The sequence below is a fragment of the Amycolatopsis kentuckyensis genome (genome assembly GCF_041679295.1).
Classification (GTDB): domain Bacteria; phylum Actinomycetota; class Actinomycetes; order Mycobacteriales; family Pseudonocardiaceae; genus Amycolatopsis; species Amycolatopsis kentuckyensis_A.
Genome location: NZ_JBGDMD010000003.1, coordinates 284,472 through 738,960, shown reverse-complemented (window position 1 = coordinate 738,960; position 454,489 = coordinate 284,472). Strand labels below are relative to the sequence as shown.

The 454,489-nt window shown below is 72.1% G+C and carries 413 protein-coding genes (1 of these 413 running past the window's edge); 199 read left to right on the top strand and 214 right to left on the bottom strand.

Annotated elements, in window-relative coordinates:
* The 6 genes in view from ACERZO_RS15055 to ACERZO_RS15030 are tightly spaced (at most 16 nt apart) and all read right to left on the bottom strand, a layout consistent with a single transcriptional unit that may run on beyond the window.
* Positions 1-344, bottom strand: the 5' portion of a protein-coding gene (locus ACERZO_RS15055; RefSeq protein WP_372665247.1) for a tRNA (cytidine(34)-2'-O)-methyltransferase. The gene continues 118 nt to the left of window position 1, outside the view; only the first 344 of its 462 coding nucleotides appear in the window; the start codon lies at positions 342-344; the stop codon falls past the left edge of the window.
* 4 nt (positions 345-348) lie between these two features.
* Complete coding sequence (locus tag ACERZO_RS15050) at positions 349-771, bottom strand: acyl-CoA thioesterase (RefSeq protein WP_372665246.1); 423 nt, start codon at positions 769-771, stop codon at positions 349-351.
* A gap of 16 nt (positions 772-787) precedes the next feature.
* Positions 788-1,732 carry a TAXI family TRAP transporter solute-binding subunit gene (locus tag ACERZO_RS15045; protein ID WP_372665245.1) on the bottom strand — a complete coding sequence of 315 codons (945 nt, stop codon included), beginning with the start codon at positions 1,730-1,732 and terminating at the stop codon, positions 788-790.
* Positions 1,729-3,117, bottom strand: coding sequence for a sensor histidine kinase (locus ACERZO_RS15040; protein WP_372665244.1), 1,389 nt, complete (start codon positions 3,115-3,117; stop codon positions 1,729-1,731). Before ACERZO_RS15040 ends, ACERZO_RS15045 begins: the two co-directional genes overlap by 4 nt.
* 4 nt (positions 3,118-3,121) lie before the next feature.
* Positions 3,122-3,790, bottom strand: coding sequence for a response regulator transcription factor (locus ACERZO_RS15035; protein ID WP_372665243.1), 669 nt, complete (start codon positions 3,788-3,790; stop codon positions 3,122-3,124).
* 6 nt (positions 3,791-3,796) lie between these two features.
* A complete protein-coding gene (locus tag ACERZO_RS15030; RefSeq protein WP_372665242.1) occupies positions 3,797-5,113 on the bottom strand; it encodes an MFS transporter in 1,317 nt (438 codons plus the stop codon).
* Positions 5,114-5,297: 184 nt separating this feature from the next.
* Here ACERZO_RS15030 and fabG point away from each other — a divergent pair, with 184 nt between their 5' ends.
* Together fabG and fabI are read left to right on the top strand one after the other, a co-directional pair.
* Entirely contained in the window at positions 5,298-6,002 is a 705-nt protein-coding gene (gene fabG / locus ACERZO_RS15025; protein WP_372665241.1) for a 3-oxoacyl-ACP reductase FabG, read from the top strand.
* Between the two features lie 34 nt (positions 6,003-6,036).
* Positions 6,037-6,804, top strand: coding sequence for an enoyl-ACP reductase FabI (gene fabI / locus ACERZO_RS15020; protein WP_285996419.1), 768 nt, complete (start codon positions 6,037-6,039; stop codon positions 6,802-6,804).
* 3 nt (positions 6,805-6,807) lie between these two features.
* Here fabI and ACERZO_RS15015 read toward each other — a convergent pair whose 3' ends face one another.
* Together ACERZO_RS15015 and ACERZO_RS15010 are read right to left on the bottom strand one after the other, a co-directional pair.
* Positions 6,808-7,968, bottom strand: coding sequence for a Cmx/CmrA family chloramphenicol efflux MFS transporter (locus ACERZO_RS15015; RefSeq protein WP_372665240.1), 1,161 nt, complete (start codon positions 7,966-7,968; stop codon positions 6,808-6,810).
* Between the two features lie 72 nt (positions 7,969-8,040).
* A complete protein-coding gene (locus tag ACERZO_RS15010) occupies positions 8,041-8,622 on the bottom strand; it encodes a TetR/AcrR family transcriptional regulator (RefSeq protein ID WP_372665239.1) in 582 nt (193 codons plus the stop codon).
* A gap of 86 nt (positions 8,623-8,708) precedes the next feature.
* Here ACERZO_RS15010 and ACERZO_RS15005 point away from each other — a divergent pair, with 86 nt between their 5' ends.
* Positions 8,709-9,752: a ferrochelatase gene (locus ACERZO_RS15005; protein ID WP_372665238.1), complete on the top strand. Its 1,044-nt coding sequence runs from the start codon at positions 8,709-8,711 to the stop codon at positions 9,750-9,752.
* A 42-nt stretch (positions 9,753-9,794) separates the two neighbouring features.
* Here the strand turns inward: ACERZO_RS15005 and ACERZO_RS15000 are convergent, their stop codons facing one another.
* Positions 9,795-10,592, bottom strand: a complete 798-nt coding sequence (locus ACERZO_RS15000) for a hypothetical protein (protein WP_372665237.1) — start codon at positions 10,590-10,592, stop codon at positions 9,795-9,797.
* Between the two features lie 100 nt (positions 10,593-10,692).
* Here ACERZO_RS15000 and ACERZO_RS14995 point away from each other — a divergent pair, with 100 nt between their 5' ends.
* Together ACERZO_RS14995 and ACERZO_RS14990 are read left to right on the top strand one after the other, a co-directional pair.
* Positions 10,693-12,090, top strand: a complete 1,398-nt coding sequence (locus ACERZO_RS14995) for an ATP-binding protein (RefSeq protein WP_372665236.1) — start codon at positions 10,693-10,695, stop codon at positions 12,088-12,090.
* Entirely contained in the window at positions 12,087-14,051 is a 1,965-nt protein-coding gene (locus ACERZO_RS14990) for a hypothetical protein (protein ID WP_372665235.1), read from the top strand. The genes ACERZO_RS14995 and ACERZO_RS14990 overlap by 4 nt, the downstream gene beginning before the upstream one ends.
* Positions 14,052-14,079: 28 nt before the next feature.
* On the opposite strand, the gene ACERZO_RS14985 is transcribed toward ACERZO_RS14990, so the two are convergent.
* The gene (locus tag ACERZO_RS14985; RefSeq protein ID WP_372665234.1) at positions 14,080-15,414 is read right to left on the bottom strand and encodes a hypothetical protein; all 1,335 of its coding nucleotides are present in this window, start codon (positions 15,412-15,414) and stop codon (positions 14,080-14,082) included.
* A 129-nt stretch (positions 15,415-15,543) separates the two neighbouring features.
* Here ACERZO_RS14985 and ACERZO_RS14980 point away from each other — a divergent pair, with 129 nt between their 5' ends.
* Both ACERZO_RS14980 and mshC read left to right on the top strand, forming a co-directional pair.
* Positions 15,544-16,302, top strand: a complete 759-nt coding sequence (locus ACERZO_RS14980) for a MerR family transcriptional regulator (RefSeq protein WP_372665233.1) — start codon at positions 15,544-15,546, stop codon at positions 16,300-16,302.
* Between the two features lie 71 nt (positions 16,303-16,373).
* Entirely contained in the window at positions 16,374-17,612 is a 1,239-nt protein-coding gene (mshC, locus tag ACERZO_RS14975) for a cysteine--1-D-myo-inosityl 2-amino-2-deoxy-alpha-D-glucopyranoside ligase (RefSeq protein WP_372665232.1), read from the top strand.
* Positions 17,613-17,664: 52 nt separating this feature from the next.
* On the opposite strand, the gene ACERZO_RS14970 is transcribed toward mshC, so the two are convergent.
* Together ACERZO_RS14970 and ACERZO_RS14965 are read right to left on the bottom strand one after the other, a co-directional pair.
* On the bottom strand, positions 17,665-19,296 hold the full coding sequence (locus ACERZO_RS14970) for an ABC-F family ATP-binding cassette domain-containing protein (protein WP_372665231.1): 1,632 nt from the start codon (positions 19,294-19,296) through the stop codon (positions 17,665-17,667).
* 158 nt (positions 19,297-19,454) lie between these two features.
* On the bottom strand, positions 19,455-19,931 hold the full coding sequence (locus ACERZO_RS14965) for a MarR family transcriptional regulator (RefSeq protein WP_372665230.1): 477 nt from the start codon (positions 19,929-19,931) through the stop codon (positions 19,455-19,457).
* Positions 19,932-20,078: 147 nt separating this feature from the next.
* Here ACERZO_RS14965 and ACERZO_RS14960 point away from each other — a divergent pair, with 147 nt between their 5' ends.
* From ACERZO_RS14960 to ACERZO_RS14950, 3 genes are read left to right on the top strand one after another with little or no spacing between them, the layout of a single operon-like run.
* Positions 20,079-20,666 carry an ArsR/SmtB family transcription factor gene (locus tag ACERZO_RS14960; RefSeq protein WP_372665229.1) on the top strand — a complete coding sequence of 196 codons (588 nt, stop codon included), beginning with the start codon at positions 20,079-20,081 and terminating at the stop codon, positions 20,664-20,666.
* On the top strand, positions 20,663-21,937 hold the full coding sequence (locus ACERZO_RS14955) for an MFS transporter (protein WP_372665228.1): 1,275 nt from the start codon (positions 20,663-20,665) through the stop codon (positions 21,935-21,937). Before ACERZO_RS14960 ends, ACERZO_RS14955 begins: the two co-directional genes overlap by 4 nt.
* A complete protein-coding gene (locus ACERZO_RS14950) occupies positions 21,901-22,734 on the top strand; it encodes a metallophosphoesterase family protein (protein WP_372665227.1) in 834 nt (277 codons plus the stop codon). Before ACERZO_RS14955 ends, ACERZO_RS14950 begins: the two co-directional genes overlap by 37 nt.
* Positions 22,735-22,786: 52 nt before the next feature.
* Here ACERZO_RS14950 and ACERZO_RS14945 read toward each other — a convergent pair whose 3' ends face one another.
* Positions 22,787-23,332, bottom strand: coding sequence for a CGNR zinc finger domain-containing protein (locus tag ACERZO_RS14945; protein WP_372665226.1), 546 nt, complete (start codon positions 23,330-23,332; stop codon positions 22,787-22,789).
* 38 nt (positions 23,333-23,370) lie between these two features.
* On the opposite strand from ACERZO_RS14945, the gene ACERZO_RS14940 reads away from it, so the two are divergent.
* A complete protein-coding gene (locus ACERZO_RS14940) occupies positions 23,371-24,273 on the top strand; it encodes a phosphotriesterase family protein (protein ID WP_372665225.1) in 903 nt (300 codons plus the stop codon).
* A 1-nt stretch (position 24,274) separates the two neighbouring features.
* Here ACERZO_RS14940 and ACERZO_RS14935 read toward each other — a convergent pair whose 3' ends face one another.
* Positions 24,275-25,180, bottom strand: a complete 906-nt coding sequence (locus ACERZO_RS14935) for a PAC2 family protein (protein WP_086681120.1) — start codon at positions 25,178-25,180, stop codon at positions 24,275-24,277.
* A 38-nt stretch (positions 25,181-25,218) separates the two neighbouring features.
* Here ACERZO_RS14935 and metH point away from each other — a divergent pair, with 38 nt between their 5' ends.
* The 6 genes from metH (at position 25,219) to hisG (ending at position 32,694) form a co-directional block, all read left to right on the top strand.
* A complete protein-coding gene (gene metH, locus ACERZO_RS14930) occupies positions 25,219-28,773 on the top strand; it encodes a methionine synthase (protein WP_372665224.1) in 3,555 nt (1,184 codons plus the stop codon).
* Between the two features lie 42 nt (positions 28,774-28,815).
* On the top strand, positions 28,816-29,448 hold the full coding sequence (locus ACERZO_RS14925; protein WP_372665573.1) for an HAD family hydrolase: 633 nt from the start codon (positions 28,816-28,818) through the stop codon (positions 29,446-29,448).
* Between the two features lie 59 nt (positions 29,449-29,507).
* Positions 29,508-30,971, top strand: coding sequence for a DNA-3-methyladenine glycosylase 2 family protein (locus tag ACERZO_RS14920; RefSeq protein ID WP_372665223.1), 1,464 nt, complete (start codon positions 29,508-29,510; stop codon positions 30,969-30,971).
* Between the two features lie 8 nt (positions 30,972-30,979).
* The gene (locus tag ACERZO_RS14915; protein WP_372665222.1) at positions 30,980-31,486 is read left to right on the top strand and encodes a methylated-DNA--[protein]-cysteine S-methyltransferase; all 507 of its coding nucleotides are present in this window, start codon (positions 30,980-30,982) and stop codon (positions 31,484-31,486) included.
* Between the two features lie 66 nt (positions 31,487-31,552).
* Positions 31,553-31,816, top strand: a complete 264-nt coding sequence (locus ACERZO_RS14910) for a phosphoribosyl-ATP diphosphatase (protein WP_086681128.1) — start codon at positions 31,553-31,555, stop codon at positions 31,814-31,816.
* 32 nt (positions 31,817-31,848) lie between these two features.
* Positions 31,849-32,694: an ATP phosphoribosyltransferase gene (gene hisG / locus ACERZO_RS14905; RefSeq protein WP_372665221.1), complete on the top strand. Its 846-nt coding sequence runs from the start codon at positions 31,849-31,851 to the stop codon at positions 32,692-32,694.
* 28 nt (positions 32,695-32,722) lie between these two features.
* Here the strand turns inward: hisG and ACERZO_RS14900 are convergent, their stop codons facing one another.
* From ACERZO_RS14900 to ACERZO_RS14890, 3 genes are all read right to left on the bottom strand, one after another.
* Positions 32,723-33,658, bottom strand: a complete 936-nt coding sequence (locus tag ACERZO_RS14900) for a ParA family protein (protein ID WP_372665220.1) — start codon at positions 33,656-33,658, stop codon at positions 32,723-32,725.
* 64 nt (positions 33,659-33,722) lie between these two features.
* On the bottom strand, positions 33,723-34,514 hold the full coding sequence (locus ACERZO_RS14895; RefSeq protein ID WP_372665219.1) for a thioesterase family protein: 792 nt from the start codon (positions 34,512-34,514) through the stop codon (positions 33,723-33,725).
* Positions 34,514-35,416 carry a RecB family exonuclease gene (locus ACERZO_RS14890; protein WP_372665218.1) on the bottom strand — a complete coding sequence of 301 codons (903 nt, stop codon included), beginning with the start codon at positions 35,414-35,416 and terminating at the stop codon, positions 34,514-34,516. The genes ACERZO_RS14895 and ACERZO_RS14890 overlap by 1 nt, the downstream gene beginning before the upstream one ends.
* Before the next feature lie 206 nt (positions 35,417-35,622).
* Here ACERZO_RS14890 and ACERZO_RS14885 point away from each other — a divergent pair, with 206 nt between their 5' ends.
* Positions 35,623-36,774 (top strand): site-2 protease family protein, encoded by a 1,152-nt coding sequence (locus tag ACERZO_RS14885; RefSeq protein ID WP_372665217.1) that lies wholly within the window; start codon positions 35,623-35,625, stop codon positions 36,772-36,774.
* Between the two features lie 62 nt (positions 36,775-36,836).
* Positions 36,837-37,667 (top strand): tRNA (adenine-N1)-methyltransferase, encoded by an 831-nt coding sequence (locus ACERZO_RS14880; protein WP_372665216.1) that lies wholly within the window; start codon positions 36,837-36,839, stop codon positions 37,665-37,667.
* On the opposite strand, the gene ACERZO_RS14875 is transcribed toward ACERZO_RS14880, so the two are convergent.
* Positions 37,664-38,110: a hypothetical protein gene (locus tag ACERZO_RS14875; protein WP_372665215.1), complete on the bottom strand. Its 447-nt coding sequence runs from the start codon at positions 38,108-38,110 to the stop codon at positions 37,664-37,666. The genes ACERZO_RS14880 and ACERZO_RS14875 overlap by 4 nt on opposite strands.
* 13 nt (positions 38,111-38,123) lie before the next feature.
* Entirely contained in the window at positions 38,124-39,011 is an 888-nt protein-coding gene (locus ACERZO_RS14870) for a hypothetical protein (protein ID WP_372665214.1), read from the bottom strand.
* A gap of 364 nt (positions 39,012-39,375) precedes the next feature.
* Between ACERZO_RS14870 and arc the strand changes: the two genes are divergently transcribed.
* Positions 39,376-41,178, top strand: a complete 1,803-nt coding sequence (arc, locus tag ACERZO_RS14865; RefSeq protein WP_372665213.1) for a proteasome ATPase — start codon at positions 39,376-39,378, stop codon at positions 41,176-41,178.
* A gap of 51 nt (positions 41,179-41,229) precedes the next feature.
* Here arc and ACERZO_RS14860 read toward each other — a convergent pair whose 3' ends face one another.
* Complete coding sequence (locus ACERZO_RS14860; RefSeq protein ID WP_372665212.1) at positions 41,230-42,153, bottom strand: DMT family transporter; 924 nt, start codon at positions 42,151-42,153, stop codon at positions 41,230-41,232.
* Between the two features lie 98 nt (positions 42,154-42,251).
* Between ACERZO_RS14860 and ACERZO_RS14855 the strand changes: the two genes are divergently transcribed.
* Positions 42,252-43,091, top strand: a complete 840-nt coding sequence (locus ACERZO_RS14855; RefSeq protein WP_372665211.1) for a DUF3626 domain-containing protein — start codon at positions 42,252-42,254, stop codon at positions 43,089-43,091.
* Here the strand turns inward: ACERZO_RS14855 and ACERZO_RS14850 are convergent.
* The gene (locus ACERZO_RS14850; RefSeq protein WP_372665210.1) at positions 43,074-43,952 is read right to left on the bottom strand and encodes a TIGR03620 family F420-dependent LLM class oxidoreductase; all 879 of its coding nucleotides are present in this window, start codon (positions 43,950-43,952) and stop codon (positions 43,074-43,076) included. The genes ACERZO_RS14855 and ACERZO_RS14850 overlap by 18 nt on opposite strands.
* A 64-nt stretch (positions 43,953-44,016) precedes the next feature.
* Positions 44,017-44,355 (bottom strand): ArsR/SmtB family transcription factor, encoded by a 339-nt coding sequence (locus ACERZO_RS14845; RefSeq protein ID WP_372665209.1) that lies wholly within the window; start codon positions 44,353-44,355, stop codon positions 44,017-44,019.
* 47 nt (positions 44,356-44,402) lie between these two features.
* Between ACERZO_RS14845 and ACERZO_RS14840 the strand changes: the two genes are divergently transcribed.
* The 3 genes from ACERZO_RS14840 to ACERZO_RS14830 are packed head-to-tail and all read left to right on the top strand — an operon-like array spanning position 44,403 to position 46,339.
* Positions 44,403-44,741, top strand: a complete 339-nt coding sequence (locus ACERZO_RS14840) for a hypothetical protein (RefSeq protein WP_372665208.1) — start codon at positions 44,403-44,405, stop codon at positions 44,739-44,741.
* Positions 44,738-45,679 carry an aldo/keto reductase gene (locus tag ACERZO_RS14835; RefSeq protein ID WP_372665207.1) on the top strand — a complete coding sequence of 314 codons (942 nt, stop codon included), beginning with the start codon at positions 44,738-44,740 and terminating at the stop codon, positions 45,677-45,679. Before ACERZO_RS14840 ends, ACERZO_RS14835 begins: the two co-directional genes overlap by 4 nt.
* 48 nt (positions 45,680-45,727) lie before the next feature.
* Positions 45,728-46,339 carry a hypothetical protein gene (locus ACERZO_RS14830; RefSeq protein WP_372665206.1) on the top strand — a complete coding sequence of 204 codons (612 nt, stop codon included), beginning with the start codon at positions 45,728-45,730 and terminating at the stop codon, positions 46,337-46,339.
* Here ACERZO_RS14830 and ACERZO_RS14825 read toward each other — a convergent pair.
* Positions 46,330-46,848, bottom strand: a complete 519-nt coding sequence (locus tag ACERZO_RS14825) for an NUDIX domain-containing protein (RefSeq protein WP_372665205.1) — start codon at positions 46,846-46,848, stop codon at positions 46,330-46,332. The two genes, ACERZO_RS14830 and ACERZO_RS14825, sit on opposite strands and share 10 nt — an antisense overlap.
* Before the next feature lie 42 nt (positions 46,849-46,890).
* Between ACERZO_RS14825 and dop the strand changes: the two genes are divergently transcribed.
* From dop to prcA, 4 genes are all read left to right on the top strand, one after another.
* On the top strand, positions 46,891-48,393 hold the full coding sequence (gene dop, locus ACERZO_RS14820) for a depupylase/deamidase Dop (RefSeq protein ID WP_372665204.1): 1,503 nt from the start codon (positions 46,891-46,893) through the stop codon (positions 48,391-48,393).
* A gap of 86 nt (positions 48,394-48,479) precedes the next feature.
* Entirely contained in the window at positions 48,480-48,674 is a 195-nt protein-coding gene (locus tag ACERZO_RS14815) for a ubiquitin-like protein Pup (protein WP_013226725.1), read from the top strand.
* 129 nt (positions 48,675-48,803) lie between these two features.
* A complete protein-coding gene (gene prcB / locus ACERZO_RS14810; RefSeq protein WP_372665203.1) occupies positions 48,804-49,661 on the top strand; it encodes a proteasome subunit beta in 858 nt (285 codons plus the stop codon).
* A gap of 54 nt (positions 49,662-49,715) precedes the next feature.
* Entirely contained in the window at positions 49,716-50,510 is a 795-nt protein-coding gene (prcA, locus tag ACERZO_RS14805) for a proteasome subunit alpha (protein ID WP_372665202.1), read from the top strand.
* A gap of 43 nt (positions 50,511-50,553) precedes the next feature.
* Here the strand turns inward: prcA and ACERZO_RS14800 are convergent, their stop codons facing one another.
* The 3 genes from ACERZO_RS14800 to ACERZO_RS14790 all read right to left on the bottom strand — a co-directional run bounded on the left by ACERZO_RS14800 (position 50,554) and on the right by ACERZO_RS14790 (position 54,095).
* The gene (locus ACERZO_RS14800) at positions 50,554-51,330 is read right to left on the bottom strand and encodes a class I SAM-dependent methyltransferase (RefSeq protein ID WP_372665201.1); all 777 of its coding nucleotides are present in this window, start codon (positions 51,328-51,330) and stop codon (positions 50,554-50,556) included.
* A 31-nt stretch (positions 51,331-51,361) separates the two neighbouring features.
* Positions 51,362-52,564 (bottom strand): alpha/beta hydrolase, encoded by a 1,203-nt coding sequence (locus ACERZO_RS14795; RefSeq protein WP_372665200.1) that lies wholly within the window; start codon positions 52,562-52,564, stop codon positions 51,362-51,364.
* Positions 52,565-52,667: 103 nt separating this feature from the next.
* Complete coding sequence (locus ACERZO_RS14790; RefSeq protein ID WP_372665572.1) at positions 52,668-54,095, bottom strand: bifunctional phosphatase PAP2/diacylglycerol kinase family protein; 1,428 nt, start codon at positions 54,093-54,095, stop codon at positions 52,668-52,670.
* A gap of 199 nt (positions 54,096-54,294) precedes the next feature.
* Here ACERZO_RS14790 and pafA point away from each other — a divergent pair, with 199 nt between their 5' ends.
* Entirely contained in the window at positions 54,295-55,653 is a 1,359-nt protein-coding gene (gene pafA, locus ACERZO_RS14785) for a Pup--protein ligase (protein ID WP_290059133.1), read from the top strand.
* A gap of 63 nt (positions 55,654-55,716) precedes the next feature.
* A complete protein-coding gene (locus ACERZO_RS14780; RefSeq protein ID WP_372665199.1) occupies positions 55,717-56,739 on the top strand; it encodes a WD40/YVTN/BNR-like repeat-containing protein in 1,023 nt (340 codons plus the stop codon).
* On the opposite strand, the gene ACERZO_RS14775 is transcribed toward ACERZO_RS14780, so the two are convergent.
* Both ACERZO_RS14775 and ACERZO_RS14770 read right to left on the bottom strand, forming a co-directional pair.
* On the bottom strand, positions 56,736-57,434 hold the full coding sequence (locus tag ACERZO_RS14775; RefSeq protein WP_372665198.1) for an SDR family oxidoreductase: 699 nt from the start codon (positions 57,432-57,434) through the stop codon (positions 56,736-56,738). The two genes, ACERZO_RS14780 and ACERZO_RS14775, sit on opposite strands and share 4 nt — an antisense overlap.
* A gap of 10 nt (positions 57,435-57,444) precedes the next feature.
* The gene (locus ACERZO_RS14770) at positions 57,445-58,347 is read right to left on the bottom strand and encodes an NADP-dependent oxidoreductase (RefSeq protein WP_372665197.1); all 903 of its coding nucleotides are present in this window, start codon (positions 58,345-58,347) and stop codon (positions 57,445-57,447) included.
* A 109-nt stretch (positions 58,348-58,456) separates the two neighbouring features.
* Here ACERZO_RS14770 and ACERZO_RS14765 point away from each other — a divergent pair, with 109 nt between their 5' ends.
* The 7 genes from ACERZO_RS14765 to ACERZO_RS14735 all read left to right on the top strand — a co-directional run bounded on the left by ACERZO_RS14765 (position 58,457) and on the right by ACERZO_RS14735 (position 63,380).
* Positions 58,457-58,888: a winged helix-turn-helix transcriptional regulator gene (locus ACERZO_RS14765; protein ID WP_372665196.1), complete on the top strand. Its 432-nt coding sequence runs from the start codon at positions 58,457-58,459 to the stop codon at positions 58,886-58,888.
* Positions 58,889-58,898: 10 nt separating this feature from the next.
* Positions 58,899-59,882 (top strand): helix-turn-helix transcriptional regulator, encoded by a 984-nt coding sequence (locus ACERZO_RS14760; RefSeq protein ID WP_372665195.1) that lies wholly within the window; start codon positions 58,899-58,901, stop codon positions 59,880-59,882.
* Positions 59,879-60,859 carry a helix-turn-helix transcriptional regulator gene (locus ACERZO_RS14755; protein WP_372665194.1) on the top strand — a complete coding sequence of 327 codons (981 nt, stop codon included), beginning with the start codon at positions 59,879-59,881 and terminating at the stop codon, positions 60,857-60,859. The genes ACERZO_RS14760 and ACERZO_RS14755 overlap by 4 nt, the downstream gene beginning before the upstream one ends.
* A gap of 10 nt (positions 60,860-60,869) precedes the next feature.
* A complete protein-coding gene (locus ACERZO_RS14750; RefSeq protein WP_372665193.1) occupies positions 60,870-61,082 on the top strand; it encodes a bacteriophage holin in 213 nt (70 codons plus the stop codon).
* 61 nt (positions 61,083-61,143) lie between these two features.
* Entirely contained in the window at positions 61,144-61,440 is a 297-nt protein-coding gene (gene tatA / locus ACERZO_RS14745) for a Sec-independent protein translocase subunit TatA (RefSeq protein ID WP_372665192.1), read from the top strand.
* 84 nt (positions 61,441-61,524) lie between these two features.
* Entirely contained in the window at positions 61,525-62,499 is a 975-nt protein-coding gene (tatC, locus tag ACERZO_RS14740) for a twin-arginine translocase subunit TatC (RefSeq protein ID WP_372665191.1), read from the top strand.
* The gene (locus tag ACERZO_RS14735; RefSeq protein ID WP_372665190.1) at positions 62,499-63,380 is read left to right on the top strand and encodes a diacylglycerol/lipid kinase family protein; all 882 of its coding nucleotides are present in this window, start codon (positions 62,499-62,501) and stop codon (positions 63,378-63,380) included. The genes tatC and ACERZO_RS14735 overlap by 1 nt, the downstream gene beginning before the upstream one ends.
* On the opposite strand, the gene ACERZO_RS14730 is transcribed toward ACERZO_RS14735, so the two are convergent.
* Positions 63,377-63,952, bottom strand: coding sequence for a hypothetical protein (locus ACERZO_RS14730; RefSeq protein WP_372665189.1), 576 nt, complete (start codon positions 63,950-63,952; stop codon positions 63,377-63,379). The genes ACERZO_RS14735 and ACERZO_RS14730 overlap by 4 nt on opposite strands.
* 134 nt (positions 63,953-64,086) lie before the next feature.
* Between ACERZO_RS14730 and ACERZO_RS14725 the strand changes: the two genes are divergently transcribed.
* From ACERZO_RS14725 to ACERZO_RS14710, 4 genes are all read left to right on the top strand, one after another.
* Positions 64,087-66,864, top strand: coding sequence for a DEAD/DEAH box helicase (locus tag ACERZO_RS14725; protein ID WP_372665188.1), 2,778 nt, complete (start codon positions 64,087-64,089; stop codon positions 66,862-66,864).
* Between the two features lie 149 nt (positions 66,865-67,013).
* Positions 67,014-67,787 (top strand): DUF4333 domain-containing protein, encoded by a 774-nt coding sequence (locus tag ACERZO_RS14720; RefSeq protein ID WP_372665187.1) that lies wholly within the window; start codon positions 67,014-67,016, stop codon positions 67,785-67,787.
* Positions 67,788-67,860: 73 nt separating this feature from the next.
* On the top strand, positions 67,861-69,063 hold the full coding sequence (locus ACERZO_RS14715; RefSeq protein WP_372665186.1) for a GNAT family N-acetyltransferase: 1,203 nt from the start codon (positions 67,861-67,863) through the stop codon (positions 69,061-69,063).
* 55 nt (positions 69,064-69,118) lie between these two features.
* Positions 69,119-70,336, top strand: a complete 1,218-nt coding sequence (locus ACERZO_RS14710) for a GNAT family N-acetyltransferase (RefSeq protein ID WP_372665185.1) — start codon at positions 69,119-69,121, stop codon at positions 70,334-70,336.
* Here the strand turns inward: ACERZO_RS14710 and ACERZO_RS14705 are convergent.
* The gene (locus tag ACERZO_RS14705) at positions 70,333-71,280 is read right to left on the bottom strand and encodes a 5'-3' exonuclease (protein WP_372665184.1); all 948 of its coding nucleotides are present in this window, start codon (positions 71,278-71,280) and stop codon (positions 70,333-70,335) included. The genes ACERZO_RS14710 and ACERZO_RS14705 overlap by 4 nt on opposite strands.
* 219 nt (positions 71,281-71,499) lie before the next feature.
* On the opposite strand from ACERZO_RS14705, the gene ACERZO_RS14700 reads away from it, so the two are divergent.
* The 4 genes from ACERZO_RS14700 to ACERZO_RS14685 are packed head-to-tail and all read left to right on the top strand — an operon-like array spanning position 71,500 to position 73,651.
* Positions 71,500-72,642 (top strand): M24 family metallopeptidase, encoded by a 1,143-nt coding sequence (locus tag ACERZO_RS14700; RefSeq protein WP_372665183.1) that lies wholly within the window; start codon positions 71,500-71,502, stop codon positions 72,640-72,642.
* Positions 72,639-73,094, top strand: coding sequence for an Lrp/AsnC family transcriptional regulator (locus tag ACERZO_RS14695; protein WP_003092399.1), 456 nt, complete (start codon positions 72,639-72,641; stop codon positions 73,092-73,094). The genes ACERZO_RS14700 and ACERZO_RS14695 overlap by 4 nt, the downstream gene beginning before the upstream one ends.
* Before the next feature lie 46 nt (positions 73,095-73,140).
* Positions 73,141-73,365, top strand: coding sequence for a hypothetical protein (locus ACERZO_RS14690; RefSeq protein WP_372665182.1), 225 nt, complete (start codon positions 73,141-73,143; stop codon positions 73,363-73,365).
* Entirely contained in the window at positions 73,352-73,651 is a 300-nt protein-coding gene (locus ACERZO_RS14685; protein ID WP_086682453.1) for a hypothetical protein, read from the top strand. The genes ACERZO_RS14690 and ACERZO_RS14685 overlap by 14 nt, the downstream gene beginning before the upstream one ends.
* A gap of 93 nt (positions 73,652-73,744) precedes the next feature.
* On the opposite strand, the gene ACERZO_RS14680 is transcribed toward ACERZO_RS14685, so the two are convergent.
* The 3 genes from ACERZO_RS14680 to ACERZO_RS14670 all read right to left on the bottom strand — a co-directional run bounded on the left by ACERZO_RS14680 (position 73,745) and on the right by ACERZO_RS14670 (position 77,123).
* Positions 73,745-74,824, bottom strand: coding sequence for a GDSL-type esterase/lipase family protein (locus ACERZO_RS14680; protein ID WP_372665181.1), 1,080 nt, complete (start codon positions 74,822-74,824; stop codon positions 73,745-73,747).
* 49 nt (positions 74,825-74,873) lie between these two features.
* On the bottom strand, positions 74,874-76,058 hold the full coding sequence (locus tag ACERZO_RS14675; RefSeq protein ID WP_372665180.1) for a cytochrome P450: 1,185 nt from the start codon (positions 76,056-76,058) through the stop codon (positions 74,874-74,876).
* A gap of 162 nt (positions 76,059-76,220) precedes the next feature.
* A complete protein-coding gene (locus tag ACERZO_RS14670; RefSeq protein ID WP_372665179.1) occupies positions 76,221-77,123 on the bottom strand; it encodes a LysR family transcriptional regulator in 903 nt (300 codons plus the stop codon).
* Between the two features lie 97 nt (positions 77,124-77,220).
* Here ACERZO_RS14670 and ACERZO_RS14665 point away from each other — a divergent pair, with 97 nt between their 5' ends.
* Entirely contained in the window at positions 77,221-78,060 is an 840-nt protein-coding gene (locus tag ACERZO_RS14665) for an oxidoreductase (RefSeq protein WP_372665178.1), read from the top strand.
* Here ACERZO_RS14665 and ACERZO_RS14660 read toward each other — a convergent pair.
* The 4 genes from ACERZO_RS14660 to ACERZO_RS14645 form a co-directional block, all read right to left on the bottom strand.
* On the bottom strand, positions 78,057-78,404 hold the full coding sequence (locus ACERZO_RS14660; RefSeq protein WP_372665177.1) for a VOC family protein: 348 nt from the start codon (positions 78,402-78,404) through the stop codon (positions 78,057-78,059). The genes ACERZO_RS14665 and ACERZO_RS14660 overlap by 4 nt on opposite strands.
* Before the next feature lie 94 nt (positions 78,405-78,498).
* Positions 78,499-79,167: an ABC transporter ATP-binding protein gene (locus ACERZO_RS14655; protein WP_372665176.1), complete on the bottom strand. Its 669-nt coding sequence runs from the start codon at positions 79,165-79,167 to the stop codon at positions 78,499-78,501.
* Complete coding sequence (locus tag ACERZO_RS14650) at positions 79,164-79,856, bottom strand: ABC transporter ATP-binding protein (protein ID WP_372665175.1); 693 nt, start codon at positions 79,854-79,856, stop codon at positions 79,164-79,166. Before ACERZO_RS14650 ends, ACERZO_RS14655 begins: the two co-directional genes overlap by 4 nt.
* Complete coding sequence (locus ACERZO_RS14645) at positions 79,849-82,431, bottom strand: FtsX-like permease family protein (RefSeq protein ID WP_372665174.1); 2,583 nt, start codon at positions 82,429-82,431, stop codon at positions 79,849-79,851. Before ACERZO_RS14645 ends, ACERZO_RS14650 begins: the two co-directional genes overlap by 8 nt.
* A 285-nt stretch (positions 82,432-82,716) precedes the next feature.
* On the opposite strand from ACERZO_RS14645, the gene ACERZO_RS14640 reads away from it, so the two are divergent.
* Positions 82,717-84,432: a glycosyl hydrolase family 18 protein gene (locus ACERZO_RS14640; protein ID WP_372665173.1), complete on the top strand. Its 1,716-nt coding sequence runs from the start codon at positions 82,717-82,719 to the stop codon at positions 84,430-84,432.
* A 103-nt stretch (positions 84,433-84,535) separates the two neighbouring features.
* Positions 84,536-85,069 (top strand): carboxymuconolactone decarboxylase family protein, encoded by a 534-nt coding sequence (locus ACERZO_RS14635; RefSeq protein WP_372665172.1) that lies wholly within the window; start codon positions 84,536-84,538, stop codon positions 85,067-85,069.
* On the opposite strand, the gene ACERZO_RS14630 is transcribed toward ACERZO_RS14635, so the two are convergent.
* The 5 genes from ACERZO_RS14630 to ACERZO_RS14610 form a co-directional block, all read right to left on the bottom strand.
* Positions 85,066-86,019, bottom strand: coding sequence for a quinone oxidoreductase family protein (locus ACERZO_RS14630; RefSeq protein ID WP_372665171.1), 954 nt, complete (start codon positions 86,017-86,019; stop codon positions 85,066-85,068). The genes ACERZO_RS14635 and ACERZO_RS14630 overlap by 4 nt on opposite strands.
* Positions 86,020-86,023: 4 nt before the next feature.
* Complete coding sequence (locus tag ACERZO_RS14625) at positions 86,024-86,884, bottom strand: dioxygenase family protein (protein WP_372665170.1); 861 nt, start codon at positions 86,882-86,884, stop codon at positions 86,024-86,026.
* Positions 86,885-86,895: 11 nt separating this feature from the next.
* The gene (locus tag ACERZO_RS14620) at positions 86,896-87,687 is read right to left on the bottom strand and encodes a citryl-CoA lyase (protein ID WP_372665169.1); all 792 of its coding nucleotides are present in this window, start codon (positions 87,685-87,687) and stop codon (positions 86,896-86,898) included.
* Positions 87,680-88,840 (bottom strand): CaiB/BaiF CoA transferase family protein, encoded by a 1,161-nt coding sequence (locus ACERZO_RS14615; RefSeq protein WP_372665168.1) that lies wholly within the window; start codon positions 88,838-88,840, stop codon positions 87,680-87,682. Before ACERZO_RS14615 ends, ACERZO_RS14620 begins: the two co-directional genes overlap by 8 nt.
* Before the next feature lie 67 nt (positions 88,841-88,907).
* Positions 88,908-89,717, bottom strand: a complete 810-nt coding sequence (locus ACERZO_RS14610) for an IclR family transcriptional regulator domain-containing protein (protein ID WP_372665167.1) — start codon at positions 89,715-89,717, stop codon at positions 88,908-88,910.
* A 131-nt stretch (positions 89,718-89,848) separates the two neighbouring features.
* Between ACERZO_RS14610 and ACERZO_RS14605 the strand changes: the two genes are divergently transcribed.
* The 6 genes from ACERZO_RS14605 (at position 89,849) to ACERZO_RS14580 (ending at position 96,118) form a co-directional block, all read left to right on the top strand.
* Positions 89,849-91,264 carry an amidohydrolase family protein gene (locus tag ACERZO_RS14605; protein WP_372665166.1) on the top strand — a complete coding sequence of 472 codons (1,416 nt, stop codon included), beginning with the start codon at positions 89,849-89,851 and terminating at the stop codon, positions 91,262-91,264.
* A gap of 14 nt (positions 91,265-91,278) precedes the next feature.
* Complete coding sequence (locus ACERZO_RS14600) at positions 91,279-91,770, top strand: hypothetical protein (RefSeq protein ID WP_372665165.1); 492 nt, start codon at positions 91,279-91,281, stop codon at positions 91,768-91,770.
* A gap of 63 nt (positions 91,771-91,833) precedes the next feature.
* Positions 91,834-92,529, top strand: coding sequence for a hypothetical protein (locus ACERZO_RS14595; protein ID WP_372665164.1), 696 nt, complete (start codon positions 91,834-91,836; stop codon positions 92,527-92,529).
* Positions 92,530-92,641: 112 nt separating this feature from the next.
* A complete protein-coding gene (locus tag ACERZO_RS14590; RefSeq protein WP_372665163.1) occupies positions 92,642-93,298 on the top strand; it encodes a DUF4255 domain-containing protein in 657 nt (218 codons plus the stop codon).
* Complete coding sequence (locus ACERZO_RS14585) at positions 93,295-95,271, top strand: ATP-binding protein (RefSeq protein WP_372665162.1); 1,977 nt, start codon at positions 93,295-93,297, stop codon at positions 95,269-95,271. The genes ACERZO_RS14590 and ACERZO_RS14585 overlap by 4 nt, the downstream gene beginning before the upstream one ends.
* A gap of 103 nt (positions 95,272-95,374) precedes the next feature.
* Positions 95,375-96,118 (top strand): eCIS core domain-containing protein, encoded by a 744-nt coding sequence (locus ACERZO_RS14580; protein ID WP_372665161.1) that lies wholly within the window; start codon positions 95,375-95,377, stop codon positions 96,116-96,118.
* 40 nt (positions 96,119-96,158) lie between these two features.
* Here ACERZO_RS14580 and ACERZO_RS14575 read toward each other — a convergent pair whose 3' ends face one another.
* A complete protein-coding gene (locus ACERZO_RS14575; RefSeq protein ID WP_372665160.1) occupies positions 96,159-96,740 on the bottom strand; it encodes a hypothetical protein in 582 nt (193 codons plus the stop codon).
* Positions 96,737-100,228: a phage tail protein gene (locus tag ACERZO_RS14570; protein ID WP_372665159.1), complete on the bottom strand. Its 3,492-nt coding sequence runs from the start codon at positions 100,226-100,228 to the stop codon at positions 96,737-96,739. Before ACERZO_RS14570 ends, ACERZO_RS14575 begins: the two co-directional genes overlap by 4 nt.
* Before the next feature lie 190 nt (positions 100,229-100,418).
* On the opposite strand from ACERZO_RS14570, the gene ACERZO_RS14565 reads away from it, so the two are divergent.
* The 4 genes from ACERZO_RS14565 to ACERZO_RS14550 are packed head-to-tail and all read left to right on the top strand — an operon-like array spanning position 100,419 to position 103,025.
* On the top strand, positions 100,419-101,966 hold the full coding sequence (locus tag ACERZO_RS14565; protein WP_372665158.1) for a phage tail sheath family protein: 1,548 nt from the start codon (positions 100,419-100,421) through the stop codon (positions 101,964-101,966).
* Positions 101,967-101,981: 15 nt separating this feature from the next.
* A complete protein-coding gene (locus ACERZO_RS14560; protein WP_091311556.1) occupies positions 101,982-102,425 on the top strand; it encodes a phage tail protein in 444 nt (147 codons plus the stop codon).
* Positions 102,426-102,429: 4 nt separating this feature from the next.
* Positions 102,430-102,870, top strand: coding sequence for a hypothetical protein (locus ACERZO_RS14555; RefSeq protein ID WP_086682604.1), 441 nt, complete (start codon positions 102,430-102,432; stop codon positions 102,868-102,870).
* On the top strand, positions 102,867-103,025 hold the full coding sequence (locus ACERZO_RS14550; RefSeq protein ID WP_086682608.1) for a DUF6760 family protein: 159 nt from the start codon (positions 102,867-102,869) through the stop codon (positions 103,023-103,025). Before ACERZO_RS14555 ends, ACERZO_RS14550 begins: the two co-directional genes overlap by 4 nt.
* Positions 103,026-103,190: 165 nt before the next feature.
* On the opposite strand, the gene ACERZO_RS14545 is transcribed toward ACERZO_RS14550, so the two are convergent.
* Positions 103,191-103,529, bottom strand: coding sequence for a hypothetical protein (locus tag ACERZO_RS14545; RefSeq protein WP_372665157.1), 339 nt, complete (start codon positions 103,527-103,529; stop codon positions 103,191-103,193).
* Between the two features lie 1,819 nt (positions 103,530-105,348).
* Here ACERZO_RS14545 and ACERZO_RS14540 point away from each other — a divergent pair.
* The 11 genes from ACERZO_RS14540 to ACERZO_RS14490 all read left to right on the top strand — a co-directional run bounded on the left by ACERZO_RS14540 (position 105,349) and on the right by ACERZO_RS14490 (position 118,434).
* Positions 105,349-105,705, top strand: a complete 357-nt coding sequence (locus tag ACERZO_RS14540; RefSeq protein WP_372665156.1) for a hypothetical protein — start codon at positions 105,349-105,351, stop codon at positions 105,703-105,705.
* A gap of 11 nt (positions 105,706-105,716) precedes the next feature.
* Positions 105,717-106,163, top strand: a complete 447-nt coding sequence (locus ACERZO_RS14535; RefSeq protein WP_086680386.1) for a phage tail protein — start codon at positions 105,717-105,719, stop codon at positions 106,161-106,163.
* Between the two features lie 5 nt (positions 106,164-106,168).
* Positions 106,169-106,930 carry a CIS tube protein gene (locus ACERZO_RS14530; protein WP_372665155.1) on the top strand — a complete coding sequence of 254 codons (762 nt, stop codon included), beginning with the start codon at positions 106,169-106,171 and terminating at the stop codon, positions 106,928-106,930.
* Positions 106,923-108,743 (top strand): VgrG-related protein, encoded by a 1,821-nt coding sequence (locus ACERZO_RS14525; protein ID WP_372665154.1) that lies wholly within the window; start codon positions 106,923-106,925, stop codon positions 108,741-108,743. The genes ACERZO_RS14530 and ACERZO_RS14525 overlap by 8 nt, the downstream gene beginning before the upstream one ends.
* Positions 108,744-108,755: 12 nt before the next feature.
* Complete coding sequence (locus tag ACERZO_RS14520) at positions 108,756-109,037, top strand: PAAR domain-containing protein (RefSeq protein WP_360181615.1); 282 nt, start codon at positions 108,756-108,758, stop codon at positions 109,035-109,037.
* Position 109,038: 1 nt separating this feature from the next.
* On the top strand, positions 109,039-109,464 hold the full coding sequence (locus ACERZO_RS14515; protein WP_372665153.1) for a GPW/gp25 family protein: 426 nt from the start codon (positions 109,039-109,041) through the stop codon (positions 109,462-109,464).
* On the top strand, positions 109,464-111,425 hold the full coding sequence (locus ACERZO_RS14510) for a putative baseplate assembly protein (RefSeq protein WP_372665152.1): 1,962 nt from the start codon (positions 109,464-109,466) through the stop codon (positions 111,423-111,425). Before ACERZO_RS14515 ends, ACERZO_RS14510 begins: the two co-directional genes overlap by 1 nt.
* A complete protein-coding gene (locus tag ACERZO_RS14505) occupies positions 111,422-111,961 on the top strand; it encodes a phage tail protein (RefSeq protein WP_372665151.1) in 540 nt (179 codons plus the stop codon). Before ACERZO_RS14510 ends, ACERZO_RS14505 begins: the two co-directional genes overlap by 4 nt.
* 3 nt (positions 111,962-111,964) lie before the next feature.
* Positions 111,965-112,942, top strand: coding sequence for a zinc ribbon domain-containing protein (locus tag ACERZO_RS14500; RefSeq protein WP_372665150.1), 978 nt, complete (start codon positions 111,965-111,967; stop codon positions 112,940-112,942).
* Between the two features lie 30 nt (positions 112,943-112,972).
* Positions 112,973-117,016 carry a VWA domain-containing protein gene (locus ACERZO_RS14495; RefSeq protein WP_372665149.1) on the top strand — a complete coding sequence of 1,348 codons (4,044 nt, stop codon included), beginning with the start codon at positions 112,973-112,975 and terminating at the stop codon, positions 117,014-117,016.
* Positions 117,017-117,114: 98 nt separating this feature from the next.
* Positions 117,115-118,434 carry a COG1470 family protein gene (locus tag ACERZO_RS14490; RefSeq protein ID WP_372665148.1) on the top strand — a complete coding sequence of 440 codons (1,320 nt, stop codon included), beginning with the start codon at positions 117,115-117,117 and terminating at the stop codon, positions 118,432-118,434.
* A gap of 7 nt (positions 118,435-118,441) precedes the next feature.
* Here the strand turns inward: ACERZO_RS14490 and ACERZO_RS14485 are convergent, their stop codons facing one another.
* The 18 genes from ACERZO_RS14485 to ACERZO_RS14400 form a co-directional block, all read right to left on the bottom strand.
* The gene (locus ACERZO_RS14485) at positions 118,442-119,068 is read right to left on the bottom strand and encodes a response regulator transcription factor (protein ID WP_372665147.1); all 627 of its coding nucleotides are present in this window, start codon (positions 119,066-119,068) and stop codon (positions 118,442-118,444) included.
* Between the two features lie 95 nt (positions 119,069-119,163).
* On the bottom strand, positions 119,164-119,814 hold the full coding sequence (locus ACERZO_RS14480) for a response regulator (RefSeq protein WP_372665146.1): 651 nt from the start codon (positions 119,812-119,814) through the stop codon (positions 119,164-119,166).
* Between the two features lie 4 nt (positions 119,815-119,818).
* Positions 119,819-120,493, bottom strand: coding sequence for a sensor histidine kinase (locus ACERZO_RS14475; protein ID WP_372665145.1), 675 nt, complete (start codon positions 120,491-120,493; stop codon positions 119,819-119,821).
* A gap of 310 nt (positions 120,494-120,803) precedes the next feature.
* Entirely contained in the window at positions 120,804-122,483 is a 1,680-nt protein-coding gene (locus ACERZO_RS14470) for a phospholipid carrier-dependent glycosyltransferase (RefSeq protein WP_372665144.1), read from the bottom strand.
* Positions 122,484-122,574: 91 nt separating this feature from the next.
* The gene (locus ACERZO_RS14465; protein WP_372665143.1) at positions 122,575-123,630 is read right to left on the bottom strand and encodes an alpha/beta fold hydrolase; all 1,056 of its coding nucleotides are present in this window, start codon (positions 123,628-123,630) and stop codon (positions 122,575-122,577) included.
* An 11-nt stretch (positions 123,631-123,641) separates the two neighbouring features.
* Positions 123,642-124,901: an esterase/lipase family protein gene (locus ACERZO_RS14460; RefSeq protein ID WP_372665142.1), complete on the bottom strand. Its 1,260-nt coding sequence runs from the start codon at positions 124,899-124,901 to the stop codon at positions 123,642-123,644.
* 159 nt (positions 124,902-125,060) lie between these two features.
* Entirely contained in the window at positions 125,061-126,101 is a 1,041-nt protein-coding gene (locus tag ACERZO_RS14455) for a serine hydrolase domain-containing protein (protein ID WP_372665141.1), read from the bottom strand.
* Positions 126,098-127,642, bottom strand: a complete 1,545-nt coding sequence (locus tag ACERZO_RS14450) for an ABC transporter ATP-binding protein (RefSeq protein ID WP_372665140.1) — start codon at positions 127,640-127,642, stop codon at positions 126,098-126,100. The genes ACERZO_RS14455 and ACERZO_RS14450 overlap by 4 nt, the downstream gene beginning before the upstream one ends.
* Positions 127,639-128,532, bottom strand: a complete 894-nt coding sequence (locus ACERZO_RS14445; protein WP_372665139.1) for an ABC transporter permease — start codon at positions 128,530-128,532, stop codon at positions 127,639-127,641. Before ACERZO_RS14445 ends, ACERZO_RS14450 begins: the two co-directional genes overlap by 4 nt.
* A complete protein-coding gene (locus ACERZO_RS14440; RefSeq protein WP_372665138.1) occupies positions 128,529-129,485 on the bottom strand; it encodes an ABC transporter permease in 957 nt (318 codons plus the stop codon). The genes ACERZO_RS14445 and ACERZO_RS14440 overlap by 4 nt, the downstream gene beginning before the upstream one ends.
* 1 nt (position 129,486) lies before the next feature.
* The gene (locus ACERZO_RS14435; protein ID WP_372665137.1) at positions 129,487-131,046 is read right to left on the bottom strand and encodes an ABC transporter substrate-binding protein; all 1,560 of its coding nucleotides are present in this window, start codon (positions 131,044-131,046) and stop codon (positions 129,487-129,489) included.
* Between the two features lie 33 nt (positions 131,047-131,079).
* Positions 131,080-131,541 carry a thioesterase family protein gene (locus ACERZO_RS14430; protein ID WP_372665136.1) on the bottom strand — a complete coding sequence of 154 codons (462 nt, stop codon included), beginning with the start codon at positions 131,539-131,541 and terminating at the stop codon, positions 131,080-131,082.
* Complete coding sequence (locus tag ACERZO_RS14425) at positions 131,534-132,463, bottom strand: 3-hydroxyacyl-CoA dehydrogenase NAD-binding domain-containing protein (RefSeq protein ID WP_372665135.1); 930 nt, start codon at positions 132,461-132,463, stop codon at positions 131,534-131,536. Before ACERZO_RS14425 ends, ACERZO_RS14430 begins: the two co-directional genes overlap by 8 nt.
* The gene (locus tag ACERZO_RS14420) at positions 132,456-133,349 is read right to left on the bottom strand and encodes a 3-keto-5-aminohexanoate cleavage protein (RefSeq protein WP_372665134.1); all 894 of its coding nucleotides are present in this window, start codon (positions 133,347-133,349) and stop codon (positions 132,456-132,458) included. The genes ACERZO_RS14425 and ACERZO_RS14420 overlap by 8 nt, the downstream gene beginning before the upstream one ends.
* The gene (locus ACERZO_RS14415) at positions 133,349-134,212 is read right to left on the bottom strand and encodes a TetR family transcriptional regulator C-terminal domain-containing protein (protein WP_372665133.1); all 864 of its coding nucleotides are present in this window, start codon (positions 134,210-134,212) and stop codon (positions 133,349-133,351) included. The genes ACERZO_RS14420 and ACERZO_RS14415 overlap by 1 nt, the downstream gene beginning before the upstream one ends.
* A gap of 200 nt (positions 134,213-134,412) precedes the next feature.
* Positions 134,413-136,632, bottom strand: coding sequence for a xanthine dehydrogenase family protein molybdopterin-binding subunit (locus ACERZO_RS14410; protein WP_372665132.1), 2,220 nt, complete (start codon positions 136,630-136,632; stop codon positions 134,413-134,415).
* Complete coding sequence (locus tag ACERZO_RS14405) at positions 136,629-137,624, bottom strand: FAD binding domain-containing protein (protein WP_372665131.1); 996 nt, start codon at positions 137,622-137,624, stop codon at positions 136,629-136,631. The genes ACERZO_RS14410 and ACERZO_RS14405 overlap by 4 nt, the downstream gene beginning before the upstream one ends.
* On the bottom strand, positions 137,621-138,109 hold the full coding sequence (locus tag ACERZO_RS14400; RefSeq protein WP_372665130.1) for a 2Fe-2S iron-sulfur cluster-binding protein: 489 nt from the start codon (positions 138,107-138,109) through the stop codon (positions 137,621-137,623). The genes ACERZO_RS14405 and ACERZO_RS14400 overlap by 4 nt, the downstream gene beginning before the upstream one ends.
* A 104-nt stretch (positions 138,110-138,213) precedes the next feature.
* On the opposite strand from ACERZO_RS14400, the gene ACERZO_RS14395 reads away from it, so the two are divergent.
* Positions 138,214-138,858 carry a TetR family transcriptional regulator gene (locus ACERZO_RS14395; protein ID WP_372665129.1) on the top strand — a complete coding sequence of 215 codons (645 nt, stop codon included), beginning with the start codon at positions 138,214-138,216 and terminating at the stop codon, positions 138,856-138,858.
* Between the two features lie 101 nt (positions 138,859-138,959).
* Here the strand turns inward: ACERZO_RS14395 and ACERZO_RS14390 are convergent, their stop codons facing one another.
* The gene (locus ACERZO_RS14390) at positions 138,960-140,351 is read right to left on the bottom strand and encodes a KamA family radical SAM protein (RefSeq protein WP_372665128.1); all 1,392 of its coding nucleotides are present in this window, start codon (positions 140,349-140,351) and stop codon (positions 138,960-138,962) included.
* A gap of 131 nt (positions 140,352-140,482) precedes the next feature.
* On the opposite strand from ACERZO_RS14390, the gene ACERZO_RS14385 reads away from it, so the two are divergent.
* The 4 genes from ACERZO_RS14385 (at position 140,483) to ACERZO_RS14370 (ending at position 145,403) form a co-directional block, all read left to right on the top strand.
* Positions 140,483-142,078: an amidohydrolase gene (locus ACERZO_RS14385; protein ID WP_372665127.1), complete on the top strand. Its 1,596-nt coding sequence runs from the start codon at positions 140,483-140,485 to the stop codon at positions 142,076-142,078.
* 11 nt (positions 142,079-142,089) lie between these two features.
* Positions 142,090-143,700, top strand: coding sequence for an apolipoprotein N-acyltransferase (lnt, locus tag ACERZO_RS14380; protein WP_372665126.1), 1,611 nt, complete (start codon positions 142,090-142,092; stop codon positions 143,698-143,700).
* Between the two features lie 26 nt (positions 143,701-143,726).
* A complete protein-coding gene (locus ACERZO_RS14375; protein ID WP_372665125.1) occupies positions 143,727-144,494 on the top strand; it encodes a polyprenol monophosphomannose synthase in 768 nt (255 codons plus the stop codon).
* A gap of 123 nt (positions 144,495-144,617) precedes the next feature.
* A complete protein-coding gene (locus tag ACERZO_RS14370; protein WP_372665124.1) occupies positions 144,618-145,403 on the top strand; it encodes a PIG-L deacetylase family protein in 786 nt (261 codons plus the stop codon).
* On the opposite strand, the gene ACERZO_RS14365 is transcribed toward ACERZO_RS14370, so the two are convergent.
* Positions 145,345-146,085: a DeoR/GlpR family DNA-binding transcription regulator gene (locus ACERZO_RS14365; RefSeq protein WP_372665123.1), complete on the bottom strand. Its 741-nt coding sequence runs from the start codon at positions 146,083-146,085 to the stop codon at positions 145,345-145,347. The two genes, ACERZO_RS14370 and ACERZO_RS14365, sit on opposite strands and share 59 nt — an antisense overlap.
* A 48-nt stretch (positions 146,086-146,133) precedes the next feature.
* Here ACERZO_RS14365 and ACERZO_RS14360 point away from each other — a divergent pair, with 48 nt between their 5' ends.
* Together ACERZO_RS14360 and ACERZO_RS14355 are read left to right on the top strand one after the other, a co-directional pair.
* Complete coding sequence (locus tag ACERZO_RS14360; RefSeq protein ID WP_372665122.1) at positions 146,134-146,742, top strand: NUDIX domain-containing protein; 609 nt, start codon at positions 146,134-146,136, stop codon at positions 146,740-146,742.
* Between the two features lie 56 nt (positions 146,743-146,798).
* The gene (locus tag ACERZO_RS14355; protein WP_372665121.1) at positions 146,799-147,362 is read left to right on the top strand and encodes a dihydrofolate reductase family protein; all 564 of its coding nucleotides are present in this window, start codon (positions 146,799-146,801) and stop codon (positions 147,360-147,362) included.
* Here the strand turns inward: ACERZO_RS14355 and ACERZO_RS14350 are convergent, their stop codons facing one another.
* The 4 genes from ACERZO_RS14350 to ACERZO_RS14335 all read right to left on the bottom strand — a co-directional run bounded on the left by ACERZO_RS14350 (position 147,363) and on the right by ACERZO_RS14335 (position 151,216).
* Positions 147,363-148,286, bottom strand: a complete 924-nt coding sequence (locus tag ACERZO_RS14350) for an RNA polymerase subunit sigma-70 (protein WP_372665120.1) — start codon at positions 148,284-148,286, stop codon at positions 147,363-147,365.
* Between the two features lie 171 nt (positions 148,287-148,457).
* On the bottom strand, positions 148,458-148,805 hold the full coding sequence (locus ACERZO_RS14345; RefSeq protein ID WP_003081521.1) for an RNA polymerase-binding protein RbpA: 348 nt from the start codon (positions 148,803-148,805) through the stop codon (positions 148,458-148,460).
* A gap of 224 nt (positions 148,806-149,029) precedes the next feature.
* Entirely contained in the window at positions 149,030-149,794 is a 765-nt protein-coding gene (locus ACERZO_RS14340) for a thymidine kinase (protein WP_372665119.1), read from the bottom strand.
* 21 nt (positions 149,795-149,815) lie between these two features.
* Positions 149,816-151,216 carry an MFS transporter gene (locus tag ACERZO_RS14335; RefSeq protein WP_372665118.1) on the bottom strand — a complete coding sequence of 467 codons (1,401 nt, stop codon included), beginning with the start codon at positions 151,214-151,216 and terminating at the stop codon, positions 149,816-149,818.
* Between the two features lie 245 nt (positions 151,217-151,461).
* Between ACERZO_RS14335 and ACERZO_RS14330 the strand changes: the two genes are divergently transcribed.
* On the top strand, positions 151,462-152,130 hold the full coding sequence (locus ACERZO_RS14330) for a transglycosylase family protein (RefSeq protein WP_372665117.1): 669 nt from the start codon (positions 151,462-151,464) through the stop codon (positions 152,128-152,130).
* 4 nt (positions 152,131-152,134) lie between these two features.
* On the opposite strand, the gene ACERZO_RS14325 is transcribed toward ACERZO_RS14330, so the two are convergent.
* A complete protein-coding gene (locus ACERZO_RS14325) occupies positions 152,135-152,926 on the bottom strand; it encodes a glycerophosphodiester phosphodiesterase (protein ID WP_372665116.1) in 792 nt (263 codons plus the stop codon).
* A gap of 66 nt (positions 152,927-152,992) precedes the next feature.
* On the opposite strand from ACERZO_RS14325, the gene ACERZO_RS14320 reads away from it, so the two are divergent.
* Positions 152,993-153,364, top strand: coding sequence for a hypothetical protein (locus ACERZO_RS14320; protein WP_372665115.1), 372 nt, complete (start codon positions 152,993-152,995; stop codon positions 153,362-153,364).
* A 9-nt stretch (positions 153,365-153,373) separates the two neighbouring features.
* On the opposite strand, the gene ACERZO_RS14315 is transcribed toward ACERZO_RS14320, so the two are convergent.
* The 5 genes from ACERZO_RS14315 to ACERZO_RS14295 form a co-directional block, all read right to left on the bottom strand.
* Positions 153,374-154,354, bottom strand: coding sequence for a tyrosine-type recombinase/integrase (locus tag ACERZO_RS14315; RefSeq protein ID WP_372665114.1), 981 nt, complete (start codon positions 154,352-154,354; stop codon positions 153,374-153,376).
* A gap of 539 nt (positions 154,355-154,893) precedes the next feature.
* On the bottom strand, positions 154,894-155,334 hold the full coding sequence (locus tag ACERZO_RS14310) for an SRPBCC family protein (RefSeq protein ID WP_372665113.1): 441 nt from the start codon (positions 155,332-155,334) through the stop codon (positions 154,894-154,896).
* Positions 155,335-155,336: 2 nt separating this feature from the next.
* Entirely contained in the window at positions 155,337-155,672 is a 336-nt protein-coding gene (locus ACERZO_RS14305; RefSeq protein ID WP_372665112.1) for an ArsR/SmtB family transcription factor, read from the bottom strand.
* Complete coding sequence (locus ACERZO_RS14300) at positions 155,669-156,115, bottom strand: SRPBCC domain-containing protein (protein ID WP_372665111.1); 447 nt, start codon at positions 156,113-156,115, stop codon at positions 155,669-155,671. Before ACERZO_RS14300 ends, ACERZO_RS14305 begins: the two co-directional genes overlap by 4 nt.
* A 31-nt stretch (positions 156,116-156,146) precedes the next feature.
* Positions 156,147-156,662 (bottom strand): GNAT family N-acetyltransferase, encoded by a 516-nt coding sequence (locus ACERZO_RS14295; RefSeq protein WP_372665110.1) that lies wholly within the window; start codon positions 156,660-156,662, stop codon positions 156,147-156,149.
* A 43-nt stretch (positions 156,663-156,705) separates the two neighbouring features.
* Here ACERZO_RS14295 and ACERZO_RS14290 point away from each other — a divergent pair, with 43 nt between their 5' ends.
* Together ACERZO_RS14290 and ACERZO_RS14285 are read left to right on the top strand one after the other, a co-directional pair.
* The gene (locus ACERZO_RS14290) at positions 156,706-157,269 is read left to right on the top strand and encodes a helix-turn-helix domain-containing protein (protein WP_372665109.1); all 564 of its coding nucleotides are present in this window, start codon (positions 156,706-156,708) and stop codon (positions 157,267-157,269) included.
* Between the two features lie 49 nt (positions 157,270-157,318).
* Positions 157,319-157,954, top strand: a complete 636-nt coding sequence (locus ACERZO_RS14285; RefSeq protein WP_372665108.1) for a DUF1345 domain-containing protein — start codon at positions 157,319-157,321, stop codon at positions 157,952-157,954.
* On the opposite strand, the gene ACERZO_RS14280 is transcribed toward ACERZO_RS14285, so the two are convergent.
* Positions 157,941-158,555 (bottom strand): TetR/AcrR family transcriptional regulator, encoded by a 615-nt coding sequence (locus tag ACERZO_RS14280; RefSeq protein ID WP_372665107.1) that lies wholly within the window; start codon positions 158,553-158,555, stop codon positions 157,941-157,943. The genes ACERZO_RS14285 and ACERZO_RS14280 overlap by 14 nt on opposite strands.
* Positions 158,556-158,577: 22 nt before the next feature.
* On the opposite strand from ACERZO_RS14280, the gene ACERZO_RS14275 reads away from it, so the two are divergent.
* The 3 genes from ACERZO_RS14275 to ACERZO_RS14265 are packed head-to-tail and all read left to right on the top strand — an operon-like array spanning position 158,578 to position 161,278.
* A complete protein-coding gene (locus tag ACERZO_RS14275; RefSeq protein WP_372665106.1) occupies positions 158,578-159,033 on the top strand; it encodes an SRPBCC family protein in 456 nt (151 codons plus the stop codon).
* A 33-nt stretch (positions 159,034-159,066) separates the two neighbouring features.
* Positions 159,067-159,672: a TetR/AcrR family transcriptional regulator gene (locus ACERZO_RS14270; protein ID WP_372665105.1), complete on the top strand. Its 606-nt coding sequence runs from the start codon at positions 159,067-159,069 to the stop codon at positions 159,670-159,672.
* Positions 159,656-161,278: an acyl-CoA dehydrogenase family protein gene (locus tag ACERZO_RS14265; RefSeq protein WP_372665104.1), complete on the top strand. Its 1,623-nt coding sequence runs from the start codon at positions 159,656-159,658 to the stop codon at positions 161,276-161,278. Before ACERZO_RS14270 ends, ACERZO_RS14265 begins: the two co-directional genes overlap by 17 nt.
* On the opposite strand, the gene ACERZO_RS14260 is transcribed toward ACERZO_RS14265, so the two are convergent.
* Complete coding sequence (locus ACERZO_RS14260) at positions 161,275-161,808, bottom strand: TetR/AcrR family transcriptional regulator (RefSeq protein WP_372665103.1); 534 nt, start codon at positions 161,806-161,808, stop codon at positions 161,275-161,277. The two genes, ACERZO_RS14265 and ACERZO_RS14260, sit on opposite strands and share 4 nt — an antisense overlap.
* 77 nt (positions 161,809-161,885) lie before the next feature.
* On the opposite strand from ACERZO_RS14260, the gene ACERZO_RS14255 reads away from it, so the two are divergent.
* Positions 161,886-163,100 carry an FAD-dependent monooxygenase gene (locus ACERZO_RS14255; RefSeq protein WP_372665102.1) on the top strand — a complete coding sequence of 405 codons (1,215 nt, stop codon included), beginning with the start codon at positions 161,886-161,888 and terminating at the stop codon, positions 163,098-163,100.
* On the opposite strand, the gene ACERZO_RS14250 is transcribed toward ACERZO_RS14255, so the two are convergent.
* Positions 163,084-163,656: a TetR/AcrR family transcriptional regulator gene (locus ACERZO_RS14250; RefSeq protein WP_372665101.1), complete on the bottom strand. Its 573-nt coding sequence runs from the start codon at positions 163,654-163,656 to the stop codon at positions 163,084-163,086. The genes ACERZO_RS14255 and ACERZO_RS14250 overlap by 17 nt on opposite strands.
* A 92-nt stretch (positions 163,657-163,748) precedes the next feature.
* Here ACERZO_RS14250 and ACERZO_RS14245 point away from each other — a divergent pair, with 92 nt between their 5' ends.
* Entirely contained in the window at positions 163,749-164,759 is a 1,011-nt protein-coding gene (locus ACERZO_RS14245) for an aldo/keto reductase (protein WP_372665100.1), read from the top strand.
* A gap of 179 nt (positions 164,760-164,938) precedes the next feature.
* On the opposite strand, the gene ACERZO_RS14240 is transcribed toward ACERZO_RS14245, so the two are convergent.
* From ACERZO_RS14240 to ACERZO_RS14225, 4 genes are read right to left on the bottom strand one after another with little or no spacing between them, the layout of a single operon-like run.
* Positions 164,939-166,024, bottom strand: coding sequence for an SWIM zinc finger family protein (locus tag ACERZO_RS14240; protein WP_372665099.1), 1,086 nt, complete (start codon positions 166,022-166,024; stop codon positions 164,939-164,941).
* On the bottom strand, positions 166,021-168,522 hold the full coding sequence (locus ACERZO_RS14235) for a DEAD/DEAH box helicase (protein WP_372665098.1): 2,502 nt from the start codon (positions 168,520-168,522) through the stop codon (positions 166,021-166,023). The genes ACERZO_RS14240 and ACERZO_RS14235 overlap by 4 nt, the downstream gene beginning before the upstream one ends.
* Positions 168,523-168,566: 44 nt before the next feature.
* A complete protein-coding gene (locus ACERZO_RS14230) occupies positions 168,567-169,349 on the bottom strand; it encodes an ABC transporter permease (protein WP_372665097.1) in 783 nt (260 codons plus the stop codon).
* Positions 169,346-170,275, bottom strand: coding sequence for an ATP-binding cassette domain-containing protein (locus ACERZO_RS14225; RefSeq protein ID WP_372665096.1), 930 nt, complete (start codon positions 170,273-170,275; stop codon positions 169,346-169,348). The genes ACERZO_RS14230 and ACERZO_RS14225 overlap by 4 nt, the downstream gene beginning before the upstream one ends.
* A 79-nt stretch (positions 170,276-170,354) precedes the next feature.
* Between ACERZO_RS14225 and ACERZO_RS14220 the strand changes: the two genes are divergently transcribed.
* Positions 170,355-171,131 carry a TetR/AcrR family transcriptional regulator C-terminal domain-containing protein gene (locus ACERZO_RS14220; protein WP_372665095.1) on the top strand — a complete coding sequence of 259 codons (777 nt, stop codon included), beginning with the start codon at positions 170,355-170,357 and terminating at the stop codon, positions 171,129-171,131.
* Here the strand turns inward: ACERZO_RS14220 and ACERZO_RS14215 are convergent.
* Positions 171,114-172,283 (bottom strand): cytochrome P450 family protein, encoded by a 1,170-nt coding sequence (locus ACERZO_RS14215; protein ID WP_372665094.1) that lies wholly within the window; start codon positions 172,281-172,283, stop codon positions 171,114-171,116. The two genes, ACERZO_RS14220 and ACERZO_RS14215, sit on opposite strands and share 18 nt — an antisense overlap.
* Positions 172,284-172,369: 86 nt before the next feature.
* Between ACERZO_RS14215 and ACERZO_RS14210 the strand changes: the two genes are divergently transcribed.
* From ACERZO_RS14210 to ACERZO_RS14190, 5 genes are all read left to right on the top strand, one after another.
* On the top strand, positions 172,370-173,413 hold the full coding sequence (locus ACERZO_RS14210) for a TetR/AcrR family transcriptional regulator (protein WP_372665093.1): 1,044 nt from the start codon (positions 172,370-172,372) through the stop codon (positions 173,411-173,413).
* Positions 173,414-173,582: 169 nt separating this feature from the next.
* Positions 173,583-174,857: an RNA polymerase sigma factor gene (locus tag ACERZO_RS14205; RefSeq protein ID WP_372665092.1), complete on the top strand. Its 1,275-nt coding sequence runs from the start codon at positions 173,583-173,585 to the stop codon at positions 174,855-174,857.
* Positions 174,854-175,612, top strand: coding sequence for an alpha/beta fold hydrolase (locus ACERZO_RS14200; protein WP_372665091.1), 759 nt, complete (start codon positions 174,854-174,856; stop codon positions 175,610-175,612). The genes ACERZO_RS14205 and ACERZO_RS14200 overlap by 4 nt, the downstream gene beginning before the upstream one ends.
* Before the next feature lies 1 nt (position 175,613).
* Complete coding sequence (locus ACERZO_RS14195; RefSeq protein ID WP_372665090.1) at positions 175,614-175,946, top strand: YciI family protein; 333 nt, start codon at positions 175,614-175,616, stop codon at positions 175,944-175,946.
* Complete coding sequence (locus ACERZO_RS14190; RefSeq protein ID WP_372665089.1) at positions 175,946-176,431, top strand: AraC family transcriptional regulator; 486 nt, start codon at positions 175,946-175,948, stop codon at positions 176,429-176,431. The genes ACERZO_RS14195 and ACERZO_RS14190 overlap by 1 nt, the downstream gene beginning before the upstream one ends.
* On the opposite strand, the gene ACERZO_RS14185 is transcribed toward ACERZO_RS14190, so the two are convergent.
* Together ACERZO_RS14185 and ACERZO_RS14180 are read right to left on the bottom strand one after the other, a co-directional pair.
* Positions 176,432-176,881 (bottom strand): anthrone oxygenase family protein, encoded by a 450-nt coding sequence (locus ACERZO_RS14185; protein ID WP_372665088.1) that lies wholly within the window; start codon positions 176,879-176,881, stop codon positions 176,432-176,434.
* Between the two features lie 17 nt (positions 176,882-176,898).
* Positions 176,899-177,720, bottom strand: coding sequence for an NmrA family transcriptional regulator (locus tag ACERZO_RS14180; protein ID WP_372665087.1), 822 nt, complete (start codon positions 177,718-177,720; stop codon positions 176,899-176,901).
* Positions 177,721-177,801: 81 nt separating this feature from the next.
* Here ACERZO_RS14180 and ACERZO_RS14175 point away from each other — a divergent pair, with 81 nt between their 5' ends.
* Positions 177,802-178,728, top strand: coding sequence for an AraC family transcriptional regulator (locus ACERZO_RS14175; RefSeq protein WP_372665086.1), 927 nt, complete (start codon positions 177,802-177,804; stop codon positions 178,726-178,728).
* Here the strand turns inward: ACERZO_RS14175 and ACERZO_RS14170 are convergent.
* The 4 genes from ACERZO_RS14170 to ACERZO_RS14155 are packed head-to-tail and all read right to left on the bottom strand — an operon-like array spanning position 178,700 to position 180,983.
* Positions 178,700-179,104 (bottom strand): YybH family protein, encoded by a 405-nt coding sequence (locus tag ACERZO_RS14170; RefSeq protein WP_372665085.1) that lies wholly within the window; start codon positions 179,102-179,104, stop codon positions 178,700-178,702. The genes ACERZO_RS14175 and ACERZO_RS14170 overlap by 29 nt on opposite strands.
* Complete coding sequence (locus tag ACERZO_RS14165) at positions 179,101-179,532, bottom strand: SRPBCC family protein (RefSeq protein WP_372665084.1); 432 nt, start codon at positions 179,530-179,532, stop codon at positions 179,101-179,103. Before ACERZO_RS14165 ends, ACERZO_RS14170 begins: the two co-directional genes overlap by 4 nt.
* Complete coding sequence (locus ACERZO_RS14160) at positions 179,529-179,873, bottom strand: ArsR/SmtB family transcription factor (protein WP_372665083.1); 345 nt, start codon at positions 179,871-179,873, stop codon at positions 179,529-179,531. The genes ACERZO_RS14165 and ACERZO_RS14160 overlap by 4 nt, the downstream gene beginning before the upstream one ends.
* A 39-nt stretch (positions 179,874-179,912) precedes the next feature.
* Complete coding sequence (locus ACERZO_RS14155) at positions 179,913-180,983, bottom strand: hypothetical protein (protein ID WP_372665082.1); 1,071 nt, start codon at positions 180,981-180,983, stop codon at positions 179,913-179,915.
* A gap of 184 nt (positions 180,984-181,167) precedes the next feature.
* Here ACERZO_RS14155 and ACERZO_RS14150 point away from each other — a divergent pair, with 184 nt between their 5' ends.
* Positions 181,168-183,942: a P-loop NTPase fold protein gene (locus tag ACERZO_RS14150; protein ID WP_372665081.1), complete on the top strand. Its 2,775-nt coding sequence runs from the start codon at positions 181,168-181,170 to the stop codon at positions 183,940-183,942.
* Here ACERZO_RS14150 and ACERZO_RS14145 read toward each other — a convergent pair.
* Positions 183,925-185,133 (bottom strand): RNA polymerase sigma factor, encoded by a 1,209-nt coding sequence (locus ACERZO_RS14145; RefSeq protein ID WP_372665080.1) that lies wholly within the window; start codon positions 185,131-185,133, stop codon positions 183,925-183,927. The genes ACERZO_RS14150 and ACERZO_RS14145 overlap by 18 nt on opposite strands.
* A complete protein-coding gene (locus ACERZO_RS14140; RefSeq protein ID WP_372665079.1) occupies positions 185,130-185,474 on the bottom strand; it encodes a YciI family protein in 345 nt (114 codons plus the stop codon). Before ACERZO_RS14140 ends, ACERZO_RS14145 begins: the two co-directional genes overlap by 4 nt.
* Positions 185,475-185,565: 91 nt before the next feature.
* On the opposite strand from ACERZO_RS14140, the gene ACERZO_RS14135 reads away from it, so the two are divergent.
* On the top strand, positions 185,566-186,600 hold the full coding sequence (locus ACERZO_RS14135) for a site-specific integrase (RefSeq protein WP_372665078.1): 1,035 nt from the start codon (positions 185,566-185,568) through the stop codon (positions 186,598-186,600).
* A 1-nt stretch (position 186,601) separates the two neighbouring features.
* Here the strand turns inward: ACERZO_RS14135 and ACERZO_RS14130 are convergent, their stop codons facing one another.
* Positions 186,602-186,763 carry a hypothetical protein gene (locus ACERZO_RS14130; protein ID WP_167379534.1) on the bottom strand — a complete coding sequence of 54 codons (162 nt, stop codon included), beginning with the start codon at positions 186,761-186,763 and terminating at the stop codon, positions 186,602-186,604.
* A gap of 26 nt (positions 186,764-186,789) precedes the next feature.
* Between ACERZO_RS14130 and ACERZO_RS14125 the strand changes: the two genes are divergently transcribed.
* Positions 186,790-187,299 carry a CGNR zinc finger domain-containing protein gene (locus ACERZO_RS14125; RefSeq protein ID WP_372665077.1) on the top strand — a complete coding sequence of 170 codons (510 nt, stop codon included), beginning with the start codon at positions 186,790-186,792 and terminating at the stop codon, positions 187,297-187,299.
* On the opposite strand, the gene ACERZO_RS14120 is transcribed toward ACERZO_RS14125, so the two are convergent.
* Positions 187,289-187,942, bottom strand: a complete 654-nt coding sequence (locus tag ACERZO_RS14120; protein WP_372665076.1) for a class I SAM-dependent methyltransferase — start codon at positions 187,940-187,942, stop codon at positions 187,289-187,291. The genes ACERZO_RS14125 and ACERZO_RS14120 overlap by 11 nt on opposite strands.
* Before the next feature lie 90 nt (positions 187,943-188,032).
* Here ACERZO_RS14120 and ACERZO_RS14115 point away from each other — a divergent pair, with 90 nt between their 5' ends.
* A complete protein-coding gene (locus tag ACERZO_RS14115; protein WP_372665075.1) occupies positions 188,033-188,809 on the top strand; it encodes an SGNH/GDSL hydrolase family protein in 777 nt (258 codons plus the stop codon).
* On the opposite strand, the gene ACERZO_RS14110 is transcribed toward ACERZO_RS14115, so the two are convergent.
* From ACERZO_RS14110 to ACERZO_RS14085, 6 genes are all read right to left on the bottom strand, one after another.
* Positions 188,789-189,397, bottom strand: a complete 609-nt coding sequence (locus ACERZO_RS14110; protein WP_372665074.1) for a TetR/AcrR family transcriptional regulator — start codon at positions 189,395-189,397, stop codon at positions 188,789-188,791. The genes ACERZO_RS14115 and ACERZO_RS14110 overlap by 21 nt on opposite strands.
* A gap of 36 nt (positions 189,398-189,433) precedes the next feature.
* Entirely contained in the window at positions 189,434-189,955 is a 522-nt protein-coding gene (locus tag ACERZO_RS14105) for an SRPBCC family protein (protein WP_372665073.1), read from the bottom strand.
* Positions 189,952-190,269 (bottom strand): metalloregulator ArsR/SmtB family transcription factor, encoded by a 318-nt coding sequence (locus ACERZO_RS14100; protein WP_372665072.1) that lies wholly within the window; start codon positions 190,267-190,269, stop codon positions 189,952-189,954. The genes ACERZO_RS14105 and ACERZO_RS14100 overlap by 4 nt, the downstream gene beginning before the upstream one ends.
* Entirely contained in the window at positions 190,269-190,655 is a 387-nt protein-coding gene (locus ACERZO_RS14095; RefSeq protein ID WP_372665071.1) for a VOC family protein, read from the bottom strand. Before ACERZO_RS14095 ends, ACERZO_RS14100 begins: the two co-directional genes overlap by 1 nt.
* 26 nt (positions 190,656-190,681) lie before the next feature.
* On the bottom strand, positions 190,682-192,205 hold the full coding sequence (locus ACERZO_RS14090) for an FAD-dependent monooxygenase (protein WP_372665070.1): 1,524 nt from the start codon (positions 192,203-192,205) through the stop codon (positions 190,682-190,684).
* 72 nt (positions 192,206-192,277) lie between these two features.
* The gene (locus ACERZO_RS14085; RefSeq protein WP_372665069.1) at positions 192,278-192,895 is read right to left on the bottom strand and encodes an acyl-CoA-like ligand-binding transcription factor; all 618 of its coding nucleotides are present in this window, start codon (positions 192,893-192,895) and stop codon (positions 192,278-192,280) included.
* Between the two features lie 163 nt (positions 192,896-193,058).
* Between ACERZO_RS14085 and ACERZO_RS14080 the strand changes: the two genes are divergently transcribed.
* Entirely contained in the window at positions 193,059-194,402 is a 1,344-nt protein-coding gene (locus tag ACERZO_RS14080) for an MFS transporter (RefSeq protein ID WP_372665068.1), read from the top strand.
* Positions 194,403-194,462: 60 nt separating this feature from the next.
* Here the strand turns inward: ACERZO_RS14080 and ACERZO_RS14075 are convergent, their stop codons facing one another.
* The 7 genes from ACERZO_RS14075 to ACERZO_RS14045 form a co-directional block, all read right to left on the bottom strand.
* Positions 194,463-195,812, bottom strand: coding sequence for an SPFH domain-containing protein (locus tag ACERZO_RS14075; RefSeq protein ID WP_372665571.1), 1,350 nt, complete (start codon positions 195,810-195,812; stop codon positions 194,463-194,465).
* 91 nt (positions 195,813-195,903) lie between these two features.
* Entirely contained in the window at positions 195,904-196,392 is a 489-nt protein-coding gene (locus tag ACERZO_RS14070; protein WP_372665067.1) for an SPFH domain-containing protein, read from the bottom strand.
* Entirely contained in the window at positions 196,389-196,823 is a 435-nt protein-coding gene (locus ACERZO_RS14065) for an NfeD family protein (protein ID WP_372665066.1), read from the bottom strand. Before ACERZO_RS14065 ends, ACERZO_RS14070 begins: the two co-directional genes overlap by 4 nt.
* Before the next feature lie 84 nt (positions 196,824-196,907).
* Positions 196,908-197,723 carry a DUF3097 domain-containing protein gene (locus ACERZO_RS14060; RefSeq protein ID WP_372665065.1) on the bottom strand — a complete coding sequence of 272 codons (816 nt, stop codon included), beginning with the start codon at positions 197,721-197,723 and terminating at the stop codon, positions 196,908-196,910.
* Positions 197,724-197,773: 50 nt separating this feature from the next.
* The gene (locus ACERZO_RS14055) at positions 197,774-198,658 is read right to left on the bottom strand and encodes an aminoglycoside phosphotransferase family protein (RefSeq protein WP_372665064.1); all 885 of its coding nucleotides are present in this window, start codon (positions 198,656-198,658) and stop codon (positions 197,774-197,776) included.
* Positions 198,643-199,446: an SCO1664 family protein gene (locus ACERZO_RS14050; RefSeq protein ID WP_372665063.1), complete on the bottom strand. Its 804-nt coding sequence runs from the start codon at positions 199,444-199,446 to the stop codon at positions 198,643-198,645. The genes ACERZO_RS14055 and ACERZO_RS14050 overlap by 16 nt, the downstream gene beginning before the upstream one ends.
* Before the next feature lie 2 nt (positions 199,447-199,448).
* The gene (locus ACERZO_RS14045; protein ID WP_372665062.1) at positions 199,449-200,024 is read right to left on the bottom strand and encodes a DUF3090 domain-containing protein; all 576 of its coding nucleotides are present in this window, start codon (positions 200,022-200,024) and stop codon (positions 199,449-199,451) included.
* A gap of 76 nt (positions 200,025-200,100) precedes the next feature.
* On the opposite strand from ACERZO_RS14045, the gene ACERZO_RS14040 reads away from it, so the two are divergent.
* Genes ACERZO_RS14040 through ACERZO_RS14030 form a run of 3 tightly spaced genes read left to right on the top strand, consistent with a single transcriptional unit; the run spans position 200,101 to position 203,314 of the window.
* Positions 200,101-202,020 carry a prolyl oligopeptidase family serine peptidase gene (locus tag ACERZO_RS14040; RefSeq protein ID WP_372665061.1) on the top strand — a complete coding sequence of 640 codons (1,920 nt, stop codon included), beginning with the start codon at positions 200,101-200,103 and terminating at the stop codon, positions 202,018-202,020.
* On the top strand, positions 202,017-202,916 hold the full coding sequence (locus tag ACERZO_RS14035) for a S66 peptidase family protein (RefSeq protein WP_372665060.1): 900 nt from the start codon (positions 202,017-202,019) through the stop codon (positions 202,914-202,916). The genes ACERZO_RS14040 and ACERZO_RS14035 overlap by 4 nt, the downstream gene beginning before the upstream one ends.
* Positions 202,913-203,314 carry a TIGR03668 family PPOX class F420-dependent oxidoreductase gene (locus ACERZO_RS14030; RefSeq protein ID WP_372665059.1) on the top strand — a complete coding sequence of 134 codons (402 nt, stop codon included), beginning with the start codon at positions 202,913-202,915 and terminating at the stop codon, positions 203,312-203,314. The genes ACERZO_RS14035 and ACERZO_RS14030 overlap by 4 nt, the downstream gene beginning before the upstream one ends.
* On the opposite strand, the gene mptB is transcribed toward ACERZO_RS14030, so the two are convergent.
* From mptB to ACERZO_RS14005, 5 genes are all read right to left on the bottom strand, one after another.
* Positions 203,311-204,846, bottom strand: coding sequence for a polyprenol phosphomannose-dependent alpha 1,6 mannosyltransferase MptB (mptB, locus tag ACERZO_RS14025; protein ID WP_372665058.1), 1,536 nt, complete (start codon positions 204,844-204,846; stop codon positions 203,311-203,313). The genes ACERZO_RS14030 and mptB overlap by 4 nt on opposite strands.
* Before the next feature lie 153 nt (positions 204,847-204,999).
* Positions 205,000-206,649, bottom strand: coding sequence for a dipeptide ABC transporter ATP-binding protein (locus ACERZO_RS14020; protein ID WP_372665057.1), 1,650 nt, complete (start codon positions 206,647-206,649; stop codon positions 205,000-205,002).
* Complete coding sequence (locus ACERZO_RS14015; RefSeq protein ID WP_372665056.1) at positions 206,646-207,542, bottom strand: ABC transporter permease; 897 nt, start codon at positions 207,540-207,542, stop codon at positions 206,646-206,648. Before ACERZO_RS14015 ends, ACERZO_RS14020 begins: the two co-directional genes overlap by 4 nt.
* On the bottom strand, positions 207,539-208,564 hold the full coding sequence (locus ACERZO_RS14010; RefSeq protein WP_372665055.1) for an ABC transporter permease: 1,026 nt from the start codon (positions 208,562-208,564) through the stop codon (positions 207,539-207,541). The genes ACERZO_RS14015 and ACERZO_RS14010 overlap by 4 nt, the downstream gene beginning before the upstream one ends.
* 2 nt (positions 208,565-208,566) lie before the next feature.
* Entirely contained in the window at positions 208,567-210,399 is a 1,833-nt protein-coding gene (locus ACERZO_RS14005; protein ID WP_372665054.1) for an ABC transporter substrate-binding protein, read from the bottom strand.
* 169 nt (positions 210,400-210,568) lie between these two features.
* On the opposite strand from ACERZO_RS14005, the gene ACERZO_RS14000 reads away from it, so the two are divergent.
* Positions 210,569-211,396: a M55 family metallopeptidase gene (locus ACERZO_RS14000; RefSeq protein WP_372665053.1), complete on the top strand. Its 828-nt coding sequence runs from the start codon at positions 210,569-210,571 to the stop codon at positions 211,394-211,396.
* Positions 211,389-212,687: a M20/M25/M40 family metallo-hydrolase gene (locus ACERZO_RS13995; RefSeq protein WP_372665052.1), complete on the top strand. Its 1,299-nt coding sequence runs from the start codon at positions 211,389-211,391 to the stop codon at positions 212,685-212,687. The genes ACERZO_RS14000 and ACERZO_RS13995 overlap by 8 nt, the downstream gene beginning before the upstream one ends.
* Here the strand turns inward: ACERZO_RS13995 and ACERZO_RS13990 are convergent.
* The gene (locus ACERZO_RS13990; protein ID WP_372665051.1) at positions 212,677-213,315 is read right to left on the bottom strand and encodes a class I SAM-dependent methyltransferase; all 639 of its coding nucleotides are present in this window, start codon (positions 213,313-213,315) and stop codon (positions 212,677-212,679) included. The two genes, ACERZO_RS13995 and ACERZO_RS13990, sit on opposite strands and share 11 nt — an antisense overlap.
* A 42-nt stretch (positions 213,316-213,357) precedes the next feature.
* On the bottom strand, positions 213,358-214,989 hold the full coding sequence (locus ACERZO_RS13985; protein WP_372665050.1) for a tannase/feruloyl esterase family alpha/beta hydrolase: 1,632 nt from the start codon (positions 214,987-214,989) through the stop codon (positions 213,358-213,360).
* Between the two features lie 145 nt (positions 214,990-215,134).
* Between ACERZO_RS13985 and ACERZO_RS13980 the strand changes: the two genes are divergently transcribed.
* The 5 genes from ACERZO_RS13980 to ACERZO_RS13960 all read left to right on the top strand — a co-directional run bounded on the left by ACERZO_RS13980 (position 215,135) and on the right by ACERZO_RS13960 (position 225,285).
* Positions 215,135-219,445 carry a GH92 family glycosyl hydrolase gene (locus ACERZO_RS13980; protein WP_372665049.1) on the top strand — a complete coding sequence of 1,437 codons (4,311 nt, stop codon included), beginning with the start codon at positions 215,135-215,137 and terminating at the stop codon, positions 219,443-219,445.
* A gap of 57 nt (positions 219,446-219,502) precedes the next feature.
* The gene (locus ACERZO_RS13975) at positions 219,503-219,835 is read left to right on the top strand and encodes a YciI family protein (RefSeq protein ID WP_372665048.1); all 333 of its coding nucleotides are present in this window, start codon (positions 219,503-219,505) and stop codon (positions 219,833-219,835) included.
* On the top strand, positions 219,771-219,962 hold the full coding sequence (locus tag ACERZO_RS13970) for a hypothetical protein (protein WP_372665047.1): 192 nt from the start codon (positions 219,771-219,773) through the stop codon (positions 219,960-219,962). Before ACERZO_RS13975 ends, ACERZO_RS13970 begins: the two co-directional genes overlap by 65 nt.
* A 119-nt stretch (positions 219,963-220,081) precedes the next feature.
* On the top strand, positions 220,082-223,204 hold the full coding sequence (locus ACERZO_RS13965) for a GH92 family glycosyl hydrolase (RefSeq protein WP_372665046.1): 3,123 nt from the start codon (positions 220,082-220,084) through the stop codon (positions 223,202-223,204).
* Positions 223,201-225,285: an FUSC family protein gene (locus ACERZO_RS13960; RefSeq protein WP_372665045.1), complete on the top strand. Its 2,085-nt coding sequence runs from the start codon at positions 223,201-223,203 to the stop codon at positions 225,283-225,285. The genes ACERZO_RS13965 and ACERZO_RS13960 overlap by 4 nt, the downstream gene beginning before the upstream one ends.
* A gap of 47 nt (positions 225,286-225,332) precedes the next feature.
* Here the strand turns inward: ACERZO_RS13960 and ACERZO_RS13955 are convergent, their stop codons facing one another.
* The 4 genes from ACERZO_RS13955 to ACERZO_RS13940 all read right to left on the bottom strand — a co-directional run bounded on the left by ACERZO_RS13955 (position 225,333) and on the right by ACERZO_RS13940 (position 227,827).
* On the bottom strand, positions 225,333-225,962 hold the full coding sequence (locus tag ACERZO_RS13955) for a DUF4360 domain-containing protein (protein WP_372665570.1): 630 nt from the start codon (positions 225,960-225,962) through the stop codon (positions 225,333-225,335).
* Positions 225,963-226,203: 241 nt separating this feature from the next.
* The gene (locus tag ACERZO_RS13950; protein ID WP_372665044.1) at positions 226,204-227,058 is read right to left on the bottom strand and encodes a TIGR03560 family F420-dependent LLM class oxidoreductase; all 855 of its coding nucleotides are present in this window, start codon (positions 227,056-227,058) and stop codon (positions 226,204-226,206) included.
* A 2-nt stretch (positions 227,059-227,060) separates the two neighbouring features.
* The gene (locus ACERZO_RS13945) at positions 227,061-227,426 is read right to left on the bottom strand and encodes a VOC family protein (protein WP_372665043.1); all 366 of its coding nucleotides are present in this window, start codon (positions 227,424-227,426) and stop codon (positions 227,061-227,063) included.
* Positions 227,423-227,827 (bottom strand): nuclear transport factor 2 family protein, encoded by a 405-nt coding sequence (locus tag ACERZO_RS13940; RefSeq protein ID WP_372665042.1) that lies wholly within the window; start codon positions 227,825-227,827, stop codon positions 227,423-227,425. The genes ACERZO_RS13945 and ACERZO_RS13940 overlap by 4 nt, the downstream gene beginning before the upstream one ends.
* 89 nt (positions 227,828-227,916) lie before the next feature.
* Here ACERZO_RS13940 and ACERZO_RS13935 point away from each other — a divergent pair, with 89 nt between their 5' ends.
* The 4 genes from ACERZO_RS13935 (at position 227,917) to ACERZO_RS13920 (ending at position 230,483) form a co-directional block, all read left to right on the top strand.
* Positions 227,917-228,348 (top strand): MarR family winged helix-turn-helix transcriptional regulator, encoded by a 432-nt coding sequence (locus ACERZO_RS13935; protein WP_372665041.1) that lies wholly within the window; start codon positions 227,917-227,919, stop codon positions 228,346-228,348.
* Between the two features lie 103 nt (positions 228,349-228,451).
* Positions 228,452-229,432, top strand: a complete 981-nt coding sequence (locus ACERZO_RS13930; RefSeq protein WP_372665040.1) for a malate dehydrogenase — start codon at positions 228,452-228,454, stop codon at positions 229,430-229,432.
* A 122-nt stretch (positions 229,433-229,554) separates the two neighbouring features.
* Positions 229,555-230,136 carry a ClpP family protease gene (locus ACERZO_RS13925; protein ID WP_364456468.1) on the top strand — a complete coding sequence of 194 codons (582 nt, stop codon included), beginning with the start codon at positions 229,555-229,557 and terminating at the stop codon, positions 230,134-230,136.
* A gap of 17 nt (positions 230,137-230,153) precedes the next feature.
* Positions 230,154-230,483 (top strand): hypothetical protein, encoded by a 330-nt coding sequence (locus ACERZO_RS13920; protein ID WP_372665039.1) that lies wholly within the window; start codon positions 230,154-230,156, stop codon positions 230,481-230,483.
* Positions 230,484-230,540: 57 nt separating this feature from the next.
* Here the strand turns inward: ACERZO_RS13920 and ACERZO_RS13915 are convergent, their stop codons facing one another.
* The 5 genes from ACERZO_RS13915 to ACERZO_RS13895 form a co-directional block, all read right to left on the bottom strand.
* On the bottom strand, positions 230,541-230,972 hold the full coding sequence (locus ACERZO_RS13915; RefSeq protein ID WP_372665038.1) for a DUF6294 family protein: 432 nt from the start codon (positions 230,970-230,972) through the stop codon (positions 230,541-230,543).
* Between the two features lie 194 nt (positions 230,973-231,166).
* A complete protein-coding gene (locus tag ACERZO_RS13910) occupies positions 231,167-233,221 on the bottom strand; it encodes a M3 family metallopeptidase (RefSeq protein WP_372665037.1) in 2,055 nt (684 codons plus the stop codon).
* Positions 233,222-233,315: 94 nt separating this feature from the next.
* Positions 233,316-234,023, bottom strand: a complete 708-nt coding sequence (locus ACERZO_RS13905; protein WP_372665036.1) for a histidine phosphatase family protein — start codon at positions 234,021-234,023, stop codon at positions 233,316-233,318.
* Between the two features lie 49 nt (positions 234,024-234,072).
* Positions 234,073-234,915: an undecaprenyl-diphosphate phosphatase gene (locus ACERZO_RS13900; protein ID WP_372665035.1), complete on the bottom strand. Its 843-nt coding sequence runs from the start codon at positions 234,913-234,915 to the stop codon at positions 234,073-234,075.
* 1 nt (position 234,916) lies between these two features.
* Positions 234,917-235,954: an LLM class F420-dependent oxidoreductase gene (locus tag ACERZO_RS13895; protein WP_372665034.1), complete on the bottom strand. Its 1,038-nt coding sequence runs from the start codon at positions 235,952-235,954 to the stop codon at positions 234,917-234,919.
* An 87-nt stretch (positions 235,955-236,041) separates the two neighbouring features.
* Here ACERZO_RS13895 and ACERZO_RS13890 point away from each other — a divergent pair, with 87 nt between their 5' ends.
* From ACERZO_RS13890 to ACERZO_RS13880, 3 genes are all read left to right on the top strand, one after another.
* Positions 236,042-237,010: an aldo/keto reductase gene (locus ACERZO_RS13890; protein ID WP_372665033.1), complete on the top strand. Its 969-nt coding sequence runs from the start codon at positions 236,042-236,044 to the stop codon at positions 237,008-237,010.
* Between the two features lie 91 nt (positions 237,011-237,101).
* A complete protein-coding gene (locus ACERZO_RS13885; protein WP_372665032.1) occupies positions 237,102-238,112 on the top strand; it encodes a YncE family protein in 1,011 nt (336 codons plus the stop codon).
* The gene (locus ACERZO_RS13880; RefSeq protein WP_086678081.1) at positions 238,109-238,333 is read left to right on the top strand and encodes a DUF5703 family protein; all 225 of its coding nucleotides are present in this window, start codon (positions 238,109-238,111) and stop codon (positions 238,331-238,333) included. Before ACERZO_RS13885 ends, ACERZO_RS13880 begins: the two co-directional genes overlap by 4 nt.
* Here the strand turns inward: ACERZO_RS13880 and ACERZO_RS13875 are convergent.
* The 5 genes from ACERZO_RS13875 to ACERZO_RS13855 all read right to left on the bottom strand — a co-directional run bounded on the left by ACERZO_RS13875 (position 238,330) and on the right by ACERZO_RS13855 (position 242,690).
* Positions 238,330-239,052, bottom strand: a complete 723-nt coding sequence (locus ACERZO_RS13875; protein WP_372665031.1) for an SRPBCC family protein — start codon at positions 239,050-239,052, stop codon at positions 238,330-238,332. The two genes, ACERZO_RS13880 and ACERZO_RS13875, sit on opposite strands and share 4 nt — an antisense overlap.
* Positions 239,042-239,641, bottom strand: a complete 600-nt coding sequence (locus ACERZO_RS13870; RefSeq protein WP_372665030.1) for an ArsR/SmtB family transcription factor — start codon at positions 239,639-239,641, stop codon at positions 239,042-239,044. The genes ACERZO_RS13875 and ACERZO_RS13870 overlap by 11 nt, the downstream gene beginning before the upstream one ends.
* A 31-nt stretch (positions 239,642-239,672) precedes the next feature.
* Positions 239,673-240,566 (bottom strand): alpha/beta fold hydrolase, encoded by an 894-nt coding sequence (locus tag ACERZO_RS13865; RefSeq protein ID WP_372665029.1) that lies wholly within the window; start codon positions 240,564-240,566, stop codon positions 239,673-239,675.
* Positions 240,566-241,888: a M20/M25/M40 family metallo-hydrolase gene (locus ACERZO_RS13860; protein WP_372665028.1), complete on the bottom strand. Its 1,323-nt coding sequence runs from the start codon at positions 241,886-241,888 to the stop codon at positions 240,566-240,568. Before ACERZO_RS13860 ends, ACERZO_RS13865 begins: the two co-directional genes overlap by 1 nt.
* A 148-nt stretch (positions 241,889-242,036) precedes the next feature.
* Positions 242,037-242,690, bottom strand: coding sequence for a GntR family transcriptional regulator (locus tag ACERZO_RS13855; protein ID WP_372665027.1), 654 nt, complete (start codon positions 242,688-242,690; stop codon positions 242,037-242,039).
* 119 nt (positions 242,691-242,809) lie between these two features.
* On the opposite strand from ACERZO_RS13855, the gene ACERZO_RS13850 reads away from it, so the two are divergent.
* Genes ACERZO_RS13850 through ACERZO_RS13840 form a run of 3 tightly spaced genes read left to right on the top strand, consistent with a single transcriptional unit; the run spans position 242,810 to position 245,666 of the window.
* Positions 242,810-243,565: an HpcH/HpaI aldolase family protein gene (locus ACERZO_RS13850; protein WP_372665026.1), complete on the top strand. Its 756-nt coding sequence runs from the start codon at positions 242,810-242,812 to the stop codon at positions 243,563-243,565.
* Entirely contained in the window at positions 243,562-244,878 is a 1,317-nt protein-coding gene (locus ACERZO_RS13845) for an MFS transporter (protein WP_372665025.1), read from the top strand. Before ACERZO_RS13850 ends, ACERZO_RS13845 begins: the two co-directional genes overlap by 4 nt.
* Positions 244,875-245,666 carry a carbon-nitrogen hydrolase family protein gene (locus ACERZO_RS13840; RefSeq protein ID WP_372665024.1) on the top strand — a complete coding sequence of 264 codons (792 nt, stop codon included), beginning with the start codon at positions 244,875-244,877 and terminating at the stop codon, positions 245,664-245,666. Before ACERZO_RS13845 ends, ACERZO_RS13840 begins: the two co-directional genes overlap by 4 nt.
* Before the next feature lie 8 nt (positions 245,667-245,674).
* Here ACERZO_RS13840 and ACERZO_RS13835 read toward each other — a convergent pair whose 3' ends face one another.
* Entirely contained in the window at positions 245,675-246,682 is a 1,008-nt protein-coding gene (locus ACERZO_RS13835; protein ID WP_372665023.1) for a LacI family DNA-binding transcriptional regulator, read from the bottom strand.
* A 180-nt stretch (positions 246,683-246,862) separates the two neighbouring features.
* On the opposite strand from ACERZO_RS13835, the gene ACERZO_RS13830 reads away from it, so the two are divergent.
* Genes ACERZO_RS13830 through ACERZO_RS13820 form a run of 3 tightly spaced genes read left to right on the top strand, consistent with a single transcriptional unit; the run spans position 246,863 to position 250,309 of the window.
* On the top strand, positions 246,863-247,843 hold the full coding sequence (locus ACERZO_RS13830; RefSeq protein WP_372665022.1) for a hypothetical protein: 981 nt from the start codon (positions 246,863-246,865) through the stop codon (positions 247,841-247,843).
* A 21-nt stretch (positions 247,844-247,864) separates the two neighbouring features.
* Positions 247,865-249,040: a CaiB/BaiF CoA transferase family protein gene (locus tag ACERZO_RS13825; RefSeq protein WP_372665021.1), complete on the top strand. Its 1,176-nt coding sequence runs from the start codon at positions 247,865-247,867 to the stop codon at positions 249,038-249,040.
* A gap of 42 nt (positions 249,041-249,082) precedes the next feature.
* Positions 249,083-250,309, top strand: coding sequence for an epoxide hydrolase family protein (locus tag ACERZO_RS13820; protein ID WP_372665020.1), 1,227 nt, complete (start codon positions 249,083-249,085; stop codon positions 250,307-250,309).
* Here the strand turns inward: ACERZO_RS13820 and ACERZO_RS13815 are convergent.
* Both ACERZO_RS13815 and ACERZO_RS13810 read right to left on the bottom strand, forming a co-directional pair.
* Positions 250,306-251,064 (bottom strand): DinB family protein, encoded by a 759-nt coding sequence (locus ACERZO_RS13815; RefSeq protein ID WP_372665019.1) that lies wholly within the window; start codon positions 251,062-251,064, stop codon positions 250,306-250,308. The two genes, ACERZO_RS13820 and ACERZO_RS13815, sit on opposite strands and share 4 nt — an antisense overlap.
* Positions 251,065-251,117: 53 nt before the next feature.
* Complete coding sequence (locus tag ACERZO_RS13810; protein ID WP_372665018.1) at positions 251,118-251,873, bottom strand: HpcH/HpaI aldolase/citrate lyase family protein; 756 nt, start codon at positions 251,871-251,873, stop codon at positions 251,118-251,120.
* Positions 251,874-251,989: 116 nt separating this feature from the next.
* On the opposite strand from ACERZO_RS13810, the gene ACERZO_RS13805 reads away from it, so the two are divergent.
* On the top strand, positions 251,990-252,166 hold the full coding sequence (locus ACERZO_RS13805; RefSeq protein WP_372665017.1) for a hypothetical protein: 177 nt from the start codon (positions 251,990-251,992) through the stop codon (positions 252,164-252,166).
* On the opposite strand, the gene ACERZO_RS13800 is transcribed toward ACERZO_RS13805, so the two are convergent.
* The 6 genes from ACERZO_RS13800 to ACERZO_RS13775 form a co-directional block, all read right to left on the bottom strand.
* On the bottom strand, positions 252,163-252,918 hold the full coding sequence (locus tag ACERZO_RS13800; protein WP_372665016.1) for an alpha/beta fold hydrolase: 756 nt from the start codon (positions 252,916-252,918) through the stop codon (positions 252,163-252,165). The two genes, ACERZO_RS13805 and ACERZO_RS13800, sit on opposite strands and share 4 nt — an antisense overlap.
* A 16-nt stretch (positions 252,919-252,934) precedes the next feature.
* Positions 252,935-253,303, bottom strand: coding sequence for a DoxX family protein (locus tag ACERZO_RS13795; protein ID WP_372665015.1), 369 nt, complete (start codon positions 253,301-253,303; stop codon positions 252,935-252,937).
* 59 nt (positions 253,304-253,362) lie between these two features.
* Positions 253,363-255,558, bottom strand: a complete 2,196-nt coding sequence (locus ACERZO_RS13790) for a glycosyl hydrolase family 95 catalytic domain-containing protein (RefSeq protein WP_372665014.1) — start codon at positions 255,556-255,558, stop codon at positions 253,363-253,365.
* Positions 255,559-255,761: 203 nt separating this feature from the next.
* On the bottom strand, positions 255,762-256,523 hold the full coding sequence (locus tag ACERZO_RS13785; RefSeq protein ID WP_372665013.1) for an SDR family oxidoreductase: 762 nt from the start codon (positions 256,521-256,523) through the stop codon (positions 255,762-255,764).
* A gap of 57 nt (positions 256,524-256,580) precedes the next feature.
* Positions 256,581-260,174: a CARDB domain-containing protein gene (locus tag ACERZO_RS13780; protein WP_372665012.1), complete on the bottom strand. Its 3,594-nt coding sequence runs from the start codon at positions 260,172-260,174 to the stop codon at positions 256,581-256,583.
* A 293-nt stretch (positions 260,175-260,467) separates the two neighbouring features.
* The gene (locus ACERZO_RS13775) at positions 260,468-260,908 is read right to left on the bottom strand and encodes a winged helix-turn-helix transcriptional regulator (RefSeq protein WP_372665011.1); all 441 of its coding nucleotides are present in this window, start codon (positions 260,906-260,908) and stop codon (positions 260,468-260,470) included.
* 132 nt (positions 260,909-261,040) lie between these two features.
* Here ACERZO_RS13775 and ACERZO_RS13770 point away from each other — a divergent pair, with 132 nt between their 5' ends.
* Positions 261,041-262,237, top strand: a complete 1,197-nt coding sequence (locus ACERZO_RS13770; RefSeq protein ID WP_372665010.1) for a thiolase family protein — start codon at positions 261,041-261,043, stop codon at positions 262,235-262,237.
* Here the strand turns inward: ACERZO_RS13770 and ACERZO_RS13765 are convergent.
* Positions 262,168-262,587 carry a methylmalonyl-CoA mutase gene (locus ACERZO_RS13765; protein WP_372665009.1) on the bottom strand — a complete coding sequence of 140 codons (420 nt, stop codon included), beginning with the start codon at positions 262,585-262,587 and terminating at the stop codon, positions 262,168-262,170. The genes ACERZO_RS13770 and ACERZO_RS13765 overlap by 70 nt on opposite strands.
* Positions 262,588-262,622: 35 nt before the next feature.
* Positions 262,623-263,570: a non-homologous end-joining DNA ligase gene (gene ligD / locus ACERZO_RS13760; protein WP_372665008.1), complete on the bottom strand. Its 948-nt coding sequence runs from the start codon at positions 263,568-263,570 to the stop codon at positions 262,623-262,625.
* A gap of 94 nt (positions 263,571-263,664) precedes the next feature.
* On the opposite strand from ligD, the gene ACERZO_RS13755 reads away from it, so the two are divergent.
* Positions 263,665-264,501, top strand: a complete 837-nt coding sequence (locus ACERZO_RS13755; protein ID WP_372665007.1) for a PHP domain-containing protein — start codon at positions 263,665-263,667, stop codon at positions 264,499-264,501.
* Positions 264,502-264,506: 5 nt separating this feature from the next.
* Here ACERZO_RS13755 and ACERZO_RS13750 read toward each other — a convergent pair whose 3' ends face one another.
* From ACERZO_RS13750 to ACERZO_RS13715, 8 genes are all read right to left on the bottom strand, one after another.
* Positions 264,507-266,540 carry a DHA2 family efflux MFS transporter permease subunit gene (locus ACERZO_RS13750; protein WP_372665006.1) on the bottom strand — a complete coding sequence of 678 codons (2,034 nt, stop codon included), beginning with the start codon at positions 266,538-266,540 and terminating at the stop codon, positions 264,507-264,509.
* An 81-nt stretch (positions 266,541-266,621) separates the two neighbouring features.
* Positions 266,622-267,458 carry an SDR family NAD(P)-dependent oxidoreductase gene (locus tag ACERZO_RS13745; protein ID WP_372665005.1) on the bottom strand — a complete coding sequence of 279 codons (837 nt, stop codon included), beginning with the start codon at positions 267,456-267,458 and terminating at the stop codon, positions 266,622-266,624.
* 28 nt (positions 267,459-267,486) lie between these two features.
* On the bottom strand, positions 267,487-267,951 hold the full coding sequence (locus ACERZO_RS13740) for a GNAT family N-acetyltransferase (protein ID WP_372665004.1): 465 nt from the start codon (positions 267,949-267,951) through the stop codon (positions 267,487-267,489).
* A gap of 45 nt (positions 267,952-267,996) precedes the next feature.
* Positions 267,997-269,166, bottom strand: coding sequence for a glycosyltransferase (locus ACERZO_RS13735; protein WP_372665003.1), 1,170 nt, complete (start codon positions 269,164-269,166; stop codon positions 267,997-267,999).
* Entirely contained in the window at positions 269,166-269,972 is an 807-nt protein-coding gene (locus tag ACERZO_RS13730) for an alpha/beta fold hydrolase (RefSeq protein ID WP_372665002.1), read from the bottom strand. Before ACERZO_RS13730 ends, ACERZO_RS13735 begins: the two co-directional genes overlap by 1 nt.
* On the bottom strand, positions 269,969-270,274 hold the full coding sequence (locus tag ACERZO_RS13725) for an acyl carrier protein (RefSeq protein ID WP_372665001.1): 306 nt from the start codon (positions 270,272-270,274) through the stop codon (positions 269,969-269,971). Before ACERZO_RS13725 ends, ACERZO_RS13730 begins: the two co-directional genes overlap by 4 nt.
* Positions 270,271-274,560 carry a beta-ketoacyl synthase N-terminal-like domain-containing protein gene (locus ACERZO_RS13720; RefSeq protein ID WP_372665000.1) on the bottom strand — a complete coding sequence of 1,430 codons (4,290 nt, stop codon included), beginning with the start codon at positions 274,558-274,560 and terminating at the stop codon, positions 270,271-270,273. The genes ACERZO_RS13725 and ACERZO_RS13720 overlap by 4 nt, the downstream gene beginning before the upstream one ends.
* A complete protein-coding gene (locus ACERZO_RS13715) occupies positions 274,560-281,468 on the bottom strand; it encodes an SDR family NAD(P)-dependent oxidoreductase (protein WP_372664999.1) in 6,909 nt (2,302 codons plus the stop codon). Before ACERZO_RS13715 ends, ACERZO_RS13720 begins: the two co-directional genes overlap by 1 nt.
* Before the next feature lie 776 nt (positions 281,469-282,244).
* Here ACERZO_RS13715 and ACERZO_RS13710 point away from each other — a divergent pair.
* On the top strand, positions 282,245-283,354 hold the full coding sequence (locus ACERZO_RS13710; protein ID WP_372664998.1) for a threonine synthase: 1,110 nt from the start codon (positions 282,245-282,247) through the stop codon (positions 283,352-283,354).
* Complete coding sequence (locus ACERZO_RS13705) at positions 283,351-283,968, top strand: helix-turn-helix transcriptional regulator (RefSeq protein WP_372664997.1); 618 nt, start codon at positions 283,351-283,353, stop codon at positions 283,966-283,968. Before ACERZO_RS13710 ends, ACERZO_RS13705 begins: the two co-directional genes overlap by 4 nt.
* Here the strand turns inward: ACERZO_RS13705 and ACERZO_RS13700 are convergent.
* Positions 283,956-285,350, bottom strand: a complete 1,395-nt coding sequence (locus ACERZO_RS13700) for an amino acid permease (protein ID WP_372664996.1) — start codon at positions 285,348-285,350, stop codon at positions 283,956-283,958. The genes ACERZO_RS13705 and ACERZO_RS13700 overlap by 13 nt on opposite strands.
* A 159-nt stretch (positions 285,351-285,509) precedes the next feature.
* On the opposite strand from ACERZO_RS13700, the gene ACERZO_RS13695 reads away from it, so the two are divergent.
* The 4 genes from ACERZO_RS13695 to ACERZO_RS13680 all read left to right on the top strand — a co-directional run bounded on the left by ACERZO_RS13695 (position 285,510) and on the right by ACERZO_RS13680 (position 291,029).
* Positions 285,510-286,415 carry a glutaminase gene (locus ACERZO_RS13695; protein WP_372664995.1) on the top strand — a complete coding sequence of 302 codons (906 nt, stop codon included), beginning with the start codon at positions 285,510-285,512 and terminating at the stop codon, positions 286,413-286,415.
* 29 nt (positions 286,416-286,444) lie between these two features.
* Positions 286,445-287,446, top strand: coding sequence for a LacI family DNA-binding transcriptional regulator (locus ACERZO_RS13690; RefSeq protein ID WP_372664994.1), 1,002 nt, complete (start codon positions 286,445-286,447; stop codon positions 287,444-287,446).
* A gap of 80 nt (positions 287,447-287,526) precedes the next feature.
* Complete coding sequence (locus tag ACERZO_RS13685) at positions 287,527-290,373, top strand: glycoside hydrolase family 2 TIM barrel-domain containing protein (RefSeq protein WP_372664993.1); 2,847 nt, start codon at positions 287,527-287,529, stop codon at positions 290,371-290,373.
* Positions 290,374-290,435: 62 nt separating this feature from the next.
* Positions 290,436-291,029: a hypothetical protein gene (locus ACERZO_RS13680; protein WP_372664992.1), complete on the top strand. Its 594-nt coding sequence runs from the start codon at positions 290,436-290,438 to the stop codon at positions 291,027-291,029.
* Between the two features lie 19 nt (positions 291,030-291,048).
* On the opposite strand, the gene ACERZO_RS13675 is transcribed toward ACERZO_RS13680, so the two are convergent.
* Positions 291,049-291,744 carry a TetR family transcriptional regulator gene (locus ACERZO_RS13675; RefSeq protein WP_372664991.1) on the bottom strand — a complete coding sequence of 232 codons (696 nt, stop codon included), beginning with the start codon at positions 291,742-291,744 and terminating at the stop codon, positions 291,049-291,051.
* Between the two features lie 88 nt (positions 291,745-291,832).
* Here ACERZO_RS13675 and ACERZO_RS13670 point away from each other — a divergent pair, with 88 nt between their 5' ends.
* Entirely contained in the window at positions 291,833-292,960 is a 1,128-nt protein-coding gene (locus ACERZO_RS13670) for an FAD-dependent monooxygenase (RefSeq protein WP_372664990.1), read from the top strand.
* Positions 292,961-293,198: 238 nt separating this feature from the next.
* Here ACERZO_RS13670 and ACERZO_RS13665 read toward each other — a convergent pair whose 3' ends face one another.
* On the bottom strand, positions 293,199-293,876 hold the full coding sequence (locus ACERZO_RS13665; RefSeq protein WP_372664989.1) for an NUDIX hydrolase: 678 nt from the start codon (positions 293,874-293,876) through the stop codon (positions 293,199-293,201).
* A gap of 83 nt (positions 293,877-293,959) precedes the next feature.
* On the opposite strand from ACERZO_RS13665, the gene ACERZO_RS13660 reads away from it, so the two are divergent.
* Together ACERZO_RS13660 and ACERZO_RS13655 are read left to right on the top strand one after the other, a co-directional pair.
* Positions 293,960-294,961 (top strand): SPFH domain-containing protein, encoded by a 1,002-nt coding sequence (locus ACERZO_RS13660; RefSeq protein WP_372664988.1) that lies wholly within the window; start codon positions 293,960-293,962, stop codon positions 294,959-294,961.
* A complete protein-coding gene (locus ACERZO_RS13655; protein ID WP_372664987.1) occupies positions 294,958-295,827 on the top strand; it encodes a hypothetical protein in 870 nt (289 codons plus the stop codon). The genes ACERZO_RS13660 and ACERZO_RS13655 overlap by 4 nt, the downstream gene beginning before the upstream one ends.
* Before the next feature lie 46 nt (positions 295,828-295,873).
* Here the strand turns inward: ACERZO_RS13655 and ACERZO_RS13650 are convergent, their stop codons facing one another.
* From ACERZO_RS13650 to ACERZO_RS13575, 16 genes are all read right to left on the bottom strand, one after another.
* Complete coding sequence (locus ACERZO_RS13650) at positions 295,874-298,096, bottom strand: glycoside hydrolase family 15 protein (RefSeq protein ID WP_372664986.1); 2,223 nt, start codon at positions 298,094-298,096, stop codon at positions 295,874-295,876.
* A 461-nt stretch (positions 298,097-298,557) separates the two neighbouring features.
* On the bottom strand, positions 298,558-299,253 hold the full coding sequence (locus ACERZO_RS13645; protein WP_372664985.1) for a TetR/AcrR family transcriptional regulator: 696 nt from the start codon (positions 299,251-299,253) through the stop codon (positions 298,558-298,560).
* A gap of 35 nt (positions 299,254-299,288) precedes the next feature.
* On the bottom strand, positions 299,289-300,377 hold the full coding sequence (locus ACERZO_RS13640; protein ID WP_372664984.1) for a glycerate kinase: 1,089 nt from the start codon (positions 300,375-300,377) through the stop codon (positions 299,289-299,291).
* On the bottom strand, positions 300,374-300,751 hold the full coding sequence (locus ACERZO_RS13635; protein ID WP_372664983.1) for an allophanate hydrolase-related protein: 378 nt from the start codon (positions 300,749-300,751) through the stop codon (positions 300,374-300,376). Before ACERZO_RS13635 ends, ACERZO_RS13640 begins: the two co-directional genes overlap by 4 nt.
* Before the next feature lie 11 nt (positions 300,752-300,762).
* Complete coding sequence (locus tag ACERZO_RS13630; RefSeq protein ID WP_372664982.1) at positions 300,763-302,208, bottom strand: NCS2 family permease; 1,446 nt, start codon at positions 302,206-302,208, stop codon at positions 300,763-300,765.
* A gap of 109 nt (positions 302,209-302,317) precedes the next feature.
* Positions 302,318-302,800, bottom strand: coding sequence for a nucleoside deaminase (locus ACERZO_RS13625; protein WP_372664981.1), 483 nt, complete (start codon positions 302,798-302,800; stop codon positions 302,318-302,320).
* A gap of 1 nt (position 302,801) precedes the next feature.
* Positions 302,802-305,093 (bottom strand): xanthine dehydrogenase subunit D, encoded by a 2,292-nt coding sequence (pucD, locus tag ACERZO_RS13620; RefSeq protein WP_372664980.1) that lies wholly within the window; start codon positions 305,091-305,093, stop codon positions 302,802-302,804.
* Positions 305,090-305,560, bottom strand: a complete 471-nt coding sequence (locus ACERZO_RS13615) for a (2Fe-2S)-binding protein (RefSeq protein ID WP_372664979.1) — start codon at positions 305,558-305,560, stop codon at positions 305,090-305,092. Before ACERZO_RS13615 ends, pucD begins: the two co-directional genes overlap by 4 nt.
* A complete protein-coding gene (locus tag ACERZO_RS13610; protein ID WP_372664978.1) occupies positions 305,551-306,420 on the bottom strand; it encodes an FAD binding domain-containing protein in 870 nt (289 codons plus the stop codon). The genes ACERZO_RS13615 and ACERZO_RS13610 overlap by 10 nt, the downstream gene beginning before the upstream one ends.
* Positions 306,421-306,614: 194 nt before the next feature.
* Positions 306,615-308,303: a glyoxylate carboligase gene (gene gcl, locus ACERZO_RS13605; RefSeq protein ID WP_372664977.1), complete on the bottom strand. Its 1,689-nt coding sequence runs from the start codon at positions 308,301-308,303 to the stop codon at positions 306,615-306,617.
* Between the two features lies 1 nt (position 308,304).
* Positions 308,305-309,192: a 2-hydroxy-3-oxopropionate reductase gene (locus ACERZO_RS13600; RefSeq protein WP_372664976.1), complete on the bottom strand. Its 888-nt coding sequence runs from the start codon at positions 309,190-309,192 to the stop codon at positions 308,305-308,307.
* Positions 309,189-310,001: a hydroxypyruvate isomerase family protein gene (locus tag ACERZO_RS13595; protein WP_372664975.1), complete on the bottom strand. Its 813-nt coding sequence runs from the start codon at positions 309,999-310,001 to the stop codon at positions 309,189-309,191. Before ACERZO_RS13595 ends, ACERZO_RS13600 begins: the two co-directional genes overlap by 4 nt.
* 133 nt (positions 310,002-310,134) lie before the next feature.
* Positions 310,135-310,992, bottom strand: a complete 858-nt coding sequence (locus ACERZO_RS13590; RefSeq protein WP_372664974.1) for a 2Fe-2S iron-sulfur cluster-binding protein — start codon at positions 310,990-310,992, stop codon at positions 310,135-310,137.
* Positions 310,989-312,734, bottom strand: a complete 1,746-nt coding sequence (locus tag ACERZO_RS13585; protein ID WP_372664973.1) for an NAD(P)H-dependent oxidoreductase subunit E — start codon at positions 312,732-312,734, stop codon at positions 310,989-310,991. The genes ACERZO_RS13590 and ACERZO_RS13585 overlap by 4 nt, the downstream gene beginning before the upstream one ends.
* Before the next feature lies 1 nt (position 312,735).
* Positions 312,736-314,652, bottom strand: a complete 1,917-nt coding sequence (locus tag ACERZO_RS13580; protein WP_372664972.1) for a molybdopterin oxidoreductase family protein — start codon at positions 314,650-314,652, stop codon at positions 312,736-312,738.
* A gap of 13 nt (positions 314,653-314,665) precedes the next feature.
* Complete coding sequence (locus ACERZO_RS13575) at positions 314,666-315,661, bottom strand: 2-dehydropantoate 2-reductase (RefSeq protein ID WP_372664971.1); 996 nt, start codon at positions 315,659-315,661, stop codon at positions 314,666-314,668.
* A gap of 170 nt (positions 315,662-315,831) precedes the next feature.
* On the opposite strand from ACERZO_RS13575, the gene ACERZO_RS13570 reads away from it, so the two are divergent.
* The gene (locus tag ACERZO_RS13570; protein WP_372664970.1) at positions 315,832-316,569 is read left to right on the top strand and encodes a GntR family transcriptional regulator; all 738 of its coding nucleotides are present in this window, start codon (positions 315,832-315,834) and stop codon (positions 316,567-316,569) included.
* 28 nt (positions 316,570-316,597) lie between these two features.
* On the opposite strand, the gene ACERZO_RS13565 is transcribed toward ACERZO_RS13570, so the two are convergent.
* The 5 genes from ACERZO_RS13565 to ACERZO_RS13545 all read right to left on the bottom strand — a co-directional run bounded on the left by ACERZO_RS13565 (position 316,598) and on the right by ACERZO_RS13545 (position 324,633).
* Complete coding sequence (locus tag ACERZO_RS13565) at positions 316,598-317,977, bottom strand: OFA family MFS transporter (RefSeq protein WP_372664969.1); 1,380 nt, start codon at positions 317,975-317,977, stop codon at positions 316,598-316,600.
* Between the two features lie 62 nt (positions 317,978-318,039).
* Positions 318,040-319,419, bottom strand: a complete 1,380-nt coding sequence (locus ACERZO_RS13560; protein WP_372664968.1) for an OFA family MFS transporter — start codon at positions 319,417-319,419, stop codon at positions 318,040-318,042.
* A gap of 106 nt (positions 319,420-319,525) precedes the next feature.
* On the bottom strand, positions 319,526-321,652 hold the full coding sequence (locus ACERZO_RS13555; RefSeq protein WP_372664967.1) for an acetate--CoA ligase family protein: 2,127 nt from the start codon (positions 321,650-321,652) through the stop codon (positions 319,526-319,528).
* The gene (gene frc, locus ACERZO_RS13550; RefSeq protein WP_372665569.1) at positions 321,653-322,882 is read right to left on the bottom strand and encodes a formyl-CoA transferase; all 1,230 of its coding nucleotides are present in this window, start codon (positions 322,880-322,882) and stop codon (positions 321,653-321,655) included.
* Between the two features lie 14 nt (positions 322,883-322,896).
* On the bottom strand, positions 322,897-324,633 hold the full coding sequence (locus ACERZO_RS13545; protein WP_372664966.1) for a thiamine pyrophosphate-binding protein: 1,737 nt from the start codon (positions 324,631-324,633) through the stop codon (positions 322,897-322,899).
* Positions 324,634-324,902: 269 nt separating this feature from the next.
* Here ACERZO_RS13545 and sucC point away from each other — a divergent pair, with 269 nt between their 5' ends.
* Genes sucC through ACERZO_RS13525 form a run of 4 tightly spaced genes read left to right on the top strand, consistent with a single transcriptional unit; the run spans position 324,903 to position 328,182 of the window.
* Positions 324,903-326,048 carry an ADP-forming succinate--CoA ligase subunit beta gene (sucC, locus tag ACERZO_RS13540; protein ID WP_372664965.1) on the top strand — a complete coding sequence of 382 codons (1,146 nt, stop codon included), beginning with the start codon at positions 324,903-324,905 and terminating at the stop codon, positions 326,046-326,048.
* 3 nt (positions 326,049-326,051) lie between these two features.
* Positions 326,052-326,933 carry a succinate--CoA ligase subunit alpha gene (gene sucD, locus ACERZO_RS13535; protein WP_372664964.1) on the top strand — a complete coding sequence of 294 codons (882 nt, stop codon included), beginning with the start codon at positions 326,052-326,054 and terminating at the stop codon, positions 326,931-326,933.
* On the top strand, positions 326,930-327,358 hold the full coding sequence (locus ACERZO_RS13530; protein ID WP_372664963.1) for a beta-class carbonic anhydrase: 429 nt from the start codon (positions 326,930-326,932) through the stop codon (positions 327,356-327,358). Before sucD ends, ACERZO_RS13530 begins: the two co-directional genes overlap by 4 nt.
* Positions 327,358-328,182: a LysR family transcriptional regulator gene (locus ACERZO_RS13525; protein WP_372664962.1), complete on the top strand. Its 825-nt coding sequence runs from the start codon at positions 327,358-327,360 to the stop codon at positions 328,180-328,182. The genes ACERZO_RS13530 and ACERZO_RS13525 overlap by 1 nt, the downstream gene beginning before the upstream one ends.
* On the opposite strand, the gene fdhD is transcribed toward ACERZO_RS13525, so the two are convergent.
* From fdhD to ACERZO_RS13510, 3 genes are all read right to left on the bottom strand, one after another.
* Positions 328,170-329,003, bottom strand: a complete 834-nt coding sequence (gene fdhD, locus ACERZO_RS13520) for a formate dehydrogenase accessory sulfurtransferase FdhD (RefSeq protein WP_372664961.1) — start codon at positions 329,001-329,003, stop codon at positions 328,170-328,172. The two genes, ACERZO_RS13525 and fdhD, sit on opposite strands and share 13 nt — an antisense overlap.
* 1 nt (position 329,004) lies before the next feature.
* Positions 329,005-330,315, bottom strand: coding sequence for an OFA family MFS transporter (locus ACERZO_RS13515; protein ID WP_372664960.1), 1,311 nt, complete (start codon positions 330,313-330,315; stop codon positions 329,005-329,007).
* Between the two features lie 687 nt (positions 330,316-331,002).
* Complete coding sequence (locus ACERZO_RS13510) at positions 331,003-331,413, bottom strand: histone-like nucleoid-structuring protein Lsr2 (protein ID WP_372664959.1); 411 nt, start codon at positions 331,411-331,413, stop codon at positions 331,003-331,005.
* A 218-nt stretch (positions 331,414-331,631) separates the two neighbouring features.
* Between ACERZO_RS13510 and ACERZO_RS13505 the strand changes: the two genes are divergently transcribed.
* Positions 331,632-332,516, top strand: a complete 885-nt coding sequence (locus ACERZO_RS13505; RefSeq protein WP_372664958.1) for a class I SAM-dependent methyltransferase — start codon at positions 331,632-331,634, stop codon at positions 332,514-332,516.
* 11 nt (positions 332,517-332,527) lie between these two features.
* Here ACERZO_RS13505 and dinB read toward each other — a convergent pair whose 3' ends face one another.
* Positions 332,528-333,721 carry a DNA polymerase IV gene (gene dinB / locus ACERZO_RS13500; protein WP_372664957.1) on the bottom strand — a complete coding sequence of 398 codons (1,194 nt, stop codon included), beginning with the start codon at positions 333,719-333,721 and terminating at the stop codon, positions 332,528-332,530.
* Between the two features lie 155 nt (positions 333,722-333,876).
* Between dinB and ACERZO_RS13495 the strand changes: the two genes are divergently transcribed.
* Both ACERZO_RS13495 and ACERZO_RS13490 read left to right on the top strand, forming a co-directional pair.
* Positions 333,877-334,296 (top strand): hypothetical protein, encoded by a 420-nt coding sequence (locus tag ACERZO_RS13495; RefSeq protein WP_372664956.1) that lies wholly within the window; start codon positions 333,877-333,879, stop codon positions 334,294-334,296.
* Between the two features lie 190 nt (positions 334,297-334,486).
* The gene (locus ACERZO_RS13490) at positions 334,487-334,999 is read left to right on the top strand and encodes a 2'-5' RNA ligase family protein (RefSeq protein ID WP_372664955.1); all 513 of its coding nucleotides are present in this window, start codon (positions 334,487-334,489) and stop codon (positions 334,997-334,999) included.
* 65 nt (positions 335,000-335,064) lie between these two features.
* On the opposite strand, the gene ACERZO_RS13485 is transcribed toward ACERZO_RS13490, so the two are convergent.
* The 5 genes from ACERZO_RS13485 to ACERZO_RS13465 all read right to left on the bottom strand — a co-directional run bounded on the left by ACERZO_RS13485 (position 335,065) and on the right by ACERZO_RS13465 (position 340,792).
* A complete protein-coding gene (locus ACERZO_RS13485) occupies positions 335,065-336,153 on the bottom strand; it encodes a hypothetical protein (protein ID WP_372664954.1) in 1,089 nt (362 codons plus the stop codon).
* Positions 336,154-336,162: 9 nt separating this feature from the next.
* Positions 336,163-336,753: a hypothetical protein gene (locus tag ACERZO_RS13480; protein WP_372664953.1), complete on the bottom strand. Its 591-nt coding sequence runs from the start codon at positions 336,751-336,753 to the stop codon at positions 336,163-336,165.
* A gap of 19 nt (positions 336,754-336,772) precedes the next feature.
* The gene (locus ACERZO_RS13475; protein WP_372664952.1) at positions 336,773-337,207 is read right to left on the bottom strand and encodes an XRE family transcriptional regulator; all 435 of its coding nucleotides are present in this window, start codon (positions 337,205-337,207) and stop codon (positions 336,773-336,775) included.
* 214 nt (positions 337,208-337,421) lie between these two features.
* On the bottom strand, positions 337,422-338,474 hold the full coding sequence (locus ACERZO_RS13470; RefSeq protein ID WP_372664951.1) for a hypothetical protein: 1,053 nt from the start codon (positions 338,472-338,474) through the stop codon (positions 337,422-337,424).
* A gap of 185 nt (positions 338,475-338,659) precedes the next feature.
* Positions 338,660-340,792: a discoidin domain-containing protein gene (locus ACERZO_RS13465; RefSeq protein WP_372664950.1), complete on the bottom strand. Its 2,133-nt coding sequence runs from the start codon at positions 340,790-340,792 to the stop codon at positions 338,660-338,662.
* A 214-nt stretch (positions 340,793-341,006) separates the two neighbouring features.
* On the opposite strand from ACERZO_RS13465, the gene ACERZO_RS13460 reads away from it, so the two are divergent.
* Positions 341,007-341,939: a DUF1996 domain-containing protein gene (locus tag ACERZO_RS13460; protein ID WP_372664949.1), complete on the top strand. Its 933-nt coding sequence runs from the start codon at positions 341,007-341,009 to the stop codon at positions 341,937-341,939.
* Positions 341,936-342,466 carry a DUF305 domain-containing protein gene (locus ACERZO_RS13455; RefSeq protein WP_372664948.1) on the top strand — a complete coding sequence of 177 codons (531 nt, stop codon included), beginning with the start codon at positions 341,936-341,938 and terminating at the stop codon, positions 342,464-342,466. Before ACERZO_RS13460 ends, ACERZO_RS13455 begins: the two co-directional genes overlap by 4 nt.
* Positions 342,467-342,623: 157 nt before the next feature.
* Here ACERZO_RS13455 and ACERZO_RS13450 read toward each other — a convergent pair whose 3' ends face one another.
* Together ACERZO_RS13450 and ACERZO_RS13445 are read right to left on the bottom strand one after the other, a co-directional pair.
* The gene (locus tag ACERZO_RS13450) at positions 342,624-345,800 is read right to left on the bottom strand and encodes a TIM-barrel domain-containing protein (protein WP_372664947.1); all 3,177 of its coding nucleotides are present in this window, start codon (positions 345,798-345,800) and stop codon (positions 342,624-342,626) included.
* Positions 345,801-346,018: 218 nt separating this feature from the next.
* Positions 346,019-347,059, bottom strand: a complete 1,041-nt coding sequence (locus ACERZO_RS13445; RefSeq protein WP_372664946.1) for a LacI family DNA-binding transcriptional regulator — start codon at positions 347,057-347,059, stop codon at positions 346,019-346,021.
* Between the two features lie 120 nt (positions 347,060-347,179).
* On the opposite strand from ACERZO_RS13445, the gene ACERZO_RS13440 reads away from it, so the two are divergent.
* From ACERZO_RS13440 to ACERZO_RS13425, 4 genes are all read left to right on the top strand, one after another.
* Positions 347,180-347,569: a hypothetical protein gene (locus tag ACERZO_RS13440; RefSeq protein WP_372664945.1), complete on the top strand. Its 390-nt coding sequence runs from the start codon at positions 347,180-347,182 to the stop codon at positions 347,567-347,569.
* 10 nt (positions 347,570-347,579) lie between these two features.
* Positions 347,580-348,656 carry a sensor histidine kinase gene (locus tag ACERZO_RS13435; protein ID WP_444843222.1) on the top strand — a complete coding sequence of 359 codons (1,077 nt, stop codon included), beginning with the start codon at positions 347,580-347,582 and terminating at the stop codon, positions 348,654-348,656.
* Complete coding sequence (locus tag ACERZO_RS13430; RefSeq protein ID WP_372664943.1) at positions 348,653-349,261, top strand: response regulator; 609 nt, start codon at positions 348,653-348,655, stop codon at positions 349,259-349,261. The genes ACERZO_RS13435 and ACERZO_RS13430 overlap by 4 nt, the downstream gene beginning before the upstream one ends.
* Positions 349,262-349,397: 136 nt before the next feature.
* Positions 349,398-350,009, top strand: a complete 612-nt coding sequence (locus tag ACERZO_RS13425) for a hypothetical protein (protein WP_372664942.1) — start codon at positions 349,398-349,400, stop codon at positions 350,007-350,009.
* 22 nt (positions 350,010-350,031) lie between these two features.
* Here the strand turns inward: ACERZO_RS13425 and ACERZO_RS13420 are convergent, their stop codons facing one another.
* From ACERZO_RS13420 to ACERZO_RS13380, 9 genes are read right to left on the bottom strand one after another with little or no spacing between them, the layout of a single operon-like run.
* Positions 350,032-351,417: a rhamnulokinase gene (locus ACERZO_RS13420; RefSeq protein ID WP_372665568.1), complete on the bottom strand. Its 1,386-nt coding sequence runs from the start codon at positions 351,415-351,417 to the stop codon at positions 350,032-350,034.
* A gap of 5 nt (positions 351,418-351,422) precedes the next feature.
* Positions 351,423-352,844, bottom strand: a complete 1,422-nt coding sequence (locus tag ACERZO_RS13415) for an arabinose isomerase (protein WP_372664941.1) — start codon at positions 352,842-352,844, stop codon at positions 351,423-351,425.
* A 9-nt stretch (positions 352,845-352,853) separates the two neighbouring features.
* A complete protein-coding gene (locus tag ACERZO_RS13410; RefSeq protein ID WP_372664940.1) occupies positions 352,854-354,872 on the bottom strand; it encodes a bifunctional aldolase/short-chain dehydrogenase in 2,019 nt (672 codons plus the stop codon).
* Between the two features lie 2 nt (positions 354,873-354,874).
* Entirely contained in the window at positions 354,875-356,041 is a 1,167-nt protein-coding gene (gene rhaI, locus ACERZO_RS13405; protein ID WP_372664939.1) for an L-rhamnose isomerase, read from the bottom strand.
* Positions 356,042-356,046: 5 nt separating this feature from the next.
* The gene (locus tag ACERZO_RS13400) at positions 356,047-356,382 is read right to left on the bottom strand and encodes an L-rhamnose mutarotase (protein WP_372664938.1); all 336 of its coding nucleotides are present in this window, start codon (positions 356,380-356,382) and stop codon (positions 356,047-356,049) included.
* Positions 356,382-357,443, bottom strand: coding sequence for a rhamnose ABC transporter substrate-binding protein (gene rhaS / locus ACERZO_RS13395; RefSeq protein ID WP_372664937.1), 1,062 nt, complete (start codon positions 357,441-357,443; stop codon positions 356,382-356,384). Before rhaS ends, ACERZO_RS13400 begins: the two co-directional genes overlap by 1 nt.
* Positions 357,444-357,448: 5 nt before the next feature.
* Positions 357,449-358,456 carry an ABC transporter permease gene (locus tag ACERZO_RS13390; protein ID WP_372664936.1) on the bottom strand — a complete coding sequence of 336 codons (1,008 nt, stop codon included), beginning with the start codon at positions 358,454-358,456 and terminating at the stop codon, positions 357,449-357,451.
* Complete coding sequence (locus tag ACERZO_RS13385) at positions 358,449-359,507, bottom strand: ABC transporter permease (RefSeq protein WP_372664935.1); 1,059 nt, start codon at positions 359,505-359,507, stop codon at positions 358,449-358,451. Before ACERZO_RS13385 ends, ACERZO_RS13390 begins: the two co-directional genes overlap by 8 nt.
* On the bottom strand, positions 359,504-361,021 hold the full coding sequence (locus ACERZO_RS13380; RefSeq protein WP_372664934.1) for a sugar ABC transporter ATP-binding protein: 1,518 nt from the start codon (positions 361,019-361,021) through the stop codon (positions 359,504-359,506). The genes ACERZO_RS13385 and ACERZO_RS13380 overlap by 4 nt, the downstream gene beginning before the upstream one ends.
* Before the next feature lie 150 nt (positions 361,022-361,171).
* Between ACERZO_RS13380 and ACERZO_RS13375 the strand changes: the two genes are divergently transcribed.
* Together ACERZO_RS13375 and ACERZO_RS13370 are read left to right on the top strand one after the other, a co-directional pair.
* A complete protein-coding gene (locus ACERZO_RS13375) occupies positions 361,172-362,206 on the top strand; it encodes a LacI family DNA-binding transcriptional regulator (RefSeq protein ID WP_372664933.1) in 1,035 nt (344 codons plus the stop codon).
* 285 nt (positions 362,207-362,491) lie between these two features.
* Positions 362,492-364,837: a glycoside hydrolase family 2 protein gene (locus tag ACERZO_RS13370; RefSeq protein WP_372664932.1), complete on the top strand. Its 2,346-nt coding sequence runs from the start codon at positions 362,492-362,494 to the stop codon at positions 364,835-364,837.
* 2 nt (positions 364,838-364,839) lie between these two features.
* Here the strand turns inward: ACERZO_RS13370 and ACERZO_RS13365 are convergent, their stop codons facing one another.
* On the bottom strand, positions 364,840-365,205 hold the full coding sequence (locus ACERZO_RS13365; RefSeq protein ID WP_372664931.1) for a DUF488 domain-containing protein: 366 nt from the start codon (positions 365,203-365,205) through the stop codon (positions 364,840-364,842).
* A gap of 56 nt (positions 365,206-365,261) precedes the next feature.
* On the opposite strand from ACERZO_RS13365, the gene ACERZO_RS13360 reads away from it, so the two are divergent.
* Together ACERZO_RS13360 and ACERZO_RS13355 are read left to right on the top strand one after the other, a co-directional pair.
* Positions 365,262-365,852, top strand: coding sequence for a hypothetical protein (locus ACERZO_RS13360; protein ID WP_372664930.1), 591 nt, complete (start codon positions 365,262-365,264; stop codon positions 365,850-365,852).
* Between the two features lie 232 nt (positions 365,853-366,084).
* Positions 366,085-369,030, top strand: a complete 2,946-nt coding sequence (locus tag ACERZO_RS13355; protein WP_372664929.1) for an AfsR/SARP family transcriptional regulator — start codon at positions 366,085-366,087, stop codon at positions 369,028-369,030.
* A gap of 68 nt (positions 369,031-369,098) precedes the next feature.
* Here ACERZO_RS13355 and ACERZO_RS13350 read toward each other — a convergent pair whose 3' ends face one another.
* Positions 369,099-370,316, bottom strand: a complete 1,218-nt coding sequence (locus ACERZO_RS13350; protein WP_372664928.1) for a phospholipase D-like domain-containing protein — start codon at positions 370,314-370,316, stop codon at positions 369,099-369,101.
* A gap of 110 nt (positions 370,317-370,426) precedes the next feature.
* Between ACERZO_RS13350 and ACERZO_RS13345 the strand changes: the two genes are divergently transcribed.
* The 4 genes from ACERZO_RS13345 (at position 370,427) to ACERZO_RS13330 (ending at position 375,492) form a co-directional block, all read left to right on the top strand.
* Positions 370,427-371,992, top strand: coding sequence for an acyl-CoA synthetase (locus tag ACERZO_RS13345; protein ID WP_372664927.1), 1,566 nt, complete (start codon positions 370,427-370,429; stop codon positions 371,990-371,992).
* A gap of 201 nt (positions 371,993-372,193) precedes the next feature.
* Positions 372,194-372,415, top strand: a complete 222-nt coding sequence (locus ACERZO_RS13340) for a hypothetical protein (RefSeq protein ID WP_372664926.1) — start codon at positions 372,194-372,196, stop codon at positions 372,413-372,415.
* A gap of 106 nt (positions 372,416-372,521) precedes the next feature.
* Positions 372,522-374,594: a putative Ig domain-containing protein gene (locus ACERZO_RS13335; protein WP_372665567.1), complete on the top strand. Its 2,073-nt coding sequence runs from the start codon at positions 372,522-372,524 to the stop codon at positions 374,592-374,594.
* Positions 374,595-374,634: 40 nt separating this feature from the next.
* On the top strand, positions 374,635-375,492 hold the full coding sequence (locus ACERZO_RS13330) for a GNAT family N-acetyltransferase (RefSeq protein WP_372664925.1): 858 nt from the start codon (positions 374,635-374,637) through the stop codon (positions 375,490-375,492).
* Here the strand turns inward: ACERZO_RS13330 and ACERZO_RS13325 are convergent.
* On the bottom strand, positions 375,417-375,773 hold the full coding sequence (locus ACERZO_RS13325; protein ID WP_372664924.1) for an MmcQ/YjbR family DNA-binding protein: 357 nt from the start codon (positions 375,771-375,773) through the stop codon (positions 375,417-375,419). The two genes, ACERZO_RS13330 and ACERZO_RS13325, sit on opposite strands and share 76 nt — an antisense overlap.
* A 55-nt stretch (positions 375,774-375,828) precedes the next feature.
* Here ACERZO_RS13325 and ACERZO_RS13320 point away from each other — a divergent pair, with 55 nt between their 5' ends.
* The gene (locus ACERZO_RS13320; protein WP_372664923.1) at positions 375,829-376,572 is read left to right on the top strand and encodes a fructosamine kinase family protein; all 744 of its coding nucleotides are present in this window, start codon (positions 375,829-375,831) and stop codon (positions 376,570-376,572) included.
* On the opposite strand, the gene ACERZO_RS13315 is transcribed toward ACERZO_RS13320, so the two are convergent.
* Together ACERZO_RS13315 and ACERZO_RS13310 are read right to left on the bottom strand one after the other, a co-directional pair.
* Entirely contained in the window at positions 376,569-377,225 is a 657-nt protein-coding gene (locus ACERZO_RS13315; protein WP_372664922.1) for an HNH endonuclease family protein, read from the bottom strand. The genes ACERZO_RS13320 and ACERZO_RS13315 overlap by 4 nt on opposite strands.
* A gap of 82 nt (positions 377,226-377,307) precedes the next feature.
* Positions 377,308-378,255: a hypothetical protein gene (locus tag ACERZO_RS13310; RefSeq protein WP_372664921.1), complete on the bottom strand. Its 948-nt coding sequence runs from the start codon at positions 378,253-378,255 to the stop codon at positions 377,308-377,310.
* A gap of 143 nt (positions 378,256-378,398) precedes the next feature.
* Here ACERZO_RS13310 and ACERZO_RS13305 point away from each other — a divergent pair, with 143 nt between their 5' ends.
* The 4 genes from ACERZO_RS13305 (at position 378,399) to ACERZO_RS13290 (ending at position 382,425) form a co-directional block, all read left to right on the top strand.
* A complete protein-coding gene (locus tag ACERZO_RS13305) occupies positions 378,399-379,223 on the top strand; it encodes an urea carboxylase-associated family protein (protein WP_372664920.1) in 825 nt (274 codons plus the stop codon).
* A gap of 101 nt (positions 379,224-379,324) precedes the next feature.
* Positions 379,325-380,938: a sigma-54-dependent Fis family transcriptional regulator gene (locus ACERZO_RS13300; RefSeq protein ID WP_372664919.1), complete on the top strand. Its 1,614-nt coding sequence runs from the start codon at positions 379,325-379,327 to the stop codon at positions 380,936-380,938.
* A 117-nt stretch (positions 380,939-381,055) separates the two neighbouring features.
* Complete coding sequence (locus ACERZO_RS13295; RefSeq protein ID WP_372664918.1) at positions 381,056-382,165, top strand: NDMA-dependent alcohol dehydrogenase; 1,110 nt, start codon at positions 381,056-381,058, stop codon at positions 382,163-382,165.
* Between the two features lie 2 nt (positions 382,166-382,167).
* A complete protein-coding gene (locus tag ACERZO_RS13290; protein ID WP_372664917.1) occupies positions 382,168-382,425 on the top strand; it encodes a hypothetical protein in 258 nt (85 codons plus the stop codon).
* Here the strand turns inward: ACERZO_RS13290 and ACERZO_RS13285 are convergent.
* Positions 382,422-384,155 carry a pyruvate dehydrogenase gene (locus tag ACERZO_RS13285; protein WP_372664916.1) on the bottom strand — a complete coding sequence of 578 codons (1,734 nt, stop codon included), beginning with the start codon at positions 384,153-384,155 and terminating at the stop codon, positions 382,422-382,424. The genes ACERZO_RS13290 and ACERZO_RS13285 overlap by 4 nt on opposite strands.
* Before the next feature lie 70 nt (positions 384,156-384,225).
* On the opposite strand from ACERZO_RS13285, the gene ACERZO_RS13280 reads away from it, so the two are divergent.
* Positions 384,226-385,119 carry a LysR family transcriptional regulator gene (locus ACERZO_RS13280; RefSeq protein WP_372664915.1) on the top strand — a complete coding sequence of 298 codons (894 nt, stop codon included), beginning with the start codon at positions 384,226-384,228 and terminating at the stop codon, positions 385,117-385,119.
* Between the two features lie 51 nt (positions 385,120-385,170).
* Positions 385,171-386,265 carry a calcium:proton antiporter gene (locus tag ACERZO_RS13275; RefSeq protein ID WP_372664914.1) on the top strand — a complete coding sequence of 365 codons (1,095 nt, stop codon included), beginning with the start codon at positions 385,171-385,173 and terminating at the stop codon, positions 386,263-386,265.
* Between the two features lie 43 nt (positions 386,266-386,308).
* Here ACERZO_RS13275 and ACERZO_RS13270 read toward each other — a convergent pair whose 3' ends face one another.
* Positions 386,309-388,681, bottom strand: a complete 2,373-nt coding sequence (locus tag ACERZO_RS13270) for a SpoIIE family protein phosphatase (protein WP_372664913.1) — start codon at positions 388,679-388,681, stop codon at positions 386,309-386,311.
* A gap of 4 nt (positions 388,682-388,685) precedes the next feature.
* Positions 388,686-393,236, bottom strand: a complete 4,551-nt coding sequence (locus tag ACERZO_RS13265) for a HAMP domain-containing protein (protein ID WP_372664912.1) — start codon at positions 393,234-393,236, stop codon at positions 388,686-388,688.
* A gap of 441 nt (positions 393,237-393,677) precedes the next feature.
* Here ACERZO_RS13265 and ACERZO_RS13260 point away from each other — a divergent pair, with 441 nt between their 5' ends.
* On the top strand, positions 393,678-394,832 hold the full coding sequence (locus tag ACERZO_RS13260) for an NAD(P)/FAD-dependent oxidoreductase (protein WP_372664911.1): 1,155 nt from the start codon (positions 393,678-393,680) through the stop codon (positions 394,830-394,832).
* On the opposite strand, the gene ACERZO_RS13255 is transcribed toward ACERZO_RS13260, so the two are convergent.
* A complete protein-coding gene (locus ACERZO_RS13255; protein WP_372664910.1) occupies positions 394,827-395,798 on the bottom strand; it encodes a magnesium transporter CorA family protein in 972 nt (323 codons plus the stop codon). The genes ACERZO_RS13260 and ACERZO_RS13255 overlap by 6 nt on opposite strands.
* Before the next feature lie 53 nt (positions 395,799-395,851).
* Here ACERZO_RS13255 and ACERZO_RS13250 point away from each other — a divergent pair, with 53 nt between their 5' ends.
* From ACERZO_RS13250 to ACERZO_RS13240, 3 genes are read left to right on the top strand one after another with little or no spacing between them, the layout of a single operon-like run.
* Complete coding sequence (locus ACERZO_RS13250; RefSeq protein ID WP_372664909.1) at positions 395,852-396,808, top strand: acyl-CoA dehydrogenase family protein; 957 nt, start codon at positions 395,852-395,854, stop codon at positions 396,806-396,808.
* On the top strand, positions 396,805-398,046 hold the full coding sequence (locus tag ACERZO_RS13245; protein ID WP_372664908.1) for a PIG-L family deacetylase: 1,242 nt from the start codon (positions 396,805-396,807) through the stop codon (positions 398,044-398,046). The genes ACERZO_RS13250 and ACERZO_RS13245 overlap by 4 nt, the downstream gene beginning before the upstream one ends.
* The gene (locus tag ACERZO_RS13240; RefSeq protein WP_372664907.1) at positions 398,043-398,756 is read left to right on the top strand and encodes a glycosyltransferase; all 714 of its coding nucleotides are present in this window, start codon (positions 398,043-398,045) and stop codon (positions 398,754-398,756) included. The genes ACERZO_RS13245 and ACERZO_RS13240 overlap by 4 nt, the downstream gene beginning before the upstream one ends.
* Before the next feature lie 464 nt (positions 398,757-399,220).
* Here ACERZO_RS13240 and ACERZO_RS13235 read toward each other — a convergent pair whose 3' ends face one another.
* A complete protein-coding gene (locus ACERZO_RS13235; protein ID WP_372664906.1) occupies positions 399,221-401,425 on the bottom strand; it encodes a helix-turn-helix domain-containing protein in 2,205 nt (734 codons plus the stop codon).
* A 130-nt stretch (positions 401,426-401,555) separates the two neighbouring features.
* Here ACERZO_RS13235 and ACERZO_RS13230 point away from each other — a divergent pair, with 130 nt between their 5' ends.
* The 7 genes from ACERZO_RS13230 to ACERZO_RS13200 all read left to right on the top strand — a co-directional run bounded on the left by ACERZO_RS13230 (position 401,556) and on the right by ACERZO_RS13200 (position 408,408).
* Positions 401,556-402,494, top strand: coding sequence for a helix-turn-helix domain-containing protein (locus ACERZO_RS13230; protein WP_372664905.1), 939 nt, complete (start codon positions 401,556-401,558; stop codon positions 402,492-402,494).
* 57 nt (positions 402,495-402,551) lie between these two features.
* Entirely contained in the window at positions 402,552-403,313 is a 762-nt protein-coding gene (locus ACERZO_RS13225) for a MoaF C-terminal domain-containing protein (RefSeq protein WP_372664904.1), read from the top strand.
* A gap of 12 nt (positions 403,314-403,325) precedes the next feature.
* A complete protein-coding gene (locus ACERZO_RS13220; protein WP_372664903.1) occupies positions 403,326-403,721 on the top strand; it encodes a nuclear transport factor 2 family protein in 396 nt (131 codons plus the stop codon).
* Positions 403,718-404,887, top strand: a complete 1,170-nt coding sequence (locus ACERZO_RS13215) for an ABC transporter substrate-binding protein (protein WP_372664902.1) — start codon at positions 403,718-403,720, stop codon at positions 404,885-404,887. The genes ACERZO_RS13220 and ACERZO_RS13215 overlap by 4 nt, the downstream gene beginning before the upstream one ends.
* Before the next feature lie 10 nt (positions 404,888-404,897).
* Positions 404,898-405,758 (top strand): branched-chain amino acid ABC transporter permease, encoded by an 861-nt coding sequence (locus tag ACERZO_RS13210; RefSeq protein ID WP_372664901.1) that lies wholly within the window; start codon positions 404,898-404,900, stop codon positions 405,756-405,758.
* Between the two features lie 251 nt (positions 405,759-406,009).
* Entirely contained in the window at positions 406,010-407,719 is a 1,710-nt protein-coding gene (locus ACERZO_RS13205; RefSeq protein ID WP_372664900.1) for a branched-chain amino acid ABC transporter ATP-binding protein/permease, read from the top strand.
* A complete protein-coding gene (locus ACERZO_RS13200) occupies positions 407,716-408,408 on the top strand; it encodes an ABC transporter ATP-binding protein (RefSeq protein ID WP_372664899.1) in 693 nt (230 codons plus the stop codon). The genes ACERZO_RS13205 and ACERZO_RS13200 overlap by 4 nt, the downstream gene beginning before the upstream one ends.
* 1 nt (position 408,409) lies before the next feature.
* Here the strand turns inward: ACERZO_RS13200 and ACERZO_RS13195 are convergent, their stop codons facing one another.
* On the bottom strand, positions 408,410-409,210 hold the full coding sequence (locus ACERZO_RS13195) for an SDR family NAD(P)-dependent oxidoreductase (RefSeq protein WP_372664898.1): 801 nt from the start codon (positions 409,208-409,210) through the stop codon (positions 408,410-408,412).
* Positions 409,211-409,223: 13 nt separating this feature from the next.
* On the bottom strand, positions 409,224-410,093 hold the full coding sequence (locus ACERZO_RS13190; RefSeq protein WP_372664897.1) for an SDR family NAD(P)-dependent oxidoreductase: 870 nt from the start codon (positions 410,091-410,093) through the stop codon (positions 409,224-409,226).
* A 114-nt stretch (positions 410,094-410,207) separates the two neighbouring features.
* On the opposite strand from ACERZO_RS13190, the gene ACERZO_RS13185 reads away from it, so the two are divergent.
* The 4 genes from ACERZO_RS13185 (at position 410,208) to ACERZO_RS13170 (ending at position 415,075) form a co-directional block, all read left to right on the top strand.
* Positions 410,208-412,067 carry a primary-amine oxidase gene (locus tag ACERZO_RS13185; RefSeq protein ID WP_372664896.1) on the top strand — a complete coding sequence of 620 codons (1,860 nt, stop codon included), beginning with the start codon at positions 410,208-410,210 and terminating at the stop codon, positions 412,065-412,067.
* Positions 412,068-412,073: 6 nt separating this feature from the next.
* The gene (locus ACERZO_RS13180) at positions 412,074-412,814 is read left to right on the top strand and encodes a MoaF C-terminal domain-containing protein (protein WP_372664895.1); all 741 of its coding nucleotides are present in this window, start codon (positions 412,074-412,076) and stop codon (positions 412,812-412,814) included.
* Positions 412,815-412,817: 3 nt separating this feature from the next.
* The gene (locus ACERZO_RS13175) at positions 412,818-414,422 is read left to right on the top strand and encodes an amidohydrolase (protein ID WP_372664894.1); all 1,605 of its coding nucleotides are present in this window, start codon (positions 412,818-412,820) and stop codon (positions 414,420-414,422) included.
* Between the two features lie 65 nt (positions 414,423-414,487).
* Positions 414,488-415,075, top strand: coding sequence for a TetR/AcrR family transcriptional regulator (locus ACERZO_RS13170; protein ID WP_372664893.1), 588 nt, complete (start codon positions 414,488-414,490; stop codon positions 415,073-415,075).
* A 4-nt stretch (positions 415,076-415,079) separates the two neighbouring features.
* Here the strand turns inward: ACERZO_RS13170 and ACERZO_RS13165 are convergent, their stop codons facing one another.
* On the bottom strand, positions 415,080-416,000 hold the full coding sequence (locus ACERZO_RS13165) for an alpha/beta hydrolase (RefSeq protein ID WP_372664892.1): 921 nt from the start codon (positions 415,998-416,000) through the stop codon (positions 415,080-415,082).
* Positions 415,997-416,971, bottom strand: a complete 975-nt coding sequence (locus ACERZO_RS13160; protein ID WP_372664891.1) for a methyltransferase domain-containing protein — start codon at positions 416,969-416,971, stop codon at positions 415,997-415,999. The genes ACERZO_RS13165 and ACERZO_RS13160 overlap by 4 nt, the downstream gene beginning before the upstream one ends.
* Positions 416,972-417,198: 227 nt before the next feature.
* On the opposite strand from ACERZO_RS13160, the gene ACERZO_RS13155 reads away from it, so the two are divergent.
* The 5 genes from ACERZO_RS13155 to ACERZO_RS13135 are packed head-to-tail and all read left to right on the top strand — an operon-like array spanning position 417,199 to position 423,017.
* On the top strand, positions 417,199-418,932 hold the full coding sequence (locus ACERZO_RS13155; RefSeq protein WP_372664890.1) for a dipeptide ABC transporter ATP-binding protein: 1,734 nt from the start codon (positions 417,199-417,201) through the stop codon (positions 418,930-418,932).
* Positions 418,929-420,506, top strand: coding sequence for an ABC transporter substrate-binding protein (locus ACERZO_RS13150; protein ID WP_372664889.1), 1,578 nt, complete (start codon positions 418,929-418,931; stop codon positions 420,504-420,506). The genes ACERZO_RS13155 and ACERZO_RS13150 overlap by 4 nt, the downstream gene beginning before the upstream one ends.
* Positions 420,503-421,447, top strand: coding sequence for an ABC transporter permease (locus tag ACERZO_RS13145; RefSeq protein WP_372664888.1), 945 nt, complete (start codon positions 420,503-420,505; stop codon positions 421,445-421,447). Before ACERZO_RS13150 ends, ACERZO_RS13145 begins: the two co-directional genes overlap by 4 nt.
* Complete coding sequence (locus ACERZO_RS13140; RefSeq protein ID WP_372664887.1) at positions 421,444-422,274, top strand: ABC transporter permease; 831 nt, start codon at positions 421,444-421,446, stop codon at positions 422,272-422,274. Before ACERZO_RS13145 ends, ACERZO_RS13140 begins: the two co-directional genes overlap by 4 nt.
* Positions 422,275-422,294: 20 nt before the next feature.
* Positions 422,295-423,017, top strand: a complete 723-nt coding sequence (locus tag ACERZO_RS13135) for an alpha/beta fold hydrolase (protein WP_372664886.1) — start codon at positions 422,295-422,297, stop codon at positions 423,015-423,017.
* A gap of 61 nt (positions 423,018-423,078) precedes the next feature.
* On the opposite strand, the gene ACERZO_RS13130 is transcribed toward ACERZO_RS13135, so the two are convergent.
* Entirely contained in the window at positions 423,079-424,005 is a 927-nt protein-coding gene (locus tag ACERZO_RS13130; protein ID WP_372664885.1) for an aldo/keto reductase, read from the bottom strand.
* Positions 424,006-424,051: 46 nt separating this feature from the next.
* Here ACERZO_RS13130 and ACERZO_RS13125 point away from each other — a divergent pair, with 46 nt between their 5' ends.
* Positions 424,052-424,780: an SDR family NAD(P)-dependent oxidoreductase gene (locus tag ACERZO_RS13125; RefSeq protein ID WP_372664884.1), complete on the top strand. Its 729-nt coding sequence runs from the start codon at positions 424,052-424,054 to the stop codon at positions 424,778-424,780.
* On the opposite strand, the gene ACERZO_RS13120 is transcribed toward ACERZO_RS13125, so the two are convergent.
* The gene (locus ACERZO_RS13120; protein WP_372664883.1) at positions 424,781-426,070 is read right to left on the bottom strand and encodes an amidohydrolase; all 1,290 of its coding nucleotides are present in this window, start codon (positions 426,068-426,070) and stop codon (positions 424,781-424,783) included.
* 50 nt (positions 426,071-426,120) lie between these two features.
* On the opposite strand from ACERZO_RS13120, the gene ACERZO_RS13115 reads away from it, so the two are divergent.
* From ACERZO_RS13115 to ACERZO_RS13105, 3 genes are read left to right on the top strand one after another with little or no spacing between them, the layout of a single operon-like run.
* Positions 426,121-427,230 carry a zinc-binding dehydrogenase gene (locus ACERZO_RS13115; protein ID WP_372664882.1) on the top strand — a complete coding sequence of 370 codons (1,110 nt, stop codon included), beginning with the start codon at positions 426,121-426,123 and terminating at the stop codon, positions 427,228-427,230.
* 9 nt (positions 427,231-427,239) lie between these two features.
* The gene (locus ACERZO_RS13110; protein ID WP_372664881.1) at positions 427,240-428,187 is read left to right on the top strand and encodes an aldo/keto reductase; all 948 of its coding nucleotides are present in this window, start codon (positions 427,240-427,242) and stop codon (positions 428,185-428,187) included.
* The gene (locus ACERZO_RS13105) at positions 428,184-429,026 is read left to right on the top strand and encodes an alpha/beta hydrolase (RefSeq protein ID WP_372664880.1); all 843 of its coding nucleotides are present in this window, start codon (positions 428,184-428,186) and stop codon (positions 429,024-429,026) included. Before ACERZO_RS13110 ends, ACERZO_RS13105 begins: the two co-directional genes overlap by 4 nt.
* Here ACERZO_RS13105 and ACERZO_RS13100 read toward each other — a convergent pair.
* Positions 429,010-430,443, bottom strand: coding sequence for a GMC family oxidoreductase (locus tag ACERZO_RS13100; protein ID WP_372664879.1), 1,434 nt, complete (start codon positions 430,441-430,443; stop codon positions 429,010-429,012). The two genes, ACERZO_RS13105 and ACERZO_RS13100, sit on opposite strands and share 17 nt — an antisense overlap.
* A gap of 138 nt (positions 430,444-430,581) precedes the next feature.
* Here ACERZO_RS13100 and ACERZO_RS13095 point away from each other — a divergent pair, with 138 nt between their 5' ends.
* The 6 genes from ACERZO_RS13095 (at position 430,582) to hpaD (ending at position 437,672) form a co-directional block, all read left to right on the top strand.
* Positions 430,582-432,018: an aldehyde dehydrogenase family protein gene (locus tag ACERZO_RS13095; RefSeq protein ID WP_372664878.1), complete on the top strand. Its 1,437-nt coding sequence runs from the start codon at positions 430,582-430,584 to the stop codon at positions 432,016-432,018.
* A 73-nt stretch (positions 432,019-432,091) separates the two neighbouring features.
* A complete protein-coding gene (locus ACERZO_RS13090) occupies positions 432,092-433,513 on the top strand; it encodes a fumarylacetoacetate hydrolase family protein (protein ID WP_372664877.1) in 1,422 nt (473 codons plus the stop codon).
* Entirely contained in the window at positions 433,495-434,163 is a 669-nt protein-coding gene (locus tag ACERZO_RS13085) for a GntR family transcriptional regulator (RefSeq protein WP_372664876.1), read from the top strand. The genes ACERZO_RS13090 and ACERZO_RS13085 overlap by 19 nt, the downstream gene beginning before the upstream one ends.
* 16 nt (positions 434,164-434,179) lie before the next feature.
* Positions 434,180-435,127 carry a 4-hydroxy-tetrahydrodipicolinate synthase gene (gene dapA / locus ACERZO_RS13080; RefSeq protein WP_372664875.1) on the top strand — a complete coding sequence of 316 codons (948 nt, stop codon included), beginning with the start codon at positions 434,180-434,182 and terminating at the stop codon, positions 435,125-435,127.
* Entirely contained in the window at positions 435,124-436,632 is a 1,509-nt protein-coding gene (gene hpaE / locus ACERZO_RS13075; RefSeq protein WP_372664874.1) for a 5-carboxymethyl-2-hydroxymuconate semialdehyde dehydrogenase, read from the top strand. The genes dapA and hpaE overlap by 4 nt, the downstream gene beginning before the upstream one ends.
* Positions 436,629-437,672: a 3,4-dihydroxyphenylacetate 2,3-dioxygenase gene (gene hpaD / locus ACERZO_RS13070; protein ID WP_372664873.1), complete on the top strand. Its 1,044-nt coding sequence runs from the start codon at positions 436,629-436,631 to the stop codon at positions 437,670-437,672. Before hpaE ends, hpaD begins: the two co-directional genes overlap by 4 nt.
* On the opposite strand, the gene ACERZO_RS13065 is transcribed toward hpaD, so the two are convergent.
* Both ACERZO_RS13065 and ACERZO_RS13060 read right to left on the bottom strand, forming a co-directional pair.
* On the bottom strand, positions 437,655-439,598 hold the full coding sequence (locus tag ACERZO_RS13065; RefSeq protein WP_372664872.1) for a S9 family peptidase: 1,944 nt from the start codon (positions 439,596-439,598) through the stop codon (positions 437,655-437,657). The genes hpaD and ACERZO_RS13065 overlap by 18 nt on opposite strands.
* Positions 439,599-439,622: 24 nt before the next feature.
* Positions 439,623-440,039 (bottom strand): DUF6292 family protein, encoded by a 417-nt coding sequence (locus ACERZO_RS13060; protein ID WP_372664871.1) that lies wholly within the window; start codon positions 440,037-440,039, stop codon positions 439,623-439,625.
* Positions 440,040-440,223: 184 nt separating this feature from the next.
* Between ACERZO_RS13060 and ACERZO_RS13055 the strand changes: the two genes are divergently transcribed.
* From ACERZO_RS13055 to ACERZO_RS13025, 7 genes are all read left to right on the top strand, one after another.
* Positions 440,224-440,646 carry a DUF6292 family protein gene (locus ACERZO_RS13055; protein ID WP_372664870.1) on the top strand — a complete coding sequence of 141 codons (423 nt, stop codon included), beginning with the start codon at positions 440,224-440,226 and terminating at the stop codon, positions 440,644-440,646.
* Positions 440,643-441,176, top strand: a complete 534-nt coding sequence (locus ACERZO_RS13050) for a hypothetical protein (RefSeq protein ID WP_372664869.1) — start codon at positions 440,643-440,645, stop codon at positions 441,174-441,176. Before ACERZO_RS13055 ends, ACERZO_RS13050 begins: the two co-directional genes overlap by 4 nt.
* An 86-nt stretch (positions 441,177-441,262) precedes the next feature.
* Entirely contained in the window at positions 441,263-442,645 is a 1,383-nt protein-coding gene (locus ACERZO_RS13045) for an FAD-binding oxidoreductase (protein WP_372664868.1), read from the top strand.
* Positions 442,627-443,922 (top strand): class I SAM-dependent methyltransferase, encoded by a 1,296-nt coding sequence (locus ACERZO_RS13040; RefSeq protein ID WP_372664867.1) that lies wholly within the window; start codon positions 442,627-442,629, stop codon positions 443,920-443,922. Before ACERZO_RS13045 ends, ACERZO_RS13040 begins: the two co-directional genes overlap by 19 nt.
* 101 nt (positions 443,923-444,023) lie before the next feature.
* The gene (locus ACERZO_RS13035) at positions 444,024-444,227 is read left to right on the top strand and encodes a cold-shock protein (RefSeq protein WP_004558414.1); all 204 of its coding nucleotides are present in this window, start codon (positions 444,024-444,026) and stop codon (positions 444,225-444,227) included.
* Between the two features lie 290 nt (positions 444,228-444,517).
* On the top strand, positions 444,518-445,450 hold the full coding sequence (locus ACERZO_RS13030) for an acyl-CoA desaturase (protein ID WP_372664866.1): 933 nt from the start codon (positions 444,518-444,520) through the stop codon (positions 445,448-445,450).
* Between the two features lie 56 nt (positions 445,451-445,506).
* Positions 445,507-446,049, top strand: a complete 543-nt coding sequence (locus tag ACERZO_RS13025; RefSeq protein ID WP_372664865.1) for a polysaccharide deacetylase family protein — start codon at positions 445,507-445,509, stop codon at positions 446,047-446,049.
* Here the strand turns inward: ACERZO_RS13025 and ACERZO_RS13020 are convergent.
* The gene (locus ACERZO_RS13020; RefSeq protein WP_372664864.1) at positions 446,036-447,055 is read right to left on the bottom strand and encodes an endo-1,4-beta-xylanase; all 1,020 of its coding nucleotides are present in this window, start codon (positions 447,053-447,055) and stop codon (positions 446,036-446,038) included. The genes ACERZO_RS13025 and ACERZO_RS13020 overlap by 14 nt on opposite strands.
* 69 nt (positions 447,056-447,124) lie before the next feature.
* On the opposite strand from ACERZO_RS13020, the gene ACERZO_RS13015 reads away from it, so the two are divergent.
* Positions 447,125-448,186: a LacI family DNA-binding transcriptional regulator gene (locus tag ACERZO_RS13015; protein ID WP_372664863.1), complete on the top strand. Its 1,062-nt coding sequence runs from the start codon at positions 447,125-447,127 to the stop codon at positions 448,184-448,186.
* Positions 448,187-448,389: 203 nt separating this feature from the next.
* Here ACERZO_RS13015 and ACERZO_RS13010 read toward each other — a convergent pair whose 3' ends face one another.
* From ACERZO_RS13010 to ACERZO_RS12995, 4 genes are read right to left on the bottom strand one after another with little or no spacing between them, the layout of a single operon-like run.
* Positions 448,390-451,386, bottom strand: coding sequence for a glycosyl hydrolase 115 family protein (locus tag ACERZO_RS13010; protein ID WP_372664862.1), 2,997 nt, complete (start codon positions 451,384-451,386; stop codon positions 448,390-448,392).
* Between the two features lie 15 nt (positions 451,387-451,401).
* On the bottom strand, positions 451,402-452,226 hold the full coding sequence (locus tag ACERZO_RS13005) for a carbohydrate ABC transporter permease (RefSeq protein ID WP_372664861.1): 825 nt from the start codon (positions 452,224-452,226) through the stop codon (positions 451,402-451,404).
* Positions 452,226-453,197 (bottom strand): carbohydrate ABC transporter permease, encoded by a 972-nt coding sequence (locus ACERZO_RS13000; protein WP_372664860.1) that lies wholly within the window; start codon positions 453,195-453,197, stop codon positions 452,226-452,228. Before ACERZO_RS13000 ends, ACERZO_RS13005 begins: the two co-directional genes overlap by 1 nt.
* The gene (locus ACERZO_RS12995; RefSeq protein ID WP_372664859.1) at positions 453,194-454,486 is read right to left on the bottom strand and encodes an extracellular solute-binding protein; all 1,293 of its coding nucleotides are present in this window, start codon (positions 454,484-454,486) and stop codon (positions 453,194-453,196) included. Before ACERZO_RS12995 ends, ACERZO_RS13000 begins: the two co-directional genes overlap by 4 nt.
* Positions 454,487-454,489: the final 3 nt, after the last annotated feature.

The window sequence follows — 454,489 nt, the reverse complement described above, 5'->3', positions numbered from 1 at the left end:
TCCGGTGCCTCCTGCACCGATACCGGCAGCCCGACCGACTCCGGCCCGAACATCAGCACGTCTCCCGGCCCGTACGCGACCTCCGTGTACAGCCGGGTCGCCGACGCGCTGAACGCGTACACCTTGGCCGGCAGCAACGCTTCCCAAGCCGCGGCCAGCGACGCGTGGACGTGCACCCGGGCGAGGTCGTGGTAGTCGAGGCCGGCGCGGCGCAGCTGCTTGTCCTCCAACGTGAACCCGAGCGGCTCGACCAGGTGCAGCTCGCACCCGGTGTTCGCGGCGAGCCGGATCGCGTTGCCCGTGTTCGGCGGGATTTCCGGCTGGTAGAAGAGAACTCGGAACACGGGATCAGTCCTCGAGCAGGGCCGCGTAGGCCTTCCGGACCGCGTCGGGCGGTGCGGAAGGGCGCAGCGTCTCCGGGTCGATGAACACGTACCGGAGGGTCGCCGCCGCGATCAGGGTGTCGCCGCGGTGGATCTCGAAGTCGAAGATCAGCGATGTCGTGCCGAGGTGGTTCAGGTACTGCGAAACCACCAGTTCTTCGTCGTACCGGGCCGGGGCGCGGAACTTCAGGTTCGCCTCCGCCACGACGACGTCGGTGCGGTGGGCCAGGAATTCCTCGTGCGAACCGAAGAGCGCCTTCTCCGCCTCGAACGCGCACATGTCCACATAGGCCAGGTAGTGGGCGTTGAAGACGATGCCCTGGCCGTCGCACTCGTGGTAGCGCACGCGCAGCGGCATCCGGACGACGGGGCGGCGGGGTTCGGTCACCGCCCCAATCTAGCGGTCAGCCGTGCAGCGCCCGGTACGCGGCCGCCGCGCCCGGCTGCAGCGGTACCGGCTGCGTGCCGATGAGCGTGCGCACGTCGAGGAACTGCGTGCCGACCGCTTCGGCGGGCACCAGGTCGGTCGCCCGCTCGACGAGCAGCCGGACGACGGCCGCGGCGACGTCGTCGGGCAGGGCGGGGGAGCAGACGAGCAGGTTCGCGACGCCGATCGTGCCCAGCGCGCCGACCCCGCGGTACGCGCCGTCGGGCACCTGGACCTGGTCGTACACCGGTCCGAACGCGGCGCGCAGCGGGGGCACCACCGAATCCAGGGGCAGCAGCGCGATGGGGGTCGTGCGGGTGAGGTCGGCGAGCTTGGGCGTCGGCACTCCGCCGGACCACAGCATGGCGTCGATCCGGCGCGCGGCCAGCGCGCGGACGGCGTCGTCGAAGAGCAGGTGCCGGGCGTCGACCGCGATGCCGGCCTTGGCGAACAGGCGCTCGCCGAGCTGGGCCGCGCCGGAGCCGCCCGCGCCGAGCGACACCGGACGGCCGGTCAGGTCGGCGAGCCGGCGCACCGGCCCGTCCGCGCGGACCACGAGCTGCAGGTAGTTCTCGTAGACGCGGCCGAGCGCGAGCAGCGGCACCCTCCCGGTGAACGGCGCGCCGCCGGTCAGCGCCGTCTGGGCGACGTCGGCCAGCACCAGCCCGAGGTCGGCCTGTCCGCGGCGGACGAGCTCGACGTTGGCGACGCTCGCCTCGGTCGGCACGGCGGTGGCGTGCAGCCTGGGCTCGGCGCGGCTCAGCTGGGTGGCGAGCAGTTCGGCGAAGGCGAGGTAGAAGCCGCCGCGCTCGCCGGCCGCGATGGTGACCGTCCGTTCCTTGCCGCCGTAGCCGGACGTCGAACAGCCGGCCAGGGCGAGCCCGAGGCCGCCGAGGAGAGCGGTGCGCCGCGTGAGGGTCATGGGGCCGCCAGGGGCAGCGTGACGCGGGCTTCGAGCCCGCGGGGGAGCGCCTGGCGCAGTTCCAGGACGCCGCCGCGGGTGCGCACCTGCTGGTGCGCGATGGCCAGGCCCAGTCCGGTTCCGCGGGGCGCGCCTTCGCCGCCCGCGCGCCAGAAGCGTTCGGTCGCCCGTGCCCGGTCCTCAGTGGACAGTCCGGGTCCGTCGTCGCGGACGACGAGGGTCGCGGTGTCCGCGCCGGTTTCCCAGTCCGTCGTGATCTTCGCGCCGTGGCCCGCGTAGTGGACGGCGTTGTCCAGCAACACATCGAGGATCTGCGCGAGTTCCCCTTCCGGACAACGCACGGTCACCGGCTCGTCGTGGCCTGGCGGCGGCACGATCGTCGAGCCCGCGTCTTCGGCGGCCGGCCGCCAGGCGTCGACGCGTTCGGCGAGCACGGAGGCGAGGTCGCAGGACTCGTCCGCACCTCCGGCCGCGACCCGCGTCGCTGTGCTTTCGGCCAGCGCGAGGGCCAGCAGGCCGTCGAGGAGCTTCTCCAGCCGTTCGACCTCGGCGACGGTTGCCCGGTAGGTGGTGTTGTCGCCGGTCACCTGCGCATCCAGGGAGTCGACGCGCAGCCGCAGCGCCGCCATGGGGTTGCGCAGCTGGTGGGAGGCGTCGGCGACCAGCCGGTGCTGCTGCTCGGCGGCTTCGAGCACGGCCTCGGACATCCGGTTGACCTCGCCGGCCAGCACCCGCAACTCCCGCGGCCCGGCGCGTTCCGGGACGTGCGCGCGGTGCCCGGCGGCGACGGCGAGGACGCCGGTCTCCAGCTCGTGCAGCGGCCGCACCATCCAGCGGGCCAGCACCACGGCGAGGAGCACGAACACGACCGCGACCAGCAGCGCTCCGGCGCCGATGGTGCCCCAGCGGGTGGCGACGTCCGCGGCCGCCGCCGTCACCGAGGCCCGCAGCACGACCACGCCGGACACGCGGGTGCCGGTGCCGACCGGCCGCGCGAAGTAGGCCGGTTCGTTCGACCACGGGCCGAGGTTGTCCACCTGCGGCGCGGGTTCGTTGCGCATGGTCGCTTCCACCAGTGCGTGCACCGCCGGGTCGGCCGCGGTCAGCCCGCCGGCCTGGACCAGCGGATCGCGGCGCGCGTCGACGATGACCACACCCTCGCCGTACAGCTCGGCGTAGCGGGCCGCGTCGGCCACCAGCGCGGCCGGGTCGCGCGTGTCGACGGCCTGCTGGGCGAGCACGACGAACCGGTCGACGTCGGCGGTGCGCGAGATGACCAGCTGTTGGGTGCGCTGCTCGGCGGTGGACGCCAGCAGCGGCACGGCGAACGCGGCGACCACGGCCAGCGCGAGGGCGACCAGCACGACCAGCAGCCGGGTGCGCACGGGGTCAGTCCCGGCCGAGCCGGTAGCCGAAGCCGCGGATGGTGGTGAGCAGGCCCGGCCGGTCCAGCTTCGCCCGCAGCCCGGTGAGGTGGACGTCGAGCGAGCGCGAGACGGCGAGGTAGGCGTCGCCCCAGACCTCGTCCATCAGCTGCTGGCGGCTCACCGCGGTGCCCGGGCGGGCGGCGAGCACGGCGAGGATCTCGAATTCCTTGGTGGTGAGCCCGATGTCGTGCCCGGCGACGAGCACGCGGCGGGCGCCGAGGTCGATCTCGACGTCCTCGACGCGCACGACGTCACCGGCCGGGGCGTCGCGGGCCACCGCGCGGCGCACGACGGCGTCCATCCGGGCCAGCAGCTCGGCCAGCCGGACGGGCTTGGTGAGGTAGTCGTCCGCGCCGAGGCGCAGGCCCCGGACCACCGAGCGTTCGTCACCGCGGGCGGTCAGGACGATGACCGGGACCGGCGAGACCGCCCGGATCTTGCGGAGCACGTCCAGGCCGTCGATGTCGGGCAGGCCGAGGTCGAGCAGGACCAGGTCGGCGTCGCGGTGGCGGTGCAGGGCGTCGGCCCCGCGGCCGACGCTGGTGACGGGATGACCGCGCGCGTGCAGCGACTCGGCGAGCGCGCCGGCGACACCCGCGTCGTCTTCGACGAGGAGCACGCGCACGGCCATCCCTTTCTAGCGTTCTTCCAGCTCCGAGGTCTTCGAGGTTTCCCGCATTGTGCCGTAGACGATCAGGGAGACCAGGACACAGCCCGCGACGTACCAGAAGAACACCGACTCGTGCCCGGCGCTCTTGAGCGCCTGCGCGATCAGCTCCGCGGTACCGCCGAAGACGGCGACGGTCAGCGCGTACGGCAGCCCGACGCCGATGGCGCGGATCTTCGTCGGGAACAGCTCGGCCTTCACGATCGCGTTGATCGACGTGTAGCCCGCCACGACGACGAGCCCCGCGAGGACGAGGAAGAACGCGCCGACCGGGTTCCGGGTCGAGCCCATCACCGTCATGATCGGCACGGTGAGCAGCGTGCCCGCGATGCCGAAGAACAGCAGCAGCGGGCGCCGGCCGATCCGGTCGGACAGCTTCCCGGCGAGCGGCTGCAGGATCGCGGCCAGCAGGATCGCCGAGAACAGGATGATGGTGACCGTGCGCCGCGGGATGTGGGCGGTGTTCTCGAGGAACTTCTGGCTGTAGGTGGCGAAGGTGTAGAACGCCACCGTGCCGCCGAGGGTCAGCCCGACGACGAGCGCGATCTCCTTGGGGTACTTGGCCAGCGCACGCAGCGTGCCGCGTTCGCCGGTCGTCTTGCTCGCGTCCGCTTCGCGCGTGTAGCTCTCGGACTCGTCCATGCCGCGGCGCAGCCACATGACGCTGAGCGCGGCGACCGTGCCGACGCCGAACGCAATCCGCCAGCCCCACGACGTCAGCTGCTGCTCCGTGAGCAGGCCCTGCAGGATCAGCTGGAGACCCAGCGCCAGCAGCTGGCCGCCGTAGAGGGTGACGTACTGGAAGCTCGAGTAGAACCCGCGCTTGCCGGGGGTGGCCACTTCGGACAGGTACGTGGCCGAGGTGGAGTACTCACCGCCGACGGAGAGCCCTTGGATGAGCCGGGCGACCAGCAGCAGGATCGGCGCCGCCAGCCCGATCGTGTGGTAGCTCGGCGTCACGGCGATGAGCAGGGAGCCGCCCGCCATCAGCGTGACCGAAAGCACCAGTGCGCTGCGCCGGCCGAAGCGGTCGGCGAACCGGCCGAGCATCCAGCCGCCGAGGGGGCGCATGAGGAACCCGACCGCGAACACGGCGGCGGTGCCGAGGAAGGCCGCCGTCGTGTCGGTCGTCGGGAAGAACGACTTGGCGAAGTACGTGGTGAACGCGGCGTAGGCGTACCAGTCGTACCACTCGACCAGGTTGCCGATGGAGCCGCGCAGCACGTTGCCGATCACGCGTTTTTCACTGACGGCGCCCTCGGCGGGCCCGCTGATCCGGGTTGTCATCGTCGACCTCCTGTGTTGCGACTCACGGTGACCAACCAGCGGGTAACCAGCAAGGTCGGGAGGCAGTTCCTAACACCCGCTTAGGGCGGTCGCGGGCACCGCCGGGCGCGGGTGCGCGGCGCGGCGGAGCTGCCGATAACCTCGTGCCCGGCATCAGCGCACGTCGACGAAGAGGGAGAACACTGTGGGACGGTCGGTTCTGGTCACCGGGGGCAACCGGGGCATCGGTCTGGCGATCGCCCGGGACCTGGCGGAGCAGGGTCACCGGGTCGCCGTCACGCACCGTGGCTCGGGCGCGTCCGAGGGGCTGTTCGGGGTCCAGGCGGACGTCACCGACACCGAGCAGGTCGACGCGGCGTTCAAGCTCGTCGAGGAGCACCAGGGCCCGGTCGAAGTGCTGGTGTCCAACGCCGGGCTGACCGACGACACGCTGCTGATGCGCATGAGCGACGAGCAGTTCGAACGGGTCATCAACGCGAACCTCACCGGTGCCTTCCGCGTCGCGAAGCGGGCCTCCCGCGGCATGCTGCGCGGCAAGTGGGGCCGGTTCGTCTTCATCTCCTCGGTGGTCGGCCTCTCCGGCTCGGCGGGCCAGGCCAACTACGCGGCGTCGAAGGCCGGCCTGGTCGGCTTCTCGCGTTCACTGGCGCGCGAGCTCGGCTCCCGCAACATCACCTCGAACGTCATCGCCCCCGGCTTCGTGCACACCGACATGACCGACGAACTGCCCGAGGCGCGCAAGAAGGAGATCCTCGCGCAGGTGCCCTCCGGCCGGTACGCCGAGCCGTCGGAGATCGCCGCCGCGGTGCGCTACCTGGCCTCCGAGGAAGCCGGCTACGTCAACGGCGCGGTGCTGCCGGTCGACGGCGGCCTCGGCATCGGTCACTGACATTTCCCATCCGCAACCAAGACTTGGAGGACCTGTGCCCGGACTGCTCGAAGGCAAGCGCCTGCTGATCACCGGCATCATCACCGACGCTTCGCTCGCCTTCCACGCGGCCAAGATCGCGCAGCAGGAGGGCGCGAAGGTGGTGCTGACCGGCTTCGGCCGCATGTCGCTCGTCGAGCGCATCGCGAAGCGCCTCCCCGAAGAGGCACCCGTGATCGAGCTGGACGTGACGAACCAGGAGCACCTCGACGGCCTCGCCGACAAGGTCCGCGAGCACGTCGACGGCCTCGACGGCGTGCTGCACTCGATCGGCTTCGCCCCGCAGACCTGCCTCGGCGCGCCGTTCCTCGACGCGCCCGCCGAGGACGTCAAGACCGCGATCGAGATCTCGACGTACTCGTACATGTCGCTGGCGAAGGCCTGCCTGCCGCTGCTCGGCCGGGGCGCGTCGTACGTCGGCATGGACTTCGACGCGCGCGTCGCGTGGCCGGTCTACAACTGGATGGGCGTCGCGAAGGCCGGTCTCGAGTCGGTCAACCGGTACCTGGCCAAGGAGCTGGGGCCGCAGGGCATCCGCGTCAACCTGGTCAGCGCGGGCCCGATGAAGACGATGGCCGCCAAGTCCATCCCGGGCTTCGTCGACCTGGAGGACGGCTGGGGCGAGCGCGCGCCGCTCGGCTGGGACAGCACGGACCCGGACCCGGTGGCGAAGAGCGTCTGCGCGGTGCTGTCGGACTGGCTCCCCGCCACCACCGGCTCGATGATCATGGTCGACGGCGGGGTCCACTTCCTGGGCGTCTGAGCCTCAGACAGCGACCGGCTCACGGTCGCCGCTCCGCTCGGCGGCGGCGGCGACCGTGAGCGCGGCCAGGGTTCCCGCGCCGAGGAGCACGCCGGTCCAGGCCACGCTCGGGAACCCGAGCCCGGCGTCGATCGCGACGCCGCCCAGCCACGGGCCGATCGTGTTGCCGACGTTGAACGCCGAGGTGGTGCTGGCGCCGACGAGCGTCGGCGCGTCACCGGCGGCTTGGAAGGCGCGCAGGTTCAGCGCCGGGTTGGCGCCGAACGCGGCCACGCCGAAGGCGAGCACGGCCACGACGGCGACGAGCGCGTCGGTGGTGAGGGCGAGCACGAGCAACGCGGTCAGTGCGAGGGCGAGGCAGCCGTAGAGCGTGGCGAACGGCCGCCGGTCGGCCTGCCGCCCGCCCACGCTGATCCCGATCAGCGCACCGACACCGAACAGCGCCAGGACACCCGGCACCCACTCCGCGGGCAGGCCGTCGGTCTCGGTCAGCAACGGCGCCAGGTAGCTGAACGCGGCGAAGATCATGGCCTGGCACAAGGCGATCACGCCGAGCGCGAGCCAGACCCGGCCCCGGCGGTACAGCCGCAGCTCACCGCGGAGGCTCACCGGGCCACCGGTGGTCTCCGGCACCAGCAGCGCCACGCCCACCACCGCGAGCAGCGTCACCGCCGCCACCGCCCAGAAGGCCGTCCGCCAGCCCGCGTGCTGGCCGAGGAACGTCCCCGCCGGCACACCGGCGATGTTCGCGACGGTCAGCCCGCCGACCAGCACCGCCATCGCGCGCCCACGCCGTTCGACGGGCACGAGGGCGATCGTGGTCGCCAGGGCGACGGCCCAGAACCCGGCGCACGCGAGGGCGGCGACCACCCGCGTCGCGAAGAGGAGGGCGTACCCCTCGGTTAGGGCGCCGACGACGTGCGCGCCGAAGAAGACGGCGAGCAGCGCGAGGAGCGTCCGGCGGCGGGGGAGCCGCAGGGTGCCGATCGCCAGCAGCGGCGCCCCGACGACCATGCCGATCGCGAACGCGGAGATCAGCAGGCCGGCGTCGGGGATGCTCACGCCGAGGTCGGCGGCCATCCCGGGGAGCAGGCCGGTGATCATGAACTCGGACGTGCCCAGCGCGAACACGCTGAGCCCGAGGACGAAGACGGCCAGGGGCATGAGGGTTCCTCCCGGTTGTGTATTGAACAGTCCAAAATCAGGGCGTGGTTCTTTGTGGTTGTTGTGAGGTGCTCAGCGCGTGAGGGCCGCCAGCGCGAGGTCCGCGACGGCGTGCATGCTCTCGCGGCTGGTGCCCCGGCGGGCCATCACGCGCAGGCCCGAGGTGGTGCTGAGCAGGAACTCAGCCACGTCGGCCGGGTCGAGGCCGTCCCGGAGGCTGCCGTCGAGCACGCCTTCGCGGACGCACTCGGCGAACATGACCAGGTTCCGCTCGGTGTCCTCCCGCAGGGCCGCGCCCACTTCGTCGTCGGGCAGGCCGAGCTCGGCCAGGGTGTTGACCACGAGGCAACCGCGGCGGCGCTGGTCGACGTCGTCTTCGATGGTCTGGTCGAGCACCGCGGCGAGCCGCTCGGCCGCGGTGCCGGGGCCGTCGAGGACCGCTTGCCGCTTGCCGAGCTGGGTGCTCGTGTAGTGCGTGAGCGAGCGGCGGAAGAGGGTTCGCTTGCTGGTGAACGTGTTGTAGACGCTGCTGCGGCCGAGTCCGGTGGCGTCGCACAAGTCCTGCGTGGACGTCGCTTCGTAGCCGTGCTCCCAGAAGGCGTGCATCGCCTTCTCGACGGCGGCGGTCTCGTCGAACTCCCGTGGCCTGGCCATGAGGTGAGCGTAGCAGAGTTTTGGACTGAGCGATTCACAACGGGCCCGCGTCAGCGTGCGGGCCGCCACATCGGCAAGATGACGGGGTGGGATACGACGCGTTGCTGTGGCTTTCGTTCGGCGGTCCGGAAGGGCCCGACGACGTCATGCCGTTCCTCGAGAACGTCACCAGGGGCCGGGGCGTGCCGCGGGAGCGGCTGCTCGAAGTCGCGGAGCACTACCAGCACTTCGGCGGGGTGTCGCCGATCAACCGGCTGAACCGCGACGCGATGGCGGCGGTCGAGAAGCAGCTCGCCGCGGCCGGCATCGACCTGCCGGTGCACTTCGGCAACCGCAACTGGCACCCGATGGTCGAGGACACGCTGGCATCGCTGGCTTCTTCCGGCGCTTCGCGGGTCCTGGTGTTCCCCACGAGCGCGTACGGCGGGTACTCGGCGTGCCGCCAGTACGACGAGGACATCGAGCGTGCCCGCGCGGCGGTCGGTTCCGGGGCGCCCGAAATGGTGAAGATCCGCCAGTTCTTCGACCACCCGCTGTTCGTCTCGGCGGTGGCGGACGGCGTTCGCGCGGCCCACGCGTCGCTGGGCGACGAGCCGGGGATCCGCACGGTGTTCACGGCGCACTCGGTCCCGTCGAGCGCGGACCGCGCCTCGGGCCCCCCGTCGGAGGGCGGCCACCGCTACTCGCGCCAGATCGCCGAGGCGGCCCGCCTGGTGGCGGCATCGGCGGGGATTTCGGAGTACGACGTCGTGTGGCAGTCGAGGTCGGGGCCGCCGCAGGTGCCGTGGCTGGAGCCGGACATCGTCGACCACATCGACGCACTGCACGCTTCGGGCGTCCCCGGCGTGGTGGTGTCACCGATCGGGTTCGTGTCGGACCACCTCGAGGTGATCTGGGACCTGGACAACGAGGCAGCCGAGCGAGCGGCGGAACACGGGATGAAGTTCGCCCGCGCGGCGACGGCGGGCTCGGACCCGAGGTTCGCGGAGCTGGTGGTGGAGCTGGTCAGGGAGCACACGCACGGGGTGGAGCCGCGGAAGCTGTCCCCGTTCCCGGTGGCGGGCTGCACGATCAATGGCGCGCCTTGCGCGGTGGGCTGCTGCGAGCCGGCCAAGCGCCCGACTCGCTGACGTTGACGAGCGCCCCAAGGCAGCCTTGGGGCGCTCGAAACTTCAGCCCTCGCGGGCCGTGGACTCCGCGAACACCCGCACGGCCTCGTTGACCGCCGCGCACCGGGCCGTCCGCACCGCGTCCGACAACGGCCGCAGCGCCTGGGCCCGCAACGTCGACGCCGAAGCCGAGATCGCCCCACCCGGGTCATCCGATGACGCGATCGCCAAGATCGCCGCGATCTCCTCCGCGCGCTGCAACACCCGCAACGCCCGCCCCGGCGTCCCCGCGGGCCAGTCCACGTCCGGCCGCGACCGCAAGTGCGCCGACAGCTCCGCCCGCACCCCCGGCCGGTCCGAGGCCACGTCCAACGCCTGCAGCGCCCCCGCGCTGTTCCGGATCGCGTCCGTCAGGCCATGCTCGGCTTCGCCCAGCCCGACGTACTCGAGCGCCGAAGGCGAAGACAGCGAGTACACCGTCCACCGGACCAGACCCTCGGCGATCGGCTCCGGCACCAGCCCGAAGCCGAGGTCCGCCAGCACCACCGCGTCGCCCGCGCGCAGGGCCGCCTCCGTGAACGGGCCTCCGCCGCCGAGGCCGCGGACGTCGCCCGGGACCGGGAGGACCAGCTGCATGCTTTTCGCTCCCTGCGAACGCAACGCCATCAGGAGCTGGACCGGGGTGGCCGCGCGGTTGAACGCCAGCGGCAGCTCGAACGCCTCCGCCGCGGGGGCGTCGGCGGCCACCACGTCATGGGCCTCACCCCACGCGAGCAGGGCGTCGAGCACATCGTCGGACGCGGCGGCTCCGTTGAGCCACGCGGAGGACCAGACGGCGAAAGTCGCACTGGGACGGCACACGACGCCCTATTTTACCGGGCCGGCCGGCAACACAGCAGTGCGCCCACGCTGGAGTCGCTCCACGTCGACGCACCGGCGATCCCGCAGTAGCGTCGAACGGGTGAACGCTGTTCCAGACGCTCTTCCCCGCACCGCCGGGGCCCTGCGCGCGGCCGGGTACGAGCCGCGCCCGATCGCGCAAGAGATCCACGACAACCTGCTGACCGCCCTCAAGAACGGCGAGGACGCCTGGCCCGGCATCGTCGGCTTCTCCCGCACCGTGCTGCCGCAGCTCGAGCGCGCGCTGCTGGCCGGCCACGACGTCGTCCTGCTCGGCGAACGCGGCCAGGGCAAGACCCGCTTGCTGCGCACCCTCGCCGGCCTGCTCGACGAGTGGACCCCCGTCATCGAGGGCTCCGAGCTGGGCGAACACCCGCTGCAGCCGATCACGCCCGCGTCGCTGCGCCGCGCCGCCGAACTCGGCGACGACCTGCCCGTGGCCTGGCGCCACCGCTCCGAGCGCTACACCGAGAAGCTCGCCACGCCGGACACCTCCGTCGGCGACCTGATCGGCGACGTCGACCCGGTGAAGGTCGCCGAAGGCCGCAGCCTCGGCGACCCCGAGACCATCCACTTCGGTCTGGTCCCGCGTGCCCACCGCGGCATCGTCGCCATCAACGAGCTGCCCGACCTCGCCGAGCGCATCCAGGTCGCGCTGCTCAACGTGATGGAGGAGCGCGACATCCAGGTCCGCGGCTACACGCTGCGACTGCCCCTGGACGTCCTGCTCGTCGCGACCGCGAACCCCGAGGACTACACCAACCGCGGCCGGATCATCACCCCGCTGAAGGACCGCTTCGGCGCCGAGATCCGCACCCACTACCCCCTGGACGTCGAGGCTGAGGTCGCCGTCGTCAAACAGGAAGCCAATCTCGTCGCCGAAGTCGGCGAGCCGCTGCTGGAGGTGCTCGCCCGGTTCGTCCGGAACCTCCGCGAATCCACCGTCATCGACCAGCGTTCGGGCGTGTCGGCCCGGTTCGCCGTCGCGGCGGCGGAGACCGTGGCGGCCGCGGCCCTGCGCCGCGCCGCCCTGACCGGGGAAGAGCCCGCCGTGGCGCGTCCGGTCGACCTCGACGCCGTCCCGTCCGTGCTGCGGGGCAAGATCGAGTTCGAACCCGGCGAAGAGGGCCGCGAGGTCGAGCACCTCGTGCACCTGATGCGCCGGGCGATCGCCGAGACGGCCCGTGGCCGCTTCGCGGGGCTGGACCTGCGTCCGCTGGCCGACGCCGTCGAGGAGGGCCACCTGGTCGCCACCGGCGAGCGCATCCCCGCCAAGGACGTCCTCGCGGCCCTGCCGGAGCTCCCGGTGCTGCACGAGGTCGCCCAGCGCGCCGGCGTGTCCGCCGACGAGCCCGCCGGGCGGATCGCGGCCGCCGTCGAGCTCGCCCTCGAATCGCTGTTCCTGGCGCGCCGGCTGGCCAAGGACTCCGACGACGCGACGACCGTCTACGGCCGATGACCGCGGTCCCGCTTCCCGACGGCTACTCCTACGGCCCGTGGCACGACGGGCCGGACCCGCTCGCGCCCCCGGCCGACCTGCGCGACGCGCTCGACGAGATCGGCCGCGAGGTGATGGCCGGGGCGTCGCCGCGGTCCGCGCTGGAGGAGCTGCTCCGGCGCGGCACCGAGCGCACGTCCGGCCTGGACGAGCTGACCCGGCGCCTGTGGCAGCGCCGGTCGCAGATCCAGCGCCGCAACAACCTGAACGGCACCCTCCAGGAGGTCCAGCGCCTCCTGCAGGAGGCCCTCGACGCCGAACGCCGGGAGCTGTTCCCGGACCCGGACGACGAAGCCCGCTTCCGCGAGGCCCAGCTCGACGCGCTCCCGTCGGGCACCGCCGCCGCGGTCAACGAGCTGGCGAACTACGACTGGCGCTCCGAGCAAGGCCGGGAGAACTACCAGCAGATCCGCGACCTGCTCGGCCAGGAGCTGATGGAGTCGCGCTTCCAGGGCATGAAGCAGGCGCTGCAGAACGCCGGGCCCGAGGACGTCGAGCGGATCAACGAGATGCTCTCCGACCTCAACGACCTGCTCGCCGCGCACGCCCAAGGCGCCGAAGACATCCAGGAGCGCTTCGAGGACTTCATGTCCAAGCACGGCGAGTTCTTCCCGGAGAACCCGCGGAACGTCGAAGAACTGATCGACGCGCTCGCCGAGCGGTCCGCCGCGGCGCAGCGGATGCTCAACTCGATGTCGGCCGAGCAGCGCGCGGAGCTCGCCGAGCTGACCCAGCAGGCGTTCGGCGACCCGCGGCTCGCGCAGCAGCTGTCCCAATTGGACAGTCAGCTGCGGGCCGCGCGGCCCGGCGAGGACTGGACCGGCTCGGAACGCTTCCGCGGCAACAACCCGCTGGGCATGGGCGAAGGCGCCCAGGCGATGGCGGACCTCGCCGAGCTGGACGCGCTGGCCGAGCAGCTGAGCCAGTCCTACCCGGGCGCGAGCCTGGAGGACATCGACCTGGAGGCGCTCGAACGCCAGCTCGGCAAGGACGCCGGCGTCGACGCCCGGCGACTGTCCGAACTGGAGCGTGAGCTGCGCCGCCAGGGCCTGTTCGAACGGGCCGCCGACGGGTCGCTCCGGTTGTCGCCCAAGGCGTTGCGGCGCCTCGGCGAGACGGCGCTGGCCGACATCGTGAACGCGTTGCGCGGCAAGACCGGCGACCGCGAGACCGAGTCGGCGGGCGCGGCCGGCGAGCCCACCGGCGCGTCGCGGCCGTGGCGGTTCGGGGACATGCAGCCCTGGGACGTGCCGCGGACCATCCGCAACGCCGTGCTGCGCTCGGTCTCGGTGGGGGAGCGGCAGGTCCGGCTCGACGTCGAGGACGTCGAAGTGGTCGAGACCGAACACCGCTCCCGGGCGGCGGTCGCGCTGCTCGTCGACACGTCCTGGTCGATGGTGCAGGAAGGCCGCTGGCTGCCGATGAAGCGCACCGCGCTCGCGCTGCACCAGCTGATCAGCACGCGCTTCCGCAACGACGCGCTGCAGCTGATCTCGTTCGGCCGCTACGCCCAGTCGGTGGAGCTGCCGGAGCTGGTCGGCCTGGAGGGTGCGTGGGAGCAGGGCACCAACGCCCACCACGGGCTGCTGCTCGCCGGGCAGCACCTGCGCCGGCACCCGGACGCCCAGCCGGTGGTGCTGATGGTCACCGACGGCGAGCCGACCGCCCACCTGGAACCGGACGGCGAGGCGGTCTTCGACTACCCGCCCCAGCCGCGGACCCTCCACAAGACACTGTCCGAAGTGGACCGGCTGGCCAAGCTGGGCGCGTCGGTGACGGTGTTCCGCCTCGGTGACGACCCGCGCCTGACGGCGTTCGTCGACGTCATCGCGCGGCGGTCGGGCGGCCGGGTGGTGGCCCCGGACCTCGACGGTCTGGGCGCCGCGGTGGTCGGCGACTACCTGCGCACCCGGCGGCGCTGAGGCGGGTCGGGGATCGGGTGGTCGGCGGCTACCCGCGCACCCGGCGATGCCGGCCCGGCGCCGGCGGGTTCGCCGCCCGGTCCAGCGACCGGGCGGCGCGCGCGGTGTCGTCGTGCCCGGCCGGCAGGTACGCCTCGTGGTCGGCGAGCACCTCGCGGCCGAGCGCACCGGCCTGCGTGAACGCCCTTTCCGCCACCAGGAGGTCGACCGACCGGCGCCGCAGCCGCAGGATCGGGCCGAGCCGCGGGCCCGCCGACACCGACGGCAGCGCCCGGAAGTGCCGCCACAGCGCGGCGGCGTGGTCGGCGAGATCGGCCGTGTCTTCGGTGTCCAGCACGGCGAACGCCCGGTCGAGCACCTCGGCCAGGCGTTCTTCCGCGTGCAGCAGCCCCAGCACCGCGCGCCGGGTCAGGCGGTGCATCGTCACGACTTCGCCGCGGACGTCGAACTCCGCGAGCGACGCGGCCTCCAGCCCGGCCAGCGCGGTGTCCACCGCCACCGGGTCCGGGCCGGCCCGGTGCACCAGGGTCCGCCGCACACCCCGCGGCGCCAGCACGGCCAGGAGCTCGGCGACGACCGCGGCCCGGCCGTCCCGCGCGGCGACGGTGCGCAGCGCCGCGAGCGTGGTGTCCTCGACCCAGGGCGAATGGTCCTCACCCGGTTCGCGCTCCAGCACCAGCGCGCCCGGCAGCCGGTCCAGGTATTCCGTGGAGCCCGACGCCCGGATCACCCCACCGGCCTGGGCCAGCGCCAGCGGCAGGTAGCCGAGTTCGCGGGCGACGTCGGCGGCGTCGGCGTCGCGGCCGGACCGCGCGTGCAGGAAACCGGCGGCGGTGGCCGGGTCGAAGCCGGTGACCGGCACCGTGGCGCCGAGGATTTCGAAGTCCGGCACCGTGGTGGTCACCAGGACCCGGGCCCGGGCCGGCAGCCACCGGGTGAGCGCGTCCGGGTCGGTCGGGCCGTCGAACACCACGACGGCGCCGTCGCGCCCGTCGAGCCACGCGAGACCCGCGTCGGGGCCGGACAAGCCGTGCTGCCGGGCGAGTTCCGCATAGGCGCGGGCGGTGTTCGCCGGGTCGGCCGCCGCCACCCAGAGCACCGGCGAGCGGCTTTCGCGGACGAACGCGGCGGCGACGTGCGTCTTGCCCACCCCGCCGCGGCCCAGCAGGACGCAGGAACGGCCGGCGCGGAACGTCTCGTCGATCTTCGCGAGCAGGTCGTCGCGGCGCACCGCGGAACGGGGTTCGCGAGGCACCGGGCCGAGCACCGGCCGGGGACGCGCCCGGCGCAGCCGAAGCAGCACGACCGCCGTGACCAGCGCGATCACGGCGACCGCACCGCCCAAGACGATCATGGTGCCCATCGGGTCAGGCTAACCGCGCTCGTCGCGCGACGGCGGTTGCGGAAGGGTGACGCTTGACCCTCACGTCGCGTGAGGCACCACCGTGGTCTCCGCAAGGGCCGAAGAGGCCGGAGAGGAAGAGGGAAACCGATGGGGCATCCCGTGGGCAAGGTCGCCGCACTGGCCGGGATCACCGTCCGGACGCTGCACCACTACGACGAGATCGGCCTGCTCAGCCCGAGCGGCCGGACGCACGCCGGGTACCGCAGCTACGACGACGACGATCTCGACCGGCTGCAGCGCATCCTGTTCTACCGGGAGCTCGGGTTCCCCCTCGAGACGATCGCGACCCTCGTCGACGACCCGGGCATCGACGCCGACGCGCACCTGGAGAAGCAGCGGGAGCTGCTGGTGGCGCGGATGGGCGAGCTCGGGCGGATGGTCGCGGCCGTCGATCGCGTGATGGAGGCGAGAGCCATGGGCAACGCACTGACGCCCGAGGAGAAGTTCGAAGTGTTCGGCGGGTTCCGCGAACCGGACGGCTACGCGGAGGAAGCCGCTCGCCGGTGGGGCGGCACGCCCGAGTGGCAGGGCGCGACGCCACCGTCCAAGGAGGACCTGGCGGCCGGCGAAGCGGTCCGCCAGGACTGGGTGCGGCGGCTCACCGCCCTGCGCGACGCGGGCGGCGCGCCGGACGGCCCCGAGGCGATGGACCTCGCCGAGGAGCACCGCGCGATGCTCGCCCGCGTGCTGGGCGAGTGCTCGTACGAGACGCAGCGGCGCATCGCCGAGCTGTACGTCACCGAGCCCGTCCAGCTCGGGTTCCTGGTCCGCGAGGAGGAACAGCGCCCCGGCGTCGGGGAGTTCGTCCGCGACGCCATCGTGGCGAACGTCGCACGCCGGCGATAACCGCTGCTCCACGTGGGGGAGGAGTCCCACCGGGCGGGAGGGTGCCGGAGCGAACGCTTACAGTCGAGGGTATGCAGACTTGGTCATCGGTCGACGTGCCCCGCATCCCCGGCACCCCCCGCCCGCTGCGGCTCCACGACACGGCCACCGGGCAGATCCGCCCGACCGCGCCCGGCGCCACCGCCCGGATGTACGTCTGCGGCATCACGCCCTACGACGCGACGCATCTGGGGCACGCCGCGACGTACCTGGCCTTCGACCTGGTGAACCGCGTGTGGCGGGACAACGGGCACGACGTCCACTACGTGCAGAACGTCACGGACATCGACGAGCCGCTGCTCGAGCGGGCCCAGCGCGACCAGGACGACTGGGTCGTGCTGGGCATGCGCGAGACGGCGCTGTTCCGCGAGGACATGACCGCACTGCGCGTCCTCCCGCCGAAGCAGTTCGTCGGCGCGGTGGAGAGCATCCCGGAGATCGTCGAGGTCATCGCGAAGCTCCTGGCCAACGGTGCCGCCTACCGGGCCGACGACCCGGAGTTCCCGGACGTCTACTTCGACCACACGGCGACGGGGAAGTTCGGCTACGAGTCGAACTACGACGAGCCGACCATGACCAAGTTCTTCGCCGAGCGCGGCGGCGACCCCGACCGCGCCGGCAAGCGTCACCCGCTGGACGCGCTGCTGTGGCGCGTGGCCCGCGAGGGTGAGCCGTCGTGGGAGTCCGAGCTCGGCCCGGGCCGGCCGGGCTGGCACATCGAGTGCAGCGCGATCGCGGTCAACCGGCTGGGCCTCGGGTTCGACCTCCAGGGCGGCGGCTCGGACCTGATCTTCCCGCACCACGAGTACAGCGCGGCGCACGCCGAGGCCGTCGCCAAGGACGGGCCGTTCGCCCGCCACTACGTCCACGCCGGGATGATCGGCCTCGACGGCGAGAAGATGTCGAAGTCGCGCGGGAACCTGGTGTTCGTCTCGCGGCTGCGGGCCGACCAGGTCGACCCGGCCGCGATCCGGCTGGCGCTGTTCGCCGGCCACTACCGCGAGGACCGCGCCTGGACGGCCGGCCTGCTGACCGAGGCGGAGGCCCGGCTGGCCCGCTGGCGCGAAGCCGTCTCGCTGCCGGCCGGCCCGTCGGCCGAGGACACGATCGCCCGGCTGCGCGACCACCTCTCCGACGACCTCGACACGCCGAAGGCCCTGGCGGCGATCGACGCGTGGGCGAGCGAGGCGCTGCGCCGCGACGGCACGGACGCGACGGCGCCCGGCCTGATCCGCATCGCGGTCGACGCCCTGCTCGGCATCACCCTCTGACGACCACGAGGAGGGCCCGGCGCGCTGCCGGGCCCTCCTCGTGTATAACGACCTATACCGCCACGGGCCGGCCTGCGGCCAGCTCCAGGTGGTCGCCCGCCCAGTCCCGGCGCAGCCACCGGTCGTGGGACGCGATGACGACCGCGCCGGGTGCCGTCTCGAGCGCCGTGAACAACTCTTCCGCCAGGGTCAGCGAAATGTGGTTCGTCGGCTCGTCCAGCAGCAGCACGTCCGGCGGCTCGGCGAGCAGGATCGCCAGCGCCAGCCGTCGCCGCTGACCGACCGAGAGCGCTCCGACCGGCTGCCGGAGATCCCGGGACGCCAGCAGCCCGAGGTGGCTCAGCGGGGGAGCGTCCTCGCCGAGCGTGTCCCGGTACACCCGCGCTGCCGTCCGCTCCGGTCCGGCGAACACGACGTCCTGCTCCAGCAGCCCGACGCGGACGTCGTGTCCGAAGTGGACCGTTCCGCCGGCCGGGGTCAGGTGTCCCGCGAGGACGGACAGCAGTGTCGACTTCCCGGCTCCGTTCCCGCCGGTGACGAGCAGCCGCGCCGAACTGTCGACGTCGAGGCGCGGCAACCGGAGCCGCCCGGGGACGTCCAGGTCCCGCACCGAGATCGCCGGTCCGTCGCCGCTCGCGTGCCCGGTGAGCTCGGCCCGGAACCGCAGCGGCGCCGGGGGTTTGCGCACCTGGTCGCGTTCCAGGTTCTCCAGCCGCTGCTCGGCGTCGCGCACCCGTCGCGAGATCGTCTTCTGGACGCGGGCGCCCTTGAAGTGGTGGATGAACTTGTCGTTGTCGCGCGGGCCGCGGCCGTAGGCGACGTTCCGCGCGGTGACCGCGACGGTCTCCCGCAGCTCCTTCAGCTCCTCCTGTTCTTCGGCGAACCGCTGCTCCCACCGCGCCCGCTCGGCCTTCTTGTGCCCGAGGTAGTCGGTGTAGCTGCCGCCGTAGCGGACCGCGCCGCCGGCCTGGCGGTCGGCCGCGGCCGGGTCCAGGTCGACGATGTCGGTGCAGGCGGCGTCGAGGAACACCCGGTCGTGCGACGACAGCACGACGATCCCGGTCAGCTCGGTGAGGTGGCGTTCCAGGAAGTCCATCGCGGCGTCGTCGAGGTGGTTGGTCGGTTCGTCCAGCAGCAGCGTTTCCGGCCGCCGGACCAGCAACGCGGCCAAGCCGAGCCGGGACCGCTGCCCGCCGGACAGCGTGCCGAGCCGGCGGTCCGGTTCGACGCCGCCGAGGCCGAGCCCGTCGCAGACGAGCTTCGCGCGGCGGTCGGCGTCCCAGAGGTCGTGGGCTTGGGCCCATTCCAGGACGCGGCCGTACTCGTCCAGCACCGCCGCGTCGTCGGGCCGGTCGGTCATCGCCGTGGTCAGCTCGTCGAGCCGGGCCGCGGCGACGCGGATTTCGGCCAGCGCGTCGTCGAGGACGTCGGCGAAGGTCGCGTCCATGCCGAACGGCAGCTCCTGCAGCAGGAACCCGACGTCCGGGCCGCGCAGCACCTCGCCGGAGCGGGGTTCCTCGAGCCCGGCGAGCAGCCGCAGCAGGGTGGACTTGCCGGTGCCGTTCTCGCCGACCAGGCCGAGCCGCTGCCCGGCCGACGCGGTCAGCGAGACGCCGTCGAGGACGACGCGGGTGCCGTAGCCGAAGACGACGTCCTTGGCCTGCAAGGGAAAGAGGGTAGACATGTGCGATCACCGGGCCCTGGTGGGAAGAAGCGGAAATCCCGCCGGGCGTCGTGGCACGCGGGAGCGTCAGGCTCGACCGGGTGCCGCCTCGGAAGCGGGATGGGCGCGGTTCAGTTCCTCATAGTGGAGCCAGGTTAACGCAACACCAGTAGAGTTAGTCAACGGGTTATGGCCTGGGTCACATCCGGCAGGTCGCCCGCGGCCCGCTCGGCCGCCGCGGTGCCGTCGGTGAGGAAGCCGACGAGCGCCGTCAGCTGGCGGCGGTCCAGGCGCGCGAGCCGTTCGCCGACGAACCGGGCCATCGGCGCGTACAGCTCGGCGAGCTCGGCCATCCGGTCGGGGAGCGGCCGCACGACGAGCCGGCGGCGGTCCGCCGGATCCGGGGCGCGCTCGGCGAGCCGGTGCTGCTCCATCCGGTCGAGCAGCCGGGTGAACGCGCCGGTGGACATCCCGAGCAGCCGCGCGAGCTCGGTCGGGGAGTCGCTGACGCCGCCGTGGAGCAGGTGCAGGCAGTGCAGCTCGGTGGGGGTGACGGCCATCCGCTCGGCGACCGCGGCGTGGAAGAGCGCGGTCGAGCCCACGAACCGGGGGAGGGCGAGAGCGGCGGCGGTGGCGAGTTCGCGCTGGTCGGGCAACGTCCATCCAAGGTCGGGTGACGACGCAGTCACTGCCCTGCGCAGTGGCTGCCCGGCGAACGATAGCGGAGCGGCTTGACAAACCCGCAGGCGGCACCCAATCTGAAAGAGCACTTTCGAAATGACTCTTTCAGATAGGGATGGCCAATGGCCGAGCTGCCGCCGCGCAAGCGGATCGAGGACGTCGAGCTGCTGCGCGCCCTGGCGCACCCGCTGCGGTCGGCGCTGCTGAACCACCTCACCGCCGTCGGCCCGCGCACCGCGAGCGAGTGCGCGGAGGCGGTCGGCTCGACCGCGTCCAACTGCAGCTGGCACCTGCGGCAGCTCGCGCAGTACGGCCTGGTCGAGCGGGCGGACGCCGAAGACGGCCGGGAACGGCCGTGGCGCGCCCGGCAGGTCGGGCTGGAGATGGGGGAGCTGGCCGACGACCCCGCGCACCGCGCGGCCCAGCTCGGCATGGTGGGCGCGACCCTGGGCCACGAGCAGGAGCTGACCCAGCGGTACCTCGACTCGCTCGACGACCTCGACCCCGCGTGGCGCGGGGCGGCCGGCCTGATCACGTACGCGCTGCGCGTCACGCCGGAGGAGCTGACCCGGCTGACCGACGCGATCGACGCGCTGGTCCGGCCCTACGTCGGGGCCATCCGGACCGACGCCCCGGCGGACGCCCGCCCGGTGCACGTCGGCCTGCGGGCGTTCCCGCGCATCGAACACTCGGGGAAGGCGGAGGAATGAAACAGCTGCTGGGGGTGCCCGCGTTCGCGCGGCTGTGGGTCGCCGCGTTCTTCGGCGAGACGGCGGAGTGGATGCTGCAGGTGGCGTTGCCGGTCTACGTCTTCCAGCGCACCGGCTCCGCCGCGACGACGGCGCTGAGCATCGTGCTCGGCCTGCTGCCCGCGGTGCTGCTGAGCCCGGTCGCCGGCGTCGTCGCCGACCGGTGGAACCGGCGGGCGGTGCTGTTCGGCGTCTGCTGCGGGCTGGCCGTGGTGGCGGTGCCGCTGCTCGCGTCGCCGGGCGTGACCGTCGTGTACGCGGTGATGGCCGCGCAGGCGGCGCTGGCGTCGGTGTTCGAACCGGCGCGCAACGCGCTGGTGCCGGAACTGGTCGGCGTCGAGGAGGTCACCGGCGCGAACGGCCTGATGAGCGTCAACGGCAGCGTCGCGCGGCTGGCGGGTGGCTGGGCGGGCGGCGCGTTGCTCGGCTTCGGCGGGCTCGCCGACGTCGTCACCGGCTACTTGGCGGTGCTGGCGGTGGCGGCCGCGCTGCTGGCCAAGCCGTTCCGCCGGGTGACCGCGCCCGCGCCGGCGACCGCGCCCGAACCCGTGGTGCGCGCCTGGCTCGACGGCCTGCGCGAGCTCACCCACAACCGCCGGCTGTGGCGCACCGGGCTGGCGCTGGTGTGCACGTCGCTGGCGCAGGGGATGTTCCTGGTGCTGTTCGTGGTGTACGTCCTCGACGTGCTCGGCCGCGGGGAGGCCGACGCGGGCCTGCTGCGGGGCGTGCAGGCGATCGGGGGCCTGGCCGCCGGGTTCGCGCTCGCCACGGTGGCCCGGCGGGTCGCCCCGGCGGCGCTGCTGGGCTGGGGCGCGATCGCGCTGGGCCTGGTGTCGGCGGTGATCTGGAACCTGGCCGTGCTCACGACGGCACTAGGGGTCTACGTGGGCCTGTTCGTCCTGGTCGGCGCCCCGGGGGTGGTCGTCGGCGCGGGCGTGCTCTCGGAGATCCAGAGCGCGGTCGCGCCGGAGCGGGCCGGCCGGGTGCTGAGCACGACGTTCGCGGTGGTCGCCCTGGGCACGACGGCCGGGGCGCTGCTGGCCGGGACGCTGGTCGCGACGACCGGGCCGGCGGTGCTGCTGAACGTCCAGGCCGGGGTCTACGTCCTGGCGGGAATCCTCGTGCTGGTGCGGAAACCACCCGTAATCCGCAGGTTTCGCGAAGAACCCGCCACCGCGGTGGCTACGGTGGAGGGGTGCCGCACCTCTTCGCGACCAGCGACCTCCACGTGACCCACGAGGGCAACGGCCCGATCCTCGACTCGGTCGTCCCGGAGACGCCCGAAGACTGGCTGCTCGTGGCCGGCGACGTCGCCGAGCGGGCCGAAGCCACCATCGGGACCTTGAAGACCCTGAGCGAGCGGTTCGCGAAGGTCGTCTGGGTGCCCGGCAACCACGAGCTGTGGACGACGAACGGCGACCCGTGCCAGCTGCGCGGGCAGGCCCGGTACGAGCACCTCGTCGAGGAGTGCCGGAAGCTCGGGGTCCTGACGCCGGAAGACGAGTACCCGGTGTGGCCCCACGCCGGCCGGCCGCTGACGATCGCGCCGCTGTTCCTGCTCTACGACTACAGCTGGCGGACGCCGGAGGCCGAGGGCAAGTCGCTGGAGGAGGCCCTGAGCCAGGCGCGGGCCGCCGGCGTGGTCTGCACCGACGAGTACTTCCTGCACCCGGACCCGTACCCGAGCCGCCAGGCGTGGTGCGCGGACCGGCTCAAGATCAGCACCGAGCGCCTGGACGCGATCCCCGAAGACCACGGCACGATCCTGATGTCGCACTGGCCGCTGCACCGCCACCCGACGGCGCCGCTGTACTGGCCGGAGTTCGCGCTGTGGTGCGGAACGACGAAGACCGAGGACTGGCACGTGCGCTACCGCGCGGAGATCGCCGTCTACGGCCACCTGCACATCCCTCGGACGACCGAGGCGGACGGGGTGCGCTTCGAGGAGGTTTCGCTCGGCTATCCGCGCGAGTGGCGGAAGCGGGCGCGCGGCGCGGTGCCGATGCGCCGGATCCTGTGGCCGTCGTGACCGGGGGCGCTCCTGCTCGGTGAGTGGCGGGTCTGCGGCGCGGTCCCGGCCGTCACGAGCCGGCGCGCCGCCGCTCTCTGAGCGCGCGTACCCGGCCGCGGCTGGCGCAGGCAGGGGAGGGGCACCAGCGCCGCCGTCCGCCCGGGTCGGCGAACACACCCCGGCAGTCCTGCTCGGGGCACGCCCGTAGGTCGTGCCGCAACGGTCCGGTGAGCCAGTCCGCGGCCTGGTGCGCCAGCCGGGCGAAGGCGGCCTCGGCGGTCGGCGGGGCACTCCGGTGCAGCCTCTCCAGCGCCGCCAGGTGCACCGGCTCCGGAGCGAGTGCCCGCGCCAAAGCCCGGACTTGCTCGGCGGTCGGCGCGAGGCCGTCGACCACGCCCAGCGCCAAGGGCCGGAGTGTCTCGCGGAGTTCTCGAGCCCGGTCCAGGTCGGCGTCGGTGACCGGGGCGAGCGGGGTCAGCTCGGAAAGAGCGAACCAGTCGCGCAGCCGCTCCACGGTGGGAATGCGCTCGACCGGCCGCGCGCCGAAGTGCCGGCCGCGGGTGGCGAGCAGGTTCAGCCAGGGGGCGCCCAGGTCGAGGCGGAAGTCTTCCGGCACGTCCCCACTGTAACGGGTGAGCCGTTACACTCGGGCAGGTGACTGGGGAACCGAAGGTGCGGACGGTGCTGGGCGACATCGATCCGGCCGAGCTGGGCGTGACGAACTCCCACGACCACCTCTTCTTCGCCTCGAAACTGCTGCCGGGCCAGGAACTCGACGACCCGGCCGCCGCGGCGGACGCACTGATCCGGTTCCGGGCGGCGGGCGGCGCGGCCCTCGTCCAGTGGACGCCGCACGGGCTCGGGCGCCGGATGCGGGACCTCGCCCGGATCTCGCTGGAGACGGGCGTGCACCTCGTCGGCGCCACCGGCCTACACCGGGCCGAGCACTACGCGCCCGCCGGGCTGAGCCGGGTCGTCGACGACCTGGCCGGCGTCTTCGTCGAAGACCTGACCGGGGACACCGCGCCGCGGGCCGGGCTGATCAAGGTGGCCGGCGCGTTCCACACCATCGACTCGCACGCGCGGCTGACGATGACCGCCGCCGCGGTCGCCCACCAGGAGACCGGCGCGCCGATCGCCGTGCACCTCGAGCTCGGCACGGCGGCCCTGGAGACGGTCGAGCTGCTGTGCGGCCAGCTGGACGTTTCACCGGAAAAGGTGATTCTCGGGCACCTCAACCGCAACCCGGACCCGCGGCTGCAGCGGGAGATCGCCGAGACCGGCGTCTTCCTCGGCTTCGACGGGCCGTCGCGGGCCAACCACGCCACCGACTGGCGGCTCTTCGACGGTCTCGAAGCGCTCGTCGAAGCGGGTCACGGTGGGCAGCTCCTGCTCGGCGGCGACACGACCACCGCCGCCGCCCGGTACCAGCCGGGCGCGTCCTACCTGCTCACGACGCTGGCGCCAAGGCTGACGAAGCTGCTGGGCGGTGACGTCGTCACGGCCATGCTGGTGGCGAACCCCGCGCGGGCGTTCGCCACCAGTCCGACCGGGTGATTCAGCGGAGGCCGAAACCTTCCTGCCCGCCGCCTCGGCCGCGGCGGCGCAGGTAGCGCTCGAACTCGGCGGCGATCTTGTCGCCGCTGACGTCCTGCTCGGCGACCTCGATCTGCGCGTCGCCGCGCTCTTCGAGGCTGCGGACGTACTCGCTGATCTCCTCGTCCTCGTCGGCCATCTCGCTGACCGTGCGCTGCCACTCCTCGGACTGCTCCGGCAGCGCCCCGAGCGGGATCTCGACGTCGAGGATGTCTTCCAGTTTGTGCAGCAGGGCGAGGGTCGCCTTCGGGGACGGCGGGTGCGACACGTAGTGCGGCACCGCGGCCCAGATCGACACGGCCGGGATGCCCGCCTGCACGCAGTAGTCCTGCAGGATCCCGACGATGCCGCTCGGGCCCTGGTAGTTGTTCAGGTCGAGCCCGTAGAGCGACGCGGTGTCCTTGTCGTACGCCGTACCGGTGACCGGGACCGGCCGCGTGTGCGCGGTGTCGGCGAGCAGCGCCCCCAGCGTCACCACCGTCGCGACGTCGAGCTGCTTGATGTGCTCCAGCAGCTCGGCGCAGAAGGCGCGCCAGCGCATGTTCGGCTCGGGGCCCTGCACCAGCACGACGTCCCGGTCGAACCCGTCGGGGCGGCACACCGACAGCGTTGTCGTCGGCCAGTCCACCCGTCGAGTGACGCCGTCCACCATCCGGACGGTCGGGCGGCTGACCTGGAAGTCGTAGTAGTCGTCGGGCTCCAGTTCGGCCAGTGGTGTGGCGTCCCAGTTCAGCTGCAGGTGCTCGACCGCCCGGCTGGCCGCGTCACCTGCGTCGTTCCAGCCTTCGAAGGCGACGACCATCAACGGTCGGGTGGGTTCGGGGCGGTCGCCGGGCGGCCGCGGGGTCTCGTCGACGGGCTCACTCACCGGACCAGCCTACGACCACCGGCCTTACCCTGTTCAGCATGTCCGACCGCCTGTCGTCGCCCTTCCTCGATGCCCTCCGCTCGCGCGTTCTGGTGGCCGACGGCGCCATGGGCACCGCCCTGCAGGCCCACGACCTCGGCCTGGCCGACTTCGACGGCCTCGAAGGCTGCAACGAGATCCTCAACGTCACCCGGCCGGACGTGGTCCGCTCGGTGCACCGGGGCTACCTGGAGGCGGGCGCGGACGCCGTCGAGACCAACACTTTCGGGGCCAATTTCGCCAACTTCGCCGAGTACGACATCACCGGGCGGATCTTCGAGCTCGCCGAGGCCGGCGCGCGGCTGGCCCGCGAGACCGCCGACGAGTTCGCGACGCCGGACCGCCCGCGGTTCGTGCTCGGCTCGGTCGGCCCGGGCACCAAGCTGCCGACGCTCGGCCACGCGCCGTTCACCACGTTGCGGGACGCCTACCGCGAGGAGGTCCGCGGCCTGCTGGCCGGCGGCGTCGACGCGGTGATCGTCGAGACCACCCAGGACATCCTCCAGACGAAGGCGTCGATCATCGGCGCGAAGCGCGCGATGGCCGCCGAGGGGCGTCACGTGCCGATCCTCGCGTCGATCACCGTCGAAACGACCGGCACGATGCTGCTCGGCACCGAGGTCGGCGCGGCGCTCGCCGCCCTCGAACCGCTGGGCATCGACGTCATCGGCCTCAACTGCGCCACCGGGCCCGCCGAGATGAGCGAGCACCTGCGGCAGCTGGCCAAGCTCGCCCGGGTGCCGCTGTCGGTGATGCCGAACGCCGGCCTGCCGGAGCTCGGGCCGAACGGCGCGGTCTACCCGCTCGGCCCGGAAGCGCTGGTCGAGGCGCTGACCGGGTTCGTCCGCGAGTTCGGCGTCGGCCTGGTCGGCGGCTGCTGCGGCACGACCGACGAGCACATCCGGCAGCTCGCCGCCGCCGTCGCGGACACCGCGCCGGTCCCGCGGCGGGCGCGTCCGGAGCCCGGTGTGTCCTCGCTCTACCAGGCGGTCCCGTTCAAGCAGGACGCCAGCGTGCTCATGATCGGCGAGCGGACCAACGCCAACGGCTCGAAGGCGTTCCGCACCGCGATGCTCGAGGGTCGCTGGGACGACTGCGTCGAGATCGCCCGCGAACAGACCCGCGACGGCGCCCACCTGCTGGACCTGTGCGTCGACTACGTCGGCCGCGACGGCACCGCCGACATGGCCGAGCTGGCCGGGCGCCTGGCCACCGCGTCGACGCTGCCGATCATGCTCGACTCCACCGAGGTCGCGGTGCTTCGCGCGGGCCTGGAACGCCTCGGCGGCCGCTGCGCGGTCAACTCCGTCAACTACGAGGACGGCGACGGCCCGGAATCCCGCTTCACCCAGGTCATGGAACTGGTCAGCGAGTACGGCGCCGCCGTCGTCGCCCTGACCATCGACGAAGAGGGCCAGGCGCGCACGGCACAGAAGAAGGCCGACATCGCGACCCGGCTCATCGAGGACATCACCGGCAAGTGGGGCCTGCGCACCTCCGACGTCATCATCGACGCCCTGACCTTCACCATCGCCACCGGCCAGGAGGAGTCGCGCCGCGACGGCATCGAGACGATCGAAGCCATCCGCGAGATCAAACGCCGCCACCCCGACGTCCAGACCACCCTCGGCCTGTCGAACATCTCCTTCGGCCTCAACCCGGCCGCGCGGCAGGTGCTCAACTCCGTGTTCCTGCACGAGTGTGTCCAGGCCGGCCTGGACACCGCGATCGTGCACGCGTCGAAGATCCTGCCGATGGCCCGCATCCCCGACGACCAGCGCGCGGTCGCGCTGGACCTCGTCTACGACCGCCGTCGCGAAGGCTACGACCCGCTGCAGGAGCTGATGGCCCTGTTCGAAGGCGTCAGCGCGGCGTCGTCGAAGGCCTCGCGGGCCGAGGAGCTGGCCGCGCTGCCGCTGTTCGAACGCCTCGAACGCCGGATCGTCGACGGCGAACGCAACGGCCTCACCGACGACCTCGACGCCGCGCTGGAACAGCGGCCGGCCCTGCAGATCATCAACGACACGCTGCTGTCCGGCATGAAGACCGTCGGCGAGCTGTTCGGGTCCGGGCAGATGCAGCTGCCGTTCGTCCTCCAGTCCGCCGAGGTGATGAAGGCCGCCGTCGCGCACCTCGAGCCGCACATGGAGAAGGACGACGACTCCGGCAAGGGCCGGATCGTGCTGGCCACCGTCCGCGGCGACGTGCACGACATCGGCAAGAACCTCGTCGACATCATCCTGTCCAACAACGGCTACGAGGTCGTCAACCTCGGGATCAAGCAGCCGATCACGACCATCCTCGACGCGGCCGAGGAGCACGGCGCCGACGCGATCGGGATGTCCGGGCTGCTGGTCAAGTCGACGGTGATCATGAAGGAGAACCTCCAGGAGATGAACTCCCGGGGCGTCTCCGCGCGCTGGCCGGTGCTGCTCGGCGGCGCGGCGCTGACCCGCTCCTACGTCGAAAACGACCTCACCGAGCTGTACTTCGGCGACGTCCGTTACGCCCGCGACGCGTTCGAGGGACTGCGGCTGATGGACGCGATCATGGCGGCCAAGCGCGGGGAGTCGCCGCTGGTCGACGCCGACGCGGAGCAGAAGCGCCTGGAGCGCAAGGAACGCCGCGAACGGTCGCTGCGGATCGCCGAGGCGCGCAAAGCCCGCAAGGCGGAGGAAGAAGCCCTCGAAGGGCCGCCGCCCGCGCGCTCCGACGTCGCCACCGACGTTCCGCTGCCGAGCCCGCCGTTCTGGGGTTCGCGCGTGGTCAAGGGCGTCCCGCTCGCCGACTACGCCGCGATGCTCGACGAGCGCGCGACCTTCATGGGGCAGTGGGGCCTCAAGGGCGCCCGCGGCGGCGCCGGGCCGACGTACGACGAACTCGTCGAATCCGAAGGCCGGCCGCGGCTGCGGTACTGGCTCGACCGGCTGACCGCGGACGGTGTCCTCGTCCACGCGGCCGTCGTCTACGGCTACTTCCCGTGCGTCGCCGAGGGCGACGACCTGGTCGTGCTCACCGAGCCTTCGCCCGACGCGCCGGAGCGGCTGCGCTTCACCTTCCCGCGCCAGCGCCGCGACCGGCGGCTCTGCCTGGCCGACTTCTACCGGCCGCGCGAGGCCGGTGAAGTGGACGTCGTGCCGTTCACCGTCGTCACCATGGGCCAGCCCATCGCCGACTACGCGAACGAGCTCTTCGCCGCCAACGCCTACCGCGACTACCTCGAGGTCCACGGCCTCGGCGTCCAGCTGACCGAGGCGCTGGCGGAGTACTGGCACTGCCGCATCCGCCAGGAGCTGACCTTCCCGGGCGGTGTGGCGGTCGCCTCAGAGGACCCCGACGACGTCGAGGACTTCTTCAAGCTCGGCTACCGTGGGGCGAGGTTCTCCCTGGGCTATGGCGCCTGTCCCGACCTCGAAGACCGGGCGAAGATCGTCGCCCTCCTCGAACCGGGCCGGATCGGCGTCAAGCTGTCCGAGGAGTTCCAGCTGCACCCCGAGCAGTCGACCGACGCGATCGTCTGCCACCACCCGGAAGCGAAGTACTTCAACACCTGAGGAGAGTCCACTGTGGACGGATTGGCCGCCGTGCTCTGGGACATGGACGGCACCCTGGTCGATTCCGAGAAGCTGTGGGACATCGCCCTCTACGAGACGGCGGAATGGCTCGGCGGCAAGCTTTCCGAGGAACAGCGGATGACGCTCGTCGGGTCCAACATGGACGACACGTCGGCGTACCTGCTCGAGGTCGTCGGCCGGCCGGTCACGCGAGCGGCGATCGCGTCGACGGGCGAGGAGATCCGCCGCCGCACGGCCGGCCTGTTCGACGACGAGCTGCCGTGGCGCCCCGGCGCCCGCGAAGCCCTGACGGCGGTGCGTGAAGCCGGTTTGCGCTCGGCCCTGGTCACCTCGACCGAGCGGGACCTCACCGAGCTGGCGCTGAACACGATCGGGCGCGAGTTCTTCGACGTCACGGTGTGCGGCGACGAGGTCGACGGACTCAACAAGCCGCACCCGCGGCCGTACCTCAAGGGCGCGGAGCTGCTCGGCGTGGACCCGGCGCGGTGCGTCGCGGTCGAAGACTCGCCGCCGGGCACGGAGTCGGCGGTCGCGGCCGGCTGCACGGTCCTGGTCATCCCGAACGACGTCCCGGTCGCGGCGGGGGAGCGGCGCGTGTTCCGCGACTCGCTCGTCGGCGTCGACGTGCCGGCGCTGGCGGCCCTGCTGGGCTGAGCACGCCCATGTCGCATTTCCGCTAGCCGTCGCCGGCCTGCTCGGCGATGCTGGGTCCCGTGCACGAAGATTTCGAGCGGTGCGTGCGGGCCGTGCAGGCGAAGGACGCCCGGTTCGACGGGTGGTTCTACACCGCCGTCCTGACGACGAAGATCTACTGCCGGCCCAGCTGCCCGGTGGTGCCACCCAAGCCGCGGAACATGAGCTTCTACCCGAGCGCGGCGGCCGCGCAGCAGGCCGGGTTCCGCGCCTGCAAGCGCTGCCGCCCGGACGCGAGCCCGGGCTCGCCGCTGTGGAACGAACGCGCCGACCTGGTCGCCCGCGCCATGCGGCTGATCGCCGACGGCGTCGTCGACACCGAAGGCGTCCAGGGGCTCGCCGACCGGCTCGGCTACAGCGTCCGGCAGGTGCAGCGCCAGGTGTTCGCCGAGGTCGGCGCCGGACCCCTGGCGCTGGCCAGGGCTCAGCGCGCGCAGACCGCGCGGACGCTGATCGAGACGACCACCCTGCCGATGGCCGAGCTCGCCCTGGCCGCCGGGTTCGGCAGCATCCGGGCGTTCAACGACACCGTCCGCGAGGTGTTCGCCCTCTCGCCGACCGAACTGCGGCAGCGCGCGAAGGGCAAGCCGTCGGCGACGGCGGGCGCCATCCCGCTGCGGCTGCCCTACCGGAAGCCGCTCTGCCCGGACAACCTGTTCGGCCACCTCGTCGCCACCGGCGTACCCGGTGTCGAGGAGTGGCGCGACGGCGCCTACCGCCGGACCCTGCGGCTGCCGCACGGCCACGGCGTCGCCGCGCTGCGGCCGGAGGACGGGTTCATCGCCTGCCGGCTCACCCTGACCGACCTGCGGGACCTGCCCACGGCGACCAGCCGCTGCCGGCGCCTGCTGGACCTCGACGCCGACCCGGTCGCCGTCGACGACCAGCTCGCCACCGACCCGCTGCTCGCGCCGCTGGTGGCGGCCGCGCCGGGCCGCCGGGTGCCGCGCACGGTCGACGGCGCCGAGTTCGCCGTCCGGGCCGTGCTGGGACAGCAGGTCTCGACGGCGGCGGCCCGCACCCACGCGGCCCGGCTCGTCGTGGCCCACGGCGAACCGGTCGACGACCCCGACGGCGGGCTGACGCACCTGTTCCCGTCGCCGGACGCGCTCGCCTCCCTGGACCCGGAGACCCTGGCGATGCCGCGCTCTCGCCGCCGGACCCTGCTCGCGCTGGTCGAGGCCCTGACGGACGGCCTCGACCTCGGCGCGGGCAGCGACTGGGCCGGGACGCGGGCGGCGCTGACCGCGTTGCCCGGGTTCGGGCCGTGGACGGTCGAGAGCATCGCCATGCGCGCCCTCGGCGACCCCGACGCGTTCCTGCCCACCGACCTCGGCATCAAGTACGCCGCCGAAACCCTCGGCCTCGGCGGCCAGGCCGCCGTCGTCGCCCGGTCCGAAACGTGGCGCCCGTGGCGCGCCTACGCCACCCAGCACCTGTGGGCCACCGGTGACCACGCGATCAACCGGATGCCCGCCGCCTAGGAGATCCCATGCGTTCCCACACGGTCGTGGAGAGTCCCTGCGGCCCGCTGACCCTGGTCGCCGAGGGCGACGCGCTCTGCGGGCTGTACATGCACGAACAACGCCACCGCCCCGCTTCGCAGACCTTCGGTTCCCGTGGCGCGGCCGAGGTCTTCGCCCGCACCGAGACCCAGCTGAACGAGTACTTCGTCGGCCTGCGGCGGGAGTTCGACCTGCCCCTGACCTTCCACGGCACGCCGTTCCAGCGGTCGGTGTGGTCGGCGCTGCTCGACATCCCGTACGGCGAAACCGCGTCCTACGGCGAGCTGGCGCAGCTGCTCGGCAAGCCGGCCGCCGCGCGGGCGGTCGGCCTGGCCAACGGCAAGAACCCGGTCTCGATCATCGTGCCGTGCCACCGGGTCATCGGTTCGACGGGTTCGCTGACCGGGTACGGCGGCGGCCTGGAGCGGAAGCGGTACCTCCTCGACTTCGAACGCCGTCCCAGCCCTCGGGAGGCGTCGTCCACTTCGGTGTGAGATCGGCGGCATCCGCGGCGGGGCGGGGCGGCGCCGCCGGGGGCGGGGTGGAAGGATCTGCAGACCGTGAAGACCTTCGATGAGCTGTTCGCGGAGCTTGCCGAGCGCGCGCGTACCCGTCCCGACGGGTCCGGCACCGTCGTCGCCCTCGACGCCGGGGTGCACGCCCAGGGCAAGAAAGTGCTCGAGGAAGCCGGCGAGGTGTGGATCGCCGCCGAGCACGAATCCGACGACCGTCTCGCCGAGGAGATCTCCCAGCTGCTGTACCGGGTGCAGGTGCTGATGCTCGGCCGCGGCCTGTCGACCGAGGACGTCTACCGCTACCTGTGACGGGTCGCTGAACAAACGAGGAGAAGAGCGAAATGCTGCGTGTTGCCGTGCCGAACAAGGGAGCCCTCGCCGCCGCGGCGACGGAGATGCTCGGCGAGGCGGGCTACCGGAAGCGGCATGAGCAGCGCGACCTCACCGTGCTCGACCACGTCAACGAGGTCGAGTTCTTCTTCCTGCGTCCCAAGGACATCGCGATCTACGTCGGCTCCGGTGACCTCGACCTCGGCATCACCGGCCGGGACCTGGCGCTCGACTCCGGCGCGCCGGTGGAGGAGATCCAGGCGCTCGGCTTCGGTGGTTCGACGTTCCGCTACGCCGCCCCGGCGGGCCGCGACTGGAAGCCGGCCGACCTGCACGGCAAGCGGCTCGCGACGTCTTACCCGCGGCTGGTCCGCGACGACCTCGCCCGCCACGGCGTCGAGGCCGAGGTGATCCGCCTCGACGGCGCGGTCGAGATCTCGATCCAGCTGGGCGTGGCGGACGCGATCGCGGACGTCGTCGAGTCCGGCCGCTCGCTGCGGCAGAACAACCTCGTCGCGTTCGGCGACCCGATCTGCGTGTCGGAAGCGGTGCTGCTGCAGCGCCGCGGTACGCCGGAGAGCAAGGCGAAGTCGCAGCTGGCGGCGCGCCTGCGCGGGGTCGTGTTCGCGCAGCAGTACATGATGCTGGACTACGACTGCCCGCGGACGCTCGTCGAGCGCGCGATCGCCATCACGCCGGGTCTCGAGTCGCCGACGGTGGCGCCGCTCGCCGACGACGACTGGGTGGCGGTGCGCGCGATGGTGTCGCGCAAGAAGGTCAACCTCATCATGGACGAGCTGGCCGAGGTGGGCGCGAAGGCGATCCTGGCCTCGGACATCCGCTCCTGCCGCCTCTGACCGGCAGCCCGGCCGGCCGCGCGGAACTTCAGCGCGGCCGGTTGGGCTTCTTCGGCAGCAGGTCGTAAAGCCCCTTGCGGGCGCCGTTGTCGTTGACGTTGCGGGCCACCGCGACCTCGGAGATGAAGTCCTCGAAGACGAACTCCTCGTCCGCCGGGACCACCGCGGGTGCCTGGTTCTGCTCCAGGTAGCTGTCCAGCGTGCCGGCGATCTCGCGGAAAGACAGCGCTTGCAGCGTCTCCGGCGCGTAGGTCGTCACCGGGACGCCGTGCGCCGCCGCCTCGTTCATCACCACGCCCAGCGGCAGGTGCGACAGCATCGGGATGCCGAACTCGTACATCTCCTGCAGCGCCGCCGCCGCGTAGTGCGAGATCGGGCGCCGGTACAGGCTCGGCACCAGGCCGAACCACGACAGCGGCTGCCGCCCGACCGTCTGCTCGACGTACCGGACCTGGTCGGCCAGCAGCCGCAGCGCGCGGATGCTCGTCTTGTCCGGCTGGACCGGGACCAGGATGCCGTGCGACGCCGCCAGCGCGTTGTTCGTCAGCACGTCCAGCGCGGGCGGGCAGTCGATGACGCAGTGGTCGTAGTTGGCGAACTGGATGACCCGGGCCAGCTGCCAGCCGGGCACGCGGAACGAGTCGAGCCGCCGGATCAGGTCGAACATCCCCGGCGACGTCGGCACGACGTCGAACGCGCCGCCCTTGCCGAGGTTGCTGCGCGGGTGCGGGACGACGAGCTCCTCGATCGGGCCCTTCCACGTCTTGGCCAGGGCTTTCGCCAAGGTCGGCGTGTCTCCGCGGACCTCGGACAGGCCGAGCATCTCGGTCGTCGCGTGGCCCTGCGGGTCGAGGTCGACCAGCAGCACCCGCCGGCCCCGCTCGGCCAGTGCGGCCGCGGTGCCGACGCTCAGTGAGGTCTTGCCGACCCCGCCTTTCTGGTTGACCACCGAGGTGATCTGCATGCCGGAGCGCTCCTCAAGTCGGTCGTTCCGCGAAGGTTATTGGATGCGGGGCCGTTGTGGGTGGCTATCCGCCCCCGGCCTGTCGCGGTCGCACCATCAGCGCCTGCGCGCCGGTGGCCACCGGGCCGGCCGCGTCGTGCAGGATGCTCGTCGCGGTGCCGATGCCGTGCTTGCCGACCAGCGTGACCGCGTCGAGGCCGATCCACTCGCCCTCCGGCACCCGCCGCAGGTGGAGGGTCAGCTCGGAGTTGATGAACCACCACTTGCGCGGGTCGAGGAAGTTCGACACGCCGTTGCCGGAGTCGGCGATGGCGAACAGCCGCTGCAGCCCGCTCGGCTCCTCGCCGTCGACCAGCGGGACGCGCTGGCGGGCCCAGACGGCCGCCGGGCCGGGCACGTCCATGCCGCCGCGCACCGCCCGCCACTCGACGGCGTCGAGGTAGCCGGCCTGCCAGCCCTCCGGCCACGGCGACTCCGTCACGGTGTCCGGTGCGGGCAGCAGCGGCCCGGCGTCCGTAGCGGCTTCCGCCGTGTCCGCGGTCGCGATGCGCCACGCCGAAGCCCGCGCCACGACGCGGTCCGCGCTCGCCAGCTCGGCTTGCAGCAGCTCCACCGAACGGCCCGGCCGTTCGACCCGGGCCCGCACGGTGAGCTCGGCGACCGGCGCCGGGCCGAGGATCTCGACGGTCACCCGCGCGAGTTCGGCCGGGTGCGCCGGTTCGACGTTTTCGAGGGCGCGCACCAGCAACGCCGACGGTGGCCCGAAGTGCTGGGACTCCGACGACCACGGCCCGGCCGTGTGCCCGGTCGCGGAGTAGCGGTCGCCGCCGAGCGGGACGTAGAACGCGTCGGCCATCAGTCGGCCCGGTCCAGCGGCGTCTCCTCGCCCGCATCGGGCTCCGGCCAGCCGGGGTAGTCCGGCGGCGTGCCGCCGTACTCGGGGCAGTGCGCCTGGTGGTCGCACCAGTTGCACAGCTTGGTCTTGTTCGCGCGGAAGTCGCCGGTCCTGCCCGCCTTGAGGATGGCCTGCCAGATGGCTTCGAGGGTGCGTTCGAAGCGCACCAGCTCGGCCTCGTCCGGGGTGTAGGCGAGGGACTGGCCGTCGGTGAGGTACATGAGTTTCAGCTGCCGCGGCACCACGCCGCGCAGCCGCCACAGCACGACGGCGTAGAACTTCATCTGGAACATCGCCTTGGCCTCGCCGATTTCGCGCGGCGCGGCGCCGGTCTTGTAGTCGACCACCCGGATTTCCCCGGTCGGCGCGACGTCGACGCGGTCGATGTAGCCGCGCAGCAGGACGCCGGAGCCGAGCTCGATTTCGACGTGCAGCTCGCAGGCCTCGGGTTCCAGCCGCCTTGGGTCCTCCAGCTCGAAGTAGGCGTCCAGCAGCTTCTCCGCCGACCGCAGCCAGTCCGCGTGGTCGTCGGGCTGCTCGCCGTCGAACAGCTCGGTCCACTCCGGACGGTCCGCGGACAGGTCCGTCCACGCCGGGCCGAGCAGCTCCCGCGCCTTCGGCGGAACGCGCTCGGCGGCCGGCAGCGCGAACAGCCGCTCCAGCACCGAGTGGACGAGCGTGCCGCGCAGCTGGGCCTTGGTCGGGACCTCCGGCAGCCGGTCGACCGCGCGGAACCGGTAGAGCAGCGGGCACTGCTTGAAGTCGCTGGCCCGGGACGGCGACAGCGCGGGCCGCCGCCGCACCTCGGTGGCGACGGCGGTGGCTGCTGGGGAATCCGTGGTGACGGTGTCGGCGTCGGGCATGGGCAGAGCGTAACGCCGGGGTCCGACAGTTCCGGCGACCGCAACGCCCGGCACCCCGCCCAGCCGCCCGGGCCCGCGTCTTGAATGACTCATTCAGGACCTCCGGCGACCTGAATGAGTCATTCAAGACCTCCGGCGGCGGGGTGCGCGACACCACCCGGACCGGATCACCCGCTCCCCACACCGGGGGCTCTAGGCTCTCCCGCATGGCCGCGACCAGTGAACAGGGCACCGGGGGCACCCGGCAGGCCGTCCTCCCGGACGGCGGTCTCCTGCTGTTCCGGGTCGCCGGCGTGCCCGTGCTGCTCGCGCCGTCCTGGTGGATCGGGTCGCTGATCGTCGTCGTGCTCTACACGCCGCTGGTCGGCCGGCTGCTCCCGGACGCCTCGACGTGGACGTCCTGGCTGCTGGCCGGCGCCTTCGCGCTGCTGCTGGGCCTGTCCGTGCTGGCGCACGAGCTCGGGCACTGCGTCGCCGCGCTGCGGCTGGGGATCCCGGTCCGGCGGGTGCGCCTGTTCCTGCTCGGCGGCCTGTCCGAAGTGGCCAGGACGCCGAAGCGGCCGGTCCACGAGGGCCTGGTCGCCGCGGCGGGCCCGGCGGTCTCGCTGCTGCTGGGCGGGTTCTGCGGCCTGCTGATGTTCGCCGTCCCGCCGGACGGCGCGGTCTGGATGCTCGTGGCCGAGTGCGCGGTGGCGAACCTCGCCGTCGGCGTGTTCAACCTCCTGCCCGGCCTGCCCCTCGACGGCGGCCGGCTGGTCCGCGCCGGCGTTTGGGCGGTCACGGGGATCCGCGCGAAGGGCACGCGCGCCGCCGTTGTCGGCGGCGCCGTCGTGGCCGCGGGACTGCTCGTGTGGGCCCTGTGGGGCCTGGCGACCGGCAGCCCGGACCGGTGGCTGCGCCTGGGCGTCTGCGTCGTCACGGCGTGGTTCGTGATCCTGGGCGCGCGTTCCGAGCTCAAGGCGGAAGCGCGCCGCACCTGGCCGGAAGGTCTGGACCTCGGCGAGCTGGTGCGGCCGGTGCTGCAGCTGCCCGCCGAAAGCCCGGTGTCGGACGCGCTCGCGGCGTCGGCGGGCCGGGGCGTGGTGCTCGTCCGCGCGGACGGCGTCGCGGCCGGGCTGCTCGACACGGGCGCGGCGGAGCGCCTCGCGGGCACCTCGCCGCACGCGCCCGCCGAGCTCGCGGCGGAGCCGATCCGCGCCGAGACCGTCCTGCTGGCCTCGGAACCGGGGGAGGACGTCGTCGAGCGCGTCCGCGAGACCCCGGCGTGGCAGTTCCTCGTCGTCGACGACGAAGGCCGCCCGGCGGGCGTGCTGCGCCGGGACGACCTGCGCGCCGCGCTGAACCGCCGTACCCGCTGAGGCCGCGCCCCGGACGGCCTGCGAAGATCTGTCGTCGGCCATTCGGGGTACAGGAGGAAGTGTTGTCGGTCAGCGGACCGTTTCGCGCGGGTGATCGGGTGCAGTTGACCGACTCGAAGGGGCGGCACTACACCCTGACGCTGGCCGACGGCGGGGAGTACCACACCCACCGCGGCGCGCTCGCCCACGACGACCTCATCGGCCGGCCCGAGGGTTCGGTGGTGACGTCGGCGGGCGGGTCGACGTACCTGGCCCTGCGCCCGCTGCTGCCGGACTACGTGCTCTCGATGCCGCGCGGCGCGCAGGTGATCTACCCGAAGGACGCCGCGCAGATCGTGATGTGGGGCGACATCTTCCCGGGCGCCCGCGTGCTCGAAGCGGGTGCCGGCTCGGGCGCGCTGACGTGTTCGCTGCTGCGCGCGGTCGGCTCCGAGGGGCACGTGAGCTCGTACGAGATCCGCGACGACCACGCCGAGCACGCCGAGCGCAACGTCGTGAAGTTCTTCGGCGAGAAGCCGGCGAACTGGTCGCTGACGGTCGCGGACCTGGCGACGCACGAGGGCGAGGTCGACCGGGTCGTGCTGGACATGCTGGCCCCGTGGGACCAGCTGCCGAACGTCGCCGCGCACCTGGTGCCGGGGGGCGTGCTGACGGTCTACGTGGCGACGGTGACGCAGCTTTCCCGCGTGACGGAGTCCCTGCGCGAGCAGCAGTGCTGGACCGAGCCCGAATCGTGGGAAACGCTGATGCGGCCGTGGCACGTGGTGGGCCTCGCGGTGCGCCCGGACCACCGGATGGTCGCGCACACGGCGTTCCTGCTCACCGCGCGCCGCCTCGCGGACGGGACGGTGTCGCCGCGGGTGTCCCGGCGGCCGTCGAAGGGCAAGGGCTAGCCGGGGACGCACCAGCGGCCGTTCTCCTTGTGCAGCGGAAACGGCGTGTCCTTCGTCCCACCCGGGGCTTCGACGTGCACCTTCGCCGTCGCGGACTCGCCGCGGACCTCCGGTGGCTCCTTCAGCGTCGCCGTCACCCGGCCGGCCGCGTCCCACATCCGCTGCAGCCTGCCCAGGGCTTCGGCCGTCTGCGGGCGGCACGTCAGCTTGCCGAACGCCGCGGAGTCGTGCGCCGTGATCGCGTCGACGATCGCGCGGGCCAGCACGTTCACCGCCGCGGTGTCGACCGCGCTCGGCGCCGCCGAGGCCGACGTCCGCGGCGGCGGGGGCGGGCTCGGCGGCGCGGGCGGGGAGCCGGACGGCGCCACGAGCAGCAGTCCCAGCACCACGCCCGCGCCGGCCACGCCGAGCAGCACGAGCCCGGCGGCGAGCGCGCGGTTCACCGAACGCGGGGGCTCACGAGCCGTCCGCCTTGACGTTGGACAGGCACCACAGGCCGGATTCCTTCTGGGCCGACATCGTGCCGACCTTGGTCTTGCTGCCGTCCGTGGCCGAGTAGCGCACGGTGGACTTGTCCCCGGTGTCCTGCGGCGAGCCGGTCAGCTTGACCGTGACCTTCGGGATGTCGCCGGTGGTGCCCTCGAAGACGCTCCGGCAGATCGTGTCGCCCAGCGCCTTCTCGTCACCCGCGTTGTAGGCGGCGATCGTCGTGTCGAACAGCTCCTGCGAGCTGCCCTTGCCCGCCGGCGCGGGGCCGGCCGCGGGCTTGGTGCTCTTCGGCGTCGAACTCGGCGAAGTGCTCTTGGGCTTCGGGGTGGTCGCCTTCGGCGCGGTCGTCGGGGCCGCGGAGCTGCTGCTGGCGGGCGGGGCCGCGGTGTTGTCGTCCTTCCCGTTGGCCACGACGAACCACGTCACGCCGCCACCGACGAGGAGCACCGCCGCGGCCGCGATGCCGACGATGAGCCCGGTTTTCTTCTTCTTGGGCGGCGGCGCGTCACCGAAGCCGCCGCCTCCGTACGGGTCGTAACCGCCGAAGCCCGGCTGCTGCTGCGTCGGCTGGCCCCACTGGTCCTGCTGGGGCTGTTGCTGGCCCCACTGGTCCTGCTGCCCGTACTGGGGGTGGCCCTGCTGGGGCTGAGGGCCCGTCTGGGGCGGGTAACCGCCCTGCTGCGGCTGCCCGTACGGATCGGGCTGGCCGAACTGCTGGGTGCCGCCATAGCCCGGCTGGGGCTGCGGTCCGCTCTGGGGGTAGCCGCCCGGCTGCCGGCCGTACGGCCCGGGCTGCTGCCCGTAACCTCCGGGCTGCTGGCCGTAGCCGCCCGGTTGCTGCGGCGGGTAGGTCATGGGTGGTGCCCCCTAGCGTTCCTTCGACGGTGACCCGGCCTTCGAGGCGGCCGACGTCGGCCCGATGCTAGCCACCGGGCCGCTCCGCCGCGCGGTTAGGGCGGAACTGGCCGGAATTGCCCGGCTCGGGCAGGGTTGGCGCCCTGGAGAGCCGGGTACTCCCGACGTGCTTGGTTCGTCCCGGCCCGGACGGGCCCGCGACACACCGGGGCCACGGCACCGAAATGGCCTCTTGCGCTGCGGGAATGTCCGTGCTGGACCAGGCGAGGAAACCGCGACGCGCCGATCTTGTGATCCGGAAAGGCCTTTTCTTGTCGGTGATCGCCGGTACCGTGGAATGAAAAGCACTCCGAGGAGGTGCCCGATGCATCATGACCTTCCCGGAGGTCGGCGCGAGGAGGCCGACCCTTCAGCAACATCCGGAGCTGGGACGACGGCGGACGAGCAGGCTCGGCAGATCCGTTTTCTCGAGGAGGAAGTGGCGCTGCTGCGCCGCAAACTGACCGACTCGCCACGGCAGAACCGAGTTCTCGAACAGCGGCTCGCCGAGGCCTCGGAAAGGGTGAGCCAGCTCACCGAGCGCAACACCAAACTGGTCGAAACCCTGCGTGAGGCCCGAGGACAGCTCCTCGCGCTGCGTGAGGAGGTCGACCGGCTGGCCCAGCCGCCGTCCGGCTACGGCGTCTTCGTCGAGGCGTACGAGGACAACACGGTGGACGTCTACACGGCGGGCCGCAAGATGCGGGTGTCGGTATCGCCCGCGGTCGAGCTCTCTTCGTTGCAACGCGGCCAGGCGCTGCGGCTCAACGAAGCGCTCACCGTGGTCGAGGCCGGCGGCTTCGAACGCACCGGCGAGGTGTGCGCGTTGCGTGAGGTGCTCGCCGCCGACGTCGAGGGCGGCAGCCTTCGCGCGCTGGTGGTCGGGCACGCGGACGAGGAGCGGGTGGTCCTGCTCTCCGACCTGCTGGCCGAGCAGCCGCTCAAGCCGGGCGACTCGCTGCTGGTCGACTCCAAGGCCGGCTACGCGTACGAGCGCGTGCCGAAGGCGGAGGTCGAGGACCTGGTGCTGGAGGAGGTGCCGGACGTCCGCTACGAGGACATCGGCGGCCTCACCCGGCAGATCGAGCAGATCCGCGACGCGGTGGAACTGCCGTTCCTGCACGCCGACCTGTACCAGGAGTACCAGCTGCGCCCGCCCAAGGGCGTCCTGCTCTACGGCCCGCCGGGCTGCGGCAAGACGCTCATCGCCAAGGCGGTCGCGAACTCGCTGGCCAAGAAGGTGGCCGCGGCCCGGGGCGAGAACGAGGACGGGAAGTCCTACTTCCTGAACATCAAGGGTCCCGAGCTGCTCAACAAGTTCGTCGGGGAGACCGAGCGGCACATCCGCCTGATCTTCCAGCGGGCGCGGGAGAAGGCCTCCGAAGGCACCCCGGTGATCGTGTTCTTCGACGAGATGGACTCGATCTTCCGGACCCGTGGGTCGGGCGTTTCGTCCGACGTCGAGACCACGATCGTGCCGCAGCTGCTGTCGGAGATCGACGGTGTCGAAGGCCTGGAGAACGTCATCGTCATCGGCGCCTCCAACCGCGAGGACATGATCGACCCGGCGATCCTGCGGCCGGGCCGGCTCGACGTCAAGATCAAGATCGAGCGTCCGGACGCCGAAGGCGCGAAGGACATCTTCTCCAAGTACCTGGCCGAAGGGCTGCCGATCCACGCGGACGACCTCGCCGAGTTCGGCGGCGACGCCAAGGCGACGTTCGACGCGATGATCCAGCACACCGTCGAGCGCATGTACGAGGAGAGCGACGAGAACCGGTTCCTCGAGGTGACCTACGCCAACGGGGACAAGGAAGTCCTGTACTTCCGCGACTTCAACTCGGGCGCGATGATCCAGAACATCGTGGACCGGGCGAAGAAGTCGGCGATCAAGTCGGTGCTGGAGACCAAGCAGCCGGGTCTGCGCGTGCAGCACCTGCTCGACGCGATCGTCGACGAGTTCGCGGAGAACGAGGACCTCCCGAACACCACCAACCCGGACGACTGGGCCCGGATCTCCGGCAAGAAGGGCGAGCGGATCGTCTACATCCGCACGCTCGTCACCGGCAAGAACCAGGATTCGGGGCGGGCGATCGACACCGCCACGAACACCGGTCAGTACCTGTAGGTTCCACCGCGCGATGGGGCGGCCGCTTCGGCGACCGCCCCATCGGCGTGTCTAGCGGCCGGCCGGAACGGGTTCGGGCTTGCGCCGCCGCAGCCGTCCGTGCGCGGCGAGGATGCCCACCACGATCAGAACCGCGCCCGCCGGCTGGTTCCAGCTCACCGGCTCGCCCAGCACCAGCACGCCGAGCAGCACTCCGACGACCGGTGTGAGGTAGGTCACCGCCGAGGCGTTGGCCGCGCCCCAGGCCGCGATGATCCGGACGTTCCAGACATATGCGATCCCCGTGCCGAAAACGCCGAGCACCACCCTGCTCGCCACCACCGCGAGGTCCAGGTCCACCGGCGTGGTCGCGATCGCGGGTGCCAGCAGGCCGAGCAGCACCGTCGCCGACCCGGTCTGACCGAACGCGACGACGACCGGGTCCACACCACGCGGAGAGACGAACCGGCGCATGTAGACGAAGCACGCGCCGTAACACGTCGTAGCGCCCAGGCAGGCCAGCTGCGCGGTCAGCTGGTGTGAGACGTCGACGCCGTGCCACACGCCGACGATCGTGAGCACGCCGAGGAATCCGAGAGACAGGCCCAGCACTCGCGGCGGCGTGAACCGCTCTTCGGGCAGCGCCGCGGCGGCCAGCAGCATCGTGACGAGCGGCGTCGTCGCGTTGAAGATGCTGGCCAGACCGGACGAAATGTACTGTTCCGCCCACGAGAACAGCAGGAACGGCACCACGCACAGCAGTACCGAAACAACCGCGAGATGACCCCACAGCACGGGATCCCGGGGGAGCGGCCGCCGGCGCACCACCAGCACGGCCGCCAGCGCGAGCGTGCCCAGCGCAACCCGCGCGAGCGCGATCTGCGCGGGGGAGAGTCCGGCCAGGCCCACCTTGATGAACAGGAAACTCGCACCCCACACGACGGCCAGCAGCGCGAACCGCACCGTGACCCCGAAACCCGCCGCTCCGAACCGCATGGGCGCAGTCAAGCCGGGACGCGGGGCGCGAAGCCAGCGGTTTTCGGACCTCTCGATTCCGTATAACGACCTATACGCGGCGGGGTAGGATGCCGCTTATGGCGTCGGGGGAGGAAGCGTGGCGACCAGCGGTCGCGCACGTCGCGAGCCGCGTGACCGGGCCGCCGCTGCCCGACGGCCTGGACGTCACCGTCCACTTCCACCCGGACCGCCTGGTGAGCGGGGTGCCGTTGCTGCGGCACCTCGTCACTGACGCCATCTACCGCTCGCAGTTCGAAACGGGCACGAGCAACGGCGGTCTCACCGCGCACGCCGGCGGAGACCGCTGGCGCTGGGAGCACCGCATGTTCGGCGGCGCCTACGACGATCTGCCGGCGTCGGCCCGGCCGAAGTACGGCTCGCTCAACTACCACCGCCGCCCGGCGGGCGGGTCCGTCCGGTTCGGCTCGTCCCACCTGGTGCTGAAGCGGGAAGTGCTGGCGCGGACGACGTTCTGCTACCCGGACAGCTTCGGCGAGCCCGACGACTTCGGCACCGCGGCTAACATGCCGTTGCTGCGCCTCGCCGAAGCGGACGTCCAGGACGAGCTCGACGACCACATCGAGGCCCACGTCCACGGTCCGCTCCGGCTGGCGACCGACGTCGAGGCGCTCGTCCTGGATCCGGCGTTCCGCGGCACCGACGTCGAGGCGGCGGCCGCGGACCTGCCGTTTCCCACCAGGTGGCACCACGGGTTCCGGCTGCCCGTCGACGTGCTGGCCGAGCACGCGGACTACCGCGGCGAGGACGTCGTGCGGGCCGGCAAGGAGATCGCCGAAGACGGCCGGCTCGACGCCCGCGTCATCGGCGACGCCGTCCGCGCCGGCCGGCACGACCCCCAGGTGCTCAAGCGCGTCTGGCACTGCACCGCCCGGTTCGGCCTACGCGGCGACCGGTAGCAGCGCCTCGGCCAGCCGGCGCCAGTGCGGCATCGCCGACCCGCCCGGCTCGATGCCGATGACCTGGATGCCCACGTGGTCGGCGCCCGCTTCGAGGTGCGCGCCCAGCTTCGCGACGATCGTGTCGAGGTCGCCCCAGAACACCAGGTCGTCGACGATCCGGTCGGCCGCGCCGTCGATCTCCTCCTGGGTGTAGCCGAGCCGCCGGAACTTCGCGATGTTGTACGGCTGCGTGAGGTACGGGTGCAGGTGCTCGCGGGCGATCTCGCGCGCCTTCGCCGCGTCCGTCTCGAACAGCACGGCGTGCTCGACGCCGAGGAACGGGCCGGCGCCGAGGATTTCCCGCGCCTGGGCCGTGTGCTCGGGGGTGACGTGGTAGGTGTGCGCGCCCGCCGCGTGGTCGCGGGCCAGTTCCAGCATCTTGGGGCCGTACGCGGCCAGCAGGCGCCGTATCGGGGCTCGCGGCGCGGGGTTGGCGTTCGTCACGGCGTCCATCGCCTCGAGGTACTCGCGCACCGCCGCCAGGGGCTTCGGGCCGGGCACCCCGCCGAAGCCGAGGCCGAGCAGGTGGCGATCCGGGTAGGCGTCCGCGAGCAGCGCCGCCGCGCCCTGCGTCCAGCGGGGTCCGCGCGACCCGATCTGCGCGATGCCGTTGACGATGGTCAGGTCCGTGGTGCTCGCCAGCAGGAAGCCGGCGTGGGTGAGCGCTTCGCGGCCGTCGGTCTCCGGGATCCAGAGCGCCGGCCAGCCCAGTTCTTCCAGTTCCCGCGCGGCGTCCCGGATCCCGCTCGCCGGCAGGCTTTCGAAGTCGAACGTCCAGATCCCGTAGCGGCCGAGCCGCATGCCCTCGATGGTCGTCATGAATCGAAGTATCGCAGAACTGCGATATGAGTCAACCCAGGGGTGCCGTGGGGGAGGGGAGCGGTCAGAGAGAGCGGCCGAGCGCCGCGACGAACCCGGCGATCCGGGCCTCGTCGCGCTTGTAGTGCGTCCACTTCCCGACGCGGGTCGCCTGTACCAGGCCGGCGCGCTGCAGTGCGGCCATGTACGCCGAGACGGTCGACTGCGCGAGCCCCGTCTTCTCCTGGATGTGGCTCACGCACACGCCGACCTCCGCCGGGTCGGCGATCGCCCGCTCCACGGGGAAGTGCCGCTCCGGCTCCCGCAGCCACCGCAGGATCTGCAGCCGCTCGGGGTTCGCGAGCGCCTTGAAGACGTCGAGCAGCTGCTCGACGTCCGGCTGCGATTCGGCGCGTGTCGTCATGGCTGCCACCGAGTATATCGACGTATAACGACCTATACTCACTGGTCGTGAGCGAAGAAACGCACCGGCCCCGCGCGCCCATCACCGAAGCCGACGTCCTGGCCTGGCTGGAGACGACGGCGGCCGCCGTCCAGGCGGGGGAGGTGGGCGCCCAGGAGCTCATCGACATCCTCGGCGAGCTCCGCCGCGCCTCGGCGGCCTGCGCCGACGCCTCCGACTGGGCACTGCTCGCCGCGCGCGAAGGCGGCGCGAGCCTGCGTCAGATCGCGCCGGTCTTCGGCAAGGGCTACGTCCGGGCCCCGGCCGCGCGCCTGGAGAAGCTGCACCGCCAGGCGCAGAACTCCGACCAGTGGCTGGCCATCCTGCGGCACAAGCAGACGGCGTGACGGCGACCGTGGACCGCATCGCGCTCGGGCTGGCGGCGCTGGGCCGGCCTGCCTACATCAACCTCGGCCGCGACGGCGCCCTGCCGCCGGTGCGGGACGTCGGTTCCATGCGGGCCGCGACCTACGCGGTGCTCGACGACGCCTACGCCGCGGGCGTCCGGCACGTCGACGTCGCCCGCTCGTACGGGCGCTCGGAGGAGTTCCTGGCCGGTTGGCTCGCCGAACGCGGGCACGCGGACGTAGAGGTGTCCAGCAAGTGGGGTTACGCGTACGTCGGGGACTGGCGGCTCGACGCCGACGTCCACGAGGTGAAGGAGCACTCGGCGGCGCGGTTCGCGACGCAGTGGGCGGAAACCCTGGCGCTGCTGGGGAACCGGGTCGGGCTGTACCAGGTGCATTCGCTCACTGTGGACAGTCCGCTGTTCACCGACGAGCCGTTGGCCGAGGCGCTGGCGGAGCTTTCGGTGAACGGCGTCGCGGTCGGGTTCTCGACCTCGGGCCCGGCGCAGGCGGACGCGATCGAGCGGGCGTTCGCGCTGGAAGTGGCCGGGCAGCCGGTGTTTTCCGCGGTGCAGTCGACGTGGAACGTCCTGGAACAGTCCGCCGGCCGGGCGCTGGCCGCGGCGCACGCGGCCGGAAATTGCGTGCTGGTGAAGGAAACCCTGGCCAACGGCCGGCTCGCGGTGGCGGCGCCGAAGGCGGTCCTCGACATCGCGTCCGCGCACGGGACCGGCCCGGACGCGGTCGCGGTGGCCGCGGTGCTGGCGCAGGACTGGGTGGACCGCGCGGTCATCGGCCCGGCGAGCCGCGCGCAGCTGGCGGCGAACCTGCGGGCCACCGCGCTTTCCCTCGGCACGGACGAGGAAGCGGCGCTCGCCGACCTGGCGGAGAACCCGCACGAGTACTGGCGACACCGGTCCTCCCTGAAGTGGGACTGAGCGGTTGCACTACCCTTCGCTGGCACGAAACCGACGACAGGAGGCTGGGTGCGTCATCGTCAGGTGGTCGCCTTGGCCGCGGTCGCGCTGGTGGGCCTGACGGCCTGCGAAGGGCCCGATCCGAACGACCTCGAGACGTACTACGACGATCCGGCGCCGACGTCCGCGCCGCTCACGACCGCCGAAACGCCGGTGAGCCCCGCGAAGGCCGTTCCGGTGACGCCGTCGGCGCCCGATCCCGGCCTGCTCGCGGAACCCGCGCTGCTGTCCGATGCGGACGTCGCGGAAGAAGGGGTGCAGCCGGCCTCGAACGAGGTTGCGGGATGCCTGGCGGACGGGCCGTCGGCGGGCAGCCGGACGGCGACCTGGCGCTACCCCAGCGGGTCGGCGCTGAGCCACCGCGTCGTGGTGTTCCCGGACGCCTCGGCCGCCCGGGCCGTCGCGGAGAACGAGTGTGCGGGCAAGACGGTGAGCATCCCCGTCCAGCCCGGGATCGAGCGGCAGCAGGCCTGGAGCGACGGCAAGACCTGCACGGTGTTGCTGGCCAAGGGGAGGCTCGTGTCCGAGCTGACGGTCTCGGCGAGCACCGGGACACGGGCCGTGGACGCGGCGAAGCGCCTTCTCCCCGCGATGAAGGCGAAGCTGACGGCTCAGCCGTAGCGGCGGAACCACTCCTGGACGCCTTCGCGGCCGTCGGGGATGAACGGCAGCTCGGGTGCCGGGTCGTCGACCCACGCGCGGAGGTCTTCCAGCGGGATCCAGCGGCCTTCGACGATCTCTTCGGCCTGGTGGCGGATCGGGCCGTCCCAGTGGACCTCGAACGCGAAGTTGTGGCAGCGGTTGCGGCCGTCGTCGTAGACCTTGGTGAACAGCGGAACGGGTTCCACCCCGTGGACGCCGAGCTCTTCGGCCAGTTCGCGGCGGGCGCACTCGGCCGGGGTCTCGCCCGCGGCGACCACGCCGCCGGCCCAGCAGTCCCAGGTCGAGGGGAACACGTCCTTCACCGCGGTGCGCAGGTGCACGTAGACGGCGCTGCCATCACCCGAACGGACCAGCACGACGCCGGCGGCGTGCCACAGGCCCTCGTCGCGGACCCGGCGCCGGGTGGTCGTGCCGACGACGGAGCCGGCCTGGTCATAGAGCGCAACGAGTTCGTCACTGCCTGGCATGGGTGCATCGTTCCACTAGGGCGACCCCGTAGGGTGGTGGACATGCGGCGGATCATGGGAACCGAAGTCGAGTACGGCATCTCCGTGCCGGGCGACGCGACGGCGAACCCGGTACTCACCTCGACCCAGGTCGTGCTGGCCTACGCGGCCGCGGCCGACATCCCGCGCGCCCGGCGGGCGCGGTGGGACTACGAGGTGGAGTCGCCGCTGCGCGACGCGCGCGGGTTCGACCTGACCGGGCCCGGCGGGCCGGGCCACGACCCGGACGTCGAGGACCTCGGCGCGGCGAACGTCATCCTCACCAACGGCGCGCGGCTGTACGTCGACCACGCGCACCCGGAGTACTCCGCGCCCGAGGTGACGAACGCGCGTGACGCCGTCATCTGGGACAAGGCGGGGGAGCGGGTGATGGAGGAGGCCGCGCTCAAGGCGGCGTCCGTGCCCGGCCAGCCACAGCTGCAGCTGTACAAGAACAACGTCGACGGCAAGGGCGCGAGCTATGGCACGCACGAGAACTACCTGATGGCGCGGTCGACGCCGTTCACCGCGGTGATCGCCGGGTTGACGCCGTTCTTCGTGTCGCGGCAGGTCGTGACCGGCTCGGGCCGGGTCGGGATCGGCCAGCAGAGCGAGGAAGCCGGGTTCCAGCTTTCCCAGCGCGCGGACTACATCGAGGTCGAGGTCGGCCTGGAGACGACGCTGAAGCGGGGGATCATCAACACCCGCGACGAGCCGCACGCGGACGCGGACAAGTACCGGCGGCTGCACGTCATCATCGGCGACGCCAACATGTCGGAGTACTCGACGTACCTCAAGGTCGGGACGACGGCGCTGGTGCTGGACCTGATCGAGTCGGGCATCCGGTTCGACGACCTGAAGCTCGACGAGCCGGTCAAGGCCGTGCACCAGATCAGCCACGACCCGACGCTGAAGACGCAGGTCGCGCTGGCGAACGGCAAGAAGTACACCGGGCTGGACCTGCAGTTCGCCTACCACGAGATCGCTTCGCAGAACCTGGAGCGCACCGGCGCGGACCAGGCGGCGAAGGAGGTCCTGCGGGTCTGGGGCGAGGTCCTGGACGCGCTGGCCCGCGACCCGCAGGAGTGCGCGGACCGGCTGGACTGGCCGGCCAAGCTGCGGCTGCTGGAGGGCTACCGGCAGCGGGACCAGCTGGCCTGGGGCGCGCCGCGGCTGCGCCTGGTGGACCTGCAGTACTCGGACGTGCGGCTGGCGAAGGGCCTGTACAACCGGCTCGTGACGCGCGGGTCGATGAAGCGGCTGGTCACCGAGGAAGAGGTGCTGGCCGCGGTGACGACGCCGCCGTCGGACACGCGGGCCTACTTCCGGGGCCGGGCGCTGGAGAAGTACGCGACGTCGATCGCGGCGGCGTCGTGGGATTCGGTCATCTTCGACGTGGGCAAGGAGTCGCTGGTGCGGATCCCGACCCTGGAGCCGTTGCGGGGGACGAAGGCGCACGTCGGCAAGCTGCTGGACGAGTCCGCGACGGCGGAGGACCTGGTGGAGGCGCTCACCGGTTCGGACTAGGCGTGACGCACCAGCGATCGCGGCGTTGCCCCGAATGTCGGGGCCGCTGGGTAGGCTAGGAAACATCAGCCAGACCGGGAGGCGAGATGGCCCAGGAAAAGATCGAAAAGCACGGCGGTGGTGACTCCGACGAGGAGTTCGACGACACCGGCGCGGCGGGTCAGGAGCGGCGCGAGAAGCTCGGCGAGGACGTGGACACGATCCTGGACGAGATCGACGACGTGCTCGAAGAGAACGCAGAGGACTTCGTCCGGGCCTACGTGCAGAAGGGCGGCGAGTAAGCCGCTCGGGCGCCGCGCCCTTGCCGACCGTTCAGCCGGCGGCCGGGGTCTCGTGCGGTGGTGACCGCGATGGGTCGCCGCGCGGGCTCCGGTCCTCCTGGCTCGCACAGATGGGATTTTTGAGCACGTATGGACAACACCAGGGGCATCTCGGGTCCCGCGCTGCCGGCCGCGTACTTCTCGTCGGCGACGTCGTCGTTTTCGGACTTCCTGCGCGAGCAGGCGCCTGAGCTGCTGCCCCACCGGAAGGTGGCCCCGGGCGGCGTGGCGGAGCTGGGCGTGCCGCACGGGACGACGATCGTCGCCTGCACCTTCGCGGGCGGCGTGCTGATCGCGGGCGACCGGCGGGCGACGTCGGGGAACCTGATCGCGAGCCGGGACATCGAGAAGGTGCACGTCACCGACGAGTACTCGGCGGTGGGCATCGCGGGCACGGCGGGGCTGGCCGTGGAGATGGTGCGGCTGTACGCCGTGGAGCTCGCGCACTACGAGAAGATCGAGGGCGTTTCGCTGTCGCTGGACGGCAAGACGAACAAGCTGGCCGGGATGGTCAAGGGCAACCTCGAGATGGCGATGGCCGGGCTGGCGGCCATCCCGCTGTTCGTCGGGTACGACCTCGAGGCGGAGGACGCCAAGCACGCCGGGCGGATCGTCTCGTACGACGCCGCGGGCGGCCGCTACGAGGAGAACGGCGGGTACGCGGGCATCGGCTCGGGTTCGCTGTTCGCCAAGTCCGCGCTGAAGAAGCTGCACGACCCGGACGCCGACGTCGAGGGCGCGGTGCGGGTCGCGGTGGAGGCGTTGTACGACGCGGCCGACGACGACACCGCCTCGGGCGGGCCGGACCTGGTGCGGCGGATCTTCCCGAGCGTCGTGACGATCACCGCCGAGCACGGCGCCGTGCAGCTGTCGGAGTCCGAGACCGCCGCGGTCGCGGAAGCCGTGGTGGCGGGGCGGATCGAGCGCCAGCAGCGCCGGCTCTCCTGACGCGGGCGGAGAACCAGTGAACGTGGAAACCCCGGAAGACCTGGAGCGCACACCGTGACGATGCCGTTGTATGCCTCTCCCGAGCAGCTGATGCGGGAGCGTTCCGAGCTGGCGCGCAAGGGCATCGCGCGCGGCCGGAGCGTGGTGGTGCTGAAGTACGCGGGCGGCGTGCTGTTCGTGGCGGAGAACCCCTCGGCCACGCTGCACAAGGTGTCCGAGATCTACGACCGGATCGGCTTCGCCGCGGTCGGGCGCTACAGCGAGTTCGAGAACCTCCGCGTGGCGGGCATCCGGCACGCGGACTTGAAGGGCTACCAGTACGACCGGCGCGACGTGAGCGCGCGGGCGCTGGCGAACGCCTACGCGGCGACGCTGGGCAGCATCTTCACCGAGCAGCTGAAGCCGTTCGAGGTCGAGGTCTGCGTGGCGGAGGTCGGGACCAGCTCGGCGGAGGACCAGCTGTACCGGCTGACCTACGACGGGTCGATCTTCGACGAGCCGCAGTACGTCGTGATGGGCGGCCAGACGGACAAGATCGCCACGAAGCTGAAGGAGACGTTCGAGGACGGCCTGGACCTGCAGGCGGCGCTGGGCGTGGCGGTGGCCGCGCTGCGCACCCCGAGCCAGCCGGCCACGACTTCGTCGTCGGCGGGTTCCTCGTCGTCGTCATCGTCTTCGTCGTCGAACGGCAACAGCGACGCCGACCCGATCAAGCTGGAGGTGGCGGTGCTGGACCGCGACCGCCCGCGCCGGTCGTTCCGCCGCCTGACGGGCACGGCGCTGGACGCGCTGCTGCCGGTGCCGGACCCGGTGGGCGAGGAGCCGGAGAGCAAGCCGGAAGGCGAGTAGGGATTTGCCGAAGGCGGGGACGCGGGTCGCGTCCCCGCCTTCGTCATGCGGGCCGCCGCCCGACGGCGAGCAGGTGCGCGCTGGCGTGGACCAGGTGCGGGTCCTGTTCGACGAGTCTCGCCGCTCGCATCGCGGCTTCGACGCGGTCGGGGAACTCCGCCAGGCCTGCTTCGTCCAGAGCGGGCCACGAAGGCCCTTCGACACCGAAGACGGCGGTGCCGGTGAAGCCCGCCGCGGAGACTTCGTCGTGGAGTTCGGCGGCGGTGTGCCAGTGCGTCGGCACGAAGCCGACGTGGCCGTCGTACGCGCCGGTCTCGACGGCCGCGCGGACCGGCTCGGCGAGGCCGGCGGTCAACGTCCCCGCGGCGCCGGCTTCGAGCAGGGACAGGTACCGGCTGATGCCCGCCGCCGCGAGGAGACCACCCGGCCGCAGGACCCGCCACGCTTCGGACAGCGCGCGAGCCCGCTCCGCCGGTTGGACGAGGTGGTACAGCGGGCCCAGGAGCAACACCACGTCTTGGGACGCGTCCCCGGCGGCGAGATCGCGGGCATCGCCGGTTTCGGCGGTGACGCCGGGCAGCGCCGCGGCTTCGGCGACGTGGGCGGGTACGAGGTCGACCAGGTGCACCCGGTGGCCGTCGATGGCCAGCCAGGCCGCGTGCACGCCCGTGCCGCCACCGACGTCGAGCACCCGGGCTCGTTCGGGCAGGAAGCGCCGCAGCAGTTCCCGCGTCCGCAGGAACTCCAGCCGGCCGTGCGGAGTGCGAGCCAGGCGGGCGTCTTCGCCGGGGCCGGTGCGGTAGTGCGTCACGAGGTCCATGTCCCAGGGTCTCGGACGCCTCAACCGGATTTCACGACGTCGCCGGGGAAGCCCGGAAGTTCTGGTCGGCGAACGCCAGCAAGTACGGCAGCGTCGCCCGGGCCGTGTGCCACGTGTGGTTGAACCCGCGCTCGGCGTGGACCACCGCCTCCTGCCCGCGAGCGTGCAGCGCCTCCGCGATGCGGCGGGCCGTCGTCACGTCCGTCGGCGCGCCCGTCCCGACCGCCAGCATCACCGAGATCGGCGCCGGGAAGCTCATCGTCGGCAGGTAGCGGCGTGGGGTGTTGGCCGCGATCGCCGCCCGGTTGCCGTCCAGGACGCCCACCGAGTCGTTCAGGTCGTCGTACGGGAGGGCGATCAGCAGGGTGCCGAACTCGTCCACGTGGTGCAGGCCGATGTTCAACGCGCCGAAGCCGCCGCCGGACATGCCGCCCAGTGCCCGGTGGCTGCGGTCGGCCACCGTCCGGTAGCGCTGGTCGATCGCCGGGACCACCGTGCGCGCCAGGTACGTCTCCAGCTGCGGGCCGCCCGGGACGTCGAGGCACTCCCAGTCCGTGCTGGGCACCCCGGCCGTCAGGTCGACGCTCACCACGATCATCGGCGCGATCACGTTCGCCTGCTGCAGGGCCAGCAGCGTGCCGGGCGCGTCCCCCGAGGTCAGCCAGTCGCGCGGGCCGCCGAACGGGTAGCCGTGGATGAGGTAGACGACCGGGTAGCGCCGGGCCGGGTCGGCGGCGTAGCCCGGTGGGAGGATGACGTAGTTGCTGCCGGACGGGACGCCGTGCGCGGGGTCGGGGAGGTTCACCACGTCGATCCGCTGGCCGGCGGCCGCGGTGCCGGCGCCCGGGTGCGACACGGCCGAGTCCGACTCCGACGGTGCCTCCTTGCCGTCGTCGAGCAGGCGGCCGGCCAGGTTGACCACGCCCGGCCCCTTCTGCAGCAGGCGCGCGAGGTCGTCGGACGTCCGCACGTACCCGACGTAGCTGTTCAGGGCAGTGACTCCGGTGAGCAGCAGCAGGACGCCGAAGGCGGTGAAGCCCCAGCGGCGAGTCCGGCGCCGGTGCCACAGCGCGATGACGGCGGCGAGGACCGCGACGGCGGCCGAGGCGAAGGCGAGCCAGATGAGCGGCGACTCGAACGGGCCGAGGTCGCGGGCGCGGGCGGTGATGTCGCCGGGCAGCACCGGGTCGACGGCGGCCCGGTGGATACCGCTCGCCAGGCCGTGCCCGTCCATCGAACCCCCGCTCGTCCCCTGGCCGCGGGCACGATCGCCCGCATCTCGATCAAGACGCTAGCCAGGGGACGCTGTGGGTTCGTTGAGAGAAGGTAAAGAGACCTTAAGGGCGGTAGATGGTCAACGCGCTGGGGTTCGACCGGAACCGGAACCGGTTGCCCAGCGGCCCGACCTCGCCGTCGGTGGCGACGCGCCGGTGGCCGTCCAGCAGCTCGACGTCCAGTTCGGCCACGTCCAGCTCCTGGTAGACGTGGCTGGCCGCGAGGCTGCGGGTGACCATCGCCAGGAGGAACCGGGCCCGCGAGTAGGGCAGGTCGGCGCGCAGGTACCGGACGTCGAGCAGGCCGGTGTCGAGCGCGGGCCGCCGGCTGGGCGCGAAGCCCTTCGGCGCGTACGTGCCGTTGCCGACGAACAGCAGCCAGACCTGCGTGAGCTTGCCGTTGAGCCGCACGGTCAGCGGCCGGGCGTGCCGCAGCGTCCGGGTCAGCGCGATCGCGGCCGAGGGCCACTTGGGGTGCTTTTCCTGCAGCTTCTCGCGCAGCCGGACCATCTCCGGGTAGCCGCCGAGGCTCGCGGTGTTGACGAACCAGCGGTGCGCGGTGTCGCCGTCCGCCTCCTTGATCTCGACCTCGCCCAGGTCGATGCCGACGGCGTTGCCGACCTCGGTCGCCGCGTCGGCGTCGGGCATCGAGGTGACCCCGACGTCGCGGGCGAAGTGGTTGAGGGTGCCCGCCGGGATCAGCGCCAGCGGCAGGTCGCGTTCGGCGGCGACCGCGGCGACCGCGGCCACGGTGCCGTCACCACCCGCGACGCCGAGCGCGCGGATCGTCCCGCGGGCGTCGATCTCGGCCTCGAGCTGGGCGATCAGGTCCTGGTCGGGGTCCGGGTAGAGGATCTCGGCCTTGGGCCACGCGTGCCGGGCGTCCTCGGTCGGGTCCTGGCCGTCGATCCCGGACTTCGGGTTGACCAGCACGAGCATGTCGTCACCGTCGACCATCTCCGGCGCGTCGGCGTCGTGGGCGGTGCGGGCCGGGACGTCGTCGTGCAGCGGCCACCAGTGCCGGGTCGCCAGGCCGACGCCGACCCCGATGCCCAGGCCGACCCCCACGTCGGAGGGCCAGTGGACCCCGGTGTGGACGCGGGAGTAGGCGACGGCCAGCGCGAGCGGCGCCACGGCGAGGCCGGCGCGCGGCGACTCCATCGCCACCGCCGTCGCGAAGGCCGCCGCGGAGGCGGAATGGCCGGACGGGAACGACGACGACGTCGGGCGTTTCCGCAGGCGGCGGCGCACCGGGGTCTCCTCCTCGGCCGGGCGGCGGCGGGGGAAGAGCGGCTTGCCGATGAGGTTGGCCGCGGCGCTCGCCCCGGCGATCGCGACCACGCCCCGGAACGCGGCCCGCCTGGTGGGCCCCTTCTGCGTGGCGAGCAGCGCCGCGACGCCCCACCAGAGGCGGGACTTGTTCGCCGATCTGGACAGCGCCATCAGCGCGTCGTCGGCTTTCGTGGCCGGGAGGGCGGCGGTGCGCCGCATCAGGGCGCGGTCGGTGCGCCCGACCCGCCGGAAGGCCTGGATCAGCTGGTGTGTCAAGGAGTCGCCTTCCCCAAGTCGTCAAGAGCAGTGCTCCAATCGTGCCTGAATCGGGGAGATTTCACCGTCTGTGGCATACCGGGGGCGTGTCGACGCCCGAACGGCGCACCGTCGAAGGGGGTGCAGCGCCTACTCTGGTGGGATGCAGCGGCGGATCTTTGGCATCGAGACCGAGTTCGGGGTCACGTGCACCTTCCACGGACAGCGCAGGCTCTCGCCCGACGAGGTGGCGCGCTACCTCTTCCGGCGGGTCGTGTCCTGGGGACGCTCATCGAACGTCTTCCTGTCGAACGGCTCCCGGCTCTACCTGGACGTCGGCTCGCACCCCGAGTACGCGACGGCCGAGTGCGACGACCTGGTCCAGCTGGTCACGCACGACAAGGCCGGGGAGCGGATCCTCGAGGACCTGCTGGTCGACGCCGAACGGCGGCTCGCCGACGAGGGCATCGGCGGCGACATCTTCCTCTTCAAGAACAACACCGACAGCGCGGGCAACTCCTACGGCTGCCACGAGAACTACCTGGTGACCCGCGCGGGTGAGTTCTCCCGCATCGCGGACGTGCTGCTGCCGTTCCTGGTGACCCGGCAGCTCATCTGCGGCGCCGGCAAGGTGCTGCAGACGCCGCGCGGGGCGGTCTACTGCCTCTCCCAGCGTGCGGAACACATCTGGGAGGGCGTCTCGAGCGCGACCACGCGCTCACGGCCCATCATCAACACCCGCGACGAGCCCCACGCCGACGCCGAGCGCTACCGGCGCCTGCACGTCATCGTGGGCGACTCGAACATGGCCGAGCCGACGACCATGCTCAAGGTCGGCTCGGCGAACCTGGTGCTCGAGATGATCGAGGCCGGCGTCCAGTTCCGCGACTTCACCCTGGACAACCCGATCCGGGCGATCCGCGAGATCAGCCACGACCTCACCGGCCGCCGCCAGGTGCGCCTGGCCGGCGGCCGCGAGGCCTCGGCGCTGGACATCCAGCGCGAGTACCACGCCCGCGCCGTCCAGCACCTCAAGGAAAACGGCACGACCCCGGCGAACGAGCGCGTCGTCGAGCTGTGGGGCCGGGCGCTGGACGCGGTCGAGCAGCAGGACTTCGGCAAGATCGACACCGAGATCGACTGGGCGATCAAGCACCGGCTGGTCGAGCGTTACCGGCACAAGCACGACCTGGACCTCTCCAGCCCGCGCATCGCGCAGCTCGATCTGGCCTACCACGACATCCGTCGCGGCCGGGGCATCTTCGACCTGCTCCAGCGCAAGGGCCTGGTCCGCCGGGTCACCGACGACGGCGAGATCGAGGCCGCGAAGGACACCCCGCCCCAGACGACCCGCGCGAAGCTGCGCGGCGACTTCATCGCCGCCGCCCAGGCCGCGGGCCGCGACTTCACGGTCGACTGGGTGCACCTGAAGCTGAACGACCAGGCCCAGCGCACGGTCCTGTGCAAGGACCCGTTCCGCTCGGTCGACGAGCGCGTGGAACGCCTGATCAGCTCGCTCTAGCCCGCCGCGCCCGCCCGGTGTTCCCTACGAAAGTCGCCGGGCGGGTGCGGCAGGATCTCCCGCATGCGTGTCGTGCTGCTCGTCTGCGCTCTGCTGGTCTCGCTCGCGGCTCCGGCGTCGGCAGGTGAGCGCCCGCCGACGTGGGAGCTCAAGCCGACCGGTGTCACCGCCCAGTTCCGCGGCCTCTCCGCCGTCAGCGCGCGGGTGGCGTGGGTCAGCGGCACGCAGGGCACCGTCCTGCGCACCACCGACGGCGGGGCCACCTGGAAGTCCGTCGGGCCGCCCGGGACCGAGGCGCTCCAGTTCCGGGACATCGAGGCCTTCGACGCCGACCACGCCGTGGTCCTGTCGATCGGGCCCGGCACGGACTCCCGCGTCTACCGGACCGACGACGGCGGCGCGCACTGGCGTCAGACGTTCCAGAACACCGACGCGGCGGCGTTCTACGACTGCCTCGCCTTCTTCGACCCGTGGCGCGGGCTCGCGATGAGCGACCCGGTCGACGGGCGGTTCCGCGTCCAGGCCACCTTCGACGGCGGCCGCAGCTGGCGGCCGGTCCCCGACAGCGGCTTCCCGCCCGCACTGCCCGGCGAAGCGGGCTTCGCGGCCAGCGGGCAATGCATCACGACGGCAGGACCCCTCGACGCGTGGCTCGCGACCGGCGGCGGCACGACCGCGCGTGTCCTGCACTCCGGCGACGGCGGGCGCCACTGGAGCGTCTCGGACACGCCGTTGCCGAGCAGCCCGTCCGCCGGCGTGTTCGCCCTGGCGTTCCGGAACCCGCGCCACGGCGTCGCGATCGGCGGCGACTTCGCGAACCCGACGGCGCCCGGCCCGGCCGTCGCGCTGACCGGCGACGCCGGCCGGACCTGGCGCACGCCGGAGCAGTACCCGGCCGGGTACCGCTCCGGCGTGGCCTGGCGCGGCGGGACGCTCCTCGCCGTCGGTCCGGGCGGCAGCGACTACAGCCCGGACGGCGGCCGGCACTGGACGTCGTTCGACGCCGGCAGCTTCGACAGCGTCGACTGCGCCGGGACGAGCTGCTGGGCGAGCGGCGCTCAGGGCCGCGTCGCCCGGCTCCGCTAGAGCACCTGACCGGTGGGCCGGACCATGATCTCGTTGACGTCGACCGACGGCGGCTGCGACAGCGCGTAGAGCGCCGCGCGGGCGATGTCGTCCGCGTGCAGGTTGGGCTTCTTGCGCTGCTCGTCGCTGAGGATGTCGGTGTCGGTCATGCCGGGGTTGATGAGCGTGACGCGCACGCCGGTGCCGACGGCCTCCTCGCGGATCGCGCCGGCCATCCCGGTCACCGCCCACTTGGTCACCGAGTACAGGCTCGCCTTGCGGATGTAGCGGCCGGCGACCGAGCCGGTGATCAGCAGGTGCCCGGCCGACTCCCGCAGCGCGGGCAGGGCGGCCCGGGCGGTGTAGGCCGCGCCGAGGACGTTCGTGCGGACCATCTCCTCCCACGCCCGCGGGTCGGGGTCGTCGTCGCCGAAGAACGAGGTCCCGACGCCGATCCCGGCGTTGGCGAAGGCCGCGTCGAGCCGTCCGAACCGCTCGACGGCCCGTTCGACGGCACCGGAGATGCTCGGCCAGTCGCCGACGTCGGCGCCGAGCGCGAGTGCGTTGTCCTCGCCGAGCTCGGCGGCGAGGGAGGTGACGGACTCGGTCTTGCGAGCCACGAGAGCGACCTTGAACCCGGAGGCGGCGGCGAGGCGCGCGGTCGCGGCGCCGAGGCCGCGCGAGGCACCGGTGATGAGAAGAACGCGATCATCCATGGGGTCCAGGCTAGGGAATCAGCACGAGCCGGCCGCGCAGCCCGCCCGCGGCCAGCCGTTCGTGGGCTTCGGCGGCGCGCGCCAGCGGCAGGACGCCGGCGACGCGGGGGAGCAGGACGCCGGCCAGTTCGGCCAGCCGAGCGCCGTCGGCGCGGATCCAGACGTGCCGCACGCGGATCCCGCGCAGGGGGATCGGCGCGGCTCCGGCGGCGAAGGCGACGAACTCGCCACCGCCGCGGACCGCGTCGAGCGCGTCGAGGCCGAGGAGCGCGGTGTCGAGGGCGGCATCGACGCCACCCGGCACGAGTGCGCGGACCCGGTCGCCCAGCTCGGGGCCGCGGGGAAGGAATTCGTCGGCACCGAAGCCACGGACGAGGGCTTCGTCGGTCTCGGACGCGACGGCGACCACCCGGAGTTTCCGGTGGTGGGCCAGCGCGACGGCGTATCCGCCGACCGCGCCCGCCGCACCGGTGACGAGGACGGTCCCGTCGGTTTCGACCAGGTCGAGCGCCTGGGCGGCGGTGAGGGCGTTGAGGGGGAGGGTGGCGGCTTCGACGGGGGAGAGACCGACGGGCGCGAGGGCGACGGCGGAGGAGTCGAGGATGATCTGCTCGGCGTAAGCGCCCAGCGGAGCGGCGATCCGGTCGCGCAGCCCGATGACCGCGTCGCCGGCCCGGAACCCGTCGCCGGCCTCGACGACGCCGGCCACATCCCACCCCAGCCCGAGCACCGCCCGCCCCGGGATCACCCCCGCCGCCGTCAGCGCCCCCGCCCGGGTCGCCAGATCCACCGGGTTCACCGCGGCCGCCGCCACCCGGATCCGCACCTGGCCCGGGCCGGGCTCCGGCTCCGGCACCTCCACCGCCTCCAGCACCTCGGGACCCCCGAACCGCCGGACCACGATCGCGCGCATCGAACACTCCTCCACCGCCCGGAAACCTTCCCTCGCGAACCTATGGGGAGCTACTCTCCATCGGGAAGTACGCACCCGCAGGTTCCCCACGTACCAGGAGGTTCGCCCGGTGCCCACGCGCACGGCGGAACAGCGGCGCCAAGCCGAAAAGGCCGCCTACGACGCCTATCTGGCCGCCTGCCCCACCCGGAAGCTGCTCGACGAGATCGCCGGCAAGTGGGTCAGCCTGATCCTCGTCGCGCTCGGTGACGGGCCGCAGCGCTACAGCGACCTTTCGCGGCGGATCGCCGGGGTCAGCCAGAAGATGCTCACCCAGACCCTGCGGGTGCTCGAACGCGACGGGCTCGTCCGCCGCGAGGTGACCCCGTGCGTGCCCGTCCGCGTCGACTATTCCCTTACGCCGCTGGGGGAAAGCCTCCGCGCGCTGATGGCCGGGTTCAAGGACTGGGCCGAGGCGAACTTCGACGCCGTGGCCGCCGCCCGGACCGATTACGACGCGCGCACCCCGGACCTCACGATCGGGCCGGGCGGCGCGGGCTAGGCTCTACCGGGTGTCCACCGCACGCGCCGAACGGCTGGTCAATCTGGTACTGGCCCTCCTGTCCACCCGGCAGTACCTCACTGCCGAGCGGATCCGCGGCATCGTGCCCGGGTACGGCGACGCGGCCAGCGACGACGCCTACTTCCGGATGTTCGAGCGGGACAAGACCGAGCTGCGCGAGCTCGGGATTCCCCTGGAGACCGGCCGGAACTCCGCTTTCGACGCCATCGAGGGCTACCGCATCGCCCGCCGCGACTACGAACTCGGCGAGATCGACCTCGCCCCCGACGAAGCCGCCGCCGTCGCGCTCGCGTCCCGGCTGTGGGACTCGCCGGAGCTGACCGGGCAGGCGCAGGGCGCCCTCGTGAAGCTGCGCGCCGCCGGCCTGGAGGTCGACGACCAGGCACCCACCGTCGTCGAGCCGCGGGTGCGCGCCGAACCGGCGTTCGGGCCGCTGCTGGCCGCGGTGCAGAACGGCCAGGCCGTCCGTTTCGAGTACCGCCGCAGCGGCTCGCCCGAACGCATCATGCGCACCCTCGAACCGTGGGGCGTGGTGTCGTGGCGGGCGCGCTGGTACGTCGTCGGGCACGACCGCGACCGCGGCGCCACCCGCTGCTTCCGCCTCTCCCGCGTCACCGGCCAGGTCCGGACCGTCGGCAAGCCCGGCGAGGTGCAGCGCCCCGAGGGCGTCAACCTGCTCAAGCTCGTGTCGGTGACGGGGGAGTCCGAACCGGCGCCGGTGACCACCGCGCGGCTGTGGGTCGCCGACGGCCGCGCCGCCGGGGTCCGGCGCCGCGGCACCGTCATCGGCCGGTCCACGATCGACGGCGAAGAGGGCGACCTCGTCGAGATCGGGCTCTACTTCCCCGAGTCGGCGGCCGACTGGATCACCGCGCAGGGCCCGGACGTCGTCGTGCTCGAACCCGACGTGCTCGCCAAGACCGTCCAGGACCGGCTCGAAGCCGTCGTGGCCCGGCAGGGGAGCGGCCGGTGAGCGGGTCGACCGACCGGATGCCGAGGCTGCTCGCGCTCGTCCCGTACCTGCTGGCGCGTCCCGGCGTCCGCATCGACGACGCGGCCCAGGACTTCGACGTCACGCCCAAGCAGCTGCGCAAGGATCTCGAGCTGCTGTGGATGTGCGGGCTGCCCGGGTACGGGCCCGGCGACCTGATCGACCTGTCCTTCGAGGGCGACACGATCGTCGTCACCCACGACGCCGGCATGAACCGCCCGCTGCGGCTCACCGGCGGCGAGGCGACCGCGCTGCTGGTCGCGCTGCGGGCGCTGGCCGAAACCCCGGGCGTGGTCGACGGCGACGCCGTCCGCCGCTCGATCGCGAAGATCGAGGCCGCCGCCGGGCAGGCCCAGCCGGCCGGGGTGGTCGTCGGCGGCGGGGTGCGTGAAGGCAAGAAGACCGCGCGGACCCGGGAAGAGGTCGCCCGGGCGCTGCAGGACCGGCGGGCGGTGCGGATGCGCTACTACACCGCGTCCAAGGACCAGATCACCGAGCGCACGGTCGACCCGATGCGGCTGCTGATCGTCCAGGCCGTCGGCTACCTCGAGGCCTGGTGCCGCCGCGCCGAGGGCGTCCGGCTGTTCCGCCTCGACCGGATCGACGACCTGACGATCCTCGACGAGCCCTCGCGGCCGCCCGCGCACGCGCACCCGACCGACATTTCCGAAGGCGTCTTCCGCGAGCGTCCCGACCAACGGGAGGCGGTGCTCGTCCTCGACCCGGACGCACGCTGGGTAGCCGAGTACTACCCGTGCGAGGAGCTCGACGAGCTCGACGGCGGCCGGCTGCGGATCCGGATGCGCTACGCCGACCAGTCCTGGATGGTGCGCCTCGTGCTGGGCCTGGGCGGAGAAGCGCTGGTCGAAAGCCCGGCCGACCTCGCGTCGGACGTCGGACGCCGGGCGGCCGACGCGGTGGCCCGAGCCCGTCACCTTCCGTCAACCTGCGACCACTAGGGTGATCGACGTGCCGTACCTGCCCACCGTCGTGCTCGCCGCGCTCGGCCTGCTGTTGCTCGTGGTCCTGCTGGTGCGGACCGTCAAGGTCTTGCGTGGTTTCCGGCGGACCGCAAGCATGGTGGCTGCGAACACCCAGGACCGGGCCGGATTGCTCCGCGCGCGGTCGGCCGCGCTGCGCGTCGCCTTCGCGGAGCGCCGCCGGAAACCGGAAAACCAGTAACATCCCTACCAGACGCAGATAGGAGGCCATCTTGTTCGCCAACGGATTGCAAGGATGGCATTTGATCATCTTGGTGCTGCTCGTCGTGCTGCTGTTCGGGGCCAAGCGGCTTCCCGATGCGGCGCGGTCGATCGGCAAGTCCATGAAGATCTTCAAGGCCGAGACCAAGGACCTCGCGGGCGACAAGAGCTCCTCGCACGAGGACGCCGAGCCGGTCGAGACGAAGCAGATCCCGGCCACGCCCGCCCCGGCGGCCCCCGCCGCCGCGACCGACCAGCAGGTCGCGGACCTGCAGCGGCAGCTCGACGAGCTGAAGAAGCAGCAGGCGGCCGACCAGCCGCAGAAGAACGCCAGCTGACGGCTGGGCCACACCCGGTCCCTGGTCCACGGAGCGCGCCGGCCCGGCGCGCTCCGCCGGACTCCGACGAGAACGGAACACCCCGTGGCGGAACCCGCCTCCGGAAACGGCACCAGCCGCCGGTCGAAGCGGCGCAAGCGCAGCCGTCGCACGAACCCCGACGGCACGATGACGCTCATCGAGCACATCTACGAGTTCCGCCGCCGCCTCGGCTTCGCGCTGCTCGCCGTCGTCGTCGGCGGCATCGTCGGGTTCTTCTGGTTCAGCACGAAGGCCGGGCCGATCCCGTCGCTCGGCGAGATCGTCAAGGACCCGTACTGCGCCATCCCGCCGGAACGCCGGCTCAACGGCTTCCAGGGCTGCCAGCTGCTGCAGACCGTGCCGTTCGAAGCCTTCATGATCCAGCTGAAGGTCGGTCTGGCCGCCGGTGCCGTGCTGTTCTCGCCGCTGTGGCTCTACCAGGTCTGGGCGTTCATCGCGCCCGGCCTGTACTCGAAGGAGCGCAAGTACGCGCTGACCTTCGTCGGGTTCGCGTCGGTGCTCTTCGCCGGCGGCGCGGTGCTCGCGTACCTGCTCTTCCCGCACGCCCTGCAGCTGCTGATGGGCTTCGGTCAGGAAGAGTTCATCACCGCGCTGACCGCGGACAAGTACATCTCGTTCATGCTGTCGCTGCTGATCATCTTCGGGATCAGCTTCGAGCTCCCGCTGCTGGTGGTGATGCTCAACCGGGTCGGCGTGGTCAAGTACCGGCAGCTGAAGAAGTGGCGCCGCGGCATCGTGTTCGCGCTGTTCGTCTTCGCCGCCTTCGTCACCCCCGGCTCGGACCCGTTCTCGATGCTCGGCCTGGCCGGCGCGCTGACGGTGCTGTTCGAGCTGTCCATCCAGATCGCGCGCATCCACGACCGCAAGAAGGACCGGGAACGCGCGGACGAGGGCTGGGACCAGCTCGACGACGACGAAGCGGCGCCGTTCAACTACACGCCGAGCTCGATCGACGACGAACCGTCCGCCCCGACCGCGTCCGGCGGCCGGTCCTCCGGCACCGACGACATCACGTAGTGGGGCTCCACGCCGCCCTCGCCGTGCACCCGGCCTCGGGGCACGGCGCGGCCGCCCGGATCGCCGACACCGTCGCCGACCGGCTGCGCTCCGCCGTCGACCGTCTCGACGTGCTGGTCGCCAACACGGTCGAGGAGTCCCGCGCGCTGATGCGGACCTCCCACGACGCCGGCCTCGACGTCCTGATCGTCCTGGGCGGCGACGGCGCCGCCCACCAGGGCGTCCAGTTCTGCGCGAACCACGACGTCGCGCTCGGCCTGGTCCCGGCGGGCACCGGCAACGACTTCGCCCGCGCCCTCGGCGTCCCCGGCGAGCCGCTGCCCGCGGTCGACGCGCTGGTGGCGGCCCTGAAGTCCGGCGCCCGGCGGCGCATCGACCTCGGCCGCATCGGCGACACCTGGTTCGCGACGGTCCTGTGCGCGGGCTTCGACGCCAGCGTCAACGAACGCGCCAACCGGATGCGCTGGCCGTCCGGGCCCCGCCGCTACGACGTCGCGATCCTCGCCGAGCTGGCGGCGTTCCGCTCCCGCCCGGTGGTGGTCGACACCGGCGCCGAATGCCTGGAGCTCGACGCGACGCTGGTGGCGGTCGGCAACACCCGCTTCTACGGCGGCGGCGTCCCGATCTGCCCGACGGCCGACCCCGAGGACGGCGTCTTCGACGTGACCGTGGTGGGCGACGTGACCCGCCGCGGCCTGATCCGCATGCTGCCGGGCCTGCGCACGGGCAAGCACCTCACGCACCCGGCGGTCCGGACGCTGCGCGCCCGGTCGGTCTCACTGACGGGCAACAGCTGGCCGGCCTACGCCGACGGCGAGCCGCAGGGGACCGTGCCGGTGACCGTCAGCTGCGTCCCGGGCGCGCTGACGGTGCTGGCCTAACGGTCGTAGCCGCCGGCCCGCGCCACCAGCTGCCGGAAGTGCGCCGGGGTCAGCAGCCGCCCGGCGTCGGCGAAGTACACCCCGCCGCAGCGGTGGCAGAACCAGCCCTGCTCCCACACCTGCCGCGCCGCCGGCACCCCGCGCCGCTGCCGCCGGTGCGCCCGGATGCGGCGCACGTACAGCCAGATCACCACGCCCGCGGCGGCGTACACGCACAGCGCGGGCAGCGACAGCGCCGCGTAGCCCAGCGCCGCGGCACCCGCACCACCCGGCGGCGGGTCGTCCACCGCCGACAGCGGCAACGCCAGCAGGCAGCTCCCCACCAGCGCCAGCGCGAGCACCGCCGCCACCAGGCCGCCGCCCCGGCGCGGGGGAGGGAAGGGGTCCAGCGACCGGGCCACCGCCGACACCGAAACCCCGCTGACCTGGCTGCTCGTGTAGACGAACCCGTCCCCGGCGGGCACCGCCACCGCCGGCCCCTGCCCGCGGAAGAACGCATGCCCGCCCTGGTAGACGGCGGGCACGTGCTGCACCTGGTCCAGCTGCCCGCAGCTCGGACACGGTTCGGTCATCGGGCCTCCTTCGCCGCTCCGACGCGGCCGGACGCGAACCGGTTCCGGGGACTCCGACAAATGTATAACGACCTATACGGCGGGTGATCACACGCGACGTGCGGACCCCCGGAGGGATGTGAAACGCTGAGGAGGTGGCCAGTAGCCCTTCTCCGTCCCCGGCCGAGGCCTATGCGGCCTCCTCGCGTCGTGGGAAGTACCCCCAGCTGACGCGTTTCGCCGCGGAAGCGTCCTTCGAGTTCGACCAGTTCCAGATCCGCGGGTGCGAGGCCCTCGAGGGCGGTCACGGCGTGCTCGTGTGCGCGCCGACCGGGGCGGGGAAGACCGTCGTCGGCGAGTTCGCCGTGCACTTGGCGCTCGCCGAAGGGCGCAAGTGCTTCTACACCACGCCCATCAAGGCGCTGTCGAACCAGAAGTACGCCGATCTCGTCGCCCGCTACGGCACCGACGCGGTCGGCCTGCTCACCGGTGACACCTCGATCAACGGCAACGCCCAGGTGGTCGTGATGACCACCGAGGTGCTGCGGAACATGCTCTACGCCGGGTCCTCCACCATCACCGACCTCGGCTACGTCGTCATGGACGAGGTCCACTACCTCGCCGACCGGTTCCGCGGGGCGGTCTGGGAAGAGGTGATCCTGCACCTGCCCGAGCACGTCCGGGTGGTCGGGCTGTCGGCGACGGTCAGCAACGCCGAGGAGTTCGGCGAGTGGCTGGTCGAGGTCCGCGGCGACACCACGGTCGTCGTCGACGAGCACCGGCCGGTGCCGCTCTGGCAGCACATGCTGGTCGGGAACCGGCTGCTCGACCTGTTCGCCGGCGAGGACACCCACCTGCCCGGGGCCGAGCTGCGGATCAACCCGACCCTGCTGCGCCGGACCGAGGAGATCGGCCGCCAGTACGCGCCCGCCGGGTTCCGTGGCCCGCGCGGCCGCCGGGGCGCGCCGCCGCGGATGCCGCGGTTCCGGCCGCCGTCGCGCGTGGACGTCGTCGAGCAGCTGGACCGGGCCGGGCTGCTGCCGGCCATCGTGTTCATCTTCTCCCGGGCCGGGTGCGACGCGGCGGTGGCCCAGTGCGTGCGGTCGGGACTGCGGCTCAACGGGCCGGGCGAGGTCGAGGAGATCCGCCGGGTGATCGACGAGCGCACGGCGGACCTGCCGGAGGGCGACCTCGGCGTGCTGGGCTACTGGGAGTGGCGCGAAGCGCTGGAGCGGGGGATCGCCGGGCACCACGCCGGGTTGCTGCCGGCGTTCAAGGAGACCGTGGAGGAGCTGTTCGTCCGCGGGCTGGTGAAGGTCGTGTTCGCCACCGAGACGCTCGCGCTCGGGATCAACATGCCCGCCCGCACGGTCGTGCTGGAGCGGCTGGTCAAGTACAACGGCGAGGCGCACGTCGACCTGACTCCGGGGGAGTACACCCAGCTGACCGGCCGGGCCGGGCGGCGGGGGATCGACGTCGAGGGGCACGCCGTCGTGGCGTGGCAGCCGGGGGTCGACCCGAAGCAGGTCGCCGGGCTGGCGTCGACACGGACCTACCCGCTGCGGTCGTCGTTCCGGCCCGGCTACAACATGGCCGTGAACCTGGTCGCGCAGGTCGGCGCGGCGGAGGCGCGTGAGCTGCTGGAACAGTCGTTCGCGCAGTTCCAGGCGGACCGGTCGGTGGTCGGCACGGCCCGGCGGATCGAGCGGAACAAGGAGGCCCTGAAGGGGTACGCGGCCGCGATCACCGGGGACTTCGAGGAGATGCTCGAATACGTCGAGCTGCGCGCGAAGATCTCGACGCGGGAAAAGGCGTTGTCGCGGCAGAACACCGCGACCCGGCGGGCCGGGACCGCGGAGTCGCTGGAGAAGCTGCGCAAGGGTGACGTCATCGCGGTGCCCGCGGGCCGGCGGGCGGGGCTGGCCGTGGTCGTCGACCCGGGGCTGGACCCGATCCGCGAGCCGCGGCCGGTGGTGGTGACCGAGGACCGGTGGTCGGGGCCGTTGTCGGTGGCCGACTTCCCGGCGCCGGTGGAGGCGCTGGGGCGGATCAAGCTGCCCAAGCACATCGAGCTGCGGTCGCCGAAGACGCGCCGCGACATCGCCTCGGCGTTGCGCGGCGCCGGGATTTCGTTGCCGGGGAGGCAGAAGCGGCGGTCCGGGGCGAACGAGGACGGCGAGCTGGCGGCGTTGCGGCGGGCGTTGCGGGCGCACCCGTGCCACGGGCTGGCCGAGCGCGAGGCGAACCTGCGGTGGGTCGAGCGGTACCAGCGGCTCGCGGCGGAAACCCAGCAGCTGGAACGGAAGGTCGCCGCGACGACGCACTCGCTGGCGCGGTCGTTCGACCGGATTCTGGCGTTGCTGGGTGAGCGGGGGTATCTGGGACCGGAGTCGGCGGGGGACGGCGAGGACCGCGTCACCGAGCACGGGCGCCGGCTGACCCGGCTCTACAGCGAGTCCGATCTGCTGGCGGCGGAGTGCATCCGGCACGGCGTCTGGCGCAAGCTCGGCCCGGCCGAACTGGCCGCGGTCGTCTCGACGCTGGTCTTCGAAGCCCGGCGCGACACCGCCGGCGAGCCGCGGCTGCCGGGTGGTGCGGTGCCGGAGGCGTGGCAGGAGACGGTGAAGCTGTGGGTGGACCTCACCGAGGACGAGCGGCGCCACCGGCTCGACCGCACCCGCGAACCCGACGCCGGGTTCGCCTGGCCGGTCTACCGCTGGGCGCGGGGCGAGTCGCTGGAGAAGGTGCTCACCGCGGCCGAGGCCAACGGGCAGGAGCTGTCGGCGGGGGACTTCGTGCGCTGGTCGCGTCAGGTGATCGACCTGCTCGACCAGATCCGGGACGTGCTCGGCAAGGGCGACCCGGTGGGCGCGGCGGCCGCCGACGCGGTCAAGGCGCTGCGGCGCGGTGTCGTCGCCGCGGGTGCCGCGTGAACTCCGTGTTAGGCATGCTCCGACCTGGGGCGTGGACACGTGTGCTCGGCTCCGACCTGTGGTTGGATCGCCAGCAACACCGTGCGTACGCGGCTTTACGGCGGTTTCGGGGTGGACAGTGAGATGAGCGAAGCAGGCGGAGGCAGACGATGAGCACGCCGTATGGCGGCAACGACCCACAGCAGCCCCAGTACGGGCAGCAGCCGGGCGGCGCGTACCCGCCGAGCGGCCCGCAGGAGCAGCCGCAGTGGGGGCAGCAGCAGCCGCCTTCGTACGACCCGAACCAGCAGCAGTGGGGCCAGCCGCAGCAGCCCCAGCAACCGCAGCAGTGGGGCCAGCAGCCCGGGGGGTACACGCCGCCGCAGCAACCGCAGTGGGGTCAGCAGCCGCCGCCCTACGGGCAGCAGCCCGGGGGTGGTTACCCGCAGAGCGGCCCGCAGGCCCAGCCGCAGTACGGGCAGCAGCCCGGTGGGGCGTACCCGCAGAGCGGGCCCCAGCAGCAGCCGCAGTACGGCCAGCAGCAGCCCGGCCAGTACGACTACGGCCAGCAGCAGCAGTTCCCCGGCCAGGGCGCGCCGGAGGGCGAGCAGCCGGCGAAGTCGTCGAAGAAGGGCCTGCTGATCGGCGTCATCGTGCTGGTCGTGGTCGTCGCGGTGGTCGGCATCCTCGGCTTCGTGGCGCCCGGCTTCTTCAAGACGCAGGTCTTCAACAACACGCAGATGCAGACCGACGTGCAGAAGCTGCTGACCGAGACGTACAAGATCGACGGGGTCACCGCCGTGACCTGCCCGGCCGAGCAGAAGGTCGAGGACGGCGCGAAGTTCGAGTGCACCGCGACCATCGCGGGCAAGCCGACGCAGATCCCGATCACGGTCAAGGGCGACGGCGGCAACTACGAGGTTTCCCCGCCCGCCACGAAGTAGCTTCGCCACGCCGATCCGGCCACCGCGGAAATTGCGGTGGCCGGATCGCGTCGGTTCCGGAGATGATCCGGGGATGAGCGACTTCGAGATCCGGACGCTGGACCCCGGCGAACACCGCGCGGCGAGCAACCTCTTCCGCGCGAGCCTGCACGTGCCGCCGAGCGACGACGCGGAGTGGGAGCGCGCGTCCCGCGCGTTCCAGCCCGGCGGGACGCTCGGCGCGTTCGACCCGGACCTGATCGGCACGGCCCGCTCGTTCGACGCCGAGCTGACGGTGCCCGGGGGCGCGCGGCGGCCGATGGCGGGGGTCACCGGGGTCGCGGTGCGGCCCGACCGGACCCGCCGGGGCGTGCTCCGGGCGATGATGGCCGCGCAGCTCGAGGACTTCGCCGGGCGCGGGGTCGTGTTCGCGAGCCTGCTCGCGTCCGAGGCGCCCATCTACGGCCGGTTCGGCTACGGCCTGGCCACCCGGTACCGCAGCTACACCGTCGACCGGCACCGGGCACGGCTGCACCCCGGTGCGCCGGCGACCGGCGAAGTCCAGCTGCTGGAGCTGGACGAGGCGCTGGAGGTCCTTCCGGGCGTCTACGAGAGCCTGGCGCGGCGGCCCGGGGCGATGTCCCGGCCGGAGGTGCTGTGGCGGCTGTACGAGGGCCAGGCGCGCCGCAACCCGCAGCCGGTCCGGGCGGTCGTGCACCACGGACCGGACGGGCCCGACGGCTTCACCACCTACTTCGTCGACGGCCTGCAGGCGCACCCGTGGACGAAGAGCCTGCGCCTGGTGGACCTGTTCCCGGGCACGCCGGCCGCGTTCGGCGGGCTGTGGCGGTTCCTGCTGGGCGTCGACCTCGTCGACACGATCGTCGCCGAAGCCCGGCCGCTGGACGAGCCGATCGAGCTGATCCTCGCCGACCACCGCCGGAGCACGGTCGACCGGATCGGCGACGAGCACTGGGTCCGCCTGGTCGACGTCCCGGAGGCCCTCTCCGCACGGACGTACGGGCACGCCGAGCCGGTCGTCGTCGAGGTGACCGACCCGCTGCTGCCCGCCAACAGCGGGACCTACCGGATCACCCCGGACGGCGCCAAGCGCACCGGCGAGCCCGCGGCGCTGCGCCTCGACGTCACCACCCTCGCGATGGTGTACCTCGGGTCGTGGCGGGTGTCGGCGCTGGCGGAGGCGGGCCGGATCGAGGTCCGGGACCCGGCCGCCCCGGCGGCGGCCGACCTGCTGTTCGGGACGCGGGTGGCGGCCTGGAGCGGCACGCACTTCTGACGCCGCCGGGGAAATGGAGATGCCGCGGGCGCGGGCGGGCGGCAGGATCGGCGGCATGACCGACTTCGACGTCCGCCCCGTGGCCGAGGACGAGCGCCGCGCCACGTTCGACCTGCTGGGCCGCTCGCTGCACACCAACCGCGTCAGCGACGAGAACTGGTCCCGGTACGGGGAATCCTGGCCCGCCGCGCACAAGTTCGGCGCGTTCGACGGTGCCACCCCGATCGGGATCGCCAGTTCCTACGACACGGAGATCGCGGTGCCCGGCGGCGGTGTCCTGGCCCTCGGTGCGGTCGACGGCGTCGGCGTCCGCGCCGACCGCACCCGGCGCGGGGTGCTCACCGCGATGATGGCCGCGCAGCTGGAGGACTTCGCCGCGCGCGGGATCCCCTTGGCCGCCCTGCACGCGAGCGAGCCCACCATCTACGGCCGGTTCGGCTACGGCTCGGCGACGCTCGGCAAGACCGTGTGGCTGCCGCGGCCCGCGGCCCGGCTCCACGACCGGGTGCCGGTGAGCGGGGACGTCCGCCTGCTCACGCCCGAGGAAGCCGTGCGGGAGATTCCCGCGCTGTACGAACGGATCGGGCTGCACCGGGCCGGGATGATCGGCCGGCCGGCCGTGTGGTGGCCGATCGCGCACGACCGCCTCGTGGGCCCGCACGGCAGCCACGTCGTGGCCGTCCACAGTGGACCGGACGGCGACGACGGGTACGTCGTCTACGACACCGTGGACGTCCGCACGCCGGAGTCGCCGGACGAAGGGGCCGTGCTGAAGGTCCGTGAGCTCAACGCCGTGGACCCGGCCGCGCACGCCGCGCTCTGGCGGTTCCTGCTGTCGGTCGACCTCGCCTCCGGGATCCGCGGCCGCTACCGCCCGGTCGACGAGCCGCTGGCCCCGATGCTGGCCGACCACCGTCATGCCCGCACCGCCGACGTCGAGGACGACCTGTGGCTGCGGCCGGTCGACGTCGCCGCCGCGCTCGCGGCCCGCTCCTACCGCGCGGCGGACCCGGTGGTGCTCGCGGTGCGCGACCGGATGCTGCCGGCCAACACCGGGCACTACGAGGTCGGCCCGGACGGCGCCCACCGCACGGACGCCGCCGCGGACCTGGCCCTCGACGTCGACACCCTCGGCATGCTCTACCTCGGGCAGTGGACCGCGACGGCGCTGGCGCACGCGGGCCGCGTCGAGGTCGTGCACCCCGGTGCGGCCGCGCGTGCCGACGAGCTGTTCACCACGATCGCCGCGCCGTGGTGCGGCACGTACTTCTAGGCGCCGGGCAAGGCTTTGAGGAGGCGTTCGACCGAGTTGCCGAGGTTCCACCGCTCGGCCAGCTCGGCGACGCGGTCCGGGTCGGCGGGGGAGGCGGGCACGGTGTCCGGGCGGGACTGCTCCACCGGCGCGTCGACGGCGACCCGGACCACCGTGGGTGCGACGGCGAGGTAGCCGGCGGCGTCGGACAGCCGCAGCCGCGTCTTGAGGGGGACGCGGTTGTCGCTGGCGGCGGAGGCTTCGAGGAGCGCCTCGAGCGACCCGAACTGCGTGATGAGCTTCGCCGCGGTCTTCTCGCCGATCCCGGCGACGCCGGGCAGGCCGTCGGAGGGGTCGCCGCGCATCACCGACATGTCCGCGTAGGCGGGCCCGGCGGTTTCGCGGGGGAGGCCGTAGCGCTCGGCGATCTCGGCCGGTCCGAGCACCTCGGCCTTCGCCCAGCCCTTGCCGACGTAGATGACCGACGTCGGCGTCGGCTCGGTGCGGACGAGCTGGAAGAGGTCGCGGTCGCCGGTGATCACCTCGACCGGGTCGGTCTTCTCCTTGGTGGCCAGCGCGCCGATGACGTCGTCGGCTTCGTAGCCGGCGGCCTCCGCGGTGGCGAAGCCGAAGGCCTCGAGGAGGTCGAGGATGATCGGGACCTGCGGGGTGAGCGTGTCGGGGACCTCTTCGACGTCGGGGCTGCCGCCGCCGGTCTCCTCGGCCACCCGGTGCGCCTTGTAGCTGGGCAGCAGGTCGGTGCGGAACTGCGGCCGCCAGTCGGCGTCGAGGCAGCAGACGAGCCGCGCGGGGCGCCGGTCGGTGAGGATCCGCGCGATCGTGTCGGCGAACCCGCGCACGGCGTTGACCTGCGTCCCGTCGGCGGCGCGCATGGAGTCGGGCAGGGCGAAGAACGAACGGAAGTACAGGCTCGCGGAGTCGAGCAGGGCAAGTGGTCCGGTCACCCGCACAGCCTGCCACGCCGAGCGCCGCGGGCGGGGGCGCGCCACGTGTCTTGAATGAGTCATTCAGGACCTCCCACGACCTGAATGACTCATTCAAGACAGGCGGCGGGCGGGGGAGGGAGCGGCCGCGGCGCCGGTGGGGGAGGTGCGTCACCCGGCCCGGCATGTCGTGGGCCCACGGCGACCGGCCGCGCCGCCCGCCCCACTAGGCTCGCCCTCATGTCGCGCCGTTCCCTCCACACGCCCGCCCCCGACGCCGCCGCCCTCCGGGCGCGCCTGGACCGCGCCCGCTCCGCCGCGGCCGCCGCGGACACCGATGCTCTGCTGATCGCGCCCGGGTCCGACCTGCGGTACCTCCTCGGCCAGGCCGGCGGCTCGTTCGAGCGGCTCACCACCCTCGTCGTGCCGGCCGACGGCACGCCCGCGCTCGTCGTGCCGAAGCTGGAGGCGCCCGGCTACGCCGACGTCCCGACCGACGAGCTCGGCGTCGAACTGCTCACCTGGGTGGACGGCGACGACCCGTACAAGCTCGTGGCGGACCGGCTCGGCAAGCCCGGGCGGGTCGCGGTCAGCGACTTCACCCCGGCCCTGCACGTCCTCGCGCTGCGGTCCGCGCTCGGGACCGCCGAGCAGACCCTGGCCGGGCCGGTCGTGCGTGAACTCCGCATGCGCAAGGACGCCGCCGAGATCGCGTCGCTGCGGGACGCCGGCGCGGCCATCGACCGGGTGCACGCCCGCGTCCACGAGTGGCTGCGCCCCGGCCGCACCGAGGCCGAGGTCGGCGCCGACATCGCCGCGGCCATCGTCGAGGAGGGCCACGACCGGGCCGACTTCGTGATCGTCGGGTCCGGGCCGAACGGCGCCAGCCCGCACCACGACGTCTCCGACCGCGTCATCGAGCGGGGTGACGTCGTGGTCGTCGACATCGGCGGCCCGCTGCCGGCCGGCTACAACTCCGACTCCACCCGGACCTACGCCGTCGGCATGCCGCGCGACGCCGACGTGGCCGAGACCTACGCGGTGCTGCAGCGCGCCCAGGCGGCCGCGGTGGCCGCGGTCAAGCCGGGCGTGACCGCGGAGGCCGTCGACGCGGCCGCGCGCGACGTCATCGCCGAGGCCGGGTTCGGCGAGTACTTCATCCACCGCACCGGCCACGGCATCGGCCTGGACGTGCACGAGGAGCCCTACATCATCGCCGGCAACGCGCTGCCGCTGGAGCCGGGCATGGCCTTCAGCGTCGAGCCGGGCATCTACCAGCCGGGCCGGTGGGGCGCCCGGATCGAGGACATCGTCATCGTCACCTCCGACGGCGTCGAGTCCGTCAACAACCAGCCGCACGAGCTCGTCGTGCTGGACGCATGACGCCCGGCGGCCTGGAGCCGCTGGACCAGTCGATCGTCCAGGAGCTCGCGGCGGACGGGCGGCGCAGCTTCACCGACCTCGCCGAGCGGGTCGGGCTGTCGGTGTCGGCGGTGCACCAGCGGGTGCGCCGCCTCGAGCAGCGCGGGGTCATCCTCGGCTACACCGCGCGGCTCGACGGCGAGCAGATCGGCCTGCCGCTGACGGCGCTGATCTCGCTGACGCCGAACGACCCGGCCGCGCCGGACGACTACCCGCAGCGGATCCAGCACATCAAGGAGATCGAGTCCTGCTACTCGGTGGCCGGCGACGAGTCCTACATCCTGCTGGTGCGCGTCCAGTCGCCGCTCGCGCTGGAGGACCTGCTGCGCCGGATCCGCGAGGCCGCGAAGGTGTCGACCCGGACGACGGTGGTGCTCTCTACGCCGTTCGAGGGACGTTCACCGACGTTCTGACGCCGGCGCTCCGCCCGGTGGCCGGGGCGCTGGTACGGTAAAAGGTATGGCAACACGTAAGGTCACTCTTTCGCTGGACAGCGGCGCGCTGGAATTCGCCGAACGCGCCGCGAAAGCCCACGGAATCTCGGTCTCGTCCTGGCTGTCGAAGGCGGCCAGGCGCGAGGCGGTTCGCACGGGTTACACCCCGCAGAAGCCGGAACCGGCCGTCGCGGAATCGGACGAGGCCGAGCTCAGCGCGGCGGAGAAGGATCTGCGTGCGCAGGGGTGAAGTCTGGACGTACCACCCCCCGACCGAACCGGCCCGGCAGCGCACCGTCGTGCTGCTGTCCTCGGACGGGGTGAACGAGTCCGAGCGCCCCTGGCTGCTCGGCACGGAACTCCTCGAACGCGACCCGATGGACATCCTCGGGGTGGCGATCGACGCCCGCTACTGGGTGTCGACGCTCAACCTCACCCGGCTCTACCGGCCGTGGTTCGACGAGCGCCTCGCCGAGATCGACCAGGACGTCCAGGAACGCATCGACATCGCCCTGCGAGCCGCCCTCGATCTTTAGGTGTATAACGCCCTATACCGGTCGGCGGGCCTAGAAAAATGGCGCCGGTAAGCACGCATGGCACCCAACAACAAGCAAAGAGGGGCCGGGGCCTCAGCGGGCTACGACCTCCGGGGCCGGGTGGAGCTTGCCGTCGGCGCCCGCCAGGCAGGAGGCGTTGCCTTCGCGCGCGGCGATGAACTCGGTGATGCAGTTGGCGATCGCCGTGTGGCCGGCCGCGTTGGGGTGGAACGACTCCTGCAGCGCGTGGCCGGCCCGGTCCGCCTGGCCGAGATCCGCCAGCTGGAGCGTCAGGCGCGTGAACCACTCGGTCGCCGGGTTCTGGCCGCCGCTGCACGCTTCGTGCTTGGCGCCGGCCTTGGCGAGGTCGAGGAACCGGGCGCCGGTCTGCTGGGCGGCTGCCTTGAGACCCGCCGACAGGACGCCGATGCCGGTCTGGGAGATCCAGCGCAGGTCTTCGACGCGGAACGGGCAGCCGTTGAGGCTGCGCAGGTCCTCCGGCAGGTCCGGGCCGATCGGGGCGGCGTAGGACTGCAGGATCAGCTGGTAGTCCGCGGGCACGTACCCGGCGGCGGCCAGCACCTTCTTGACGTCGGAGACGGCGGTGGCGACCTTCGGCACCATGGCGTCCACTTTGGACTGCCAGGTCTGCTTGAGCGCGGTGCTGCACGCCGGGCCGCCGGGGTTGAACCAGGCCTTGAAGCATTCGGTGACCTGGTTGGAGAACTTGGGTTCGTCGTTGGCGCCGACGGCGATCACGACGGCGGCGACGCGGTGGTCCTTGACCAGCGCGGCGAGCTGCTGCGCCTGCGAGGGTTCGGTCCACTGCTTGACGTCGCCGAGCGCGACCTGTTCGGCGGGGGCGCCGGAGCAGCCGAGGTTGACGTGGGCGGTGATGCCGGGGACGGCGATCTTGTCGACGAAGGCGTTGGGGGAGCGGTGGCACCAGTTGCCGCCCTGGCCGTTGGTGGCGGGGGTGTACTGGCCGGCGCCTTCGCCGGAGACGGTGCTGTCGCCCATCGCGACGACGGTGAGGGGGCCGGTGCCGGGCGGGCCTTGGCGGGGCTGGGGGCGTCCGGGTTGGCTTTCGGAGCCGAAGAAGACGAAGAAGCCGGCCAGCAGGGCCACGCACGCGAGGACCAGGGCCCCCCAGTACCACTTGAGACGTCGCATCGTCGTCGATTCTACGGATGGGGTGGCCGGGCCGGGGGTGCGTTGCCGATCACGCCGAGCGGGCGACGGTCCGGCGGGGGACGAGTTCGACCGGCAGTTCGCGGACGCCGAAGATCATCGGGGAGGGGTAGCCGACCTGGACGCCGTCGCGGACGCGGATGTCGGTGAAGCGGTCGAGGAGCTGTTCGAAGACGATGCGGCCTTCGAGGCGGGCGAGCGGGGCGCCGAGGCAGAAGTGGACGCCGCCGCCGAAGGCGAGGTGGGTTTCCTTGCGGGGGCGGGGGTCGAACTCGGCCGGGCGGGGGTGGTGGCGGGGGTCGCGGTTGGCGCCGAGGACCCAGGGGGTGACCATCGACCGGGCGGGGATGGTGACGCCGCCGAGGTCGGTGTCGGTGGTGGTGATGCGCAGGAGCCGCATGATCGGCGGGCGGTGGCGGGTGACTTCTTCGAGGAGGCTGGGGACGAGGGTGTGGTCGCGGCGGACCGCGGCGGCGGCGTCGGGGAAGTCGTGCAGGGCGAGGACGGTGTTGCCGAGCATCATGGTGGTGGTGATGTGGCCGGCGGCGAGCAGCAGTGAGGCGAAGTTGAGGACTTCGTGGTCGGCGAGGTGTTCTCCGTCGACTTCGGCGTGGGCGAGGCCGCTGAAGAGGTCGTCTTCGGGGTGGCGGCGGCGTTGGGAGAGCAGGTCGGCGAGGTAGTCCTCCATGACTTCGGTCAGGGAGGTGCCGTCTTCGCGGGGTGCGCCGCCGGTGAGGAGGGCGTCGGCCCAGCCGCGGTAGAGGGTGCGGTCTTCGGGTGGGATGCCGATGAGGTCGCCGATGACGACGACGGGGAGGGCGTAGGCGAGGTCGCGGATGAGGTCGGGGTCGTCGCGGTCGGCCATCGCGGTGATCAAGGTGTCGGTGGCGGTGCCGATCCGGGGTTCGAGGTCGGCGACGACCTTGGGGGTGAAGGCTTTGCTGACCAGTTTGCGGAGGCGGTGGTGCACGGGTGGGTCGACGGCGGCCATGTTGCCGCGGACGGCTTCGGCGGTGTCGGGCAGCAGCAGTCCGGGGTCGGAGGAGAAGGTTTGGTGGTCGGTGAAAACGCGTCGTACGTCGGCGTGGCGGAAAACGTGCCAGGTGTCGTCTTCGTCCGCGATGACCGGGGTGTTCTCGCGCATTTCGTCGACCCAGCGGAAGAGCGCGGTTCCGCCGTCTTCCAGTGATGGGGGGCGGACTGGGGGCGAGGTCATCCCGTGGCTCCTTTGCGGAATCCGATTTCGCCGGCCGGAAATAATGGCTCGTTGCTGGTGAACACGTTAGGGCGGTTATCGGTCGGTCGGCAACGAGAAAAGGTGATCGTTTTCGTCAACGAAAGGGGCTGGGTGATCGACTTCGGTTGTCAACGGGACGATTCAGCCGGCTTCGGTCAGGTCGGTGGTCGCGGCCAGTTCGACGGCGACGTCGGTGATCACCGGGAGCGCGGGGTTGTCGTGGCCGGGTACCCACACGAGTTCGGTCCGGGCGACGTCGTTCTCGAGGGGGACGAAGGCGACGCCGGTGCGGCGCAGGCTGTGCGAGGAGCGGGTGAGTCGGGTGACGCCGACGCCGGCGGCGACGAGGCCGAGCAGGCCTTGCACGGTGGCGGCGCGCTGGACGACCCGCGGGGTGTAGCCGGCGGCGGCGAAGTCGTCGTCGTAGCTGCGGTGCCAGGGTTCCCAGCTGGCGCGCGGGGTGAGCACCCACGGTTCGGCTGCCAGGTCGGCCAGTTTCAGGGACGTGCGGTCGGCGAGCGGGTGGTCGGCGGGGAGGACGGCGCAGACCTCTTCGGTGAGCAGGGTGCGGGAGGCGAGGCCGGGGACCAGGGGCGGGCGGGTGAAGGCGAGGTCGAACCGGCCTTCGCGCAGGCCGTCGACGAGTTCGGCGATCGGGGCTTCGGCGGTCGTCACGGTCAGGTCGGGGTAGCGCTCGCGGACCGCGCGCAGGATCGGGGGCAGCAGGTAGTTGGCGGTGGTGGTGAGGAAGGCGAGCCGGACGCTGCCGATTTCGCCGCGCAGTGCGCGGCCGAGGGTGGTGACGGCTTCGTCGGCGCGGGCCAGGACCGCGCGTGCTTCGGGGAGGAAGAGCTTGCCGGCGGCGGTGAGGCGGGTGCCGCGGGGGTCGCGGTGGAAGAGGCGGGCGCCGAGGCCGCGTTCGAGGACGGTGATCTGCTGGGAGAGGGATTGCTGGGCGATGTGGAGGCCGGCGGCGGCGCGGGTGAAGCTGGTTTCGTCGGCGACGGCGACGAAGTAGCGCAGCTGTCGGAGCTCGGGGGTCACAGGCTCCGACTGTAGCCGTGGCAGGGGATCGGTGTTGGCGGTGCGGTGGTGGGCGTCCCCAGGATGGAGGCGGGAATCCACTGGGAGGAAAGCGAAGATGACGAACACCGACGGCCGCGTGTGGTTGATCACCGGCTGCTCGGCCGGGTTCGGCCGGGAGATCGCGCTGGCCGCGTTGGCGGCGGGGGACCGGGTGCTGGCGACGGCGCGGCGGCCGGAGACCTTGGCGGGGTTGCGGGAGCGCGGTGGTGACCGGGTCCGGACCGCGGCGCTGGACGTGACCGATGCCGGGCAGGTCGACGCGGCGGTGAAGACGGCGCTCGAGGAGTTCGGCGGGATCGACGTCGTGGTGAACAACGCGGGCAATGGTTCGGTCGGCGCCGTGGAGGAGCTGACGATGGACGAGCTGCGGGCGTTGCTGGAGGTGATGTTCTTCGGTGCGGTCGCGGTGACGAAGGCGGTTTTGCCGCACCTGCGGGCGCTGGGCAGCGGGACGGTCGTGCAGATCAGTTCGATGGGTGGGCAGCTGTCGATGCCCGGTTTCGGTGCCTACAGTGCGGCGAAGTACGCGCTGGAGGGGATTTCGGAGGCGCTCGCCGCGGAGGTGGCGCCGTTCGGGGTGCGGGTGCTGATCGTCGAGCCCGGGGCGTTCCGCACGGAGTTCGGGGGCGGGCGCATGCACCGCTCTCGTTCGATCGACGCCTACGCCGTGTCGACGTCGGGTACGCGGGAGGCGGTCGAGACCATGGACGGCACGCAGCCGGGCGACCCGGCGAAGGCGGCCGCGGCGATCGTGCGCGCGGTGGGCAGTCCCGACGCGCCGCTGCACCTGGCGTTGGGCGCGGACGCCGTGGAGGCGATCCGCGCCCAGCACCGGACGCTGGCGGCGGACCTGGCGGCCTGGGAAGAGGTCAGCCGGGCCACCGCGCTGGACTAGGCGTCCTGCAGGAGGCCGAGGACGTTGCCGTCGGCGTCGGTGAAGGTCGCGACCAGGCGGCCGTTGCCGACGTCCTTCGGCTCGTCCTTGACCTTGGCGCCCGCGGCGGTCACTTCGGCGAGCTTCGCGGCGATGTCGTCGACGTGCCAGTAGGTGACCGGGCCGGTCATGCCCTGCTGGGCGCCGTTGGGGACGAGGCCGATGTGCTGGCCTTCGGCGTCGTAGCCGACGTAGTAGGGCGCGTCGGCCTGGGGTTCGGTGCCGAGCAGGGCGGTGTAGACGGCCTTGGCGGCGGCCAGGTCGGTGACGGGGTGCAGGACGGTCTTGATCCCCTGGGTGCTCATCGTGGTGCTCCTGAAGTCGTGGTCTGCGGTACGGCGATGACGCTATTGCCGGGCCGGTGACCAGCGCTTCTCGATTCCTGATCGGTTGGGGCGGTCAGTCGAGCAGGGCGGTGAGGACGCCGTCGAGGAGGCGGACGCGGCGGTCGGCGATGCGGTGGACTTCGTCGTCGTGGGTCGCGACGATGACCGCGGCGCCTTCTTCGGCGCAGCGGCGCAGCAGCCGCAGGACCCGGGGGGTGCTGCCGGCGTCGAGGTGGGCGGTCGGTTCGTCGGTGAGCAGGACGCGCGGGCGGCCGGCGACGGCGCGGGCGAGGGCGACGCGTTGCTGCTGCCCGAAGGAGACTTCGAGGGGGTAGCGGTCGCCGAGGTCGCCGATGCCCAGCTCGTCGAGCAGCCCGGTGACGCGGTCGTGGATCGCGTCGCGGGACGGGCGGGGGACGTCGGAGCGCAGCCGCAGCGGCAGGGCGACGTTTTCGGCGATGGTGAGCTCGTTGGCGAGGCCGAGGGCCTGCGGCAGGACGGCGCAGGTGTGCCACGGCGGGGCGCCGCTGATCGGGACGCCGTCGAGCAGGACGCAGCCGGAGTCGGGGGAGTCGAACCCGCACAGCAGGGCCAGCAGCGCGCTCTTGCCGGAGCCGGAGCGGCCCGAGACGGTGACGAGCTCGCCGGCGCCGACCCGCAGTTCGAGCCCGCGCAGGACGTCGATGTCGCCGCTGGGGTGGGCGAAGCTGCGGCGCAGGCCGACGGCTTCCACGATGGTCATCGGTGCGGCTCCCGTTCTTCGACGCGTTCGAGTGTGCCCTTGTGCAGCCGGGCGACGCGGGCGCCGAGGTCGATCAGGCGGTCGTCGTGGGAGGCGACCAGGACCGCGAAGTCCTGGTCCACCAGGTATTGCAGGGTGTCGAGCACCAGGTCGGCGGAGGCTTCGTCGAGCTGGGAGGTGGGTTCGTCGGCGAGGATGACGGTCGAGCGGGCGGCGAGCACGCAGCCGAACGCCAGCCGTTGCTGCTGGCCGCCCGAGAGCGCGGAGATCTTCCAGTCGCCGGTGCCGTGTAGCCCGAGCTGGCCGAGGATGTCGTCGGGGTTGCATTCGGTGCCGGCGGCTTCGGCGGCGGCGCGCAGGTTGTCGGCCACCGAAAGGTAGCCGAGCAGGTTGTCGGCGGGGTTCTGGAACACCAGTCCGAGGTGGTGGCGGCGCAGGGCGCGCCGTTCGCGGTGCTTGAGCCGGTGGACGTCGGCGCCTTGGAAGGTGAGGGTGCCGCGGGCGGGTTGTTCGAACAGGCCCAGCACGCGCAGCAGCGTGGACTTGCCGGAGCCGGAGGGGCCGGCGAAGACGGTCATGCCGCGGGCGGGGACGTCGAAGCTGACGTCGTCGACGCCGGTGACGGTGCCGGCCGGGGTGGGGTAGTCGACGCCGATGCCGCGCAGGGTGAAGATCGGTTTGTCAGGCACGGATCAGCTCCGCGGTCCGGGCGGTGCGCACCGAGCGCACCGCGATCCAGCCGGCGAGGCCCACGACGAGGACGCCGACGAGCAGCACGGTGAGGACGAAGGGCAGCGGGTCGGGTAGTTCCGAGCGGGGTGCGAGGAACGTCGCCGGGTCGAACCGCGGCACCGACAGCCCGGCGACGGAGACGCCGCAGACCACGCCGACGACGATCGCGAGGCCGCTCAGCGCGCCGAGTTCCATGAGGTGGCTGGCGAGCAGGGTGCGGGGGCGCATGCCCATCCGCAGGACGAGCGCGCCGGCGAGGGCGTTCTGCCGACGCCGGACTTCGACGGCGACCAGCAGGGCGAGGATGGCCACGACCCCGAGGACGGCGCCGAGCAGCGCGACGAAGGAGAACGTCCAGGACACGACGAAGAAGGGCAGGCCGTCGAGCGCGGTTTCGCGGCTGATCCGGTTGGGGATGAACACGCCGGCGGCGCGCAGGGCGGCGGTGGCGTCGGCCAGCGGCGCGGTGGTCAGGACGCTCCACTTGGGGACGCGGTCGAGCTGGCCGTGGTCGAGGGCGGTGCGGGAGACGACGTAGCCGGGGGAGGTGCCGATCATGGGGAACACCGGCAGGTCGGCGACGGTGACGGCGTCGCGCAGGCCGTTCGGCAGCTGCGCGGTCTGCTTGGCGGTGTGGCCGATGCGCAGGACCGGCGTGCCGCGCGGGTCCGGTTGCGCGATCTGGCGCAGGAGGCCGGCGAGGTCGTCGGTGGGGACGTCGGCGGTGGCGGCGCCGCGGGTGAAGGTTTCGGGGTCGACGACGAGCACGACGCTGCCGGTGCCGGTCAGTTCCCCGACCACGGTGCTGGTCCCGGCCAGTGACGGCGGCATGGCGACGGTGCCCATGCCGATCGGGCTGTCGGTGTCGAGGCGGGCGGTGCTGCCGACGAAGATCGCCGACTTCGTGTCGAGCGCGTCTTCCTGGCCGTTCGCGATGCCGATGCCGGTGGCCAGCGTGCCGATGGCGAGGGTGCCGATGACGAGCACGCCGGTGACCGGGGCGCGGGCGCCGGCGAGGCGGCGGATGGCCAGCTGCAGTGCCGGGCGCGACCAGAAGCGGGCACGGTGGGAGGCGTGCAGGGCCAGCCACGCCAGCCGTGCGGTCAGCAGCCCGACGGTCAGCACGACGAACACCGGGTAGGTCAGGGCGAGCGGGTCGACCTGGGGTAATGGATTTCCGAGGTGTGAGCCGGTGCTGTAGTGGGCGAGGCGGGTCCAGCCGAGCCACGCCATGCCCGCTGTGGCGAGCTCCCAGGGGAAGTAGGCCAGCAGCCGCATCCGGTTGCCGCCGCGGCGGACGCGGCCCAGTTCGAACTCCCGGTGCGCGCGCACGGCGACGACCAGGGCCAGTAGCACCAGCGACACGACCAGCACCCCGGCCGCGACGAGGCCCGCCCGCAGCTCGGCCTCGGGGTCGGGCGCGCCGGGTGGGCCGTAGACGCCGAGCAGCAGGCGGGCGGCGACCGCGCCGAGCACCCCGCCGAAGAGGATCGGCAGGCCGAGTTCGGCGACGGCGAGGCCGCCGAGGGCGCCGGGTCCGCTGCCGCGCGCCGAGAGCAGCCGCAGCTGGGCGTGCCGGCGCTGGTACCACTGCAGGGCGACGGTGCCGAGGCCGGCGCAGCCGACCAGGACGCTGATCAGCGCGAGCGGCAGGATCGACACGAACACGTTGGCTTGGGCCTGCCGGGCGATCTGGACCGAGCGTTCGAACGTGGGGACGTCGGCGGCGACGAGGGTGCCGAGGCCCTGGGCGGTGAGGTCGGCGCGGACGTCGGCGACGAGGTCGCGGGAGCGCTGCAGCAGGTCTTCGGCCGCGCTGAGGGTGGCCGGGGGCGGTTCGTAGAAGGAGATGTGGAAGTACTGCACCTTCGGCAGGCCGATCGCGGCGACCGCGGTGTCGAAGGTCTTGCGGTCGGTGGCGAAGACGATCGAGTCGATGGGGTCGTTGGCGAGCCGGTCGACGACGGCGCCGGACTGCTGCGAGCACCACCACCGCGGCGGCGGGTCGAGCAGGTCGCGGTAGATGCCGGTGACCGGGGGCAGCGCGATGCCCTGGATGCTGGGTTTCGCGCCGACGCCGATGTGTTCGGCGTCGGCGACGACGTTGCCGAGCCAGAGGCCGGGCGCGCGGGTGCCTTGCTGCAGCGTGAGGTTGTCGAGGCCGGCCTGGTCGCGGTAGGCGAGGCGGACCTTGTAGTGCGGGTCGCCGTTGAACTGCGTGCCGGGCAGCACGTTCGTGTATTCGCCGACGACCGGGGCGCCGAAGCCGTGCGCGGGGGCGTGGCGCTGGACGGCGCTCGTCAGGGCCGGGATGTCCTCGACGGGGATGTTGCCCTTGCCGAAGACCGGGCCGTAGCTGTCGGGGCAGGTGATCCCGGTCTGGTAGGCGACGGTCGCGCCGCCGGCGGCGGAGGCCTGCAGGACCGCCGCGGTGCCGAGGAAGCAGGCGAGCAGCGCGGTCACCGCCGCCACGATCAGGGTGAGCGGGCTCGAGAGGGCGGCTTTGGGGGCCGCACGCCACGGCTTGGTCACTCTGCGCTGTCCAATCTTCCCCCAAATCACCCGCATGGACGCGCACGCTACCGTCAGATCGCAGGAGTTGGCACCTTTTTGTGTCCGATCGTTGCTCACTGGCGGTCATCTGCCGCGAAAAGCGCAGCGAGCAACCCCTGCGGCCATCCGGCCTGTTTAGTGGTCTAGACCTTGACGCCGATATTGGTCTGATCCAATCCTGAAGACGTTCTCGCCGTGTTACGCCGCGGCACGGCTCCCGCCGGCACTGGAGCGCAGATGCGTCGACGCAGACCTTTCTCCCGAATGTCCGTTTTCCTTGCCGTGACGGCGATATCGGCTGGCTCGCTGGTCGCCGCCGCCGGAACCGCGCAAGCCGCCACGCCGCTGCCCGCGCACGTCTTCGCGCCCTACTTCGAAGCCTGGACCGGCGAAAGCCCCGCGGCGCTCGCGCAGCAGTCCGGCGCCAAGCACCTCACGATGGCGTTCATCCAGGCCGCCACCAAGGGTTCCTGCACCGTGTACTGGAACGGCGACACCGGGATGCCCATCTCGAACGGCGTCTTCGGCTCCGACATCGCCACGATCCGCTCCCGCGGCGGCGACGTCATCCCGTCCTTCGGCGGCTACACCGCCGACAACACCGGCACCGAAATAGCCGACAGCTGCACGAATGTGGACTCGATCGCCGCCGCCTACGAGTCGGTGATCACCACCTACGACGTCCCCCGCCTCGACATGGACATCGAGGACAACTCGCTGACCAACTCCGCCGGGATCGACCGCCGCAACAAGGCCATCAAGAAGGTCCAGGACTGGGCCGCGGCTTCGGGGCGGTCGCTGCAGATCTCCTACACCCTGCCCACCACCACCCGCGGCCTCGCCGACAGCGGCCTGGCGGTGCTGCGCAACGCCGTCGCCAACGGCACCCGCGTCGACGTCGTGAACCTGATGACGTTCGACTACTACGACAACGCCGCCCACCAGATGGCCACCGACACCCAGACCGCGGCCGCCGGGCTCGTCTCCCAGCTCGGCGCGCTGTACCCGGGCAAGACGCAGGCGCAGCTGTGGGGGATGGTTGGGATCACCGAGATGATCGGCGTCGACGACTTCGGCCCGGCCGAGACGTTCACCACCGCCGACGCCGCCACCGTCTACAACTGGGCGGTCTCCAAGGGCATCAACGAGCTGTCGTTCTGGGCGCTGCAGCGCGACAACGGCAGCTGCCCCGGCGGCGCGGCCGCGGACAACTGCTCCGGCATCGCCCAGGAGACGTGGTTCTTCAGCCACGCCTTCGAACCGTTCACCGGCGGCACCACCGTGCCCGGCAACGACTTCTCCCTGACCGCGAACCCGGCGTCCGCCGCGGTCGACCCCGGCGGTTCGGCCACCGCGACGGTCGGCACCGCCGTCACGTCCGGCTCGGCCCAGCAGGTGACGCTGTCGGTCACCGGCGCGCCGGCCGGCGTCACGGCGTCGGTCAGCCCGGGCTCGGTGACCGCGGGCGGCAGCGCGACGCTGTCGGTGAGCACCACCTCGGCGGCGGTCCCGGGGGTCTACCCGCTGACGGTCACCGGCACCTCGCCGTCGGCGAGCCACAGCACCACGTTCACCCTCACGGTGAAGGGCACCCCACCCGCGGGCGGCGTGGTGAACGGCGGGTTCGAGACCGGCGCGCTGAGCCCGTGGAGCGCCACCGGCGACGCGGTCGTCGCGTCCCCGGCCCACTCGGGGACCCACGCGCTGCAGGTGGTCCCGACGGCCTCGGCCACCGGTGAAGCGGCGCAGAACGTCACGCTGGCCCCGAACCACGCCTACACGCTCAAAGCGTGGGTGCAGGGCAGCTACGCCTACGTCGGGGTCCGGGGCGGCGCGACCGCCAGCACGTGGACCTCGAGCAGCGGCTGGACGCAGCTGTCGGTGCCGTTCACGACCGGCGCGTCCGGCGCGGTGACGGTGTACGTCCACGGCTGGTACGGCCAAAGTGCCCTCTACGCCGACGACTTCACCCTCGGCTGAGCCTTTCGGCGGCGGCCCGGTTGCGCAACGCGGAAGTTGGCCGGGCCGCCCCTGGCCGAAAGACTCACGGGGACGATCTTTCGCCTCGCGAGGAGGACCCTCGATGCCGCACATCCCGCTCGACCCGCAGCTGCCCGGGATCCGGTCGCTGATGGCCTACCGCCCGGAGACCGCGGTGCCGCTGAACCACCTGGCCCAGACCCTCCTGCGCGGGCCCAGCCCGCTGACGGTCGGCGAGCGCGAGCTGATCGCGGCGGTGGTCTCCAACGGCAACGAGTGCCGCTTCTGCCACGGCAGCCACGCCGCCGCGGCGGCCGAAACCCTCGACGGCGGCCGCGCGGTGGTCGACGCGGCGTGCGCCGGCATCGACGACGCACCCGTGTCGGACAAGCTCAAGGCGCTGCTGCGGATCGCGCTCGCGGCCCGGGAAACCGGCCGAGCCGTCACCGACGAGCTGATCGCGGCGGCCCGCGCCGAAGGGGCGACCGACGTCGAGCTGCACGACACCGTGCTGATCGCGGCGGCGTTCTGCATGTACAACCGCTACGTCGACGGCCTGGCCACGGTCGCGCCGGAGGACCCCGCGGCCTACGAGGTGATGGGGAAGGTCCTGGCCGCCGAAGGTTACGGCCGCTAGGGCACCAGCACGATCCGGCCCGGGCGCGTCCACGCGGCACCGGCTTCGGCGAGCGGGACGCGCTCGTGGTCGACGGTGAGGTCGCCCGCGATCGCGTGCCCCACCACCGTCAGCAGCGCTTCGCGGCGCCGGTCGGTGTCGAGCTCGTTGTTGGTGTAGCCGTGGATGTGCAGCGACCGGCTGCGCAGCACCGCCGAGGACACCGGGCACTCGTCGTCGGCCGCGCTGCCGAGGTTCACCAGCCGCCCGCCCGGGCGCAGGGTGCGCAGCGCCGCCGCGGCCGGGATCCCGGACACCGGGTCGATGACCAGGTCGACCGGGACGTCCCCGAGCCGCCGCGCCAGCGAATCGACGTCGTCGCCGTCCGTCAGCCGCACCACGCTGTCCGCGCCGAGCCGCCGGGCTCGTTCCAGCGCGGCGTCCGAGCGCGCGCACGCCACGACGTGCCCGGCCCCGGCCACGCGGGCCAGCTGCACGGCCGACTGGCCGACGACCCCGCCGGCGCCGAGCACCAGCACGGTCTCACCGGGAACGAGGTTTCCCTTCCAGGTCAAGCACATCCACGCCGCCACCGCCGACAGTCCGAGGGCCGCGACGAGCGCGTGGTCGGCCCCCGGCGGCAGGACCACCAGGTCGGCGGGCGCGACGACGACGTGCTCGGCCATGCTGCCGTCCCCGGGCCGCATCCCGGCGGTCGTGGCGAACCAGACCGGCGTCCCGGCCGGCTCGGTCGGCGTCGGCCGCGTGAGCACCCCGACCCCCTGCACCCCCGGCACGTACGGCAGCTCCGGCAGCCCGAAGTAGGACGTGCCGGACGCGCACAGCAGATCGAGCGGGCTGACCGGCGCGGCGGTGACGCTCACCGCGACCTCGCCCGGCCCCGGTTCGGGTGCCGTCCGGTCGGTCACCACCGGGGGCGCGCCCGCCGCCCGGATCTCCGCCGCGCGCACGGCGTCAGACGGGCTGCAGGACGAAGTCGTACCGGGCTTCGAGCCACGGCTCGGCCGACTCGCCGCCGTCGGGTGTGGCGCCCGGGTCGCGGGGTTCGAACGCCACGACCAGTTCCTGCTTGGTGCCGAACACGACGTCGCTGTCGAGGTACTCGGCGCCCTCCTGGAACAGGTGGGTGATCAGCGGCTCGTAGCCGGCGGCGTTGATCAGGAAGTGCACGTGGGCGGGCCGGAAGTGGCTGATGTCGGTGCCGCCGATGATCGCCCCGACCGGGCCGTCCATCGGGATCGAGTAGCCCTTCGGCGCGATCGTGCGCAGGCAGTAGGTCCCGTCGGGGCGGGTGGCGTACTTGGCGCGCAGCCGGGCCTCGTCGATGCCGGGGATCTGCGACTCGTAGGCGCCTTCTTCGTCGGCCTGCCAGACGTCGAGGATCGCGCCGCCGACGGGGGAGCCGTCGAGGCCGCGGACGGTGCCGGTGATGTAGAGCGGGGTGCCGGGCAGGCCGTCGGACATGTCGCCGCCGAAGTCCTTTTCCGGCGAGCCGTCGATGTGGAACGGGCCGAGCACGGTGGCCGGGGTCGCCTTGGCGTCGAAGGCGTGGTTCATCTGCACCACCAGCATGCTCAGGCCGAGCACGTCGGAGGCCAGGATGAACTCCTCGCGCTTGTCGTCGCTGATCTGCCCGGTCTCGGTCAGCCACCGCATCGCGGCCATCCACTCGGGTTCGGTCAGCCGGACCTCGCGGGCGAAGGCGTGCAGGTGCCGGACGAGGGCGGCCATGACCTGCGCCGTGCGCGGGTCGTGCGCGCTCGACCACCGCTGCGCGGCGAGCTCGGTGATGTTGTCCTCGGTGACGAGCTGCATCGGCGTTCCTCTCAGCGTTGCGGGTCCGGCGGGACCGGCCGGTTGTTCAGGTCGACCGACAGGAAGACGTCGTTGGCGACCGGGTGGCGCAGCTCCTCGGCCAGCTGCCCGACGAGCCCGGCGGTCCGGGCGAGCAGCGCGAACCCGCGCAGCAGTTCCAGCGGCAGCCCGAGGTCGGCCAGCGCGGCGCCGCAGACGCCGGCGCCGTTGAGCGGCAACGTCTTCCCGAGCACCCGCGGGTGGACGCGGCCGATGGCGGCGAACAGTTCCAGGTGCGGGCCGCGCAGGCCTTCCTCGCCGGCGATCTCGAACAGCCGGCGGGTGCGCGGGTCGCCGTCCTTGTGGACGTGGTGCCCGAGCCCGGGGATGAACTTCTTTTCGGCGCGGCACTTCTCGACGGTCTTCAAAGCCAGCGCGTCCCAGCCGGCGTCGTCCGCCGGGGTTTCGGCGGCGGCGAGGACGTCGTGCAGGAACCGGCCGCAGTCCTCGGTGACGCCGAGGAATCGCGAACCGCCGCCGAGCAACCCGGCGGCCAGCGCGCCCTGCACGGAATCGGGAGCGGACAGGTAAGTCAGCCGCGTGACGATCGCCGTCGGCGTGAAGCCGTGGTCGGCCAACGCGGCCAGCACCGCTTCGAAGACCCGGGTCTCCCCGGTGGACGGACGCCGCTGCGTCGCCAGCCAAAACGCCAGCTCGCCGAACCCGACCTTGCCCATGACGTCCTCGGCGAGGTCCTGGCCGAGCAGCGTGATCTTGTCCTTTGTGGACGATCCGAGTGCGGTCTCGTAGACGCGGTCAGTCATGCGGGGTCTCCGTCAGCCAGGCGCGCAGCTCGGCGCCGTGTTCGTCGAGCTCCGGCGGAGGCAGCCGGTAGGCGGCCGGGGTCGCGGAGAACCGGATCGGATGGCGCGTCGTCGGCACGGCTCGTTCGCCGTCGCCGACCTCGACGATCGGGTCGAGGCCGAAGCGTTCGGCCATCGCGAACCCGCCGTCGATGGTGTTGATCGGTCCACACGGGACACCGACCTTCGTCAGCGCGTCGAACCACTCCACGGCGGTGCGTTCCTTGAGCCGTTCAACCAGGATCGGCCGCAGCTCCTCGCGGTTCTTCGTGCGGTCGGCGTTGCGGGCGAACCGCGGGTCGTCCGGCACGTCGGGCAGGCCGAGGACTTCGCACAGCCGGCGGAACTGGCCGTCGTTGGCCGCGGCGACGATCAGGTCGGCGTCGGCGGTCGGCAGCGGCTCGTAGGGGAAGACGCTCGGGTGGGCGTTGCCCATCCGGTAGGGCACCACGCCGCCGGCGGCGTAGGCCGAGCTGTGGTTGACCAGCCCCGTCAGCGCCGAGGACAGCAGGTTCACCTCGACGTGCTGGCCTTCGCCGGTCGCGTCGCGGTGGCGCAGCGCGGCGAGGACGCCGATCACCGCGTGGTTGCCCGCCATCACGTCGAACACCGAGATCCCGGCCCGGTACGGCGGGCCGTCCGGGTCGCCGGTCAGGCTCATCAGGCCCGAGATCGCCTGCACCATCAGGTCGTAGCCGGGCACGTGCCGGCCGTCGCCCGAGCCGAACCCGCTGATGGAGGCGTAGACGCTGCCGGGGTTGGCCGTCCTGACGGTGTCGTAGTCCAGGCCGTACTTGGCCAGGCCGCCGGGCTTGAAGTTCTCGATCACCACGTCCGCCCGCGCCGCCAGTTCGCGGGCGACGGCGGCGTCGGCTTCCTCGCGCAGGTCGAGGGCGATCGACCGCTTCCCGCGGTTCACGCCGAGGTAGTAGGTCGAGACGTCGCCGCGCACCGGCGGCATCCACGTGCGCGTCTCGTCGCCCTGCGGGCCTTCGACTTTGACGACTTCGGCGCCCATGTCCGCCAGCAGCATCGTGGCGTAGGGGCCGGCGAGCACCCGGGAGAAGTCCGCGACCAGCAGCCCGGTCAGCGGGCCGGCAGCGCTGGTGTCCACCCGGTTCCTCACTTCCTGTCCGTCCAACGGACGCTTGTCCGCAGTTTGCCGCCGTAGGCCTCCGCGGTCAAGACACCGCGGGCACGGTGACGTGCGGGACGTCGTCCAGCCGCGCGAAGTCGGCGCTGATCTCCCCGGCGGTCTGCAGCAGCAGCGGCAGGTGGTGCTCCAGCAGCCGCTCCACCGGCGTCTCCGCGGCGTGGCAGTTGACGTTGACCCCGGCGATCACCCGCCCGGCGCCGTCGCGCAGCGGCGCGGCCACCGACCGGATGCCGAGTGCCAGCTGCTCGTCGGTCAGCGCCCAGCCGCGGGCGCGGACCTCGCGCAGTTCGGCGTCGCGCTCGGCGCGGTCCGGCTGCCAGCGCGGGACGAGCCCGGAGCGGGTCGGCTGGGCCAGCACCGCCTCCAGCTCGTCCGGCGGCAGCGCGGCGAGCTGGACCTTGCCCAGCGACGTCGGCAAGGCGGGGAAGCGGGTGCCGATCTGGACGGCCAGCGCGACGATCTTCGGCACCGCGACCCGGGCGACGTAGACGATGTCGGAGCCGTCGAGCTGGGCGATCGAGCACGACTCGTTCGTGCGCTCGACCAGGCGTTCCAGGTGCGGCCGGGCGACGTCCCACAGGCCCATCGACCGCACGTAGGCGACGCCGAGGTCGAGCACGCGCGGGGTCAGCGCGTAGCCGCGCCCGCCGGCGCGGACGTACCCGAGCTCCTCCAGGGTGAGCAGGATCCGGCGCGCGGTCGGGCGAGCCAGGCCGGCGGCGGTGGCCACCTCGGCCAGCGTCATCTCCGGCCGGTGCGGCCCGAACGCCGTGATCACCTCGAGCCCGCGCGCCAGCGCTTCGATGAAGTCGGGACCCGTTCCCTCGCGTGGCATGCACGACCTCCCTCTCCCAGTCCTGCCCGCAGCGTAGCGGCGGGGATTGACACCGGCCCGGCGCTGGGCAAAGGTGACGTCACCCCTTCAGTGTCCGTAGAGCGGACGAGTGTACGCAACCGGAGGCAGCCATGTCCGGATCGATCGTCCTGCGGGGCGGTACGGTGCTGACCCTCGACGACGCCCGCCGCGTCCTGCCCGGCGCGGACGTCCTGGTCACCGGCGACGAGATCGCCGCGATCGGCCCCGCCCTGGAAGTCCCCGCGGGCACGACCGAGATCGACGCGACCGGCGGGATCGTCCTGCCGGGGATGATCGACACCCACCGGCACCTGTGGCAGACGGCCATGCGCGGCTACGGCGCCGACTGGACGCTGACCCAGTACTTCGTCTGGTACTACCTCGAATGGGGCAAGGTGTTCCGCCCCGAGGACATCTACGCGGGCAACCTGCTCGGCGCGTGGGAAGCACTCGAAGCGGGCGTCACGACGACCGTCGACTGGTCGCACGGCCTGCAGACGACCCAGCACGCCGACGCGGCGGCCGACGCGCTCGAAGCCGTCCCGGGCCGGTTCGTGCTGGCCTACGGCAACATCCAGGACGCCCCGGCGAACTGGACGGCCACGCCCGGGTTCCGCGACTTCGTCTCCCGTCGCACCGGCGGTGACCTGGGCTTCCAGCTCGCGTTCGACGTCACCGGCGACCCGGCGTTCCCGGAGAAGCCGGCGTTCGAGGTGGCGCGCGAGCTGGGCGTGCCGGTGACCACGCACGCCGGGGTCTGGGGCGCGACCGGCGACGACGGCATCCGCCTGATGCACGACCACGGGTTCATGACCCCCGAGACGATCTACGTGCACAGCGCGTCCCTGTCGGCGGACTCGTACCACCGGATCGCGGCGACCGGCGGATCGGCGTCGGTGTCGACCGAAAGCGAGCAGAGCGCGGGCCAGGGCTACCCGTCCACGTGGGCGTTGCGGCAGTACGGGATCCCGGTGTCGCTGTCGATGGACACGTCGGTGTGGTGGAGCGGCGACCTGTTCACGGCGATGCGCACGACGCTGGGCGCGGACCGCTCCCGCGAGCACCTCGAGGCGCACGCGAAGGGCGAAACGGTGACGCACGCGGCGTTGCGGGCGGAGCAGGTGGTCGAGTGGGCGACCCGCGGCGGCGCGGCCGCGCTGGGACGCACGGACATCGGCTCGCTCGAGCTGGGCAAGAAGGCCGACGTGGTGTTGCTGAAGAACGACCACTCACCGGTGTCGTTCCCGCTGCTGAACCCGTACGGCCATGTGGCGTTCCAGGCCCAGCGCGGCGACGTCCACACGGTGCTGGTGAACGGCCGCGTCGTCAAACGCGACGGCCGGCTGGTCGACGTGGACCTCCCCGCGGTCCGGCAGCGGGTGGAGGCGACGGTGGAGTACCTGCGCGGGCAGCTGGGGGAGGAGGCGTGGGCGAAGGGGATGAACCCGGACGTCCCGGAGACGAAGATCTTGGACAACCCGTACACGTATACCGACTACCAGAGCGACGCCACCCACGGCGGCTGAACTACCGTGGGGCCGTGGTCCAGGTCTTCGTCCAGCCCGCCTACGGCACCGCCGACTCGCGCCGCTACGGGTCGGAGACCCTCGAGCAGACCGTCGATTTCCGCACCCACGCCGACCTGCTCGACCCCGCGGACCTCGCCCGCCTGAAGACGCTGCACCCGAACGGCCGGGCCCGGTTCTGGGGCGCCAAGGACAAGTACGACCGCCGGATGGACACCGTCACCACCGGCGACGTCGTGCTGTTCACCGGCCGCAAGCACGTCCAGGCCACCGCTGAAGTCGGGCACGGCTTCCGCAACCCCGCCTTCGCGCGACGCCTGTGGAACCCGGACCCCGGGAAGTGCTTGTTCAGCAACGTCTACAGCCTCCGCCACTACCGGCGCGTCGGCCTGCCCTACGAAGAGATCTGGGCCCTGCCCGGGTTCACCGCCGGCGACAACTTCATGGGCCTGCGATTCCTGGACGCCCCGAAGTCCGCCGCGGTCCTGGAGCTGCTCCGGACGTGACAAACGCCGGTCAGTTCCCGGCCACCGCGCCCCGACCGCGGAGATCGCCTCGATGATGACCCCATGGGGTGGATCACCAAGGACGGCAAGAAGATCTACATCCCCGGCAAGGGGACGGGCGTCGTGGTCGCCGCGGCGGTCGGGCTGGCGGTCGCCGGCGGCGGGGCCGGCGCGTTCGGTGGCGCGGCCGGCGGGGGTGGGGCGGCGGAAGCGTTGCCGGGCAACGCCGCCGGCGACGTCGCCGACTCCCTGCCCGGGCGCTCGCTGAAGACCCGCCGGGCGGAGGCGCGCGAGTCGGCCAAGCGCGGCAAGGCCGACGAGGCCTGGAGCCGGCTGAAGCTCAAGGAGCTCAAGCGCGTCGCCCGGCACGAGGGCGACTGCCTCGCCGCCGCGACCGACCGGGTCCGCGACTTCCTGGTCACGACGCCGTGCACGTCGCTGGACCGGATGCTGCTCGCGGTCGGCGACGGCCACGGCAACGCCGCGGTCATCTCGGTCGTGCGGGTCGGCTTCCCGTCCGCCAAGCAGGCCGCCGCGTTCGAGAAGGTCGAAGCCGTCCAAGGCAGCGGAGACGTGCGGCCGCTGGAGATCGCGGCCGTCCTCGGCGTCGCCGGCGTGCGGATGACCGGGTTGCACTACGCGCCCCGGCCCGACGGTCACGCCATGGTCGTCGCCGAAGCCGACACCGCGACCGGCCACGTCGGCGGCGACACCCTCGACGCGCTCGCCGACGTCGCCGCCCACCTGCCCGTCCGGTGAGCCCTGCCCGTACGGGCAGCCCGGCGTACCCGAAGGTCTGCCGCTGCGCGGCTGTCCGGCCCGCGGCCCAGCGCTCATGGTGGAAGAACCGCCAGCTCGAGGAGGTCCGCCGGTGATCCACGAGGTCGACGAGGCGCTGCGGCGGCTGGTGAAGGACGAGGCGCTGCGCGGCAGCGAGGTCGACATCGCCTTCGAGGCGCCCACGAAGGACTGGGCGGCCCGGCGCAACGCACCCACGGTCAACATCTACCTCTACGACGTGCGCGAGGACATGCGCCGCCGCTCGCGCGGGCTGCTCAGCGAGTACGACCAGCGCGGCCAGATCGCCGCGCGGCACCTGCCGCCCAAGCACGTCAAGCTGTCCTACCTGGTCACCGCGTGGACCCAGCGCCCGGAGGACGAGCACCGCGTGCTGTCGGACCTGCTGCTCGGCCTGCTGCGCCACGAGGCCGTGCCGCCCGAGGTGCTCTCCGGTTCGCTGGCCGAGATGGGACTGCCGGTGCCGATGACCGTCGCGCTGCCGCCGCCGGAGGACCGCGCGTTCGCCGACGTCTGGACCGCGCTCGGCGGTGAGCTCAAGCCGTCGCTGGACGTCGTCGTGTCGGCGCCGATCCACAGTGGACGCGTCTACCCCGCCGGGCCGCCGGCGAAGGAAGGCCTCAAGCTCGACACCGGCGGCGACCGCGTCGGGCACCACGTGTCCGACGCCGGCGCGGTCGACGGGCAGCGCCGGGTCGCCATGGCGCGGGACCACCGGAAGTCCCGGTGAGCCAGGGGTACCTGTTCGAGCGGGTGGCCGGGCTCGAGCAGCGCATTCGCGACGCGGTCGACAGCCGGCGCGCGGCCGACCCGAACCCCGACGACCCCTTCCGCGGCCTGTACCTGTCGCACGAGGCGATCGACGCGCTGCTGGAGAGCCACCGGGAGCCGTTCACGCCGTTCGCCGACTCCGTGCCCGAGGGCAGGCTGCGCCCGCTCGCCGACCGCGCGGGCCTCACCGGCGTCGACGTCGAACTGCTGCTGGTCGCGCTGGCGCCGGACCTGGACAGCCGGTTCGAGCAGTTCTACGGCTACCTCAACGACGACGTCACGCGGCGCCGCGCGACCGCGGGGCTGGCGCTGCGGCTGTGCGGGATCCCCGAGGCGTCGGCCGCCGGCCGCGCCCGGCTCGACGCGGACTCCCCGCTGCTCACCTGCGGCCTGCTCGTCGTGGGCGACGACGACCGGCCGTTCCTCTCGCGCACGCTGCGCGTCCCGGACCGGGTGGTGAACCACCTGCTCGGCGACGACCGGCTCGCGCCCGAGCTCGCCGGTTTCGCGCACCTGGGCACCGAGCTCGTCGAAGTGCCGGGCTCCGACCGGCTCGCCCGCGCGATCCGCGACCGGGTCGAGCTGGTCTACCTCAAGGAGCACCCCGGGGGCGGCGCCGAAGAGCTCGGCGTCGGCGCGCTGGCCGCGGCCGGGTTCCCGGCGCTGGTGGTGGACGCGGCGCGCTGGCAGGCCGAGCTCGAGCTGACCCCGTCGCTGCGGCGGGAAGCGTTGCTGCGCGGCGCCGGGATCGTGCTCGGCCCGGTGGAGGACCCGCGGCTGGAGGACCTGGCCCACCCGGCGGTCCCGCTGGTCGTGCACGGCACCGGGGCGTGGGACCCGCGGTGGAGCGCGACCGCGCCGCTGCAGCTCGACGCCTCACCCCTGCCCGCCGCCCGGCGCGCGGAACTGTGGCGCAGCCGCCTCGAGGGCCGGCTCGCCCCGGACGTCGACCCGGGGGAGGCCACCGCGCACTTCGTGCTGGGGCCGGGGCAGATCGCGCGCGCGGCGAAGGCGGCGTCGGTGACCGCGCTGGCCGACGGCGGCCTGGTCCGGACGGCGCACCTGCGCGCGGGCGCACGCAGCCAGAACGCGGCCGGCCTGCAGCGGCTCGCGCGGCGGATCGAACCGGCGGTCGGCTGGGCCGACCTGGTGCTCCCGGCGGGGGTGCTGTCGCTGCTGGACGAGCTGGCCGCGCGGGCGCGCTACCGCGACCAGGTGCTCGACGAGTGGCGGATGCGGCCGGGTGGCGGGCGCGGCCGGGGCGTGACGGGGCTGTTCGCGGGTGACTCGGGGACCGGCAAGACGATGTCCGCCGAGGTCGTGGCCGCGTCGCTGGGGCTGGACCTGTACACGGTGAACCTGGCGACGGTGGTGGACAAGTACGTCGGCGAGACGGAGAAGAACCTCGAGCGGATCTTCACCGAGGCGTCCGGGGTCAACGCGGTGCTGCTGTTCGACGAGGCGGACGCGATCTTCGGCAAGCGGTCGGAGGTCCGCGACGCCCACGACCGGTACGCCAACATCGAAAGCGCGTACCTGCTGCAGCGGATGGAGACGTTCGACGGCATCGCGGTGCTGGCGACGAACCTGCGGGCCAACCTCGACGAGGCGTTCACCCGGCGGCTCGACGTGATCGTGGACTTCCCGCTGCCCGACGTCGAGCTGCGCCACCGCCTGTGGGACCGCTGCCTGGGCACCCGGCTGCCACGCGCGTCGGACCTGGACCTGGGGTTCCTGGCGGGAGCGTTCGAGCTGGCGGGCGGCCACATCCGTTCGGCGGCGGTGACGGGCGCGTACCTGGCGGCCGAGGCGGGCCGCCCGGTGGCGATGAGCGACCTCGTCGGCGCGGTGGCGCGGGAGTACCGCAAGCTGGGCCGGCTGTGCCTGGACCGCGAGTTCGGGCCGTACCTGGCGCTGGTGACGGAGGGCTGAGCTGCCCGTTCGGGCAGGTTTCGCTGCCCAAGCGGCCGCGCCCGCCAATCTGGTGCGGCGGTCGTCGTCGCGGCAAGCTGAACGGGCGGCGGAGGGAGCGGCCATGCGCGGGCACAGTCACGAGAACGACGTCGAACCGAGTCTCCGGCCACGGGGCGACCGGGTATCGCAGGACTCGCTGAGCACGCTCGGCCGAGCGGCGGCGGCCGGCCGATCGGACGTCCTGGGTCCGGCGGGGATGCTGGACTTGCAGCGCGCGGTGGGCAACGCGGGGACTGCTTCGCTGATGGAGGAGGAGCGGTCGCCGGTCCACGACGTCGTCTCGTCGGGTGGCGGTTCGCCTTTGGACTCCTCGACGCGGGCGGACATGGAGTCCCGGTTCGGCGCGGACTTTTCCGACGTCCGGGTTCACACCGACGGGGCGGCGCACGAGTCGGCCAAGTCGGTGAACGCGCAGGCTTACACGGTGGGGTCGAACATCGTGTTCCAGCGGGACAAGTACGACCCGTCTTCGGCCGGTGGGCAGCACATGCTGGCGCATGAGCTGACGCATGTGGTTCAGCAGCGCAGTGGGCCCGTGGAGGGGACCGATGCCGGGGGCGGGGTCAAGGTTTCGGATCCCTCGGACCGGTTCGAGCGCGAGGCGGTGGCGAACGCGGACCGGCTGATGTCCGCGCCTGCGCCGGCACCGGCGGTCCAGCGTTGCGAGGACGGCGGGCACGCTGCTTCGGACGAGCCGGCGGCTGTGCAGCGCGAGGAAGCTCCTGAAGCCGAAGAAGGCGCCGAGGAGAAGATGGCGCAGACGTACGTGCAGCGTGAGGAAGAGACCGAAGAAGAGGCCTCTTAGTTCCCCGAGCAGTTGGCTCGTCGCCATTGGCGCACGAACATCAGTCGCTCGCCAGCCATGTCAGGTGATTGGCCAGCGTGCTCCTATCCCAGTCCGGCATGCGGACCTCCCACCGGTGGACGGCGACCGTGCCGTCGGCGTCGACCTGCCACGTGCAGAACGCCAACGCTCCGTCGGTTTCGGAGACCGGTGCGACGAGGCCATTGATGCCCGCCGCGACCTCCGTACCCACGACACGGCCGAGGGCGGCAACGTCGTCCAGCAAGTGCGCCAAGCCTCCGTGGTAGCGGATCAACAGTGTCGCGATGTCTCGTCGCGTCAGCGACGGGCCGGTGAGACGCCAGAACTCGGCCAATTCCGCACGGTCGTCCAGCCGCAGCACACGGCCGCCATCTTCGATTGCGAAGCCGTACGGCGTCATCGACGGATCAGTGAACACATCGAGCTCGACATCATAGATCTGCCAGCCCGACGGCGAAATCGTCGCGAGGCTGACCCGCCAACGCCAGCGGTGGCTCTCGACCACCAGATCGTCCACGTCTTCACGAACGTTCACGATTTCGTCATCCGGCAACAGCAGGTGCTCGCCGACGAGGCGGCGCGCGTGTTCCACGGTGCTCATTCCCCGAACTCCCGTTTGACGAGTCGCTTGACCAACTGGACGTTTGCGCGTTGATCCAGCAGACCCTTCACCTCGTAGCCGTATTTGCCCTCTACGAGTTGGCGCATCTTCTCGTCCGTGTCTGCGTCCAGCAGCTTCCCGTAGTTTTTGTCCCTGGCCACCCTTTCCCGGGCAGCCGGGCTCAACCGCAGGAGGAAGTTTCGTTGCACGCTGAAGGCCTGGAACTCCTTTTCGAACCTGGCCAAATTGCCGCCGAACTGTTCCTGCAGCGAGTGCGTGCCTTCGTGGATGATGCTCGACGCCACTTCATTGATCGACCGTCCCATCTTGACGAACATCTGGTTGCGTCGGCCATCGTAGAGCCCATTGCCTTCCAATGGCCTGTCACGGTGGTTGATGAGACGCGTTCCCTCCTCCCGGCCGTAGACGGCGAGCAGCGACTCGCGACTGAGTGTCCAGATGTTAGGTCCGAGTGTGCCGACGAACGTGCGCCACGCCGGACCGAGGTGCCGTTCGATTTGCATCCGGATGAGCGCAAGGTCGACAGAACCCAAGCGCTTCTTGTCGGCTGCGGCGTTCGCCAGGCGGAGGGTCATCTCCACATCGTCGGCCGGGTTGAGTTCATCCAGGTCGTGCGCGTTGAACCGGGTAGCATACTCGACCACCATGGCGCCGAGTTGCGCCAGTTGTGTTTCAAGTCGTTTGGCGGCGTTGTTGTCACCGCGTTCGGCCCGCGCACCGGTCTTCTCGACGAGAATCGCGTATTCGCGCAGTTTCGCCAGCTCGCCGAGTTGTTCGATGGCCTGCGGTGCGCGGCGCCGGAGCTGCGCGGCGGCGAAGTCGATACGGCTGACCATGCGGCCCGGGTTGTTCGACGCCATCGTGAGTTGGAACGGCGGTCCCGGTGCCGCGGTGAGCTCGTGGGAGGCGCCTTTCATCCCGATGATCTTCTTCACCGGCGCGAACAGCGATGCGACCTTGTCCTTGGCCTTTCGCCCAACTCCCTTGAGCTTCGACCAGACCTTCTTCCCCGCCTTGACGACGGTCCCCACCACGGAGTCGATCACCTTGCCCACCGGGGCCTGGACCTTCTCCAAAACCGACTTGATCTTCTCCGAAATCCCACCCAGCCCGAGCAAGCTCGCCAAGAACCCCAAAACCATCGGCAACGCCTTGGCCAGCGTCCGCTCGATCAACCCGGCCACCGCACCCGCGCCACCTCGGGCGATCGACTCCACCGAGTCCAGAACCGAGTCCACGAACTCCTTGATCTGCGCTGCCTTCTCCACGAAGAACATCACGATGTCGTAGATCGCCTTGCAGGCCTTGATGAACGCCGCCGCGGGGTTGAGCAGGGAAATGATCCACGTGATCCCCGCCTTGACGATCTTCTCGATCACGAATTCCTTGATCTGGCCGAGCACCAGCTCCTTCAGATCGCCCAGCTTTTCGACCACCCACCGCCACAGCCCCGGCACGCCTTCGGTGATGAGGATCTTGACCACGTCCAGGGTCTGCTCCAGCTTGGCCAGCACCGGCTCCGGGATGAACCGCAGGATCCGCGCCCGGACGCTCGCCCAGGTCAGGCCCAGGATCGACAGGACCATCTTCAAGATGCCCTTCGCGTCCAGCGCCTCCGGGATCTCGATGCCCGCGCTCGCCAGGTTGCCCAGCAGCCACCCCTTCAGGCCGTCCTTGAGGTGCTGGACGATGTTCGCCCCGAAGTTCATCACCCCGGTCTTCACCGCGTTGACCAGGTTGCCCAGGAACTCGATCGGCTTCCGGATGATCAGCTCGACCGCGTTCGCGGCGCGGGACAGCACCCCGAGCAGCATGTTCTTCAGCGAAAGGATCGTCTCGATCGCGCCGCCGACCGCCTCCTTCGCCTTGCTCCACAGGCCCTTGTTCTCCGCCTGCAGCGCCTTGATCTCCTCGTCGACGGCGTTGCGTGCCTCGGTGTACTTCTGGGCCAGGTCCTCGACCAGCGCCTGCTGCTTCTCGTCGACCGACTTCTCCAGGTCGTCGAACTGCCCGCCGAACTCCTTCGCCGCCTCACCCGCGATCTTGCGCAACGCCGGCGACTGCGACTCCACCTTCTGCTTGACGCGAGAGCGGCCGTCGGCGATCAGTTGCTTCGCCTCGCCCAGCTTCTGGCCGACGAAGTCCGCGATCTCGCCGATGACCCCCTGCATCTTGACCTCGTAGACCTTCTTGGCCTCGAGGAACAGGTTGTTCGCTTCGGCGGGCAGGTCGGCGAACAGGTCGTACGCCCAGCGCGCCGCGCCGGTGATCCCGTCGTAGCGCTCGTTCTTGTAGCGCTTCATGCGGGCCTGGTGGTCGGCGGTGAACGCGGCCTTGGCCTGCGCCTCGCCCGCCTCGAACTTCTTGGCCACCTGGTCGTCGAGCGCACCCAGCACGCCCTCGACCTTCGTCTTCGTTTCGTCGAAGATCGCCTTGATCTCGCCGGTGATCCGCGCCCGGTCCTGCTCGTCCTTCGTCTTCGTGGCCGACTTGGCCGCCTGCCCGCGCTGGGCCGACGACGACCGGGCGCCCGTCATGCCCGCCACGGCGGCCTGTCCGGACGCCTGCGCCGCGCCGGTGACCGCCGCCAGCTGCCCGGCCTCCGACGAGCGGACCGCCGCCGGTGCCGACGCCGTGTGCTGCTCGCCCTCCTGCTTCGCCGCCAGCGCGCCGGTGAACTCCGGCTCGTTGGACTGCGCCAGCTGCTCGTCGGTGACGCCCGCCGCGGCCATCGCCCCGTGCGTCTCGCACTGGTCGGCACGCAGGTCGGTCTGCTCGGGCGGGGCCTTGTCCGGGGTGGCCTTGCGCGGGTCCGGCGGCGCCAGCGCGGGCGGGGCCGGGGCCGGCGGCAGCGGGGTGACCGGCTTTTCGACCGCGCGGCTGGGGTCGGGCGCCTCCTTCGTCCGGTCGGTGACGTCCTTGGCCGAGGCGTCCTTGCCGCTGGTGACCTTGCCCAGCACCTCGGCCTTGACCTGGTCGGCCTTGCCGGAGGAGGCGAACTTTTCGGCTTCGTCGAGGTTCTTCGGCGCCTGCTTGGCGATGGCGGCGTTCACCGCGGCGATGAACGCCGCCTTGTCGAACCCGGCCGGTTTCGCCGCCGCCATCTTGTCCGCCTGGGCGGCCTTGGCCTGCGCGTCCTTGTCGTCGGCGGGTGCGACCGCGGCGTCCTGCGCCTTCTTTACCTCCGCGCCGGCGGGCGGGTGCGCCTTCGCCGACTTCGCCTGCGCGCCGACGTCCTTCGTCAACGACTGGAACTTCGGGTCGGCCGCGGGCGTGACCCCGGCGGGCGCGACCGGGGGAGCGGGACAGCCCTGCCGCTGCAACGCGACCAGCCCCGACACCGCGGCATTGCCCGCGGAAGCCTGCAGCCGCAGCAACGCGGGCGGCGTCGCCCGGCGCGCGGGCCCGGCCGCCCGCACGGGCTGCGCGGACGGTTCCCGTGGCGCCTTGTCCCGCCGCGTCGGCATGAGTCCACTCTCGGCCCGCGGCGGCGGGTTGCCAACGGCCGGACGGGCGGCCTGGCGTGCCCGAACGGGCAGCTGCCTTTAAGGGCAGAGATCGGTTCCCGCGGGCCTATCCGAGCGGTCGTACCGCCGCGGGCGCGCGGGCAGCACGATCGCTGGAGTCAAGACTTGTGCGTCGACAAGGGAGGCCCGCATGCCCACCTATCTCACGCCGGGGGTGTACGTCGAGGAGATCGAGGCGGGCGCACGGCCGATCGAGGGCGTGGGCACCGCCGTTGCCGCCTTCGTCGGCTTCGCGGCGGACGGTCCCTTCAACACCCCGACCCTGGTGTCCAACTGGGGCCAGTTCACCCAGACCTTCGGGGACTTCGTCGAAGGCTGCTACCTGGCCCAGTCCGTCTACGGCTACTTCCTCAACGGCGGCACCAACTGCTACATCGTCCGCGTCGGCGGCTCGCGCGCCCAGGACAACGGCTCCGCGCCGAAGCAGCTCACCGCGCGCCAGGCCGTGCTCGGCGGCTACCGCTTCGTCGCCAAGGAACTGCCCGAGGGCAAGCAGACCGGCGAGATCACCGTCGAGGTGGCCGACCCGACCGGCGACAACCCCGCCGACGACCGGTTCACCGTGCTCGTCAAGCAGGACGGCAAGGTCGTCGAAACCCACAACGTGACGACCAAGCGCACCAAGGAGAACGTCGTCACGGCGGTGCGGGAGAAGTCCAGCTACATCACCGTCGAAGAAGCCGGCGGCGCGGTCGCCAAGCCCGAGAAGGGCACCGCGACGCTCACCGCGCCGCCCAAGGAACCGCAGGAGCCGCCGGTGCCGCGCCGGGTCGCGGCCGGCGACTACGTCGGCGACGTCGCCGACCGCACGGGGTTCGGCGGCCTCGAAGCGATCGACGAGATCACCATGGTCGCGGCGCCCGACCTGATGGCCGCCTACCAGCGCGAGCTGCTGGACCTCGACACCGTCAAGGCCGTGCAGCTGGCGATGATCGCCCACTGCGAGCTGATGGGTGACCGGATGGCGATCATCGACCCGCCGCCGTCGCTCAACCCGCAGGAGATCCGCAGCTGGCGGATGGACGCGGCGGGCTACGACTCGAAGTACGCCGCGCTGTACTACCCCTGGGTCCAGGTGCTCGACCCCGCCACCGGGACCAACACGTACATCCCGCCCAGCGGCCACATGGCCGGCGTCTGGGCCCGCACCGACGCCACCCGCGGTGTCCACAAGGCACCGGCCAACGAGGTCGTCCGCGGCGCGCTCGCCCTCGAGACGCACCTGACCAAGGCCGAGCAGGAGCTGCTCAACCCGATCGGCGTCAACTGCGTGCGGTCGTTCTCGGGCAAGGGGATCCGGGTGTGGGGCGCGCGGACGCTCTCGAGCGACCCGGCGTGGCGCTACCTCAACGTCCGGCGGCTGTTCAACTACCTCGAGGAGTCGATCCTCGGCGGCACGCAGTGGGTCGTGTTCGAGCCGAACGACGACGCGCTGTGGGCGCGGATCCGGCGCACGATCAGCGCGTTCCTGGTCATGGAGTGGCGCAAGGGCGCGTTGTTCGGGCTCACCCCGGACGAGGCCTTCTTCGTCAAGTGCGACCGCGAGACCAACCCGGCCGAGGGGATCGACCTCGGCCAGGTGATCTGCGAGGTCGGCATCGCCCCGGTGAAACCGGCGGAGTTCGTGATCTTCCGGCTGGCCCAGATGTCCGGCGGCACCAGCCTCGTCAACGAGTAGTGAAGGGACTCCACCATGGCACTTCCCGACCTTGACAAGGCGGTCGGCCACTCCTTCGGGCTCGAGATCGACGGCGTCCAGATCAAGCAGATCTCCGAGGTCTCCGGCCTCAAGATGGAGCAGGACGTCATCGAGCTCAAGCAGAACACCGTCGACGGCAAGTACGTCATCAAGAAGCTGCCCGGCCGCCCCAAGGCGGGCGAGGTCACGCTGACCCGCGGCCTCACCGAGGACAACAGCTTCGAGAAGTGGGTCAAGGACGCCCACTTCGGCAAGATGGCGACGGCCCGCAAGGGCGGCGCCATCATCGTCTACGACTACGAGGGCACCGCGCTCAAGCGCTACAAGCTCACCAACGCGTGGCCGAAGAGCCTGGAAATCGGCTCGCTGAAAGCCGGCGACACGAGCGTCCTCACCGAAAAGCTCGTCATCACCTACGAGCAGATGGAAGTCGAGTGAGCCCATGCGCAGGGTGATGGCGTCGGCGCCGGAAGCTCCCGTTGCTTCGGATGAACCGCGCACCGAACGGCCGAAGCTGCGGACGGAGTTCGCGTTCGAGCTCCCGCGCGGGTACGTCGACGACGAGGGCAAGGTCCACCACTCCGGGGTGATGCGCCTGGCCACCGCGCGGGACGAACTCGTCCCGCTGCGCGACGACCGGGTGCGCGAGAACTCGGCGTTCCTGACGGTGGTGCTGCTGGCCCGGGTCGTCACCCGGATCGGCGACATCACCGACGTGCACGCCGGGGTCATCGAGAACCTGTTCGCCTCGGACCTGGCGTTCCTGCAGGACATGTACCGCCGGATCAACAGCGAGGGCCACACCAGGGCGGGCGTCGCGTGCCCCGAGTGCGGCCACAGCTTCGTCGTCGACGTCGCCGGTGGCCGCCTGGGGGAATCGTGACGTACGCGGCCGGCCGGCTGCACGAGGAAGTCGCGTACGTCGCCTACCACCTGCACTGGTCGCTCGACGACATCCTCGACCTCGAACACCCCGACCGGTTGACCTACGTCGCCGAGATCGCCCGGATCAACACCCGGATGAGCCAGGGACGGTGACGCTGCGATGTGGTGGAACAGGAAGGAGACGAGTCCTGCGTCGGTGCCGGTGACCCGCGCGGAATGGCGCGGGGTGCCGCCGATCCAGCGCGTTCTGGACGAGCACCCGCTGGTCAACCCGGTCCAGCGGTTCAGCGGGTCGTTGACGTCCTGGCAGAGCCCGGCCTACCTCGAGCCCCTCGGACACCGGGTCGGCGCCGACGAGCCGGCCGGCGTCATCGGCGACCTCGCCCGGCCGCGGACGCTCGAGACGCCGACGCCCGCGATGCCGGTGGTGCAGCGGGCGACCCGCAAGCGGACCGGGCTGTCCCGGCTGTGGGGAGCGTCGGTGCAGCGCGAGGTTTCCCCGGAGGCGCCTTCGGAGCCGGTGTTCGTCCCGGAGTCCGTGCCGGAGGAGCCGGTGCCGTCGCTGGTGTTGCCGGCGGTGGCGGCACGCGAGGAGGTCCGGCCGCTGACGTCGGCCCAGACGGTCGTCCCGCCGGTGCGGACCGTCCAGGCGATCACGGAACAGTCCCCTGTGGACGCTCCGGAAGTCCCCGCGCCCGAACCGGTGCTGCCGGTCGTGGCGCGGGTCGAGCAGGCCGCGCCCCGACGGCTCGGGCTCGGCGCGCCGATCGTGCCGGACGGCACCGAGCCGACGGTGGCGCGGATTGCGGACCCGTCGCCGGAGGTGACGTCCCCTCGAACGCCGGTCAACACGTTCCGCCCGCTCGAAGCCCCGGAGATCCGATCCGGGACGGCGGAGCCGCCCGGGCCACCGGGCGGCTCGACGAGCGTTTCCCCGCCACCGGAATCACCTCTGCCGGTGGCGCGAGCCGTTGAGCCGCCGGTCCTGCCGACACGGACGGACGCTCCGCCGCCCCTGAGCCGGGCGGTGCAGGAGCCGGCCTCGCCGCTCCCGGTCAGCCGAGCGCTGCGGGAGGCTCCGCTTTCCGGCGAGATCCCCGTGCGAACAGCGCAGGAATCGTCCGTTGCGAGCGAAGTTCCGGCCCTTTCGGTGATGCGAGCGGTGCCGGAGACACCCCATTCGGCCGCGGCGACCGGGAGTGCGGCCCTGCCGGTAGCCCGACAGGTGCAGGGTTCGCCTCTTCCGTCCGCGGCGAGTGAGCCAGTGGATTCTCCCCTGCCGGCCCAGGTGGCCGAGACCGCGGTTGTCCCGACGGTGCGACCGTATGCGCCCCTTCCGGCGACGGCGATCGAGACCCCGGCGCTGCCGGTGGCGCGAGCGGTGCAGGAGCCCTCGCTGCCAGCGGCCGCAGCTCAGCCGGCGAAACCGCCAATGCAGGAATCGCCGCTTCCGGTTGCGCGAACCACCGAAGCACTCCCGGTAAGCCGAGCTGCGAAGGAGCCCCTGCTTCCAGTCACCCGGACGAGCGAAAGCCCGGCCACCCAGTCGGCGCAGGAACCTTCACTTCCGGTGGCACGGTCAGTCGAAACGGTGAAACCACTGGCGCACGAGCCGCCCCTCCCGGTCATCCACACGACCGAAAACGCAGCGCTCCCGGCCGACCCGACCGGCGAACCAGCGGCGCTCCCGGTCAGCCGAGCAGTTGAAGACAACCCACTTCCGGCTGGCCGGCCGAGCGAGACCGCAGCGCTCCCGATTAGCAGGGCGGTCCAAGACTCCCCACTTCCGGCCGGCCGGCCGAGCGAGACCGCGCCCCTCCCGGTCAGCAGGGCGATCCAAGACGCCCCACTTCCGGCTGGCCGGCCGAGCGAGACCGCGCCCCTCCCGATTAGCAGGGCGATCCAAGACGCCCCGCTCCCGGCCGGCCGGCCGAGCGATACCGCTGCGCTCCCGATTAGCAGGACGGTCCAGGACTCCCCACTCCTGGCCGACCCGACCACCGAAGCCGCAGCGCTCCCGGTCACCCGAGCGGTCCAGGACTTCCCACGTCCGGACCGGACGAGCGAGGCCGCGGCCAGCCGGGCGGTCCAAGACCTCCCACTCCTCGCCGCCCCGACCACCGGAGCGGCACAAGGCTTCCCGCTCCCGGCCGGCCGGCCGAGCGAGACGGCGGCCGTCACGGTCAGCCGGGCGGTCCAAAGCCTCCCACTCCCGACAGGAGGGACCAGCGAGGCCAGAGCGCTCCCGGCCAACCCGACGAGTGGAACCGCGGCTCTCTCGATCAGCCGAGCGGTCCAAGACCTCCCGGCCAACCCGACAAGCGGAACCACGCCGCTACCGGTCAGCCGAGCACTGGATCACCTCACCCTCCCGGTGACACCAAGAGCCGAGCAACCCCTCACGGTCGCGCGAACCCTCGACGCTTCACCCCTCATGATCCCCCCGCTGCCCACCCGACCGACCGCAGCAGGCCCGATGCACCGCACCGACAGCGAACCCCTCTCGGTGGCCCGCGCGGTCGAAACACCACCGGCGCCGATCACCCACAACAGCGAACCGCCGATCCTCCTCCCGCTGGCGAGAACCCACGAGGAACCCACCCCGCCGGCACCGAGCAGCCAAGACCCACCAGCCGTCCAGCGCGCCCCGGAGCCGGCACCAGCGCCGGAACCCGCGCCCGCCCCGGCGGCGCCACCAGCGGCTCCGCCCACTCCGCCGCCGGAAACCGAAGAACTCGTCAAGAAGCTCTTCGACCCGCTCCTGCGCCGCCTCAAGACCGAACTCCGCCTCGACCGTGAGCGCCGGGGCGCGCTCACCGATCGCCCGCACTGAAGGAGATGCCGATGCCGGACACCGAAGAGGCCGTCGCCGTTTGCTACGTCGTCAAGCTGGACGACAAGAACCTCGGCAACCTCGGCGCGTTCTCCAGCTGCGACGGCCTGGGCTGCGAGTTCGTGATGGAACAGCGGGAAGAAGGCGGCAACAACGGCATGGTCTGGCAGCTGCCGACCCGGATCAAGTACTCGAACATCAAGCTGTCGCGCCCGGTCACCGAGGCCAGCGCCCAGATCACCAAGTGGTTCGCCAGCCTGGCGAGCGGCATCGAACGCAAGACCGCGACCATCGAGGCCCGCACCCTCGAAGGCAAGGTGATCGCCAGCTGGGCCCTGGAAGGCGTCGTCCCGGTGCGGTGGAGCGGGCCGCAGCTCTCGCCCGACTCGCCCAAAGTCGCCACCGAAACCCTCGAACTGGCCCACCACGGCTTCCTCAGCCCGGCGAAGAAGGGCTGACGCCGATGCCCTCACCCGTCACCTTCACCTCGGCCGGCTCCCAGTCGACGGCGGCCTACAGTTCGGGCGCGCCGAGCAACCTCCAGCGCGCGCTGCTGAAGGTTCACAAGCCGCCGCAGTCCGGCGGGACCGGGCAGCCGCCCGGCGACTGGATGTTCGACATCGAGTTCCAGTTCAACCCCAAGGAATTCTCGGTCAGCAAGAACGCCAAGTGGGGCCGGGACGCCCAGCCCAACGCCAAGAAGAGCGCGCCGCCGCAGTTCAAGGGCTCCGACCCGGCCAAGCTCACGCTGGAGATGTTCCTCGACGCCACCGGCAAGATGGACGACGCCGTCGTCAAGAAGGTCGAGCAGCTGTTCACCTGCTGCGTGGCCACCGAGGACAGCCGCCAGCGCCGGAAGCCTTCGCCGCCGTGGGTGATCTTCAAGTGGGGCGGCATGACCGGCTTCCCCGCCTACGTCTCCTCCGTCACCGCGAAGTACACGCTGTTCACGCCGTCCGGGACGCCGGTGCGCGCGGTCTGCACGGTCAACCTGGAGGAGATTTCGGGCGAGCTGGGCGGCCAGAACCCGACCTCCGGTGCGCTCGCCGCCCGGGACACGCACGTGCTCGTGGCCGGGGACTCGCTGCCGTCGGTGGCGTTCCGCGCCTACGGCGACGCCGGGAAGTGGCGCGAGATCGCCGACGCCAACGACATCGACGACCCGATGCGGCTGCGGCCCGGCACCCCGCTGCTGGTGCCCGCGCTGGAGGAGCTCGATGGCTAACGAGACCTTCACGAACACCCTCATGATCGAGGTCGAGGGGACCGCGCTGCCCGACGACGTCAAGGTGATGCTCAGCTACGCCTACGTCGACGACAGCCGGAACCTGCCGGACACCTTCGTGCTGCGCTTCCGCGACCCCGGTTCCGTCGTGCTGGAGAAGGGGAAGTTCAAGGTCGGGGCGAAGATCAAGCTGAAGGTCCAGACGTCCGACCCGGAAGCCCCGCAGGACCTGCTTTCGGGCGAGGTAACCGCCGTCGCGATCGACCTCGACCCGCACGGGACGTTCACCGAGGTCCGCGGGTACGACCACGCGCACCGGCTGTTCCGCGGCCGCCGTGTCACGGCGTACCCGAACATGACGATCGCGGACGTCGTGCGCAAGGTCGCCCAGCGCGCGAAGCTGCCGGTCGGCAAGATCGACAACGTCACGGGTTTCGGCGGCCGCCCGAACACCCAGCTCGGGCAGGACAACGTCAGCGACTGGGAGTTCCTGTCGCGGCTGGCCGACGCGGTGGGCGCGCAGATCGCCGTCCGCGACGGGAAACTCAACTTCGAGCTCCCCGAGAAGCCCGCCGGCGCGCCCTCGACGACCACCAAGGCGACCGCCGACCCGCTGGTCCTCGAGGCCCACGGGACGCTGGTCAGCCTGCGCGCCAGCGTCACCGCGGCCGAGCAGGTCCCGGAGGTGCGGGTCACCGGCTGGGACTACGAGACCAAGCGGGGGATCTCCGCCACCGCGGTCCCGAAGAACGCGGGCACGGACGTGCCGGGGGTGGATCCGGTGGCGCTGGCGGGGAAGTTCGCGAGCCCGCCCTTCCTGGACGCCGCCTCGCCCCGGCGAGTCCAGGCCGAGGCGGAGGCGACCGCGAAGGCGCTGGCCGAACGGTTCGGCGGTGCCTGCACCGAGCTCGACGGTGTCGCCAAAGGCAACCCGAAGCTGCGCGCGGGCACCGCGGTCACGCTCACCGGTGTCGGACAGCCCTTCTCGGGCAAGTACACGCTGACCAGCACGCGGCACCTGTTCAACGCCGAGGTCGGCTACACCACCGAGTTCACCGTGTCCGGGCGCCAGGAACGTTCGCTCTACGGCCTGGTCGCGGGCGGGTCGTCCGGCTCGTCGTGGCCGGGGCTGGTCCCCGCGCTGGTCAGCGACCTCAAGGACCCGGCGAAGCTCGGCCGGGTCAAGCTCACGTTCCCCTGGCTGGACAGGGACTTCACCAGCACCTGGGCCCGCACGGTCCAGCCCGGGGCCGGCAAGGACCGGGGCGCGGTGGTGCTGCCCGAGGTCGGCGACGAGGTCCTGGTCGGCTTCGAACACGGCGACTTCGAGGCGCCCTACGTGCTGGGCGGCCTGCACAACGGCAAGGACACCGCGCCGAAGTTCACCAAGGAGGTCGTCGACGGCACCAGCGGCGAGGTCGCCGTCCGCGGGTTCGTCTCGCGCAAGGGCCACAAGCTGGAGTTCGCCGAGGCGGACGGGATCACCCTGTCCTCCGGGGACGCGAAGTTCGTGGTCAAGATCGACCAGAAGAACCAGGTCATCGAGGTGACCAGCGGCAAGAGCGTCACGGTCAAGGCGCAGAACGGCGTGAGCATCGACGCCGGCACCGGGCCGCTCGAACTCAAGGGCCAGAAGGTGACGGTGAAGTCCCAGACCGACGCCAGCGTCGAGGCGGGAACGCAGCTGAAGCTGAACGGTACCGCGGGCGCGAAGCTCGAAGGCGCCACCGTTTCGGTCGCGGGCCAGGGCCAGACGGAGCTGACCGCCAGCGGTGTCGTCACCGTGCGCGGCAGCGTGGTCAAGATCAACTGACGGGGGAGCGACATGCCACCAGCCGCGAGGGTCGGCGACCCGACCGGGCACCCGGGCGTCATCGCCGGGCCGGGGGTGCCGACCGTGCTCATCGGCGGGATGCCGGCGGCGAACGTCGGCACGCTGCACACGTGCTCGTTCCCGCCGCCCGCGGTGCATCCGCCGACGCCGATCGCGCCGCCGGGCTGCCCGACGGTGCTCATCGGCGGCATGCCCGCGGCCCGGATGGGCGACCTGGCCACCTGCGGCGCGCCGATCGTCATGGGCTGCCCGACCGTCCTGATCGGAGGCTGACATGACGGTGCCGATGAAGGACTTCCTCGGCCGCGGGCTGGCGTTCCCGCTGCACACCGACGCGACCGGCTCGATCGCGCTGGTCGGCGGCGAACGCGAGGTCGTCGAAAGCATCCGGCTGATCCTGGCGACCTCGCCGGGCGAACGCCCGATGCGCCCGGAGTTCGGCTGCGCGGTGCACGACCTCGTGTTCGCGCCCGCCGACGCGGCGACCGCCGGGCAGATCGCCTACGAGGTGCGGGTCGCGCTGGAGCGCTGGGAGCCGCGGATCACCCTCGACGACGTCGTCGTCAGCTTCGACCAGGCCGACCGGGGGACCCTCCTGATCGACATCCGCTACCGCCTGCGCGGCACGAACGACCCGCGCAACCTCGTGTTCCCCTTCTACGTCATCCCGCCGCACGAGTCCATCGAGGACGGTGCGTGATGTCCCTGCCGCTGCCCAACCTCGACGACCGCCGGTTCCAGGACCTGGTCGACGAAGCCAAGTACCTCGTCCAACGCAACTGTCCGGAGTGGACCGACCACAACGTCTCCGACCCCGGGGTCACGCTGATCGAGACGTTCGCGCAGATGGTCGACCAGCTGCTCTACCGGCTCAACCGGGTGCCCGACCGGCACTACCTGCGGTTCCTCGACCTGATCGGGGTCAAGCTGTTCCCGCCGGCCGCGGCGCGCGCGGACGTGACGTTCTGGCTCTCGGCCGCCCGGGACGTCCCGGTGGTCGTCGCGGCCGGCAAGCAGGTCGCGAGCGTGCGCACCGAGGTCGAGGACCCCGTGGTGTTCACCGTCGAGCGGACGCTGACCATCGTGCCGTGCTCGCTCGCGCACCTGGCGACCAGCACGTCCGACACCGGCCTGCCGCCGGTCGACCGCACCGACGAGCTGCTCGTCGGCGGTGGCCCGGCGGCCTTCGCCGAGACCCCCGCCGCCGGTGACGCGGTCTGCTTCGGGCTGTCGGACGCCGTGCCCGGCTGCGCGGTGCTGCTGCGGATGAACTGCGAGGTCGAGGGCCAGGGCGTCGACCCGCACGACCCGCCGTGGCTGTGGGAGGCCTGGGACGGGACCGGCTGGGTGGCGTGCGAGGTCGACCGGGACAGCACCGGCGCGTTCAACCGCGCCGGCGACATCGTCGTGCACGTCCCGCCCGGGCACACGATGTCGGTGCTCGCCCGCCGCCGCGCGGGCTGGCTGCGGTGCCGGCTGGTCGAGGCCAAGGAGAACCAGCCGTTCTACCAGCGTTCGCCGCGGCTGCACGCGGTCGAGGCCTCGACCATCGGCGGCACGGCCGGCGCGGTGCACGCCGAGGTCATCCGCAACGAGATCGTCGGGACCTCCGACGGCACGCCGGGCCAGCGGTTCCCGCTCGGCCGGCCGCCGGTGGTCGCCGGGGACGGCGAGCTGGTCGTCGAGGTGTCCGGCCCGGACGGCTGGCAGCAGTGGACCGAGGTTCGCTCGTTCGCCGGTTCCGGGCCGGACGACCGGCACGTCGTGCTCGACCGGGTCGGCGGCGAGGTCGTGTTCGGTCCCGCGGTGCGCCAGCCCGAGGGCGGCCTGCGGTACTACGGCGCCTTTCCGGCCAAGTCCGCCGCGATCCGCGTGCCCGAGTACCGCTCCGGCGGCGGGCGGCGCGGCAACGTCGCCCGCGAGGTCCTCGAAGTGCAACGGGACCCGATCCCGTTCGTGAGCAGCGTCGTGAACCGCCGTCCCGCGATCGGCGGCGTGGACGGCGAGTCGGTGCGGGACGCGCAGGTCCGCGGGCCGCTGCTGCTGCGCACCCGCGACCGCGCGGTCACGGCCGAGGACTACGAGCAGCTCGCGCGGGAAGCCGCGCCGGAAGCGGCCCGCGTGCGGTGCATCCCGGCGCACGGCGCCGACGGCCGCGAGACCGGCGCGATCCGCGTCCTCGTCGTGCCGGCGGTGCCCGACACCGGCGAACTCGCCTTCGCCACCCTGATGCTGGACGCCGGCATGCGTGCCCGGATCGAACGCCACCTCGACGAACGGCGCTGCGTGGGCGCGCTGGTGTCCGTGGAGCCGCCGTTCTACCAGGGCGTCACGGTGGTCGCGCGGCTGCGGGCCCGGCGCCGGACGACGGCGGGCACCCTCGGCGCCCGCGCGACCCAGGCCCTCTACGACTACTTCAACCCGCTCAGCGGCGGCCCGGACGGCGACGGCTGGCCGTTCGGGCGCCCGGTGCAGTCGGGCGAGGTCTTCGCGGTGCTGCAACGGCTTCCCGGCGTCGAGCTGGTGGAGGACGTGCGCCTGTTCGCCGCGAACCCGATCACCCGCGAACGCGGCGACCAGGTCGACCGGCTCGACCTGCCGCCCCAGGCGCTCGCGTTCTCGTTCGGGCACCAGGTGCGCGTGCGGGAGGCCGGCGCATGAGGACGGGCATCCCGGGGCTGCCGAGCGCGCACCCGATCGGCGACCAGCTGCCCGCGGTGTACGCGGAGGACCGGTTCGTGCGGGGCTTCACCAGCGCGCTCGACGAGGTCCTCGCCCCGGTCCTGTCCACATTGGACAACTTCGCCGGCTACCTCGACCCCGGCGTCGCGCCCGAGGACTTCGTCGGCTGGCTGGCGCACTGGGTCGCGCTGCGCGTCGACGAGAGCTGGAGCCCGGAGCAGCTGCGGCAGCTGGTGACGCGCTCGGTCGAGCTGCACCGGTGGCGCGGCACCCGGCGCGGCCTGGCCGAGCACGTGGGGCTGCTGACCGGCGGGGTGGTCGAGGTGACCGACAGCGGCGGGGTCGTCGCCTCGCCGCGGCCCGGTGCGCCGCTGCCGGACCCGGGACCGGCCTGGGTGCAGGTGCTGGTGCGGGTGCCCGACGCGGCCCGGGTGGACCGGCGGCGGCTGACGGCGGCGGTCGTGGAGGCGGTGCCCGCCCACGTGCGGGTCGCGGTGGAAGTGGTGGAGGGGTAGCGGATGGTCATCTACGCGGAGTGCGGGCACCAGGGGCCCGCCGACGTCGAATTCTGCGGCGAATGCGGCCGGTACCTGAAGTGGGACGACGACGGCCCGGTCGCCGTGCGGGCGCAACCGGTGGTGCAGCAGCAGGTCGTGCAGCCCGCCGAACCGATCGCCCCGGTCCGGCAGCCGGTCGAGCAGACCGTCGAAGAACAGGTCCTCACCCCCGGCGACCTGATCTGCGGCCGGTGCGGCAAGGGCAACGCGCCCACCCGCAACTTCTGCAGCCGCTGCGGGGCGTCGCTGGCCGAGTCCGAGGTCGTCAAGACGTCGTGGTGGCGACGGCTGTTCGGCCGCAAACCCAAGGAGCACAAAGCGGGCGCCCGGCCGGGCAAGGACGGCGTCCGCCGCCGGACCGGCCGGGCCGGGGCCGCGCGCCGGACCGTCGGCAAGGTGATCCGCCGGGCCGTCGCCGTCGCGCTGGTGCTCTCGGCGCTGGTGTACGCGCTGTACCAGCCGTTCCGCGGCGCGATCAACACCGCGGCGACCGGGTTGTGGAGCCAGGTGACCGGCATCTTCGAGGCCAAGCTGAACCCGGTCCACCCGGTCAAGGTGACCGCGACGGCGCAGGCGAACGGGCACGCGGCGCCGCTGGTCACCGACAACGCCAAGAACACGTTCTGGGCCGCCCCGGTCGACCGGGAACAGGTGCTGGTGTTCACCTTCGACCACCCGGCGGACCTGCGGAAGGCGATCGTCTACTCCGGTGACGCGGCGAACTTCCCGGCCGAGCACCGGCCGCAGAAGCTGCACCTGGTGTTCTCCACCGGCAAGACCTACGACATGGTGCTGGCCGACACGCCGGACGCCCAGGAAGTCCCGATCGAGAACAGCGGCGGCGCCACGAGCGTCGAGCTGCACGTGACCGGGCTGTACCGCTCGCTCAACGGCACGGACGTCGCGATCTCCGAGATCGAGCTGTTCGAGGCCGGCTGAGTCACCGAAGTTCGTTGGGGAGGACCGACCATGCGCGCGAACCGAGCGCTGGCGGGTGTCGCGGTCGTCGCGGTGCTCGGCGGCTGGGCGATCAGCGGAGCGCTCTCGCCGACCGCGGCGCAGGCGCCCGCACCGGCGGCGCCCTACCGCGTCGGCTACGTCAGCGCGGCCACGACCGGCCTGTTCCAGGCGACCGGGGAAGGCGCGCAGGCGGCGTTGCCCCGCGGGATCGGGAGCGTCGACGCCGATGCGTCCGCCGGCACCGGGGGCATCGTGTGGGTGAGCCACCGGGCCGCGTCGCCCGGGGGCGCCGAGCGGGACGGCGAGCTCTACTACCTCGCGGACGGCGCACGGCTGCCGGTGCGGCTGACCGACGACGAGACCGTCGACACCCACCCCGCGCTGTCCCCGGACGGCCGCACGGTCGCGTTCGCCTCGGACCGCACCGGCAGCCGGAACCTGTTCGTGATCGGCGTGGACGGCCGCGGCCTGCGCCAGGTGACGGCGGGCCCGGCCGCCGACGACTCGCCGAGCTGGTCGCCCGACGGCACCCGCCTGGTGTTCAGCAGCACCCGCGACGACCCGGCCGGGGACATCTACACCGTCCCGGCCACCGGCGGCGCCCCGGCGCGCCTGACCGCGGACCCGGGCGCCGACACCCAGCCCGCGTGGGGGCCGGCGCGGATCGCGTTCACCACGACGCGCTTCCACCCGACCGGCGACGTCGTGCTGATGGCCGACACCGGCGGCGCGGTCACCCGCGCGGTGCCCGATCCCGGCGACTCGACCGAGCCGGCGTGGTCACCCGACGGCACGCGCCTGGCGTTCACGACCCACACGCCGGACCCGCTCGGCGACGTCAAGGAGATCTCCGGCGGCCGCGTCTCGGTCATTTCGGCGTTGCCCGGCACCGGTGAGACCGAGCCGGCGTTCCGCGCGAACGGGCAGCCGGTGTTCACCGAGCTGCGCGCGGGCGGCAGCACCGACATCTGGAGCGCGGACGCGACCGGCGGCGACCGCCGCGACCTCACCCAGCGCCCGGACGCCGACGAGTTCGACCCGGCGTTCTCCGCCGACGGCACGCTGCTGGCCTACACCCAGGCCGGCCCCGGCGAGTCCCGGGCGACCGAGGTCATGGTGGCCAACGCCGACGGCAGCGCACCCCGCGCGCTGACCGGCCCCGCGGAGGGGACCAAGCACGAGCAGCACCCGGCGTGGTCCCTGGACGCGACGACGATCGCGTTCACGAACACGGTGTTCGAGGGCGAAGGCAGCCGGGACTTCGTGCGGATCGTGCGTGTCGCGGACGGCCGCGTCCTCGGCGACATCCCGTTGCCGCCGTACTTGCGCGGCGACGATTCGCAGCCGGTGTGGTCGGCCGACGGAACGAAGATCACGCTGACGCGCGCGGCCAGGCGGGTCGCGCCGCCGGGACCGTCCAGAGTGGACCCGGCGGTGGTGGACATCCCCGTGGGCCAGGGCTCTTCGGCGGCGATCGACAAGACCGTCCCGACCGACCGGGTCCCGCCGCGGCCGGACATCGTGCTGCTGATGGACCAGACCGACTCGATGGGCGACATCCTCAGCCAGATGAAGACCAAGCTGCACTCGGTCATCGGCACCATCCGCGACAAGGAGCCGGACGCCCGGTTCGCGGTGGCGGCGTTCGGCGACCGGGACGACGCGATCGCGCCCCCGGACAACCCGGCGCCGCTCGGGCGGCTCTTCCAGGTCCAGCAGGACCTGATCGCGGCCGACGACGCGGGGATGGCGGAGCTGGACAAGGCCTTCGCCAAGGTCAACCGGGGCGGCGGTGGCGACATCGCCGAAGACTGGATCTACGCACTGCACAAGGTCGCCACCGGAGCCGTCCGCTTCCGCGAGGACAGCAGCCGGATCATCGTGCTGGTGGGCGACGCGGCCAGCCACGACCCCAGCGGCAACCCCGAGCGCGATGCGACCGCGACCCGGCTGTCGGCCAGCGCCGAGCTGCGGGCCGCGAAGATCAAGCTGGTCGCGGTGCCCGTCCTCACCGGGGAGACGAACGATCCCGACTACGAACTGGACCGCAGGCACCAGGCGAGCGACACCGTCGCCGAGGTCGGCGGGGTCGTCACCCAGACCAGTGACGAGAAGTCGGTCGCGGACGCCATCATCGCGGGCATCGGCGACCTGCCGGTCGCCGTGCAGCCGGTGCCGTTCTGCGACCCCGGCCTCACCCTGACCTTCACCCCCGAAGCGCAGCGGGTGCCCGGTGGCACGAACGCGAAGTTCGTCGAGACCGCGACCGTCTCGGATTCCGCGCCGCTCGGCGCTTTCCTGCACTGCCGGGTCGAGTTCCGGCTCAACGGCGAACCCACCGTGCGGCCCGGCTACACCGAGGACGTCACCGTGCGGGTGAAAGATCCCCGGCTCCCGCTGATCACCGTGCACGACAAGACCGTGCCCGGGACCGCCCCGACCGTCGTCGAATACCCCGCGACCGCGATCGACGCCGACCGCGAAACCGCGATCACGCCCTTCTGCACCCCGTCCTCCGGCAGCCTGTTCCCCGTCGGGGCCACCACCGTGACCTGCACCGCGACCGGACGGAACGGCACCGCCACCGAAACCGCCGTCATGGCGGTCGATCCGGGCGGGAACCGGCAGGAGCTGTGGCAGGTCTCGCTCACCCCGGGACCGGACAGCGTCGTCACCGGGACCCAGCGGGACCTCTCGCCGTCGTTCGGTGAACCGTGCGGCACCGGACGGCAGGGCTCGGCCGACGTGTCGCCGGACGGCGCCGCGATCGCGTTCCGGAACGACAGCCGGCTGATCTGCGTCGCGGCCGCCGACGGCGGGCCCGCGCGGGTGCTGGTGCAGAACACCGACTTCGTCGACAACCCCGCCTGGTCGCCCGACGGCACGCTCGTCGCTTTCGACAGCGCGCCCAGCGAAAGCCCCTCGAGCATCCGGATCGTGCCGTCGGCCGGGGGCGCGTCCACGCTCCTGATCGACGGTCCCGGTGGGGCCTCGCAGCCGGCGTTCCAGCGGATCGCGGACGTCGGCGTGACCGCCACCGCCGTCCCGGCCGCGGTCGCGTTCGGCGGGCTCACGACGGTCGAGTTCGTGGTCACCAACCACGGGGCCGCGACCGCGCCCGGCGTCGGGCTGTTCGTCCGGCTGACCGCCGGGCTGCGGCCGCAGGCGCCCCTCACGACGGCGGGGACGTGCACACCGGAGCTGGTCTGCGCCTTCGGCACGCTGGCGCCAGGCGCTCAGGTGCGGGTGCGGTTCAGCGCGGCCGGTGTGGTGTCGGGACCGCAGGCCGCGACCGGCACCGTCACCACGACCGGCGGCGACGCCGACGCGCGGGACAACTCCGCCACCGCGGTCGTCACCGTCGCCGAGAAGCCGGCGCCGCCGATCACACCGGGCTCGCTGTCGCTGGGGATGGCGGTGTCGGCGGTGCCGCTGTTCGTCGGCGGCGACGACGTCGTGCTGACCTTCCTGGCGCACAACGGTTCCGGCGCGCCGATGCCGGACGTCCGCCTGGCGGTCCAGCTGCCGCCCCGGCTGCCCGCGACCTCGGTGACGCCGGGGTGCGCGCCGAGCGGCGTCAGCTGCGCGCTCGGGACACTCGCGCCGGGGCAGACCGTCGAGGTCCGCATCGCGCTGGCGGCCAAGGCGGCCGTCGACGCCCCGGTGTCGGCGACGATCGCCACGACCGGACCGGACACGACCGCCGCCGACAACGCGGCGAGCGCGCGCGTGGTGATCCGGCAGCCGGTGGTGACGGTGGACCCGGGGATCGGCCCGCTGGGCTTCGTGCCGCGCGTGACGGGCACGGACTTCCCGCCGGGCGCGACGGTCCGGCTGGCGTGGTCGGCCGGCATCTCGGCGACCCCGGGCCTGGTCACGGTCGGCGCGGACGGGAAGTTCCAGGCGCAGTTCCTGATCTTCCACCACGACCTGATCGGCCCGCGCACGGTGTCGGTGGCGTCGGTGATCGGGCCGAAGTTCCAAGCGGTGCAGTCGAACCCGATCCTGGTCGTGCTGCGCACGGAACAACCGCCGTTCGTCACCCGCGGCTGAGGCGCCGGAAACGCTGCCCGTACGGGCAACCACCGGCGCACGGCCGCACACCCGTCCGCCGGTGCCGCACCGGGTGGCGGACGCGGAGACTTCCCTGCATGGGAGCAACGGCGACGCTGTCGGAAGCCGGCCTGGTCGCGGAACCGGGCGAGGAGACGACCTGCTCGGTGACCATCCGCAACGCCGGGCAGGTCGTCGACCAGTTCGCGGTCGACGTCGTCGGCGACGCGAGTGGCTGGGCCACCGCGGAACCGGCGACGGTCAACCTGATGCCGGGGGAGACGGGCACGGTCACCGTGCGCTTCGCCCCACCGCGCTCCTCCGACGTCCCCGCCGGGACGATCCCGTTCGGGGTCCGGGTGTTCTCCAGCGAGGACCCCGCCGGCTCGGTGGTCGAGGAGGGCACCGTCCAGCTCGGCGCCTTCACCGAGGTGACCGCCGAGATCGTCCCGGCCAAGGTGGAAGCCGCGTCCAAGGCCGATTTCGAGGTCGCCGTCGACAACCGGGGCAACCGGCCGGTGGCGGTGGAGCTGAGCCCGCTCGACCCGGAGGACGAGCTGGAGTTCCGGCTCGAACGCGAGCGGGCCGACCTCGCGCCCGGCACGGCCGCGTTCCTCCGGATGCGCGCGAAGCCCCGGAAACGGTTCCTGCGCGGGCAACCCGTGCGGCACCGCTTCCAGGTGTTCGTCATCGCCGACGGCGGCGAGCCGCTCAAAACCGAAGGCACGATGGTGCAGCGGCAGCTGCTGCCCAAGTGGCTGCTGCCCGCGCTCGCCGCGCTGCTGGTGCTGCTGCTCGCCTTGGTGACGCTGTGGTTCACCGTGCTGCGCCCCGCGGTGAAGTCCGCCGCCCGCGAGGCCGCCCAGGAGCAGAACCAGGAGGTCGTGAAGGCCGCGCAGGACGCCGGCGCCGGGGCCGACCAGGCGAAGAAGAACGCCGACCAGGCCAAGCAGAACTCCGAGCAGGCGATGAAAGCCGTCGGCCTGACCCCGCCGGGTGAGAACACCGGCGGTGGGACCGCCAACGACGGCACCACCCCGAGCCGGGCGAACGCCGCCACCGGGACACCGACGGACTTCCGGGTGGCCGCGGACGCGAACATCGACTCGAACGTCAACCGGTTCGCCGAGTTCCCCTACACCATGCCCGACCCGGCCAAGACGCTGGTGATCACCGACCTGATCCTGCAGAACCCGCGTGGTGACACCGGAACCCTGCGGCTGCTGCGGGATTCCGGCGGCACCAAGAGCGTCCTGCTGGAGGTCGGCCTCGCCAACTTCCGCGACCTCGACCACCACTGGCTGCAGGCCTGGCGGTTCCAGCCGGGCGAGAAGATCGTCCTCGCGGTCAGCTGCCAGAACCCGGGCGACCGCGGCCGCTGCACGCCGTCGGTCTCCTTCTCCGGCCGGGTCGAGTGAACCCGTGTCAGATCAGCCCTTCGCGCATGGCGAACGCCACCGCGTGGGCGCGGTTGCGCAGCTGGAAGCGGTTGGTGATGTCGTGCAGGATCGACTTCACCGTCCGCTCGGAGTAGCTCAGCTGGTCGGCGATCTCCTTGGTCTCGAACCCGTCGGCGACCAGCCGCAGCACCCGGGTCTCCCGCTGGGACATCCCGGCGAGGTCCCACCCGTTCGGGTGCAGCACGTCCCGCTGCAGCCGGGACACCCGGGACAGCAGCCGGCCGAGCAGGTCGGGCGGCAGCGCGCCGTCCCCGGCGGCCGCGGTCTTGACGAGCCGGACGAGGGTGTCGGGGGTGGCGTCGGCGCGGCGGATGATCGCCGACACGCCGTTGCCGACGACGTCGAGCAGCTCCGAGTCCTCCACGTCCCCGGCGACCAGGACGACGCCGGCGTGGTCGGCGCACTGGAGGCTGCGCAGCAGCTGCCGGGCCTCCTCGTTCAGGCGCTCCACGATGACCAGCACCACGGCCCGCTCGCCGGCGCCGTCGTCGGCGAAGCGGATTTCGGGGCGTGACCGCAGCGCGGCCGTGACGCCGGCGCGGGTGATGGTGTCGGTGGCGTGCAGCCGCACCGGGACCTGGTCGGTGATCATCGGTAAGCCCTCCCTCGAACGATGTCGGTTCCCAGGATCGGGGTTGCGAGGGCTCGGCGAACAGGGAGGAGGAGTCCCGATATGTCCCGCTTTCCTTACTCCGATCGGGCAATGCCGGCTTCCCGGGCCTTGGCGATGGCCTGGGCGCGGTCGGTGACCCGGAGTTTGCGGAAGATGTGGGAGACGTGGTTGCGCACGGTTTTCTGGCTCAGCACCAGCTGGTCGGCGATGGAGGCGTTGCCCATGCCGCGGGCGATGAGCACCATGATCTCCTGCTCGCGCGCGGTGAGCCGCGGGAACGATTCGTCGCGCGGGGTCGCGGTGCCCAGCAGGGACAGCACCCGGGTGGCGATCGCCGGGCTGAAAATGGCTTCGCCGTCGCCGATCACGCGGACGGCGCGGATGATCTGCTCGTTGCGCGCGCCCTTGAGTAGGTAGCCGCGGGCGCCCGCGCGCATGGCGGCGAACACGGCGGCTTCGTTTTCGAACATGGTCAGCATGAGCACGCCGGTGTGCGGGGCCGCGGTCACGATCCGCCGCGTCGCCTCGACGCCGTCGAGGTCCGGGAGGTTGAGGTCCATCAGGACGACGTCGGGTTCCAGCTGCCGGGCCAGTGCGACGGCGGTGTGGCCGTCGGGCGCTTCGCCGGCGACCTCCATGCCGTCGGTGCCGTCGAGCAGGGCGTGCAGCGCCGCCCGGAAGACGGGGTGGTCGTCGACGACGAGGACGCGCAGGGCGGGGAACATCGCCTCACGCCTTGGCGAGCGGGAGCCAGGCGGCGATCCGCGTGCCGCCCGAGGGGACCGGCTCGACGCGGCAGCCGCCGCCGAGGTCGCCGGCGCGTTCCCGCATCGACCGCAGGCCGGTCCCGCCGACCGTGGGCAGCGCTTCGCCGTCGGTGCCCACGCCGTCGTCGACGATCTCCACGTGCAGGTCGCCGTCCCGGGGCCAGAGGTGGACGGTGCACTGGCGGGCGCCGGAGTGGCGGGCGACGTTCACGAGGGCCTCGCGGATGATCCGGTACGCGGTGACTTCGACCTCCGCGGACAGCGGCGGCAGGTCGGCGTGCACTTCGACGTCGACGCGCAGCGGGCCGTGTTCGGCGGGCACCCGGTCGGAGAGGGCTTCGGCGTAGCGGCGCACGGCCAGGACGAGACCGGCTTCGTCGAGCGCCGGCGGCCGCGCGTCGGCGACGATGCGGCGCAGGTCGGTGATCGTGCGGTAGAGCTCGTCTTCCAGCCGGGCCAGCAGGTCCCCGGCGGCGGCGCGGTCCCGGGCGATCAGGTCCCGGGCGGCGCGCAGCCCGAGCACGGCGACGGCGAGCGTCGGCCCGAGGCCGTCGTGCAGATCGGTGAGCACCCGTTTCAGCCGGTCTTCGTACCCGGCAGGAGCGACGAAGTCGGCGACGACGAACGTCCGGCGCATCTTCACCCCCCGTCCGGCGGAACGGACCGGGCCCTCCGGGCGCAAGGCGGAGAGCCGGCTCGTGCGGGTGGTCCAACCGGCGTTGCGCTGTTTCGCGTAGCAGGGTGGTTACCCGTTGTACTAGTCGTCGCATCCGGTTCCGGCGTTTCACTCCGAACGCTCGGGTAAGGTCACGGAATGGTTCCGATGCGGGGGCGCGAGTAACGGGAGCGGCCGAGTGGCGCAAAAAACCGGGTACGCCGAAATCCATTCATGAACTGCGCCGGGAATCGGTCGAAGTCCGACAACACGCCGGCGCGGCCCTTCCGGGCTAGGGCCGGCGGTAGATCGTGATGGAGTGCCTGACGTCGTCGATCGGTGTGCTGCCGGCGATGAGCGCCGCGAGGCGGTCGTCGGCCTTGGCGATGGCGGAGTCGGACACGGCGAGCAGGCCGTGCACCTGCTCCGGGGGCACGGCGAGCGGGTCGGCCGCGTCGATGCCGTAGCGGGACGGCACCCCGCTGCCCTTGTAGACGAGCCAGACCCGCGCGCCCGGGTGGCGCTCGCCGAGGCGGTCGGCCAGCCGGCCCAGGTCCTGGCCCCAGTCGACGTTCGAGTCGTGCAGGCGCAGGTGGGTCTGCGCGGGCCCGCCGAACGCCTCGTTGGAATAGGGCAGGTAGTACGGGAACGTCCACAGGGAACTGACGGCGGTGAAGACGGCCAGGATCGCGGCGGCGGGGCGGGCCCACCGACGGCGGACGGAGACCACGCCGGCGGCGGCGACCGCCAGGAACACCGGGACGAAGATCGCGTAGCGAACACCGAGGTCGCGTTCACCGGTCATGGCCGCGGCCAGCAGCACGGCCGGGGGAGCGAGGACGTAGAGCGTCGCCGGGCGCAACCGGGGAACCGCCAGCAGCACGACGGCACCGGCGAGCCAGAGCGCGAGCATGCCCAGCGGCGTCTTCACCACCAGGGCGGCCGGCAGGTAGTACCACAGCGAACCGGAGTAGTGGCTGCCGAACAGGAAACCGCTCCACACCTGGTCTTCGAAGCCGAACTGGACGTGCATCCCGTCGAGGTACGGCTGGGGGAACGGCAGCCAGTCGACGAGCCCGCGCAAGCCTTCGACGCCGGGCAGGTCGGCCGGCGGCGTCCACCGCAGCCCCGGATCGACGGCGAGGTAGGAGGCCCACACGACGGTGACGGCGATCAGCGCGAAGGCGGTGACCGCGACGGGACCGACGAACCGGAATGTCGGTTTCGGGTCGTGACGCCGGGCGTGGCGGACCGACAGCACGACCAGGAGCAGCAGCACGGGTACCGCGGCGAGGGCAGTCATCTTGGTGGCCAGGGCCGCGCCGAGCGCCAGTCCCGCGAGGGGGAGGTAGCGGGCGAGGCGGTCCCGGGCCCGCCACAGCAGCCAGACCGACGTCAGCAGGAAGCCGGCGACCGGCACGTCGAGGGTCGCCAGCGACCCGTGCGCGATGACGTCGGGGGAGAACGCGTACAGGGCGAGCGCCACCAGCCCGCCGGCGGAGCCGGTCAGCTCACGCGCGAACGCGAAGACGACCAGCCCGAACAGGAGCGTGAGCAGGACGATCGGCAGCCGGGCCGCCAGGAGCAGCCGTCCGGGGTCGTTGCCCGACTCGTACAGCACGTGGCGGCCGAGCTGCGTCTGGTCGCCGGTGAAGGCGGGGTCGAGGTGGACGTCGGCGAAGGCCGGCCCGGTGGCGATGAGCAGCTTGCCCAGCGGTGGGTGCTCCGGGTTGTACCGCAGGCTGTGCTGCTGCAGGTAGACGACCGCGGTGCCGACGTAGACCGGCTCGTCGATGGTCGGGGTCTGCTCCACGGCCGTCGTGATCATCGCGACCGCCATCTCGGCGAGCAGCGCGACCACGACGAGCGCGAGCCACCACCGCCGGCGCCGCCGTCCGCCGGGGCTCGCCGGAAGCGGCTCCGGCGGGGTCGGCTCCACCGTGCTCGAAAGCGCGCTCGCGGCGTGTGACAACCCGGACTTCCTTTCGCGGGCAACAGGTCACGCGACCAGGGGACGCCTCGTCCCAGCTTCGGTTGCCCGGGCGGCCGAGCCCGCGGATCGATCAGCCCCTGGTCAGCACCTCGTGCAGCGCCGCCGAGAACTCCTTCGGTTTCTCGATGTGCGGGCTGTGCCCGGTGTCGGCGATGACGACCTCACGGTAGTCGCCGCCCGCCGCGGCGTAGCGGTCGAGGACCGCTCTGGTCTGGGTGACCATCGGCTGCGCGGGATGGGTGGCCTCGCCCGGCCAGCCGGGCACCGCACCGAGCCGGCCGAGGTGGGCGAGGTCGAACAGGGAGGTGTCGGACACGATCTGGTCGTCGGATCCCCGCACCCAGAGGATCGGGGGCTTGGGCTCGATCGCGTCGAGGTCGTCGAGGCGGAAGTTGCCGGGCGCCAGGGTGTTGAGCACGCCACGGGTGCCCGGCGCGACGCCCGGCCACGCGTCGGTCGTGGTGAAGTCGCCGGGGTAGTGGTCCTCGCCGACCCGGGTGGTGAGCATCGCCTCGACGAGGTCGTCGAGGCGGGCGGGGTGGAACGGCGGTTTGACGTAGAAGGCCAGGAGCACCTGTCGCGGGGAGAACGGCGACTCGTCCGAGGTGTCGCCGTCCTTGAGCCGGGCGACGAAGTCGGGGTTGCCGCCACCGCCGCCCGAGCCGGCGCCCGCCGCGTCGACCAGCTCGCCGTCCGCGCCCTTGGTGCCGCCGAAGCCGTAGGGCGAGACCGGGTTCACCAGCGTCACGGTGCGCGCGAGCCCGGGGCGCTCGCGCAGCAGCTGCAGCACCACGCCGCCGCCCATGCTCCAGCCGACCAGGTGCGCGGCGTCGATGCCCAGCGCGGCCAGCGTGGCGGCCACGTCGTCGGCGTAGTCGCGCACGCCCCGCGTCGCGTCCACCGGCACCGGGTCGGTGCCGCCGAATCCGCGCAGGTCCACCGCGATCGGGCGGTACCGCGGCGGCAGGTCGAGCATCGGCTCCTGCCAGAAGGCCGAGGACGAGACGTTGCCGTGGACGAACACGACCGGTTCGCCGTGTTCCCGGCCGGCCACCTCCAGCACGTGCACGGTCAGCCGGTCGGTCGGTACCTTCGCCGAAGTGATTCCGTCGAGGAGTGTGGTCACTGCCGTCCCTTTCACGCCAGCCAGCCGGTCACCTGGGACATCGACGCCGACGCCCAGCCCAGCTGCAAGTGGTTCACCGAACTGACCAGCGCGGTCCCGGCGAGGTGGCCGATGCCCGTGCTGTCCAGGGCACTGGTCACGAACACGATGCCGTCGCTCGGGCCGCGGTTCTCGTTGAACACGCCGACGATGGTGGGCGAGCCGCCGGCCAGCAGATACACCGAGACGCTTGCCGGGGTGCCGGCGGACTGGATGGCAGAGATCATCGACCCGGCGTCGATCGCGGCCTGGATGCCCGTCCCGTCGGTGTAGAAGCCCTGGCCGCCGTAGTAGGTCGTGTACCAGTCCTGCTGCGAGCCGTCCACGCCGAACGCACTGTCGAAGCGGGCCAGCATCTGCCGCTGCCCGGGGTAGGTGTCCCAGCCGGCGGTGGGGGTGATCGACAGTTCCGGGTGGTAGGTGTACCTGCCGTAGCAGGTCATCCTGGTGTGCGGGCTCGGCGCATTGATATTGACGCCGCACTCCGGCCAGATCGACAGGTCGTGCGCGTAGCCGTGCGCGAACGGGTAGTCGTAGCCACCGTTCGGGCCGCCGAGGGTGATCAGCTTGCGCACGTCGCCGGCGTAGGCCCGGCCCCACGGGGGCTTCACCGAGGAGACGTACATCCGGGTGGACAGCTCACCCTTGCTCCAGCCGACCAGGTCGACCTGGCCCACGCTCAGCCGGGCCTTGATCAGCGCGACCGCGTCACCGACCTGCTGTGCCTGCTGGCGGTTCTCGCCCTGCTTGTGCGCGAAACCGATGGCGAACACCCGGTACCCGCGCGAGCTGAGGTACTGCATCAGCCCGGTCGACGGGCACGTCGCCGAGCCGCACCCGAAGCCGCCGGATTCGTTCGGATTGGCCCAGGCCCGGTCGGGGTTGTCGTTGGCACCGTGGACGAGCAGCACCGGCGTGGCCTTCGCGCCGGTCGACCAGCCGGGTGCGGAGTAGAGCAGGAACCGCGACGAGGACGGCTGCGCCACCCCGCCGAAGAAGGTCAGCCGCTGCCCGTCCTGGTTGCCCCGTCCGTCCGGCGGGTACTGCTCGTCGGCGAAGCCCGCTGTGGTGTCGCGGTACCGCTCCACCTTGTCCCACCCGTTGGCGACGGTGCCGAACGTCGCCTCCTTGGTCAGGTAGGCGGGATCGGCGGCGGCAACCGGCAGGGCCGGCGCGGCGACCTCCACACCGGCGACGATGGCCGCGGCGACCACCAGGCTGAGCAGGCGCACGACGGGCTCCTCACGACATCGGGAGAACTCCGCAACTATCGGCCACCGGACGAGCCGGGGCAATGTGCGCCACCCACGCCCCGCGCGCGTGGGATGTGGGTGTGGGCACCACATCGAGAGGCCGCGCTGGCGACGCTCTCGTAGTCGCCGCCACGTGTGTCAGAGGCAGCCGGCCAGCGCCTCCAGCAACAGCGAGCCCCGGTGGTCGGTGTCCTCGGGCTGCAGCTCGCTCGTGGTGAACGAGAACCCGAGCCCCTCCTCCGGCCACGCCCCGTGCCGCCCGCCGCCTGCTCCGGAGTGGCCGAATGCCACTGCCGCCGGGCCGTACGTCCCCAACGGGTCGGCCAGCTCGTACCCCAGGCCGAAGCGGACCGGGCGATCGTTGAGCGCGTCCGTTCCCGATGACCACGTCGATGTCGCCGACGCCAGGACCGAAGCCGGGACCAGCCCGGCGCAGATCCGGTCATAGAGCCGCGCCATCGCCGCCGCGGTGCCGGTCGCGCCGCCCGCCGCCAGCTCGGCGCGGCGGTACGCGACGGAGTTGATCGTGTCGGTGTCCAGGAGCCCGCGGTACATCTTCTCGACGATCCGCCGCCGCGCGGGATCGGTCAGGAAGGTGCTGATCCGGTAGTCCGGCGACCGCGTGAGCCGGGCCACGCGGTGGTCGAGGGACGGCGGCGTCCCGAGGTGGATGTCGACGTCGCCTAGCAGCGACCGCAGCACCTCGCCCGCGGGCCGGCCCGTGACCCGGCGGATCAGTTCCGTGCACAGGTACCCGTAGGTCGCGGCGTGGTAGGCCACGCGCGTCCCGGGTGTCCACAACGGACGCTGCGACGCCAGGGCGAGCGCGTTGGCCGAATTGTCCAGAAAGGACTCGTCCGCCTCGACGTACGGCAGGCCGATCGTGTGGGACAGCACGTGCGACACCCGCGCGTCCCGCGCCGAAAACTCCGGCCAGTACGAAGTCACCGGCTTGGCGGGATCGATCTCCAGCAACGCCATCGCCGTGGCGACGACGCCCTTGGTCCCGGAGAACAGCACGACCAGGGTGTCCCGCGTCCACCCCGGACCGCCCCACAGCTCGGCAAGCACCTCGCCGCGTCGCACGACGCTGAACGCCGCGCCGCCGGAGGTCCGGTCCAGCACGTCCGCGAACGCGTCCCGCACCGGCTCGAACCCCGGCGCCACCGTGCCCTTCACAGGCGCGGGGTCGCGGCCAGCAGCTCCCGCGTGTAGGCATGCGAAGGCGCAGCCAGCACCTCCCGCACCGGGCCCTCCTCGACGATCGAGCCGCCCTGCAGCACGGCGATCCGGTCCGCGACCTCGCTCGCCAGCGCGATGTTGTGCGTGACGAACAGCATCGCCATCCCGAGTTCGCGGCGCAGCTCGCCGAGCAGCTCGACGATCGTGGCCTGCACCGAGACGTCCAACGCGGACGTCACCTCGTCGCACACCAGCACGTCCGGCGTGGTCACCAACGCCCGCGCGATCGCGGCGCGCTGCCGCTCGCCGCCGCTGAGCTGGTCCGGCAGCCGGTCGGCCAGTGTGCGGCCGAGCCGGACGCGGTCGAGCACCTCGTCGACCCGCGCGCGACGCTCCGAGCGCGACATCGACGTCAGCCGCGTCAACGGCACCTCGATCGACTGCGCCACGGTCTTGCGCGGGTTGAGCGAGGAGAACGGGCTCTGGAAGACGTACTGGATCCGGCGCCGCTGGTCGTCCGTCCGGTCCCGGGTGGACACCGCCAGCCCGGTTCCCGTCAGCGAAACCGTCCCGCGATACGGCGAAGCCAGCCCGGCGATGCACTGCGAGAGCGTCGTCTTCCCGGACCCGGACTCGCCCAGCAGCATCAGGCATTCGCCGCGCTCGACGAAGACGTCGACGCCGCGCAGCACCACGTGCTGTCCATAGGCGACGGACAGGTCCCGGGTCGTGAGCACCGGTTCCGCCGGCGGTGGCGGCTCCGACGTGGCGTCCGGATCGGGCACGGCGTCCAGCAGCCGCCGCGTGTAGGCGTGCGACGGCGTTCGCAGCACCGCCGGCGCCGGGCCGCACTCGACGATGTCCCCCTGGTACATCACCGCGACGCGGTCGGCGATCTCGGCGACCACGGCGAGGTCGTGGGTGATGTAGAGCGCGGCGACGCCGTGTTCGGCGGTCAGTGTCCGGACGGTCTTCAGCACCAGTGCCTGGGTGACGACGTCCAGCCCGGTCGTCGGCTCGTCCAAGACGACCACCGCGGGCCGGCACGCGAAGGCCATCGCGATGCCGACGCGTTGTTGCTGGCCGCCGGACAGCTGGTGCGGGTAGCGCCGCCGGTACGCCGGCTCCGACGGCAGCCCGACCTCCTCGAGCACCTCGCCGACGCGGTCGTCGACCGAACCGCCGTAGCCGTGGGTCTCGAGGACCTCGGCGATCTGCACCCCGATCCGCAGCGCCGGGTTGAGCGACAGCGCCGGGTCCTGCGGGATGTAGGCGACCGTGCTCCCGCGCAGCCGCCGCCGTCCCGCGGAGTCGAGGGACAGGACGTCCTCGCCGCCGACGGTGATCCGGCCGCCGGTCACCTTCAGCCCGCGCCGGAAGTGGCCGAGCGCGGCGAGCCCCGCCGTCGTCTTGCCGGAGCCGGATTCCCCGACCAGCGCGAGGACTTCGCCGGGCGCGACGGCGTAGGAGACATCGTCCAAGACGGACGCTCCGGCCGTGGTGCGCACCGCGAGACCGCTGACCTCCAGGGCGTTCACGCGCGGACCTCCCGCTTCCGGCCGGCGGCGGCCGAGGCCAGCGCGTCGGCGACGAGGTTGGTTCCCACGGTCAGCGCGGCGATCGCCAGCACCGGGAGCAGCACGCCCCACGGCTGCACGACCAGCGCGATCCGGTTTTCGTTGATCATCAGGCCCCAGTCGGCCGACGGCGGCTGGATGCCCAGCCCGAGGAACGACAGCGACGCGATGTACCCGATCGAGTAGGTCAGCCGCAGCCCGATCTCGACCATGAGCGGGCCGGTGATGTTCGGCAGGACCTCGCTCAGCAGGATCCGCGACCGGGGAACGGCGTACATCTCGGCCGCGCGGATGTAGTCCTGGCCGCGGACGGCGACCGTCGCCTGCCTCGCCACCCGCGCGGTCCGCGGCGCGTGCGTCAGCCCGATGACCAGCACCAGCAGCCAGCCTTCCGGTCCGATCACCGCGATCGCCAGCAGCGCGATGACCAGCTGCGGGAAGGAGAGCAGGACGTCGTTGCCGCGCATCAGCAGGCTGTCGAGCCGGCCGCCGCCGTACCCGGCGACCATGCCGAGCAGCGCGCCCAGCACGATCCCGAGCGCCGTGGCGAGCACCGCGTAGAGCAGCAACGTCGTGCCGCCGGCCAGGAACCGGGTGAGCACGTCACGGCCGAGTCCGTCGGTGCCCGCGAGCCCGTCGTGCTTGAACGGCTTCCCGGCGAAGTCCGTCGTGGTGTGCCCGGTCAGCACCGGCCCGAGCCACGGCCCGAGCAGAGCGATGAGGACCACCACGAGCGCGAGCGCGGCGCCGATCTTGGCCTGCGGGAACGTCCACGCGCTGCGGAAGAGCCCGCCGGAGCGCGCCGGCGGCGCGTCCGGGGTGACGGTGCGGGGGAGTTCGACGGCGGTCATCGGCCTGCCTCCGTGCGCAGTTTCGGGTTGGCGAGGATGCCGACGACGTCAGCGAGCAGGTTCACCACGATGTACACCGCGGCGATGAGCAGGGTGATCGCCTGGACGACGGCGACGTCCCGCTTGGCGACCGCGTCGATGAGGGCCTGGCCGATGCCGGGGTAGCGGAAGAGGAACTCGACGACCACGACGCCGCCGGCGAGCCACGCCAGCTGCAGTGCGACGACCTGCGCGACCGGGCCGATCGCGTGCGGCAGCGCGTGCCGGACCAGCACGGTCCGCTCGCGCACGCCCTTGAGCCGGGCCATCTCGACGTACCCGCTGTCGAGGACCTCGTTCATCGTCGCCCGCATCATCCGCGTGATGTAGGGCGTCACGACCAGCACGAGCGTGAGCACCGGCAGCACGAGCTGGGCCGGTTGGTGCCACACCGCGTCGCCGGGCGGGGTGATCGTCACCGACGGGAAGATCTTGAACACCGTCGTGGAGAGCAGCACGACGAGCGCGACGCCGATGACGAACTCCGGCAGCGCGGCGATCACCAGGCTGACGCCGGAAATGACCTGGTCGGTGGTGCGGTCGCGGCGGATCGCGCTCCACGTGCCGAGGCCGAGCCCGAGCGGCGTGGCGAGCACCGCGGCGACCACCAGCAGCACCAGTGATGCCGAAATCCGGTCGCCGATCAGGGCCGTCACCGGGCCCTGGGTGGACGTCGACGTGCCGAGGTCGCCGGTGACCAGCCCGCCGAGCCAGTCGAGGTAGCGCTGCCACACCGGCAGGTCGAGGTGCAGCTGGTGCTGCAGGGCGGCGACGCGCTCGGGGGTGGCCTGCTGGCCGAGGATGGCTCGCGCGGGGTCGCCGGGCAGCAGCAGCGTCGCGACGAAGACCAGCAGGGACACCACCCAGAGCACGAGGACGCTGACGAGCAGGCGGCGCAGGATCAGCCGGGGCATCTCACGCCTCCCCGCTCGCGCCGAGCCACGCGGTGCGGAACTGGTAGCCGCTCAGCGAGACCCCGGTGCGGTCCGGGACGAGCCCGGCGACGTACTTCTGGTGGGCGTCGACCTGGTTGACGAAGCCCCAGATGATCAGGCCGCCGCGGTCGTACTCGATCTTCTGCGCCTGTTTCAGCAGGTCCGCCCGGACATTCGGGTCCACTGTGGATCCGGCCCGGGTGACGAGGTCGACGAATTCGGGGTCGTGCCAGTGGGTTTCGTTGTACGGCGACTTGGGCAGCGACCCGTTCGCGACCTGGGGGAGGTAGTTGCGGGTGTACCAGAAGTCCTGGGCGAAGTCCCAGGACAGGTAGTTCTCGCCGTAGAACGTCGTGGTGTCGAGCTTGCGGATCTTGACGTTGATGCCTGCCGCCTTCGCCTGCTGCTGGAACACCTGCGCCGCTTCGACCGCGCCGGCCTGGATGGGCGCGGTGACGAGCTCGATGTCCAAGGTGGAGTGACCCGCTTCGGCGAGGAGCTTCTTCGCGGCATCGATGTCCTGCTTGCGCTGGGGGAGCTCCTTGGCGTACGCGGGGTCGAAGGGCGCGTAGAGGTCGTTGCCGAGCCTGCCCTGTCCACTGAGGACCTGGTTGATCATCTGCTCCCGGTCGACGACCAGGCGCATCGCCTGGCGCACCCGGACGTCGTCGAACGGCGGCCGGTCCACCCGCATGGTGAACGGCAGCCACGTGCCGGTTTCGGCGGCGAGGACCTGGATCCGCGGGTCACTGCGCAGGACGTCGACCAGGGCCACCGGCACCTGGTCGATGGCGTCCACCTGGGACGACAGCAGCGCGTTGATGCGGGCGTCGTCGTCGGCGAAGTTGATCAGCACCAGTTCGTCGAGGTAGGGCTGCCCGGGGCGCCAGTAGTGTTCGTTGCGGGTGAAGGTGCTCTGCTGGCCGGGGGTGAACGAGCTCGCCTTGAACGGGCCCGTGCCGATCGGGCGCTTCGGGTCGAAGTCCGCCGGGACGATGCCGAGCGCGTACTGGCCGAGCAGGTCGTCGAAGCCCGCGTTCGGCGCGGTCAACCGGAACGCGACGGCCCGGTCGCCGCTCGGGGCCACCTCGGCGAGCATGGTCAGCCCGGCCGCGCCGCTCTTGGGGTCCTTCGGGTCCATGATCCGCTTGAAGGTGGCGACGACGTCGGCCGGCGTGACCGGGCGGCCGTCGTGGAACCTGACGCCGTCGCGCAGGACGGCGGTCCACGTCCGGGCGTCCGGCGACGCCGTCAGCGACTGCGCGACCACCGGCTGCAGGCGGTAGTCGTGGTCGCGCAGCAGCAGTGGCTCGTAGAGGTTGATGACCCGCGCGATGTCCGGGTTGGTGGCCGGGATGTGCGGGTCGAGGGTGTCGGACGCGCCTCCGCCGGTGACGCCGACGCGAAGCCGGCCGCCGGAGCGGGGCGGCCCGGTCGGCACCGGGGCGGCGTAGGTCGTGCCGCAGCCGGCGGCCAGCACGACGACACCGGTGGCGGCCAGGAACCGGCGCCGGGTGAGGGGACTACATCGCTCTTCCATGGTGGGGACTTCCGGTGGGAGCGGGTGTTCGGATCAGGCGATGGCGCGCCCCGCGTAGTCCGGGACCGGGTTGAGGTAGCCGCGCAGCCGCTCCGCGATGTCGGCGGGAAGCGGCGACGCTCTGCTGATGCCCTCTCGGCGGGAAAGAGTGCCTCGAGCGGGGCTCTCGGCAACGTGGATCGCCAGGATCTCCTCGGTGGCGACGAGGTCCCCGGCGACGCGCAGTTCGTGGCAGAGCCGGACCTTCTTCCCGCCGGCGTCGAGCACTCTCGTCGTGACCTCCAGTTCGGCGTCCGGGCCGACTTCCCGCAGGTACCGGATGTGCGCCTCGACGGTGTACAGCGAGGAACCACTGAGCGCCGGGCCGAGGCCGACGGTGTGCATCAGGTGCGTCGTCGCGTCGCCGAAGACCAGGACGTAGTACGGCTCGGACAGGTGGCCGTTGTAGTCGATCCACTCAGGACGGACACGGTCGCGGTAGGACAGTTCAGCCATCGCGCGCCTCCTCGACCGCGCGCTGGATGGCGATGATCGCCCGGTCGCGCTCGGCGATGAGGTCCGCCATCGTGCGGTCCCCGGCCTCGTATTCGCAGCCCTCGACGACGGCGTTGCGGAGCTCGGCGGTCAGCTCCGGAGCGTCGAGACGGGTCCACGGCGCCTTGAGGGACGGCCCGAAGTGGTCGAGCATGTGTGCCATGCCGCCCTCGCCACCCGCGAGGTGGAAGGTGAGCATCGGGCCCTGGACCGGCCAGCGCAGGCCGGGGCCGTCGGTGATGGCGGTGTCGATCTGCTCCACCGTGGCCTCGCCGTTCGCGACCATGTGCAGGGCTTCGCGCCACAGCGCCTCCTGCAGCCGGTTGGCGACGAAGCCGGGGACCTCGCGGTCCATGGTGAGCACGGTCTTGCCGACCCGCCGGTAGAAGGCGGCGGCACGCTCGACGGCCCACGCCTCGGTGCGTTCGCCGCCGACGACCTCGACCAGGGGGATGAGGTAGGGCGGGTTGAAGGGGTGTCCGACGACGAGACGCTCCGGCGTCCGCGCGTCCGCCTGCATCTCGGTCATGCCGTAGCCGGACGTCGAGGAGGCGATGACGATCCCGGCCGGCGTGGCGGCGTCGATCTCGGCGAGGAGCTTTTGTTTGAGCGGGAGGTCTTCGGGGGCGCTCTCCTGGACGAAGGTCGCGTCGGCGACTGCTTCGGCGAGCGTGGGAGCGACGACGAGGTTGTCCCGGCTCGCGCCCTCGTCCAGGCCCAGTGAGGTGAGGGCGGGCCAGGCGGCGTCGACCAGCCGGCGCAGCTTCGCCTCGGCGTCCGGCGCGGGATCCCAAGCGTGGACCCGGAAACCCCGGGCGAGGAAGTGCGCGACCCAGCCGCCGCCGATCACCCCGGCACCGACGCACGCGACCGTCTCAGGCATGGACGCGCTCCTTCAGGCCGAGGATTTCGCGGGCACGGGAAGCGCTTACCACGGTGGCGCCGAGGTCCTGGACGATGCCGACGGCGCGTTCCACGAGCTGGCCGTTGGTCGCCTTCACGCCCTTGCTCAGGTACAGGTTGTCCTCGAGGCCGACCCGGACGTGCCCACCCAGCAGGACCGACTGCGCCACCCACGGCATCTGGTCCCGCCCGATGGCGAACGACGCCCACTGCGCTTTCTCCGGAAGCAGGTTGACCATGGCCTGCAGCAGCCCGGGATCCACGGGCGCGCCATACGGGATGCCCATGCAGAGCTGGAACAGCGGTGGAGCGTCGATCAGGCCCTCTTCGACCATTTTGGACGCGAACCAGAGGTGCCCGGTGTCGAAGATCTCCAGCTCGGGCTTGACGCCGAGCTCCTGGATCCGCTTGGCGCCGGCGCGCAGCATGTCCGGAGTGGACACGTAGAGCTGGCTGCCCTCGCCGAAGTTGAGGGAACCGCAGTCGAGCGTGCAGATGTCCGGCACCAGCTCCTCGACGTGCGGGAGCCGGGCAAGAGCGTTGACGAGGTCGGTGCCGTCGACGGGCTTGAGCGGGTCCTCCTGATCGATGACGAGGTCACCGCCCATGCCGGCGGTCAGGTTGACGACTACGTCCACATCGGACTCTTTCACCAGCCGCACGACCTCGCGGTAGAGCGCGACGTCCCGGGACGGCGACCCGGTTTCGGGGTCCCGGACGTGGATGTGTACAACGGCCGCCCCGGCGTTCGCGGCCTCGACGGCACTCGCGGCGATCTGCGCGGGCGTGACCGGCACGTGCGGGCTCCGGCCGACGGTGTCCCCGGCGCCGGTGAGGGCGCAGGTGACGATGACCTCGTGGTTCATCAGTCCCCTTTCACGATGGACCTCTCGATGAAGTCGTGCAGGTGTTCTCGCATGCTCTCGGCGGTGCTGCCCGGACGGCCGGTCAGCACCTGGATGCCGAGGCCGTCGATCAGCGCCGTGAGCCGGGTGGTCGCCGCGTCCGGGTCGGTCACCGCGAACACGCCCTGCTCGCACCCGGTGCGGATGGTCATGGCGATCGTGCGTTCCCAGCGGCTGATCGAGTCGTGGTACAGCGAGCGGAACGACGGGTCGAGGGCAACCTCGTTCCACACCTGCAGCCACACCGACCACTCGGCGCGCAGGACGCCGTCGGTGGGCAGCTGCAGCTCGACCAGGCGGCACAGCCGTTCGTGCGCGTCTTCGATGGCGTGCAGCTCCGCCACCTGGCGGTCGAACGCGAGCTTCACGTTGCGCCGCAACGCTTCGTTGAGGACCTCAGTCTTGCTCGGGAAGTGGTAGTGGATGGCCGCGGTGCTCGTGCCGCACGCCTCGGCGATGTCGGCGATGCGCACCTTGTGGTAGCCGCGTTCGGCGATCAGCGCCCAGGCCGTCTCGAGGATCCGGCGGCGCGGCTCGGACTGGGCGAGGTGGTCGGGGTCATCGCTCGCGAGCCGCGCGGCGGGCGCCGGCACCGCCGTGACGGTGACCGCGTCGTCGCTGCCGTTGAGCAGCCAGTTGACCGTGACGCCGCAGTGCTCGGCGACGCGGACCAGTTCGTGCGGCGAGAACCGGCGGGTGCCGTTCAGCGCCTTGGAAAGCTTGGTCTCGTCGAGCCCGATCGCGGCGGCGAACTCCCGCTGGGCCCCCGGCATGGTCTTGACCAGGCCGCGGACCCGGTCCCGCAGCTCGGCGGTTTCGTCCATGCCAGGAGACGGTAACCCCGCGTTGCGATAATCGCAATATCTGAGCCGAAAACGTTGTGGCTAGGGCTAGTTGCGACGGTGCATTGACTGATGAGTCAGTCGGTCGACCAGCACCGCCGCAACTCGAGAGCGGGTTCTTCGCTCGCGCCTCGGCGATCCGTTCCACTTCGGCCAAGCCTTCAAGGCGACCGCGTGGTTGCTCACAACAGCTTGTCGAGGGTGATGGGAAGGTCGTAGATCCGCTTTCCGGTCGCGTGGTGGACCGCGTTCGCGATCGCGCCCGCGACGCCGGTGATACCCACCTCGCCCACCCCGATCAGGCCGAGCGGCATCGTCGGGTCCGGGTCGTCGAGGTAGCCGACGTCGATCCGCGGGATGTCGGCGTGCACCGGGACGTGGTACTCGGCGAGGCTGGGGTTCATGATCCGTCCCGTGCGCGGGTCGACCAGGGTCTCCTCGGCCAGTGCCATGCCGATGCCCATCACGATCCCGCCGCGCAGCTGGCTCGACGCGGTCTTCGCGTTGATCACCCGGCCGACGTCGAACACCCCGACCCACCGCGACACCCGCACCTCGCCGGTGTCCGGGTCGACGCGCACCTCGCAGAACTGGGCCCCGCAGGCGGCCTTCATCCAGCGCCGCTGGTCGCGCACGAACTTCGCCATGAACTTCAGCTGCCCGGCCACCCGGCCGAACCGGGTGTCGGAACCGACGGCGGCTTCGACCGACGGCACGCCGGCCTTGGCCAGGATCGTCGTCGGGCTCATCCCGATCGAACCCGAGCGTTTCGCCAGCGTGTTCAGCTCTCGCTTCAGCTTCTCGCACGCGGCCAGCAAGCTGTTGGCGATGCTCGCCGTCTGCATTGACCCGCCCGCCCCGGGGCTCACCGGCAGCGTGGAGTCGCCGTATTCGACCCGGACCGCTTCGAACGGCACCCCGAGCGCGTCGGCGGCGATCTGCGCCTGCGCCGTCGCGCCGCCCATGCCCATTTCGTGGAAGCCGCACCGCACCAGGACGGTGCCGTCGACCGAAAGCCGGACCGTGACGCTGGCGGCGAACTGCCAGGCCGGGTGGTAGGCCGACGCGACGCCCATCCCGACCAGCCACCGCCCGTCGCGCATCGACCCCGGTTCCGGCGTCCGGTCGGCCCAGCCGAACCGCTCGGCGCCCTGGGCGTAGGCCTCGCGCAGCATCCGGTGCGCGAACTTCTTGCCGTCGATGGGATTCACCGCCGGTTCGTTCCGCATCCGCAGCTCGATCGGGTCGACGCCGACCCGGTAGGCGAGCTCGTCGATCGACGCCTCCAGCGCGTAGGTCCCGATCGACTCGCCGGGCGCGCGCATCGAGGTGTTCGAGATCAGGTCCAGCTCGACCAGGTTCTGCTGGACCAGGATGTTTTCGGCGGCGTAGAGGTGCTTCGACTGCGACGTCACCTGCTCGGGTCCGCCGCCGACCCGCCCGGTGCGCGTCACGCTGGTGTGGACGAGCGCGGTCAGCCTCCCGTCGGTGCCGGCGCCGAGGGCGACCCGCTGCGTGGACGGCGTGCGCCCGCCGACCGTGCGGTAGACGCCTTCCCGCGTGAGCATCAGCCGGACCGGCCGGCCGGTCGCGCGGGCCGCCAGCGCGGCGAGGATCGTGCCGGGCCAGACCATGCCCTTGCCGCCGAAGCCGCCGCCGACGAAGGGGGCGATCACCCGCACGTTCGCGGCCGGGACCCCGAACCGCAGGGCAAGGTGCGTGCGGACCCAGTCGATGCTCTGCGTGCCGTCGTGGATGGTCAGCCGGTCGCCGTCCCAGGCCGCGGTGGTCGCGTGCGGCTCGATCGCGTTGTGGTGGTGCGTCGGCGTGGTGAACCGCAGATCGAGCGACACCGGCGCCGCGGCGAGCGCGGCCTCGGCGTCCCCCTTCTTCGCTCCGCCGGGCATGATCAGGTTGTTCTTCTGCGGCTTGGCGTTCTTCTCTTCGGCCGCGAAGTCCACAGTGGACGGCCACGTTTCGTAGGTCACGGTGACCAGCCCGGCGGCTTCGCGAGCGGCGTCGAGGGTGTCGGCGACGACGACCGCCACCGGCTGGCCGTCCCAGTACACCTCGTCGGTGTTGAGGTAGTCGACCGAAGTGCCGGAGACCAGGGTGGCGAGGTTGAGCGGGCTCACCTTCGGGGCCGGTTTCAGCGGGGGAGCGTTGAGGTGGGTGAGCACCGCGACGACGCCGGGGACGGCCGCCGCGGCTTCGGTCCCGATCGCGGTGATCCGGCCGCGGCTGACGGTCGAGTGCACCAGCGCCGCGTGCGTCAGGTCGGGGAGCGGGTATTCGGCCGAAAAGAGCGCGGCGCCGGTGGTCTTGGCCGTGCCGTCGACCCGGTCGATCGGCCGGCCGACGATCGGGCCGCCGGTCTGCGTCGCGGGCAGGGTCCTGGTCATGCCGCACTCCCGTCGGTGAGCAGGTGGCGCAAGGTCGCGACGATCGTGCGCTGCGCCAGCTCGATCTTGAAGGTGTTGTCCGGCCGGCCCACCGCGGGCGCGAGCTCGGCCGCGGCCGCCCGGCGGAAGGACTCCTCGGTCGCCGGCGCGCCGAGGAGGATCCGCTCGGCCTCGTGGGCCCGCCACGGTTTCGCGGAGACACCGCCCAGCGCCAGCCGGACGTCGGTCACGACGCCGTCTTCGGTCTCCATCGCGGCCGCGACGGAGACGAGGGCGAAGGCGTAGGACGCGCGGTCGCGCACCTTGCGGTAGCGGGAGTGCGCGGCCACCGGCAGGGCCGGCAGCTCGATGGCGGTGATCAGCTCGTCCGCGGCCAGCGCGGTCTCGACCTGCGGAGTGCTGCCGGGCAGGCGGTGCAGCTCGGTCAGCGGGAAGCGGCGGACGCCGCGCGTGCTCTCCACCTCGACTTCCGCGTCGAGCGCGGCCAGCGCGACGGCCATGTCGGAGGGGTGGGTGGCGATGCAGTGGTCGCTGACCCCGAGGACGCCGGCGTTCCGGGCGAACCCGCCGATCGCGGCGCAGCCGCTGCCCGGTGTGCGCTTGTTGCACGCGGCCGCGCCGTCGTAGAAGTACAGGCACCGGGTGCGCTGCAGCAGGTTGCCGCCGACGGTCGCCATGTTCCGCAGCTGGGCCGAAGCACCGTTGAGGATGGCCTGGGCGAGCACCGGGTAGCGCGTCCGGACCAAGGGGTGGGCCGCGAGCTTGCTGTTGCGGACGAGCGCGCCGATCCGCAGGCCGCCACCGGGCAGCTCCTCGATCCGGGTCAGCGGCAACCGGGTGATGTCGACGACCACGTCGGGCTGCTCGATGTCTTCGCGCATCAGGTCGACGAGGTTGGTCCCGCCGCCGAGGAACTTCGCGTTCGGTTCGGTGGCGATCGCGCGGATCGCCGTCTCGACGTCCGGGGCGCTGAGGTAGGTGAAGGACCTCATCTCGCGACCTCCTGGATGGCGTGGACGATCCCGTTGTAGGCGCCGCAGCGGCACAGGTTGCCGCTCATGCGCTCCCGGATCTCCGCGTCCGTCAGTTCGCCACCGGTGGCGGCGAGGTGTTCGGTGACCGCGCTCGGCGCGCCGTCCTTGTGCTCGGCCAGCATCCCGATCGCCGAGCAGATCTGGCCGGAGGTGCAGTAACCGCACTGGAAGCCGTCGTTGCGGACGAAAGCCCGCTGCAGCGGGTCGTCGACGCCCTCGATGGTGGTGATTTCGCGGCCGGTGTACTGCACGGCCAGCGCGAGGCAGGAGTTGATCCGCTCGCCGTCGGCGAGGACGGTGCACGCGCCGCAGGCGCCCTGGTCGCACCCCTTCTTCGTGCCGGTCAGCCCGAGCCGCTCGCGCAGCGCGTCGAGCAGGCTGACATGTGGTGGCAGATCGAGCAGTTCGTCGACCCCGTTGACCCGCAATCGCACCTCGACCACGTGGATCCCCCTTCACTCGTGACGGTGGCCGCCAAGTTAACAGAACGCCGTACTCTTAACAAGAGATCGTTGTTCTGTTAAGTGGACCGTATGATGGCTGAGATATGTCTCAGTCGATGTTCATGCGGGCCAGGCGGCCGGAGCAGAAGGAGCAGCGGCGCGCGGCCATCCTCGCGGCGGCGCGGGAACTCGCGCTCGAATCCGGCGTGCGGAACGTGAGCCTGGGCAGCGTGGCCACGGCCGTGGGGCTGGCCAAGTCCAACGTCACCCGCTACTTCGGCACCCGCGAGGAGATCTACCTCGAGCTGGCCGCCGCGTGCTGGCGCGACTGGGCGGACGAGGTCGCCCGTCGGCTCACGGCCGGGGACGACGTCGTCGACGTGCTGGCCGAGACGCTCGCCGAACGGACGTTGTTCTGCGACCTGCTGGGCCACACGGCGACGTCGCTGGAGCACAACGTCTCGGTCGAGGCCGCCCGCGACTTCAAGCGGGTGGTGCTGGGCACCGTCGCCGAACTCGGCGCGGCGGTCGTCCGGGCGCGCCCGGACCTGACCGAACGCGAAGGATTCGAGCTGGTCGCGGTGGCCAGCGGCTTGGCCGGGATGCTCTACCCGGCCGCGAACCCGCCGCCGACGCTGCTCGAGGTGTACGCCCAGAACCCGGACCTCGCCGCGGCGTGCGTGCCTCTCGTCCCGACGCTGAAGCGCGCGCTCGCCGCCTTGGCCGCCGGATTGCCGTCGCTGCGCTGACGACCGGGGTTCGCGCCGACGGTGGCCGGCCGGAATCGGTCGACACCGGGTCCGCCCCGGCTCGAACTGCCGGGGCGGACCGCCGTCATTCAGCTACCTCGTCAAGGTCGGGGCTGGGTCTTCCACCAGTTTCGGCCGGCTTCGGGCAGGGTGGAGATCGGGTCGTAGTAGGGGTAGTGCCGCTGCAGGGCTTCGGGGTCGGAGTGCTCGATCCCGGTCCGGTAGTTCTTCGTCCAGTACGAAATCCCCAGCTCCCGGTCGTACTCGGCCAGCTGGTGCACCCACCGCTTCCCGACATACGGCACGTCACAGACGATCCGCGGCGTCGCGTACCCCGGTAGGTACCCCATGATCGCGTGCTGGAGTTCCTGCGCCTCCCACACCGAAACGCGCCAGTGCTCCGCGTTCGGGATCATGTCGCACATGTAGAAGTAGTACGGCAGGATGTTCGCTTCGCCCTGCAGCGCGAAGCACAGGTCCAGCAGCTGCCCCGGGGTCGCGTTCACCCCGCGCATCAGCACGCCCTGGTTGCGGACGTCGCGGACGCCCACGTTGAGCGCCGTCTGAGCGGCTTCGGCCACCAGGGGCGTCACCGACTGCGCGTGGTTGACGTGGGTGTGGATCGCCAGGTTGACACCACGTCGCTGGGCGGTCACCGCGACGCGCTCGAGGCCTTCGACGACCTTCGGCTGGATCCAGTGCTGCGGCAGCGCCGCCAGAGCCTTGGTCGCCAGGCGGATGTCGCGGACGGTGTCGATGTCCATCAGCCGCATCAGGAACGACTCCAGCTGCGGCCACGGGACGTTCGCGACGTCGCCGCCGGAAACCACCACGTCGCGCACGCCCGGGGTCTTCTTCAGGTACGCGATCATCGCGTCCTGGCGGTCGACCGGCTTGAGCGTCAGCTTGTGCTTCTCCACCGTCTCCGTGGAGTTGCCGACCAGGTCCATCCGGGTGCAGTGGCCGCAGTACTGCGGGCACGTCGAGATCATCTCGGCCAGCACCTTGGTCGGGTAGCGGTGGGTCAGGCCCTCCACGACCCACATCTCGGCCTCGTGCAGCGAATCCCGCTCCGAGTGCGGGTGGCTCGGCCACGTCGCGTCGCGGTCGCTCTTCACCGGGAGCATGTAGCGGCGGATCGGGTCGGCGTAGAACGCCTCGGTCACCTTCGCCGGGTCGGTGCCCGCCGTGGGCGCCATCGTGTTGAGCATCTGCGGCGGCAGCAGCATCGACATCGTCGCCAGTTCGCGCTGGTCGGCGAGCAGGTCGTCGTAGAAGCGCTCCTCCAGCAGGTCGCCCATCAGGGCGCGCAGCTGCTTGACGTTGCGGACGCAGTGCACGCGCTGCCACTGCGCGTCGCGCCACTCGGCCTCGGTCACGTCGTGCCAGCCGGGGAAGCGGCGCCAGTCGGGTTCCACCAGCTCGGCGCGGGCGTACTCGTAGGGCTGGTCAAAGGCGGCGGCAGGCGTCACAGGTTCCTGGATCGCAGTCACTTGTACTCCTAGTCGTCGGGAACGCGTTAAAATATCCTGCCACAACGCTCTCACGACGTAAATCTTCCTGCATGCTGGGGTGGCTTCCCCCAGGTGGAGGAAGCCCCGACCGGCGGGGCAGACTCAGGGGTGTGACGGACGAACACACGACGCTCCTGCTCGGCGGGCGCGTCTACACCCCCGCCGGCCCGGACGCCACGGCCATGGCGGTCACCGGCGGCACCGTGGTCTGGGTCGGCCAGGACGCCCCGGCCCGCGCCCTGCACCCCGACGCCGAGATCGTCGACCTCGACGGCGCCTTCGTCGCCCCCGCCTTCGTCGACGCGCACGTCCACGCCACCGCCACCGGCCTGCACCTGACCGGCCTCGACCTCACCGGCGTGCGCAGCGGCGCCGAGCTGCTGGTCCGCGTGCGCGACGCGGTCGTCCCCGGCCAGGTCCTGCTCGCCCACGGCTGGGACGAGAGCGCCTGGACCGACCCGCGGCTGCCCAGCCGTGCCGAGCTCGACGCCGCCGCCGCCGGCACGCCCGTCTACCTCAGCCGCGTCGACGTCCACTCCGCGCTGGTCTCCACGGCGCTGGTCGAGCTGGCCCCGGCCGCCCGCACCGCCGACGGCTGGTCGCCCGGCGGCCCGCTGACCCGCGCCGCCCACCACGCCGTCCGCGCGGCCGTGCGCGCCGCCATCACCCCGGAGCAGCGTGACCGCGCCCAGCGGGCCTTCCTCGCCGAAGCCGCGAAGCAGGGCATCGTCAGCGTCCACGAATGCGCCGGCCCCGACATCTCCGGCCGCGACGACCTCGCCGCCCTGCTCGCGCTCGCCGGCCCGGCCACCCCCGAGGTCGTCGGCTACTGGGGCGAACTCGGCGCGGTGGACACCGCCAAGACGCTCGGCGCCCGCGGTCTGGCCGGCGACCTGTTCGTCGACGGCGCCCTGGGCTCCCACACCGCCGCCCTGACGCAGCCCTACGCCGACCACGCGAGCGAGGGGACGCTCTACCTCGACGCGCACCGCATCGGCGAGCACCTGGCCGCCTGCACCGAAGCCGGGCTGCAGGCCGGCTTCCACGTCATCGGCGACGCCGCCGTCGCGGAGGTCGTCGAAGGCTTCCGGCTCGCCGAGAAGGAGGTCGGGCAGCGCGCCCTCGCGGCCCGGCACCACCGCCTCGAGCACCTGGAGATGGTCACCGGGGAGCAGGCGAAGCAGCTGGCCGGCTGGGGCGTCGTCGCCTCGGTGCAGCCGCTGTTCGACGCGCTCTGGGGCGGCGCGGAAGGGATGTACGCCGACCGGCTCGGCGTGGACCGCGCGGCCGGGCTCAACCCGTTCGCCACGCTGGCCGCCGAAGGGGTCCTGCTGGCCTTCGGCTCGGATGCGCCTGTCACGCCGCTGGACCCCTGGGCGAGCGTCCGCGCGGCCGCCTACCACCGGACCCCGGGCGCGGGCCTGTCCCCGCGCGCGGCGTTCACCGCCCACACCCGCGCCGGGCACCGCGCGGCGGGCGTCAACGACGGCGTCACCGGCAGCCTCGTCCCGGGCGCCCCGGCGCACTACGCGATCTGGGACGCGACCGACCTCGTCGTCGCGACGCCGGACAGCCGCGTGCAGCGCTGGTCCACCGACCCGCGCGCCGGTGTGCCGCCCCTGCCTCGGCTCGAACCGGACGCCTTCCTCCCGCGCTGCCTGCGCACGGTCCGCGCGGGTGCGGTCCTCCACGACGCGATCTCCTAGAGTTGGCACCCGTGGCAGTCACCGTGGCCGACCCCGAACCGGGCGCCCCGCACCAACCCTCGCGAACCCGGCGGTTCCCGCGCGCCTGGCTGCTGCGCCTGGCAGCGGCGCTGGTGTCCGGTTTCGCCTACTACCTGAGCTTCGCCCCGCGCCCGCTGTGGTGGCTCGCCCCGCTGGCGTTCGCCGGGTTCGCGCTCGTGCTGCGCGGCCGGACGTTCCGCGGCGCGTTCGGCTACGGCTTCGCGTTCGGGTTCGTGTTCTTCCTGCCGCTGCTGACGTGGCTGCTGGACTTCCTGGGCCCCGACTTCGGGCCGTGGCCGTGGCTGGGCCTGTCGTTCGCGCTGGCGCTCTACTACGGCCTCGCGGGCGGCCTCATCACGTGGGTCTCGCGCCTGCCGCTCGCGCCGCTGTGGGGCGCGCTGATCTTCATCGCGCTGGAGACCCCGCGTGCGTGGTTCCCGTTCGGCGGGTTCCCGTGGGGCCGGGTTGCGTTCAGCCAGCCCGAGGGCGCGTTCCTGCCCCTGGCCTCGATCGGCGGCGCGCCCCTGGTCGGCCTGGCCGTCGTGCTGAGCGGCTTCTGCCTCGCCGCGCTCGCCGCCCGGCTGTGGGAGACGCGCAAGCTCACCTGCCCGGCCGTCTTCGCCGCCGTCGGCACGCTGCTGCCCCTGGTGGCCGGCCTGGCGCTGTGGCCGGCGATCGGGACCGACGCGCAGGACGGCGAGCGGACCATCGCGACCGTGCAGGGCAACGCCCCGGACATCGGCCTGGCGCTGCAGGGTGAACGCGTGCTGCTGCGCCGCAACACCATCGCCGAGAGCCAACGGCTGCTCGACGCCATCCGCGCCGGGAAGGTCCCGAAGCCGGACCTGCTGCTGTGGCCGGAGAGCGCGACGACCGTCACCGGACCCGACCCGCAGGTCGACCAGCTGGTGGCGAGCTTCGGCGTGCCCGCCCTGATCGGCGCGCTCTACGAGCTCCCGGACGGCCACCTGCAGAACTCCGTCATCGCCTGGGACCCGGCCACCGGGCCCGGGCAGCGCTACGCGAAGCAGCAGCTGGTGCCCTTCGGCGAGTACGTGCCCGCCCGCAAGGTCGCCGAGCTCGTCACGCCGTTCCTCGACTCCGAAACCGTCGACATGGTCCCGGGCGACGGTGCCAACCAGGCGATGGCCGTCGCCGGGACGAAGGTCGGGGTGTTCGTCTGCTACGAGGCCGCGTTCGACTACCCGGGCCGCGATGCGGTCCGCGACGGCGCCGAGGTGCTCGTGGTGCCGACCAACAACGCCTGGTACGGCGAGAGTGAGATGAGCGTCCAGCAGCTGGCCATGTCGCGGCTGCGGGCGGTGGAGCACGGCCGCGCGGTCGTGGTGTCCGCCGTCTCAGGAGTGAGCGCGATCGTCGCCCCCGACGGGACGGTTACCAGCTCAACGGGCCTTTTCACCGCGGATTCCCTGGTCGGGCGCGTCCCGTTGCGGACGCAGACTACGCTGTCGGATCGACTCGGTGCGTGGACGGAGTACGGGCTGCTGGCACTGGCGATCGCCGGGGTGGCCGGCGGGCTCGTGCTCCGTTTTCGCACCCGGCGCGGCAGCGCCGGCACGGCAGGGGAAGCGGCGGACTGACCGCCGCGGATATCGGAGGAGCACGGATGTCGCAGGCGCCGCGGGGGGCCCGGGAAATCGAGCCGGTGCTGGTGGTGATCCCGACGTACAACGAGCGGGAGAACCTCGGCCCGATCCTGGACCGCCTGCACAAGGTACTCCCGGACGTGCACGTGCTCGTGGTGGACGACGGCAGCCCGGACGGCACCGGTGAGCTGGCCGACGAGCGCGCGGCCGCGAACGAGAACGTCCACGTGCTGCACCGCACGGAGAAGGCGGGTCTGGGCGCCGCCTACATCGCCGGGTTCCGGTGGGGTCTGGCGCGGGAGTACAACACGATCGTCGAGATGGACGCCGACGGCTCGCACGCGCCGGAGGACCTGCCGCGGCTGCTGGACGCCGTCGGCGACGCCGACCTGGCGATCGGGTCGCGGTACGTGCCGGGCGGCGCGGTGGTCAACTGGCCGCTCAACCGCCAGATCCTCTCGCGCGGGGCCAACGTCTACTCGCAGATCGCGCTGGGCATGCGCACCCGCGACATCACCGCGGGCTTCCGGGCCTACCGCCGCCCGGTGCTGGAGAAGCTGGCGCTGGACGAGGTCAACTCGCACGGCTACTGCTTCCAGATCGACCTGACCATCCGGACGGCCGACGCCGGGTTCGAGATCGTCGAGGTGCCGATCACCTTCACCGAGCGCGAGATCGGCGAGTCGAAGATGAGCGGCTCGATCATCCGCGAGGCGTTCCTGCGGGTGGCCACGTGGGGCGTGGAGCGCCGCTGGCAGCAGCTGCGCCGCCTGGTCAAGCGCGGCTGAGCCTGGACGTCCTCGCCGGGCTTGACCGCCGCGGCCGTGCGGAACCGTTCGTTGTGCGGGCGCACCTCGGCGTCGAACAGTCACTCATGCCGTCTTCTCCCGTTCTCGGCCATCATGGGGCCGATGACGACCATCGTGGCCTTCCACGCGCACGCCGACGACCCCGTGCTGCTCAGCGGCGGCACCCTGGCCCGCGCGGCGGCCGACGGGCACCGGGTGGTGGTCGTCGTGGCCACCGACGGCATGGCCGCGGACCACCCGACGCCGCGGTGGGCCGAGCTGGAGGCGAGTGCGGCCATCCTCGGCGTCCGGCGCGTCGTGCACCTCGGGTACGCCGACAGCGGGCACGGACCTGAGCTGTACGCGGATCCGCCCGGCCGGCAGCGCTTCGCGCGCGCCGACACCGAGGAGGCGGCGCACCGGCTCGCCGCGATCCTGCACGAAGAACACGCCGACCTCCTGCTCGGTTACGACGCCAACGGTGGCTACGGGCACCGCGACCACGTCAAGGTGCACCAGGTCGCCCGGCGCGCGGCCGGGCTGACCGGGACGCGGCTGCTGGAGGCCACGCTGCCGCGGGACTTCGCGCTGCGGTTCGTCCGGGTTCTGCGGGCGCTGCGGATCCCGTTCGACTACGACACCGAAGCGCTCGAGCGCGCCTACAGCCCGGCCTCGTCCGTCACCCACCGGTTCGACGTGCGGCGGTTCGCCGGGCGCAAGCAGGCCGCGCTGGCGGCGCACGTGTCCGACGTCCGCGGCACCGGGCGGCTGGCGGCGGTGCTGCGGCTGCTGGTGTGGCTGCCGGCGCCACTGTTCGCGGTGGTGGCGGGCCGGGAGTGGTTCGTCGAGGTCACGCCGGCAGGATCGGCACCCGCTCTGCAAGTTCCTGCACGTTCTCGGCATCGGTGATCACGCCGGCGACGTCGGCGAGAGGCAGGACCGTGAACCGCGAAGCGGCGCCGATCTTCTCGGCGCTGGCCAGGACGAACGTGTCGGCCGCGCGCCGGGCCAGGGTGCGTTTCATCGCGGCTTCCTCGGCGTCGCCGGTGGTGAGGCCGGCGTCGGGGTGGACGCCGGTGACGCCGAGGAGGAAGACGTCGGCGCTGATCGCCTGGGCGGCTTCGGCCGCGGCGGCGCCGCAGGTGACCGCGGAGTGGCGGAACAGGCGGCCGCCGAGCAGGAAGACGTCGATGCCCGGGTGGTCGAGCAGGGCGACGGCGACGGTCGGGCTGTGGGTGACGACCGTGGCTTCGAGGTCTCTGGGCAGGGCGTTCGCGACGGCGAGGGTGGTCGTGCCGCCGTCGAGGATGGCGGTCGAGCCGGGCCGGACCAGCGTGGCGGCGACGTGGGCGACCCGGTCCTTGCCGTCGACGGCGATGGCCGTGCGGCTCGCGTAGTCGGCGACGGCGGGGGAGACAGGCAGCGCTCCGCCGTAGACGCGCTGGCAGAGCCCGGCGGCGGCCAGGTCGCGCAGGTCGCGGCGGATGCTGTCCTCCGAGACGCCCAGTTCGGCCGCGACGTCTTTGGCCAGCACCTTCCCGTCCGCCGCGAGCCGGGCGAGCAGCAGGTCACGGCGTTCCCCGACCAACATGCACGATCCTCCTTGTTTATGCCGAGTCATGCACATTATGGTCGCGGCATGACCTCTTCGACAACCCCGTCCCGCAATCCGCGCGTCCGGGTGCGGGACGTGGAACTGCTGTCGTCGGCCTGGTACGTGCTGCGCCGCACGACGTTCGACTTCCGGCACCGCGACGGCCGCTGGACGACCGAGCAGCGCGAGACCTACGACCGCGGCAACGGCGCGACGGTGCTGCTCTACGACGTCGCGGGCGGCACGGTGCTGCTGACGCGCCAGTTCCGCTACCCGGTGTACGTCAACGACCACCCCGACGGCATGTTCCTGGAGACGGCGGCGGGCCTGCTGGACGCCGACGACCCGGAGACGGCGATCCGCCGGGAGGCGCAGGAGGAGACGGGCGTGCGGATCGGCTCCCTGGAGCACGTGTTCGACGTGTACACGAGCCCGGGCTCGGTGACCGAGCGCCTCCACTGCTACGCGGCGCCCTACGACCCGGCCGACCGCGGCGAGGGCGGCGGCATCGCGGACGAGGGGGAGGACATCGAGGTACTGGAGCTGCGCTTCGAGGACGCCCTGAAGATGATCGAGACGGGCGAGATCGCCGACGCGAAGACGATCATGCTGCTCCAGTGGGCCGCCCTGCGCGGTCCGTTCCACACCGATTAGGTTTCCGCACCGCGCCCGTCTGTACGTGGGGATCGACCCACAGGAGGCTGACACAAGTGCGGAAACTGACCTTCGGCATGAACCTCACGCTGGACGGCTACATCGCCGCGACCGGCGACGACATCGGCTGGAGCAACGGGCGCAGCGACGAGCTGTTCGAGTGGTGGCTCGACCGGGAGCGGGCGATCACCCTGTCGCTGTACGGGCGGAAGCTGTGGGAGACGATGAGCGCCTCCTGGCCGACCGGCGACCAGCAGCCGGACGCCACGCCGGCGCAGATCGACTTCGCGCGGAACTGGCGGGACACGCCGAAGGTGGTGTTCTCCTCGACGCTCGACAAGGTCGACTGGAACACCCGCCTGGTCACCGGCGACGCGGTCGCCGAGATCACCCGGCTCAAGGCCGGGGACGGCGGCCCGATGAGCATCGGCGGCGCGACGCTCGCCGCGGCCGCCGTACGGGCCGGGCTGGTCGACGAGTACCTGCTGGTCACCCACCCGGTCCTGGTGGGCGGCGGCACGCCGTTCTTCACGGTGCTGGACGGCTGGGTGAACCTGAACCTGGTGGAGACCCGGACGTTCCCCGGCGGTGCGGTGCTGACGCGGTACGAGACGAGGTGATCACAGCGCCGGCGGCAGGCCGAGCCACGGTTTGCCGCCGGCGTCGAACCCGGTGAGCTCGGCGATCTTCCCGTCGGCGATGTGCAGGAGCGCAACGGCGAACAGCCGGTACTCCGAGGCGTCGGAGGCGCGCAGGTACAGCGCGGCGGCGGGCATGCGGTTGACCGTCGTGGGGACCCCGCGCCAGTCGTCGTGGCCGGGCCGGAAGAGCCCGCCGGAGACCCAGCCGTCCACCGCGTCCGTGGCCGTCGTGGTCACGGTGCCCGGGTCGGGCAGCATCGCGAAGCGCAGGTCGTCGCGCAGCAAGGACGCCAGCCCGTCGAGGTCGTTGCGCTCATGGGCGTCGATGTAGGCCTTCACCACGCCGCGCTCGTCGTCCGACAGCTCGTGGGTGGCGGGGCTGCGCCAGTCGAGGCGGCGATCGGGCAGCTGTTCGCGCATCGTCACGCGCGCCCGCTGCAGTGCGCTGGTCACCGAGGCGACGGTCAGCTCGAGGGCTGCGGCGGCGCTCGACGCCGGCCAGCCGAGGACGTCGCGCAGGATGAACGCCGCCCGCTGCCGCGGCGGCAGGTGCTGGACGGCGACGACGAACGCCAGCTCGATCGTCTCCCGCGCCACCGCCGAGTCCTCGGGGAGCATCGGGTCGGGGTAGGGCTGCAGGTACGGCAGCTCGACGCCGGAGCCCGGCAGCTCGGGTTTGCGCTTGTCCAGGAAGTCGAGGCAGGCGTTCGTCGCGATGCGGTACAGCCACGTCCGCAGGGCCGCGTGGCCCTTGAACGTCTCCCGCTTGTGCCACGCCCGCAGGAACGTCTCCTGCGTCATGTCCCGGGCGTCCTCGAAGTTCGCGAGCATCCGGTAGCAGTGCGCCTGCAGTTCACGCCGGTGCGGCTCGACGAGAAGCGCGAACCGGGCCGCGTCGGTCATGGTCATCGATCCTTCCACCGGTGCCAGGGGCCGGCAGTACTGACGGCGCGGCGGCGGATTTCTCATCGGTGACGTCCGCCGGGCATGCGAAAGGCCCCCGCGGGGGGAGGTCGCGGGGGCCTTTCCGTTGTGGTGGGAGCGGTGGCTACGGGCCGACGCTCGATGAGGGCGTTACGCGGACCGGGAGGTCCGCCGGCCCTTCAGCTCGGCGAGACGTTCGTTCAACAGGTCCTCGAGCTCGGGGATCGTGCGCCGCTCGAGCAGCATGTCCCAGTGCGTGCGCGGCGGCTTGACCTTCTTCTGCTCGGGCTGCCCGCCATCCACGATCTCCGACTCACTGCCGTGCAGGCGGCATTCCCAGACCGTCGGGATCTCGGCGTCGTCGGAGAACGGCACCTCGAACTCGTGGTTCTTCGGGCAGGCGTAGCGCACGGTACGGCGTGGGGCGAGGTCGTGGTTGCGGTCGGTCTCGTAGCTGACCGCTCCCAGCCGGCTTCCACGAAGAACACGGTCGGCCATGATGGGTCCTTTCAGTCAGCTCCGGGTGGAGCCAGGGCGATGCTCACCCTATGCAACGACTTGGGGGCCCCGAGGATTCCCGGGACACCATGTCGTTGCTCACGATGAGCTGCGTCACCCAACGGCATCAGCTTCCTCTAGTAGGAGGCGTTTCGCGCTCCGGCGTGACGTCAATACGGCCTTCTTAGTGCTGATATCCCCCGGATGGGCTACTGGCACCCACGTCAGGTCAACCGTAACTGACCGTGACGACCAGTAACGGGCCCCAAGTCACCCGATCGAAAGTGGCGGCGACACAATACCTGATAACGCACAGTAGCGTTTTCGGCCTCAAAACCGGCCAAAGCTGAAGATTCAACTACGGATTGTTCGGTATCTGCCACCACAACGGTGTCACCTTCACGCACAACCTCGCCGTCGAGCACCCGCGCGTTGAACCGCCCGGGCAGCCCGCACCAGCACAGCACCTCCACCTGAACCGGCTGCAGCTCGTCCGCCAGTTCGAACAGACGAGCGGCACCCGGGAACAACCGGCTCCGGAAGTCCGTCGCGATGCCGAAGCAGTACACGTCGATCTCGACCTCGTCGGCCAGCTCCGCCAGCTGGTCGACCTGCCCGGGGGAGAGGAACTGCGCCTCGTCCACCACCACGTAGTCCACGTGCTGCCCGCGCGCCCACTCCTGCCGCACCAGCTCCCGCACGTCGGTGTCCTCGCCGACCTCCACCGCCTGCCGGCTCAACCCGATCCGGCTCGAGATCTGCGGCGCGCCCGACCGGTCGTGGCGCACCAGCACCAGGCCACGACGGCCCTGACGAGCGTGGTTGTGGTCGATCTGCAGCGCCAGGGTCGACTTCCCGCAGTCCATCGGCCCGTAGCAGAACTTCAGCCTGCCCACCGGCGGCGTCCCGCGCCGCGAGCCGGCCGCGGGAACCGACGACAGCGCGTCGGTGGGATCGGGTCCGGTTGGACGGTCGTTCAACAAGGTCACGACGCCCGACCCTATCGGCTCCTACAGCACCTCCGGCGGGGTGTTGCCCGCCGCCACGATCGCCCGCCGCACCGGCACCAGCCAGACCAGCACCAAACCCGCCGCGAAGAAGACCACCAGCGCCACGATGGCCAGCCGGAACGACCCCGTCGCCTGCCCGACCCCGGCGAACACCAGCGGCCCCAGCCACGACGTCCCGCGCTCGCCCACGACATAGAGCGAGTAGTACTGCGCGTCCTTACCCGCCGGGATCATCTGGCTGAACAACGACCGCGACAACGCGTTCGTCCCGCCCAGCACCAGCCCGATCCCGACCGCCACCGCCAGGAACTGCACCATCTGCTTCGGCTGCACGAAGTACGCCCCGGCCAGCACCGCCACCCACACCACCAGGCTGCCCAGGATCGTCCGCTTCGCCCCGATCCGCCGCGCCACCAGCCCGTGCAGCGTCCCACCCAGGTAGGCCACGAACTGGATCACCAGGATCGTCACGATCAGCACGCTGTTGCCGAAGCCCAGCTCGTCCTTGCCGTACTGCGCCGACACCGTCACCACTGTGTTGATGCCGTCGGTGAAGACCAGGTAGCTGCCCAGGAACGCCAGCGTCAACGGGAACGCCTTCGCCGACACGATCGTCTGCCGCAGCTCCGCGAACCCAGCCCGCAGCACCGACTTGCCCGGAACGACGTCCACCGGCGTGTGCCGCCGGGGGAGCGCCCGCACCGCGGGGATCGTGAACGCCGCCCACCACAAGCCCGAGGTCAGGAAGCAGATCTGCACCGCCGTGCCCTCGCTCACGCCGAACGTGTCGTGCCCGAGGTAGAACCCCAGCTGCAACGCCAGCGCCAGCCCGCCGCCGAGGTACCCGAACGCCCAGCCATTCGCCGAGATGTCGTCCCGCTCGTCCGGCCCGCCGATGTCCACCAGGAACGAGTAGTAGACGACCAGCGACCCGCCGTACCCGATGTTCGCGACGACGAACAACACCACGCCCAGCTGCCAGTCCGACCCCGCGAGGAAGAACATCGCCGCCGCGGCCGCCGCGCCCAGGAACGCGAACCCGCCCAGGATCCGCCGCTTGTTGTGGCTGCGATCGGCCACCGCACCCGCGATCGGCAGCACCAGCACCTGCACCACCGTCGCCACCGACAGCAGGTAGCCCCACACCGACCCGGCGGGGAAGTGCAGCCCGAACAACGACACGTCGCAGTTGTGCAACGTGTCGGTCTTGCCCGCCGCATCGACGCACGGGCGGTCCCCGTTAAGGGTGAAGTTCGTCTTCGCGTCCGCCGCCGCGATCCCGCTCATCGACAGCGCCCCGAACACCGTCGTCGTCGACGAATAGAACGGCGAATTCGCCCAGTCGTAGAAATACCAGCCCCAGCGCTCGCGCTTGGTCGAGCGCGTCCCGGCCAGCGTCATCCACGGCTCCTCGAGGTCAAGAACTTCCAGGTCAGCGCGGAGACTACTGGTGCTTCGCAACGCGAAGGACTCCACCCGCCCAAACCGTGTCCGCTTTGTCGCTTCAAGCTCATCCGCCACTTCCGGGGCAAGCACGGTCCGCCCCGCACCGCGTGTCGCAAACAGAAGTGAACGGTGTTTCATGTGAGACTGAGGCGCGCAGTGTGTCTCTTGTGGTCAGTGGGACACGCTCCTACTGTGCTCGCATGATCCAGAACCGGAGACGTACCACCGCGAGAATCCTGCTCCTCGCCTTCACCGCCCTGGGTCTGCAGCTCACCATCCCCGCCACCGCCTCCGCGGACCCCGCGTCCAGCGCCTGGGCCAAGCTCCGCATGTGCGAATCCAGCAACCGCTACGCCACCAACACCGGCAACGGCTACTACGGCGCCTACCAGTTCGACCTGCCCACCTGGCGCAGCGTCGGCGGCACCGGCCGCCCCGACCAGGCCGCCCCCGCCGAACAGGACTACCGCGCCCTCTACCTCTACCGCATGCGCGGCTGGCAACCCTGGCAGTGCGCCGGCATGCTCAAGCTCACCGGCGACGCCGACGCCCGCAGCAAGCGCGTCCCCACCTACGCCGAAGCCGCCTACATCGGCGGGGGAGGACTGCCCGCCCCGGTCCCGGGACCCGGCGGCCCCAAACCCGCCTGGCCCGGCGTCGTCTACCAATACGGCGACTGCGCCACCCCGCTCAAAGCCTTCCAGCTGCGCATGAACGCCTTCGGCTACGGCTTCACCGGCACCGGCTGTTACTACGAAAAGACCCGCACCGCCGTCCTCGACCTCCAACGCGCCAACGGCATCAAGGACAGCGGCCTGCTCGGCCCCAAGACCTGGGACGCCGCCTGGAACGGCAAAGCACCCCGCTGACGAATCACGGCTCCTGCGACCGCTGCCACGTACCCCGCTCGATCAGCACCTCGCGCAGCAGATCCGGCCGATCCGTCACGATCCCGTGCACCCCCAGGTCCAGCAACATCCGCATCTCCGCCGGATCGTCGATCGTCCACGTGTGCACCTCGATCCCCGACCGCCCGGCGATCGACAGGAACGCCTTGTCCACCACCCGCAACGCACCCTGGCGCACCGGCACCTGCGCCATCGCCCCCAGCACCAGCCGCCCGAGGGGGAGCAGCGGCAGCTTCCCCCGCGCCCACAACGCGAACGCCGACCGCGGCCCCATCGCCGTCACCAGCTCCGGCCCCGCCAGCTTCCGCAACCGCACCAACCGCGCGTCCGAAAACGCCGCCGCCGCCACCCGGTCGTGCGCCCTCGTCCGCTCCAGCACCTCGACGAACGGCTCCACCGCCCGATCGGCCTTCACATCGACGTTGAACCGCGCGTCCGGCAGCTCCTCCAGCACATCCTCCAACCGCGACAGCGGCGCCTTCCCCCCGACCTTGACGTTCTTCAGCTGCGCCCACGTCTGCGCCGCGATCGGCCCCGACCCGTCCGTCGTCCGGTCCAGGTTCGGGTCGTGGTGCACCACGACCACCCCGTCCGCCGTCGCGTGCACGTCCGTCTCCAGGTACCGGTACCCCTCTTCGCACGCCCGCCGGAACGCCGGCAGCGAATTCTCCAGCCCGTCGAGCTCGTCGAGGTGCCACCCCCGGTGGGCGAACGCACGGGGGGTCGGATCGGCCAGGTACGGAAACGACGCCTGCATCCCCCAAGTGTGCCCTTCCGCCATGACCCCGGCATGAGCAACCGGTGGCCAGCTAGGGTCTCCCGGGTGAGGGAAGCCGCCGAACTGACCCAGCTCGAACCCGCCCCCGCCCGCCGCGGCGCCCCGAAGCACTGCGGCTGGTGCGGCCGCCGCCTGCCCGAAGCCGGCAACGTCGGCCGCCGCCGCCGGTACTGCGGCCAGTCCTGCCGCCAACGCGCCTACGAACGCCGCACGGCCTTGCAGCGAAGCGGCCTGCCCGAAGACGCCGTCGTGCTCTCCGACACCGAGATCGCCGCCCTCCAGGACCGCCTGTTCCAGCTCAGGTGCGCCGCCGAAGACATCGTCACCGCCGCCGACGACGGCGCCGACCCCCGGGAACTGAGGGGACTGGCCGAAGAGATCGCCCGCGCCGCCAAGGACCTCGAACAACTCCGCTGACGACCGACTTCAGCCCAAGCCGTCCAGCGCCCGGTACGTCCGGTTGCTCGCCGCCGCCGCACGCTGCTCACGACCCGTCGCCTCGATGTAGTTCTGACTCGTCGCCAAACTCGCGTGCCCCAGCAACGCCATGATCTCCGACGCCGTCGCCCCGTCCTCCGCCAGCCGCGTCGCGAACGTGTGCCGCAACGCGTGCAGGTTCGCCCCCACCGGCACCCGGTCGTGCAACCCGGCACCCCGGTAACACGACTTCACCAGGTACTCCAGCGCACCCCGCCCGATCGGCTCACCCGAGCGATCCAGCAGCAACGGCGAACCGGGGGAGAACCGCGCACTCGGAAACCGCACCCGGCACGACTCCCGGTACCGCTCGATCAGCTCCGCCAGCACCGGCTGCACCGGGATCGACCGATCCCGGCTGCCCTTCCCCTTCACGTGCAACCGCAGCTCACCCGCGCGCCCCACCAGCGACCGCGCCGTCAACGCCCGCATCTCCGCCGCCCGCAACCCCGCCACCAGCCCCAGCGCGATGACCAGAACGTCCCGCTCCGGCCACGGATCCCGCGCACGCCGCGACCCCGCGGCCGCCGCCGACAGCAGCTGCTCCGGGGTTTCCTCACCCCGCAACGGCTTCGGCGTCAACGCCGGCGTCCGCGGCCGCGCCACCGCACCCATCGGATTGCCCTCCAGGAGCCCGTCCGCCACGCAGAACGTCAGGAACTGGTTCCACGTCGACCACGCGCGCAGCACCGAGCTCTTCGCGTGCCCGTCGGCGAACACCCCGAACACCGCCCGCAGCGCCGGCCCGGTCAGGTCGGCGACGTCCAGGTCCTCGGCCGGGCGGCCGAGCTCGGAAACCAGGAGAGTGGTGATCCCGGCGAGGTCGCGGCGGTAGGCGTCGGTGGTGTGCGGAGAGTCCTTGCGGGGCCGGCGGGCCGCGAAGAAGGCTTGCTGGGCCTCGGAAACCTTCATGTGGATCTTGTACCGCACACCACCGACAGTTTCGGCCGCCGGGTCACTCTCCCGGTTTCATGCATAATGGCAATTATGCATGAAATGTCGGTTTAGCCCGGAATGGCCCCCTGGGGGATCCGAGACTCTCTCGGAGGCGATTCCGACCCCGAATCGCCTCTCCGTACACATGGCGGGGACGCGCACATATGTTCGAGAGGCTGAGTCACGGTGAGGCATCCCGAGCCGACGGGCCGGCAGGGAGACTGCTGCGTCTCAGTCGCCAAACTGTGTGCGACAACGCCGGATCGGTCACCGCAGTTTCGTCACCGTGACGTTTTGAGGTCGGGTGGCAGCGTATCGGCTGCACGACTCCAGGGGATGCTCCTGCGGCCTTCTGGAGGCGTCTTCAGAGGTCCTGGTGGCTCGAGACGGCAGGATGCTCGGTCGGAAACCTCAGGAGAAGCCGTCCTGACGAACCGAACGCGTCTCCCGGGATTCCCGCCTTCGGCACCCCTCCCGGCTCGTCGTGCCAGCGTGTCCCCAAGTGCCGATAATGTACATTATGTCAAGTAACGTCAGTGCCAGTCGCTGATCATGACGTCCCGCGGTGCCGGGGCGCCCTCCCCGGTCTCCAGCAGCTGCTTGAGGCTCATCAGGTAGATGGCCCACTTCGTGCTGCAGTGGTGCATGAACTCGCCGGCCTCGCGCCAGCCTTCGTGCTTGAACAGGACGATCGTGTGGTCGACGCGCTGCTCGACGTCCCAGCGGATCGTCGTGCCGATCCACTCCGGCGGGCCGTCGACGACCTCCCAGCGGACGAGCCGGCCCGGGTCGAGTTCGATGACCTTCATGTCGAAGCCGCCTGGGATGAACCGGAAGGCGATGACGCCGCCGAGGTCGGTGTCCCCCACGGTCTTCTCGGTCCACCAGCCGGAGAGGCCGTCGAGCGTGGTGAGCGCTTCGTAGACCTGCTCGGGTGAGGACTTCTCGATGCCGATTCGGTGCAGGATGTCCATTTCTACTTCTTCTTCCGTTCGATGGTTTCGGCGATGCGCTTGATGCGCTGGAGGCGCGCGTCCCAGGTTTTGCCGACGTCGGCGAGCTGGGCGGCGGCGCGGGCGAGCTGGGTTTCGTCGACGCGGAACTGCTTTTCGCGTCCTTCGGGCTGGGCGTGGACGAGGCCGACGCGGTCGAGGACGGCGAGGTGCTTGGCGACGGCTTGGCGGGTGACCGGGAGGTGTTCGCTGAGGCTGGTCGCGGTTCCCCCGCCTTGGCTGAGCAGCAGGTCGAGCATGCGGCGGCGGGTGGGGTCGCCGATGGCGGACCAGAGGTCGTCGTCGACGGCGGTGGTCACCGGCGGGCTCCCGCCTTGGTGGCGCAGGCGGGGATGCGGGGCAGGAAGTGGTCCCAGCCGCTGACGTGGTCGGCGTATTCGGCGGCGATCTTGGCTTCGTCCCAGCCGCGTTCGCGGAAGCCGGTTTCGGTCATCCGGAGGCGGGTGCCGGTCGCGGTGGGTTCGAGTTCGAAGACGACGAGGAACGAGTTGCCGGGGGCGGCGGTCTCCCCTTCGGCGTGGGTCCAGCGGAAGGAGAAGAGTTTCGGGGGTTCGGCGTCGACGACGGTGAACCGGACCCAGGTGCCGCCGAAGCCGATGCGGCCTTCTCCCCCGGGTTCGACGGGGTATTCGGCTTCGTCGGTCCACCAGTCGCGGACGTGTTCGGGGTTGCTGACGACGTCGAAGACGACTTCGGGGGTGGCGTCGATGTGGATTTCGCGTTCGAGTGTTCCGTGGTCCATCGGGGCTCCTCGTGCAACGTTTGGTTGCTCGTTACGGTAGCCGCGCCGGCGGCGATGCGCAACCATCGGTTGCTTGAAGGTCCTTCTGGACCCAGGCGACGTCGTGCCAGGCGCCGAGTTTCCAGCCGACGCGGCGGTAGACGCCGGCGGGCTCGAAGCCGAGCGCGCGGTGCAGTCCGGCGCTGGCGTCGTTCGGGAGGGTCATCCCGGCGAAGGCGCGGCAGAGGCCCTTGTGTCGCAGGCGTTCGAACAGCGTTTCGTAGAGGGCGCGGCCGGCGCCGGTGCGGTGGCGGCCGCGTTCGAGGTAGATGCTGGTTTCGCAGGACCACCGGTAGGCGGCGCGTGGGGCGAAGGGGTGGGCGTAGGCGAAGCCGGCGATGTGGCCGTCGTCTTCGAGGACGAACCAGGCGTGGGCGTGGGCGATGCGGTGGGCCATTTCGGTGGTGGAGGGTGGTTCGGTTTCGAAGGAGATGGCGGTGTCGGTGACGTAGGGCGCGTAGACGGCGGCGCAGGCGGCGGCGTCGGTTGGCAGGGCGTCTCGAATCATGGCTCATATGGTAGCCATTTTGGTTCGTATAGTATCCAGGTTTATGACCGATCCTTTGACCGCTCGCCTGGCGGCCACCGTCCACGCGGCTCGCCTGTCCCGAGGTTTGTCGGCGGCGGTGCTCGCGGAGCAGTCCGGTGTTTCGCGAGCGATGATCGGCAAGATCGAGCGGGGTGACGTGCAGCCGACGGCCGCGTTGCTGGCGAAGCTGTCGGCCGCGCTGGGGATGACGTTGTCGGAGCTGATCGCGCGGGCCGAGGACGACGAGCGGCGGCTGGTGCGGGCGGCGGAGCAGCCGGTGTGGGTGGACCCGGACACGGGGTACCGCCGGCGGGCGGTCTCCCCCGCCGGCGGGCGGCCGCTGGAGCTGGTGGAGGTCGAGCTGCCACCGGGTGCGGAGGTGCCGCTGGCGGCGGGGACGTATGCGTTCCTGCACCAGCAGATCTGGGTGCTGGAGGGGCACCTGCGGTTCCACGAGGGCGTGGAGGTGCACGAGCTGGCCGCCGGGGACTGCCTGCAGCTGGGGCCGGCGGCGGACTGCGTGTTCGTGAACCCGGGGTCGCTCCCCTGCCGGTACCTGGTGGCACTGGTGAAGCGGGCCACCTGAGCGGGTGATCCGGGGTGCCGTCGCGGGCGGGGCCGGTTAGCTTCGCGCGGTGCGTCGTCTGCGGAGGTTGTGGTACCAGTGCGCGGAGTTCTTGCTGGTGCTGCTGGGGTTGGGGTGGTTGCTCGCGCCGGACACCGGGCTGGACGTGGTGTTCCTGCTGGCGTGGGACGTGCTGGCGGTGGCGGTGATCGGGACGCGGTTCCTGCGGATCCGGCGGTACCGGGTGGTGGCTGACGCGGAGCCGACGTGGCTGCACAGCCTGCTGGGCCGCCGGTCGAGTTTCGCGGCGACGTTGCTGGTGAGCGTGGTGGGGATGTCGGCGGGCGGGTTGATCCTGGTCGCGAACGCGATCGCGGAGGAGGACGACGAGTACGCGTTCGCGTTGCAGGTCTGCGCGGTACCGGCGGTGCTGGGGGCGTGGATCCTGCTGCACTTCGGGTACGCGGACCGGTACGCGCACCTGCACCACCGGGCGGAGGCGGGGTTGCGCTTCCCGGGGACGGAGCAGCCGAACCTGCTGGATTTCGCGTACTTCGCGTTCACGGTGGGGACGTCGTTCGCGACGTCCGATGTGGAGGTCCGGGCGCGGCCGATCCGGTACACGGTGCTGACGCACAGCGTGGTGTCGTTCGTCTACAACACGGCGATCCTGGGGATCGCGGTGGGTGTGATCACCGGGAAGTGAGCCGGAGGGCGGCGATCGACGAGTCGAGCCAGGCGTCCAAGAACCGTTCCGGCGCCAGGTCCCCCGGGGTGTGGCCGATGAGGACATCCAGGATCGGGTAGTACGTCAGCGACGCCACCAGCACCGCGGCGGTCGCTTCGGGGTCGGAAACTCCTGCTCGACCCGAGTCGCGCAGGGTCGCGATCCACTCCGTCCCCCGCCGGTACACCGTGGCCAGGACGCCCTGCCACATCCGCTCGAACAGCTCCGGGAACCCGGTGAACTCCCGGATCATCAGGCGGATGAGGTCGCGGTCGGCGGCCATGAACGCCCAGACGACGTCGGCCAGGACGCGGAGGGCTTCGCGGGGGTCGTCGGGCAGCTGGGCGTCGGCGGTTTCGGCGGTGCGGGCGGTCAGGCGCGCGAGGTTGTCGTGCACGGCCGCTTCCAGGACCGCGGCCTTGGACGGGAAGTGCTTGTAGAGCGCGCCGGAGCCGGGGTTGAGGCCGCACGCGGACTGGATGTCCGCGACGGAGGTCGTGTCGTAGCCGCGGGTGGCGAAGAGGTGGACGGCTTCGTCGAGGATGCGGCGGCGGGTGACGCCGGGGGTTGTTCGCGCCATAGTGAGAGACTACTCTCTTTCTATGGTGGAAGTGACCGTGGAAGAGTTCGTGTCGTGCCCGCCGGAGGCCTTTCTAGCGCTGGTCATGGACCCGCGGCGGTACGCGGAGGTCGACCGCAAGCTGGGCCGGATCGACTGGGTGCGCCGCGAGGGCGATGTCACCGAGTTTCGGTTCCGGTCGGTGTTGCCGGGGCTGGGGCCGGGCCCGAAGATCGTGTCGCGCATGACGCTGACACCGGGTGAGCGCGTCGACGTCCGGCTCCCCGACCGGCCGGAGAACCGGCTGGCCCGGCGGTTCTCGACGTTCGAAGCAAGCTTCGCGTGCGTACCGGCGAAGGGTGGGATCCGGGTGACGCGCCGGATCGCGTTCGGGTTCGCCGCTCCCCTGCGTCCGCTGCTCGAACCGCTCCTGCGGCGGAAGCTGCCGGCCGACGTCGAGGCCGAGATCCGGGGTGCGAAGCAGCTGCTGGAGCGTTGACTGAAGCAATGAATCAGTGCTTCACTTCTTGACGTGCCCTACCGCCGCACCCCGAAGGTGCAGGAACGCCTGGACGCCCAGCGCGCGACGATCGTCGCCGCCGCGACCGAACAGCTGGCCGAACACGGCTACGGCGGCTGCTCCGTCGCCGCGGTGGCCGAGCGCGCCGGGGTCGCCGTCGGCAGCGTCTACCGGCACTTCCCCACCAAGGCCGATCTCGTCGTGCACGTGTTCCGGCAGGTCGTGACGCGGGAGGTCGAGGCCGTCCGGGCGGTGTCCGCGCAGCCCGGCGAGCCCGCCGAGCGGGTCGTGGCGGTGTTCGAGACCTTCGCCCAGCGCGCCCTGAAAGCCCCGAGGCAGGCCTACGCCCTGCTCGCCGAGCCGGTCGACGCGCTGATCGACGCCGAGCGGCTGGAGTTCCGGCGCGCGTTCACCGAGGTCGTCGCCGAGCACGTCGCGGCCGGCGTCAAGGACGGCTCGCTGCCGCCGCAGGACGGCCGGCTCACCGCCGCCGCGCTGGTCGGCGCGGCCGCCGAAGTTCTCATCGGCCCGTTGACCAGCGGCAACGCCGGTGACGTCGCCGAGCTCCGCACGTTCGTCGTCCGCGCTCTAGGAGGTTCCGATGCCCGCCACGCATGAGGTCACCAACCAGGTCCCGCCGCTGGCCGGCCACGACGTCGCCGACGATCCCGCGCTGCTGGCCGGGCTGGAGCGCGCCGGGGCCGGCTGGGCGTCGGACGAACTGCACGAGCTGGGTCGGCTGTCCGGGAGTGCGCAGGCGCAGGAGTGGGGCCGGCTGGTCAACGAGAACGAGCCGGTGCTGCGCACCCACGACCGGTACGGCAACCGGATCGACGAGGTCGAGTTCCACCCGCACTGGCACGACCTGATGTCCGTCGCGGTGTCGCACGGGCTGCACGGCACGCCGTGGCAGGACCCGCGCGAAGGCGTGCACGCGGCGCGCGCGGCGAAGTTCTACGTGTGGGGGCAGGTGGAGGCCGGGCACAGCTGCCCGATTTCGATGACGTACGCGGCGGTTCCGGCGCTGCGGGCGAACCCGGAGCTGGCCGCGCGGTACGAGCCGCTGCTGGCGGCGACCGAGTACGACTTCGGGCTGCGCGAGCCGAGCACCAAGCGCGGCCTGATCGCGGGCATGTCGATGACGGAGAAGCAGGGCGGCTCCGACGTGCGGGCCAACACGACCACGGCTACGCCGAGCGCAGACGGCAGCTACACCCTCGTCGGGCACAAGTGGTTCACCTCGGCGCCGATGTCGGACATGTTCCTGACGCTGGCCCAGGCGCCCGGTGGGCTTTCGTGCTTCCTGCTCCCCCGCGTCCTGCCCGACGGCTCGCGCAACCCGATCCGGCTGCAGCGGCTGAAGGACAAGCTGGGCAACCGGTCGAACGCGTCGTCGGAGATCGAGTACGACCACGCGGTGGGCTGGCTGGTCGGCGAGGAGGGCCGCGGGGTCCGCACGATCATCGAGATGGTCAACAACACCCGGCTGGACTGCACGCTCGGCAGCGCGTCCGGGATGCGGCTGGGCGCGGTGCGCGCGGTGCACCACGCGACCCACCGGTACGCGTTCGGCAAGGCGCTGGTCGACCAGCCGCTGATGGCGAACGTGCTCGCGGATCTGGTGGTCGAGTCGGAAGCGGCGACGACGGTGGCGATGCGGCTGGCGGCGGCGGGCGACCCGCGTGACGACGCGCAGGAGCAGGCGTTCCGGCGGCTCGGCCTGGCGGTGTCGAAGTACTGGGTGTGCAAGCGCGCGCCGATGCACGCGGCCGAAGCGCTGGAGTGCTTCGGCGGCAACGGGTACGTCGAGGAGTCGGGGATGCCGCGGCTCTACCGCGAGGCGCCGCTGTCGTCGATCTGGGAGGGCTCGGGCAACGTCGCGGCGCTGGACGCGTTGCGGGCCATGGGCAAGCAGCCGGAGTCGGTCGCGGCGTTCTTCGCCGAGGTCGAGCAGGCGGCCGGTGGCGACGCGCGGCTGGACGACGCCGTGGACCGCGTCCGCAAGGAGCTGGCCGACCTCGACGGCATCGAGTACCGGGCGCGGCGGGTGGTCGAGGCGATGGCGCTGGTGCTGCAGGGGTCGCTGCTGGTGCGCCACGGCCACCCGGCGGTCGCGGACGCCTTCTGCGCGTCCCGGTTCGGCGGGGACTGGGGCATCGCGTTCGGCACGCTGCCGTCCGGGGTGGACACGGGCGCGATCATCGAGCGCGCCGCGGTGCGTTAGCGGCCCAGGGCGTCGAGGGCGCCGGCGACCGCCGCGGCCCTCAGGTCGTCGACGGGGGCGTCGGGGAACTGCATGCAGACGTCCTGCAGGCCGCCCAGCGCGAGAACCGCGCGGGCGGCCTGCTCGAGCGACGGCTGCGGGCCGCAGATCAGCTCGGTGAGCCGGTTGCGCCAGCTCAGCACGCGGTCGATCAGGCCGAGGTCGGCCAGCGTCGGCAGCTCGGCCAGCAGCATGATGACCGGCGCGCGGTGGCGGTAGTTGAAGTCGAAGAACCCCTCGATCAGCTCCCGCGCCGGGATGTCGTCGCGCGTCTCGGCGTCGAGGAGGAACTTCTCGCCGTCGTCGAGCAGCGGCTGGATGATGCTGCGGACGAGGTCGTCGCGGGACGGGAAGTGGTAGTAGAGCGCGGGTTTGGTGATGCCCAGCCGGTCGGCGATGTCCTGGAGGCTGGTGCGCTGCACGCCCTGGGTCGCGAAGAGCTCGCGCGCGGCGTCGAGGATGCGCTGTTTGGTGTCGGAGGGTTTCGGCACCGTCACAGCATAACTGACTTAACGATAGGTAAGGAGCTGTGGTACAACTTACCTACCGTTAAGTCAGGGAGGTACTCATGCGGATCCTCGTCTCGGGCGCCAGCATCGCCGGCCCGGTGCTCGCCTATTGGCTCACCCGGCACGGCTTCGACGTCACCGTCGTCGAGCGCGCCCCGGTGCTGCGCAAGACCGGCGGCCACGCCGTCGACCTGTTCCGGCCGGCCGTGGAGATCACCGAAAAAATGGGCGTGCTGCCGCGCGTCGAAGCCCTCAAGACCGGCACCACCCGCATGACGCTGCACCGGGAAGGCGCCCGCCGGCCGGCCCACGTCGACCTGACGAAGATCTACCGCGCCACCTCCGACCGGCACGTCGAGGTCATGCGCGACGACCTCAGCGAGATCTACTACGACGCCGGCCGCGACGACGTCGAATACCTCTTCGGCGACTCGATCACCGCCCTCTCCCCCGACGGCGAGGTCACCTTCGAACACGCCGCACCGCGGAAGTTCGACCTCGTCGTCGGCGCCGACGGGCTGCACTCGAACGTCCGGCGGCTGACCTTCGGCGAGGAGGCCGGGCTGACGAAGTTCATCGGCGCCTACCTGGCCGTGCTGTCCCTGCCCGACACCCTCGGCCTCGGCGACGGCGAGACCGTCATCCACCTCGGCGCCGGGCGCACCGCCGGGATCTACAGCGCCCGCCACCTCGACGAAGCCCGCGCGGTGTTCCTGTTCCGCCGCGACGAGCAGCTCGGGTACCACCACCGGGACGTCCCGCGGCAGCAGGAACTCCTGCGTCAGGCCTACGCCGGGATGCACCCGCAGGTCGACGGCTGGCTGGCCGAGCTCGACGGCCCGGGCCCGTTCTACTTCGACTCGATCACCCAGCTGCAGCTGCAGACGTGGTCACGCGGGCGCGTCACGCTCGTCGGCGACGCCGGCTACTGCCCGGGCCCGGCGGTCGGCGGCAGCACCAGCCTCGCGGTCCTCGGTGCCTACGTCCTGGCCGGCGAGCTGGCCGCGGCCGGTGGCGACCACACGCGTGCCTTCCCCGCCTACGAACAGGAGATGGGCGAGCTGGTCCGCAAGAGCCGCGCGTTCGCCGTCGGCGCCGCGAAGAGCCTGATCCCCGCCACCCGCGCGGGGGTGTGGGCCCTGGCCCGCGGTGGTCAGCTGATCTCGGCCCTCCCGGCCCCCGTCACGACGGCGCTGGCGAAGCTCAACACCGGCGGCGTGCGGATGCACGACTCGATGCGGGTCAAGGACTACGCCGTCATGCCCGTGGGCTGAGCCCGTCGGCGAGGATCGCGACCATCCGCTGGTTGTACTCCAGGTCCTCGCCGCGCACCGGCTGGCACAGCAGGGCCACGGCGTGCAGGAGGTCTTTCGCGCTGACGTCGGTGCGAACCGCCCCCGCCGCGGCCGCCGCCTCGAGCAGGGCGGCCAGCACCGGCTCCATCCGCTCCATGAAGTAGCCCGGCAGGGCGTCGAACGCCGGATCGCCCGAGTGCAGCGCCGTGGCCAGCCCGCGTTTCGTGCCGACCAGCTCGGTGTAGCGGCGCAGCCACTCCCGCAGCGCCGTCTCGGGCGCGTGCCCGGCGCTGATCACCGGTCCGGCGTCGGCCAGGACGTCGATCTCGCGCTGCAGCACGGCCGCGACCAGGTCGGCGCGCTGCGGGAAGTGCCGGTAGAGCGTGCCGACACCGAGTCCGGCCAGGTCGGTGATCTCCTTCGCGGGCGCGTCCACGCCCGAGGTGGCGAACACGCGTTTCGCCGCCTCCAGCAGCGAATCGACGTTGCGTTGCGCGTCGGCCCGCCGCCGGCGCGGCGCACTGCTCTCGGGCACGGTCCTCCTCGCGGTAGCTAAGCGGAAAGGCTTTCCGTATAGTTGCGGAAAAGCTTTCCGCTTAGCTTCGAGCGTACTCCCGAGGAGTTCCCATGCAGTACCGCACCCTGGGCCGGACCGGCATCCAGGTCAGTCCCTACGCCCTGGGCACCCTGATGTTCGCCACCTCCATCGGCAACGCCGACCCCGCCGGCTCCGCCCGCGTCCTGCACAAGGCGCTCGACGCGGGCATCAACTTCGTCGACACCGCCGACGCCTACGGCGACTCCGAAGAAGTCGTCGGCAAGGCCCTGGAAGGCCGCCGCGACGACGTCGTGCTCGCCACCAAGTTCGGCCGCCCGACCGGGCAGGACCCCAACCACCAGGGCGCGTCCCGGCGCTGGATCGTCACCGCCGTCGAGAACTCCCTGCGCCGCCTGCGCACCGACCACATCGACCTCTACCAGCTGCACCGCCCCGACCCCGGCACCCACATCGAAGAAACGCTCTCCGCGCTGACCGACCTGCTGCGCAGCGGGAAGGTCCGCGCGATCGGCGCGTCCGGGACCCCCGCCGCCGGCGTCGTCGAAGCCCAGTGGGTCGCGGCCCGGCACGGCCTGACCGGCTTCCACACCGAGCAACCGGTCTACTCCCTGCTCAACCGCGGCATCGAGCGCGAGCTCCTGCCCACCACCCAGCAGTTCGGCATGGGCACCCTCGTCTGGGGCCCGCTCGGCCAGGGACTGCTCACCGGCCGCCCGCACGACCAGCTGCGCCGCGCCGGCCTGGTCCGCCACCTCGACGACGAGCAGCGGCACACCGCCGCCGGGAAGTTCGCCGCCCTCGCCGCGGAAGCCGGCCTGCCCCTGACCCACCTCGCGATGGCGTTCACGATCGCCCACCCCGGCGTGACCAGCGCACTCCTGGGTGCCCGCACGATGGCCCACCTCGACGACCTGCTGGCCGGCGTGGACGTCACCCTCTCCGACGACCTGCTCGACCGCATCGACGAGATCGTCCCGCCCGGCACCGACATCGGCGTCCTGGACCAGACCTACCAGCCGCCGGCGCTGCAGCGGCCGGAGCTGCGCCGCCGTCCGCTCGCCGACCGCACCGCAGCGTAGACCGCCAGGCACGGAAACCGGGCGGGCGCGCGGGAGGGCATGGCCCGCGCGCCCGCACCCCCAGTGGGCCCCGGCGGAAACCCCGCCGTCGCGGACAGGAGACAACGAGGATCTCGCTGGATACCGGGAAATCCCACGAAAATCCCTGCCCGGACATGGACTGAACCCGTGAAGAAGCGTCAGCCGATCAGCAGCCCCGGATCGGCCTCCGGCGGGCCCGACGGCCACCACTCGCCACCTTCACGCCGGTACGGGTGCCACCGGCCCGCCCGGTCCAGCCGCAGCTGCACGTCCCCGGCCGTGCACCGGTTGCGCTCGAACACCGGCGCCTCGTCGGCGAGTGCGGCCCGCGCCGCTGCCAGGGCCGCTTTCGGCGGACTCCACGACGAGTCCAGGACCTCCAGACCGGCCCGCCCGCCGTGTGTCCAGGCCGCGACCGCCCGCTCGAACTCCGTTCCCTCACCCAGCCGCGAAGCCACCGAAGGGAAGTCCGCGGCCAGCCGGACGGTGTCCACCCGCCGGCCCGGCCACGGCTCACCCGCCAGCACCGCGCGGGCCTGCGCCGCGGCGTTGGCCGCCAGCAACGCGAACGCCGCCGCGGGCACCCCCGGCGCGGCCGGGATCGACGGCGCCCCCGACGGCGCGAACTCCGCCAGGTCCGGCAGCACACCCGGCGTCCGGTTCTCGACGACCAGTTCGGCCTTCGGTGCCGTGCGGCTTTCCAGCTCCTCCCGGATCTCCCGTTCGCCCTTGCCGCGCATCAGCAGCAGCACGAACGGGTCCGCGTCCAGCAGCCACGACGCCTGGAACGACAACGCCGCCGCGTGCCGGCACGGCAGCTCCCAGCCCGGGCACTCGCACCCGGGATCCAGGTCGCCGATCCCCGGCAGCAGGTGGACGCCGGCGTCGTCGGCCGCCGTCACCAGGTCGTGGGGCATGTCCCGGTCCAGCAGCGCCGCCAGGTGCCCGGCGCGGGAGGCCACTCGGTCCAGGAACCGCGTCCAGTCCGCTTCGGAGAGCACCGCCAGCCGCAGCTCGGTCCGGAACGGGCCGCCGTCGGCGTCGTCGACCACCGCCGCGATCCGGCCCGGGCTGACCGTGATCGACCCGACCAGCCCGGCCGCGGCGTACTTGCGCCCGGCTTTCAGCTGCCGCAGGTCCAGGGCCGTGTCCTCCATCGCGCGCACCCACGCCCGCCCCCACCACGAGCGGGCCAGCCGGCCGCCCGCGCCGAACGCCGGGAAACCGCGTACGTCGTCGCTCATCCGCGGCTCCTCAGCTCGACGAGCTCCGCGAGCTCGGTATCCGACAGTTCCGTCAACGCCGCCTCGCCACCGGCCAGCACCGCCTCGGCCAGCGCCCGCTTCTCCCGCAGCATCGCCGCGATCCGGTCCTCGACCGTGCCCTCGGCCACCAGCCGGTGCACCTGCACCGGCCGCGTCTGCCCGATCCGGTACGCCCGGTCGGTCGCCTGGTCCTCGACCGCCGGGTTCCACCAGCGGTCGAAGTGCACGACGTGGTCGGCGCGCGTCAGGTTCAGGCCCGTCCCGGCCGCCTTGAGCGACAACAGGAACACCGGCACCGCGCCGTCCTGGAACCGCTGGACGAGTTCCTCGCGACGGGCGACCGGGGTACCGCCATGCAGCAGCTGCGTCCCGATGCCGCGGGCGGTGAGGTGCTGCTCCAGCAGCCGGGCCATGGCGACGTACTGGGTGAACACCAGCACCGCGCCGCCCTCGGCGAGGATCGTCTCGAGGAGCTCGTCGAGCAGCTCGAGCTTGCCCGACCGGCCGCCGGGCTCCTTGAGGTACTGCGCCGGGTGGTTGCAGATCTGCTTGAGCGCGGTCAGCAGCTTGACGATCCGGCCGCGCCGGGCCATCCCGTCGCTCGCGGCGATGTCGGCCATCATCTCCCGCACCACGGCCTCGTAGAGCGCCACCTGCTCCGGGCTCAGCGCCACCGGCCGGTCGGTCTCGGTCTTCGCCGGCAGCTCCGGCGCGATCCCGGGGTCGGACTTGCGGCGCCGCAACAGGAACGGCCGCAGCAGCCGCGACAGCCGTTCGGCCGCGACCGGGTCCCCGGCTTCGATCGGTTTCGCCCACCGCGCCCGGAACTCCGGCAGCGACCCCAGCAGACCCGGTGCCGACCAGTCGAGGATCGCCCACAGCTCCGAGAGCGTGTTCTCCACCGGCGTCCCGGTCAGCGCCACCCGCGCGGCCGCGGGCACCAGCCGCAGCGCCTTCGCCGTCTCCGACCGGTGGTTCTTGACGTGCTGGGCCTCATCGGCCACCAGCAGCCCCCAGCGGATCCCGGCCAGCGGCGCGGGATCGGCGCGCACCGTGCCGTAGGTGGTGAGCACGAAACCCTCGACGTCCTCGAGCGAACGGGCGGTGCCGTGGAAGCGCCGCACCGGCACGCCCGGAGCGAACCGGCGGATCTCGCGTTCCCAGTTGCCCAGCAGCGACGCCGGGCACACCACCAGCGTCGCCCCCGACGCCCGGTGCAGGTGCAGCGCGATCAGCGTGACCGTCTTGCCCAGCCCCATGTCGTCGGCCAGGCAGCCGCCGAGGCCCAGGCCGGTAACGGTGGCCAGCCACTGCAGCCCGCGCAGCTGGTAGTCCCGCAGCGTCGCGGCCAGCCCGGCCGGCGGCGCCTGGGGTTCCGGCGGCGCCGACAGCCGTTCCCGCAACCGCGCGAGCCAGCCTTCGGTGACGACTTCGACGTGCTCGCCGTCGACCTCGGTGGTCCCGGTCAGCACCGCGCCGAGCGCGTCGACCGGCGTCAACGGCTTGAGCGTCCGGTCCCGCGCCTTCGCGGCCAATGCCGGGTCGACCAGGACCCAGCGGTCGCGCAGCCGCACGACCGGGCGGCGGGCTTCGGCGAGTGCGTCCAGTTCCGCCTCGGTCAGTACCTGCCCGCCCAGCGCGAGCTGCCAGTCGAAGGCCAGGGCCCGGCCACCGCCGAAGAACGACGGCAGGTCACCCGGCGCGTCCCCGGCGTCGACCACCGCCCGCGCGGTCAGCGACCCCGCGAGTTCGGCCGGCCAGTGCACGTCGATGCCCACCGCCGCCAGCCGCGGAGCCGCGGTCGCGACCAGCTCGGTCACCTCGTCCCCGCCCAGCACCACCTCGTCGGGCACCGCCGAGGTGAGCAGCGGGCTCAACGCCGGCCACACCTGCGCGCCGCGCCGAAGCGCCAGCACGACGTCGATGCGCGCCCGCGGCCCGAACCGGCCGGTCTCCCACAGCTCGACCGCGTCGGCGATCTCGGCGTCGCGGTGGACCTGCACGACGGCGTGGAAGCGGCCGGTGTCGAACCCGTCCGGTGCCTCGACGCGCAGGGACACCCGGATGCCCGAGTCGAGCCCGGCCGCCAGCTCGTCCGCCCAGTCCCGCAGCGACTCCGCTCGCTGCGGCGCAACCGCGGCGAACAAGCGTGTCCCGGCCGCCTTCGCCGCGGCGGGCGTGCGGGGCAGGGTGTCGGCGACGGCGTCGAGGAACGCCCGCAGGAGCGGGCCCGGCGCGCGGTCGTCCACCGGCATCGCGGCCGCCAGGTCCCGCAGCCACGCCGCTTCCGCCGGCTCCAGGGGACCGACGCGCCAGGCGTCGTGCCCGGCGTCGGTGACCCCCGGCAACACCCGCCCGGCGGCGACCAGCCGCAGCGCCGCTTTCGCCGCGGTCGCCCAGAACTGCGCGGACGGACCGGTGGCGGCCAGCAGCTCCGGCAGACCGTCCACAAGAGACATCCGGCGCCCGTCGAGCACCAGGCGTCCCGCGCGCGGTGGTTCGCCCGGTTCGAAATCGGCGTTCAGTTTCCCAGCCTCCCGTATCGGCGGACGGACAGCGGCACGAACACCGCGAGCAGCACCAGCGGCCACACCAGGGCCATCAGCACCGGGTGCGTGCTCACCCAGGACGTCCCGGCCGCGCCCGGGTTGCCGAACAGCACCCGCGCCGCGGTCACCGTGGAGGACAACGGGTTCCACTCGGCCACGGTTCCCAGCCACGCCGGCATGGTCGTGGTCGCGACGAACGCGCTGGAGAGGAACCCGAACGGGAACTCCAGCGTCTGCGCGAGCGTCACCATCGCCGGATCCGTGGTCAGCAGCCCCAGGTAGATCCCGGCCCACACCAGCGCGGTGCGCAGCAGGAGCAGCAGCCCCAACGCCGCCAGGGTCTCGGCGAGGCTGCCGTGCGGCCGCCAGCCGACCGCGAACCCGCACCCCAGCAGCACCACCAGCGCGAGCACCGCGTTCACGAGGTCCGCGGCGACCCGGCCGGTGAGCACCGCCGACGGCGCCATCGGCAACGACCGGAACCGGTCGGTGACGCCCTTCGTGGCGTCGTCGAGGACCGCGATCATCGTCCCCGACAACCCGAAGGCCATGGTCATCGCGAACATCCCCGGCATCAGGAACTCGCGGTAGGAGCCACCGCCGGGCACGGTCATCCCGCCGCCGAGCAGGTAGGCGAAGATCAGCACCATCAGGATCGGGAACGCCACCACCGTGGCCAGCCGCGCCGGGCGCCGGGCCAGCTGCGCGAGGTAGCGCCCGGTCAGCGTCCAGCCGTCTTCCAGGGCCCACCTCATCGCGCCGCCTTTCCGGTCAGCTCCAGGAACACTTCGTCCAGCGTCGGGTGCCGCAGCGCCACGTCGGCGACCGCCAGTTCGGTCGCCGCGAGCTCGCGGACCAGCTCGGTCAGCATCGACGGCTCGGCCGGCGCGCTGACCCGCAGCTCCTCGGTGACCGGCTCGGCGCCGGTGACCCGGGCCAGCAACGCCGTCGCCGCACCCACGACGTCCGGATCGGTCAGCGCCAGCTCGATCCGGGTCGCCCCGAGCGAGCCCTTCAGCTCGGCCGGGGTGCCGTCGGCGATCACGCGGCCGTGTTCGACCAGCGAAATCCGGTCGGCCAGCCGGTCGGCTTCCTCCAGGTACTGCGTGGTGAGCAGGACCGTGGTGCCGTCGGCGACCAGGGACCGCACCGCCCGCCAGACCTCGAGGCGGCTGCGCGGGTCCAGCCCGGTCGTCGGCTCGTCGAGGAACAGCACCCGCGGGGCGGCCAGCAGCGACGCGGCCAGGTCCAGCCGTCGCCGCATCCCGCCCGAGTACGCCGAGACCGGCTTCGCTCCGGTGTCCGCCAGGCCGAAGCGCTCGAGCAGGTCGTCCGCGCGGCGCGTGGCCTCGCGACGACCCAGGTGGTGCAGCCGGCCGAACAGGATCAGGTTCTGCCGGCCGGACAAGATCTCGTCGACGGCGGCCTGCTGGCCGACCAGCCCGATCGCCGACCGCACTTTCGCCGATTCGGTGGCGACGTCGAAGCCGGCCACGCGCGCGGTACCGCCGTCGTGGCGCAGCAGCGTGGACAGCACGCGCACCGCGGTGGTCTTGCCCGCGCCGTTGGGTCCCAGCAGGCCGTGCAGCGACCCGGCCGGGACGGAGAGATCGAACCCATCGAGGGCGTACGCGTCGCCGTAGCGCTTGCGAAGTCCCTCGGCCTGGATCTGCGGAGTCATCTAGCCCCTTAACTCTGTACTGTGTACGAAGAAGAGGATAGCACAACTCTGTACGACGTACGGGAATTCGGTGGGCAGAATGAGCGGCGTGAGCACCGAGGACAACGGCGACGGCGACCCGCGACGGGCGATCGAACTGCTCTGGGGCGTCTCCGCACCCCCGCGGCGCGGCCCGAAACCGAAGCTGGCCACGGCCGACGTCGTCCGCACGGCCGTCGCGCTGGCCGACGCCGACACGATCGACGCCGTCACCATCCGCCGGGTCGCCGAGCAGCTCGGCGTCTCCCCCATGTCCCTCTACACCTACGTGCCGGGCCGCGCCGAGCTGCTGGACCTGATGATCGACCACGCCCACGGCGAGCTGCCCGTCCCCGACCCGGACCTCGGCTGGCGCGCCGCGCTGACCGCGATCGCCGAGGAGCAGTGGGCGCTGTTCCACCGCCACCCGTGGCTGCTGCAGGTCACGACCAGCCGCTCGGCGCTGGGCCCGCACAGCTTCGCCAAGTACGAACACGAGCTGCGCGCGATCGACGGCATCGGCCTGGACGACGTCGAGATGGACGCCGCCGTCGCCCTAGTCACCGGCCTGGTGCGGACCACCGCGCGCAGCTCGCTCGACGCCGCCCACCTGGTCCGCACCAGCGGCCTGACCGACGCGCAGTGGTGGGAACGCGCCGCACCGGTGCTCGCCGGCATCCCGGCCGCCGCGACCGAGCACTACCCCCTGGCCTCGCGCGTCGGTCAGGCCGCGGGCGAAGCCCACAACGCCGCCGAAGACCCGGCCTACACCTTCCGCTTCGGCCTCGCCCGCGTCCTCGACGGCATCGAAGCACTCGTGTCAGAGCGTCAGAAGTAGCTTCGCCGGCCGCCAGGTCCCGCCGTCCGGCGCCCGCGGCACGTCGCCGGCCAGCGCCAGGTCCGGGAAGCGCCGGAACAGCGCCGAAAGCGCCACTTCCGTCTCCACCCGCGCGATCGACGCGCCCAGGCAGAAGTGCGGGCCGTGCGAGAACCCCAGCTGCGCCGGCCCGGTGCGCGTGACGTCGAGGCGGTCCGCGTCGCCGAACGCCCGCGGGTCGCGGTCGGCGGCCACCATCGCCGCCGTCACCCGCTCGCCTTCGCGGATCAGCTGCCCGTCGATCTCGACGTCTTCGCGGGCGAACCGCGGCGTGGTCAGCAGCTGCGGGCTGCAGAAGCGCATCAGCTCCTCGACCGCGCCCGGCCACAACCCGGCGTCCGCCCGCAGCAGGTCCAGCTGGTCGGGGTGCCGCAGCAGCGCCTCGACGGCGTTGGCGATCAGGTTCACCGGCGTCTGCCCGGCCAGCACCAGGTGCCAGACGAGCGTGACCAGCTCGGTGTCGGTGAGCCGGTCACCGTCCTGGGCGTGGACGAGGTCGCCGATGAGGTCGTCGCCCGGTTCGGCGCGGCTACGGACCACGGCCTCTTTGGCGCCCTCGATGATCGCCGGGATCGCGGCGGCGAAGTCCGGGCCGACCCCGCTCGCGACCGCGGCGCCGTACTCGCGCCAGCGCGGCCGGTCGGCCTCGGCGATGCCTGCCATCTCGCAGATGACGTCCATCGGCAACGGCCGGGCGAAGTGGGGTACGAGGTCCACGACACCGTCCACGGCGTGGTCCGGCAGCTCGTCGAGCAGCCGGTCGGTGAGTGCCGCCAGCCGCGGCCGCAGCCGCGCAGCGCGCCTCGGGGTGAACGCCGGCGCGACCAGCCGCCGCAGCCGCAGGTGCTCAGGCCCGTCCTGCTCGGCCATCGTCCGCATGTACTCGAGGCAGTGCTCGGGGATGCCGGACGGGCGCATGAAGCTCTCCGAGCGGACTTCGAACCGCGGGTCGGCCAGCATCGCGCGGGCCTCGCGGTAGCGGGTCAGCGCCCAGAACGGGCCGAAGCCGGGGATGACGAGCTTGGCCAGCGCGCTCACCTCCCGGGCCTGGTCGTAGGCGGTGAACGGGTCAGTCAGGACCTTGAAGTCGGTCAGGTCGATCTCGGGGGTCATCCACCACTCCAGATGTTGATATCAGATGTTCTAATCATCTCAGTGGTCACGGTATCTTGGCTCGCGACGCCACGGCAAGGAGGACGATGGTCAGGCTCAGCAGGGCGGAAACCCAGGAACGCAATCGCGCGAAGGTCCTCGCCGCCGCCCGCGACGAGTTCGCCCGGCGCGGCTTCCGCGAGGCCAAGATCGACGTCATCGCCGAACGCGCCGAGCTCACCCGCGGCGCGGTCTACTCCAACTTCCCCGGCAAACGGGCCCTGTACTTCGCCGTCCTGGCCGACCTCGCCGAACGCGCACCCCGACCCGCGACCCCGCCGGTGGACCCCACCGCCACCGACGCCCTGGCCGTGTTCGCCCGCGCCTGGGTCGCCCGGCTGCCCCTGGCCACCGACGCCGACAGCGGCGAAGCCCGCCTCGGCCGCGACCTGCTCCCGGAGATCCTCGCCGACGAGCACACCCGCCGGCCGTTCGCGCAGCTCATGCGCGTCAACGCGATCCTGCTCGGGCTCGCGTTGGAACGGCTCCGCCCCGGCCGGCGTCTCGTGCGCGTCGCCGAAGCCGCGCTGACGACGCTGCACGGCGCGAGCCAGCTCGCCGCGGCCGCACCCGGCTTCGGCGAACCGTTCCACATCGTCACCGCCTGCACCGCGCTGCTCGACCTGCACCTCGACGACGACTGGCCGGCGACCCCGCCCATCACCACCCAGGCCCGGCCCGCCGGCGACCCCTGGACCCCGCCGGCCGCGACCGACCTGCTGACCGGCGAGCCGATCCGGCCCGGCGACGGCGTCGTCACCGTCCTCGGCCTGCACCGCGCTGCCGCCTTCGAAGAAGCCGTGCGCGCCGGCGCCGACGTCACCGCCGTGCTCGTCACCAGCGACCCCGGCGAACTCGCGCCCCTGGCCCGCCTCGCCGTCGCCGACCTCCGTGGCTGCCTCGACCAGGCCGTCGAACCCCCGGCCCGGCCCCGGCTGCGGCTGGTCTGCGACGCGACCGGCGAACTCGCCGCGGCCGCCGGGGTCACCGCCGTCAGCGACGCCACCGAAGCGGCCGTACGCGTCGAAAACGGCCGGATCGTCGCCCGTGCCGAGGGTTTCGGCGCCTGCCACGCGGCGGCGGCCGGGTAGGAGGAAGCCGAGAACAGCAGGCCCGGCTCGAGAGGTCTTGAATGAGTCATTCAGGTCTTGGGAGGTCCTGAATGACTCATTCAAGACGCCGGCCGAGCCCAGCCGCGGCGGCTGTCGGTCCCGGCCCCGGTCGTTCGTCGGGAGGGTGACCCGGCGCGAAGGAGGCACGGTGGACGTCGAGACCGCGGTCGCGGAGGCGTTCCGCGAGGAGTGGGGCCAGGTCGTGGCCACGCTCATCCGGATCACCGGCGACTGGGACCTCGCCGAGGAGTGCGCGCAGGACGCGTTCGCCCTCGCCCTGCGCACCTGGCCCCGCGACGGCGTCCCGAAGCGGCCCGGCGCCTGGTTGACCACCGCCGCCCGCAACCGCGCCACCGACCGGCTCCGCCGCGACACCGCCGGCGCCGCCAAGCTGCGGGAGGCCGCCCTCATGCACGTCCCCGACGAGCCAGAACCGGATGACTCCGGCGTCACCGACGACCGGCTCCGGCTGATCTTCACCTGCTGCCACCCCGCGCTGGCCACCGAAGCCCAGGTCGCCCTCGCCCTGCGCGCCCTGGCCGGCCTCTCCACCGCCGAGATCGCCCGCGCGTTCCTCGTCCCGGAAGCCACCATGTCCCAGCGGCTCGTGCGGGTGAAGCGCAAGATCAAGGGCGCCGGGATCCCCTACCGCGTCCCGCCCGCGCACCTGCTGCCCGAACGCACCGCCGCCGTCCTCGGCGTGCTGTACCTGACGTTCAACGAGGGCTACTCCGCCAGCGCCGGACCCGACCTGCTGCGCCCCGACCTCGCCGCCGAAGCCGTCCGCCTCGCCCGCGTCCTGGCCCGGCTGATGCCCGACGAACCCGAGGTCCTCGGCCTGCTCGCGCTGATGCTGCTGCAGCACGCCCGCCGCGCCACTCGCGCCGGGGCCGACGGCCAGCTCGTCCCCCTCGAAGAACAGGACCGCACCCGCTGGGACGCCGGCGAAATCGCCGAAGGGACCCAGCTGCTGGAGACGGCGCTGCGTCGGCGGCAGCCCGGGCCGTATCAGATCCAGGCCGCGATCGCCGCCTGCCACGCCACCGCCGCCCGGCCCGCCGACACCGACTGGGCCCAGATCGCCGGCCTCTACGACGAGCTGCGCAAGTTCGTCCCCAGTGCCGTCGTCGAGCTCAACCGGGCCGTCGCGGTCGGCATGGCCGACGGCCCGCTCGCCGGCCTCGCCCTGCTCGACCAGCTCGACATGCCCGGCTACCACCTGCTGCCCGCCACCCGCGCCGACTTCCTCCGCCGCTTGGGACGGACCGCCGAAGCCGCCGAGTGGTACACGAAAGCCAGGGATCTGGCGCCCACCGAAGCCGAGCGCGCCTACCTGTCGCGAAGAATTTCGGAAGTGCTGTCGGTCCCGGGCACGCCCGTTCGTCGGTCGGGCGAGACCCGACCTCCGGAGGAACGCCCATGACCACCCTCGCCGTCCCCGGCGCCACGCTCACCTACGACGTCACCGGCCGCGGCCCCGTGCTGCTGCTGGTCCCCGGCGGCCCCGCCGACGCCGCCGTGTTCACCGCGATCCGGCCGGTGCTGGCCGAAGACCACACCGTCGTCACGTTCGACCCCCGCGGCCTCGGTCGCAGCCCCCTCGACGGCGAACCCGCGGGAAACACGATCCGCCGGCACGCCGACGACGTGCACCGCCTGCTCACCGAGGTCGGCCCCGCCGACGTGTTCGCCAACAGCGGCGGCGCCATCACGATGCTCGACCACGTCGTCCGGTACCCCGGCGACGTCCGCACGGTCGTCCTGCACGAGCCGCCGATCACCCGCCACGCACCCACCGCGGACGGGCCCGACATCCCCGCGCTGTACCGCGACCACGGCCTCGCCCCGGCCTTCGCCGCGTTCATGGCGCTCCTGGGCATCGACCCCGCACCGCCGCTCGACCCGCGCGCCGAAGGCAACTTCGCCTACTTCTTCGGCCACCTGATGCCCGCCACCGGCGCCTACGACCCCGACCTCGACGCGCTGCGGGCGACGTCCGCGCGGCTCGTCGTCGCCGTCGGCGAGCAGTCGGCCGGGCAGCTCGCCCACGACACCGGCGTCGCGCTGGCCGCCGACCTCGACCTGAAGCCGGAACTGTTCCCGGGCGACCACGGCGGCTTCATGGCCGAACCGGGCGCCTTCGCCGCGCGGCTGCGCGAAGTACTGGAAGGACGCTGAAGTGCGGTACCTGCTCCTGATCGCCGGCGACGAAACCGCCGAAGAACACCAGTACGACGGGTGCGACGGCTGGGGCGAAGACCTCGCCCGCCGCGGCAAGATCCACGGTGGCGGCGGCCTGCGCCCACCGTCGGAAGCCACCACGATCCGCGTCCGCGACGGCGAAGTGCTGCTCACCGACGGCCCCTTCACCGAAGCCAAGGAACAGATCGGCGGCTACGTCGTCCTCGAGTGCGACGACCTCGACGAAGCCCTGGAGATCGCGGCCAAGCACCCCGCCGCGACCTACGGCAGCATCGAGGTCCGGCCCGTCTTCGTCCCGGAGGAACCCTGATGCCGTCCATTGTGGACCGACCGGCCCAGCCCTACGTCGCCGAGCGCGCGACCCTCGGCATCGAGGAGTTCCCGCGCATCGCCGACCGGCTGCCCCCGCTGATCGGCACCCTCGCCGGGCACGGCATCGTCCCGGCCGGCGCGCCGTTCTTCCGCTACCGCGTCCTGCACCCCGGCATGCGGTTCACCGTCGAAGCCGGCGTCCCCATCGCAGGCGGCTTCACCCCCGAGGAGCCGGCGTTCCTCGGCGAGGTCCCGGCCGGGAAGTACGTGCTCGACACCTACGTCGGCGCCCCCGACGGCCTGGCCGCCGCGACCGAAGCGGTCCTGGCCTGGGGCGCCGCCGAGGGCGTCACGTGGGACGTCACCGAAGGCGCGGGCGGCGAGGAGTGGGGTGGCCGCCTGGAAGTGCTGCGCACCAACCCCCTCGAAGTCCCCGACCCCGCCCAGTGGGTCACCGACCTGCTCTTCCGCCTCGCGGACTGATCAGCGCTCGGTGAGCACGGCCGCGACCAGGCAGCCGAAGCCGGCCGTGCTCACCACCGCGCGCAGGACGTTCCAGCGCACCCACACCGCCTCGAAGTTCGCCCGCACCGCCGCGTAGTCGTCACCGCCGGACTCCAGCGCGTTGTTCAGCGGGATGTTCACCACCCCGGTGATCACGATCATCGCCACCAGGCACGCGAACCCGGCGATCACCCACGGCCGCGGCCCCGGGTTCAGGAAGATCGCCACCCCCGCCAGCAGCGGGGCGCCCAGGAACGTGAGCAGGAAGACCGGGTTGACGATCGCGACGTTGATCCCGCGCATCGCCTCGACGAACGTCTTGTCGTCGCCCCGGCCGATTCCCGGCATCACCGAACACGCGTAGGAGTAGAACAACCCGGCGATCAACCCGGCCGCGACCAGCGCGGCCACCAGCACCACAGTGGACATCGGTCTCACCTTCCCCTTCACCGCGCCCAGACCCCGGCCGCCGCCGCGTCCCGCGCGAAGTCTTCGAAGTCCGTCGCCGGCCGCCCCAGCACCCGCTCGACGTCGTGGGTCACCGACTCGTTGCGGCCGTCGAGCACCCGCGCGAACAGCTCGCTCAACGCCCCCGCCTCTTCGGCCGGCACGCCGTACTCGACCGCCGCGGCCGCGTACTCCTCGCCGGAAACCGGAACATAGCGGACATCCCGCCCCGACGCGGCCGCAATAACCGCCGCCGCGTCGGCGAAGCTCAGCAGTTGCGGCCCGGTCAGCTCGTACAGCCGGCCGGTGTGGCCCGGCTCGGTCAGCACCTTCACCGCGACGTCGGCGATGTCGCGGACGTCGACGAACGGCTCGGTCACCGCACCCGCCGGCAACGCGATCTCCCCGCCGCGCACCGCGTCGAGCAGGAAGTGCTCGCTGAAGTTCTGCGCGAACCAGCTGCACCGCAGGACCGTCCAGCCCGTCCCGGCCTCGGCGACGATCCGCTCGCACGCCTCGGCCTCCTCTTCGCCGCGGCCCGAGAGCAGCACCAGGTGCCGGACTCCGCGCGCCACCGCCAGTTCGGCGAACGCGCGGATGTCGGCGGCCGCGCCGGGCACGACCAGGTCGGGGTAGTAGGTCAGGTAGACCGCGCCGACGTCCTCGAGCACCGGTGCCCAGGTTCCGCGATCGCTCCAGTCGAACGGCGGCGCCCCGCGCCGCGACGTGATCCGCACGCCCACGCCGCGCTCCCGCAGCCGGTCCGCCACACGGCGGCCGGTCTTGCCGGTGCCGCCCACCACCAGGAAGTTCGTTGTCATGGCAGTGAGTCAACCGGGTCGCGGTGAGACTCTCCATGGTTCACAAGCTCGATCGCATGTTCCAGCGTCTACACTGAGCCCATGGATCCGCTCGCCGCGCTCCTTGACGGCCCCCGCGCCCACGGCGCGTTCCTGCTGCGCTCGGTGCTGACCCCGCCGTGGTCGCTGCGCATCGAAGACCGGGCACCGCTGACCGTGGTGTCGGTCGTGCGCGGCGAGGCGTGGATCGTCCCGGACGCCGGCGAGCCCGTCCTGCTGGGCGAAGGCGACGTCGCGATCGCCCGCGGCCCCGATCCGTACCTGGTCGCCGACCACCCGGCGACACCGCCGCAGGCGCTGATCCTGCCCGGCCAGGAGTGCCGCACCCCCGACGGCGGCCACCTCACCGACTACGCCGACCTGGGCGTCCGCACCTGGGGCACCGGCGGCCCGGTCGTGCTGCTCACCGGCACCTACGGGATGGAAGGGGAGATCAGCAAGAAGCTCCTCGCGGCGTTGCCGGCCCTGATCGTCCTGCGGGCGGCGGACTGGCCGACGCCACTGGTCGCGTTGCTGGCCGGCGAGATCGGCCGGGACGTGCCCGGGCAGGAAGCCGTCCTCGACCGGCTGCTCGACGTGCTGCTGATCGCGGCACTGCGGGCGTGGTTCGACCGGCCCGACACGAGCGCGCCCGCCTGGTACCGCGCCCACGACGACCCGGTCGTCGGGCAGGCGCTGCGGCTGCTGCAGCACCAGCCGGCCGAGCCGTGGACGGTCGCGAAGCTCGCCGCGAACACCGGCGTCTCCCGGGCCGCGCTGGCCCGCCGCTTCGCCGCGACGGTCGGGGAGACCCCGATGGCCTACCTGACCGGCTGGCGGCTGGCGTTGGCGGCGGATCTGCTGCGCCAGCACCCGGAGTCGACGATCGCGGCGGTCGCCCGCCAGGTGGGCTACGGCAGCGCGTTCGCGCTGAGCGCGGCGTTCAAGCGCGAGTTCGGCGTCAGCCCGCAGGGGTACCGGACGGCGTGAGCGGCACGGAACTGTGCTCGTGCACGATCTTCCAGCCGTCGGCATCGCGGCGGAACCCGAGGGTGGCGCGCACCGCCATGTCCACGTCGGTGCCGTCGGTCAGGGTGCCGCGGACCTGGAACACGTAGTGCGCGAACCCGACGTCGCCGTCGGCGACCACCTCGAGATCGCGGATCCGCAGGTCGATCGAGGTCCGGTAGCCGCCGAACCACTCCCGCAGCCGGTTCCGTTCGACGTCCTGGCCGGTGTCGCGCAGCGGACCGAGCGCGTCGAACAGCGTGACGTCCTCGGCGTACTGCGCCACCAGCGTCTCGACGTCCTTCGCCGCCACCGCCGCGACCCGCGATTCGACGAGCGCGGTGAGGGCCACGGTCATCGGAGGGCCTCGCCCAGCCGGTCGAGCCAGTCGCCCGTGCCCTGCTCGCGCCACGCCGGTTCTTCGGCGCCGTCGAGGAACGTCCCCTGCTCGGTCAGGACCAGCCGGGTGCCCTTGCCTTCGGCGGCGAACTCGACCGTGGTGATCGAGACCGTCGCCAGCGTCTTGCCGCCGCTGAGCGTCGTGGAGTAGACGATGCGCTGTTCCGGCACGATGTCGTGGTAGGCCGAGACGACGGACAACGCCGTGCCGTCCGGGCCCGTGGCGTCGACGGTTTCGCGGCCGCCGACGCGGAAGTCCAGCTCGTGCGTTCCGTCGGGGACGAACCAGCGGCCCTTCGCGGCCGGGTCCGCCCACGCGGCGAACACGCGCGACGGCGGGACGGGGTAGCTGCGTTCCAGCGTGAAGGTGGCGTGCGTGACGGTCATGTCGTGCTCCCTTCGGAGGTGCCGGGCGGCTCGGCGAGGAAGTCGCCGAGCCGGTCGAGCCTGCTCTCCCACGCCGTGCGCTGACGCCCCAGCCAGTGCTCGCCGGCGCGCAGCACCTCCGGCTCGATCCGGCAGGTCCGGACGCGGCCGGCCTTCTCCGACCGCACGATCCCGGCGGCTTCGAGCACCTGCAGGTGCTGCACCACGGCGGCGAGCGACATGGTCAGCGGCTCGGCGAGCTCGCTGACCGACGCCGGTCCGCGCACGAGCCGCTCCACCAGCGCCCGCCGCGTCCGGTCACCCAGGGCGCGGAACAGCAGGTCCAGCTCATGGTCAAGCATGTACTTAAGTATGCTCGTCGCGCTCAAATAGTCAAGTAACTACTTAAGCATTGCCGTGACGTCGTCGGGCAGCTCCAGCCCCGGCGTCTCCCGCAAGACCGTCAACACCCTGGTCAGCGCCCGTTCCGCAGTGTCGGCCCGGACGGCGCCGGCGCGCAGTTCGGCACCGAGGTTCGTGGTGGTCTCGTGCATGGACCGGACGGTCTGCTCGTGTGCCGCCTGCAGTTCGGCCAGGCGCTCGTCGAAGCGGGCACGCAGGCGGTCGGCGTCCATCCGCGCCTGCTCCTGGGCGGCTTGGTGGGCAGTAGCTGCCTTGCTCAGCTGTTCGTGCGCCGCGTCGAGCCGCGCGGTGGCGGCGTCGGCTCGCGATTCCGCCGCGTCGAGCCGGACCGCCGTCGAGTCGGCGCGGCTCTCCGCGGCCTGGCTGCGTCCGCGTTCCTCGTCGAGGGCCGCGCGGGTGGTCGCGAGTTCGGCGGTCAGCGTCGCGATCGTGCCGGCGCGCTCACCGGCGAGGGCGACAGAGGCGTCGGCTCGCTCGGCGACCCGGGCCAGCTCGTCCCGCACGGCGGCCAGCTGCCCCTCGGCGCGCTGCTGTTCGTGGAGCGCCTCGCGCTGGGCGCCGCGAGCCGCGTCCCGCTCCCGGATCGCCGCGGCCTTCTCCTTCTTGGCCGCCGCAGCGGTGGCGGAGGCCTCCTGGGCGATCTCGCGGGCTTGCGTGGCGTCGGCTTCGGCAAGTCCGCGCTGACGGCGGTGCTCGTCGGCCTCGGCCAAGGCGGCGTCGCGTTCGGCGAGGGCGGCCGCGGTGGTGGCTTCCAGCTGGTGGCGCAGGGTCGTGAGCGTCTCGACGAGGCCGCGTGCGGGTTCGAGCACGCGGTCGACCTGCCCGGCGAGCGCGGTGACGGCGGTGTCGTCCAGCTCGGTGTCGCTTTCCCGCAGCGACTCGGCGTCGGACAGGACCGCCTCGGCGTCCCGGCAGGAGAGGTTCCGCCGGCCCCAGGTCTTGCCGTCCTGACAGAACCGCGCTCGGCTCCCCCGCCCCACCGCCGGCGGCAGCGGCGCCCCGCAGCGCCGGTACTCGCAAATCCGCGGCTGACCTGCCTCTTCCGTCATGATCGCCACCCTATCAAACCTTCTAATCAGAATGAAAAGCAACTGTTCAAAATCAAAAGAGAGCTGAACGACCATCTGAGTTCGGATAAGGTCACATATCCGAACTCAGACGAGCCGATCGAGCGGAAGGGGGATCTGGTAGTAACGGAGGCCTGTTCTCGACGAGTCAGGAGCCGGTGAGCGCATGGAGATCGGCGACAACGACGACTATGTGGTCTCGCTCCAGACGATCGACGGCGTCTCCTACGCCGCCGCGTGGACCGTGCGACCGTGGGATCTTCCGGTCGACGCGCTGGCGATCTCCGTGGGCGCCACCTACGGCGGCGTCGGCGACGCGATGCAGGAGCAGTTCCCCGGGGCCGGCTGGCGCCGGGTCGACCTCGGCTCGATCACGCCAGCCGAGCCCCGCGTCCTGAACCTGGGCACGCACACCGGCGGCAGGCGGCTGCGGTTCGCCGTCCTCGCCACACCCCACGACAAGGAGAGCGGCAACGACCCGACTCCGGCCGCGATCACGACCGCGACGACCGCGGCCATCACCACCGCCGCCGGCCTCGGCGCGACGGCCATCGCCTTGCCGCTGTTCGCCACCGGACGGCTCGGGGTGCAGGCGTCCGTGGCCGCGCGCGCGGCCATCCGCGGCGCGCTCGCCGTGAAGTCCGGCATCCGCGAGGTCGTCTTCTTCTCCGACTACTCCCCCACCTTCGACGCGATCCGGAAGCAGTGGGCCGCCGATGTCCCCGGCTCCGCTGCCTTTCCCCCTCCGGGAACCACCGCGCCCGAGCCGGCCCCGCGCCCCCGCGTTCCGGTGTTCTCCGACAGCCAGCTCGCCGGCGGGGTCGCCCGGGACCTGGTCGACCCGAACGAGAGCATCGCGCTGACCGAGGACCACCTCGGCGTAACCCCGTACGTCTCCATGCTGGCCACCGTCATCGCCGCCGAGGACACGCCGCTGCCGTTGTCGATCGGCGTCTTCGGCGAGTGGGGCTCGGGCAAGAGCTTCTTCATGGGCATGCTGCGCGGCCAGGTCAAGGCCCTGGAGGGCACGCCGGGCCACTGCGCGAAGATCGCCCAGGTCGGGTTCAACGCCTGGCACTACGCCGACGCGAACCTGTGGGCCAGCCTCGGTGACGAGATCTTCCGCCAGCTCGCCGAGCCCGCCCGGCTCCGCGGTGAGCCGGACGCCGAGCACCAGGCCCGGCTCCGCGAAGGGGCCCGGTTGCGCGAGCAGCTCGCCGCCGAGCTGGAACAGCGCAAGCAGCTGACCGCGGTGACCGAGCGCGCCCAGGCCGAGGCCGCCGCGCTGAAACGCCGGATCGGCGACGCCGAACGCGATCGCAAGGTGCGGGCCGGCGACCTGCTGCGCGCCCTGCGGAAGTCACGCGCCTTCCACGAGCAGTACGACGGGCTGTGGCGCAAGCTCGGCGTCGGCGACCTGGCCGATCAGGGCCGCCTGCTGGCCGACGAGATGCGCGGCGCGCACGGCGAGGCCGAGGCGCTGGGCCGGATCGCGCGCTACCGGCACGGCCGGGCCGCACTCGTCACCGCCGCGGTGGTGCTGCTGGCGGGCGTGGCGGTGACGGCCTTCGTACCGGACGTGAAGGCGTGGCTGGCCGGGGTGGGCGTCGTGTTCGGTGGCTTGGCCGCGGCCGGGCTCACGCTGGTGGGTGCCGCCCGCGCCGGGCTGCGCCGCCTGCGGGTGCTCGCCGAGGACCTGCGCGGCGGGCTGGACGAAGGCGCCCAGCAGGAGCTGCTCGCGCTGCGCAAGGCCGACGCCGACCAGGAGATCGCCGAACAGCAGCTGGCGGAGGTCGTCACCCGGATCGGGGAGCTGGGCCGGCAGCTCACCGAGCTGACTCCGGGACGGCGGCTGTACGCGTTCTTGGCCGAACGGTCCCGAGGCGAGGACTACCGGGGCAACCTCGGTCTGATCTCCACCATCCGCAAGGACTTCGAGAAGCTCGTCGCGCTGATGACGGCACCGGTGGCCGACGGCGAGGACGGCGCCCGTCCGCTGGACCGGATCGTGCTCTACATCGACGACCTCGACCGGTGCAGCCCGCAGCAGGTCGTCGACGTGCTGCAGGCGGTGCACCTGCTGCTCGCGTTCGACCTGTTCGTCGTGGTCGTCGGGGTCGACCCGCGGTGGCTGCTGCGCTCGCTCAGCACGCACTACGACCGGCTGATCGAAGCCGACGCCGTCGTGCGCGCGGACGGCTGGCACGTGACGCCCGAGGACTACCTGGAGAAGATCCTCAACATCCCGCTGGTGCTGCCGCGGATGCCGGCGGGCAGCCTGCAGCGGCTGCTGTGGTCGATGGCCGAAACCCCGGCCGCCGCCGACGCCGGTCAGCGACGGGAGACTGAGCCCGCGCACGACGCCGGGACCGGCGTCGTGGCCCCGACGGGTGCGCCGGTCATGCCGGTCGAGCCCGGCTCGCAGGTGGCCGCGCAGCTGGATCCGGGGCGGCCGGTCGAGATCCCGCGGCCGCTGACCGATCCGGAGATCGCGTTGCTGTCCCGGCTGGACCGGCTGGTCGACACACCCCGGGACGCCAAGCGCCTGATCAACCTCTACCGCATGCTGCGGGCCACGCGCGATCTCTCCGACGCCTCGACGTTCCTCGGCGGCGAATACGAGGCCGTCGTCGTGCTGCTGGGTACGTGCACCGCGCACGGCCGCCTGCTCGGCCGGTTCGCCGATGCGCTGCTGCGGGCCGCGCCGGAGACTCCGTGGAACGCCTTCGTCGAACGGCTGCGGCCGGTGGAGCGGGACGAGCACTGGGTGAGCGAGGCCGTCGGCCGGATCGCCGCGGACGAGGCGGCGCAGTGGGAGCACCTCCACGCCAGCCTGGCCGAGCTCACGGCGGCGGTGACGCTGCCCGACGTCCGCGTCTTCCAGACGTGGGTGCCCCGGGTCCGCCGGTTCTCCTACGTGCTCTCACCCGGGATCCGCTGAGGCGCGCTTCCGTTCCAGCAGGGCCTTCTCGGCGGAGTTGCGGGTGAGATCGATGGCCGCGGTGTAGGCCGCCGTCGCTTCCGCGTTCCGGCCCAGCCGTGCCAGGAGGTCCGCCCGGATCGCGTGGAACAGCGGGAAGCGCGGCAACTCCAGCTCGTCGACCAGGGCCAACGCGTCGGCGGGACCGTCGACCTCGGCGACCGCCACCGCGCGGTTCAACGCCACCACCGGCGTCGGCGTGAACGCGATGAGCTGGTCGTACAACGCCTTGACCTGGGACCAGTCCGTCGGCGCGTCGCTGTGGACGGCCTGGATCGCCGCCTGGACCTGGTACGGGCCCGGCTGGTTGCGGCGCAGGCAGCGGCGGACGATCTCCTGGCCCTCGGCGATCAGGTCCGCGTCCCAGCGGGACCGGTCCTGGTCGGCCAGCAGCACCACTTCGCCGGACGCGGTCGTGCGGGTCGCGCGGCGGGCGTCGATCAGCAGCATCAGCGCGAGCAGGCCCCAGACCTCGGGCTCGTCGGGCATCAGGCCGGCCAGGACGCGGGTGAGGCGGATCGCCTCGCGGCACAGGTCGTCGCGGACCAGGTCCGCTCCCGCGCTCGCGGTGTAGCCCTCGTTGAAGATCAGGTACAGCACGGCCAGCACCGCCGACAGCCGCGCGGGCAGGTCGGCGTCCTGCGGGACGCGGTACGGGATGCCGGCGTCGCGGATCTTGTTCTTCGCGCGGACGATCCGCTGGGCCATCGTGGGTTCGGCGACCAGGAACGCGCCGGCGATCTCGGCGGTGGTCAGGCCGCCGAGCAGCCGCAGGGTCAGCGCGACCTGGGTGGGGCGGGCGAGGGCGGGGTGGCAGCAGGTGAAGATCAGCCGGAGCCGTTCGTCGGGCACGGCGCCCTCCTCCACGGGCTCGGCGGTGTCGTTCGAAAGAGTGGCGTGCAGCAACGCCGCTTGGGCGTGCTTGTCCGCGCCGGCGGCCTCGCGGCGCAGCCGGTCGATGGCGCGGTGGCGGGCGGTGGTGATGATCCAGCCCGCCGGGCTGGGCGGGACCCCGGCTTCCGGCCACCGCCGGACCGCCTCGGTGAAGGCGTCCTGCACGGCTTCTTCGGCGACGTCGATGCTGCCGAAGACGCGGACCAGCACCGAGACGGCGCGGCCGTACTCCGCGGCGAAGACCTCCTCGACGGTCATCCGGCGAACGGCCGCACCTCGACCGGCAGCGGCGCGACGGCGTCGGCGAGCCGGCTGCCCCAGGCCAGCGCCGCGTCGAGGTCGGGCGCGGTGATGATCGTGAAGCCGCCGAGGTGTTCCTTGCCCTCGGTGAACGGGCCGTCGGTGACGAGGGTGCCGCCGTCGTCCGCGCGCAGCACGGTGGCGGTGGACGGCGGGTGCAACCCACCGGCGAACACCCAGGCCCCGGCGGCCTTGAGGTCGGCGTTGAGGGCGTCGAGCTTCTTCACCACGCCGTCGAGCACGTCCGGGGGCGGGGTCGGCCCGTCGGGCTGGTAGATGCTGAGCAGGTACTGCTTCACGTCGGTTCCTTTCGCTGCCGTCACCGCTGACACGAACGGCGCCCGCCCGGATCGACAGCCTCCGCGAAGAATGATCCCGTAACCTCGGCGCGTGCCCGAGCTCGAACCGGTGACCGCTGCCGCCCTGAGTCCACAGGACCGGCTCGCCCTGCTCGACGAGGCCGCCGCGCGGCACGTCGACGAGCAACGGCCGCCCAACACGCTCAAGGCCTACGCCCAGGACTGGCAGGTCTGGCAGGACTACACCGCCGAGGCCGGGATCCCGCCGCTGTCGGCGTCGATCGGCGCGCTCACCGGGTTCGTCGTGTGGCTCGAACGCGGCCGGACCCTGCGGCCCGGCGAACGGGCCGTGCCCGAAGTACCCGAGCGGGCCGCTCCGGCGGCGCCGTCGACGATCGAACGGCGGCTGACCGGGGCGCTCGCCGGGCTGCGCCACCACAAGGTCGTCGTCGACCCCGAAGCGAGCCGCGCCGCGTGGCGGGCGCTGAAGGGCTACCGGCAGCGGCTGGCCCGCGAAGGCATCCAGCGCGGCCGCGGCAAGGCCACCATGGTCACCCTCACCGACCTGCGGGCGATGTCGCGGGCCTGCCCCGACACCCTGGCCGGAGCTCGCGACCGGGCGATGCTGCTGATCGGGTTCCCGATCGCCGCCCGGTGCTCGGACCTGGCGAACCTGCTGGTCACCGACGTCGAACCGGTCGACGACCGGGGCCTGGCGGTGACCGTGCGGCACGGCAAGAGCACCGGCGCCATGGTGGTCCCGCGGCGCGAGAGCCCCGACACCGACCCGGTGCGGGCGTGGCACGCGTGGCGGTCCGGCGCCGGGATCGCCGAGGGACCCGCGTTCCGCCGGGTCGACCGGCACGGCAACGTCGGCGCGCCGGCGCTGAGCACCACCGGCGTCAACCAGATCCTCACGAGGGCGGGCGTCCGCGCGGGCCTGTCGTACCCGGTGACCGGGCACTCGCTGCGGTCCGGGTTCGCCACCGAGGCGCGCCGGGCCGGGGCCGACGACCTCGCGATCGCCGACCAGGGCCGGTGGGTGCGCGGCAGCCGCGCGCTGTACGAGTACATCCGGCGCGTCGACCAGTGGGACGACAACGCCGCGGGCGTGCTCGACCTGTGAGTCACGGCGTCCGCGTGGCGCCGACGACTTCGCCGTCGAGGCGGGCGAGCCAGCTGCCGCAGACGCAGCGCACGTAGTCGAGCCGGTGGGTGGCGGGCCGGGCCGCGGTCGCCGGCAGTTCGGCGAGCGGCCAGCCGCAGCGGGGGCAACGGTTTCCGTCCATGCCCCCGATCGTGCTGTAATGGCTTTGTGCACTTCAACCCTTACGGCGGGCCGGCCGCGCTCGTGGCCGCCGACCTGGTGAACGCCGGGTCGGCGAGTGAGCTGCTGGCCGGGATGGTCCGCAACGGCATGTCCATCCCCGCGCTGACCGACGACGAGGCGACCCGGATCGCGGCGTGGGCGGGCCGGCTGCGGCCCGTGTTCGCCGCCGAGCCGGCCGACCGCCCGGAGCTGGTCAACGGCCTGCTGGCCGAAGCGGCGTGCCGCCCGTACATCACCACCCACGACGGCAAACCGCCCCATTTGCACTATTCGGCCGAAGACGCCGGACCGGTGGGCCGCGTCCGCGCGTACACCTCGGGTGGCCTCGCGCACCTGGTCTGCGAAGCCCCGGACCGGCTGGGCATCTGCGGCCGCGAGGGGTGCGAAACGGCGTACGTCGACACGTCCCGCAACGGCCGCCGGCGGTTCTGCTCGACCCGCTGCGCGACGCGGGTGCACGTCGCCGACCACCGGGCCCGGCAGGTCAGCGCTTGACGGCCCGCCAGCCCAGGACGGTCGGCGTGGGTGCGCCGCCTTCGGCGAACCGTTCGAAGACCAGGCCCGCGTCGAGGACGGCGTGGAGCAGTTCGGGCAGCGGCCGGTGGGTGGCGCCGACCTTGTCCCGCAGGCCGCGGTCGGTCCAGGACGCGGTCGTCCAGCCGGGCTCCCGGTACCCGGGCCGGAGGACGACGGCCCGCTCGTCGGACCGGTCGGCGAACGCACCGCAGAAGCACGGGTGCACTCCGATGTGGACGAACACCCCGCCGGGCGCCAGCACCCGTGCCACCTCGCGCAGCACCGCCGGGTAGGCGGGCATGTCGGTGTGCACCATGACGGACGCGACCGCGGGCAGCGCTCCGGTGGCGACGGGGAGGGCTTCGCCGTCGCCGCGTACGACGGGCAGCCGTCGTGCCGCGTGACGCAGCATGCCGGCGGAGATGTCGAGGCCGAGCGGCGTCCGGCCGAGCTCCCGGAGCCGGCCGGCGTGGGCGCCGGTGCCGCAGCCCAGCTCGAGACAGAGCCCGGAGCCGGGCCCGAGGAGGTCCCGGAGCACGGGGCCGAGCTCCAGGGGATCCTCGCGCTGTCCGGGCAGGAACGTCGTCTCGTACCAGTCGGCGATCGCGTCGTAGGACGTCATCTTTCCCGTGTACCGGCCGCCGGCGGCGGTGCGCCAGGGATTCCGCCCCGGGCGGAAGGCACGCGGTAGGGGGCCGCTTAAACTAGCGACATGAGCAAGCGCTTAGTGGCCATGGGGGACTCGTTCACCGAAGGCGTCGGGGACGACGACCCCGCCGCCCCGAACGGCGTGCGCGGCTGGGCCGACCGCGTCGCCGAACAGCTCGCCGAACGCGAGCCGGGCTTCCGGTACGCCAACCTCGCCATCCGCGGGAAGCTGCTGCCGCAGATCCTCGGCGAGCAGCTCGAACCGGGGCTCGCCATGGGGCCCGACCTCGTCACCCTCTACGCCGGCGGCAACGACCTGATGCGCCCGAAGGTCGACATCGACGCGCTCATGACCGACTACGAGACCGCCGTCGCACGCATCCGCGCGGCGGGGGCCGAGCTGGTGCTGTTCACCGGGGTCGACGGCGTCGAGGACGCGCTGTTCCGCAAGATGCGCGGGCGGGTCGCGATCTACAACGAGTTCGTCCGCGCCATCGCCACGCGCCACGGCGCGCACCTGGTGGACATGTGGGCGATGCGGCAGCTGCGCGACCGGCGGTTCTGGGCGCCGGACCGCCTGCACCTCAACGCCTACGGCCACACCGAGGTCGCCATCGCGGTCCTGGCCGCCCTGGGCGTCGAGCATCCGCTGACGGGCGCCGAGCTGGGGCCGCGCGAGGTGCTCAGCCCGGCCGCGCGCCGCAGCCAGAACCTGCAGTGGGCCCGGGAACACGCGCTGCCGTGGGTGCGTCGCCGGCTGCGCGGCGAATCCTCCGGGGACACGCTCACCGCGAAGCGCCCGACGCTGGCGCCGGTGGGCTCAGCGCCGCTCCCCCGCTAACGGGCGGAGACCGTCGAAGAGGATCGTCACGGCCCGGTCGCGCAGCCGCGCGTCCGGGCCCGCGTATTCGGCCGCCTTCGCCACGCCGATGATGATCGTGATCAGCTCGCCGGGAACCAGGTCCTCGCGGACCGCGCCCGCGGCCTGGGCCCGGGACAGCAGCACCCCGAGCGCGCCGAGCAGCCGGCCGCCGATCTCGGACTTCGCCTTCGGCACGGTGACCCCGGCGGCGGTGAGCGCTTCGAAGTAGGCGTTCTTCGCGCTGGACATCTCGATCCAGCCGGCGAGGAAGGTGAAGAACGCCGCCCCCGGGTCGGCGGAGTCGGCCGCCACGACGGCTTCGGCCTCGTCGGCGAAGCGGTGCAGCCGAGCGACCAGCACGGCCTCGAGAAGGGCTTCCTTCGTCGGGAAGTGCCGGAACACCGTGCCGATGCCGACGCCGGCGGCGCGGGCGACCTCTTCGGTGGGCGCCCCGGTGCCCTTGGCGGCGAACACGCTCTCGGCCGCTTCCAGCACGCGCGCCCGGTTGCGCCGGGCGTCGGCGCGCAGCGGTTTCGAGTCGGTGGGCTCAGCGGCGGCGGGAGTCACCTCCCGATCGTACTGCGCCGTTTGTCACCGATCCGACTACAGCCACGGCCGATGACTTTCGCGGCAACGTTCCGGATTGCTCGATGGGCGGCCTACTTCCGGTCGGATCGGTGACGGGCCCTCGTCGTCGAGGGTGTCCAGCAACCGGGCCAGTGCGCGCGGCACGTGGGAGCGCCAGCCGCCGCCCATGATGCGGCGGGAGATGCGCTGGAACTCGTCGTCCGGGTCGAAGCCCTCGTGAGTGAGGAAGAGCCGGGTGCCGGTGCCCTCCGGTGCCAGCCGCCAGGTGACCGTCCACTGCGGACCCCAGCGGATGCTGAGCTTGCGCTCGGGCTCGACTTCCAGGACCTCGCACGCCACCGGGCCGCCGGCGAACCCGGCCGCGGGCACCGGCTCGGCCAGCAGCTGGAACCGGTGGCCCACCACGGGTTTGATGTCGTTGGGCATCTTGATCCAGCGTTCCAGCAGGTCCGGTTCGGTGAGCGCGCGCCAGACCTTGCGGGCCGGGTGGGCGAGGAACTGGTCGACGTGGATCGCGGTCGGGTCGTCGTCGGTCACAGGTCCTCCTCGTCGAGCAGGTCGCGCAGGTTCGCCAGCTTGCTGCGCCAGAACCGCTCGTAGGGCGTGAGCCAGTCGGCGACCTCTTCGAGCGGGGCCGCGTCCAGACGGTAGACGCGGTGGCGGCCCTGCCGCTGCTCGCTGACCAGGCCGGCCTCCCGAAGCACCCGAAGGTGTTCCGACAGGCTGGGCCGGGCCATGTCGAACCGCTCGGCGATCGACCCCGCGGCCATCGGGCCGTCCAGCAGCAGCCGCAGGACCTCCCGCCGCGCCGGGCTGGCGAGGGCGGCGAAGACGTCGTCGTTGACCGGCATCAGTTCGGCACGTTGCCGAAGTCCGACGGCTGCAGCAGGCCGATCGCGTGGCCGTCGAGGTCGTGGAACGACGTCGCCCGCCCCCACGGCCGCTCGTCCGGGTCGGCGACCTCGACGCCGGCCGACCGCAACGCGGCGACGTCGGCGTCGAGGTCGGTGGTCTGCAGCTGGAAGTGCCGCGGACCCGGCTCGATCCCGGTGACCTGCTGGTCGGTCAGCACCACACCCGTCTTCGCCCCCTTCGGCGCGACCATGACGAACCGGCCGCCTTCCGGCGTGCGGCGGTCGACGAGCGCTTCGAAGCCGAGCTTGCCGACGTAGAAGTCGCGCGCCCGGGCGTGGTCGGCGACGGGCAGGGTCAGGAACTGCACGTGGGTGATCGTCATGGCGCCGACAATACGTAGGAGATCTCCTACATGTCAACGCCGGCGCCGAACCACCGCTCGAGAGCCGTCCGCAGCGCCTTCCGCTCGGTGTCATCGGGCTCGGCCGAGCCGGACGCCCAGGCGACGTAGCCGTCGGGGCGGATCAGCAACGCGGTCGCGTCCGCCTCCGCCTGGCCGGTGACCAGGTCGACGCGGTCGGTCCACCCACGCAGCTCGTCGCCGAGCGAGCCGGTGAAGTCCAGCAGCAACGGCCGGGCGGTCCGGGTCAGCTCGGCCAGCCGGGTGCCGTCCGCCAGCACCAGGTCCGGGGCCCACCGGCCGTCGAGCGGGTGGTCGGTGCCCGGTTCGTAGCGGACGTCGGCGCCGGACATCAGGTCGGCGATGTGCTCGACCGTGCTCGGCAGCCGCAGCAGCTCGCCGAACAGCTCCCGCAGCGCCGTGACGTCGCGGCCGGGCGCGATCAGCGCGGACTGGGCCTGGGTGTGCATGACGACGCGCTCGGCGACCGGGCGGCGTTCGCTCTCGTAGGTGTCGAGCAGCCCGGCGGGCGCCCAGCCGTGCAGTTCGCCGGCGAGCTTCCAGCCGAGGCCGACGGCGTCCTGCAGGCCGAGGTTCAGGCCGGGGCCGCCGATCGCGGAGTGGACGTGCGCGGCGTCGCCGACCAGCAGGACGCGGCCCTCGCGGAACCGGTCGGCCAGCCGGGTGTTGCGCCCGCGCAGCCGCCGCAGCAGGTGCGGCCCCTCGCCCTGCGGCGGCCCGATCGGCAGCGCGAAGCCGAGCACACGCTCGATGCTCGCGCGCTGGTCGTCGAGCGTCATCGACGGCTCGTCGGCCGGCTCTTCGTCGTCGGTCCACTCCATCGTCGTCACGAGCGGCCCGGTGGGGAACGGCGCGTAGACGAAGAGGCCGGTTTCGGTGCGGTAGTGGAAGAACGGCGGGATCACGCCGTGGCCGGGCACGTTCAGCCCGCCGGACGCGGGGTCGACGAGCTCCGCGGGGACGGTAGCGTTCGCGGTGAGGGAAAGCGTGCGGTCCTCGGTGACGCCGGGGAAGCCGATGCCGGCCAGCTTGCGCGTGATGCTGCGCCCGCCGTCGGCGCCGACGAGGTACCGGGTGGTGAGCCGGCCCGGCCCGGCGGGCCCGGTGAAGTCGATCGTGACGGCGTCGGCGTCCTGCACCAGGCCGGTGAGCTCGTGACCCCGGCGGATTTCGACGCCGAGTTCGGCAGCGCGTTCCGCGAGCATCGCCGCGACGCGCCGCTGCGGCACGCCGAGGATGTGCAGCGAGTTGTGCTCGGGCAGCGTCAGGTCCAGGCGCATCGCCCCGAAGACGAACGCGGGGACAGGCGGTCCGATCGGCCCGGCGAGGCGGTCGTGCAGGCCGCGCCGGTCGAGCAGCCGCACGACCTGGCCGACCAGGCCGTTGGCGCGGTTCTCCTCGGTCGGCTCGGGCAGCCGTTCCAGCACGAGCGGGCGGATGCCGGCGAGGGCGAGTTCGCAGGCGAGCATCAGGCCGTTGGGTCCGGCACCCGCGATGACGACGTCTTCCATGGCGGAACTCCTTGCGGTGAAAGGGCATGACGAAGAAACCCGGCGACGTGGGCGGGCGTGGAGCGAGGGGATTCAGCGTGGTTCGGGCAGGCCGGCGGCGAGCCGGCCGAAGACGTCCCGCAGGAGCTCTTCCATCGACGGCGGCCGGTCGGCCAGGAGCCACTGCTGCGTGACGGTGTTGAGCGCGGCGCCGACGACACCCGCGACGAGCCGCGGGTAGACGTCCGTGGCCGCGTCGGTGCCGGTGCGTTCGGCGACGACGAGCGCGATCTCGGTTTCGGCCGCCGCGCCCGCTTTCTGGAACTCGCCCTGCAGTGCGGGTTCCGCGACCATCAGCCGCAGGCCGTCGACCCACGACTGCTCCGGCGGCCGTCCTTCGGTCACCGGCTCGCCGAGGGCGAAGCCGGCGAGCGCGGCTTCGGTGATGGCCGTCCAGATCGGCTCGCCTTCCGGACGCTGGCGCAGCGCTTCGGCGATCGCCCGGGCCCGGTCGTGGTGGCGGGCGACGACGGCTTCGCCCTTGCTGCCGAAGTAGTTGCTGAACGTCCGGGTGGAAACCCCGGCTTCGGCGGCGATGTCTTCGATCCGGACGTTGTCGTAGCCGCGTTCCACCGTGAGCCGGATGGCCGCCCAGCTCAGCGCGATGCGCGTCTCCTGCTTCTTGCGCTCACGCAGTCCTCGGGCGTCCATGGGTCCACCGTAGCGGAAGTTGCCGAATCTGCAAAGTTGCAGATTCGGCAAGGTGCTGGCGGGCCGTTCATCACCGACCGGACGAGATACCGGCCATCGATCGCCGAAACCGTCGACGGGCGTCACACTGTTGTGTGACATCAGTCACCGGAGGTGTTGCGAGATGGTCCTAGGCGACAACGGAGTCACTCACAAGGTGGAACCGGACAGCAAGTCCGGGAAGGTGCAAGTACGGCGTGCGGCGCTGGCGAGCGCGATCGGCACGACCATCGAGTGGTACGACTTCTTCCTCTACAACACCGCGGCGGCGCTGGTCTTCCCGCACCTGTTCTTCCCCGCGTCGAGTGCCTACGCGGGCGCCATGCAGTCCTTCGCGACCTACGCGGTCGGGTTCGCCGCGCGCCCGGTCGGGGCTGCGATCTTCGGGCACTGGGGTGACCGGATCGGCCGCAAGGCCACGCTGATCGTCACGCTGCTGCTGATGGGCATCTCCTCCGGCATCGTCGGGATGCTGCCCGGGACCTCGGCCATCGGCTTCGCCGCGCCGCTGCTGCTGGTGCTGCTGCGGCTCATCCAGGGCATCGCCATCGGCGGCGAGTGGAGCGGGTCGGTGCTGCTCGCGATGGAGTGGGGCGACCAGCGCAAGCGCGGGCTGCTGGGCAGTTTCGCGCAGATCGGCGTCCCGGTCGGGCTGGTGCTCGGCACGGGCGGGATGACGCTGCTGTCGGCGACGCTCTCCCCCGCCGCGTTCGACTCGTGGGGCTGGCGGCTGCCGTTCCTGGCCAGCCTCGTCCTGGTCGGGGTCGGCCTCGTGATCCGGCTGAAGATCCTCGAGACGCCGATGTTCGCGAAGCTGATCGAGAACCGGCAGACCGCGCGGACGCCGGTGCTCGACGCGATCCGCCACCACTGGCGCGAAATCCTGCTCTCGGCCGGCGTGCGGTTCAGCGAGCAGATGCCGTTCTACCTGTTCACCAGCTACGTGCTGATCTACGTCGTGTCGCGGCACGAGTTCAGCAAGACGTTCGTGCTCAACGCGGTCCTCGTCGGCGCCGCGTGCGAGCTGGCGCTGATCCCGTTCTTCTCGAACCTGTCCGACCGCATCGGCCGCAAGCGGGTGTACCTGGCGGGTGCGGTGTTCACCGCCGTGATCGCGTTCCCGTACTTCACGATCCTCGCGCACGGCAACCACGCGCTGGTGTTCGTGGCGGTGGTCGTGTCGTTCATCCCGCACGCGCTGCAGTACGGGCCGCAGGCGGCGCTGATCGGCGAGAGCTTCCCGACGCACCTGCGCTACGGCGGCGCGGGGCTGGGGTACCAGCTGGCGTCGGTGTTCGCGGGCGGGCCGGCGCCGCTGCTGGCGACGTGGCTGCTGCACACCACGGGGACGCCGTACTCGATTTCGGGCTACATCATCCTGTCGGCGGTGGTCACGGTGCTGTGCGTGATCTTCCTGCGGGACCGGTCGAAGGCCGACATCGACGACGTGACCGTCTACCAACGCTGACCCCACGAGAAAGGGCCCGGCCACCGCATTTCGATGGCCGGGCCCTTTCTCACGGACGCGTCAGCGGCGCGGGCCGCCGAACGGGGGCTGCTGCGGGAACGGTCCGCTGCCCGGGTTCTGCGGGCCGCCGAACTGGCCCGGCGGCGGGGACTGCGGCGGCTGGCCCTGGTACTGGCCGCCCGGGGGCGGTCCGGCCGGCTGCTGCGGCTGCGGGAGCGGCTGGCCGCTCTGCGGGGTCGGCGGGTTCTGCAGGGGCTGCGGCTGCTGCGGGGCCGGCGCGACCTCGGTGCCGCGTTCCTCGTCCGCCTCGGGCTCGGGCTGCTGCTGCACCGGGCGCGGGATCGACGGCCGCGCGGGCGGGGCCGACGGCGTCCCGAGGGCCGGGACCTCCTGGCGTGCCACGGCTTCCGCCGCCGCGACGGCTTCGGCGACCTTCGGGTCGCTCTTCGTCTCGAACCAGCTGGCGACCTCTTCGTCCTCGACGTCGACCTTGTCCGGCACGGTGTCGTCCTTCGGCGGCTCGTAGCGGAACACGCCGTCGTCGCCGGGGGCGCCGAGCGCGCGGGCGAAGCCTTCCAGGGCCTTGCCGTAGTCGCTCGGGATCATCCAGACCTTGTTCGCGTCGCCCTGCGCCATCTGCGGCAGCGTCTGCAGGTACTGGTAGGCCAGCACCTCCGGCGTCGGGCGGCCGGCCTTGATCGCGGCGAACACCTTCTCGATCGCCTTCGCCTGGCCCTGCGCCTGCAGGTACCGCGCGGCGCGCTCACCCTGGGCCCGCAGGATCCGGGACTGCCGCTCGGCCTCGGCCGCGAGGATGGTGGCCTGGCGGGCACCTTCGGCCGACAGGATCTGGCTCTGCTTCTGGCCTTCCGCGGTCTTGATCGCGGACTCCCGCTGACCTTCCGCGGTGAGGATCATGGCGCGCTTCTCACGGTCGGCGCGCATCTGCTTCTCCATCGAGTCCTGGATGGAGGGCGGCGGGTCGATCGCCTTGAGCTCGACGCGGCCGACGCGGATGCCCCAGCGGCCGGTCGCCTCGTCGAGCACGCCGCGCAGCTGCGTGTTGATCGAGTCGCGCGAGGTCAGCGTCTGCTCGAGGCTCATGCCACCGACCACGTTGCGCAGGGTGGTGGTGGTCAGCTGCTCGACACCGACGATGTAGTTGGAGATCTCGTACACCGCGGCGCGGGAGTCGGTCACCTGGAAGTACACGACGGTGTCGATCGACACCGTCAGGTTGTCCTCGGTGATCACCGGCTGCGGCGGGAACGAGACGACCTGCTCGCGCAGGTCGATCCGGGCCCGCACCTTGTCCAGGAACGGCACCAGGAAGGTCAGCCCGGGCGAGGCCACCGTGCGGAACCGGCCCAGCCGCTCGATCACCGCCGACTGCGCCTGCGGCACGACCATGATCGCCTTGGCTACCGTGATGATCACGAAGAGAGCCAGTAAGACGACCACGACGATCGCTACTGTGGTGGTCAAGAGATCTTCCCCTTACCTAGTACCATTCTTGCGCGGTTGACGGTGGTCCGGGCGCCGCGGGCGGGCTCACCTCGAGCTTGAGCTCCTTCGCGGCGATGCCCCAGCGGCCGGTGGTGTCGTGCAGGACCGTCCACACTGTACGGTGCAGTTCCCCCGGTGCGGTGACGGCGCGCTCGCCGGTGGTCAGGCTCGCCTCCTGCCGCAGCGCGGTGGTGGTCAGCTGTTCGATCGCGATGGCCGGGTTGCTGATTTCGTAGATGGCCAGCCGCGGGTCGGTGACGGCGAAGACGACCTCAAAGCCGATCAGGACTTCGCGGCCGTCGCCGGTTTCGACCGGGCGCGGCGGGGCGGACAGGATCTGGTCGCCGAGGTCGACGCGGGCACGGACCCGGTCGGCGAACGGCACGACGAAGTGGCGGCCGGGGCCGAGCACGGTGCGGAAGCGCCCACCGCGTTCGATCACCGCGGCCCGGCCTTCGGGAACGGTGACGAGACCGAGGCTCACGGCTCGGCCGACACGACGGCGGTGGCGCCGGAGATCTCGACGACGGTGACGGACGTGCCGGGCTGGATCGGCGGGCTGTGCTCCGACAGGCTGCGGGCGGACCAGACGTCGCCGGCCAGCTTCACCTGCCCGGCCTCATAGTCCACTGTGGACACGACGACGGCGCGGGCGCCGATCAGGGCTTCGATGCCGGTGCGGTGCCCGGTGCCGGCGAGGAAGCGGCGCTTGAGCGCGGGCCGGACCAGCACGAGCATGCCGACGGAGGCGACGGCGAACACGGCGACGTCGATGAAGACGTTCCCGGTGAGCACGTCGGCTCCGGCGCCGAACAGCGCGCCGACGCCCAGCATGATCAGCACGAAGTCGCCGGAGAGGACTTCCGCGATCATCAGGGCGATGCCGACGACCAACCAGACCACTGCCCATGCCATGGCTTCATGCTCTCAGATCGCGCCGGTTCGCACCGGCGTAGTGACGGGACGTGACCTCCGCGTGACCTTGGACAATCCGGACATTCAGCCCTCTTCCGCCGGCTCGGTGACGAAGTCGATGAGCCGTTCCACGGCCCCGATGAGCGGGGTCTCAAGGTCGCGGAAACTGCCCACCCCACTCAGGACACGTTGCCAGCCTTCGAAAGGTTGCCCCCAGCCGAGCGCGTCGCAGATCCCCTGCTTCCACTCGGTGCCGCGCGGGATCTTCGGCCACGCCCTGATCCCGACCGCGGCGGGGCGCACGGCCTCCCAGACGTCGATGTACGGGTGGCCGGTGACCAGCACGTTCTCGTCGTGGACGGCCTCGACGAGAAGGGACTCCTTGCTGCCGGGGACGAGGTGGTCGACGAGGACGCCGAGCCGGCGGCCGGGGCCGGTGCCGAACTCGGCGATCCGGTCGGCCAGGACGTCGACGCCGTCGAGCGGTTCCACGACGACGCCTTCGACGCGCAGGTCGTGGCCCCAGACGCGTTCGACGAGCTCGGCGTCGTGCTTGCCTTCCACCCAGATGCGCGAGTCGCGGGCGACGCGGGCCTTCAGGCCTTGGACGCGGACCGAACCGGAGGCCGAGACCTGCCGGGCCGGGGCTTTCGCCGGGGCGCGGTACGGCACCAGCGTGACCGGCTTGCCTTCGAGCAGGAACCCGGCGGGGGCGAGCGGGAAGACGCGGTGGCGGCCCTTGGCGTCCTCGAGCACGACGTTCCCGTACTCGATCTTCACCACCGCGCCGCAGTAACCGCTGGCCGGGTCCTCGACGACCAGGCCGGGTTCGGCAGGCACTTCGGGCACCTTCTTGCGGCGCGGGCCGGCGAGCACGTCGTCATACGAGTGGGAGCGCACGACCAGGCAACCTAGTGGTGATCGGCACCCGGACGGGTCATGCCACGCCGTCAGCGGGCGAGTTCGAGGACCCGGTCGGTGAACGGCGACGGCTCTCCGCGACGCAACGGCGCGAGCGCGATCAGCGGAGCCATCGCGACGCACCAGGCGCGGACGCGCTCGGCGTCGAAGTCCGTCACGTGCGGGGCGAGCGCGGCGAGGCCGTCGTCGATCGTGCCGCCGGCGGCCATCGGCACGAACACCCAGTCGATGGCGTCGAGCGACGGGTCGCCGAGGCCGGGCCGCGGGTCGATGGCGACGGCGCCGCGGCCGGGCCCGGCGTCGAGGACGTTCGCCGGGTGCAGGTCGCCGTGGATGAGCGTGACCGGCCCGCTGGTGGCGAGCTCGAGCGCGCGCCGACGGCCCTGCTCGAGGATCTCCGCGCTCATGTGCTCCGCGGCCGCCGTTTCACGGCGCCGGCGTTCGGAGAGGGCGAAGATGAACTCGATACCCTCGGCCAGCCGCCGGAACTCGCCGACGGGCTCGACGGAGTGCAGCTGGTCGAGCAGTTCGCCGATCTGCGCCCACGGGACGTCGCCGTCGAGCTGGGTGCCCGGGACCAGGCCTTCCAGGAGGATCGCGTTGACGTCGAGGTCGGCGTCGAGGACCTGGACGACGCGGGAGCAGCCGGCCCAGGCGTTCAGCCCGGTGAGCTCCAGGCGGGCGACTTCGGGGTCCGGGGTCAGCTTGAGGACGCGCAGGTCGCCGCCGGGACCGGTGCACAGCAGCGTGCGGCCGGTGTTGCCGGGGCGGGCCTCGCGGACTTCGAGGTGCCACCGGGCACACAGCCGGGCGACGACGTCCGGGAGCGCGTCGCACCAGGGTTCGGCCAGCTCGGCGCCGAAGCGGTCGACCAGCCGCGCGCGGGCGGCGTCGTCGACTAGAACAGCGGCCACGGGATGGCACGCCAGTCGTCGCCGGGTTCGGGGAAGATGCCCTCGGTGAGCAGCAGGTCGGTGCGCTCGGCCAGGGCCCGGACCTCGAACCTGGTGATGTGCTCCGCCAGGGTCTTGCCGAGGCCGCCGTCGAGCTCCGACCGCAGCTTGCGCAGCTTCTCGACGGCGTCCGGCGGCACGGGCTCGCCGATCCAGCCCCACAGGACGGTCCGCAGCTTCGGGTCGGTGTGCAGGCAGATGCCGTGGTCGACGCCGTAGACGCGGCCGTCGACGCCGGGCAGCAGGTGCCCGCCCTTGCGGTCGGTGTTGTTGACGACGATGTCGAGCACGGCGAGGTCGCGCAGCCCGGCGTGGTCGGCGTGGACCAGCACCGCCGGCTCGCCGAGCCGGTCGTGGGCGTGCAGCACCGGCCGCCAGCCGTCGGGGACCTCGTCGGGCGGGAGGACTTCGACGAGGTCGTCCTCGGTGGTCTCGACCCACAGCTGGACCATGCCGGGGCCGAACGGGCCGTCGCGCAGCACGGTCGGCGGGATCGCGCCGAGGCCGGCGGTGTCGCTGATGATCGCGGTCGCGACCTCGCGCCCGGCCAGGGTGCCGTCGGGGAAGTCCCACAGCGGCCGCTCCCCCGACACCGGCTTGTAGACGACCCGGCCGGTCACGCCGTCGAGCTCGATCGCGCAGAAGAGCGTGACGTTGGAGGCGTCGACCAGGCGGCCTTCGACGTCGATGCGGCCGTGGGTGACCAGCTCGCGCGCCGCCGGGTCGGCCGGATCGGGGGTCGTGGCCATGGTCAGTCTTCGTCCGCGTCGGTCTCGCGCCGGTAGCCGTTCTGCCGGGGGCAGATGTGCCCGTTCGGGTCGAGCGGCTCCCCGCACAGCGGGCAGGGTTTGCGGCCGGCGTTGACGACGCGGTCGGCGCGTTCGGCGAAGGCGCGGGCGGCGGCCGGGCTGAGGAAGACGCGGACGGCGTCCGGGCCCTCCTCGGTGTCGTCCAGCACGACCGTTTCGTCGACCTCGCCCTCGGTGATGGCGAGCAGCTCGATGACGACGGCGCTGCTGTCGGCGTCCCAGCCCAGGCCCATGGTGCCGACGCGGAACTCCTCCTCGACCGGCACGGTGAGGGGGTCGAGGTCGACGAGGTCGTCGGGGGCGTCGTCGGGGACGTCGGCACCGAAGCGGCTGGCGACCTCTTCCAGCAGCGAGCCGAGGCGCTCCGCGAGGACGACGACCTGCTGCTTTTCGATGGTGACGCTGATGGTGCGCACGTCCTCGGAAGCCTGGAGGTAGAACGTGCGATCGCCGGGCTCGCCGACGGTGCCGGCGACGAACCGATCCGGCTGGCGGAAGACGTGGATTACGCGAGACATAGCACTGTCGACCCTAGGCCACCGGCGCATGATCGGCATCCGCCGCCCCACCTTCGCGGGCCGCTAGCCTCTGGGGGTGTCTCGGATCTCCCCGTACGGAACCTGGTCCTCGCCCATCACCGCCGCCGAGGTGGCCGCCGCCGGTGGCGGCCCGCAGTGGCTCGACGTCGTCGGGGACGAGGTGTGGTGGGCCGAGGCGCGGCCCGGTGAGCAGGGCCGGGTCGCCCTGGTGAAGGCCGGTCCCGGCGGGACCGAGGACGTGCTGCCGGCGCCGTGGAACGTCCGCAACCGGCTGCACGAATACGGCGGGCGGCCGTGGGCGGTCGCCGGTGGTGTGGTGGTCTTCACGCACTGGGCCGATCAGCGCGTTTACGCCGTGGGCGAAACCGGTGTCGTGCCGATCACGCCGGAGCCCGCGGAGCCCCAGGGCGTCCGCTACGGCGACCTGGGGGCGGGGCGGCCCGGCGAGGTGTGGGCGGTGCGGGAGCGCGCTGTCGGGCCACGCCCGACCGACGTCTCCCGTGAGCTGGTGGCGATCGCCGTGGACGGCAGCGGTGAGCGGGTGCTGGCCGCGAGCCACCACTTCCTGACCGCGCCGAAGCTCGCGCCGGACGGGCGGCACGCGGCGTGGTTCGGCTGGGACCACCCGGCGATGCCTTGGGACGGGACCGAGCTGTGCGTGGCGCCCGTCGCCGAGGACGGCACCTTCGGGCCGCACCGCGTGCTGGCCGGCGGCGCCGACGTCTCGGTGTGCCAGGTCGAGTGGGAGACGCCGGCGTCGCTGCTGGCGCTGCTGGACCCGGACGGCTGGTGGAACCTGCACCGCGTCGGCCTCGACGGGTCGGTGGTGAATCTCGCGCCGGTGGAGCGCGAGCTGGGCGGGCCGTTGTGGAAGGCGGGGTCGCGGTGGTTCGCGCCGCTCGGCGGCGGGCGGCACGCGGTACTGGTGTCGGGGCGGCTGGCCGTGCTCGACGAGGCGGACGGTTCGGTGACGCCGGTCGCGGACGAGCTGACGGCGTGGTCGTCGACCGGCTTCGCGGTGGCCGGCGGCGACGTCGTGGGCGTCGCGGGCGGGCCGGCGCGGGAGTCCGCTGTCGTGCGGGTTTCGCTCGACGGCGCGGTGACGGACCTGACGCCGCAGCCGGAGCTGCCCGCGGCGTTCCTGCCGGAGCCGCAGGAGCGGGTGTTCAGCACCGCGGACGGCGAGACCGTGCCCGTGGTGCTGTACCTGCCGCGGAACCCGGAGTTCGCGGCTCCCGAGGGTGAGCGGCCGCCGCTGCTGGTGCACGTCCACGGCGGGCCGACCGGGCAGTACCTGCCGCTGCTGGACCTGGAGCTGGCGTACTTCACCAGCCGGGGCCTCGCGGTGGCGGCGGTGAACTACGGCGGGTCGACCGGCTTCGGGCGCGCCTACCGGGAGCGGCTGCGGGAGCAGTGGGGCGTGGTCGACGTCGCCGACTGCGTCGCGGTGGCCGAGGCGCTGGTGGCGGCCGGGCTGGCCGACGGCGACCGGCTGGCGATCCGGGGCGGCAGCGCGGGCGGGTTCACCGCGGCGGCGTCGCTCACGACGACGAAGACCTACCGGGCGGGCACGGTGATGTACCCCGTGCTGGACCTGGCCGGGTGGACCGGCACCGAGGGCGACACGCACGACTTCGAGTCGCGGTACCTGGACGGGCTGATCGGGCCGCTGCCGTCGGCGCGGCAGCGGTACGTCGAGCGGTCGCCGCTGGCGAACTCGGCGGCGCTGGCCGGGCCGGTGCTGTTCCAGCAGGGCCTCGAGGACCGGATCTGCCCGCCGGAGCAGGCCGACCGATTCGTGGCCGGGCTGGAAGGGCGCGGGATCCCGTACGCCTACCAGCGGTTTCCCGGGGAGCAGCACGGGTTCCGGCAGGCGTCGACGATCGTGGCGGCGTTGGAGGCGGAACTGTCGTTCTACGGCCAGGTGCTCGGGTTCGAGACGCCGGGTGTCGCGAAGCTGGAGCTGTCGCGGTGAGGCCCCCTCGGTTGCGGGCGGGTGACACGGTCGCGCTGGTGGCGCCGGCCGGGCCGGTGCCGGCGGACCTGCTGGAGAAGGCGGTGCCGGTGCTGCGCGGCTGGGGTGTCGAGCTGCGGGTCGGGCCGTGCGTGCGTTCTTCGCCCGGATCGCCGCCTTACCTGTCCGGTTCGGACGCCGCGCGGGCGGCGGAGTTCACCGAGGCGTGGCTGGACCCGGGCGTGCGGTGCGTGCTGGCCGCGCGCGGCGGCTACGGCGTGCAGCGGATGCTGGACCTGGTGGACTGGGCGGCGTTGCGGGAAGCGGGCCCGAAGGTGCTGGCCGGGTCGTCGGACGTCACGGCGCTGCACCGGGCGGTGAACGTCCACTTGGGACTGTCCACTTTGTTCTCGCCGATGCCGGCGAGCGTGCTCTTCGACGACTTCGCGGTCGAGCACCTGCGGCGGTCGCTGTTCGAGCCCGAGCTGAACGTGGTGGTGCGCGGCGGTTCGGCGTTGGTGCCGGGCCGGGCGTCGGGCGTGCTGACGGGCGGGAACCTGTCGCTGCTGGCGGCCGGGATCGGGACGCCGGAGCAGGGGTCGGCGCGGGACGCGGTGGTGCTGCTGGAGGACGTCACGGAGAGCGTGTACCGGCTGGACCGGATGCTGACGCAGCTGCTGCGCAGCGGCTGGTTCGCCGGGGTTCGCGGGATCGTGCTGGGTTCGTGGGCGGCGTGCGGGGATCCGGCGGAGGTGCGCGCGCTGCTGCTGGAGCGGCTGGGGCCGTTGGGGGTGCCGCTGGTGGAGGAGTTCGGGTTCGGGCACGTGGCGTCGTCGCCGACGTTGCCGCTGGGCGTGCCGGTGACGCTGGACGCGGACCTGGGGACGTTGACGTTCGACAGCCCGGCGCTGACGTGACCCCGGACGAGGCGCGTTCCCGGTTCGCCCAGGCGCGGGTCGCCCGGCTGGCGACGGTGTCGGCGGCCGGGGCGCCGCACCTGGTGCCGGTGACGTTCGCGGTGCGGGGTGATCAGGTGGTGTTCGCGGTGGACCACAAACCGAAGTCTTCCGTGGCGTTGCGGCGGCTGCGCAACATCGCGGAGAACCCGGCGGTGTGCTTCCTAGCCGACGGCTACGACGAGGACTGGTCCCGGCTGTGGTGGGCCCGCGCGGACGGCACCGCGCGGGTACTGGCGCCGGGCGCCGAGCCGGTTTCGTGGCTGGTCGAGAAGTACGAGCAGTACGCGGGGCGGCCGCCGGAGCACGCGGTGGTGGTCACGCAGGTCCACACCTGGCGAGGCTGGACGGCTTCCTAGTCGCGGAGGAACTTTTCCGGGCGGCGCCAGGCGTCGATGATGCCCAGCGGGTCCGGGCGCAGCAGCGACGCCGCCGAGTACAGGCTCGCCACCACGACCAGCGCGATGAACCACCAGTCGTACAGGGCCTGCTCGCCCGTCGGGTAGTACACCAGCGTCACGAACACCGACACCGCCACCACGAGCGCCAGGTGCCTCGGCTGCCACTTGAACGCCGACAGGAGCACGAAACCCCAGGTCAGGTACCACGGCAGGGTCGGCGGCATGAGGATCGCGACCGCGAGGAGCGAGATGCCCGCCCGGTAGACCGCCTCCGTGCCGCCGCCACGGGCGAGCCACCACTGGCGGATGCCGAAGCCGATCAGGACCAGCATGCCCGCGGCGCGGGCGACCGTGACGAACGGGGACACCTGGACGTCCACGACGATGTGGACCAGGTTGTAGAACACCTCGCCGATGCCGGTGGGGATGTTCAGCCAGTTCGCGATGAGCTGCGGGGCCTTGAGCCCGGACCACCAGCCCATGTTCAGCGAACCCAGCGAGATCCACGTGCCCGCGACGAACACCGGCAGGAACAGGCCCACCGAGGCGGCGCCGGCGCGCAGGAAGTTGCGGACCTTCGCCTCGCCTTCGAGGTGGTTGGCCCACATCCAGACGATGAACGGCAGCGCGATCGCCGCCGTCGGCTTGATCAGCATGCCGATCGTAACCAGGACGACCGCGGCCACGTGCTTGCGTTCCAGGGCGGCCAGGACGCCGATGGTGAGGAACGCGAGCATCATCAGGTCGTTGTGCGGGCCGCCGAAGAGGTGGATCACCATCATCGGGCTGGCCACCGCGAGCCACAGCGCGACCGGGAGCTTGCCGCCGAGGTGCTTGACCAGCCGCGGGAGCGCCCACAGCGTCCCGGCCAGGCCGGCCAGCAGCACGACGCGCATGAGGATGACGCCGAGGATCATGTTGTCGCCGGTGGTGGCGACGACGCCCTTCGAGATCAGCAGGAACAGCGGCCCGTACGGCGCCGGCGTGGTCTGCCAGAGCGGGTGGACGTTCTGCACGACGTTCGGGAGCACGTCGAGCTCGGCGGGGCCGTTGGCGTACGGGTCGAGCCCGTAGAGCAGCTGGGCGCCCTGGCCGAGGTAGGAGAAGACGTCGCGGGTGAACAGCGGCGGCGAGATGAGCAGCGGTGCCATCCAGCAGCCGGCGGCGACCAGGATGGGACGGCTGCCGATGCGCCCGGCCAGCACGTAGCGGCCGAGGCGGACCCAGGCCCACACGACGAGGCCGAAGCCGACGTACAGGACGGCGTTGGCGAGCATGCGCCCGTGGCCGTAGCGGATCCACGAAAGCGGGCCGTGGCCGAGCACGGGGTCCTTGATCAGGATGCCGCCGGCGCCGAACGCGGCCAGCATGAGCAGGGTGCTGCCGACCGTGCCCATGGCGATCGTGCGGTACGGGAATCGCGAGGGCACGCGGAGCCGCTCGGCCAGTCCGGCCGAGGGCGTCTGAGTGGGGTCGGTGGTGGTCGCCATTTCCGTTCGGAGATTACACACCGCGCTCGCGCGGAGTTCCCGCAGTGTCAGGTTTCCGGTCTGCGGAGCCGGCGCCGAGTGTCTTGAATGACTCATTCAGGTCTTCGGAGGTCTTGAATGACTCATTCAAGACGTGCGCGGCGGCCGGAGCGGTCAGGTTTCCACCGTGCGGCGCTGGGCCGTGCCGCCGGGGAGGGCGGCCAGCAGGGACTTCGTGTACTCGTGGCGCGGGTCGAGCAGGACCTGTTCCACCGTCCCGGTTTCGACGAGCTCGCCGCGGTACATCACGGCCACGCGGTCGGCGATGTTCCAGGCCAGGCCCAGGTCGTGGGTGATCACCAGGGCGGCGAGGCCGAGTTCGCGCCGCAGCCGCAGCAGCAGCCCCAGGATCTCGCCGCGCACGGACGCGTCCAGCGACGCGACCGGTTCGTCGGCCACCACCACCGACGGCTCGAGGGCCAGGGCGCCGGCGATGACGACGCGCTGGCGCTGGCCGCCGGAGAGCTGGTGCGGGAGCCGGTCGGCGTACTTCTCCGCCGGCCGCAGCTCCGCGGCCTCCAGGGCCCGGTGGACGACCGCGCGCTCGTCGGCGAGCTTGTGGATCCGCGGGCCCTCGGCGACGGCCTCATACACCGTGTGTGCCGGGTTGAGCGCGCTCGTCGGGTCCTGCAGCACCAGCTGGACCTGGCGGCGGTAGGCCTTGAGGCCCGCGCCGGAGGCCGGGACCGGCTTGCCGTCGTAGCGGACCACGCCGGAGTCGGGTTTCTGCAGGCCGAGCAGCGTCCGGGCGAGCGTCGTCTTGCCCGAGCCGGACTGGCCGACCAGGGCGACGATCTCGTCGCGCGACACCGTGAGGTCGACGCCGGCGACGGCGTTGATGCGCTTGCCGGTGCGGTCGCGGAAGGACACCCGCAGGTTCTCCGCGGCCAGCAGCGGCTCGCCTGCCACCCGTTCCGGCGGTTCGGGCGGCAGCGGGGTGCTGGTGGCCGGGGCGAAGCGGGACACCGGGTCGCCGACCGTGGGGAACGCCGCGGCCAGGGCTCGCGTGTGTTCGTGGCGAGGTGCGCCCATCACCTCCGCGCTGGGCCCTTCCTCGACGATCCGCCCGTCGTACATCACGGCGATGCGCTCGCAGGTCGAGGCGAGGACGGACAGGTCGTGGCTGATCATGATCAGGCCGATGTCCTGCTCGGCGACCAGCCGCGAGAGCAGGGCGAGGACCTGCGCCTGGACGATGACGTCGAGGGCGGTGGTGGGCTCGTCGGCGATGATCAGCCGCGGTGAGCACGCGAGGGCCATGGCGATCATGACGCGCTGCTTCTGCCCGCCCGAAAGCTCGTGCGGGTAGGCGCCGGCCCGGCCCGGGGGCAGGTCGACCTGGGCGAGCAGCTCGGCGACGCGGGCGTCGACCTGGGCGTCGGTGAGCGCCCCGGCCGCGGGCGGGTGCAGCCGCAGCGGCTCGGCGATCTGCTCGCCGATCTTGCGGACCGGGTTGAGCGCGTGCATGGCGCCCTGGAACACCACCGACGCCTCGGCCCAGCGGACCGCGCGCAGGCGGCCCCACTTCATGGCGGTGACGTCTTCGCCGTCGAGGACGATTTCGCCGGTGATCTTCGCGGTGCGCGGCAGCAGGCGCAGCACGCTCATCGCGACCGTGGACTTGCCGGAGCCGGACTCGCCGGCGACGCCGAGGGTGCCGCCGGGGTCGAGGGTGAGGTCGACGCCGCGGACGGCGGGCACGTCCTGCTCGCCGACCGCGTAGGTGACGTTGAGGTCCTTGAGCTGCAGCAGCGGGGTGGTCACTTCTTCAACCTCGGGTTGAACACGGTCTCCAGGCCCCGGCCGACCAGGGTGAAGAAGAGGACGACGAGGACGATCGCGATGCCCGGCGGGAGCACGTTCCACCAGGCGCCGCGGCTGATGGCGCCGTTGTTGAGCGCGCTTTCGAGCACCAGGCCCCAGGTGACGGAGTTGGGGTCGCCGACGCCGAGGAACGACAGGGTCGCGTCGGCGATGACGGCGTTGCCGACCACCAGTGTCGTGTTGGCCAGCACCAGGGGCATCACGCCGGGCAGGACGTGCTTGCCGATGACGTGCAGGTGCCCGCCGCCGAGGGCGTGGGCGCGCTCGATGTAGGGCCGGCTTTCGATGGTCAGCGTCTGCGCGCGGACCAGCCGGGCGGTGCTGGGCCAGGCGGTGAAGCCGATGGCGAGGATGATCGTGCCGACGCCCTTGGGCAGCACCGCCGAGAGCGCGATCGCGAGGATCAGCGAAGGCAGGACCAGGAAGAAGTCGGTGAACCGCAGCAGCGCCGCCGACACCCAGCCGCCGAAGTGCGCGGCGGCGATGCCGATCAGCGTGCCGATGACGACCGACAGCAGCGCCGCGGAGAACCCGACGAGCAGGGAGATCCGGGTGCCCCAGACGGTCATGAGCAGCACCGAGCGGCCGAAGTTGTCGGTGCCGAGCCAGAAGTCGCCGCTGGGCGGGCTGAGCGGCTCGCCGGTGGCCTTGGTGACGTCGAGGCCGCTCTGGTCGCTGATCAGCGGCAGCAGCAGCGCGACGACGACGGTGGCGCCGAGCAGGACCAGCCCGGTGAGCGCGGCGCGCTGGGCGGCGAACTCCCGCCAGGTCCGGGCGAGCGAGGCGCGCCGGCGGTGCCAGGCGATCTGCCGGGGTGTCTCGGCGGTGGTCATGACGTACGCACCCTCGGGTCGAGCACGCGGTAGAGCAGTTCCGCGAGCAGGTTCATCAGCACCACGGCGCTGGCCAGCACGGTGAACACGCCTTGCAGCACCGGCAGGTCGGGTCCGTGCAGGGCGTCGTAGGTCAGCTGCCCGAGCCCGGGCCAGCTGAACACGGCCTCGACGGTGACCGCGCCGGCGACGACCTGGCCGAACTGCATGAACACCAGCGTGGTGGTCGGCAGCAGGGCGTTGGGAACGGCGTGCCGCTTGCGGACGAGGTCGTCGCGCAGGCCCTTGGCGCGGGCGGTGGTGAGGTAGTCGGCGTTCATCTCCCCCAGCAGCGACGACCGCATGATCAGCATGTACTGGGCGTAGAACACCGCCAGCAGCGTCACGCACGGCAGCACGAGGTGGTGCAGGACGTCGAGGGTCTGGGACAGGACGTCGGGCGCGGCGTCCGGGGAGTGCATGCCGCGGCTGGGGAACAGGCCGTTGGTGACCACGAGCAGCATCAGGCCGAGCCAGAACTGCGGGACCGACCAGAGGGTCAGCGCGATCCCGGTCTGGGCGCGGTCGAAGAAGCTGTCGCGGCGCCAGGCGGCGCGGATGCCCAGCCACAGGCCGATGATGACGGCCAGCACCGTGGCGCTGCCGACGAGCAGGATGGTCGGCCAGAGCCGTTCGCCGATCATGTCGGCAACCGGGCGGCCGTTGTTGAGCAGCCGGGACTCGCCGAGGTCGCCGTGCAGCAGGTTCCAGAAGTAGTTCCCGAACTGGACGAAGACGGGCTTGTCGACGCCCATCTTCTCGCGCAGCTCGGCGATCTGCTGGGGGCTGGTGACGCGGTCGCGGGTCATCGCCGCGACCGGGTCGCCCGGCAGCATCCGGAAGAGGAAGAAGAACAGCACGATCACCAGCAGGACGCTGACGACGGCTTCGAGGACCTTCGTGAGCACGAACCGGGCGGTGCCGGTCCCGCCGCGGTGCTCGTCGGGGTCGACGAGCACCGCGGCCTGGTCGGGCGTGGTCATGCTTACTCGCGGTCCTCTGTGGTCTTGTTGCGGCGGCTGATGACGACCCCGCCGACGACGATGATCACCACGACGATCGCGCCGACGACGATCCACACGACCGTGCCGCTGCTGCCGGAGTCGGCGGTCGCCTCGGTGCCGGCCGGCGTGGCGCCGTAGACGCCCCAGTAGCCGGTCTGCTCGAGGATCGCGCCCTTGGGCTGCGGCTGGGTGGTGAAGGCGGAGAACTTGTCGGAGCGGTAGGCCTCGAGCGCGTTCTGGTAGTCGAGCACGATCGTCGGGAACTGGCTGTAGAGCCGGGCCTGGGCCTGCTTGACGTAGTCCGCGCGCTTGGCGTCGTCGGTCTCGGTCAGCTGCTTCTTGTAGAGCTCGTCGTACTGGGGGTCGCAGAAGAACGTGTCGGTGCTGCCGCCCTTGCCGTCCGGAGCGGGGCGCGCGCCGCAGGTGTGCAGCGAGAGCGCGTAGTCCGGGTCGGGGTTGGTGCCGTAGCCGCCGATGGCGAGGTCGTACTTGCCGACGGCGGTGCGGTCGGACAGCTCGTCGTCGGAGACGAGGTCCTGCTTGACGGTGATGCCGATGTCCTTGAGCCAGCCGGTGACGTACTGGGCCACGCCCTGGTCGTAGCTGCGGTTGGCGTGGCCGGTCAGGCGCAGTTCCAGCTTGCCGCCGCCGGGGGCGATGCGGACGCCGTCGGGGCCCTTCTTGTAGCCGGCCTGCTCGAGGGTGGCGTTGGCGGCGGCGAGGTCGAACTTGACCTTTTCGCTGTCGCTGGGGTCCCAGTGGTAGGCGCTGTAGACGGCGGGCACGACGCCGCCGCCGACCTGGCCGAGTCCCTTGAGGACCTTGTCGACGATGGCCTGGGTGTCCACGGCCTGGGTGATGGCCTTGCGGACGTTGATGTCCTTGAGGACCGGGTTGCCGTCACCGATGGGGTTGTTCGCGTTGTCGGTGACGCCGAAGTTGATCGACAGCTCGTCGTAGCGGCGGCCGGGCGCGGCGTTGGTGGTGATGCCGTCCTGGCCCTGCAGCGCGGCGAACTGGTTGGGGTTGAGCCGGTTGATGACGTCGACTTCGCCCTGCTTGAGCGCGTTGACCGCGGCCTCGGTGTCCTTGAACTGCAGCAGCTGCAGCTCGTCGATCTTCGGGGCGCCGCGCCAGTAGTCCTTGTTCGCCTTGAGCTTGACGTACTCGTTGGGCTTGAACTCGGTGACCTGGAACGGGCCGTCGGAGACGCCGGCGATCTTGAGCTCGTCGGTCTCGGGGGCCTTGAGGTCCTTGACCGGCTCCCAGATGTGCTGCGGCACGATCGGGACGTCGAGCAGGTTCATGTTGACCTGCACGGCCTTGGTCTTGATGACCAGGGTCGTGTCGTCGGGCGCGGTGACCGTCTCGAAGTTGGCCACGTAGTTGCCGTTGGCGGTGCGCGCGTTCTCGTCGGTGAGCATCCGGTTGAACGTGTAGGCCGCGTCCTTGGCGGTCACCGGCTGCCCGTCGCTCCACTTGGCGCCGCTGCGGATCTTGAACGTCCAGGTCAGCTTGTCCGGCGACGGCGTCCAGGACTCGGCGAGCGCGGGCGAGGCCTCGGCCTTCGCGGCGTCCGGGACGGTGAGGAACTCGTAGGTGAACCGGCCGATCTGCGTGGACGCGGCGAGCACCGCGGTGAACGGGTTCAGGTGGTCGATGCCGGTGGTCAGCGCGACCCGCAGCACCTTGCCCTGCTGGGCTTGGGCGGGCACGGCGAGCGGGATCCCCGCCAGCGCCGCGGCCGCGACGACCGCGCCCGCGCGGCCGAACCGCCCGATTCCGCGTTGGAAATGCACCAAAAACCACCCCATCGTTCTCGCTGTGAGCCTCCCCAAGGACGAGAAGTAACCACATACGGCCACAACCGCGCAATATGTTGCCGCTGCGGCAGGTGTCCGATCGTTATCGATCGGTTTCGGTGACGCTGCGTGATCGGGGAGCTGTGCCGGGGTCCGCGGCGGGCTGGCTAGAGTGCCGGGCATGCGCATCCTGATCTCGGCGGACATGGAGGGCGCCACCGGCGTCACCTGGACCGACGACGTCGTGCCCGGTTCGCCGCAGTGGGACCGCTTCCGGCGGCTGTTCACCGGCGACGTCAACGCGGTGCTGGCCGGGCTGTACGAGGCCGGGGCCGGGGATGTGCTGGTCAACGAGGCGCATTCGTCGCAGCGGAACCTGCTGCTGGAGGACCTGGACCCGCGGGCGCGGATGCTGACCGGGCGGCACAAGCCGCTGTCGATGATGCAGGGGATCGACTCCGGTGTGGACGGTGTGGTGTTCCTGGGCTACCACGCCGGCGCCGGGTTCGACGGCGTGCTTTCCCACACCTACCTGGAGAACCAGATCACCGGGGTGTGGCTGGACGACGTCCCGGCGAGCGAGGGCCGGCTGAACGCGGCGATGGCCGCGGAGTACGGCGTCCCTGTCCTGCTCGTTTCGGGTGACGACAAAACGTGTGACGACGCCCGTGACTACGCTCCGGAGGCGGAGCTGGTCCAGGTGAAGGAGTGCGTGAGCCGGTACGCGGCGATCTGCCTGCCGCCGGCGCGCACGGCGGACCTGCTGACCGGCGCGGCGGCCGACGCGATGGCGCGCGCCGGGCGTGAAGAACGCCGGGTGGGGGCGCACCGGATCGAGGTGGAGTTCGACGCGAGCCACCTGGCGCAGGCGACGGCGGTGATCCCGACGGTGGAGCAGATCGGGACGCGCCGGGTCGGGTTCGACGCGCCGGACATGACCGAGGCGATGAAGGCGTTCAAGGTCGTCACGGCGATCGCGGCGGGGGCGGTGCAGGGCATCTATGGCTGACGTCGTCGAGCTGTGCGCGGACCTGATCCGGTTCGACACGACCAACCGCGGGAACAACGACGCCAACCCGGAGCGGCCCGCCGCCGAGTACGTGGCCGCGTTCCTGGACGGTCTGGGCATCCCGTCGCGGATCCTCGAAGCCGCTCCCGGCCGGGCCAGCGTGATCGCGCGCGTGCCGGGCACGGACCCGTCGCTGCCGGCGCTGCTGGTGCAGGGGCACCTGGACGTCGTGCCGGCGGACGCCGCGGACTGGTCGGTGCACCCGTTCGCCGGCGAGGTCCGCGACGGCTGCCTGTGGGGCCGCGGCGCGACCGACATGAAGGACTTCGTGGCGATGGTCCTCGCCGCGCTGGCCGGCGGGCTGCGGCCGCGGCGGGAGCTGGTGCTGGCGTTCGTGGCCGACGAGGAGGACCGCGGCGAGTGGGGCGCGCACTGGCTGGTCGCTTCCCAACCGGAGTTGTTCGAAGGCTGTGCGGCGGCGATCAGCGAGTCGGGCGGCTACACCTACCACGTCCCGGCGGCCGACGGCCGTGACGTGCACCTGTACCCGGTGGGGACGGCCGAGCGCGGCACGGCCCACCTGCGGCTGACCGCCCGCGGCCGGGCGGGGCACGGATCGCGGCCGAACGACGAGAACGCCGTCACCCGGCTGGTGGGCGCGCTGCACCGGATTTCGGCGCACCGCTGGCCGGTGTCGCTGACCCCGGCGGTGCGGGCGTTCCTGGAGCGGACGGGCGCGGCGCTGGGCGTACCGGTGGATCTGTCCTCTTCGGACTCGGTGGACGCGGCGGTGGCCGCGCTGGGGCCGGCGGGGTCGCTGGTGCTGCCGACGGTCCGCAACAGCACGACCCCGACGATGCTGGACGCGGGCTACAAGGTGAACGTGATCCCGTCGACGGCGTCGGCGCAGGTGGACGTGCGGGTGCTGCCGGGCACCGAGGAGTCGCTGCTTCTTGCTGTGGACGAGCTGCTCGGCGAAGGCGTGACGCGGGAGTTCGTGGCGCACCAGCCACCGGTGCAGGCGCCGGTGGACTCGCCGTGGTTCTCCGCGATGGCGTCGGCGTTGAAGGCCGAGGATCCCGAAGCGGTGGTGGTGCCGTACTGCCTCGGGGGCGGGACGGACGCGAAGGCGTTCGCGCAGCTGGGGATCGCGAACTACGGGTTCGCGCCGTTGTGGTTGCCGAAGGGCTTCCCGTACCGGGCGATGGCGCACGGGGTGGATGAGCGGGTCCCGGTGGAAGGCCTGCACTTCGGGACCCGGGTGCTGTCCCGGTTCCTGGCTAGCGCGTGAACTCCGCCCAATAGCGCGCGCCTTCGCGGATGGTCTCCAGGCTGAGCAGCTTCACGCCGTCCTGGGCGACCGATTCGATCTCCGCGCGGCTGAACGGCCACGGCGGGCCTACCCACGTCTCCATGTCGAAGTGCTCCTCCGCCACTTCGCAGACCAGCATCGTCCCGTCCGGAGCGAGGAAGCCGGCCAGGGACGTCAGAGCCGCGGGGCGGAAGTCGCGGGGCATCGCCTGGACGTTCATGATCTCCACGACCAGGTCGAACGCCTGGTGCCACTCCCCCGGCGGCTTCAGCAGGTCCGCCACCACGTAGTCCACTCGTGACTCCGGGAAGCGCGCGCGGGCGGCGTCGACCGCGGCCGGGGCGACGTCGAAGCCCGTCACCGCCCAGCCCGCCGCCGACAGCAGCTCCGGGTCGTCGCCCAGGGCGCTGCCCACCACCAGTGCCCGGCGGCCCTCGCCCGGCTCCACCCAGTCGGCGAGGTCGGCGTTCGGCGCGCCGCGGGTCCACGGGACCTCGGCCTCGCCGCGGGCGGCCGCGGTGTACAGCTCGTCGAACCAGCGGGTCGGGCTGCCGTCAGCGAGGGAGGCGCGGGAGAGCACTCGGTCGGCGGGTTCCGGCGTCGTCATGGGCGTGACCTTAGCGGCGGCGCCGGACCCGTGGGATCCGTTTTACCTCGCTACCGGGCCGGGAATCGCGTACAGGTGCTCACCGGCCCAGTGGACGACGTCCCGGACCGGCGAGGCGGGCGGCGCCGGGCGGAAGTTGGCCGCGTCGTCGGTGCTTCCGGTGCCGTCGTAGACCGCGCGCTGCGGGTAGGCGAACACCGGTCGCGTCCGCGTGACGTTCCCGGCGGCGTCGCGCCCGGTCGCGGTCACCACCGTCGGCGTGGCGCCGCGTTCGACCCAGGCGACCAGCTGCTTGAGCGGGTCGAACTCGGTGAGCGTGGTGCCGCCGCCGCAGTGGTAGAGCGACGGGACCATGAACAGCCGGACCCAGTCCTGGGCGTGGCCGCGGGTGAGCCGCTGGTAGTAGTCGAGCGTGCCGGCCGGCGGGATGGCCTCGTCGGCCCAGCCGTGCCACAGCAGCAGCTTGCCGCCGCGCTTCTGGAACGCCGACAGGTCGAGGCTCAGCGCGTTGTAGCGGACGCCGACCGGGGTGAGCCGGTCGAATTCGCGGCGGGTGAAGGCGAAGGTGTCCACCGTCGAGGCCGGGGCGCCGATCGGGTAGCCGAGGTAGCGCAGGTAGTTGTCGGCGAGGCTGCGGGCGAAGGCGACGCCGCCGGTCTCGGGCGTCGCGATGATCCACCCCGCCCAGGACAGCTCGGAGCCGGGCTCCTGGCCGCCGGGGTAGAGCAGCGTCCCGTGGGCGTCGGTGGGCGGTGAGTACAGCTTGCGCACGACCGCGACCTGGGCCGGGGTGAGGCAGGACGGCGTGTCGGCGCCGGCGCAGGTCAGCGTGGCCGGCTCGAAGCGGCAGGCACGCGGGTCGTCGAGCTGGCCGTCGGTGAGCCCGTCGAGGCGGTCGCAGGCGGCGAGCACGGCGTTGTGCAGCGCGGGCAGCTTGGCGGCGGTGAGGACCGGGCTGCCGTCGGCGGCGGCGTTCACCCGCGCGAGCCACGTCTGGTACTCCCCGAGCAGCGGGCCCCAGTAGTTCGCGGGGGCGCCGGCGTCGATGCCGTCGAAGTCCGCCGGGTAGCGCTGGGCGAGGAGCAGGCCTTCGCGGCCGCCGTCGGAGCAGCCGGTGAAGTAGGACTTGCGCGGCGGGGCGCCGTAGAACGCCTGGATGATCGCCTTCGACGCGCGGGAGACGACGTGGGGTGCGCGGAACTCGAAGTCGTCGCGCGCGGCCTGGTCGTGCGCGCCCCAGCTGCCGTCGTCGACGACGGCGGGGGTGGTGCCGACGTGCCCGTCGTCGGTGGCGGCGACCGCGACGTCGCCGCCGTGGGGCAGGCCGCAGTCGGCGAAGGCGGGCGGGTTGACCAGGCCGCAGAAGCCGCCGCAGCCGTACTGCAGGTAGCGGCCGGCATAGGTCTTGGTGGGCAGCCGCAGCTCGAAGCGGACGGCGGGTTCGACGTAGCCCTGGACGCCGCAGTACTCGGGGTCGGTGGCGGTCGCGGGGACGACGGCCGCCGACGTGACGTGCGTGGCGGCGCCCGGGAGGGCGAACCCGCGGACCAGGTCGCCGCAGGCGGTGATCGGCCGGACGGGTGACCCCGTCGCGGCGGTGGCCGTCGCCGGGGCGAACCCGGTGGCGGCGAGCAGGAGTGTCGTGAGTGCGGTGAAGATCCGGACTGGTCTCATGGGTTCCCCATTCCCTCGGTTGTCCAGTTCTGGCCAGGTTTGCCGACCGGTCTTGACATCGATGTCACCCGCGCGTTTCGCTCTCTGGGCGCCGCCGGTCCCCGTCCGTCGGTCCCCAGTTCACCCTCCAGAGCTTGGAGCAACGATGCCCCGAAGCGCCAGACCGCCGGTCGCTTTCCTGGTGACCGCCGCCGTGGTCGCCGCCGGCCTGGTCGCCCTCCCCGCGACGGCGTCCGCCGCCGAAGAAGCCCTCCCCGCGGACTTCTCGTCCTCCTTCGAGCCCGGTGACGTCCAGCCGACCTGGACCGACACCGTCGACACCGACGCGGCGGGCAAGCCCCGCGCGTCCGGCATCAACGGCGCGAACGGCACCGCCATCCCCGGCGACATCCGCGGCAAGGTCACCGAGACCAGCGCGAGCAGCGAGAACACCGGCGGCGGCGAGGTCGTCTCGAATCTCGTCGACGGCACGACCGACACGAAGTGGCTGTCGTGGGACCCCACGGCGTGGGCGCAGATCACGCTCTCGGAGCCGACGTCGATCACGCACTACGCGCTGTCCTCGGCCAACGACTTCGACAACCGCGACCCGAAGGACTGGACGCTGCAGGGCTCGAACGACGCCCTTGTCTGGACCGACGTGGACAAGCAGACCGACCAGGCGTTCACCGCCCGGTTCCAGCAGAAGGACTACCGGCTGGCGGCGCCGACCGCGGCGTACAAGTTCTTCCGGCTGAACATCACCCGCAACAACGGCGGGCCGATCCTGCAGCTGTCGGAGCTGCTGCTGGCCAACGACGAGCCGGCGCCGCCGCCGCTGCCGAACATGCGCAGCTTCGTCGACTCCGGCCCGACCAGCGGGTACACGAACAAGAACCGCGTCGGCTTCACCGGGCTCAAGGCGTTCCGCTACTCGGGCAGCCAGACCGCCGACGGGCACGGCTGGTCCTACAACAAGGTCTTCGACGTCGACGTCCCGGTCGTGGCCTCGACCGAGCTGTCGTACGAAGTGCAGCCGCAGTTCATCACCGGCGACCTGAAGTACCAGAGCACGAACGTCGCGGTCGACCTGGTCTTCACCGACGGCACCCGGCTGCGCGACCTGGGCGCGACCGACCAGTACGGCTTCCCGCTGACGCCGGAGGGCCAGGGCGCGAGCAAGGTCCTCTACACCAACCAGTGGAACCTGGTGCGCTCGGCGATCGGGCAGGTGGCCAAGGGCAAGACGATCGACCGGATCCTGGTCGGCTACGACAACCCCGACGGCCCCGGCTCGCTGCAGGGCTGGCTGGACGACGTGAAGATCTCCGCCACGCCGACGCCGCCGGCGAGCACCCGCCCGAGCGACAACGTGCTCACCACGCGGGGCACGATGGCCAACAGCACGTTCTCCCGGGGCAACAACTTCCCGGCCACGGCGGTGCCGCACGGGTTCAACTTCTGGACCCCGGTGACCGACGCCGGGTCGAGCAGCTGGCTGTACAACTACAGCACCCAGAACAACGCGCAGAACCTCCCGCAGCTGCAGGCGTTCAGCGTCAGCCACGAGCCGAGCCCGTGGATGGGTGACCGGGAGTCGTTCCAGGTGATGCCGTCCGCGGCCGCCGGGGTGCCGGACGCCAACCGCGACGCGCGGGCGCTGGCGTTCAAGCACAGCGACGAGGTCGCGCGGGCGCACTACTACGGCGTGCAGTTCCAGAACGGGATCAAGACCGAGATCGCGCCGACCGACCACGCGGCGATGATGCGGTTCTCCTTCCCGGGCGCGGACTCGAGCCTGATCTTCGACAGCGTCAACAACTCCGCCGGGCTGACCCTCGACCCGGCCACCGGCACGCTCTCGGGCTACACCGAGACCAACGTGTACGCCGGGGCCGGCCGGATGTTCGTCTACGCGACGTTCGACAAGCCGGTCACCGCGGGCGGCAAGCTCACCGGGCAGGGCCGCGACAACGTCACCGGCTACCTGCGGTTCGACGCCGGCGCCGACAAGACCGTCAACATGCGGATCGCGACGTCGCTGATCAGCCTCGAGCAGGCGAAGAAGAACCTCGCCCAGGAGATCGCCCCCGCCGCGACCTTCGACACCGTGCGCGACGCGGCGCAGAAGGCGTGGGACGACCAGCTGAAGGTGATCGAGGTCGAGGGCGCGTCGAAGGACCAGCTCACGACGCTCTACTCGAACCTGTACCGGCTCTTCCTGTACCCGAACTCCGCGTTCGAGAACACCGGCACCACCGACAAGCCGGTCTACAAGTACGCGAGCCCGGTGTCGCCGAAGGCCGGCCCGGACACCGCCACCCAGACCGGGGCGAAGGTGGTCGACGGCCAGATCTACGTCAACAACGGGTTCTGGGACACCTACCGCACGACCTGGCCGGCGTACTCGCTGCTGACCCCGGACATGGCCGGCAAGATGATCGACGGCTTCGTCCAGCAGTACCGCGACGGCGGCTGGATCTCCCGGTGGTCGTCGCCGGGTTACGCCGACCTGATGACGGGCACCAGCGCGGACGTCGCGTTCGCCGACGCCTACCTCAAGGGCGTGAAGAACTTCGACGTCAAGTCGTTCTACGACGCGGCGCTGAAGGACGCGACGGTGACCCCGCCGAACAACGCGGTCGGCCGCAAGGGCATCGACGAGGGCATCTTCCTCGGCTACTCCCCGAACACCGCCGAGCACGGGTTCTCCTGGTCGATCGAGGGCTACGTCAACGACTTCGGCATCGCGAACCTGTCGAAGAAGCTCTACGACGAAGCGCCCGCGACCGACCCGCGCAAGCAGGAGTACCTGGCGAACTACGAGTACTTCACCAACCGGGCCCAGCAGTACGTGAACGTGTTCGACCCGAGCGTCGGGTTCTTCCAGGGCCGGGACGCCGCGGGCAAGTTCAGCCGCTCGCCGCAGGAGTACGACCCGCGGGTGTGGGGCATCGACTACACCGAGACCGACGGCTGGGGCATGGCGTTCTCCGTGCCGCAGGACGGTCAGGGCCTGGCCAACCTCTACGGCGGCAAGGCGGGCCTGGCGAAGAAGCTGGACGCGTTCTTCGCCGACCAGGAGACGGCGAACTTCCCGGGCTCCTACGGTGGCGTGATCCACGAGATGCGGGAGGCGCGGGACGTGCGGATGGGCCAGCTCGGCCACTCCAACCAGGCCTCGCACCACACGCTCTACATGTACGACTACGCGGGTCAGCCGTCGAAGACGCAGGCGAAGGTCCGTGAGGCGCTCTCGCGGCTCTACACCGGCAGTGAGATCGGCCAGGGCTACGCGGGCGACGAGGACAACGGCGAGCAGTCGGCGTGGTGGACCTTCAGCGCGCTGGGCTTCTACCCGCTGCAGATGGGCAGCCCGAACTACGCGATCGGGTCGCCGCTGTTCAAGAAGGCCACCATCCACCTGGCCGGTGGCAAGAACCTGGTGATCAACGCGCCGAAGAACAGCGCGAAGAACGTCTACGTCCAGGGCGTGAAGGTCAACGGCAAGGCGTACTCCTCGACGTCGCTGCCGCAGGACGTCATCGCCCGCGGCGGGGTCATCGACTTCGACATGGGCCCGAACCCCTCCACCTGGGGTACCGGCCCGAACGACGCGCCGAAGTCGATCACCACGGGTGACGCGGTGCCGGCGCCGCTGCACGACGAGACCGGCACGGGCAAGGGCACGCTGTCCACTTCGGACGGTTCCAACGCCGGTGCGCTGCTCGACAACACCTCCCGCACCCAGGCCGCCGTCACCGGGGCCGTTCAGTACCAGCTGAACAACACCGACGAGGCCGTCACGCAGTACACGCTGACGTCCCAGACCGGTGCGGGCGACCCGAAGAGCTGGACGCTGAAGGGCTCCTACGACGGCAAGACCTGGGCCGTGGCCGACCAGCAGGTGAACCAGGCGTTCACCTGGCGGCAGCAGACCCGCGCGTTCAAGGTGGCCAACCCGGCGCACTACGCCTACTACAAGCTCGAAGTGACCGCGACCAGCACCGGCGCCCCGGCGCAGCTGGCCGAGTTCGAGCTGCTGGGCAAGCCGGACGCCGCCTGCACCCGCACCGTCACGGGGGCGTCTTCCGGCCCGCTGACGGTGTCGAACGGCACGGTCTGCCTGCAGGACGCGACGGTGTCGGGTCCGGTGACGGTCTCGCCGGGCGCGTCGCTGGTGGTGCGCGGCGGCTCGATCAACGGCCCGCTGTCGGCCACGGGTGCCGGCCAGGTCGTGCTGAACCGCACGAAGGTGGGCGGGCCGGTGGCGATCACCGGGACGACCGGGACGGTGTCGATCGAGCTGACCCAGGTGGGCGGCCCGGTCGCGCTGACGGCCAACCACGGGCCGGTGCTGACATCGAGCACGATCGGCGGCCCGCTGGCGTGCGCGGCCAACTCCCCGGTGCCGACGGACTACGACCTGCCGAACACCGTCCGCGGCCCGGCCGCCGGGCAGTGCGCGAAGATCTAGTCCGGTAGCCGAGTGGATGCCCTCCCCGCGGTCTCGTGGGGAGGGCATCCACTCGTCATGGAGTTCTTCTGCTACCACCGGGACCGGCCGGGCTCGGCGTCCTTGCGCCGGGAGCTGCTGGCGGAGCACTGGTCCTACCCGGACCGGTTCCCGGGGATGATCGCGCGCGGCCCGACGTTCGAGGGCGAGCGGCCGACGGGCAGCGTGCACGTGCTCGACCTGCCCGACGCGGCGGCCGCGCGGGCGTTCGCGTTCGAAGAGCCCGGGTACCAGGCCGGCGCGTACCGGGACGTGCTGCTGCGCCGCTGGCGCATCGGGAGCGCCGGTGCGGGTCGAGGGGCCGCGGGACGAGCTGATCGCGTGCGGGCCGCTGCTGTCGGACGACGGTGAGGCGTGGCTGGGGACCGCGGTGCTGCTGCGGGCGCCGGACGTCGAGTCGGCGCGGTCGGTGCTGAGTCCGGGGCGGTATGCCGGGGTCGAGGTGCACCGCCGGCGGTTCGGCGGCCGCCCGGACTGAGCACCGGGCGGCCGCCGCGGCCGGGGAGCAGCAGCCTCGGTGCCAACGGTGTGCGTGCTCACCGGGGCCCGCCCTCGCGTCGGGCACACGCTACGCCGTTCGGCCGATACGGTGGGCGTATGTCCGACGCCGTGTTCTCCTCCTCGTTCGAAACCGGTGACCCGCGGCCCGCGGACCCCGCCCTGCGGGTGGACAGCGGGCCGGACCGCTCCCCCACGGCCAAGACCGGCGTCGGCTTCACCGGGGCGAACGCCCTGCGCTACACCGCGCGTCCCCGCAGCGTCCTGTTCGAACTCGACGTCCCGGTCACCGAGCGCACCGAGCTGTCCTATGTGGTCTTCCCGCGCTCCGACGGCGACGTCCCCGCCTACCACGCCACCCGGGTCAGCCTCGACGTCGAGTTCGCCGACGGCGCGAGCGCGGGCTTCGACCCGGTGGACGACAAGACGCTGTGGGTGGACCAGTGGAACCCCGTCCGCCGCCCGCTCGGGGCGTTCGCCGGCCGCCGGATCGCCCGGATCGTGCTGCGCACCGACGCGCCCGGCGAGATCACCGGTTGGCTCGACGACGTCCGCGTCGCCGAACGCCCCGACCCGCCGCGCGACCCCGTCGACCACGTCCGCACCACCCGCGGCACGCACTCCAGCGCGGATTTCTCCCGCGGCAACAACTTCCCCGCCACGGCGGTGCCGCACGGGTTCAACTTCTGGACCCCGGTCACCGACGCCGGGGTCACCAACTGGCTCTACTCCTACCACCGCCACAACGACGAGGAGAACCGCCCGGCGCTGCAGGCGTTCGCGCTCTCGCACCAGCCGAGCCCGTGGATGGGCGACCGGCACACCTTCCACGTCATGCCCGGCACCGGCCCGGTCGAGCCCGACCGCCGCAAGCGCGCGCTGGCCTTCTCCCACGACGACGAGACCGATTCGCCGCACCACTACGGCGTCCGGTTCGCGGGCGGCGTCACCGCCGACCTCGCGCCGACGTCGCACGCGGCGATCCTGCGTTGCACCTTCCCCGACGGCCGGGGCTGGCTGCTGTTCGACAACGCCGCCAACCGCGGCGGCCTGCGCCTGCACCCGGCGACCGGGGTCGTCACCGGGCACACCTGGGTCCGCAGCCGGCTGTCGGCGGGCGCGCGGCGGATGTTCGTCTACGCCGAGACCGACGTCCCGGCCGCCCGCGGCGGGAAGATCCGCCGTCCGTTCTGGCGGACCGTCACCGGCGCCCTGGAGTTCGACGCGCCCGAGGTGACGCTGCGGATCGCGACGTCGCTGATCAGCCTCGAGCAGGCCAAGCGCAACCTCGAGCTGGAGATCCCGGCCGGCACGACGTTCGAGCAGGTCCGCGACAGTGCCCGCGAACTCTGGCAGGAGCGGCTCGGCAAGATCGAGGTCGAAGGCGCCACCGAGGACCAGCGGACCACGCTGTACTCCAACCTGTACCGGCTGTTCCTCTACCCGAACGTCGCCCACGAGAACACGCCGAAGGGGATCCGGCACGCGAGCCCGGTGCGGCGCCGGTGGTGGCCGAGCACCCGCACGCGCACCGGCGCGAAGGTCGTCGACGGCGAGCTGTACGTCAACAACGGCTTCTGGGACACCTACCGCACCACCTGGCCCGCCTACGCGCTGCTCACCCCGGCCGAGTGCGGCCGGATGGTCGACGGGTTCGTCCAGCAGTACCGCGAAGGCGGCTGGATCTCCCGCTGGTCCTCCCCCGGCTACGCGGACCTGATGACGGGCACCAGTTCGGACGTCGCGTTCGCCGACGTCTACCTCAAAGGCGTCCGCAACTTCGACGTCGAAGCCGCCTACGACGCGGCCTTGAAGAACGCCACCGTCACCCCGCCGCGGCGCGCGGTCGGCCGCAAGGGCCTCGAGGAGTCGATCTTCCTCGGTTACACCCCGGTGTCGGTCCACGAAGGACTGTCCTGGGCGCTGGAGGGGTGCATCAACGACTTCGGCCTCGCCAACCTGTCGGAGGCGCTTTCCCGGGAGAGCGCCGGACCCCGCGCCCGGATGTACGCCGACTACGCCGCCTACTTCCGCGAGCGCGCGAAGCACTACGTCCACCACTTCGACCCGGCGATCGGCTTCTTCCAGGGCCGACACCGCGACGGCCGCCGCAAGTTCGCACCCGCCGGCTACGACCCGGCCGCGTGGGGCGGCGACTTCGTCGAGACCAACGCGTGGAACACCGCCTTCACCGCACCCCACGACGGCCCCGGCCTCGCCGCGCTGCACGGGGGCAACGCCGGCCTGGAAGCCAAGCTCGACACTTTCTTCGCCACCCCGGAAACCGGCCGGCGCCCCGGCGCGTACGGCGGGCTCATCCACGAGATGACCGAGGCCCGCGACGTCCGCATGGGCCAGTACGGCCACTCCAACCAGCCCTCGCACCACATCCCGTACGTCTACAACCTCGCCGGCGCGCCCGCGAAGACGCAAGCCGCCGTGCGCGAAGTGCTGCGGCGGCTCTACCTCGGCAGCGAGCTCGGGCAGGGCTACCCCGGCGACGAGGACAACGGCGAGATGTCCGCGTGGTGGGTGTTCAGCGCCCTGGGCTTCTACCCCCTGGCCGTCGGCAGCCCGCGCTACGCGATCGGGTCACCGCTGTTCGAGAAGGCGACCGTGCACCTCGGCGACGGCAGGAAGCTCGTCGTCCACGCCCCCGGCAACACCGACGGGACCGTCTACGTCCGAGGCCTCACGGTCGACGGCGAACCGCACGACGCGACGACGATCGCCCACGCCACCCTGGCCGCCGGCGCCGAGCTGGTCTTCGACCTCACGACCGAACCCACCGGCTGGGGCGCCCCGCCGCCGCCCGCCGCGCCGCCGGTTCCGGTGACCGACCTGACCGGCACCGCGACCGCGTCCGACCACACGAGTGTCGACGCGCTCTTCGACGACACCACGCGCACCCAGGTCACCTTCCGCGCCGCCACCCCGGCCATCACCTTCACCGTGACCGGCGAGCCGCGCGAAGTCACGATGTACACGCTCACCTCGGGCACCCGCCGCGGCGACCCCGGCGCGTGGGTCCTCGAAGGCTCCGACGACGGCACCCACTGGACCACCCTCGACGAACGCACCGGCGAACTGTTCCGCTGGCGCCGCCAGACCCGCCCGTTCACGCTCGCCGCCCCGGCGGCCTGCCCGCACTACCGGCTGCGGATCACCGCCACCCGCGGCGGCCGCGCCACCCTCGCCCAGTGGGAGCTGCTCGCCCGATGAACCACTTCCGCACCGCCGCGCTCGACCGGCTGGCCGCGGCCGACCCCGGCCTGGTCCGGCTGCGGCTGGCCGGGTCCGCCGTGCTCGGCATCGTCCTCGCCGTGGCCGCGCTGCTGCCCACGCACGTCCCGCTCACCGTGATGCTGGTCGGCGCCATCGCCGCCATGATGACGGCGTTCACCGTCAACGACGCCACCCCCGGCGGCCAAGCCGGCACCCTCGTTCTCGCGTTCCTCACCGGGGCCGCGTCGATCACCGTCGCCAGCCTCGGCTCCGCGCTGCCGCCGATGGACAGTGTCGTGTTCGTCCTGCTGATCTTCGTCGCGGTCTACGCCCAGCGCTTCGGCGCCCGCGGCACCGCGCTCGGGTCGATCGGGTTCTTCCTGTTCTTCTTCCCGATGTTCCTGCAGGCCCACCTCGCGCAGGTCCCGCAGCTGCTGATGGCGCTCGGCGTCGGCGTGCTGGCCAACGCCGTGGTCCGGTTCGTCCTGCTGCGCCACAACGCCGAAGCCGAGTTCCTGCGCGTGCGCCGCGCCTTCCGCGCGCGCCTGGCCGCGGTCGTGCGGGCCACCGAGGCCTACCTCGCCGTCAACGGCAGCGAACGCACCCGCAAGCAGCTCCGCCACGCACTGGCCCGGCTCCACGAGTGCGTCCTGCTCATCGAGGACGCCGCCCCCGACGTCGTCGACGCCCGCGCCGCCGACCGGCTGCGCCGCCGCGCCATCGAGGTCGAGCTCGCCGTCCAGTGGCTCACCATCACCGTCCAGCGCACCTGCTCCGCCGAACTCGCCGCCGACGTCCGCGACGACCTCGTCGCCCGGCTCGCCCGCTTCCGCGCCCTGATGGAACGCGACCCCCGCGAGCTCCCGCTGATCAGCCAGACCGGCGAATACAGCCGCATGCTCGTCGAAGGCAGCCGCATCGGCGAACACGCCGCCCCCGGCGACGGCGTCCGCAAGGCACTGGCCGAGCTCGCCCTCGCCGACGACCGCGCCCAGCGCGCCGCCGCCCCCGAGTCCACAGTGGACCCCCTCGACGACGAAGACGACGAGCCGACCCCCGCGTTCGCCTACGACAACCGCACCCGCAGCGCCATCCAGGCCGTCGTCGGCGGCGGGCTCGCCGTCCTCGGCGGCGAACTCGTCTCCCACCAGCGCTGGTACTGGGCCGTCCTCACGGTCTTCGTCGTGTTCATCGGCGCCTCCAGCGCCGGCGCCACCTTCGTCAAGGGGGTCCGCCGCCTCGGCGGCACCCTCATCGGCATCGTCGGCGGCGTCCTGCTCGCACTCCTGGTCGGCGGCAACACCGCCGCCACGCTCTCGCTGATCCTGGTCTGCGTGTTCGGGATGGTCTACACCGCCCGCGTCTCCCAGGTCGTGATGGCCTTCTTCATCACCAGCATGCTCGGCCTGCTCTACAGCCTGCTCGGCACCTTCAGCCTCGAAGTCCTCTGGATCCGCGTCGCCGAAACCGCGGTCGGCGCCGCCGCCGGCATCCTCGCCGCCGTCGTCATCGTCCCGGTCCGCACCCGCTCGGTCATGCTCGACGACATCTGCGCGGTGCTCGACGAACTGGCGGAGTTCCTCGAACACACCCGCGACCTGCTCGCCGGCGAAGAGAACGTCAACATCATCGAACTCTCCCGCGACCTCGACCGCGCCGTCGAACAGGTCCGCACCACCGTCGAACCGCTCACCCACCCGGTCAACCTCCGCAGCGCCCGCCGCGACTACGGCTGGCACGTGCTCACCACCCTCGAAACCATCGCCTTCCGCGCCCGCCACGTCGCCGCCCGCGCCCAGCCCGGGATGCTCGCCGGCCCCGACACCGACCGCCTCCGCCAGTTCACCGGCCGGCTGCTGGCCAACATCGACGTCCTCCGCAAAGCACTCGACGCACCGGGTGGCCCCACACCCGGCACGCTCGTGCGCGACGACGGCACCCCGGTGTCCGACCGCGTCGACCAGGCCGAAACCCGCGCCGTCCTCTCCAGCCTCAGCCACCTCGACGAGGCTCTCGTCTCCCTCGGCCGCGTCTTCGACGTCCAGGCCACCGACCCCCGCGCCCCCGCGGAGAAGTGACCACCGGGGCGGCGCGCGGCGCGCCGCCCCGGTTCACCGCGGTCCGGTCACGGGCACTGCAGCCACGCGAAGTGGTACACCGTGGTGATGCTGCCGTCGGTCGAGTCCATCGTGACGTAGCTCGTCGTCTTCTTCGGATCCGACGTCCCGGCCGCGGCCCGCAATTCCGTGTTGATGTTCAGATTGCGTTCCTCGCCGCACGGCTTGAACACGATCGCACCGACTTCCGTCGAATCGGTGAAATGCCAGTCATCTTCGAACGGTCCCGCCAGCGGGTGCTGGACGTAAGCGGTCGGAGAATTACCCTGGAAATAGTAGTTGGCTCTTTCCAGGCCGGTCGCACCGCGTTCCAGGTGGGCGAATCCGCGGTAGTCGGCCTGCGCGATTCCGTAGGTGAACCCCTGCGGAACGTGCACGCGCAGGCCGATCTGGCAGTTCTTCCGCGCGTCCAACGGGCCGGCGCCGACCCCGACCAGCGCCGTGTAAGCGCTGTAGGTCACGGTGAACGCCGTGTTGTCCTGCGAGACCGCCACCGCCGACGTGTTCGGCGGACAGCCCGTGCCGATGGCGTTCACGACGTCGATGACGATTTTGTCGGGCGGCGGAGGGGTGTTCCACGAATGCGGGGTGACCACAGAGGACAGCGCCAAAACGGCAGCAACGACCGCAGAAAGCATCGGAATCCTTCCCAATACATTTCCATTGGGGACGGGGGCGCCGACCATGGTAGCGAATGGATCATGGTCCGAAACCCCGCTGAACGGAGCAACACGCAGTAGCCGTCCCGCCACGCGGTATACCGATAATTTCGAGCCGTCATTTCACCGGCACGGATGAAAAGGACCGGAAAACGATTTCGCGCCGCCGGACCACCGCCCGCCGTCCGCGATCACCCCGCGACGTCCGGGCTTGATCGTTTCACTCCGCCAGCAACCCCGCGACCCGCCCCAGCGTCGCGACCCCCGCCGCCGACCACGGCCCGGCCGTGATCACCACCGCGTGCTCGATCCCCCACTCCGCGAACTCCGCGCACCGCCGCGCGAACGACTCCGCGGACTCCCCGGGTGACAAGCGCGTGCTGATCGTCTTCTCGACCTCCCCGTACGGCCGCCCGGCCTCCTCGCAGTGTCGCGCGAGGACGGCCAGCTTGTGCCGAACGGTCTTACCCCCGTCCGGGATGTCGAACACGTTGCACGCGTCGGCGTACCGCGCGACGAGCCGCAAGGTCCTGCGCTCCCCCGCCCCGCCGATCAGCACCCGCGGGCGGCGCACCGGCCGCGGATTCCCGATCGGACGGTCGAGGCGGTAGTGCACGCCCTCGAACGCCGAGGAGTCGCCGTCCCACATCCGCCGCGCCAGCCGGAGGGTTTCCTCCAGCCGCTCGAAGCGCTCGCCCACCGGCGGGAACGGCAGGCCCATCGCGCGCGCCTCGCCGTCGTGGTGCCCGGTGCCGATCCCGAAGCGGGCCCGCCCGCCGGAGAGGACGTCGAGCGTGGTGACCGCCTTGATCAGCAGCGCCGGCGGCCGGAACGTCACCGCCGACACCATCGTCCCCAGCCCGATCCGGCTGGTGCGGGCGGCCAGGAACCCGAGTGTCGTGTAGGCCTCCGGCATCGCCGAATCCGGCGTGCTGTTCGGGTCGGCCTGCAGCAGGTGGTCGGGCACCCACAGCGTGTCGAGACCCGCGTCCTCGGCGGCCACCGCGATGCCCGCCAGTTCGCCGGTCAGCTCGTCCGGCCACGAGAAGTCCGTGACCCCGATGCTCAGCCGCACGGCTACCCCCTCGTGAGCAGTTCCAGGTTGTGGCCGTCCGGGTCCTCGAAGTAGACGCCGCGGCCGCCGTTCATGGAGTTGATCTCGTCGGCCCGCTCGTGGAACGGGTCCGCCCAGTACGTGACGCCGGCCCGCTCGATCCGCGCCAGCGCGGCGTCGAAGTCGTCCTCGCCGACCAGGAACGCGTAGTGCTGGCTCGTCACGCGATCCACCCGCAGGTAGTCCAGCGTGACGCCGTTCGCGAGCCGGATCGGCACGAATGGCCCGGCGACCGGCTCCGTGCGCAGGCCCAGGATCCCGGCGAGGAACTCCGCCGACTTCTCCCGGTCGGTGGCGCACACGATCGTGTGGTTCAGTTCGACGCTCATCGCCCGTCGCCTCCCGGCGCGAACGGCGGCGGGCCGCCGATCGGGCTCAGGTGGATGCCGGCCAGGCGCCACCGGTCGCCGGCGCGGACCAGCACGTGCGTGGCGCGGAACCGGCCGTTCACCGGGTTGCCCCGGTGGGTCGCGAGCTGGTCGTGGACGCCGACCGCGATCGCGGTGCCGCCGAAGTCGCGGACCTCGACGTCGGTCCAGTTCAGCTTCTCGGTGACCAGGCCGCCGCCGGTGTAGCGCCCCAGCCACGCGTCGCGATCCAGGACGAAGCCGAGCGGGCCGACCAGGCGGAAGCCGTCGGCGACCAGGCCGGCCAGGACCTCGGTGTCCCCGCGCTCTTCCGCGGCCGCCCACACCCGGCCGAACTCGCGGACCTCTTCTTCGGTGCTCATCGCGTTCCCCTTCCGGTTCGATGAGCACAACGTTAGATCTCTAATGATTAGATGTCAAACGCTTAGACCTCTGCGGTAAGGTACCGGTCGTGCCAGCACCCACCACCGCCCCCATCGGCGTCGTCCTCGCCCGCACCGCCAAAACCGCGGGCCGCGCGTTCGACCAGGCCCTCGCCGCCGCCGGCGGCTCCCAGCCCGTCTGGCAGATCCTCATCTCCCTCAAGACCAGACCCGTCGCCAACCAGCGCGAACTCGCCGACGCCGTCGGCATCCAAGGCGCGACCCTCACCCACCACCTCAACGGCATGGAAACCGCCGGGCTGGTCACCCGCCGCCGCGACCCGGAAAACCGCCGCGTCCACCTCGTCACCCTCACCCCCGAGGGCGAACAGCTCTTCCTCAAGCTCGCCTCAGCGGCCATCGCCCACGACGAACGCATGCGAAAAGGCCTCACCGACGCCGAGATCGCCCAGCTCGCCGACCTCCTCCACCGCCTCGCCGCCAACGTCACCGACGACTGAAAAGCGATCCACGCAACAGTGACTGGACGCACCCGACCAGCAACGCCCAGGAGGGATAGGCTCCACACCACTAGCCAAAGTCGTCTCAAGCTGGAGTACCGCAATGACCCAAGCCCCTGTCAACGTGACCGTCACCGGCGCCGCCGGCCAGATCGGCTACGCGCTGCTCTTCCGCATCGCTTCCGGTCAGCTCCTCGGCCAGGACGTCCCGGTGAAGCTGCGGCTCCTCGAGATCCCGCAGGCGGTCAAGGCGGCCGAGGGCACCGCCATGGAGCTCGACGACGGCGCCTTCCCGCTCCTGGCCGGCACCGACATCTTCGACGACCCCAAGCAGGCCTTCGAAGGCACCAACATCGCCCTCCTCGTCGGCGCCCGCCCCCGCAGCAAGGGCATGGAGCGCGGCGACCTCCTCGAGGCCAACGGCGGCATCTTCAAGCCCCAGGGCGAAGCCATCAACGCCGGCGCCGCCGACGACATCAAGGTCCTCGTCGTCGGCAACCCCGCCAACACCAACGCCCTCATCGCCCGCTCGCACGCCCCCGACGTGCCCGCCGACCGCTTCACCGCGATGACCCGCCTCGACCACAACCGCGCCCTCGCCCAGCTCTCCAAGAAGCTCGGCGTCCCCGTCACCGAGCTCAAGAAGCTCGCCATCTGGGGCAACCACTCCGCCACCCAGTACCCCTCGGTCCAGCACGCCGAGGTCGGCGGCAAGGCCGTCGAGGTCGACCAGGCCTGGCTCGAGAGCGACTTCATCCCCACCGTCGCCAAGCGCGGCGCCGCCATCATCGAAGCCCGCGGCCTCTCCTCCGCCGCCTCGGCCGCCTCCGCCGCCATCGACCACGTCTACACCTGGGTCAACGGCACCCCCGAAGGCGACTGGACCTCCGCCGGCGTCGTCTCCGACGGCTCCTACGGCGTCGCCGAAGGCATCATTTCGTCCTTCCCCGTCACCGCCAAGAACGGCAAGTACGAAATCGTCCAGGGCCTCGAGATCGACGACTTCTCCCGCGCCCGCATCGACGCCTCCGTCGCCGAACTCATCGAGGAGCGCGACACCGTGCAGAAGCTCGGCCTCATCTGAGCCCCTCGCCACGACCAGGGCCGCCGTCCACATCGGACGGCGGCCCTTTCGCGTCCGGCGAACACCGCACGCTCACAGCGAAACCACCACCACCGGCCTGCCCACGGCCCTACCGTCAGCCCATGACCCTTCTCGCCGCACCCGACATGCAGGCCCCGAGCACCGCCCCCGAAGACTCGGTCTACCAGCAGCTCCTGCGCGACCGCATCGTCTTCCTCGGCTCCGAAGTCAACGACGACGTCGCCAACCGCCTCATCGCCCAGCTCCTCCTGCTCGCCGCCGACGACCCGGCGAAGGACATCACCTTCTACATCAACTCCCCCGGCGGCTCGGTCACCGCCGGCATGGCCATCTACGACACCATGCAGCTCGTCAAACCCGACGTCGCCACCTACGGCCTCGGCTTCGTCGCCTCCATGGGCCAGTTCCTGCTCTCCTCCGGCACCCCCGGAAAGCGCTACCTCCTGCCCAACACCCGCATCGTCATGCACCAGCCCTCGGCCGGCATCAGCGGCGCCGCCACCGACATCGCCATCCAGGCCGAGGTCTTCGGCAAGATGAAGCGCCGCATCGCCGAAATCACCGCCCGCCAGACCGGCCAGAGCGTCGAACGCATCACCACCGACGCCGACCGCGACCGCTGGTTCGACGCCGAGGAAGCCCTCTCCTACGGCTTCGTCGACCACATCGTCGCCGGCGCCTGACACACCCCTGGCGGGGGATGCCGGCGCCGTGTGCGTCCCCCGCCAGCCGCCACCGCCACGCTCGACCGCATAGCGAAGTCTCCGCGGACCAGTTCGCGGCGGGCTACGACCGCCTCCTCGCACCCCTCGCCGAAGCCGGCGACATCCGCATCTACGACGACGTGCGCCGCGACTGGCGAACCGGCCTCGACCCGAAGATCCGGGCCGTGCGGCACCTCGCGGCCGAGTACGGCGCCCACCTGGTCGCCGCCGACCGCATGTTCGCCGAGCTCTCCGCGGAAACCGGACCGGAACACTGGTCGGCGGACTGTGCCCTCGCGGAAGCCTGGCTCGACCTCGTCTCCTAGCTGTAGCGATCGCTCGCCCCGGTGCCGCACGGACACCGGGGCGAGCGATCGCGGCGATCAGCAGTGACTCGTCAGCCTCATGCTCTGGATCCGGTCGAACGACCCCGCGTCGAACCACCACGTCCACTGGTTCTTCACCGTGCCCCGCACGAACTTCGGGTCACCCCCGTGCGTGATCGGGCCCAGCACGAACCCGTTGACGTCCGTGGCGACCGGCCACATCAGCCACGCGTCGTCGCTGTCGCTGCTGTTGATGATCGCCTCGAAGGACGCGCTGCCGTTGCGGTTCAGCGTCCACTTGGCCCGCTCCATCGCGCAGTCCCCCGCGGTGATGCGGCCCCAGCTGAACCAGCAGGAACCGGCGCCCGTGCAGGTCGCCTGCGTGGTCGCCGCCGACTGCGTCCCGGCCGATGCCGGCCCGGCGAACAGCACGCCCAGCGCCAGCACGAACAAGGCCACGATGACCGAAACCCGACGTGATCCGTTCATCGAATCTCCCTCCCCTGGAGTTGTCGAAGCACCCAAGTTAGCTCCGAGCTGCTCGCGGCGAGGGTCACGGACGTGCGGTTCCCGGGGAAGCGGGTCCCGTCCGTCTTAGCTGTGTTTTCGGGCGGACGAAACGACTGCGGGGCTGGTTTTTCCAAAACCAGCCCCGCAGTATAGGTCGTTATACAGTTTGAGGATCAGACTCCGGTGAGGCCGCGGCGGGCGAGCAGCGGCTCGATTTCGGGGTCGCGGCCGCGGAACGCCCGGAAGGCGTCCATCGGGTCGATGCTGCCGCCGCGGCCCAGGAGGGTGCGGCGGAAGTGGTCGCCGTTCTCGCGGGTCAGTCCCCCGCTCTCCCGGAACCACTGGACGGTGTCGGCGTCGAGGACTTCGCTCCAGATGTAGGAGTAGTAACCGGCGCTGTAGCCGCCGCTGAAGACGTGGGCGAAGTACGTGGTGCGGTAGCGCGGCGGGATGGCTTCGACGGCGACGCCCGCCTTCACAAGCGCGTCCGTCTCGAACCGCTGCACCTCCGCCACGCGGTCGTCGACGCCGAGGCGGTGCCAGGCCTGGTCGAGCAGGGACGCCGCCAGGTATTCGGTGGTGGCGAAGCCTTCGCCGTACTGCTGGGCGGCGAGGAGCTTGTCGACCTGCTCCTGTGGGAGGGCCTCCCCCGTCTCGTGGTGCTTGGCGTAGTTGGCCAGCACCTCCGGCCACAGCATCCACATCTCGTTGACCTGGGACGGGTATTCGACGAAGTCGCGGGGCACGTTGGTGCCGGAGAACGTCGGGTAGCGGACCGCCGAAACGAGCGCGTGCAGCGCGTGGCCGAACTCGTGGAACGCGGTGACGACCTCGTCGAAGGTGAGCAGGGTCGGCTCCCCCGCCGGCGGCTTGCCGACGTTGAGGACGTTGACCACGACCGTCTTGCGGCCCAGCAGGTCGGACTGGTCGACGAAGGTGTTCATCCACGCACCGCCGCGCTTGGCGTCGCGGGTGTAGAGGTCGAGCAGGTACAGCCCGAGCGGCGTGCCGTCGGCGTCGAACACCTCGAAGGTCCGGACCTCCGGGTGGTACTTCGGCAGGTCGGTGCGCTCGGTGAAGGTGAGGCCGTAGAGCTTGGTGGCGGCGAAGAAGACGCCGTCGAGGTAGACGCGGTCGGCCTCGAAGTACGGGCGAAGCGCCTCAGTGTCGACGTCGAAGCGCTCGCGGCGGACCTGGGCGGCGTAGTACGGCCAGTCCGACGGGCGCAGTTTCGCGCCCGGGACGTCGGATTCCAGCAGCTGCTGCAGTTCCGCGGCTTCGGTGCGGGCGTTCGCGACGGCGGCGGGCGCGAGCCGCTCCAGCAGGCCGGCCGCGGCTTCGGCGGTCTTCGCCGTCTCGTCCGCGATGACGTACGCCGCGTGGTTCGGGTAGCCGAGCAGGACGGCCCGTTCCGCCCGCAGGTGCGCGATCTCGGCGACGAGCGCGTTGTTGTCGAACTCGTTGCCGCGGTTGCCCCGCGCCATCGACGCCGCGTGGATCCGCGCGCGGACGTCGCGGTCGGTCAGGGTCTCCAGCGGCGACGCCTGGCTCGTCGGCAGCGTCAGCGGGATGACGTACTTGCCGTCCTCGCCGCGGGCGGAGGCCGCTTCGGCCGCGGTGGCGATCGCACCGTCGCCGAACCCCGCCAGCTCGGCACGGTCTTCGATGACGACCGCCAGCTCGTTGGTGTCCTTGAGCAGGTTCTGCTGGAACTTCGTCTGCAGCGTCGACAGCTGCGCGTTCAGCTCCCGCAGGCGGCCCTGTTCGGCCTCCCCCAGCCCGGCGCCGGCGCGGCTGAAGTCGAGGTGCTGCCGCTCGAGCAGCCGCCGAGACTCCCCGTCGAGGCCGAGCTCGTCCCGCTTCGCGTGCAGGGCGTCGATGCGGGCGAACAGCTTCGGGTTCAGGTGGATCGCGTCGTGGTGGGCGGCCAGCTTCGGCGCGAACTCCGCCTGGATCGCCTGGATCTCGTCGGTGCTGTTGGAGCCGGAGAGGTTGTAGAACACGCTCGCCACCCGGCCGAGCAGCTCACCGGAGCGCTCGAGGGCGACGATCGTGTTCTCGAACGTCGGCTCGGCGTCCTGCGCCGCGATCTGCTCGATCTCCACCGCGTGCTCGGCCAGCCCGGCCTCGAACGCGGGCCGGTAGTGCTCGTCGGCGATCCGGTCGAACGGCGGCAGGGCGTAGGGCAGCTCGCTGGGTGCGGCGAACGGGTTGTCCGGCGAAATCATCGGGGCAGGCTCCTGGTGGGGGTACAACACTCGGTCCCGCCACCCTACGTGGTCCGCCGCCATCGATGTCAGCGCTTTCCGGAGGTGGCCAAGCTCACCGGCCGGTGGTACCGCCCACGACCGCGTCGCTGCTCGAAGCGGCCTTTTTGCCCCGTTTCGGCTTCGGCTCCGGCGGCACGATCCCGCGCAGGTCGCCGCCGTGGTCGTTGACCCGCATGACGAACGGCCGCGTCTCGGTGTAGCGCACGACGGAGATGGACGCCGGGTCGACGACGATCCGCTGGAAGGCGTCGAGGTGCTGGCCGAGCGCGTCGGCGAGGATGGACTTGATCACGTCGCCGTGGCTGCACAGGAGCCAGACGGCGTGGTCGCCGTGCTCGGCGGTGATCCGCCGGTCGTGGGCGCGGACCGCGGCGACCGACCGCGCCTGCATGGCCGCGAGCCCTTCACCGCCGGGGAACACCGCCGCCGACGCGTGCGCCTGCACGACCCGCCAGAGCGGCTCCTTCGCGAGGTGCTTGAGCTCCTTGCCGGTCCAGTCGCCGTAGTCCACTTCGGACAGCCCGGGCTCGACGACCTTGTCCAGGCCGCGCGCGGCCGCCAGCGGGCCGACGGTCTGCTTGCACCGCAGCATGGGCGAGACGACGAGCCCCGAGAGGGGCACGCCGTCGAGGCGCTCGACCAGTTTGTCCGCCTGGGCGCGGCCGGTGTCATCGAGGTTCACCTTCGGCGACCGCCCGGCCAGGATCCCGGACCCGTTGGCCGTCGATTTGCCGTGCCTGAGCAGAATGACCGTACTCACGGGACCCACCCTACGTGGGGACCGATCAAGCGGTCCCCACGTGGGCGGATCAGTGGCCGACCGGACCCGCGTTCGGGTCCAGCACGCCGGTGAAGATCAGCACGAACAGCAGCACGCCGAGGACCAGCCGGTAGACCACGAACGGCACGAAGCTGCGCTTCTTGATGTAGGCCATCAGCCACGCGATCACCGCGTACCCGACGCCGAACGCGACCAGCGTCGCCAGGATCGTCGGGCCCCACTGGGCCGGCGCGTCACCCGAGCCGATGTCCTTGAGCTTGTACACCCCCGAACCGAACACCGCCGGCAGCGCCAGCAGGAACGAGTACTCCGCCGCCTCCGCGCGGGTGTAGCCCAGCAGCAGGCCCGCGCTGGTCGTGCCGCCCGAGCGGGAGACGCCCGGGATCAGCGCCAGCGCCTGGGCGAAGCCGAAGCCGAGGCCGTGCGGCACGGTCAGGTGGTCGAGCGTCCGCTCCTGCTTCCCGACGCGGTCGGCGTAGAGCAGGATCAGGCCGAACACGATGAGCACGGTGGCGGTGATCCGCAGGTCGCGGAACGCGCTGTCGATCTGGTCCTGCAGCAGCAGGCCGAGCACCACGATCGGCAGCGAGCCGACGATGATCAGCCAGCCCAGCCGGGCGTCCGGGTCCTGGCGCCACTCCGCCTTGTACAGCGAGAAGAACCAGGCCTGCAGGATCTTCCCGATCTTCTTCCCGAAGTAGATGATCACCGCCAGCTCGGTGCCGATCTGGGTGACGGCGGTGAACGCCGCGCCCGGGTCGTCCCAGCCGGCGAGCGCCGCGACGATCCGCAGGTGCGCGCTCGAGGAGATCGGGAGGAACTCGGTCAGGCCCTGGACCAGGCCCAGGACCAGTGCTTCGAACCAGCCCACGTCAGGCCACCCCCGCCAGCTCGAGCGCCTCGACGGCGGTGGTCAGCGCGCCTGCCGGGTCGGGGGTGAGCGGCGACACCGACAGGGTCGTCACGCCGGCCTCGGCGAATTCGGTCATCTTCTCCGCGATCCGTTCCTTCGGGCCCAGCAGCGACGTCGCGTCGAGGAACTCCAGCGGCACCGCCGCCATCGCCCCGGCGCGGTCGCCGGCCAGGTACTTCTCCTGCACTTCGGCGGCTTCGGCCGCGAAGCCCATCCGGGTGGCCAGCTGGTTGTAGAAGTTCTTTTCCTTGCTGCCCATCCCGCCGAGGTAGAGCGCCGCGTACCCGCGCACGGCGTCCGCGCACACCTTCCAGTCGTCCCCCGGGACGAGCGGCACCGTCGGGACGACGTCGAAGCCGTCGAGGGTGCGCCCGGCCCGCTCGGCGCCGGCCCGCAGCTGCGCCAGCTGCTCCCCCGAGTGGGCAGGCGAGAAGAACACCGGCAGCCAGCCGTCGGCGATCTCGCCGGTCAGCTCCAGGTTCTTCGGGCCGATCGCGGCCAGGTAGAGCGGAATGTGCTTGCGCGCCGGCCGGACGGTCAGCCGCAGCGCCTTGCCGGGGCCGTCCGGCAGCGGCAGCGTGAAGTGCTCGCCCTCGTGGGCCAGCCGTTCGCGCCGGAGCGCCTTGCGGACGATCGAGGCGTACTCGCGGGTGCGGCCCAGCGGCGAAGTGAACCGCACGCCGTGCCAGCCCTCGGACACCTGCGGACCGGACACGCCCAGGCCGAGCCGGAACCGGCCGCCGGAGAGCGTGTCGAGCGTCGCGGCGGTCATCGCGGTCATCGCCGGGGTCCGGGCCGGGATCTGCAGCACGGCGGCACCGACGTCGATCCGCGACGTCTGCGCCGCGATCCAGGTCAGCACGGTGACGGCGTCCGAGCCGTACGCTTCCGCCGCCCACACGACCGCGTAGCCCAGTTCGTCCGCTTGTTTCGCCAGGGCCAGGTTCGCGGGGTCGTTCCCCGCTCCCCAGTAGCCGAGATTCAGTCCGAGTCGCACGGGGCCAGACCCTAACGGGGGCCCTTGTGGGCGACACGACTCACCTTGGTCATGTTCGGAAGGCGCTGCCCACTAGGCTCGGCGGTCGTGGAAAAGCGACTGCTCGGCCGCTCGGGACTGCGCGTCTCGCGGATGGCGCTCGGCACCATGACCTGGGGTGGCGACACCGACGCGGAAGAGGCCGCCAGCCAGCTGGTCGCCTTCGTGGACGCCGGCGGCACCCTGGTCGACACGGCCGACATCTACGGGGAGGGCGAGAGCGAGCGGGTGCTCGGCTCGCTGCTCGGCGACCTCGTGCCCCGCGACGACGTCGTCCTCGCGACGAAGGCGGTCGCCCGCCGCACCGACGGCCCGTTCGGCGGCGGCGCCTCCCGCGGTGCCCTGCTCAGCGCGCTCGACGGCTCACTCAAGCGGCTCGGTACCGACCACATCGACCTCTGGCAGCTGCACGCCTGGGACACCTGCGTGCCGATCGCCGAAACCCTCGCCGCCCTCGAGTACGCCGTGACCAGCGGCAAGGCCCGCTACGTCGGCGTCTCGAACTACGCGGGCTGGCAGCTCGCGACGGCCGCCGCCGGCGCCGCCGCGGTCGCCCCGATCGTCTCCACCCAGGTCGAGTACTCCCTGCTCGAACGCGGGGTGGACCGCGAGGTCGTCCCGGCCGCCGAGCACCACGGCGTCGGGCTGCTGCCCTGGGCGCCGCTGGGCCGCGGGGTCCTGACCGGCAAGTACCGCACCGGCACGCCCGCCGACTCCCGCGGCGCGAACAGCGCGTACGCCGGTTACGTCGAGCACCACCGCACCGACCGGGCCGCCCGGATCGTGCAGGCGGTCGCCACCGCGGCCGACGGGCTGGGCACGTCTCCGCTGGCCGTGGCGCTGGCCTGGGTCCGCGACCGGCCCGGGGTGGTCGCCCCGGTCGTCGGGGCGCGGGACACCGGCCAGCTGACCGGCTCGCTGGCGGCGGAGGAGATCACCCTCCCGCCCGCGATCCGCTCGGCGCTCGACGACGTGAGCGACATCGAGGTCGGCTACCCGGAGCGCTGGCCGCATTAGGTGTCTGTTGGGTGACATGCGCGTGACGGCAAGACGATCGTGGAGGATGCTGGTGTTGACCGCCCGTCGAGGGACACCTGGAGGCAGCAACGTGCGTCGGTTCGCCGCCGTGTCGTGGATCGCGATCCCGCTCGCCGGTGTCCTGGTGCTCTCCGGCTGCTCGTCGGCCAAGACCGACAACAGCGACGAGCTGCAGATCGTCTCGAACCCCGTGGCGGCGAAGCCGGCGGTCTCCCCCGCCGTAACCGTGCCGCCCGCCGGCCAGGTGCTCGCCACCGGAGCCGTGTCGGCCCTGGCCGTCGCCGAGGGGACCCTCGTCGTCGCGCTCGCTCAACCGCCGTCTTTGCAGCTGTACGACCTGAACGCGCTCGCGTCACCCCCGGTGAATATGCCGTTATACGGCAAGGCGGAGAAGCTGACCGTGGCGCCGGGGCGGGTGGAGATCGCGGAGCCGGCGCAGGGTGTGGTGCAGCAGCTGTCGTTGCCGGACCGGAAGCTCACGGAGACGAAGACCGGCGGGCAGCCCGCGTCGAGCATCGCCTACGGCGCCGACCGGCTGGTGGCGATGGGGCCGGGCAAGGACATCCGGGTGCTGCCCGCGACGGGTCCGGCGCGCACGATCGGCGGGCAGCTCTACAGCGCCGACGACGTCGTGGACACCGGCAAGGGGGTCGTGGTGCTGGACCGGCTGCGGACCGCGGTGTTCTCGGTCGACGTCGCCGCCGGGAAGGTGAACGAGGGCCTGCGCGCGGGCGATGGCGCGGCGAACGCGGTCGCGGACTCCTACGGGCGGGTGCTGGTGACGGACGCGCGCGCGGGCGCGCTGATCGCGTTCTCGGCAGCGCCGTTGATCATGCGGCAGCGCTACCCGGTACCCGGGGGCGCGTACGGGATCGCCTACGACGCGCAGCGGAGCCTGGCCTGGGTGACGCTCACCGGACGCAACGAGGTGGTCGGGTTCGACGTCCGCGGCGGCGAGCCCGTCGAGAAGTACCGGTTCCCCACCGTGCGCCAGCCGGACTCGGTCGGGGTGGACGAAAGGAGCGGCCGGGTGCTCGTCGGCTCGGCCGCCGGAGAAGGGACCCAGGTGATCCAGCCATGACGACGGTCAGCGAGGCGGTGGTCGAAGGGGATTGGGAGTATCGCCGCCTGCACCTCCCCCCGGGCGTGTCCCGGCGCGCGGCGGCGATCCAGCTCTCCATCCACGCGGAGTTCGCGGGCTGGGAACTGCGCACGGTCCGGCTCTACGCCGACGGCACGCGCAGGGTGTGGTTGCGCCGCAAGAAGACGAAGGAAAGCCTCCCGGGCGCGCTCCCGACCTAGCCGAAGACGCGGTTCAGCCAGTCGCTCCAGGCTTTCTCCTCGGTCTGCGCGTCCGCGCCCGGGGTGAAGACGTGGTGGGACGCGACCATCGGGCCGCGGAAGCCGCGGATGAACCTGAGCATCGCGTCCGCTGTGCGGATGCCCACCGTCTGGTCGTTGGCCGCGTACACCACTCCCCCGAGGGAAACCCGATCGCCGGTGACGGGCCGCGCCGGCAACCCCAGCTCCGCACCCAGCCGGGCCCACGCGGACGGCCAATCTCCCACCGGCGGCCCGAACGCCGTGACCGGGACCGCCGGCCGCCCGGCGAAGTGCGTCACGTACTCGACCAGCGTGCGGAAGAACAGCTTGTTGCCCGTCGTCATCGCTTCGAACTCGTCCTCCCAGTCGTCGCCCGGCAGGAAGCCGCTGGTGACGCACCGGATCACCGAGCTACCGCCTTCACGGCCTTCGATGAGGAACTCGTACGCGATCGTCCGCCCGTCCGGTGCCGGGTCGTTGCCGTAGACCAGCTTCTCCAGCGGGTCCCACTCCCGGATCCGGTACTCCGGCTGATACCCGCCGAAGGCGCCGCGGACCACGCCGCCGGTGCCGCCCTCGACCTCGTTGCGGCCCATGAACCACGAGTCGATGCCCGGGCCGGTGGCGATGGCGTCCCACACCTGCTCCGGCGTCGCGTCGACCTCGGCGGAGTCGGTCAGCTCGAACTCATGCCCCACTGGCGGTCTCCTCCGGGACGCTCGGGTGAACGGCGACGACCACCCGGTGCGGGCGGCCCTTCTCGGCCGTTTCGTCGTGGTACTTGCCGACCAGGGTGGTGACCGCGGTCGCGAGCTCCTCGGCGAACGCGGCGCGGTCGGCCGCGGAGGCGAACCGGACCTCGCCGTCGATCGCGAAGGTCGCGACGCGCTGCTTGGCCTTGGCGGCGCCGGTGATCAGCACGCCGACGTCCCGCACCAGCCGGCCGGCGACGGCGAGCAGCCAGCGTGCCGAGAGCCGGTCCGGCGACTGGGCCGGGTCGGGCTGGACCGCGGCGAGCGCGGCGGGCGAGATGACGTACGACGACGCCGTCGCCCGCATCATCCGCTCGGTGACGTTGCCCTTGCGCCGCTCCTCGACCAGCTCCACCAGGCCGTGCGCTTCCAGCGCCCGCAGGTGGTAGTTGACCTTCTGCCGCGGCAGGTCGACGCGCGCGGCCAGCATCGTCGCCGACGCCGGCTCCGCCAGTTCGGCCAGCAGCCGGGCGCGGATCGGGTCCAGCGACACCTCGGCCGCGGCCGGGTCTTCGATCACCGCCACGGAGAACATGCGCCCAGCATCCTGCCGAACAAAGATGTTGTCAAGAACTCTCGTCTTGTCGGTAACCGGCGTTGACCAGGGCGACCACCCGCGGCAGCACCTGGGCCGCGGCCTCCAGCGGCACGACGTGACCGACGCCGGGCAGCACCACCGCCGTCCCGTCGTCGAGGCCGCCGACCCACTGCTCGACGTCGGACGCGCGGACGATCCGGTCCCGCTCCCCCACGATAGCCGTCACCGGCAGGCCGCTGACCTGCGTCAACGCCGCGTCCCGGGCGTAGGCGTCCAGGGCCGGGCGGAACAGCGACACCGTGTGCGGCCAGTTGCCGCGGATCATCTTCACGGTCAGCTCGACCAGCTCCGGGTCCGGGTCGTCGCCGAAGAGCCACCACCGCAGGCCCGCGCTGACCGCCCGGCTCGTGTGCTCCCGCACCACGCCGAAGAGCTTCGAGCCGAGCACCGCTTCGAGGTCGCGGGCCAGCTTGCCCAGCGCGTTCGGCCAGGCCGCCGAGACCTCGGTGGCGAGCGTCCCCGACGACGTCGCCAGCAGCACCAGACCCGAAACCCGCGCCGCGAACAGCGCGGGGTGCCGCTGGGACAGCGACATGATCGCCAGCCCGCCCATGTCGTGCCCCACCAGGACCACCCGGCCCTCGGGGACCTCGCGCTCCAGCAGCTCGGCGAGGTCGTCGCCGAGCTGCGCCATGGTCGCGGTGCCGCGGCGCGCCCGCCCCGACCCGCCGTGGCCGCGCTGGTCGTAGGTCAGCACGGCCACCGGCCCGTCGGCGGCGTCCGGCACCAGCGGCGCGATCCGGCCCCAGCTGCGCTGGTCGAGCGCGTAGCCGTGGACGAACACCACGGTCACCGGCGCGGCCGGGTCGCCCCTGCGCACCACCTGCAGGGACGTGCCGTCGGCGAGCGCGAACGCGGTCATCAGCTGGTGCGCAGGAACCGGTCCAGCACGCGGGTGCCGAACTTCAGCGCCTCGACCGGGACGCGCTCGTCCACGCCGTGGAACAGCGCCGAGAAGTCGAGGTCCGCGGGCAGCTTGAGCGGCGCGAAGCCGAAGTTGCGGATGCCCAGCTCCTGGAAGGACTTCGCGTCCGTGCCGCCGGAGAGCATGTACGGCAGCGTCTTCGCGCCGGGGTCCTCGGCGAGCACCGCGGCGGTCATGGCGTCGACGAGGGCGCCGTCGAACGTCGTCTCGACCGGCGGGAGCTCCATCCACTCCTTCTCGATGTCCGGGCCGAGCAGCTCGTCGAGCTCGCGGTCGAAGGCTTCGAGGCGGCCGGGCAGGATCCGGCAGTCGACCGCGGCTTCGGCGACCGACGGGATGACGTTCGACTTGTACCCGGCGGTGAGCATCGTCGGGTTGGCGGTGTCCCGCAGGGTCGCGCCGATCATCCGGGAGATGTTGCCCAGCTTGGCGACCGAACCCTCGAGGTCGTCCTCGGGGAAGTCCCAGCCGGTGATCTCGGTGACGCCGGCGAGGAACTCCTTCACCGAGTCGGTGAGCACCAGCGGGAAGCGGTGGTTGCCGAGCTTCGCGACGGCCTCGGAGAGCTTGGTGACCGCGTTGTCGCGGTGGATCATCGAGCCGTGGCCCGCCGTGCCGCGCACGCGCAGCTTCATCCAGCGGATGCCCTTTTCGGCCGTTTCGATCAGGTACGCGCGGACGTCGTCCTTGAGCGTGATCGAGAAGCCGCCGACCTCGCTGATCGCCTCGGTGACGCCCTCGAAGAGCTCGGGACGGTTCTCGACGAGCCACTGGGCACCGTACTTGCCGCCGGCCTCTTCGTCGGCGAGGAAGGCGAAGACGAGGTCGCGCGGCGGGACGACGTTGTTCATCTTGTAGTGCCGGGCCAGCGCGAGCGCCATCCCGCACATGTCCTTCATGTCGACCGCGCCGCGGCCCCAGACGTAGTCGTCCTGGACCGCGCCGGAGAAGGGGTGGACCGACCACTCCGAAGGGTCGGCGGGCACGGCGTCGAGGTGGCCGTGGATGAGCAGCCCGCCCCTTTCGCGGTCGGCACCTTCGAGCCGGACGATCACGTTGTGCCGGTTCTTCCCGCCCGACTCGACGTAGGTGATCTCGTAGCCGGCGTCGGTCAGCTTCTCCGCGACGTACTCGGCCGCCACCCGCTCGCCGACCAGCGTGTCGGGATCGCCGGTGTTGGTCGTGTCGATGCGGATGAGTTCACTGGTCAGCGTGACGGCCTCGGCCGCGGCGGCTTCGATCAGGTTCGGTTCGGTCACCGGCCATTCCTATCATTCGGGTGGCCGGTACCGCCGCACGTGGGACGCCTCCGCGCAGGTCCGGCGGCGCGGTGCCGTGTAGTGAATGACTCATTCATGTCGCCAGGCGACATGAATGAGTCATTCACTACATCCGGGCGAGGTGGGGTCAGCCGCGGTCCAGGGCCGAGACCACTTCGGACACCGGGCGCAGGTGCTGGTTGAGGATCCGCAGCGCCTCCTCGGCGTCGTGCGCGTCCAACGCCGCCACCAACGCGCGGTGCTCGGCGTCGATCACCGGCAGCCGCTCCGGGCGGGCCTCCAGGGCGCGGACCGCGACCCGCTGCTGGCGTGAGCGCAGCGTGTCGTACAGCTCGGTCAGCACGGAATTGCCCGCCGCGTTGACGATCGCGCGGTGGAACGCACGGTCCAGGCCGGACACCGCGAACCAGTCGCGGGCCTTTCCGGCGCGGTCCATCTCCTCGATCAACCCGGCCATCTCCGCGGGCGCCCCAGCGCGGGCCGCGCAGACCTCGCCGATCGCGTGTCCCTCGATCAGCCGGCGGCTCTGGTAGACCTCCGCCAGCTCGCGGGCGGTGACCGTGCGGACCTGCGCGCCCTTGCGGGGCAGCAGGCTGATGAAGCGCTCGGCCTCCAGGCGGTGGAACGCCTCGCGGACCGGCGTCCGGGACACCCCGACCACGCCCGACACCCACTGCTCGTCCAGGAACCGGCCGCCTTCGAGCTCGCCCGCGATGATCCCGTCGCGCAGCCAGGCGTACACGCGGTCCCGCGCCGGCCCGGCCGGTGCGCTGGTCGTCATGCCTCTCCCCTCGGTCTTCGAGCCGTCAGCTTAGCGTCTGGACCCACAGATATCCATCGTGTATACACGGTGCACACAACGACCGGAGCTACCGTCGTCCGTGCGCAGGAGGTTCCCCGATGTCCCCAGTCCCCGCCGACCGGCGCTACGCCGTCTGGCTCTCCGACCCGTCGTTCGCGGCCGCTGAGATCGCCCGCGGGATCGGCTACGGCGCCGCCGTGCTCGACATCGAGCACGGCGCCTTCGACCTGGCCGACCTCGAGCGGTTCGTCCCGTTCCTGCGCGCGCTCGGCCTGGAGGTGCTCGCCAAGGTCCTCGGCCCTGAGCGCGGCCCGATCCAGCAGGCCCTCGACTTCGGCGCCGACGCCGTCGTCATCCCGCACGTCGAGAACGCGGCGCACGCCAAGGCCGTGACGGCGTTCGCGAAGTTCCCGCCGCTCGGTGACCGCAGCTTCGCCGGCGGGCGCACCACCGGCTACCGCGGCTTCACCGACGAGTGGGTCGCCGCCCAGGACCGCGGCACCCGCTGCCTGCCGATGATCGAGGACGCCGGCGCGCTCGAGGACGTCGCCGAGATCCTCGCACTGGACACAGTGGACGGTGTCTTCGTCGGGCCGTCCGATCTGTCGCTACGGCGCGAACGTGGGGCGTACACGCGAGAAGCAGGCGACTTCGCCGATCTAAAGCGCGTCGCCGACGCCGCCCGCGCGGCCGGGAAGCCGTGGGTGCTGCCCGCGTGGAGCCGCGAAGAGAAGGAGTTCGCCCTCGCCCACGGCGCCGGGCAGCTGGCGCTGACCATGCAGCACGGCGCTCTCGTCGCCGGGCTCACCGCCGCCTTCGAGGAGACGACGTCGCTCGCGGAGCAGGCGCGATGACGACCGCGGTCCGCACGGCGACGCGGAGGAAGGCCCGCTGGACGATCGCCGGCGTGCTCGGCGTCGGGTCGTTCGTCAACTACGTCGACCGCGTCAACCTGTCCATCGCCGGGCCCGAGATGATGCGCGAGTTCCACCTCAGCGCGGCGCAGCTCGGCGTCGTCGCCTCGGCGTTCCTGTGGACGTATGCGGTGCTGCAGCTGCCGATCGGCGCGATCCTCGACCGGATCGGCGTCCGCTGGGTCAACCGCGCCGCCGCGATCCTGTGGGCGATCGCGTCGTTCCTGACGGCGTCCGCGGGCGGGCTCGGGCTGCTCCTGGTCTCGCGGCTGGTGCTCGGCTTCGGCGAAGCGCCCACGATCCCGGCGGGCTGGAAGGCGATCGGCCAGTGGTTCCCGCGGTCCGAACGCGGCCGGGCGACCGCGATCTTCGACGGCTGTGCCAAGATCTCCAACGTCCTCGGCATCCCGGTGATGGCGTTCCTGGTGACGGTGTTCAGCTGGCACGCGGCGTTCGTCTTCACCGGCGTCCTCAGCCTCGGTTACCTTCTCGTGTGGTGGCTGCTCTACCTGACGCCGAAGCAGGCCCTCGAACTCGGGCGCCTGTCGCCCGAGGAATTCGCGTACCTGCGCGAGGGCGGCGCGGACGACGAAGACGCACCGGCGCCGAGCTCGCTCACCGGCCTGGGCCACCTGCTGCGCCGCCGCAAGACGTGGGGCCTCGCGCTCGGGTACGCGTCCTACACCTACGCCTACTACGTGCTGCTCACCTGGCTCCCGGGCTACCTGGAGAAGCAGTTCGGCGTGAAGCTGCTGGCCGGCGGCTTCTACACGATGATCCCGTGGCTGGTCGCGGTGCTCGCGCAGTTCCTCGTCGGCGGGATCGTGCTGGACCGGCTGATCGCCCGCAGCGGCGACGAGACCAAGGCGCGGCGGATCGTGCTCGTCGTCAGCATGCTGGTGTCGCTGTCCGTCGCCGGCGCCGCCTACGCCGGATCCGTCGCGGTGGCGCTGGTGTTCCTGTCGATCGGCGCCGCCGGGCTCGCCGTTTCGGTGCCCGCCGGGTCCAGCATCGTCGCGGTCATCGCGCCGGAAGGCTGCTCCGGCACCCTCGGCGGGCTGGTCAACTTCGTCGCCAACATGATCGGCATCGCCGCGCCGATCGTGACCGGCGCCGTCGTCGACGTGACCGGTTCTTTCGCCGGCGCGTTCCTCGTCACCGGCGTGGTGCTGCTCGCCGGGATCTTCTGCTACACGGTCGTGCTCGGCAAGCTCGACCGCATGCCCGCCGCTCCCCGGAAGGAAACCGCATGACGCACGTGGGACTGGCGCAGTTCGCCCCCGGCGACGACAAGGCCGCCAACCTGGCCCTGATCACGAAGCTGGTGGGCGACGCCGCCGACCGCGGCGCGCGGGTGGTGGTGCTGCCCGAGTACGCGATGTTCACGGTCCCGGCGATGGACCACCGGTTCGTCGACTCCGCCGAGGCGCTCGACGGCGAGTTCGTGACGGGCCTGCTTTCGCTCGCCGCCGAGCGGGGCGTCACGATCGTCGGCGGCATGAACGAGCGTCTCGACGGGTCGCGGATCTCGAACACCCTCGTCGCGGCCGGGCCGGGCGGGGTGACGGCGCTGTACCGCAAGATCCACCTGTACGACGCGTTCGGCTTCCGCGAGTCCGACGTGGTCCGCGCCGGGGACATCACCGAGCCGGAGACGTTCGAGGTCGACGGCGTCCGCTTCGGCCTCCAGACGTGCTACGACCTGCGCTTCCCGGAGGTGACGCGGCGACTGGCGGACGCGGGCGCCGACGTCGTGCTGCTGCCGGCGGAGTGGGTGCCCGGGCCGCTGAAGGAGTACCACTGGAGCACGCTGATCCGCGCCCGCGCGATCGAGAACACGCTGTACGTCGCGGCGGCGGGCCAGGCCGCGCCGACGGGATCGGGCACGAGCACGCTGGTCGACCCGATGGGCGTGGTGATCACGTCGCTCGGCGAGCAGACGGGGGTCGCCGTCGGCGAGGTGTCGGCCGAGCGGATCGCCGAGGTCAGGGCGAAGAACCCGGCACTGGAGCTGCGCCGGTTCTCGGTGGTACCCCGCTAGCGGCCGGCTCAGGCGACGGTCGCGATCGTCTCGCCCGCCACCGGTGGGCACGTCAGCAGACGGTGCGGCGACGGCTCCCCCGTCCCCGGCTCGACCAGCGAAGCCAGCAGCCGCACCGCCGCGCGACCCAGCGCCCGCCTCGGCACCTCGAACCCGCTGACCACCGGACCCGCCGGCCCGGCCGGGGGACGTCCCAGCACCGCCAGCGAGACGTCCCCCGGCACCGAAACCCCCGCCGCGCGCAGGGCCCGGCGCGTTCCGTCGAACACCGCGAACGTGTCGGTCTCCTCGACCACCAGCGCCGTCACGCCGTCGGCCAGCCAGCCCGCGATCGTCGCCGGCGCCAGGTCCGTCCCGTCGGTGCGGGTCACCACCAGGGACAGGCCCGCGTCGGCCGCCGCGCCGCGCACCCCGCGTTCCCGGTCGCCCGACGACGGCGCCTCGTCCGGCTCGCGCAAGTACCGGACGCGGCGGTGGCCGGCCCGCGCCAGCCGCGTGAGCACCTCCGCCGACGCCGACACGTAGTCCGCGCCGACGTGCGGGATGCGGCCGCCCAGCTCGGTGCGCCGTCCGATGTAGACGATCGGGAACTCGGCGTCCAGGAGGCCGGCGATCGCGTCCACCGGGACATGCCGGCCGAGGAACAGGCAGCCGTCGGCGAGGCGGGTGCGGCGGATCCGGTCGGGCGCCGCACTCGACGCCGTGAACATGATCAGGTCCTTGCCGAGCGCGGCCGCCTCCGCTTCGACACCGGCCAGGATCGGGTAGTACACGTCGGCGACGTCCGGGAACGCGGGCGTGAACGGGTACACGCCGAGCAGGTTGTTGCGCGCGGCCGTCAACCGCGAAGACACCGGATCGGGCACGTACCCCAGCCGCTCGGCCGCCTCCAGCACCCGCAGCCACGTCCGCTCCGAAAGCCGGACCCCGGCGCGGTTGCCGCCCAGCACCACCGACACCGTCGCCTGCGAAACCCCCGCCACGCGCGCGATGTCGGCCTGCCGGACCCTGCCCATCGCCACCTCGCTCGGAGTCAGCCGATCCGATCCAGCCTGCGACCGCGCCTCGGGGGCGTCAACGGGTTTGCCCGAAACTCCAGCAAACCTGTCCCGACCGTACTAATACGTATTACTCTCTTGCTCCCGCCGGTCAGGCCGTGACACCGTCGCCGCATCCGAGACCTCGAAGGAGCGGTCATGACCCTCACCCGACGCGGCCTGCTGGCCGGCGCCGCCGCGCTCGGCGCCGGCGCGTTCCTCCCCGCCACCGCCCTCGCCGCCCCCGCCGGTTTCCCGGACTACCGCTACCAGCGGCTCGCCCTCGTCAAGAGCAAGCTGCGCTACAACCCGACCGGCGAGCTGATCTTCCCCTGCGTCCGCGGCACGAAGGACCGGATCCCCAACGCCCTCGCCGCGTACTACCTCTACTACGCGCCCCACGACGCCCCGGGCGGGATCTGCCTGGCCTACGCCAACTCCCTCGACGAGGAATTCACCGAGTACGCGGGCAACCCGATCATCAAGAACTCGTGGCCCGGCGAGTACTCCGTCAGCCACGTCTCGTCGCCGCACGCTCTGTGGAACGACGACGTCAACCGGATCTACCTGTACTTCCACGGCGAGAACACCGTCACGCGCCTCGCCAGCTCCGCCGACGGCATCCACTTCACCTACGAGAAGGAAGTCCTCTCGACGCGGCTGCAGCCCGCGGGCACCACCGAGACGTCGTACGCGCGGGTGTTCCGCCAGGACCTGCCGGCGAAGAACGCCCGGTACGTCATGGTGTTCATGCTCAACAACACGACCAACCACCGCGACATCGGCTGGGGCTGGTCGCCCGACGCGCTGAACTGGACGTTCTCGCAGACGCCGCTCGTGCGCCACGGCGACGTCGGCGCCAACGACATCGGCGGCCCGCACCTGCTGTACCGCAACAACAGCACGTACGTCGTCTACAACACCGACATCGCGCACGGCGGCAAGCTGATGATCACCGAGGTGGGCAACGACTTCTCGAAGCGCAACCACCTCGGGACCTTCCACACCCCGCTCGCCGGCGCGCCGGACAACGGCCGGTCCGCGGCGCCGAGCTTCGGCACCTACCAGGGCCGCGAGTACATGATCTACGAGGCGGGCGAGCGGCTCGCCGGGAACATCGCCATCGCCCGCGCGGTCTGACCCGGGTGGCAGGATGCGGCCATGCGCTCCCTGCCCCTCGGCGGCGTCACCGTCGTGTCCTGCGAACAGGCGGTCGCCGCGCCCCTGGCCACCCGGCACCTCGCCGACCTCGGCGCTCGGGTGGTCAAGGTCGAGCGGCCGGGCACCGGCGACTTCGCCCGTGCCTACGACGAAACCGTGCACGGCCAGTCCAGCCACTTCGTCTGGCTGAACCGGTCCAAGGAGAGTGTCACGCTCGACCTCAAGAGCGACGCCGCGGCGCCGGTCATGGCGGCCCTGCTCGACCGCGCCGACGTGTTCGTGCAGAACTTCGCCCCCGGCGTCGCGGACCGGCTCGGGCTCGGGGCGGCGGCGATCCGCGCGTCGCGGCCCCGGCTGATCACGTGCTCGGTGTCGGGCTACGGTTCGAGCGGGCCGTACCGCGACGCGAAGGCGTACGACCTGCTCATCCAGTCCGAAGCCGGCCTGGTCTCGGTGACGGGATCGGAGAAGGAGCCGGCCAAGAGCGGCATCCCGGCCGCGGACATCGGCGCGGGGATGTACGCGTTCTCCGGCATCCTGTCGGCGCTCTACGACCGGGAACGCACCGGGCAGGGCACCGAGCTGGAGGTCAGCCTGTTCGACTCGCTCGTCGAGTGGATGGGCTTCCCGCTGTACTACGCCGGCTACGGCGGCACGCCTCCACCGCGCACCGGTACGAGCCACCCCGCGATCGCGCCGTACGGCACTTTCGCCGCGGGTGACGGGACCGAGATCGTGCTGGCGGTGCAGAACGAACGCGAATGGGCGGCGTTCTGCGAGCACGCGGTCGAACGGCCCGGGTGGATCACCGACGAGCGGTACGCCACCGGCAGTGCCCGCGTCGCCCACCGGCCGGAGCTGGAAGGCGAGATCGACGCGATCTTCGCGCGGCTGACCGGCGCCGAGCTGGAGTCGCGGCTGCGCCGAGGCCGGATCGCGCACGCGCGCCGCCGCGACTTGCCGGACGTCCTGGCGCACCCGCAGCTGACGGCGCGCGACCGGTTCGCGGAGGTCTCGACGCCGGGCGGCCCGATCCGGGCCACGCTGCCGCCGATCACCGTCGCCGGCCGGGCACCGCGGATGGACCCGGTGCCGGCGCTGGGCGAGCACACCGACGCGGTGCTGGCGGAGTTCGGGTTCGACGCGGCGGATCTGCGCCGCCGGGGCGTCCTGTAAAGCAGGCGATCTTGCCGGTGGCCGTCTGCGAGAATGGCCGTCATGACCGCCTTTCCCTTGGCGCCCAAGCCGATCCATGTCCCCGACGCGGTCCTCGACGACCTGCGCGCCCGGCTCGCGCTGACCCGGCCACCGCTGGACGAAGGCAACGAGGACTGGTCCTACGGCGTCCCGGCCGGCTACCTCGGTGACCTGGTCACTTACTGGCGTGACGGCTTCGACTGGCGCAAGGCCGAAGCGGCCATCAACGCTTACGAGCACTACGAAGTGAACGTCGCCGGGGTCCCGGTGCACTTCCTGCGCAAGCCCGGCCGCGGCCCGCGCCCGATCCCGCTGATCCTGACCCACGGCTGGCCGTGGACCTTCTGGCACTGGGCGAAGGTGATCGACCCCCTGTCCGACCCGGCCGCGTCCGGCGGCGACCCCGCCGACGCGTTCGACGTCATCGTGCCGTCGCTGCCCGGGTTCGGGTTCCCCGGCCCGCTCACCGGCTTCCCGGACGTCAACTTCTGGAAGGTCTCCGACCTCTGGCACACGCTGATGACCGAGACCCTGGGCTACGAGCAGTACGCCGCCGGGGGCTGCGACATCGGCGGGATCGTCACCAGCCAGCTCGGCCACAAGTACGCCGGCGAGCTGTACGGCATCCACATCGGCTCCGGGCTGCCGCTCGACTTCTTCACCGGCCCGCGCGCCTGGAGCTTCACCCGCAACCGGCCGCTCACCGACGACCAGCCCGCCGACGTCCGCGCCCGGATCATCGAGCTGGACCACCGCTCGGCGGCCCACCTGACCGTGCACATGCTCGACGGCGCCACCCTCGCGCACGGGCTGAGCGACTCCCCCGCCGGCCTGCTCGCCTGGCTGCTGGAGCGCTGGACCGCGTGGAGCGACCACGGTGGCGACGTCGAATCGGTCTTCACCAAGGACGACCTGCTCACCCACGCGACGATCTACTGGGCCACCAACTCCATCGCCACGTCGATGCGCTACTACGCCAACGCCAACCGCTACCCCTGGACGCCGTCGCACGACCGCAGCCCGGTCGTCGAGGCGCCGACCGGCCTCACCTTCGTCACGTACGAGAACCCGCCCGGCATCCACTCCGCCGACGAGCGGGTCCGGGCGTTCGAGAACGGCCCGCAGGCCGCCTGGTTCAACCACGTCAACGTCGCCGCCCACGACCACGGCGGGCACTTCATCCCGTGGGAGAACCCGGCCGCCTGGGTGGACGACCTGCGCCGCACCTTCCGGGGCCGCCGGCCCTAGGACGCACCCGGCTCGAGCACCGCGAGGTCCCGCACCGCGTACCGGTGGTGCTCGGCTTCTTCCTTCAGCACCACCTTGAGGCAGCGCCGCACGACGTACTCCTGTTCGGGGTACGGGTCAGCCGGCTTGCGGCCGCACACGCGGTCGAGCTCGGCCTCGGTGAGCCCGTCGACGACACGCCGCATGACGGCCATGCGGGCGAGGCGCGGCGCGAGCACCTCGTCGAGCGTCGGGGTGGCGTCGAGGGTGAGGCCCAGCTTGGCCGCCTCTTCGGGCGGTGTCCCCCCGGCGGGGAAGCCCAGCGGGTGGTAGGGCGCTTCCTCTTCGAGCACGGCGTTACCGACCCAGGCGTCGCAGGCGAACAGCAGGTGCCGGTGCGTCTCGACGAACGACCACTCGCCGTCGACCCGCTCGTGCAGCTTGGCCTCGGGCAGCTGCCTCGCCCGGTCGAGCGTCGCGTTCCACAGGCTCTCGACGGCGTCCCAGGCGGCCCGGTAGTCCTCGGGCGAAACCGCGTTCCGGGCCAGCACCCGCGCGGGGTGCCGGCGATCGAGTTCGGCCTCGACGTAAGCGGTCACGTCCACGTCGTTGACGACGAGGCGTTCGAAGTCGCCGCCCAGGGAGATGTCGCTGCCGTAGCAGTCGACGATCTTCAGGCCGGTCACCTCGCAGTCGCGGATCTCCAGGCCCGCGAGGTCGCACAGGTGGATCCGGGCACCGCGGAATTGGTCGCTCTGGACGTATTCGGAAGCCATGCGGCAGTCTTGCACCACGCCCGGCCGCCCCGCAGCGGTTTGCCGGACCTGTCCTAGGCGCCGAGGATCCGCTGGGCCCGGGCGAGCACCGGCTTGTCCACCATGGCCCCGTCCACAGTGGACGCGGACTCGCCCGCGGTGACGACCCGGCGGGCCCACTCCCGTTCGGCCTCGGTCGGCGCGAACCCGGCGCGGGCCGGCTCGATCTGGCGCGGGTGGACGCACAGCTTGCCGCCGAAGCCCAGCCGGCGGGCGTACCGGACGTCGGCGGCGAGCCGGTCGTCGTCGCGCAGGTCGGTGGTGACCCCGTCGACCGGTGGGGCGAGGCCCGCCGCCGCCGAGGCGATCACCAGCCGCGAGCGCGCGTAGGCGAACGGTTCCGGGTCCTCGGGCGCGACGCCGAGCTCGGCGGCCAGGTCGACGCTGCCGAACGCCAGCCGCGTCACCGACGGGACGGCGGCCAGCTCACCGGCGCGTTCGACGCCGCGCGCGGTCTCGACGAGCGCCACGACCTCGCGGAACCCGGCGAGCACCCCGGGGGTTTCGGCCTTCGGCACGACGACCGGGACCCGGCGCCCGGCGACCAGGGCGGCGTCGGCCTCGAACCAGGGCGTGCCGGGGGCGTTGATCCGGACCGCGGCCCGGCCGGTCTCGAGCCAGGCGGCGACCGCCGCGCGGGCGGAGTCCTTGTCCGCCGGGGCGACGGAGTCTTCGAGGTCGAGTATCACCACGTCGGCGCCGCTCGCCACGGCCTTGCCGAAGCGGTCGGGCCGGTCGCCGGGCACGAACAGGTAAGTGGTCGCGGGCACGCACCTCAGCCTAGTAAGGGATCGCACCGCCGGAGAGTGCGCGTTCACCCCATGCGGCGACGGTCCCCTCAGGACGAACGTGGAGTCCGCCGGAAGAGCTACGTGAGGAGAAGGCCATGCGCGGCGACTGGATCTACGACTGGGTGCGGGTGGAGATGGGGTACCGGGCCGGGTCTCCCCAGCCGGCCCGGAAGCGACGGGAAGAACCCCGCCACTGGGCGGCGCTGTGGGCCGGCCTGTTCCCGGCCCGGCGGGTCGAGGTGCGCCACGGCGGTTCCCCGGCGAGCGGCTAAGCGTGCGCGTCGAGGAACCGCTTGAGCGGCGGGTTCACCGCCTCCGCGTGCGTGTAGCTCAGGAAGTGGGCACCGCCGTCGACGACGACCAGGGGCTCGGCCGCGGGCAGCGCGTCCGCGAGCTCGGCCGCCCGCTCGACCGGGTAGGCGAGGTCCGCCGAACCGTGCAGCACCAACGCCGGGCACGTGATCTCCCCGGCCCGCGACAGCACCTCGTCGCGGTCGACGAGCGCGTTCATCGCCAAGGTCAGCTGCGACGGCGGCACCGACGCCCACCGCTTCTTGTCCGCCGAGGCGTCGAAGTCGCCGAAGCAGATGCGGGCCACGCCGTCGAGCACCTCGGGCGGCGCTTCCCCGCCCACCCAGGCGTCCAGCACCGCCCGGTACCCGGCCGCGACGGCGGGGTCCTCCGCCGCCGCCGACGTGCCGAGCACCGCGATCGCGGACACCCGGGACGGCGCCAGCAGCGCCATCCGCAGCGCGACGAACCCGCCCTGGCTGGTCCCGACCACCGCCGCGCGTGAGACACCGAGGTGGTCGAGCACGCCGAGGACGTCCCGGGCGACGTCCCAGTAGTCGAACGGCCCGGTGGCGGGCGTGCCGCCGTGGCCGCGCTCGTCGACCGTGACGCACCGGAAGCCGGTCAAGGCCGCGAGCTGCGGGGCGAACATGCCGCCGTCCATCAGGAAGCTGTGCAGCAGCACGACCACCGGGCCGTCGCCACCGTGGTCGGTGTGAGCGGGAAGCGTCATCGATCCTCCGGGAGTCTCAGCCGGCGAACCGGCCCACCGCCACGAACGCCGCCAGCACCAGCAGCACGACGTTCATCGGCAGCGCCTTCGTTTCCTTGCGCCGTGCGTGCACGATGATCGCACCGATCTGGATCACCGCCAGTCCGGTGGCGGCCAGCGGCGTCAGCACGGGCGCGATGTCGAGCGCCCACGGCAGGATCAGCCCGATCGCGCCGAGGATCTCGACGGCGCCGATGCCCTTGACGCCTGCGTCGGAAAAGTCCGCTGTCCAGCCCATGTTCGGGTTTTCCAGCAGCTTCTTCCGCGGCGTCGCGAGCTTCATGCCACCGGCGGCGAGGTACAGCGCGGCGAGCACACCCGACACGATCCACAGGACGACGTTCACGATGACCTCCGGTCCGAAGAAAGTGGTTGAACACTAGACCACTTTCCGGAGATTACTCCTCAACTTGGCTGGACCGTGACCGACTGCCCCGGCCGCAGGCCGATCACCCGGCGCCACCGCCCGGCGCGCACCTCCGTCCGGGTCCCGCCGACACTCGTGATCACCGCCCGCGTCACGTTCCCGTCGTGCCACGCCAGGTCCACCTCGAAGCCGCCGCGCACGCCGATGCCGGTCACCCGGCCCGAGCGGGCCCACGCCGAGGGCAGCGCCGGCAGCAGTTCCAGCACGCCCGGCCGCGAGTAGACGAGCATCTCGGCCATCGCCGCGGGCGCGCCGAGGTTCGCGTCGATCTGGAAGATCGTGTAGCTGCCCTGGCTGTACATGTCGAAGAAGTTGGGCGCGGTGCCGTTGCCGTTGGCGACCGACGGCCGCAGGACCGTGAGCAGCAGCTGGTACGCGCGGTCGGCGTCCTTGAGCCGCGCCCAGCACGCCGAGCGCCACGCGGTCGCCCAGCCGTAGCTGTCCATGCCGCGCGCGAGCAGCAGCGCCCGCACGCCGTCGAGCAGCTCGGGCGGCGCGGTGTCGGCGGCGATCCGGTCGCCCGGGAAGAAGCCGATCAGCGGGGACAGGTGCCGGTGGGTCGTCTCGCCGAGGTTGTCCGGCGACATCCACTCCTCGAGCCAGCCGGTCGTGGGGCTCACCTTCGGCAGGTAGAGCTTCTGCTGCAGCCCGGCGATCCGGTCGCCGTACGCGCGGTCGCGGCCCAGGACCGCCACGGCTTCGCGGTAGTGCTCGAACAGGTCCCAGACGATCTCCTGCGAGTAGGTGTTGCCGCGGGTGTCCTGCGGACCGTGCTCGGGCGACCAGTCGTGGTCGTCGACGAGCACCTCGCGGCCGTCGACCGTCATCGGGACCAGCCGGGCCTCCCAGAACTCGGCCGCGCCCTTGAGCAGCGGGTAGATCCGGGCGAGGTACGCCTTGTCCTGGGTGAAGGCGTAGTGGTCCCACAATGAGTTGCACAGCCAGGCGTTGCCGCCGGGGTGCCACCACCAGCCGGAGCCGCCGTAGATGTTCGTCGAGAACGCGACCGCCCAGCCCGCGACCTTGCCGCTGGTGTTGCGGAAGCGGTTCCTCGGGTCGTTGAACAGGCGCTTCGTGCTGTCCGTCCACACGGGAAGCTGCGCGAGGCAGTAGTCGGCCAGGGCAGTGAAGCTCCCCGGCAGCGCCGCCCGGTCGGCCAGCCAGTAGTTCATCTGGACGTTGATGTCGGTGTGGTAGTCGCTCATCCAGTCGGGCGTGTTGGTGTTCTGCCACAGTCCTTGCAGGCCCATCGGCAGCCCGTCGCGCGAGCCCGTGATCGTCAGGTACCGCCCGAACTGCAGGTAGCTCGCTTCCAGCTCCGGGTCCGGCGTGGCCGGGTCGTCGTGCCGGGCCAGCAGCCGCGACCACGTGTCGAGCGCGCGCTTCGCCGGCGGCGACTGGCCCAGGTCGACGGTCATCCGGTCGTAGAGCCGCCGGTAGTCGGCGACGTGCGTGGCCAGCAGCGCGCCCCCGCCGGCGCGCAGGGCCTTCGACGCCTTCTGCTTCGCCAGCGCCAAGGGATCGAGGGACGCGTCGAGGAACTTCCGGGCAGCGTCGGGCACGTAGTTCGTACCGCCGCTCAGGACGACGACCACGTCCCGGCTGCCGCTGAACGTGGTCCCGCCGGCCACCGAGCACGCGTACTTCAGGCCGTTGGCGAAGGAGCCGGTGAACGCCGTCGCACCGGACATCGCCTCGCCGCGGGTGGGCTCCAGCGACACCGAGCCGGTGACAGGTCCACCGCTGAGCCGGATCACCACGACGTCGTCGGGGTGGCTCGCGAAGTACTCGCGGCGGTACCGCACGCCCTGGTGCCGGTAGGTGATCACGACGACGCCGTTGCTCAGGTCGAGCGTGCGGCGGTAGTCCGTGACACCGGTGTGCGCCGGCACCGAGATCCGCAGCTTCGCCAGCAGGCCGAGCGTGCCGAACTTCTCGCGTTCGTAGGGGAACTGGCCGTCGTCCTCGAGGACGTCGTTGGCGCCGCCGGTCCACAGCGACGCGTCGGCGACGTAGAGGAAGTCGGCGGCGGCGTCACCGCCGACAAGGGCACCGATCCGACCATTTCCGATCGGCAGGCCTTGCTCGATGATCTTGCCCTCGGTCGCCGGGGCCGAGTACCACAGCGTCGTCGCCCGGACGTCCGGGACGAGATCCGCCTCGGCTGGACGCAAAACCTCAGCGCTTGCGGCAAAAGCAGGAACGCCACTGAAGGCGAGACCGGCGCCGACCGCGCCACCGAGCTTGAAGAAGGTACGGCGAGAGGGAGGGTTCGACATGTCGGATCCGTTCGGCGTTGAAGGCGGGACCGGCGTGCAGCCCGCCAAACATATGACCTATCCGGATCCGAGGTCAAGATTCTTCGTAATTAATCCGATTACATACGAGCGTGTTCGATCAGGTACTCCGGGAAGGTGATCTCGCCTTCTCGGTGGTCCGGAGCCAGGTGACCACCGTCGGCGTAGGCGCGGAACGTCTCCCCGGGCACCTTCAGCGGCACGATCCGCCGGAACCGCCCGCTCGCCTCGCCGACCGCTTGGGCCAGCTCCGTCGCCGTCAGGACCTCCGGGCCGCCGAAGTCGGGCACCCGGCCCGCCGGGTCGCCCTGGGCCAGGGCGGTGAGCCGGCGGGCGACGTCCCGGACGTCCACCGGCTGGAACGACATCCTCGGCACGGGTACCACCGGCAGCCGGGTAGCGCCCGTGAGCAGCTTCCGGACCAGGCCGTGGAACTGCGTCGCTCGCTGGATCGTGTACGGCAGGCCCGAGGAGGCGATGAGCTCCTCGGTTTCGTGCTTGGCCCGGTAGTAGCCAAGCGGGACCCGGTCGACGCCGACGATCGAGACGTAGACCAGGTGCTCGACACCCGCCCAGCGCGCCGCTTCGACCAGCGTGGCGGCCAGCGCCGCCTCGCGCCCGAGGTAGTCGGTGGCGCAGTGCACGACGACGTCGACGCCGGCCACGGCGCTGTCGATGCCGCGTCCGGTCCGGAGGTCGCCCCGGACGACCTCCGGGCCGGGCCGCCTGCTCAGCACGCGGACCTCCTCGCCCGCCGCCCGCAGCCCCGCCACGACCGCCGAACCGAGCTGCCCGGTGCCGCCGGTGACCAGGATCCGCACGTCGACCACCTCCGGCGTCATCCTGGCACGGCGGTGCCCGCCGGGAAACGGTTTCCCGGCGGGCACCACACGCTGTCCTCAGTTGCGGTTGATGGTGAACGTGGTCGTCCGGTTGCGGATGTCCTCGTCGTTGTCGCTCAGCGTCAACCCGGTGAAGGTCGCCGAGCCGACGGCCGGGCCCTGGCCCGGTTCCGGCAGCTCGTTGGCCCAGATCCCGATCCCGGACTTGGCGTCGAAGGCGTCCCCGCTGCGGTGGGCGCCGGTGATCGACACGTTCGTCAGCACCGTGTCCTGGACCGTGTTCTGCGGTTGCCCGCCGACGTAGTTGGTCTGGAACATGATGCCGCTGTAGGTCGGGCTCTGGATGTCCACATCGGACACCCGGATGCCGCGGAACTCCTTGGACGCGGAGAACAGCCAGATCGCCGGGAAGGTCTGCTGGCCCCAGAAGTGGCCGCCGTCCCGGACGAGCGAGGCGTTCTGGACCGTCGTCGGCTGCGGCCCGAACCCGAGGAAGGGGTAGCCGAAGTCGAGCGAGCTGATCGTGATCGCCGAGTACGTCAGCGTGTCCGCGATGTAGAGGTTCCGGAAGGTGTTGTTGTACCCGCCATACACCGCCAGCCCGGCCGCGCGCCACGGGGTGAGCGAGGTCAGGTTCTCGAACACGTTGTCGTACTGGTTGCCCGCGTTGATGTCCGTGGCGGCGAACAGCGCGAAGCTGTCGTCGCCGGTGGACCGGGCCTCGATGTTGGCAACGTGGTTGCCGGTGCTCCCGTTCGTGAGGTTGACGCCGTCGGCGAAGGTGTCGCGGATCCGGGAGTTCCTGATCGTGGTGTTGTCCACGTTCGTGCCCCAGACCATGACGACCTGGTGCTCGACCCAGATGTTGTCGATCGTCAGGTTCGCCACGTTCGTCAGGTTGAACACCTTGCCGGGCCCGTCGATGCGGGACGTGTAGTTCCCGAACACCGCGAACCCGCTGAACGTCGAGCCGTTCGCGCTCGACTGCACGTCGATGCCGATGTCGGTGTTCTCCTGGCCCGAAGGCGCGGAGAACTTCGTGAACCACGGCCCGGCGCCGGTGACCGTCACCGCCTTGCCGTAGACGTTGAGCTTGCTCGACAGCGAGTAGGTCCCGGCCGGCAGGTAGACGCCGGTGAGGGTGGTGTCCTGCCGGACCTTGTCGAGGACGTTCTGCACGTCCTGCTGCGTGAACCCGGTGGGCACGGCGAAGTGCGCCGGGTCCGGGTTCGCGGTCGCGGTGGCCTGCTCGAAGTTCACGAAGTCGATCGCGTAGTTCGTGCTGTTGGCCGCGTCCTTCTGCAGCTTGATCTTGTGCCCGGCGGGCACGGTCGTGCCGAGCATGGTGCTGGCCTCGTCGTAGATGTGGCGAGGCCCGGCGCCCGGCGAGTTGCCCGGACCGGTTTCGGCGCCGTAGAGCCACGCGTAGTGCGAGGTCAGGTCGATGGCCTTGAGGAACGTGCCGTCGACGTAGACGTTCAGGGTGGAGTTGATCCCGCCACCGCCCGCGGAGTCCGGGATGGAGAACCGCGTGACCAGGGTGTTCGTCGCCGCGCGGGTGGTGAACTCCACCGACGAGCCGGTCGAGTTCAGCGTCACGGCCTTGCGGCCCGACGCCTCGCCCGCGAGGTCGCCGATGGTGCGGTTCGGGCCCACCACACCCGCACCGCCGGCGAGCACGCCGTCCTCGGCCTCGTACATGTCGTAAGGCATGTTCGCGCCCCGGCCGACGAACAGCGCCTGCGTACTGGTGTTGTTGCCCTGCTTCACCGGCAGCTCGTTGGCGTCGTTCGCGACGACCGTCTTGACGGTGTACCGGCCGTTGGCGGCCGTCCAGGTGCCGACGGTGATCGGCGCCGCGGTGGCACCGGCGGCGATGGCCCCGGTGTAGCTGCCGGTCAGCGTCTTGACGACGGTGCCGTTCTGGTCGGCGACCGTCACCGTGACGCCGTGGGCGCCGCCCGCGCTCGCCACGGTGCCCTGGTTGCGCAGGGTCGTGGTGAACGTGACGGTGTTGCCGGCGGACGGGTTGGTCGGCGACCACGCCGTGGCCGCGACGAGGTCGGAGCTCTGCACCGGGCTGACGACCAGGGCCGTCGAGCTCGTGTAGGAGTTGTTGGCCTCGTTCTGCTCGATGACGGCGTTGGCCTCGTCGACCTTGGCGGTCAGCTGGTAGCTGCCCGCGTCGCGGGTGCCGATGTTCGCCGACACCGTCGCCGACGCGCCGGCGGCGAGCGCGCCGACGTTCGCCGTGCCGACCTTGGTCGTGCCCAGGTAGAGGTTGACGTTCGTCGCGCCGGAAGCGGCCGTCCCGGCGTTGCGGACGGTCGCCGACGCGGTGATCGCGTCGGTTTCGACGGGGTTCTGCGGCGACCAGGACACACCCGAGACCGTCAGGTCCGGGTTGGGCGCGGGGACGCCGAAGACCTGGAACTCCGCGGCCTGCCCGCCGCCGGCCCCGGAGTTGGCGGTGACGCGCAGGCGGACGTCGGCGGCGCGGCCGCTCAGCGGGATGGTGACGGTGTTCCCGGTGGCGGGGGCGAAGCTGTAGGTCTGCGCCGCGGACAGCGTGGTGAACGCCGTGCCGCTCTGCTCCCGGCCTTCGACGGCGATCGTCTGGGTCCGCGGGCCCCACGCGGAGTCGGGGTTCAGCTTGACGACGACCTGGTTGAGGTCGGCGTTGGAGCCGAGCGCGACGGTCAGCAGGTTCGGGTAGGTCCCGCCGCCGCCTTCCCAGTACGTCGTCACGGAGTTGTCGTTGGCGTTCGCCGCCACGAAGGAGAACTCCGTCGAGGACGCCGTGATCGGCTTGCCCAGCGCCAGGTTCGTCCCGGCCTGGGTGCCGGTGCGGGTCACGGTGTTGCTGTTCGCCGACTGGTTGCCGGCGGCGTCCTTCGCCCGCACGTAGTACGCCACGGTCGTGCCGTCGGGCTGGTTGTCGGTGTAGGTCAGGACGGTCCCGGCGACGCTGCCGCGAAGCTGGTTGTTGGCGTAGACGTCGTAGCCGGTGACGCCGGTGTTGTCGGTCGACGCGGACCAGGTGAGCCGGATCTGGCCGCTCGCCGGCTGGGTGTAGGCGAGGTTGCCGGGCGCGGACGGCGGCTGCGTGTCCCCGCCGGCCGGGCCGTGCACCTCGAACTCCGACAGCTGGGCGGCGGGCCAGCCGGTGTTGGCGCTGATGTTCAGCCGCACGTACCGGGTGTTCCCGGTGACGTCCACGGTCACGGTGTTGCCGGTCGCGGGGTCGAAGCGGTAGCCGGCCGAGGCCTTCAGGTCGCTGAAGCCGGTGCCGGTGGTGCTGCCCTGGACGCTGAACGTCTCGGTGCGGGCCTCCCAGGTGGACGGCAGCTTGAGGACCAGCTGGGCGATGGCCGACGTCGTGCCGAGGTCCGCCTGGATCCACTGCGGGAACTGGTTGTTCGTGCTTTCCCAGTAGGTGGCCTGGTTGCCGTCGCCGACGTTCGCCGCCGGGTATTCGCCGAGCTGACTGCTGGCGGTGTAGGTCGCGGAGGCGGCCTGGGCCGCGGGTTGGACGGCGGCGGCCGCGGGGGTGGCGGCCGGGGCGGCGCTCGCGGCCACGGCGGGGGTGGCCAGGAGGAGGGACAGGGCGGCGTAGGTCGCCGCGCGCGACAGGAGTCGCTTCGTTCTCATGGGTTCCTCGGATCCGGGGAGGAGGGGAGACGCGTGGGGACGGCAAAACCAGGGAACGGGACACGCGCGGACCGGACCCGGGGGTGCGCGCGGGCAGCACGGGACAGCCGTCATGGGCACCTCTTCGTCGAGGGCTGGGCGGAATCTTCCTGACGTCTGCCTCGATTTCTCGCGCTGCTGTCAGGTTCTTGCACTGATTCGTTCAAGAGTTACCGTGACGGGGGTCTCAAGTCAACGCCCGCCCACGAAAAAGGCCTCCTCGCGGCGATGCGAGGAGGCCCGGGCGGCTTCGATCAGGAGTGAACGGCACCCAGCCGGATCGCGTGGGTGCCCGGCGCGTTGACCGGGTCGCCGCAGTGCGCGCAGACGGTCGCCGGTTCCAGCACCTCACCGCAGGCGTGGCGCCAGAGCGTGGGCGGTTCGCCCTGGTGGACGTACTTGTCGCCCCAGGCCATCAGGCCGAGCAGGATCGGCTGCAGCGCGCGCCCGGCTTCGGTCGGGTAGTACTCGAAGCGCGGCGGGTGGTCTTCGTACTGGCGCTTTTCGAGCACGCCCGCGTCGACGAGCTTGCGCAGCCGCGCGGCGAGGATGTCCCGGCTGGCGCCGGTGTTCTCGGCGATCTGGTTGAACCGCCGCTCCCCCAGCATGATCTCGCGCAGCGCGAGCAGGCTCCAGCGTTCGCCGACGACCTCGAGGGCCTCGGCGACCGAGCATTCGCGACCACGCCGGGTCATGCCACCTCCCTGGGGTTGAAAATCCAACCTAGCACTTCAGTCGCGTGTGACCTGACATACAGGTGAGTTGTGTAATCCAACTTACCCGGCGTATACCGAAGGCATCCCCCGATCTGCGAGGAGGCAGACGCCATGACGGACGCGGTGATCGTCGACGCGGTACGGACCCCGATCGGCAAGGGCAAGCCGAACGGAACCCTGGCCGGGGTGCACCCGGTCGACCTGCACGCCCACGCGCTCCGCTCGCTCGTCGAGCGCACCGGCATCGACCCGGCCCGGATCGACGACGTGATCAGCGGCGCCGTCGGCCAGATCGGCGAGCAGAGCATGAACACCGCCCGCTGGGCCGCGCTCGCCGCGGGCCTGCCGGAGTCGGTCCCGGCGGTGACCGTCGACCGGCAGTGCGGCAGCAGCCAGCAGGCCGTCCACTTCGCCGCGCAGGGCGTCATCGCCGGCGCGTACGACGTCGTGATCGCCTCCGGCGTCGAGTCGATGAGCCGGGTGCCGATGGGCAGCCAGGCCGCCGGGCGCGACCCGTTCGGGCCACAGGTCGCCGCCCGCTACCCCGATGGGCTGGTGCCGCAGGGCATCAGCGCGGAGCTGATCGCCGCGAAGTGGGGCTTCAGCCGGGCGCAGCTGGACGAGTTCTCCGCGGAGAGCCACCAGCGGGCCGCTCGCGCTTGGGCCGACGGGAAGTTCGCGGGCGAGGTCGCGCCGCTCAAGGCCCCCGGCCCGGACGGCGTGCTCGTCGACGTCACGACCGACGAAACCGTGCGGCCGTCGACGACCCCGGAGATCCTCGCCGGGTTGAAGCCGGCGTTCCGCGCGGACGTCTGGGAGCAGCGGTTCCCGGCCCTCGGCTGGCACGTGACGGCCGGGAACTCGTCGCCGATCAACGACGGCGCCGCGGGTCTGCTGCTGACCAGTTCCGAGACGGCGAAGGCACTCGGGCTGCGGCCACGCGCGCGGATCCACAGCTTCGCCGTCGCCGGCGACGACCCGCTGTACATGCTGACGGGGGTCATCCCGGCGACGCGGAAGGTGCTCGCCCGGGCCGGGCTTTCGGTGGCCGACATCGACGCGTTCGAGGTCAACGAGGCGTTCGCCAGCGTCGTACTCGCGTGGCAGGCCGAGATCGGCGCGGACCTGGCGAAGGTCAACGTGAACGGCGGCGCGATCGCCCTCGGGCACCCGCTCGGCGGCAGCGGCGCCCGGCTGATGACGACGCTGCTGTCGGTGCTGGAGCAGACCGGCGGCCGCTACGGCCTGCAGACGATGTGCGAAGCAGGCGGCCTCGCCAACGCGACGATCATCGAACGCCTGGACTGACGGGCCAGGTACGCCCGCAGCGCCGCCACGGCTCCCCCGGGATCCGCGGCGGCGACCGGGAAGACCTCGTCGAAGCCCTGCGCCAGGAGTTCGGCGCGCGTCTTCTTGAGCCGGCCGCCGAGGACCACCGGCAGGCCGGCGAGCGCCGGGTCGGCGCGTACCCGGCGAAGCACGTCCACCCCGGAAGCACCGAGCACAGTGGACAGCACCAGGCAGTCCGGGCGTTCCCGGCGGCAGACCGAGACCACTTCGCCCGCCACGCGCACGGTGTGGCCCTCGCGTTCGAGGACCACCTGCAACGCGACGAGGCTCCACGCGTCCGCGTCCAAACCCGACAGCACGACCTTCACCCACCGCAGAGCCGCGAGCCCGGCCGGAAAATACGTCAGTCTTCGGGTGGCTCCTCGAGCCCGTCGCGCTCGGCCCACTCCAGCAGCGGCTCGAGCGAGAACACGGCCTTGTCGATGCCGGCGTGGAGGTCGCCCAGCTCGGCGAACCGACCCGGGACCGTGGCGATGGTGAAGTCGCCCGGCTCGGCGTCGTCGATCTCCTCCCAGCGGATCGGCGTCGAGACCGTGCCTTCCGGATTGCCGCGGACCGAGTAGGCACTGGCGATCGTGTGGTCGCGGGCGTTCTGGTTGTAGTCGACGAACAGCAGCCGCGGGTCGCGGTCCTTGCGCCACCAGGTGGTCGTGACGTCGTCCGGGGCCCGCCGTTCGACCTCGTGCGCGAAGGCCAACGCGGCGCGCCGGACGTCCTTGAAGTCCCAGTTCGGCTCGATCCGGACGTAGATGTGCAGGCCGCGGCCGCCGGAGGTCTTGGGCCAGCCGACTGCGCCGAGCTCGTCGAGGACCTCGTGCGCGACGTGGGCGACCCGCCGGACGCGGTCGTAGCCGCAGTCGGGCATCGGGTCGAGGTCGATGCGCCACTCGTCGGGCTTTTCGGTGTCGGCGCGCCGCGAGTTCCACGGGTGGAACTCCACTGTGGACATCTGCACCGCCCAGGCGACGTGCGCCAGCTCGGTGACGCACAGCTCGTCGGCGTGCCGGTTGTAGCGCGGGAAGGTCACCCGCACGGTTTCCAGCCACGGCGGCGCGCCGTTCGGGACGCGCTTCTGGTGGACCTTCTCCCCCGCCACGCCGGACGGGAAGCGGTGCAGCATGCACGGCCGCTCGCGCAGCGCGTTGACGATGCCGTCGCCCACCGAGAGGTAGTAGTTGACCAGGTCGAGCTTCGTCTCGCCGCGGGCCGGGAAGTAGACCCGGTCCGGGTTCGAGATCCGCACCGTGTGCGGGCCGACTTCCAGCTCGATCGCCGCCGACTTCTGCGCCATGGACAAACGGTACAGCGGCGCGAAGCGCCTCCGTTGAGGGTGGCGGTGGGGAGGAAGGCGGAGGCTAGCCCAAAACCGCCGTTACCGTGGGCTGATGAGCCTGCCGCCGGACGGGCACGTCCACACCGAGTGGTCCTGGGACACGGTCACCGGGTCGATGATCGGGTCCTGCGAGCGGGCGGTGGAGCTGGGGTTGCCGTCGGTGGCGTTCACCGAGCACGCGGACCTCACGCCGTGGCTGATCCCCGAGCCGGTCCGCCCGCTGCTGCCGGACCACTTCCGGGTGCGCTTGCGCCCGGACGGTGTGCTCGAGCCGCCGGACCTCGACGTCCCGGGCTACCTGGCGTGCGTCGAGGCGTGCCGGTCGCGGTTCCCTTCGCTGCGGATCCTCTCGGGCGTGGAGCTGAGCGAGCCCCACTGGCACCGCCCGCGTGCCGACGCGCTGCTCGCCGCCCACCGGTTCGACCGGGTGCTGGGCTCGGTGCACTCCCTGCCGGACGGCGGGCACCACCACGAGCTGACCTTGGTCTCGGGACGGCCGCCCGGCGAGATCCTGCGGGCCTACCTCGACGAGGTGCTCGGGCTGGTCGAGTCGACGGCGGACTTCGCGGTGCTGGCCCACATCGACTACGCGCTGCGGTCGTGGCCGGCCGAGGGACCGCCGTTCGCGGCGGTGGAGTACGAGGAGGAGTTCCGCACGGTGCTGCGTGCCCTGGCGTCGAGCGGGCGCGCGCTGGAGGTCAACACGAAGGTGCCCCTGCCGGGCGAGGTGGTGCGCTGGTGGTTCGAGGAGGGCGGGGAGGCGGTCGCGTTCGGCAGCGACGCACACGAGCCGGGTCTGGTGGGTCACGGCTTCGCGAAGGCGGCGGCCCTGGTGGAGTCGTGCGGCTTCCGCCCGGGCCGCACGCCCCACGACTTCTGGCGCCGCTGATCCGCTCAGGCCAAGGCGTGGCGGCCGTAGGCCCGGGACTCGGCGCTCTGGTCCAGCAGCCTCGCGGCCACCCGGCCGATCGCCGCGTCCAGGTCCGCGCGGTTGCCCGTGCCCCAGTCGCCGAGGCGGTCCGCGAGCCAGGCGTGCCACGCGCCGACCACCTTGGCGAACTCCGAACGTCCCGCCGGGGTCAGTTCCCAGCCGTCGCGGGCGTAGCGCAGGTGGCCCGTCAGCTCGAGGCGGTTGAACGCCGGTTCCAGCACCGATGCCGGCACCCCGAAGTACTCGCCGATCGCCCGGAGCGTCGCCGGCTCGTTGCGGCGTTCGCGCAGGTGGACCTGCAGGAGGCACCAGATGCCACCCTCGTCGAGTTCGGTTCCCGCCCGCGAAACGATCGCCGGGGCGACCTTGCGGCGCTCGCGGAAGAACAGCGTCGCGACCGCCCGTTCCAGCTCGCGGTCGTCCGTGCGGGCCTCCGGCATCGCGAAGCCGTCGCCGAGGTCCGGGGCCGCCGCGCGGGCCGTGTCGCGCAGCGGCACCTCCTTGAGGAAGAACGCCAGGGCGAACGCCACCAGCCCGACCGGTGCCGCCGCCAAGAACACGACGTGCAGGGAGTCGCTGTACGCCTTGATCACCGGCGCCGACACGGCGTCCGGCAACGCGTGCAGGGCGGTGGGTACCTGCAGCGCCCGGGGATCGACGCCCGGAGGCAGTGCCGCGACCGCCGTGGCCAGGTTCGGCGTCAGCTGGTTGGCGTACACCGTGCCGAAGATCGCCGCGCCGAACGAGCTGCCGATCGACCGCAGGAACGTCACCCCGGACGTCGCGACACCCAGGTCGGCGTAGTCGACGGTGTTCTGCACCGCGATGGTCAGCACCTGCATGCCGAGCCCGATCCCCAGCCCGAGCACCGCCATGTACGCCGAGGCCTCCCAGAACCCGGTGTCCGTGTCGAGCCGCGAGAGCAGGTACAGCCCGATGGTCATGCCCGCCGCGCCGACCAGCGGGAAGATCTTGTACCGCCCGGTCCGGCTGACCGCGTTGCCCGCGGCGATGGACGCGACGAGCAGCGCCAGCACCATCGGCAGCAGCCGGACCCCGGACGTCGTCGCCGACGTGCCCTGCACGTACTGCATGTACGTGGGCAGATAGGACAACGCACCCAGCATCGCGAACCCGACGACGAAGCTCATGATCCCGCCGACGGTGAACACCGGGTTGCGGAACAGCCGCATGGGCAGCATCGGTTCCTTCGCGCGCAGCTCCACGAAGACGAACGCCGCCAGCAGCACCACCGACCCGATCGCCATCCCGATGATCACCGGCGAACCCCACGCGTACTGCGTGCCGCCCCAGCTCGTGACCAGCGTGAGCCCGGTGGCGGCGAGACCGATGAGCAGGATGCCGAGGTAGTCGATCACCGGCTTGACCGCGGCGCGCGCGTTCGGCATCGCCGCCGACGCCACGACCAGCACCACGACGACCAGCGGGATGTTGACGTAGAACGCCCAGCGCCACGACAGGTGGTCGACGAAGAACCCGCCGAGCATCGGCCCGGCCACGGTCACCACGCCGAACACCGAGCCGAGGACACCCTGGTACTTGCCGCGCTCGCGCAGCGGGACGACGTCGGCGATCAACGCGGTCGAGGTGACCATCAGCCCGCCGCCGCCCAGGCCCTGCACCGCCCGCCAGACGATCAGCCACACCATGCTGTCGGCGAACCCGGCGCAGAACGAGCCGATCCCGAACACGACGACCGACAGCTGGAACATCAGCTTGCGGCCGAACAGGTCGCCGAGCTTGCCGACGACGACCGTCATGATCGTCTCGGCCAGCAGGTAGGACGTGACGACCCAGGACAGGTGCCCGGCGCCGCCGAGGTCGCCGACGATGGTGGGCAGCGCGGTGCCGACGATGGTCTGGTCCAGCGCGGCCAGCAGCATGCCGAGCAGCACGGCGCCGAACACGGCGTTGACCCGGGCCCTGCTCAGCGGCGCGGGTCCCGGCTCGTGGGCGACCTCCGCGGTGGCCGTCATCTACCGCCTCCTCGCTCGGCCTCCGAGGCTAGTGCGCGCAGTCCACTGTGGATAGCCACCCGTTCCGGTGGTCCCGGCCGGTCAGAGGGTCCAGCGGTCCCGCGGCGGCGACTCGAGGACGAGCTCGCCGTCGACGGCCGCGGCGATCTCCTCCGGCGTCCAGGACTCCCGGTGCAGCACGGGCCGGATGATCGCGGGCTGGCGGACGGCGTGCAGGTGCCCGTCCGCCAGCCGCAGCACCTGCCCGGTGATGCCGGCGGAGAGGTCGCTCAGCAGGTAGGTGACGAGCGGCGCGACCCGCTCGGGCGGGTGCGCGTCCGGGTTGCCGTTCGGGTCGGCGGCCATCAGCCGGGTCCAGGCGATCGGGCTGACGGCGTTGACGCGCACCCCGCGCCCGGCCAGATCGGCCGCCCACGAGTACGTCATCGACGCCACCGCGCCCTTCGACGCCGAATAGGCGGCGGCCCCGCGCTGCCCGATCATGGATCCGGACGTCACGTTGACGAGGACACCGTTGCCCTGGGCAACCATCACCTTCACGGCCGCGGTGCCGCAGTGGAGCGGGCCGAGGACGTTGGTCTCGACCAGTGCCCGGGTCCGCTCGGCGTCGTCGTCCTCCCACGGCCGGGCGTGATAGCCGACGGCGGCGTTGTTCACGAGCCCGTCGATCTTGCCGAACCGGTTGTGGCACAGGCCGATCAGCGCCCGCGCGTAGCCGGCGTCGGCCACCGAGCCGACACTGGCTACGGCCGTGTCGCCGGCCGCCTCGATCGCGGCGACGGTCTCGTGAGCGGGCTCCGCGTCGATGTCGTTGACCACGACGGCGGCCCCCGCCCCGGCGGCGTGCCGCGCGAACGCCCGCCCGAGCCCGCGTCCCGCCCCGGTGATCACGACCGCGCGTCCGTCCAGGAGTCCCATGCACCTCAGTGTGACCCAGGCGCACCGCTCACGCTTCCCGCGTCAGCGTCACCTCGAACGGCCGGAAGCCCTGCGTCCGGTAGAACGCCAGCGCGCCGTCGTTCGCCGCGTAGGCCTTCACGACCAGTTCGTTCGCGCCGCGTTCCCGCGCCCACTCCCCGAATGCGGACACCAGCGCCTCCCCCACTCCTTCGCGCCGGCGCTCCGCCGCGACCCGCATGCTCTCCAGCGCCGCCCGCACTGCTTTCGGGCGCAGCGAACTGTTGGGCAGCAGCCGGCCGATCAGGTGGCCGGCGGCCGCGCCGTCCGCGCGGGCCAGCAGGCACAACGCGTTCTCGTCTTGGACGAGACCCTGGTAGTACGCCGCGCCTTCGCGGGCCGGCCAGCCGAGGTCCATCTGCGGGTCGCGGCTTCCGGCATCCTCGGCGAACAGCGCGGCGGCCGAGGCGACGAGTTCGGGAACGTCTTCGGTGACATCGACGGAAACAGTCATACCCAGCACCGTAACCGCGTGTTTTTTCGGAGTAAATAACAAACTTCAGGGCCGCAAATGAGCCAGGCTTTCCAACGCGATCTGTTCCAAATGACCTGCCGCGGCGGCACTTCCGCCCGCGGCGTGGAAGGACGCCGCCACGGTCTCCGCGGCCCGCCGGTACGCCGGCTCGCTCAGCACCTCCCCGACCGCCGCGGCGACACGGCCGGCGTCCGCGCGGCCGAACCGCAGCCGGATGCCCGCGCCCGCGGCCACCACCTGGGCGGCGACGATCGGCTGGTCGTCGCGGATCGGGGCGACCACCAGCGGCAGACCGTGCCACAGCGCTTCGCACACGGTGTTGTGGCCCGCGTGGCACAGCACCGCGTCCACCCGCGGCAGCAGCGCCAGCTGCGGAACCCGCGGCAGCACCAGGACGTTCGGCGGCACCGGACCGAGCACCTCGCCGGGGTCGACGAGCACCGCCCGTGCGTCGAGTCCGGCGAACGCCTCGGCGGCCGTCGCCAGGAACCGGCCGCCCGCTTCGGTGTTCGCCGTGCCCAGCGAGACCAGCACCGTCTGCCGGAGCGGGTCGAGCCACTCCCACGGGAAGTCCGTTGTGGACGGACGCGGGCCCAGCGCCGGCCCGACCAGCCGCACCCGCGGCGGGAGCGTGGCCGCGCCGAGCAGCTCGCGGGTGGTGAACGCCAGGACGCCGTGCGGCGAGAACCGCGGGTCGGCCGAACCGCGGCCGCCGGCGATCCGCGCCCGCAGCCCGTGCAGCAGCGAGCCGACCCAGTCCGCGACCTTCGGCATGCCCGCGAGGGGGTCGACCAGCTCGGCCGACGTCGTCGCCGACGTGACCCACGGCAGCCCGCGGGCGTCGGCCAGCACCCCGCCGGCCAGTGCCTGCTGGTCGGCGACCACGACGTGCGGGGCGAACGCGTCGAGCGCCGCCGCGACGCCGGGGGCCATCGCGTCGGCCAGCGGGACGAGGAAGTCCTCCCAGAGGAACCGCAGCGCGGCCGGGCCCTTGAGCTCCGCCGGGCGCGCGGGAGCCCCGGCCGGCAGGCCGCAGGAAAAGACGAGCGCGTCCGGGCCCGCCAGCTGCCAGAGCAGTTCCTCGTGCCCGGCCCAGGCGACCTCGTGCCCGCGCGCGGCGAGTTCGGCCGCGACGCCGGCGGCCGGGTTGACGTGCCCGACCAGCGGCGGGACGACGAACAGGAACCGGGCCACTACCGCGTCCGCACCGGGACGCGCGAGGTGTCGCGGACCCAGCCGAAGATCAGCTCGATGACTTCGGCGGTGCGCTCGACCAGCACCGAGTGGCCCTGGTCGGGCAGCACGACGCAGCGGCAGCGGTCCAGGTGGGTCTCGAAGTGCGGCACCTGCTCGGCGAGGCCGGAGTCGCCGCCGAAGATGGCGAACACCGGGCAGCGCACGGCCGAGAGGTCGGCGGCGATCGTCGCGCTGCGCGGGATGTCCTCGGCGATCGTGGTGGTCTGGAGGATCTTGTTCGCCGCCTTCGACAGCCGCGCGGTGTGCGCGCCGTGGTGGTCGGCGATCCAGCCGATCACCTCGTCGATCGCCAGCCGGGTCTTCGCGTCGGCGAGCCCGTCGGCCATGTGCCGCGTCCACTCCTCCGTCGGCGGCTCGCCTTCGATGACGACGACGCTCGCGACGCGGTCCGGCCGGGCCGCGGCCAGCCCGAACGCGACCGACGCGCCGAAGGAGTTGCCGATGACGTGCACCGGCCGCGTCACCTCGCACGCGTCGAGGACGGCGACGAGGTCGCCGACGAACTCCTCCAGGTGGTAGCCGGACTTCGGGCGGGTCGTGCGGCCGTGCCCGCGCAGGTCGTACATCAGCACGTCGAGCCCGCGCTCGGCGAAGGCCGGGCCCAGCGTGAAGTAGTAGCTGGCGAGGCTGTCGGTGAGCAGGCCGTGCACGCACACGACGAGCGGCGCGTCCCCGTCGAGCGGCACTTCGGGGGCGAGCCGCTGGACGTGGACGTCCAGCTCGCCGGCGCGGATCTTGCTCACGCCGTCGCCCGCAGCGAAGCGACGATGTAGCGGACGAGCTCGCCGACGGTCAGCGCGATGATCTCCTCGAGGTCGCGCTCGGCGATGAAGGTCGCGAAGTTCACGCGCTCGCCGTAGTGCTCCCGCAGCTGCCCGGACAGCGCCACCAAGTCGACGCTCTCCAGCTCGAGGTCGTCGTGGAACGTCGTGTCCATCGTGATCTCCGCGTCGTCGAGGCCGTACTCCTCGAGCAGCTCCCGCAGCATTCCGCCGAGCTGAGCCAATACGGTCGCCTCGTCCGTGGCCGTGGTCTCGATGCTCATTCCGCGGTCTCCTTCGTCTCTTCGGTCCAGGCGACGACGTAGCGGCGCGGCGGTGCGCCGGGCAGGCTTTCGACGTCGGTGCAGTGCACGAGGAAGTCGTGGCCGCCGGCGCGGACGGTCAGCACCGCCGGCGTCGCGGCCACGACCTCGAAGTCACGGGGTTCGCCGCGCAGCCCGGTGCCGAGCAGCTTCGCCACGGCTTCCTTGGCCGTCCAGAACCGGGCGAACCAGCGCTCCGGGTCGCCGGTGAGGCCGGCGAACAGGGCCTGCTCGCCGGTGCCGAGCGCGGCGTCCACAGTGGACCCGGTGCGGGCGGCGACCTCTTCGACGTCGATGCCGCACCGCCCGTGCCGGGCGATCGCCACGCCGACTTCGCCGCGGTGGGCCACCGAAATCGTCAGCGGCGGCAACGTCCGGCCGTACGCCCCGGTCGCGTGTGGACGGCCGGCCTCGTCGTTGCCGACGCGCAGCTCGGCCGGGAACATCTCCGGTTCGCCGCGCGCCCACAGGAACTGCCGGACGGCGTCCTTGGCCGCGATCCGGCCGAGCAGCCACTGGCGCCGGCCGCGCGGCGGACGTTGTTCGTAGGCGTCGCGTTCGGTTCCCGCGAGGTAGTTGCGCATGATGAGCTCGCGCGTCGCCAGATCGGGCCACTGCTCGTGCACCAGCGCCCAGCCGCCCGGCTGCTCGATCGACAGCGTCGAGCGCTCCGGCGTCCGGTCGGCCTGGCGGATGTGCGGGGTGCTGTCGAACCGGCGGTCGCGCCAGCCGCCGAACTCGGCCCAGACCTGTCCGTTGTGGACGAGCTGCATGTCGGCGTCGAGGAACTCGCCGGTCAGCCCGGTGATCTTGACCAGGCAGTCGAGGCGCTCCCCCGGCGCCGGGTGCGGGCCGTGGAACCGGATCTCGCGCATGCCGACCGGGAAGACGGTGGTCCGCTCGCGCAGGCGGGATATGATCCAGTAGCCGAGGACCTGACCGACGTTGTCGAGCAGTGCGCCGGGCGCGTCGGGGGTCGTCAGGACGGCCCGGACATGCCGCTCGCCGACCGCGGTCAGCTCGGTGACGCCCTGGAAGCGCGGGCCGTGAAACATCCAGCGTTCGTCGTACAGCTGCGCCGCCGTGGTCTCCGGGACCTGCTCGGCGGACGCCGGGAACGCCCAGGGCGCGGGCGCGTTCGCCGGGTACGCCGGCGCAAGCTCGACGGTGGCCTGGGAGTAGCCGTCGAGGGCCGCGAGCACCCGGTCGGGACCCTGTGGGCGGACGCGCACGCCGACGGTGACCGCCGGTACGGCCGTGATCCACTGGGTCAGCCGGACATCGTGCACCGCGACCGCCCGGCGGCCGGGCGCGGCCTGCTCGGCGAAGCCCATCAGGTGGTCGATCACCGTGGTCGCCGGCACGACCGGCCAGCGGTCCCCGGGCTCGGCCTGGGGCGGTTGCTTGAAGAAGCAGTGGTCGAGCAGGTACGGCATCGCCTCGACCGACACCGTGAGCGTCGTGTCGAGCGGCTTCGGTGCCGGGAGGCGGCGGCCGGGCCGGGCGAGCACGGTGGACGCCAGGTCGGCGGTGTCGGCCAGCAGGGCGGCGAACTCCGCGGCGAGCGGACCTTTCGCGGCCAGCTCGTCCACAGTGGACTTGCGGCCGGCGGGCAACGCGATCCGCGCGCGGACCTCGTCGTCCAGGGAGATCAGCCGGCCGCCGAGATCCAGCTTGACGGCCTTGTGCGGGGCCGGGCGGTCGCCGGGCAGCCGCGCGAAGTCGATGTCGAGGCCGTCGGCCCACAGCGCGGTCGCGACGCGGCGCAGCTGGGCGAGCCCGGGCCGGTGCGCGGAGTGCGCGGCGACGACCAGGTGGTCCTCGCCGTGCAGGGTGTCGCCGACCAGCGAGCCGAGCTGACCCGCGCCGACCTGCACGAACGCCCGGAACCCGGCCGCGTGCAGGGCGCGCACGAGCGGCCGGAACCGGACCGGCTCCAGCAGGTGCCGCACGAACAGCTCGCGGATCCCCGCTTCGGAGGCCGGGTACTCCGACACCGTGGTCGCCGACCAGAGCGGCACCCGCGGCGGGTGCAGGGTGAAGGAGGCGGCCGCGTCGCGGATCGGGCCGAGGTAGGGGCGCAGCATCGGCGTGTGGAACCCGGACCGGAAGGGCAGCACCTGGGCCACGATCCCGGCGTCACGGAAGCGGGTGACGAGGGCCTCGACCGCCGCCGCGGGGCCGCAGACCATGGCCTGGTTGGGCGAGTTGTCGTGGGAGAGCACGACGTCCGCGCGGCCGGCCAGCTCCTCGAGCACGCGGGGCGCGGGCGCGCCGATCGCGGCGAACGCGAGGCCGGGGACGACGAGCGCGTCCGGGTCGAACCCGGCGAGGAACGCGTCGACCTCCGCTTCGGCGTGCACGCCGGCGACGGCCATCGCCGTCCACTCGCCCAGGCTGTGGCCCGCGACGGCGTCCGGCGTGACGCCCAGCCGGCCGAGCGCGGCACTGAGCAGCCTGCCCAACTCGAACACCGCGGTGCCCTGGCGGCCGACGTCGCCGACTTCGACGTCGTCGTGGTCCCACGGCAGGCCGAAGTGGCGGGCGACGTCGCCGCAGTTGAGCGCCAGCTCGGACTCCAGGCCGGGGAAGACGAAGGCCAGCTTGCCGCCGCCCGGGCCGAGCAGCGGGCGGTCGGCGAACCAGACGTCGTTGCGGCCGCGCCACGGCTTCCCCCGGCCGACCGCCTTGCGGGCCAGGGCCAGGCGCTTTTCGGTCGGGTCGACGACGCCGAGCCGGACGGGCCCGTCACCGGTCCCCCGCGTTCCGGGGCGGTCCAGCAGATCACGCAGCTCGTCGACGGTCCGGGCCGCGAGCCGCAGCACGCGCTCGGGTTCCCGGACGACGACCGGCTTCGCGCGTCCGGGCGCTTGTTCGAGGACGACGTGCGCGTTGATCCCGCCGAACCCGAACGCGTTGACACCGGCCCGGCGCACCGCCGCGTCCCAGTCCTTCGCGGTGTCCAAAGTGGAGAACCGGGTCTTCGCCAGCGCGGGGTGCGGGTCGTCGCAGTGCAGGGTGGGCAGCAGGACGCCGTGGTGCACGGCCAGCGCGGCCTTGACCAGCCCGGCGATCCCGGCGGCCGGCATCGTGTGTCCGATCATCGACTTCACCGAGCCGAGGACCGCGGCGCCCGCGGGGCCGAAGACCTCTTCCAGGGTGGCGAGTTCGGCCGCGTCGCCGGCCGGGGTCGCCGTCCCGTGCGCTTCCAGGAGCCCCAGCGAGTCCGGTTCGGCGGGGTCGAGCCCGGCCGCGGCCCACGCCTGGCGGACCGCGCGGACCTGGCCGCCGGAGTCCGGGTTGGCCAGGCTGGCGGTCCGGCCGTCGGAGGCGACGCCGGTGCCGGTGATCACGGCGTACACGCGGTCGCCGTCGCGCTCGGCGTCGGCCAGGCGCTTGAGCACGACGATGCCGGTGCCCTCGCCGATGAGCACGCCGTCGGCGTCGCGGTGGAACGGCCGGATGCGCTCGGACGGCGACAGCGCGCCGAGCTGGGTGAATACGCTCCAGAAGGTGATGTCGTGGCAGTGGTGGACGCCGCCGGCGAGCACGACGTCGCAGCGGCCGGAGGCCAGTTCGCGCACGGCGTGGTCGACGGCGATCAGCGAGGACGCGCAGGCGGCGTCCACTGTGTACGCTGGGCCGCGCAGGTCGAGGCGGTTGGCCAGCCGGGACGCGGCCAGGTTGGGCACGAGCCCGATCGCCGACTCCGGCGCTTCCGGGCCGAGCTGGTCGGTGAAGGCCTGGCGGACGGCGTCGAGCCGGTCTGCGCCGAGTTCCGGCAGGAGTTCGCCGAGCGTCCGGACGAGCTGGCTCGCGGTGCGGACGCGCTGGTCGAGCCGGACCAGCCCGGGCGTCAGGTAGCCGCCGCGGCCGAGGACGACACCGACCTTCGCGCGGTCCGCCGGCAGCCGGTCGGGGCCGCCGGCGTCGGCGACGGCCTGCGCCGCGACCCGCAGCGCGATCAGCTGGTCGGGTTCGGTGGCGGGCACCGAGTTCGGCATGATCCCGAAGCCGGTGACGTCCACTTCGGCCAGTTCGTCGACGAACCCGCCGCGGCGGCAGTAGACGCGGTCGGCGCGCCGCTCGTCCGGGGCGTAGTGGACGCCGTCCCACTTTTCGGGCGGGACTTCGGTGATGGCGTCGACGCCGCCGACGAGGTTGCGCCAGTACGTCGCGAGGTCCGGGGCGCCGGGCAGCAGCACCGACATCCCGACGATGGCCACCCGCATGTCCGTCACCACCATCACCACCCGGAAGCGGTGTGGACGACGGCTGCGACGTCCGCGCGGCCCCAGGCGAGCTCACGCAGCAGGCCGAGGGTGCCTTCGTCGGGGTCGATCAGCTCGATGCCGCGGCGGGCGTAGTCACGCATCAGCGCAGGCGTGACCATGCCGTCGTGGTCACCGGTCGGCGCCCACGGTCCCCAGTGGACGGTCACCGCGCGTCCGGCAGGCCACCGCCGCCCGAGCGCCTCGAGGGCGTCGTTGGCGGCGGCGTAGTCCGACTGGCCCCGGTTGCCGAGCGTCGCGGCGATACTGCCGAAGAGCACGACGAACTTGGGCTCGTCGGGCAGGTCGGCGGTGGCCTCGAGGAGCGTCCGGGCACCGTCCACTTTGGTGCCGTAGACGCGGGCGAACGACTCGGGCGTCTTGTCGGCGACGAGCTTGTCCTCGATGACGCCGGCGGCGTAGACGATGCCGTCGAGCCGGCCGTACTCGGCGTGGATCTCCTTGACGGCCCGGTGCACGGCCTCGGCGTCGAGCATGTCGACGGACTGGTAGCGCACCGCGCTGCCTCGTTCGGCGAGTTGCGTCAGGGTCGCGCGGACTTCGCGCTCGCTTTCGATCCGGCGGACGACCTTCTCGATTTCAGCGGGGCTCTTGAGTCCCGTTTGGATGAGGGCGGACCGGAGTGCCTTGGCGTCGCGGGCGTGCGGGTAATCATCGTCGCCGGCGGGGACGGGGGTCCGGCCGAGCAGTTCGATCCGGCACCGGGTCGCCGCGGCGAGGGTGGTGGCGAAGCGGGCGGTGATGCCCTTGGCGCCCCCGACGAGCAGGACGACGGAGTCCCGGTCGAGTCCGATGGCGGCCGCCTCGGCGGCACCGTCGCCGGCCGGGCCCGCGCCGCTGCTGCCGAGGAGGCCGAGGGTCTGTTCGGTGGGGGTGAGTCCACGGCGGGTGGTTCCGTCCCTGATCACGACGGGTTCCCGGTCCACAGTGGATAGTTCGGCGACCAGTTGTGCGGGGTCGGCGTGTTCGACGACCCGGGCGAGGGTGCCGGGGTACTCGCGGGAGATGCTGCGGTAGAAGCCGCGGAGCCCCTCCGCGGGGCCGGCGGTGAGCAGCCACCGCGGCTTCTCCGCGAGGATGGCTTGGTACAGGGGGAAGGCGGCGGGCAGGACGGGGTCACCGCCGGGCAGGTGGAGGTAACCGTCGAAGCCCGGGTGGACATCGTCGCCGATTTCGGCTTCGACACCGTGGGCGGCGAGTTCGGCCCGGACGGCTTCGGCGCGGGGGCCGGAGCCGAGCACGAGGAACCGGCCCCCGGCGATGTCGGGGGTGGTGGCGGGAGCGAGGTCGACTTCGGTCATGAGGTACCGCTTCGGGGCGACGATCACCGGCCGCGGCTCGGAGTTGCTCGCCGAAGCTTCACTCGCCACGGACTGGCCCGATGCAGGCCGGCCGGCTACGGGCTGCGCCCCGGCCTGGCGCGCCGCAGGCTCCCCAGCTACGAGCCGCCGCTCGGCCGATTCGCTCACCACCGGCTCCGGCCCGGCGAGATTCGCTGCGTTCCCGGCGCCGAACATCTCGGCGATCCCCGCCGCCGTGCGGGCCTTGGCGAGTTCCTCCACGTCACCCGCGCCGAGGCGAACCGTCAGCTCACCCGCGATCTCGGCGCGCTTGATCGAGTCGATGCTCAAATCGGCTTCCAGGTCCAGGTCCGGCTCGATCATCTCCACCGGATAACCCGTCCGCGACCCGATCACCTCGACCACGGTCTCCAAGACCGAGCGCCCCAAGGTGGCCTTGGTTGCGTCAGACGCAACGAAGGCCACCTTGGGTGCGTCTGACGCACCCAAGGCCGCATTGGGGCGCTGGGCGCCGACCAGTTCCGCGATCGCCGCCGCCGTGCGGGCCTTGGCGAACTCCTCGATGTCTCCGCCCGTCAAGCCCAGCCGGGAGGCCAGCTCGCCCGCGATCTCCGCCCTCTTGATCGAGTCCACGCTCAAGTCGGCTTCCAGATCGAGGTCCGGCTCGATCATCTCCACCGGGTACCCGGTCCGCTCCCCGATCACCTCGACGATCGTCTCCAGCACTGGCCGCTCGGCGAGAACCGGAACCGACTCGACGGCCGGCACCGAGATCACCGGCGCCGAGATCACCGGTGCCGAAACAACCGCCGGCGCCTCACTGCCGAGGTACCCGAGCAGCACGTCCCGCTGAGCCGCGATCATCTCCCGGCTCGTCCGCAAGAAGTCGGCGACCATCTCTTCCGAAGTGGAGGAGACAGCAGGCGACCCCAGCGAAACACGCGAAGCCGGCCGCAAAGCCCCCGCCGGGATCGCACCGTCGGCCGTCCGTAGGAGGTGACCGTCGACCGTCCACCCGGGACGCTTCCGCCGCGCCGCCGAAGCCGCGTCCACCGCGTCGCGCCCCCGGAACAGCCAACCCGTCTCGACGCCCACCCCGGCCACCGCCAGCTGCGCGAGCGCGGCCAGGAACCCGGGCAACCCGCGGCGGCCCGGCTGCTCGAACCCGACCGTCCGGTGCGGCCGGTCACCGAGGATCGCGTCGACCTGCCTGGCCAGCACCACCCCCGGCCCCGCCTCGACGAACACCCGCGCGCCCGCCGCGTACATCGCCTCGATCTGCGAAACGAACCGGACCGGCGAACCCACCTGCGCCGCCAGCTCGCCGCGGATCCCGTCCGGCGAATCCGGGTACGGCGCCGCGGTCCGGTTCGAGTACACCGGGACGCCGGGCCGCACGACGCCGATCGCGTCGAGGTCGCGCCCGAACGTCTCCTCCGCCGCCGCGACCAGCGGGCTGTGGAACGCGCACGCGACCGGGAGCCGCTTGGCGCCCAATCCCGCCGCGCGCAGCTGCGAAACCGCGGCTTCGACCTCCGCGGTCGGACCGGAGATCACCGTCTGCGACGGCGAGTTGTGGTTGGCCAGCACCACAGCGGACCCGGAGAGCACCGAATCCACCGAGGCCGCCGACGCCGACACGGCCGCCATCGCGCCCGGGTCGCCCGCCGGGATCGCGCCGAGGATGGCCGCCGCCCGTGCGTGGCTCGCGTGCAGCAGCGCCTCCGGCGTCAACGCGCCCGCCGCGGCCAGCGCCGTCAGCTCGCCGTAGCTGTGGCCGCCCACCATCGCGGGCCGGACGCCGGCGCGGGTCAGCAGCCGGAACGCGGCCAGGCCGGTCAAGCCGAGAGCGGGCTGGGCGACGCGGGTGTCGGTGACGCGGTCCGCGAGCGCCTGCCGCGCGGGTTCGCCGAACACCGCCGGGCCGAACACGACGTCGGCCGTCGGTGGGTCCAGCCGCAGGTACCGCTGCAGCTCCGGGAAGGCGACGAACAGCTCGGCGAACATGCCCGGCCGCTGGCTGCCCTGGCCGGGGAACAGCACCGCGACCTCGCCGGGCTCGCCGTCGCCGGCGCGGTACACGCCCGGGGCGTCCCGGCCCGCGAGCGCCTGCCGCAGCAACCCGGTCAGCTCGTCCACAGTGGACGCCACGACCGCGAGCCGGACCGGCCGGCCCTGAGCACGCACCGACGCCGACAGCGCGAGGTCCCGCAGCCGCCACGGCTGCTGTCCCGCCGGGACGTCCGAAGCCAGCGTCAGCAGGTCGCGGGCCGCCGCGTCCGTGCCGAAGACGAACAGCTCGGCCGGCCACTCGTCCGCGGAAAGCGCGGGCGGGACGCTGTCGTGCGCCCCGAGCACGACGTGGAAGTTGGTGCCACCGAAGCCGAACGCGCTCACCCCGGCGATCCGCTCGGCGGGCGGCGCGGCCCACGGCTGCGCGGCCGACTGGAACACGAACGGGCTCGTCGAGGCGTCCCACGCGGGGTTCGGCGACGACAGGTGCAGCGTCGGCGGCTTGACGCCGGTGTGCAGGGCCAGCGCGGTCTTGATCAGCCCGGCCAGTCCGGCGGCGCACTTGGTGTGCCCGATCTGCGACTTCACCGACCCGATCGTGCAGCCACCCGGTGCGGCGCCGGCCTCGGTGAACACCTTCGTCAGCGTGCCGAGTTCGGTCCGGTCGCCGACGACGGTCCCGGTGCCGTGCGCCTCGACCAGCCCGACGCGCGCGGGCGAGACACCGGCGTTGCGGTACGCCCGGGTCAGCGCGGTGTGCTGGCCTTCCGGCCGCGGCGCGGTCAGGCCCAGCGCCCGGCCGTCCGAAGCCGCCCCGACCCCCTTGATCACGGCGTAGACGCGGTCGCCGTCGCGTTCGGCGTCGGCGAGCCGCTTCAGCGCCACGCAGGCGACGCCTTCGCCGAGCGCGATGCCGTCGGCCGCGCTGTCGAAGGTCGCCGACCGCCCGGTCGGCGAGAGGGCGTGCGCCGAGGCGAACAGCAGGTAGTCGTTGATGCCGTTGTGCAGGTCCGCGCCGCCGCACAGCACGAGGTCGCTCGTGCCGGCCGTCAGCTCCTTGCAGGCGACGTCGACGGCGGTCAGCGAGGACGCGCACGCGGCGTCCACGGTGTAGTTCGCGCCGCCCAGGTCGAGCCGGTTGGCGATCCGGCCGGCGATGACGTTGGCCAGCACGCCCGGGAAGGAGTCCTCGGTGATCCGCGGCAGCTGGTCGTCCAGTTCGGACGGTAGTTCGCCCACGTAGGACGGCAGGACGGTGCGCAGGGACATCGCGTTCGACAGGTCGCTGCCCGCCTCGGCGCCGAACACGACCGACGTCCGGGTCCGGTCGAACGGGCGGTCCTCGTACCCGGCGTCCACGAGCGCGCGGTGCGCGGCTTCGAGGGCCAGCAGCTGCACGGGTTCGATGCTGGCCAGCGACGACGGCGGGATGCCGTACTTCAGCGGGTCGAAGCCGATCTCGGGCAGAAACCCGCCCCAGCGCGACGGCGTCCGCTCGCCTTGGCCGCCCGCGTCGTAGTAGAGCGAGGTGTCCCAGCGCTGCGGCGGGACCTCGGTGACCGCGTCCGCGCCGGCCAGGACGTTCGCCCAGAACGTCGCCAGGTCGGGCGCCTGCGGGAACATGCAGGCCATCCCGACGATCGCGATGTCCAGCGGCGCGGGTGCCGGGGGTTCCGGCGTCTCGACGGCGAACGCGGCCGCCCGCTCGCGCAGGACCGCGTTCGCGCCTTCGCCGACCGCGTGGTGCAGGTCGGCGATCGTCGTGACGGCCGAGCGCAGCACGGCGACCTCACCCGCCATGAACATGCCTTCGGCGAGCTGCCGGTCCTCGCCGACGTCGCGCAGTTCGGCGCCGACGCGCTCGATGCCCTTGCTGGCCAAGCGAAGGCGGCCGACGTTCAGCTGCTCCAGCCGTTCCCAGGCGTCCCGGCTCGGCACGCCCTGCTCGGCGAGCTCGGCCTTGATCGCCGCGTACTCCTCGGTGAACGGGCTGCGGACGCAGCGGGTGGCGTGGCCCGGCGCGGTCTCCAGCAGGTCGGTGTGCTCGGCGCCGAGCAGGCTGCGCTGGAACAGCGGGAGCACGGCGCCGGCGTCGACGGCCTCGCGGGTGAAGAGGTAGGCGGTGCCCATGAGCACGCCGATCGCGGCACCGCGCGCGGCCACCGGTGCGGCGAGGGCGGCGACCATCGCGGCCGACCGCTCGTCGTGGATCCCGCCCGCGAACAGCAGCTGCAGGTCCGCGGCCGCGTCCGGGGTGGCCGCGACGAAGTCGGCGAGGACGCCGAGCTGCGCCTCCCACAGCGGAAAACTGGTGCGCGGCCCGACGTGGCCCCCGCACTCCGAGCCCTCGAAGACGAACTTGCGCGAGCCCGCTTCGAGGAACTGCTTCAGCAGTCCCGGCGACGGCACGTGGAGGAACGTCGAGATCCCGGCCGCTTCCAGAGCCGCGGCCTGCGCGGGGCGGCCGCCGGCGATGATGGCGTGCGTGGGCCGCAGCTCGCGGATCACCTCGAGCTGCGCGGCTTTGACGTCTTCCGCGGCGAAGCCCAGGACGCCGACGCCCCAAGGCGCGTCGCCGACGGCTTCCCGGGTCCGTTCCAGGACATCGCGGGTCTGGTCCGGCCCGGACAGGGCCAGCGCGATGAACGGCAGGGCGCCGCCCGCGGCGACCGCGGCGGCGAAGGCGGGCTGGTCGCTGACGCGGGTCATCGGGCCCTGCGCGATCGGCAGCGCCGTGCCGAACGCGCGGCTGCCCGCGCTGCCGGGGCCGAGCACCGGGGTCTCGACGCGCAGGGCGTCGACGATCGCGTCGGCCAGGCCGCGCACGGCCGCCGTCACGGTGCCCCACCGGTCGCGGAAACGAGTGGCGAGAAAGACGTCCTGGCCGGCTTCGAGGGGTTCGGAGCCGTGCCGCGACAGGCGGCGGACGCCGTCGACGACCGTCGTCTCGGAGCCGTCCAGCCCGGTGAGCGCGCGGGTGAGCGCCGACGGCAGTTCGGCTTCCGGCAGCAGGGCGAGCTGGGTGTCGACGACGACCCCGGCCGCGCCGCCCGCGACCGCGGCGGCCGCGGTGTGCGGACCGATCCCGCCGGCCGCCCACACCGGCACGGCGAAGTTCTCGAGCAACGCCTGGAGCAGCACGAACGTGCTCAGCTCGCCGGTCCGGCCACCGCATTCGTGCCCGCGCGCGATCAGGCCGTGCGCCCCGCTGTCGACGGCTCGCGCGGCCGACGCGCGGCTCGTGACCTCGGCGAGCACCCGGCGGTCCGGGAAGTCCCGCGCGGTGCACGGCGAGTCTTCGGTCAGCAACACGGTGGTCACGGCTTCGGGCAGTTCGGCGACCGGGTCGGTCAGCCGGACGCCGTACTGCGGGACGCCCCACTCGGAAAGCAGGGCGAGTTCGTCGGCGGCCGCACCGCCGGTGATGTCGAGGACGCCGAGCCCGCCTCCACGCACGGCGGCGGCGACCGCGCGCGCCGACGGCCACCGCACGGGAGACACGGCGACGATCAGGCCGGCCGATCCGCGGTCGGCTTTCGGAACACGCATGGGAACTCCCGCTACGCACGAAAGGGTGATGGCAACGGGGAGTACTTAAGCGGGTTCGCACCGCCGCCGTCAACAACCCACCACGATTTCGTCGTGCTGGTTCAGAAAATTCCGGAGCGACCAGCCGGAAGACGCAAGAATTTAACGCCGCCGTCACGTTCCGCCGGTCGGGAAGACGCGATGATAGCCGTCGTCACCCGGTCGCCGCGGCCCGACCTGCGGTCCACTTGGCACACACCACCAGATGGGGCAAGCCTTCTCACCCGGCGGACGCAGTGTGACTGACCACACCGGACCACGACGACCGGTGGTCCCATCCTTTCCGGCGCGCGCCACAAAGCGTCGTGCCGGTAAAAACCGCCACGACGAACGAACCGTCCCGCAATCCGGAATCCGCGGAATTCCGGATTGCGCGTCCGCTATTCTCCCGGCATTTTTACCCACAGCCGAAAGTAGTGCCCGGCCCTGGCGCGATTCACGTCGCCGGAACCGGGAGTCCACTGTGGATCCCCGGATGTCCCGGGTTCGTCGTGCTCACGCGACCTCACCCGCGCCGGCCGCGTGCGGACCGCACCGGCTCCGACCAGCACGACTCCGGGTATTCAGCCGGACACCATCGGTACCTCCACTCCCCGTGCCCCACGCCCGCCGACAAGAATTTTCCACTCTCCGGTGACAGATTTTCCTTAGAAGAAGCTGAAAGCGTTTCGCATACTCACCGGTAACGCTGGACGTATCGTCTACACTTCGACCATCTGTCCAACCCGGAGGTGGTCGTGGAGTACTGGTACGCCGACGAGCGGTCGGGGACGCGCTACCCGGGCGACCCGCTGCGCTGGCGCGGCGACGACGGCACGCCCCTGACCGTCGCTCCGCTCCCCGGCCTCACCCCCGCCGACGTCGACACCGGCGTCCGGTCGCTCTGGCGGTACCGGGCCGCCCTGCCCGGCGACCTGCGCCCGGTCTCGCTCGGCGAGGGCTGCACCCCGCTCGTCCCGCGGCCGTGGGGTGACGGTGACGTCCGGTTCAAGCTCGAGTGGTTCAGCCCGACCGGCAGCTTCAAGGACCGCGGCTCCACCGTGCTGATCTCCGCACTGGCCGGCGCCGGCGTCACGGAGCTCCTGGAGGACAGCTCCGGCAACGGCGGTTCGTCGGTCGCGGCCTACAGCGCCGCGGCCGGGATCGCGGCCACCGTGCTCGCTCCCGAGGGGACGTCACCGGCGAAGGTCCTGCAGACCCGCGCGTACGGCGCCGACGTCGAGCTGGTCCCCGGCACGCGCGACGACACCGCCGCCGAGGCCGTCCGCCGCTCGGCCCGCACCACCTACGCCAGCCACAACTGGCACCCCTTCTTCCTGCAGGGCACCAAGACGCTGGCGTACGAACTGTGGGAGGACCTGGGCTTCCGCGCGCCGGACGCCGTCGTCACGGTGGCCGGCGCCGGCAGCATCGTGCTGGGCTGCGACCTCGGGTTCGGCGAGCTGCTGGCCGCCGGCTCGATCACCCGGCGGCCGCGCCTGCTGGTCGCCCAGCCGCACAACTGCTCGCCGATCGACGCCGCCTTCCACGACCGGCAGCCGCCGCCGTTCGCCCCGACCGTCGCCGAAGGGACCGCCATCCGGCAGCCGGTCCGCCTGCCCGAGGTCGTCGCGGCGATCCGCCGGTCCGGCGGCGACACCGTCGCGGTCGAGGAGGACGCCATCGCCGCCGCGGCCCGCCGGCTGGCGTCGCTGGGCCTCTACGCGGAACCGACCAGCGCGACCGCCGCCGCGGCCGTCGACGTCTTCCGCGCGCGGGGTGCCATCCGGCCCGGCGAGACGACCGTCGTCGTCCTCACCGGGTCCGGGCTGAAGGCGGCCGACAAGCTGCGGGAGCTGATCGGATGACCGAGGACGAGCTCCTGCTGCGCGAGGCCGAGAAGATCGCCCACGCCGTGGGCCGGATGTTCCCGGGCCTGTGCGAGGTCGTGCTGCACGACCTGCGCGACCCGGCCCACGCCGTGCGCGCGATCGAAGGCGGCTTGTCCGGGAGGACGGTCGGCGACCCGGCGACCGAACTCGGCCTGGCCCGGATCGCCGACCCCGCGTTCCCGGACGTGCTGCAGAACTACCCGAACCGCTTCCCCGACGGAAGGCCGGCGAAGAGCACGTCGATCGGCATCCGCAACACGAGCGGCGAGTACGTCGCGGCGCTGTGCCTCAACCTCGACGTCTCGCTGCTCGGCTCCGCTGCCCGCGCCCTGACGCGGCTGGCCCGCACCGACGAGCCGGCCCCGCTGACCGAGTCGCTGCGGGCGCGCACCGGCGACGAGCTGCGCGCGCTGGTCGAGGACTACGCGACCGAGCGCGGCCACACCCCGCGCAGCCTGCCGCCGGCCGCGAAGAAGGACCTCGTCCGGACGCTCAAGGAGCGCGGGTTCCTGGAGCTGAAGAACGCGGTCCCGGCGCTGACCGACCTGCTCGGGATCTCCCGGGCCAGCGTCTACAACTACCTGCGCTGAGCGGCGGGTTCCCGCCGCTTGGCCACGAACCGCCAGCCGACGGCGAGGACCACGGCCAGCACCGGGATCGAGTAGAACGCGATCTTCTCGGCGCCGTCGGAGAAGCCCATCAGGACGACGACCAGGGCCAGGAACGCCAGCGTCGCCCAACCCGAGTACGGCGCCCACGGCATCCGGTACGACGGCCGTTCCAGCTCGCCGCGCAGCGCGGCCTGGCGCAGCCGCAGCTGGCAGAACACCAGCGTCGCCCACGTCGTGATCACGCCGAGGGAGGCGATCGCGATGGCGATGTCGAACGCGTCCTTGGGAACCAGGTAGTTGAGCACCACGCCGAGCAGGTAGGCGACGGAGGTGAACAGGATGCCGCCGTAGGGCACGTGGCGGCTGCTCATCCGGCTGACGAACGACGGCGCCTCGCCCTTTTCGGCCAGCGAGCGCAGGATCCGGCCGGTCGAGTAGAGCCCGGAATTGACGCTGGAGAGCGCCGCGGTCAGCACGACCGCGTTCATGACGTCGCCGATGCCCGGGATGCCGAGGCGGCTGAACACCGTCACGAACGGGCTCTCGTCACCGTTGTAGAACGGCCACGGCAGCAGCATCGCGAGCATCAGCACCGACCCGACGTAGAACACGCCGATCCGCCACACCACACCGTTGATCGCCTTCGGCAGCACCTTGCGGGCGTCCTTGGTCTCGCCGGCCGCGATGCCGACGACCTCGATCGCCGAGTAGGCGAAGATGACCGCCTGCAGCGTCATCAGCGCGATGCCGATGCCCGCCGGGAAGAATCCACTGTGGCCGGTCAGGTTGTGCACGCCGGCCGGGGTCCCGCCGATGTCCGCGCTCGTGAAGACCAAGCCGAGCGCGGTGACCAGGAAGACGACGATGGCCAGCACCTTGACCACCGAGAACCAGAACTCCAGCTCGCCGAACAGCTTGACGCTCAGCAGGTTCACCGCGAGCAGCACCCCGAGAGCGACCAGCGCGGTGATCCACTGCGGCACGTCCGGCAGCCACTTGTGGACGTAGATCGCGACCGCGGTGATCTCCGCGATCCCGGTCATGGCCCAGTTCACCCAGTACATCCAGCCCGAGGCGAACCCGGCCCACGGGCCGATGAACTTCCGCGCATAGGTGACGAAGCTGCCCGAGCTGGGCTCGTGCAGGACGAGCTCGCCGAGCGCGCGCATCACGAAGTAGGCGGCCACCCCGCAGATCGCGTACGACAGGACCAGCGACGGACCGACCTGGTGCAGCTTGCCGCCGGCGCCGAGGAACAGCCCGACGCCGATCGCGCCGCCGATGGCGATCATCTGCACTTGGCGGTTGCCCAGTGCTTTCGAGTAGCTTTCACCTTTTTCGGTGAGGAGCGAGGAATCCATGGTTGCCAGACGCTAGAGGTTGTGCGGCAAGTCACCAAGCAGGCTAAGGAAGACTTAAGGTGTGCCGGAGATCACCACCCGCTTTCGTTGGTACCGAGGGGTTTCGATTTGACAGGGGGTGCCGCGCGGCGCGGCAGGCCCGGCTTCTAAGCTGCGGCCGTGGACCTCGCGGCGTTGCTGGACCGGATCGCCGGCGACGTCGCGCCCGAGGTCGGCCGCGGCGCCGTCGCGGACTACATCCCCGCCCTGGCGCGGATCGAGCCGCGCGCGTTCGGCATGGCGGTGGCCGAAGTGGACGGTGCGCTGCACGGCGTCGGCGACTGGCGGCGGCCGTTTTCGGTGCAGAGCATGTCGAAGGTGTTCACCCTCGCGCTGGTCCTTTCCCGCGGTGACGGCGTGTGGACGCGGGTCGGCCGCGAACCGTCCGGCGACCCGTTCAACTCGCTGGTGCAGCTCGAGCACGAGGACGGCATCCCGCGCAACCCGTTCATCAACGCGGGTGCGCTGGTGGTGACCGACGAGCTGGGCCGCCACGGCGACGCGGCCGACGCGCTGCTCGCTTTCCTGCGCGAGGAGAGCGGGCGGCCCGACATCGACGTCGACCCCGAAGTGGCCGCGTCGGAGGCGGGGCACGCCGACCGCAACCGCGCGCTCGCCTACTTCATGGCGTCCTACGGCAACATGCGCCACCCGGTGCCGTCGGTGCTCGACCAGTACGTCCGCCAGTGCTCGATCGCGATGAGCTGCGCGGACATCGCGCGCTCGGCGCTGTTCCTGGCCCGGCACGGCATCCGCAACGACGGCAGCCGGCTGCTGGACCTGAGCGCGGCGAAGCGGATCAACGCGGTGATGCTGACGTGCGGCACCTACGACGCCGCGGGCGAGTTCGCCTACCGGGTCGGGTTGCCGGGCAAGAGCGGTGTCGGCGGCGGCATCCTGGCGATCGTCCCCGGCCGGTGCGCGGTCTGCGTGTGGAGCCCCGGCCTGGACGCCCGCGGCAACTCGGTGGCGGGTGTGTCGGCGCTGGACCGCTTCACCACCCTGACCGGCTGGTCGATCTTCTAGCGCCCCGCCACGGCGGGCATACTCGACGGATGTCCTCGAGCACCGAACCCCGGCGGGTGACGATCCACGACGTCGCCCGCTCGGCCGGCGTGTCGCGGCAGACCGTCTCGCGGGCGCTGAACGACAAGGCGGAGATCGACGGCTCGACCAAGCAGCGCGTCCTCGACGCCGCCCGGGAGCTCGGGTACCGGCCGAGCCGGTTCGCCCGCGGCCTGGTCCGGCCGGACACGACCACCATCGGCCTGGTCGTGCCGGACCTGCTCAACCCCTTCTTCACCGAAGTCGCCTCGGGGGCGCTGGCGGCCGCCCGCTCGCGCGGCTGGCACGTCGTCGTCTACGACACCGCCGGCGACGCCGAGCAGGAGCTCGCCACGCTGCGGGTGATCGGCACCCAGGTCGACGCCGTCGTCGGCTACTTCAGCCGGTCCGAAGAGGACCTCGACCGGTTCACCCCCGGCATCCCGGTGGTGCTGCTCGGCCGCGAGCCGCGCCTGCCGCGGTTCAGCGGCATCCCGATCGACGGCGAGGACGGCGTCCGCGAGGCCGTCGCCCACCTCGCCGGGCGCGGGCACCGGCGGATCGGGATGCTCGACGACGACGGGCGCGAGCCCAGCGTCCGGCAGCTCTGGTTCCGCCGGGCCGCCGCCGAGCACGGCCTCGCGGTCGCGCCCGGGTGGATCGCGCGCGCCGCCCAGACCGTCGACGGCGGCGGCGCGGCCCTCGCGAGCCTGCTCGCCGCCCACCCCGACGTCACGGCGGTGTTCGCCTTCAACGACGTCATCGCCATCGGCGCCCTGCGCGAAGCCCGCCGGTTCGGCCTGCGCGTCCCGGACGACCTCGCGGTGATCGGCTTCGACGGGCTCACCCTCGGCACCCTCGTCGACCCGGAGCTCTCCAGCGTCGCCATCGACACCCGCGCGCTCGGCGCGCTGGCCGTCGAGCAGACCACTCGGCTCGTGACCGGTGCCGCCCCTCTCGACCCCGCTGAGCTGGTCGTGCGCGCCCGGCTCCACCTGCGGGAATCCGCCTGATCCCTTGACACGCCCGCCGGGCGGTCCGCACACTTCAGCCGCGCCCGTGAACGTTCACGGGAACGCTCACGGGAGGTGTCATGGCGTACGTCGAAGACCCGGGTCCGGGCTACGGCTCAGTGGCTCCGCGCGCGGCCTTCGGCTCCGACGCGCCGGCGCTGTCGCTGACCGGCACTTGGCGGTTCCGCCTGTCGCCGAGCCTCGCCGCCGCTCCCCCGGACGTCGCCGATCCCGCGTTCGACGACTCCGCGTGGGACGAGCTGCCGGTGCCGTCGCTGTGGCAGCTGCACGGGCACGGCAAGCCCGCCTACACGAACGTGCACTACCCGTTCCCGGTCGACCCGCCGCACGTGCCGTCGGAGAACCCGACCGGTGACCACCGGCTGCGGTTCGACCTGCCGAGCGGCTGGCCGGCCGGGTCGTCTTTGCTGCGCTTCGACGGGATCGACTCGTGCGGCCGGATCTGGCTCAACGGCACCGAGCTCGGCGTCACGAAGGGCAGCCGGCTGCCGGCGGAGTTCGAGGCCGGGTCCCTGCTGAAGCCGCGCGGCAACGTCCTCGTCGTGCGCGTGCACCAGTGGTCGGCCGGCAGCTACCTCGAAGACCAGGACATGTGGTGGCTGTCCGGCATCTTCCGGGCCGTGACGCTGCTCGCCCGGCCGGCCGGCGGCATCGGCGACTTCTTCGTCCACGCGGATTACGACCACACCACCGGGCTCGGCACGGTCCGGGTCGAGACCGGCCCGGACGTCGTGCTGGACATCCCGTCGCTGGGCGTCGCCGGGCACCCGGCCGGGCAGCCCCTGGAACTGCCCGTCGAGCCGTGGAGCGCCGAGACACCTCGCCTCTACGACGGCACGCTGTCCACTGTGGCCGAACGCGTGCCCGTCCGGATCGGGTTCCGGACCGTGACGATCGAAGACGGGCAGCTCAAGGTCAACGGGCGGCGGCTGCTGCTGCGCGGGGTGAACCGGCACGAACACGACCCGCGGACCGGCCGGGTCGTCTCGCGGGAGACCGCGCTGGCCGACGTCCTGCTGATGAAGCGCCACCACGTCAACGCCGTCCGGACCAGCCACTACCCGCCGGATCCCGCGTTCCTCGAGCTGTGCGACGAGTACGGCCTGTGGGTCGTCGACGAGTGCGACCTGGAAACGCACGGCTTCGGACCGCTCGGCTGGGACCGCAACCCGAGCTCCGAGCCGATGTGGACGGACGCGTACCTCGACCGGATGCGCCGCACGGTGGAGCGGGACAAGAACCGGCCCAGCGTGATCCTCTGGTCACTGGGCAACGAAAGCCACACCGGCGACAACCTGGCGCGGATGGCGGAGTGGGTGCGCGAACGCGACCCGAGCCGGCCGGTGCACTACGAGGGCGACCACGAGTGCTCCTATGTGGACGTCCACAGCCGCATGTACGCGACACCGTCCGAAGTGGAGCAGATCGGGCTTCGCGAGGACGACAACGAGCGCCGCCGCGCCCTGCCGTTCATCCTGTGCGAGTACGCGCACGCGATGGGCAACGGGCCGGGCGGGCTGCTCGAATACCGCGAGCTGTTCGAGCGGTACCCGAACTGCCAGGGCGGGTTCGTCTGGGAGTGGATCGACCACGGCCTGGCCGCGCCGGGCCACTTCGCCTACGGCGGCGACTTCGGCGAGACCATCCACGACGGCAACTTCGTCATCGACGGCCTGCTCTTCCCGGACCGGACGCATTCGCCGGGGCTGACGGAGTTCGCGAAGATCATCGAGCCGGTCCGGATCGACGCGGATCCGTCCGGCCTCCGGGTGTCGAACCACTACGACTTCGTGGACACCGGGCACGTGAGGTTCACCTGGGTCCTGGAAGACGAGGGAATCGTCGTCGCGGACGGTGTCCACGACGTCCCGGCCATCCACTCCGGACAGAGCGCTCCGGTTGCACTGCCGTCGTTGCCGCCGACCCGCGGCGAGTCCTGGCTGACCGTTACGGCGTCGCTGGCGGCCGGGACGGCGTGGGCGCCCGCCGGACACGTCGTCGGCTGGGGTCAGGTGCCGATTTCACCGGCGCCGTCGCGTGCGTCGCCGTCGCCGCGGGGTCCGGTGTTCCGCACGTCCGGACGGCTCATCCTCGGCGCGGGCGAGTTCGACCCGGCGACCGGCACGTTGACGGCGCTCGGCGGGCACCCGGTCCACGGCCCGCGGCTGGACGTCTGGCGCGCCACGACGGACAACGACCGCGGCTCGTCGCCCGGGCCGTCCGAAGCGTCGCAGTGGCGGGCCGCGGGACTGCACCGGATGCAGCACCGGGTGATCGAGGTGGACGCCGACGGCGACGAACTGCTGGTGCGCACGCGCGTCGCCCCGCCGGCCCAACCGTTCGGCCTGTTCGCGGACTACACGTGGACGGCCTTCGACGGCGGCCTGCGGCTGCGGGTCGAGGTGACTCCTGACGGCGAATTCCCGGGCACGCTCCCCCGGCTCGGCCTGGCGATGGCGGTCCCGGGCACGTTCGGCTCGGCCGAGTGGTTCGGCGGCGGCCCCGGCGAGGCGTACCCGGACAGCCGCCAGGCGGCGCGGATCGGGCGGTTCTCGAGCAGCGTCGACGGCCTGCAGACGCCGTACGTCTTCCCGCAGGAGAACGGCAACCGGACGGACGTGCGCTGGGTCCGCCTGACGAACCCGGACGGAACGGGCCTGCGCGTCGACGGCGATCCGACCTTCGGCTTCACGGCCCGCCGCTGGACGGCGGCCGCGCTGGAAGCGGCGCGGCACACCGACGAGCTGGAGTCGGGATCGCTGGTCCACGTGACGCTGGACGCGGCCCACCACGGCCTCGGGACGGCGGCCTGCGGGCCCGGCGTGCTGCCGGCGTACCGGCTGGTGCCGCAGAAGACGTCGTTCACGCTGTCGTTCCGGCCGGTGGCGGGTGGTGTCGCAAATTGAGACCCCGGGACGCTCCCGGATGCGGTGTCGTTGAGGTTCGACCGCCGACAGGAGCGTCCCGGATGACCCCTTCCACGACGACCCCCACGAGCGCCCGGCAGCTCGCGACGCCCGGCGCGCTCGGCCTGGCCGATCTCGTCGCGCTCTTCGACGACCTGCAGTTCACCCTCGAATGCTGCGAACGGCTGGTGGCCGAGCTGGCCCGGCCGCGGGTCGACGCGGTGCTCGTCGAGGCGCTGTGGGTGTCCGCGCTCAACTCCTACGCCCGCTGCTTCCGCACCGGCGACCGCGGACTGCACCTGACGGTCGACGACGTCAAGGCCACCGGGGTGCCGGGCGAAGTCGCCGAGTGGCACGCGCTGCTGGGCCGGATCCGCGACTTTTCGATCGACGGGCCGGTCAACCCGCGGGAGGCCTACTCGGTCGGCGTCTCACAATCCCCGGCCGGCGAGGCTTCGGGGGTGGTCATCACGTCGGCCGCGCGGCCGCTGGTGGACGAGGTCACCGTGAAGCAGACCGGGCGGCTGGCCTTCGAGCTGAGCCGGCTGGTGGACGAGCGGATCAAGGAGCACCAGCAGACGGTGTTCGCGGCGGCGGCGAAGCTGACTCCCGCTCAGCTCTCGGCGTTGCCGGCGATCGAGGTCACGTCTCAATAAGTCTCATTAATGAGTCTCATTATTCCGCGCCCGGCAGGTGCCGGTAGATCGTGGCGCGGGAGACGCCGAGCGCCGTGGCGATGTCGGACGGCGCGTGGCCCGCGTCGTAGAGCCGGCGGGCCGCTTCGATCGTCTCCGGGCTCATCACCGGTGGCCGGCCGCGGCGGCCGCGTGGCCTGGCCTCCGGTTCCGGCACCGCGTACAGCCGGTCGACGCCGTCGAGGACCGCGGCGCGCAGTTCGTCCGCCGGCGCGTCGGCGAACAGCACCACCGGGTCGCTGAGCATCGCGATCGCCTGGGCCGCGCGGACCCGGCCCGGCAGGTCCGCGTCCGGGCCCGCCACCAGGTGGTTCGCCTTGAGCATGCCGTCGCGGAAGCGGTCGAACACCGCCTTCGACGCGGTGAGGCCGAGGTCGCGCAGGTTCATCCGGAGCAGGTAGCGGTGGCTGAGCCACACGTCGAGGACGCCTTCGATCGCCGCGGCGCGCGGGTCGGCGGCTTCGGCGGCTTTCGTCATGGCCGTTTCGAGGTCGTCCAGCAGCGGCTCGGCCAGCGCCGTCACGATGTCGGCCTTGCCGGGGAAGTGGTACAGCACGGCGGTCTTGGTGACGCCGACGCGTTCGGCCAGCTCCCGGACCGACACCGCGTGGAAGCCGCGCTCGGAGAACTCCTCGAGCGCGGCGCGCAGGATCCGGGCGCGGGTGTCGTCGGTCATCGCCCGAGCCTAGCCGCTTGCCTGACCGTTGGACAGGAGCGTACGGTCGGGACTGACCGATGGTCAGGACTTCGATGGGGGTTTCACCATGACCGAGCGGACCGTACTGATCTCCGGCGCGGGCGTCGCCGGGCCGACGCTGGCGTACTGGCTGGCCCGCGCCGGTTTCCGGCCGACCGTCGTCGAGCGCGCCGCGGGGCTGCGTTCGAGCGGCAGTCCCGTCGACGTGCGCGGACCGGCCTCGCGCGTCGCCGACCGGATGGGCATCACGGCGAAGCTGCGGGAGGCGAGCACCGCCGTGACGTCGCTGAAGTTCGTCGACGACGCCGGGCGCCGGACCGGCCGCGTCGCGATGGGCGGCGACAGCGGCATCGAGCTGCCGCGCACCGACCTCGCGGCGATCCTGCACGAGGCCGCGCGCCAGGACGCGGAGTTCGTTTTCCACGACTCGATCACCGAGCTGAGCCAGGACGACGGCGGCGTCGACGTCACGTTCGAGCGGGGCGCCCCGCGGCGCTTCGACCTGGTGCTCGGCGCCGACGGCCTGCACTCGGGCGTGCGGCGGCTGGCGTTCGGGCCGGAGCACGCGTTCGTCGAGCACATGGGCGTCTACATCGCGACGCTGCCGCTGGCCGAGCCGCCCGCCGACCGCACCGAGCTGGTGATGTACAACTCGCCCGGCCGGGCGGTCGCGGTGCACCCGTCGCGCGGCCGCGGAGTCGTCGCGTTCATGTTCCGCGGCGCCGCCGTGCCGGGGTTCGACCACCGGGACGTGGTGCTGCACAAGCAGATGATCGCCGAGGCGTACGCGGGCGCCGGCTGGCGCGTGCCGGAGCTACTGGAGCGCGTGCGCGAAGCCGAAGACCTGTACCTGGACTCGGTGAGCCGGGTGCGGATGGCCGGCTGGGCGGCCGGCCGGATCGCGCTGGCCGGGGACGCGGCGTCGTGCGTGTCGCTGTTCGGCGACGGCTCGACGCTGGCGATGGCCGGCGCGTACACCCTGGCAGCGGAGCTGGGCCGGACCCCGGGCGACGCGGCCGCGGCGTTCCGCCGCTACGAGGCGGCGCACCGGAAGCTGGTGGAACCCAAGCAGCGCAACGTGTCCACGGCGGCGGCGTTGCTGATCCCGGCCACCCGCGGCGGCCTCGCGGTCCGCAACTTCGGCACGCGCTTGCTGCCGCTGGTGACGGCCGCGCGCCGGCTGGCACCCGCTTGACACGCCCTCTCGAGAAGGCGGGAGGTGGTCCACGAGCGGGAAGAAGCGCCGGTCCGCGGCCCGGCGCAAGGTTTATGCGCTGACGGCGGCCGGGCAGGAGCGCGTGGTCGCGTAGATGGCCGCTCCCCCGGTGCCGGCGCAGTTCGGCGTGTTGCTGGCGGTCGGCGTGCTGACCCCGCTGCCCGCGTGGGCCCACACTCGCCGGCCCGCCGGCCGCGCGCTCGGCGCCGGCTGAGCGTCACGCGCGCAACATCGGCGGGTACAGCAGTTCCGCTTTACCGCGCCGGTACAGCCGGGCCGGGCGGCCGCCGTCCCGGGTGGTCGTGCGGCCGGTCGGCTCCAGCAGGCCCTCGGCGCCGGTGACCTTGCGGTGGAAGTTGCGCGGGTCCAGCCGCGTGTCCCACACCAGCTCGTACACCCGCCGCAGCTCCGCGACCGTGAACTCCGGCGCGCAGAACGCCGTGGCCAGCGGCGAATACTCGAGTTTCGCGCGGGCGCGCTCGACCCCGTCCGCGAGGATCCGGTCGTGGTCGAACGCCAGGTGCTCGCGGGTCAGCGACCGCACCGGCGTCCAGCGCGCCTCCGCGGCGTCCGTGCCCGCGCTCGGTGCCGGCAGGTCCGGTGCCAGCGCCAGGTAGGCGACGGTGACCACACGCATCCGCGGGTCCCGGTCCGGGGCGCCGTAGCCGGCGAGCTGTTCGATGTGGACGGTCCCCGGCGCGAGCCCGGTCTCTTCCGCCAGCTCGCGGCGCGCCGCGTCCGAGAGGTCCTCGTCCTCCCGGACGAACCCGCCGGGCAACGCCCACTCCCCCTGGTACGGCTCGACTCCCCGGCGCACGACCAGTGCGCACAGCTCGTCCCCGGTCAGGGTGAGCACGACGAGGTCGACGGTGACGGCGAACGGCGGGTGACCCATGCCACCACCCTACCTTCTAATCGTCAGCTTGACGATTAGAAGTCCGTCCGCATATCGTCACCTCGACGATAAGAGGAGGGCTCATGGCCGACATCGACCGCCGCTTCGGGTTCCGCCACCTGCGCGGCGCACCCACGGTGCACATCCGCCACTACCGCCGCGGCAAGCTCGCGCACGACGGCGTCGGGCTGTCGTTCTGGTACCGGCCGCTGACAGCGGTCGTCTCGGAGGTCCCGGTCGACGACCGCGAGCTGCCGCTGCTGTTCCACGCCCGCACGGCCGACTTCCAGGACGTCACCGTCCAGCTCGCGCTGACCTTCCGGATCGAGAACCCCGAGCTGGCCGCGCAGCGCATCGACTTCTCCATCGACCCGGATACCGGGCGCTGGAGAAGCGATCCCCTCGCGCAGATCAGCGGGCTGCTCACCGAGAACGTCCAGCAGTACGCGGTGGAGGTGCTGACCCGCATCGACCTCGCGGCCGCGCTCGTCGACGGCGTCAGCGCGGTCCGCGACCGGATCCGCGCCGGACTCGCCGAAGAGGACACCCGGCTCGCGCAGACCGGCTCGGCCGTCGTCGACGTCCGGGTGGTCGCGATCCGGGCGGAGCCGGAGGTCGAGAAGGCGCTGCAGACGACCGCGCGGGAGAAGGTCCAGCAGGAGGCCGACCGGGCGACCTTCGAGCGGCGCGCGCTGGCCGTCGAACGCGAACGCGCGATCGGCGAAAACGAGCTGCAGAACCAGATCGAGCTGGCCCGGCGCGAAGAGCAGCTGGTCGCCCAGCGCGGCGCGAACGCCCGCCGTCAGGCCGAAGAGGCCGCGGCGGCGAGCCGCATCGAGACCGAGGCGCAAGCCTCGCGCAAGGAACGCCTGACGCTCGTGGAAGCCGAAGGCAAGCGCGCGCTCGGCGAGGCGGAAGCGGCCGGGGAAGCCGCACGGCTGGCCGCGTACCGCGACCTGCCCGAGGGTGTCCTGACCGGACTGGCGCTGCGGGAGCTGGCGGGCAACCTGCCGCAGATCGACAGCCTGACGGTGACGCCGGACCTGCTCGCGCCGCTGCTGACGAAGCTGGGCGTGCGGTCGTGAGCCTCGCACCGCGCGTCGTGCTGGTGCACCGGCGCACCGAACTGGCCGAGCTGCTCGCCCGGCACGGCACGCGCGGCCAGGCCGAGTTCTTCCTGCGCACGCGCGGGCGGGACCTGGCCGAGGTGACCGAGGCGGACGCCGCCGTGCGGGCGGCGCTCGCCGCGGCGTCGGCGGCGATCCCGCTCGACTGGCGCCGCGGTGAGGTCGAACGGGCGGACCTCGACCGGTTCCTGTTCACCCCGGAGGACGTCGTCGTCGTGGTCGGCCAGGACGGGCTCGTCGCGAACGTGGCCAAGTACCTCGACGGCCAGCCGGTGGTCGGGATCGCGCCGGGCGCGCCCGGGGTGCTCGTGCGGCACCCGCCGGCGGCGGTAGCGGACCTGGTGCGGGCCACCGGCGACGTCGAGCACCGGACGATGGCCGAGCTCACCGCCGACGACGGCCAGCGGCTGCTCGCGCTCAACGAGATCTACCTGGGCCACGCCGGGCACCAGACGGCCCGCTACCGGCTGGGGGTCGGTGGCGGGCCGGCGGAACGCCAGGCGTCGTCGGGGATCCTCGTCGGGACGGGCACCGGCGCCACCGGCTGGTGCGGGTCGGTGTGGCGCGAACGCGGCAGCGCGCTGCGGCTGCCCGCGCCCGGCGAGGCCCGGCTCGTCTGGTTCGTGCGCGAGGCGTGGCCGTCGCCGACGACCGGGACGACGTGCACCGAAGGGGAACTGACGCGGGCACCGCTGACGGTCGAGGTCGAGTCCGACCGCCTGGTCGCGTTCGGCGACGGCCTCGAAGCCGACACGGTCGCCCTCACCCGCGGCCAGACGGCGACCTTCGTCCCGGCGGCGAAGACCGTCCGCCTGGTGCGGTGACTCCCCGGTCCGGCACACCGAGGGGGCGTGCCGGGCCGGCGGGTCATCAGGTGCCGTAGCGGGTCTTGACGATCGACGGCGTGTCGAGGTTGTGGCCCGCGTCCATGCTCTGCGCGAGCCGCAGGTACTGGCCCTCGGCCCACATCAGCGGACCCGCGCTGCCCGTCGGGCGGCCCAGGCCGAAGCAGCCGACGTCCGCGCGGTCCCAGACCTGCTCGGGCACGAAGTACCCGTCGTTGGCCGAGTCCGCCATGGACTTCAGGTAGACCGCGGCCGAGCGGCCGTTGGCGAGTTCGTACTGCCCGCGCTCCCCCGACAGCACCGGCCACAGCCGGCCGAACCGCTGGCCGCCGTTCGCGGGCCAGCCACTGCAGTTCGCGTTGCTGTCGCCGTAGTTGTCGTGCGGGTAGCGGTGGAAGTAGACGTCGCCGTTGGGCAGCGTCACCTGCACCGGGGAGTTGCCGTCGGACGCGGCCGCGGTGGGGGCGACCGAGTTCGCGATTGTCGCGTCGCTCGCCGGGCGGATGCCGAGGCGGACGAGGTCGAGGAAGCCGAAGTCCGTGACGTCGTGCTCGTAGAAGCAGCCCTCGTCGAAGCAGATCGTCGCGCCGTCGTTGGGGTTTCCGGCGCGGTCGAGGCGTTCGTAGTACGTGTGGGCGCCCCAGTAGCCGGAGGTCGTGACCGTCCAGCCGGCCAGGGAGTTGCGCCAGGAGTCCGCTGTGGACTCCCACGACGTCGCGCTCGTGGTGTCGCCGTTGGCCCGGGCGATCGCGCCCGCCGCGATCAGGCCGGCGATCTCGGCGGCTGTCGACGACGGGGATTTGCCGTACTGCTCTTCCCAGCGCTCGGTGGTGTCCGGGCCGGTCGAGACGATGTGGTTCGCCGTGGTCTTCACCTTGGCGTACGTCGACGCGTCGGTGACGCCGGTCAGCCAGGCCAGCAGGATCGCGTCCGCGTCCTGGTCCAGTTGTTCGCAGCAGCCGAGTTGCTGTGCGCTGGCGCCGCTCACCCCGGACACCGGGCTGTAGCGCGGGAAGGACCCCGCCGGGTACGTCGTGCCGTCGCCCGCGGTCGGGGTGCCGATCCACTGGGAGTTCCACAGGAACTGGGCCATGCGCTTGGCCTGGGCACTGTCGCCGGCGGCCAGGAGACCCGTCGCCTGCTGGTAGAGGTCGCGGCCCCAGACCCGGTGGTAGCCGTCGTTGAGCTGGTCGCCGTTCGTGAAGTTGCCCCAGGGTGTGGCCAGGCCCGCGACGCTCGCTCCGGGGTGTTGCTTGTCCTCGGCCGTCTTGAGCGCCATCGCCGCGACGTAGTACGCCCGTCGCCGTTGCGTGTCGCCGGAGACGCTGGCCGGTGCGGGTTTCAGGCTGTTCACGTACGAGTTCCAGCCGGTGCGGTAGGACGTCGCTATTGCCGGGAAGCCCGTGCCGAGTGATCCGGTCGCGTTCGATGTCGCCGCTGCCGCTGTGCTGCCGTAGCCGAGGGCGACCGTGAACGTCGTGTCCGTGCCCACCGGGATCTGTCCACACTGGACCGCGTTGCCCGTGCCGGAGATGTTGTCGAACTGGTTGTTCAGGTTCTTGTCGGCTCGGAGGTCGGTCAGGCAGTCGCTCGCCGCGCCCGCGTAGCCGTTGTCGTGTGCCGTGAAGCCGGTTGAGACTCGCAGGGCTTGCACCACTGTGGTGGCCGTGCCGCCGAACAGCGTTTCGGTTCCGCTGGCCACCAGGCCGGTGCCGTCCCACCACGCGTTGTCGTTGGCGCCTCCGCCGGCCATCGACGGGTTGGCCAGGAGGTAGAGGCGGTAGTTTCCGCCGTCCAGGGACTGGAAACGGGTGTTCGTGATCAGGGTGGCCCGGGACGGGTCTGTCACGTAGTCCGTGGTGATCCGGTACTTGCCGCTCTTCGCCGTGTTCGTGACCTTGTACTGGAGGGCCTTCTCGTCGGGCATCGACACCACGTGGTTGGTCGCGTCGCGTTCGAGGTCCACGAAGCTGCTGCCGTCCGTGATCACGTACTGCATGTCCTGCGTGTTCGGGACGTCTGCTCGGGGGTAGAAGACCTCCGAGGTGACGCCGTCGGCGACGGTGAACCACACCGGGCTTCCGGTCGTCGTCGACGTGCCCAGCGCCGACTTGTTGCCCGTTGCCCAGGATGCTCCGCCGCCGCAGCAGTCCGTCGCCGTTCCTGTTGCGAGGGCGGTCGCCGGGGTCGTCGTGGTGAGCAGGATTGCTGCTCCTGTGCAGGCCAGGACCGCTTTCCACCTGATCATTCGGGGCCTCCGACGGCGTTGTCGTGGATATGTTGTTGGCCGCAACATATTGGGTGACTTCGGGGTGACAAGCAATGTCCGATGGGACTGGATCGATACAGCCCGGGGTAGGCGGGGTGGGCGGGGTTGTGGTGTTGAGGTGGGTGTGACACCTGGTGGGCGCTGCCTGCGGCCCCTGGTGGGGGGTGTCCGCTACCGCGGCGGGCTCCGCCCGCAAACCCCTGGCGGGGTGTGTCCACAACCCCTGCCGGGTTCTGCCCGCAACCCTGGCGGGCTACGCCCGCGACCCCTGCCGGGCTGTCTCCACAACCCCGATGCCTGATTGTGACTACGGCCGGCCACACCGCGTCAAGGCGGGAAAGATGCCTTGACCCGGCGCGGCCGGCCGTGTTCTGGCTTTGGATCGGGGTTGCGGGAGGGCCTGGGTTCTGTCTGGTGCGGGTTTTGGACTGGCCGTGCTTTTACGCGTTTGCTATGCGGTCCAGCCACTCTCCCAGTAGTACCCGCTCTGCCTCCGTCAGGACCGTTGTTCCCTCCAGGCCTGCTCTCAGCGCTATTGCTCGCTCTGGTAGTTCTGATCCCGCCTGGTCTTCGGTGCCCGTCAGGATTCGGGTCAGGACCGTCTCTCTTGCCGTCTTTGACAGCTCTGGGTCGCGCTCGTTCTCCGGGGTTGCTATCAGGGACAGGACCACTCCCATTCCTGTTGCGTGGACCAGTCTTGCCGCTCGGTCGACGCTTACCCTCAGCCTCCCCGCCTCCGCTACGCGCTCGACGATGCTTCGCAGCATCGCCTCCGCCTCTTGCGCCGCTGGTGACTTGCGGCCCTGACGTGCGTCGCCGTACATCAATACGTAGAACTCCGGGCGGGACAGGCCGAACTCGATGTGCAAGTCCCAGCCTCGGCGGAGGTCCTCCACCGCGTTGCCCGTCGAGCCCAGTTCTCGCTTGCTCGTCAGGTACTCGTCGAACCCGTACGCCGCCACCGCGTCGAGCAGGCCGTCCTTGTCTCCGAACAGGCGGTACAACGCCGGTGGCTGGACGCCCGCCGCCGCGCTCACCGCGCGGGTCGACAGGCCGTCGCGGCCCTCTGCCACCAGCAGTGCCGCTGCCGCCTCGAGGATGCGCGCCCTGGTGTCCACCGCCGTCTTCGTTGCCATGGTTTCGATGGTAACAAATTCCGAGTAGCACTCATTCAGAAGTAGTCGGCCGCGAGCCGGCGGGCCAGGCGGCGCAGCAACGGTGCCGCCTCCGCCATGCAGCGCCCCGGGTCCGGTTCCAGGTCCGTCAGTGCGTACGCCGCCGAGATTCCCGCGCCCCTCAGGTCCGTTGAGGACAGTTGGCAGCGGCCGGACACCGCGACGCACGGGATGCCCTTCGCCGCCGCCGCGCGGGCCACTCCGGCTGGGGCCTTGCCCGCCAACGTCTGCTCGTCGAGGGATCCCTCGCCGGTCACGACCAGCGATGCTCCGGTCAGTGCCTCGCCGAAGCCGAGCAGGTCCAGCAGCAGCTCGATGCCGGGGCGCATCCGGGCGCCCAGCACCGCCATCGCCGCGAAGCCCACTCCCCCGGCGGCCCCGGCGCCCGGTCGCTCGGCGAACTCCGGGCCGGCTATCGACGCCCAGTGGCGCAACGCCGCGTCCAATGTCTTGACGTCGTCGGGGGATGCTCCCTTCTGCGGACCATAGACGGCCGCCGCTCCGCGTGGGCCGTACAGCGGGTTGTCCACATCGCTCGCCAGCTCGATGTCCACTTCGGACATTCGCGTCACGTCCAGTGACGCGAGCTGAGCGAGAGCCGCGCCGCCGAACGGAAGCTCACGGCCCGAGTCGTCCAGCAGCTGGGCGCCCAGTGCGGCCAGCATGCCCGCGCCTCCGTCGGTGCAGGCACTGCCGCCTACTCCGAGGACGATCCGCCGGCACCCTGCCCGGACCGCCGCCGCGATGACGTCGCCGGTGCCCGCGCTGGTCGCCGTGAGCGGGGCCGGGGCACCCGGTAGCCGGTGCAGCCCGGATGCCTCGGCCAGCTCGACGACCGCCGTGTCCCCGCGGACCGCGTAGGACGCCGTCACCGGCTCCCCCGTCGGGCCGCGGGCCGGGACCCGCACCCGGTCGTAGCCGGCGGCGACGGCGGCGTCCACCGTTCCGTCGCCGCCGTCGGCCACCGGGAGTTGCTGCACCGCGAGGCCGGGGTGGACGTCCGCCAGGCCGGACGCCACCGCCGAGGCCACCTCGGCCGCGGTCAGCGATCCCTTGAACTTGTCCGGGGCGACCAGGACCTTCACGCGCTCGCCTTGTACGCCCGCCAGTCGCCGACTTCCGTGATGTCGCGCAGGGCGACGTGGGACGTGTACGGCCGCCGCAGCAGCATCGCGAACGCCGAACTTCCGTCCGTCAGCTCCACCACTCCCAGTTCCAGCTCGTGCGGCTCGGACGGGAGCACCTTGTCGCGCAGGTCGTCCAGCGAGACGTCGTAGACTTCGCCGGTCACTTCGGCGCCGCCGTGGGAGACCGGGTACAGCGCCGGGCACTGGTCGCCCACCGCGTAGAACCGGTACTTCGCCGCCGTCCGGGCGGTGCCCACGAACGGCGAGCCGTCCAGCAGGTGGTGCAGCGGTTCGCCGCGCATGGCGCCGCCGTTGAAGAACATCAGGGCCACGAGGGATCTCCTTAGCGGAAGAGGGCTTCGACGCCGTCGACGGCGAAGTACACCGCGAACACCAGCGCCAGCAGGGAGAGCAGCCAGCCGGCCTCGCGCCACTTGCCGCGGCCGATCTTGATCAGCACGAACGCGATCAGGCCGGCGCCGACGCCGTTGGTGATCGAGTACGTGAACGGGATCAGGGCCGCGGTGAGGAACACCGGGATCGTGTAGTCCGGGTCGTGCCACGGGATGTTGCGGCACTGCGCGACCATCATGCCGCCGATGACCACCAGCGCCGGCGCCGCGGCCTGGGCCGGGACGACGCCGGCGAGTGGGGTGAACAGCAGCGTCCCGGCGAACAGCAGGCCGGTGACGACGCTCGCCAGGCCCGTCCGGGCGCCCTCGCCGACCCCGGCCGCGGACTCCAGGAACACCGTGTTCGGCGACGAGCCGGTGACGCCGCCCGCGATCGCGCCCGCGCCGTCGACCAGCAGGATGCGGCCCATCCGCGGGACCTTGCCGTTCTTCGACAGCCCGGCTTCGTCCGAGACGCTGGTGATCGTGCCCATCGCGTCGAAGAAGCCGGACAGCACCAGCGTGAACAGGAACACCGTCGCCGCGAGCGCGCCCGCCGAGGCGAACCCGCCGAACAGGTCGATGTGGCCGAAGAGCCCGAAGTCCGGCGCCGCGACGACGTGGTCGGGCAGGGCCGGGGTGGTCAGGCCCCAGCCGCCGACCCCGAAGCCCTCGTGCAGCACGACGGCCAGCAGCGTCGCCACGCCGATGCTGATCAGCACCGCACCCGGGACCTTGCGGGCCATCAGCACGATCATCAGCAGCAGCCCGAAGCAGAACACGACGATCGGCCAGCCGTGCAGGTGCCCGCTCGCCCCGAGGCGCACCGGGACCGTGGTCTGCGCCGCGTCCGGCATCCGGGTCACGAACCCGGCGCTGACCAGGCCGACCAGGGCGATGTAGAGCCCGATCCCGACGGTGATCGCCATCTTCAGCGGCCGCGGGATGGCGTTCATGATCCGTTCGCGGACGCCGCTGACAGCCATCAGCACGATGCAGACGCCTTCGAGCACGACCAGCCCGAACGCCTGCGCCCAGGTCATCGACGGGGCCATCTGGAAGGCGACGATGCCGTTGATGCCGAGCCCGGCGGCCAGCGCGAGGGGCGCGTTGCCGACGAGTCCCATGAGGACGGTCATCACCGCGGCGGCCAGCGCGGTCGCGGTGGTCACCTGCGCGGCGGAGAGCCGGGCGCCGGTGATGTCGGCGGAGGCGCCGAGGATGAGCGGGTTGAGCAGCACGATGTAGGCCATCGCGACGAACGTCGTGACGCCGCCGCGGACTTCGCGGCCGATCGTGGTCTGCCTCGCCCGCAGCTCGAAGAACCTGTCGAGCAGCGAACGGCGTTGAGGGGGTACTTCCTCGACTACTGGGGTGGGGACTTCGGTCTGGGTCATGCGTCCTGCCCTTGCCGGTGGGTGTGCTCGGCCAGGCCAAGGCACAGCGCCGTGCCTGGGCGAGCGGGACGTTCGATTGGGTTGTGCTCCGGTCAGCTGGCCTTGTGGGTCAGTAGTCGGTGCGGTCGGCCTTGTCGAGCCAAGCCGCGAAGGGGGCGAAACCGTCCTTTGCGGACAGTCGCGTGACGGGAACCGTCCAGGTGTCGCGGGGACGGTCGAAGAGTTCGTAGAAGGCCCGGTCGTCGAAACCGGCCTTGGCCGCGTCGTCGCGGTCGGCGGCGAAGAGCACCTTGTCCACCCGCGCCCACAGCGCCGAGGACAGGCACATCGGGCACGGCTCGCAGCTGGAGACGAGCACGCAGCCGTCGAGCTTGAACGTGCCGAGCGCCTGGCAGGCCGCGCGGATCGCGACGACTTCGGCGTGCGCGGTCGGGTCGAGGTTCGCGGTGACGCGGTTGACGCCGGTCGCGACGACCTCACCGTCCTTCACGATCAGCGCGCCGAACGGGCCGCCGCCGTTCGCGACGTTCGTCTCCGCGATGCGGACGGCTTCGTCGAGCCATTCGGTCTCGGCGGAAATCGACGTGGTCATCTCAGGCTCCAGTGATGTGCTCGGGGCGGATCGGGACGCGCGGCAGCTCGAGGCCGGTGGCCGCGCGGATGGCGTTGGCGATCGCCGGCGTGGCCGAGATCGTGGGTGGTTCGCCGACGCCGCGGACGCCGTAGGGGGCGTGCGGGTCGGGGCGTTCGAGGACGTCGACGCGCATCGGCGGCATGTCGAGGATGGTCGGGATGAGGTAGTCGGTGAACGACGGGTTCCGCACTTTGCCGTCCTTGACCAGGATCTCCTCCATCACGGCGAGGCCGAGGCCCTGCGCCGAGCCGCCCTGGATCTGGGCGACGACGGCGTCGGGGTTCATCGCCTTGCCGACGTCCTGGGCGCAGTCCAGCTGGACGACCTTGACGAGGCCGAGGTCCAGGTCGACGTCGACCACCGCGCGGTGGGCCGAGAAGCCGTACTGGACGTGCGCGTCGCCCTGGCCGGTCTCCGGGTCGAGGGGGTAGGTCGGGCGGTGGTGGAACTCGCGGGTCTCCTCGATCGCGGTGTCGCCGAGCAGTTCGGCCAGGTCCGCGACGACTTCGCCGTCGGCCGCGACGACCTTCCCGCCGGTCAGGGACATGCCCTCGGCGGGCACCCCGAGCCGCGCGTAGACCGCCTCGGCGACCGCGCGGCAGGCGTTGCGGACCGCGCCACCGGTCACGTAGGTCTGGCGCGACGCCGAGCTGGAGCCCGCGTCGCCGACGCTCGTGTCGGCCGGGTGCACGCTGACGCGGGTCAGGCCCAGTTCGGTGCGGGCGATCTGCTGCTGCAGCGTCACCAGGCCCTGGCCGACCTCGGCGGCCGCGGTGTGGACCATGGCCACCGCTTCGCCGCCGAGCACCTCCAGCCGGACGCGGGCGGTCGAGTAGTCGTCGAGGCCTTCGGCGTAGGAGATGTTCTTGATCGTGACGCCGTAGCCGACGCCGCGGACGACACCTTCGCCGTGGGTGGTGTTGGACGCGCCGCCTGGCAGCTCGCGGATGTCGCGTTCGCCGGTGGGCTCGGGCGGCAGCGGCAGGTCGCGGACCCGCTGGACCAGCTCCGCCACCGGTGCCGGGAAGTCGACCACCTGGCCGGTGACCACAGTGGACCCTTCGCTCAGGGCATTGCGGATCCGCAGTTCCGCGGGGTCCAGGTCCAAAGCGGACGCGAGCTTGTCCATCTGGGACTCGTAGGCGTACGTCGGCTGGACCGCGCCGAGCCCGCGCATCGCGCCGCAGGTCGGGTTGTTCGTGTAGACGCCCCAGCCCTCGATGTGCGCGTTCGGGACGTCGTACGGCCCGACGCTGAGGGTCGTGCCGTTGCCGACCACGACCGGGGTCTTGGACGCGTACGCGCCGCCGTCGAAGTACATCTTCGCCCGGACGTAGACGAGCTTACCGTCGCGGGTGGCGCCGTGCTCGTAGTACATCTTCGCCGGGTGGCGGTGGACGTGCCCGAAGAACGACTCGAGGCGGTTGTAGCTCATCTTCACCGGGCGGCCGGTGCGCAGCGCGAGCATGCACGAGTGGATCTGCATCGACAGGTCCTCGCGGCCGCCGAACGCGCCGCCGACACCGGACAGCGTCAGCCGCACCTTCTCCAGCGGCAGGCCGAGAGCCTTCGCCGTCTGGCGCTGGTCGACGTGCAGCCACTGGGTGGCCAGGTAGAGGTCGACGCCGCCGTCCTCGGCCGGCACCGCGAGCCCGGACTCGGGGCCGAGGAACGCCTGGTCCTGCATGCCGATCTCGTAGACGCCGGAGACGACGACGTCCGCGGTCGCGGCCGGGTCGCCCTTGACGATCCGCTGGTGGCGGACCAGGTTCCCGTCCGGGTGCAGCTTCGGCAGGGTGTCGTCGTGCGCGGCGCGCTCGGGGTCGGTGATCGGCTCGAGGACGTCGTACTCGACGACGATCTCCTTGAGCGCCTGCCGCGCGATCTCCGGGTGGTCGGCCGCGAGGATGGCGATCGGCTCGCCCTGGTAGCGGACCAGGCCCTCGGCCAGCGCCGGAGTGTCCTGGTACTTGAGACCGTAGACGTTCTCGCCGGGGACGTCCTCGTGGGTCAGCACCGCGTGCACGCCCGGCTGAGCGAGCGCGCGGGAGACGTCGACGCGGACGATCCGGGCGTGCGGGTGCGGGCTGCGCAGCGTGGCGCCCCACAGCATGTCCTCGTGCCACAGGTCCGAGGAGTAGGCGAACTCGCCGCGGACCTTCAGCGTGCCGTCCGGGCGCAGCGGGCTTTCGCCGATGCCGCCGGCGATCGTGTCGTGCAGCTCCTGCGGGGAGCGGGCCGGCGCGCTCATCGGACGGCCTTCTTCGCGGCCGCGTCACGAACGGCGTCGAGGATCTTCTCGTAGCCGGTGCACCGGCAGAGGTTGCCGGCGAGGGCCTCGCGGATCTCGACGTCGCTGGGGTCCGGAACGCGCTCGATCAGGTCGTGGGCCGCGACCAGCAGGCCGGGCGTGCAGAACCCGCACTGGACGGCGCCGCGCTCGACGAACGACTCCTGGACCGGGTCGAGGGCCTCCCCCACGGCCAGGCCCTCGACCGTGACGACCTCGCGGCCCTCGGCCTGCCCGGCCGCGACCAGGCACGCGCAGGCCGGGACGCCGTCGAGGTAGACCGTGCAGGAACCGCATTCGCCCTGTTCACAGGCGTTCTTCGAGCCCGGCAGGCCGAGCCGCTCGCGCAGTACGTAGAGCAGGCTCTCGCCTTCCCAGACGTTGTCCGCCCGGCGGGACTCGCCGTTGACGGTGACGTTCACGCGCACTTCGCGCTCCCTCCGCAGTATTCGGTCCAAGCCCAGGTCAGCGTCCTGCGCGCCATGACCCCCAGGGCATGGCGCCGGTAGGCCGCGCTGCCGCGGACGTCGTCGATCGGCGCGGCGGCCGCGGCGACCAGGTCGCCGAAGCGGCGCTTGACCGAGTCGGTCACCGGCCGGCGCGACTCCCAATCCAGCTCGGAGGCCAGGAACTCCTCGGCGTCCGTCGCCCGCCGGGGCGTGGGCGCGGCGGAACCGACACCGGTGCCGACGCGCTTCTCCGCCGGGTGCAGGGCCAAACCGAACGCGGCGACGGCGATCACCATGGCGTTGCGGGTCCCGATCTTGCTGAACTGCTGCGGCCCGGTGGCCGGGGCCAGCAGGACGCCGGTGATCAGTTCGTCCGCTTCGAGGACGTTGCGCTTGACCCCGACGTAGAAGTCCTTCGCGGCCACGATCCGGGTGCCGCGGACCGACGCGATTTCGACCTGCGCGTCCGCGGCGAGGAGCGCCGGGTGTGAGTCACCCGCCGGCGAAGCCGCGCCCAGGTTGCCGCCCACGGAACCGCGGTTGCGGATCTGCGGGGACCCGACGGTCCGCGCGGCCATCGCCAGGCCGGGCAGCCGCGTGCCCAGTTCGGCGATGATCCGGGTGTAGGGCACGGCCGCGCCGAGCCGGATCCGGCCGTCGTCGGTGCCGTGCTCGTGCAGCTCGGCGACGCGGCCGAGGTCGAGCAGGGCGTCGGGGCGGCGGTGGTCGAAGTTGAGCTCGACCATCACGTCCGTGCCGCCGGCGATCGGGACCGCACCGGGGTTCGCGGCACGCGCGGCGAGCGCGTCGGCCAGCGAGGCGGGTCGGAGGAATTCCACTGTGGACGTCCTTTCGGGGCTGCTTCGTCAAGGAGTACACACGCTCGCCTGTGGCCGGGACCACGGCAAAACCCCTGAAAGAAGGGTGAATTTCCGGCCCGCGTTTGTACTTTCCGACAACGCCTTGATCGCGGACGCGGAAAGGCCGCCGCACGAGGTCGGGGTCTCGTGCGGCGGCCGTGGTCACGCGGGTGTTATGCGGGCTCGAACTCCTTCACGGCGTCGAGCGCGGCGCCCATGGCGGCGTTGCCCTCGCGCTCGATCATGATCTCCACCAGGACCGGGCGGCTGGTGCGCTCGGCCTCCTTGCGGGCCCATTCGAGGGACGTCCGGATCTCCCCCGGCTCCAGCACGCGGGTGCCCGAGCAGCCGTAGGCTTCCATGATCTTGACGTTGTCCGTGCCGTTCGAGTCGTAGTGGATGTCGACTTCGAAGTTCATGTCGTAGCCGGTCTCGGCCTGGCGGATCAGGCCGAGGTACTCGTTGTTGAGCATGATCAGCACGAACCCGACGTCGTACTGCGCGGCGACCGCCAGCTCCTCGACGAGGAACTGGAACGAGTAGTCGCCGACCACCCCGACGACCTCGGCTTCGGGACGCGCCTTCTTGACGCCGATGGCGGCGGGGATCTCCCAGCCGAGCGGGCCGGCCTGGCCGCACACCTGGTAGTGGCGCGGCTTGTGCGCCTTCTGGAACTGGCCCGACCAGATCTGGTACAGCCCGATCGCCGTGACGAAGTACGTGTCCTCGCCGAAGGTTTCGTTGATCTCCTTGAAGACCCGCGGCGCCTTGATCGGCAGCGTGTCGAAGTCCTCGCGGCGGGGAAGCGCTTCCTTCAGCTCCGCGATCCGGCCCACCCACTCGCGGCGCGGTTCTGCCGAGCGTTGGTCCAGCGCCGTCAGCAGCGCGTCCAGGAACTCCCGCGTGTCCGAGACGATCCCGAGATCGGGCCCGAACACCTTGCCCAGCTGCGTCGGCTCGATGTCGACGTGGATGAACTTCCGGTCACCCCGGTACACCGACAGCTCACCGGTGTGCCGGTCGCCGAACCGCGCACCCAGCGCCAGCACCAGGTCCGACTCCAGGAAGGCCGCGTTCGCCCAGCGCTGCGACGTCTGAATGCCGGCCATCCCGGCAAACAGCTCGTGGTCCTCGGGGAAGCTCCCCTTGCCCATCAGCGTCACCTGCACCGGGACGTCCAGACGCTCGGCCGCCGCCCGCAGCTGCTCGCTCGCCTCGCCGAGGACGACCCCGCCACCGGCCAGGATCAGCGGACGCTCGGCGGCCAGGAGCAGGTCGAGGGCCCGCTCGACCCGCGCCGCGGCGGGCTTGACGGCCGTCACCGGCAGCGGCGAGTCGATCGAGGAGTCCCACTCGATGTCCTGCTTCTGGACGTCGATCGGGAGGTCGATCAGCACCGGGCCCGGCCGGCCCGAGCGGGCGATCCGGAACGCCTCGCGGAAGATCCACGGCAGCTGCGCGGCCTCCTTGACCTGCACCGCCCACTTGGTGACCGGCTTGGCGATCTCGACGATGTCGACGGCCTGGAAGGCTTCCTGGTGCAGCTTGGTCGTAGCCGCCTGGCCGGTGATGCAGATCATCGGGATCGAGTCCGCGTGCGCGGTGTACAGCCCGGTGATCATGTTCGTCCCGGCCGGGCCGGACGTGCCGATGGCGACGCCGACGTTGCCGTTCGTCCTCGCCCAGCCGTCGGCCATGTGCGTCGCGCCCTCTTCGTGGCGGACGATCAGGTGCTGGATCGCCCGGCCTTGCAGGGCGTTGTACAGCGGGAGGATCGCCGCGCCCGGGCAGCCGAAGACGGTGTCGACGCCTTCGCTTTCCAGGACGTCGACGACCGCCTGCATCGCGGGGATTCTGGGCATGTCACACCTCCGCCGGGACGCGGCCCGACAACTGTTCGGCGACCTTCAGCAAGGCCGAGTGGTCCAGGGAGCCGTACCCCATGGCGCGGCCGGCGGCGACGAGCTGGGCGACCAGCCCGGTGAGCGGGAGCGCGACGTCGGCCTGCCGGGCGGCGGCCAGCGCGATCCCCATGTCCTTGTGGTGCAGGTCGATCCGGAACCCGGGCGCGAACTCCCGGTCCACCATGGACTTGCGCTTGAGCTCGAGGATCCGGCTGCCCGCCAGGCCGCCGGCGAGCACGTCGAGGCCGGTGGCGGCGTCCACACCGGACGCTTCGAGCAGCACGATCGCTTCCGCGACCAGGCCGTAGATCCCGCCCACGACGAGCTGGTTGGCGGCCTTCACGACCTGGCCGGCGCCGTGCGGGCCGACGTGCACGATCGTCTTGCCGAGCGCGTCGAACACCGGCCTCGCGGTCTCGAAGTCCTCTTCGGAACCACCGACCATGATGGACAGCGACGCCTGCTCGGCCCCGGCCTGGCCGCCCGACACCGGCGCGTCGAGCACGCGGATCTTCTTGTCCCGCGCGGCTTCCGCGACGGCGATCGACGTCTCGGGCCGGATGGTGCTCATGTCGATCAGCAGCGTGCCGGGCTCGGCGGCGTCGAGGACTCCGCCCGCGGCCAGCACGACCTCCTCGACCTGCGGGTGGTCGGGCAGCATCGTGATGACGACGTCCGCCCCGGCGACCGCGTCGGCGACGCCGGTCGCGGCCCGTCCGCCCGCGGCCGCGAGCTTCTCCCCCGCGGCCGGCGTGACGTCGTAGCCGCTGACGTCGTGCCCGGCCCCGACCAGGTGCGCGGCCATCGGGGCGCCCATCACGCCCAGTCCGATGAATCCCAGTTTCATGCTCGTCCCCTTCGGGTTTTCGGCAGCCAGGCCAGCGACGTGACGGTGTCGGGTTCCGGGACGTACTCGATCCCGACGAACCCGGCGTAGCCCGCGTTCTGCAGCCTCGCGAGGTGCCCCTCGATGTCCAGCGAGCCGGTGCCGGGCTGGTGGCGCCCGGGTGCGTCGGCGATCTGCACGTGCCCGATCCGGGAGACGTGCGTCGTCGCGAGCGCGTCCAGGTCGTCGCCGTTGACTGCCAGGTGGTACAGGTCGGCCAGCAGCCGCACGTTGTCGCGCCCGAGGTCGTCGAGCACGGCCACGGCGTCCGCGGCGGTCTTGAGCGGGTAGCGGTCCGCGCCGGACAGCGGTTCGAGGACCAGCTGCGCGCCGATCTTCGCGGCGGCCTCGGCGGCCGTCGCGAGGTGGACCAGCGCCAGGTCGTCCTGCTTGGCGGGGTCTTCGCCGTCGAGCCGGTTGCCGTAGAGCGCGTTGAAGCTGCGGCAGCCGGTGCGTTCGGCGATGCCGAGCGCGACGACGAGGCTGTCGGCGAACTCGGCCTCCCGGCCGATCCACGACACCAGGCCGCGCTCCCCCGCCGCCATGTCGCCGGCGTAGAAGTTCAGCCCGCGCAGCCGAACCCCGTCGAGGCTCCGCACGAAGGCGTCGACCTCGTCGCGCGCGGGGACCGCGGTGTCGAACGGCCACCAGTACTCGACGTCGGTGAACCCGGCCTCCCGCGCGGCGGCGGCCCGCTCGAGGAGCGGTACCTCCTTGAACAGGATCGACAGGTTGGCGACGTACGGCAGGGAGTGACCTTCTTCGGGCATTGCATCCTCAAATTTCACTATCCGGAATCTTTCTTTCGCATATCGAGAATAGCTGCTGACCTGCGACGCGGTCAACGCCCGGACGGCAAAGGCGCCGCAGCTCGTCGAGCCACGGCGCCTTCGGACGAGGGTGCTAGCGGTTCTGGACGTGCTGCCAGCCGAAGCGGCCCTTGATGCAGAGGTTCCCGTGCGTCACCGAGCTGTCGTGCGGGGACGTCACCTTGACGATCTCGTTGTCCTGGACGTGCAGCGTCAGGTTGCAGCCCACCCCGCAGAACGTGCACACCGTCGTCGTCTCGGTCTGGCGGGACTCGTCCCACGTACCGTCCTCGCGCTTGTCGTACTCGCGCTTGAAGCTCAGCGCCCCGGTCGGGCAGACCTCGATGCAGTTGCCGCAGTACACGCACGCGCTGTCCGGCAACGGGTTCGAGAACTCCGTCGAGATCCGGGCGTCGAACCCGCGGCCGGCCACGCTGATCGCGAACGAGTTCTGCCACTGGTCGCCGCACGCGTCGACGCACTTGTAGCAGAGGATGCACTTCTCGTAGTCCCGGACGTACAGTTCGTTGTCCACAATGGCCGGTTGGGCGACCGTCGCGGCGTCCGGGCCGAAGCGGCCGGGGTCCGCACCCGATTCGGCCAGCCACTCCGCGACGCCGGGGGTCGTCGACAGGTCCGTCGCCGACGCCAGGAGTTCGAGGACCACCTTGCGGCTCGTGCGCGTCCGCTCCGAATCGGTGTGCACCACCATGCCCGGCTCGGCCTTGCGGGAGCAGGACGGCACGAGGGTGCGCGAGCCTTCGACTTCGACCATGCAGACGCGGCACGCGTTCGCCGGCTCCAGGGTGTCGCCGTAGCACAGCGTCGGGATCTCCTTACCTGCCGCCGTGCAGGCGTCCAGGATCGTCGATCCTTCGGGCACGCGTACGGCCGCACCGTCCACAGTGAACTCGACCAGCCGCTTCGGGATCCCGATGTCCACAATGGTCATTGCAAGGCTCCCAGCCGGTCGATCGCGGATTCGATGGCGTTCCACGCCGTCTGGCCGAGGCCGCAGATCGACGAGTCCCGCATCACCCCGCCCACTTCCCGGAGCAGCGGCCGCTCCTCGGAGCCGGCCGCGAGGACGCGCCGGATCGCCTCCTCCTGCCGGACCGTGCCGATCCGGCACGGGACGCACTGCCCGCACGACTCGTCGCGGAAGAACTCCGCGATCCGCAGCAGGAACCCGCCGAGGTCGGCCAGGTCGTCCAGCGCCAGGACGACACCCGAGCCGAGCGTCGTCTTCGCCGCCCGCGCGTCCTCGAAGGTGAGCGGCAGGTCCAGCTCGTCCGGCCGGACGAACCCGCCGGCCGCGCCGCCCAGCAGGATCGCGCGCAGCGAGCGGCCCTCGGGTACTCCCCCGGCCAAGGAGAGGAGCTCCCGCAGCGTCGTGCCGAACGGCACTTCGTAGACGCCCGGCCGTTCGACGTTGCCGGACAGGCAGAACAGCTTCGGCCCGGCCGAGGCCTCCGTGCCGAGGGAACGGTACGCGGCCGCGCCCTCGGTGAGGATCAGCGGCACGTTGACCAGGGTCTCGACGTTGTTCACGACCGTCGGCTTGCCGAACAGCCCCTTCTCGACCGGGAACGGCGGCTTCGTGCGCGGTTCGCCGCGGAAGCCCTCGATCGAGTTGAAGATCGCGGTCTCCTCGCCGCAGATGTAGGCGCCCGCGCCGCGCCGGATCTCGATGTCGAACGAGAACCCCTCGTGGCCCATGATGTCCACGCCGAGGAACCCGCGTTCGCGGCAGACCTCCAGGGCGTTCCGCAGCAGCCGCAGCGCCCGGGGGTACTCGCCGCGCAGGTAGATGTACCCCTGCCGGGCCCCGATGGCGAACGCGGCGATCGTCATGGACTCCACCAGCGCGAACGGGTCGCCTTCGAGCAGCACGCGGTCCTTGAACGTCCCCGGTTCGCTCTCGTCGGCGTTGCACACCAGGTAGTGCGGACCGGCGGGCTGCGCGGCCGTGGCCGCCCACTTCCGCCCGGTCGGGAACGCCGCGCCCCCGCGGCCGAGCAGGCCGGCGTCGGTGACCTCGCGGAGCACCGCGGCCTCGCCCATGCGCAGGGCGTTGCGCAGCGCGGCGTACCCACCGGCCGCCCGGTAGCCGTCCAAACTGGACGGATCGACCACGCCGACCCGGCGCAGCAGCCGCAGCCCGTCCTTCTGGTGGATCAGCGGCGGCGCACCGTCCGAAGCGGACGGTTCCCGCTGGGCGGCCAGCACGGCCGACGCGCCGGTCGCCGGGGCGAGCAGCTCGGTGGCGGCCGGGTCGCCGGCCTGGAACGTCAGCGCCGCGGGGGCTCGTTCGCACACGCCGAGGCACGGGCTGCGCAGCCACGTGACCCCGCCGCGCGCCTTCCCCGCGGCGCCGACGTGCTCGGTGAGGACGTCGCACACGGTGTCCGCGCCCTTGAGCCGGCAAGCCAGGTCGGTGCACACGTGCACGACCCGTTCCGGGCGCTCCTCCAGCGCGAACAGCGAGTAGAAGCTGGCCACGCCGTAGGCCTCGGCGGGCGGCACGTGCAACGCCTCGCAGATGAGGTTGAGCGCACCCTGGCTGATCCACCCGACCCGGTCGTTGACCGCGTGCAGCGCGGGCAGCAGCTGGTCCCGGCCGCCGCCCTCGAAGCCGGCGACCGCGTCCCGTTCCTCGCGTGACGCGACCGCATCGAGGAGTTTGAGGTCCACTTCAGACCTCCGCGAGCTTGTCGACGCGGATGGCCGCGGCCTTGTACTCCGCCGTGCCGGCGATCGGGCAGGTCGCTTCGATGGTGATGACGTTGACGTCGACCTCGTCCGGGAAGTGGAAGGTCATGAACGCCAGCCCGGGCTTCAGGCCCTTGTCGAGCCGCACCGGCGCGACGATCTCACCGCGCCGCGAAGAGATCCGGACCAGCTCGTCGGGTTCGACGCCGAGCGAGCGAGCGTCTTCCGGGCAGAGGTCGAGGGTCTCGCCCTGGCGCAGCGGCGAGGGGAACCCGCCGGACTGGACGCCGGTGTTGTACGAGTCCAGCCGCCGTCCGGTGGTGAGCCGGATCGGGAACTCCTCGGTGAGCAGGTCGACCGGCGGGCTGTGTTCGAGCACCGTGAAGGGGGCCGGGCGGCCGCGCTCGGCCGGGTCCTCGGCCCACAGGCGGCCGTGCAGGAACGTCGGCTCGAGGGTGTCCTCGGAGTAGCACGGCCACTGGATGCCGCCCAGCTCTTCCAGCCGCCGGTACGACATCCCGGCGTGCATCGGGGACAGCGAACGCAGTTCGTCCCAGACCTCCTCGCCCCCGGTGTAGCGCCAGTCGTGGCCGAGCCGGCGGGCCAGTTCCGAGAGCAGCTCGATGTCGTCGCGCGCGCCCTCCGGCGGGTCGAGGGCCTTGCGGACGCGCTGGACGCGGCGTTCGGAGTTGGTGAAGGTGCCGTCGCTCTCGCACCAGGCCGCCGACGCGGGCAGCACGACGTCGGCCAGCTGCGCGGTCTTGGTGAGGAAGATGTCCTGCACCACCAGGTGGTCCACGTTGGACAGCCGCTTGATCGTGTGCTCGCAGTCCGCTTCGGACTGGACCGGGTTCTCTCCGATGATGTACACGCAGGTCAGGTCGCCGCGTTCCATCGCGTCGAGCATCTGGGTGAGGTTGAGGCCCTTGTGCGGCGGGATCGACGAGCCCCACGCGGTGTCGAACTTCGCCCGGACGTCCGCGTCGAGGACGTCCTGGAAGCCGGGCATCCGGTCCGGGATGGCGCCCATGTCGCCGCCGCCCTGGACGTTGTTCTGCCCGCGCAGCGGGTTCAGCCCGGCGCCGTAGCGGCCGACCTGCCCGGCCAGCAGCGCCAGGTTGATCAGCGCGAGGACGTTGTCGGTGCCGTTGTGGTGCTCGGTGATGCCGAGCGTCCACGACAGCTGCCCGCGATCGGCGCGGGCATAGGCGTGGGCCAGTTCGCGGATCAGCTCGGCCGGCACGCCGGTGGTCTTCTCGGCGACCTCCAGCGTCCACGGCTCGACCGACGCGGCGAACTCGGCGAACCCCTCGGTGGCGCGCTCGATGAACGTCGTGTTGGCCAGTCCGGAGTGGATGATCTCGCGGGCGATCGCGTGGGCCAGCGGGATGTCGGTGCCGACTTCCAGCTGCAGCTGCCGGTGGGCCCAGCTCGCGGTGCTCGTCTGCCGCGGGTCGACGACGAAGAGCTTCGCTCCCTTGTGGACGGCCTTGAGGACGTGCTGGAAGAAGATCGGGTGCGCTTCACGGGGGTTGCCGCCCCAGATCACGATGACGTCGGCGTCCTCGATCTCCTGGTAGGACGACGTCCCGCCGCCGCTGTCGAACACCCGGGCCAGGCCCGCGACGCTCGGCGCGTGGCAGGTGCGGTTGCACGAATCGACGTTGTTCGTGCCGATCACCGCGCGGGTGAACTTCTGCGCGACGAAGTTCATCTCGTTGGTCGCACGGGCGCACGAGAACATCCCGAACGCCTCGGGTCCCTTGCTTTCGAGCGTCCGGCGGATGCCGGCGGCGGCCCGGTCGAGGGCCTCCTCCCAGGTCGCCGGCCGCAGTACGCCGGAGTCGCGGACCAGGGGCCGGGTGAGCCGGACGTACGGCTCAGTGTTCCTGCGCTTCACGGGCACCTCCGGTTCAGTGCGCCCCGACGGGGACGGGCGGGTTGCTGGTGTGGTCGAGCAGCGAGATGGCGGCGTGGACGTGCCGCAGGGCCGGCGCGGGCACGCCGGTGAGGCCGGCCAGCTCCACGACCGCGCCGATGATCGCGTCGATCTCGAGGGGCTTGCCCGCTTCGAGGTCCTGCAGCATCGACGTCTTGTGGTGGCCGACGCGCCAGGCGCCGTCGATGCGCTTCTCGACCGAGACGCCGGGGTCGCTGCCGGCCGCGCGGGCGATCGCGAGGGTCTCGGTCATCATCGTGGCGACGAGCGCGCGCGTGTCGTCGTGCTCGCACATCTGGGCCATGGTCGCCCGGGTCAGCGCCGAGAGCGGGTTGAAAGCGACGTTGCCCATCAGCTTGATCCAGATGTCGTCGCGCAGGCGGGGCTCGACCGGGGCCTTGAGCCCGCCGGCGATCATCGCCGCGCTCAGCACCTTGCAGCGCGCGGAGATCTCGCCGTCCGGCTCGCCGAGGGAGAACCGCGTGCCCTCCAGGTGCCGGATCACGCCCGGCTCCTCGATGACCGTGGAGCAGTAGACGACGCAGCCGATCGCGCGCCGCAGCTCGAGCACGGCGGTCACCGAGCCGCCCGGGTCGACCGTCTCGACCCGCCGGTCTTCGAGCGGATGTCCCTTCAGGCCGTGGAAGTACCACCACGGGATGCCGTTCTGCGCCGCCACGATCGCGGTGTCCGGGCCGAGCAGCGGGGCGAGCAGCGGTCCGCACGAAGCGTAGGAGTTGGCTTTGAGGCCCAGGAACACGAAGTCGGCTTCGCCGACTTCGGCCGGGTCGTCCGTGACGTGCGGGTGCGCGGTGAAGTCGCCGCGCGGGCTGAGCACGCGGACGCCGTGCTCGCGCATCGCGGCGAGGTGGGCGCGCCGGGCGATCAGGTGCACCTCGGTCCCGCCGCGGTGCAGCGCGGCCCCGACGTAGGCGCCGATCGCCCCGGCCCCGAGAACAGCCACCTTCATGATGTGCCTCCCTGGTCGAGCGCTCGATTGCATACAGTATCCTGGATTCAGGAGTGAGGCCAGTGGCTGAGCAAAACACCACAGCAGGGTGAGAGTCTGGGATTTTGCATACCAAAACCTGTATCCTGATGGCAGATCATCGCGTTCCTCTCCCCCTTTCGAGGTGTCCCGTGAGCCAGCCCGCTTCGCCCCTCCCCGACCGCGGCCCGAGTGGCCGCCGCACGGCCAAGGGCTCGCTCAGCTCGACCGCCGCCAAGCGCGTCGAACGGCCCGCGCCGCTGCGGCAGGTCGTCTACGAGGCCCTCGCCGAGCTGATCATCAACCGCACCCTCGAACCCGGGCAGCACCTGGTCGAGGCCGACCTGGCCGAGTACCTGGGCGTCAGCAGGCAGCCCGTCCGCGAAGCCCTGCAGCGGCTGCAGAGCGAGGGCTGGGTCGACCTCCGGCCCGCCCAGGGCGCGTTCGTGCACCTCCCGACCGACGAGGAGGCCGACCAGCTGCTGAGCGTCCGCAGCGTGCTGGAGACGCACTCCGCGAAGCTCGCCGCCGCCCGCGCCACCGCCGACGACGTCGCCCGGCTCTGGGACCTGCAGAAGGTGGGGGTCGACGCGCTCGAGGCCGAAGACACCGAAGGCCTGGTCGCGGCCAACGCCGCCCTGCACGCGTTCATCACCGAGCTGTCGGGGAACGCCGTCCTCGCGGAACTGATCGGCCTGGTCGACCGCCGGGTCCGCTGGTACTACACGCCGATCGCCCGCCCCCGCGGCCAGGACGCCTGGCACGAGCACGAAGAACTGATCACGGCGATCGCGGCGGAGGACGGCGAACTGGCCGAGCAGATCATGGCCAAGCACACCGAACGGACCCGCCAGGCCTACCACGAACGTCCGGAGGCGCCCCGATCCTGATTTCGGCAGGACCGGGGCGCTCGCCGGGCTAACCGCCGGCCGAGGCCGACGGTCGCGCCACCAGCTCGGTTTCGGCGAGCTGGTGGCGCTTCCGGCCGGGCTGGCGCAGGAACAGCGTCAGCACCGCCGAAAGGAGCGCGATGCACCCGGCGAGGATGTACGCGCCCGTGTAGCCCCACACGCTGATGACCCCCGCGGCGAGCCCGCCGCCGCCGACGCCACCGACCAGTTTCGCGCTGTAGACCAGACCGTAGTTCGACGCGTTGTTGTTCTCGCCGAAGTAGTCCGGCACCAGCGCCGCGAACAGCGGGTAGAACGCGCCGCTGCCGAAGCCGGTCAAGAACGCGAACACCATGAACAGGAACAGGTTGTGCGTGTTCCCGGCGTAGAGCACGCCGAACTGCGCCCCGGCCGCGATCACCAGTACCAGGGTGAGCGTCTGCCGCCGCCCGATCTTGTCCGACGCCCAGCCGACGACCGCGCGGCCGGTGCCGTTCACGATCGCCAGCACCCCGGCCGACGAGGCCGCGACGAAGGCGCCGAAGTGGCTCACCTTCGCGAACGGCACCTGGAAGTTGATGCCGAACAGCGAAACCCCGCCGATGATGACCAGGCACACCCACATCAGCGGCAGCATGCCGGTGCGGATGGCCTCCCCCGGCGAGAACTGCTTCACCGCGGGCGGGTTCTTCGCCAGGCCCCCGCTCTTGGACCTCCGGTCGCGGACCCAGTTGAGCGGGTCGACGTCCTTCGGCCACCAGCTCTTCGGCGGGTCCTTGAACAGGAACCCGCAGATCCCGACGGCGACGAGCATGTACACGCCCATGACGTCGAGGATCACCGAATAGTTGGCCGGGGTGAGGAAAGCGGCGAACACGTAGATGAACGGAACCGCGCCGTAGGCGAAGCCGCCGTTGACGAAACCGGTCCGCGCACCCCGCTTTTCGGGGTACCACTTGCCGACCATGTTGATGCAGGTCGCGTACACCAGCCCGGCACCGATCCCGCCCAGCACCGAGTAGCCGGCGAACGCCAGCACGAGGTTGCCGCTGTGGGAGATGGTGAAGTAGCCGATGCCGCTGCACACCGCGCCGACCAGCATGGCCGTGCGCGCCGACACGATGTTCTTCTCCCGCAGGCGCCCCGCCGGGAACGCGACCGCGGCCTGGAACACGGCCCAGATGCTGGCCAGCCAGAACGCGTCCGACAGGGTCCAGCCGTACTTCTCTTCGAGGGTGCCTTCGACGGCACCCCAGCCGTACTCGAAGACGCTGACCGCCATCATGGCGATCCAGGGCAGCCAGACCATCCAGCTGCGCGAGCGCCCCATGATGTCGTGCGGCGACTCGCCTACCCGGTACACCCTTCCGTTCTCGTCAGTGATCTCCTGGTATGAAGCTGCGGTCATGAGAGTTCTCTTTCGTCACCGTTGACTCGTGTCCCTCTGCGGTCGTTCGTTGCTCCCGGACGTCAGCCGGTGGCGGGCCGGGCCACGAGCTCGGTTTCGGCGAGCCCGTGGCGCATCCCGCCGGGTTTCCGGCCGGGCTGGCGCAGGAACAGCGCGAGGCCGGCCGCCAGCAGGCTGGTCCCGGCCGCCAGGTAGAAGGCCGCGCCGTAGCCCCACCCGTCGATCACCATCTTTCCCAGGCCCGCGCCGACGATCCCCGAAACGAGTTTCGAGCTGTAGACGAGGCCGTAGTTGCTGGCGTTGTTGTTCTCCCCGAAGTAGTCGGCGGTCAGGGCGGCGAACAGCGGGAAGATCGCCCCGCCGCCGAACCCGGAAACCATCGACGCCAGCAGGAACAGCGGCATGCTGCCGAGCGAGCCGGACAGGTACACCGCGACCTGGGCCAGCCCCAGCACCACGCAGACCAGCAACAGCGTCTGACGGCGTCCGTAGCGGTCGGAGATCCAGCCGATCACCCCGCGCCCGGCGCCGTTGATGACCGCCTTGAGGCTCATCGCCAGCGCGACGATGCCGCCGGCGAAGCCCATCTCCTTGCCGAACGGAACCTGGGCGGAGATGCCGAAGATGTTGACGCCCGCCGTGCACAGCAGGCAGATCCACATCAACGGCAGCATCCCGGTCTTGAGCGCCTCCCGCGGCGTGAACTGCTTGACCGCCGGCGGGTTCTTCGCCAGCGACCGGCGCACGCGCGGGTCGTCGGGCACCTTGAGCGGGTCGACGTGGGCCGGCCACCAGTTCTTCGGCGGGTCGCGGAAGAAGAACCCGCTCACCGCGACGGCGGCGGCCAGGAAGAGCCCGACCGCGGGCAGGATGCTGCCGTAGTTGCCCAGGTCCAGGTAGGTCGTGAAGATGAAGATGAACGGGACGGAGCCGTAGGCGAACCCGCCGTTGACGAAGCCCGTCTTCCCGCCCTTCCGCTCCGGGTACCACTTGCCGACCATGTTGATGCAGGTCGCGTAGACGAACCCGGCGCCGCCACCGCCGAACAGGCCGAAGCCCAGGTACGCCCAGAAAACGGTCGGCGAATAGGCCAGGGCCAGGTAACCGAGCACCGTGCCGGCCGCGCCGAGGAACATCGCCGACCGGGCGGACAGCCGGCCGCTCTCCCGCATCTTGCCCGCCGGGAAGGCGACCGCCGCCTGGAAGAACACCCAGACGGCCAGCAGCCAGAAGATGTGCGCGCCGTGCCAGCCGTGCGCCGCGGACAGCGTGTCCTCGGCCGAAGTGAACGCGTATTCCGAAGAGCTGATGGCCATCATGGCCACCCAGGGCAGGACGACCATCGTCCACCGGGGTCTGCCCATGATGTCCCGGTCGGATTCGCCGACCCGGTAGACCCGCCCGTTCGGGTCAGTGATCTCCTGGTACGTAGCTGCGGTCATAAGAGTTCTCTTTCGTCACCGTTGACTCATGTCCCTCTGCTGCCGTCGTGCGTGCGGTGGATCATCGTCCTTTCCGTGTGGTCGGGCCAGCCCCTGTGGATGACGTTCAGAGCAGGCCCGCGGCCCGGGCCCAGCGGTACTTCGCGCCGAGCACGGCCACGGGCTTTTCGGTCGTGTACGGGTAGGCGACGACGCCGTGGTCGTAGAGGTAGTCGCTCGCCTCTTCGACTTCGACGTCACCGGACAACGACGCGACGACGGGCTTGTGGATGCCCTTCGCCCGGTACTCCTCGACCACCTGGGAGACGAGCTCGGCGAACACCATCGGCGGGGTGACGATGGTGTGCCAGTAGCCCAGGATCAGGGCGTGGATGCGGTCGTCCTCGAGGCCCAGCGCGATGGTGTTGCGGTAGGTCGAGGGGGGCTCGCCGCCGGTGATGTCGACGGGGTTGCCCGCCGCGCCGAACGGCGGGATGAACTCGCGGAACGCCGTGTCGAGGTCCGGCGGGATCTCCATCAGGCTCAGGTCGTTGTCGACGCAGGCGTCCGACAGCAGCACGCCGGAGCCGCCGGCGCCGGTGATGATGACGACGTTCTCGCCCTTCGGCGTCGGCAGCAGCGGGATGCCCCTGGCGTACTCGAGCATGTCGTTCAGCCCGGGCGCCCGGATCACGCCGCTCTGGCGGAGGATGTCGTCGTAGACCTTGTCGTCGCCGGCCAGCGCGCCGGTGTGCGAACTGGCCGCCTTGGCGCCCTGCGACGTCCGGCCCGCCTTGAGCACGACGACCGGCTTGCGCTTCGAGACCCGCTTGGCCGTCTCGGCGAACGAGCGGCCGTCCTTGAGGTCTTCGAGGTGCATCGCGACGAGCTGGGTGTTGTCGTCCTGCTCGAAGAAGGTGAGCAGGTCGTCCTCGTCGATGTCGGCCTTGTTGCCCACGCCGACGATCGAGGAGACGCCCATCTTCGCCGACCGGCTGAAGCCGAGGATCGCCATCCCGATCCCGCCACTCTGGGACGACAATGCCACGCCGCCCTTGACGTCGTACGGCGTGCAGAACGTCGCCGACAGGTTCTCCGGCGTGTAGTAGTAGCCGTAGATGTTGGGCCCGAGGATGCGGACGCCGTGCTTGCGCGCGATCGCGACGACCTCGTCCTGCAGCTCGATGTTGCCGGTCTCGCCGAAGCCGGAGGGGATGAGGATCGCCCCGGCCGCGCCCTTGCGGCCGACTTCCTCCAGCGCCGCGGGGACGAACTTCGCCGGGATGGCGAAGACGGCCACGTCGACGTCGCCCGGCACGTCGGCGATGCTCGCGTAGGCCTTGCGGTCGAGGATCTCGGTGGCCTTCGGGTTGATCGGGTGGATCTCCCCCGCGTAGCCGCCGTTGACCAGGTTTTTCATCACCGAGTTGCCGATCTTGCCGGCCTCGGCGGACGCGCCGATCACCGCGATCGACGCCGGCTTCATGATCCGGTTCATCGAGGCGAGGATCTCCTCCTGGGTGAACCTCTGCGGAGTTTTCGCCGCCTCCGGGTCGACCAGGATCCGGACGTCGACCGCGGTGGCGCCGGACGCCGTCGCGAGCACCGGGTTGAGGTCCACTTCGGACAGCTGGGGGAAGTCGGCCACCAGCTGCCCGAGCCCGGTGATCACCGCGGCCAGCGCGTCCCGGTCGACCGGATCCGAGCCGCGGACCCCGCGCAGGATCTCGGCGGCCTGGATGCCGTCGAGCATGGAGAGCGCTTCCCCGGTGGTCGTCGGCGCCAGGCGGAAGGTGACGTCCTTGAGCACCTCCACCAGGACACCGCCCAGCCCGAACGCGACGATCTTGCCGAACGTCGGGTCGGTGACCGAGCCGATGATCACCTCCTGCCCTTCGGTGAGCATCCGCTGCACCTGGACGCCGAGGACGCGGGCGTCGGCGTTGTACGCCTTCGCGTTCTCGATGATCTTCGTGAAGCCGGCCCTGACCGCTTCGGCGTCCTGCAGGCCGACGAGCACACCGCCGGCCTCGGTCTTGTGCAGGATGTCCGGCGAGACGATCTTGAGCACGACCGGCAGCCCGATGGCTTCCGCGTGCGTCACGGCTTCCTCGGCCGTGGCCGCCAGCCGTTCGGCGGGTGTCGGGATGCCGTAGGCCTCGCAGACCGCACGCCCCTCGGGCGCGGTCAGCGAGGACCGTCCTTCGGCCGCCGCCTGGTCGAGGATCTTTTCGACCGCCGCGCGATCCCCCACTCAGATCACCCCCGCGGCGCGGAACTTGTCCAGCTCGGCCTCGCTGTAGCCGAGTTCGGCCAGCACCTCGTCGTTGTGCTCGCCGAGCAGCGGCGACCGGTGGATCTCGACCGGTGAGTCGGAAAGCTTCAGCGGACAGCCGACGGTCTTGAAGCTGCCGCGCTCGGGGTGCGCGACCTCGACGACCGACTCGAGCTCTTCCAGGGTCTCGTCCTCGATCAGTTCCTTCGTGGACAGGATCGGCCCGCACGGGATGTTGTGGGCGTTGAGCTTCTCCATCACTTCCCACTTCGTGTGCTTCTCGGTCCACTCCTCGACGAGGGCGAACATCTTGTCCAGTTTGGACAGCCGGACCTCGGGGGTGGCCCACGCCGGGTCTTCGGCCAGTTCCTCCTTGCCGATCAACCGGGCGAGCGGTGCCCAGCCGGGTGGCTGGACGATCACGTAGATGAAGTCGTTCGGCCCGCCGGGCGCGCACTTGACCGCCCAGCCGGGCTGGCCGCCGCCGGAGGCGTTGCCCGAGCGCGGGACCTCGTCGCCGAACTGGTCGTTGGGGTACTCGCCGAGCGGGCCGTGCGCCAGGCGCTGCTGGTCGCGCAGCTTCACGCGGCACAGGTTGAGCACGGCGTCCTGCATGGCGACCTGGACGCGCTGGCCGCGGCCGGTGGAGGTCCGCTGGTACAGCGCGGCGAGGATGGCGGCCACCAGGTGGATGCCGGTGCCGGAGTCGCCGATCTGCGCGCCGGTCGCGGTCGGCGGGCCGTCCTCGAAGCCGGTGGTGCTCATCGCGCCGCCCATGGCCTGCGCGATCACCTCGTAGGCCTTGAAGTCGGCGTAGCGGCCCGGTCCGAAGCCCTTGATGGAGGCGTAGATCAGCCGCGGGTTCAGCGCCGAGAGCTTGTCCCACGGGTAGCCGAACCGGTCGACGACGCCCGGGCCGAAGTTCTCGACCAGGATGTCCACTCCGGACACGAGCTTCTCGAAGACTTCCTTGCCCTCGGCGCTCTTCATGTTGAGCGTGATGCTGCGCTTGTTGGCGTTGAGCATCGTGAAGTAGAGGCTGTCGACGCCGGGCAGGTCGCGCAGCTGCCCGCGCGTGATGTCGCCCCGGCCGGGGGTTTCCAGCTTGATGACGTCCGCGCCGAGCCAGGCGAGCAGCTGCGTCGAGGACGGTCCGGACTGCACGTGCGTCATGTCGAGGACGCGGACGCCCTCCAGTGCCTTGCCCATGCCTTGGCCTCCGCTCACTTGTACATGGTCTGGTTCATGGTTCCGGGGGCGTACACGTCGGGATCGACCCAGACGTTGATCAGCGACGGCAGGCCGGATTCACGCGCCCGCAGCAGCGCCGGCCCGATGTCGGCCGGGTCGCGGACCTCTTCGCCGTGGCCGCCGAGCATCCGCGCGAACTCGTCGTAGCGGACGTCGCCGAGGGTGTTGCCGACGCGCTCGCGCGGCAGGCCGTACTTCGCGGCCTGGCCGTAGCGGATCTGGTTCATCGACGAGTTGTTGCCGACGATCCCGACGAACGGCAGGTTGAACCGCACGAGCGTTTCGAAGTCCCAGCCGGTGAGGCTGAAGGCGCCGTCGCCGAAGAGCGCGACGACTTCCTTGTCGGGGCGCGCGTGCTTGGCGGCCAGGACGAAGGGGACGCCGACGCCGAGCGTCCCGAGTGGACCGGGGTCCATCCAGTGGCCGGGTGACTTCGGCTGGACGACCTGGCCGGAGAAGGTGACGATGTCGCCGCCGTCGCCGATGTAGATCGAGTCCTCGGTGAGGAACTCGTTGATCTCGTGGACCAGCCGGTACGGGTGGATCGGGCTCGCGTCGGAGTGCTGCAGCGGCAGGCGCTTCTGCTTCGCCTTCTCCTCCACGGCCTGCAGTTCTTCGAGCCAGGTCTTGCGGCCGACGGCGCCGTTGTCGGACCGGCCGGACGCGGCCTCGGCGACGGCGGCGAGGACCTGGCCGGCGTCGCCGACGATGCCGAGGTCGATGTCGCGGTTCTTGCCGACCGTGCGGTAGTCGAGGTCGATCTGGACGACGGTGGCGTCCTTCGACAGCCGCTTGCCGTAGCCCATCCGGAAGTCGAACGGGGTGCCGACGATGACGATGACGTCGGCGTTGTCGAAGGCGTAGCGGCGCGAAAGCTGGAAGTGGTGCGGGTCGCCCGGCGGCAGCGTGCCGCGGCCGGCGCCGTTCATGTACGCCGGGATGTTGAGCGTGCGCACCAGGTCGACGGCCGGCTCGGTGGCGCGCGCGGTCCAGACCTGGCTGCCGAGCAGGATGGCCGGCTTCTTCGCGCGCACCAACAGGTCCGCGAGCTTTTCGATGTCGGCGGGGTCGCCGGCGTTCTTCGTCGACGCGCGGTAGCGGCCGGCTTCGGGGATCCTCGCGTGGTCAAGGGGTACGCGCGCGTCGAGGACGTCGCGCGGGATCTCCAGGAACGACGGCCCGGGCGCGCCGGCGTAGGCCTCGCGGAAGGCCATGCTCACGAGGTCGGCGACCCGGGCGGTGTGCGGCACGGTGGCGGCGAACTTGGTGATCGGCGTCATCATGTCCACGTGCGGGAGGTCCTGCAGGGACCCCATCTTGTGCTGGGTCAGCGCGCCCTGGCCGCCGATGAGCAGCATCGGGCTCTCCGCGCGCAGGGCGTTCGCGACCCCGGTGACGGCGTCGGTGGTGCCGGGCCCGGCGGTGACCACCGCGCAGCCGGGCTTGCCGGTGATCCGCGCGTAGCCGTCGGCCGCGTGGGCCGCGACCTGTTCGTGCCGGACGTCGATGACCTGGATGCCTTCGTCGACGCAGCCGTCGTAGATGTCGATGATGTGGCCGCCGCAGAGGGTGAAGATCGTGTCGACCCCTTCGGCCTTCAACGCCTTGGCCACCAGGTGGCCACCCGAGATCTCGGCGGGCGCGGGCTCGGCGCCGTTCGTCGCCGCGGCACTCTCCCCCGCGGTGGTGCCGGTCGTGGTCAGCGCCATTGCTCAACTCCTCTGGTCCGCCGCCGGATCTCTCTTGTCCGGCGGTGCGTACTCCGGTCCGCTCGTTCGCCGCTGTCGGCGTCCATCGAGGTCAGCGGCCTCTTCGCAGCAGACTGTAGATTGCATACCGTATGGGGTAGGCATATAGTCACTCTTCAAGCAGCCCGTGTCCAGGGCCATCCGCAGGGTTTTTCCGGCACTCGAAGCCGGCCCCGCGGACCACCACTCCACGCCCTTCGCCCGGCCCCGTCGCGGAAAGGACGCCCCGCATGGACCTCTTCGAACACGAAGCCCGTGACCTCTTCGAGAAGCACGGCGTACCCGTCCCCCGCGGCCGGGTCGCCGCCGATCCCGCGTCAGCCCGGGCCGCGGCCGCTTCCCTCGACGGCCCAGTGGTCGTCAAGGCCCAGGTGAAGACCGGCGGCCGCGGCAAAGCGGGCGGGGTCCGCGTGGTGCGGACCGCCGACGACGCCGAACAGGCCGCCGACGACATCCTCGGCATGGACATCAAGGGCCACACCGTGCACCGCGTCCTGGTGACCGAAGCGAGCGAGATCGCCGAGGAGTACTACTTGTCCTTCTTGCTCGACCGCGCCGGGCGCACGTTCCTCGCCATGGCGTCGACCGAAGGCGGCATGGAGATCGAGGAGGTCGCGGCGTCCCGGCCGGACGCGCTCGTCCGGGTACCGGTCGACCCCCTGTCCGGCGTCGACTCGGCCGCGGTGGCCGCCGCGTTCCCCGCCGACGTCCGCGGCGAGGTCGCCGGCGTCGTCGAGAAGCTGTGGGACGTGTTCGTCGCCGAGGACTGCACGCTGGTCGAGGTGAACCCCCTGGCCAGCACGTCGACCGGGATCGTCGCGCTGGACGGCAAGATCACCCTGGACGACAACGCGGTCTTCCGCCGGTCCGCGTCGTTCGACGACACCTCGGACAGCGATCCCCTGGAACGGGAAGCGCGGTCGAAGAACCTCAACTACGTCAAGCTCGACGGCGACATCGGCGTCATCGGCAACGGCGCCGGGCTGGTCATGTCCACTTTGGACGTCGTCGCGGCCGCCGCCGCGAAGGCCGGCGCGCGCGGGCCCGCGAACTTCCTCGACATCGGCGGCGGCGCGTCGGCGCAGGTGATGGTCGACGGGCTGACCGTGATCCTCGGCGACCCGCAGGTGCGCAGCGTGTTCGTCAACGTCTTCGGCGGCATCACCGCGTGCGACGCCGTCGCGACCGGGATCGTCCGGTCGCTGGAGATCCTGGGCACCCGCGCCACCAAGCCACTCGTGGTCCGGCTCGACGGCAACAACGTCACCGAAGGCAGGCGGATCCTCGCCGACGCCGCCCATCCCCTGGTCACCGTGGTGGCCACCATGGACGACGCCGCCCGCGAGGCGGCGAAGCTCGCGATCGCGGAGGTCTGAACCGTGGCCATCTTCCTGGACGAGAACAGCCGGATCGTCGTCTCCGGCATCACCGGCTCCGAAGGCGCCAAGCACACCCGGCGGATGCTGGCCGCGGGGACGAACGTCGTCGGCGGCGTCAACCCGCGCAAAGCCGGGCAGCACGTTTCGCTCGGCTCGGCCGACCTTCCCGTGTTCGGCAGCGTCGCGGAGTCGATGGCGGCGACCGGAGCGGACGTCTGCGTGCTGTTCGTGCCGCCGCCGTTCGTCGCCGACGCCGTGGTCGAAGCGGTCGACGCCGGGATCGGGCTCGCGGTGGTGATCACCGAGGGCGTCCCGGTGCACGACAGCGCCCGGCTGTGGTCCCACGCCGTCGCCGCGGGCGGGCGCACCCGGATCATCGGGCCGAACTGCCCCGGCATCATCTCCCCCGGCAAGTCGAACGCGGGCATCATCCCGGCCGACATCACCGGCCCGGGGCGGATCGGGCTGGTGTCGAAGTCCGGCACGCTGACCTACCAGCTCATGCACGAGCTGCGCGACATCGGGTTCTCCACGTGCGTCGGCATCGGCGGCGACCCGATCATCGGCACGACGCACATCGACGCCGTCGAAGCGTTCGAAAAGGACCCGGAGACGGACCTGATCGTGCTGATCGGCGAAATCGGCGGCGACGCGGAGGAGCGGGCCGCGGAGTTCGTCCGGGCCAACGTGTCGAAGCCGGTCGTCGGGTACGTCGCCGGGTTCACCGCGCCGGAGGGCAAGACGATGGGCCACGCGGGCGCGATCGTCTCCGGCTCGGCGGGCACGGCGGCGGCGAAGAAGGAAGCCCTGGAGGCGGCGGGCATCCGGGTCGGCCGCACCCCGAGCGAGACGGCGGCGCTCGCCCGCGAGGTACTGGGATGACGTCGGCGGTCCCGCGGCTGAAGCTGGCGGTGCTCGCGTGCATGGACGCGCGGATCAGCGTCTCCCGGCTGCTCGGCCTCCGGGAGGGCGACGCGCACGTGATCCGGAACGCGGGCGGCGCGGTCACCGACGACGCGATCCGGTCGCTGACGGTGAGCCAGCACCTCCTGGGCACCCGCGAGATCGTGCTGATCCACCACCAGGACTGCGGGATGCGGCGGTTCACGGACACGGACTTCGCCCGCCGCCTGGAGTCGTCGACGGGGATCCGGCCGGGCTGGGCGGCGGAGACGTTCACCGACCCGGTCCAGGACGTCCGCCAGTGCATCGCCCGGCTGCGGGCGTCGCCGTTCCTGCGGCACACGGACGCGGTGCGCGGCTACGTCCTCGACGAGCGGACCGGCGCGCTCGACGAGGTGCCGTGATGGAGCTGCGCCAGCTGGCGGTGGTGGTGGCGGTCGCCGAGGAAGGCGGCTTCACGGCGGCCGCCCACCGGCTGCGGACGGTCCAGTCGACGGTGTCCACAGTGGTCCGCGCCCTGGAGCGCGACCTGGGGACCCCGTTGTTCCACCGCACGACGCACCGGGTGGAGCTGACGCCCGCCGGCGAGGCGTTCCTGCCCGCCGCACGGGCGGCCCTGGAGGCGGCGGCCCGCGCGCGGGCGGCCGTGACCCCGGTGAGCGGGCAGGTGCGGCTGGGGGTGTGCCCGGGGTTGCTGGCGGACTGGCACCGGGTACTGGCCACGTTGCGGCACGTGCACCCGGGGTTGGCGGTGGAGGTCCGCCAGGTCGCGGCTTGCAACGGGCCGGGGGCGGTGGCGGAGTCCACAGTGGACGTGGTGCTGACGATTGCCGAAAACTGCGGGCCGGAGTTGCTCGAATCCGCGGCTTTCACTCCCCTGCCGGGCGAAGAGCTCGTTCTCGCCACCGCGCCCGGCGGCTCTCCCTCGGCGCCCGCCGATCTGTCCGAACTGTCCCTCGTGGACTTCCCGGCCGGCTGGGCCATCCGGGAAGCCGTCGACCGCGCCTTCCCCGGCCGCCGGCTTTCGCTCGAGGTCGATGATCTCGCCGTGGCCGCCGGGTTGCTCCGGGCCGGGCTCGCCGCCTGCGTGCTGCCTTCCTCGGCCGCCGCGCGGTTTCCCGATCTCACCGTCCGGCGGTTCGACCGCCCGCCGGCCTGGCAGCTCGGCGCCGTGCACCGGGCCGACGTCTCCCCCGCCGTCGCCGCCTTCCTCGCTCAGCTCGGCTGAAGCCCCAGCCGGTCCGGTCGCGTGTAGACGTTCATCGACGTGCCCCGCAGGAACCCCACCAGCGTCAGCCCCACCTCGGCCGCCAGGTCCACCGCCAGTGACGACGGCGCCGAAACCGCCGCCAGCAACGGGATCCCGGCCATCACCGCCTTCTGCACCAGCTCGAACGACGCCCGCCCGCTCACCATCAGCGCCGTCCCCGACAGCGGCAGCCGGCCGTCGCGGGTCGCCCAGCCGACCACCTTGTCCACCGCGTTGTGCCGGCCGACGTCCTCGCGCAGGCACAGCAGCTTGCCGTCGGCGTCGAACAGCCCCGCCGCGTGCAGCCCGCCGGTCCGGTCGAAGACCCGTTGCGCCGCACGGAGTTCGTCGGGCAGCCCGGCCAACGTCGCCGGGTCGGTGGCGAACGGGTCCGCGGCCACCGGCCACGTCACCGTCGTCCGGACGGCGTCCAGGCTCGCCTTGCCGCACAGCCCGCACGAGGACGTCGTGTAGAAGTTCCGCTCCACCGACGCGTCCGGCGGCGCGACGCCCGGCGCGAGCACGACGTCCAGGATGTTGTACGTGTTGCTCCCGTCGGCCGTGGCGCCGGCGCAGTAGCGGATCGAGTGGATGTCCGCGGCCGCCCGCACCACGCCCTCGCCGACCAGGAACCCGGCGGCGAGGTCGAAGTCGTCGCCCGGGGTGCGCATCGTGATGGACAGCGCCTTCCCGGCCACCCGGATCTCGAGGGGTTCTTCGACGGTCAGCGTGTCCGGCCGCGCGGTGTGCGCGCCGTCGTGGACGCGCAGCACCCGGCGCCGGCTCGTCATCCGCCCCACGTCAGGCCGCCGGCAGCAGCGACTTGGGCCGGCCCGGCTGGGTCAGCCGTCCGGACAGCACGGCGCCGGCCAGGCTCAGCACGCCCGCCGCGGCGAAGGCGCCGACGAACCCGTGCGACGTCACGACGAGCGCGGCCAGCCCGATCCCGACCACCGCGCCGACGGCCTTGGCGGAATACAGTATCCCGAAGTTCTGGGCCGCCGACTCCTCGCCGAAGTATTCGCGCACCAGGCCGACCAGCAGCGTGTAGCAGCAGCCGTTGCCGAGCCCGGCGAGCGCGACGCCGAGCAGCAGCCCGGCGGCGTGCCGGTGCTCGCCCTCGTAGAAGAGGACGAACTGGGCGACACCGCCCGCGAGCAGCGCGAACCGCAGGATCCGGTGCCGGCCGAGCCGGTCGGCGAACCGGCCGATGAGCACCCGGCCACTGCCCGTGGCCGCGGCGAGCAGGGCCAAGGCGGCCGCGGCGAGCCCGGGCCCGCCGCGCTCGGCGACGAACGTCGCGAGGTAGGCCAGGTCGAACAGCAGCACCGCGGCCGCGAGCACGACGACCAGGTACAGCGCGAGGGTCGTCCCGCACCGGAACAGCTCGGCGGGCCGGTAGTGGCGGACGGCCGGGCGCCGGTTGTGCGCCCGGTCGAGAGCCCACGTGCGCGGCTCGGGCGTCGCGGGCCACCAGTGCCGCGGCGGGTACCGCAGCAGCAGGGCGCACCCGGCGATCACGACGAGGACGACGCCCGCGGTGACGTCGAGGAGCACCGGCCGCGCGGCCGGCAGGGCGGCGGCGAGCACGACGAAGGGCACGCTGCCGTAGGCGAACGCGCCGCTCACGACGCCCGCGCTGGGGGCGGTGCGGTCCGGGAACCAGGCCAGCACCGCGCCGACGCAGGTCGCGTAGACCAAGCCGGTGCCGAGGCCGCCGAGGACGGAGTAGCCGAGGAAGACGGTCAGCAGGCTGGTCGCGTGGCCGAGCGTCACGAGCCCGGCGGCGCAGAGCACGGCGCCGGCGGCCATCGCCGCGGACGCGGGGAGCAGGCCGCGCTCGCGCAGCCACGCCGTCGGAAAAGCGGCCCCGGCCTGGCAGATCGCCCACACCGCGAGCGAAAGCACGATGGCACCGAACGTCCACCCGTGCGCCTGGGTCAGCTGCGGGACGAGCGCGCCGAAGCCGTACTGCTGCACGCCGGCGGCCAGCATCGCCGCCCCGGCCAGCCAGGTGATCCACGTCCGCGGGCGGCCGAGCAGCTCCCGGTCGGACTCGCCGACGCGGTACCGCCGTCCGTAGACGTCCCGGAGCTCACGGACCTCGGCCATCGTGACCGCCTCCTCGGAACTCGCAACTGAAGATTGTATGCAGTATGGAGTAGTCTGAGTGTGCGCTCGTTGCGGCCGATTGTCCACAGGCTGGTTGCCGGGACGCCCAATCGGCGGGGAAAGCGCTTCGCGACGAGGACGCCCTCGGGGGCAGAACCGAAGGCGGCCCGGTGACCATCGAGGGAGGAGGCGGTCACCGGGCCGTGCTCCGGCGCGGTACCGGCCGCGCGGAGCACTGACAGTCTGGCGATCGGAGCCACCCTCCGACAAGCTTTACCGGCCGGGAAATGTCCGCGTCCGGTGGCTTTTTCGCGCCGGGACGACGGCGCGTGACCGCCGGCTACCCACCGGACCGGACGGGCGGGAAGATCCACATGCGACGGAGGGGATGTGGCGCCGCGGGACAGCCCGACCGGGACAGCCGCGGATCACCTCTGACCGGACGCGGCCCAACCCGATGGCAGCGCGCCCATTCGACGGAGCGGCGCGAGCCTCCGCGGCGGCAGCCGTACCCCAGCTCACCTGAGAGGGCCGGGATGACTACCCAGCCGCCCCCCATTTCGCGCGCCGGGAGCTCCCCGGCTCCGGGCGCGCGAAACCGACCTGCCGAACACCACCCGATCCGACCGCGCACTCACGCGCGCCGGGACCGAGGCAGCATTCCTTCTCCGACAACCGGTCCCGGTGTCAGGCCTTCTTGCGCGTCGCGCGCTTGCGTGCCGGCTTGGCCTCCACCGGCTCGGCCGCCGCGGCCTGGTCGGCCTCGAAGCCCGCGATGATCTCGCTCGACAGGCGGCCTCGCTCGGCCACCTCGTAGCCGTTCGCCTGCGCCCACTCGCGGATCTGGCGGTTGCGCTCGCGGTCGGTACCCGAGCCCGCCGAGCCCGACAGCGACTGGCCGGTCGCGAGGCGCACCTTGCGGCCGCCGGTCCGCCGCGCCGCGGCGACGTAGCGGGAGAGTTCGTCCCGGAGCGCGGAAGCGTTGCCCTCGGACAGGTCGATCTCGTACGTCACCCCGTCAAGGCTGAAGGGGACGGTCTGCGAAGCCTCGCTCCCGTCGAGGTCGTCCACCATCTCGACGTGCACCCGTTGCGCCATGGTTCGTCGTTCCTCATCTTCTCCAGAACACGGTCGGACAGACCCTAACCTGTCGAATCCCGTCCGGCACGCGCGACACCCGTGAAGCGTCCACAATGGCCGCCCGGGCGACCGCGTCGCCCCCGTCCAGAGTGACTGCAACCGAGCCGGAATGCGCGCCATCTTGTCGAATATTTGTTGTTGTGATATGTTTGAAATCAAATCGGTACCGTTGCCGCATGACCACCGACGACTTTCCCGGTATTGCACCCCGCGTCAGCCGGACGGCCTTCACCGCGGCCGCCGCGCGAGCGGCACATTTGCTCGTCGACGCCGGGCCCGTCATCTTCTCCGACACCCTCGCCGCGACACTCCTCGGCGACCGCGCCGAGGAACTCTTGGCCTACCACCACGTCCACGGCACGCATCCCGTCCTGGCCGGCGCCCGCGCCCAGGCGGTGTGCCGCGGCCGGTTCACCGAAGACCGGCTGCTTCGCGGCAATTCCGGTATAGACCAGTATCTGATTCTCGGCGCCGGGCTGGATTCGTTCGCCTATCGGAGCGTACCCGGACGATTCCGGGTCTTCGAGGTCGACCACGCGGCGACCCAGGCCGCCAAACGGGAACTGCTCGAGCACGCCGGCGTCGCCGTGCCCGCTTCGGTCACGTTCGTCCCGGTCGACTTCGAAGCCGATCCGCTCCGGGAACGGCTCGTCCAGAGTGGACTGGACCCGTTTCGCCCCGTGTTCGTGAGCTGGCTCGGTGTCACCGTGTACCTGACCCGGAAGGCGATTCTCGCCACATTGACGGATCTCGGCGGTTTCGCACCCGGATCGGAAATCGTGACCGATCACCTGCTTCCCCCGGAACTGCGGGACGCGGCCGGAAACGGCTACGCCGAGGCCGTCGCCCCGGTCGCCGCGGAACAGGGCGAGCCGTGGCGCACCTTCCTCTCCCCCGCGGCCATGGCCGATCTCCTGCGTGCGGCCGGTTTCGAAGTCGTCGAACAGGCCGGGCAGCGCGAGAGCGTGGCCCCGGAGCTGTGGAACCGCACCGACGCGCTGCGCCCCGCCGCGCTTTCCGCACTCGCCCACGCCCGCATTCCCGAAAGACCCGGAAACTGACGGTTTTCCCGTCAATCCGGCAGCAGCGGCACTTCGAGGTCGTCCGGGCGGCCGAGCAGGATCGCCCGGGTGACCGCCGCTTTGCCGAACCGGTCCCGCACCGCGTCCAAGGCGGTGTCGAGCTGGGTCGCCCGCTGACGCTCGAACGGCAGCGCCGGCTGGAACGGGTCTTCGTCGGCCAGGTTCGACAGCGCGGCGCCGAGCAGCGTGATGCCGCGGTCGGCGATCATCGGCAACGCGGCGACGAGCAGCTCCCGCGCCGCGGCGAGCAGCACGCCGGTGCCCGCCGTCGGGTCGTTGAGCGTGTGCGAGCGGGTGACCCTGGTGAAATCGGCGAAGCGCAGGCGGATCGTGACCGTCCGGCAGACGCGGCGGGCGGCGCGCAACCGGCGGGCGATGCGGTCGATGAGCGCCACGAGCACGACGTCGAGCTCCGCCGGAGTCCGTCTGCCGCGCCCGAGGGCCCGCTGGGCGCCGATCGACCGGCGCCGCCGGCCGACCTCGACGCGGCGCGGGTCCCGGTTGTGCGCCAGGTCGTGGAGGTGCCCGCCGGCCGCCCGGCCGAGCATGCTCACCAGGTCGACCGGCTCGGACGCGGCCAGCTGCCCGACCGTCGTGATGCCCCGCGCGCGCAGCTTCTCGGTGGTGACCTTGCCGACGCCCCACAGCGCGCCGACCGGCAGCGGGTGCAGGAACTCGAGCTCGGCGTCGTGCGGCACGACGAGCAGGCCGTCCGGTTTCGCGACGCGGCTGGCGACCTTCGCGAGGAACTTCGTCCGCGCAACCCCTACCGTGATCGGTAGCCCGGCACGCTCGGCGACGGTCGCGCGCAGCCGTTCGGCGATGTCACGGGGCCGTCCGCCGATCCTCGCCAACCCCCCGACGTCGAGGAAGGCTTCGTCGATCGAGAGGCCTTCCACCCACGGCGTGGTGTCGTGGAAGACGTCGAAGACGACCTTGCTCGCGGCCGAATACGCCGACATCCGCGGCGGCACGACGACGGCGTGTGGGCACAGCCGCCGGGCCTGCGCGCCGCCCATCGCGGTGCGCACGCCATAGGCCTTGGCCTCGTAACTCGCGGCCAGGACGACCCCGCCGCCGACGATGACCGGACGCCCCTTCAGCGCCGGGTCGTCGCGCTGCTCGACCGACGCGTAGAACGAGTCGAGGTCGGCGTGCAGGATGGGCCCCTCGGCGTCCGTCATAGAACATATGTTCGCATAAAGCGGGGCCAAAGTCCGCACGTCCGCCCGCCGCGGAACCCCTGCCGCCGACCGAAACTGAGCGTTTTCCCGGTTGTCGCCGCGCTGTTGCCCCGGTCACACTCGACGGATCGATTCACCCGACCACTGGGGGCGACATGTCCGAGAAGTGCCGATGCGGCGACCACCACGCGTGGGCCAGCCCGAATCCCGACGACCGCCCCGCGGCGGCGAGACAGCCCCTGCTGGCATCGACGCTGGCGGGCGAGGACCGCGACGAAGACGCCGGCCGGCTCGACCCGACCGACCGCGTCTCGTGCCGCACGCACCGCCGTTGGCTGCACGACTGCGTGGCATCCCCGGTGCACACGAACCCGGCGATCGGGTACCGCTGGTGCCGCAGTTGCGACCACCAGGCGCTGGTGGCGGTGGACGAGCTGACCGGCGAGGTGGCGATCCACTGCGGACTTTGCGGCCGTAGCCCGCGCAGCCGGGCCAACTTGGAGCTGGTGGAGTTGTGCCGGCGGAGCTTGGCGCTGGCCCGCTCGGGGCGGTTCCCGGAGACCGCGGCGGCGTGACGGTTTCCGGAGACCTCCGCATGGTTTTTGGTTTCCGGGACTGGCCGCGCGGTTGTCACGACGCGACAGTTCAGAAGGGTCGCTGACCCGCGGCAGGCAAAAAACCGCGAGTCCGGAACACCGCGGCGCGTGGCCGGCACAAGGCGATGGCTCCCGGTGGCCGTCGACGTGGCACTGCCATGATGCGGGGGTGCCCGAGATCGGAACCACCGCGCTGGTGATCCTGCTGCCCGCCGCCGAATCCGCGCTCGCCGTGGCCCGGCGGATCGATTCCGGCTTGGTGCGGCCCGGGTTGCCCGCTCACGTGACCGCGCTGTACCCGTTCCTTCCCGACGCCTCGCTGAGCGATGAGGTCCTGTCGGCGGTTCGTTCGCTTGCCGCCGCGACTTCTCCGGTTTCCGTCGAGCTGACCGACGTTCTGCCGGCGCCCGGTTTCCTGGCGCTTCCGGCCCCGTCGCTCCAGGCGGTCACCGATGCGGTTTGCGCCCGGTGGCCGGACGTTCCGCCCTACGGTGGGCGGTTCGGGCCTCGGCCGCCGGCGCACGTGACCGTCGCCATGGGCGGGGACGACGACACCCTCTCCCGCGTCGCCGCCGAAGTCCGGCCGTTGCTGCCGATGACCGGCCGTGCCGAAGCGCTGCAGTTGGTCGCCCTCACCGAGCGCGGGTGGGAACCGCGGCTGGAAGCGCCGTTCGGCGGGTGAGCGGTCCGCCCGCGCGAGTGTGGAGCTGCAGTCGCTGCACTTTCGTAGTTGCTACACCATTGAAGTCACTTCGCCGGGCTGGTCACCTCGTCGACCACGGCGCCGTCCAGCTTCCGGTACGCCCGCGCGATCGCCCGCAACCGCGCGACGTCAGCGGCGAACGGCTCCGCCTGCGCGGCCGACGGCGGCTCCTCCTCCCCCGGCTCGTCCGGCAGGTCGCGCACCAGCCGGGCCGCCGCCGGGGCCGGCAGCTCCGGCGTTACCCCGGCCAAGATCAACCCGTCGTTCGTCTCGCTCATCGCCGTCAACAGCCGCTCGCGACGCGACGGCCCGCCCGGGTCGATGCGGACGATCTCCGGGAACCGCCGCGTCAAGTGCGTCCGAAGCGGCCGAAGCAGGCGAAGCGTCTTCGCGTCGCGACGCCCGGCCACCAATCCCGGGACCGACGGGATCGTCAACCCCACCACGATCAGCAACACCGAGACCGCCGGGAAACCCACGTCGAGCGCGCACGGCAGCGTCGAGAACGGCCCGCGGCACAACGCCTTCACCGGGTGCTCGGCCTGCAGCGCCCCGATCGTCGCGACGACCTTGCCCGCGAGGTACGCGACCGCGAACGCCGAGGCCAGCAGCAGCAACGTCAACCCGGCGCGCAGCGCGCCGCCGCTCGCGCGGATCGTCACCGCCGACACCACGCCGATGTCGATCACCGCGAAGCCGAGGTAGACCGTGTACACGAAGACGTAGACGACCAGCGTCGGGTGCGTGCGGTACAGCTCGTCGAACAGGCCGATGCCGCGCGGCAGATCCGGCGTGCTGAAGAACATCACCGTCAGCAGGACCAGCGCGGTGCCGAGCGCCACCAGCCGGAGCCGGCCGCCGCGGTCGCGGGTGCCGCTGATCTCCGCGACCGTCAGGCCGATGCCGTAGGCCGCGACCATCGTCGCGAGGTTCGACAGCAGCCGCCCGAGGCTCGGGTAGATCTCGCTCTCGAAGAGCTGCGCCCGGTTGGACAGGAAGCAGAACGCCGCCCCCAGCGCGATGAGCGAGACGGCCAGCCCGGCCCCCGCCCCGGTGCGCCGGGCGCGGACCGCGCGCCAGATCCCGACCGCCAACGCGAAGAGCCCGACCCCGACGAACAGAATGTCGATCACGAGACGGCACTATCCCAGGAGTGCCGCCAGCCGCCTAGCCTGATCCGCCGCCCGGCCGGACGCACCCGGCTGAACGGCGGGCGGCTCGCTCGTCGCGGCGCTCATCAGCAGCACGGCGATCAGCTCGGCCTCGTACTCGTCGGTGCCGGTCGTCACGCGGGTGAGCAGGTGGGACAACGCCTGCGGCGCGAGGTCCGGGGCGAGCTGCGCGGCCTCGGATTCCGACATCTGGCAGGAGCCCGTGTGCGCGCACAGCATGTGGGCGAGCTCGTGGGCGATGATGTGGTCCTGGTGCAGCGCCGACGTGTGCTCGACGTACGCGATCAGGTCGTAGTCCGGGCGGGCCTGCCACGCGCCGGACGGGCGGCCGGGCCGGTATTCGACCGGGACGAGGTCGATTTCGCGGCCGCGCCAGGTCTCGAGGCGGTCGACCCAGGCGTTCATCGACCACGGACGCGGCACCGGGACGGCGGCGAGCAGCGCGCGCACCCGCGCGCGGGCACCGGCCCGGAGGTCCGTCAAGCCGCGCTCGTCGATGGGTCCTCCCCGGTCACCGGACGCCAGCCGGGTGCACCGGGGCGCCATCACGGACGAGGTCATCGTAGCCGACCGCGCGCGGTCACTCCGGCTTCCGGCGCCGGCCCTCGCGGTGCCGGGTTTCGTCGTAGCCGGCCAGCTGGTCGAGCAGCGCCGTCACGGTCTCGCGGTCGCGCGGCGAGAGCCGCATGGCGCGCTGGGCGAGGTTGCGCGCCTCGGTGTCGCGCCAGGCCACGACGTCCTCGACTTGGCGGTCGACCTGCCCGGCGACCTCGTCGTCGAAGAAGTAGGTCACCGGCACGCCGAAGAACTGCGCGAGGGCCTGGATGTGCGACCGCTTGGGGTCCTTGCGCGCGCCGACGGCGAGCTGCTGGACGTGGGTCGCCGACATCGTCACGCCGGTCTGCTCGGCGACGCCGTGCGCGATCTCCCGGTAGGAGTACGGCTTGCGGTCCGGCGGGTGCACGGTCGCGATCAACTGCGCCAGCCGTTCCGCGAAACTGCGCTCATCGCTCACCACACACCACCTTCGGCCAGGAAACGTGACAACCGTCAGCCTAGCTGTCCCGAAAACTTGACACAGCCTGTCCCGGAAAGACTACGATACTCCTGTTCGGTGTTTCGAAAACAGGACACCGGAGCCCGGGGTGGCGCTGCGGCCGCAGGGTGATGTCACGTGGTCGCTGGGGGTGGCCACGCGCCGCACCGTGCTCCCGCCGCGCCACCCCACCTCAGCCCACTCCCATCGCCGTCGCCAGCTTCGCGAGGTCGTCGCGCAGGCCCGGCACGGCGTCGTCGGTGACGCAGCCGGTGGAGAACTCCACGTAGAGGTCGTCGACCTCGGGGATGTCGACCTCGAAGTCGATGTCGTCCGGACCGAGCCGCTCGAGGTACTGGTCCGGGTCCATCCCCGCCGCCTGCCGGAGCCGCGCTTCGACGGCGCCGGCCGTGGGTGTCCGGCCTTCCAGCTTGAGGTGCAGGTCGGCGGCGCCGGGGTCCGGGCCGAGCACGAGGTCGTTGGTGCGGTCGCAGGGCCATTCGGTGAAGTCGCGGGAGACGTCCGGCAGCGGCGCGAAGCCGGACAGGCCGGTGGCGAGTTCGTTGATCGCCGCGGACGTCGGTCCCGGCGGGAAGGGGCCGCGGTCCAGGGACCGGTCGAACAGCTGGAACCCGAACCAGGCACCGAAGAACAGCCAGATCCCGAGAGCGAAGGCCAGGAACCCGCCGCCGACGCCGAGGCGCGGCGAGTGGTCCCGCGCGTAGGACGCGGGGTCGACACCGTACCGGACTTCGAGGTCGGGGAGCTTGTCGCGCAGGGCGGCGAGGAAGGTTTCGGCGGCTCGGTGGTCGCGCCAGCGGGTGCGCACGCGGCCTTGGCCGGCGCGGAATTCGACGACCTCGCGGTCGAAGTCGCCGGACGGCCGGAGCGCGACGATCAGCCCGACCACCAGGGACGTCGGGATCCAGAAGGCGAGCCAGAACGGCTTGGCCGACACCGCCCCGCGCCGGACGTCGGTGATCGCGCTGTACGGGACCTGCGTCCGGTCGAAGGCGATGGCGTCCGGGAGGAAGGTCGCCACGGGTGGCCAGGCCCGGCCGAGCAGCCAGGCGACGACGGCGACGAGGACGTCGAGCGCGACGCCGATCCAGAAGAAGGGCCGCTCGGGCGCGACGGTGATGCCGTAACCGTGCCAGGCGGCGAAGGCGAGTGCGACCACGACGAGGACCCACGTCCAGCGGCGGGCGCGGGAGAGGGGGACGACCCGGGTCGTCGTGTCCGGCATGGCGGGAGGGTAGCGGGGTGTCGAGGCGGGGTGGCGCGGCAAAAGTACCGCCGCGGCAAAGGGGGGTTCGGCCGACGGTCGCGTCCGCCCACCGGCCATCTCGCGCGCCCGGCGCCACCAAGCCGAAAGTTCCGGCCCGGTGGCGCCGGCTGGGCGGACCTCGCCGACGCCGAAGGCCCGGTGAATCAGCTGCGGTAGACGCCGAACTCGTACAGCGAGTAGCCGTACGCGGTGCCGCGCTGGGTGGCCGACATCCGGACGTACCGGGCGGTGGCGGCGATCGCGAGGTCGTCGGCGCCGCCGTCGCCCGACGTCGTCGAGTACACCGTCCGCCAGCTCGCCGCGTCGTCGCTGACCTGGATCTCGTACGCCTTCCCGAAGGCGGCCTCCCAGATCAGCTGGACGTGGTCGAACGCCTGCCGGCCGCCCAGATCCACCTGCAGCCACTGCGGATCGGCCCACGCGCTCGCCCAGCGCGTCGCGGTGTCGCCGTCCGTGGCGGCCTGCGGCGGGTAGGGCGCGCCGGGGCCGTCGGCCTGGTAGGTCGACGCCGTGGTCGCCCTGCCGCGGGCCAGGTTCGTGCCTGGCACCGGCGGGGCGACCACGCGCAGCGACCGCGTCTCGATGCCGACGTCGCCGTGGCCGTCCCGGGCGTAGAGGTAGATCTTCCAGACGCCCAGCTGCTGCGGCGCGGTGACGGTGAACGTGCCGTTCCCGGTGAACTGCGCCGGGATCAGGCCCGAAGCGTTGTTGATGTACTTGCTGTTGTAGCCCATGGTGTAGGTGATCGGGTCGCCGTCCGGATCGGACACGTTCGCCGTGAGGGTGAACGTCGAGCCGGCCGGGACGTCGGTGACGCGGCCGAGGTTCATCGACGAGATCACCGGCGGCGTGTTGCCGCTCGTCTGTCCACTGTAGAGCCTGCGGACGGCGTACCAGGAGAGCCGCTTCTCGTTGCCGGTCGTGATGTTGAACCAGACGCCGCCGAAGTCGCCTTCGGTGCCGTAGTGGAACAACGTCGCGCCGAGCGCCACACCCGGATGCGCGAGCACGCAGTTCCAGGCGTTGACGTACCCGTCGCGCTTCTGCTGGTCGGTCGGTTCCGTGGGCACGCCGTTGACGTCGTTGGGCACCTCCCACTCGCCGGCCGGGCCGGTCTCGGTGATGATGTACGGCTTCGTGTAGCCGCCCGCGAGCCAGTCCTGCTTCACCTGGCAGACCTGGGCGTAGGAGTTGACGGAGTAGAGGTCGAGGCTCGGCGCGTACGCCTTGTAGTACGGCCACGCGCCGGTCCAGGCGTCGGTCGAGGTGACCGGGTGGTTGGTATCGATCGCGTGGATCGCTTGCGCGGCTTGGTCGACGAACCGCGTGTAGGCGATCCGGTTCTGCTCCAGTTGCGTGCCGGAGTAGCAGTTCTGCATGCCGAGGATCGACTCGTTGCCGACGTTCCACATCAGCACGCCGGGGTGTGCTTTGTAGGCGGTGACCCACTTCTGGATCTCGGCGAGCATCGTGTTCTTGTAGTTCGTGTCGGTGGTGTAGTCGACGCAGCCGCCGCTGCCCGGGCCGCCGCCGGGTTGCAGCCAGAAGCCGGCCACGACCTTGATGCCGTTGGCCGCGGCGGCGTCGAACAGCGGCTGGCTGCTGCCGTCGGTGCCCCAGGTGCGGACGGTGTTGACGCCGATCGAGTGCAGCTCCGGCATCCGCGTTGCCGCCTCGCTCACCGGCGGACCCCACGTCAGGCCCTTCACCGTCCACGGCGCGCCGTCGACGCTCAGCTGCCAGTTGCCCTGGCTGCCGGTCACCTTCGTGACGCCGGGGCCGCCCGGCGTCGAAGTCCCCGGGGTGCCGCTGACCTGGAACTCCCACAGCGAGTAGCCGTAGCCGCCGGCGCGGTGGGTGCCGTAGAGGCGGACGTACCGGCCGTGGCCGGTGACGGCGAAGTTCTGGATACCGCCGGTTGCGGTGGTCGTGCTGTACACGGTCCGCCAGGTACCGGCATCGTCGGAAACCTGGATTTCGTAAGCGGTCGCGTAAGCGGCTTCCCAGTTGAGCGTGACTTGGCTGATGTCGGCGGGCGCGCCGAGGTCGACCTGCAGCCACTGCGGGTCGCTCCAGGCGCTGGCCCAGCGGGTGCCGGCGTCGCCGTCGACGGCCGCGGACGCCGGGGTGCCCGCGCCTTCGCTGCTCGAGGCGGTGGCCGGTCTGCCTTGGGAAAGCAGGGTGGCGGCGTGCGCCGGGGACGGGCCGGCGAGCAACCCCAGCACCAGCAGGGCCACCAGCGCCGGGACGGCACGGAGGAGCGACGGTCGGTCCACGATGACTCCCGTACGACAAGGGGAACGGAGGGGGAGAGCGCTCTCCGGCGCGATCGATGGTTCGGCACGCGCCCCCGCGTTGTCAAGATTCGCCCGCGAACCCGACAATGACTGTCCGGCGGGCCATCCGGGTGCTCCTTGACACGGCCGGGGCCGGGTGCGCATGCTGTGGGAGAGCGCTCTCCCATCCTTGGCACCTCACCGTGGAGGACCCTTGGCATCGAAAATCGCGCTCCTCGCCTGCACCGCCGCCACCGTGCTGGCAGGCGCCTTCCTGACCGCGGCCACCTGGTCGCCCGCCGGCGCGGACGACCTGGTGACCCACCACGAGTTCCAGGTCAACTGCTCCCCCAGTCACCACCAGCCGGACGACCCGATCGTCTTCCCCGGGCTGCCCGGCGCGTCGCACGACCACACGTTCCTCGGCAACAAGACCACCAACGCCGCGACGACCCTGCAGTCGCTGCAGAACGCCGGCGTCGGCAACACGACGTGCCTGGCGCCGGACGACCTCTCGGCGTACTGGTTCCCGACCGTCCTGAACGGCAACCAGGTGGTACTGCCGAACTTCGCGCAGGTCGTCTACTACAAGTCCGGCATCCTCGACTACACCAAAGTCGTGCCGTTCCCGCGCGGGCTGCGGTACGTCGTCGGCAGCGTCACCGCGACGCAGGACGAGTTCCAGCACGCGACCGGCGCCGTCGAGGGCTGGGAGTGCGGCGACAGCTTCCACAACTGGGACATCCCAGTCCGGTGCGTCGACGGCAGCCAGCTCAACATCCGCTACCAGGCACCGAGCTGCTGGGACGGCGTCCACTTGGACTCGGCCGACCACAAGAGCCACCTGGCGTACCCGGACCGGGCGACGCTGACGTGCCCGGCCGACCACCCGGTGCCGGTGCCGATGCTCGAGTTCAAGATGGCGTTCCCGGTCAGCGGCGACATGTCCGGCGTGCACCTGGCCAGCGGGCGCGGGTACTCGTGGCACTACGACTTCTTCAACGCATGGGACCCGCCGACGCTGGAGGCCCTGGTGAAGCACTGCATCAACGGCGGCCTGCAGTGCGACCCGCGCGGGTTCGACCTCTACAAGCCGGACCGCGGCACGGTGCTCGGGCCGAACTACCGGCTGCCCGGCCGTCCGTGAGACGGCCGCTCCTGGGGGCGGCGGTGGTGGCGCTGATCATGGGCGGTTGCGCCACCACCGGCCCCGCCGCCCCCGCCGCTTCGCCCTTCAACCCGACCGATGTGGCGTGGCTGCAGCTGGTGGTGCCGATGACCGAGAACGCGCTGGCGGCCGCCCGGCTGGCGCCGTCGCACGCGGCGGGCCCGGCGGTGCGGGCGGCCGCGGACTCGGTCGCGGCACCGTCGGAGCGACTGCTGACGCGGCTGAAGGCGGCCCGCGACCGGGCGGGACTGCCGGCCACGGATGTCCACAGTGGACATCGAATGCCGGGGATGGTCACGGCGGCGGATCTCGTGGCGTTGCGGACCGGGACCGGGGCGCAGTTCGACCGGCGCCTGGTCGCGTTGCTGCGGGCCCACGCGGCACAGCTCGTGGTGCTGGCGCGCGGCGAGCAGACCTCGGGCGGGGATGCGGAAACCCGGGAACTCGCCGCCGAGGTCGGCGCCGAAGGGGCGCGCCAGGAGCAGGCACTGACCAGGCTCGACTGACCGGAGCCGAAGCAACGGCCCGAGCCGCGCGTCGCCATGAGCGCGGCTCGGGCCGTGGAGGTCACTCAGCCCACGGGGTGACCGAGCCGGGCGCCGTCGAGGCCACCACCCCACGTGGTGGCCTCGACGGCCATACCGGCTCCGCCCGCCGGCAGTCTCAGTAGGTCACGGTCACCGGCCCGTGCCCGCCGTGGGCCGTGACCGTCAACGTCTGCGTCGCCGCGTCCCACTTCCAGCTCTGCGAAGGCGCCCAGCCCTCGCCGACCCGGACCCGCGCCGGCGCCGACGTCACGCCGAGGAACTTCACCGTCCACTCGCGCGAAGCGACCTGGGACCGGCCCCGCGTCGGCTCGACCGTCACCGTGTGGGCGCCGCGCCGCTCCGAGTACGTGATCCGGGTCGTCGAGCTGTGCTTCGACGAGCTCCCGTCGTCCTCGTACAGCGAGAACGATCCCGACGCACCCGGCGCCACGGTGACCGTCGCGCGGTTCAGCGGGTTCTGGACGTCGTTGGTCACGTCCGCCGTGCGGGTCACCGTGATGCCGCCCGCGCGGACGAACACCGGCATCGTCCCCAGGTCGGACGTCACCTGCTGGGTCGATCCGCCCTGGTAAACCTTGCCGCTGAAGTAGTCCGTCCACTGCCCCGGCGGGAACCAGACCGGCGTCGTCGCCGACGTGCCCGGCGACGTCACCGGCGCCACCAGCATGTCCGGGCCGTAGAAGTACTCGCTCGCCGCCGCCGCGTAGGCCGCCGGGTCGTCCGGGTACTCCACGTACGTCGGCCGCACCACGGGAACGCCCGTCGTCGCCGCCTGCTGCGCGAGCGTGTAGGTGTAGGGCACCAGGTTCTCGCGCAGGTTGAGGAACTTCTTCGCCGACGCGTTCGCCGCGTCGCCGTACTGCCACGGCAGCCGGTCGCTGTGGTTGCTGTGCAGCCGGTCGATCGGCTGGAACGTGCCGAGCTGCACCCACCGCGCGTACAGGTCGTCGGGCAGCTTGAACGTCTGGTGCTGCTGCCCGCCGGAAGTGTACGTCTCACTGCCGCGCAACCCGGTCGTGTCGTTGTGGCCACCGATGTCGTGGCTGATCGGCGACAGGCCCGTCGCGGCCGACTCGGCCGGGGTGATCCCGACCTCCATCCGCAGCGTGCCCCACGTCGACGACGTGTCCCCGGTGAAGTGGACCGTGCTGCGCTTGTCGGCCCACGGTCCGGTCGACAGCCCGACCGGGCCGCCGTAGCCGCCGGCCTGCAGCGAACCGTACGCCCGCGAAGTCGCGAAACCCCGCTCGATCGCCGGCGCGGACAGGTCGGCGTACTTCTGGTTGATGTAGGAGTCCGGCGTGACGCCCGGCAGGCTGGACTTCGCCGCGTCGCAGCACCAGTCGAGCCACCAGAAGTCATTGCCCTGGTTCATCATCTGGCCGTGCAGGTCCAGGTACGCCTTCAGCTGGTCGGGGTCGCCCCAGTCGAAGACGTAGCAGTCCGTTCCGCAGTTCGACTTCGCCAGCTTGCCCTTCGCCGTCGCCTGCGCGCGGGCGAACTGCGGGTCCGAACCCATGATGCTCGGGTGGATGTTCAGCGTGTTGTGCAGGCCCTGCGAGTGCGACCAGGCGAAGAACGCCGCCGGGTCCGGGAACTTGTTCGTGTCGAACTGCCAGCCGTTCCACGTGTCCGGCGCCTTGAAGTCGGTGTCGGTCACCAGGACGTCCAGCGGGACGCCTTCGCTGCGGAAGCGCGGCAGGATCCGGTCGCGGTAGTCGGCCGCGGTGCGGTCGATGTACTCGGAGTACCAGACGCCGTAGGCCCAGCGCGGCAGCAGCTCCGACGGCCCGGTCAGGGTCGCCAGGTCCCGCAGCCCCGCCTTGTAGTCGTGGCCGAACGTGAAGACATAGCCGTCCTGGTACGGGTTCCCGCCGTGCGTCGGCCGCTGCGTCACCTTCTCGGTCGCGGTGTCGTACAGCGCGGACGGGCTGTCGTCGAGCAGGTACCAGCCGTCCTGGTGCAGGAGCCCCTCGGTGAGCGACGGCGTGCCGTTGTCGCCGTTGACGCCGTCGAGGCCGCGGCGGTAGCCGCCGAGGGTGAGGTGCGGTTGCGGGACCGCGGCCCCGGTGCGCGTCACCGCGACGGTGTCGACGTTGACGTGGCAGCTCGTGTCGTCGGGGCAGCCCAGGACGACGTCGTTCGTGCCCGCCCGCAGGTCCACCGGGACCGAGGCGGTACCCCAGGTGTCCCAGTTCGCGGTGGCCGGCATGGACAGCGTGCGCGTCACGCCGGCCGAGCCGACCGTCGCGGTCCGCGTCTGGTGCAGGCCGTCTCCGCCGGTGCCGTTGGCGTACCGGACGTCCAGCTGGTACGTGCCGGCGGCGGGGACGTCGACGACGCGGTGGGTCAGCGACGAGCCGCGGTTGAGCTCGGCGACGAACCCGCGCCCGGCGTACCCGGCGTGGTCGGTCGCGACGACGGCCGAGCCGGTGCGGAGCGCGGATTCGGCTTCGCAGCTGACATCCAGGGCGCAGCCGGTGAACGCGCGGGCCGAGGACGGCGGGAAGGGCGCCCCCGCGGAAAGCACCGCGACGGCGTCGACGTTGACGTTGCCGGAGTCGCTCGCGGTCCGCTCGAGGCGGACGCTGTGCCGGCCGGCACCGAGGGTGACCGGCACCGACGCGGTGGCCCAGCTGTTCCAGTCGGCCGTCGTCGGCAAGGTGAGCTTCTGCGCTGCCCCGCCGTCGACGGACACGCTGAGGGTGCGCGTGACGTGCTGGCCGTCCCCGCCGGTGCCGTTGGCATAGCGGGCGGTGAAGGTGTACGTCCCCGCCGCGGCGGCCGAGACGTCGGCGGTGGCCGAGGTGCCGGCGCTTTCGAAGCCGGCGAGGAAGCCCTCGCCGGTGTAGCCGGTGTGGTCGGTGGCGACGCCCAGCCCGTCGGCCGTCAGGTCTTCGCCCTCGCAGAGCGCGCCGGTCGCGCAGGTCAGGTGCCGCCACGGCGCCGCGGTCACCGGGGTGCCCGCCGTCGTCTTGAGCTGGAGGTTGCCGGCGTCGAACGGGCCGGAGTTCAGCTTGTAGGTCAGGGTCGTCGCGCTCGTGCGGATGGTCAGCACGCCGTTCGCCGTCGTCGAGGTGAACGGCGGGGGCGTGAACGAGCCGCGGCCGACGGCGTTGAACGTGGCGGCGTCGGTGAACCGGCCGTCGCCCGCGTACTCCGTGCGGATCAGGGTCGGGGACAGGACCTGGAAGCGCGCGTTCCCGGCGGTGACGGTCTGGCGCGCGGCCGGACCGGCATCGGCGGGGGTGGCGACGGTGACGACCGCGGCGGTGACCGCCAGGACGCTCACCAAGTGGAGGGCTCTCACTGCTCTCGGCCGCACGGCGGAACTCCGTTCCGGTCTGGGGACCAGTTTTACAACGTTGGAAAAGGCGTCCCGATCTGAGCACAGCGGGGGGACGCCTGTCCAGACCGGTGAGCGGAACTGTCCGGACAGGCCGGAGTCCGTGCCCGGCAGGCCACGCGGGCGGAGCATCGGGGCGAACCGGTGACGGGGGTGGTGTCGGGTCAAGCCGAGTCGCGGAGCACCAGCTCCGGGTCGAAGATCACCGACTCCGCGCGCCGCTCGGGGTCGGCCATGCGCTCCAGCACCATCCGGGCCATCGCCGCGCCCATCTCCTCCACCGGCTGGCGGACCGTCGTCAGCCGCGGACGGCAGCTCAGCGCCACCCGGCTGTCGTCGAAGCCGATCACCGCCACGTCGTCCGGGACCCGGCGGCCCGCTTCGCGCAGCACCGTCAACGCGCCGTACGCCATCAGGTCGTTGGCCACGAACAGCCCGTCCAGCGCCGGTTCCTCGGCCAGCAGCCGCTCCATCGCGCGCTCGCCGCCGTGCTCGGTGAAGTCGCCCTCGGCCACCGCCACGTACGCGTGGCCGTGGCGGGCCATCGCGTCGCGGAAGCCGGCCAGCCGGTCCTGGCCCGCCGGCGTCCCCGCCGGGCCCGCGATCGTCGCGACCCGGTGGCACCCGCGAGCCACCAGCCGGTCCGCGGCCAGCCGGGCGCCGTCCTGGTGGGCGACGTCGACGTAGCTCACCGGCGCCGGGCGGCCGGGCCGCGCGAACAACGCCGTCGGCACCCCCGCGTCGGTCAGCATCCGCGGCAGCGGGTCCTCGGCCGGGTGCAGCGAGATCAGCAGCACCCCGCTCACCTGCTCCTGCCGCAGCTTCGGCACGAGCTTCTCCCGCTCTTCGTCGCTGTCGACGAGCATCAGCAGCGGGTGCAGCCCCTGCGGGCGCAGGTGCGCGACCACGCCTTCGACCACGCGGCCGAAGAACGGGTCGCCGAACACGCCGCCGAAGGCTTCGACGTGCCGGTCCGGCTCGGACACCACCAGCGCGACCCCGCCCGTGCGGCGGGTGACCAGCGAGCGGGCCGCGCGGTTCGGCACGTACCCGGTGGCCGCGATGGCGCGTTCGACGGTCTCCCGCAGCTTCGGGTCGACGTTGCGCACGCTGTTGACCACGCGGGACACTGTGGCCCGCGAGACGCCGGCGACCCGCGCGACGTCCTCCAGGGTCGGCGGCGCCGAGGGCGGGTGCGTCGTCACCCCTTCTTTGTAGCATGCTGTGAGAGCGCTCTCCCAGTACCGCGCCGATGACAAATGTCATGGACGGCCGATGCGGGACGGCACTGCCCCGGAACCGCCCGCGAGACGAGCATTTCCGGCATGACCACCACCACTCGCCCTGGGTCCCGCTTCCGGCCCGTTCTCCTGCTCACCGGCGGCTACGTCGCCCTCAGCGTCCTCACGCTCGTCGCGATCGTGCTCCTGCGGAACGACCACGCGCTGGTGACCGACGCGGTCTGGGTGCGCGCCACCCTCGTCGTCGCCAGTTCGCTGCTGACGTTCGCCTTCGCCCGCAGCGCGGCCCGCGGGTCGCGGAAGGGCCTGCTGAGACTGCGGATCGTGGCCGCGGTGATGCTCGTGGCGATCGTCGTCATCGTCGCCCTGCCCGGGTTGTTCCCGGTGTGGCTGCGGATCGAGCAGGCCGTCTGCGGACTCCTGCTGCTCGGTGTCACGGTGCTCGTCAACGGCCGGTGGGCGCGGGGCCGGTAGCGTGCCGGTGGTGGACAGGACGGAACCGGCCGACGTGCAGCGCTGGGTGCGCGGCTGGCGGGTGATGGTGCTCGACGCGGGCATGCTCGTCTACCCGGCCGTGACCGTGCCCGGCGTGCTGCAGCACTCGACCGGCCACGCGGCGGTCGCGGGCTGCGTGCTCGTCGCCGTCTTCGTCGGCTGCTACGTCCTCGCGGCGCGGGCGGCGGCGCAGCGAGCGCCGCGGCGGTTCTGGCCACTGCTGGGGGTATTGGCCGTCCTGTTCGCCGCCGCGCTGCCTTTCGCCCACGCCGAGGCGTTCTTCCTCGCCACCGTCGTCGTGTCCCTGGCCGTGCCGCGGCTCCCCCGCCACTCCGGCGCGCTCGTGGCCGTCACCGCGACCGCGGCGCTGGTCGTCCCGTGGGTGTTGTGGGACGGCCCGGGGTGGACGCAGGCCGTCGCGCTCGTCTTCACCGTGCTGGTGGTCTACGCCTTCGCCGAAGCGGTCCGGGCCAACGCCGCCCTCGTCGAGGCGCGCGCCGAGGTCGCGCGGCTGGCGTCGGAAGCCGAACGCACCCGCATCGCCCGCGACCTGCACGACCTGCTGGGCCATTCGCTCACCGCGATCACCGTCAAGAGCACCCTCGCCCGGCGGCTCGTGGACGCCGACACCGCCCGCGCGGGCGAAGAGATGACCGCCGTCGAGACGCTGGCCCGCCAGGCGCTGACGGACGTCCGCGCGGCGGTGTCCGGCTACCGCGAGGTCACCTTGGCCGGCGAGCTCGCCCGCGGCCGCGAGCTGCTGCGCGCGTGCGGCGTCGCCGCCGACCTGCCGACCGCGACCGACGTCGTCGGCCCGGCGCACCAGGAGCTGTTCGGGTGGGTCGTGCGGGAGGGCCTGACCAACGTGGCCCGGCACGCCCGCGCGACCCGCTGCACGGTCACCGTCTCGGAGTCCACTGTGGAGGTCGTCGACGACGGCGTGGGCGGCTCCCCCGAGGAAGGCTCCGGGCTCGCCGGGCTCCGCGAACGCGTCCGCGCCGCGGGCGGTCAGTTCCGGGCCGGGCCGGTGCGGCCGCGCGGCTGGCGGCTGCGGGTGACGGTGTGACCATCCGCCTGCTGCTCGCCGATGACCAGGAGCTGGTCCGCCAGGCGCTGTGCGCGCTCCTCGCGCTCGAGGACGACTTCGAGGTGGTCGCGTCCGTCGGCCGCGGCGACGAGGTCGTCGGCGCGGCCCGCGAGCACCGGCCCGACGTCGCGCTGCTGGACATCGAAATGCCGGGCCTGGACGGCCTTTCCGCCGCGGCGGTGCTCGCCGCGCAGGTGCCGGACTGCCGCGTCGTCATGCTCACGACGTTCGGCCGCGCGGGCTACCTGCGCCGCGCGATGGACGCGGGCGCGGCCGGGTTCGTCGTGAAGGACGCCCCGGCCGACGTCCTCGCCGACGCGATCCGCCGCGTCCGGGCCGGTGAGCGCGTGGTCGATCCCGCGCTGGCGGTCGCGACGCTCGCGGCGGGCGAGTCGCCGCTGACCGCCCGGGAACGGGACGTGCTCGTCACCGCCCGGACCGGCGCGACGATCGCCGAGATCGCGTCCCGGCTGTACCTGTCCGAAGGCACGGTGCGCAACTATGTCTCGGCGGCGATCACGAAGACCGGCGCGCGCAACCGCGTCGAGGCGGTGCGGATCGCCGACGAACGCGGCTGGCTCTGATCGGCCCGGTGCGGAGGTGCGGACGCGGACCTGCGCGCGGGGAACCACGCGGCGCTCGACCAGATCCGCGAGGACCTCGGCGTTCCCGCGATCCACTGCGGAGCTCGGGCCGGAACACGGTCCGTATGCTGGGGTGATGGATCCGGACAACGGGCCGCGGGGTGATCGTGGGGATGCCTGGAGGCTGGACCGGGCGGAGCTGGCTCGCGAACGGGAGCGCGTGGGGGCCGTGGCACTGCGGACGACGGCGTGCTGCCTGGTCTGGATCCCGGCTCTCGCGTTCTGGCTCTTTTCCTACGTCGTCAGCGACGGTGACGCTGCCCCGAATACTGCGACGACCATTTTGGCATTCTGTCTGGTTGCGGTGTCTTTGTGTTTCACACCGGGCGCGGTGTTGTGGTGGGTGCGCTACGAGTCGGTCCGGCGCACCGGCTGGCGAGCCGCGACGGTCACGGCGGTGAGCGTGGCCCCGAGGGGGTGCCTCGCTCTTCCTTTCCCACAGCCGAACAACGCCAGGAGTCTCGACTACGTCGTCCACTACCGCGACGGCGGTGGTGCGCGGCTGCGGGGTGGTGCCAGCATCTGGCACAGCCCTCCGCTGGTGGCCTTCGACAGTGCGCAACCCGCGTGGGTCGGGGGCTCGGGCCGCTCGATCGTGGTCCTGTTCGCCGACAGTCGCTGGGGCCCCCGCCGTCCGCGCGCCGTACCCGCGAAGTTCTTCGCCGTCCTTCCCGCACGCTCGCAGTAGCGGAAGACCGCGCGGACGCGAGTCAGCTGCGCAGCCGGGCCTCCGCCGCGGCCCAGTCACCGGTACCCGACGGCTCGTAGCGCCTGACCTCCTGGGTTTCCCGCACCAGCGCCCGCATCGACGCCAAGTCCGGCAGGTCCTCCCCCAGCGCACGGGCCTGGACCAGCACGTTGCCCAGCGCCGCCGCTTCGACCGGGCCCGCCAGGACCGGGACCCCGCACGCGTCCGCCGTCAACTGGCACAGCAGCTCGTTGCGCGCGCCGCCGCCGACGATGTGGACCACGTCGATCGTGCGGCCGGTCAGCGAGGCCGCCTGGCGCAGCGTGCGCCGGTACGCCAGCGCCAGGCTGTCCAAGATGGACCGGACCATCGCACCTCGCGAAGACGGCGGCCGCTGGCCGGTCGCCTCGCAAGCCGCGACCAGCCGGGCCGGCATGTCGCCGGGCGGCAGGAACTCCGGGGCGTCGATGTCCACCACCGCCGCCAACGCGGGCGCCGCGGCCGCCGCCGCGAGCAGGCCGGGAAGGTCCGAAGTGGACCACGTCCGCAGCGTCTCCGACAGCACCCACAGGCCCATCACGTTGCGCAGGAAGCGAATGGTGCCGTCGACACCACCTTCGTTCGTGAAGTTCGCGGCCAGCGCCGCGTCGCCCAGCTCCGGCGCGGGCAGTTCCAGGCCCGCCAGCGACCACGTCCCCGAGGAGATGTAGGCGAAGTTCGTCCCCGGCGACGCGGGCACGGCGACCACCGCCGACGCCGTGTCGTGCGAGCCGACGGCGACCACGGGGACGCCGGCCAGTTCGCGGGCCTTGCCCACGACCGTGCCCGGGTCGCGCAACGGCGGGAGCAGCCGGGGCGGGATCCCGGCTCGCGACGCCAGCGAAAGAGCCCACGTCCGCGCCCGGACGTCGTAGAGCTGCGTGGTCGACGCGTTCGTGCGTTCCGCCCCGATCTCCCCCGTCAGCCAGTAGTTCAGCAGGTCCGGGATGAGCAGCACGGTCGCCGCCGCCTCGAGCCGGTCGCCTTCGGCCACCAGCTGGTACAGCGTGTTGAACGGCAGCTGCTGCAGCCCGGTGACGTCGTAGAGCTCCCGGTCGGGCACCGGCACGGTGATGCCGTCGGTGCGCGGGTCGCGGTAGTGGACGGGGTTGCCGAGCAGCGCGCCCCGCTCGTCGAGCAACCCGTAGTCGACCGCCCACGAGTCGATGCCGACACCGTCGAGAGCACCGGCCTCCCCGATCCCGGCAAGGGTTTCGCGGTACAGGCCGAGGATGTCCCAGTACAACACCGGCCCCGCCCGGACCCCGCCGTTCGGGAACCGCCGCACCTCCGCCACTTCCAGCACCGACGATCCGACGGTCCCGGCCATCACGCGCCCGCTGGACGCGCCCAGGTCGACGGCCGCCAACCGCTTCACGGGTTCACCACGGTCAGCTCCAAGCCGAGCAGGTCCGCGACGGCCGCCAGCTCGCCCACGCGGTGGCCGGTGCCGAGGGCCCAGTGGTGCGCGATGCCGCTGGCCGACCAGGCGTCGGTCCACTCCCCCGGGTCGCAGCCGAAGTCCACGCGGGACGTCGTGTTCCCGATCCGCAGCAGCGGCCCGGGCACGACCGTGCCCTCGGACGCGATGAGCGTGAACGTCCCGTCGCGCCGCTGCCCGAGCCCGCACAGCGTCACCGGCCCGTGCTTGACGTCGAACTCGACCGACACGCCCCAGCCGCGCTTGCCGTGGTAGACGCCGAGGCCGCGCAGCAGCGGCTTGCGCGCGCTGATGCCGAGGTGCGCCGGCCCGTCGTGGCCCATCTCGACGACGTCGTCCCGGAAGTTCAGCGCCTGCAGCTCGGTGAACGACCCGCCCGCGCCGAGCCGGTCCATGACGAGCATGGCCAGGGACGTCCGCAGCTCGTACTCGCCGACGGCCGGGATGCCGCGCGCGGTCAGCAGGGACGCGCCGAGGATGAACCCGGCGCCGACGCGTTCGTGCGTCTCGCCGTCCAGACCGCGGTGGTAGTAGGCCAGGGAGTCGAGCGAGAAGTCCTCGACGAGCCGGTCGAGCGCCACCGAGACCCGGGCGCCCCAGGCGAAGTCTTCGTCCACAACGGACTCGTCCACAGTGAACACTTCACGCGCCAGGGCCACGCGCGCAGCGGTCTCGTCGTCGGTGACCTTCTCCACGCGCACCCGCAGGTCGTCGATCTCCAGGATCTCGACGTGGCCGCCGAGCTGCCCGGACACCAGGGTCGGGTCGGTGGAGACGTCCATCATGCCCGGGTAGAGGTGCCCGAGCAGGCCGTGGCGCCCGTGCCGGAGCGCCGCCCGGACGCCGGCCGCCTTGATCCACCGTTCGATCTTCGTCCACGCACGGGTGTCCTCGAGGTAGCCGGACACCGAGCGGAACTCGACGCCCAGCCGACGGAACGCGTTGGCCATCTCCGGCAGCGGGCAGGCTCCGCAGTACGCCAGCCACGCGCCGGTGTCGAAGGAGTCGTGGTCCATCGCCTCGGTCGGCTGCAGGTTCAGCAGCAACACCGGCGCGCCCGAGCGCTGCGCGACCGGCGCCAGCATGCTCGACGTGAGGTAGGTCGTGAGGAACCCGATGATCAGGTCGCACCCGGCGACCCGGAGCTTCTCGGCCGCGGCGGCGCCTTCGGCCGCGTCCGAGACGAACCCGGCGTCGACGACCTCGCAGTCCATTCCGGACAGCCGGTCCGCGACGCGCCGGGCCGACGCCTCCAGTTGCGGCAGCAGCGCGGGGAACTGCGGCCAGTACGCGCCGAGCCCGCCGGCGACGAGCCCGACGCGGGTCTTGCGCGGCGTGATCCGGTCGAGGGTCATCGAACCTCCTTAACGCAGGAACGCGGCGGCCACCCCGGCGTCCACCGGCACGTGCAGCCCGGTGGTGTGGGTGAGGTCGCCGCCGGTGAGGGCGAACACCGCGGCCGCGACGTGCTCGGGCAGCACCTCGCGCTTGAGGATGGTCCGCTGGGCGTAGAACTCGCCGAGCTTCGACTCCTCGACGCCGTAGACCGCGGCGCGCTGGGCGCCCCAGCCGCCGGCGAAGATGCCGGAGCCCTGGACGACGCCGTCGGGGTTGACGCCGTTGACGCGGATGCCCTGCCCACCCAGTTCGGCGGCCAGGAGCCGGACCTGGTGGGCCTGGTCGGCCTTCGCGGCGCCGTAGGCGACGTTGTTCGGGCCGGCGAACACCGAGTTCTTCGACGAGATGTAGACGATGTCGCCGCCGATGCCCTGGTCGATCATCGCCTTGGCCGCCGCGCGCGCGACCAGGAACGAGCCCTTGGCCATCACGTCGTGCTGCAGGTCCCAGTCGCGTTCGGTTGTCTCCAGCAACGGCTTCGAAATGGACAGCCCGGCATTGTTCACGACCAGGTCGATCCCGCCGTAGGCGAGCACGGTCGTGTCGACCGCCGCCTGCACCGCCGCGGCATCGGCAACGTCGGCGGTGACAGCAGTGCCGCCGATCTCCGCCGCGACCTCTGCCGCCGCGGCACCGTTCAGGTCAGCGATCGTCACACACGCACCCTCGGCGGCGAGCCGCTGAGCGATGGCCTTGCCGATGCCCGAACCGGCGCCGGTGACCAGGGCGATCCGCCCGGCCAGAGGCTTGGGCTTCGGCATCCTCCGCAGCTTCGCTTCTTCAAGCGCCCAGTACTCGATCCGGAATTTTTCACGTTCCGGGATCGGCGCGTAGGTCGAGACGGCCTCGGCGCCCCGCATGACGTTGATCGCGTTCACGTAGAACTCGCCCGCCACCCGCGCGGTCTGCTTGTCCTTGCCGAACGAGAACATCCCGACACCCGGAACCAGCACGATCGCCGGATCCGCCCCGCGCATCGCGGGCGAGTCCGGAGTGGCGTGCCGCTCGTAGTAGGCGCGGTATTCATCGCGGTACTCCGCGTGCAGTTCCTTCAGCCGCGCGACGACGTCCTCGACGGCCGCGGTCGCCGGGAGGTCCACGACCATCGGCCGGACCTTGGTGCGCAGGAAGTGGTCCGGGCACGACGTGCCCAGCGCGGCCAGTGGCGCGAGCTTCTCCCGGGACAGGAACTCCAGCACCACCTCGCAGTCGGTGTAGTGCCCCACGACCCGCTGGTCGGTCGAGGCCAGCCCGCGGATCACCGGCGCCAACGCGGCGGCTCGGGCATGCCGCTCGGCTTCCGGGAGAGCTTCGAACCCGGGGGCGACCGGGCCGAACGGCTCAGGAGCACCTCGGGAAGCGAGGAACTCCTCGGCGGTCCGGATGATCTCGAGGGAGTTCCGCTCGCACTCTTCGGAGGTGGCGCCCCACGCGGTGATGCCGTGTCCGCCGAGGATCACCCCGATGGCCTGCGGGTTGGCCGTCTTGACCGCGGCGATGTCCAGCCCCAGCTGGAAACCGGGCCGCCGCCAGTCGACCCACGCCACCCGGTCGCCGAAGCATTCCTTGGTCAGGGCGGGGCCGTCGGCCGCGGTGGCGAGGGCGATCCCGGAGTCGGGGTGCAGGTGGTCGACGTGGGCGGCCTCGACGAGACCGTGCATCGCCGTGTCGATCGAGGGAGCGGCGCCGCCCCGGCCGTGCAGGCAGTAGTCGAACGCGGCGACCATTTCGTCCTCGCGCTCGACGCCCGGGTAGACGTCGACCAGGGACCGCAGCCGGTCCAGCCGCAGCACGGCGAGCCCGGACTCCTCGAGCGTCCCGAGGTCGCCGCCGGAGCCCTTGACCCACAGCACCTCCGTCGGCGCGCCGGTCACCGGGTCGGTGACGGCACCCTTGGCCGAGGTGTTGCCGCCGGCGTAGTTGGTGTTGCGCGGGTCGGCCCCGAGCGCGTTGCTGCGCGCGATGAGCTGCTCCGGCACGGTCATCCTCATGCTCCCCATCCGGCCTGCGTGCCGCCGGCGCGCTCGGCCACGATCTTCTCCTGGTACCCGCTGCGGTGGTAGGCCGCGACGGGGTCCGGGTCCAGCCCGGAGTCCTCGCGCAGTTCGGCCAGCAGCGGCCGGACGTCGGTGTTGTAGGCGTCCATCAGCACGGCGTTCGCGGCGAGCACGTCCCCTGCCTGCTGGGCGGTGCGCAGCGCGGGCCGGTCGACGAGCAGCGCCTTGGCCGTGGCCTCCTGGACGTTCATCACCGACCGGATGATCGCCGGGATCTTGGCCTCGATGTTGTGGCACTGGTCGAGCATGAACGCGATGCCGTAGGCCGGGTCGAGGGCGTCGCCGCGGACGATCTCGTACATGATCCGGAACAGCTGGAACGGGTCGGCCGCCCCGACCATCAGGTCGTCGTCGGCGTAGAAGCGGGAGTTGAAGTCGAACGCGCCCAGCTTCCCCGCGCGCAGCAGGAAGGCCACGATGAACTCGATGTTCGTGCCCGGGGCGTGGTGGCCGGTGTCGATGCAGACGGTCGCCTTCTCCCCCAGCTCGACGCAGTGCGCGTAGGACGTGCCCCAGTCCGGGACATCGGTGGCGTAGAAGGCGGGCTCGAACAGCTTGTACTCCAGCAGCATCCGCTGGTGGTCGCCGAGCCGGTCGTACGTTTCCTTCAACGCCGCGGCGAGCCGGTCCTGGCGGTCGCGGATGTCGTCCTGGCCCGGGTAGTTGATGCCGTCGGAGAACCACAGCTTGAGGTCGCGCGAGCCCGTGGCGTCCATGATGGAGATGGCTTCGAGGAGGTGGTCGGTGGCCTTGCGGCGGATCCCGGCGTCCGGGTTGGTGACCGAGCCGAGCTTGTAGTCCTCGTCCTGGAAGACGTTCGTGTTGATCGCGCCGATCTCGATGCCCTGGTCCCGCGCGTACGCCGTCAGGGCACCGTAGTCGTCGACCTTGTCCCACGGGATGTGCAGCGCCACGCTCGGCGCGACCCCGGTGAACCGGTGCACGGTCGCCGCGTCGGCGATCTTCTCCTCCGGCGTCCGCGGGACGCCGGGTTGGGGGAACACCTTGAACCGGGTGCCCGAGTTCGCGTACGCCCACGACGGCGTTTCGATGCGCTGGGCCCGCAAAGCCGCTTTGACCGCGGTCAAGTCACCCATGGCGATCACTGTCCTTCCCGGACGTCGAGGTGGAAGACCTCGTCGAGCAGCTGGAACCCTTCATCCGGCGGACCGCCGTCCAGGCCGGTGAAGAACTCCGCCATCTCCGCCTGCCAGCGGGTGTTGACATCGGTCTCCGCCATGGCGGCCTGTGCGGCTTCGAGATCGTCCGCCTCGACGTACCCGATCAGCAGGCCGTCGCCGCGGAGGAACAGCGAATAGTTGCGCCAGCCGGTGTCGTGCAGGGCCCGCCGCATCTCGGGCCACACCGCTCGGTGCCGCTCGGCGTACTCGGCTTTCCGGTCGGGCTTGACCTGGAGGCAGAAGCAGTACCGGGGCATCAGAAGTTGAACTTGTCGATGTTGTTCGCGTCGAACGTCGTCGGCGGGCCGAGGACGATCTCGCCGCTCGCGCCGATCTTGTAGTCGCCGAGCTTGCCCGCCTTGAACGTCTCGCCCTCCTTGCCGGTGATCTGGCCGGACTTGAGCGCGACGCCCGCGTAGGCGGCGAGGTAGCCGATGTCGGCCGGGTTCCACAGCGCGAACTGCTTGACCGTGCCGTCCTTGACGAAGGCGCGCATCTGGTTCGGCGTACCGAGGCCGGTCACCGCGACCTTGCCCTTGTAGCTGGAGGTGCTGACGTACCGCGCGGCGGCCGCGATGCCGACGGTGGTCGGCGAGACGATCACCTTGAGGTTCGGGAACGACTGCAGCAGGCCCTGGGCCTCCTGGAACGACTTCTGGTCGTCGTCGTTGCCGTAGGCGATCTTGTCCAGCTTGATGTTCGCGTACTCCGGCTTGGCCAGCTCCTTCTTCAGGACCTCGATCCAGGCGTTCTGGTTGGTGGCGTTCGGCGTCGCGGACAGCACCGCGATCTCGCCGGAGCCGCCGGAGAGGTCCTTGGCCTGCTTGGCCAGCGCCTCGCCGATGCCCTGGGTGGTGGCCTGGTTGATGAAGACGTCGCGGCAGTCCTTGGCGGCGTCCGAGTCGAACGCGACGACCTTGATGCCGGCGCTGCGGGCCTGGTTGAGCGACGGGCACACGGCGTTCGGGTCGTTCGCGGCGATGCCGATGACGTCCTGCTGCTGCTGGATGAGCGTGTTGATGTAGCTGACCTGCGAGGACGCGCTGGCGTCGTTCGGCCCGACCAGCTTGTACTCGCCCTTCAGCTCCTCGAGCGCCGCCTTGCCGCCGCTGACCTCGATGTCGCTGTAGGGGTTGTTGAGCTGCTTGGGCAGGAAGGCCATCTTGACGCCGGTCGCCGCGGTGGCGTTCGGGTTCGCCGTGGCCGTGGACTCACTCGCGCCGGAGCCCGCGGAGTCGTTCTTGGTGGTACCGCCGCAGGCGGCCAGCACGAGCACCAGCCCGGCCGACACTGCGCCGGTGAGGAACCGTCGGGACATCTTCGTCACCTTTCTGGGGATACCGGAGCAGTCGCCCGGCTCCGGCGGCGCAGTGCCGTCCGGGCCGAGGACACGATGTTGGGCAGCAGGACCGACACGATGAGCAGCACGCCGGTCACGATGTTGAGCGCCTCGTTGGACACGTCCTGCAGGCGCAGGGCGTTCTGCAGCGACGCCAGCAGGACCACTCCGGCGAGCACGCCGGGCAGCGTGCCCTTGCCGCCGAAGATGGACACGCCGCCGAGGAGCACGGCGGCCACCACAGCGAGTTCGAGGCCGTAGCCGTTGTCGGCGCGGGCACTGGAGTAGCGCAGGGTCCACAGGATCCCGGCAAGCCCGGCGACCGCGCCGCTCACGACGTAGAGCCAGAACTTGAGCCGCCCGGTGCGGATCCCGGCGAACCGGGCCGCCTGCTCGCCCGCGCCGGCCGCGAACACGCCACGGCCGATCGGCGTCGCGTGCAGCACGACGCCGAAGATCAGGGCCACCACGGCCAGCGGGACCAGGACGTTCGGGATCGGGCCGTCGCCGATGGTCCCGGTGACCCAGGTCGTGTAGTCGCGCGGGAAGTCGGCGACCGCGCCGTCGCCGAGGACGACGAACGCCAGGCCGCGGTACAGCGCGAGCGTCCCGATCGTGACGGCCAGCGACGGCAGCTTCAGCACGGTGACGAAGAAGCCGTTGAGCCCGCCCAGGACCGCGCCGAGCACGACGCAGAGCGGGATGATCGTCTCGATCGACAGCCCCGCGTCCCACAGCGAGCCCATCACCGCGGACGTCAGCCCGAGCGTGCTCGCCACCGAGAGGTCGATCTCGCCGGTGACGATGATGAACGTCATCGGCAGCGCGACCAGCGCGATCGGGAGCAGGTCGAGCAGCAGGAAGGTGAAGTTGCGGCTGGTGCCGAAGTTCTCGACGGCACCCGAGGCGACGATCAGCACGATCACCGTCACGAGCACGACGGCGGCGTCCCAGCTGAGCAGCCGCCCGAGCGGGTTCGGTCGGTCAGACATGGGCGTCCCTCTTCTGTGACACTGAGCGCCTTGACAGTGTTTTCTGGACCCGGACGGCGACGAGCCGGTCGGCGCCGATGGCCAGCAGGATCAGCGCGCCGACGATCGCCTGCTGCCAGAACTGGTTGATGTCGAGCACGGCCAGGGCGCTGCCGATGACGGTCAGCAGCAGCGCGCCGAGGCCGGCGCCCCAGACCGAGCCGCTGCCGCCGAAGACCGCGACCCCGCCGACGACGGCCGCCGCGACGACGTTCAGCTCGTAGCCGGTGCCGGCGGCCGCGTCCACCGTGCCGAACCGGGCGGCGAACAGCACCCCGGCGAGGCCGGCGAGCGCGCCGCTGACCAGGAACGCGGCGGTGGTGTTGCGGCCGACCCGGATGCCGGCCAGCTTCGCGGCCTGCGGGCTCGACCCCATCGCGTAGAGCTCGCGCCCGGCCGGGTAGCTGCGGAGCACGATCCCGGCGATCACCAGGACGAGCACCGCGATGAGCACGAGCCACGGCACGCCGAGCACCGACGCCGTCCCGAAGTCCAAAAAGGACGCGGGGAGCTTGTCGGCGTTGATCTGCTGGCCGCCGGCCCAGAAGTAGCTGACGCCGCGGTAGGCGTAGAGCGTGCCGAGCGTGACGACCAGCGCGGGCACCTGGCCGAACCGGACGAGCGCGCCGTTGACGAGCCCGCAGACCGCGCCGACACCGAGGCCGGCCAGCACGGCGACGATCACCGGCAGCCCGGGGTTGTCGCGCATCAGCGAGCCGACGGCGAAGGCGGCGAGGCCGAGCACCGAGCCGACCGACAGGTCGATGTTGCGGGTGATCATCACGATCGCCTGCCCGACGGCGAGCACCGCCAGGATCGCCGTCCCGAGCAGGATGTCGCGGATGCTCTGCCCGGACAGGAACCGGGAGTTCTGCGTCGCGGTGAACGCCACCAGGACGATCAGGGCGAGGACGATGCCGGATTCGCGGGCCTTGAACACGTTCGCGGTCCACGAGCGTCCGGAGTGGACGGCCGGGTCGCCGGTCACGGGGGCCTCCTTCGTGACGGTCATGCGGCGGCTCCCTGGCCCATCGCGGCGTACATGACGGCGTCTTCGGTCGCGTCGGCGCGCGGAAGTTCCGCGACGAGCCGGCCTTCGCGCATGACGAGCACGCGGTCGGCCATGCCGAGCACCTCGGGCAGCTCCGAGGACACCATGACGATCGCGACGCCTTCGGCGGCCAGGGCCGACATCAGCCGGTGCACCTCGGCCTTCGTGCCGACGTCGATACCGCGCGTCGGCTCGTCCACGATGAGCACCTTCGGCGCCATCGCGAGCCACTTGGCCAGCACGACCTTCTGCTGGTTGCCGCCGGAGAGCGTGCCGACGGGGTCGGCGAGGCGGCGGTACTTGGTGCGCAGGCGCTCGGTCCAGCGCCGGGCCTCCTGCCGTTCGCTCGCGCCGGTCAGGAAACCGAGCTTGGAGAGCGCGCGCGACCGCGGCAGCGTCACGTTCCGCTCGATCGAAAGGTCCATGATCAGGCCCTGCTGACGGCGGTCTTCCGGCACGAGTGCCATCCCGGCGGCCATCGCGGCCCGCGACGAATGCGCTTTCAGCTTCCTGCCGCCGATCTTCACGACCCCGGCGTCCCGTTCGTCCACTCCGAACACGGCTTGGACCACTTCGGAGCGTCCGGACCCGACGAGGCCGGCGAACGCGACGATCTCCCCGGCGCGCACCGAGAAGGAGATGTCGCGGAAAACGCCTTCACGCGTCAGGCCTTCGACTTCGAGCACGACCGCGCCGGGTGTGACGTCCTGCTTCGGGAACAGGGCGTCGAGGTCGCGGCCGACCATGCGCTTGACCATGTCGTCGACGGTGACGTCTTCGAGGAGGTCGGTGGAGACGTGCTTGCCGTCGCGCATGATCGTCACGCGCTGGCAGAGCTCGGTGATCTCCTCGAAGCGGTGGGAGATGAACATGATCGCCGCGCCTTCCTGGCGCAGCGTCCGGGCGACGGTGAAGAGCCGGTCGACCTCGACGCGGCTGAGCGCGGCGGTCGGCTCGTCCATCACCAGCACGCGGGCGTCGGCGCTGAGCGCCTTGGCGATCTCGACGATCTGCTGGTCGGCGATCGACAGGCCACGCGCCGGGCGGGCCGGGTCGATCCGGACGCCGAGGCGGGTGAAGAGCCGTTCGGCCTCTTCGCGGATCGCCGTCCGGTCGATGCGGCCCAGGCTCTTGCGGGGGTGGCGGCCCATCACGATGTTCTCCGCGACGCTCAGGTCGGGGAAGAGCGTGGGTTCCTGGTAGATCACGGCGATGCCGGCGGCCTTCGCGTCGGCGGGCGAGCCGAACTCGACCGGCTCGCCGTCCAGCAGCAGCGTGCCGTCGTCGGGCTTGTGCACCCCGGCCAGCATCTTCACGATCGTGGACTTGCCGGCACCGTTCTCCCCGACCAGCGCGTGGGCCTCCCCGGCATGCAAGCCGAAGCTCACGCCGGCGACGGCGGCGACCGCGCCGAACGACTTGGTCACGCCGCGCACCTCCAGCAGAGGGGCCTGGCCCGGGCGTGGGCGCATCATCGCGACCTCCGGATTGAAAGGTTTCACAAACCTGGCGCGGTGACGCTACTATGCGGTCGGAGAGCAAGTCAATGAATCCGCCGAACCGTGGCCAAACGGCTTCTGGACCGGGCAGTTCGTGATGATGTTACGTTTCAAAGGGGAGGGCACATGACGGTCCAGGAGTCCGGTGCCGAGCCAAGAGCGGCGGGCATGAAGGACGTCGCGGCGGCCGCCGGCGTCTCCCTCGGCACGGTGTCCAACGTGCTCAACCGGCCCGACCGGGTCAGCCCCGCCACCCGCGCGAAGGTCGAGACGGCGATGGCCGAGCTCCGGTTCGTGCGCAACGAGTCCGCGCGGCAGCTGCGGGCCGGGCGCAGCCGCGTGCTGGCGTACGTGATGCTCGACGGCAGCAACCCGTTCTTCACCGACGTCGCCGCCGGGATGGAGGACGCCGCCGACGCCGGCGACCTCTCGCTGTTCCTCTGCAACAGCGCGCACCAGCCGTCGCGCGAGGCGGCCTACCTCGGCCGGCTCGAACAGCAGCGCGTGCAGGGCATCCTCATCACGCCGGTCGACCCGGACGCGCCGCTGCTGGGCGAGATCGCGCACCGCGGCACCCCGGTGGTGGTCGTCGACCGCACCCCCGGCGGCACGACGCACTGCTCGGTCGCCGTCGACGACGTCTACGGCGGCGAAATCGCCGTGCGGCACCTCCTCGAGCAGGGCCACGACCGGATCGCGTTCATCGGCAACCACACCACGGTCGGGCAGGTCCGCGACCGGCGGCTGGGCGCGCTGCGCGCGTTGCAGGCGGCCGGCCTCGGCCCCGGCCACCTGGTCGACCTGACGACGACGGCGTTGACGGTGGCCGACGGCCGCGGCGCGGGCGAGCGCCTGGCGGGGCTCCCGGCGGCCGTCCGCCCGACGGCGGCGTTCTGCGCCAACGACCTGGTCGCCCTCGGCCTGCTCCAGACGTGCGCGAACCTGCGCATGCGCGTCCCGCAGGACCTGGCGATCGTGGGGTACGACGACATCGAGTTCGCCGCGGCGGCCGCCGTCCCGCTGACCTCGGTCCGCCAGCCCCGCCGCCGCCTCGGCCGCACGGCCGCCGAGCTGCTGCTGGCGGAGGCCGAGCCTGGCCACGAACACCGCCAGGTGGTGTTCACCCCCGAACTCGTGGTGCGCGCCTCCACCCTGCGCTGAGCAACGGGCTCCGACAAGAAACTGGCAGCCGGGTACGTTCGCTGGGCGGCGGCCGCGCAAAGGGCAGGAACGCTGCGCGCCGCGAAGCCCTGGGCCACACTCTCGCCACCGGCGTGGGCGCTTGCGAGAGTGCACTGGACCGCGCGGAGCACCGGATCGGCGAACCCGAACCCGATGCGACCGGGGTGCGCGCCTCCACCCTGCGCTGAGCAACCCGCTGATCGTTTGTGACGTCTTACCCGGCACAAGCGATAACCCCAGGGAGCCCGAGCACGGAGGTCGTGGATGGCCGACTCGCAACCGCGGCTGTCCCGGCGCGGGTTCCTCGCGGCGAGCGGGGCCGCGCTGCTCGGCGCCGTCGTCGCCGGGTCGGCCGGGCATGCCGCACCCGGGCCGGACAGCGCGCGGCTGGGCGATTTCTGGCTGTTCGGCCGGTACGACGACGGCTGCACGGAACTCGGCTTCGACGAGATCGACCTCTCCCCCGTGCAGCTGCCCCACTGCGTGACGCCGCTTTCGTGGACCGGCTGGGACCCGGCGTCCTGGCAGGACCGGTGGATCTACCGCAAGCACTTCACGGTGTCCACGGCCGAGCGCTTCACCGCCCGCTTCGACGGCGTCATGACGAACGCTTCGGTCTTCCTCAACGGCGCGCCCGTCGCGACGCACCAAGGCGGCTACCTCCCCTTCGAGGTGGAACTCCCCGGGGTCGTCGAAGGCGACAACGTGCTCGCCGTGGTCGTCGACGGCCGGTGGGCCCTGGACGTGCCGCCCAACCTGCCGCACAGCGCGGGTCCGTCGGTGATCGACTTCTACCAGCCGGCCGGGATCTACCGCCCGGCGGCGATCGGCCCCGTGCCGCGGACCCGGCTCGCCGACGTCTTCGCCCGCCCCGTCGACGTCCTCTCCCCCGGCCGGTCGCTGCACCTCACTTGCACGCTCGACGCACCCGTCGTGGCCCAGGTGACCGCGTCGGTCCGGCAGGCGGGCCGCGAGCTGGCCCACGGCACCGCCCCGCTGGAAGGCACCACCGCCGAGTTCGACGTGCACGGGCTCGACGCGGTCCGGCTGTGGGACGTCGACGATCCGGCGTTGTGCGACGTCGTGGTCACCGTGCGGTCCGGGCCCGCCGTGCTCGACCAGCGGACCGTGCGGATCGGGTTCCGCGAAGCGGAGTTCACCCCCGACGGCTTCTTCCTCAACGGCCGCCGGCTCAAGCTCGCCGGCCTCAACCGGCACCAGTGGTACCCGTTCGCGGGCGGCGCGATGCCCGACCGCGTCCAGCGGCGCGACGCCGAGATCCTGCGGCGCGAGCTCAACTGCACCATGGTCCGGTGCTCGCACTACCCGCAGTCGAGCGCGTTCCTCGACGCCTGCGACGAGCTGGGCCTGCTGGTCTGGGAGGAGATCCCCGGCTGGGGCCGGATCGGCGACGCGGCCTGGCAGCAGCAGAACCTCCGGGACGTGTCGGACATGATCACCCGCGACCGCAACCACCCCAGCATCGTCGTCTGGGGCACCCGCGTGAACGAGGCCAACGGCACGACGGCGATGTACGGCCGGACCGGCCGGCTCGCCCGGCAGCTCGACCCGTCCCGGCCGACGAGCGGCGCGCTCGCCAGCTCGACGGGCGCGCGGTTCGCCGGCGGCGACGTCGAAATCCTCGCCTACAACGACTACACCGCCCGCCGCGGCGCGCCCTTTCAGCTGCGCCCGCCGCGCGCGGGGGTCCCGTACCTGGTCACCGAGACGATCGGCACCCTCTCCGGCGCCCGCGCCTACCGCCGGACGGATCCGGCCGCGACCCAGCAGCTGCAGGCCGAGCTGCACGCGAAGGCCCACGACCTGGCGGCCGCGGACGACCGGTACTGCGGGCTGCTCGCCTGGTGCGCGTTCGACTACCCGTCGGGCTGGCAACGGTCGGTCGGCGGGTCGAAGTACGCCGGGGTGTCCGACTTCTTCCGGATTCCCAAACCGGCGGCCGCGTTCTACGCCTCGCAGGGCGACCCGCTGGTGCGGGCGGTCGTCGAGCCGGGGTTCGCCTGGGACTTCACGGCTTCGCCCGCCGGCCCCGGGCGGGACGTGACGATCTGGTCCAACTGCGACCGGCTCCTGCTGTTCCTCGACGACCGGCCGATCGGTGCGGCGCGCAGCCGCCGGGCGGACTTCCCCCACCTGCCGTACCCGCCGTTCGCCGCGGACCTCGTCGTGCCGCGCGGGCCGCGGCCCCAGCTGCGGATCGACGGTTACGCCGGCGGCCGGCTGGTGGTGTCCCGGCGCTTCAGCGGCGACCGGAGCCGGGACGTCCTGGGCTGCGTCCCGGACGACACGCAGCTGCGCGCGGACGGCGCGGACGCGACCCGGGTGGTGGTGTCGGCGATGGACCGCTTCGGGACGCTGCGCGCGGGGGCGACCGGCAAGGTGACCCTGGCGCTGACCGGACCGGCCGAGCTGGTCGGCGAGCCGGCCCTGGACCTCGGGGCGACCGGCGGCGCGGCGGCGGTGTGGCTGCGGCCGTTCGCGGGACCGCCCGGGGTGCTGACGCTGACGGCCCGGCACGGCTCCCTGGGCACGGCCACCGCGACCGTGACGACGAGCGCCAGTGGCTCAGCAGGCGGGTCGCGGTCGTGAGGTCAGCCTTCACCCGCCAGGACCCGCGCCAGCACCGCGGCCTGGCTGATCGTCGGCGACCCGCTCGCCGTCAGCAGCGTCACCGGGCCGCCCGCCGCCAGCTCGCGCAGCCGCTCCAGGGCCGCCACCCGATCGGGCTCCCGCAGCTCCGCGCGGTACCGCTCGGCGAACTCTTCGAACCGCTCCGGGTCGTGGCCGTACCAGGTGCGCAGCTCGTCGGACGGGGCCAGACCGCGGTACCAGCCGTCCAGGACGACGGCCGTGCGGGCCGTGCCGCGCGGCCAGAGCCGTTCCACGAGCACGCGGACGCCGTCGGCGGGCCCGGCCGGGTCGGCCAGGCGCGCCACCCGGACGTCCGTCGGCTGCATGCGCGCATTCTGCGGTGCGCCCGCGCGCGCCGCCACTCCGGAATCCGGGGGCCCCGGTGCGCAACCGCGTGACGCCGGCCGGCGAGATCGTCGACGTCCCGCTGCGCGGCGCGTGGACCGGCAACCGGGGCGTGCTGCACCGCGGCCACGAGATCGTCCGGTTCCACGGCGGCGACCTCTGGATCACCTGCGCGCTCGCCTTCAAGGACCGGTGGCGCGAGCAGTGGCTGCCGAACCGCTACACCCACCTGTACTTCCACGACGAAGCCGTCTCCTTCGCCGCCGGGCACCGGCCCTGCGGCGAGTGCCGCCGGCCCGCGTACACCGCCTACCGCGACGCTTGGCCCGGGAGCCCGTCGGCCGGTGAGATGAACCGCCGGCTGCACGCCGAACGCCTGGTCCGCGGCACCCGTGTCCGCCGGCTGCACGACCTCGGCTGGGCCGGGCTCCCGGACGGCGTCTTCGTGCTCCGCGGGGACCACCCCGAGCTCAAGGTCGACGGCCACCTCACCGAGTGGACGACCGCGGGCTACGGCCGGAAACAGCGACTGCCCAAGGCAGGGATCGTCCCGGTCCTCACGCCACCGGCCACGATCGCCGTGCTGCGCGCCGGGTACCCCGTGCAGATCGACGACAGCGCCCGCTGAAACGCGCGAAGGGCCACCACGGCGACCGAGGGGGAAGGTCTCCGTGGTGGCCCTACCCCCAGCTCGCGCCGCCCGGGTGGGAGCGGCAGCCCGTCGGTCCGCACCGGCGAGCCGAGCGGGTGCGTGGACATCGTCGGGGTGGTGTCCGTACCGCCCGGCCAGGATCGCCGACCGGGCTTGCAACCGGCTTGCAGTACGGTGGTCACCCGCCCGGGTGAACGGAGGTGACGGAGTGCGGTTCCGCGTCCTCGGCACCGTCGAGGCGTCCGCGGCCGGCACTCCGGTCGACCTCGGCTCCCGCAAGCAGCGGCTCGTCCTCGCCGTCCTGCTCCTCGAAGCCGGCCGTCCCGTCCCGCTCGACCGGCTCGTCGACCTGCTCTGGCCCGCCGCGCCCCCGGCGAGCGCGCGCAACACCGTCCAGGCGCTGGTTTCCCGGCTGCGCGCGGTGTTCCGCGCCGCCGGCGGCCCCGAACTGGTCACCGAGGGGCCGGGGTACGTCCTGCGCGCCGACCCGGAAGCCGTCGACGTCCACCGGTTCACCGCGCTCGTCCGCCGCGCCCGCGCGGCCGACGACGAGACCGCCGTCGCGCTGCTGGACGAAGCTCTCGCGCTGTGGCAGGGCGACGCGCTGGCCGGCACCGCGCCCGCCGACCTGGCCGACCGGCTCCTCGCCGGGCTGAACGAAGCCCGCTGGAGCGCCCTCGAGGACCGGATCGACGCGCAGCTGCGGCTCGGCCGCGGCCGAGCCGTCCTCGCCGAGCTGACGGCGCTGGTCTCCGCGCACCCGCTGCGGCAGCGGTTCGTCGGCCAGCTGATGCTCGCGCTGCACCGCGAGGGCCGCACCGACGCCGCCCTCGCCGCCTTCCGCGATCTGCGGACCCGGCTGGCCGACGACCTCGGCCTGGACCCCGCGCCGGAGCTGACCCGGCTGCAGTCGGCGATCCTCGCGGCCGACCCGGCGCTGGACGCCGTCGCCGAACCGGTACGCCCCGCCCAGCTGCCGCACGACGTCCGCGGCTTCACCGGCCGCGCCGCCGAGCTGGCCCGGCTCGACGAGCCCGCCGCCGGCCCCGGCCCGGACATCCGTGTGCTCACCGGGACGGCCGGCGTCGGCAAGACCGCGCTCGCCGTGCGGTGGGCGCACCGCGTCCGCGACCGCTTCCCGGACGGCCAGCTCTACCTCGACCTGCGCGGCTTCGACCCCGACCACGAGCCGCTCACCCCCGCGGTCGCCGCCGCGCAGCTGCTGCGGGCGCTGGGCACCGATCCGCGGGCGATCCCGCCGGATCCGGACGGCCGGACGGCGCTGTGGCGCTCGCTGCTCGCCGACCGCCGCGTGCTCGTCCTGCTTGACAACGCCCGCGACAGCGCGCAGGTGACGCCGCTGCTGCCGTCGTCGGGCACGGTGCTGGTGACCAGCCGCCAGCGCCTCGGCGACCTCATCGCCCGCACCGGCGCGCGGCCGGTCCCGCTGGCCGTGCTGCCCGCCGAGGACTCGCGGCACCTGCTGGAGACGGTCCTCGGGGCGCCCGTCGTGGCGGCCGAGCCGGCGGCGGCCGCGGAACTGGCGCGGCTGTGCGGGCACCTCCCGCTGGCCCTGCGGCTGGCCGCGGCGAACCTCGGCGACGCGGGCGGGCTCGCCGACCTGGCCCGCGAACTCGCCGACGGCGATCCCCTGGCCGGGCTGAGCGTCGACGGCGCCGAGGAAAGCGCCGTCACGACGGCGTTCTCCGTGTCCTACCGGGCCCTGCCCGCCGAGCACCGGCTGCTGTTCCGGCGGCTCGCGCTCGTGCCGGGCCAGACGTTCACCGCCCCCGCGGCCGCGGCGCTCACCGACGTCGCCGAGGGACGCGCCGGGCAGCAGCTCAAGGCGCTGGCCGCCGCCCACCTCGTCGAACGGCACCTGCCCGGCCGCTACCGCTTCCACGACCTGCTGCACAGCTACGCGACCGGCCGGGTCACCGCCGACGACTCCGCCGAAGCCGCGGCCGCGGCCCGGCGGCGGCTCCTGGACCACTACCTCACGACGGCGGACGCGGCGGGCCGCCGGCTGATCCCGCACTTCCTCCGGCTGCCCCGGCCCGAACCGGCCCAGGTCTTCGCCGGCACCGAGGACGCGCTGGCCTGGCTCGACACCGAGTGGCCGAACCTCGCGGCCGCCGTCGAGCACGCGGAAGCCCGCGAGTACGCCTGGCACCTCGCCGACGCGCTGCGGGCGTTCTTCCACCACCGCGGCCACCACACCGAGTGGATCGACACCGCGACCACGGCGCTGACCGCGGCCCAGGCCGCCGGCGACCGGCAGGCGCAGGCGGCGATGCGGCTGTCGATCGCGCTCGCCGGCGTCAACAGCGGCCGGTACGCCGAGGCGCGCACGCACCTGACGACGGTCCTCGACGCCGGGCTGGCGGCGGACTGGCCGGCCGGGCGCGCGGCGGCGCTCAACAACCTCAGCGCGGTGCACCAGCGCCTCGGCGACCCGCACGAAGCCATCGCGTGCGGCGAGGAGTCGTTGCGGCTGTGCGAAGAACTGGCCATTCCGGGCGTCACGATGGCGCTGGCCAACCTCGGCTTCGCGTGCGGCCAGGTCGGCGAGCTCGACGCGGCGCTGCGCCACTTCGGCCGCGCGCTGGAGATCGCCGAACGCGACGGCGCGCGGTTCAGCGTCGCCGTGGTGCTGGTCGACCTCGCGCACATCCACCGCGACCGCGGCGACGCCGAAGCCGCCGAGTTCTACGAACGAGCGCTGACGGCCAACCGCGAAGTCGGCTACCAGTACGGCGAAGCGGCGGCGCTGTCCGGCCGCGCGGTGCTGGAGGCCCGCGCGGGCGACGACACGCGCGCGCTCGCGGACGCGGCCGAAGCGGTCGAACTGACCCGCCGCATCGGCGACCGGGGCACGGAAGCTTCGGCGCTGGCGGCGCTCGGCGAAGTGAGCGTCCTGCTCGGCCGGCCGGCGGCCGAGCCCCTCACCGCGGCCCTGGACATCGCCCGGGAGACGAGCTTCGCGTGGTGCGAGGCGGCCGCGTTGACCGGCTTGGCGGAAGCCGCGCTCGCCGACGAGGACACCGGCCAGGCCCGGCTGCACGGCGAGGCCGCGGCCAAACTGGCGGCGCAGGCCGGCTACCGCCCGCTCGAATCCCGGGTGGCCCGAGTCCTCGCGAAGCTGCCCGGCTGAGCAGTCTGCCGCGGCTGGTCGTGAGTGTGAAACAGGGTCAGAACCCTGTTTCACACTCACGACCCGTGTCAGCAGGTGCCGGTGGGCGGGGCCGAGCACTTCGCGCGCGACAGGATCGTCGCGAAGTTGTCCTGGTAGGCCGCGCTGATCGCCGGGTTCTCGACCTTGATCAGGATCTCGTCGTTGTCCCGCAGGGCCGCGCCGGAGACGTTGTGCGAGCCGGTGAAGACGATCGAGCGGTGCGCGGTCTCGTTGTAGTGCCCGCGGTAGAGCATGTACTTCGAGTGCACCGAGATCTCGCGGGCGTTCACCGTGGTGCTGAACCGCTTGAGCGTCACGTTCGCCTTGCCCTTGAGCGCCGCGAGCGCGGCCGGCTCCATCGTGCCGTAGACGATCCGGACCTGGCAGCCCAGTTTCGCGATCCGCGCGAGCTCGGTGACGACCGGCGTGCGCGAGTCGGCGATGTTGGCCTGGACGACGTCGAGCGCGCAGCCGGACTCGTACTTGGTGATCCACTTGAGCAGCTGCGCCCAGGTGTCGGTGGCGAACTCCTCGGAGTCGCCGCCCGCCGAGTCGGCGCGGGGCGAGAGGTAGCTGGTCACCTGGCTGTCCGGCGACTTGTGGTACCCGCCGTCGTCGAAGTAGTCGTTGTCCTTCTGCTGCGCCAGCATCTTCTTGACGTGCCCGAGGTAGAAGCCGTAGAGGTCGGGGTCGCCGTAGGTGAGCAGGGCGTTGTTGAACAGGTTGCCCTGCGTGGTGGTGAGGTTGTGCGACCCGATGACGACGACGTCCTTCTTGCCTTCGGTCTCGGAGAACATCCACAGCTTGTCGTGGTTGATCGAGTGCGGGCTGCCGCCGTGGGCGATGCAGCCGGTGTTCGTGCCGCCGGTGCCGCAGAAGACCAGCTGGGTCAGCCCGGCGGACTTGAGGATCGGCATCGCGGTGTTGGCGGGGTCGTCGTCCGCGCCGCCGTCGATGGCGATGCGCACCTTGACCCCGCGGGCCTGCGCCGCCTTGAGCGCCTCGGCGGCCGCCGGGCGGGTCCAGCTGTAGACGGAGAAGTGGATCTCCGAACCGGCCGGCGCGGCGTCGATCAGCTGGACCAGCCGGGTTTCGATCGAGTGGTCGCGGTCGCCGTTCTCCGGCGGGTTGTTGAACAGCGCTTCCATGCCGCTGGTGGCGACCGCGGGCGCGGTCTCGGCGTGGGCGACCGGGCCGCCGGACAGCGCCACCACCGTGCTGACGGCCGCCATCCCGGCGGCGAGTGTCTTGAACCGAGAAATCATGGTGCCAACTTGGCCACCCGGTGTACAAGATCCGTACACCTGGGCTTCACCTGGCATATACGGCAAACAGGACGGTTGCGCGCCGCCGCACCACGACCGAGACTGCCGGGATGAACCAGCACCTCGTCGACCGCGCCCGGCAGCACTCCGTCGGCGATCTGCTCCGCCGCACCGCCCTGCGGCTGCCGGACAAGCTCGCCCTCGTCGACGGGGACACCCGGTTCACCTTCGCCGAGTTCGAGGCCGCCGCCAACCGGTGCGCCCACGCCCTCGCCGACCGCGGCCTGCGCAAGGGCGACCGGCTGGCGGTGCTGAGCCACAACTGCTGGCAGTACGGCGCGCTCGCCTTCGCCACCGCCAAGCTCGGCGTCCTGCTCGTGCCGGTCAACTTCATGCTCGGCGCCGACGAGATCGCCTACCTCCTCCGGCACGCCGAGGTCGCCGCGTTCGTCACCGAAGACGCCCTCGAGCCGACCGCCGCCAAGGCCCTGGAGCTGGCGGAGCGCACCGGCGTCGTCCGCGGCCGGATCGGCCCGGCCGGCGAGTGGGAAGACATCGGCACCTGGCTGTCCGAAGGGGACGCCGAAGCACCCGACGTCCTCGTCGCCGACGACGACCCGCTGCGGATCATGTACACCTCCGGCACCGAGTCGCGGCCCAAGGGCGTGCTGCTGTCGAGCCGGTCGCTCATCGCGCAGTACGTCTCGTGCGTGATCGACGGCGGCATGAGCGCCGACGACGTCGAGGTGCACTCGCTGCCGCTGTACCACTGCGCCCAGCTGGACTGCTTCTTCTCCGTCGACGTCTACCTCGGCGCGACGAGCGTGATCCTGCCCGGTCCGGACCCGGCCGCGCTGCTCGCCGCCGTCGAGCGGGAGCGCGCGACGAAGCTGTTCGCGCCGCCGACGGTGTGGATCTCGTTGCTGCGCCACGAAAACTTCGACCGCACCGACCTGTCCAGCCTGCGCAAGGGATACTACGGCGCTTCGGCGATGCCGGTCGAGGTGCTGCGCGAGCTGCGGCGGCGCCTGCCCGACGTCGAGCTGTGGAACTTCTACGGCCAGACCGAAATGGCCCCGCTCGCGACCATCCTGCGTCCGCACGAACAGCTGGAGCGCGCCGGATCAGCCGGGCGGGCGTCGCTGAACGTCGAGACGCGGATCGTCGACGACGAGGACAACCCCGTGCCGCCGGGCGAGATCGGCGAGATCGTGCACCGGAGCCCGCACGCCACCCTCGGCTACTATCGCGACGAAGAAAAGACCGCCGAAGCGTTCCGCGGCGGCTGGTTCCACTCCGGCGACCTCGGCGTCGTCGACGAGGACGGCTATCTGTCCGTCGTGGACCGCAAGAAGGACATGATCAAGACCGGCGGCGAGAACGTCGCCAGCCGGGAGGTCGAAGAAGCACTGTACCTGCTCGACGGCGTCGCCGAAGTCGCCGTCTTCGGCATCGGCCATCCACACTGGATCGAAGCGGTGACGGCGGTCGTCGTTCCGCGTGAAGGCGTGGATCTCGACGCTGTGCAAGTGATCGACCACGCAAAGGCACACCTCGCCGGTTACAAATGCCCCAAGTACGTCGTGTTCGCGGACCGGCTTCCCAAGAACCCCAGCGGAAAGATCGTCAAGCGGGAATTGCGGGAACGACACAAAGGACTCGCGACCGAGGGCTGAGCCACCGAAAACTCCTTGCGCGGCACGGGAGACCGCGGATACCGTCGGCTGCCCGCCACGGCTTTCCGAGGAACGCGGGACGTGCGTCCCACCAGGGCCGACCGGCCCGGAAACGAGATACCCGAAAGCCATGGCGCGCGGCGTCCGTCGGGTCTAGTAATGAGGCCGTTCCTCGTTCCCGAACCGCGAAAGGAAGCTCCCGTGTCCGTTTTCCTCGCCGTCCTGCTCGCCCTGGGCGCCGGGCTGTTCGTCGGCAGCCGTGTCCACAGCGCCCGCGAGGCCCGCGCCAACTACTCCGCCTACCGGGCCCGGACCGCGAAGGGCTTCGGGGAGATGATCCGCTCCGGCGTGTCCGCCCTCGTCGCCGTCGCCGGCGCCCTCGTCCTGCTCTTCATCCTGCTGAACGTGCTCCAGCAGGCCTGACGCGGAACCCGACTCATGGCGGGTTGTTGCCGCCCCGGCGGCAGCGCACGCTTTCCCCTGGCCCCGACGGGCGGGGCCGGGAAAGGACTCCCCCATGAGATCGAGGGTGCTTTCTGCTGCGCTCAGTGCCCTGGTGGGCCTGCTGGGCACAGTCGTCGTCGCCGCGCCGGCCCAGGCCGCCGCGGTCTGCGGTGACCAGGTCGTCGGCAACGGCGGGTTCGAGAGCGGTACCGCGCCGTGGACCCAGACCAGTGGCGTCATCTCCGCCGCCACCACGGCGGAGCCCGCGCACGGCGGGACGATGGACGCCTGGCTGGACGGCTACGGCAGCACGCACACCGACACCCTGTCCCAGTCGCTGACACTGCCCGCCGGCTGCGCGTCGGCGACGCTCTCGTGGTGGGCGCACGTCGACACCAAGGAGACGACGACCTCCACCGCCTACGACAAGCTGACGGTGCAGGCGGGTTCCGACACCCTCGCGAGCTACTCCAACCTCGACAAGAACACCGGGTACGTCCAGCGCACGGTCGACGTGTCGCGCTACCTGGGCCAGACCGTCACGCTCAAGGTCACCGGCACCGAGGACTCGAGCCTGGCGACCAACTTCCTCCTCGACGACTTCTCGCTGACCACGACCGGGACGTCCAACCCGCAGTCGCCGGTCGTCACCTCGCCGGGTGCCCAGACGAGCGCCGTCGGCCAAGCCGTGTCGCTGCAGGTCCAGGCCAGTGACCCGCAGAACGACGCCCTCACCTACACCGCGACCGGGCTGCCCGCCGGGCTCGCCATCGGCGCGAGCACGGGCAAGATCACCGGCACGCCGACCACGGCCGGGACGTCGTCGGTGACCGTGACGGCCAAGGACCCGGCCGGCAACAGCGGCAGCGCGACCTTCGGCTGGACGGTCACCGCCGCGCCCGCGGACTCCACCCGCACCCCGATCAACCCCGCCTACACGGTCAACCTCACCTCGAACACCGCCGGCACGACGTGGACCGGCCACCAGAGCGTGAGCTTCACCAACGGCTCGGCGACCGCGCTGCCCGAGGTCTACCTGCGGCTGTGGGACAACTACCACGGCAGCTGCCCGACGACGCCGATCACGGTCACGAACGTCACCGGCGGCACGCCGGCCGCGTTGAGCGTGAACTGCACCGCCATGAAGATCACGCTGCCTTCGCCGCTGGCGCAGGGGCAGTCGGCGACGATCGGGTTCGACCTGAGCATCGTCGTGCCGAGCGGCGCCGACCGGTTCGGCCACGACGGCGCGTACAACATGATCGGCAACGCGCTGCCGGTGCTGGCGGTCCGCGACGGCGCGGGCTGGCACCTCGACCCGTACACCAACAACGGCGAGTCGTTCTACACGGTGATCGGCGACTTCGACGTCACGCTGGTGCACCCGACGTCGCTGCTGACCCCGGCCACCGGCACGTCGACCGAGACGACCAGCGGCACGACGACCACCACGCACGCGGTGGCGCCGAAGGTGCGCGACTTCGCCTGGGCCGCCGGGCCGTTCGCGAAGATCACCACGACGTCCGGAAAGGGCGTGCGCGTCAACGTCTACTCGGTCAGCGGGATCTCGACCAGCAGCGCCAACCAGATGCTGACGCTGGCCGCCGACTCGATCGACGTCCACTCGGGCCGCTTCGGCGACTACCCGTACGGCGAGGTGGACGTGGTGCTGGACAACAACTTCTGGTTCGGCGGCATGGAGTACCCGGGCTTCGTGCTCGACCTCGTGTCGACCACGGCGCTCCCGCACGAGCTGGCGCACCAGTGGTTCTACGGGATCGTCGGCGACGACGAGTACAACTCGCCGTGGCTGGACGAGAGCTTCACCGACTACGCCACCGACCTCTACCGCGGGGTCACCGGCAGCGGCTGCGGCATCACGTGGCAGTCGAGCGCGGAGAAGCTGACCAACTCGATGGCCTACTGGGACGCGCATTCGTCCCGGTACTCGACGGTCGTCTACAACTACGGCAAGTGCACCCTGCACGACCTGCGCCGGCTGATCGGCGACACGGCGATGGCGAACCTGCTGAAGTCGTACGCGCAGTCGCACTGGTACGGCGTGTCGACGACGGCCGAGTTCAAGGCCGCGGCGCAGGCGGCGGCCGGGTCGACCGACCTGACGTCGTTCTGGGCCTCGCACCGCGTGGAGGGTTAATCGGTTGGCTCCCCGTCCGTGCGTCCGGCACTGTGGGCGCATGGACGGGGAGCGGCTCTTCTGCGGCACCGCGCTGGCCGCGCGCATCGAGCGGGCCGAAGCGCGGCTGACGGCCGCGTGCAGCGACGCCGCGCGAGCGCGCCGCGGGGACGCCACCGGATTCGCGCGGCCCCTTTCCGGTGGTATCGCCAGCTTCGCCGAGGCGGATTCGCCGTTCAACAAGATCATCGGGCTCGGCTTCGACGGCCTGCCGGACGCACTCGACGAAGTCGAAGCCGCGTTCGCCGAGCTGGGCGCGCCGGTGCAGGTCGAGCTGTCCCAGCTGGCCGACCCCGCGGTGGGCGCGGTCCTCACCCGGCGGGGTTACCACCTGGAGTCGTTCGAGAACGTGCTCGGCAGGCGGCTCGCCGGCCCGGGTCCGGGTGGCGATGCCCGGCTCACCCGCGACGACGAGCTGGAGTCCTGGCTCGCCATGGTCGCCGACGCGACCGCGGTCGCCGACACCGAGGGCGTGCCCTCCCACGAAGACTTCCCCCGCGAGACGCTCATGCACGCGTTGCGGGACATGGCCGGCGTGCGGCGGTACGTCGCCGAACGCGAGGGCGAGTTCGCCGGCGGGGCGAGTTTCCGCGTCACCGACGGGATCGCGCAGTTCACCGGCGCCGCGACCGTGCCGCGGTTCCGGCGCCGCGGGGTGCAGACGGCCCTGCTGCGGGCGCGGCTGGCGGCGGCCGCGGAGGCGGGGTGCGACGTCGCCGTCGTCACGACGCAGCCGGGGTCGAAGTCGCAGCAGAACGTGCAGCGGCAGGGGTTCGACCTGCTCTACGCGCGGGCGATCCTGGTGAAGGGCGTCTCCTCGACGAGCTCTTCGGGCGCCGAGAGCCGCCACGCCTCGTAGAGGAGTTCGGCCAGCTCGTCGGCGTCGATCTTGTCGAGGTACACGACGACCCAGCCGAAGCCGCCTGCCGTGAACTGGACCTCGAAGACGTCGGGCCGCTCGGCGACCAGCGCGAGCTGTTCGGAGATCTCCTGCTTGAGACCGACGGTCCGGGTCCGCGGCCAGAAGTAGCCGAACCGCTTGCCGCGCACGCTGAACGAGGAGTAGTCCCGCGCCTCCGACCGCTGGACCTCCGCCAGCCGGCCGAGCAGCAGTTCGAGTTTCCGGACCGTGACCGTCACCTGTCGCTCCCCCTGTCTCCGGCGACCACCGTAGCGCGCCGGTACCGTGCGGGACATGAGCGATCCGCGTGACGTCGTGGTCAAGCGGGGGCACGCCCCCGGCGCGACCGCCGCGGAGGCCGCGGGACTGCGCTGGCTGGCCGCGGCGGGCACGGTTCCGGTGCCGGAGATCCGCCGCCAGGACGACGACACGCTGGTCATCGACCGCGTCCCGGCCGGGCGTCCGTCCCCGGCCGCGGCGGAGCGCTTCGGCCGCGGGCTGGCCTGGCTGCACGCGGCCGGCGCGCCGGCGTTCGGCTCGCCTCCCCCGGACGGGCCGGCCGACGCGTGGATCGGGCTCGCGCCGATGACGAACGTCCCGGCCGGCGACTGGGCGTCGTGGTACGCGTCGGACCGCGTGCTGCCGTACGTCCGGCGAGCCGTCGACGCGGGAACGTTGGACGCTTCGGAGGCGGCGGTGTTCGAGCGCGCCTGCGCCCGGATCCCGGCGTCGGCCGAGCCGCCGGCGCGGCTGCACGGCGACCTGTGGACCGGCAACGTCCTGTGGGACGGCCGCGAGGCGTGGCTGATCGACCCGGCCGCGCACGGCGGACACCGCGAGACGGACCTGGCGATGCTGCACCTGTTCGGCTGCCCGCACCTCGACCGCGTCGTCGCCGCGTACGACGAGGCCGCGCCCCTGGCCGAGGGGTGGCGCGACCGGATCGGGCTGCACCAGCTGTTCCCGCTGCTGGTCCACACGGTCCTGTTCGGACGGTCGTACGCCGGGCAGGCGCTCGCGGCGGCGCGCTCGTTCTAGCAGCGCTGCAGCATGGTCTCCAGCGCCGTCTTCTCCGGGACGGTGATCGTGAGGCCGTAGTTGCTCTTGACGACGATCCAGTCCGTGGCGTAGGTGCACCAGTACGAAACGAGCGGCGGCTTCCACTGGTCGGGGGCCTTGTCGCTCTTCTGCTCGTTGAGGTTGTCGGTGACGGCGTGCAGCTGCGGGCGGATCAGGTCGTTCGCGAACTGCTCACGGCGTTCCTGGGTCCACTTCTTCGCACCGCTGACCCAGGCCTGCCCGAGCGGCACCATGTGATCGATGTCCACATCGGACGCTTTGTGCCAGGTCTCGCCGTCGTACGCGCTGACCCAGGTACCGGACTTCGGGGCGCAGTCGGCGTTGGTGGTGACATCCTTGCCGTCGCGCTTGAGCACCTGCTCGCGGGTGTCGCAGGCGCCGTCGACCTTGTCCCAGTGCGGGAACTTGTCGCGGCTGTAGCCGTCCATGGTGCCGCGCACGGCGATCGGGAGCTTCGCCAGCTGAGCCCGCGCCTCGGCGGGCGCGATGGGCGGAGCTTGCTGCGTGCCGGCGGGCTGGCTCCCGGCGGCCAGTCCGTCCGGCACCTTGCAGCCGGTGAGGGAAGCGCCCGTGAGGACGGCCAGTAGGACGAGCGCTCGGGTGCGCGGCATCGTGAACCCCTTTCACGTCTACCGGGAGGTGCCCAACCGGAGTCGCGGGGAAACGGTGCAGATGGCGTAGTTGGCGCGAACTTTACGAGCCGTGGAACACCTGCGCGACGAAAACCGCGGCGATGACCCCCACGGTGACGAGCAGGGTGAGGACGAAGAGCAGCGCCCACGGCACGAGCCGGATGGGCCGTTGCCGCGGGAAGACGGCTTGGCCGCGCTGGACCGGCATCCGCGGGACGGGCTCGTCCTCGGCGGGGAGCGGTGGCGACGGATCGGGCGGGACTTCGACGACGGCGGGGAGTTCGGGCAACCGGGACCGGGTGGGGATGCGCGCGGGGAAGCCGTCGGCGAGGAGGGCCGAGCGGGGCGGGGCGAGGTGGGCGAGGGAGAGCGCGTAGCAGGCGTCGAGGACGTCGTCGGCCGACCAGACGGTGCGCCAGCGGTTGTGCTGCCCGATGATCCGGCGCAGGCCGCGCGGATCGGCGAGGACGACGGCGACGGGTTCCCGAGGGTGCGGAACGGCTTCCGGGGCGGGTTGTGCTTCGTCCGGGATCGGCGCCGGGCCGGGCAGCGCCTCGGAGCGGCTCGCCCCGGACCCGGGCGGCTCGGTTGGCCTTTCGGCGGGCCCGGCGGCGTCCGGCATACCCGGCTCGGCCAGCCTGGTCACCAGTTCCTCGTACCCGTCCGCGACCGGGGGCACGACCGCGACCAGCCCCGTCACGTACCTCCCGCCGTCATGTGCGGACAACGCCCCTTTCGCCGCCGCGACCCCCGCGCCCGCCCGCTCCTCCGGACCCGGCGACACGCCTGCGCCCGGCTCGTGCGCCGCGATCACCACCACTCCCGACCGGGTGAACACCAGCGCGTCCACCACCCGGGGTCCGCCGCGGCTCGGGACCGTGATCCCCGCCAACGCCAACCCCGTCAGGTGATCCGGACCCCGCCCCCACGAACGCAGCAACCCCACGAGGTGCTCCGCCGCGGCGGGCAGGCGCCGCTCGTCACCGGTGCGCTGGAAGGCCACGAGCACCGCCGGTCACTCCTCCCACGAGTAGAGCTCCCTCGACGGTAAGAGCGGACCGCTCGCCACCCCAGCAGCCGAACGAGTGATCGAACACCACCGTGCGTAGCCGGGCATGCTGGAACCGCATCCGCACGCACGAGGGAGACACGATGCCCCCAGCCGCCTACCAGGGCCGCGCGCTCGACGTCGACCGGGACTTCTACCGGCGGCTCGCCGAAGAGGGCGGCCGGGAGCTCGTCGACGCCTTCGAGGTCCCCATCCGCTCCGGCCGCGCGTGGCGCGTGCCCGCGGGGCACCTCTGCCGGCTCAAGACCGTCGAAGGCCCGCAGGTCGGCGACCTCAACCTGTGGAACGCCGCCGACCCCCGCGAACGCTTCTGGGCCGCGCGCACCCGCCAGCTCCAGCGCGCCCACGTCAGCACGTTCGACCGGCTCTGGTCGACGCTCCCGTTCCTCCGCCCGCTCGCGACGATCACCGCCGACACCCTCGAGAACTACGGCGAAGACGCCGACGGCGGCCGGGTGCACGACCTGCTCGGCACCCGCTGCGACCCGTACGTCAACCGGATGCTCACCGGCGAGGACTTCGACTTCCACTGCCACTCGAACCTGGTGCGCGCGGTCGCGCCGTTCGGGCTGACCGAGTTCGACGTGCACGACGTCCTGAACGTCTTCCAGTGCACCGGCCTCAACGACGAGGACCGGTACTTCATGAAGGCCTGCCCCGCCCGCCCCGGCGACCACTTCGAGTTCTTCGCCGAGCTGGACCTGCTGTGCGCGCTGTCCACCTGCCCGGGCGGCGACCTGTCCATCCCGCTCTGGGGTCCGGGCGCCCGCGACCCGATCGACGTCTGCCACCCGATCGGCGTCGAGGTGTTCAAGCCACGCGACGGCCTGCTCGACGGCCGGCGCGCGCCGGAGCGCGCGGCTTACGGCGGCCTGCACGGCGTCCGGCTGCCGGAGTGGGGCAAGTAACCCTTGTGCCGCAACGGATCCCGCCACGGTGGTGTACCACGCTTGCGCCGCGTGTGATGATGGCAGTCCGGGGACACCGATCGGCTCGACGAGGAGTGCGAGTGGACCTGCGGACCGAGATCGCGCAGTCGTGGCGGCGGGCGGAGCTTTCCGGGCTCTCGCCGGCGTCGCCGGTCGAGCGCCTGGACGTCGCCGACGTCGACAGCCGCAGCCGGCTGCTGCGGGCCGCCTCCCCGGTGCTGGACGAGCTGGCCCGGCAGCTGGCCGGCACGCGCTTCTGCGTCATCCTGGCCGACGACGAGTGCCGGATCGTGGCCCGCCGGTTCAGCGAGCGGTCGGTCGAGGTGGCGCTGGAGACCATCAGCGCGGTGCCCGGCTGCCAGTTCCTGGAGGAGCGGACCGGGACGAACTCCCTCGCGACGCCGTTCGAGACCCGCCGCGGCGTCTCCGTCGACGGCGACGAGCACTTCCTCGAAGCCATGAAGCAGTTCACCTGCTACGGCCACCCGGTGGTGCACCCGGCGACGCGGCGGCTGGCCGGCGTCCTCGACATCACCGGCCCGGCCGGCGACGCTAACCCGCTGCTCGGGCCGTTCCTGCGCCGCGCGGTCGCCGACATCGAACGGCGGCTGCTCGACGGTGCGAAGCTCGCCGAGCAGCAGCTGCTGGCCGCGTTCCAGTCGGTGCAGCACCGGGCGTGCGCGGTGCTGGCGCTCGGCCAGGACGTCGTGCTCGCGAACACCGCGGCGACCGAGCTGGTCGACACCGCCGACCACCGGCTGCTGCGGGAGCTGGGCCGCACCCGGCGCGGGCTCCGGCGGCTCCGGCTGACGTCGGGCACGCCGGTCGAGGTGCGCGTCGAGGCGGTGTCGGCGAACGCCGGGCTGCTGTTCGAGCTGGCGCCGGTGCGGACGTCGAGCCCGGTCGTGTCGCGCCCGCGAGCCGCGCGCGGCCTCTTCCCCGAGCAGATCGACGAGCGGCTCCGCGGCGCGGGCCGGGCCCGCCGGCGTGTGCTGATCTCCGGCGAGCCGGGCGCGGGCCGGACGACGGCGGCGCGCGTCGTCGCCGGGGACGAGCCGCTGCACGAGTTCGACGCGTCCGACGTCGTTTCGGGCGAAGCCGAGTGGTGCGCGCGGGTCGAGGCGGCGGCGGCCATGCACGGCCTGCTCGTGGTGGACGGCATCCAGCTGCTGCCCCCGCTGGCGGCGGTCCGCCTGTCCCGCCTGCTGGACACGACGACGGCGTGGTTCGCGCTGCTCAGCGGTCCGCCGGCGGAGCTGCGCGGCGAGCAGGCGACCTTGGCGGCGCGCATGCACCGCCGGATCGAGCTGCCTCCGCTGCGCGAGCGCCGCGACGAGATCCCGGCGATCGCCCGCGCGCTGCTGCGCGGTTTCGGCGGCTCGCTGCGGCTGACCCCGGGCGCGCTGGAACTGCTGGGATCCCAGCAGTGGCCGGGCAACCTCCGCGAGCTGGCCGGAGTGCTGGCGGGCGCGGCCGACCGCCGCTCGGCGGGCGACCTGACGGCGGAGGACGTGGCACCGGGCTGCGCGGAGACGGCCCCGGGCGGCGCGCTGAGCGGCTGGGAGCAGGCGGAGTACGACGTGATCGTCCGGACGCTGCGAGCCTGCGACGGCAACAAGGTCCGGGCGGCCAAGCAGCTCGGCATCAGCCGCTCGACGCTCTACAACCGGATGCGCGCGCTCCGGGTCCGCTGACCCCGAGCGCCCCAAGGCCGCCTTGGGGCGCTCGCCGGTGTCCGGGATTTGGACACTCCGCCGGCTCCCCCGCTCCACACAATCGAGTCACCACCGCCGCACGTGGAGGAGATGGCCGTGAAGACCAAGGCAGCCGTACTGTTCGATGCCGGGAAGCCGTTCGAAATCATGGAACTGGACCTCGACGGCCCGGGTCCCGGCGAGGTGCTCATCAAGTACACCGCCGCCGGGTTGTGCCACTCGGACCTGCACCTGATCGACAACGACCTCGTGCCGCGCTTCCCGATCATCGGCGGCCACGAGGGCGCCGGGATCGTCGAAGAGGTCGGCGCCGGCGTGACCAAGGTGCAGGCGGGCGACCACGTCGTCTGCAGCTTCATCCCGAACTGCGGCACCTGCCGCTACTGCTCGACCGGCCGCCAGAACCTCTGCGACATGGGCGCCACCATCCTCGACGGCCACATGCCGGACGGCACCTTCCGCTTCCACGGCGGCGGGCAGGACTTCGGCGCGATGTGCATGCTCGGCACGTTCTCCGAGCGCGCCACCATCTCGCAGCACTCCGTCGTGAAGGTCGACGACTGGCTGCCGCTGGAAACCGCCGTCCTGGTCGGCTGCGGCGTCCCGACCGGCTGGGCCACCGCCAACTACGCCGGCGGCGTCCGGGCCGGCGACACCACCGTCGTCTACGGCATCGGCGGCATCGGCATCAACGCCGTGCAGGGCGCCAAGCACGCCGGCGCGAAGTACGTCGTCGCGGTCGACCCCATCGAGTTCAAGCGGGAGACGGCGCTCAAGTTCGGCGCCACCCACGCGTTCGCGACCGCGGCCGAAGCCGCCGAGAAGGTCACCGAGCTCACCTGGGGGCAGCTGGCCGACCAGGCGCTGATCACCGTCGGCACGGTCGACGAAGACGTCGTCAGCGAGGCGTTCAACGTCGTCGGCAAGGGCGGCACGGTCGTCATCACCGGCCTCGCCAACCCCGAGAAGCTGACCGTGCACGTCTCCGGTGGCGTCCTGACGCTGTTCGAGAAGACGATCAAGGGCACGCTGTTCGGCTCGGCGAACCCGCAGTACGACATCGTCCGGCTGCTGCGCCTCTACGACGCCGGGCAGCTCAAGCTCGACGAGCTGGTGACCCGCAAGTACACCCTCGAGCAGGTGAACGAGGGCTACCAGGACCTGCGCGACGGCAAGAACATCCGCGGCGTCATCGTCCACGGCTGATCATGTCCACAGTGGACCTGGACGCGGCGTACCGGCTCAACCCGCACATCGCTCTCGACGCGGCGGCCCACTGTTGCGAACGACGGGAGCGGTGCCTCCTCGGAACACCGGACGTGGTCCGGTTCGTCCGCGCACTGGTCATGCACGCCTCGGTCCGCGACGCGCTCGACGCCGCGGACCTGGGCGGGACGAGCCGGGCCCGGGTGGTGGCGGCGCTGGACCACCTCGCCGCCACCGGCGTGATCGTCCTCGTTCCCTAGGGGCGCGGCGCGTTGCGCAGGTTGGCGCGCGCCAGGTCGACCATCTTGCCGACGCCGCCGTTGAGCACCGTCTTCGTCGCGCCCAAGGCGAACCCGCGCACCATCTCGCCGGTGATGCGCGGCGGGATCGACAGCGCGTTCGGGTCGGTCACCACCTCGACCACCGCCGGGCCGGGGTGGGCGAACGCCTTCTCCAGCGCGCCGCGGACGTCGGCCGGGTCCTCGACCCGCACCGAGAACACCCCGCACGCCGCCGCGATCGCCGCGAAGTTCACCGGCGCGTGGTCGGTGCCGAAGTCCGGGAGGCCGTCGACGAGCATCTCCAGCTTCACCATGCCCAGCGTGGCGTTGTTGAACACCACGACCTTCACCGGGACGTCGTAGGTGGGCAGCGTCAGCAGGTCGCCCATCAGCATCGCGAGCCCGCCGTCGCCCGACAGCGACACGACCTGGCGGCCCGGCTGGGACAGCTGCGCGCCGATCGCGTGCGGCAGCGCGTTCGCCATGCTGCCGTGCCGGAACGAGCCGAGCACGCGGCGGCGGCCGTTCGGGGTAAGGTAGCGCGCCGCCCAGACGTTGCCCATGCCCGTGTCGACGGTGAACACCGCGTCGTCGGCGGCGACCTCGTCGAGCACCGAGGCGACGTACTCCGGGTGGATCGGCCGGCGCTGCTCGATCTTGCCTGTGTACGCACCGACGACCTTTTCCAGCTTCCGCACGTGCTCGCGCAGCATCCGGTCGAGGAACGCGCGGTCGGTGCGGGGGCGCAGCAGGGGCAGCAGCGCACGCAGCGTTTCGCGGACGTCGCCGTGCACCGCCAGGTCCAGCGGCGTGCGCCGGCCCAGGCGTGCGGCGTCGTGGTCGAGCTGGATCGTGCGGGCCTGCGGGAGGAAGTTGTCGTACGGGAAGTCCGTGCCCAGCAACACGATCCGGTCGGCCTCGTGCATCGCGTCGTAGCAGGCGCCGTAGCCGAGCAGCCCGCTCATGCCGACGTCGAACGGGTTGTCGAACTGGATCCACTCCTTGCCGCCGAGCGAGTGCCCGACCGGCGCGGCGAGCTTCTCCGCCAGCGCCATGACCTCGTCGTGCGCGCCGCGGACGCCCGCGCCGGCGAACAGCATCACCTTTTCGCCCGAGTTCAGCAGATCCGCGAGCTCCCGGACGACCTCGGCCGGCGGCACGGCGGGCGACGGCGTCACGAGCGGGAGCTGTTCGGTGAGCGGGCCGGTCGCCTTGCGGTCGGCGAGGTCGCCCGGGATCGTCAGCACCGCGACGCCACCCTTGCCGACGGCGGCCTGCGTGGCGATGCGCAGCAGCCGCGGCAGCTGCGCCGGGTCCGCGACGACCTCGCTGAAGTGGCTGCACTCGGCGAACAGCCGGTCCGGGTGGGTCTCCTGGAAGAAGCCGGTGCCGATCTGGTTCGAGGGGATGTGCGACGCGATCGCGAGCACCGGCGCGCCGGAGCGGTGGGCGTCGAACAGGCCGTTGATCAGGTGCAGGTTGCCCGGCCCGCAGCTGCCCGCGCACACGGCGAGCTTGCCGGTGACCTGGGCTTCGGCCGCCGCGGCGAAGGCGGCGGTCTCCTCGTGCCGGACGTGCACCCACTCGATGCCGTCGGTGCGGCGGACCGCGTCGACGATCGGGTTGAGGCTGTCGCCGACGATGCCGTAGATGCGTTCGACACCCGCGTCCCGCAGGGTCCTGACCAGTTGTTCTGCCACGGTTGCCATACCTCCAGGGTGGCCCGTCGCGACCGATGCGTCCAATGCCTGATTGGCTGAAAATCCATACACTGAGGGCATGGACGTCCAGACGCTGCGGCTCTTCCGCGAGGTCGCCGGTGGCGCCACGGTCACCGAGACCGCCGCGCGGGGGCACCTCACCCAGCCCGCACTGTCGCGGGCCCTGCGGCGGCTCGAGCACAACGCCGGCGCCGAGCTGTTCCGCCGGTCCGGGCGGGTGCTGCGGCTGACCCCGGCCGGGCACGCGTTCCGGCGGCACGTCGAGGCCGTGCTCGACCAGCTGGACCAGGGCCTGCGCGAGGTCGCCGAGATCGTCGACCCGGGCACCGGCGTGGTGCCGCTGGCCTTCCTGCACACGTTCGGCACGTGGCTGGTCCCGTCGGTGCTGAGCGGTTTCCTGCGCGAACACGCCGGCGCCCGCTTCGAGCTGCGGCAGCACGGCGAAGCCGGCCTGGAAGCCGAACTCCTCGACGGCACCGCGGACCTCGTCATCACCAGCGGCGACCCCGGGCACGCGCAGCTGCAGTGGGAACGGCTGCTGGTCGAGCCGCTGCGGCTGGCGGTCCCGCCGCACCACCGGCTCGCCGGGCGCCGGCGGGTCCGCCTCGCCGACGTCGCGGACGAGACGTTCATCCTCCTGCGGCCCGGTTACGCCCTGCGCGAGACGACCGAGCGGCTGTGCGCCGAGGCCGGGTTCGCGCCGCGGATCGGGTTCGAGGGCGACGAAGTCGAGACGCTGCGCGGGCTCGTCACCGCCGGGCTCGGCGTGTCGGTGCTGCCGCTGCCGCACGCCGCGACGTTCCCGGCGCCGCACCTCGCACTGACCGATGTGGACGCTGCCCGCGACATCGGCCTGGCCTGGGCGGCCGGGCGGACTCTCCCGCCGCTCAGCGAAACCTTCCGGCAGCACGTCCTCGCCGCGGACCTCGACCGTCCACAAGGGACAATGTGAGAACCGCCGTAGGACCAGGCGGTTTTCCCGTGGATGTGCCAGGGTGGGGACATGGCCGCGCTGAGATCCTTCCTGACGTCCTGGACCTCCGTCACGCCGGTGCTCGGGCTCGTCGTGCTGGCGCTGGCGTGGGGCCGCGACCTCGGCCCGGTGTTCGTGGCGGTCGTCGCGATCGCGCTGGGCGCGACCGTGCTGGCGGCGGTGCACCACGCGGAGGTCGTCGCGCACCGCGTCGGCGAGCCGTTCGGGTCGCTGGTGCTCGCGGTCGCGGTCACCGTCATCGAGGTCGCGCTGATCGTCACGATGATGGTCTCCGGCGGGCCGGAGGCCGGGTCGCTGGCGCGCGACACGGTGTTCGCCGCGGTGATGATCACGACCAACGGCATCGTCGGCATCTCCCTGCTCGTCGGCGCGCGGCGCTACGGCTCGACGCTGTTCAACCCCGAGGGCAGCGGGGCCGCGCTGGCCACGGTCGCGACGCTGGCGGCGCTGAGCCTGGTGCTGCCGACGTTCACCTCCAGCACGCCGGGCCCGGCGTTCTCGCCGGCGCAGCTGACGTTCGCGGCGCTGGCGTCCTTGGCGCTGTACGGGACGTTCGTGCTGACGCAGACGGTGCGTCACCGCGACTTTTTCCTCCCGGTGGCGGCCGACGGCGAGGTCAAGGAGGACGACCACGCGGAACCGCCGTCCAACCGGGCGGCGCTCGGCAGCCTCGCGCTGCTGCTGGTGGCCCTGGTCGCCGTGGTCGGGCTGGCGAAGGTGGAGTCCCCGGCGATCGAGGCGGGCGTGCGCGCGGCCGGGTTCCCGCAGTCGTTCGTCGGCGTGGTGATCGCGTTGCTGGTGCTGCTGCCGGAGACGCTGGCCGCCACGCGCGCGGCCCAGCGCGACCGGATGCAGATCAGCCTCAACCTGGCGTACGGCTCCGCGATCGCGAGTATCGGGCTGACGATCCCGGCGATCGCGCTGGCGTCGGTGTGGCTGCCGGTCCAGCTGCTGCTGGGGCTGGGGCCGACGCAGATCGTGCTGCTGGCGCTGACGGTGGTGGTGAGCGTGCTGACGGTGGTCCCCGGCCGGGCGACCCGCCTGCAGGGTGGGGTGCACCTGGTGCTGCTGGCCGGGTTCCTGGTGCTGGCCGTCAACCCCTGACCCGCTCGTGAGTGAGAACCAGTGTTCTAACCCGGTTTCTCACTCACGAGGTCGTGCGGACCTCGATGCCCACCACGCACGTGTCGTCGTCGGTGTCCGCCGTGCTGTAGGTCAGCAGCGTGTCCAGCTGGTTTTCCAACTCACCGTCATGCCCCTTCACCAGCGACACCAGCCGGGCCACCGTCTCCTGCACCGGACGGTCCCGCCGCTCGATCAACCCGTCCGTGTAGATCAGCAGGATGTCGCCCTCACCGAGCTGGACAACCGACTCCTCGTAGGTGACGTCGCGGACCGCGCCCAGAAGCGGGCCACGGATCAGCGGCAGCGTCGTCGCGCCGCCGTCGTGGTGGCGGACGATCGGGGGCAGGTGGCCGGCGCGGGCCCAGCGGAGCTTGCGGTGCGCCGGGTCGTACACCGCCGCCACCGCCGTCGCCGTCACGTGGTCGGTCAGGTGGTAGGCCACCAGGTTCAGCCACGTCAGCAGCTGCGCCGGTCCCGCGCCCGTCGCCGCCAGGCCGCGCAGCGCGTTGCGCAGGCTCACCATGCCCGTCGCCGCGTCGATGCCGTGGCCGGCGACGTCGCCTACGCACAGCAGAACCTCGCCCGTCGGCAGCGCCACCGCGTCGTACCAGTCGCCGCCGACCAGGTGCTCCTTCTCCGCCGGCCGGTAGCGGACCGCCGCGCGCAGGCCGGGCATGTCGATCGGGCCCTTGGCCGGCGGCATGATCGCGTGCTGCAGCTGCAGCGCCAGCCGGTTGCGCTCGATCGCCTGCTGCTCGGTCTCCGCCAGCCGGTCGCGGGTCGCCGCCAGCGCCACCTCGGTCCAGTGCTGCGCCGAGACGTCCTGGTACGCCCCGCGGACCGCGACGAGCTCGCCGCGGCCGTCCACGACCGGCTCGGCGACCACCCGGATGTGCCGGGCGACGCCGTCGGAGCGCTGCAGCCGGAAGGCCGTCGACGCCGGGCGCCGGTGGTGCAGCACCGCGCGCAGGAAGCGGCCGATCGCCTGCGCGTCGTCGGAGTGCGCGTGCGCGGCCAGATCGTGCAGCGACAGCGGCGTCGCCGTGGCGGGGAGGCCGTACAGCGAGAACAGCTCGGTGTTCCAGGTGATCGCGCCGGTCACGACGTTCTCCTCGAACCCGCCGATCCGGCCGAGCCGCTGGGCGTGCTGCAGCAGCACCGCCAGCTTCGCCGCGTCGTCCTGGATGCGCAGGATCAGCAGCACGTTGCCGGCGAACCGGGTCAGGCTGATGTCGCTCAGCACGGTCAGCGGGACCTTGTCGACCAGCGTGGTGATCGCCATGCTGTCGGCGCGGAACGGCTCCCCGGTGGCGTAGACCCGCTGGATCATGTCGAGGAGGCCGCTCTCCTCCGCGGCCAGCGGGTAGGTCTCCAGCAGCCGGGTGCCGACGATCCGGCTGCGGGGCCGCCCGCCGGGGTCGGCGAACCGGACGTTCGCGTGGTGGATCCGGAAGTCGCTCAGCCGGCCGCCGTCGAGGCACGGCGAGAGCAGCACAGCCGGGTCGTGCAGGCCGTCGACGAAGTCCACCAGCTCGCCGAGGAAGTCGCCCGATCCGTCGGCCGCCACCGGCGCGATCACGCCGTCCCAGGTGTCGAGTGTGTGCGCACACAGCTCGGCCAGTGCCTCCAGCTGCCGGCGCAGCCGCCCCGGCTCCGCGGGCAGCGGATCCGGCCAGCACATCTCGACGACGCCGATGATCCGCCCGCCGGTGCCGGTGGGCACCGCGACCCGGCCGCCTTCACCCAGCGTGTGCTGCCCGATCGACGGCAGCCCGCCGCCGGCCAGGGTCGGGAACCAGACGGTGTCGCGCTCGATCAGCGCGCTGCGGGCGGGGGTCGCGACGCCGGGCGGGACGTACCGCCAGCGCGCGGCCTCCTCGGCGGAGAACCCGGCCGACCCGGCGAGGGTCATCGACCCGTCGGGCCCGGCGAGCCACACCGCGACCGCCGTCGCGCCGAGCGGCCGCAGCGCGTGCTCCAAAATGGACTCCGCGACGCGCTGGGTGTCGCCGGCCGCCAGCACTCCGCTTTCGGCCGTGCGCAAGCGGACCGCGACGGAGTCCTCGCCTTCGGCGCGGGCCAGGAACTCCTGCGTCACCTCGCTGATCCGGTCCTCGGCGGCCTCGCCGACGACGTCCGCGGCGAACTCCAGCGGCGTCAGCCCCGCCCGCCCGGCGAGGGTCTCCAGCTGCCGCGCGGCGTCGGCGGGCGTGCAGTGCAGGCGTTCCATCAGGACGCCCTTGGCCAGCTCGATCAGCGCGCGGCCGTCGGCGACGGCGTGCGCGTGGTCGACCTCGCCGCGCAGGCGCGCGACGGTGTCGGCGAGCCGGGCCAGGTTGGCGGACACCTCGGCCGGCGGCGCGAGCACCGGCAGCGTCTCCTCGTCGGCGGTCACCCGATCACGCCGTCACGTGCCGCTTGATGCGGGCGATCAGGTCGTCCGCGTCGACCGGCTTGGTCACGTAGTCGGTGGCGCCCGAGGCGAGGCTCTTCTCGCGGTCGCCCGGCATCGCCTTCGCCGTCACCGCGACGATCGGGATGCCGGCGTGCTCCGGCATCGCCCGGATCTTCGCGGTCGCGGTGTAGCCGTCCATCTCCGGCATCATCACGTCCATCAGGATCAGGTCGATGCCGGGGTGCGCGGCGACGGTCTCGACGCCCTTGCGGCCGTCCTCGGCGTGCAGCACCTGCATGCCGTGCAGCTCCAGGATCCCGGTCAGCGCGTAGACGTTGCGCGGGTCGTCGTCGACGATCAGCACCGTGCGCCCGGCCAGCGTGGTGTCGACGTCGGCGGCCCGCACCGGCGCGGCCGGCTCGTCCGGGCGGACCAGCGGCAGCACCGCGCCGGGCTCCTCCGCCGACAGGTGCAGCGCGATCCGCTCGCGCAGTTCGTCCAGCCCGGACAGCACCTCCAGCGACTGGACGTCCGCACGGGACTGCACCAGCTGCTCCAGCTCGCCGTCGAGGCGGCGGCTGTTGTGCGCGAGCACCGGCACCAGCCGCAGCGCGCTGTCGCCCTGCATCGCGTCGAGGAACCCGAACGCCGCGCGGTCGGGCAGGTCCAGGTCGAGCACGACGCAGTGGTAGGCGTCGGTCGCGAGCGCGGCCGCGGCTTCCTGAGTGCCGACGGCGGTGACGACTTCGACCTCGGCCGGCGAGATGCCGATGTCCCGGCTGTCGGCCAGGTCCGCGGCGGCGCTCTCGGCGACCAGCGTCAGCAGGCCGTGCTGGCGCTCCTCCACGACCAGCAGCCGCCGGTGGGACCGCGGCGCCGAGGTCGTGACGCCGTTGCCGGTGTCGCCGGCCGTGATGGCGGTGCCGGGGTGCTCGCCCGCGGGCAGCGGCGCGAAGTCCGGCCGCGCGATCGGCAGCGTGAACGTGAACGAGCTGCCCTCGCCGGGCGTGCTTTCGGCGGTGATCACCCCGCCGAGCAGCTGGGCGATCTCGCGGCTGATCGACAGGCCGAGGCCGGTGCCGCCGTACTTGCGGCTGGTGGTGCCGTCGGCCTGCTGGAACGCGCCGAAGATCGACTCCAGCTGGTGCTCGGCGATACCGATCCCGGTGTCGGTGACCCGGAAGGCGACGGCGGGCCCGTGCACCCGCAGCGGCCGGGGCAGGGTGTCGGCGTCGACCGGCTCGATGTGCAGCTCGATCCCGCCGACCTCGGTGAACTTGACCGCGTTGGACAGCAGGTTGCGCAGCACCTGCCGCAGGCGCGAGTCGTCGGTGAGCAGCTCGGCGGGCGAGCCGGGGGCGACGGTGATCCGGAAGTCGAGGTTGCGCTGCGAGGTCATCGGCCGGAACGTCGCTTCGACGTAGTCGAGCAGGCCGCGCAGCGACACCTGCTCCGGGGTGACGTCCATCTTCCCGGCCTCGACCTTCGACAGGTCGAGGATGTCGTTGATCAGCTGCAGCAGGTCCGACCCGGCGGAGTGGATGATGCCCGCGTACTCGACCTGCTTGGCGGTGAGGTTGCGGGTCGGGTTCTGCGCGAGCAGCTGGGCGAGAATCAGCAGGCTGTTGAGCGGGGTGCGCAGCTCGTGGCTCATGTTGGCCAGGAACTCCGACTTGTACTTCGACGCCAGCGTCAGCTGCTGGGCGCGGGCCTCCAGCTCCTGGCGGGCCTGCTCGATCTCCAGGTTCTTCGTCTCGATGTCGCGGTTCTGCGTGACCAGCAGCGCCGCCTTCTCCTCCAGCTCGGCGTTGGACGACTGGAGTTCTTCCTGCCGCGCCTGGAGTTCCTCGGACCGGGCCTGCAGCTCCGCGGTCAGCCGCTGCGACTCGCCGAGCAGCTCGTCGGTGCGGGCGTTGGCGACGATGCTGTTGACGTTGACGCCGATCTGCTCCATCAGCAGCTCGAGGAACGCCCGGTGCACCGGGGTGAAGCCGTGCACCGACGCCAGTTCGAGCACGCCAAGGACCTGGTCCTCGACCACGATCGGCAGCACGATCAGGCCGGCCGGCGCGGTGCTGCCGAGCCCGGAGGAGATGGTGGCGTAGCCGGGCGGGACGTCGTCGACCGCGATCGGGCGGCGGCTGCGCGCGGCCTGCCCGACCAGCGACTGGCCGACCCGGAACCGCACCACCGGGCCGTCGCCGTCGTCCGGGTGGCCGTAGGCGCCGACCAGCCGCAGCTCCGGCACCTCGGTGGTGTCGTCGGCCAGGTAGAACGCGCCGTACTGGGCGTTGACCAGCGGGACCAGCTCGTCCATCACCGCGGCCGCGACGACGGCGAGGTCGCGGCGGCCCTGCATCAGCCCGGTGATCGTGGCGAGGTTCGACTTCAGCCAGTCCTGCTCCTGGTTCGCCCGCGTCGTCTCGCGCAGCGACTCCACCATCGAGTTGATGTTGTCCTTCAGCTCGGCGACCTCGCCGGAGGCGTCGACGGTGATCGAGCGGGTCAGGTCGCCCTCGGCGACGGCGCTGGTGACCTCGGCGATCGCGCGGACCTGCCGGGTGAGGTTCCCGGCCAGCTCGTTGACGTTCTCCGTCAGCCGCTTCCAGGTGCCGGACACGCCCTCGACCTCGGCCTGGCCGCCGAGGCGGCCTTCGCTGCCGACCTCGCGCGCCACGCGCGTGACCTCCGCGGCGAACGCCGAGAGCTGGTCGACCATCGTGTTGATCGTGGTCTTGAGCTCGAGGATCTCGCCCCGGGCGTCGACGTCGATCTTGCGGGTCAGGTCGCCCTGCGCGACGGCGGTGGTCACCTGGGCGATGTTGCGGACCTGCCCGGTGAGGTTGTTCGCCATCGAGTTGACGTTGTCGGTGAGGTCCTTCCAGGTGCCGGCGACGTTCGGCACGCGGGCCTGGCCGCCGAGCATGCCCTCGGTGCCCACCTCGCGGGCCACGCGGGTGACCTCGTCCGCGAACGCCGACAGCGTGTCGACCATCGTGTTGATGACGTCGGCCAGCGCCGCGACCTCGCCCTTGGCCTCGACGGTGATCTTCCGCGACAGGTCGCCGCGGGCGACCGCCGTCGCGACCTGCGCGATCGACCGGACCTGGCCGGTCAGGTTGGACGCCATTACGTTGACGTTGTCGGTCAGGTTCTTCCAGGTCCCGGACACGCCGCGGACCGTGGCCTGGCCGCCGAGGTTGCCCTCCGTGCCCACTTCGCGAGCCACTCGGGTGACCTCGTCCGCGAACGCGGACAGCTGGTCGACCATCGTGTTGATGGTCTCCTTCAGCTCCAGGATCTCACCGCGGGCGTCCACCCGGATCTTCTGCGAGAGGTCGCCGCGGGCGACGGCGGTGGTGACCTGGGCGATCGAGCGGACCTGCGCGGTGAGGTTGTCGGCCATGACGTTGACCGACTCGGTGAGGTCCTTCCAGGTGCCGGACACGCCCTTGACGTCCGCTTGGCCACCCAGCCGGCCCTCGGTACCCACCTCGCGGGCCACGCGCGTGACCTCGTCCGCGAACGCGGACAGCTGATCCACCATCGTGTTCAGCGTGTCCTTGAGCTCCAGGACCTCGCCGCGGGCGGTCACGTTGATCTTCTGGGAGAGGTCGCCCTTGGCCACCGCGGTCGCGACCTGGGCGATGTTGCGGACCTGGTCGGTCAGGTTGCCCGCCATGAAGTTCACCGAGTCGGTCAGGTCGCGCCAGGTGCCGGAGACGCCCTTGACGTCGGCTTGGCCACCCAGTCTGCCTTCGGTGCCGACTTCTCGCGCGACGCGGGTGACCTCGTCCGCGAAGGAGGACAGCTGGTCCACCATCGTGTTGATCGTGCTCTTGAGCTCGAGGATCTCGCCCCGGGCGTCGACCGTGATCTTCTGCGACAGGTCGCCCTTGGCCACCGCCGTCGTCACCTGGGCGACGTTGCGGACCTGGTCGGTGAGGTTCCCGGCCATGAAGTTCACCGAGTCGGTGAGGTCGCGCCACACGCCGCCGACGCCCGGCACCTGGGCCTGGCCGCCCAGCCGGCCTTCGCTGCCGACCTCGCGGGCCACGCGGGTGACCTCGTCGGCGAACGACGACAGCTGGTCCACCATCGTGTTGACGGTGTCCTTCAGCTCGAGGATCTCCCCGCGCGCGTCGACGTCGATCTTCTGCGACAGGTCGCCCTTGGCCACCGCGGTCGCCACCTGGGCGATGTCGCGGACCTGGGTGGTCAGGTTGCCGGCCATCGCGTTCACCGAGTCGGTGAGGTCCTTCCACGTGCCCGACACGCCGGGGACCTTCGCCTGGCCGCCCAGCTGCCCCTCGCTGCCGACCTCGCGGGCCACGCGGGTGACCTCGGAGGTGAACAGCGACAGCTGGTCGGCCATGCCGTTGAAGACCGTCGCGATCTCACCGAGCAACCCGTCGGTGCCGCCCGGCAGCCGGATGCCGAAGTCGCCGTCGCGGACCGCGGTCAGGCCCGCCAGCAGGCGGCGCAGTTCCTGCTCCCCCGCCTCGCCGACGCCCGAAGCGTCCGCACCCGCACCCGGGCGCGTCCCCTCGACCATTGCCCCACCCATCCGCCACCCGTTCCTTCGGTTGCCGGCGCCCCGGCGCCGTCCCGGCGAGCACACCGGATCGCCCAGCATAGTGCAGCTGCACTATGCTGAAGGGCAACGGTTGAGCAACCAGCCGCGCCCGTGTCCGCGCGCGCCCGAGGCGGTGCTCGAAAGCCTTTCCTTTCCCCGCAGGCCATTCGGCCGCGTTGACCCATTCGGCTGAACGCGCCCCAGACGGCGGCACCCCGCACTCCGGCAGGGTCACCGCCGGCTTTCGCGCGCGCTTTTGGCGTCTACAATGGACGATCCACTGTGGACGAGCGCGGGGTGCGAGGTCGCGAACGACTCATTGGGGGACCCCAAGGTCGCGAATGCGTGATTCGCGACCTCCGCTCGACCACCGCGGCGTCCTCGCCGGTTCCCCCGCGCCCCAGTGGGTACCCCGCGGGCATGGATGCCGAGAACCTGGTCGTCATCGGAAGCGGACCGGCGGGCGTGTCGGCGGCCCGCGCCTATCGGGAAGCGGGCGGCACCGGAGTAGTCCGCCTGCTCACCGAGGACCCCGACCCGCCCTACGAACGCCCGCCGCTGTCGAAGGAATTCCTCCGCGGCGAACCCGAACTGACGCCATTGGACGAAGACTTCGAGCGGAAGCACGACATCACCGTCACGCTGGGCGACCCGGTCACCGAACTGGGCGATCACGAAGTCCGGACCGCCGCCGGCGCGGTCCACCCGTTCACCACCTGCGTGCTCGCCACCGGCGCGGAACCCGCCCGGCCGGACCTCCCGGGTGCCGACCACCCGGACGTCCGGACCCTCCGTTCGGCCGCCGACTCCCGTGAGCTGCGTGAGGCCGCCTCGGGCGTGCGCAGCGCGATCGTCGTCGGCGCCGGGTTCATCGGCTGCGAAGCCGCGGTTTCCCTCTCCCGGCTCGGCTTGCAGGTGACCGTCGTCTGCCCGGACGACGTCCCGCAGGAGAAGCGGCTCGGTCGCGAGGCGGGCGGGTTCCTGTTGCGCTGGCTCAAAACCGAGGGTGTGAGCGTGCTTCGCGGCACGAAGCTGCTGTCGATCGAGGGCGGCTACCGCGTCCGCACCGACCTGGTGCCGATCCTCGACGCCGGGCTCGTCGTGCTCGCCACCGGCATCCGGCCCCGGATCGGGCTGGCCGAAACGGCCGGGCTCACCATCGAGAACGGCCGGATCCGGACCGACGAACACCTCCGCACGAGCCGGGACGGCGTGCTCGCGGCGGGCGACGTCGCGCTGGCGCACAACCCGGCGGCGGGTCGCGCGCTGGCCGTCGAGCACTGGGGCGAGGGCCTCGCGATGGGTGAGGTGGCCGGGCGGACCGCGGCCGGCGCGGACGCCGCGTGGGCCGAGGTGCCCGGCTTCTGGTCGGTGATCGGCGACCGCGTGCTCAAGTACGCGGCCTGGGGCGACGGCTTCGATCGCGCCCGCCCGCTGCCGCGGGACGACGGTGGTTTCACCATCTGGTACGAGCGCGACGGCAAGGCGGTCGGCGTCCTCACCCACGAAGCCGACGAGGACTACGAGCAGGGCCAGGACCTGGTCCGGCGCGGTGCGCCGGTCCCGGAGTCATAGCCAGTCCCGCTTCTTGAAAAGCGCGTACAGCCCGACCGAAAGCACCAGCATGACGACCGTCGAAACCCAGAACCCGACCGTCGTGCCGTTGCCCGGATACGCGACGTTCTGGCCGTAGAAGCCGGTCACCGCGGTGGGCACCGCGATCACCGCGGCCCACCCGGTGACCTTCTTCATGATCAGGTTCAGCCGGTCGCTCTGCAGGTTCAGCTGCGTCTCCCGGACCGTCGTGAGGCGTTCGCGCAGCGCTTCGGCCTGCTCGGCGGCCTGCCGCGCGTGGTCGCGGACGTCCTCGAAGTACGGGCGGGTGGTGTCGTCGGCCAGCTTCAGGTCCGGCCGCATCAACGAACCGACGACCTCGGGCACCGGTCCCACGACCCGGCGCAGCGCGGTCAGGTTCTTGCGTGACCGGAACGAGCGCCGCTGCAGCTCGGCGGTGTCCGGGCGGTCGTCGAACACCATGTCCTCCAGCTCCTCGACCTCGTCGTCGAGCGCCTGGACGGCGTCGAACTGGCCGTCGACGACGTGGTCGAGGAGGCCGTGCAGCAGGAAGGGCACCCCGGTTTTCGCCAGGTCCTGCGCTTGGTCCCAGCGGCGGGTGACGCCCTCGATGTCGAAGCCGTCGTCCTTGCGGACGGTCACCAGCGCGCGAGGTGTGATGAACACGGCGAGCTCGGTTTTCTTCGTGCGCCCGCTCGCGGCGTCGAACCGGACCGCGTAGACGGTGAGGAACGCGTGGCCGTCGTAGCGGTCCAGCTTGGGCCGCTGGTGCTCCTGGACCGCGTCCTCCACGGCCAGCCGGTGCAGGCCCAGCTCGTCGGCGAGCTCGGCCAGGTCCGATTCGGACGGTTCACGGAGATCCACCCAGACGGCGGTGTCCGGTTCGGCCAGGAAGTCCGAGACGTCCGCCACCGGGAAGTCTTCCTTGAGCAGTGCGCCGTCGCGGTAGGCCCGGGTTTTCGTCATGCCACCGGGTGCCCGGGCGCCCGCCCGCGTAACCCCGCCGGAAACGGGTACTCGTGGATCTTGTGAACGCCCTGCTGGCGGAGACCCCGCCGAAACCCCTGCCGTCGCCACGCACCACCGCCGTGGTCGGCGCGGAACTCCGGTCGCTGCACGCCGCGGGCGCGCTCGACCTGCCGTTGCCCGGTGGCGAGCGGACCGCTGAGCGGTGGGCGGCCCTCGCCGCGTTCGGCCGCCGCGACCTGGCCCTGGCCCGGCTCGCCGAGGGCCACACCGACGCCGTGGCGATCCTCGCCGAGGCCGGCCGCTCCCCCGCGCCGGGCGCGCTCTACGGCGTGTGGGCGGCGAAGTCCGGTGGCACCGGCGCGGTCCTGACGGGCGACACGCTCACCGGGACGGTCCGGTTCTGCTCCGGGCTGTCCCTGCTCGAACGCGCCCTGGTCGCCGCGGGTGACCGGCTCGTCGAGGTCGATCTCGCCGACCCGCGCGTCCGGCGGCACCCGGACGCGTGGCAAGCCGTCGGGATGGACGCTTCCGACAGCGGGGACGTGGTGTTCGATGGCGTGCCCGGCACGCTCGTCGGGCCGGCCGGCTGGTACGTGGCCCGGCCCGGGTTCGCGCTCGGCGGGGCCGGTGTCGCGGCCGTCTGGCTCGGCGGCGCGGCGGGCGTCGTCGACGGCGTGCTCGCCTACCTGCGCGAACGCGGCGACGCCGACGATCACCAGCTGGCGCACGTCGGCGCGATGCACACCGCGCTGAGCTGCGCGGACGCGGTGCTGGCGCGCGCGGCGAGCGCGGGCTTCGACGAGGTGGTCGCGGGGACCTGCCGGGCCGCGGCGGAACGCACCGCCGTCGAGGTGCTGGAACGGGCCCTCAAGGTGACCGGGCCGACGCCGGCGTGCCGGGACCGGCGCTTCGCCCAGCGCGTCGCCGACCTGCCGGTGTACGTCCGGCAGCACCACGCGGAACGCGATCTCGCCGCGCTCGGCCGGGCCGTCCTGGGCGCGGCATGATCCCGGACTGGCCGGAGGAGCCGTTCGAGCGCGCGCTCGTCGTCGCCGCGCACCCGGACGACGAGACACTCGGGGCGGGCGGCCTCCTGCAGCGGCTGCACGCGGCCGGCACGGCGGTCACGCTCGTCGTGGCGACCGACGGCGAGGCGGCCTTCCCCGCGGCGGGGGCGGACGAACGGCGTGAGCTGGGCCGCACCCGGCGCCGCGAACTGCGGGATTCCCTGCGGGCGCAAGGGTTGTCCGAAGTGGAGCCGGTGTGGCTGGGGCTGCCCGATTCCGGCCTGGCGTCCTGCGGCGACGAGCTGACCGCGGCGGTGCGCGCGCACGCGGACGGGCACGACCTGTGCCTGCTGCCGTGGCCGGACGACCCGCACCCCGACCACCAGGCCGTCGCCCGGGCCGCGCTGGCCGCGGCGCCGGTGTCCGCGCAGTGCTGGTCGTACCCGATCTGGCTGTGGCACCGGCTGCGTCGCGACGACCCGGTCATCCCGTGGCCCCGGGCGCGGTCGGTGCGGCTCACCGAGGCGGAACGGGACGCCAAGGCGGCGGCGATCGCGACGTTCACCTCGCAGCTCAAGCCCGGTCCCCGCGGCGAAGAGCCGATCCTGCCGGAGGAGGTGCTGGCCCATTTTTCCGGCGGCAGCGAGGTGTTCTTCCGCGAGCCGCCGCGGACGTCGGCGCCGGTGAGCCGGTTCGCTTCGCTGTACGCGGCCGCGGACGACCCGTGGTCGGTCGCGACGAAGTGGTACGAGCGGCGGAAGCGGGCGATGGTGCTGGCGTGCTTGCCCGACGAGCACTACGGGACGGTCGTCGAGCCCGCCTGCGGTGTCGGGGCGCTGACCCGGGACCTCGCGGCGCGGGCCGATCGCGTGGTTGCGTTCGACCCCGTGGCCGCGGCGGTCGAGCGCACCCGGGCCGCCGTCGCCGACCTGTCCCATGTGGACGTCCACATCGGAGCCGTGCCGTCCGCGCTCCCGGCCGGTCCGGTCGATTTGGTCGTCTACAGCGAGCTTCTGTACTACTTGGCCGACGATGCCCTGACCGCCACGATCGAGGCGTCCGCGGCGGCGCTGCGTCCCGGTGGGCACCTGCTGGCGGTGCACTGGCTCCCGTGGGCGCCGGAGGCTCCTCGCGACGGCCGGGACGCCCACGCGCAGCTGCTCGCGCATCCCGCGTTCGAGCCGTCGGTGGCGCACACCGACGAGGAGTTCCTGCTGCACGTGCTGAGGCGCCGGTGATCACGGCGGTCGGCGTCGTCGTGCCCGCGCGGGACGAAGCTGCTCTGGTGGGGGCGTGCGTGCGCGCGGTGGATCTCGCGCTGCGACGGCTCCCGGTCGCGCGCGCGGTCTGCGTCGTCGCGGACCGGTGCGGCGACGCGACGGCGGACGTGGCCCGCGCGGCGTTCGGTGAGGTGCCCGGCGTGGTGGTGGTCTCCCGGTCGGCGCGGACGGTGGGCGAGGTCCGCGACCTGGGCGTGGCGCGGGTGCGGGCGGCGCTCGGCTTCCCCGCGCCGTCCCGGACGTTGCTGCTGAGCACGGACGCCGACACGCGGGTGACGCCGGGCTGGGCGCGGGCGCACGTGGCCCGGGCCCGCCAGGGTTACCACGCGATCGCGGGGACGGCGGAGTTGTCGGAGCCGTTCACCGAGTCGGCGCGGGCGCTGGCGCACTACGACCACGTCTTGGACCGCGCGCGGACGGCGGAGGGGCACGGGTCGGTGTACGGAGCGAACCTGGGCGTGCGCGCGGACGCGTTCGACGTGGTGGGCGGCTTCGGAGCCCGGGCGACGGGTGAGGACCACGATCTGTGGCGCCGGCTCGGGCAGGCGGGCTTCCGGCGGTGCTACGAGTCGGGAGCGCCGGTGGTGACGAGCGCGAGGCTGGTCGGCCGAGCCCCGGACGGCCTGGCGGCGCTCTTGCGCGGCTTGGCGGAGGACACGGTCGCCTGAGCCGAACCGGCTCGCGGTCGGGTCGACGCCCGCAAGCGGCAGGGCCTCGGCCGCGCGGCCGGGGTCGCCGCCCGCGCGCTGCAAGGCCGGGTCTCCGGCCGGCTCGCGACAGCCCCGCCTCCCGCGCGGCCCGGCGACCGCCGCCCCCACCGCACCTGCACATTCGCGTTTGTAGAGGTTCTTCGTAAAGGTTGTCGCTGTCCCCAGCCGCCACCCGACGCGAAGATCGGTCTCGCCGCCACCTCCGACGCGAAGGGCACCGGTGAGAGCCGCCTGCAGAACCCTTCTCGCCGCGGTCCTCGCCGCGGCCCTGCTCACCGGCGTGCCCGCCGCCGCCGAAACGCGCGCACGACTGCTGCTCCTCGAACGGGTGCGCGACACCGTCACCGTCGCCTGCTCGCACCACGCCGGCAAGATCACCTGCCACCCGGTGCACCGCGCGCGGCCCTACCTGGTCGTCGCCTTCACAACCGCGCCAGCTCCGCCCGGACCGCGGCCGCGCGCTCCGCTCCGCCGTACTCCCCCAGCAGCTCCAGGGCTTCCGTGAGCACCTCCCGGGCCCGGTCGCGCTCGGCCCGGGCGGCGTGGGCGCGGCCCAGCTCGGCCAGCGTCATCGCTTCGTACAGCCGCACCCCGGCCTCGCGCCACAGGTCCACGCTGCGGCTCAGCTCCTCGACCGCCGCGTCGAACCGGCCGAGGTCGCGGTGCACGATCCCGATCCGCATCCGGCCGTACGCCATGCCACGCAGATCTCCGGTTTCTTTGCCGACCGCCACCGCCTCGGTCGCGTACGCCAGTTCGCGCTCTCGGTCACCTTGGCGTCCGTACAGCACCGCCAGGTTGACCAGGTTCAGCGTCTCGACGTGCCGCAGCCCGAGCGACCGGTTGAGCGCCAGGCTCCGCTCGCCGAACCCGATGGCCGCCTCGACGTCGTCGCCGAGGCCGTACACGAAGCAGAGGTTGTTGAGGGTGCCGGCCAGCTGACGCTCGTCGCCGATCGCCTCCCAGTCGGCGAGGCTCCGGCGGAGCAACTCGTGCGAGCGCCGGAACCCCGCCGCTTCGCCACCGCTCGCCAGCTCCGCTTCGGCCACGCCGAGGTCGCCCCGCAGGGTCGCCGCCGCGACCGGGTCGACGCCGTCGACGAGGTCCAGCGCGACCTCGTCGACCTGGATGGCGTCCCGCCAGCGGGCCCGCGCGCGGTGGTACTCGTACAGGCCGAGCCCGACGGCGGCGATCACTTCCGGTGGCACACCCGGCGTGGCGGCGGCCTGCCGCACGACGGTGACGACGTGGGCCTGGTGCCGGTCGAGCCAGGCGAACACCTCGTCCGCGGACGCGGGTCCGGCGGCGGCCCACCGCCCGGCCGCCCAGTCGTGGCGGTGCGAAGCCGCCGAGACGAGCGCCATGCTCCGCCAGGCCATCGCCGCGCACAGCTCGACGACGCGGGTGATCGCCGCAGCCGTCGCATCCGGCGGTGCCTGCTCCCGGGCGTAGAGCCGGAGCAGGTCGTGCAGCCGGTACCACCCCGGCGCGGGCGTGGTGAGCAGGTGCTCGTCGGTGAGCCGTTCGAGCAGCGCCTCCGTCTCGGGTTCGGGCGCGTCGAGCAGCCGGCTCGCGACGGGCACCGACAGCTCCGGGACGTCGAGCAGCGACAGCAGCGGGTACGCGCGGGCGGCCGTCTCGTCCAAGGCGTCGACAGCCAGGGCAAAGCTGGCCCGGACACCCGTTTCGTCGAGCCGGCGGCGTTCGTCGTCGAGCCGGTGCGCGAGGTGGGCGACGGGCCAGCGCGGCCGGGTCGCCAGCCGCGCGCCGACGAGGTGCAGGGCGAGCGGCAGGTATCCGCAGAGGCGCGCGACCGTCCGGGCGGCGGCGGGTTCGGCCGCGACGCGCTCGGCGCCGATCTCGGCCGCGAGCAGGCGGAGGGCGTCCTCCTCGGGCAGGACGTCGAGCAGGACCTGGTGCGCCTGCGGCAGGTCCGGCAGCGCGGCGCGGCTGGTGACGATCGCGCCGGAGCCACCGGCGCCGGGCAGCAGCGGCGCGACGTGCGCGGCGTCGCGGGCGTTGTCGAGCAGCAGCAGGACGCGTTTCGCCGCGAGCAGCGTCCGGAACCGGGCGGACGCGGCCTCGAGCGACAGCGGCTTCGGCGGCTCGTCGCCGAGTTCGCGGATGAGCCGGTCGAGCAGGTCCAGGGGATCGGGCGGGTCGGCGGCGTGGCCGCGCAGGTCGAGGTGCAGCGAGCCGTCGGGGAAGCGTCCGGCGAGCCGGTGGCCGGCTTCCAGGGCGAGCGCGGTCTTGCCGACGCCGGCCATCCCGCCGATGGCCACGACGACGCTGTCCCGCGAGTCGAAGAGGGTGAGGACGCGGTCGAGCTCGGCGTCCCGGCCGGTGAAGACGGCGACCCCGCCGGGCAGTTCCCGCGGCACGATCTCCTTCGCGGCGGCGGGTTTCGAGGGACGCGCGGCCGCGGCGGCGAAGTCGTCGCGGTCGGCGCCGGTGAGGCCGAGGGCGTCGGCGAGCCGGTCGAGGGTGTCGCGGTGCGGGAAGCGCCGGTCGCCGCGTTCGAGCGCGCCGACCGCCTGACCGCTGAGCCCGGACTTCTCGGCGAGCGCCTCCTGGGTGAGTCCCGCGGCGCGCCGCAGCCGGCGCAACCGCGTGCCGAACGCGTTCATCCCCGCCCCTCCTCCCGGAGGAGGATCACACGCGGAGGCGGGTGCGCGCCAGCGACCCAGGATTGTCGCCGAAGATCGTATCGCTTATCGTATACGACACTGTTCCCCTCTCGACGCCGCGAGGTGACCCGTGCCCGCCCCCACGACCCTGATCGCCCGGGACTTCACCGAGTTCCGTGCCGCCGTCTCGCAGTCCTTCGTCCCCCTGCACGTCACCGCCGGCGGTGACGGCTTCCGGGGCCGGATCCGCTCGTCCGGCGCCGACGAAGTGCAGGTCTCCGAGGTCACCGCCTCCCCGCACGTCGTCGAACGCACGCCCGAGCTCATCGCCCGCGGCGACCGGCGGTACTACAAGCTGAGCCTGATCCTCGCCGGCACCGGGCTGCTCGTGCAGGACGACCGCCAAGCGGTCCTCCGCCCCGGCGACGTCGCCCTCTACGACACCCACCGGCCCTACTCGCTCGTCTTCGAAGAGGACTTCCGCACGCTCGTCGTGATGTTCCCGCAGCGGCTGATCGACCTGCCCGCCGAGCTCGTCGGCCGGCTCACCGCGGTGCGGATGTCCGGCAAGGAGGGCGTCGGCAACGTCGTCGTCCCCTTCCTCGCCCAGCTCGGTGGCAACCTCGAGCAGCTGGCCGGCCCGGCGGGCGCGCGGCTCGCGCACAGCGCCGTCGACCTGCTGTCCACGCTGGTCGCCACCGAACTGGACCTGGCGAACGCCGACCCGCACCACGAGCTGATGCGCCGGATCCGCGCGCACATCGACGCGAACCTGCCCTCGGCCGACCTCAGCCCGGCGCGGATCGCCGCCGAGCACTTCATCTCGACGCGGCACCTGCACGGCCTCTTCCAGGAGCAGGGCACCACCGTGGCGGGGTGGATCCGGACCCGGCGGCTCGAGCACTGCCGCCGCGACCTGCTCGACCCCGTGCACGCCGGCCGGCCGGTCGCGGCCATCGCCGCGCGCTGGGGGTTCGTCGACGCCGCCCACTTCAGCCGGGTGTTCAAGAGCGCGTTCGGCCGGGCGCCGAGCGAGCTGCGGCGCGAGTTGACCGTCAGCGACCGGTAGTTGCCCCGCAGCGCGTGACCGCTCGCCCGGGCGGGGTGCCCGCCCGACGATGAGGCCATGCCCGAAGCCCCCACCGACGGCTGGCGCACCTACGACGAGTTCGCCGCCGGGATCGCCACCTACCGCCTGCCGCAGGCAGACCTCACCGGCCGCGAGGTCACGATCACCCTCGACGACGGCGAGGTCCTCGCGCTGACCTTCAAGGACGCCGGAAAAGTCGTGTGCAACGGCGTCGAGGACCCGTACGACGCCGTCGCCGTGCGCGAGGGTGTCTTCTTCGTGAACCTGCCGTTCACGAGCGTCGACGGCGAGGCGCTGACCGTCGTGTACTCGACGACGTCCCACCGCGCGCTCGCCGTCCGCTCGGTGATCGGCGCCGAAGACGTCGTTCCCCGGGTCTCCCAGCGGTTCAGCGCCGGCGTCACCGACGGCGGCCCGCCGTCCGGCGAGGCACCCGGCCCGTCGCGCGACCTGATCGGCAAGCGCAATCTCTACCGGTACAGCCCGGATCACCTCTACGAGCACGTCTACGTCTCGTCCGAGCGGTACGCGTGGCAGTGCCTCGAAGGCGTCCAGCGCGGCCACGGCGACATGGACCTCTCGACGGTGTGGAAGTTCGCCGAGGGGCTCTACCTGTTCTGCTTCCGCGAGTTCCGGATCGCCGTGGCGAGCGTCTGGCTGCACGACCTCGGCTACGCGCTGCGCACCACCGGCGTCTTCCTCGGGCTCACCGGCGACGGCCGGTCCGAACACTCCCGCGCCGGTGGCCACGTCTACCCGCTGGGCTCGGTCAGCTACCCCGACGCCCAGCCCGTCTGAAGGAGCCTTTCTTTGTCCGCTGTGGACGTCATCCGCGCGCACTACGCCGCCAGCGACGCCGGCGACCTGGCCGGCATGCTCGCCCCGCTCGGCCCGAAGACGACCTGGACGGAGGCCGCGGGCTTCCCCTACGCCGGCACGTACACCGGCCCCGGCGAGGTCCGTGCGCACGTCTTCGAAGCCATCGGCCGCGACTGGGACGGCTACACCTTCACCCTCGACGACCTCCTCGACGCGGGTGACACCGTCGTCGGCGTCGGCACCTACACCGGCACGCACCGCCGGACCGGCCGGTCCTTCACCGCCCGCGTCGCGCACTTGTGGCGTTTCGACGGCGGCGACCTCACTTCGTTCGAGCAGATCGTCGACTCCGCGCCCGTCGTGGCCGCGGCCCGGGAGCAGTCATGAGAAAGATCCTTTCCGTCTGGGCGGCCGCCCTCCTCGTCACCGCGGGCTGCGCCGGATCCGAAGCCGGCGGCGACGGCCCGATCGTCGTCGGCTCGGTCAACGCGCTGAGCGGCGCGGCCACCTTCCCGGAGGCCTCGCAGGCGGCCAAGGCCGTGTTCGACGCGGCCAACGCCGCGGGCGGGGTCAACGGCCGCAAGATCGAGTACAAGGCCATCGACGACAAAGGCGACCCGGCGGCGGCCGCGGCGGCCGCCCGCGAGGTCGTCGGCGGTGACGACGCCGTCGCGCTCGTCGGGTCTTCGAGCCTCATCGAGTGCGAGATCAACGCGAAGTACTACGAGCAGCAGAAGATCCTGTCCGTGCAGGGCATCGGCGTCGACCCGGCGTGCTTCTCCAGCCCGAACATCGCGCCGGTCAACGTGGGCCCGTTCCACGACATGACGCTCACCCTGCTCTACGGGTCGGAAACGCTGAAGCTGAACGACATCTGCGCGCTGCTGGAGATCGCGGGCAACACGCTCCCGGCGTACCGGGCGGCGATCGACGAGTGGACGAAGATCACCGGCAAGAAGCTCAAGTACCTCGACGCGACCGTCCCCTATGGAGGGTCGGACTACACGTCGTACATCGTCAAGGCGCGGGCGGCCGGCTGCCGGGCGATCACCGTCAACCCGGTCGAGCCCGACTCGATCGGCCAGCTCAAGGCCGCGCAGGCGCAGGGCTGGAACGACGTCACGTGGCTGCTGCTGACCAGCGTCTACAGCGAGAACTACGCCAAGGCGATCACGAACGCGGGCGCCGGGGTGTACGTGCCGGCGGAGTTCTACCCGTTCACCGACGCCGGCAGCCCGCAGACCAAGGACTGGCGCGACCTCATGACGAAGAACAAGATCCCGCTGACGTCGTTCAGCCAGGGCGGGTACCTGGCGGCGAAGTACTTCCTGGACGTCGTGCGCGGGATCAAGGGGGACGTCACGCGCGAGTCGGTGACGAAGGCGCTGCGCGAGATGAAGCCGGTCAGCGACCCGATGGTCGGGACGCCGTACGTGTTCGGTCCCGCGCCGGCGCACCACAACAACACCGCGGGCTGGCCGATCAAGCTGGCCTCCGGCACGAACAAGTGGGAGCTGGCCGCGCAGGACTGGCTCCGGATCCCCCGGTCCTAGGAGGACGGTCATGCTGCAGGGCGCTCTCGCCGGCCTCGCCGCCGGTGGCCTGTACGCGGTGCTCGCGGTGTGCCTGACGCTGATGTCGCGGCTGGTGCGCGTGGTCAACTTCGCGCAGTCCGCCACCGGGATGTTCGGCTGTTACGTCGCGGTGTTCCTGGCCGTCCACTGGGGACTCCCGGAGTGGCTGGCCACCTTGGCGGGGATCGTGCTCGGCGGCGCGCTGAGCGCGGTCCTCGGCTGGATCGTCTCGACGTGGCTCGCCGAAGCGGACACCGGGACGCGCTCGGCGGTGACGGTCGCCGTGCTCCTGCTGCTGATCTCGCTGGCGTTCATCCTGTTTGGGAACAAGCCGCAGCCGTTCCACCCGCTGCTGGCCGGGCCGGCGTTCACCGTCGGCGGCGTGGTGGTCAGCCAGGTCACGGTGGTGACGGTCGCGCTGGCGACGCTGGTGGCACTGGGCTGCCGGGCGGTGCTGGCCCGCACGACGCTCGGCGTCCGGCTGCGCGCCCTGTCGGAGCGGCCCACGACGGCAGAGCTGCTGGGCATCCCGGCCCGGCCCCTGTCCGTCGGCGTCTGGACGGCGACGGGGGTGATCGCGACGCTGGCGGTGTCGATCGTGGCACCGTCGCAGTCGAACGACCCGACATCCTTGGCGATGCTGGTGATCCCGGCCGCGGCGGCCGCGTTGCTGGGCGGCTTCCGGCGGCTCGACCTGGCAGTGGCCGGCGGGTTGGTGCTGGGGATGGCGCAGGGGGCGGTCGCCCAGTCGGACAGGTTGTCGGTGCTGCGGTACTTCCTTCCGTTCCTGGTGATCGTGGCGGTGCTGCTGTGGACGCAGCGCAAGGAGGTGTGGGATGCGGCTCGCTGAAAGCCCTCGCGCGGGCAGGTCGGCCGTTGACCGGCGTGGGTCGGCTGGCCGGAGCCGCCTCGGCTCCTCGCGGCGGTGCCGGTGGCCCGCCGTGGCCGGCGCAGCCCGGCCGGCGGGGCGGGCCGCAGTCGCGGCCGGCCGGTTCCGCGCCAGCCCTCCGCTGTCCGAAAAGCGGCCCTCCTCGCTACGGAACGCAAACTTCCCCAGCCGGTCGGTACCCCAACCCGCCGCGGCCGGAAAGGCGGTGCGCTGTGCGGCTCGCTGAAAACCCCCTCGCGCGGACAGCCCTGCCGTTCGCCGTCGCGGCTGCTGCCGTCGGCGTCGGCTACGCGCTCAGCGTCGGGCTCGCCGGCTACTTCGTCTACCTCGGTGTCAGCGCCGTCGTCGCGGCGATCGCGCTGCTCGGGCTCGGCGTCGTCACCGGGACCGCCGGGATGATCTCCCTCTGCCAGCTGACCTTCGCCGCCGTCGGTGCGTTCGTCGTCTCCGCGTGCAACGTTGCCGGTGTGCCCGGTGGGTTCGTCGTGTGGCTGCTCCTCGGCGGGCTGGCCGCCGCCGCGGCCGGGGTGCTCGTCGGGCTGCCCGCGCTGCGGCTGCGGGGCATCACCCTTGCCGTGGTCACCCTCGGGCTCGCCGCCGCCGCGGACCTGACGCTCGTGCAGATCCAGTTCCCCGGCGCCACCGAGGGCCTCTCGATCGAGCGTCCCGAGGCGTTCTCCGACGACCGGTCGTACTTCCTGTTCGCCGTGCTCGTCCTGGTCGCCTGCGGGCTGGTCGTGCACTTCCTGCGCCGCGGCCGCTGGGGCAGCAGCTGGCACCTGGTCGCGTTCTCCGAACGGGGCACCGCCGCGGTCGGCGCCGGCGTGCGGACCTCGAAGCTGACGGCGTTCGCGGTCAGCGCCGCGCTCGGCGGGATCAGCGGCGGCCTGCTCACCGGCCAGGTCGGGCTCGCGTTCCCGGCCAGCTTCACCGCGATCCAGTCGCTCGCGCTGTACGTGCTGGCGATCATGTCCGGCGCGCACCTGATCGACATGGCCGTGTTCGGCGCGCTCCTCTGGGTGGCCGTGCCGGAGCTGCTGAAGCGCTGGGGCGTACCGCAGGACTGGGGCTTCGTGATCTTCGGCGTGCTCGGGATCCAGGCCCTGGCCGGGCGCGGCAACCTCGGCACCGCCGTGCGGAACCTCCGGTACCGGTCCCGCAAGCCCACCGGCCTCGGCCTCACGGACGTCCAAGACGTCGAACCGCTGCCACCCGGTGATCCGGTACTGGAAGTGCGCGGGCTGAGCGTCCACTTCGGTCACGTGCGCGCTCTGTCCAATGTGGATATCACGGTTCCGGAGCACGGCATCCTCGGCGTGATCGGGCCGAACGGCGCCGGGAAGTCCACTTTGGTCGACGTCATCAGCGGCTTCCTGCCGCGGGCCACCGGCACCGTGACGCTGGACGGCCGGCCGCTGACCGGCTCGCCCGTCCGGCGGGCGCGACGCGGGCTGCGGCGGACGTTCCAGCAGGACCGCGTCCCACCCGGGCTGACGGTCGGCGCATACGTCCGGTTCGTCGCCCGGCGCCGGATCACCGGCCGGGAAATCGCCGACGCCCTCGAGTTCTTCGGCTGCCCGCCGGCCCGGACCCCATTGTCCAGAGTGGACGCGGGCGCGCGGCGGCTCGTCGAAGTCGTCGGGCACCTGCTGGCCCGGCCGCGGGTGCTGCTGCTCGACGAGCCGGCGGCCGGCCTGCCGCACGAGGAGCACGTGGCGTTCGGGCGGCGGCTGCGGCAGGTCCCGGCGCGGTTCGGGGTGTCGGTGCTGCTGATCGAGCACGACCTCGACCTGGTGCGGTCGGTGTGCGACCGGCTGACGGTGCTCGACTTCGGCGAGGTCCTGGCGAGCGGGTCGCAGGCGGACGTGCTGGCCGACCCGGCGGTCCTCAAGGCGTACATGGGCGAGACGGAGCTGCTGTGACGGCGTTGCGAGTGCACGGGCTGACGGTCGAGCGCGGGGCCGGCCCGGTCATCCGCGATGTCGGGTTCGTGTTGGAGCCCGGCCGGATCACGGCGCTGGTCGGGCCCAACGGGGCCGGGAAGACGAGTCTCCTGGAGGCGGTGTCGGGGGTCGTGACGCCGTCGGCGGGCAGCGTCCACCTGGGCGCGGTGAACGTGACCCGGCATTCGCGGGTGGCGCGGGCGCGGCTCGGGCTGGCGCACATCGAGCAGGGCCGGGCGGTGTTCCCCGGGCTGACGGTGCTGGAGAACCTGCGCCTGACCGCGCACACCCCGGACCGGGTCGACGCCGTGCTCGAGCTGTTCCCCGAGCTGGACAAGCGGCGCGACTCCCCCGCGGCCCTGCTGTCGGGCGGCGAGCAGCAGATGGTGGTGCTGGCGCGGGCGTTCGCGGCGCGCCCGGCGTTCCTGCTGATCGACGAGATGTCGCTGGGGCTCGCGCCGGTGGTGTTCACGCGGCTGCTGCCGGTGGTGACGCGGTTCGCCGCGGACGGGGCGGCCATCCTGCTGGTGGAGCAGTTCACGCACCTGGCGCTCGGCGTCGCGCAGGAGGCCGTGGTGGTCTCCTCGGGCCGGGTGACGTACGCGGGGGACGCCCAGACGCTGCTGGACTCCCCCGCGACGTTGCACACCGCCTACCTGGGGTCCTGACTCACATGCCGGCGCGCTCGAAGGCCAGCGTCGGCAGGTCCACCGCGTGGGCGCCGCCGTCGGCGACGAGCACCGCGCCCGTGAGGTACGACGACTCGGCCGAGCCCAGGAACCGGACCACCGCCGCGATCTCCTCGGGCTCGGCCGGGCGGCGCAGCGGAACCTCCGCCGTCACGCGGCGGTAACCCTCGTCGTGGCCGCCGGTGAAGCCGGCCGCCGCGGCGAACTGGTCCATCTCGGCGTCGGCCATCGGCGTGCGGACCCAGCCCGGGCAGACCGCGTTGGCGCGCACCCCGCGTGGCCCGAAGTCGCGGGCGATCGAGCGGGTCAGGCCGATCAGCGCGTGCTTGGCGACGGTGTACCCGGCGACGTTCGGCCCGGCGAACAGCCCGGCCAGCGACGACACGACGACGATCTGCCCGCCGGTCTCGACCAGCGACGGCAGCGCGGCCCGGCAGAACACGAACGCGCTGGAGAGGTTCGAGCGCAGGGCCAGTTCCCACTCGTCGTCGCCGGTGTCGACGACGGACGACAGGCCGTGGCCGCCGGCGTTGGCGACGACGACGTCGAGCCGCCCGTACGTGCCGACGATCTCGGCGATGGCGGTTTCGGCGTCGTCGCGGACGCTCGCGTCGCACGCGATGACGTGCGCGCCGGTCTCCGCGGCGACTTTCTCGAGGGGGTCACGGCGCCGTCCGAGCACGACGACGTGCGTGCCCTCGCCGGAGTAGCGCCGGGCGACGGCCGCGCCGATGCCGGTGCCGCCGCCGGTGATGGCGACGACCCTGTTCGTGGTGTCCACTGTGGATCCTTTCCTAGGCGGGGAAGGCCGAGCGGGCCGACATGCCGAAGTCGGCCAGCAGGGCTTGGCCGTTGACCGGCCGGGACGCGGGGGACGCGAGGAAGAGCACCTGCCGGGCGACGTCCCCGGCGGCTTGGACGGGGAAGACGGGATCGTCGAGGAGGTCCCCGAGATCGCCGCGCGCCATCGGGGTGTCGACGACCGACGGGCAGACGCAGTTGACGCGAACGCCGGGGATTTCGACGGAGAGGGCCCGGGTCAAGGCGACGACGGCGCCCTTGGAGGCGCAGTAGGGCACCATGCCGGGCGCGGCGGTGAAGGCGGAGTCGCTGCCGAGGAGGACGACCGAGCCGCCGTCGGCCAGGTGCGGGAGGGCGTGCTTGACCAGCAGGAAGGGGCCGGTGACGTTGACGGCCAGGACGGCGGCGACTTCGGCGGCGGTCGTTCGGGCGAGGGGTTTGCCGACGGGACCGGAGACGCCCGCGCACCCGACGACGACATCGAGGCCGCCGAAGTGCCGGGCGAGGGTATCGACGGCGGCGGCGAAGGCGGGTTCATCGGTGACGTCGGCACGGGCGAACGCGACGCCAAGTTCGGCGGCCACGCCGGTGCGGGCGAGCTCGAGGCCGGGGGCATTGCCGACCGAACCGGCCGGCGGCGGCCGGTCGTCCGCAACCCCGCCCGAGCCCGCGACCGGGCCCGGTGAGCGGCCGACCGGCGCCGGCTCGGAACCGCCGTCCGCCACCGCGCCCCAAGGCCCGGCCTCCCGGTCGATCACCCCGACCCGTGCCCCCTCCGCCGCGAACGCCCGCACGCACGCCAGCCCGATGCCGGACGCGCCGCCGGTCACCAGCACCGCCTGGCCGGCCAGTTCCCATCCCATGCGCCCATCCTCACCGCGCGCGCCCCACCCGCGGTTGGCGTCGAGCGCAGCCTTGTTGTCCGCCGCCGCACGGGCGGGTTCCGTCCGCGCCGACAGCGCGCGAGACTGCCCAAGGTGAGCACGCCGCACCCCCTCGACCCGCTGACCGCCGCCGAACTCTCCGCCGGGCGCGGCCTCCTGGCCGACGCCGGGCTCGTCACCGGCACCGTCCGGTTTCCGCAGGTCGTGCCCCTCGAGCCCGCCAAGACCGACGTCCGCGCCGGCCTCGGGACCCGGCGGATCCGCTACACCCTGCTCGACACCGCCACCGGAGAATCCGGCGAAGCCACCGTCGACGTCACCAAGCGCGAGGTCCACTGGGCCGGCTGGACGACCGAACCCGGCCAGCCGTCCTACCTCTTCGAGGAGTACGAGCTCGCCGAGCAGCTGACGAAGGCGTCCGCGGGCTGGCAGGCCGCGATGGCCCGCCGTGGCCTCGGCGACCGGATGGGCCACGCCTTCTGCGCGCCGCTGGCCCCCGGCCACTTCGGCCGCGAAGACGAGACCGGCCGCGTCCTGCGCTCGCTGACCTTCCTGCGCGACGACGAAGGCGACAGCCCGTGGGCCCACCCGGTCGAAGGCCTGATCGTGCACCTCGACCTCACGAAACAAGAAGTCCTGCGCGTCGAGGACGAAGGCGACGTCCCGGTGCCCGCCGAGCACGGGCGCTACACCGGTGTCCCAGCCCGGACGACGCAGCGGCCGATCGAGATCACCCAGCCCGGCGGCCCGAGCTTCGCCGTCGACGGCACCGCGGTGACCTGGGAGGGCTGGCGCCTGCGCGTCGGGTTCAACTCCCGCGAAGGCCTGACCCTGCACCAGGTGAGCTTCCAGGACCGGCCGGTCCTGTACCGGGCCTCCGTCCCGGAGATGGTGGTCCCGTACGGGGACGTCGCGCCCGGCCGGTTCTGGATCAGCTACTTCGACGCCGGCGAGTACCAGTTCGGCAAGAACGGCAACGACCTGCGGCTCGGCTGCGACTGCGTCGGCGAGATCCGGTACTTCCCCGCCTGGGTCGCCGACGACCACGGCGAACCCGTCGAGATCCCGCGGGCGATCTGCCTGCACGAGGAGGACGACGGCATCCTCTGGAAGCACACCGACCTCGCCGGGACGCCGGAGGTGCGCCGCGCACGCCGGCTCGTCGTCTCTTCGATCTCGACCATCGGCAACTACGACTACGGCCACTACTGGTACTTCCACCTCGACGGCTCGATCGAGTTCGAGGCGAAGGCCACCGGCGTCGTCTTCTGCGGCGCCGGCACGCCCGGCCGGGACCAGCCGCACGCCACCGAGCTCGCGCCCGGCCTCTTCGCGCCGGTGCACCAGCACCTCTTCTGCGCCCGGCTCGACGTCGAGGTCGACGGCGAGCGCACCAGCCTGCACGAGGTCGACGTCGTGGGCGTGCCGACCGGCCCGGGCAACCCGTACGGCAACGCGTTCACCTGGCGGAGCACGCCGCTGCGGACCGAACGCGAGGCGCAGCGGCTCGCCGACCCGGCCCACGCCCGCGTCTGGGAAGTCCGCAGCGCGCAGCGGGTGAACCGGCTCGGCAAGCCCACCGCGTACCAGCTCGTACCGCGCCCGTCGGCGACGCTGATGGCCCAGCCCGACGCGTCCGTCCACGCGCGAGCCACCTTCGCGACGCGGCACCTGTGGGCGACGCCGTACCGCGACGACGAGCGCTACCCCGCCGGCGAACGGCCCAACGCCCATCCCGGCGGCGCGGGCCTGCCCGCCTGGACGGCCGCGGACCGCGACCTCGTCGACGCCGATCTCGTGCTGTGGCACGTCTTCGGCCCCACCCACGTCCCCCGGCCGGAGGACTGGCCGGTGATGCCCGTCGACAAGTCCGGCTTCCTGTTCCGGCCGGCCGGCTTCTGCGACCGCAACCCCGCGCTCGACCTGCCGTCGGGCGACCACTGCGACCACTGAGGAAAAATGACGCTTTCGGACACCTCCACCTGGCTTCCCCTCGACGGCCTCGCACCGGGCTTCGACGCCAACAAGGCGCCGACCGTCGACGACCTCCACGGCCGTGAATTCGTCCTGCGCGACGACAGCGGACCCATCCGCACCTGGAACGGCGCGGAACCCGGCGAGACCTTCCTCGTCGACGACGACCTCTACTACGTCCAGGTCCGGCCGTCGGCTCGCGAGGCGGTGTCGCTCTTCCTGGACCTGCGCGACGGCCGGGCGCTCGTCGTCACCACCACGATCGGCGACCACGGCACCCCGCGCGTCACCCAGGACTTCCTGCCCGCGACCATCGACGGCCACGAAGCCCGCGGCGAACCGATGGCCCCGAGCACCGCGCTGATCGGCCGCCGCGTGCTGTGGGTGTACAGCGCCGAGCACGCCTACGAGCACGTCTATCTCAGCCCGCACTGGTACACGTGGCAGTGCCTGGCCGGGCCCGAGCGCGGGCTGGCCGACACCGACGAGAACACCGTCTACCAGCTGCGGCCCGGTATCCACGTCTTCACGTGGCGGGAGAAGGTCATCCCGTGCGCGTCGGTGACCGTCGCCGACCACCGCAACGCCCGCGCTTTGCGCTCGCACGGCGTCCTCTTCGGACTCGACGCCACCGGCGAACAGCCGACGCACTTCACCTTCGGCGCACACGGACGGCTGCTGAGCACCACCGTCCACCCCGGACCGTACGACCCGGCGGAGGGCTGAGGCGTGGCCGCCGACCTCGTCCTCACCAACGCCGTCGTGTACACAGTGGACGCCGCGCGGCCGTGGGCGTCCTCGTTGGCCGTCGCCGGCGGCAAGATCACCGCCGACGAAACCCTCGGGCCGGACACCGAGGTGCGCGACCTCGGCGGCGCGTTCGTCATGCCGGGGCTGGTCGACGTGCACAACCACCACGCGATGGCCGGCCGCGCGGACCTGTTCGAACTCACCTTCGGCGCCGACGCGGGCTTCGAGGAGATCCTCGACGCCGTCCGTGCCCGGGCCGCCTCGCTCGGCCCGGACGAGTGGCTGACCGGCGGCGCCTGGGCGTCCACGCTGGTCTCGCGGCTGTCCACAGTGGCCGCCCGGCGTGCGCTCGACGACGCCGCGGGTGGGCGGCCGGTGTCGCTGGCCGACGACAGCCGCCACAGCCGCTGGGTGAGCAGCCGCGCGCTGGAGCTGGCCGGGATCACCGCGGCCACGCCGGATCCCGCCGGCGGGGTCATCGTGCGGGACGGCGAAGAGCCGAGCGGCCTGCTCCTGGAGGCGGCGGGCGTGCTCGTCGAGCGGGTGACCGGCGAGCTGACGCCCGGACAGCACCGCCGCGCGTCGCAGCGCGCGATCGAGATCCTGCACGGCTTCGGCGTCACCGCGTTCCAGGACGCCGGCGTCTCGACGGACATCCTCGGCGCGCTCAAGGCCCTCGACGACGGCGGCGAGCTGGCCGCGTGGGTCGTGTCGTCGCTGCTGGTCAACGACCCCATCTTCGGCTTCGACCCGGTCGGCGCGCCGCTGCTGGAGGTCGCCGGGCGCTACCGCACCGAACACCACCGGCCGGACTTCGTCAAGATCTTCCTGGACGGCGTGCCGCCGACGCGCACGGCGGCGTTCCTGGAGCCGTACCTGCCCGACGACGTCCACGGCGGCGGCCACCGCGGCTCGACGACCATGCCGCCGGAAGAGCTGACCGAATGGCTGCTCACGGCGGCCGCGGCGGGCTTCTCGGCGAAGGTGCACTGCACCGGGGACGCGTCGGTGCGCCAGTTCCTCGACGCGGTCGGGAAGGTGCGGGCCGCCGGCTACGCGAGCACGCGGTTCCAGGTGGCGCACGGGCAGTTCGTGCACCCCGACGACCTCCCGCGGTTCGCGGCGCTGGGCGTGGCGGCGGACATTTCGCCGTTCCTCTGGGTGCCGGGCGTGATCCCGGACGCGATCGCGGAGGTGCTGCCGGCCGCGCGGGCGTCCCGGATGCAGCCGAACCGGACGCTGCTGGACACCGGCGCGCTGGTCGCGGGCGGGTCGGACTGGCCGGTCAGCGAGTCGCCGAACGCGTGGGAGGGCATCGCGGGCCTGGTGACGCGCGAAGACCCGCACGCGAGGCGGCCCGGCGCGCTGTGGCCGGAGCAGGCGATCACCCTGGCCGAGGCGATCGAGGTGTTCACGCTCGGCGGGGCGCGGGCGTGCGGTCTCGACGACGTGACGGGAGCGTTGACGCCGGGCCGGTCGGCGGACTTCGTGGTGCTGGACCGGAATCCTTTCGAGACGGCCGAGGTGGCCGGGACGCGAGTCGTCGAGACGTGGTTCGCGGGGAGGCGGGTGTTCCAGCGGTAGCCCGGGTCGGTACTCGCCGGTAGTTTCTCCTACACTGGTAGAGAAACCAGTGCGGGAGGTGCCGGGTGCCCAAGATCATCGACCACGACCAGCGGCGCAGGGACATCGTCGACGTCACCTGGGACCTCATCGTCCGCGGCGGGATCGAAGCCGCGACCATGCGCGAGATCGCCGCCGCGGCCGGGTTCGCCAACGGGGCCCTCAAGCTGTACTTCCCCAGCAAGGAAGACATCATCGCGGCCACCTACGAACGCGCCCTCGACATGATGCGGCAGTACGTCGACCTCGACGGCCTCCGCGGCCTCGACGCGCTCCGGGAGATCTGCGTGTCGTCGATGCCCATCGACGAAGAGCGCATCACCGCCGGGCGCGTCCTGATGATCTTCTGGCAGATGTCCCTGGGCAACCGGCGGATGCACGACAAGTACCTCGAGCACGTCCGCGAGTGGCGCGGCCTCCTGCACCGCTTCCTGGCCGAGGGCCGCGAAGACGGCGACATCGTCACCGAAACCCCGGACGAGCAGATCGTCGACGAGATCGTCCTGCTCAACGCGGGCGCGAACGTGATGAGCCTGGTGGCGGGTGAGTTCTCCACGGTCGGGCTCCAGCACCGGCACCTGGAGTCCCTCCTGGAACGGCTCACCCGCCCCTGACCCGTCAGGCGAAGATCCCCCGCAGGTACGCGGCGACCTCCGCGTGCGACCGTGGAGACGCCGGCAGGTCCGTGTACAGCCCGTAGAACCCGTGGATCTGCCCGGCGTACCGGTGGACGTCGACCGCGACGCCCGCGTCGGCGAGCCGGGTCGCGAAGGCCTCGCCTTCGTCACGCAGCACGTCGTATTCGGCCGTCAGCACCAACGCCGGCGGCAGGCCCGACAGATCCGCCGCGCGCGAAGGCAGCAGGTACGGATCGTCCAAAACGGACGGATCCGGGACGTACTGGGCGAAGAAGAACCGCATCGCGTCGGCCGTCATGCCGTAGCCCGTGGCGAAGTCCGCATAGGACGCGAACCCGTCGTCCGGGTGGCCGAAGACCGGGCAGATCAGCACCTGCGCCGCGATCGCCGGCCCACCGCGGTCCCGTGCCAGCAAAGAGACCACAGTGGACAGGTTGCCGCCGGCACTCTCGCCGCCGACCGCGATCGCCCCGGCGTCCACCGCGGGCCCCGCGCCGCCCGCGGCCAGCCATTCCAGCACCTCGTAGCAGTCGGAAGGCGCGGCCGGGTACGGATCTTCGGGGGCGAGCCGGTACTCGACGGCCGCCACCGCGACCGACGCGGCCGCGCACACCGCCCGCGAGGCCACCTCGTTCTCGTCGATCGAGCCGATCGTCCAGCCGCCACCGTGGATCCAGAGGAACACCGGCACCGGGCCGGCCGCCTCCGGCAGGTACAGCCGCACCCGGAGGCCGCCGGGGAGCCGGTGCTCGGTCACCGACGCGACCGGCGCCACCGCACCCGGCCTCGGCCGGGACGCGGCGAAGGCGGCCCGCAGCTCCACCGCCGTCAACGGCCGGGCCGGTGCCTCCGGGCTCTGCGCGAGCAGCTCCCGGACCGCGGGGTCGAGGCTCATGCTCACACCGCTTCCGCGACGAGCACCCGCGGCGAGCCCGGCAGCGTCAGCCGGTCCACCGGCCGCCACCCCGCGTCGGCCAGCCAGCCGCGGACGTCCGCCTCCGGGTACACCACCGTGCCGTCGATGACCAGGTACTCCCCCGCGTGCAGCGCGTCGAGCGCCCGCGGCGAGGGATCGTCGTCCAGGAAGAAGTCGAGCAGCAGCAGGCGCGCGCCCGGCGCCGCCGCGGCCCGCGCGTGCCGCAGGATCGCCCGGTTCTCGTCGGCGGAGAACCGGTGCACCACGTGGTTCACCATTATCAGGTCGAACTCGCCCTCGGGTTCGGCGTCCGGCGTGGGTGCGCCGACGACCGTCGTGCGATCGGCGAACGACGCCACCGCGGAGGTCACCGACGGCACCGACCGCGGGTCGTAGACGAACGTCGCGCGCAGGACGTCGTTGGCCCGCAACGCGCCGAGCGCGAACTCGGCGGAAAGCCCGCCCAGGTCGAGGAGGTTTTTGCAGCCCCCGAAGTCGAAAGCTTGCGCCAGCTGCCGAGCGTGTAGGGCGTTATACACCATGACCCCGCCGAGGAAGGTGTCCCAGCGGTCGCCGGTGAGGTCGAGGTCGCCGGGTTCGCCGGTGTCGGTGGTGTGCGTGAACTGCTGCCAGTGCGGGTAGCTGATCGTTTCGAGGAAGGTCAGGAACGGCGCGAGATCCAGACCTCCTCCGCCGAGGTGCTCGGCGGTGTCGGTGGTGAGCGCGTAGCGACCGTCCACGCGGGACAGCAGGCCGAGCGAAGCCATGGTGTCGGCGAGGATCCGGGTGATCTTCTCCGGCCGGCCCGTCCGCGTGGCGAGGTCCGCGGCGGTCGCCGGGCCGTCGGCGAGAGCCGGGAACAGGCCGATCCGGTTGGCGGCGAAGAGCTGCTGGGCGGCCATGTGGCCCACCGCGATGTCCACGATCCGTTCCGGCGTGGCTGGGGTCGTCGTCACGTCGTCCTCCTTCTGTTCGACGCGGACACTCTACATGCGTAGATAAACGAGTCCAGTGCCGATTTCGCCCGCACAGCACCAAAAACCCGTGAGGTTTCAACTTCCTACGTTTGTAGAATAAAACCATTGACACCGCCTGACCCGAGTGTCAACATGCGTAGAACTACCCCTGCCGGTGCCCGGCAGTCCGGCCCGCCCGTCGCGGCGGGCACGAGGAAGGGGAATCCATGACGCTGCTCGAAATCCGGGACTTCACCGTGGGTGTGGTCGCCGGCGGCACCGAGCGCGAACTCGTGCGGGAGCTGTCCCTCGACCTCGCGCAGGGGCGGACGCTCTGCGTGGTCGGCGAATCCGGCAGCGGCAAGACCGTCACCGCCCTGTCGATCATCCGCCTGGTCGAGTTCGTCGCCCCGGTCCGCACCCGCGGCGAGATCGCGATCGACGGCGTGGACGTCACGAAGCTGCCCGCCGACGCGATGCGCGCCTACCGCGGCCCGCGGATCGGCATGATCTTCCAGGAGGCCCTCGATTCCCTGAACCCGGGCCGCCGGGTGGGCGGGCAGCTGGTCGAGGCCTACCGCGAAGCCGGCTCGCTGCCCGGGCAGGCGGCCCGGCGCGGCAGCCCGCTGCGCAAGCGCGCCGAGGCGAAGGCGCGGCGGCTGCTGACCGAGGTCGGGCTCGCCGACACCGACCGGATCCTGCGGCAGTACCCGCACCAGCTCTCCGGCGGCATGCAGCAGCGCGTGATGATCGCGCTCGCATTGATGGCCGACCCCGACCTGCTCATCGCCGACGAGCCGACCACGGCGCTGGACGTCACCACCCAGGCGGAGATCCTCACGCTCTTCGACCGGGTGCGCCGCGACCACGGCACCGCCTGCGTGTTCATCACCCACGACATGGGGGTCGCCGCGCGGGTGGCCGACCGGATCGCGGTGATGTACCGCGGCCGCCTGGTCGAGACCGGCTCCCGCGACGAAGTCCTGACGCGGCCCCGGCACCCCTACACCCGCGCGCTGCTCGGGTGCGTGCCGCAGCTCGGCGTCAGCCGCCGCGACGGCTTCCCGACCATCTCCCCCGCGCTGCTCGAATCCGCGATGGCCGGCGGCGTCACCGAAGCCGTCGAGACCCGCGCCCTGAAGCCCCGGCCGGACCGCGTCCTCGGCGGGCCACCGCTGACGATCACCGCGGCGTCCAAAGTGTACGGCCGAAAAGGACGGGTGCACGCCGTGCGGGAGGTCTCCCTGGAGATCCCGGCGGGCGAGTTCTTCGGCCTGGTCGGCGAGTCGGGCTCCGGCAAGTCCACCCTCGGCCGGCTGGTGACCGCGCTCGAACCGCCGACGTCGGGCACGATCGCCTTCGGCGCGCACGGGATCACGCCCGCCGGGCTGACCGGCGACGAGCGCGCGTTCCGCCGCCGCGTCCAGCTGATCTTCCAGGACCCGCAGAGTTCCCTGGACCCGCGCCACACGGCCGCGCGGATCATCGCCGAGCCGCTGAAGGAACTGACCCCGCTGCGCGGCGCCGAACTCGACCGGCGCGTCGCCGACCTGATCGACGAAGTCGGCCTGCCGGAGGACACCGCCGGGAAACTGCCTTCGCAGCTGTCCGGCGGGCAGCGCCAGCGCGTCTCCATCGCCCGCGCGATCGCTGCCGGACCCGAGCTGATCGTCGCCGACGAGCCGACGTCCGCCCTCGACGTCTCGGTGCAGGGCCAGGTCATGAACCTGCTGCTGGACCTGCGCCGTACCCGCACGCTCAGCCTGCTGTTCATCACCCACAACCTCAGCCTCGTGCTGTCGGTCGCCGACCGCGTCGGCGTGATGTACCGCGGCGAGCTGATCGAAACGGGCACGCCCGAGGAGATCCGGTTCGCCCCGCGGCACGACTACACCCGGCGGCTGCTCGCCGCCAACCCCGACCTGCCCGCCCTCCCCCACACAGGATCGACGCGCCCATGAAGAGAACTCCCCTGTTCGCCGCCCTCGCCGCCGCGGCCACGCTGCTCGCCGGCTGCATGGGGAACGCCGGCACCACGGCCGCCGCCGACGGGCCGCCGGTCCGCGGCGGCAACCTCACCGTCGCCGTCCCCACCGACCCGCAGTCGCTCGACATGGTCGCCAACCCCGGCCAGGTGACCGCGCAGATCGGCAACATGCTGTACGAGAAGCTGTTCGAGGTCGACCAGCACTTCGTCGCCCGGCCGATGCTCGTCGACACCTACGACACGAGCGCGGACCGGCTCACCTACACGTTCAAGCTCCGCCAGGGCGTCACGTTCCAGGACGGCAACCCGCTGACCGCGAACGACGTCGTCGCGAGCCTGCAGCGCTGGCAGAAGAGCCACCGCACCGGCCAGCTCGTCACCCCGGACATCGCCGCGATCGCCGCGCCGGACCCGGCGACGGTGACGATCAAGCTCAAGCGGCCGCGCTACCCGCTGATCGACGAGCTGGCCGGCGCGGGCACCGAGATCTACGAGGCCAAGAACCTCGTCGGCCTCCCGGCGACCGGTTTCGGGCAGGACAAGGCGGTCGGCACCGGGCCCTACAAGCTGAAGAGCTGGGACATCGGCCAGCAGCTCGTCCTGGAGCGCTACGCCGGGTACAAGTCACGGTCCGAAGAGGACTGGGGCGGTCAGGCCGGGGCCAAGCACGCCTACCTCGACACCGTCACCTACAAGATCGTCGGCGACCAGGACGCGCTGGTCAACGGCCTGCAGACCGGGCAGTGGGACCACGCGATGCCGGCCAACGACCAGTACGAGCAGCTCAAGGCCAACCCGAACCTCGTCGTGCACAACCTGCCCGGCGGCAACGAGAACGTCATCATCCCCAACTTCAACCCCGGCTCGAAGTTCGCCGACCCGCGGGCGCGCCAGGCGTTGAACCTGCTGCTGGACAAGCCGGCGATCAACGCGGCGACCGGTGGCAGCAAGGACCTGACGATCGAGACCGGCGCGTTCGCGTCGCCGGACAACAAGGCGTCGTACTCGACCGCCGGCGAAGACGTCTACCGGCAGCACGACCCGGCGCGCGCGAAGCAGCTGCTGGCCGAGGCCGGGATCACCGCCGGAGCGACGATCCACATCGTCACCACGAACTCCTACCCCGAGTTCGGCAAGTGGGCCGTGCTCGTCCAGGACGAGCTGGGCCGGATCGGGCTGCAGGCCAAGATCGACACCTACGACTTCGCCACGATGCTCGGCACGCTCACCAAGGACCCGGGCGGCTGGGACATCACGACGCTGTTCTTCGACTCGTCGCTGACCTCGCCCGCCCAGATGCCCGCGCTCACCCTCGGCACGCTGAACGGCTCGTCGTCGCCGGAGCTGGACGGGCTGATGACCGAGTTCAACGCCTCGACGACGCCGGAGCAGGCGAAGGCCGTCATCGACAAGCTCCAGGCCTTCACGTGGAAGCAGCTGTCGGTGATCACGCTCAGCCAGTCGAAGCTGTACGCGGCCTACAGCCCGCGGCTGAAGGGCTACGGCGACTTCTACCGCGTCTTCTGGAACGCCTGGCTGGCCGCATGACCGCCGTGCTGCTGCGCCGGCTGCGCGACCTGGCGATCATCCTGGTCATCGTCGGCACGATGATGTTCTTCGTCATCCGGCTGATCCCGGGCGACCCGGCCCAGGCCATCCTCGGCCCGACCGCGCGCCCGGCCGACGTCGCGGCGCTGCGGTCGAGCCTGGGCCTCGACGGCTCGCTCTGGCAGCAGTACCTGACCTGGGCCGGGCACGTGCTGCGCGGCGACTTCGGGACGTCGATCACCTACCACCAGCCGGTGCTCGACGTGGTCGCTTCGCACATCGTGCCGACGTTGACGCTGGCGGTGCTCTCGACGGTCCTCAGCTTCTTCCTGTCGGTGGCGATCACGGCGTGGCAGGCGGTGTCGCCGCGCAACCCGGTGGCTCGCGCGCTCGACCGGCTCTCGGCGCTCGGCATGGCGATGCCGGACTTCTGGATCTCGCTCGTGCTCGTGCTCGTCTTCTCCGTGACGCTGCGGTGGTTCCCCTCCAGCGGCTACCACGACCTGCTGACCGACCCGGTCGCCGCGGTGCCCGCGCTGGTGCTGCCGGTGACCGTGCTCGTGATCGGGCAGACCGCGTTGTTCGTGCTCACCCTGCGCGAGAGCGTGCTCGGCGAGCTGCCGCTGGCCTACCTGCGCACCGCGCGTGTCAAGGGCCTGCCCGAGCGGCGGGTGCTGCTGAAACACGTCCTGCCGAACGCGCTGATGCCGCTGGTGACGCAGCTGGGCAGCAACTTCGCCATGCTCGTCGGCGGGATCGTGATCATCGAGTCGATCTTCGTCGTGCCGGGGCTCGGCCACCTGCTGATGGGCGCGGTGTCCACTCGCGACTTCCCGCTGATCCAGGGCGTGACGTTGTTCGTCGCGGTGCTGTTCGTCCTGGTCAACCTGCTGGTCGACCTGTCGTACGCGCTGCTCGACCCGAAGGTGCGGGTCGCATGAGGAACCGCACGCTGCTCGTCGTCTCGGTGCTGCTCGGCCTGATCGTGCTGGCCGTGGTGGTGCTGCCGTTCTTCCTGCCGAGCGTCAGCGCGACCGACCCGGTGCACCGGCTGCTGCCGCCGTCGGCCGCCCACCCCCTCGGCACCGACTCGTTCGGCCGGGACGTGCTCGCCCGGCTGGTGTCCGGCGGGCGCGCGTCGCTCGGGCTGTCCGCGCTGATCACGCTGTGCGCGGCGGTCTCCGGCATGGTGATCGGCCTGGTCAGCGGCTTCTACCGGGCGGCCGACGCGGTGCTGATGCGGCTGATGGACGCGTGGATGTCGTTCCCGGCGATCATCCTCGCGATGGCGCTGGCCATCTCGCTCGGCGCGAGCATCTGGACCGAGCTGATCGCGTTGACGGTGATCTTCACGCCGTTCACCGCGCGGGTGATCCGCAGCCGCGTGCTCGGCGTGGCCGGCCGGCAGTACATCGGCGCGGCCCGGGTGTCCGGGATGAGCCGCCGGAAGATCCTGCTGGTGCACGTGTTCCCGAACGTGCTTCCGCTGGCGCTGGTGCAGGTCGTCATCCTGGCCGCGGCCGCGATGCTCGTCGACGGCGCGATGAGCTTTCTCGGCCTCGGCATCGCCCCGCCCACCCCGACCTGGGGGAACATGATCGCCGAGGGCCGCTCGTACCTGGTCGTGGCGCCGTGGCTGGTCGTGGTGCCGGGCGTGACGATCATGGTCTGCGTCTTCCTGCTCAACCTCGCCGGCTCGGCGCTGCGGCTCGCCGTCGACGCCCGGGCCCGGACGCTCAGCGACTTGCAACGCCTTCGCCGTTCCTAGATTCGCGAGAGAGGACTTCCTTGACGCTCCCGACTTCCCTGGCCGTGCGCCGGTTCGCTCCGGTCGGTCCGCCTGCCGGGCCGCCGGTGCTGTTGCTGCACGGGTTCGCCTCCGACGGGCCCACCGACTGGGTCAGCACGGGCTGGCCGGCGGCGCTCACCGCGTCCGGCCGTTCGGTGCTGGTGCCCGACCTGCCCGGGCACGGCTCCAGCCCGGCGCCGGCCGACGCGACCCCGCAAGCGGTCGTGAAGGAACTGGCGTCGGCCGTCGGTGACGTGTCCGAAGTGGACGTCGTCGGCTACTCGCTCGGCGCTCGGCTGGCGTGGGAACTGCCCGCACTGCTGCCCGTCCGGCGCCTGGTACTGGCCGGGATCAGCCCGCACGAGCCGTTCGGCGCGGTCGACGTCCAGGCGGCACTGGCTTTCGCCGGGGGCGGGAAGCTCCCGGCCGACCCGCTGACCGCGGCGATCGCCCGGATGATCACCGCGCCCGGCCGTGACCCGGTCGCCCTCGCGCACTGCATCGAGGGTCTGCGCCGGGAGCCGTTCGCACCGCGCGCCGGGACGATCACCGTGCCGACCCGGTTCGTCGCCGGCCGGGACGACCCGATCAGCCAGGGCATCGAAACCCTGGTGCCCCTGGTTCCGGGCAGCGACCTGCTGCTGGTGCCGGGCGACCACGGCGGAGCCCTGCGCGGCTTCCCCTTCCGCACGGCGGCTCTCACCTTCCTCGACACCCCCTGAAACGAGGTCGTGAGTGAGAAACAGTGTTCTGACCCTGTTTCCCACTCACGACCGGGTGGGGTTACCAGGTGCCGTCGGGGTTGACTTCGCGGTCCAGCCAGAGGTGGTCGACCGCGGTCCGGATCTCCGTGCCGTGGTTGCGGGCGAGTTCGAGGGCACCCAGGTTGTCCGTCAGCTGGGCCGCGCGGCTCACTCCGAACAGGACGTTCGCCACCGGCGCGTACGCCAGGCAGAACGCCAGGGCCAGCTGGGCGCGCGTCGCGCCGAACTCCGCCGCGATGGTGCCCAGCTCGGCGGAAGCGTCCACGATGGACTGCCGGATCCCGCCGACGTCCGCACCGATCTTCCGCGCCGGAGTCGTATTGCCCAGCAGGACGCCGCCTTCGAAGACGTCCGAGGCTTGCAGCACCAGGCGCCCGCTCGCGATGTGCTTGCCGTAGTACTCGCCTTCCGCCATCGAGCGGCGGGCGATGGAGTACTTGAGCTGCGCGAACTCCGGCGCGGGCAGACCTTCGCGAGCCGCGAAGCCGTAGGCCAGGTCGAGGTCGGCGGCGAGCCAGTTGTTGACGCCCCAGCCGCCGATCCGCCCGGCCCGCACCTGCTCGGCCACGTCGGTGACGACCCGCGGGACGTCCGGGCGCTCGCGGTAGTCCCCCACGACGACCAGGTCCGCGTGCTCGGTGCCGATCCGCCCCAGCGACGTCTCGAGCTGCTCGGCGAAACCGCTGCGCGGGTAGTCCCAGAGCCACAGCTTCCCGCACAACACGTAGTCGCCGCGGGCGATCCCGGCTTCCCGGACGGCCTCGCCGAAGAGGATGTCGGTGCGCGAGTTCTCGGCGTGCGGCCCGAAGTCGTAGTGGGCGACGTCGAACAGCGTGACGCCGGCGTCGACGGCCGTCCGCAGCAACCCGGCCGCGTCGCCGAAGTCCATCCGGTCCCAGGTGTTCCACGAGCCGAGGCCGAAGACCGATTTTCCGAGCACGCTCACGAGGTTTTCCCTTCGTTCCAGCACTTCGTTCGTCTACGATTGTAGAATGAAAACACGGATCGTGGTGGTGACCGGCGGTGCGAGCGGGATCGGCCGGGGTGTCGCCGAGGCGTTTCTCGCCGAGGGTGATCGAGTGGTCGTCGCCGATGTGGACGCGCGGGCGGCGCACGACGTCGGCCGGGAGATCGGCGCCGAGCACGTCGAGCTGGACATCTCGGACCCGGCTTCGGTCGACGCGGCCGTCAACCTGGTCGCGGACCGGTTCGGGCCGATCGACGTCCTCGTCAACAACGCCGGGCTGGCCGGGGGCGGTGGGCCGCTGACCGACCTGGACGTCGACGTCTTCGACCGGTGCGTGCGGGTCAATTTCCGCGGCACTTTCCTGATGACGCGGAGGATCGGCGCGCACATGGTCGCCGGCGGCACGCGCGGCGCGATCGTGAACGTATCGTCGATCGGCGCCCGCCAGCCGACACCCGGGCTCGGGCACTACGAAGCCACGAAGGCGGCCGTCGACGCGCTGACCCGGTCCGCGGCCGTGGAGCTGGCACCGCACGGGATCCGGGTCAACGCCGTCGCGCCGGGGCCGGTCCTGACGCCGATGACCGCCGGGTTCGCCTCCGACACCGCGGCGCGCGCGGCCTGGGAGTCCCGGATTCCGCTGGGCCGGATCGCCGATGTCGGGGACGTCGTGCCCGCGGTGGTGTTCCTGGCGGGCGCGACCCACGTCACCGGGGTGAGCCTGGCGGTGGACGGCGGCCAGCTGCTGACCTGACTATCCCTTGTGGACGATCCGGCCGCCGGTCACGGTCAGCTCGACCGCGACCGACGGCAGGCCGGCCAGTGCGACGCCGAGGGGATCGGCCGCCAGGACGCAGAAGTCGGCCGCCTTGCCCGGCTCCAGGGAACCTTTCCAAGCCGCGGATCCGTCCTGCGCGGCCGCTTCGGTCGTGTAGCACCGAAGCAGCCGCGCGGTCAGCTCGGACGTGACGCCACGCGCCCCGAGCAGCTCTCCCGCCGCCGCGAGGTGGACGCGCCAGTCGGGCGTGACGACCGGGGCGTCGCTGCTCAACGTCAGCCGGACTCCGGCCTCCAGGATGTCCCGCAACGGCCAGGCCTTCGCGGCGACGTCGTCGCCGAGTGCCGTGGCGACCATCGGCCGCATCGCGGTGGCGATCGCGGGCTGCGTGGTCAACCCGACTCCTCGCGAAGCCATCCGCCGCAGCTGCGCGGACGTGACGAGGTCGCCGTGCACGACGTGGTCACCGGCGCGCAAGTGCTCGAGCGCGACTTCGATGCTGCGTTCACCGGTCGCGTGCACGCCCACGACCAACCCGGCTCGATGGGCCGACGAGATCATCGCCGCCAGCGCGCCCGCGCGCTCCTCGTCGTCGGGCCCGTCGACGAGCAGGGCGCCGTGCGTGCCATCGGGGTAGCAGTGGTGCGTCCACGCCGTCCGCATCGGCGGGATCCCGTCGGCGAAGATCTTGACGCCGGGGACAGCGAGCCACTCCGGATCCGTCGCCGGAACCGGAGTTTCGACGCCGCGCGCGAAGTCCGCCGGCGAACTGGCGCCGTCCAGGAGGCCGAACAGGCGCAGCACGGTGACGCGCGCCCGCAGCCGGCCTTCGTGGTGCAGCGCCGCGTACTCCTCCAGGACTTCCGCCGAGAAGCACCCGGTCTCGCCGGGACCGAGCCCGGGCTCGGTGTAGCTGGTGATGCCGAGCGCCGCGCAGACGTCCCCGGCGCGCAGGATCGCGGCCCGGCGGTCCTCGGCGGTGACCACCGGGGTTTCCTCGTGCGGCGCGCCGAGCAGCGGGTGCGGCCAGCGCGCGCCGAGCCAGGTGGCGTGCAGGTGCGTGTCGTTGATGCCGGGCAGCACCGTACGGCCGGCGAGGTCGACGACCTCGGTGTCCCGTCCGATGTGGCCGGCGACATCCCCGACCGCGGTGATGCGGCCGTCCCGCACGGCCAGGCCGTCCGCCACCGTGCCCGCCGCGTCGAAGGTGCGGACCGGTCCCCCGTGGACCACCAGGTCCGCCGGGCGGATCCGTTGTGCCGTCATGGTTTCCTCCCGGCCCTGGACTTTTTCTTCCACTACTGTAGACTAAAAAGATGGCTCTGCCCACCCACACCGACGCCGCCGTCCTCACCGGCCACCACGCGCCCCTCGAACTGCGCGAGCTCCCGCTCCCCGCGGAACCGGAACCCGGCGCGGCCCTCGTCCGGCTCACCTGCACGACGTTGTGCGGCACCGATGTCCACCTCTGGTCGGGGCAGCTGAGCCTGCCCGGCATGCTGCCGATGGTGCTGGGCCACGAGATGGTCGGCGAAGTCGTCGCCACCGGAGCCGGCACGACCGACACGCTCGGCCGGGAAATCCGGCCCGGCGACCGGATCGGCTGGTCGGAGTCGACGTGCGGGAAGTGCCACGGCTGCACGATCCTGCGCGAACCGGTGGCGTGCGAAAGCCGCGGCTACGGCTTCCTGCAGCGCGCCGACCGGTTCCCCTACGCCACCGGCGGGCTGGCTCGGCACTGCTACGTCACGCCCGGCGCGGCGAAGCTCCTGCTGCCGGACGACGTCGAGGACACCTGGGCCTCCATGTCCGGCTGCGCGGGCAAGACCGTGCTGCGCGCGGTCGCGCGGTCCGGCGGCATCCGTCCGAACGCGACCGTCGTCGTCCAGGGCGCCGGCGCGCTCGGTGTGTTCGCCACGGCGGTCGCGCGGCTCTGCGGCGCCGGCACGGTGATCACCGTCGGCGGTCCCGACGACCGCCTGGCGGTGGCGGACCGGTTCGGGGCCACCGCGACCGTGTCCGTCGAGTCCACTCCGGACGAACGTGTCGAGCGCGTGCGCGAGCTGACCGGCGGCCGCGGTGCGGACCACGTCTTCGACTTCGCGGGCGGCCCGACCGTCGGCGAAGAAGCCGTCGCCTTCGCCGCCCAGCGCGGGACGATCGCGATCGTCGGGTCGACCGGCCCGGCGCCGTCGGCCGTGCCGCTGGGCACGGTGATGGGCAAGGAGCTGACCATCGCCGGCTCGCTCAACGGCGACATCGCCGACTACCACCGCTCGGTGGAGTTCTTCCGCGCCTTCGCCGGGCGGATGCCCTGGGCGGAGCTGTTCAGCGCGCCGGTCGGGCTGGCGGGCGCGTCCGCCGCCGTCGAGTCGATGTCCCGGCTCGGCGAGCTCAAAGCCGTCATCGACCCCCGACTACCCTAGGAGTTCGGAGTGCGCATCCCCCAGCGCCGCATCGGCCGCGACGGCCCGCTCACCGGCGTCCTGTCCCTCGGCTCGTGGCACACCTACGACCGGATGGACTTCCGCGAAGCCGTCACCCTGCTGCAGACGGCCGTCGACGCCGGGATCAGCCTGTTCGACGTCGGCGTGTACGGCCTGCCCGGCAGCCCGCCGGTGTTCACCGACGTGCTGTTCTCCGCCATGGTCCGGGCCGCCGGCCTGCGCCGGGAGGACTACCTGCTGTCGGCGAAGCTGTGGCTCGAGGGCTATCCCGGGCACAGCCTGCGCGCCCAGCTGGAGAACGCTTTCTTCCGCGCCGGTGTCTCGCACGCCGACCTCGTCGTCCTCGGCGACCTGCGGCGCGACGACACCGACCTGCACGCCCTCGTCACCGACCTCGCCGAGCTGCGCGCGGCAGGGCTGATCGGGCAGTGGGGCGTCAACAACTGGTCGGCGTCGGCGATCAAGGCGGTGCACGGCTTCGCCATCGCCGACGGGGTTCCCGGGCCGGCGATCGCGCAGCTGAAGTACAGCGTCGCCCGCCGGTCCATTCCGGACGGTGACCCGTTCGCCTCGGTGTTCTCCCTCGGCGTTTCGCTCCAGGCGTCCGACGTCTTCGAAGGCGGGGTGCTGCTCGGGAAGGGCGGACGTCAGGTCGGCCGGGACCCGGGAGACGTCCGGCAGCGGATCGCCGGCTCGGCCGCCGGGCTCGCGGAGGCCGCCGCGAGCGTCGGGGCGACGCCGGCGCAGCTGTGCCTGGCCTTCACCCTCACCCACCCGGCGAACACGACGACGTTGTTCGGCGCCACCAGCGTTTCGCAGTTGGAGGACAACCTGGCGGCGGTCTCGTTGGTGGACCGCGTGGGCGCGGCGGAGCTGCGCGCGCTGGTGGAGCCGTTCTGGGCGGACCGCGGCGTCGTCGACCCGGAGGGGCCGTGAACCTGTCCGCCGAGAACCTGGCCGAAGTCCGCGCCGCCGTCCGAGCGGACAACCTTGCCCCGGCGGAAGCGATCGGCGACCGGGACATCGTGTGGTCGGACCACGTCCTCGACGGCGGGGTGGTCGTCACGGTCCTGCGGCCGCGGCGCGCGCGGCCGGACGCGCCCGGGCTGTACAGCATCCACGGGGGCGGGATGGTGCTGGACGACCGGTTCGCCGACCTGCCCCGGCTGGTGGCGTTGATCGAGGAGTTCGGGTTCGTCTGCGCGACGGTCGAGTACCGCCTCGCCCCGGAGCACCCGCACCCGGCGCCGCTTGACGACTGCTACGCGGGTCTCGTGTGGTTCGCGTCGGCCTTCGGCTTCGCCCAGCTGATCGTGGGCGGTGGCAGTGCCGGCGGCGGGCTGAGCGCGGGGGTGGCGTTGCTGGCGCGTGACCGCGGCGGGCCGGCATTGGCGGGTCAGCTGCTGCTGTGCCCGATGCTCGACGACCGGACGTCGGCGGACCTCCCGGACCTCGTGTGGACCCGCGAGGCCAACGACTTCGGCTGGCGCAGTCTCCTGAACGGGCAGACCTCGCCGTACGCGGCCCCGGCGCGGATGGCGGATCTGAGCGGACTGCCGCCGGCGTTCGTCGAGGTCGGCGGGGCGGAGCTGTTCCGCGACGAGGACGTGGCGTACGCCCAGCGGCTCGCGCAGGCCGGGGTGCCGACGGAACTGCACGTCTGGGCCGGCGCCCACCACGGCTTCGACCGGTTCGCCCCGGACGCGGAAGTGACGCGCGCGGCCCTGGCGACGCGGTCGTCGTGGTTGCGCCGGCTGCTCAACCGCCGAGGATGAACCGCGCGGCCTGCTCCCCCACCAGGATCGCCGGGGCGTTGGTGTTGCCCGTCGTGACGCGGGGCAGCACCGACGCGTCCGCGACGAACAGACCTGCCAGGCCGTGCACCGCCAGCCGCGGGTCCACCACCGCGTCGGCGCCGGTGCCCATCCGGCAGGTGCCGACCTGGTGGTGGTACGTGATGGCCGTCCGGCGGACGTACTCGCGGACGTCGTCGGACGGGCCGGGGTACCGCTGCCGGGCGCCCCAGTCCGAAGCCAGCGCCGGCGCCCGGCCAACCTCGACGCACTGCTCGACCGACGCCACCAGGCTCTCGAAGTCCGCCGGCTCGGCCAGCGCACCCAGGTCGATCAGCGGCGAGCCGTCCGGCGCCAGCCGCAGGCTGCCCCGGCTCGCCGGCGTCACCATTCCGGCCATCAGCGAGAACCCCGTCGGCGGCCCGGACATCCACGGCTCGTACATCGGCACGCTGAAGCAGATCGGCTGCGTGTCCGGCACCGCGAGCCCCGGGCGGCTGCGCCAGAACCAGTGCACCTGCGTCACCGACCGACCGGAAACCGGCGGCTCGACCTCGCGGGAAGTCGTGAAGACGACCGGTGAGAGCAGGTGGTCGTGCAGGTTCCGGCCCACGCCGGGCAGGTCCGCGACGACGTCGACGCCGAGCGCGCGCAGCTCGTCCGCCGGGCCGACGCCGCTGCGGAGCAGGATCGCGGGCGACGCCAGTGCGCCGGCGGCGAGGACCACCAGGTCCGCCGGCAGCTCCCGCACCTCATCGCCGATCGACGCCACCACCCCGGTCATCCGCGAACCCGAAAAGACCAGCCGGTGCACCACCGCTCCCGTGTGGACGGTCATCCGCGAAGCCACCGGAAGGCCGTAAGCGTGCCAGGTGTTAAAGCGCCTTCCGTCGCGCGCGGTGATCTGCTCGACGGACACTCCGTCCAGGGACCCGCTGTTGTAGTCCGGGTTCACCGGCAATCCCACCGAGACGCAGGCGTCCACTATGGACCGCTGGATCGGGTGCAGCGGCTCGTTCGGCACGACCTCCAGGAGGTCCTCCTCGATCCGCGCGAACACCGGCTCGACGTCGGCCCAGGTCCAGCCGGGCAGCCCCCAGCCGTCGTAGTCGGCGGGCGCGCCGCGGACCCAGATCATCGCGTTGAGCGCGTGCGATCCGCCCAGCACGCGACCGCGCGGCAAGTGCAGCCGCCGGCCGGCCGCGTGCGGCTGCGGGACCGTGTACAGGTCCCAGTCCTCGGGACCGTGCCACAGTTCCCCGGCCCGTGCGGGGTCGTGGATGGCCGGGTTCCGGTCGGGACCACCCGCTTCGAGCAGCGTCACCGCCGCGCCCGCGTCGACCAGCCGCCGCGCCACCACCGAGCCGGCCGAGCCGGCACCCACCACGATCACGTCCATGCGCCCCAGCCTGACGCGCGCCCGATCGCGCGGGACGCATCCCTTCGCGGTCGGTCAACGGGCATGCGTGAGCGGACAAGACCCGAGGCCGCCCGGCGCCCGATACTCGGCTCACCGAAGGCCGAGGAGGAACCGGGGATGGCGACACGCCTGTGCATCGACGGACAGTGGACCGAAGCCGGCGGCGGTGTCCTCCCGACGCGCGACCCCGCCACCGGCCGGGTGCTCGAAGAGGTCGGCACCGCGTCGAAGGCCGACGTCGACGCCGCCGTCGCGGCCGCCCGGCGCGCACTGAGCGCCCCGGAGTGGGCGGGGCTGCTGCCCGTGCGGCGGGCCGCGCTGCTGTTCCGGCTGGCCGACCTCGTCGAGCAGCACCACGAAGAGCTGGCCCGCTTGGAGACGCTCGACCAGGGGCAGCCGATCGGCGTCTCCCGGCAGGTGAGCGTGACCGGCGCGGCGGAGCACTTCCGCTACTTCGCGGGCTGGGTGACGAAGCTGCAGGGCACGACCAACCCGGTGTCCTTCCCGGACACCCTGCACTACACGCGCCGCGAGCCGGTCGGGGTGAACGCGCTGATCACGCCGTGGAACTTCCCGCTGATGATCCTCGCCTGGAAGCTCGCCCCGGCGCTCGCCACCGGCAACACGGTGGTGATCAAGCCCAGCGAGGTCACCCCGCTGACCAGCATCCGCCTGGTCGAACTGGTCCACGACGCCGGCATCCCGGCGGGCGTGGTCAACCTCGTCACCGGCGACGGCGCGGTCGGGGCCCTGCTGACCGAGCATCCGGACGTGGACCACGTCTCCTACACGGGCTCGACGGCGGTCGGGAAGCTGATCACCGCGGCGAGCGCGGCGTCCAACCTCAAGCGGCTCACCCTCGAACTCGGCGGCAAGGCGCCCAGCATCATCGCGGCCGACGCCGACCTCGACGCCGCCGTCGCGGGCAACCTCGCCGGGGCGACGCTCAACACCGGCCAGGTCTGCGCCGCGTACACGCGCTTCTACGTCGACCGCAAGCGCGAGCAGGAGTTCGTCGAGAAGTTGGCGCGCGGCCTGGAGGGCTTGCGGCTCGGCCCGGGCACCGACGAGGCCACGCAACTTGGCCCGCTGGTGTCGGAGAAGCATCGCGAGCACGTCGACTTCCTCGTCGGCACCGGCCGCGAGCAGGGCGCCGACCTGGTCACCGGCGGCGCGCCGGTCGACGGCGACGGCTACTTCTACGCCCCGACGCTGTTCGCCGGCGTCCGCGACGACATGGCGATCATGCGCGAGGAGATCTTCGGCCCGGTCCTGGCCGTGACGGCCTACGACGACGGCGACGAGCTCCTCGGCCGCGTCAACGACACCGAGTACGGCCTCGCCGCGACGGTCTGGACGCGCGACCTGCGCACGGCCCAGCGGTACGCCGACGGCATCCGGGCCGGCGCGGTGTTCGTCAACATGCCGCCGATCCCGGACATGGCGGCGCCGTGGGGCGGCTACAAGGCGTCCGGCTGGGGCCGCGAAATGGGCCCGTGGGCGCTCGACGCGTACACCGAAGTCAAGTCCGTCTGGCTCCACTACGGCGGGTGAAAGGGGGTTTCCCCACGCCACAGATCGTATATCATTTGAGATACCTTCTCCGAACCGGCAGGCAGGACCACGGATGACGACCCTCCCGCAGCGGCCCGGCAAGATCATCGCGCTGCACATCGGCTACCGCTCCCGCGCCGCTCAGCGCGGCCGGGTGCCCGAGCAGCCGTCGTACTTCCTCAAGCCTTCGACGTCGGTCGCGGCGAGCGGCGCCGCGCTCGAACGCCCGGCGGGCACCGAGCTGCTGGGCTTCGAAGGCGAGATCGCGCTGGTCATCGGCCGTACCGCCCGCCGGGTCGCCCCCGAGGACGGCTGGTCGTACGTCGGCGGCGTCACCGCCGCCAACGACTTCGGCGTCTACGACCTCCGCTACGCCGACAAGGGCAGCAACCTGCGCTCGAAGGGCGGCGACGGCTTCACCCCGCTCGGCCCGGCGGTGCTGCCCGCCACCGACGTCGACCCGGCCGCGCTGCGGCTGCGGACCTGGCTCAACGGCGAACTGGTCCAGGAGGACACCACCGGCGATCTGCTCTTCGGCTTCGGCCGGCTGGTCGCGGACCTCTCGCAGCTGATCACCCTCGACCCCGGCGACGTCGTCCTGACCGGCACGCCCGCGGGCGCGTCGGTCGCCGTCCCCGGCGACGTCGTCGAGGTCGAGGTCGACACCGCCGGGCACACCACCGGCCGGCTGGTCACGCCGATCACCGAGGGGACCGTCCCCTTCGGACCGTACGGCGCGCTCCCCCACGTGGACGAGCAGCAGCGGGCGGACGCGTACGGAACGTCCACACCGGACTTCGTGCTGACCGAGGACCTCAAGCGGCGCCTCGAATCCGTGGGTACCGCGACGCTGTCCGCCCAGCTGCGCAAGCGCGGCTACAACGCGGTGTCCATCGACGGCTTGACGTCCACGCGACCCGGCGCCCGGTTGACCGGCCGCGCGCGGACCCTGCGGTACCTGCCCTACCGCGAAGACCTCTTCAAAGAACACGGCGGCGGCTACAACGCGCAGAAGCGGGCGATCGACGGCCTCGGCCCCGGTGACGTCCTGGTCATGGAGGCCCGCGGCGAACGCGGCACCGGCACGGTCGGCGACATCCTCGCGCTGCGGGCGCAGGTGCGTGGCGCGGCCGGGATCGTCACCGACGGCGGCGTGCGCGACCTGGCCGCGGTGTCCGCTTTGGACATTCCCACCTACCACGCCGGGCCGCACCCGGCCGTGCTCGGCCGCCGGCACGTGCCGTGGGACGTCGACGTCGCGATCGCCTGCGGCGGCGCCGCCGTGTGCCCCGGCGACGTGATCGCCGGGGACGGCGACGGCGTCCTGGTCATCCCGCCGGCCCTCGTCGAAGAGGTCGTCGACGCGGCGATCGAGCAGGAGCTGCAGGAGACGTTCATCGCCGAGCAGGTCGCCGCGGGCGAGCGCGTCGAAGGCCTCTACCCGATGGACGAGCACTGGCGCGGGAGGTACGCCGCATGGCTCGCGAAACGGTGAACGGCACCGCGCTGAGCAAGTCGCGGATCGCCTACGAGTGGATCAAGGCCCGGATCGCCGACGGCACCTTCTCCCCCGGCTACCGGCTCGTCCTCGGCCAGCTCGCGCACGAACTCGGCGTCAGCGTCGTGCCGATCCGCGAGGCCATCCGGCTCCTGGAAGCCGAAGGCCTCGTCACGTTCGAACGGCACGTCGGCGCGCAGGTCGCGATGGTCGACGAACGCGAGTACCAGCACACGATGCAGACCCTCGCGCTCGTCGAGGGCTACGCCGCCGCGCTCGCCGCGCCGGTGCTCCCACCCGGAGCACTCGAGCGGGCCCGGGCGCTGAACGCCGAGCTGGCGGACTGCCTCGGGCACTTCGAGCCGGCCCGGTTCACCGCGCTCAACCGCGACTTCCACGCCGTGCTGTTCGACGCCTGCCCCAACCCCCAGGTCCTCGACCTGGTCCGGCGCGGCTGGGACCGGCTGAGCGGCCTGCGCACCTCGACGTTCAGCTTCGTCCCCGGCCGGGCCCGGCAGTCCGTGGCCGAGCACGAGCACATCCTCGGCCTGCTCGACGCCGGCGCTCCGGCCGCCGACGTCGAACACGCCGTCCGCGCCCACCGGCTGGCGACGCTCGACGCGTACCTCGCCCACCGCCACCCCTGACCCAGGAAGGACCCCCATGCGCTTCCGCTCCGACCCCCAGGCCATCCGCGGGTCGATCGCGCCGCTGATGACGCCGTTCACGGCCGACGGCGCCGTCGACCACGACGGCCTGACGAACCTCGTCCGCTGGCAGCTCGCGGCCGGCTCGCACGGCATCTCGATCGGCGGTTCCACCGGCGAACCGGGTTCCCAGACGGTCGCCGAGCGCGCCGAGGCGATCCGGACGGTGGCCGCCGAGGTCGGCGACCGCGTCCCGTTCGTCCCGGGCACCGGTTCGGCGAAGCTCGACGAGACCCTGGAGCTGACCGCGCTGGCGCGGGACGCCGGCATCGACGCGGCGCTGGTCATCACGCCGTACTACGCGCGGCCCACGCAGGACGCGCTGTTCGTCTGGTACCGCACGGTCTGCCGCGAGTTCCCCGACCTGCCGATCGTCGCCTACAACGTGCCGAGCCGGACCGCGGTCGACCTCGCGCCGGAGACGGTCGCGCGCCTGTTCCGGTCGTGCGGCAACTTCGTGGGGATCAAGGAGACGACGAAGGACTTCGAGCACTTCTCCCGTGTGCTGCACCTGTGCGGGCGCGAGCTGCTGGTGTGGTCCGGGATCGAGCTGCTCTGCCTGCCGCTGCTGGCCCTCGGCGGTGCCGGGTTCGTCAGCGCGACGGCCAACATCGCCCCGGCCGCGTGCGCGGAGATGTACACCGCGTGGCAGTCCGGCGACCACGAGCGGGCGCGGGAAATCCACTACGGCCTGCACCCCCTGGTCGACCTGCTGTTCGTCGAGACCAACCCGGCGCCGGGCAAGTGGGTGCTGGAGCAGCGCGGGCTGATCGCCTCCGGGCACGTCCGGCCGCCGCTGATCCCGCCGACCGAGTCCGGCGTCGCGCGGATCACCGACCTGATGGCCGAAGGCGAAAAGTATCTCACGCCGGCCGAAGGCTTCACCGTGGAAGGAAAGCGATGACCCACTACGTCCCGGAAGGGCTGCCGGGCGAGCTCAAGCACTACATCGGCGGTGAGCTCGTCGACAGCGTCTCGGGCAAGACGTTCGACGTGCTCGACCCGGTGTCGAACACCCCGTACGTCACCGCGGCCGCGGGCCAGGCCGAGGACGTCGACCGGGCCGTCGCCGCGGCGCGCACGGCGTTCACCGACGGGCCGTGGCCGCGGATGCTGCCCCGGGCCCGCGCGCGGATCCTGAACAAGATCGCCGACGCCGTCGAGGCGCAGGACGCGCGGCTCGCCGAGCTGGAGACGTTCGACACCGGCCTGCCCATCACCCAGGCGCTCGGGCAGGCGCGGCGCGCGGCCGAGAACTTCCGGTTCTTCGCCGACCTCGTCGTGGCGCAGGCCGACGACACCTACCAGGTGCCCGGGCGGCAGGTGAACTACGTGCACCGCAAGCCGGTCGGGGTCGCCGGGTTGATCACGCCGTGGAACACGCCGTTCATGCTGGAGAGCTGGAAGCTCGCCCCCGCACTGGCTTCCGGGTGCACGGTGGTGCTCAAGCCGGCCGAGTTCACGCCGCTGTCGGCGAGCCTGTGGGCGGGGATCTTCGCCGGCGCCGGGCTGCCGGACGGCGTGTTCAACCTCGTCAACGGCTTCGGCGAAGAGGCGGGCGACGCGCTCGTCAAGCACCCGGACGTGCCGCTGATCTCGTTCACCGGCGAGACCACGACCGGGCAGACGATCTACCGCAACTGCGCGGGGCACCTCAAGGGCATGTCGATGGAGCTGGGCGGCAAGTCCCCGGCGATCGTGTTCGCCGACGCGGACCTCGACGCCGCGCTCGACTCGACGCTGTTCGGCGTGTTCTCGCTCAACGGCGAACGCTGCACGGCGGGCAGCCGGATCCTCGTCGAGCGTTCGATCTACGACGAGTTCTGTTCCCGGTACGCCGAACGGGCGGCGAACATCGTCGTCGGCGACCCGCACGACCCGGCCACCGAAGTCGGCGCGCTGGTCCACCCGGAGCACTACGAGAAGGTGATGCGGTACGTCGAGCTGGGCAAGTCCGAGGGCCGGCTGCTCGCCGGCGGCGGGCGTCCGTCCGGATTGGACACCGGAAACTACGTGGCGCCGACGGTGTTCGCCGATGTGCCGCCGTCCGCTCGCATCTTCCAGGAAGAGATCTTCGGACCGGTCGTCGCGCTGACGCCGTTCGACACCGAAGCCGAAGCCCTGGCGCTGGCCAACGACGTCAAGTACGGGCTCGCGGCGTATCTGTGGACGTCCACTTTGGAGCGGGCGCACACCTTCGCGCAGTCCGTCGAGGCCGGGATGGTCTGGCTGAACTCGCACAACGTCCGCGACCTGCGGACGCCGTTCGGCGGGGTCAAGGCGTCCGGCCTCGGCCACGAAGGCGGCTACCGCTCGCTCGACTTCTACACCCACCAGCAGGCGATCCACGTGTCGCTCGGGCCGGTGCACACGGCCCGGTTCGGCAGCGTCCGGAAGGGACAGTCATGACCGCCACCCCGCCGGACGTCCTCCGCTGCGCGTACGCCGAACTCGTCGTCACCGACCTCGCCGCGTCGCGGGCGTTCTACGTCGACGTGCTCGGGCTCGTCGTGACCCACGAAGATTCCGAGGCGCTCTACCTGCGGGCCTTCGAGGAGTACCTGCACCATTCGCTGGTGCTGCGCAAGGGGTCCACGCCCGCGCTGGCCGTGCTCGCCTACCGCGTCCGCGCCCCTCTCGATCTCGACCTGGCCGAAGAGTACTACCGCTCGCTCGGCTGCCGGGTCGAGCGGCGCGCGGCGGGCGCCACGCGCGGCATCGGCGAGGCGGTGCGGGTCGTCGACCCGCTCGGGTTCCCGGTCGAGTTCTTCCACGAGGCCGAGCACGTCGAGCGGTTCACGCAGCGCTACGACGTCCACGGCGCCGGCGCACTGTCGCGATTGGACCACTTCAACGTGGACACTCCCGACGTCCCGGCGGCCCGGAAGTACTACGAGGGCCTGGGTTTCCGCGTGTCGGAGGACATTCAGGACGAGGAGGGCACGGTGTACGCGGCCTGGATGTTCCGCAAGCCGACGGTCCACGACGTCGCCCTGACCGGCGGCGACGGCCCGCGGCTGCACCACATCGCGTTCGCGTCCCACGAACGCCACCAGATCCTGCACATCTGCGACCACCTCGGCGCGCTGCGCAAGCCCGGCATGATCGAGCGCGGCCCGGGCCGGCACGGCGTCTCGAACGCGTTCTACCTCTACGTCCGGGACCCGGACGGGCACCGCATCGAGATCTACACGCACGACTACTACACCGGCGACCCGGACAACCCGGTGATCACGTGGGACGTCCACGACAACCAGCGCCGCGACTGGTGGGGCAACCCGGTGGTGCCGAGCTGGTACACCGACGCGTCGGTGGTGCTGGACCTGGCCGGCGAGGTCCAGCCCGTCGTCGCACGGGCCGAGCCGCGCGAAGCCGACGTCACCATCGGCGCGGACGGGTTCTCCTTCAGCACCGGGGAGGCGGAGTTCAAGCTAGGCGAGCAGGTCTGAGAACCAGGCCCGCGAGCGGTCCAGGGCGTCGATCTGGTGGTCGCGTTCGCGGAGCGAGTGGTTCTCGCGCGGGTAGACGACGAACTCGTGGTGCCGGTCGCCGAGGGCGCGGTGCAGGAGTTCGGCTTGCGACAGCGGGACGTTGGTGTCGCCCTCGCCGTGCAGGATGAGGACGGGCGTGCGGATGCGGTGGGCGTGGGTGATCGGGCTGTTGTCCCGGCCGCCCAGTGCCGCTTCGAACCGGCTGTGCTCGCCGGTCGCGGCCAAGAGCGGCCAGTCGATGACGCCGGCGCCGACCACGGCCGCTTTGAAGCGGTCGGTCTGCGTGACCGCCCAGGCGGCGAAGAACCCGCCGTGGCTCCAGCCGCCGATGCCGAGCCGGGCTTCGTCGGCGACGCCGGCTTCGACGAGGACGTCGATGCCGGCGAGGACGTCGGTGAACTCCGCACCGCCGACGTCCCCGGCGACACTCGCCGCGAAGGCGTGGCCATGGCCCATGCCGCCGCGCGCGTTCGGGAGGAACACCGCGAACCCGGCCGCGGCGAGCCACTGGCCGGAGGGGTACCAGCCGAGGTGGAAGCGGTCGGCGTAGCGGTCGTACGGGCCGCCGTGGACGAGCGTGACGAGGGGGAACGGGCCGTCGGCCCGCGTTGTGCCGGGCGGCAGGATCAGGAGACCGTCGAGGGCCAGGCCGTCGGGGGCGCGGTAGGCCAGCCGCTGCTGGGTGCCCCAAGTGCCTGGTGGAGCCGGCGCGCTGACGCGTTTCAGGCCGTGTGGCGCGCCGGCGTGGATTTCCTCGGGCACGGCTGCGGTGCTCACGGCGAGCGCGATCGTGCCGCCGTCCCGGCTCGCGGTGAGGGAGGTGCCGTGGACTTCGGTGACCTCGGTGAAGGTCCTCCCGCCGGGCTCGAGGCGGCGCAGCGTCGTGTCCAGGCCGTCGGCGAACAAGGCGAGGGGTGGGCCGGTGTCGACCTGGGTGAGTTCGATCGGGCAGCTGTCCAGGCCCGCGGTGAGGTTGTCGCCGTTGTCGAAGACCGCGGTGCCACCGATGAGACCCGGCGGGGTCAGGCCCAGGTAGGCGAGGTGCCACTCGGTGCCGTCGTGCCACCAGGCCGGGTGGGACGCCTCGAGAGCCGGGGTGGGTTGGTCACGGGTCTCGCCGGTGGTGAGGTCGACGAAGTGGAGGCCGGGTTCGAAGACGCCGGGCTCGCGATCGGCGCAGGACCAGGTGAGGACGGCGAGGGTGGTCCCGTCCGGCCGGGCGGCGACTTCGCGCACGTGCCGGCGGCCGAGGTCGCCGAGGGGCTTGACGGCGGAGGTGCGGAGGTCGAGCAGCCAGAGCCGATCGGGGCGGTCGGCGGTGTCCCAGCGGCCCGGCGGATCGGTGCGGGCTTCGCGTTCGCCGGCGCGGAAACTCTCCGGCCGCACGCCGCCGCCATCAGCCTCCGCAGCGGTCCGGGGCTCGGCCGGTCGCTCCCCACGGCCATCGGCTTCCCCGGCCCGCGGCACGGTCCGCACCCGCGGATCACCCGGCCGTTCCCCGGGATCCGGCGCGATCACGACCACCGACTCCGAGAGCGGAACATGGCCACTGATACCCACCGGCCAGCCGGTGAGCTGCTCGGGCTCACCGCCGTCGAGTGCGATCCGGTGCAGCTGCGCCGTTCCCCGCTCGGCACGATCCGACAGGAAGAACACCGAACCCGAGTCCGGCGCCCACCGCGGCACGTGGTTTTCCGCAACCGCCCCGGCAGCCAGCTCCCGAGGAGCCGCACTGCCATCAGCAGGTGCCAGCCACAACTCGCTCACCGGGTGCTTCCCCGCCCGGCCCACCGGTGCCGTCCGGTGGACGACCCACCGGCCGTCCGGGGAGACCCGCGGATCGCGCGGCACTTTCCGGTCCACCGCAGTTTCCGCGTTCAGCACCCGGCCCAGTGTGCCGCAAACCGATCAGCCGGGGGCCAGCGTTCCCAGCAGTTCCTCGTGCCGGCCCGGCTCGCGCAGCTCCGGGGCCTCCAACGTCCCGGCGTCCGGGTCGCCGGCACGGACCGCCGCCAGGAAGCGGACGACCGCACGGGGTTCGGGGAGTACTTCGCCGCCCAGGTAGGACAGCACCGTCGCGCCGCCGGCGTCCTCGATCGCCGCCGCCCAGCCGTTCGCCTCGTCCCAGACCAGGGCCAGGTCGTGTTCGGCGAACCGGCTCAGGCGCCAGTCGAGCGCGATGTACGCCGCCGCGGGGGTGCCCGCGTCCAGTGTGCAGGATTCCAGCCCGACCCCCACCGCGCGGGCCACCGCGGCGACGTACCCGCGCAACCCCCGCTCGAACGAGAACTCCGTGTCGCGCCCGAAATCGATCAGAATGCTCAACGCCGCCTCGCTTTCCCCGTCCCGCCGCGGGATCCCCGCGGTCCGAGCGCCGGATACCCCGCCACCGCCGCGATCAACCCCGATCGGCTGACGTCATCAATCCGGCGACATCTCACTTGTCATCGTTTCGATGACATGTTAGAACGGTAGTAACAGAACCACCACGAGAAAGGTCCAGTCCCCCGTGACCGCATCGATCGCGCTGCCGACCGGTTACCAGCACCCCGCCGTCCCCGCGCTGCTCGACTACCTGCGTGACGTCACCGCCGAGCTCGGGATCGGCCTCGAGTCGTGCACCCTCGACCACGACGCGCCGCTGTCGGCGTACGTCGCCCTCGACACGCGGCTGCCGCACTACCCCGACCGTGACGTCGCGCTCCTCTGGGACGAGGAACGCGGCTGGGCGGCCGCCGTCGAGACGCACTCCGGCGAGGACCTGATCGTCCTGCGCTACCTGGGCGGCCCGACGGTGGCTCCGGCGCCGCGGCGGGTCGCGCGGTTCGTCACCGCGCTGCACGAGGACGACCACACCGTCGGCCGCCCCGACCCCGTCGAGCTGCGGTCCGCGACCGACGCCGGGCTCGCCGCCCTCCTGCGCCGGTCATGACGCTCCCCCTGCCGGAGAGCTTCGCCCTGACCCTTCGCGGCTATGACCGGGACCAGGTCGACGAGCGGATCGACGAGCTGCTCACCGAGATCCGCCTGCTCACCGCCGACCGCGACGCCGCGGTCGCCGAAGCGGAGACCCTCGCGCGGCGGCTCGAACAGGCTCGCTCCGACAACGCCGCGTTGCGGGCCCGCGCCGACCGCCTGTGCCGGACGCCCGCCGACCCGGCCGCGGTCGGAGACCGCGTGCGGCAGCTGCTCGAGCTGGCCCACGCCGAAGCCGACGGCGTCGTCGCGGCAGCCCGGCAGCGAGCCGCGGCGATCGTCCGCGAAGCCGAGGAAACGGCGGCCCGGAAACTCGACGACGCCCGGGCCCGCGCGGCCGGCGAAGCCGACTACGCCCGGCGCCGCGCCGAGCACCTGGCCGCCGTCGAACGCCGGACCGCCGAGCGGCTGCGGAAGATCGACGCGTTCCTGGCCGAAGCGGCGGAACTGCTCGAAGAGGACACCCCGCTGCACGCCGCCGCCTGAACCGTTCCCGCCTGCCGGGACGGACCGGAAAACCGGGCCGGGACGGCGCGGTGCGCCCGCCGTCGGCGTGAGGCAGGATCGGACTCGTGACCATCGATCAGGCCGGGGTGCCGGAAGCCCCGCCGTTCCCCGAACACGAGGCCCGCGTCGACGCGCTGCGGCGGCAGCTCACGGCGATCGCCGGCGAAGCGACCGTCCGGCTCGCGAAGCGCACCTCCAACCTCTTCCGGTCCCGGGCCGCCGCGAAGCACCCCGGGCTGGACGTCTCCGGCTTCACCCACGTGCTGCGCGTCGACCCCGAAAGCCGCACCGCCGACGTCGAAGGGATGGTCACCTACGAACAGCTCGTCGACGCCACCCTGCCGCACGGCCTGATGCCGCTGGTCGTGCCGCAGCTGAAGACCATCACCCTCGGCGGCGCGGTGACCGGCCTCGGCATCGAGTCCTCGTCGTTCCGCAACGGCATGCCGCACGAGTCGGTGCTCGAGCTCGAGGTGCTCACCGGCGACGGCCGGATCGTCGTCGCGACGCCGGACAACGAGCACCAGGACCTCTTCCGCGGCTTCCCCAACTCCTACGGCACCCTCGGCTACGCGCTGCGCCTGAAGATCGTCCTCGAGCCGGTCAAGCCGTTCGTGGCGCTGCGGCACGTCCGCTACCGCGACCGGGACACGTACTTCCGGGCCCTCACGGAAGCCTGCGACAGCGGCGAGCACGACTTCGTCGACGGCACGGTCTTCGGCCCCGACGAGCTCTACCTGACCCTGGCGAGCTTCACCGACACCGCGCCCGCGACGAGCGACTACACCTGGCTGGACATCTACTACCGCTCGATCCAGCGGCGGGAAACCGACCACCTCACCGTCCGCGACTACCTCTGGCGCTGGGACACCGACTGGTTCTGGTGCTCGCGCGCGTTCGGCGTCCAGCACCGGCTGCCGCGGCTGCTGCTAGGCCGCCGGTTCCTGCGGTCCTCGGTCTACTGGAAGGCCGTGGCGCTCGACCGCCGGTTCCGGATCGCCGAGCGGCTGCTCAAGCTGCGTCGCCTCCCCCCGGAGGAGACGATCGTGCAGGACATCGAGGTCCCGATCGGGCGCGCCGCGGAGTTCCTCGAGTTCTTCGAACGGGAGATCCCGATCAGCCCGGTCTGGATCTGCCCGCTGCGGCAGCGCCCCGGCGGCGTGCGCTGGCCGCTCTACGAGCTGGACCCCGACGCGCTGTACGTCAACTTCGGGTTCTGGTCGGCCGTCCCGCTCGACCCCGGCGAGCGCGACGGCGTGCACAACCGGATGATCGAAGCCGAGGTCACCCGGCTGGGCGGGCACAAGTCGCTCTACTCGGACAGCTTCTACGCCGAGGACGAGTTCTGGCGGCTGTACAACGGTGCCGCCTACCGGGACCTCAAGCGGACCTACGACCCGGGCGGGCGGCTGCTCGGCCTCTACGAGAAATGCGTCCGCCGCCGGTGAAAGGAACGAACGTGAACCAGGCAAGCATCCCGGTCGGCGAGGTCTTCGAGCGCCTGCTCGGCCCCCGCGCGACCGTGTCGATCACCGCCTACGACGGCAGCAGCAGCGGCCCGGCCGACGCGCCGGTCGCGATCCGGGTGCACTCGCCCCTGGCCCTGGACTACCTGATGTCCTCCCCCGGCGACCTCGGCCTCGCTCGCGCGTACGTCGCCGGCGCGCTCGACGTCGACGGCGACCTCTACACCGCGCTGCACGCGCTGGCGGCCCAGGTCGACCAGCTCAGCGCCGCCGACCGGCTGTGGCTGCTGCGCAAGCTCGGCCCGCGCCACCTGCGCGTGGTCAAGCCGCCCGCCGAGGAGCACCCGAGCCGGTTCCGGCGCGGGCTGACCGCGCTGCGGCACTCGAAGGGCCGCGACAGCGAGGCCATCGCCAGCCACTACGACGTGTCCAACCGGTTCTACGAACTGGTCCTCGGCCCGTCGATGGCCTACACGTGCGCGGTGTTCCCGGAGGCGGGCTCCTCCCTGGAGGAGGCGCAGTACCACAAGTTCGACCTGGTCTGCCGCAAGCTCGGCCTCCAGCCCGGGATGAAGCTGCTCGACGTCGGCTGCGGCTGGGGCGGCATGGTCGCGCACGCCGTCCGGCACTACGGCGTCGAGGCGCTCGGGGTCACGCTTTCGCGCGAGCAGGCCCAGTGGGCACAGAAGAACATCGTCGCCCTCGGGCTGGCCGACCGCGCCGAGATCCGCCACCTCGACTACCGGGACGTCACCGAGACCGGGTTCGACGCGATCTCCTCGATCGGCCTCACCGAGCACATCGGCGCCCGCAACGTGCCCGGCTACTTCCGGTTCCTCGCGGAGAAGCTCAAGCCGCACGGGCGGCTGCTCAACCACTGCATCACCAACCCGGACAGCAGCGTCGCCCACCGCTCGCGCGGGTTCATCGACCGGTACGTCTTCCCGGACGGCGAGCTCGAGGCCCCCGGCGAGCTGATGACCGCGATGCACGACGCCGGGCTGGAGGTCCGGCACTCGGAGAACCTCCGCGAGCACTACGCGCTGACCCTGGCCGGGTGGTGCGCGAACCTCGACGAGCACTGGGACGAGGCCGTCGCCGAGGCGGGCGCCGGGCGCAGCCGGGTGTGGGCGCTGTACCTCGCGGCCTGCCGGCTGGCGTTCGAACGCCGGGAGATCGAGCTGCACCAGATCCTCGGGGTGCGGACCGACCGCGAGGGCGGGATGGGCATGCCGCTGCGCCCCGATTGGGGAGTTTGACCACCGGGGCTGGCCTCCACGGTCCGGCAATGCGAGGATGGTCCTGAGACCGGGTGTCCGAACGGGACGTCCAGGCTCACCAAAAAAGAGTAGGTATGGGTATGGCTCAGGGCAGTGTCAAGTGGTTCAACGGCGAAAAGGGCTTCGGCTTCATCGCGCAGGACGGCGGGGGTCCGGACGTGTTCGTCCACTACTCCGAGATCCAGGGCAGCGGCTTCAAGTCGCTCGACGAGGGTCAGCGCGTGGAGTTCGAAATCGGCCAGGGCCAGAAGGGCCCGCAGGCCCAGCGCGTCAGCGTCATCTGAGCCACGAGGCATCCTGAAGGCCCTCGCCCCCACCGGGGCGGGGGCCTTTCTCGTGCGCGGCCACACTGCGGATTCACAACGATCAGGTAACGTGGTGCGGGTCGAGAGCCCCCTCGGATGCCGGCGTCCCGCCGGTCTCACTCCCGACGCAGGGCCAAGCGGGCCGATCGCCGACAGGAGCGGCGACGTGCCCGATCGGCCGCAGACCGCTGACCGCCGGGTGTTCCCGCTCCCCGGCCGCCCGCGCGCGGACACGTCCCGGCGCGCGTCGACCTCGAAACGAGAAGTGCATGACAGCCTCCGTGAAGGCTCCCCGTTCCGTCCCGAAACCCGTGCTCTCCGGCCGCCAGACGGTGGCCGAGCTGATCACCATCCGGACGTTCCTGCTGGTCCCGTTCCTCGCGCTCGCCGCGGCCGTCCCGGTGTTCTGGGGCTGGGGCGTCAGCTGGCTCGACCTCACCATCGGCGGCGCGTTCTTCGTCGTGTCGACGCTGGGCATCACCGTCGGCTACCACCGCTACTTCACCCACGGCGCGTTCCGCGCGAAGCGGGCGCTGCGGATCGCGCTGGCCATCGCCGGCGGCCTCGCCGCGCAGGGCCCGGTGATCGGCTGGGTCGCCGACCACCGCCGTCACCACGCCTTCTCCGACCGCGAGGGCGACCCGCACTCGCCGTGGCTGTTCGGCACGTCGCCGGTGGCGCTCGCCCGCGGCTTCTGGCACGCCCACATGGGCTGGCTCTTCGGGCGCGACAAGACCAACGTCGACCGCTTCGCCCCCGACCTGGCGGGCGACCGCGACATGCGCGTCGTCGACCGGCTCTTCCCGCTGTGGGTCGTGCTGAGCCTGCTGCTCCCGCCGCTGCTCGGCGGCCTGATCACGCTGTCGTGGTGGGGCGCGCTGACCGCGTTCCTCTGGGCCGGCCTCGCCCGGATCTCCTTCCAGCACCACGTGACGTGGTCGGTGAACTCGATCTGCCACATGATCGGCGAGCGCCCGTTCGCCAGCCGCGACCGGTCGGCGAACTTCTGGCCGCTGGCGATCCTGTCGATGGGCGAGTCCTGGCACAACACCCACCACGCCGACCCGACGTCGGCCCGCCACGGCGTGCTGCGCGGCCAGATCGACGTCTCCGCGCGGGTGATCTGGGCGTTCGAGAAGCTGGGCTGGGCGTGGCACGTCCGGTGGCCCACCCCCAAGCGGCTGGCCGCGCTGGCCCGCTGACGAAAGCCCGCCGAAAGTCCTTGCCACCCGCGCCCGCGCCGGGCGACCTTGGCCGGATGGACACGGTGGCGCTGACCTTCGACGACGGCCCGTACCCCTCGACCACGCCGGCGCTGCTGGCGGCGCTCGGCGGGGTGCGGGCGACGTTCTTCCTGTGGGGCGAACACGCTGCCGCGCACCCGGAACTGGTGCGCGAGATCGCGGCCGCCGGCCACGTGCTCGGCAACCACACGTGGACGCACCCGCACCTGACCGGCGTCTCCGCGGACGTGCGCGACCAGGAGGTCCGGCGGACGCAGGACCTCCTGGTTTCGCTGACCGGAGTGCGGCCGGTGCTGTTCCGGCCGCCCTACGGCGACACGGATCCTTCGGTGGCGCAGACGGCCGCCGCGCACGGGCTGACCGAGGTGCTGTGGACCGTCGACACCCGAGACTGGGCGGGCGCGACCGCGGACGACATCGTGGCCGCGGCCGACGGCGCCGAGCCGGGCGCCGTCGTGCTGCTGCACGAAGGCCGCCCGGCGACCGTGGCGGCGGTGCCGCGGATCCTCGCGGCGCTCGCCGCCCGCGGCCTGCGGCCGGGACTCACCAGGGGTTGATCCGCAGGTACGCCGGCTTCGGCTGCAGGTTCTCGTCGAACAGGCAGGCCGCCCCCTCACCGGGGAACACGTCCGGCACCCACGAATGCCGGTCGGTGAAGCCCCACGTCGTGAACTCGACGCACCGGCGGACCGCCTGGCAGCCGTCCCAGAGCTGGTCGAAGTAGCTCGCCTGCGTGTCCAGCTTCGCCGCGTCGGGCGGGGTCGGGATCCGGACGTCCGCCTCGGTGACCGCGGTCTCCACGCCGATCCTGGCGAAGCGGGCCAGGTTTTCGCGGTACTGGCCAGGGAAGCCGTACTGGATCGACAGGTGCCCCTGCACGCCGACGCCGTCGATCGGCACGCCCTGCCGCCGCAGCGTCTTCACCAGGTCGTAGACCGCGTCGCTCTTCGGGTTGATCCCTTCGATGTTGTAGTCGTTGATGTAGAGCTTCGCGTGGGGGTCGGCCGCGTGCGCCCAGCGGAAGACGTCCGCGACGAAGCCGTCACCGAGCTTCTGCCGGAAGACGGTGTCGCGGCGGGTGCCGTCCTCGTTGAAAATTTCATTGACGACGTCCCACGCGCGGATCTTTCCCTTGTACCGCTTGACCTCCGTGGTGATGTGGTCGCGCAGGACGCGGCGCAGCTCGTCGGCGGGCAGCGCCGCGACCCAGTCCGGCAGCTGGGAGTGCCAGACCAGGGTGTGCCCGCGGACGGTCTTGCGGGTCGCCTGCGCGTATTCGACGATCGCGTCGGCGCCCGACCAGTCGTACTGCCCGCGGACGGCTTCGACCGTCCCCCATTTCATCTCGTTTTCGGGCGTCACGTTGTCGAATTCACGGGTCAGCACGGCCCGGTAGTCGGGTTCGTTCGCCAGGTACGCGGCCGCCACCGCACTGCCGACGTACTTGTGGGTGATGGCTTTCAGCGGAACCGACGCCGAAGCCGCGGGCGCCTGCCCCACGGCAATGCCCGCGACGATCGCGGCCGTCATCAGCGCGCGTTTAATAGGAATTCTTCGCAGCATCTGCATCCTCCGTTTTCCGAAAGTTTCGAGGTGTGTCAAACCGGGTTTCGATGACCTAGAATCTCCTCCATGACAACGAAGTCCGACGATCCCGAGCCCCTTCCGTCCCGGGTCACCATCGCCCGGATCGCGGCCGAAACCGGGGTTTCCGTCCCGACCGTTTCGAAAGTCCTCAACGGCCGTCCCGACGTCGCCGAAAGCACCCGGGCGAGAGTGGAAGCCGTCATCGGTAAATACGGTTACCGCCGCCGGGCCGACGAACGGTCCCGCCGTTCCCGCTTGCTGGAACTGATGTTCCACGAACTCGAAAGCACGTGGGCACTGGAAATCATCCGCGGGGTCGAGTACGTCGCCCGCGAAAACGGAATGGCGGTCGTGCTGGCGGAATCGTCGGGCCGGCACACGCCCGGCCAGAGCTGGCTGGAAAGCGTCCTGGCGCGGCGGCCGGTTGGCATCGTTTCGGTGTGCTCCGACTTCACCGGCGGGCAGCTGGCGAAGCTGCGGGCCCGGGACATCCCGCTGGTCGTGGTCGACCCGGCCGGGGCGCCGGGGCCGGAGACGCCCTCGATCGGGGCCACGAACTGGCAGGGCGGGCTGACCGCGACCCGGCACCTGGTGGAGCTGGGGCACCGGCGGATCGCGATGATCGGCGGGCCGGACGGCGTGCTGTGCAGCCGCGCCCGGATCGACGGTTACCGGACGGCGTTGGAGACGGCGGGGCTGGCGTTCGACCCGGCGCTGGTGCGCAAGGGCGACTTCCACGTCCGGTCGGGTTACCGGGAGCTGGCGTCACTGCTGACCCTCCCGGATCGTCCGACGGCGGTGTTCGCGGGCAGCGACCTGCAGGCGCTGGGGGTGTACGAGGCAGCGCGCGACGCGGGGTTGCGCATCCCGGACGACCTGAGCGTGGTGGGCTTCGACGACCTGCCGGTGGCCCGGTGGCTGACGCCGGAGCTGACGACGATCCGCCAGCCGCTGCAGGAGATGGCGGCGGCGGGCGCCCGGCTGGCGATTTCCCTGGCGCGCGGGACGCACCCGGAGAGCCACCGGCTGGAGCTGGCGACGAGCCTGGTGGTCCGGCAGAGCACGGCCGCCCCGGCGCACCAGGTGGTGTCGGTCGGCCGGGTCTGAGCGAGCGACCGGTGGGGCCGGCGGTCGTTCGCCGACTTCCGGGCGCCGGAATTGTCGGTGCCCACCGGTAGAGTGAGAAACGGGGGGCGCCCCGGCGGGTGGGCGCTCGGCAGGCCGCCGAGCCGCGGCCGCTCGCCCCACGAACCCCGCACCGCCCCGCGAACCCCGCACCGCCCCGGCGAGCCGGGCCGCCCTCGGCCCGCTCATCCCGGCCACCGCATGCTCTCCGGCGGCCCGAAGTAGCTCGGCCGCAGCCCACCGGTGTCGACCACGAGCTTCTGCACCACCACCGCCGGGTCCACCATCCACACCTTCAGCACGTGCGGCCCCGCCCCGACCTCGTGCCGCGTCGACGTCAAGTTCACGTTGTCCGACGTCGTGCGCTCCCACTGGCGGTTCATGGTCATGTCGTCCGCGCCCGTGGCCTTCGTGATGTTCACGACCTGCGGCTCCGCGTCGTCGAACGACACCGCGTACCGCAACCCGTCGCCCGGCAACACATTGCTGCGCGGCGACAAGTACGCCCACACCGTCACCGGCCCCGGCGTCACCAGCGTCAGCCGGTACTCCAGCCGCGGACCCGCGCCCGCCGGCCGGCTCGGCGCCGTCACCGGGAACGGCGTCATCCCCGCGCCCGTGCGGCCCAGGTCCGGGATCGCGCGCCACGCGACCGGCCCCGCCGGCACGTTCGCGCTGCAGTGCGCCGCCTCCATCGACACGTACCCGCCCGCCTCGACGAACCCGCGCCGCCACGACGCCGGCAGGTCCACGTGCCGCACGACCGCGTCCACCACCACCGACTGCCCCGCCCCCGACACCGTGATCGGCACCGTCGTGGTCTCGCGAGGCGCCCGGCTCCAGTCGATCCGCACGGTCATCCGCAGCTCCTCCTCCACCCGGCCGCCGCGCGGCTCGACCCGGAGCCACGGCGCCCCGGCGACGGAGACCTGGCACCGGAACGGCGTCCGCCCGCGGTTGAAGACGTCGATGTACTGCGCCGGCGCGCTCTGGTACGGGCTGAACTCCGGCAGCACCGGACGCCCCGCCGCACCCGGCCACGCCTCCGCCGACCCGTCGACCGCGACGCCCAGGGAAGCCGCCACCGGCAACTCGATCCGCCGCACCGCCGGGAAGATGACGTCCGGCAGCGCGACGTTGTTCAGCTCCGGCTGCTGCCACGGCGCGTTGGGCCCGTAGCGGGCGACGTCGCCGTAGTCGATGTGCGGCTGGGTCTGGAACCCCTTCCACTTGCCGCCCGCGATGCCGGTGTTGTACTTCTCCGCGAGCGCCAGGTCGTCGGCGAACCGCGCTTCGGTGACGGCGGCCAGCCCGTTGGCCGACGCCCGCCCCTGCGCCGCGTACAAGAGGTTCGTGAACTCGGCCCGCCGCAACGCGTACAGGTTCGCCGACGCCGTGACCGCGTACCCCACCAGTTCGAAGAACGCGTCCCGGTAGGCCGCCGGCACCCGCGCGGAGATCCGCGCCGCCCGCGCGCCGAGGTCCTGCCACTCCTCGGTGACGCGGTCCAGCTCGCGGTAGTCGACCAGGCTGAACGGCGTCATCCGGTCGTCGTAGGTGATCACCCCGGCGCTGTCCACCGTGATCCGCCGGTTCAGCAGCTCGGGCTTGCGGCGCGACTGCAGCCGCCCGTAGTCGTGCAGCACCGACGCGATGTCCGACGCGAGCGCGGGCCCGAAGTTCTCCGCGGCGAACGAACGCTCCCATGTGGACAGCCGGTCGACCGGAAGAGCGGCGGGGTCCCACGCGTAGTCGAGGAAGAACTGCAGCGGCAGCTCGTTGCCCTTCATGTCGCCGACGTTGGCGACCCAAAGCCGGTCGTTGCCGTGGGAAACCGTCTGGTGCAGCTGCTCCCACGTGTTCGCGAGCAACGCGGTGTCGACCCACTTGTAGTTGCGGCCGCCGCCGACGTAGTCGAAGTGGTAGTACAGGCCGTACCCGCCCGGGTGCGGCGGCAGCGAAAGGTCCGGGTGCTTGCGGACGTTGCCCCAGTTGTCGTCGGTGAACACCACGATGACGTCGTCCGGCGGGCGCAGGCCCTGGGCCCAGTACCGCTGGACCTCCTTGTACAGCGTCCACACCTGCGGGACGTCCGTGCTCAGCTCGCGCGCGAGGATGTCCCGCTCCGCCGCGATGATCTCCCGCATCAGCTCGATGCCGTCACCGTCGGGCAGGCTGACGTCGCCGTTGCCGCGCATGCCGAGCGTGACGACGCCCTCGAAGTCCTCGCGGGCCATCCGGCGGATGCCGTCGGTCCAGTAGGCCTTGATGGCGTCGCCGTTGCGGCGGAAGCTCCACTCCCCCGTGCCGCCGTACGGGTCGTGCCCGGGTGACGCGTGCCGGTTCCACTCTTCGATGCCCCGCATCATCGGCGCCTCGTGCGAGGTGCCCATCACGACTCCGTACTCCTTGGCGGTGGCGTGGTTGAGCGGGTCGTCCTCGGCGAACGCGCGGCCCCAGACCGCCGGCCACAGGTAGTTCGCCCGCAGCCGCAGCATGGTCTCGAACACCTTGGCGTAGAACAGGTGGTTGAACCCGCCGGGGTAGCCGGGCGCGAGACCCGGCCCGAAGTACTCCGGTGCCCAGGTGCCGAGCGCCGGGTTCTCGTCGTTGATGAAGAACCCGCGGTACTTCACGTGCGGCGTCCCGAGGCTGAACCGCTCGCCCGGGATGTGCAGCTCCGACGCCCGGACCGGCGGGACGTCGGCCCACCAGTACCACGGCGAGACGCCGATGCGCCGCGAGATCTCGTAGACGCCGTAGATCACACCGCGCTGGTCGCTGCCGGTCAGCACGAGCCTGCCGTCGACGACCTGGCGCAGCGACGTCTCCCACTTCCCGGCGATCCCGCGGACGTCCAGGCGGCCGGACGACACCAGCGAGTCGACCAGCGGGCTGTGGCCGAGGGTGCCGACGAGCACGACCGGCCCGTCGGCGGGAGCGACGTCGAACGCGACCGCGGGCCGCACCCCCGTGACGCGCTCGACGTCGGCGGCCAGGTCCCCCACCACCCGCCGGACCCCCGGCAGGTCGCCCTGGCTCACGACGATCGTCGCGGCTTTCCCCCGCGACACCAACGGAAACCCGGTCCCGGCCTCGGCCAGGCCCGGCAGGGCTGCCGAGCCGGCCCCGGCCAGCGCGAGCAACTGCAAGAAGGCACGACGGTGTACCTCGGACGGCACGGCAGACCTCCTGAGTCAGCCCTTCACGGATCCGGTCAGCCCGCCGACGATGCGCCGTTCGGCGAGCACGAAGAACGCGAGCGCCGGGATCATCGACAGCGCGGTGAACGCGAGCACGCGGGCGGTGTCCTGGGAGAACTGGGACTGGAACATGGCGACGCCGAGCGGGAGCGTGAAGCGCGCGGAATCGTTGAACACCAGCAGCGGCAACAGGTAGGCGTTCCAGCTGGTGACGAAGGCGAGCACGGCGACCGTGGTCAGCGCGGGCGCCGACAGCGGCAGCAGGATGCGCCAGAAGAAGCCGAGCCTGCTGGCGCCGTCGAGCACGGCCGCGTCCTCCAGCTCGCCGGGGATGGCGTGCATGAACGGACGCAGGATCACGATCGTCACCGGCAGGGAGAACGCCGCTTCGGGGATCGCCACGCCCCAGAAGCTCTCGAGCATGCCGAGCTGGCGCAACCACAGGTAGAGCGGCAGCGTCGCCACGGTGAGCGGGAAGAGCAGGCCGAGCGTGAACAGCGTGTACAACGCCTCCCGACCCTTGAAGTGGTACCGCGACAGCGCGTACCCGGCCATCGAGCCCAGGCCGACGGCGACCACGGTCGCGATCACGGCGATCAGCGCGCTGTTGCCGAGGAACGTCCAGAACGCGCTCGAGCCGAGCACCGAGGCGTAGTTGTCCGTCACCCACGGGCCGGGCAGCCCGGCCGGATCGGTGTTGATCTGGGCGTTGGTGCGGAAGCCGCCGAGCACGACGAACAGCAGCGGCACGACGGTCACGCCCAGCACGACGATCGCCGCGAGGTACCCCGTCGCCATGCCGAACCCGCGCGTGCGCATCAGCCCACCATCCTGGTCAAGGCGCCCTGCGTGTCGCGGCGCAGCGCGAACCGCTGGTACAGCAGGGCGAACACGAAGCAGATGACGAAGAGGATCACCGCGACGGCGGAGCCGAACCCGAACTCGTAGCGCTTGAAGCCGTGGTCGACCAGGTAGGTCGCCATCGTCGTCGACGCGTTCGCCGGGCCGCCCGTCGTCATGATCCACACGACGTCGAACAGCTGCAGGGAGCCGATCACCGACAGGAAGATCCAGATCCGGATCGTCGGCCCGAGCAGCGGGAGCACGACGTGCCGGGTCGTCTGCCAGGCCGACGCGCCGTCGAGCGCGGCGGCTTCGCGCAGCTCGGCGGGCACCCCCTGGAGGCCGGCGAGCAGCAGGATGATGCCGAAGCCGATGTACTTCCAGGTGATCACCGCGAACATCGTGTAGAGCACGATGCCCGGGTCGGCCAGCCACTGGTGGATCAGGCCGCCGAGCCCGGCGCCCTTGAGCACCTGGTCGGCGAAGCCGCCCGGCTGCAGCATGAGCACCCAGATCACCGCGGTGATCGCTTCGGAAAGCACGTACGGCGCGAACACCAGGGCGCGCAGCACCGCGCGGCCGCGCAGCTTCCGGTTGAGCAGCATCGCCAGCCCGATCGACAGCGGCAGCTGCACCACGATCGACAGCCCGGCGATGATCAGGTTGTGCGCGATGGCGCTCTGGAACACCTCGCCGCTGAAGGCGTCGGCGTAGTTGTCGAAGCCGATGAACTTGTCGAGCGGGCCGAAGCCGTTCCACTGGAACAAGCTGTAGAACCCGGCGATCCCGATCGGCACCAGGACGAACCCGGCGAACAGCAGCAGGGCCGGCCCGAGCAGCAGGGCCAGCTCGAGCCGCTTGCCCAGACCGGACCGCTTCGCCCGGGGCCGGGCCGCCGGTGCGGACGGCCGGTTCGCCGTCCGCACCGGCGACGTCGCCGTGGTCACTTGTTGCCCGCCGCGGCCTGGTTGACGGCGGCCACGATGCCTTCGGGGGTGCCCTGACCCGCGAACATGTTCGCGACGGCGTCGTTCAGCGCCGCGCCGACCGCGGTCGGGAACGCCTTGTCGAAGTACATCTGCAGGTAGGGAGCCTTGGTCCCGTAGTCGAAGACCTCTTTCAGCGTGTCGGTCTTCAGCGACTTCGCCGCCGCGGCGTTCACCGGCAGGCCGGTCCCCTGCGCCGCGAGCTGGGTCTGCACCGGCTCGGAGTTCAGGTACTGCAGGAAGTCCGCGCACGCCTTCGACGCGCGGCTGGTGCAGGCGAAGCCGTCACCGCCGCCGAGCACGGCCGCCGGGTCGCCCTGGCCGCCGGCGACCGACGGGAACGCGAACCAGCCGATCTTCGAGTCCAGCTGCTTGTCCTCGGTCAGCGACGACATCGTGCCGGGCTCCCAGTCGCCCTGCAGCTCCATCGCCGCCTTGCCGTTGGCGACCAGGCCGGCGGAGCTGCCCGCGCCCTGCTGGGCGGGAGTGCCGGCGAACCCGGTCTGGAACGGTTGGGTGGCCAGGAAGTTCTTCAGGTCCTGCCCGGCCTTCGTCCAGCACGGGTCCTCGAGCTTGACCGCCTTCACCGACTGCTTGAGCACGTCGGCGGAGCACTCGCGGACCGCGAAGTAGTTGTAGTAGAAGGCGTCCGGCCAGCGGTCCTTGCCGCCGACGGCGATCGGCGCGATGCCCTTGGCCTTCAGCGCGGTGACGGCGGCGTTGAGCTCGTCCATCGTCTTCGGCGGCGCGGTGATCCCGGCCTGGGTGAAGAGGTCCTTGCGGTACCAGAAGCCGACGAAGTGCTGCGCGAACGGCACGCCGTACTGCTTGCCGTCGACCTGCCAGCTCTCGGCGAACTTGCCCGCCTGGCCGATCCACGGCTTGGTCGCGTCGGTGATGTCGGCGAGCTTGCCCGAGGTGACCTGCGAGGCGAGCTCACCGGCGCCCCAGGACTGGTAGACGTCCGGTGGCTCGGCGCCCTGCAGCGCGAGGGGCACCTTGGTGGGGAAGTCCTCGTTCTGCAGCGGCTGCGCCTTGATCGTGACGTCGGGGTGCGCCTGGTGGTAGTCGACGACGACCTTCTCCCAGATCGACTTGATCGGGTCGGTCGTGCCGTTGTGCCACCAGGTGAGGGTGACCGGGCCGCTCGGCTGCGCGGGCGTTTCGGTCCCCCCGCTGCACGCGGAAAGCGCGAGCGGAACGACGGCCGCCAGGGCGGCGAGAACGGGGATCCGGCGTTTGACAGACATCGT

What these genes read in the sequence shown, in the direction of transcription:
- ACERZO_RS14895 (WP_372665219.1), bottom strand. Translation starts at nt 34,514, where the DNA reads ATGGCCGACGCGTTCTACGTCCCGCTCGGCGGCGACCGCTACTCCGCG.
- ACERZO_RS14075 (WP_372665571.1), bottom strand. Translation starts at nt 195,812, where the DNA reads ATGGTCGTGCCGCAGGCGCAGTCGGCGGTGATCGAGCGGCTGGGCCGG.
- ACERZO_RS13705 (WP_372664997.1), top strand. Translation starts at nt 283,351, where the DNA reads ATGACCGAGGACGAGCTCCTGCTGCGCGAGGCCGAGAAGATCGCCCAC.
- ACERZO_RS13595 (WP_372664975.1), bottom strand. Translation starts at nt 310,001, where the DNA reads ATGCCCGAAGAAGGTCACTCCCTGCCGTACGTCGCCAACCTGTCGATC.
- ACERZO_RS14175 (WP_372665086.1), top strand. Translation starts at nt 177,802, where the DNA reads ATGGATCCGCTCGCCGCGCTCCTTGACGGCCCCCGCGCCCACGGCGCG.
- ACERZO_RS14220 (WP_372665095.1), top strand. Translation starts at nt 170,355, where the DNA reads ATGAGCGGCGTGAGCACCGAGGACAACGGCGACGGCGACCCGCGACGG.
- ACERZO_RS14960 (WP_372665229.1), top strand. Translation starts at nt 20,079, where the DNA reads ATGGCCGAGCTGCCGCCGCGCAAGCGGATCGAGGACGTCGAGCTGCTG.
- ACERZO_RS13660 (WP_372664988.1), top strand. Translation starts at nt 293,960, where the DNA reads ATGGCCGACATCGACCGCCGCTTCGGGTTCCGCCACCTGCGCGGCGCA.
- ACERZO_RS13915 (WP_372665038.1), bottom strand. Translation starts at nt 230,972, where the DNA reads ATGAACGGATCACGTCGGGTTTCGGTCATCGTGGCCTTGTTCGTGCTG.
- ACERZO_RS13470 (WP_372664951.1), bottom strand. Translation starts at nt 338,474, where the DNA reads ATGCCGGACACGACGACCCGGGTCGTCCCCCTCTCCCGCGCCCGCCGC.
- ACERZO_RS14410 (WP_372665132.1), bottom strand. Translation starts at nt 136,632, where the DNA reads ATGACCAGGACCCTGCCCGCGACGCAGACCGGCGGCCCGATCGTCGGC.
- ACERZO_RS13180 (WP_372664895.1), top strand. Translation starts at nt 412,074, where the DNA reads ATGACGCTTTCGGACACCTCCACCTGGCTTCCCCTCGACGGCCTCGCA.
- ACERZO_RS14555 (WP_086682604.1), top strand. Translation starts at nt 102,430, where the DNA reads ATGCGCAGGGTGATGGCGTCGGCGCCGGAAGCTCCCGTTGCTTCGGAT.
- ACERZO_RS13850 (WP_372665026.1), top strand. Translation starts at nt 242,810, where the DNA reads ATGTCCCCAGTCCCCGCCGACCGGCGCTACGCCGTCTGGCTCTCCGAC.
- ACERZO_RS14710 (WP_372665185.1), top strand. Translation starts at nt 69,119, where the DNA reads ATGACCGACTTCGACGTCCGCCCCGTGGCCGAGGACGAGCGCCGCGCC.
- ACERZO_RS13530 (WP_372664963.1), top strand. Translation starts at nt 326,930, where the DNA reads ATGACGTCGGCGGTCCCGCGGCTGAAGCTGGCGGTGCTCGCGTGCATG.
- ACERZO_RS13255 (WP_372664910.1), bottom strand. Translation starts at nt 395,798, where the DNA reads ATGACGAAAACCCGGGCCTACCGCGACGGCGCACTGCTCAAGGAAGAC.
- ACERZO_RS15010 (WP_372665239.1), bottom strand. Translation starts at nt 8,622, where the DNA reads ATGGCCAGGCCACGGGAGTTCGACGAGACCGCCGCCGTCGAGAAGGCG.
- ACERZO_RS13565 (WP_372664969.1), bottom strand. Translation starts at nt 317,977, where the DNA reads ATGACCGCAGCTTCATACCAGGAGATCACTGACGAGAACGGAAGGGTG.
- ACERZO_RS13090 (WP_372664877.1), top strand. Translation starts at nt 432,092, where the DNA reads ATGACGACCCTCCCGCAGCGGCCCGGCAAGATCATCGCGCTGCACATC.
- ACERZO_RS14690 (WP_372665182.1), top strand. Translation starts at nt 73,141, where the DNA reads ATGGCAACACGTAAGGTCACTCTTTCGCTGGACAGCGGCGCGCTGGAA.
- ACERZO_RS14350 (WP_372665120.1), bottom strand. Translation starts at nt 148,286, where the DNA reads ATGACCGACGCGGCCCGGTTCGCGCTTCTCGTCGAGCCGCACCGGCGT.
- ACERZO_RS14570 (WP_372665159.1), bottom strand. Translation starts at nt 100,228, where the DNA reads ATGCCGACGCGGCGGGACAAGGCGCCACGGGAACCGTCCGCGCAGCCC.
- ACERZO_RS14775 (WP_372665198.1), bottom strand. Translation starts at nt 57,434, where the DNA reads ATGGATGATCGCGTTCTTCTCATCACCGGTGCCTCGCGCGGCCTCGGC.
- ACERZO_RS13505 (WP_372664958.1), top strand. Translation starts at nt 331,632, where the DNA reads ATGACCACCGACGACTTTCCCGGTATTGCACCCCGCGTCAGCCGGACG.
- ACERZO_RS14295 (WP_372665110.1), bottom strand. Translation starts at nt 156,662, where the DNA reads ATGATTCGAGACGCCCTGCCAACCGACGCCGCCGCCTGCGCCGCCGTC.
- ACERZO_RS14665 (WP_372665178.1), top strand. Translation starts at nt 77,221, where the DNA reads ATGACGAACACCGACGGCCGCGTGTGGTTGATCACCGGCTGCTCGGCC.
- ACERZO_RS13560 (WP_372664968.1), bottom strand. Translation starts at nt 319,419, where the DNA reads ATGACCGCAGCTACGTACCAGGAGATCACTGACCCGAACGGGCGGGTC.
- ACERZO_RS14120 (WP_372665076.1), bottom strand. Translation starts at nt 187,942, where the DNA reads ATGACGTCCTACGACGCGATCGCCGACTGGTACGAGACGACGTTCCTG.
- ACERZO_RS14900 (WP_372665220.1), bottom strand. Translation starts at nt 33,658, where the DNA reads ATGCAGATCACCTCGGTGGTCAACCAGAAAGGCGGGGTCGGCAAGACC.
- ACERZO_RS13650 (WP_372664986.1), bottom strand. Translation starts at nt 298,096, where the DNA reads ATGATCAGGTGGAAAGCGGTCCTGGCCTGCACAGGAGCAGCAATCCTG.
- ACERZO_RS13545 (WP_372664966.1), bottom strand. Translation starts at nt 324,633, where the DNA reads ATGGCGCTGACCACGACCGGCACCACCGCGGGGGAGAGTGCCGCGGCG.
- ACERZO_RS15045 (WP_372665245.1), bottom strand. Translation starts at nt 1,732, where the DNA reads ATGACCCTCACGCGGCGCACCGCTCTCCTCGGCGGCCTCGGGCTCGCC.
- ACERZO_RS13625 (WP_372664981.1), bottom strand. Translation starts at nt 302,800, where the DNA reads ATGACCACGTCGATTTCCGCCGAGACCGAATGGCTCGACGAAGCCGTC.
- ACERZO_RS14280 (WP_372665107.1), bottom strand. Translation starts at nt 158,555, where the DNA reads ATGGCGCGAACAACCCCCGGCGTCACCCGCCGCCGCATCCTCGACGAA.
- hpaE (WP_372664874.1), top strand. Translation starts at nt 435,124, where the DNA reads ATGACCCACTACGTCCCGGAAGGGCTGCCGGGCGAGCTCAAGCACTAC.
- ACERZO_RS13960 (WP_372665045.1), top strand. Translation starts at nt 223,201, where the DNA reads ATGAACCACTTCCGCACCGCCGCGCTCGACCGGCTGGCCGCGGCCGAC.
- ACERZO_RS14150 (WP_372665081.1), top strand. Translation starts at nt 181,168, where the DNA reads ATGGAGATCGGCGACAACGACGACTATGTGGTCTCGCTCCAGACGATC.
- ACERZO_RS13015 (WP_372664863.1), top strand. Translation starts at nt 447,125, where the DNA reads ATGACAACGAAGTCCGACGATCCCGAGCCCCTTCCGTCCCGGGTCACC.
- ACERZO_RS13315 (WP_372664922.1), bottom strand. Translation starts at nt 377,225, where the DNA reads ATGCCGCGCACCCGAGCGCTCGTCCTACTGGCCGTCCTCACGGGCGCT.
- ACERZO_RS13745 (WP_372665005.1), bottom strand. Translation starts at nt 267,458, where the DNA reads ATGGGACTCCTGGACGGACGCGCGGTCGTGATCACCGGGGCGGGACGC.
- ACERZO_RS14090 (WP_372665070.1), bottom strand. Translation starts at nt 192,205, where the DNA reads ATGGAAGACGTCGTCATCGCGGGTGCCGGACCCAACGGCCTGATGCTC.
- ACERZO_RS14050 (WP_372665063.1), bottom strand. Translation starts at nt 199,446, where the DNA reads ATGGCCACGACCCCCGATCCGGCCGACCCGGCGGCGCGCGAGCTGGTC.
- ACERZO_RS14130 (WP_167379534.1), bottom strand. Translation starts at nt 186,763, where the DNA reads ATGGACGGAAACCGTTGCCCCCGCTGCGGCTGGCCGCTCGCCGAACTG.
- ACERZO_RS14885 (WP_372665217.1), top strand. Translation starts at nt 35,623, where the DNA reads ATGGCCGCGACCAGTGAACAGGGCACCGGGGGCACCCGGCAGGCCGTC.
- ACERZO_RS14850 (WP_372665210.1), bottom strand. Translation starts at nt 43,952, where the DNA reads ATGACGACCATCGAGGGCATGCGGCTCGGCCGCTACGGGATCTGGACG.
- ACERZO_RS13370 (WP_372664932.1), top strand. Translation starts at nt 362,492, where the DNA reads ATGGCCGACTCGCAACCGCGGCTGTCCCGGCGCGGGTTCCTCGCGGCG.
- ACERZO_RS14715 (WP_372665186.1), top strand. Translation starts at nt 67,861, where the DNA reads ATGAGCGACTTCGAGATCCGGACGCTGGACCCCGGCGAACACCGCGCG.
- ACERZO_RS13525 (WP_372664962.1), top strand. Translation starts at nt 327,358, where the DNA reads ATGGAGCTGCGCCAGCTGGCGGTGGTGGTGGCGGTCGCCGAGGAAGGC.
- ACERZO_RS13720 (WP_372665000.1), bottom strand. Translation starts at nt 274,560, where the DNA reads ATGGTGGTGACGGACATGCGGGTGGCCATCGTCGGGATGTCGGTGCTG.
- ACERZO_RS14925 (WP_372665573.1), top strand. Translation starts at nt 28,816, where the DNA reads ATGGACGGCACCCTGGTCGATTCCGAGAAGCTGTGGGACATCGCCCTC.
- ACERZO_RS13995 (WP_372665052.1), top strand. Translation starts at nt 211,389, where the DNA reads ATGGCTGACGTCGTCGAGCTGTGCGCGGACCTGATCCGGTTCGACACG.
- ACERZO_RS13260 (WP_372664911.1), top strand. Translation starts at nt 393,678, where the DNA reads ATGGATGCCGAGAACCTGGTCGTCATCGGAAGCGGACCGGCGGGCGTG.
- ACERZO_RS14730 (WP_372665189.1), bottom strand. Translation starts at nt 63,952, where the DNA reads ATGACCGAACCGTGTCCGAGCTGCGGGCAGCTGGACCAGGTGCAGCAC.
- ACERZO_RS14890 (WP_372665218.1), bottom strand. Translation starts at nt 35,416, where the DNA reads ATGCCCGACGCCGACACCGTCACCACGGATTCCCCAGCAGCCACCGCC.
- ACERZO_RS14165 (WP_372665084.1), bottom strand. Translation starts at nt 179,532, where the DNA reads ATGACCGTCACGCACGCCACCTTCACGCTGGAACGCAGCTACCCCGTC.
- ACERZO_RS13115 (WP_372664882.1), top strand. Translation starts at nt 426,121, where the DNA reads ATGGCTCTGCCCACCCACACCGACGCCGCCGTCCTCACCGGCCACCAC.
- ACERZO_RS14580 (WP_372665161.1), top strand. Translation starts at nt 95,375, where the DNA reads ATGCGCGGGCACAGTCACGAGAACGACGTCGAACCGAGTCTCCGGCCA.
- ACERZO_RS15030 (WP_372665242.1), bottom strand. Translation starts at nt 5,113, where the DNA reads ATGACAACCCGGATCAGCGGGCCCGCCGAGGGCGCCGTCAGTGAAAAA.
- ACERZO_RS14325 (WP_372665116.1), bottom strand. Translation starts at nt 152,926, where the DNA reads ATGCAGGCGTCGTTTCCGTACCTGGCCGATCCGACCCCCCGTGCGTTC.
- ACERZO_RS13415 (WP_372664941.1), bottom strand. Translation starts at nt 352,844, where the DNA reads ATGACCCTCGACCGGATCACGCCGCGCAAGACCCGCGTCGGGCTCGTC.
- ACERZO_RS13575 (WP_372664971.1), bottom strand. Translation starts at nt 315,661, where the DNA reads ATGAAGGTGGCTGTTCTCGGGGCCGGGGCGATCGGCGCCTACGTCGGG.
- ACERZO_RS13285 (WP_372664916.1), bottom strand. Translation starts at nt 384,155, where the DNA reads ATGGCAACCGTGGCAGAACAACTGGTCAGGACCCTGCGGGACGCGGGT.
- ACERZO_RS14155 (WP_372665082.1), bottom strand. Translation starts at nt 180,983, where the DNA reads ATGACGGAAGAGGCAGGTCAGCCGCGGATTTGCGAGTACCGGCGCTGC.
- ACERZO_RS13320 (WP_372664923.1), top strand. Translation starts at nt 375,829, where the DNA reads ATGAGCGATCCGCGTGACGTCGTGGTCAAGCGGGGGCACGCCCCCGGC.
- ACERZO_RS14610 (WP_372665167.1), bottom strand. Translation starts at nt 89,717, where the DNA reads ATGCCACGCGAGGGAACGGGTCCCGACTTCATCGAAGCGCTGGCGCGC.
- ACERZO_RS13880 (WP_086678081.1), top strand. Translation starts at nt 238,109, where the DNA reads ATGACGACGGTCAGCGAGGCGGTGGTCGAAGGGGATTGGGAGTATCGC.
- ACERZO_RS14065 (WP_372665066.1), bottom strand. Translation starts at nt 196,823, where the DNA reads ATGGCATGGGCAGTGGTCTGGTTGGTCGTCGGCATCGCCCTGATGATC.
- ACERZO_RS14635 (WP_372665172.1), top strand. Translation starts at nt 84,536, where the DNA reads ATGCCGCACATCCCGCTCGACCCGCAGCTGCCCGGGATCCGGTCGCTG.
- ACERZO_RS13775 (WP_372665011.1), bottom strand. Translation starts at nt 260,908, where the DNA reads ATGACCCGGCGTGGTCGCGAATGCTCGGTCGCCGAGGCCCTCGAGGTC.
- pucD (WP_372664980.1), bottom strand. Translation starts at nt 305,093, where the DNA reads ATGAGCGCGCCGGCCCGCTCCCCGCAGGAGCTGCACGACACGATCGCC.
- ACERZO_RS14595 (WP_372665164.1), top strand. Translation starts at nt 91,834, where the DNA reads ATGGGGTGGATCACCAAGGACGGCAAGAAGATCTACATCCCCGGCAAG.
- ACERZO_RS14625 (WP_372665170.1), bottom strand. Translation starts at nt 86,884, where the DNA reads ATGCAGCTCGTCACCGAGGACAACATCACCGAGCTCGCCGCGCAGCGG.
- ACERZO_RS14080 (WP_372665068.1), top strand. Translation starts at nt 193,059, where the DNA reads ATGGTCCTAGGCGACAACGGAGTCACTCACAAGGTGGAACCGGACAGC.
- ACERZO_RS14860 (WP_372665212.1), bottom strand. Translation starts at nt 42,153, where the DNA reads ATGCGGTTCGGAGCGGCGGGTTTCGGGGTCACGGTGCGGTTCGCGCTG.
- ACERZO_RS13345 (WP_372664927.1), top strand. Translation starts at nt 370,427, where the DNA reads ATGAACCAGCACCTCGTCGACCGCGCCCGGCAGCACTCCGTCGGCGAT.
- ACERZO_RS13150 (WP_372664889.1), top strand. Translation starts at nt 418,929, where the DNA reads ATGAAGAGAACTCCCCTGTTCGCCGCCCTCGCCGCCGCGGCCACGCTG.
- ACERZO_RS13390 (WP_372664936.1), bottom strand. Translation starts at nt 358,456, where the DNA reads ATGTCTGACCGACCGAACCCGCTCGGGCGGCTGCTCAGCTGGGACGCC.
- ACERZO_RS14430 (WP_372665136.1), bottom strand. Translation starts at nt 131,541, where the DNA reads ATGGCTGAACTGTCCTACCGCGACCGTGTCCGTCCTGAGTGGATCGAC.
- ACERZO_RS14505 (WP_372665151.1), top strand. Translation starts at nt 111,422, where the DNA reads ATGAGGACGGGCATCCCGGGGCTGCCGAGCGCGCACCCGATCGGCGAC.
- ACERZO_RS13215 (WP_372664902.1), top strand. Translation starts at nt 403,718, where the DNA reads ATGAGAAAGATCCTTTCCGTCTGGGCGGCCGCCCTCCTCGTCACCGCG.
- ACERZO_RS13840 (WP_372665024.1), top strand. Translation starts at nt 244,875, where the DNA reads ATGACGCACGTGGGACTGGCGCAGTTCGCCCCCGGCGACGACAAGGCC.
- ACERZO_RS13385 (WP_372664935.1), bottom strand. Translation starts at nt 359,507, where the DNA reads ATGACCGTCACGAAGGAGGCCCCCGTGACCGGCGACCCGGCCGTCCAC.
- ACERZO_RS14230 (WP_372665097.1), bottom strand. Translation starts at nt 169,349, where the DNA reads ATGAGGTGGGCCCTGGAAGACGGCTGGACGCTGACCGGGCGCTACCTC.
- ACERZO_RS14780 (WP_372665199.1), top strand. Translation starts at nt 55,717, where the DNA reads ATGCGTGTCGTGCTGCTCGTCTGCGCTCTGCTGGTCTCGCTCGCGGCT.
- ACERZO_RS14100 (WP_372665072.1), bottom strand. Translation starts at nt 190,269, where the DNA reads ATGCCGGTCAACGACGACGTCTTCGCCGCCCTCGCCAGCCCGGCGCGG.
- ACERZO_RS14010 (WP_372665055.1), bottom strand. Translation starts at nt 208,564, where the DNA reads ATGACCACGCCCGACCAGGCCGCGGTGCTCGTCGACCCCGACGAGCAC.
- ACERZO_RS13820 (WP_372665020.1), top strand. Translation starts at nt 249,083, where the DNA reads ATGACCGCCTTTCCCTTGGCGCCCAAGCCGATCCATGTCCCCGACGCG.
- ACERZO_RS13665 (WP_372664989.1), bottom strand. Translation starts at nt 293,876, where the DNA reads ATGGGTCACCCGCCGTTCGCCGTCACCGTCGACCTCGTCGTGCTCACC.
- ACERZO_RS13725 (WP_372665001.1), bottom strand. Translation starts at nt 270,274, where the DNA reads ATGAGCATCGAGACCACGGCCACGGACGAGGCGACCGTATTGGCTCAG.
- ACERZO_RS13855 (WP_372665027.1), bottom strand. Translation starts at nt 242,690, where the DNA reads ATGACGACCAGCGCACCGGCCGGGCCGGCGCGGGACCGCGTGTACGCC.
- ACERZO_RS14085 (WP_372665069.1), bottom strand. Translation starts at nt 192,895, where the DNA reads ATGGACGCCCGAGGACTGCGTGAGCGCAAGAAGCAGGAGACGCGCATC.
- ACERZO_RS14345 (WP_003081521.1), bottom strand. Translation starts at nt 148,805, where the DNA reads ATGGCCGACCGTGTTCTTCGTGGAAGCCGGCTGGGAGCGGTCAGCTAC.
- ACERZO_RS14535 (WP_086680386.1), top strand. Translation starts at nt 105,717, where the DNA reads ATGCCGGACACCGAAGAGGCCGTCGCCGTTTGCTACGTCGTCAAGCTG.
- ACERZO_RS13145 (WP_372664888.1), top strand. Translation starts at nt 420,503, where the DNA reads ATGACCGCCGTGCTGCTGCGCCGGCTGCGCGACCTGGCGATCATCCTG.
- ACERZO_RS14005 (WP_372665054.1), bottom strand. Translation starts at nt 210,399, where the DNA reads ATGGGGTGGTTTTTGGTGCATTTCCAACGCGGAATCGGGCGGTTCGGC.
- mshC (WP_372665232.1), top strand. Translation starts at nt 16,374, where the DNA reads ATGCAGACTTGGTCATCGGTCGACGTGCCCCGCATCCCCGGCACCCCC.
- ACERZO_RS14575 (WP_372665160.1), bottom strand. Translation starts at nt 96,740, where the DNA reads ATGAGCACCGTGGAACACGCGCGCCGCCTCGTCGGCGAGCACCTGCTG.
- ACERZO_RS13740 (WP_372665004.1), bottom strand. Translation starts at nt 267,951, where the DNA reads ATGACTGTTTCCGTCGATGTCACCGAAGACGTTCCCGAACTCGTCGCC.
- ACERZO_RS14445 (WP_372665139.1), bottom strand. Translation starts at nt 128,532, where the DNA reads ATGACCGCCGTCGAACTCCCCCGCACCGTCACCCCGGACGCGCCGCCG.
- ACERZO_RS13755 (WP_372665007.1), top strand. Translation starts at nt 263,665, where the DNA reads ATGAGCCTGCCGCCGGACGGGCACGTCCACACCGAGTGGTCCTGGGAC.
- ACERZO_RS13120 (WP_372664883.1), bottom strand. Translation starts at nt 426,070, where the DNA reads ATGACGGCACAACGGATCCGCCCGGCGGACCTGGTGGTCCACGGGGGA.
- ACERZO_RS12995 (WP_372664859.1), bottom strand. Translation starts at nt 454,486, where the DNA reads ATGTCTGTCAAACGCCGGATCCCCGTTCTCGCCGCCCTGGCGGCCGTC.
- hpaD (WP_372664873.1), top strand. Translation starts at nt 436,629, where the DNA reads ATGACCGCCACCCCGCCGGACGTCCTCCGCTGCGCGTACGCCGAACTC.
- ACERZO_RS14420 (WP_372665134.1), bottom strand. Translation starts at nt 133,349, where the DNA reads ATGAACCACGAGGTCATCGTCACCTGCGCCCTCACCGGCGCCGGGGAC.
- ACERZO_RS13990 (WP_372665051.1), bottom strand. Translation starts at nt 213,315, where the DNA reads ATGACGACGCCGGAACCCGCCGACCGAGTGCTCTCCCGCGCCTCCCTC.
- ACERZO_RS13945 (WP_372665043.1), bottom strand. Translation starts at nt 227,426, where the DNA reads ATGAGCGTCGAACTGAACCACACGATCGTGTGCGCCACCGACCGGGAG.
- ACERZO_RS14620 (WP_372665169.1), bottom strand. Translation starts at nt 87,687, where the DNA reads ATGACTGACCGCGTCTACGAGACCGCACTCGGATCGTCCACAAAGGAC.
- ACERZO_RS13410 (WP_372664940.1), bottom strand. Translation starts at nt 354,872, where the DNA reads ATGACCGTGCCGGAGCAGCTCATCGCGCGCAGCAACGCGCTCGGGGCC.
- ACERZO_RS14815 (WP_013226725.1), top strand. Translation starts at nt 48,480, where the DNA reads ATGGCCCAGGAAAAGATCGAAAAGCACGGCGGTGGTGACTCCGACGAG.
- ACERZO_RS13040 (WP_372664867.1), top strand. Translation starts at nt 442,627, where the DNA reads ATGCGTCCGCCGCCGGTGAAAGGAACGAACGTGAACCAGGCAAGCATC.
- ACERZO_RS13685 (WP_372664993.1), top strand. Translation starts at nt 287,527, where the DNA reads ATGGCGTACGTCGAAGACCCGGGTCCGGGCTACGGCTCAGTGGCTCCG.
- ACERZO_RS13835 (WP_372665023.1), bottom strand. Translation starts at nt 246,682, where the DNA reads ATGGGCAGGGTCCGGCAGGCCGACATCGCGCGCGTGGCGGGGGTTTCG.
- ACERZO_RS14290 (WP_372665109.1), top strand. Translation starts at nt 156,706, where the DNA reads ATGACCGATCCTTTGACCGCTCGCCTGGCGGCCACCGTCCACGCGGCT.
- ACERZO_RS13800 (WP_372665016.1), bottom strand. Translation starts at nt 252,918, where the DNA reads ATGACGCTTCCCGCTCACACCGACCACGGTGGCGACGGCCCGGTGGTC.
- ACERZO_RS14180 (WP_372665087.1), bottom strand. Translation starts at nt 177,720, where the DNA reads ATGACAACGAACTTCCTGGTGGTGGGCGGCACCGGCAAGACCGGCCGC.
- ACERZO_RS14640 (WP_372665173.1), top strand. Translation starts at nt 82,717, where the DNA reads ATGTCCGTTTTCCTTGCCGTGACGGCGATATCGGCTGGCTCGCTGGTC.
- ACERZO_RS14560 (WP_091311556.1), top strand. Translation starts at nt 101,982, where the DNA reads ATGGCACTTCCCGACCTTGACAAGGCGGTCGGCCACTCCTTCGGGCTC.
- ACERZO_RS13510 (WP_372664959.1), bottom strand. Translation starts at nt 331,413, where the DNA reads ATGGCGCAACGGGTGCACGTCGAGATGGTGGACGACCTCGACGGGAGC.
- ACERZO_RS14440 (WP_372665138.1), bottom strand. Translation starts at nt 129,485, where the DNA reads ATGCCCCGGCTGATCCTGCGCCGCCTGCTCGTCAGCGTCCTCGTGCTC.
- ACERZO_RS14210 (WP_372665093.1), top strand. Translation starts at nt 172,370, where the DNA reads ATGGTCAGGCTCAGCAGGGCGGAAACCCAGGAACGCAATCGCGCGAAG.
- ACERZO_RS13920 (WP_372665039.1), top strand. Translation starts at nt 230,154, where the DNA reads ATGCCGGCGCCGTGTGCGTCCCCCGCCAGCCGCCACCGCCACGCTCGA.
- ACERZO_RS14190 (WP_372665089.1), top strand. Translation starts at nt 175,946, where the DNA reads ATGCCGTCCATTGTGGACCGACCGGCCCAGCCCTACGTCGCCGAGCGC.
- ACERZO_RS14790 (WP_372665572.1), bottom strand. Translation starts at nt 54,095, where the DNA reads ATGCGGCGCACCGCCGCCCTCCCGGCCACGAAAGCCGACGACGCGCTG.
- ACERZO_RS13600 (WP_372664976.1), bottom strand. Translation starts at nt 309,192, where the DNA reads ATGAAACTGGGATTCATCGGACTGGGCGTGATGGGCGCCCCGATGGCC.
- frc (WP_372665569.1), bottom strand. Translation starts at nt 322,882, where the DNA reads ATGGGCAAGGCACTGGAGGGCGTCCGCGTCCTCGACATGACGCACGTG.
- dinB (WP_372664957.1), bottom strand. Translation starts at nt 333,721, where the DNA reads ATGACGGACGCCGAGGGGCCCATCCTGCACGCCGACCTCGACTCGTTC.
- ACERZO_RS14800 (WP_372665201.1), bottom strand. Translation starts at nt 51,330, where the DNA reads ATGGACCTCGTGACGCACTACCGCACCGGCCCCGGCGAAGACGCCCGC.
- ACERZO_RS13085 (WP_372664876.1), top strand. Translation starts at nt 433,495, where the DNA reads ATGGCTCGCGAAACGGTGAACGGCACCGCGCTGAGCAAGTCGCGGATC.
- ACERZO_RS13865 (WP_372665029.1), bottom strand. Translation starts at nt 240,566, where the DNA reads ATGACCGCGTTCGCGCTCGCCGACGGCACGTCCCTGCAGGTGGTGCGC.
- ACERZO_RS13670 (WP_372664990.1), top strand. Translation starts at nt 291,833, where the DNA reads ATGACCGAGCGGACCGTACTGATCTCCGGCGCGGGCGTCGCCGGGCCG.
- ACERZO_RS13815 (WP_372665019.1), bottom strand. Translation starts at nt 251,064, where the DNA reads ATGGCTTCCGAATACGTCCAGAGCGACCAATTCCGCGGTGCCCGGATC.
- sucC (WP_372664965.1), top strand. Translation starts at nt 324,903, where the DNA reads ATGGACCTCTTCGAACACGAAGCCCGTGACCTCTTCGAGAAGCACGGC.
- ACERZO_RS14530 (WP_372665155.1), top strand. Translation starts at nt 106,169, where the DNA reads ATGCCCTCACCCGTCACCTTCACCTCGGCCGGCTCCCAGTCGACGGCG.
- ACERZO_RS14845 (WP_372665209.1), bottom strand. Translation starts at nt 44,355, where the DNA reads ATGACGACACGCGCCGAATCGCAGCCGGACGTCGAGCAGCTGCTCGAC.
- ACERZO_RS14540 (WP_372665156.1), top strand. Translation starts at nt 105,349, where the DNA reads ATGCACCGCACCGACAGCGAACCCCTCTCGGTGGCCCGCGCGGTCGAA.
- ACERZO_RS13785 (WP_372665013.1), bottom strand. Translation starts at nt 256,523, where the DNA reads ATGACGCCGGAGGTGGTCGACGTGCGGATCCTGGTCACCGGCGGCACC.
- ACERZO_RS14955 (WP_372665228.1), top strand. Translation starts at nt 20,663, where the DNA reads ATGAAACAGCTGCTGGGGGTGCCCGCGTTCGCGCGGCTGTGGGTCGCC.
- ACERZO_RS14855 (WP_372665211.1), top strand. Translation starts at nt 42,252, where the DNA reads ATGGCGTCGGGGGAGGAAGCGTGGCGACCAGCGGTCGCGCACGTCGCG.
- ACERZO_RS14655 (WP_372665176.1), bottom strand. Translation starts at nt 79,167, where the DNA reads ATGACCATCGTGGAAGCCGTCGGCCTGCGCCGCAGCTTCGCCCACCCC.
- ACERZO_RS14245 (WP_372665100.1), top strand. Translation starts at nt 163,749, where the DNA reads ATGCAGTACCGCACCCTGGGCCGGACCGGCATCCAGGTCAGTCCCTAC.
- ACERZO_RS14365 (WP_372665123.1), bottom strand. Translation starts at nt 146,085, where the DNA reads ATGTTGGTCGGGGAACGCCGTGACCTGCTGCTCGCCCGGCTCGCGGCG.
- ACERZO_RS13365 (WP_372664931.1), bottom strand. Translation starts at nt 365,205, where the DNA reads ATGCAGCCGACGGACGTCCGGGTGGCGCGCCTGGCCGACCCGGCCGGG.
- ACERZO_RS13265 (WP_372664912.1), bottom strand. Translation starts at nt 393,236, where the DNA reads ATGGTCGAGGGGACGCGCCCGGGTGCGGGTGCGGACGCTTCGGGCGTC.
- ACERZO_RS13225 (WP_372664904.1), top strand. Translation starts at nt 402,552, where the DNA reads ATGCCCGAAGCCCCCACCGACGGCTGGCGCACCTACGACGAGTTCGCC.
- ACERZO_RS14425 (WP_372665135.1), bottom strand. Translation starts at nt 132,463, where the DNA reads ATGCCTGAGACGGTCGCGTGCGTCGGTGCCGGGGTGATCGGCGGCGGC.
- ACERZO_RS13980 (WP_372665049.1), top strand. Translation starts at nt 215,135, where the DNA reads ATGCCCCGAAGCGCCAGACCGCCGGTCGCTTTCCTGGTGACCGCCGCC.
- ACERZO_RS13690 (WP_372664994.1), top strand. Translation starts at nt 286,445, where the DNA reads ATGTCCTCGAGCACCGAACCCCGGCGGGTGACGATCCACGACGTCGCC.
- ACERZO_RS14395 (WP_372665129.1), top strand. Translation starts at nt 138,214, where the DNA reads ATGTCTCAGTCGATGTTCATGCGGGCCAGGCGGCCGGAGCAGAAGGAG.
- ACERZO_RS14485 (WP_372665147.1), bottom strand. Translation starts at nt 119,068, where the DNA reads ATGATCACCGACCAGGTCCCGGTGCGGCTGCACGCCACCGACACCATC.
- ACERZO_RS13280 (WP_372664915.1), top strand. Translation starts at nt 384,226, where the DNA reads ATGGACGTCCAGACGCTGCGGCTCTTCCGCGAGGTCGCCGGTGGCGCC.
- ACERZO_RS13965 (WP_372665046.1), top strand. Translation starts at nt 220,082, where the DNA reads ATGTCCGACGCCGTGTTCTCCTCCTCGTTCGAAACCGGTGACCCGCGG.
- metH (WP_372665224.1), top strand. Translation starts at nt 25,219, where the DNA reads ATGTCCGACCGCCTGTCGTCGCCCTTCCTCGATGCCCTCCGCTCGCGC.
- ACERZO_RS13375 (WP_372664933.1), top strand. Translation starts at nt 361,172, where the DNA reads ATGACGGTCCAGGAGTCCGGTGCCGAGCCAAGAGCGGCGGGCATGAAG.
- ACERZO_RS14000 (WP_372665053.1), top strand. Translation starts at nt 210,569, where the DNA reads ATGCGCATCCTGATCTCGGCGGACATGGAGGGCGCCACCGGCGTCACC.
- ACERZO_RS14605 (WP_372665166.1), top strand. Translation starts at nt 89,849, where the DNA reads ATGTCCGGATCGATCGTCCTGCGGGGCGGTACGGTGCTGACCCTCGAC.
- ACERZO_RS13440 (WP_372664945.1), top strand. Translation starts at nt 347,180, where the DNA reads ATGACCACCACCACTCGCCCTGGGTCCCGCTTCCGGCCCGTTCTCCTG.
- rhaI (WP_372664939.1), bottom strand. Translation starts at nt 356,041, where the DNA reads ATGGGTGACTTGACCGCGGTCAAAGCGGCTTTGCGGGCCCAGCGCATC.
- ACERZO_RS14240 (WP_372665099.1), bottom strand. Translation starts at nt 166,024, where the DNA reads ATGAGCGACGACGTACGCGGTTTCCCGGCGTTCGGCGCGGGCGGCCGG.
- ACERZO_RS13050 (WP_372664869.1), top strand. Translation starts at nt 440,643, where the DNA reads ATGACGCTCCCCCTGCCGGAGAGCTTCGCCCTGACCCTTCGCGGCTAT.
- ACERZO_RS14680 (WP_372665181.1), bottom strand. Translation starts at nt 74,824, where the DNA reads ATGCGACGTCTCAAGTGGTACTGGGGGGCCCTGGTCCTCGCGTGCGTG.
- ACERZO_RS14335 (WP_372665118.1), bottom strand. Translation starts at nt 151,216, where the DNA reads ATGACGCTGGCCGGGACGCGCTCGACCAAGCGCGAGCGCTGGGGCTGG.
- ACERZO_RS13925 (WP_364456468.1), top strand. Translation starts at nt 229,555, where the DNA reads ATGACCCTTCTCGCCGCACCCGACATGCAGGCCCCGAGCACCGCCCCC.
- ACERZO_RS13140 (WP_372664887.1), top strand. Translation starts at nt 421,444, where the DNA reads ATGAGGAACCGCACGCTGCTCGTCGTCTCGGTGCTGCTCGGCCTGATC.
- ACERZO_RS13700 (WP_372664996.1), bottom strand. Translation starts at nt 285,350, where the DNA reads ATGGATTCCTCGCTCCTCACCGAAAAAGGTGAAAGCTACTCGAAAGCA.
- pafA (WP_290059133.1), top strand. Translation starts at nt 54,295, where the DNA reads ATGCAGCGGCGGATCTTTGGCATCGAGACCGAGTTCGGGGTCACGTGC.
- ACERZO_RS13330 (WP_372664925.1), top strand. Translation starts at nt 374,635, where the DNA reads ATGGACGGGGAGCGGCTCTTCTGCGGCACCGCGCTGGCCGCGCGCATC.
- ACERZO_RS14405 (WP_372665131.1), bottom strand. Translation starts at nt 137,624, where the DNA reads ATGAGGTCCTTCACCTACCTCAGCGCCCCGGACGTCGAGACGGCGATC.
- ACERZO_RS14915 (WP_372665222.1), top strand. Translation starts at nt 30,980, where the DNA reads ATGCGTTCCCACACGGTCGTGGAGAGTCCCTGCGGCCCGCTGACCCTG.
- ACERZO_RS14825 (WP_372665205.1), bottom strand. Translation starts at nt 46,848, where the DNA reads ATGCCAGGCAGTGACGAACTCGTTGCGCTCTATGACCAGGCCGGCTCC.
- ACERZO_RS14565 (WP_372665158.1), top strand. Translation starts at nt 100,419, where the DNA reads ATGCCCACCTATCTCACGCCGGGGGTGTACGTCGAGGAGATCGAGGCG.
- ACERZO_RS13825 (WP_372665021.1), top strand. Translation starts at nt 247,865, where the DNA reads ATGCGCTCCCTGCCCCTCGGCGGCGTCACCGTCGTGTCCTGCGAACAG.
- ACERZO_RS14225 (WP_372665096.1), bottom strand. Translation starts at nt 170,275, where the DNA reads ATGACTCCGCAGATCCAGGCCGAGGGACTTCGCAAGCGCTACGGCGAC.
- ACERZO_RS14985 (WP_372665234.1), bottom strand. Translation starts at nt 15,414, where the DNA reads ATGGGCACCATGATCGTCTTGGGCGGTGCGGTCGCCGTGATCGCGCTG.
- ACERZO_RS13125 (WP_372664884.1), top strand. Translation starts at nt 424,052, where the DNA reads ATGAAAACACGGATCGTGGTGGTGACCGGCGGTGCGAGCGGGATCGGC.
- ACERZO_RS14115 (WP_372665075.1), top strand. Translation starts at nt 188,033, where the DNA reads ATGAGCAAGCGCTTAGTGGCCATGGGGGACTCGTTCACCGAAGGCGTC.
- ACERZO_RS14675 (WP_372665180.1), bottom strand. Translation starts at nt 76,058, where the DNA reads ATGACCTCGCCCCCAGTCCGCCCCCCATCACTGGAAGACGGCGGAACC.
- ACERZO_RS14185 (WP_372665088.1), bottom strand. Translation starts at nt 176,881, where the DNA reads ATGTCCACTGTGGTGCTGGTGGCCGCGCTGGTCGCGGCCGGGTTGATC.
- ACERZO_RS14255 (WP_372665102.1), top strand. Translation starts at nt 161,886, where the DNA reads ATGCGGATCCTCGTCTCGGGCGCCAGCATCGCCGGCCCGGTGCTCGCC.
- ACERZO_RS14480 (WP_372665146.1), bottom strand. Translation starts at nt 119,814, where the DNA reads ATGTTCCCCGCCCTGCGCGTCCTCGTCGTCGACGACCACCCCGTCTTC.
- ACERZO_RS13025 (WP_372664865.1), top strand. Translation starts at nt 445,507, where the DNA reads ATGGACACGGTGGCGCTGACCTTCGACGACGGCCCGTACCCCTCGACC.
- ACERZO_RS14435 (WP_372665137.1), bottom strand. Translation starts at nt 131,046, where the DNA reads ATGGAAGAGCGATGTAGTCCCCTCACCCGGCGCCGGTTCCTGGCCGCC.
- ACERZO_RS13400 (WP_372664938.1), bottom strand. Translation starts at nt 356,382, where the DNA reads ATGCCCCGGTACTGCTTCTGCCTCCAGGTCAAGCCCGACCGGAAAGCC.
- ACERZO_RS14015 (WP_372665056.1), bottom strand. Translation starts at nt 207,542, where the DNA reads ATGACCACCGCCGAGACACCCCGGCAGATCGCCTGGCACCGCCGGCGC.
- ACERZO_RS13870 (WP_372665030.1), bottom strand. Translation starts at nt 239,641, where the DNA reads ATGTTCTCCGTGGCGGTGATCGAAGACCCGGCCGCGGCCGAGGTGTCG.
- ACERZO_RS14870 (WP_372665214.1), bottom strand. Translation starts at nt 39,011, where the DNA reads ATGACCTACCCGCCGCAGCAACCGGGCGGCTACGGCCAGCAGCCCGGA.
- ACERZO_RS14510 (WP_372665152.1), top strand. Translation starts at nt 109,464, where the DNA reads ATGTCCCTGCCGCTGCCCAACCTCGACGACCGCCGGTTCCAGGACCTG.
- ACERZO_RS14520 (WP_360181615.1), top strand. Translation starts at nt 108,756, where the DNA reads ATGCCACCAGCCGCGAGGGTCGGCGACCCGACCGGGCACCCGGGCGTC.
- hisG (WP_372665221.1), top strand. Translation starts at nt 31,849, where the DNA reads ATGCTGCGTGTTGCCGTGCCGAACAAGGGAGCCCTCGCCGCCGCGGCG.
- ACERZO_RS13210 (WP_372664901.1), top strand. Translation starts at nt 404,898, where the DNA reads ATGCTGCAGGGCGCTCTCGCCGGCCTCGCCGCCGGTGGCCTGTACGCG.
- ACERZO_RS14095 (WP_372665071.1), bottom strand. Translation starts at nt 190,655, where the DNA reads ATGACGATCACCCACGTGCAGTTCCTGACCCTGCCCGTCGCCGACCAC.
- ACERZO_RS13590 (WP_372664974.1), bottom strand. Translation starts at nt 310,992, where the DNA reads ATGACCATTGTGGACATCGGGATCCCGAAGCGGCTGGTCGAGTTCACT.
- ACERZO_RS14160 (WP_372665083.1), bottom strand. Translation starts at nt 179,873, where the DNA reads ATGCTTGACCATGAGCTGGACCTGCTGTTCCGCGCCCTGGGTGACCGG.
- ACERZO_RS14720 (WP_372665187.1), top strand. Translation starts at nt 67,014, where the DNA reads ATGAGCACGCCGTATGGCGGCAACGACCCACAGCAGCCCCAGTACGGG.
- ACERZO_RS13845 (WP_372665025.1), top strand. Translation starts at nt 243,562, where the DNA reads ATGACGACCGCGGTCCGCACGGCGACGCGGAGGAAGGCCCGCTGGACG.
- ACERZO_RS14515 (WP_372665153.1), top strand. Translation starts at nt 109,039, where the DNA reads ATGACGGTGCCGATGAAGGACTTCCTCGGCCGCGGGCTGGCGTTCCCG.
- ACERZO_RS14700 (WP_372665183.1), top strand. Translation starts at nt 71,500, where the DNA reads ATGTCGCGCCGTTCCCTCCACACGCCCGCCCCCGACGCCGCCGCCCTC.
- ACERZO_RS13305 (WP_372664920.1), top strand. Translation starts at nt 378,399, where the DNA reads ATGCCCCCAGCCGCCTACCAGGGCCGCGCGCTCGACGTCGACCGGGAC.
- ACERZO_RS14370 (WP_372665124.1), top strand. Translation starts at nt 144,618, where the DNA reads ATGACGACCATCGTGGCCTTCCACGCGCACGCCGACGACCCCGTGCTG.
- ACERZO_RS13715 (WP_372664999.1), bottom strand. Translation starts at nt 281,468, where the DNA reads ATGCGTGTTCCGAAAGCCGACCGCGGATCGGCCGGCCTGATCGTCGCC.
- prcB (WP_372665203.1), top strand. Translation starts at nt 48,804, where the DNA reads ATGGACAACACCAGGGGCATCTCGGGTCCCGCGCTGCCGGCCGCGTAC.
- arc (WP_372665213.1), top strand. Translation starts at nt 39,376, where the DNA reads ATGCATCATGACCTTCCCGGAGGTCGGCGCGAGGAGGCCGACCCTTCA.
- dop (WP_372665204.1), top strand. Translation starts at nt 46,891, where the DNA reads ATGCGGCGGATCATGGGAACCGAAGTCGAGTACGGCATCTCCGTGCCG.
- ACERZO_RS14310 (WP_372665113.1), bottom strand. Translation starts at nt 155,334, where the DNA reads ATGGACATCCTGCACCGAATCGGCATCGAGAAGTCCTCACCCGAGCAG.
- ACERZO_RS13235 (WP_372664906.1), bottom strand. Translation starts at nt 401,425, where the DNA reads ATGAACGCGTTCGGCACGCGGTTGCGCCGGCTGCGGCGCGCCGCGGGA.
- ACERZO_RS13245 (WP_372664908.1), top strand. Translation starts at nt 396,805, where the DNA reads ATGATCCCGGACTGGCCGGAGGAGCCGTTCGAGCGCGCGCTCGTCGTC.
- ACERZO_RS13515 (WP_372664960.1), bottom strand. Translation starts at nt 330,315, where the DNA reads ATGGCCGAGGTCCGTGAGCTCCGGGACGTCTACGGACGGCGGTACCGC.
- ACERZO_RS13955 (WP_372665570.1), bottom strand. Translation starts at nt 225,962, where the DNA reads ATGCTTTCTGCGGTCGTTGCTGCCGTTTTGGCGCTGTCCTCTGTGGTC.
- ACERZO_RS13975 (WP_372665048.1), top strand. Translation starts at nt 219,503, where the DNA reads ATGGAGTTCTTCTGCTACCACCGGGACCGGCCGGGCTCGGCGTCCTTG.
- ACERZO_RS13645 (WP_372664985.1), bottom strand. Translation starts at nt 299,253, where the DNA reads ATGGCAACGAAGACGGCGGTGGACACCAGGGCGCGCATCCTCGAGGCG.
- ACERZO_RS14695 (WP_003092399.1), top strand. Translation starts at nt 72,639, where the DNA reads ATGACGCCCGGCGGCCTGGAGCCGCTGGACCAGTCGATCGTCCAGGAG.
- ACERZO_RS14970 (WP_372665231.1), bottom strand. Translation starts at nt 19,296, where the DNA reads ATGTCTACCCTCTTTCCCTTGCAGGCCAAGGACGTCGTCTTCGGCTAC.
- ACERZO_RS13910 (WP_372665037.1), bottom strand. Translation starts at nt 233,221, where the DNA reads ATGATTTCGCCGGACAACCCGTTCGCCGCACCCAGCGAGCTGCCCTAC.
- ACERZO_RS14490 (WP_372665148.1), top strand. Translation starts at nt 117,115, where the DNA reads ATGGGAGCAACGGCGACGCTGTCGGAAGCCGGCCTGGTCGCGGAACCG.
- ACERZO_RS13770 (WP_372665010.1), top strand. Translation starts at nt 261,041, where the DNA reads ATGACGGACGCGGTGATCGTCGACGCGGTACGGACCCCGATCGGCAAG.
- ACERZO_RS13425 (WP_372664942.1), top strand. Translation starts at nt 349,398, where the DNA reads ATGGATCCGGACAACGGGCCGCGGGGTGATCGTGGGGATGCCTGGAGG.
- ligD (WP_372665008.1), bottom strand. Translation starts at nt 263,570, where the DNA reads ATGGCGCAGAAGTCGGCGGCGATCGAGCTGGAAGTCGGCCCGCACACG.
- ACERZO_RS13630 (WP_372664982.1), bottom strand. Translation starts at nt 302,208, where the DNA reads ATGACCCAGACCGAAGTCCCCACCCCAGTAGTCGAGGAAGTACCCCCT.
- ACERZO_RS13005 (WP_372664861.1), bottom strand. Translation starts at nt 452,226, where the DNA reads ATGCGCACGCGCGGGTTCGGCATGGCGACGGGGTACCTCGCGGCGATC.
- ACERZO_RS13100 (WP_372664879.1), bottom strand. Translation starts at nt 430,443, where the DNA reads ATGGACGTGATCGTGGTGGGTGCCGGCTCGGCCGGCTCGGTGGTGGCG.
- ACERZO_RS13805 (WP_372665017.1), top strand. Translation starts at nt 251,990, where the DNA reads ATGCGCGGCGACTGGATCTACGACTGGGTGCGGGTGGAGATGGGGTAC.
- ACERZO_RS14170 (WP_372665085.1), bottom strand. Translation starts at nt 179,104, where the DNA reads ATGACCGTGGCCCTCACCGCGCTCGTCGAATCGCGGGTCGCGGCGGTG.
- ACERZO_RS14990 (WP_372665235.1), top strand. Translation starts at nt 12,087, where the DNA reads ATGACCGCGGTCCCGCTTCCCGACGGCTACTCCTACGGCCCGTGGCAC.
- ACERZO_RS14980 (WP_372665233.1), top strand. Translation starts at nt 15,544, where the DNA reads ATGGGGCATCCCGTGGGCAAGGTCGCCGCACTGGCCGGGATCACCGTC.
- ACERZO_RS13675 (WP_372664991.1), bottom strand. Translation starts at nt 291,744, where the DNA reads ATGACCGACGACACCCGCGCCCGGATCCTGCGCGCCGCGCTCGAGGAG.
- ACERZO_RS13030 (WP_372664866.1), top strand. Translation starts at nt 444,518, where the DNA reads ATGACAGCCTCCGTGAAGGCTCCCCGTTCCGTCCCGAAACCCGTGCTC.
- ACERZO_RS14415 (WP_372665133.1), bottom strand. Translation starts at nt 134,212, where the DNA reads ATGGACGAAACCGCCGAGCTGCGGGACCGGGTCCGCGGCCTGGTCAAG.
- ACERZO_RS13830 (WP_372665022.1), top strand. Translation starts at nt 246,863, where the DNA reads ATGACCCTCACCCGACGCGGCCTGCTGGCCGGCGCCGCCGCGCTCGGC.
- ACERZO_RS13930 (WP_372665040.1), top strand. Translation starts at nt 228,452, where the DNA reads ATGACCCAAGCCCCTGTCAACGTGACCGTCACCGGCGCCGCCGGCCAG.
- ACERZO_RS14360 (WP_372665122.1), top strand. Translation starts at nt 146,134, where the DNA reads ATGACCTCTTCGACAACCCCGTCCCGCAATCCGCGCGTCCGGGTGCGG.
- rhaS (WP_372664937.1), bottom strand. Translation starts at nt 357,443, where the DNA reads ATGTCCCGACGGTTCCTCACCGGCGCAGTGTCGGCCGGGCTGGTGCTC.
- ACERZO_RS13020 (WP_372664864.1), bottom strand. Translation starts at nt 447,055, where the DNA reads ATGCTGCGAAGAATTCCTATTAAACGCGCGCTGATGACGGCCGCGATC.
- ACERZO_RS13275 (WP_372664914.1), top strand. Translation starts at nt 385,171, where the DNA reads ATGGCCGCGCTGAGATCCTTCCTGACGTCCTGGACCTCCGTCACGCCG.
- ACERZO_RS13350 (WP_372664928.1), bottom strand. Translation starts at nt 370,316, where the DNA reads ATGATTTCTCGGTTCAAGACACTCGCCGCCGGGATGGCGGCCGTCAGC.
- ACERZO_RS14145 (WP_372665080.1), bottom strand. Translation starts at nt 185,133, where the DNA reads ATGACCGTCGAGGAGGTCTTCGCCGCGGAGTACGGCCGCGCCGTCTCG.
- ACERZO_RS14300 (WP_372665111.1), bottom strand. Translation starts at nt 156,115, where the DNA reads ATGGACCACGGAACACTCGAACGCGAAATCCACATCGACGCCACCCCC.
- ACERZO_RS14475 (WP_372665145.1), bottom strand. Translation starts at nt 120,493, where the DNA reads ATGCGCCGGACGTTCGTCGTCGCCGACTTCGTCGCTCCTGCCGGGTAC.
- ACERZO_RS14045 (WP_372665062.1), bottom strand. Translation starts at nt 200,024, where the DNA reads ATGTCTCGCGTAATCCACGTCTTCCGCCAGCCGGATCGGTTCGTCGCC.
- ACERZO_RS15035 (WP_372665243.1), bottom strand. Translation starts at nt 3,790, where the DNA reads ATGGCCGTGCGCGTGCTCCTCGTCGAAGACGACGCGGGTGTCGCCGGC.
- ACERZO_RS14525 (WP_372665154.1), top strand. Translation starts at nt 106,923, where the DNA reads ATGGCTAACGAGACCTTCACGAACACCCTCATGATCGAGGTCGAGGGG.
- ACERZO_RS14215 (WP_372665094.1), bottom strand. Translation starts at nt 172,283, where the DNA reads ATGACCCCCGAGATCGACCTGACCGACTTCAAGGTCCTGACTGACCCG.
- ACERZO_RS14770 (WP_372665197.1), bottom strand. Translation starts at nt 58,347, where the DNA reads ATGCGCGCGATCGTGGTCCGGCGGTTCGGGGGTCCCGAGGTGCTGGAG.
- mptB (WP_372665058.1), bottom strand. Translation starts at nt 204,846, where the DNA reads ATGGCGACCACCACCGACCCCACTCAGACGCCCTCGGCCGGACTGGCC.
- ACERZO_RS13750 (WP_372665006.1), bottom strand. Translation starts at nt 266,540, where the DNA reads ATGACGGCCACCGCGGAGGTCGCCCACGAGCCGGGACCCGCGCCGCTG.
- ACERZO_RS14265 (WP_372665104.1), top strand. Translation starts at nt 159,656, where the DNA reads ATGCCCGCCACGCATGAGGTCACCAACCAGGTCCCGCCGCTGGCCGGC.
- ACERZO_RS14275 (WP_372665106.1), top strand. Translation starts at nt 158,578, where the DNA reads ATGGTGGAAGTGACCGTGGAAGAGTTCGTGTCGTGCCCGCCGGAGGCC.
- ACERZO_RS14375 (WP_372665125.1), top strand. Translation starts at nt 143,727, where the DNA reads ATGTCGCAGGCGCCGCGGGGGGCCCGGGAAATCGAGCCGGTGCTGGTG.
- ACERZO_RS14660 (WP_372665177.1), bottom strand. Translation starts at nt 78,404, where the DNA reads ATGAGCACCCAGGGGATCAAGACCGTCCTGCACCCCGTCACCGACCTG.
- ACERZO_RS13155 (WP_372664890.1), top strand. Translation starts at nt 417,199, where the DNA reads ATGACGCTGCTCGAAATCCGGGACTTCACCGTGGGTGTGGTCGCCGGC.
- ACERZO_RS14500 (WP_372665150.1), top strand. Translation starts at nt 111,965, where the DNA reads ATGGTCATCTACGCGGAGTGCGGGCACCAGGGGCCCGCCGACGTCGAA.
- ACERZO_RS13380 (WP_372664934.1), bottom strand. Translation starts at nt 361,021, where the DNA reads ATGATGCGCCCACGCCCGGGCCAGGCCCCTCTGCTGGAGGTGCGCGGC.
- ACERZO_RS13940 (WP_372665042.1), bottom strand. Translation starts at nt 227,827, where the DNA reads ATGAGCACCGAAGAAGAGGTCCGCGAGTTCGGCCGGGTGTGGGCGGCC.
- ACERZO_RS14330 (WP_372665117.1), top strand. Translation starts at nt 151,462, where the DNA reads ATGATCCAGAACCGGAGACGTACCACCGCGAGAATCCTGCTCCTCGCC.
- ACERZO_RS13035 (WP_004558414.1), top strand. Translation starts at nt 444,024, where the DNA reads ATGGCTCAGGGCAGTGTCAAGTGGTTCAACGGCGAAAAGGGCTTCGGC.
- ACERZO_RS13480 (WP_372664953.1), bottom strand. Translation starts at nt 336,753, where the DNA reads ATGACCTCGTCCGTGATGGCGCCCCGGTGCACCCGGCTGGCGTCCGGT.
- ACERZO_RS13495 (WP_372664956.1), top strand. Translation starts at nt 333,877, where the DNA reads ATGTCCGAGAAGTGCCGATGCGGCGACCACCACGCGTGGGCCAGCCCG.
- ACERZO_RS13290 (WP_372664917.1), top strand. Translation starts at nt 382,168, where the DNA reads ATGTCCACAGTGGACCTGGACGCGGCGTACCGGCTCAACCCGCACATC.
- ACERZO_RS13095 (WP_372664878.1), top strand. Translation starts at nt 430,582, where the DNA reads ATGGCGACACGCCTGTGCATCGACGGACAGTGGACCGAAGCCGGCGGC.
- ACERZO_RS14200 (WP_372665091.1), top strand. Translation starts at nt 174,854, where the DNA reads ATGACCACCCTCGCCGTCCCCGGCGCCACGCTCACCTACGACGTCACC.
- ACERZO_RS13680 (WP_372664992.1), top strand. Translation starts at nt 290,436, where the DNA reads ATGACCCCTTCCACGACGACCCCCACGAGCGCCCGGCAGCTCGCGACG.
- ACERZO_RS14495 (WP_372665149.1), top strand. Translation starts at nt 112,973, where the DNA reads ATGCGCGCGAACCGAGCGCTGGCGGGTGTCGCGGTCGTCGCGGTGCTC.
- gcl (WP_372664977.1), bottom strand. Translation starts at nt 308,303, where the DNA reads ATGCCCAGAATCCCCGCGATGCAGGCGGTCGTCGACGTCCTGGAAAGC.
- ACERZO_RS13780 (WP_372665012.1), bottom strand. Translation starts at nt 260,174, where the DNA reads ATGAGAACGAAGCGACTCCTGTCGCGCGCGGCGACCTACGCCGCCCTG.
- ACERZO_RS13985 (WP_372665050.1), bottom strand. Translation starts at nt 214,989, where the DNA reads ATGAGACCAGTCCGGATCTTCACCGCACTCACGACACTCCTGCTCGCC.
- ACERZO_RS15015 (WP_372665240.1), bottom strand. Translation starts at nt 7,968, where the DNA reads ATGCCCCTGGCCGTCTTCGTCCTCGGGCTCAGCGTGTTCGCGCTGGGC.
- dapA (WP_372664875.1), top strand. Translation starts at nt 434,180, where the DNA reads ATGCGCTTCCGCTCCGACCCCCAGGCCATCCGCGGGTCGATCGCGCCG.
- ACERZO_RS13190 (WP_372664897.1), bottom strand. Translation starts at nt 410,093, where the DNA reads ATGGGATGGGAACTGGCCGGCCAGGCGGTGCTGGTGACCGGCGGCGCG.
- ACERZO_RS14795 (WP_372665200.1), bottom strand. Translation starts at nt 52,564, where the DNA reads ATGGACGGGCACGGCCTGGCGAGCGGTATCCACCGGGCCGCCGTCGAC.